At 72.7% G+C, this 352,319-nt stretch carries 312 protein-coding genes, 4 tRNA genes, 1 rRNA gene and 2 pseudogenes (1 of these 319 running past the window's edge); 186 read left to right on the top strand and 133 right to left on the bottom strand.

Annotated elements, in window-relative coordinates; genetic code table 11:
• From GA0070562_RS16525 to GA0070562_RS16540, 4 genes are all read right to left on the bottom strand, one after another.
• A protein-coding gene (locus GA0070562_RS16525; RefSeq protein WP_091422369.1) for a multifunctional oxoglutarate decarboxylase/oxoglutarate dehydrogenase thiamine pyrophosphate-binding subunit/dihydrolipoyllysine-residue succinyltransferase subunit crosses the window boundary here: on the bottom strand, positions 1 to 2,843 show its 5' portion. 901 nt of this gene lie to the left of the window's left edge; only the first 2,843 of its 3,744 coding nucleotides appear in the window; the start codon lies at positions 2,841 to 2,843; the stop codon falls past the left edge of the window.
• Between the two features lie 258 nt (positions 2,844 to 3,101).
• Positions 3,102 to 3,929 (bottom strand): ABC transporter permease, encoded by an 828-nt coding sequence (locus tag GA0070562_RS16530; protein ID WP_091422372.1) that lies wholly within the window; start codon positions 3,927 to 3,929, stop codon positions 3,102 to 3,104.
• Positions 3,926 to 4,867: an ABC transporter ATP-binding protein gene (locus tag GA0070562_RS16535; protein WP_372443388.1), complete on the bottom strand. Its 942-nt coding sequence runs from the start codon at positions 4,865 to 4,867 to the stop codon at positions 3,926 to 3,928. Before GA0070562_RS16535 ends, GA0070562_RS16530 begins: the two co-directional genes overlap by 4 nt.
• A 137-nt stretch (positions 4,868 to 5,004) precedes the next feature.
• Positions 5,005 to 5,661, bottom strand: a complete 657-nt coding sequence (locus tag GA0070562_RS16540; protein WP_091423267.1) for a hypothetical protein — start codon at positions 5,659 to 5,661, stop codon at positions 5,005 to 5,007.
• A gap of 173 nt (positions 5,662 to 5,834) precedes the next feature.
• Here GA0070562_RS16540 and GA0070562_RS16545 point away from each other — a divergent pair, with 173 nt between their 5' ends.
• From GA0070562_RS16545 to GA0070562_RS16585, 9 genes are all read left to right on the top strand, one after another.
• Entirely contained in the window at positions 5,835 to 6,611 is a 777-nt protein-coding gene (locus GA0070562_RS16545) for a GNAT family N-acetyltransferase (protein WP_091422375.1), read from the top strand.
• Positions 6,608 to 7,504 carry a lysophospholipid acyltransferase family protein gene (locus GA0070562_RS16550; RefSeq protein WP_091422380.1) on the top strand — a complete coding sequence of 299 codons (897 nt, stop codon included), beginning with the start codon at positions 6,608 to 6,610 and terminating at the stop codon, positions 7,502 to 7,504. Before GA0070562_RS16545 ends, GA0070562_RS16550 begins: the two co-directional genes overlap by 4 nt.
• A 122-nt stretch (positions 7,505 to 7,626) precedes the next feature.
• Positions 7,627 to 8,457: a DUF4097 family beta strand repeat-containing protein gene (locus tag GA0070562_RS16555; protein ID WP_091422383.1), complete on the top strand. Its 831-nt coding sequence runs from the start codon at positions 7,627 to 7,629 to the stop codon at positions 8,455 to 8,457.
• Positions 8,454 to 9,074, top strand: coding sequence for a PadR family transcriptional regulator (locus tag GA0070562_RS16560; protein WP_091422387.1), 621 nt, complete (start codon positions 8,454 to 8,456; stop codon positions 9,072 to 9,074). The genes GA0070562_RS16555 and GA0070562_RS16560 overlap by 4 nt, the downstream gene beginning before the upstream one ends.
• A 64-nt stretch (positions 9,075 to 9,138) precedes the next feature.
• Positions 9,139 to 9,840 carry a response regulator transcription factor gene (locus GA0070562_RS16565; RefSeq protein WP_018784806.1) on the top strand — a complete coding sequence of 234 codons (702 nt, stop codon included), beginning with the start codon at positions 9,139 to 9,141 and terminating at the stop codon, positions 9,838 to 9,840.
• On the top strand, positions 9,837 to 11,393 hold the full coding sequence (locus tag GA0070562_RS16570; RefSeq protein ID WP_091422390.1) for a sensor histidine kinase: 1,557 nt from the start codon (positions 9,837 to 9,839) through the stop codon (positions 11,391 to 11,393). Before GA0070562_RS16565 ends, GA0070562_RS16570 begins: the two co-directional genes overlap by 4 nt.
• Positions 11,394 to 11,455: 62 nt before the next feature.
• A complete protein-coding gene (locus GA0070562_RS16575) occupies positions 11,456 to 12,979 on the top strand; it encodes a S1C family serine protease (RefSeq protein ID WP_091422394.1) in 1,524 nt (507 codons plus the stop codon).
• Positions 12,980 to 13,114: 135 nt separating this feature from the next.
• Entirely contained in the window at positions 13,115 to 13,786 is a 672-nt protein-coding gene (locus tag GA0070562_RS16580; protein ID WP_091422397.1) for a BON domain-containing protein, read from the top strand.
• 82 nt (positions 13,787 to 13,868) lie between these two features.
• Positions 13,869 to 14,984, top strand: coding sequence for a glycosyltransferase family 4 protein (locus GA0070562_RS16585; protein WP_372443389.1), 1,116 nt, complete (start codon positions 13,869 to 13,871; stop codon positions 14,982 to 14,984).
• A gap of 39 nt (positions 14,985 to 15,023) precedes the next feature.
• Here GA0070562_RS16585 and GA0070562_RS16590 read toward each other — a convergent pair whose 3' ends face one another.
• The gene (locus GA0070562_RS16590) at positions 15,024 to 16,547 is read right to left on the bottom strand and encodes a serine/threonine-protein kinase (protein WP_091422405.1); all 1,524 of its coding nucleotides are present in this window, start codon (positions 16,545 to 16,547) and stop codon (positions 15,024 to 15,026) included.
• Positions 16,548 to 16,724: 177 nt separating this feature from the next.
• On the opposite strand from GA0070562_RS16590, the gene GA0070562_RS16595 reads away from it, so the two are divergent.
• Genes GA0070562_RS16595 through GA0070562_RS16610 form a run of 4 tightly spaced genes read left to right on the top strand, consistent with a single transcriptional unit; the run spans position 16,725 to position 22,417 of the window.
• Complete coding sequence (locus tag GA0070562_RS16595) at positions 16,725 to 17,558, top strand: patatin-like phospholipase family protein (protein ID WP_091422409.1); 834 nt, start codon at positions 16,725 to 16,727, stop codon at positions 17,556 to 17,558.
• On the top strand, positions 17,559 to 18,581 hold the full coding sequence (locus tag GA0070562_RS16600) for a 1-acyl-sn-glycerol-3-phosphate acyltransferase (protein ID WP_091422413.1): 1,023 nt from the start codon (positions 17,559 to 17,561) through the stop codon (positions 18,579 to 18,581).
• A gap of 57 nt (positions 18,582 to 18,638) precedes the next feature.
• Positions 18,639 to 18,959 (top strand): divalent-cation tolerance protein CutA, encoded by a 321-nt coding sequence (gene cutA, locus GA0070562_RS16605; protein WP_091422416.1) that lies wholly within the window; start codon positions 18,639 to 18,641, stop codon positions 18,957 to 18,959.
• 47 nt (positions 18,960 to 19,006) lie between these two features.
• Positions 19,007 to 22,417 carry an SCO7613 C-terminal domain-containing membrane protein gene (locus GA0070562_RS16610; protein WP_091422419.1) on the top strand — a complete coding sequence of 1,137 codons (3,411 nt, stop codon included), beginning with the start codon at positions 19,007 to 19,009 and terminating at the stop codon, positions 22,415 to 22,417.
• Positions 22,418 to 22,546: 129 nt separating this feature from the next.
• Here the strand turns inward: GA0070562_RS16610 and GA0070562_RS16615 are convergent, their stop codons facing one another.
• Entirely contained in the window at positions 22,547 to 23,326 is a 780-nt protein-coding gene (locus GA0070562_RS16615) for an SDR family NAD(P)-dependent oxidoreductase (RefSeq protein WP_013475298.1), read from the bottom strand.
• 284 nt (positions 23,327 to 23,610) lie between these two features.
• On the opposite strand from GA0070562_RS16615, the gene GA0070562_RS16620 reads away from it, so the two are divergent.
• On the top strand, positions 23,611 to 24,663 hold the full coding sequence (locus tag GA0070562_RS16620) for a fatty acid desaturase family protein (RefSeq protein WP_091422422.1): 1,053 nt from the start codon (positions 23,611 to 23,613) through the stop codon (positions 24,661 to 24,663).
• 51 nt (positions 24,664 to 24,714) lie between these two features.
• Here the strand turns inward: GA0070562_RS16620 and GA0070562_RS16625 are convergent, their stop codons facing one another.
• On the bottom strand, positions 24,715 to 25,479 hold the full coding sequence (locus GA0070562_RS16625) for a hypothetical protein (protein ID WP_091422425.1): 765 nt from the start codon (positions 25,477 to 25,479) through the stop codon (positions 24,715 to 24,717).
• A gap of 227 nt (positions 25,480 to 25,706) precedes the next feature.
• Here GA0070562_RS16625 and GA0070562_RS16630 point away from each other — a divergent pair, with 227 nt between their 5' ends.
• A complete protein-coding gene (locus GA0070562_RS16630) occupies positions 25,707 to 26,855 on the top strand; it encodes an FHA domain-containing protein (protein ID WP_091423270.1) in 1,149 nt (382 codons plus the stop codon).
• 79 nt (positions 26,856 to 26,934) lie between these two features.
• Here GA0070562_RS16630 and rocD read toward each other — a convergent pair whose 3' ends face one another.
• From rocD to GA0070562_RS16655, 5 genes are all read right to left on the bottom strand, one after another.
• Complete coding sequence (gene rocD, locus GA0070562_RS16635) at positions 26,935 to 28,149, bottom strand: ornithine--oxo-acid transaminase (protein ID WP_175438787.1); 1,215 nt, start codon at positions 28,147 to 28,149, stop codon at positions 26,935 to 26,937.
• Positions 28,149 to 28,964, bottom strand: a complete 816-nt coding sequence (ddaH, locus tag GA0070562_RS16640; protein WP_175438788.1) for a dimethylargininase — start codon at positions 28,962 to 28,964, stop codon at positions 28,149 to 28,151. The genes rocD and ddaH overlap by 1 nt, the downstream gene beginning before the upstream one ends.
• A gap of 289 nt (positions 28,965 to 29,253) precedes the next feature.
• Positions 29,254 to 30,156, bottom strand: a complete 903-nt coding sequence (locus GA0070562_RS16645; RefSeq protein ID WP_091422431.1) for a DMT family transporter — start codon at positions 30,154 to 30,156, stop codon at positions 29,254 to 29,256.
• Between the two features lie 135 nt (positions 30,157 to 30,291).
• Positions 30,292 to 31,758 (bottom strand): RICIN domain-containing protein, encoded by a 1,467-nt coding sequence (locus GA0070562_RS16650; protein WP_091423278.1) that lies wholly within the window; start codon positions 31,756 to 31,758, stop codon positions 30,292 to 30,294.
• A gap of 5 nt (positions 31,759 to 31,763) precedes the next feature.
• On the bottom strand, positions 31,764 to 32,513 hold the full coding sequence (locus GA0070562_RS16655; RefSeq protein ID WP_091422435.1) for a cellulose binding domain-containing protein: 750 nt from the start codon (positions 32,511 to 32,513) through the stop codon (positions 31,764 to 31,766).
• 268 nt (positions 32,514 to 32,781) lie between these two features.
• Between GA0070562_RS16655 and GA0070562_RS16660 the strand changes: the two genes are divergently transcribed.
• Positions 32,782 to 33,591, top strand: a complete 810-nt coding sequence (locus GA0070562_RS16660) for an Fpg/Nei family DNA glycosylase (RefSeq protein WP_091423280.1) — start codon at positions 32,782 to 32,784, stop codon at positions 33,589 to 33,591.
• 1 nt (position 33,592) lies between these two features.
• Here GA0070562_RS16660 and GA0070562_RS16665 read toward each other — a convergent pair whose 3' ends face one another.
• The 4 genes from GA0070562_RS16665 to GA0070562_RS16680 form a co-directional block, all read right to left on the bottom strand.
• On the bottom strand, positions 33,593 to 34,465 hold the full coding sequence (locus GA0070562_RS16665) for an aminoglycoside phosphotransferase family protein (protein ID WP_091422439.1): 873 nt from the start codon (positions 34,463 to 34,465) through the stop codon (positions 33,593 to 33,595).
• A 57-nt stretch (positions 34,466 to 34,522) separates the two neighbouring features.
• On the bottom strand, positions 34,523 to 35,944 hold the full coding sequence (locus GA0070562_RS16670; protein WP_091422443.1) for a WGR domain-containing protein: 1,422 nt from the start codon (positions 35,942 to 35,944) through the stop codon (positions 34,523 to 34,525).
• Positions 35,945 to 36,021: 77 nt separating this feature from the next.
• Entirely contained in the window at positions 36,022 to 37,401 is a 1,380-nt protein-coding gene (locus GA0070562_RS16675; RefSeq protein WP_091423285.1) for an FAD-dependent oxidoreductase, read from the bottom strand.
• A 41-nt stretch (positions 37,402 to 37,442) separates the two neighbouring features.
• On the bottom strand, positions 37,443 to 38,591 hold the full coding sequence (locus tag GA0070562_RS16680; protein WP_091422445.1) for a carboxylate-amine ligase: 1,149 nt from the start codon (positions 38,589 to 38,591) through the stop codon (positions 37,443 to 37,445).
• A gap of 184 nt (positions 38,592 to 38,775) precedes the next feature.
• On the opposite strand from GA0070562_RS16680, the gene GA0070562_RS16685 reads away from it, so the two are divergent.
• From GA0070562_RS16685 to GA0070562_RS16700, 4 genes are all read left to right on the top strand, one after another.
• On the top strand, positions 38,776 to 39,051 hold the full coding sequence (locus GA0070562_RS16685; RefSeq protein WP_091422448.1) for a DUF6412 domain-containing protein: 276 nt from the start codon (positions 38,776 to 38,778) through the stop codon (positions 39,049 to 39,051).
• A gap of 126 nt (positions 39,052 to 39,177) precedes the next feature.
• The gene (locus tag GA0070562_RS16690) at positions 39,178 to 39,924 is read left to right on the top strand and encodes a YidC/Oxa1 family membrane protein insertase (protein WP_091422450.1); all 747 of its coding nucleotides are present in this window, start codon (positions 39,178 to 39,180) and stop codon (positions 39,922 to 39,924) included.
• Positions 39,925 to 40,002: 78 nt separating this feature from the next.
• Positions 40,003 to 41,427 carry a carbohydrate-binding protein gene (locus GA0070562_RS16695; RefSeq protein WP_091422454.1) on the top strand — a complete coding sequence of 475 codons (1,425 nt, stop codon included), beginning with the start codon at positions 40,003 to 40,005 and terminating at the stop codon, positions 41,425 to 41,427.
• Positions 41,428 to 41,567: 140 nt separating this feature from the next.
• Entirely contained in the window at positions 41,568 to 43,133 is a 1,566-nt protein-coding gene (locus GA0070562_RS16700) for a cellulose binding domain-containing protein (RefSeq protein ID WP_091422457.1), read from the top strand.
• 13 nt (positions 43,134 to 43,146) lie between these two features.
• On the opposite strand, the gene GA0070562_RS16705 is transcribed toward GA0070562_RS16700, so the two are convergent.
• Positions 43,147 to 43,809: a DedA family protein gene (locus GA0070562_RS16705; RefSeq protein ID WP_091422459.1), complete on the bottom strand. Its 663-nt coding sequence runs from the start codon at positions 43,807 to 43,809 to the stop codon at positions 43,147 to 43,149.
• Positions 43,810 to 43,880: 71 nt separating this feature from the next.
• The gene (locus GA0070562_RS16710) at positions 43,881 to 44,474 is read right to left on the bottom strand and encodes a DUF1349 domain-containing protein (RefSeq protein ID WP_091422465.1); all 594 of its coding nucleotides are present in this window, start codon (positions 44,472 to 44,474) and stop codon (positions 43,881 to 43,883) included.
• Positions 44,475 to 44,527: 53 nt separating this feature from the next.
• Between GA0070562_RS16710 and GA0070562_RS16715 the strand changes: the two genes are divergently transcribed.
• Positions 44,528 to 46,180 carry an alpha-amylase family protein gene (locus GA0070562_RS16715; protein ID WP_091422467.1) on the top strand — a complete coding sequence of 551 codons (1,653 nt, stop codon included), beginning with the start codon at positions 44,528 to 44,530 and terminating at the stop codon, positions 46,178 to 46,180.
• Between the two features lie 61 nt (positions 46,181 to 46,241).
• Entirely contained in the window at positions 46,242 to 47,000 is a 759-nt protein-coding gene (gene fabG / locus GA0070562_RS16720) for a 3-oxoacyl-ACP reductase FabG (protein ID WP_091422471.1), read from the top strand.
• 26 nt (positions 47,001 to 47,026) lie between these two features.
• On the opposite strand, the gene GA0070562_RS16725 is transcribed toward fabG, so the two are convergent.
• Positions 47,027 to 47,443: a hypothetical protein gene (locus GA0070562_RS16725; protein ID WP_091422474.1), complete on the bottom strand. Its 417-nt coding sequence runs from the start codon at positions 47,441 to 47,443 to the stop codon at positions 47,027 to 47,029.
• Positions 47,436 to 47,852 carry a hypothetical protein gene (locus tag GA0070562_RS16730; RefSeq protein WP_091423288.1) on the bottom strand — a complete coding sequence of 139 codons (417 nt, stop codon included), beginning with the start codon at positions 47,850 to 47,852 and terminating at the stop codon, positions 47,436 to 47,438. Before GA0070562_RS16730 ends, GA0070562_RS16725 begins: the two co-directional genes overlap by 8 nt.
• A gap of 130 nt (positions 47,853 to 47,982) precedes the next feature.
• Here GA0070562_RS16730 and GA0070562_RS16735 point away from each other — a divergent pair, with 130 nt between their 5' ends.
• Positions 47,983 to 48,879, top strand: coding sequence for a Gfo/Idh/MocA family protein (locus GA0070562_RS16735; RefSeq protein ID WP_091422476.1), 897 nt, complete (start codon positions 47,983 to 47,985; stop codon positions 48,877 to 48,879).
• Positions 48,880 to 48,890: 11 nt separating this feature from the next.
• On the opposite strand, the gene GA0070562_RS16740 is transcribed toward GA0070562_RS16735, so the two are convergent.
• Positions 48,891 to 49,829 (bottom strand): hypothetical protein, encoded by a 939-nt coding sequence (locus GA0070562_RS16740; RefSeq protein WP_139135466.1) that lies wholly within the window; start codon positions 49,827 to 49,829, stop codon positions 48,891 to 48,893.
• Between the two features lie 475 nt (positions 49,830 to 50,304).
• Between GA0070562_RS16740 and erm the strand changes: the two genes are divergently transcribed.
• Complete coding sequence (gene erm / locus GA0070562_RS16745) at positions 50,305 to 51,111, top strand: ErmE/ErmH/ErmO/ErmR family 23S rRNA (adenine(2058)-N(6))-methyltransferase (protein WP_091422481.1); 807 nt, start codon at positions 50,305 to 50,307, stop codon at positions 51,109 to 51,111.
• Here erm and GA0070562_RS16750 read toward each other — a convergent pair.
• On the bottom strand, positions 51,095 to 51,289 hold the full coding sequence (locus GA0070562_RS16750) for a DUF2795 domain-containing protein (protein ID WP_091422483.1): 195 nt from the start codon (positions 51,287 to 51,289) through the stop codon (positions 51,095 to 51,097). The genes erm and GA0070562_RS16750 overlap by 17 nt on opposite strands.
• An 89-nt stretch (positions 51,290 to 51,378) precedes the next feature.
• Here GA0070562_RS16750 and GA0070562_RS16755 point away from each other — a divergent pair, with 89 nt between their 5' ends.
• Entirely contained in the window at positions 51,379 to 52,635 is a 1,257-nt protein-coding gene (locus GA0070562_RS16755; RefSeq protein WP_091422486.1) for an erythromycin esterase family protein, read from the top strand.
• Between the two features lie 34 nt (positions 52,636 to 52,669).
• Here the strand turns inward: GA0070562_RS16755 and GA0070562_RS16760 are convergent, their stop codons facing one another.
• The 3 genes from GA0070562_RS16760 to GA0070562_RS16770 form a co-directional block, all read right to left on the bottom strand.
• On the bottom strand, positions 52,670 to 54,850 hold the full coding sequence (locus GA0070562_RS16760; RefSeq protein ID WP_091422489.1) for an MMPL family transporter: 2,181 nt from the start codon (positions 54,848 to 54,850) through the stop codon (positions 52,670 to 52,672).
• Positions 54,851 to 54,878: 28 nt separating this feature from the next.
• Positions 54,879 to 55,424: a TetR/AcrR family transcriptional regulator gene (locus GA0070562_RS16765; RefSeq protein WP_091423291.1), complete on the bottom strand. Its 546-nt coding sequence runs from the start codon at positions 55,422 to 55,424 to the stop codon at positions 54,879 to 54,881.
• 91 nt (positions 55,425 to 55,515) lie between these two features.
• Positions 55,516 to 56,106 carry a PadR family transcriptional regulator gene (locus tag GA0070562_RS16770; protein ID WP_217493431.1) on the bottom strand — a complete coding sequence of 197 codons (591 nt, stop codon included), beginning with the start codon at positions 56,104 to 56,106 and terminating at the stop codon, positions 55,516 to 55,518.
• A gap of 56 nt (positions 56,107 to 56,162) precedes the next feature.
• Here GA0070562_RS16770 and GA0070562_RS16775 point away from each other — a divergent pair, with 56 nt between their 5' ends.
• Positions 56,163 to 57,341, top strand: coding sequence for an FAD-dependent oxidoreductase (locus tag GA0070562_RS16775; RefSeq protein WP_091422495.1), 1,179 nt, complete (start codon positions 56,163 to 56,165; stop codon positions 57,339 to 57,341).
• A gap of 1 nt (position 57,342) precedes the next feature.
• Here the strand turns inward: GA0070562_RS16775 and GA0070562_RS16780 are convergent, their stop codons facing one another.
• Positions 57,343 to 57,744 carry a winged helix-turn-helix transcriptional regulator gene (locus GA0070562_RS16780; RefSeq protein WP_091422498.1) on the bottom strand — a complete coding sequence of 134 codons (402 nt, stop codon included), beginning with the start codon at positions 57,742 to 57,744 and terminating at the stop codon, positions 57,343 to 57,345.
• A gap of 89 nt (positions 57,745 to 57,833) precedes the next feature.
• On the opposite strand from GA0070562_RS16780, the gene ligD reads away from it, so the two are divergent.
• Both ligD and GA0070562_RS16790 read left to right on the top strand, forming a co-directional pair.
• Positions 57,834 to 58,793 (top strand): non-homologous end-joining DNA ligase, encoded by a 960-nt coding sequence (gene ligD, locus GA0070562_RS16785; RefSeq protein WP_091422502.1) that lies wholly within the window; start codon positions 57,834 to 57,836, stop codon positions 58,791 to 58,793.
• Positions 58,794 to 58,912: 119 nt separating this feature from the next.
• Positions 58,913 to 60,109: an NAD(P)/FAD-dependent oxidoreductase gene (locus GA0070562_RS16790; protein WP_091422505.1), complete on the top strand. Its 1,197-nt coding sequence runs from the start codon at positions 58,913 to 58,915 to the stop codon at positions 60,107 to 60,109.
• Positions 60,110 to 60,213: 104 nt separating this feature from the next.
• On the opposite strand, the gene GA0070562_RS16795 is transcribed toward GA0070562_RS16790, so the two are convergent.
• Positions 60,214 to 60,945, bottom strand: a complete 732-nt coding sequence (locus tag GA0070562_RS16795; RefSeq protein WP_091422508.1) for a DUF1275 family protein — start codon at positions 60,943 to 60,945, stop codon at positions 60,214 to 60,216.
• On the opposite strand from GA0070562_RS16795, the gene GA0070562_RS30690 reads away from it, so the two are divergent.
• Positions 60,938 to 61,378 carry a hypothetical protein gene (locus tag GA0070562_RS30690; RefSeq protein ID WP_254663807.1) on the top strand — a complete coding sequence of 147 codons (441 nt, stop codon included), beginning with the start codon at positions 60,938 to 60,940 and terminating at the stop codon, positions 61,376 to 61,378. The two genes, GA0070562_RS16795 and GA0070562_RS30690, sit on opposite strands and share 8 nt — an antisense overlap.
• A gap of 37 nt (positions 61,379 to 61,415) precedes the next feature.
• Positions 61,416 to 62,516 (top strand): cupin domain-containing protein, encoded by a 1,101-nt coding sequence (locus GA0070562_RS16805; protein WP_091422513.1) that lies wholly within the window; start codon positions 61,416 to 61,418, stop codon positions 62,514 to 62,516.
• Between the two features lie 46 nt (positions 62,517 to 62,562).
• On the opposite strand, the gene GA0070562_RS16810 is transcribed toward GA0070562_RS16805, so the two are convergent.
• The 8 genes from GA0070562_RS16810 to GA0070562_RS16845 all read right to left on the bottom strand — a co-directional run bounded on the left by GA0070562_RS16810 (position 62,563) and on the right by GA0070562_RS16845 (position 69,747).
• On the bottom strand, positions 62,563 to 64,560 hold the full coding sequence (locus GA0070562_RS16810) for a helix-turn-helix transcriptional regulator (protein ID WP_091422516.1): 1,998 nt from the start codon (positions 64,558 to 64,560) through the stop codon (positions 62,563 to 62,565).
• A gap of 108 nt (positions 64,561 to 64,668) precedes the next feature.
• On the bottom strand, positions 64,669 to 65,646 hold the full coding sequence (locus GA0070562_RS16815) for an ABC transporter permease subunit (protein WP_091422519.1): 978 nt from the start codon (positions 65,644 to 65,646) through the stop codon (positions 64,669 to 64,671).
• A complete protein-coding gene (locus GA0070562_RS16820) occupies positions 65,643 to 66,542 on the bottom strand; it encodes an ABC transporter ATP-binding protein (protein WP_091422522.1) in 900 nt (299 codons plus the stop codon). The genes GA0070562_RS16815 and GA0070562_RS16820 overlap by 4 nt, the downstream gene beginning before the upstream one ends.
• Entirely contained in the window at positions 66,539 to 66,934 is a 396-nt protein-coding gene (locus GA0070562_RS16825; RefSeq protein ID WP_046568276.1) for a GntR family transcriptional regulator, read from the bottom strand. The genes GA0070562_RS16820 and GA0070562_RS16825 overlap by 4 nt, the downstream gene beginning before the upstream one ends.
• Positions 66,935 to 67,080: 146 nt before the next feature.
• A tRNA-Arg gene (locus tag GA0070562_RS16830) sits at positions 67,081 to 67,152 on the bottom strand.
• Positions 67,153 to 67,228: 76 nt separating this feature from the next.
• Entirely contained in the window at positions 67,229 to 67,924 is a 696-nt protein-coding gene (locus GA0070562_RS16835) for a winged helix-turn-helix domain-containing protein (protein ID WP_091422526.1), read from the bottom strand.
• Between the two features lie 301 nt (positions 67,925 to 68,225).
• Entirely contained in the window at positions 68,226 to 68,900 is a 675-nt protein-coding gene (locus GA0070562_RS16840; RefSeq protein WP_091422529.1) for a DUF305 domain-containing protein, read from the bottom strand.
• A 10-nt stretch (positions 68,901 to 68,910) separates the two neighbouring features.
• The gene (locus GA0070562_RS16845; RefSeq protein ID WP_091422533.1) at positions 68,911 to 69,747 is read right to left on the bottom strand and encodes a DUF3105 domain-containing protein; all 837 of its coding nucleotides are present in this window, start codon (positions 69,745 to 69,747) and stop codon (positions 68,911 to 68,913) included.
• Between the two features lie 98 nt (positions 69,748 to 69,845).
• Between GA0070562_RS16845 and argS the strand changes: the two genes are divergently transcribed.
• The 12 genes from argS (at position 69,846) to prfA (ending at position 89,767) form a co-directional block, all read left to right on the top strand.
• Positions 69,846 to 71,513, top strand: coding sequence for an arginine--tRNA ligase (gene argS / locus GA0070562_RS16850; RefSeq protein WP_091422536.1), 1,668 nt, complete (start codon positions 69,846 to 69,848; stop codon positions 71,511 to 71,513).
• A gap of 60 nt (positions 71,514 to 71,573) precedes the next feature.
• Complete coding sequence (gene lysA / locus GA0070562_RS16855; RefSeq protein ID WP_091422540.1) at positions 71,574 to 72,983, top strand: diaminopimelate decarboxylase; 1,410 nt, start codon at positions 71,574 to 71,576, stop codon at positions 72,981 to 72,983.
• Complete coding sequence (locus GA0070562_RS16860; RefSeq protein ID WP_013288280.1) at positions 72,980 to 74,284, top strand: homoserine dehydrogenase; 1,305 nt, start codon at positions 72,980 to 72,982, stop codon at positions 74,282 to 74,284. The genes lysA and GA0070562_RS16860 overlap by 4 nt, the downstream gene beginning before the upstream one ends.
• A gap of 112 nt (positions 74,285 to 74,396) precedes the next feature.
• Complete coding sequence (thrC, locus tag GA0070562_RS16865) at positions 74,397 to 75,446, top strand: threonine synthase (protein ID WP_091422543.1); 1,050 nt, start codon at positions 74,397 to 74,399, stop codon at positions 75,444 to 75,446.
• A gap of 113 nt (positions 75,447 to 75,559) precedes the next feature.
• Positions 75,560 to 78,805, top strand: coding sequence for an efflux RND transporter permease subunit (locus tag GA0070562_RS16870; protein WP_091422546.1), 3,246 nt, complete (start codon positions 75,560 to 75,562; stop codon positions 78,803 to 78,805).
• Between the two features lie 117 nt (positions 78,806 to 78,922).
• Positions 78,923 to 79,744, top strand: coding sequence for a polysaccharide deacetylase family protein (locus GA0070562_RS16875; protein WP_091422548.1), 822 nt, complete (start codon positions 78,923 to 78,925; stop codon positions 79,742 to 79,744).
• Between the two features lie 9 nt (positions 79,745 to 79,753).
• Positions 79,754 to 80,998: an MFS transporter gene (locus tag GA0070562_RS16880; protein WP_091422552.1), complete on the top strand. Its 1,245-nt coding sequence runs from the start codon at positions 79,754 to 79,756 to the stop codon at positions 80,996 to 80,998.
• A gap of 64 nt (positions 80,999 to 81,062) precedes the next feature.
• A complete protein-coding gene (gene thrB, locus GA0070562_RS16885) occupies positions 81,063 to 81,965 on the top strand; it encodes a homoserine kinase (protein WP_091422555.1) in 903 nt (300 codons plus the stop codon).
• 335 nt (positions 81,966 to 82,300) lie between these two features.
• On the top strand, positions 82,301 to 84,400 hold the full coding sequence (gene rho, locus GA0070562_RS16890; protein WP_091422558.1) for a transcription termination factor Rho: 2,100 nt from the start codon (positions 82,301 to 82,303) through the stop codon (positions 84,398 to 84,400).
• Between the two features lie 142 nt (positions 84,401 to 84,542).
• Positions 84,543 to 87,998, top strand: coding sequence for a phosphodiester glycosidase family protein (locus tag GA0070562_RS16895; RefSeq protein WP_091422560.1), 3,456 nt, complete (start codon positions 84,543 to 84,545; stop codon positions 87,996 to 87,998).
• A 367-nt stretch (positions 87,999 to 88,365) separates the two neighbouring features.
• Positions 88,366 to 88,590: a 50S ribosomal protein L31 gene (rpmE, locus tag GA0070562_RS16900; protein ID WP_091422563.1), complete on the top strand. Its 225-nt coding sequence runs from the start codon at positions 88,366 to 88,368 to the stop codon at positions 88,588 to 88,590.
• Positions 88,591 to 88,678: 88 nt separating this feature from the next.
• Entirely contained in the window at positions 88,679 to 89,767 is a 1,089-nt protein-coding gene (prfA, locus tag GA0070562_RS16905) for a peptide chain release factor 1 (protein ID WP_091422567.1), read from the top strand.
• A 73-nt stretch (positions 89,768 to 89,840) separates the two neighbouring features.
• On the opposite strand, the gene GA0070562_RS16910 is transcribed toward prfA, so the two are convergent.
• A complete protein-coding gene (locus tag GA0070562_RS16910; protein ID WP_091422570.1) occupies positions 89,841 to 91,394 on the bottom strand; it encodes a GGDEF domain-containing protein in 1,554 nt (517 codons plus the stop codon).
• A 130-nt stretch (positions 91,395 to 91,524) separates the two neighbouring features.
• Between GA0070562_RS16910 and prmC the strand changes: the two genes are divergently transcribed.
• The 4 genes from prmC to GA0070562_RS16930 all read left to right on the top strand — a co-directional run bounded on the left by prmC (position 91,525) and on the right by GA0070562_RS16930 (position 95,892).
• The gene (prmC, locus tag GA0070562_RS16915; RefSeq protein WP_091422574.1) at positions 91,525 to 92,415 is read left to right on the top strand and encodes a peptide chain release factor N(5)-glutamine methyltransferase; all 891 of its coding nucleotides are present in this window, start codon (positions 91,525 to 91,527) and stop codon (positions 92,413 to 92,415) included.
• Positions 92,415 to 93,059, top strand: a complete 645-nt coding sequence (locus tag GA0070562_RS16920; RefSeq protein ID WP_091422579.1) for an L-threonylcarbamoyladenylate synthase — start codon at positions 92,415 to 92,417, stop codon at positions 93,057 to 93,059. The genes prmC and GA0070562_RS16920 overlap by 1 nt, the downstream gene beginning before the upstream one ends.
• The gene (locus tag GA0070562_RS16925; protein WP_091422584.1) at positions 93,060 to 93,671 is read left to right on the top strand and encodes an arsenate reductase/protein-tyrosine-phosphatase family protein; all 612 of its coding nucleotides are present in this window, start codon (positions 93,060 to 93,062) and stop codon (positions 93,669 to 93,671) included.
• Positions 93,672 to 93,783: 112 nt separating this feature from the next.
• Complete coding sequence (locus GA0070562_RS16930) at positions 93,784 to 95,892, top strand: transglycosylase domain-containing protein (RefSeq protein ID WP_091422587.1); 2,109 nt, start codon at positions 93,784 to 93,786, stop codon at positions 95,890 to 95,892.
• A gap of 210 nt (positions 95,893 to 96,102) precedes the next feature.
• On the opposite strand, the gene GA0070562_RS16935 is transcribed toward GA0070562_RS16930, so the two are convergent.
• Positions 96,103 to 97,566 carry an SDR family oxidoreductase gene (locus tag GA0070562_RS16935; RefSeq protein WP_091422589.1) on the bottom strand — a complete coding sequence of 488 codons (1,464 nt, stop codon included), beginning with the start codon at positions 97,564 to 97,566 and terminating at the stop codon, positions 96,103 to 96,105.
• 35 nt (positions 97,567 to 97,601) lie between these two features.
• Between GA0070562_RS16935 and GA0070562_RS16940 the strand changes: the two genes are divergently transcribed.
• From GA0070562_RS16940 to GA0070562_RS17005, 14 genes are all read left to right on the top strand, one after another.
• Entirely contained in the window at positions 97,602 to 98,891 is a 1,290-nt protein-coding gene (locus GA0070562_RS16940; protein WP_175438771.1) for a serine hydroxymethyltransferase, read from the top strand.
• Positions 98,884 to 99,315: a hypothetical protein gene (locus GA0070562_RS16945; protein WP_091422593.1), complete on the top strand. Its 432-nt coding sequence runs from the start codon at positions 98,884 to 98,886 to the stop codon at positions 99,313 to 99,315. The genes GA0070562_RS16940 and GA0070562_RS16945 overlap by 8 nt, the downstream gene beginning before the upstream one ends.
• A 174-nt stretch (positions 99,316 to 99,489) precedes the next feature.
• Positions 99,490 to 99,726, top strand: coding sequence for an AtpZ/AtpI family protein (locus GA0070562_RS16950; RefSeq protein ID WP_091423295.1), 237 nt, complete (start codon positions 99,490 to 99,492; stop codon positions 99,724 to 99,726).
• Between the two features lie 11 nt (positions 99,727 to 99,737).
• The gene (atpB, locus tag GA0070562_RS16955; protein WP_091422597.1) at positions 99,738 to 100,535 is read left to right on the top strand and encodes a F0F1 ATP synthase subunit A; all 798 of its coding nucleotides are present in this window, start codon (positions 99,738 to 99,740) and stop codon (positions 100,533 to 100,535) included.
• Between the two features lie 70 nt (positions 100,536 to 100,605).
• Complete coding sequence (locus GA0070562_RS16960; RefSeq protein WP_091422600.1) at positions 100,606 to 100,833, top strand: ATP synthase F0 subunit C; 228 nt, start codon at positions 100,606 to 100,608, stop codon at positions 100,831 to 100,833.
• A gap of 29 nt (positions 100,834 to 100,862) precedes the next feature.
• Positions 100,863 to 101,402, top strand: a complete 540-nt coding sequence (locus tag GA0070562_RS16965) for a F0F1 ATP synthase subunit B (protein WP_091422605.1) — start codon at positions 100,863 to 100,865, stop codon at positions 101,400 to 101,402.
• Positions 101,402 to 102,223, top strand: coding sequence for a F0F1 ATP synthase subunit delta (locus tag GA0070562_RS16970; RefSeq protein ID WP_091422608.1), 822 nt, complete (start codon positions 101,402 to 101,404; stop codon positions 102,221 to 102,223). Before GA0070562_RS16965 ends, GA0070562_RS16970 begins: the two co-directional genes overlap by 1 nt.
• 85 nt (positions 102,224 to 102,308) lie before the next feature.
• Positions 102,309 to 103,961, top strand: coding sequence for a F0F1 ATP synthase subunit alpha (atpA, locus tag GA0070562_RS16975; protein ID WP_091422611.1), 1,653 nt, complete (start codon positions 102,309 to 102,311; stop codon positions 103,959 to 103,961).
• Between the two features lie 4 nt (positions 103,962 to 103,965).
• Positions 103,966 to 104,895: a F0F1 ATP synthase subunit gamma gene (locus tag GA0070562_RS16980; RefSeq protein WP_091422615.1), complete on the top strand. Its 930-nt coding sequence runs from the start codon at positions 103,966 to 103,968 to the stop codon at positions 104,893 to 104,895.
• Entirely contained in the window at positions 104,895 to 106,340 is a 1,446-nt protein-coding gene (gene atpD, locus GA0070562_RS16985) for a F0F1 ATP synthase subunit beta (protein WP_091422619.1), read from the top strand. Before GA0070562_RS16980 ends, atpD begins: the two co-directional genes overlap by 1 nt.
• Before the next feature lie 215 nt (positions 106,341 to 106,555).
• Complete coding sequence (locus GA0070562_RS16990) at positions 106,556 to 107,701, top strand: LCP family protein (protein ID WP_091422621.1); 1,146 nt, start codon at positions 106,556 to 106,558, stop codon at positions 107,699 to 107,701.
• A 109-nt stretch (positions 107,702 to 107,810) separates the two neighbouring features.
• Positions 107,811 to 108,089: a F0F1 ATP synthase subunit epsilon gene (locus GA0070562_RS16995; RefSeq protein ID WP_047893558.1), complete on the top strand. Its 279-nt coding sequence runs from the start codon at positions 107,811 to 107,813 to the stop codon at positions 108,087 to 108,089.
• A 12-nt stretch (positions 108,090 to 108,101) separates the two neighbouring features.
• The gene (locus GA0070562_RS17000; RefSeq protein WP_091422625.1) at positions 108,102 to 108,557 is read left to right on the top strand and encodes a DUF2550 domain-containing protein; all 456 of its coding nucleotides are present in this window, start codon (positions 108,102 to 108,104) and stop codon (positions 108,555 to 108,557) included.
• Between the two features lie 747 nt (positions 108,558 to 109,304).
• Positions 109,305 to 109,880 (top strand): hypothetical protein, encoded by a 576-nt coding sequence (locus GA0070562_RS17005; RefSeq protein ID WP_091422628.1) that lies wholly within the window; start codon positions 109,305 to 109,307, stop codon positions 109,878 to 109,880.
• Positions 109,881 to 109,927: 47 nt separating this feature from the next.
• Here the strand turns inward: GA0070562_RS17005 and GA0070562_RS17010 are convergent, their stop codons facing one another.
• Together GA0070562_RS17010 and GA0070562_RS17015 are read right to left on the bottom strand one after the other, a co-directional pair.
• Positions 109,928 to 110,344, bottom strand: coding sequence for a VOC family protein (locus tag GA0070562_RS17010; protein WP_091422631.1), 417 nt, complete (start codon positions 110,342 to 110,344; stop codon positions 109,928 to 109,930).
• The gene (locus GA0070562_RS17015) at positions 110,320 to 110,892 is read right to left on the bottom strand and encodes a cob(I)yrinic acid a,c-diamide adenosyltransferase (RefSeq protein ID WP_013475364.1); all 573 of its coding nucleotides are present in this window, start codon (positions 110,890 to 110,892) and stop codon (positions 110,320 to 110,322) included. The genes GA0070562_RS17010 and GA0070562_RS17015 overlap by 25 nt, the downstream gene beginning before the upstream one ends.
• Here GA0070562_RS17015 and murA point away from each other — a divergent pair.
• Positions 110,891 to 112,312, top strand: a complete 1,422-nt coding sequence (gene murA / locus GA0070562_RS17020) for a UDP-N-acetylglucosamine 1-carboxyvinyltransferase (RefSeq protein ID WP_091422636.1) — start codon at positions 110,891 to 110,893, stop codon at positions 112,310 to 112,312. The genes GA0070562_RS17015 and murA overlap by 2 nt on opposite strands.
• A gap of 69 nt (positions 112,313 to 112,381) precedes the next feature.
• On the top strand, positions 112,382 to 113,230 hold the full coding sequence (locus tag GA0070562_RS17025; RefSeq protein WP_091422640.1) for a 3-hydroxyacyl-CoA dehydrogenase family protein: 849 nt from the start codon (positions 112,382 to 112,384) through the stop codon (positions 113,228 to 113,230).
• A gap of 40 nt (positions 113,231 to 113,270) precedes the next feature.
• Here the strand turns inward: GA0070562_RS17025 and GA0070562_RS17030 are convergent, their stop codons facing one another.
• Entirely contained in the window at positions 113,271 to 114,080 is an 810-nt protein-coding gene (locus GA0070562_RS17030) for an alpha/beta hydrolase (protein WP_091422645.1), read from the bottom strand.
• A gap of 54 nt (positions 114,081 to 114,134) precedes the next feature.
• Positions 114,135 to 115,346 (bottom strand): MFS transporter, encoded by a 1,212-nt coding sequence (locus GA0070562_RS17035; RefSeq protein WP_091422649.1) that lies wholly within the window; start codon positions 115,344 to 115,346, stop codon positions 114,135 to 114,137.
• 118 nt (positions 115,347 to 115,464) lie between these two features.
• Between GA0070562_RS17035 and GA0070562_RS17040 the strand changes: the two genes are divergently transcribed.
• On the top strand, positions 115,465 to 116,358 hold the full coding sequence (locus GA0070562_RS17040) for an ArsR/SmtB family transcription factor (protein WP_244255483.1): 894 nt from the start codon (positions 115,465 to 115,467) through the stop codon (positions 116,356 to 116,358).
• Between the two features lie 7 nt (positions 116,359 to 116,365).
• On the opposite strand, the gene GA0070562_RS17045 is transcribed toward GA0070562_RS17040, so the two are convergent.
• Both GA0070562_RS17045 and GA0070562_RS17050 read right to left on the bottom strand, forming a co-directional pair.
• Positions 116,366 to 117,211 (bottom strand): ABC transporter permease, encoded by an 846-nt coding sequence (locus tag GA0070562_RS17045; RefSeq protein ID WP_091422655.1) that lies wholly within the window; start codon positions 117,209 to 117,211, stop codon positions 116,366 to 116,368.
• Positions 117,208 to 118,056, bottom strand: coding sequence for an ABC transporter ATP-binding protein (locus GA0070562_RS17050; protein WP_091422658.1), 849 nt, complete (start codon positions 118,054 to 118,056; stop codon positions 117,208 to 117,210). The genes GA0070562_RS17045 and GA0070562_RS17050 overlap by 4 nt, the downstream gene beginning before the upstream one ends.
• A gap of 86 nt (positions 118,057 to 118,142) precedes the next feature.
• On the opposite strand from GA0070562_RS17050, the gene GA0070562_RS17055 reads away from it, so the two are divergent.
• The 5 genes from GA0070562_RS17055 (at position 118,143) to GA0070562_RS17075 (ending at position 123,957) form a co-directional block, all read left to right on the top strand.
• Positions 118,143 to 118,667: a PadR family transcriptional regulator gene (locus GA0070562_RS17055; protein WP_091422661.1), complete on the top strand. Its 525-nt coding sequence runs from the start codon at positions 118,143 to 118,145 to the stop codon at positions 118,665 to 118,667.
• A complete protein-coding gene (locus GA0070562_RS17060; protein ID WP_091422666.1) occupies positions 118,664 to 119,344 on the top strand; it encodes an ABC transporter ATP-binding protein in 681 nt (226 codons plus the stop codon). The genes GA0070562_RS17055 and GA0070562_RS17060 overlap by 4 nt, the downstream gene beginning before the upstream one ends.
• Complete coding sequence (locus GA0070562_RS17065; RefSeq protein ID WP_091422672.1) at positions 119,341 to 121,494, top strand: FtsX-like permease family protein; 2,154 nt, start codon at positions 119,341 to 119,343, stop codon at positions 121,492 to 121,494. Before GA0070562_RS17060 ends, GA0070562_RS17065 begins: the two co-directional genes overlap by 4 nt.
• A gap of 101 nt (positions 121,495 to 121,595) precedes the next feature.
• A complete protein-coding gene (locus GA0070562_RS17070; RefSeq protein ID WP_091422674.1) occupies positions 121,596 to 123,608 on the top strand; it encodes a protein meaA in 2,013 nt (670 codons plus the stop codon).
• Positions 123,609 to 123,660: 52 nt separating this feature from the next.
• Positions 123,661 to 123,957 (top strand): DUF1540 domain-containing protein, encoded by a 297-nt coding sequence (locus GA0070562_RS17075; RefSeq protein WP_091423298.1) that lies wholly within the window; start codon positions 123,661 to 123,663, stop codon positions 123,955 to 123,957.
• A gap of 10 nt (positions 123,958 to 123,967) precedes the next feature.
• On the opposite strand, the gene GA0070562_RS17080 is transcribed toward GA0070562_RS17075, so the two are convergent.
• The gene (locus GA0070562_RS17080; RefSeq protein WP_091422677.1) at positions 123,968 to 124,585 is read right to left on the bottom strand and encodes a DUF4126 domain-containing protein; all 618 of its coding nucleotides are present in this window, start codon (positions 124,583 to 124,585) and stop codon (positions 123,968 to 123,970) included.
• Between the two features lie 71 nt (positions 124,586 to 124,656).
• Here GA0070562_RS17080 and nucS point away from each other — a divergent pair, with 71 nt between their 5' ends.
• On the top strand, positions 124,657 to 125,316 hold the full coding sequence (gene nucS, locus GA0070562_RS17085; protein WP_091423301.1) for an endonuclease NucS: 660 nt from the start codon (positions 124,657 to 124,659) through the stop codon (positions 125,314 to 125,316).
• A gap of 9 nt (positions 125,317 to 125,325) precedes the next feature.
• Here the strand turns inward: nucS and GA0070562_RS17090 are convergent, their stop codons facing one another.
• Complete coding sequence (locus GA0070562_RS17090) at positions 125,326 to 126,828, bottom strand: aldehyde dehydrogenase family protein (protein WP_091422680.1); 1,503 nt, start codon at positions 126,826 to 126,828, stop codon at positions 125,326 to 125,328.
• 218 nt (positions 126,829 to 127,046) lie between these two features.
• Between GA0070562_RS17090 and GA0070562_RS17095 the strand changes: the two genes are divergently transcribed.
• From GA0070562_RS17095 to GA0070562_RS17125, 7 genes are all read left to right on the top strand, one after another.
• Positions 127,047 to 127,493 carry an FHA domain-containing protein gene (locus GA0070562_RS17095; protein ID WP_091422682.1) on the top strand — a complete coding sequence of 149 codons (447 nt, stop codon included), beginning with the start codon at positions 127,047 to 127,049 and terminating at the stop codon, positions 127,491 to 127,493.
• 295 nt (positions 127,494 to 127,788) lie between these two features.
• Positions 127,789 to 128,853 carry an alpha/beta fold hydrolase gene (locus GA0070562_RS17100; protein WP_091422685.1) on the top strand — a complete coding sequence of 355 codons (1,065 nt, stop codon included), beginning with the start codon at positions 127,789 to 127,791 and terminating at the stop codon, positions 128,851 to 128,853.
• A 123-nt stretch (positions 128,854 to 128,976) separates the two neighbouring features.
• Positions 128,977 to 130,767, top strand: coding sequence for a 3-hydroxyacyl-CoA dehydrogenase family protein (locus GA0070562_RS17105; protein ID WP_091422688.1), 1,791 nt, complete (start codon positions 128,977 to 128,979; stop codon positions 130,765 to 130,767).
• 41 nt (positions 130,768 to 130,808) lie between these two features.
• The gene (locus GA0070562_RS17110) at positions 130,809 to 131,303 is read left to right on the top strand and encodes a SigE family RNA polymerase sigma factor (RefSeq protein ID WP_091422691.1); all 495 of its coding nucleotides are present in this window, start codon (positions 130,809 to 130,811) and stop codon (positions 131,301 to 131,303) included.
• Positions 131,300 to 132,349: a hypothetical protein gene (locus GA0070562_RS17115; protein WP_091422693.1), complete on the top strand. Its 1,050-nt coding sequence runs from the start codon at positions 131,300 to 131,302 to the stop codon at positions 132,347 to 132,349. Before GA0070562_RS17110 ends, GA0070562_RS17115 begins: the two co-directional genes overlap by 4 nt.
• A gap of 61 nt (positions 132,350 to 132,410) precedes the next feature.
• On the top strand, positions 132,411 to 132,743 hold the full coding sequence (locus tag GA0070562_RS17120; RefSeq protein WP_091422696.1) for a hypothetical protein: 333 nt from the start codon (positions 132,411 to 132,413) through the stop codon (positions 132,741 to 132,743).
• A 67-nt stretch (positions 132,744 to 132,810) separates the two neighbouring features.
• Positions 132,811 to 133,620: an alpha/beta hydrolase gene (locus tag GA0070562_RS17125; RefSeq protein WP_091422699.1), complete on the top strand. Its 810-nt coding sequence runs from the start codon at positions 132,811 to 132,813 to the stop codon at positions 133,618 to 133,620.
• A 4-nt stretch (positions 133,621 to 133,624) separates the two neighbouring features.
• Here the strand turns inward: GA0070562_RS17125 and GA0070562_RS17130 are convergent, their stop codons facing one another.
• The 5 genes from GA0070562_RS17130 to mce all read right to left on the bottom strand — a co-directional run bounded on the left by GA0070562_RS17130 (position 133,625) and on the right by mce (position 140,934).
• Complete coding sequence (locus GA0070562_RS17130; protein WP_091422702.1) at positions 133,625 to 134,890, bottom strand: AI-2E family transporter; 1,266 nt, start codon at positions 134,888 to 134,890, stop codon at positions 133,625 to 133,627.
• Between the two features lie 198 nt (positions 134,891 to 135,088).
• The gene (locus tag GA0070562_RS17135; protein WP_091422704.1) at positions 135,089 to 137,146 is read right to left on the bottom strand and encodes a coiled-coil domain-containing protein; all 2,058 of its coding nucleotides are present in this window, start codon (positions 137,144 to 137,146) and stop codon (positions 135,089 to 135,091) included.
• 172 nt (positions 137,147 to 137,318) lie between these two features.
• On the bottom strand, positions 137,319 to 138,569 hold the full coding sequence (locus tag GA0070562_RS17140) for a DivIVA domain-containing protein (RefSeq protein ID WP_091422707.1): 1,251 nt from the start codon (positions 138,567 to 138,569) through the stop codon (positions 137,319 to 137,321).
• Positions 138,570 to 138,832: 263 nt separating this feature from the next.
• Positions 138,833 to 140,188 carry a crotonyl-CoA carboxylase/reductase gene (gene ccrA, locus GA0070562_RS17145; RefSeq protein ID WP_091422709.1) on the bottom strand — a complete coding sequence of 452 codons (1,356 nt, stop codon included), beginning with the start codon at positions 140,186 to 140,188 and terminating at the stop codon, positions 138,833 to 138,835.
• Between the two features lie 281 nt (positions 140,189 to 140,469).
• Positions 140,470 to 140,934 carry a methylmalonyl-CoA epimerase gene (gene mce / locus GA0070562_RS17150; protein ID WP_091422713.1) on the bottom strand — a complete coding sequence of 155 codons (465 nt, stop codon included), beginning with the start codon at positions 140,932 to 140,934 and terminating at the stop codon, positions 140,470 to 140,472.
• A gap of 62 nt (positions 140,935 to 140,996) precedes the next feature.
• Here mce and GA0070562_RS17155 point away from each other — a divergent pair, with 62 nt between their 5' ends.
• A complete protein-coding gene (locus GA0070562_RS17155) occupies positions 140,997 to 142,190 on the top strand; it encodes an acetyl-CoA C-acetyltransferase (protein ID WP_091422716.1) in 1,194 nt (397 codons plus the stop codon).
• Between the two features lie 12 nt (positions 142,191 to 142,202).
• Positions 142,203 to 143,204, top strand: a complete 1,002-nt coding sequence (gene meaB / locus GA0070562_RS17160; protein ID WP_091422721.1) for a methylmalonyl Co-A mutase-associated GTPase MeaB — start codon at positions 142,203 to 142,205, stop codon at positions 143,202 to 143,204.
• A gap of 39 nt (positions 143,205 to 143,243) precedes the next feature.
• Here the strand turns inward: meaB and GA0070562_RS17165 are convergent, their stop codons facing one another.
• A complete protein-coding gene (locus tag GA0070562_RS17165) occupies positions 143,244 to 143,888 on the bottom strand; it encodes a TetR/AcrR family transcriptional regulator (RefSeq protein WP_091422724.1) in 645 nt (214 codons plus the stop codon).
• Between the two features lie 143 nt (positions 143,889 to 144,031).
• On the opposite strand from GA0070562_RS17165, the gene GA0070562_RS17170 reads away from it, so the two are divergent.
• From GA0070562_RS17170 to GA0070562_RS17185, 4 genes are all read left to right on the top strand, one after another.
• Positions 144,032 to 146,170 (top strand): ABC transporter permease, encoded by a 2,139-nt coding sequence (locus tag GA0070562_RS17170; RefSeq protein ID WP_225853369.1) that lies wholly within the window; start codon positions 144,032 to 144,034, stop codon positions 146,168 to 146,170.
• A 92-nt stretch (positions 146,171 to 146,262) separates the two neighbouring features.
• The gene (locus tag GA0070562_RS17175) at positions 146,263 to 146,667 is read left to right on the top strand and encodes an Asp23/Gls24 family envelope stress response protein (RefSeq protein WP_091422729.1); all 405 of its coding nucleotides are present in this window, start codon (positions 146,263 to 146,265) and stop codon (positions 146,665 to 146,667) included.
• A gap of 154 nt (positions 146,668 to 146,821) precedes the next feature.
• On the top strand, positions 146,822 to 147,538 hold the full coding sequence (locus tag GA0070562_RS17180; protein ID WP_225853368.1) for a FadR/GntR family transcriptional regulator: 717 nt from the start codon (positions 146,822 to 146,824) through the stop codon (positions 147,536 to 147,538).
• 191 nt (positions 147,539 to 147,729) lie between these two features.
• Complete coding sequence (locus tag GA0070562_RS17185) at positions 147,730 to 149,193, top strand: P1 family peptidase (RefSeq protein ID WP_091422735.1); 1,464 nt, start codon at positions 147,730 to 147,732, stop codon at positions 149,191 to 149,193.
• A gap of 812 nt (positions 149,194 to 150,005) precedes the next feature.
• Here GA0070562_RS17185 and GA0070562_RS17190 read toward each other — a convergent pair.
• The 3 genes from GA0070562_RS17190 to GA0070562_RS17200 all read right to left on the bottom strand — a co-directional run bounded on the left by GA0070562_RS17190 (position 150,006) and on the right by GA0070562_RS17200 (position 153,703).
• Positions 150,006 to 151,526 carry an ABC transporter substrate-binding protein gene (locus GA0070562_RS17190; protein ID WP_091422738.1) on the bottom strand — a complete coding sequence of 507 codons (1,521 nt, stop codon included), beginning with the start codon at positions 151,524 to 151,526 and terminating at the stop codon, positions 150,006 to 150,008.
• A 124-nt stretch (positions 151,527 to 151,650) separates the two neighbouring features.
• Positions 151,651 to 152,607 carry a formylglycine-generating enzyme family protein gene (locus tag GA0070562_RS17195; RefSeq protein ID WP_091422745.1) on the bottom strand — a complete coding sequence of 319 codons (957 nt, stop codon included), beginning with the start codon at positions 152,605 to 152,607 and terminating at the stop codon, positions 151,651 to 151,653.
• Between the two features lie 7 nt (positions 152,608 to 152,614).
• On the bottom strand, positions 152,615 to 153,703 hold the full coding sequence (locus GA0070562_RS17200) for a 3-isopropylmalate dehydrogenase (protein ID WP_091422750.1): 1,089 nt from the start codon (positions 153,701 to 153,703) through the stop codon (positions 152,615 to 152,617).
• Positions 153,704 to 153,888: 185 nt separating this feature from the next.
• On the opposite strand from GA0070562_RS17200, the gene pdxR reads away from it, so the two are divergent.
• Genes pdxR through GA0070562_RS17245 form a run of 9 tightly spaced genes read left to right on the top strand, consistent with a single transcriptional unit; the run spans position 153,889 to position 164,832 of the window.
• Entirely contained in the window at positions 153,889 to 155,415 is a 1,527-nt protein-coding gene (gene pdxR, locus GA0070562_RS17205; protein WP_091422755.1) for a MocR-like pyridoxine biosynthesis transcription factor PdxR, read from the top strand.
• A gap of 11 nt (positions 155,416 to 155,426) precedes the next feature.
• Positions 155,427 to 156,671 (top strand): M20 family metallopeptidase, encoded by a 1,245-nt coding sequence (locus tag GA0070562_RS17210; protein WP_091422759.1) that lies wholly within the window; start codon positions 155,427 to 155,429, stop codon positions 156,669 to 156,671.
• Positions 156,668 to 158,110, top strand: coding sequence for an aldehyde dehydrogenase family protein (locus GA0070562_RS17215; RefSeq protein ID WP_091422763.1), 1,443 nt, complete (start codon positions 156,668 to 156,670; stop codon positions 158,108 to 158,110). Before GA0070562_RS17210 ends, GA0070562_RS17215 begins: the two co-directional genes overlap by 4 nt.
• A 22-nt stretch (positions 158,111 to 158,132) precedes the next feature.
• Positions 158,133 to 159,077 carry an ABC transporter permease gene (locus GA0070562_RS17220; RefSeq protein WP_091422766.1) on the top strand — a complete coding sequence of 315 codons (945 nt, stop codon included), beginning with the start codon at positions 158,133 to 158,135 and terminating at the stop codon, positions 159,075 to 159,077.
• The gene (locus tag GA0070562_RS17225) at positions 159,074 to 159,958 is read left to right on the top strand and encodes an ABC transporter permease (protein WP_013288207.1); all 885 of its coding nucleotides are present in this window, start codon (positions 159,074 to 159,076) and stop codon (positions 159,956 to 159,958) included. Before GA0070562_RS17220 ends, GA0070562_RS17225 begins: the two co-directional genes overlap by 4 nt.
• Before the next feature lie 5 nt (positions 159,959 to 159,963).
• A complete protein-coding gene (locus tag GA0070562_RS17230; protein WP_225853334.1) occupies positions 159,964 to 160,950 on the top strand; it encodes an ABC transporter ATP-binding protein in 987 nt (328 codons plus the stop codon).
• Positions 160,947 to 161,771 carry an ATP-binding cassette domain-containing protein gene (locus tag GA0070562_RS17235; protein WP_091422773.1) on the top strand — a complete coding sequence of 275 codons (825 nt, stop codon included), beginning with the start codon at positions 160,947 to 160,949 and terminating at the stop codon, positions 161,769 to 161,771. The genes GA0070562_RS17230 and GA0070562_RS17235 overlap by 4 nt, the downstream gene beginning before the upstream one ends.
• A complete protein-coding gene (locus tag GA0070562_RS17240; RefSeq protein ID WP_091422776.1) occupies positions 161,768 to 162,523 on the top strand; it encodes an SDR family NAD(P)-dependent oxidoreductase in 756 nt (251 codons plus the stop codon). Before GA0070562_RS17235 ends, GA0070562_RS17240 begins: the two co-directional genes overlap by 4 nt.
• A gap of 8 nt (positions 162,524 to 162,531) precedes the next feature.
• Positions 162,532 to 164,832 carry an arylsulfatase gene (locus GA0070562_RS17245; protein WP_091422779.1) on the top strand — a complete coding sequence of 767 codons (2,301 nt, stop codon included), beginning with the start codon at positions 162,532 to 162,534 and terminating at the stop codon, positions 164,830 to 164,832.
• Positions 164,833 to 164,907: 75 nt separating this feature from the next.
• Here GA0070562_RS17245 and GA0070562_RS17250 read toward each other — a convergent pair whose 3' ends face one another.
• From GA0070562_RS17250 to GA0070562_RS17270, 5 genes are all read right to left on the bottom strand, one after another.
• Complete coding sequence (locus GA0070562_RS17250) at positions 164,908 to 166,206, bottom strand: dihydrolipoamide acetyltransferase family protein (protein WP_091422782.1); 1,299 nt, start codon at positions 166,204 to 166,206, stop codon at positions 164,908 to 164,910.
• 14 nt (positions 166,207 to 166,220) lie between these two features.
• Positions 166,221 to 167,195 (bottom strand): alpha-ketoacid dehydrogenase subunit beta, encoded by a 975-nt coding sequence (locus GA0070562_RS17255; RefSeq protein ID WP_091422786.1) that lies wholly within the window; start codon positions 167,193 to 167,195, stop codon positions 166,221 to 166,223.
• Positions 167,196 to 167,223: 28 nt separating this feature from the next.
• The gene (locus tag GA0070562_RS17260) at positions 167,224 to 168,354 is read right to left on the bottom strand and encodes a thiamine pyrophosphate-dependent dehydrogenase E1 component subunit alpha (RefSeq protein WP_091422789.1); all 1,131 of its coding nucleotides are present in this window, start codon (positions 168,352 to 168,354) and stop codon (positions 167,224 to 167,226) included.
• Between the two features lie 116 nt (positions 168,355 to 168,470).
• A complete protein-coding gene (locus tag GA0070562_RS17265) occupies positions 168,471 to 169,802 on the bottom strand; it encodes an aspartate aminotransferase family protein (protein ID WP_091422793.1) in 1,332 nt (443 codons plus the stop codon).
• Between the two features lie 20 nt (positions 169,803 to 169,822).
• Complete coding sequence (locus GA0070562_RS17270; RefSeq protein ID WP_091423305.1) at positions 169,823 to 171,355, bottom strand: CoA-acylating methylmalonate-semialdehyde dehydrogenase; 1,533 nt, start codon at positions 171,353 to 171,355, stop codon at positions 169,823 to 169,825.
• Positions 171,356 to 171,462: 107 nt separating this feature from the next.
• Between GA0070562_RS17270 and GA0070562_RS17275 the strand changes: the two genes are divergently transcribed.
• Positions 171,463 to 173,106 carry a PucR family transcriptional regulator gene (locus GA0070562_RS17275; protein ID WP_091422797.1) on the top strand — a complete coding sequence of 548 codons (1,644 nt, stop codon included), beginning with the start codon at positions 171,463 to 171,465 and terminating at the stop codon, positions 173,104 to 173,106.
• A 4-nt stretch (positions 173,107 to 173,110) separates the two neighbouring features.
• On the opposite strand, the gene GA0070562_RS17280 is transcribed toward GA0070562_RS17275, so the two are convergent.
• Positions 173,111 to 173,485 (bottom strand): hypothetical protein, encoded by a 375-nt coding sequence (locus GA0070562_RS17280; RefSeq protein WP_254663820.1) that lies wholly within the window; start codon positions 173,483 to 173,485, stop codon positions 173,111 to 173,113.
• 325 nt (positions 173,486 to 173,810) lie between these two features.
• Here GA0070562_RS17280 and GA0070562_RS17285 point away from each other — a divergent pair, with 325 nt between their 5' ends.
• The 3 genes from GA0070562_RS17285 (at position 173,811) to GA0070562_RS17295 (ending at position 177,918) form a co-directional block, all read left to right on the top strand.
• Positions 173,811 to 175,499: a coenzyme B12-dependent isobutyryl-CoA mutase large subunit gene (locus GA0070562_RS17285; protein WP_091422805.1), complete on the top strand. Its 1,689-nt coding sequence runs from the start codon at positions 173,811 to 173,813 to the stop codon at positions 175,497 to 175,499.
• 219 nt (positions 175,500 to 175,718) lie between these two features.
• A complete protein-coding gene (locus GA0070562_RS17290) occupies positions 175,719 to 176,636 on the top strand; it encodes a tetratricopeptide repeat protein (RefSeq protein ID WP_091422809.1) in 918 nt (305 codons plus the stop codon).
• A 58-nt stretch (positions 176,637 to 176,694) separates the two neighbouring features.
• Positions 176,695 to 177,918, top strand: a complete 1,224-nt coding sequence (locus GA0070562_RS17295; RefSeq protein ID WP_254663808.1) for an arginase family protein — start codon at positions 176,695 to 176,697, stop codon at positions 177,916 to 177,918.
• Positions 177,919 to 177,939: 21 nt separating this feature from the next.
• Here the strand turns inward: GA0070562_RS17295 and GA0070562_RS17300 are convergent, their stop codons facing one another.
• From GA0070562_RS17300 to GA0070562_RS17335, 8 genes are all read right to left on the bottom strand, one after another.
• Positions 177,940 to 180,039: a UvrD-helicase domain-containing protein gene (locus GA0070562_RS17300; protein ID WP_091422812.1), complete on the bottom strand. Its 2,100-nt coding sequence runs from the start codon at positions 180,037 to 180,039 to the stop codon at positions 177,940 to 177,942.
• A gap of 11 nt (positions 180,040 to 180,050) precedes the next feature.
• Positions 180,051 to 180,842: a DISARM system phospholipase D-like protein DrmC gene (gene drmC / locus GA0070562_RS17305; RefSeq protein ID WP_091422815.1), complete on the bottom strand. Its 792-nt coding sequence runs from the start codon at positions 180,840 to 180,842 to the stop codon at positions 180,051 to 180,053.
• Positions 180,839 to 182,683, bottom strand: a complete 1,845-nt coding sequence (gene drmB, locus GA0070562_RS17310; RefSeq protein ID WP_217493432.1) for a DUF1998 domain-containing protein — start codon at positions 182,681 to 182,683, stop codon at positions 180,839 to 180,841. Before drmB ends, drmC begins: the two co-directional genes overlap by 4 nt.
• Positions 182,680 to 186,258 carry a DISARM system helicase DrmA gene (gene drmA, locus GA0070562_RS17315; protein ID WP_091422818.1) on the bottom strand — a complete coding sequence of 1,193 codons (3,579 nt, stop codon included), beginning with the start codon at positions 186,256 to 186,258 and terminating at the stop codon, positions 182,680 to 182,682. The genes drmB and drmA overlap by 4 nt, the downstream gene beginning before the upstream one ends.
• The gene (locus tag GA0070562_RS17320; protein ID WP_091422821.1) at positions 186,255 to 188,360 is read right to left on the bottom strand and encodes a GmrSD restriction endonuclease domain-containing protein; all 2,106 of its coding nucleotides are present in this window, start codon (positions 188,358 to 188,360) and stop codon (positions 186,255 to 186,257) included. The genes drmA and GA0070562_RS17320 overlap by 4 nt, the downstream gene beginning before the upstream one ends.
• A gap of 4 nt (positions 188,361 to 188,364) precedes the next feature.
• Positions 188,365 to 192,402 (bottom strand): Eco57I restriction-modification methylase domain-containing protein, encoded by a 4,038-nt coding sequence (locus tag GA0070562_RS17325; RefSeq protein ID WP_091422824.1) that lies wholly within the window; start codon positions 192,400 to 192,402, stop codon positions 188,365 to 188,367.
• Positions 192,399 to 195,629 (bottom strand): DISARM system SNF2-like helicase DrmD, encoded by a 3,231-nt coding sequence (gene drmD, locus GA0070562_RS17330; protein ID WP_175438772.1) that lies wholly within the window; start codon positions 195,627 to 195,629, stop codon positions 192,399 to 192,401. The genes GA0070562_RS17325 and drmD overlap by 4 nt, the downstream gene beginning before the upstream one ends.
• Positions 195,630 to 195,942: 313 nt before the next feature.
• Positions 195,943 to 197,907, bottom strand: a complete 1,965-nt coding sequence (locus tag GA0070562_RS17335; protein WP_091422829.1) for a penicillin-binding transpeptidase domain-containing protein — start codon at positions 197,905 to 197,907, stop codon at positions 195,943 to 195,945.
• A 288-nt stretch (positions 197,908 to 198,195) separates the two neighbouring features.
• Here GA0070562_RS17335 and GA0070562_RS17340 point away from each other — a divergent pair, with 288 nt between their 5' ends.
• Complete coding sequence (locus tag GA0070562_RS17340) at positions 198,196 to 203,259, top strand: NAD-glutamate dehydrogenase (RefSeq protein WP_091422831.1); 5,064 nt, start codon at positions 198,196 to 198,198, stop codon at positions 203,257 to 203,259.
• A 64-nt stretch (positions 203,260 to 203,323) separates the two neighbouring features.
• On the opposite strand, the gene GA0070562_RS17345 is transcribed toward GA0070562_RS17340, so the two are convergent.
• Positions 203,324 to 204,085: a class F sortase gene (locus GA0070562_RS17345; protein WP_091423312.1), complete on the bottom strand. Its 762-nt coding sequence runs from the start codon at positions 204,083 to 204,085 to the stop codon at positions 203,324 to 203,326.
• 79 nt (positions 204,086 to 204,164) lie between these two features.
• Positions 204,165 to 205,418, bottom strand: coding sequence for a hypothetical protein (locus tag GA0070562_RS17350; RefSeq protein ID WP_254663811.1), 1,254 nt, complete (start codon positions 205,416 to 205,418; stop codon positions 204,165 to 204,167).
• Positions 205,419 to 206,061: 643 nt separating this feature from the next.
• Here GA0070562_RS17350 and GA0070562_RS17355 point away from each other — a divergent pair.
• Complete coding sequence (locus tag GA0070562_RS17355; protein ID WP_091422836.1) at positions 206,062 to 207,870, top strand: glycoside hydrolase family 6 protein; 1,809 nt, start codon at positions 206,062 to 206,064, stop codon at positions 207,868 to 207,870.
• Positions 207,871 to 207,978: 108 nt separating this feature from the next.
• On the opposite strand, the gene GA0070562_RS17360 is transcribed toward GA0070562_RS17355, so the two are convergent.
• From GA0070562_RS17360 to GA0070562_RS17380, 5 genes are all read right to left on the bottom strand, one after another.
• Positions 207,979 to 208,362: a hypothetical protein gene (locus GA0070562_RS17360; RefSeq protein ID WP_091422838.1), complete on the bottom strand. Its 384-nt coding sequence runs from the start codon at positions 208,360 to 208,362 to the stop codon at positions 207,979 to 207,981.
• Between the two features lie 75 nt (positions 208,363 to 208,437).
• Entirely contained in the window at positions 208,438 to 208,761 is a 324-nt protein-coding gene (locus GA0070562_RS17365) for a hypothetical protein (RefSeq protein WP_091422840.1), read from the bottom strand.
• 16 nt (positions 208,762 to 208,777) lie between these two features.
• Positions 208,778 to 210,436 (bottom strand): sodium:solute symporter family protein, encoded by a 1,659-nt coding sequence (locus tag GA0070562_RS17370; protein WP_091422843.1) that lies wholly within the window; start codon positions 210,434 to 210,436, stop codon positions 208,778 to 208,780.
• Positions 210,437 to 210,560: 124 nt separating this feature from the next.
• A complete protein-coding gene (locus GA0070562_RS17375; RefSeq protein WP_091422845.1) occupies positions 210,561 to 211,595 on the bottom strand; it encodes a hypothetical protein in 1,035 nt (344 codons plus the stop codon).
• 13 nt (positions 211,596 to 211,608) lie between these two features.
• Positions 211,609 to 212,208, bottom strand: a complete 600-nt coding sequence (locus tag GA0070562_RS17380) for a hypothetical protein (RefSeq protein WP_091422847.1) — start codon at positions 212,206 to 212,208, stop codon at positions 211,609 to 211,611.
• Positions 212,209 to 212,511: 303 nt separating this feature from the next.
• On the opposite strand from GA0070562_RS17380, the gene GA0070562_RS17385 reads away from it, so the two are divergent.
• From GA0070562_RS17385 to GA0070562_RS17415, 7 genes are all read left to right on the top strand, one after another.
• The gene (locus tag GA0070562_RS17385; RefSeq protein WP_091422851.1) at positions 212,512 to 214,860 is read left to right on the top strand and encodes a sensor histidine kinase; all 2,349 of its coding nucleotides are present in this window, start codon (positions 212,512 to 212,514) and stop codon (positions 214,858 to 214,860) included.
• Positions 214,860 to 215,282 carry a roadblock/LC7 domain-containing protein gene (locus GA0070562_RS17390; RefSeq protein WP_013288181.1) on the top strand — a complete coding sequence of 141 codons (423 nt, stop codon included), beginning with the start codon at positions 214,860 to 214,862 and terminating at the stop codon, positions 215,280 to 215,282. Before GA0070562_RS17385 ends, GA0070562_RS17390 begins: the two co-directional genes overlap by 1 nt.
• Positions 215,272 to 215,661 (top strand): DUF742 domain-containing protein, encoded by a 390-nt coding sequence (locus GA0070562_RS17395; protein WP_091422853.1) that lies wholly within the window; start codon positions 215,272 to 215,274, stop codon positions 215,659 to 215,661. Before GA0070562_RS17390 ends, GA0070562_RS17395 begins: the two co-directional genes overlap by 11 nt.
• Complete coding sequence (locus GA0070562_RS17400; RefSeq protein WP_013288179.1) at positions 215,642 to 216,244, top strand: GTP-binding protein; 603 nt, start codon at positions 215,642 to 215,644, stop codon at positions 216,242 to 216,244. The genes GA0070562_RS17395 and GA0070562_RS17400 overlap by 20 nt, the downstream gene beginning before the upstream one ends.
• A 101-nt stretch (positions 216,245 to 216,345) precedes the next feature.
• A complete protein-coding gene (locus GA0070562_RS17405; protein WP_175438774.1) occupies positions 216,346 to 217,380 on the top strand; it encodes a lactonase family protein in 1,035 nt (344 codons plus the stop codon).
• A gap of 177 nt (positions 217,381 to 217,557) precedes the next feature.
• Positions 217,558 to 219,312, top strand: coding sequence for a VWA domain-containing protein (locus tag GA0070562_RS17410; RefSeq protein ID WP_175438775.1), 1,755 nt, complete (start codon positions 217,558 to 217,560; stop codon positions 219,310 to 219,312).
• A gap of 213 nt (positions 219,313 to 219,525) precedes the next feature.
• Positions 219,526 to 221,007, top strand: a complete 1,482-nt coding sequence (locus GA0070562_RS17415) for a sugar transferase (RefSeq protein WP_091422861.1) — start codon at positions 219,526 to 219,528, stop codon at positions 221,005 to 221,007.
• Between the two features lie 8 nt (positions 221,008 to 221,015).
• Here GA0070562_RS17415 and GA0070562_RS17420 read toward each other — a convergent pair whose 3' ends face one another.
• Entirely contained in the window at positions 221,016 to 222,146 is a 1,131-nt protein-coding gene (locus GA0070562_RS17420) for a PP2C family protein-serine/threonine phosphatase (protein WP_091422864.1), read from the bottom strand.
• Positions 222,147 to 222,202: 56 nt separating this feature from the next.
• On the opposite strand from GA0070562_RS17420, the gene GA0070562_RS17425 reads away from it, so the two are divergent.
• Positions 222,203 to 222,757, top strand: a complete 555-nt coding sequence (locus GA0070562_RS17425; RefSeq protein ID WP_091422867.1) for a MarR family winged helix-turn-helix transcriptional regulator — start codon at positions 222,203 to 222,205, stop codon at positions 222,755 to 222,757.
• A gap of 1 nt (position 222,758) precedes the next feature.
• On the opposite strand, the gene GA0070562_RS17430 is transcribed toward GA0070562_RS17425, so the two are convergent.
• The 3 genes from GA0070562_RS17430 to GA0070562_RS17440 form a co-directional block, all read right to left on the bottom strand.
• A complete protein-coding gene (locus tag GA0070562_RS17430; RefSeq protein WP_091422871.1) occupies positions 222,759 to 223,793 on the bottom strand; it encodes a cobalamin B12-binding domain-containing protein in 1,035 nt (344 codons plus the stop codon).
• The gene (locus tag GA0070562_RS17435; protein ID WP_254663812.1) at positions 223,790 to 225,529 is read right to left on the bottom strand and encodes a PP2C family protein-serine/threonine phosphatase; all 1,740 of its coding nucleotides are present in this window, start codon (positions 225,527 to 225,529) and stop codon (positions 223,790 to 223,792) included. The genes GA0070562_RS17430 and GA0070562_RS17435 overlap by 4 nt, the downstream gene beginning before the upstream one ends.
• 61 nt (positions 225,530 to 225,590) lie before the next feature.
• Positions 225,591 to 226,850: an ROK family protein gene (locus GA0070562_RS17440; protein WP_091422874.1), complete on the bottom strand. Its 1,260-nt coding sequence runs from the start codon at positions 226,848 to 226,850 to the stop codon at positions 225,591 to 225,593.
• A 53-nt stretch (positions 226,851 to 226,903) separates the two neighbouring features.
• Between GA0070562_RS17440 and xylA the strand changes: the two genes are divergently transcribed.
• The 4 genes from xylA to GA0070562_RS17460 are packed head-to-tail and all read left to right on the top strand — an operon-like array spanning position 226,904 to position 232,201.
• Complete coding sequence (gene xylA, locus GA0070562_RS17445; RefSeq protein WP_091422876.1) at positions 226,904 to 228,091, top strand: xylose isomerase; 1,188 nt, start codon at positions 226,904 to 226,906, stop codon at positions 228,089 to 228,091.
• Positions 228,092 to 228,102: 11 nt separating this feature from the next.
• A complete protein-coding gene (gene xylB / locus GA0070562_RS17450) occupies positions 228,103 to 229,545 on the top strand; it encodes a xylulokinase (protein WP_091422880.1) in 1,443 nt (480 codons plus the stop codon).
• A gap of 41 nt (positions 229,546 to 229,586) precedes the next feature.
• Positions 229,587 to 230,696 (top strand): DUF5925 domain-containing protein, encoded by a 1,110-nt coding sequence (locus tag GA0070562_RS17455; protein WP_208576589.1) that lies wholly within the window; start codon positions 229,587 to 229,589, stop codon positions 230,694 to 230,696.
• A gap of 50 nt (positions 230,697 to 230,746) precedes the next feature.
• A complete protein-coding gene (locus GA0070562_RS17460; RefSeq protein WP_091422883.1) occupies positions 230,747 to 232,201 on the top strand; it encodes an MFS transporter in 1,455 nt (484 codons plus the stop codon).
• Between the two features lie 21 nt (positions 232,202 to 232,222).
• Here GA0070562_RS17460 and GA0070562_RS17465 read toward each other — a convergent pair whose 3' ends face one another.
• The 5 genes from GA0070562_RS17465 to GA0070562_RS17485 form a co-directional block, all read right to left on the bottom strand.
• Positions 232,223 to 233,866: a glycoside hydrolase family 13 protein gene (locus tag GA0070562_RS17465; RefSeq protein WP_091422886.1), complete on the bottom strand. Its 1,644-nt coding sequence runs from the start codon at positions 233,864 to 233,866 to the stop codon at positions 232,223 to 232,225.
• A 43-nt stretch (positions 233,867 to 233,909) separates the two neighbouring features.
• Positions 233,910 to 234,980 (bottom strand): LacI family DNA-binding transcriptional regulator, encoded by a 1,071-nt coding sequence (locus GA0070562_RS17470; RefSeq protein ID WP_091422890.1) that lies wholly within the window; start codon positions 234,978 to 234,980, stop codon positions 233,910 to 233,912.
• 61 nt (positions 234,981 to 235,041) lie between these two features.
• A complete protein-coding gene (locus GA0070562_RS17475; RefSeq protein WP_091422894.1) occupies positions 235,042 to 236,001 on the bottom strand; it encodes a carbohydrate ABC transporter permease in 960 nt (319 codons plus the stop codon).
• 1 nt (position 236,002) lies between these two features.
• Positions 236,003 to 237,049: a carbohydrate ABC transporter permease gene (locus GA0070562_RS17480; RefSeq protein WP_091422897.1), complete on the bottom strand. Its 1,047-nt coding sequence runs from the start codon at positions 237,047 to 237,049 to the stop codon at positions 236,003 to 236,005.
• Positions 237,050 to 237,121: 72 nt separating this feature from the next.
• Positions 237,122 to 238,462, bottom strand: a complete 1,341-nt coding sequence (locus GA0070562_RS17485) for an ABC transporter substrate-binding protein (protein WP_091422902.1) — start codon at positions 238,460 to 238,462, stop codon at positions 237,122 to 237,124.
• A gap of 237 nt (positions 238,463 to 238,699) precedes the next feature.
• Here GA0070562_RS17485 and GA0070562_RS17490 point away from each other — a divergent pair, with 237 nt between their 5' ends.
• Complete coding sequence (locus GA0070562_RS17490) at positions 238,700 to 239,476, top strand: M23 family metallopeptidase (protein ID WP_091422905.1); 777 nt, start codon at positions 238,700 to 238,702, stop codon at positions 239,474 to 239,476.
• Between the two features lie 43 nt (positions 239,477 to 239,519).
• On the opposite strand, the gene GA0070562_RS17495 is transcribed toward GA0070562_RS17490, so the two are convergent.
• The 5 genes and pseudogenes from GA0070562_RS17495 to GA0070562_RS17510 all read right to left on the bottom strand — a co-directional run bounded on the left by GA0070562_RS17495 (position 239,520) and on the right by GA0070562_RS17510 (position 241,943).
• Entirely contained in the window at positions 239,520 to 240,017 is a 498-nt protein-coding gene (locus GA0070562_RS17495) for a TspO/MBR family protein (RefSeq protein ID WP_091422908.1), read from the bottom strand.
• A gap of 150 nt (positions 240,018 to 240,167) precedes the next feature.
• Positions 240,168 to 240,314 (bottom strand): GPGG-motif small membrane protein, encoded by a 147-nt coding sequence (locus tag GA0070562_RS30290; protein WP_013288160.1) that lies wholly within the window; start codon positions 240,312 to 240,314, stop codon positions 240,168 to 240,170.
• Positions 240,305 to 241,085 (bottom strand): annotated as a pseudogene (locus GA0070562_RS17500) (metallophosphoesterase family protein). The gene GA0070562_RS30290 and the pseudogene GA0070562_RS17500 overlap by 10 nt, the downstream one beginning before the upstream one ends.
• 10 nt (positions 241,086 to 241,095) lie before the next feature.
• Positions 241,096 to 241,305 carry a hypothetical protein gene (locus GA0070562_RS17505; RefSeq protein ID WP_225853111.1) on the bottom strand — a complete coding sequence of 70 codons (210 nt, stop codon included), beginning with the start codon at positions 241,303 to 241,305 and terminating at the stop codon, positions 241,096 to 241,098.
• Between the two features lie 56 nt (positions 241,306 to 241,361).
• A complete protein-coding gene (locus GA0070562_RS17510; RefSeq protein ID WP_091422918.1) occupies positions 241,362 to 241,943 on the bottom strand; it encodes a nucleotidyltransferase in 582 nt (193 codons plus the stop codon).
• A gap of 150 nt (positions 241,944 to 242,093) precedes the next feature.
• Here GA0070562_RS17510 and GA0070562_RS17515 point away from each other — a divergent pair, with 150 nt between their 5' ends.
• Complete coding sequence (locus GA0070562_RS17515; RefSeq protein ID WP_091422921.1) at positions 242,094 to 242,825, top strand: dTMP kinase; 732 nt, start codon at positions 242,094 to 242,096, stop codon at positions 242,823 to 242,825.
• Here the strand turns inward: GA0070562_RS17515 and GA0070562_RS17520 are convergent.
• On the bottom strand, positions 242,810 to 243,487 hold the full coding sequence (locus tag GA0070562_RS17520; protein WP_091422924.1) for an SDR family NAD(P)-dependent oxidoreductase: 678 nt from the start codon (positions 243,485 to 243,487) through the stop codon (positions 242,810 to 242,812). The two genes, GA0070562_RS17515 and GA0070562_RS17520, sit on opposite strands and share 16 nt — an antisense overlap.
• A gap of 255 nt (positions 243,488 to 243,742) precedes the next feature.
• Between GA0070562_RS17520 and GA0070562_RS17525 the strand changes: the two genes are divergently transcribed.
• The 3 genes from GA0070562_RS17525 (at position 243,743) to GA0070562_RS17535 (ending at position 247,061) form a co-directional block, all read left to right on the top strand.
• A complete protein-coding gene (locus GA0070562_RS17525) occupies positions 243,743 to 244,657 on the top strand; it encodes a MurR/RpiR family transcriptional regulator (protein ID WP_091422927.1) in 915 nt (304 codons plus the stop codon).
• A complete protein-coding gene (murQ, locus tag GA0070562_RS17530) occupies positions 244,654 to 245,601 on the top strand; it encodes an N-acetylmuramic acid 6-phosphate etherase (protein WP_091422931.1) in 948 nt (315 codons plus the stop codon). The genes GA0070562_RS17525 and murQ overlap by 4 nt, the downstream gene beginning before the upstream one ends.
• A gap of 470 nt (positions 245,602 to 246,071) precedes the next feature.
• Positions 246,072 to 247,061, top strand: coding sequence for a sigma-70 family RNA polymerase sigma factor (locus GA0070562_RS17535; protein ID WP_030271317.1), 990 nt, complete (start codon positions 246,072 to 246,074; stop codon positions 247,059 to 247,061).
• Between the two features lie 72 nt (positions 247,062 to 247,133).
• Here the strand turns inward: GA0070562_RS17535 and GA0070562_RS17540 are convergent, their stop codons facing one another.
• Positions 247,134 to 248,099 carry a C40 family peptidase gene (locus tag GA0070562_RS17540; protein ID WP_091422934.1) on the bottom strand — a complete coding sequence of 322 codons (966 nt, stop codon included), beginning with the start codon at positions 248,097 to 248,099 and terminating at the stop codon, positions 247,134 to 247,136.
• Positions 248,100 to 248,514: 415 nt separating this feature from the next.
• Here GA0070562_RS17540 and GA0070562_RS17545 point away from each other — a divergent pair, with 415 nt between their 5' ends.
• Positions 248,515 to 249,033, top strand: a complete 519-nt coding sequence (locus GA0070562_RS17545; RefSeq protein WP_091422937.1) for a DUF6232 family protein — start codon at positions 248,515 to 248,517, stop codon at positions 249,031 to 249,033.
• 7 nt (positions 249,034 to 249,040) lie between these two features.
• On the opposite strand, the gene GA0070562_RS17550 is transcribed toward GA0070562_RS17545, so the two are convergent.
• Together GA0070562_RS17550 and GA0070562_RS17555 are read right to left on the bottom strand one after the other, a co-directional pair.
• Entirely contained in the window at positions 249,041 to 249,370 is a 330-nt protein-coding gene (locus GA0070562_RS17550) for a DUF3817 domain-containing protein (RefSeq protein WP_091422941.1), read from the bottom strand.
• Between the two features lie 25 nt (positions 249,371 to 249,395).
• Positions 249,396 to 249,821 (bottom strand): hypothetical protein, encoded by a 426-nt coding sequence (locus GA0070562_RS17555; protein WP_175438776.1) that lies wholly within the window; start codon positions 249,819 to 249,821, stop codon positions 249,396 to 249,398.
• Positions 249,822 to 249,944: 123 nt separating this feature from the next.
• Between GA0070562_RS17555 and GA0070562_RS17560 the strand changes: the two genes are divergently transcribed.
• From GA0070562_RS17560 to GA0070562_RS17570, 3 genes are read left to right on the top strand one after another with little or no spacing between them, the layout of a single operon-like run.
• Positions 249,945 to 250,244, top strand: a complete 300-nt coding sequence (locus GA0070562_RS17560; protein WP_091422947.1) for a DUF6158 family protein — start codon at positions 249,945 to 249,947, stop codon at positions 250,242 to 250,244.
• Entirely contained in the window at positions 250,244 to 250,561 is a 318-nt protein-coding gene (locus GA0070562_RS17565; RefSeq protein WP_030502250.1) for an SRPBCC family protein, read from the top strand. Before GA0070562_RS17560 ends, GA0070562_RS17565 begins: the two co-directional genes overlap by 1 nt.
• Before the next feature lie 34 nt (positions 250,562 to 250,595).
• Complete coding sequence (locus GA0070562_RS17570; RefSeq protein WP_091422949.1) at positions 250,596 to 251,135, top strand: DUF1360 domain-containing protein; 540 nt, start codon at positions 250,596 to 250,598, stop codon at positions 251,133 to 251,135.
• A gap of 60 nt (positions 251,136 to 251,195) precedes the next feature.
• Here GA0070562_RS17570 and GA0070562_RS17575 read toward each other — a convergent pair whose 3' ends face one another.
• From GA0070562_RS17575 to GA0070562_RS17585, 3 genes are read right to left on the bottom strand one after another with little or no spacing between them, the layout of a single operon-like run.
• Positions 251,196 to 251,405: a hypothetical protein gene (locus GA0070562_RS17575; RefSeq protein WP_091422953.1), complete on the bottom strand. Its 210-nt coding sequence runs from the start codon at positions 251,403 to 251,405 to the stop codon at positions 251,196 to 251,198.
• A 26-nt stretch (positions 251,406 to 251,431) separates the two neighbouring features.
• Positions 251,432 to 251,665: a hypothetical protein gene (locus GA0070562_RS17580; protein WP_372443323.1), complete on the bottom strand. Its 234-nt coding sequence runs from the start codon at positions 251,663 to 251,665 to the stop codon at positions 251,432 to 251,434.
• A gap of 40 nt (positions 251,666 to 251,705) precedes the next feature.
• Positions 251,706 to 252,803 carry a 3-deoxy-7-phosphoheptulonate synthase gene (locus tag GA0070562_RS17585; protein WP_091422956.1) on the bottom strand — a complete coding sequence of 366 codons (1,098 nt, stop codon included), beginning with the start codon at positions 252,801 to 252,803 and terminating at the stop codon, positions 251,706 to 251,708.
• A gap of 255 nt (positions 252,804 to 253,058) precedes the next feature.
• On the opposite strand from GA0070562_RS17585, the gene GA0070562_RS17590 reads away from it, so the two are divergent.
• Positions 253,059 to 253,280 carry a hypothetical protein gene (locus GA0070562_RS17590; RefSeq protein ID WP_091423325.1) on the top strand — a complete coding sequence of 74 codons (222 nt, stop codon included), beginning with the start codon at positions 253,059 to 253,061 and terminating at the stop codon, positions 253,278 to 253,280.
• On the opposite strand, the gene GA0070562_RS17595 is transcribed toward GA0070562_RS17590, so the two are convergent.
• Entirely contained in the window at positions 253,255 to 253,968 is a 714-nt protein-coding gene (locus tag GA0070562_RS17595; protein WP_091422958.1) for a phosphodiesterase, read from the bottom strand. The genes GA0070562_RS17590 and GA0070562_RS17595 overlap by 26 nt on opposite strands.
• A gap of 85 nt (positions 253,969 to 254,053) precedes the next feature.
• Here GA0070562_RS17595 and GA0070562_RS17600 point away from each other — a divergent pair, with 85 nt between their 5' ends.
• The 7 genes from GA0070562_RS17600 (at position 254,054) to GA0070562_RS17630 (ending at position 261,650) form a co-directional block, all read left to right on the top strand.
• A complete protein-coding gene (locus GA0070562_RS17600; RefSeq protein ID WP_091422964.1) occupies positions 254,054 to 255,343 on the top strand; it encodes a M16 family metallopeptidase in 1,290 nt (429 codons plus the stop codon).
• On the top strand, positions 255,343 to 256,686 hold the full coding sequence (locus tag GA0070562_RS17605) for a M16 family metallopeptidase (RefSeq protein WP_091422966.1): 1,344 nt from the start codon (positions 255,343 to 255,345) through the stop codon (positions 256,684 to 256,686). Before GA0070562_RS17600 ends, GA0070562_RS17605 begins: the two co-directional genes overlap by 1 nt.
• A gap of 97 nt (positions 256,687 to 256,783) precedes the next feature.
• Positions 256,784 to 257,806, top strand: coding sequence for an aspartate-semialdehyde dehydrogenase (locus tag GA0070562_RS17610; protein ID WP_091422968.1), 1,023 nt, complete (start codon positions 256,784 to 256,786; stop codon positions 257,804 to 257,806).
• A 134-nt stretch (positions 257,807 to 257,940) separates the two neighbouring features.
• Positions 257,941 to 258,576: a TMEM175 family protein gene (locus tag GA0070562_RS17615; RefSeq protein WP_254663813.1), complete on the top strand. Its 636-nt coding sequence runs from the start codon at positions 257,941 to 257,943 to the stop codon at positions 258,574 to 258,576.
• 64 nt (positions 258,577 to 258,640) lie between these two features.
• Positions 258,641 to 259,057, top strand: coding sequence for a CBS domain-containing protein (locus GA0070562_RS17620; protein WP_091422973.1), 417 nt, complete (start codon positions 258,641 to 258,643; stop codon positions 259,055 to 259,057).
• A gap of 161 nt (positions 259,058 to 259,218) precedes the next feature.
• On the top strand, positions 259,219 to 259,590 hold the full coding sequence (locus GA0070562_RS17625) for an SCP2 sterol-binding domain-containing protein (RefSeq protein WP_091422977.1): 372 nt from the start codon (positions 259,219 to 259,221) through the stop codon (positions 259,588 to 259,590).
• The gene (locus tag GA0070562_RS17630) at positions 259,590 to 261,650 is read left to right on the top strand and encodes an amylo-alpha-1,6-glucosidase (protein ID WP_091422980.1); all 2,061 of its coding nucleotides are present in this window, start codon (positions 259,590 to 259,592) and stop codon (positions 261,648 to 261,650) included. Before GA0070562_RS17625 ends, GA0070562_RS17630 begins: the two co-directional genes overlap by 1 nt.
• A gap of 49 nt (positions 261,651 to 261,699) precedes the next feature.
• Here the strand turns inward: GA0070562_RS17630 and GA0070562_RS17635 are convergent, their stop codons facing one another.
• Both GA0070562_RS17635 and GA0070562_RS17640 read right to left on the bottom strand, forming a co-directional pair.
• Positions 261,700 to 262,089 carry a VOC family protein gene (locus GA0070562_RS17635; protein ID WP_047890580.1) on the bottom strand — a complete coding sequence of 130 codons (390 nt, stop codon included), beginning with the start codon at positions 262,087 to 262,089 and terminating at the stop codon, positions 261,700 to 261,702.
• Positions 262,090 to 262,098: 9 nt separating this feature from the next.
• Positions 262,099 to 262,758 (bottom strand): alpha/beta hydrolase, encoded by a 660-nt coding sequence (locus GA0070562_RS17640; RefSeq protein WP_091422983.1) that lies wholly within the window; start codon positions 262,756 to 262,758, stop codon positions 262,099 to 262,101.
• A 99-nt stretch (positions 262,759 to 262,857) separates the two neighbouring features.
• On the opposite strand from GA0070562_RS17640, the gene GA0070562_RS17645 reads away from it, so the two are divergent.
• On the top strand, positions 262,858 to 263,610 hold the full coding sequence (locus GA0070562_RS17645; protein WP_091422986.1) for a lysophospholipid acyltransferase family protein: 753 nt from the start codon (positions 262,858 to 262,860) through the stop codon (positions 263,608 to 263,610).
• Here GA0070562_RS17645 and GA0070562_RS17650 read toward each other — a convergent pair whose 3' ends face one another.
• From GA0070562_RS17650 to GA0070562_RS17670, 5 genes are all read right to left on the bottom strand, one after another.
• Positions 263,611 to 264,393: a hypothetical protein gene (locus GA0070562_RS17650; protein ID WP_091422989.1), complete on the bottom strand. Its 783-nt coding sequence runs from the start codon at positions 264,391 to 264,393 to the stop codon at positions 263,611 to 263,613.
• Positions 264,394 to 264,467: 74 nt separating this feature from the next.
• Positions 264,468 to 265,184, bottom strand: coding sequence for a response regulator transcription factor (locus GA0070562_RS17655; RefSeq protein ID WP_091422991.1), 717 nt, complete (start codon positions 265,182 to 265,184; stop codon positions 264,468 to 264,470).
• On the bottom strand, positions 265,154 to 266,350 hold the full coding sequence (locus GA0070562_RS17660) for a hypothetical protein (RefSeq protein WP_091422994.1): 1,197 nt from the start codon (positions 266,348 to 266,350) through the stop codon (positions 265,154 to 265,156). The genes GA0070562_RS17655 and GA0070562_RS17660 overlap by 31 nt, the downstream gene beginning before the upstream one ends.
• A complete protein-coding gene (locus tag GA0070562_RS17665; protein ID WP_091422996.1) occupies positions 266,340 to 267,515 on the bottom strand; it encodes an ATP-binding protein in 1,176 nt (391 codons plus the stop codon). The genes GA0070562_RS17660 and GA0070562_RS17665 overlap by 11 nt, the downstream gene beginning before the upstream one ends.
• 148 nt (positions 267,516 to 267,663) lie before the next feature.
• Positions 267,664 to 268,464, bottom strand: a complete 801-nt coding sequence (locus tag GA0070562_RS17670) for a class I SAM-dependent methyltransferase (RefSeq protein WP_091423000.1) — start codon at positions 268,462 to 268,464, stop codon at positions 267,664 to 267,666.
• A gap of 73 nt (positions 268,465 to 268,537) precedes the next feature.
• Between GA0070562_RS17670 and GA0070562_RS17675 the strand changes: the two genes are divergently transcribed.
• The 3 genes from GA0070562_RS17675 to GA0070562_RS17685 all read left to right on the top strand — a co-directional run bounded on the left by GA0070562_RS17675 (position 268,538) and on the right by GA0070562_RS17685 (position 270,422).
• Positions 268,538 to 268,978 (top strand): Rv0361 family membrane protein, encoded by a 441-nt coding sequence (locus GA0070562_RS17675; RefSeq protein WP_091423004.1) that lies wholly within the window; start codon positions 268,538 to 268,540, stop codon positions 268,976 to 268,978.
• 42 nt (positions 268,979 to 269,020) lie between these two features.
• On the top strand, positions 269,021 to 269,431 hold the full coding sequence (locus tag GA0070562_RS17680; protein ID WP_091423007.1) for a pyridoxamine 5'-phosphate oxidase family protein: 411 nt from the start codon (positions 269,021 to 269,023) through the stop codon (positions 269,429 to 269,431).
• Between the two features lie 136 nt (positions 269,432 to 269,567).
• Positions 269,568 to 270,422: an aminopeptidase gene (locus GA0070562_RS17685; RefSeq protein WP_091423010.1), complete on the top strand. Its 855-nt coding sequence runs from the start codon at positions 269,568 to 269,570 to the stop codon at positions 270,420 to 270,422.
• A gap of 7 nt (positions 270,423 to 270,429) precedes the next feature.
• On the opposite strand, the gene GA0070562_RS17690 is transcribed toward GA0070562_RS17685, so the two are convergent.
• Complete coding sequence (locus tag GA0070562_RS17690) at positions 270,430 to 270,801, bottom strand: MerR family transcriptional regulator (protein ID WP_091423328.1); 372 nt, start codon at positions 270,799 to 270,801, stop codon at positions 270,430 to 270,432.
• 75 nt (positions 270,802 to 270,876) lie between these two features.
• Here GA0070562_RS17690 and GA0070562_RS17695 point away from each other — a divergent pair, with 75 nt between their 5' ends.
• Positions 270,877 to 271,605, top strand: coding sequence for an SDR family oxidoreductase (locus GA0070562_RS17695; protein ID WP_091423012.1), 729 nt, complete (start codon positions 270,877 to 270,879; stop codon positions 271,603 to 271,605).
• A gap of 90 nt (positions 271,606 to 271,695) precedes the next feature.
• Complete coding sequence (locus tag GA0070562_RS17700; RefSeq protein ID WP_091423016.1) at positions 271,696 to 272,232, top strand: barstar family protein; 537 nt, start codon at positions 271,696 to 271,698, stop codon at positions 272,230 to 272,232.
• A gap of 61 nt (positions 272,233 to 272,293) precedes the next feature.
• Here GA0070562_RS17700 and GA0070562_RS17705 read toward each other — a convergent pair whose 3' ends face one another.
• Entirely contained in the window at positions 272,294 to 272,761 is a 468-nt protein-coding gene (locus GA0070562_RS17705) for an NUDIX domain-containing protein (RefSeq protein ID WP_091423020.1), read from the bottom strand.
• A 799-nt stretch (positions 272,762 to 273,560) separates the two neighbouring features.
• Here GA0070562_RS17705 and GA0070562_RS17710 point away from each other — a divergent pair.
• Positions 273,561 to 273,962, top strand: coding sequence for a nuclear transport factor 2 family protein (locus GA0070562_RS17710; RefSeq protein WP_091423023.1), 402 nt, complete (start codon positions 273,561 to 273,563; stop codon positions 273,960 to 273,962).
• Positions 273,963 to 274,135: 173 nt separating this feature from the next.
• Here the strand turns inward: GA0070562_RS17710 and GA0070562_RS17715 are convergent.
• Positions 274,136 to 274,211, bottom strand: a tRNA-Arg gene (locus GA0070562_RS17715).
• A gap of 172 nt (positions 274,212 to 274,383) precedes the next feature.
• Between GA0070562_RS17715 and GA0070562_RS17720 the strand changes: the two genes are divergently transcribed.
• Positions 274,384 to 275,118, top strand: a complete 735-nt coding sequence (locus GA0070562_RS17720; protein WP_091423027.1) for a hypothetical protein — start codon at positions 274,384 to 274,386, stop codon at positions 275,116 to 275,118.
• Between the two features lie 24 nt (positions 275,119 to 275,142).
• Here GA0070562_RS17720 and GA0070562_RS17725 read toward each other — a convergent pair whose 3' ends face one another.
• Positions 275,143 to 276,159 carry an alpha/beta hydrolase gene (locus GA0070562_RS17725; RefSeq protein ID WP_175438777.1) on the bottom strand — a complete coding sequence of 339 codons (1,017 nt, stop codon included), beginning with the start codon at positions 276,157 to 276,159 and terminating at the stop codon, positions 275,143 to 275,145.
• A gap of 77 nt (positions 276,160 to 276,236) precedes the next feature.
• Positions 276,237 to 276,647, bottom strand: a complete 411-nt coding sequence (locus GA0070562_RS17730; RefSeq protein ID WP_091423030.1) for an HPF/RaiA family ribosome-associated protein — start codon at positions 276,645 to 276,647, stop codon at positions 276,237 to 276,239.
• 285 nt (positions 276,648 to 276,932) lie between these two features.
• Here GA0070562_RS17730 and ssb point away from each other — a divergent pair, with 285 nt between their 5' ends.
• From ssb to GA0070562_RS17745, 3 genes are all read left to right on the top strand, one after another.
• On the top strand, positions 276,933 to 277,829 hold the full coding sequence (ssb, locus tag GA0070562_RS17735) for a single-stranded DNA-binding protein (RefSeq protein ID WP_091423032.1): 897 nt from the start codon (positions 276,933 to 276,935) through the stop codon (positions 277,827 to 277,829).
• An 87-nt stretch (positions 277,830 to 277,916) separates the two neighbouring features.
• Positions 277,917 to 278,933: a cobalamin biosynthesis protein gene (locus GA0070562_RS17740; RefSeq protein ID WP_419780103.1), complete on the top strand. Its 1,017-nt coding sequence runs from the start codon at positions 277,917 to 277,919 to the stop codon at positions 278,931 to 278,933.
• Positions 278,930 to 280,474, top strand: a complete 1,545-nt coding sequence (locus GA0070562_RS17745; RefSeq protein WP_091423035.1) for a cobyric acid synthase — start codon at positions 278,930 to 278,932, stop codon at positions 280,472 to 280,474. Before GA0070562_RS17740 ends, GA0070562_RS17745 begins: the two co-directional genes overlap by 4 nt.
• On the opposite strand, the gene GA0070562_RS17750 is transcribed toward GA0070562_RS17745, so the two are convergent.
• Positions 280,468 to 280,869, bottom strand: coding sequence for a rhodanese-like domain-containing protein (locus GA0070562_RS17750; RefSeq protein WP_091423038.1), 402 nt, complete (start codon positions 280,867 to 280,869; stop codon positions 280,468 to 280,470). The genes GA0070562_RS17745 and GA0070562_RS17750 overlap by 7 nt on opposite strands.
• Positions 280,870 to 280,980: 111 nt before the next feature.
• Here GA0070562_RS17750 and GA0070562_RS17755 point away from each other — a divergent pair, with 111 nt between their 5' ends.
• The 4 genes from GA0070562_RS17755 to GA0070562_RS17770 all read left to right on the top strand — a co-directional run bounded on the left by GA0070562_RS17755 (position 280,981) and on the right by GA0070562_RS17770 (position 284,969).
• On the top strand, positions 280,981 to 281,634 hold the full coding sequence (locus GA0070562_RS17755) for a uridine kinase family protein (RefSeq protein WP_175438778.1): 654 nt from the start codon (positions 280,981 to 280,983) through the stop codon (positions 281,632 to 281,634).
• Between the two features lie 21 nt (positions 281,635 to 281,655).
• Positions 281,656 to 283,020, top strand: coding sequence for a dipeptidase (locus tag GA0070562_RS17760; RefSeq protein WP_091423041.1), 1,365 nt, complete (start codon positions 281,656 to 281,658; stop codon positions 283,018 to 283,020).
• A 78-nt stretch (positions 283,021 to 283,098) separates the two neighbouring features.
• Positions 283,099 to 283,305, top strand: a complete 207-nt coding sequence (locus tag GA0070562_RS17765) for a hypothetical protein (RefSeq protein ID WP_018786943.1) — start codon at positions 283,099 to 283,101, stop codon at positions 283,303 to 283,305.
• 80 nt (positions 283,306 to 283,385) lie between these two features.
• The gene (locus tag GA0070562_RS17770) at positions 283,386 to 284,969 is read left to right on the top strand and encodes an ATP-dependent DNA ligase (protein ID WP_091423043.1); all 1,584 of its coding nucleotides are present in this window, start codon (positions 283,386 to 283,388) and stop codon (positions 284,967 to 284,969) included.
• Positions 284,970 to 284,973: 4 nt separating this feature from the next.
• Here GA0070562_RS17770 and GA0070562_RS17775 read toward each other — a convergent pair whose 3' ends face one another.
• Positions 284,974 to 285,741: a hypothetical protein gene (locus GA0070562_RS17775; protein ID WP_091423045.1), complete on the bottom strand. Its 768-nt coding sequence runs from the start codon at positions 285,739 to 285,741 to the stop codon at positions 284,974 to 284,976.
• A gap of 243 nt (positions 285,742 to 285,984) precedes the next feature.
• Entirely contained in the window at positions 285,985 to 286,803 is an 819-nt protein-coding gene (locus GA0070562_RS17780; protein WP_091423048.1) for an SURF1 family cytochrome oxidase biogenesis protein, read from the bottom strand.
• 134 nt (positions 286,804 to 286,937) lie between these two features.
• On the opposite strand from GA0070562_RS17780, the gene GA0070562_RS17785 reads away from it, so the two are divergent.
• Together GA0070562_RS17785 and GA0070562_RS17790 are read left to right on the top strand one after the other, a co-directional pair.
• Entirely contained in the window at positions 286,938 to 288,308 is a 1,371-nt protein-coding gene (locus GA0070562_RS17785) for a cobyrinic acid a,c-diamide synthase CobB (protein WP_091423338.1), read from the top strand.
• On the top strand, positions 288,305 to 288,874 hold the full coding sequence (locus GA0070562_RS17790; protein WP_091423050.1) for a GNAT family N-acetyltransferase: 570 nt from the start codon (positions 288,305 to 288,307) through the stop codon (positions 288,872 to 288,874). Before GA0070562_RS17785 ends, GA0070562_RS17790 begins: the two co-directional genes overlap by 4 nt.
• A 129-nt stretch (positions 288,875 to 289,003) precedes the next feature.
• Here GA0070562_RS17790 and GA0070562_RS17795 read toward each other — a convergent pair whose 3' ends face one another.
• Positions 289,004 to 291,136, bottom strand: coding sequence for a transglycosylase domain-containing protein (locus GA0070562_RS17795; RefSeq protein ID WP_091423053.1), 2,133 nt, complete (start codon positions 291,134 to 291,136; stop codon positions 289,004 to 289,006).
• 121 nt (positions 291,137 to 291,257) lie between these two features.
• Here GA0070562_RS17795 and cobC point away from each other — a divergent pair, with 121 nt between their 5' ends.
• The 3 genes from cobC to cobA are packed head-to-tail and all read left to right on the top strand — an operon-like array spanning position 291,258 to position 294,657.
• Positions 291,258 to 292,340, top strand: coding sequence for an Rv2231c family histidinol phosphate aminotransferase CobC (cobC, locus tag GA0070562_RS17800; RefSeq protein WP_091423055.1), 1,083 nt, complete (start codon positions 291,258 to 291,260; stop codon positions 292,338 to 292,340).
• On the top strand, positions 292,340 to 293,419 hold the full coding sequence (cobT, locus tag GA0070562_RS17805; protein ID WP_091423342.1) for a nicotinate-nucleotide--dimethylbenzimidazole phosphoribosyltransferase: 1,080 nt from the start codon (positions 292,340 to 292,342) through the stop codon (positions 293,417 to 293,419). Before cobC ends, cobT begins: the two co-directional genes overlap by 1 nt.
• On the top strand, positions 293,416 to 294,657 hold the full coding sequence (cobA, locus tag GA0070562_RS17810; RefSeq protein WP_091423059.1) for a uroporphyrinogen-III C-methyltransferase: 1,242 nt from the start codon (positions 293,416 to 293,418) through the stop codon (positions 294,655 to 294,657). Before cobT ends, cobA begins: the two co-directional genes overlap by 4 nt.
• A 202-nt stretch (positions 294,658 to 294,859) precedes the next feature.
• Here the strand turns inward: cobA and otsB are convergent, their stop codons facing one another.
• The 3 genes from otsB to GA0070562_RS17825 all read right to left on the bottom strand — a co-directional run bounded on the left by otsB (position 294,860) and on the right by GA0070562_RS17825 (position 299,501).
• A complete protein-coding gene (otsB, locus tag GA0070562_RS17815) occupies positions 294,860 to 297,460 on the bottom strand; it encodes a trehalose-phosphatase (protein ID WP_091423061.1) in 2,601 nt (866 codons plus the stop codon).
• Complete coding sequence (locus GA0070562_RS17820; protein ID WP_013288079.1) at positions 297,457 to 298,857, bottom strand: alpha,alpha-trehalose-phosphate synthase (UDP-forming); 1,401 nt, start codon at positions 298,855 to 298,857, stop codon at positions 297,457 to 297,459. The genes otsB and GA0070562_RS17820 overlap by 4 nt, the downstream gene beginning before the upstream one ends.
• 362 nt (positions 298,858 to 299,219) lie before the next feature.
• Positions 299,220 to 299,501: a hypothetical protein gene (locus tag GA0070562_RS17825; RefSeq protein ID WP_091423064.1), complete on the bottom strand. Its 282-nt coding sequence runs from the start codon at positions 299,499 to 299,501 to the stop codon at positions 299,220 to 299,222.
• Between the two features lie 212 nt (positions 299,502 to 299,713).
• Between GA0070562_RS17825 and ettA the strand changes: the two genes are divergently transcribed.
• From ettA to GA0070562_RS17845, 4 genes are all read left to right on the top strand, one after another.
• Complete coding sequence (gene ettA / locus GA0070562_RS17830; RefSeq protein ID WP_091423066.1) at positions 299,714 to 301,390, top strand: energy-dependent translational throttle protein EttA; 1,677 nt, start codon at positions 299,714 to 299,716, stop codon at positions 301,388 to 301,390.
• Positions 301,391 to 301,403: 13 nt separating this feature from the next.
• Entirely contained in the window at positions 301,404 to 301,847 is a 444-nt protein-coding gene (locus GA0070562_RS17835; RefSeq protein ID WP_091423069.1) for an acyl-CoA thioesterase, read from the top strand.
• Positions 301,844 to 302,506, top strand: coding sequence for a DUF8185 domain-containing protein (locus GA0070562_RS17840; protein ID WP_091423072.1), 663 nt, complete (start codon positions 301,844 to 301,846; stop codon positions 302,504 to 302,506). The genes GA0070562_RS17835 and GA0070562_RS17840 overlap by 4 nt, the downstream gene beginning before the upstream one ends.
• A gap of 131 nt (positions 302,507 to 302,637) precedes the next feature.
• Positions 302,638 to 303,222, top strand: coding sequence for a type III secretion system chaperone family protein (locus GA0070562_RS17845; RefSeq protein ID WP_091423074.1), 585 nt, complete (start codon positions 302,638 to 302,640; stop codon positions 303,220 to 303,222).
• A 6-nt stretch (positions 303,223 to 303,228) separates the two neighbouring features.
• Here the strand turns inward: GA0070562_RS17845 and GA0070562_RS17850 are convergent, their stop codons facing one another.
• The 3 genes from GA0070562_RS17850 to GA0070562_RS17860 all read right to left on the bottom strand — a co-directional run bounded on the left by GA0070562_RS17850 (position 303,229) and on the right by GA0070562_RS17860 (position 306,330).
• Positions 303,229 to 303,615 carry a globin gene (locus tag GA0070562_RS17850; protein ID WP_091423077.1) on the bottom strand — a complete coding sequence of 129 codons (387 nt, stop codon included), beginning with the start codon at positions 303,613 to 303,615 and terminating at the stop codon, positions 303,229 to 303,231.
• Positions 303,616 to 303,693: 78 nt separating this feature from the next.
• The gene (locus GA0070562_RS17855) at positions 303,694 to 305,067 is read right to left on the bottom strand and encodes an MFS transporter (protein WP_175438779.1); all 1,374 of its coding nucleotides are present in this window, start codon (positions 305,065 to 305,067) and stop codon (positions 303,694 to 303,696) included.
• 234 nt (positions 305,068 to 305,301) lie between these two features.
• A complete protein-coding gene (locus GA0070562_RS17860; protein WP_244254053.1) occupies positions 305,302 to 306,330 on the bottom strand; it encodes a mechanosensitive ion channel family protein in 1,029 nt (342 codons plus the stop codon).
• A 254-nt stretch (positions 306,331 to 306,584) separates the two neighbouring features.
• On the opposite strand from GA0070562_RS17860, the gene GA0070562_RS17865 reads away from it, so the two are divergent.
• Positions 306,585 to 307,124 (top strand): HNH endonuclease, encoded by a 540-nt coding sequence (locus GA0070562_RS17865; protein WP_091423083.1) that lies wholly within the window; start codon positions 306,585 to 306,587, stop codon positions 307,122 to 307,124.
• Between the two features lie 9 nt (positions 307,125 to 307,133).
• On the opposite strand, the gene GA0070562_RS17870 is transcribed toward GA0070562_RS17865, so the two are convergent.
• The 3 genes from GA0070562_RS17870 to GA0070562_RS17880 all read right to left on the bottom strand — a co-directional run bounded on the left by GA0070562_RS17870 (position 307,134) and on the right by GA0070562_RS17880 (position 309,046).
• Positions 307,134 to 308,003 carry a class F sortase gene (locus tag GA0070562_RS17870; protein WP_091423087.1) on the bottom strand — a complete coding sequence of 290 codons (870 nt, stop codon included), beginning with the start codon at positions 308,001 to 308,003 and terminating at the stop codon, positions 307,134 to 307,136.
• 14 nt (positions 308,004 to 308,017) lie between these two features.
• Complete coding sequence (locus GA0070562_RS17875; RefSeq protein WP_091423091.1) at positions 308,018 to 308,527, bottom strand: hypothetical protein; 510 nt, start codon at positions 308,525 to 308,527, stop codon at positions 308,018 to 308,020.
• A gap of 78 nt (positions 308,528 to 308,605) precedes the next feature.
• Positions 308,606 to 309,046, bottom strand: coding sequence for an Lrp/AsnC family transcriptional regulator (locus GA0070562_RS17880; protein WP_091423095.1), 441 nt, complete (start codon positions 309,044 to 309,046; stop codon positions 308,606 to 308,608).
• A gap of 142 nt (positions 309,047 to 309,188) precedes the next feature.
• Between GA0070562_RS17880 and GA0070562_RS17885 the strand changes: the two genes are divergently transcribed.
• The 14 genes from GA0070562_RS17885 to GA0070562_RS17950 all read left to right on the top strand — a co-directional run bounded on the left by GA0070562_RS17885 (position 309,189) and on the right by GA0070562_RS17950 (position 322,120).
• Positions 309,189 to 310,073 (top strand): tryptophan 2,3-dioxygenase, encoded by an 885-nt coding sequence (locus GA0070562_RS17885; protein ID WP_091423100.1) that lies wholly within the window; start codon positions 309,189 to 309,191, stop codon positions 310,071 to 310,073.
• A gap of 14 nt (positions 310,074 to 310,087) precedes the next feature.
• Positions 310,088 to 311,368, top strand: a complete 1,281-nt coding sequence (gene kynU, locus GA0070562_RS17890) for a kynureninase (RefSeq protein WP_091423105.1) — start codon at positions 310,088 to 310,090, stop codon at positions 311,366 to 311,368.
• Entirely contained in the window at positions 311,365 to 312,702 is a 1,338-nt protein-coding gene (locus GA0070562_RS17895; RefSeq protein ID WP_091423108.1) for an FAD-dependent oxidoreductase, read from the top strand. Before kynU ends, GA0070562_RS17895 begins: the two co-directional genes overlap by 4 nt.
• Before the next feature lie 20 nt (positions 312,703 to 312,722).
• Complete coding sequence (locus GA0070562_RS17900) at positions 312,723 to 314,204, top strand: 2-hydroxymuconic semialdehyde dehydrogenase (protein WP_091423349.1); 1,482 nt, start codon at positions 312,723 to 312,725, stop codon at positions 314,202 to 314,204.
• A gap of 56 nt (positions 314,205 to 314,260) precedes the next feature.
• Positions 314,261 to 315,058 (top strand): 2-keto-4-pentenoate hydratase, encoded by a 798-nt coding sequence (locus tag GA0070562_RS17905; protein WP_091423112.1) that lies wholly within the window; start codon positions 314,261 to 314,263, stop codon positions 315,056 to 315,058.
• Complete coding sequence (locus tag GA0070562_RS17910; protein ID WP_091423116.1) at positions 315,055 to 315,990, top strand: acetaldehyde dehydrogenase (acetylating); 936 nt, start codon at positions 315,055 to 315,057, stop codon at positions 315,988 to 315,990. Before GA0070562_RS17905 ends, GA0070562_RS17910 begins: the two co-directional genes overlap by 4 nt.
• A complete protein-coding gene (gene dmpG, locus GA0070562_RS17915) occupies positions 315,987 to 317,045 on the top strand; it encodes a 4-hydroxy-2-oxovalerate aldolase (RefSeq protein ID WP_091423121.1) in 1,059 nt (352 codons plus the stop codon). Before GA0070562_RS17910 ends, dmpG begins: the two co-directional genes overlap by 4 nt.
• Positions 317,042 to 317,815: a 2-keto-4-pentenoate hydratase gene (locus tag GA0070562_RS17920; RefSeq protein WP_091423125.1), complete on the top strand. Its 774-nt coding sequence runs from the start codon at positions 317,042 to 317,044 to the stop codon at positions 317,813 to 317,815. Before dmpG ends, GA0070562_RS17920 begins: the two co-directional genes overlap by 4 nt.
• Positions 317,812 to 318,237 carry a RidA family protein gene (locus tag GA0070562_RS17925; RefSeq protein WP_091423130.1) on the top strand — a complete coding sequence of 142 codons (426 nt, stop codon included), beginning with the start codon at positions 317,812 to 317,814 and terminating at the stop codon, positions 318,235 to 318,237. The genes GA0070562_RS17920 and GA0070562_RS17925 overlap by 4 nt, the downstream gene beginning before the upstream one ends.
• Positions 318,230 to 318,754, top strand: coding sequence for a 3-hydroxyanthranilate 3,4-dioxygenase (locus tag GA0070562_RS17930; RefSeq protein ID WP_091423133.1), 525 nt, complete (start codon positions 318,230 to 318,232; stop codon positions 318,752 to 318,754). Before GA0070562_RS17925 ends, GA0070562_RS17930 begins: the two co-directional genes overlap by 8 nt.
• Positions 318,755 to 318,757: 3 nt before the next feature.
• The gene (locus GA0070562_RS17935; protein WP_091423137.1) at positions 318,758 to 319,753 is read left to right on the top strand and encodes an amidohydrolase family protein; all 996 of its coding nucleotides are present in this window, start codon (positions 318,758 to 318,760) and stop codon (positions 319,751 to 319,753) included.
• Positions 319,754 to 319,892: 139 nt separating this feature from the next.
• The gene (locus GA0070562_RS17940; RefSeq protein WP_091423141.1) at positions 319,893 to 321,365 is read left to right on the top strand and encodes an amidase; all 1,473 of its coding nucleotides are present in this window, start codon (positions 319,893 to 319,895) and stop codon (positions 321,363 to 321,365) included.
• 73 nt (positions 321,366 to 321,438) lie between these two features.
• Complete coding sequence (gene ctaJ / locus GA0070562_RS17945) at positions 321,439 to 321,720, top strand: aa3-type cytochrome oxidase subunit CtaJ (RefSeq protein WP_476737600.1); 282 nt, start codon at positions 321,439 to 321,441, stop codon at positions 321,718 to 321,720.
• Entirely contained in the window at positions 321,707 to 322,120 is a 414-nt protein-coding gene (locus GA0070562_RS17950) for a DUF5130 family protein (protein WP_091423148.1), read from the top strand. Before ctaJ ends, GA0070562_RS17950 begins: the two co-directional genes overlap by 14 nt.
• A 139-nt stretch (positions 322,121 to 322,259) precedes the next feature.
• Here the strand turns inward: GA0070562_RS17950 and pepN are convergent, their stop codons facing one another.
• Positions 322,260 to 324,806, bottom strand: coding sequence for an aminopeptidase N (gene pepN / locus GA0070562_RS17955; RefSeq protein ID WP_175438780.1), 2,547 nt, complete (start codon positions 324,804 to 324,806; stop codon positions 322,260 to 322,262).
• Between the two features lie 226 nt (positions 324,807 to 325,032).
• On the opposite strand from pepN, the gene GA0070562_RS17960 reads away from it, so the two are divergent.
• The 4 genes from GA0070562_RS17960 to GA0070562_RS17975 all read left to right on the top strand — a co-directional run bounded on the left by GA0070562_RS17960 (position 325,033) and on the right by GA0070562_RS17975 (position 327,941).
• The gene (locus GA0070562_RS17960) at positions 325,033 to 325,656 is read left to right on the top strand and encodes a mycothiol-dependent nitroreductase Rv2466c family protein (RefSeq protein ID WP_091423154.1); all 624 of its coding nucleotides are present in this window, start codon (positions 325,033 to 325,035) and stop codon (positions 325,654 to 325,656) included.
• 143 nt (positions 325,657 to 325,799) lie between these two features.
• Complete coding sequence (locus GA0070562_RS17965) at positions 325,800 to 326,111, top strand: hypothetical protein (protein ID WP_225853302.1); 312 nt, start codon at positions 325,800 to 325,802, stop codon at positions 326,109 to 326,111.
• An 87-nt stretch (positions 326,112 to 326,198) separates the two neighbouring features.
• Complete coding sequence (locus tag GA0070562_RS17970; RefSeq protein WP_091423160.1) at positions 326,199 to 327,398, top strand: DUF1015 family protein; 1,200 nt, start codon at positions 326,199 to 326,201, stop codon at positions 327,396 to 327,398.
• 72 nt (positions 327,399 to 327,470) lie between these two features.
• Positions 327,471 to 327,941, top strand: coding sequence for a ribose-5-phosphate isomerase (locus GA0070562_RS17975; protein WP_091423165.1), 471 nt, complete (start codon positions 327,471 to 327,473; stop codon positions 327,939 to 327,941).
• 16 nt (positions 327,942 to 327,957) lie between these two features.
• Here the strand turns inward: GA0070562_RS17975 and GA0070562_RS17980 are convergent, their stop codons facing one another.
• Together GA0070562_RS17980 and GA0070562_RS17985 are read right to left on the bottom strand one after the other, a co-directional pair.
• Positions 327,958 to 328,344, bottom strand: coding sequence for a hypothetical protein (locus tag GA0070562_RS17980; RefSeq protein ID WP_091423167.1), 387 nt, complete (start codon positions 328,342 to 328,344; stop codon positions 327,958 to 327,960).
• 137 nt (positions 328,345 to 328,481) lie between these two features.
• Positions 328,482 to 329,702 carry a GNAT family N-acetyltransferase gene (locus GA0070562_RS17985; RefSeq protein WP_254663815.1) on the bottom strand — a complete coding sequence of 407 codons (1,221 nt, stop codon included), beginning with the start codon at positions 329,700 to 329,702 and terminating at the stop codon, positions 328,482 to 328,484.
• Between the two features lie 99 nt (positions 329,703 to 329,801).
• Between GA0070562_RS17985 and GA0070562_RS17990 the strand changes: the two genes are divergently transcribed.
• On the top strand, positions 329,802 to 330,341 hold the full coding sequence (locus GA0070562_RS17990; protein WP_091423172.1) for a hypothetical protein: 540 nt from the start codon (positions 329,802 to 329,804) through the stop codon (positions 330,339 to 330,341).
• 53 nt (positions 330,342 to 330,394) lie between these two features.
• Here the strand turns inward: GA0070562_RS17990 and GA0070562_RS17995 are convergent, their stop codons facing one another.
• Together GA0070562_RS17995 and GA0070562_RS18000 are read right to left on the bottom strand one after the other, a co-directional pair.
• Positions 330,395 to 330,874: a hypothetical protein gene (locus GA0070562_RS17995; RefSeq protein ID WP_091423174.1), complete on the bottom strand. Its 480-nt coding sequence runs from the start codon at positions 330,872 to 330,874 to the stop codon at positions 330,395 to 330,397.
• Between the two features lie 200 nt (positions 330,875 to 331,074).
• Positions 331,075 to 331,326, bottom strand: coding sequence for a hypothetical protein (locus GA0070562_RS18000; RefSeq protein ID WP_091423176.1), 252 nt, complete (start codon positions 331,324 to 331,326; stop codon positions 331,075 to 331,077).
• Between the two features lie 90 nt (positions 331,327 to 331,416).
• Between GA0070562_RS18000 and GA0070562_RS18005 the strand changes: the two are divergent.
• A pseudogene (locus tag GA0070562_RS18005) lies at positions 331,417 to 333,363 on the top strand (propionyl-CoA synthetase); the annotation flags it as partial.
• Between the two features lie 71 nt (positions 333,364 to 333,434).
• Here the strand turns inward: GA0070562_RS18005 and GA0070562_RS18010 are convergent.
• Entirely contained in the window at positions 333,435 to 335,555 is a 2,121-nt protein-coding gene (locus tag GA0070562_RS18010) for a M14 family zinc carboxypeptidase (protein WP_091423180.1), read from the bottom strand.
• 77 nt (positions 335,556 to 335,632) lie between these two features.
• Positions 335,633 to 338,593 carry an Hsp70 family protein gene (locus tag GA0070562_RS18015; RefSeq protein ID WP_091423184.1) on the bottom strand — a complete coding sequence of 987 codons (2,961 nt, stop codon included), beginning with the start codon at positions 338,591 to 338,593 and terminating at the stop codon, positions 335,633 to 335,635.
• A 128-nt stretch (positions 338,594 to 338,721) separates the two neighbouring features.
• On the opposite strand from GA0070562_RS18015, the gene GA0070562_RS18020 reads away from it, so the two are divergent.
• Positions 338,722 to 339,369: an MOSC domain-containing protein gene (locus tag GA0070562_RS18020; RefSeq protein WP_091423186.1), complete on the top strand. Its 648-nt coding sequence runs from the start codon at positions 338,722 to 338,724 to the stop codon at positions 339,367 to 339,369.
• Positions 339,370 to 339,380: 11 nt separating this feature from the next.
• On the opposite strand, the gene GA0070562_RS18025 is transcribed toward GA0070562_RS18020, so the two are convergent.
• The gene (locus GA0070562_RS18025; protein ID WP_091423351.1) at positions 339,381 to 339,896 is read right to left on the bottom strand and encodes a hypothetical protein; all 516 of its coding nucleotides are present in this window, start codon (positions 339,894 to 339,896) and stop codon (positions 339,381 to 339,383) included.
• Between the two features lie 81 nt (positions 339,897 to 339,977).
• On the opposite strand from GA0070562_RS18025, the gene GA0070562_RS18030 reads away from it, so the two are divergent.
• From GA0070562_RS18030 to GA0070562_RS18055, 6 genes are all read left to right on the top strand, one after another.
• The gene (locus tag GA0070562_RS18030) at positions 339,978 to 341,009 is read left to right on the top strand and encodes a questin oxidase family protein (RefSeq protein WP_091423188.1); all 1,032 of its coding nucleotides are present in this window, start codon (positions 339,978 to 339,980) and stop codon (positions 341,007 to 341,009) included.
• 15 nt (positions 341,010 to 341,024) lie between these two features.
• Positions 341,025 to 341,450, top strand: coding sequence for a nucleoside deaminase (locus tag GA0070562_RS18035; protein WP_091423192.1), 426 nt, complete (start codon positions 341,025 to 341,027; stop codon positions 341,448 to 341,450).
• 140 nt (positions 341,451 to 341,590) lie between these two features.
• Positions 341,591 to 341,830, top strand: a complete 240-nt coding sequence (locus GA0070562_RS18040; protein ID WP_175438781.1) for a YrhB domain-containing protein — start codon at positions 341,591 to 341,593, stop codon at positions 341,828 to 341,830.
• A gap of 110 nt (positions 341,831 to 341,940) precedes the next feature.
• Positions 341,941 to 342,711: a hypothetical protein gene (locus GA0070562_RS18045; RefSeq protein WP_091423197.1), complete on the top strand. Its 771-nt coding sequence runs from the start codon at positions 341,941 to 341,943 to the stop codon at positions 342,709 to 342,711.
• A 126-nt stretch (positions 342,712 to 342,837) separates the two neighbouring features.
• Positions 342,838 to 343,425, top strand: a complete 588-nt coding sequence (locus tag GA0070562_RS18050) for a hypothetical protein (protein ID WP_091423199.1) — start codon at positions 342,838 to 342,840, stop codon at positions 343,423 to 343,425.
• Positions 343,426 to 343,462: 37 nt separating this feature from the next.
• The gene (locus tag GA0070562_RS18055; protein WP_091423203.1) at positions 343,463 to 343,969 is read left to right on the top strand and encodes an O-acetyl-ADP-ribose deacetylase; all 507 of its coding nucleotides are present in this window, start codon (positions 343,463 to 343,465) and stop codon (positions 343,967 to 343,969) included.
• 121 nt (positions 343,970 to 344,090) lie between these two features.
• Here GA0070562_RS18055 and GA0070562_RS18060 read toward each other — a convergent pair.
• Positions 344,091 to 344,164 (bottom strand) — tRNA-Gly (locus GA0070562_RS18060).
• A gap of 160 nt (positions 344,165 to 344,324) precedes the next feature.
• Between GA0070562_RS18060 and GA0070562_RS18065 the strand changes: the two genes are divergently transcribed.
• The 5 genes from GA0070562_RS18065 to clpX all read left to right on the top strand — a co-directional run bounded on the left by GA0070562_RS18065 (position 344,325) and on the right by clpX (position 348,907).
• A tRNA-Pro gene (locus GA0070562_RS18065) sits at positions 344,325 to 344,398 on the top strand.
• A 149-nt stretch (positions 344,399 to 344,547) separates the two neighbouring features.
• Positions 344,548 to 345,894, top strand: a complete 1,347-nt coding sequence (gene tig / locus GA0070562_RS18070) for a trigger factor (protein WP_091423206.1) — start codon at positions 344,548 to 344,550, stop codon at positions 345,892 to 345,894.
• Positions 345,895 to 346,069: 175 nt separating this feature from the next.
• Positions 346,070 to 346,711 carry an ATP-dependent Clp protease proteolytic subunit gene (locus tag GA0070562_RS18075; RefSeq protein WP_018786886.1) on the top strand — a complete coding sequence of 214 codons (642 nt, stop codon included), beginning with the start codon at positions 346,070 to 346,072 and terminating at the stop codon, positions 346,709 to 346,711.
• A 14-nt stretch (positions 346,712 to 346,725) separates the two neighbouring features.
• On the top strand, positions 346,726 to 347,388 hold the full coding sequence (locus tag GA0070562_RS18080) for an ATP-dependent Clp protease proteolytic subunit (protein WP_013288034.1): 663 nt from the start codon (positions 346,726 to 346,728) through the stop codon (positions 347,386 to 347,388).
• A 226-nt stretch (positions 347,389 to 347,614) separates the two neighbouring features.
• The gene (gene clpX, locus GA0070562_RS18085) at positions 347,615 to 348,907 is read left to right on the top strand and encodes an ATP-dependent Clp protease ATP-binding subunit ClpX (protein ID WP_091423211.1); all 1,293 of its coding nucleotides are present in this window, start codon (positions 347,615 to 347,617) and stop codon (positions 348,905 to 348,907) included.
• A 23-nt stretch (positions 348,908 to 348,930) separates the two neighbouring features.
• Here clpX and GA0070562_RS18090 read toward each other — a convergent pair whose 3' ends face one another.
• Entirely contained in the window at positions 348,931 to 349,569 is a 639-nt protein-coding gene (locus tag GA0070562_RS18090) for a helix-turn-helix domain-containing protein (protein WP_254663816.1), read from the bottom strand.
• 26 nt (positions 349,570 to 349,595) lie between these two features.
• On the opposite strand from GA0070562_RS18090, the gene GA0070562_RS18095 reads away from it, so the two are divergent.
• On the top strand, positions 349,596 to 350,429 hold the full coding sequence (locus GA0070562_RS18095; protein ID WP_091423216.1) for an EamA family transporter: 834 nt from the start codon (positions 349,596 to 349,598) through the stop codon (positions 350,427 to 350,429).
• 39 nt (positions 350,430 to 350,468) lie between these two features.
• Positions 350,469 to 351,266: a carbon-nitrogen hydrolase family protein gene (locus tag GA0070562_RS18100; RefSeq protein WP_091423219.1), complete on the top strand. Its 798-nt coding sequence runs from the start codon at positions 350,469 to 350,471 to the stop codon at positions 351,264 to 351,266.
• Between the two features lie 6 nt (positions 351,267 to 351,272).
• On the opposite strand, the gene GA0070562_RS18105 is transcribed toward GA0070562_RS18100, so the two are convergent.
• The gene (locus GA0070562_RS18105) at positions 351,273 to 351,494 is read right to left on the bottom strand and encodes a hypothetical protein (RefSeq protein ID WP_091423357.1); all 222 of its coding nucleotides are present in this window, start codon (positions 351,492 to 351,494) and stop codon (positions 351,273 to 351,275) included.
• Between the two features lie 643 nt (positions 351,495 to 352,137).
• Between GA0070562_RS18105 and GA0070562_RS18110 the strand changes: the two genes are divergently transcribed.
• Positions 352,138 to 352,319 (top strand): 16S ribosomal RNA (locus GA0070562_RS18110); the annotation flags it as partial.

The following is a 352,319-nucleotide window of genomic DNA, read 5'->3' on the forward strand; positions in this document are numbered from 1 at the left end:
GTCTTGGAGTCGACCACCGAGGCGTGCCGCTGGACGAACGTGCCGCGGCGCGAGTCCTGCCCGGCGAGCCGGACGGTGACGCCGTCGTGCAGCAGCGAGCCGAACGCGATGATCTCGGCGAAGCCCCAGTCGATGCCGCCCTCGACGGACATCTTGCGGCGCCGCTCCAGCAGTTGCTGGATCCGCTTGTGCGGGGTGAAGCCCTCCGGCAGGTTGACGTGCGCCTCACCGACCGCCTTGACCACGGCGGCGTCGGTGGCGGTGTCGACCTGCGGCTCCGGCTCATCCTCCCGGGCCGGGCGGCTGAGCTGACGCGGCGCGGTCGCCGCGTCCCGGGTGGCCTTGAAGACCCGCTCCAGCTGCCCCTGGTAGTCGCGCAGCAGCTCCTCGGCGTCCTCGACGGTGATGTCGCCGCGCCCGATCAGCTCCTCGGTGTAGAGCTTGCGGACCGACCGCTTCGAGTCGATGATCTTGTACATCTCCGGGTTGGACATCGACGGGTCGTCGCCCTCGTTGTGCCCGCGCCGGCGGTAGCAGACCATGTCGATCACGACGTCCTTGTTGAACGCCTGCCGGTACTCGAACGCGAGCCGGGCCACCCGGACCACGGCCTCCGGGTCGTCGCCGTTCACGTGGAAGATCGGCGCCTGGATCATCCGGGCCACGTCGGTGCTGTAGAGGCTGGACCGGCTGTACTCCGGGGCGGTGGTGAAGCCGACCTGGTTGTTCACGACCACGTGCACGGTGCCGCCGGTGCGGTAGCCGCGCAGCTGGGAGAGGTTGAGCGTCTCGGCGACCACGCCCTGGCCGGCGAAGGCGGCGTCACCGTGCACCGCGAGCGGCAGCACGGTGTAGCCCTCCAGCTTGAGGTCGATGCGGTCCTGCTTGGCCCGGACGATGCCCTCCAGCACCGGATCCACGGCCTCCAGGTGCGACGGGTTCGCCACCACCGACACCTTGACCGCGTGCTCGCCGTCCGGGGTGGTGAACTTGCCGTTCTGGCCGAGGTGGTACTTCACGTCGCCCGAGCCCTGCGTGGACCGCGGGTCGAGGTGCCCCTCGAACTCGGAGAAGATCTTCTCGTACGGCTTGCCGACGATGTTCGCCAGCACGTTGAGCCGGCCGCGGTGGGCCATGCCGATGACGACCTCGTCCAGCCCGGCCTCGGCGGAGCACTCCAGCACCTCGCCGAGCAGCGGGATCAGCGACTCGCCGCCCTCCAGCGAGAAACGCTTCTGGCCGACGTACTTGGTCTGCAGGAACGTCTCGAACGCCTCGGCGGCGTTGAGCCGGTTCAGCACGTGCTTCTGCTCGTCGGAGCTGGGCTTCTCGTACTTGCGCTCGACCCGCTCCTGGATCCAGCGCCGCTCCTCCGGGTCCTGGATGTGCATGTACTCGATGCCGACCCGGCGGCAGTACGAGTCACGCAACACGCCGAGGATCGAGCGCAGCTTCATCCGCTGCTGGCCGGCGAAGCCGTTGACCGGGAAGACGCGGTCGAGGTCCCACAGCGTGAGCCCGTGCTGGAGCACGTCCAGGTCCGGGTGCTTGCGGATCTTGAACTCCAGCGGGTCGGTGTCGGCCATCAGGTGGCCGCGCACCCGGTACGCGTGGATCAGCTCGTGCACCCGCGCGGTCTTGTTGATCTGGCCCTCGCTGTCGACGGCCACGTCGCGCATCCAGCGCACCGGCTCGTACGGGATGCGCAGCGAGGTGAAGATGTCGTCGTAGAAGCCGCGCTCGCCGAGCAGCAGCTCGTGCATGACCTTCAGGAACTCGCCGGACTGCGCGCCCTGGATGATCCGGTGGTCGTAGGTGCTGGTCAGCGTGATGACCTTGCTGACCGCGTTCTCGGCCAGGGTGGCCTCGCTCATGCCCTGGTAGGGGGCCGGGTATTCCATCGCGCCGACGCCGATGATGGCGCTCTGCCCCTGCATCAGACGCGGGATCGAGTGCACCGTGCCGATGCCGCCCGGGTTGGTCAGCGAGATCGTGGTGCCGGAGTAGTCCTCCATGGTCAGCTCGTTGCGGCGGGCGCGCCGGACCACGTCCTCGTACGCCTGCCAGAACTGCCGGAAGTCCATCTGCTCGCAGCCCTTGATGGACGGCACCACCAGGTTGCGCGAGCCGTCCGGCTTGACCAGGTCGATCGCGATGCCCAGGTTGACGTGTTCCGGGCGGAGCATCGCCGGCTTGCCGTCGACCTCGGCGAAGGAGTTGTTCATCTCCGGGTGCTCGACGACCGCGCGGACGAGCGCGTACCCGATCAGGTGGGTGAAGCTGACCTTGCCGCCGCGACCGCGGGTCAGGTGGTTGTTGATCACGATGCGGTTGTCGACGAGCAGCTTGGCCGGGACGGAGCGCACGCTGGTGGCGGTCGGGACGGCGAGCGACGCGTCCATGTTCTGCACGATCTTGGCGGCGACGCCGCGCAGCGGCGTGGTGCCCGCGGCGCTCGCGGTCGGCGCCTTGGCGGCCGGCTTGGCCGGGGCGGACTTCTTGGCCGGCTCGGGCGCCTTCGCCGCCGGCTTGGCGGCGGGCTTGGCCGGGGCGGGCGCGGCCTTGGGGGCGGCCTTCGGCTCGGTCTTGGCGGGCTGCGCGGTGACAGTGGCCACCGCTTCCTGCTGCTCGGCCGGCTCCGGCTTCGCGGCCGGCTTGGCCTGCCCGTCCGGGCGCGGTGTGGCGGCGCCCGGGGCCGGCCGGTAGTCGGCGAAGAAGTCGTGCCAGGCCGAATCGACGCTCGAGGGGTCGGCGAGGTAGCGCTGGTACATCTCCTCGACGATCCACTCGTTCGGGCCGAAACCCGCCAGTGGGTTCTCCTGCGAAGTCTGCTGGGTCGACACGGCCGCTAATCGCCTCTTTCACGCGGTTGTGAATGTCACGGTGGCCCCCGGTGACCCCCGGTTGCCGACGCTGGGTAAACCGATGCCAAGGCTACGCCGTGCGCTGCGCGCAGGCATTCTCGCCTCCGGCTGGTGGTCCGTTTCACAGAAGATGCCAGAAGTTCGGCAAACGCTGCGTGATCCGCCGACTCCTGCTAGACGAGCAGGACCCCGGCCGACGACGTCCGTCATCGACCGGGGTCCGTTCCGACCGTGAGGTCAGGAGATGTCGCGCTTGCGGATCGTGGCGACGCCGATCGCGCCGGCCACCACCGCGTATCCGATCAGCACGAGGGCGCCGGCCCACTGCGGCGGGTTGCCCGGGATGTCGGTGTCGCCGCCCACCATGAGCCCGGAGGCGAGCGACGGGACCAGCAGCTGGAGCTTGTTGATCCAGTCGCCGTACCGCGCCGCGAGGAGGCTGAGGACGATGACCGCGCCGATCGCGCCGCCCAGGTAGAACAGGATGCCGGTCACCGTGGCCCCGATCTGGCTGCGGATCAGCACGCCGAGCCCGACGCCGAGTACCGACCAGAGCAGGTAGGCCAGGCCGTTGAGCGCGATCGCCCGCCAGACGGCGCCGCTGCCGAGCTGCGAGCCGACGTCCACCGAGTTGAGGATCACCGGCGAGATGATCAGGTTCAGCACGGTGGTGACGAGCCAGAACAGCAGCGCGAGCACGCCGGCCGCGGCCAGCTTGGCCAGCATCACCGCGGTGCGGTGCGGCGCCGTGAGGAACGTGGTGGTCACCGTCTGGTGGAAGAACTCGCTGGTCACCACCACGATGCCCAGCAGCAGCACGATGAGCAGCCCGAAGAACTGGCCGTTGGTGTAGAGGTTGGCCGCCAGGTTGTCGGCGGCCGAGATGGCCTGCAACTGGTCGGACTGGTCGGCCGGCACCTCGCCGAAGTCCCCGCCGGCCAGCGCATCGGTCTGCAACCAGTTGAAGAACAGCGTGAGCGCCCACAGCGCCAGGCTGATCAACCCGAAGATCCACCAGGTGCTGGTGGTACGGATCTTGAGCAGTTCGGATCGGACAAGCGTCATCGGATCTCCGCCTTTCCGGCCGTCAGCTCCAGGAAGACCCCTTCGAGGTCGGGGCGCTCGGTGGTCAGCTCGTGCAGCTCGACCTTGGCGGCCAGCGCGACCCGGCCCACCGTCGGCGCGTCCACGCCGGTCACCAGCAGCGCGCCGTGCGGGTCGGTGTCGACGGTGGCCGACTGCTCGCGCAGCGCCGCGGCCAGGTCGTCGGCCTGCGGGGTACGCACCCGCACCTGCACGTCGTGCGTCATCGAAGCCATCACCTGGTCGACCGGACCCTGCCGGACCAGCTTGCCGGCCGCGATGATCACCACGTCGTCGGCGAGCAGCTGCATCTCGGAGAGCAGGTGGCTGGAGACCAGCACCGTACGTCCCTCGGCGGCCAGCCCCTTGAGGAAGCCGCGCATCCAGCGGATGCCCTCCGGGTCCAGGCCGTTGGCCGGCTCGTCCAGGATCAGCACCTGCGGGTTGCCGAGCATCGCGGCCGCGATGCCGAGCCGCTGCTTCATACCCAGCGAGTAGCCCTTGAACTTGCGCTTCGCCGCGGGCGAGAGCCCGACCAGGGCGAGCGCCTCGTCGGCGCGCTCCTTCGGCAGGCCCGCCGCCGCGCAGATCACCCGCAGGTGGTTGATGCCGGTGCGGCCCTTGTGCGCGCTGGACGCCTCCAGCACCGCGCCGACCGTACGCAGCGGGTCGGTCAGGTCGGCGTACCGGCTGCCGCCGATGGTGGCCGTGCCGGCGCTCGGCGTCACCAGGTTGAGCAGCATGCGCAGCGTGGTCGTCTTACCGGCGCCGTTGGGGCCGAGGAAGCCGGTGACCCGGCCCGGCTCGACCGTGAACGACAGGTTGTCCACCGCGCGGACGGTCTTGTATTGCTTGGTCAGGCCGGACACGATGATCTGGCCGGTCCCGGCACTGGGGCGTGGCTGCCCGTCGGACATCATTCTCCTCTCCTGCCCCGGCGGGCTCGACGCGCGCCGGTGGGGGCGCCGTTGCGGGGCGCCCCGCAACAGCCTTCCAACCCGGCGCAAGGGGGTCAATCAGGCGGGACGCGTACGCGCCGTCCTCCTCAGGGAGGAGATCAGGCCGTCGGCAGCGCCACCCAGGTGGCCCGGGCGCGGCCGAGCAGTGCGCCGTCCGAACCGTACAGGCTGGTGTGCACCTCGGCCCTGCGTCCCTCGCCGCCGACCGCGAGGCCGGTCACCACGCACTCGTCGCCGGGCCGAGGCAGCGCCGTGACCTGCGCGGCGATCCGCCCCAGCACGTACGGCCGGCCGGGTGCCAGCACCGCCCAGCCGCCCGGGCAGTCCAGCGCCGCCCACACCGTCGCGGGCACCACAGCGGCCAGCGCACGGAACGGCGCGGCGGTCCGCCCGTCCGGCAGCCGTCCGGGGAAGATCCGCAGCCCGTCCGGGTTCGCCGGACCGCAGACGTAGCAGCGGGGGAACGGGTGGTCGACCAGGCCGGGGTACGCCCGCGCGGCCTCGGCCGCCGTCGTCAGGTCCACCGGCGGCACCATCGCGTCGAGCGGCTCGACCCGGCGTACCTGGGCGATCAGGTGGCCGTCCGGATCGCGTACCTCGCCGTCGGCGGCGGCCAGCGGGGTGTCCAGCGGTGGCGGCCGGCGCAACGTGACCTCCACCGGGCCCCGGTCGTCGATCAGCGCGGCGAAGATCCCGGCGCTCCAGCCTCCGTTGCCGGAGCCGTCCGGCCCCTGGAAGCGGGCCTCGACCAGCATGTGCACCTCCGGGTTCAGCTCCGCCGGCGCCGTCGCGGGCGGTCCGCCCGGCAGCGTCGCACACGCCGTCCCGCCCCGGCCGTCCCGGTTCGCACGCCGCCGCCGGCCGGCGTTCACCGGATCGACACCCCTCATCCCGTCCGGTGGCAACCCGCGGCACCTACACAGGAGCCATGGCCGTTCTGCACGCCGCTGGCGCACCGCTCACGACCAGCGGTTACACCCTGCTGATCGCCGACGACCCGACTCTGGTCGCGGCCGCGCAACGCCTGCGCCACGAGGTGTTCGCCGGCGAACTCGGCGCCACGGTGCCGACCGCCGCCACCGGGCTCGACACCGACGAGTTCGACGCGCACTGCGACCACCTGGTGGTGGTGCGTGAGGGCACCGGCGAGGTCGTCGGCACGTACCGGCTGCTGCCGCCCGGCCGCACCGACCGCCGGTACGCCGACGCCGAGTTCGACCTGGGCCCGCTGGCCCCGCTCCGCGACCAGTTGGTCGAGGCGGGCCGCTCCTGCGTCCACCCGGACCACCGCACCGGCGCCGTGATCAACCTCATGTGGGCCGGGATCTGCCGTTACCTGCACCTGCGCGGTGCCCGGTGGCTCGGTGGCTGCGCCTCGGTGCCGGTCGCCGACGGCGGGACCGCCGCCACGCAGGTGTGGGCCGAGGTCACCGCCCGGCACCTCGCCCCGCCGCTGCTTCGGGTCACCCCGCGCCGGCCCTGGTTCGCCGAGGCGCAGGCCGCCGACCTCGCCGCGCTCACCCCGGCGCAACGCCGGGCGCTCGTGCCGCCGCTGCTGCGCGGCTACCTGCGGCTCGGCGCCTGGGTGGCCGGGGAGCCGGCGTACGACAGGGACTTCGGCTGCGCCGACTTCTACGTGCTGTTCTCGCTGGACCGGATGAACCCGCGCTATCTGCGGCACTTCCTCGGCGAGGCCGGGTCGTGACCGCCGCCGCTGTTCCCGGGCTCGGCGCGGACCTGGGCGTGGGCGTCGAGGGGGAGGGCCTGTGGCGGCCCACCTCGGGCTGCGGGCCGTACTGCCTGCCGCCGCCGGCCGCCCCGGACGTGTCGCGGCTGCGCCGGGCGGGACGGCTGCTGGGCGTACTCGGCATGTTGCCGGCCGGGGTGGGTCTGGCCGTGCTGCTGCCGCTGCTGCCCGCCGGCCGGGGCCAGGCCGCGTTGCGCGGCTGGGCACTGTGGACGCTGCGTGCCCTCGGGATCCGGTTGCTGGTCGGAGGACGGGCGCCGCGCGGGCGCGCGCTGCTGGTCGCCAACCACGTCTCCTGGCTGGACATCCTGGCGGTGCTGGCCGTGTCACCGGCCCGGATGGTGGCGAAGCGTGAGGTCCGGAGCTGGCCGTTGGTGGGCGCGCTGGCCGCCTCGGCGGGCACCGTCTTCGTGGACCGGTCCCGGCCGCGTGACCTGCCGGCCACCGTCGCGCGGGTGGCCGGCGCGCTGCGGTCCGGCCGGTCGGTGGCGGTGTTCCCGGAGGGTACGACCTGGTGCGGCGCCGCGACGGACTGCCGGCCGGGCCGCGGCTTCCGCCCGGCGATGTTCGAGGCCGCCGTGGCGGCGGGCGCGCCGGTGGTGCCGTTGCGCATCGGCTACCGGTACGCGGGCGACCCGAGCACGCTGCCCGCCTTCCTGGGTGAGGAGACGCTCTGGGCCTCGGTACGCCGGGTGTTCGCCGCCCGGGACCTGACCGTGTCGGTGACGGTGAGCGCCGCGCTGCACCCGGCAGAGGGTGCGGACCGCAGGGCGCTGGCTCGGATCGCCGAGGCCGCGATCCACCCGACTCCTCGTCCCGTGCTCGCGACCCGGCTCGACCTGGCGGCCTGACCCGCCGGGCCGGAGACGCGACATAGTCGCGATAGTGTCTTGTTCAGTCGCGATGTATCGCGTTATGCTCCTCGCAACACCTGGCGCGCCGTCGATCGGCCCGCCGACGAGGGGAGCGTGTCATGGCCAGTTGGACGGTCGACAACCCGCAGCGGATCACGCTGGACGAGCCGATCACCCGGCTCGACGCCGAGCTGATCAGCGGTCGGCTCAACGTGGTCGGCGCCGACGGTCCGGCCCGGGTCGACGTGACCCGGATCAGCAACAGGCCGCTCCTCGTCGAGGTGCGCGACGGGCGGCTGACGATCCGGCACAAGCGCAAGCCCGGCCTGCTCGGCATCTTCTCCTGGTTCGGCAACCGGATCCGGGCCGAGGTGTCGGTCGCCGTTCCGCCGGACGTGCTCGCCACCCTGTCGGTGGTCAGCGGCGCGCTCGTCGCCTCCGGGCTGCGCCGGGAGACCCGGGTCGACGTCACCTCCGGCCAGGTCACGCTGCGCGGGCTGCGGGGGCGCACCAGCGCGAAGGTCATCTCCGGGCCGGTCGAGGCGCTCGGCATCGGCGGCGACCTGGACCTGGAGACGGTGTCCGGCGAGCTGATCCTGGCCGACAGCGCGCCCGAGCGGGTCCGCGCCCACGCCGTCTCCGGCTCGATCACCTGCGACCTGGACAACCCGCGCGGCAGCGAGATCCGGCTCAGTGCCATCTCCGGCAGCATCACCGTGCGGGTCCGCGAGGACAGCGACCTCACGGTGCACCTGCACACCACCTCGGGCAAGATCACCAGCGGCTTCCCGCAGGTGGACAGCGGTGGGCGCGGCCTGGGCTCGATCAAGGACAGCCACGGTGTGCTCGGCGGGGGTGCGGGTAGGCTCTGGGCCTCCGCGACCTCCGGCAGCATCGCGCTGCTCGCCCGCCCGGTCGCGCCCGCCGACCATGTGGAGGACGTGCCGTGACCGCCGTGTTCAGCCACGGCCGGCTCCGGCTCTACCTGCTGAAGCTGCTCGACGACGGCCCGAAGCACGGCTACGAGCTGATCCGTCTGCTGGAGGAGCGCTTCCTCGGCCTGTACGCGCCCAGCGCCGGCACCATCTACCCGCGCCTGCAACGGCTGGAGGCCGAAGGGCTGGTCACCCACACCGCCGCGGGCGGGCGCAAGGTCTACGAGATCACCGAAGCGGGCCGCGCCGAACTGCGGCAGCGCGCCGACGAGCTGTCGACGCTGGAGAGCGACATCGGCGCCGCCGTCGAGGATCTGTCCGCGCTGGCCGGGGAGATCCGCACCGAGGTACGCGGATCGGTGCGCGACCTGAAGCGGGAGCTGCGCGAGGTGGCCCGGCAGACCCGGCAGGGCGGCTGGACGGCGTCCGCCGGCGCCCGGCCGGCGGGCGACGGGGGATCGGCCCGCCCGGACGACTCGCCGCTGCTCGCCGACTTCGACCAGCGGTTGGCCGCGTTCACCGTCGAGGTCGGGGCGCTGGTCCGGGCCCGGCGGCTCAGCGACAACCAGCTCCGTACCGCGATCCGGCTGCTCGACGGCGCGCTGGAAGGGCTGCGGCGGCTGCTCCGCTGATCTCACAGGTTGTTTCCAGCCGGCACCCAGCGCGACCGCAGCCGGAGCGCGGATGATGGGTCGCATGGCGGCTACCCAGACCGAGGCCCGGCTTCTCGTCGTCGAGGACGACCCCAACATCCTCGAACTTCTCTCCGCGAGCCTGCGCTTCGCGGGCTTCGACGTGGCGACCGCGACCAGCGGCAGCGCCGCCCTGAACGCCGCCAAGGACCACCGGCCCGACCTGGTGGTGCTCGACGTGATGCTGCCCGACCTGGACGGCTTCGAGGTCATCCGGATGCTGCGCGAGGGCGGTACCCGTACCCCGGTGGTCTTCCTGACCGCGCGCGACGCCACCGACGACAAGATCCGTGGGCTCACCCTGGGCGGCGACGACTACGTCACCAAGCCGTTCAGCCTGGAGGAGCTGACCGCCCGGATCCGGGCCGTGCTGCGGCGTACCGCGACCGGCGAGCAGACCCCGTCCCGCCTCACCTTCGCCGACCTGGAGCTGGACGAGGAGACGCACGAGGTGCACCGGGCCGGCCAGCGCGTGCAGCTGTCGCCGACCGAGTTCAAGCTGCTGCGCTACCTGATGCTCAACGCCAACCGGGTGCTCAGCAAGGCGCAGATCCTCGACCACGTCTGGAACTACGACTTCCGCGGTGACGACAACATCGTCGAGTCGTACATCTCGTACCTGCGGCGCAAGGTCGACAACACCCAGCCCCGCCTGATCCACACGCTCAGGGGAGTGGGATACGTGCTACGCAAGCCGGCGGCGTGAACGTCGTCCACGACGCGAAGGGCAGGCTGCGCAGCGTCCCGCTCCGGCTGAAGCTCGTCGCCGCCGTCCTCGCGCTCGTGGCTGTGGCGCTCGTCGTGATCAGCGGCCTGACGGCGTTCCTGCTGCGCAACTATCTGATCGGGCAGGCGGACGACCAGCTCCGCGGCGGCGCGTACACGGTGGCCAACACGCTCGACAAGGCCGGCGGCGGCCCGATCAAGATCACCATTCCGTCGGACTACGTGGCGTCCGTCATGGCACCCGGCGAGCTGCCGGAGGAGCCGACGCGCTACGAGAACCTGCGCGAAGAGGAACTGCCCCGCTTCCCCACCGAATTCGCGGGCTACCAGGAGCGGGTGGGTGACCCGTTCACCGTGCGCTCCGAGGACGGCCGCAGCCGGTGGCGGATGCTCTACACCGCCCTGCCCGACGGGCGGATCATCGCGCTCGGGCAGCACCTCACCGGCGTCGACTCCGCGGTCGGGCGACTGGTGTGGATAGACCTCCTGGTCGGGGGCGCGGTGCTGATCTCGCTGGCGTCCGTCGGCGCCGGGATCGTCCGTACCAGCCTGAAGCCGCTGGTGGAGATAGAGCGTACGGCGGCGGCCATCGCCGGCGGTGACCTGACCCGGCGGGTGCCCGACCCGGAGGAGGGGCGGTCGTGCCCGACCTCGGAGCTGGGCCGCCTGTCCCGGGCGCTGAACGCCATGCTGGCGCAGATCGAGGCCGCGTTCACCGCGCGGGCCGCCTCCGAGGCGGCGGCGCGCAGCGCCGAGATGGGCGCACGGGACGCCGCCGCGTACGCGCAGGCGTCGGAGGCGCGGGCCCGCCGGTCCGAGGAGCGGATGCGGCAGTTCATCGCGGACGCCTCGCACGAGCTGCGCACGCCGCTGACCACCATCAGAGGCTTCGCCGAGCTGTACCGGCAGGGCGCGGCCCGCGCGCCGGAGCAGACCGCGGACCTGCTGCGCCGCATCGAGGACGAGGCGTCCCGGATGGGTCTGCTGGTGGAGGACCTGCTGCTGCTGGCCCGGATGGACCGGGAACGGCCGATCGCGTTGAGCCCGGTCGAGCTGCCGGTGCTGGCGTCCGACGCGGTCCAGGCGGCCCGGGTGGTCGACCCGGACCGGCGGATCGAGCTGGAGCGGGAGCCGGGCTCCGGCCCGCTGGTGGTGCTCGGCGACGACGCCCGGCTGCGCCAGGTGATCGGCAACCTGATGACGAACGCGCTCACCCACACCCCGTCCGACGCCTCGGTGACGCTGCGGCTGCGGGCGGAGGCGGGCAACCTCGCCGTGGTGGAGGTGGCGGACACCGGTCCGGGCCTCACCCCGGAGCAGGCCGAGCGCGTCTTCGAGCGGTTCTACCGGGTGGACGCGGCGCGTACCCGCCGGGCCGGCGGACCGATCAGCACCGGCCTCGGCCTGGCCATCGTGGCCGCGCTCGTCGCCGCGCACCACGGCACGGTCGAGGTGGCGGAGACGCCGGGCGGCGGGGCGACGTTCCGGGTGAAGCTGCCGCTGCTGCCCGAGGCGCCCGAGCCGGGCGAGTGACATTCAGAAAACTTCCAGGCGGATTCCAGGCTGGTGACAGTGCTACGGGGAAAGCTGGTGACATGACCGACCACGAGACCGATCCGCAGCGGTCGCCGGCCCCCGCCGACGCCGAGCCGTCGCACCACACCGCCGAGCTGCCCCGCGTCGAGAGCGGGACGTCGGACTCCTCCACCACCCCGGCCGCGGCGTCGGTTCCGGCCGACTCCCCGGCCGCCGGAACCAGCACGCCCGCCGGACACACGAACCCGGCGGAGAGCGCCGGCAACGCCGCGCCCGCCGGGCCGTACCCGCCGCAGCCGGCGACGCCGTCCGCGCCGCCGTACCCGGCCTCGGGGCAGCCGCAGCAGCCCCACCCGTGGTACGGGCAGCAGCACCAGCAGGGCGGCTGGAACCAGCAGGCCGCCGGCGGCTACCCGTCCACACAGCACGGCGGCCCGGTGCCGTCGTACCAGGCACAGCCGTACCAGACGCAGCAGGGCTACCAGCCCTACCAGCCCGGGCAGCCGATGCCGCAGTGGGGCCCGCAGCAGCCGGCCCGCCCCAGCCGTGCCGGGAAGTTCGTCGGCGCGGGCGCGCTGGCACTGGTCCTGATGCTCGGCTCCGGCGCAGCCGGCGGCGCGCTCGCCCTCGCGCTCGACGAGGGCGGCCCCACCCGCACCTACTCCTCCGCCCCGGTCATCAACAGCGCCGACCTGCCCAAGATCGCGGCCTCCGTCCAGGACAGCATCGTCACGATCATGACGAACAGCGGTGAGGGTTCCGGGGTGATCCTCAGCGCCGACGGGTTCGTGCTCACCAACAACCACGTCGTCGCCGGCGCGGGTGGCGACACCGTGCGGGTGGTCTTCGCCGACGGCAAGAGCGCCTCCGCGAAGATCGTCGGCACCGACCCGAAGACCGACCTCGCGGTGGTCCGGGCCGGCGGCATGAGCGACCTGAAGGCGGCCAAGTTCGGCGACAGCGACGCCATGCAGGTCGGTGACCAGGTGCTCGCCCTGGGCAGCCCGCTCGGCCTCCAGGGCTCGGTCACCGCCGGCATCCTCAGCGCCCGCGACCGCACCATCCAGGCGGGGGAGGGTGGCCAGCAGAACCCGCAGCAGGGCGCCAGCTCGATCTCCGGCCTGCTCCAGACCGACGCCCCGATCAACCCGGGCAACTCCGGCGGCGCGCTCGTCAACACCCGGGGCGAGGTGATCGGCATCAACACCGCCATCGCCACCGCCGGGCAGGGCAGCACCGGAAACATCGGCGTCGGCTTCGCCATCCCGAGCAACAAGGCCAAGGACGTGGCCGAGAAGCTCCAGCGCGGCGAGAAGATCAGCCACCCGTCGCTCGGGGTGAGCGTGAACGGCGCCGAGGACGGTGGGGCGCTGGTCGCCGCCGTCACGCCCGGCAGCCCCGCCGAGAAGGCCGGGATCCAGCGCGGCGATGTGATCACCAAGTTCGGCAACAAGGTGATCAACGACTCGAACGACCTGGTCGGCGCCGTGCAGGCCGGCAAGGTCGGTGACCGGGTCGAGGTGCAGTACAAGCGAAACGGATCCACCGAGAACGCAACCGTGACGCTCGCCGAGACGTCATAGTCCCGAGGACCTGCCTCCCTCCTGGGCGGCGGGTGACGGAGCCAAGGGGGTTGGCTCCGTCACCCGCCGCCCCTCCTCGTTTCTCACCCGGTACGGGTGAGCGCGCCTCACCCGTACCGGCGGCACGCTCGGGACATGACCACCACGTCCGCCGTGCGTACCGACCAGGAGATCCAGCGCGACGTCCTCGCCGAACTGGACTGGGACGCGCAGACCCGGGCCACCGAGGTCGGCGTGACGGTCTCGCAGGGCGTCGTCACCCTCACCGGGCAGGTGGACAGCTACGCCCGGCGGTGGGCCGTCGAGCGATGCGCCCACCGGGTACGCGGCGTACGGGCGGTCGCCAGTGACCTGGCGGTCGACCTACCCGCCACGGACCTGCGTACCGACGCCGACATCGCGATCGCGGCGAGCCGGGCACTGGAGTGGGACAGCTTCGTGCCCGCCGAGCGGCTGGACGTCACGGTGGCCGACGGCTGGGTGATGCTCCGCGGCGAGGTCGAGTTCGGCCTCCAGCGCCGTACCGCCGAACGGGAGCTGCGCCGGCTGCGCGGCGTACGCGGGGTGACGAACCTGGTCGAGGTGCGGCCACCGACCCCGCCGAGCGACGAGCAGAAGCGGCTCGACCTGCGCCGCCTGCTGCTACGGCGTACCGGAACCGAGCGGATCGACGCCCGGGTCGACGGCGACACGGTGGTGCTCGACGGCGTGGTGAGCGCCTGGTGGCAGCGGGAGGACGCGGAACGGGCCGCCTGGGCACTGCCCGGCGTACGGGAGGTGCACGTCGGGATCGTGGTGGCCGGCTGACCGGCTGTCGTTTACCGCGGGCCGGGTCGGGAACCCGCGCCCAGCGGGGTACGCCGGGGACCGACGGGGAGGACTCGTGGCCGTGAACCAGCAGTCCTCGGAGCGCGCGGGGGCCGGCGGTCCGTTGCGGATCGCCATGGTGGTGCCGCCGTGGCTGACCGTGCCGCCGCCCGGCTACGGCGGGCTGGAGACGGTGGTGGCGGGCCTCGTCGACGCGCTCGTCGACCGGGGGCACAGCGTCACGCTGTTCGGTGCCGGCACCGAGCACGGCACCGCCGCCGACTTCGTCTCCACCTGCGACGACCTCCAGTACGAGCGGATGGGCGAGTCGCTGCCCGAACTGGCGCACCTGGCCCACGTGGACCGCCTGGTCGACCCGGCCGACTTCGACCTGATCCACGACCACACCACGATCGGCCCGATGGTGGCCGGCCGCCGCCGGGTACCCACAGTGGCCACCGTGCACGGCAACCCGGTCGGCGAGTACGGCACGGTGCTCGGCAACACCGACCGTGGGGTGGGCCTGGTCGCGATCTCGCACGCCCAGCGCCGGGCGAACCCGGGGCTGCCCTGGGCCGGCACCGTGCACAACGCGATGCCCCTGCGCGACATCCCGCGCAAGCGCAGCCCGGGTGCGGGCCCGGTGCTCTGGCTGGCCCGGTTCAGCCCGGACAAGGGCCCGGACGTGGCGATCGCGGCCTGCCGGGCGGCCGGGCTGCCGCTCACGCTCGCGGGCAAGTGCAACGAGCCGGCCGAGCGCCGCTACCTGGAGCAGGTGGTCCGGCCGCTGCTCGGCGACGACGTGACGCCCGTGGTGAACGCCGACCGGGCGACCGCGCTGCGGCTGCTGCTGGACGCCCGCTGCCTGATCATGCCGATCCAGTGGGCGGAGCCGTTCGGCATGGTGATGGTGGAGGCGATGGCGACGGGTACGCCGGTGGTGGCGCTGGGCCGGGGCGCGGTGCCGGAGCTGGTCCGTGACGGGGTCACGGGTTTCGTCTGCGACCACCCGGGCGAGCTGCCGGCGGCGTTGCGGGCGGCGGCGGAGCTGGACCCGGCGGACTGCGTGGCGCACGTGGCGGAGAACTTCTCGGTGGAGCGGATGGTCGCCGACTACGAGGCGGTCTACCGGGGCTTCCTGGCCGCGCGGGCGCCCGCACGGCCGGCCCGGGCGGTGGTGCCCGCCGTCGCCGGCTGACCCGTCCGGCGGGGCCAGACCGTCGCCCGCTGACCCCCGTCAGGTCTGCCCGGCCACGAGCTCCGCCGCCGCGGCGTCGAGTCGCCGCGCGTACCCGGGGCTGATGCTGCCCTCGCGGCGGCGCTCGTCGATCTTGCCGCGGAGCCGGTCCACGGCGGCGGTCACCTCGGTCCCGCCGTTCGCGGCGACCGCGTTACGCAGCAGGTTGCGCAGGTCCACCCCGACGTCCTCGCGGATCTGGCCCTCGGTCAGCCCGGCCTCGATCAGCCCGTCCACCCGTTCGGCGGCGTCGGCCTGACCGGCGGCCGGCGGGCGGGCGCCGCCGGTCGACGGCGGAGTCGTCGGCGCGGCCGGCGGCGTGGTGGCCGGCGCCTCGGTCACCGGCGGTTCGGCGGGCGACGGCTGTACCGGCCCGGCGGTCGGCAGCACCCGGGGGTCGGCGGGCCGGTCCGGTGTCAGCGCGGGCACCAGCAGCGCCGCCGCGGCGACCACTGTCACGCCGACGGCCGCCAGCGTGAGGATCCGACGCCGGCCCGGCGCGGCGGCCGGGACCGGCTGCGCGGCGGGAACCTGCTCCGGGTCCGGGTCCGGGTCCGGGTCCGGGTCCGGGTTCGGGTTCGGGACCGGCTGCGCGGCCGGGGCCGACACGGGGGCCGGGTCGGCCGGCGGCGGGGAGGTCAGCGCGGGCAGCGTCACGGTCGGCGCCAGCATGGTGGCCGCCTGCGGGTCCGCGGGCAGCATCTGGTCGCGCAGCACGGCGGCGACCCGGCGCGCGGTGGGCCGGCGACGCGGGTCGCGGGCCAGGCAGCGCAGGCAGATGTCCGCGACCGGACCGGGCAGTCCCGGTACGTCGTCCAGTGTGGGCTCCGGGCTGTCCGCCAGCGCCGCGCTCAGTTGCTCCCAGGTCTCCGCCGGGTACGGCGGCTGCCCGGTCAGCGTCTCGAACAGCAGCACGCCGAGCGAGTACACGTCGGTGGCCGGCTGGGCGGGCGCGCCGTCGAGCCGTTCCGGGGCCACGTACGCCGGGGTGCCGAACGTGCCGCCGTCCTCGTCGTCGTCCGGCGTGCCGATCCGGGTGGCGATGCCGAAGTCGAGCACCTTCGCGCCGGTGCCGGTCATCATCACGTTGGCCGGAGTCACGTCGCGGTGCACGATGCCGAGCCGGTGTGCCGCGGCAAGCGCCTCGGCGACCTGCGCGCCCGTCTCCACCGCCGCCGGCCAGGGCAGCGGCCCCTGGGTCAGCAGGTGTTCCAGCTCCTCGCCGCTGAGCAGCTCCATCACCACGAACGAGGTGATCGAGCCGTCCGGGGCGACCGTCTCGCCGTAGTCGTGCACGGCTGTGACGTGCGGGTGGTCGAGCTGGGCGGCCGAGCGGGCCTCCTCGCGCACCATGTCGCGGAACCGGGCGTCGGCGGCGAGTGAGGGCGCGAGCACCTTGACCGCCACCACCCGGTCGAGCACCTCGTCGCGGGCGCGCCAGATCACCGACATGCCACCGGCGCCGATCCGGTCGATGAGCCGGTACCGACGGGCCAGCAGACGGCCGGCCTGGAGTGTCGCCATCAGCTCGCACCTGCCTGGGCTCGGGAGCGCTATCAGGTTGCGTGAATGTGTCTTACCTGTCAACAGTCCCCGCGGAGCCGATTGCGCGGCGCGCATCAGCCATGGCTCGCGGTGACGGCCGGGACCAGCGGGGACGGCCCGACCGGCCGGTTGTGGGCCGCGTGCCAGGATGAACGCATGGCAGCGGGTCCGGTGGCGTTCGTGCTCGGCGGCGGGGGAGTGCTCGGCGCGGTCGAGGTGGGCATGCTGCGTGCCCTGTTCCGCGCCCGGATCAAACCCGACCTGGTGCTGGGCACGTCGATCGGCGCGGTCAACGGCGCCCTGGTCGCCGCCGACCCGACCGAGGCGGTCACCGACCGGCTGGTCCGGCTCTGGGCGTCGCCCGAGGCCAGCGAGGTGTACGGCGACTCGGTAGCCCGGCAGTTGCGCCGGTTCGCCGCCCGTACCCACCTGCACTCGCCCCGGCCCCTGTACCGCCTGCTGGAGAGCACGCTGGGCGAGGAGACCACCTTCGCCGACCTGGCCGTGCCGTTCCGCTGCTGCGCCGCGAACATCGAGCGCGCCGCCGAGCACTGGTTCCACACCGGACCGCTGGTGCCGGCGGTGCTCGCGTCCGCCTCGGTGCCCGGGCTGCTGCCCCCGACCCAGATCGACGGCCAGCACTACATCGACGGCGGGGTGGTCAACTCGATCCCGGTCGGCGAGGCGGTACTGCTCGGCGCCAAGCAGATCTTCGTGCTCCAGGTGGGCCGGATAGAACGCGAGCTGAGCCCGCCGCGCCGTCCCTGGGAGATCGCCCAGGTGGCGTTCGAGATCGCCCGCCGGCACCGGTTCGCGCGGGAGATGGCGGCACTGCCCGAGGACGTCGAGGTGCACGTGCTGCCCACCGGCGGGCTGGAGCCGCGCGACGACAGCCCGTGGGCGTACCGGGACACGGCAGCGGTGGGCCGGCGGATCAGCCGGGCGTACACTGCCTCCCGCCGATACCTGGACACCGCGCTGGAGCGCTGAATGCCGCTGCCACCCCGCTGGCTACGCCGGCTGGTGCTCGCACCTGGAGTGGTGCTGCTGGCCTTCTTCGTGGTGACCACGCTGCCCGGCTGGGCACTGCTGGCGCTCGCCGCGTCCCCGCTGGTGCCGGGACGGCTGCGCCCGCTGCGGCTGCTCTGGATCGGCACCGTCTACCTGGTCTGGGACGCCGCCGCGCTGCTCGCCCTCTTCCTGCTCTGGCTCGCCTCGGGCTTCGGCGCGTACAAGCGCGCGCCGGCCTTCCAGCGGGCCCACTACGTCCTGGCCGGCTGGTTCCTGCGGATGATGTTCTGGCAGGCCCGGTGGACGCTGCGGCTGAGCATCGACGTGGTCGGCACCGACCCGGACACCGCCCTGCCGGGCCGCCCCGAACTGGTGGTCTGCCGGCACGCCGGGCCCGGCGACTCGTTCATCCTGATCCACGCGCTGGTGAACTGGTTCAAGCGGGAACCCCGGATCGTGCTCAAGGAGACGCTCCAGTGGGATCCGGCCATCGACGTGCTGCTCAACCGGTTGCCCAACCGGTTCATCGCGGCCGGGCCGGACGGGCGGGAGTCGGTGGTGCGGCAGATCGGGCACCTGGCCACCGGCCTGGACGACGACGACGCGTTCGTGATCTTCCCGGAGGGCGGCAACTTCACCCCGTCGCGGCGGCTGCGCGCGATCGACCGCCTGCGGTCGCTCGGGCTGGAACGGATGGCGCGGCGGGCCGAGCGGATGCGGCACGTGCTCGCCCCGCAGCCGGGCGGGCTGCTCGCCGCGCTCGACGCCGCGCCGGACGCCGGGGTGATCTTCGTGGCGCACACCGGCCTGGACCAGATGCTCACCGTCGCGGACGTGTGGCGCGAGTTGCCGATGGACAAGCGGATCGTGATGCGGTTCTGGTCGGTGCCGCCGGAGGAGATCCCGGCCGGCGAGCAGGCGCGCATCGACTGGCTGTTCGACTGGTGGGCCCGCATCGACACCTGGATCGCCGCCAACCGCAACGGCGCGGCCGACGCCTGAGCGGAATCGCCGCCGCGTGTTCAGCACGCTGGCAGGTAGGCCGCGTAGGGTGCGCTGGTGGAGCAGATCTGCGTGGTGACGACTGTGGTGGACGCCCGCGGGGTCGCGGACGTGCTGGCGGCCGCGGCCGTCGCCGGCCGGCTGGCGGCCTGCGCCCAGGTCGGCGGCCCGGTGGACAGCACCTACTGGTGGCAGTCGGCGATCCAGACCACCGCCGAGTGGCAGGTGCGGTTCAAGACCGCGCCCGACCGGGTGGACGCCCTGGTCCACCAGCTCCGCGCCAACCACCCGTACGAGGTGCCGGAGATCCTGGTCAGCCGGGAGGACAGCGGCAATCCCGGCTACACCGCCTGGGTACACGAGCAGACCCGACCCTAGGTACTCCTACTCTGTCCGTCCGCCCCGCCGTTGACGAAGCTGGCGAGGTGGAGAACACCGGCTACCCCTGCCCCGGTTGCGGCGCCCCGGCCGACCTCGTCGCCGGATGCCGCGCCTGCGGCCGTCCGCCCTACCCGCCCGCCGCCGAGGTGGTCCGGCTGGACCGGGAGATCACCGAGCTGACGCCGCGCGTCGAGGCGGCCCGGCTCGCGTACCAGGATCTGTCCGGCCGGCTGGTCACGGCCCGGCAGCGGCGGGCGGCGGTGGCCGCCCGGATCCGGCAGGAGATTCCCGCGCCGCGCGCCGCCGGTCCCGCGCCGCTCCCGGCGCCGACGCCGCCGCGGCCGGTTCCACCCACCCCCGCGGTACGCCCCGGCGGCGCGGAAACCTCCACCCGTGCGGTCCAGGGCCTGCTGTTCGTCCTCGGTGGACTGCTGCTCGGCACCGCCGCCGTGGTGTTCACCGCCGTCGCGTGGGCCACGTTCGGGGTGGCCGGCCGGGCGCTGATCCTGCTCGCCGTCACCGCGCTCGCCCTGGTCGCGCCGCTCGTCGCCCGGGCTCGCGGGCTGCGCGGCACCGCCGAGACGCTCGCCTCGGTGGCGCTGCTCCTGGTGGTCCTCGACGGGTACGCCGCCTGGTCGGTGGACCTGTTCGGGGTGACCGGCCTGCCCGGCAGCCGGTACGCGGCGCTGGTGACGGCGATCGGTGCGGCGGTTGCGGCCGGGTACGCCCTGGTCAGCCGCCTCACCGCACCCTGGTTCGCGGCGTGGCTGCTCGCGCAGCCGGTGCTGCCGCTGGCCGCTGCGGCGTTCCGGCCGACTGCTGCCGGCTGGGCGCTGGTGCTGACCGCCGTGGCGCTCGGCGATCTCGCGGTGGTGGTCGCGTTGCGCCGCCGTACCTCCGGCACGCGCGCGGCGCTGGTGGCCGGGCGGGTGCTGGGCTGGACCGGGCACGGCGTGGCGCTGGTCCTGGCGGCCGGCTGCGCGCTGGTGCCGCTGGCGCTCGGCCGCGCGGCGGGTACCCCGCTGCTGGCCGGCGGCCCGCTGCTGGTGGTGGCGCTGGCCCTGGTCGCCGGCGCGCTCGCCGCCGGTGGCCGCCTCTGTCGCGCGACGACCACCGGGCTGCTGGTGCCGGTGCTCGCGGTCGCGCTGGTCCGGCCGGTCGGCGAGCTGCGTGCCGGTCTGCTGCTGCTCGCCGCCGGCCTGGTGGTGGCGGCGCTCGCCGGTGCGGCCCGGGTGCTGCCGGCGTCGGTCCGGACCGGCCCGCTCGTGGGCGCGCTCGCGGTGGCCGCCGCGCTGGGCCAGGTCGCGGTCGTGCTCACCGGCCTGGTCGGCGCGGCCACCGCGAGTGCCGGCTTCCCGGCCTGGCAGGGCGGTCGGGACGTGCCGGTCCCGTCCTGGGGCTGGCAGCTTCCGGTGGCCCTGCTGCTGACCGCCGGGGCGGTCGCGCTGCTGACGCCCCGGGCCGTCCGGCCGATCGTCGGCGTGGCCGCCGCCGGGCTGGTTGCCCTCGCCGCGCCGGCCGTGACGGCGACGCCGTGGCCGCTGGTGCTGGTCGTGGACCTCGCGACGGCCACCGCGCTGCTGCTGGCGGCGGTGGCCCGGCCGCGCCCGGGCCGGGTGGCCGTCCCGGTCGCCGCCTCGGCCGGTGCGGTGCTGCTCGGGCACGCGCTGCTGGTCGGCTTCGCCGCGCCCGCCGGGGCGGTGGCGGTGCTCGCCGTGACGACGCTGCTCGGCGTGACGGCGGCCGGGCTGGGCCGGCGCGGGCTGGACGCGCAGCCGGTTGTGGGCGGTGTCGCCCTCGCGGTGGCGCTGGTCGCCGTACCGGCGGCGGTGGCCGTCGCGCTGCTCGGCCTGGGCGCGCCACTCTGGTGGCAACTGCGGGGCGCCACCGCCGCCGTCGTGGTGCCGGTCGTCGTCGTGCTCGGGGTCCGTCGCCTGTGGACCGATCTGAGCGGGTACGCCTCGACGGGGCTCGCCGTGGCGCTCGCCGGGGTCGGCCTCGTGCCGCTCGTCGCGCCGGGCGGGGAACCGGTGGCGCCGTACGCCGCGGCGGGGGTCCTGCTGGCGCTCGCCGCCGGGGGCGGCTCCCGGCCGGCGGTCGCCCCGCGTGCGGTGGGTGCCGCGCTTGCCGGGCTGGCTCTGCTGGCCGGCGCGCGGACCGTGCTGCTGGTGCTCGCGAACCTGCCGGTGCGGCCCGGGTCCGGGGTGCCCGCCGCCGCGACGGCGTCTGCCGGGACCGCCCGCGCCGGGCTGGTGCTGCTGCTCCTGGGTGCCGCCGCCGGGGCGTACGCCGCGACGGATCGCCGCGTCGCGTGGTGGCTCGCCGCGTCGCCGTTCGGCGCGGTGGCGCTGCCCGTGCTGGCGGAGGCGGCCGGCGCGCCCTGGCCGGTGGTGCCGGCGACGGCGTTCGGGATCGGGCTGGCCGCGCTGCTGGCCGCCGCGCTCACCGGTGCGCACCGGGCGGTGCTCGTGCCGCTGGGCGTGGTGCTGGCCGTTCCCGGGTTCGGCGGCCTGCTCGCCACCCGCGCCGGGACGCTCGCCGCGCTCGGTGTGCTGGTGGTGGCCGGTGCGGTGACCGGGGTGGCCGGACGGCCGGCGGTGGTCCGGATCGTGGGGTGGCTGGGCGCCGTCGCGGCGGCCACCGCGTTCGCTGTCGTCGCGTCGCTCACGGCCGGGCAGCCGCTGCGTACCGGAGCCTTCGCGGTCCTCGCCGTCGCGGCCGTGACGCTGCACGCGGCGCCACTGCTGCGCGTGGTCCGATCGGGCGGCCCGGGCGGCGTCGGCGCAGGGCGGGCCGGCGCGTGGGCGCTGGAGGCTGCGGCGCAGGCCGTGGCGCTGCTCGCGCTGCTGCTCGCGGGCGGCTCGTTGCGGCACGCGGCGGCGGTCTGCGTGCTGTGGGGCGTGGCCGTCGCGGTCCGGGTGCTGCGCCGGGGCGAGTCGCCGGACGGGCGCCGGGTGCTGGCCGCGGTCGCGGCGGGCAGCGAGCTGATCGGCGGCTGGCTGGTGCTCGCAGCGCGCGGGGTGGTCGTGCTGGAGGCGTACACGCTGCCGGCGGCGGCGCTCGCCCTGGGCGCCGGGGTGCTGGCGCTGCGGCGCCGGCCCGGGCTGACCAGCTGGCTGGCGCTCGGCCCCGGGCTCGGCGCGGCGTTGCTGCCGAGCCTCGTGTCGGTGCTGGTCCTCGGTGAGCCGCAGCCGTGGCGGCGGCTGGCGCTCGGCGCGGCGGCAGTGGCAGTGGTGTTCGCCGGGTCGGCCCGGCGCTGGCAGGCGCCGGTGGTGCTGGGCGCGGCCACGCTGGTGCCACTGGCGCTGCACGAGCTGGGCCGAGGCTGGGACCTGCTGCCCCGCTGGATCTTCCTGGCCCTCGGCGGGCTGCTGCTGATCGGGCTGGCCGCCACCTACGAGCGGCGCCGGCGCGACCTGGTCCGGCTGCGCGACGCCGTCGCCCGGCTCGGCTGACCCACGCGGCGAAGCCCTCTCACCCACAGTGGTGAGAGGGCTTCGCCGCGCCAAAATTGATCGACGGCAATTATTGCCCGCAGGGAATCGAAGGTTGTTGGATTCCCGGCCCGGATGAACCGGTGCGCCTCACCTGATCGGCGAACCACCGTCGACCGGGATGGTGTGGCCGTGGATGAAGGACGCGTCGTCGCTGGCGAGGAAGCAGACCGCGCGGGCGATCTCGTGCGGCTCGCCGTACCGGCCGGCGGGCGCCTGCATGGTCAGGTCGTAGAACGGGAAGTCGCTGGTGATCTCCGCGCCCTCGAAGGCGGCGGTCTTGATCACGCCGGGGCCGATGCCGACCGCGCGGATGCCCTGGTGGCCGTAGTCGTAGGCGATCTGCTTGGTGAGCCCGATGACGCCGTGCTTGGCGGTGGTGTACTCCGCGCCGACCTCGCTGGCGACCACGCCGGACGCCGACGACACGTTGATCACGACACCCTTGCCGCGCTCCAGCATGTGCGGCAGCGTGGCCTTGGTCGCGAGGAAGACGCCCTTCAGGTCGACCTCCATGACGCGGTCCCACTGGCTGTTCTCGATCTCCAGCAGCGGCACGTACGCGCCGAACACGCCCGCGTTGTTCACCAGCACGTCGATGCGGCCGTACGCGTCGAGGGCGGCACTCACCATGGCGCGTACCGAGTCCTCGTCGGTGACGTCGGCCGCCACCGCGACCGCGTCGCCGCCGGCTTCCTTGACGCGCGTGACGGTCGCCTCGGCGCGCTCCAGGGAGAGGTCGGACACGACGACCTTCGCGCCCTCGGCGGCCAGCTCGACGCACATGGACATGCCGAGTCCGGAGCCGACCTGGTCCGGGCTGAAGCCGCCACCCGTCACCAACACCACCTTGTCCGTCAATCCACGCATCGCGCTGTCTCCCGTCTGTCGATACCGTGTGGCCGACACCCTGTCCGTTCGGATGAATGACCCTCATCTTTACGTACATATTAGCTGGTCAGATGGGGTGCGCCCACTGGCGCGAGCGTCCGCTGCGGTGTGATGAGGATGTTTGCGTCGCTCCGGCCTGGAGAGGTAGGGACAGCACCACCCCGCAGCCGGGGGCCTGCGGGATTACCTAGGGCGACGACTGTCGCCAGAATTGGTGACGGAGAGTCGCGTACGAGAGCGTGGCTCGCGGCATCGGGGGCGACATGACTTCTTCCACGTCGACGGAACCCGCGGCACGGCGGGGCAGCGACTACGCGCGGTTGTCCCGCCGGATCGCCGAGGCGGGACTGCTCGAGCGGCGGCCCGGCCGGTACGCGCTGCGGATCGCGCTCACGCTCGGCGCGTTCGTGGCCGGCTGGGTAGTGGTGGCGCTCGTCGGTGACTCGTGGTGGCAGGTGCCGCTGGCGGTGGTGATGGCGGTGGCGACCACGCAGGTGGCGTTCCTCGGCCACGACGCCGGGCACCGGCAGATGTTCCGTCGGCGCGGGCCGAGCGAGGCGGCCGGACTGGTCGCCGGCAACCTGGCGGTCGGGCTCAGCTACGGCTGGTGGGTGGACAAGCACAACCGGCACCACGCCAACCCGAACCACACCGACGAGGACCCGGACGTCGGCGCGGGCGCGCTGGTCTGGACGTACGAGCAGGCGACGGCGACGCGCGGCCTGAGCCGGTGGATGGCCCGGCGCCAGGCGTGGCTGTTCTTCCCGCTGCTCCTGCTGGAAGGGCTGGCGCTGCACGTGGCGAGCGTGCAGGCGCTGGTCGGCCGGGAGCCGGACGGCCGGTGGCGGGTGCCGATGCGGCACCGGGCCGTGGAGGCGCTGCTGCTCGCCGCGCACGCCGCCGGTTACCTCGGTCTGCTGTTCGCGGTCATGTCCCCGGCCAAGGCGCTGCTGTTCGTCGCCGTGCACCAGGGACTCTGGGGGCTCTACATGGGCTGCTCGTTCGCCCCGAACCACAAGGGCATGCCGATGCCCACCGCCGACGACGAGCTGGACTACCTGCGCAAGCAGGTGCTGACCTCGCGCAACGTCCGCGGCGGCCGGTTCGTCGACCTGGCGCTGGGCGGGCTCAACTACCAGATCGAGCACCACCTGTTCCCGAACATGCCGCGCGGCAACCTGCGCCGCGCCCGGCCGCTGGTCATGGCGTACTGCGCCGAGCAGGGCGTCCCGTACGCCGAGACCGGGCTGTTCGAGTCGTACCGGCAGGCGCTGGCGCACCTGCACGACGTGGGCCGGCCGCTGCGCACGGCCTGAGCGGCACGAGCCGGGCGGGGGCGAGTGGGGGCGCCTCCGCCCGGCGTCAGGTCAGGACCGGGTGCCCGAGAAGGCCGCGGCGATCTCCGCCGGCGCCTCCTCCGCCGCACCGGCCGCGGGCGGGCTCAACCGCACCGGCGTGCCGAACTCGGAGTAGGTGACCGACATCTGGCCGAGCGACGCGTCGATGGGCGTCATGTCCATCGTGAAAGTGCTGAGGCGCCCCTGTTCGTCCACCGTCGCGGTGAACGGCAGGGCCTTCGCCTTGTCGCCCGCCGCCGCGAGGGCCTTCCCGTTGGCGCCGCTGCGCGTGTAGTCGAGCGTCCCGGCGTACGAGCGGTCACCTGAGCGGCGGACGTCGACCACTGCCGCGAGCAGCTTCTTCACCCCGCCCGGGTCGTCCACCGGCATCACGCCGTTGCCGGTGTCCATGCGCAGCCACTTCCGGGAACCGCCGAACTGCTCGCCCAGCTCGCCGTCGAACTTGACCCAGGTGTCGGCGCCGATGACCAGCATGCGCACCTCACCGAACGCGGCCATCGTCAGGGTGGTCTGCATGGTGCGGGCCCGCGGATCGGTCACACCGTGCGCGCTGAGCATGGCCGAGTCCAGCTTGACCCGCAGCGTCTGCTCGTTGAGCTTTTCGATGGCGGCGGTCAGTTCGTCACGCGGCGTCGTCGCCGGGCTCGCGGAGCCCGGCGCGGCGGCCCGTTCGGCTGGCGCGTCCGCTCCGGTCCGGTCGCCGCACCCGGTCAGACCGAGGCCGAGCACCGCGACGAGCGCGACCCCCGTGGTCGCCAGCCGTCGTTTCGTCATCAGTGATGTTCCTCCGCAAAAAGGGCCCCCACCGGGGCCGGACGATCAATGTAACGGCGCCCGCCGGGTGGCGTGCGCCCCTTTTCGGGAGTGCGCCGCGAGGCTGCCGGCGGGGGTGGCCGGTAGGGTCGTCGCTTGGTGGAGGGCGCGTCACGGTGGTGGCGCGCGGCGCGGCGGGCCGACCGGCCCCGGCCGCGTCACGGGACGACATCGTGCGGAGCTGCGGCATGAGATTCGAGATCAGCAAGGTGCTCGACGCCATCGAGGGTCGGGTCTGCACCGACCCGTCGCTGGCCCGGGCAGTGGTCGACCTGGCCGAGGTCATCCGCTGGCAGAACCTGGACGGCGGCCGTCCGGCCAGCCTGCTGCGGCTCGGCATGGTGATCGACGCGCTGTCCCGGCAGATCGGCGAGGACAGCGTCCCGGTCTACGCGATCGTGCACCGGGCGCTGCTGTCCGACGCCGACCTGACCTCCAACGAGCGGATGGTGGTGCGCCGGTGGGCCGACGACGGCCTGGTGGAGGTGCTCGACCAGCCCGGTGACCGGATGCTGGAGGTGGCCGACCTGCTCGGCCTGCCGGTGCTCACCCGGGCGCGGCTGGACGGGCTCGTCGGGCGGTACCCGTGGATCGGGCAGGCGGGCCGGGTGCTCGCCCCGGTGCCCGGCGCCGGCGGGCCGGTCTTCATCGCGCACGTCGGCGGCGGCCAGGACCCGGCCACCGGCAGCCGATCGCCGGCCGGGGTCAAGGTGCTCTCCCGGAAGTGGCGGTGCCCCGAGCCGGGCTGCGCGCTGTTCGGCGGCGGCGGGGGCGGTGGCGCCTTCGCCGACCTGGCCGCCGTGGACCGGGTGCCGGCCGAGCAGCCGCCGCCCACCCTGCGTACCGGCGCGCCGACCTGCCCCCGGCACGGCGCGCGGCTCTCCGACGCCGGCCCGCGCCCGCGTACCGCTGTGCTCGCCGTGCGCATCGGCGGTCTGGTCCGCAAGAGGTTCGCGCTCACCGAGACCGAGCCGGTGGCGGTCGGCCGGGCACCGGACGGGCCGGGCGGGGTGACGCTCGGCCAGTGGCTCAACGACGAGGCCCGGCGCTGGATCAGCCGCAGCCACATCCGGCTGGAGTTGCGGGTGGGCGAGGTGGTGGTCACCGACACCAGCACCAACGGCTCCGGCGTACGCCCCGGTGGCTCGATGGCGGAGCACGAGCGGCTCGCGCTGGCGCCGCAGCAGTCCCGGGTGCTCGCCGAGGGCGACCTGATCGAGCTGTACCCGGGCGTGCAGGTGGGCCGCGCCGACGACATGAGCAGCGACGCGAAGTACACCCCGAACTCGGTGATGGCCGAGGCGCCGACCATGGCGATGCGGCTGCCGCGTCAGTGACGGGCACGTGCGAAGGCGCCGGGACCGTCGCGGTCCCGGCGCCTTCTCGCGTACGGAGTGAGCCTCGTCGCGTACGGCCTCAGCCGGCCAGGACGGCGGCGAGCTGCGCCACCGCGTGGTCGATCTCCTCTTCGGTGATCACCAGCGGCGGGGCGAGCCGGATGGTCGAGCCGTGGGTGTCCTTCGCCAGCACACCCCGCTCCATCAGCAGCTCGCACGCCTGCCGGCCGGTCATCAGCGCCGGGTCGATGTCCAGCCCGGCCCACAGTCCGCGACCGCGTACCGCCACCAGGCCCTTGCCGATCAGGCCGCGCAGCCCGGCGTGCAGCCGCTCGCCCAGCTCGGCCGAGCGGCGCTGGAACTCGCCGGTGGCGAGCAGCCGGACCACCTCGGTCGCGACCGCGCAGGCCAGCGGGTTGCCGCCGAACGTCGAGCCGTGCTGGCCCGGCTGGAGCACACCCAGCACGTCGCGGTTCGCGGCCACCGCCGACACCGGCACGATGCCGCCGCCGAGCGCCTTGCCCAGCAGGTACATGTCCGGCTCGACGCCCTCGTGCTCGCACGCGAACGTCGCGCCGGTACGCCCCAGGCCCGACTGGATCTCGTCGGCGACGAAAAGCACGTTGCGCTCGGTGCAGACGCGGCGCACACCCGGCAGGTAGCCCTCCGGCGGCACCACGACGCCCTGCTCACCCTGGATCGGTTCCAGCAGCACGGCCACCGTGTTCTCGTCGATCGCCTCGGTCAGCGCGGCCAGGTCGCCGTAGGGGACCACAGTGAAACCCGGGGTGTACGGCCCGAAGTCGGCGCGCGCGTCCTCGTCGGTGGAGAAGCTGACGATGGTGGTCGTACGGCCGTGGAAGTTGCCCTCCGCCACCACGATGTTGGCCTGGCCCGGCGTGACGCCCTTGACCTGGTAACCCCACTTGCGGGCGACCTTGATGCCGGTCTCCACCGCCTCGGCGCCGGTGTTCATCGGCAGCACCAGGTCCTTGCCGCAGAGCGCGGCCAGCTCGCGGCAGAAGTCGGCGAACTGGTCGTGGACGAACGCGCGGCTGGTCAGCGTGAGCCGGTCGAGCTGCGCGTGCGCGGCCTCGATCAGCTTCGGGTGCCGGTGGCCGAAGTTCAGCGCCGAGTATCCCGCCAGGCAGTCCAGGTAGCGGCGGCCGTCCACGTCGGTCAGCCAGGCGCCCTCGGCCGACGAGATCACCACGGGCAGCGGGTGGTAGTTGTGCGCCGTGTGACGCTCCGCGTCCCGGACCGCGGACGGAGTCCGCAGCATGTCGTCGATGATCACTTGCTCGCCTTTCCCTGACGGAGTCGCAACGTGCAGCACTTCGGTCCGCCGCCGGCCTTGCGCAGCTCGGACAGGTCGATCCCGATGGTCTCGTAGCCCCGGTCGCGCAGCTTCGCGGCCAGGTCGGTGGCCTGCGCGGGCAGCACCACGTGCCGCCCGTCGCTCACCGCGTTCAGGCCCAGCACCTCGGCGTCGGCCATGGTGGCGTGGATCGCGTCCGGGAACAGCCGGCGCAGCACCGCCCGGCTGCCGGGGGAGAACGCCTCCGGCAGGTACGCCACGGTGCGCTCGTCGAGCACCGTCAGCGCGGTGTCCAGGTGGTAGAAGCGGGGGTCCACCAGCTGCATGGTGATCACCGGGTAGCCGAAGATCTCCTGGAGCTGCGCGTGCGACGCGTGCGCGGTGCGGAACCCGGTGCCGGCGAGCAGGTGGTCGCCGGCCAGCAGGACGTCGCCCTCGCCCTCGTTCACGTGCTTCGGGTCGTACATCTCGAAGCCGGCGCCCTCGAACCAGGCCCGGTACGCGGGCGCCTCGTCGGCGCGCTGCGGGTCGCGGAACTGCACCGCCATGGCCCTGCCGTCGATCACGGTGCCGCCGTTCGCGGCGAAGACCATGTCCGGCAGGCCGGCGACCGGCTCGATCAGGTCGACCTCGTGGCCCAGGTCCAGGTACGTGCGCCGAAGCTGCTCCCACTGCCGGATCGCCAGGTCGGCGTCGACCGGGGCGGTGGGGTCCATCCACGGGTTGATCGCGTAGTCGACGGCGAAGTACGTCGGCCGGCACATCAAAAAGCGCTGGCGGATGGCGTCCATCGTCATGTCGTGCTCCCAGTGTCGGGCGCGCCCGGCCACGGTCGGCCCACGGGCTGGCGCCGTGGTCCAACGTTATGCGGCCCGGGTAGACGACATCCACCGCGAGAAGTTGCGTTGAGCAGCGAATCGTTGCGTTGAATCGGTCAGCTGCGAGCGATCATTGCGTCGACGCCGGACACACTTCGGGGGCGGCGAACCGCCGCCCCCGAAAGAGGTGTTGCCCGGCCGGTGAACCACCGGAGCTGATCAGGCTGCCGACGCCCTGCGTCGGCGATCGGGACAGTGCCCGTCAGAACCAGTTGCCAAACTGTGAGTCGAGCCACTCGCGGAAGCGGCCCACCCAGTCGCCGTCGGTGGTCGGCCAGTCGAACTGGCCGGTCATCGCCACGATGCCGAGCACCACGGCGGCCAGGCCGACCGTGACGCCGATCAGCGCGTCGGTCTTGCCCGCCACGTGCCGACGACGGGTGGCGATCAGGCCCAGCACCGCCAGCACGGCACCGACCGCACCGACGCCGATGCCGTACCCGGCGAGCGTGCCGGAGAGCACGAACAGCGCCCCGACCACGGAGACGATCAGGCCGAGCGTGGCGAGCAGGCTGGCCCGGGGACGCTTGGTGGTGTACGGCTCCGGCCGGTCCACCCGGCCGTCGCGGTCGGCGTCCGTACCGTCGGGCCGGCCGTCCCGGTCGAGGTCGGTACGGCCGTCCCGGTCCAGGTCGGTGTGGTCCGGACGGCCGTCGCGGTCCAGGTCGGCGGTGCGCTCGGCGGCGGGCGTCGCGCCGACCGTCCGGGCGTCGGTCACCGGAGCGGTCCGCGTGTCGGTGTCGGCCCGGCCGCCGGTGACCGCACGCGCCGCCGCAGCCCGGTCCGCCGCCCGTCGCCGCGCCTCCGCGTCCCGCTCGTCGTCGGCCGCCGTGTTCGGGGCGTCGGTCGCCGCGGCCGTCCTCCGGCCGTCGGTGGTCGTGGTCGCGTCGAGGTCGCGCGCGTCCCGGCCGGCCGCCGCGTCCCGGGCGCGCTCGTCGTCGGTCGCGGCAGCCGCGCTGCGGTACGTGGTCCGCTCCTCGTCGCGGTCGGTGACCACGGGGCGGTCGGCCGGCTGCTCGGCGGTCCGGTCGCGCTCGTCGACCACGCCGTCGCCGTTGGTATCGGTACTGGTCGCCGAAGAGTTCCGGCGGGACAAGATCTTCACGATGGCACCTCCTGATCCAGGCGCGGAGGCCGCGCATGACATGCAGGAAGTACCCAGGTGTGCCGAAATCGACACCCGTGGCCCGCTCCGCACGCTCCGGCGGTCGGCATCGGAGCGTGCGGAGATCGCCGCCGGTCAGGACACGGTGCGTGACCACTGCTGGTTGGTGCCCGCACCGCAGGTGTACTGCTGGACGTCCGCGCCGTCGCCGGTGCCGGCGTTCACCACGTCCAGGCACTTCCCGCTGTGCCGGGCCCGCAGCTGGAACCAGTCGCCGAGCGCGGCCCACTGCCACTGCTGGTTGGCGCCGCTGCCGCAGGTGTACTGGATGATGTTGGCGCCGTCGGCGGTGGACGCGTTCGCGACGTCGAGGCACTTGCCGCTCGCGGCGTTGACGAGGCGGAACCAGCCGCCGCCGGCGTCCTGGAACTCCCACCTCTGGTTTCCGCCGCCGTTCCACCCCCACTGCTTGACCTCGGCGTTGTTCGCCGTGGAGCCGTTGATCACGTCGAGCACCCGGCCGCTGTGCCGGGCGGTGACGCGGTAGTACGCGGGCGAGTTGCCGGTGACCGTGCCCGCCGCCGTGTCGACGGTGACGGACGGGTACCAGGTCAGGCTCATGCTGGTGGCGGTCGGGAAGCTGATCGGCAGCCACACGTACTGGGAGTCGTTGGCCGGGCCGCCCCAGGCGCCCGCCCACCGGTCACCCAGGTAGAGGTAGCTGGTGCCGGACGTGCCCTGGACCGGCAGCACGAAGGCGGGCTGGGAGTTGAACGTGGTGCCGTTGCCCACGTCGGTCCAGCCGCTCCACGGTCCCGAGATGCTCGGCGCGGTGGCGTACCGGGCCTGGTTCGGGCTCCAGCCCGTGGCCCCCGAGGTCAGCAGGAAGTAGGTGCCGCCCCGCTTGAACATCGCCGGCGCCTCGCGGTGCGCACCGTCCCAGAAGTTGCCCACCAGAGCGGCGACGTTCAGGTAGTCCGAGGTGAGCCGGTAGATGTGCAGGTCGTAGTTGTCGTCGGCGGCCGAGATCATGTACGCGGTGCCGTTGTCGTTGTAGAGCGTGATGTCGCGGGACATGTGCTGTCCGAGCGGGCGGAAGCTGCCGTGGTAGGTGTAGTCGCCGTCCACAGTGGCCGACGAGGCGACGGCGGCCCGCGCCTCGTTGTAGTCCGACCCGTTCTCCTTGTGCATCCACATCACGAACCGGCCGGTGCCGGCGTTGTAGACGACCTTCGGCCGCTCGATGTTGGCGACCCGCAGCTCGGCGGCCGACGACTGGGTGAGCACGTTGTTGCGGAACTCCCAGGTGCGCAGATCAGTGGAGCGGTAGACCGACACCGCCCGGAACGTGTTGTCCGGGTTGCGGTTCTCGCCGAACCAGTAGTAGTAGTCGCCGACCTTGAGCACGCCGCCGCCGTGGGCGTGCACCACGGCGCCGTTGGTGTCGGTGAACTGGGTGCCGTTGGTGACCGTCACCGGCGCCGCGAGCGCGCCCGCTGCCGGTCCCACCACGGGTGCCGCCAGAGCCACCGCGAGCGCCAGCGCCGCCGCCAGGAGGCGGCCACCTCCTGGCGTCCGGTCGTGCCGCGCCGTCCATCGCATGCCGGTCACCGCCCGCAGACCGGCGTGATGGCGGCGGGCGTCGCGCTTGCCGCCACGAGCAGGCCGAACGTCGTCGAAGCGCCCGGCGCCAGCGACCCGTTCCAGGAGGCGTTGCGGACCGCGACGTCCTGGCCGGCACCCTCGGCCACGCCGCCCCAGACCGACTGGATGCGCTCGTCACCGGACCACCGCCACGAGACGAGCCAGCCCGGGACCGGCTCGGTGCCGTCGTTGCGCACTGTCACGGTGGCGACGAAGCCGCCGCCCCACCTGCTGTCGATCGTGGCCGTCGCGGAGCAGAGCGACAGCGTGCGTGCCGGTCCGCCGATCACGTACGGATCCCGCGTGCCCTTGGTGTCGCCGAACCGGAACCAGTACTCGGTGCCCGGGGTCAGGCCGCCGATGGTCACCGTCCCGGATCGTTCCGGCCCGGTGACGGCCTCGGCCACCGGGTCGCGCCACCCGGTGGCGTCCTCGCGGCTGGTGAAGAGGCTGACGAGGAGCGGCGGGTCGTAGCCGCAGGGCGGGCTGAGCACCATCCAGTAGGTGATGGTGACGCTGGTGGTGGTGGCGCCCGTCACCTGGCCGGTGACCGGCAGCGCCGGGGGGCACGCGAACGTGGGCGTCGGGGTGGGCGTCGCCGTGGTGGCGGGCGTCATCGCCGTGGTGGCGGGCGACCGGTCGGCGCCGGCCGAGGCGGCCAGGCCGGTCAGGGCGAGGGCGGCGGCCAGTGCCGCGCCGAGCGTACGGAGCATCTGTCTCTCCCGAGCTGGGGGCGGTCGGCGCCGGAGTGGTGGTGGACCGCGATGTCGCCGCCGCGGCGGCACGGCGGAGTGCCGGAGAGGACTGCCCGGCACCGGGGTGGCGCATCACCCCGCGCTTGTCCCTCCGGCGAGATCGAGCGGCTCGCGCTGGCTCCCGAGCACTACGGCCGCCAGTCTTTCAGTCGACGAACATCGATTCAACGTCGTCCCACGGCCCGCAGTCGCCGGTGGCGCGCTCTGCTGACTACGCTTGGCGGTCGTGCCAGAGGGACACTCCATCCACCGCCTCGCCGCCCGGCACGCCGAGCTGTTCGCGGGCGACAAGGTGCACGCCGACAGCCCGCAGGGGCGCTTCGCCGAGGGCGCGGCCCGCCTGAGCGGCACCGTCCTGGGCGGCACCGAGGCGTACGGCAAGCACCTGCTGCACCACTACGCGGGCGAGCTGACGTTGCACGTACACCTCGGCCTGTACGGCAAGTTCGCCGACGGGCCGGGGGAGCCGCCGGCCCCGGTCGGGCAGGTGCGGCTGCGGCTGCACAGCGACCGGCACTGGCTGGAACTGCGCGGCCCGACCGCCTGCGAGCTGCTGACCCCGCCCGAGGTGGGGGCGCTGCGGGACCGGCTCGGGCCGGACCCGCTGCGCGCCGACGCCGACCCGGACCGGGCGTACGCGCGGATCCGCCGCAGCCCCACCCCGCTGGCCGCGCTGCTGCTCGACCAGTCGGTGGTGGCCGGCACCGGCCTGATCTTCGTGACCGAGGCGCTGTTCCGGGCCGGCCTGCCACCGCTGCTGCCGGGGCGGGAGCTGACGCCGGCCGGCTGGGCCGAACTCTGGGCGGACCTGGTGACGCTGATGACCCGCGCGGTCGAGCGGGGCCGGATCGACACCGTGCGCGACGCCGACCTGCCGGAGGTGACCGGCCGCGCGCCGCGCGTGGACCGGCACGGCGGCGAGGTGTACGTCTACCGCCGCCCCGGCGCGCCCTGCCACGTCTGCGGCACGGCGGTCGGCCGGGGCGTGCTCGCGGGGCGCAACCTCTACTGGTGCCCGACCTGCCAGGCGGGCTGAGTCACATCTCGTGGAGCAGCCAGCGGGCCGCCTCGACGTTGCCGGGGAAGACCTGGTCGCCGCCGATGCTCCAGGCCACCGTCTGCCCGATCGCCCAGCCGCGTACCCGTTCCCGGTCCAGGCCCAGCTCGGTGCTGAGCCGGTCGAGCCGGTGCCGCACCGCCGCCGGGGAGTGGCCCAGCTCCGCGCCGCGCACGAGCGGCACCACCGCGAACTCCCGCTCGCCGACCAGCGGCTTCGGGTCGATCACCAGCCACGGCTCGCGCCCGGCGGCCAGGATGTTGCCGGCGTGCAGGTCCTGGTTCACGAGCACCTGCTCGCCCTGGCTCGGCGCCAGGTCGGTGAGTAGCCCGAGCGCGGCGTCGAGCAGGCGCCGCTCGTACGGGCGGCCGGCCCGTCGCCAGTTACCAGGCATCCGCTCCGCCCAGCCGGCCGCCTCCTCGGCCAGCGGCGTGAACGGCGCACCGGCCGGCACCGCGAGCCCCGGTAGCAGGCCGATCGCGACGTCGAGCGCCGCGTCGGCCGTCAGGGAGTGCAGCGGCGTGCCCGGGTCGCACCGCTCGACCAGCAGTGCGCGCCGGTCGGCGTCGTGGGCGAGCAGCCGGATCGCGCCCCGCCCGTCCCAGTGCGCCAGCGCGGTGGCCTCGTGGACGCTGTCGTCGTCCGGGTACTGGAGCTTCAGCACCGCACGGGTGCCGTCCGGAAGCGTCGCGGGCAGCGCCAGCGAGGCGAACGCGTACGCGAACGGTGGACCCGGTGTCAGCTCCCACCGCGCGACGCAGTGGGCCAGCCGGCCGGGCAGCTCCGCGAGCCACGCCCGGCCGGCCTCGGTCCGCTCGACCCAGCGCAGCCCTTCGGGAATGTCGCACCGCATCGGGACATCCTGACCGGTGCGACGACGATCCGCAGGCCCGGCCCGGCCGGTGTCTCGTCAGCGCAGCCGGCGGATGTCCCCGTACGCACGGTAGAAGCCGCCCCGGCCGGACTCGCGGACCTCGGTGACCAGGTAGCGCGCGCCCGGCTCGCGGATGCCCTTGGGGAACTGCACCGACCAGTCGCGCCGGTAGCCGTCGGCGAGGACGTGGACGCGCAGCCGGCCGCCCTGCTCGACGCACTGCACCAGCACGCCGTCGCGATCGTCGGTGGTCACCTCGACCGAGGTCCAGGCGGCCGTCTCGGGCATCCGGGCCGGCGCCTTGACGTCGACGACGTCGGGCACGCTGCCCGCCTCGGCCGCCCGGATCGCCGTCTCGCTCGCGTCGATGCAGGCCAGGTAGCCGCTCGTGGTGACCACGTAGAGCCGGTTGTCGTGGTACTGCATCGAGTACGCCGAGCCGCAGCCGGTGCCGAGCTTCCACAGCCGGTTGCCGGCCTGGTCGAAGCAGTAGATCGAGGAGGCGCTGTCGCCGGCGAACACGTACCGGCCGCCCTCGGCGGTGGCGCAGGAGAAGACCGCCGAGTCGCAGCGGTAGACCTGCTCGGCCCGGCCGTCCTTGCGCAGGCGCACCACCTCGCGGGTGCCCGTGCCGGCGAAGACGGCGTCCCGCTCCTGCCAGCCGAACAGCACCGCGCCGGTGCCGGTGTGCCACAGCTCGCGCCCGGTGCGCCAGTCGTAGCCGGTGACCCCCTGCGAGTGGCCGTGGTAGAGCGCGTCGGCGTCGCAACGCACCATCCACGCCGACCGGCCCCGCCCCGGCCGGCGCCAGAGGAACTCGTCCTCGTGGTCGATCGCCGAGATGCCGCCGTCGCGGTCGGACACGCCCAGCACGCCGTCGTGGATGTCCAGCCAGTAGATGTCGATCTCGGGCGCGATCGCGTACGCAGCGCGCGGCACCTTGCCGGACAGGTCGTAGACGTTGCCGTCGTCGCAACCGGCGTAGACCCAGGCGTCGTCGGCGACGATGCACTTCACCCCGTCGGGGAGCCGGACCTGGTTGACCAGCCGGGCGTGGTGGTCGAGCGTGGTGATCACGCCGTGCTCGTTGCCGACCATGCAGTGCCTGTCGTCGACGAAGATGCCGAAGGCGGGTGCGCCCGAGGCGTACCGCCACAGGACCGGGGCGGTGCGGGCGGTCGAGCGGGTGCTGACGATCTGGCGGCGCGACACCGTCCGCTTCTGGCGTACGCCGGGCACCGCGGGGGCGTACCCCTTGCGGACCTTCTCGCCGATCTTCTTCGCGGCGGCGGCGCGGGCGCGGGTGTTGTCCGGGTAGGTGCTCGTCTTCACCTGGCCCTGGTCGCCGATCCGCCCGTAGCGCACTGTCATCGCGGTGTCGTCGACCACCACCTCGTAGAACTTGTGTGCTCCACCGTCCACTTCGGACAGTTCGAGGTAGGTCGTCTCCTGCGACATGGGGGTTACCTCCGAGGGGAAGTGCCGGACCGGCAACGCGAGGGCGCGCACACGCTAACGCCGGCCACCGACACTTCTCATCTGCCGCCGGCGGCGAGCGCGTCGACGGCCTTGCGGGCCGCGATCAGCATCGGATCCCAGACCGGGGCGTACGGCGGCGCGTAGCCCAGGTCGAGCGCTGTCATCTCGTCCACCGTCATGCCGTTCCACAGCGCCACGGCCAGCGCGTCGATCCGCTTGGCCGCCTCGGACCAACCGACGATCTGCGCCCCGAGCAGCCGCCCGCTGGGCCGCTCGGCGATCAGCTTGACGGTCATCGGCCGCGAGCCCGGGTAGTAGCCGGCCCGGTTCGTCGACTGGGCCAGCACGGTGACGAACTCGAAGCCGGCCTCCCGCGCGTCCCGCTCGCGCAGCCCGGTACGGCCCACCTCCAGCTCGCAGACCTTGGTGACGGCGGTGCCGATGACGCCGGGGAAGGTGGCGTGCCCGCCGCCGATGTTGATGCCCGCGACCCGGCCCTGCTTGTTGGCGTGCGTGCCGAGCGGAATGTGCACAGGCATGCCGCTGACCCGGTGCAGGGACTCCACGCAGTCGCCCGCCGCCCAGACGCCGGACACGCCCGGCACCCGCATCCGGCGGTCGGTACGGACCGCGCCGGAGGGACCGATCGACAGGCCGGCGGCCTCGGCGAGCGCGGTGTTGGGGCGTACCCCGAGGCCCAGCACCACGACGTCGGCCGGGATCGGCCCCTCGTCGGTGACCACCGCGGAGATCCGGCCGTCGCGCTCCTGGAGGCCGGTGACCTCGAGGCCGGTGCGGACGCCGATCCCGGTGGCCCGCATCGCCTCGGCCACCAGCTCGCCCATGTCCGGATCCACAGTGGACATCGGCTGGTCGGCCTGCTCCACCAGCTGGACCGTCAGCCCGCGCTGCACGAGCGCCTCGGCCATCTCGACGCCGACGTAGCCGCCGCCGACCACCACCGCGTGCCGGGGCCGGGGCTCGCGTTCGAGCCAGTCGATCAGGGCCGCCCCGTCGTCCAGCGTCTGCACGCCGAACACGCCCGACACGTCGTCGCGCGCCCAGTCCGGCTGCACCGGGGACGCGCCGGTGGCGTACACCAGGGTGTCGAAACCGGCGCGGACCTCGCCACCGCCGTCCAGGTCCCGCGCGACCACCTCGCGGCGGTCCAGGTCGATGGCGGTGACCTCGTGCCGGGTGCGGACCTCGATGCCGAACTCGTCGCGGAAGGTCTTCGGATCGCGGGCGATCAACTCGTCCCGCTCCTGCACCACGCCGCTGACCCAGTAGGGGATACCGCAGGCCGAGTAGGAGGTGAAGTGCCCACGCTCGAACGCGACGATCTCCAGCTCGGACCGGTCGCGGCGGCGCCGCGCCTGCGACGCCGCCGACATGCCGGCGGCGTCGCCGCCGATGACGATCATGCGCTCGGCCACGTCGCCCATCCTGTCACGCCGGGCCGCGGCCGTGCGGCCGCTCAGCCACGGGTCTGCCGCGCCACGTCCGCGACCACGTCGACGAGGCTCCCGGTACGCGCGAACACCGCCCGCTGCCGCGCCGCGCCGCTGCCGTGCCGGCGCAGCCCGCCGAGCAGATCGGTCACCCGGTCCAGGTCGCCGTGCCGTTCCAGTTCCGGGCGCAGCCGGTCGACCAGCCGGTCCAGCAGCTCCCAGGCCGGCCGCAGCTCACCGTCGGTGAGGTCCACGCCCTCGCCCTCCAGCCCGTCGTGGGCCGCACGCCAGTGCGCAGCCACCAGCAGGTGGTGGTCGGTGTTGACCGCCGGACGGCCGGCGGCGATTTCGGTGAGCGCGGTGGCGACGAGCGCGCGGACCAGCGCCGCCACCAGCACCGCGTCGTCCACGGACGGGCAGACGTCGCCGATGCGGATCTCCACGGTGGGGTACTTGGCGGAGAGCCGGGCGTACCAGTAGAGCATCCCCTCGTCCAGCATCACCCCGCTGGCGATGAGCTGCCGGATCAGCCGCTCGTAGTGCTCGTGCGACTCCAGGAACGGCGTGGGCGCGACCGACGGCCAGCGTTCCCACTCCACCGAGCGCCAGCTCGCGTACCCGGTGTCCTCGCCCCGGGCGAACGGGGAGTTCGCGGTGACCGCCTGCAGGATCGGCAGCCACGGCCGGACGTGGTTGAGCACCTGCACGCCGGTGTCCGGGTCGGGGATGCCGACGTGCACGTGCATGCCGTTGTTGCCGGGACCGGGCACCAGCAGCCGGAACCGCTCGATCATCCGGTCGAAGCGCGGCTTGTCCACCACCGGCGGCACCGGACCGTCGACCGGCCCGGTGCCGATCGCCAGCAGCCGTACGCCCGCCCGCTCGGCCGCGTCGGCCAGCTCGGTCCGCAGCATCGACAGCGAGTGCCGGATCGAGGACAGGTCCAGCCCGGGCGGGCTGCCGATCTCGATCTGGCTGGTCTGGAACTCGCGTTCCACCTGACCTCGCAGCTCGGCCGGCACCTGCTCCATCACCAGGTCGACGGCGGGTACGGCGGTGCCGGTGTGCGGGTCGGCGAGCAGGAACTCCTCCTCGACGCCGACTGTCAGCAGGTCGGTTCCGCCCGGTTCGGCGCTCCGCTCCCGCTCCGCCACTGAGCCACTCATCGTCACCACCGTCTCTCCGGACCGCTCACGGCACCGTGCCGCGTGGTCGAGGGCCTGTTACCCACCGTGTCCGTTTCGGGAAACGTGCCGGTGGGCGTGTCGGCGCCGGTTCGCCCGTTCGGGTCGGCCGGGTGCGTTCGCGCATGGGCCGGTAGGGCGTGACAACGCGGGCTAGGGTGGTCCCGTGGCGGGGATGCTGGCGGTGCTGACGGGGGCGTGGGCCTACGCCCTCGCCCTGTTCGCCGACCGGCCGGCCGGGCTGCTCGCCGGTGCGGCGGTGGTCGCCGCGCTGCTGCTCGCCACCCTGCTCGCGCTGCGGGTCCGCGCGCTGCCCACGCCGCCCGGCACCCGGTTCGCCGCCGCACTACGGGCCCGCGCCCGCCGTCGCGGGGTGCCCCGGCAGGTCGACCCGGACGCGCCGGGACGTCCGCGCCCCCGCGCACCCGGCCTGCACCCCTCGGCCGCGTAGCCACCTCCCGGCCCGCGTCGGCGGGCCTCCATCCCCGGCTTTCGCGGCCGATTCCGTCGTCATCCGTCCCGCCGCGCGGCACGTCGCCGCCCGGGACACCCGGAATCGCCATCGAGGGGTCCACCCATGCTCGCCTTCGCACCGCTGCACTCCGCGGCCTCGGCCGCGGCCACCGTCGTCACCTGGCTCGCCGACGTGCTCGCCCCGCTCACCGGCGGCGCCGCGACGGCCGCCGCCATCGTCCTGTTCACAGTCGCCGTCCGGCTCCTGATCTCGCCGCTGACGGTGGCCCAGGTACGCGGGGAACGGCGTCGCGCGGCGCTCGCCCCCGAGGTACGGGAACTCCAGCGTCGGTACGCCGACGATCCGGCCCGCCTCCAGAGTGAGGTGTTCGCGCTCTACCGCAACGCCGGGGCCAGCCCGGTCGCGGGCTGCCTGCCGGCCCTGTTGCAGGCGCCGTTCTTCCTGGTCATGTACCGCGTGTTCGCGACCGGGGACGGGGCGCCGGAGTTGCTGGGGGAGCGGCTCGCCGGCGTACCGCTGGGGTGGCACCTCGGCGACGGGCTGGCCGGCCCGGTGCCGCTGGTGTTCGGGGTGCTGCTGGCCGCGCTGCTCGCGCTTGCCTGGTGGTCCTCGCGGCGGATGCGCCGGGCGGCGGCCGCCACCGGCACCGTGGCCGGTACCCCGACCGAGGGTCCGGGCGCGGCGGTGCTCGGGCGGCTGCTGCCGCTGCTGCCGTACGGCACAGTGCTCGTCGCGCTCGTGGTGCCGCTGGCGGCGGTGCTCTATCTGGTCACCACGACGGCGTGGACGGCGCTGGAGCAGGTGGTGCTGCGGCGGCCGCAGCCGGCGGCGGCCATCGACAAGCGTTGACAAGTGCGGGGGCGGGCGCGTAGAAATCGCTCTCAGAGAGCGCTCTCCCGGTCCCGTCCCCGCAGAGAGGCACCCCGCATGAACCCGATCCCGGCGGCTCCGGCCGCCTCCGCCACCGTGCCCCGACCGCGCCGCCGGCTCGCCCTGGCCGCCGGCGTCCTCGCGCTCACCACAGCCCTCGCGGGCGTCTCGATGACCGCCCAGGCGGCGGTGCCCCCGACGCCGTCCGGCTGGAGCCTGGTGTGGAGCGACGACTTCACCGGCTCCGCCGGCACCCTGCCCTCGTCCGCCAACTGGATCATCGACACCGGCACCAGCTACCCGGGCGGCCCGGCCAACTGGGGCACCGGCGAGATCCAGACCTACACCTCCAGCACCGCCAACCTGGCCCACGACGGCTCGGGCAACCTGCGCATCACGCCGCTGCGGGACTCGGCCGGCCGCTGGACCTCGGCCCGGATCGAGACGGTGCGTTCGAACTTCAAGGCGCCGTCGGGTGGCGTGCTGGCCCTGGAGGGCCGGATCCAGATGCCGAACGTGACAGGCGCGGCGGCGTCCGGGTACTGGCCGGCGTTCTGGGCGCTCGGCTCGCCGTACCGGGGCAACTACCAGAACTGGCCGGGCATCGGCGAGTTCGACGTGATGGAGAACGTCAACGGGATCAACTCGGTCTGGGGCGTGCTGCACTGCGGTGTCGCGCCGGGCGGCCCGTGCGGGGAGTTCAACGGCATCGGCGCGTCCCGGGCCTGCCCGGGCAGCACCTGCCAGTCGGCGTTCCACACCTACCGGTTCGAGTGGGACGCCTCGGTGAGCCCGCAGCAGCTGCGCTGGTACGTCGACGGCCAGCTCTTCCACACCGTCGGGCAGAACCAGATCGGTGAGCCCTACTGGAGTCAGATGACCAACCACGCCGGCTACTTCCTGCTGCTCAACGTGGCGATGGGCGGCGGCTTTCCGGACGGCGTGGCCGGCTCGGCGACGCCCACCGCCTCGACCGTGTCCGGCCGGTCGATGCTCGTCGACTACGTGGCCGTCTACACCCGGGGTGGCGGGAGCAACCCGTCGCCCACGCCGACCACGCCCCCGCCGGGCGGGGTGCGGGACGCGTACGCGACGATCCAGGCCGAGTCGTTCAACGCGCAGAACGGCGTGCAGGTGGAGACCTGTTCCGAGGGCGGGCAGGACATCGGCTGGCTCGCCAACGGCGACTGGGCCCGCTACGACAACGTCGACTTCGGCGCCACGCCGCCGCGCGACTTCGTGGCCCGGGTCGCGTCCGGCGCGGCGTCCGGGGTGAGCGGGCTGGTGGAGGTCCGGGTGGACAGCCCGACCGCGCCGCCGATCGGCAGTTTCGCGGTCGGCAACACCGGCGGCTGGCAGACCTGGCGCTCGGTGCCGGGCAACGTCAGCGCGGTGACCGGGCGGCACACCGTCTACCTGACGTTCAGCAGTGGCCAGCCGTCGGACTTCGTCAACGTCAACTGGTTCACCTTCCGCCGCTGAGGCGCGGCCGGGGCGCGGCCCGGACGTACCGGGCCGCGCCGAACCGGTGCTGGACAGAAACAGTTAACACTCCTAATAATAGGCGCACGTCGACGGTTGTGAATCCCTCTCCACCCCCCGCCCGTCCCCTGGAGGACGCCGTGAGACTCCGCCCCCGCCTGGCGACGCTCGCTGCCGCGCTGACCACCGCCGTGGTCGCCGGTGCCCTGCTCGCCGCGCCACCCGCCTCCGCCGCCACCGCCGCCTTCGTCCGCACCTCCAGCTGGAGCAGCGGGTACGAGGCACGGTTCACCGTCACCAACGACAGCTCTGCCGCGATCTCCTCGTGGAACGTCCAGTTCGACCTTCCGTCCGGCAGCACGCTCGGCTCGTTCTGGGACGCCCGCCTCACCACCTCCGGCCAGCACGTCACCGCCGTCAACCAGTCCTGGAACGGCGCGCTCGCCCCGGGCGCCAGCACCAGCTTCGGCTTCGTCGTCAGCGGCACCGGCGACCCGGTGAACTGCACTGTCAACAGCGCCTCCTGCACCGGCGGCGGCAACCCCGGCAACCCGGGCGCACCGGCCACGCCGGGCGGGCTGCGGGTCACCGGCACCACCGCGTCGTCGGTCTCGCTCGCCTGGAACGCGGTCTCCGGCACCGTCACCGGCTACCGGGTGTACGAGGGCAGCACGGTGAGGGCCACCGTCACCGGCACCTCGGCCACCGTCTCCGGGCTGGCCGCGTGCAGCGGGCACAGCTACACCGTGGCCGCGTACAACGGGACCGGCGAGTCGGCGAAGTCGGCGGCCGTCGCGGCGACCACCAGCGGCTGCACCGGTGGCGGCAGTGGCGCGATGGCCGCGGCGCCCTACCTCTACCCGGGCTGGGGCGACCCGCCCGCGCCCGCCACCGTGATGGGTGCGACCGGGATCAAGTGGTTCACCATCGCGTTCGTGCTCTCCGGCGGCGGCTGCACCCCGGCCTGGGACGGCAACGGCCCGCTGACCGGGGGCACGCACGCCGCCACCATCGCCGCGATCAAGGCGGCCGGCGGCGACGTCATCCCGTCCTTCGGCGGCTGGAGCGGCAACAAGCTCGGCCCGAACTGCTCGACCGCCGCCGCGCTGGCCGGCGCGTACCAGCAGGTCATCAACGCGTACGGGCTGAAGGCGATCGACATCGACATCGAGAACAGCGACGAGTTCGAGAACGAGGTGGTGCAGGACCGCATCCTGGACGCCCTGAAGATCGTCAAGCAGAACAACCCGGGCATCAAGACGATCATCACGTTCGGCACCTCGACCACCGGGCCGTCGTACTACGGCACCCGGCTGATCAACCAGGCCGCGGCCAAGGGCGCCGGGATCGACGTGTTCACGATCATGCCGTTCGACTTCGGCGGCGGCGCGAACATGTACCAGAGCACCGTGAACGCGGCCGAGGGCCTGAAGAACGCGCTGAAGAACGCGTTCGGCTGGTCCGACGCCACCGCGTACGCGCACATGGGCCTGTCCGGCATGAACGGCCTCTCCGACCAGCAGGAACTGACCTCGCCGGCCACCTGGACGCAGATCCGCGACTGGGCCAAGGCCCGCGGCCTGGCCCGGTTCACGTTCTGGTCGGTCAACCGGGACCGGCCCTGCCCCGGCGGCGGCGTGGTCGCCAACTGCTCCGGCATCGCGCAGAACACCTGGGAGTTCACCGGCATCACAGCGGGCTTCTGAGCCCGCGCGGCGGTCAGCGCCCGGTGGTCACCGACTGCCGGGCGCGCCGCCGGCGCACCTTCTTCACCGCCCAGCTCACGATCATGAAACCGAAGACGGCGAAGATCGCGTAGTTGAACCACTGGCTGTACCTGTCGACGTTCTCCCACCGCGACCCGAGGACGTAGCCGGCGCCGACGATCAGGGCGTTCCACACCCCGCTGCCGAGCGTGGTGAGCAGGATGAACTCGCCCAGCGGCATCCGGTTGGCGCCGGCCGGGATCGAGACCAGGCTGCGCACCACCGGCACCACCCGGCCGATCAGCACCGCCCACCGGCCGTGCCGCTCGAACCAGCGGTCGGCCTTCTCCAGATCCTCCAGGTCGACCAGCGGGATGTGGTCCAGCCAGCGCTTGAGCCGCTCCTCGCCGAGCGCCGCGCCGAGCCAGTAGAGCACCAGCGCGCCGAGCAGCGAGCCGACAGTCGCAGCGACCACGATCAGCACCACGTTGAACCGGCCCTCGGCGGACAGGTAGCCGGCCATCGCCAGCACGATCTCGCTCGGGATCGGCGGGATGATGCTCTCCAGCGCCACCAGCAGCGCCACACCGACCGCGCCGAACGAGTCGATCACGCTCGCCACCCAGCCGGTCAGCCCGGTGAACTGGTTCGGGTCGACGTCCTGGGCCAGGGCCATGGCGGTCCTTCCACGCGAGAGCCGGGAGATCCGAAGGTGTTACCCGGACCGGTGGCCGTCACACCTGTGACTCAGCCCTCCGGGTGCAGCGCGGCGTCCGCGGGACCCCGCCGCCAGCCGGTGAAGCGGACCACCAGGCCACCCCGGCTGGGCGAGCAGCAGTACGGCCCGGCCGAGGCCTGCGCCGCCGGATCGAGCGGGGCGACCCGGACCAGCCGCCACGGCTCGTCCTCGCACCGGGCCCGCACGGTGAGCGCGTCGCCGGCCCGGCTCACCCGGACCGTCACCTCCCGGCCCGACCAGTCCGGCACCGGCGCCACCGACCAGTCGGAGAACTCGTCGGTGACCACGGCTCCCACCTGCGGCGAACCGTCGCTCACCTCGACCCCGGCCTTGGTCCACCGCCGCTCGTCCACCCGCACCAGCACGCCGGCCTGGTCGAACTGGACCGAGTAGTCGAGCCGGAACGACACCTCGACGGCGCTGTCCACGCCGAACGGCGCGAGCAGCGCCGAGCCGTCGTCGTGCACGAAGCCGTAGCTGGTGCGCCGCCAGAAGTCGCTGCCGCCGCGCGGCTCGACCAGCAGGCCGCCGCCGGCCGGCTCGGCCCGCTCGGGCGGGTTCAGCCAGGTGCCCGCGGACCAGTCGTACGCCTCCTCGTCCATCCCGGCACCGTACCGGGTTTGCCGCCGTGCGCCTTCGGAGAAGTAGTAGCCGCATGGGTGACAGGTGGTATCAGGAGGCGGTCGTCTACTGCCTCGACGTCGACACGTACGCGGACTCCGACGGCGACGGGGTGGGTGACTTCCAGGGGCTGATCGGCCGGCTCGACTACCTGGCCCGGCTCGGGGTCACCTGCCTGTGGCTGAACCCGATCCACCCCTCGCCCAACGAGGACGACGGGTACGACGCGACCGACTTCTACAACGTGGACCCGCGCCTGGGCACGCTCGGCGACTTCGCCGAGCTGCTGCACCAGGCGAGCAACCGGGGCATCCGAGTGATCATCGACCTGGTGGTCAACCACACCTCGGACCAGCACCCGTGGTTCCAGTCCGCCCGGTCCTCGCCCGACTCGCCGTACCGGGACTGGTACGTCTGGGCCGACCACGAGCCCGCCGACCGCCACCAGGGAATGGTCTTCCCGGGCGAGCAGCACGAGACGTGGACCTACGACCGGACCGCCAAGGCGTGGTACTACCACCGCTTCTACAAGTTCCAGCCGGACCTGAACATCGAGAACCCGCAGGTCCGGGCGGAGATCAAGAAGATCACCTCGTTCTGGCTCCAGCTCGGCGTCTCCGGCTTCCGGATGGACGCGGTGCCGTTCATCATCGAGCGCACCGAGCCGGGCAACCCGAACTCACCGAAGGACTTCGACTTCCTCACCGACCTGCGCCAGCACGTGCAGTGGCGGCGCGGCGACTCGGTCCTGCTGGCCGAGGCGAACGTCGAGCCGGACGAGCTGCCCGTCTACTTCGGCGACGGCAGCGGCTCGGGCAACCGGATCCACATGCTCTTCGACTTCATGCTCAACGGCCGGCTGATGCTCGCCCTGGCCCGGGAGGACCCGGAGGTGATCATCGAGGCGTTGCGCGACACCCCGAAGCTGCCCACCGGCGGCCAGTGGGCGACGTTCCTGCGCAACCACGACGAGATCGACCTGTCCCGGCTCACCGCCGACCAGCGCAACGACGTGCTGGCGGAGTTCGGTCCGGACGAGAACATGCAGCTCTACGGCCGGGGCATCCGCCGTCGTCTCGCACCCATGCTCGGCAACGACCGCCGGCACATGGAGCTGGCGTACTCGTTGCAGTTCTCGCTGCGCGGCACGCCGGTGCTGCGCTACGGCGAGGAGATCGGGATGGGGGAGAACCTGTCGCTGGACGGGCGCGACGCGATCCGTACCCCGATGCAGTGGTCGTACGCGGACAACGCCGGCTTCTCCACGGCCGAGCCGGAGAAACTGGTCCGCCCGGTGATCGACAAGGGCGAGTACGGCTACCAGAAGGTCAACGTCACCGCCCAGCGCAAGGACCCGCGTTCGCTGCTCGGCTGGTTCGAGCGGATGATCCGGACGCTGCGGGAGGCGCCGGAGACCGGCTCGGGCAGCACCACCCACATCGACGTGCCGATGCCGCCGGGCGTGCTCGCGCACCGCGCCGACGGGCGTACCGGGACCATGGTGTTCCTGCACAACCTCGGCACCTCCGACGTCGAGGTCGACCTGAGCACGCTGGCCCCGGAGGCGGACCTGCCGATCGACGTGCTGAGCGACCGCAACTACGAGGACGTGGGCAAGCTCGACCGGCTCAAGCTCGGCGGGTACGGCTACCGGTGGATCCGGCTCTGCCGGGGCCACGAGCGGTAGGGGGCGGCGTACCGGCGGGTTAAGCTCCTTCGATCGAGCCACAAGTTACCGGGAGGTAAGCATGTCGGAGGAGCCCCGCGTCGCCATCGTGACCGGAGCCGCGCGCGGCATCGGGGCGGCGACCGCCCGCCGGCTGGCCGCCGACGGCATGGCCGTCGCCGTGGTCGACATCGACGAGTCCGCCACCAAGGAGACGGTGGACGCCATCGGCTCGGCCGGCGGCCGGGCGCTCGGCGTCGGCGCCGACGTGTCCGACCGGGCCCAGGTCGAGGCCGCCGTCGAACGGATCGCCGCCGAACTTGGCGCACCGACCGTGCTGGTCAACAACGCCGGTGTGCTGCGCGACAACCTGCTGTTCAAGATGACCGAGGGCGACTGGGACACGGTCATGGGCGTGCACCTGCGCGGGGCGTTCCTGTTCAGCCAGGCCGCGCAGAAGCACATGGTCGAGGCGAAGTGGGGCCGGATCGTCAACCTGTCCAGCACCTCCGCGCTCGGCAACCGGGGCCAGGCGAACTACTCGGCCGCCAAGGCCGGCCTCCAGGGCTTCACCAAGACGCTGGCGATCGAGCTGGGCCCGTTCGGCGTGACGGTCAACGCGGTCGCACCGGGCTTCATCGTCACCGACATGACCGCGGCGACCGCGGCGCGGATGAAGGTCGACTTCGACGACCTCCAGAAGCACGCCGCCGCCGAGATCCCGGTACGCCGTCCCGGCCGTCCGGAGGACGTCGCGCACACCATCTCGTTCCTGGTCGGCGAGGGCGCGTCCTTCGTCTCCGGCCAGGTCATCTACGTCGCCGGCGGTCCGAAGGACTGACCGGCCCTCACCCGGCGCGGGCCCGCTCAGGCGGGGTCGCGCCGGGTGCGCCAGAGCCAGAACAGGCCGAGCACCGGCAGCACCAGCGGTACGTAGCCGTAGCCGCTGCCGAAGTCGGACCAGACCGTCTCGTCCGGGAACAGCTCCTTGTCGGCGATGCTCAGCACGCCCACCCCGAGCACCCCGACGAGCTCGACGGTGCAGCACGCGAGCGCGATCCGGCGGCCGGCGTGCCCGGCCCGGGCCAGCCCGACCGCCGCCACGATGTAGATCAGCGCGGCGAGCGCGGAGAGCAGGTACGCCACCGGCGCCTCGTCGAACTTCGTGGCGATCTGCAGCCCGGCCCGCGAGGTCGCGGCGATGGCGAAGACGATGTAGACGGCGATCAGCAACCGGCCCGGCCCCCGGTTGGTGGCGCGCTGCTCGGTCGTGGTCTCAGCCACCGAGGGCCTCCCAGGTCTGCTGGAGCCGTACCGCCACCACGGGCGTGACCAGGCAGATCGCGCACACGATGCCCGAGCCCCAGCGGGTCGGCTCCATCCGGGCCAGCACCCAGGCCAGCGGCGGCAGGCAGACCAGCGTCGCCAGGTAGCCGAAGAACGCGCCCGGCTCGCCCGGCCGGTCCCCGCCGCCGAGCGCGACGAGCGCCGTCACGGTGAGGGCGAGCAGCGCCACCTCCAGCACGGCCAGGCCGACGAACTGGATCCGGTCCGGCGGCCGGTGGCGTACCGCCGCCACCAGGGCCCAGACGGCGACCGCCAGCGAGATCACGATCGCGACCGTGGCGAGCGGCCCGTCCACCGGGGAGGCGGAGGCGGCCGCCGCACTGGTCGTCGACACGGTGTCGTTCACCGGCACAGCCTACTAATCCGTGTAGTAGCGGCTCGCCCGCCGGGTCGTGGCGCGCCGGACGGGTCGGGGGACTAGCGTGGATCACGGTCCCGGCGTACGCCGGTGGCGACGTCGACGGCAGGGGGTCGGGGTGCGGATCGGGTTGTTCGGCACGGGTTACTGGGCGGCGCAGACGCACGCCGCAGCCATCGAGGCGCACCCGCGGGCCCAGCTCGCCGGCGTGTGGGGGCGCAACCCCGCGAAGGCCGAGGAACTGGCCACCCGGCACGGCGTACCGGCCTTCACCGACGTCGACGCGCTCATCGACGCCTGCGACGCGGTCGCCGTGGCGCTCCCGCCGGACGTGCAGGCCGACATCGCCGTCCGGGCCGCCACCGCCGGGCGGCACCTCCTGCTGGACAAGCCGCTGGCGCTCGACCTGGCCGACGCCGACCGGGTGGTCGCCGCGGCGCAGGCGTCCGGGGTGGCCTCGGTGGTCTTCTTCACCCAGCGCTTCCACCCGAACGTCACCGGCTTCCTCGCCTCGACCGCGGCGGCCGGCGGCTGGCAGCACGCCCGCGCCACCATGTTCGCCTCGATCTTCCAGCCCGGGAACCCGTACGGCGACTCGACCTGGCGGCGGGAGCGCGGCGCGCTGTGGGACATCGGCCCGCACGCCTTGTCCCTGATCCTGCCCGTGCTCGGCCGGGTCACCCGGGTCGCCGCGATGGACGGCCCGAGCGGCCTGGTGCACCTGCTGCTCACCCACGACGGCGGCGCGACCAGCTCGCTCTCGCTCACCCTGGACGCGCCGTCCGAGGCGGTCACCCGGGACTTCGTCTTCTTCGGCGAGAACGGCACCGAGACCGTGCCGCCCGGCGACGGCAGCGCGCTCCAGGCGTTCGGCGCCGCGCTCGACCAGTTGCTGGAGGAGGTCGACGCGGGCACCCGCGACCACCGCTGCGACGTGCGGTTCGGCCGCGAGGTGGTGGCGGTGCTGGACGCCGCGCAGACCGCCCGGGCGCAGGGACGCACCGTCGACCTGTAAGGAAGGGACGGTCACGAGCCGGGACGGCCGCGGTAGCCGATGGGTCCTTCCCCGGTGCGCTGGTACGTGCCCAGGAATCCGTCGTCGGCGAAAGCGACGGTGCCGTTGTTGCCGCTGCCGTGGCGCCAGCTCATCCTGGTGACCGCGTGCCCGGGCACACCCACCGCGACGAGCAGGTCCCCGGAGCGGTGCCACCCACCGCTCCAGCCCTCCTCCGTGGTGAACCGCCGGGCCTGCTCGGCCCTGGAGCCGCGCCCGGCGAGCCGGCCGCGGAACTCCCTCGGCCGCTGACCCGGCTGCCGGCGCCAGCCGTAGAAGGCGGTGTGCTGCTGCTCGAACGTGATCGCGTACTCCGCGCCGGACGTGTCCGCCCACGCCACCTGGTCGAGGAGGGCTTGTTCACCGCGGTCGATGAGAATGGTGACCTCCCCGGCGGCGGTCGCGTACCGCAGCACGGGCTCGGCGATCGCCTGCCGTGCCAGCGCCAGGCCCGCCTGGTCGTGCGCGTGCATCGGATCGATCGTCACCCGGTACAACCACAGCATGCTGCGGGCGTCGGCGCCGCTGTCGATCCGCAACGTGTTCCGGCCGGCGACCAGGTCCTCGGCGGGGACCGCGAAGACCAGACGCTGCGGCAGGCCACCGCCATTCGGGATCCGCATCCGGTCGGCCAGCGGTCTGCCGTTGAGGCGAACGGTGAGCGGGGCGTATCCGGGCTCGCGGGAGAACATCGACGTGAGCGCCCGCAGGGCGACACAGGCCTCCTGGACGACGACCGGGTCGGGCACGTCGAACTCCAGCTCGACCGATCCGCCGGCGCCGATTGCCAGGTGGTCGCCGGCAGCCGAGGACCGCTCGACACCGGTGATCGTGACGTTCCCGGTACGCGGCGGTTCGGAGCCGAAGTCGGCGTAGGTCGGTTCCATCTGGGCCCCGGCATATTTGTACATTCCACAAAGGATAGATCAACGGGCGTCGGCCGGCGCACCGCCGAGCGGGAGAAAACCGGTCGCCCGGGCCGGACCCGGGCGTTAGCGTGGCGGCATGTTCACGCATGCCCTGATCCGTGTGGCCGTCGCGCCGGCCGCGTGTGGGCTCCTCCTGGACGCCCGTCCGCGGTTCCGGCGCCCGGCCCTGGCCGGCCGGTACGCCGCCCGCGTCTGACCTGACCGCCGGTTCCCGACCCGCCCCGAGGGGCGCCGGTCGTGCCACCTCGCCGAGGTGGCGGCACCCGTGGTTCGACCACGCCACCTCGCCGAGGTGGCTGTCTCCGGCATGCGCCGCGTCCCGGCCACTCCCCAGGGTCGTCCGAGTCCCGATCCGCTCGGACCGCCCGCCCGATCCGCCCCACGCCGCCTCGACGGCGGGGGACACCCGCGCAGCGGTCCGTACCCGTCGCCGTCCGGCGACAGACAGGACGAACCCGTGGCGCCCCGCCGAAACACCGCACGCGACCGGTCCCATCGCGTACTGTCCCAGAACTTCCTCGCCGACCCGGCCGCCGTCGCGCGGATGGTCCGCGCGGTCCGGTCCGGCCCGGACGACCTGCTGTTGGAGGTCGGCGCCGGTCGCGGCCGGCTGACCCGGCCGCTCGCCGCGCGGTGCGGGCGGCTGATCGCGTACGAGGTCGACCCGGCCGTGCTGCCCGAGCTGACAGCGGCCTGCGCTCCGCTGCCGAACGTCGAGGTACGGGCGGCCGACTTCCTGACCGCGTCCCCGCCCGCCGGCCCGTTCTCGGTGGCGGGCAACATTCCCTGGTCGCTCACCGCGGCGGTGGTCCGCTGGTGCCTGGCCGCACCAGGGTTGCGTACCGCGACGCTGCTCACCCAGCTCGACTACGCCCGCAAGCGCACCGGCGACCACGGCCGGTGGAGCCGGCTCACCGTGCTCACCTGGCCCGAGTACCACTGGCGGCTGGCCGGGCGGGTGCCCCGGACCGCGTTCCGGCCGGTGCCGGGCGTGGACGGGGGCATCCTGCGGCTGGAGCGCCGGCCGACGCCACTCGTGGCGCCGGCCGCGCTGCCCGCGTACCGGCGGATGGTGGAGCTGGGCTTCGGCGGAGTCGGCGGCTCGCTCGCCGCCTCGCTGCGCGCGGGCCACCCCAGGCCGCGGGTCGACGGCGCGTTGCGGGCCGCGCGGATCGCGCCGGACACCCCGGTCGGGCTGGTCTGGCCGGAACAGTGGCTGGTGCTGTTCCGGCTGCTGCACGCGCCGCTCAACCGGCGAGCGTGACGAGCGCCTCGACCAGTTCGGCCGGGGTGTCGAACTCCTCGGCCGGCAGCGTGCGCAGTCGCTGGAGCGTCTCGGTGCTGGCGCCGTTCTCCTGGCCCCAGCGGACCAGGTCCTCCCGGGAGACCGGGTAGTCCAGCCCGGCCAGGAACTCCTGCAACTGCGCGCCGGTGACGGTCATGCCGCCCGGCTACCCGCTGGGCCCGGCGGCATGCCCGCCGCCGGGCCGCGGCGGCGGTTTGTCCCGGCGGGCCCCGGGTAGCCGCGGACATGCTGGTACAGCGGCTCGGCGCGCCGAGCGACTTCGACCCCTTGCTGGACCGCGTGCGGGACGCCCGGGTGGTGATGATCGGCGAGGCGACGCACGGCAGCTACGACTACTACCGGCTGCGGGAACAGTTGACCCGGCGGCTCATCGCCGAACAGGGGTTCGACTTCGTGGCGGTGGAGGGGGACTGGCCGGACTGCGACCGGGTGCACCGGTCGGTGGTCGGCGCGCCGGACGGGCCGGCCGATCCGCTCGTCGCGCTGGAACGGTTCGAACGCTGGCCCACCTGGATGTGGGCGAACGCCGAGGTGGCCCGCTTCTGCCGCTGGCTGCGGGCGTGGAACCTGGAACGCCCCGAGGGGGAGCGGGCCGGCTTCCACGGGCTGGACGTGTATTCCCTCTGGGAGTCGATGCAGGCCATCTTCGACTACCTCGGTGAGGAGGACCCGGCCTCGCTGGAGGCGGCCCAGGAGGCGTACCGCTGCTTCGAGCCGTACGGCAAGCGGCCCGAGGAGTACGGGATGGCCAGCCGGTTCGTCTCCGCCCGGTGCGAGGAGGAGGTGGTCCGGCTGCTGGCGCGTACCCGGGAACAGGCCACCGCGGACGGCCCGGACCGCTTCTCGGCCTGGCAGAACGCGGAGGTGGTGGCCGGCGCGGAACGGTACTACCGGGCCATGGTCGGCGGCGGCCCCGAGTCGTGGAACGTCCGCGACGTCCACATGGCCGACACGCTCGACCGGCTGCTCGACCGGTACGGGCCGGGCTCGCGGGGCATCGTGTGGGCGCACAACACGCACGTCGGCGACGCCCGGGCCACCGACATGGCGGCGGACGGCATGGTCAACATCGGGCAGCTCGGCCGGGAACGGCACGGCCCGGACGCGGTGGCGCTGATCGGGTTCGGCAGCTGGCACGGCAGCGTGATCGCCGCGCCGCGCTGGGGCTCACCGGCCGAGAAGATGGTGGTGCCGCCGGCCCGGGAGGGTTCGGTGGAGCATCGGCTGCACGAGCTGATGCCGGACCGGGCGGTGCTGGTCTTCGGCGGCGACGACCAGCCGGAGTGGGTGACCGGCGAGGCGGACCACCGGGCCATCGGGGTGGTGTACGACCCGAGCTTCGAGTCCTGGGGCAACTACGTGCCGACCCGGCTGGGTGAGCGCTACGACGCGTTCATCTGGTGCGACGAGACCACGGCGCTGCATCCGCTGCCGGCTTGCGTCACACCCGGTGAGATGGAGACGTATCCGGCTGGTGTGTGACGGGTGGGGCCCCGTAGGGCCCCACCCGTGCGGATCACACGTTCGCGTGCTGCTTCTCGGCGAGGTGGGCGCGCAGGCCCTCGCCCTCGACGTCCACGTTGGGCAGGATCTTGTTCAGCCAGCGCGGCAGCCACCAGGCGGCGTTGTTCAGCAGCGACATCACCGCCGGCACGATCGTCATCCGGACCACGAACGCGTCGATGGCGACACCGATGGCGAGCGCGAAGCCCATCGACTTGATGATCGGGTCCTCCAGGAAGACGAAGCCGCCGAACACCGAGATCATGATGAGCGCGGCGGCGGTGACCACCCGGGCGCCGTGCCCCATGCCGTTGATGGTGGCCTGCTGCGCGGTGTCGCCGTGCACGAAGTCCTCGCGCATCCGGGAGACCAGGAAGACCTCGTAGTCCATGGCCAGGCCGAACAGGATGCCGATGAGCAGGATCGGCAGGAAGCTGACCAGCGGTGCCGGCGTGTCCAGGCCGACCAGGTCGGCCAGGTGGCCCTGCTGGAACACCGCGACGGTGATGCCGAACGTGGCCGCCACGGTGAGCAGGAAGCCCAGCGCCGCCTTGACCGGCACCAGGATCGACCGGAACACCAGCATCAGCAGCAGGATCGACAGGCCCACCACCAGCAGCAGGTAGACCGGCAGCGCGTCGGACAGCTTCTCCGACACGTCGATGCCGACCGCGGTGACGCCGGTGAGCAGCACGTCGGCGTTCTGGATGCCCGAGACCTGCTTACGGATGTCGTGCACCACCGTCTCGGTGGCCTCGTCGGTCGGCCCGGTCTTCGGGATCACCCCGATCAGCGCGGTACGCCCCGACGGGTCGACCTGCGGCGGCGCCACCGCCAGCACCCCGTCGGTCTTCTGGACCAGCGCGGTCACCTGCGGGATGGCGGCCTGGGTGGCCTGCGGCGAGTCGGCGGTCACCACGACCGCGAGCCGGCCGGTGAAGCCGGGGCCGAAGCCCTCGCGGATCAGGTCGCTGCTGACCCGGGCGGGGGTGCCCTCGGCGGCGGCGGAGGCGTCCGGCAGCGCCAGGCGCATGTCCTGGGCCGGGATCGCGAGCAGGCCGAGGCCGAGCAGCCCGACGAGGATCACCGGGATGCGCAGCTTGGTCACCCACCGCGCCCAGCGGAAGCCGAAGCCGGAGCGGTCCTCCGAGCCGGTGGTCGGGTCCTCGACCGCCTTGCGGTCACGCAGCTTGCGCGGCAGCACCTTGTGGCCGGCGAAGCCGAGCAGCGCCGGGGCCAGCGTGATCGCCACCAGCACGGCGATCGTGACGGTGCCGGCGGCGGCCAGGCCCATCACGGTGAGGAACGGGATGCCCACCACGGCCAGGCCGGCGAGCGCCACCACCACCGTGGCGCCGGCGAAGACCACTGCCGAGCCGGCGGTGCCGACCGCGCGGCCGACCGCCTCCTCCGGGGAGAGCCCGTCGAGCAGGTTCTGCCGGTGCCGGGAGGTGATGAACAGCGAGTAGTCGATGCCGACCGCGAGGCCGAGCATCAGCGCCAGGATCGGCGCGGTGCTGGTCAGCTCGACCGCGCCGCTGAGCGCGAACAGACCGGCCATGCCGACACCGACGCCGATCAGCGCGTTCAGCATGGTCATGCCGGCCGCCACGAGCGAGCCGAACGTGATCACCAGGACGATCGCCGCGACCAGCACGCCGATCGCCTCGGTGGAGCCGACCTCCGGCTCGGCGTTGAGCACCTCGCCGCCGGGGGCGATCTGCCAGCCCTGCGCCTCGGCCTGCGCGCCGACCTTCTCGTACGCGTCGCGCTGCTCGTCGGTGACGTCGTCCGCACCGCCGGCGAACTGCACCTGGATCAGCGCGTACCGGCCGTCCGGGGTGAGCGCCTGCGCCTGGTACGGGTCGACCGCGCCGACCACGCCGGGCAGCGTGGCCGCCTCCTGCGTGACCTGCGTGACCACCGCCTGACCGGCGGGCGTGGTCAGCGCGCCGTCCTGCGGCGCCTTGATCGCGATCGTGCCGGTGGCGCCGCTGGCCGCCGGGAAGCGGTCGGCGAGCAGGTCGATCGCCTTCTGCGACTCGGTGCCCGGCATGGTGAAGTTGCTCGCCGTCGGGCCTCTCAGCGTGGCCGCGGCCAGGCCGAGGCCGACGAGTACGACGAGCCAGACGACGGCGACGAGTCGTCGCCGGCGCAGGGATGCCCGGCCGAGCCGGTACAGCAGGGTCGCCATGGACCTTCCTTGTCCTCGCAGGAACGGATCAGGTGGTGACTTCGAGCGCGCGGTACGCCACGGCGAGCAGCGCGGGTCGCAGCTGTTCGTCGGGGATGTCCAGGAACTCGCCGCAGGTCTCGGCGATGCCGGCGAGCACGACGAGCGCCGCGACGCGTGCCTCCGGACGGTCGGAGAAGCCGGCGAACGCGGCGACGAGTCGTTCGGAGATCTGCTGGATGTGGGCGAACGCGGGCTGCTGGAGCAGGTCGGGGAACTCTCCCCGGAGCAGCGCGATCTCCCGGCGGAAGCGGACCGCCAGGTCGACGAAGCCGTCCGCGGCGGCGCGCCGGGCCTCGGCGCCGGTGTGCGCGGCGATGCGGGCGTCCAGCTCCTCCAGCATCGTGATGGCCGGGGCCATCAGCTCGCAGAGCAGGGCGTCCTTGCTGGCGAAGTGGTAGAGCACCGTCGCCTTGGAGCAGCCGACGTCGCGGGCGATGTCCTGGAGAGAGGTGCCCTTGTACCCGGTGACGGCGAACCGGCGAGCGGCCGCGGCCAGCAGCTCGTCGTGGGTGGCGGTGGTGGGTCGCGCCATGTCCTCCAGCATGCCTGACCGATCGGTCAGGTGCTGACCGATCGGTCAGATCCGCAGCGTGGCCTTCGCCACAACGGCCTGTTTCCCCAGGTCAGCCTGGTGTTCCGGTCCAGTCGGCCAGCCATTCCCCGGACCAGGTCAGCGCACCCGAGCGCAGGTCGGCGACGAGCTCGCGCACCCAGTCCAGTTCGGCGCGGAGCACTGCCAGTTGGTACTCGTCCTCGACCAGAAAGAGCCGGGGCAGGTCCACCGCGCTCAGCGCCGCCTCCCGCTCGCGCAGCCGCGCCTCGATGACGCCGGCCCGCTGGTCGAGCCGCCGGGCGGCCTCCCCGGGCGGCAGGATGGGCAGGAACGACAGGGCGGCGGGGAACTCCGGGAACTCCCGGGCGGGAGTGGCGAGCGCGTCGGCGAGCCACCCGTCGAGCGTGCGCCGCCCGGCCGGGGTGAGCGCGTAGACGGTGCGTTCCGGCCGCCCCTCCTCGCGCGTGGTCTCGGCGACCCGGATCAGCTCGTCGCGGCGCAGGCGTTCGATGGTCTGGTAGATGCTGTTGCGCTGCGCCACGTTCACCACGTCGTGCTTCTCCCGCTCCCGGATGAGCTGCTGCATCCGGTACGCGTGCATCGGCTCCTCGACCAGGAGGGCCAGCACCATCATCGCCAGCGGCGAGCGACGAACCGTCATGCACACACCCTAGGTGGCCCCTGTCGACGCATAGTCATTCTATGTATAGTCATGGAATGACTAAAGCTGTTGTCGTCGGCGCCGGCCTGGCCGGCCCGGTCGCCGCCATGGCGCTGCGGCGCGCCGGCATCGACGCGTCGGTGTACGAGGCGTACCCGCGCGACGCCGTCGGGGTGGGCGCGTTCCTGACGCTCTCGGTGAACGGGCTGGACTCGCTGCGCGCGATCGACCTCGACACCCTGGTGGCCGGGCTCGGGCACCCGACACCCCGGATGGCCATGCGCAACCACAGGGGGCGCAGGCTCGCGGAGTTCGACGCGGCCGGCAGCCGTACGGTCGGTCGCTCCGAGCTCTACCGGGCGCTGCGCGACGAGGCGCTGCGCCGGGGCGTCGAGTTCGTCCACGGCGCGCGGCTGACCGACGCGGTGGCCGCGGGCGGCGGCGTGACCGCCCGCTTCGCCGACGGCCGGACCGCCCACGGCGATCTGCTGATCGGCGCCGACGGGCTGCGCTCCCGGGTCCGCACGCTGATCGACCCGGCCGCACCCGAGCCCCGCTACGTGCCGCTGCTGAACGCCGGTGGCTTCGCCCGCGGGCTGCGCCTGCCCGACGAGCGCGGCGTGATGCAGATGATGTTCGGCCGCCGCTGCTTCTTCTGCTGGATCGTGGTGGGGGAGGACGACGTCTGGTGGTTCGCCAACCCGCCGCAGCCGGCCGAGCCGAGCCGGGAGCAACTCGCCGCGATCGGCCCGGACGAGGCCCGCTCCCGGCTGCGCGCGTTGCTCGCCGACGACCCGGGGCCGGCGACGAGAATCCTCGACCACACCGCGCGGATCGAGTACGGCTGGCCGACGTACGACCTGCCGTCGGTGCCGGTCTGGCACCGCGACCGCATGATCGTGATCGGCGACGCGGCGCACACCGCCGCCCCCTCCTCCGGGCAGGGCGCGGCGATGGCCTTCGAGGACGCCGTCCAGCTCGCCCGCTGCCTGCGCGACCTGCCCGACGTGCCGGCGGCGTTCCGGGCGTACGAGCGGTTGCGCCGCGAACGGGTGGAACGGGTGGTCGCGCAGGGACGGCGGACCAGCACCACGAAGGTCGCCGGCCCGGTCGGGCGCGTGGTCCGGGACCTGGGCATGCCGCTCGCCGCCCGGTACCTGGCGCGCAACGGCGGCGCGGCGCAGGCATGGCTGTTCGGCCACCACGTCGACTGGGCGGAGCGGGTGGCGGGCTGAGTCAGGCGGGCGGCCGCCCGTGCGCGCTGTCGTACGCCGCCCGCGCCTCGCTGATCGCCTCGCGGTGCCGCTCCGCCCAGCTCGTCAGCGCCACCAGCGACTCGTACAGCTCCCGGGCCATCGGCGTCGCGGTGTACTCCACCTTCGGCGGCACCGTGGGATGCACGTGCCGGTCCAGCAGCCCGTCCCGCTCCAGGTTGCGCAGCGTCAGCGTGAGCATCCGGCGGCTGATCCCCTCCACCCGGCGCTCCAGCTCGGTGAAGCGGATCGGACCGGCCGAGGCGGCGATCAGGATGCCGATGGCCCACTTGCCGCCGACCCGGTCCAGCGCCTCCCGTACGGTGCACGCGCTGGCCTGCTCCGCCGCGCCGGGACCGCACCGGTCCGCCTCTGCCTCACCCACGCCCCGATCGTCCCAGGTGCGCGACGGCGAGGTGCGCCGGGCACCGTGTCGGGGTTGCCGAGCCGGGCCCGGCCCGGGATGGTGGTCCGATGGGCGCCGCCGACGAGACCCGTGCCGGAGTGTCGCTGACCAACCTCGACCAGCCGCTGTTCGACGGCGCCGGGGCGACCAAACGCGACCTGGTCGACTATCTCGACGCGGTGAGTGGCCGGATCCTGCCGGAACTGCGGGACCGGCCGCTGTCGGTGCTGCGGGTGCGGCCCGGCCAGGAGCCGTTCATGCAGAAGAACCTGCCGAAGTACACGCCCGACTGGGTGCGCCGCACCGAGGTGTGGGCGGAGGCGTCGCACCGGCGGATCTCGTACGCCCTCTGCGACGACCGCCGGACGCTGCTCTGGTTCGCCAACCAGCGGGCGGTGGAGTACCACCCGACGCTGGCCCGTACCGGCGCGCCCGAGCACCCGTCCCACCTGGTGCTCGACCTCGACCCGCCGGAGGGGGAGGCGTTCGGCGCCGTGGTGCGGGTCGCGCTGCTGGTGCGGCAGGCGCTCTCCGACGCCGGTCTGGCCGGGGCGGTGAAGACGAGCGGGGCGAAGGGGCTGCACGTGATCGTGCCGGTCGACCCGGCCACCACGGCGGAGGAGGCCGCCGCCGCGACCCGGGCGCTCGCCGCCCGGACCGAACGGCTCGACCCGGCGGCCGCGACCACCGCGTTCGTCGTCGCCGACCGCGGCGGCCGCGTCTTCGTCGACTCCACCCGGGCGTACGGGGCGACAGTGGTGGCCGCCTACAGCCCTCGGATCCGGCCCGGCGCACCGGTCTCGTACCCGGTGGGCTGGGCCGACCTGGAGAGCGCGAGCCCGGCCGACTTCACCGTGCGGAGCGTGCCCGCGCTGCTGGGCGACCGGGATCCCTGGGCGGAGGCGCTGCCCGCGCCGCAGCGGCTGCCGGTGGAGCTGGTCGAGCAGGGGCGGACCATCCCGGTGGCCCGGGTCCAGGCGATGCACGAGGGCAAACGCCGCGCCAAGGCCCGCCGCGAGGCCGGGTGAGCCCTGGGCGGACCAGCGCCGATTCCTTCCACGACTGACCGGTGACCTGAGCCACTTCTGTCACACGGTGCGCCCGGCCGGTGTCTTGGGTGCGAACCGTCAGCGGAAGGAGTTCAGGCATGACCGGGTACACCAGGGTGGTAGTGATCGGCGGCGGTTTCGCCGGTGTCATGGCGGCCAACCGGCTGATGCAGCGCGACGACGTCAGCGTGACAGTGGTGAACCCACGACCGGACTTCGTCGTCCGGCCGCGGCTGCACCATCTGGTCGCCGGATCGCACGAGGCGGTGGTGGACTACCGGGAGGTCCTGCACGAGCGTGTCCAGTTGGTTCAGGACGCGGTCACGGTGATCGACGCGACCGAGCGCCGCGTGGTTCTCGCGGAGATCGGCGCACTCGGCTACGACTATCTCGTCTACGCGGTGGGCAGCGCGAGCGCCGAGCCGCCCGTTTCCGGAATGGCCGAGTTCGCCTATCCGATGGCCACCATCGAGGCGGCGCAGCGGCTGCGCTCGATCATCGGCGAAAGCCCGGCGGGGGCCGCGGTCACGGTCGTCGGAGCGGGGCCGACCGGCATCGAGACCGCCGCCGAACTCGCCGGACGCGGCCACCGGGTGAGTCTGGTCTGCGGCGGTACGCTCGGCGCGTACCTGCATCCACGCGCGCGGCGCGCGGCCGCCAGGTCACTCGCCAGGCTCGGTGTGACGGTTCTCGACGGACCCGGCACCGAGGTCACCGCTGTCACGCGTGATGCCGTGCGGCTGCGTGACGATCGCGTTCTGCCGAGTGCGATCACCGTCTGGGCAGCGGGCTTCGGCGTGCCGGATCTGGCCGTGCGCAGCGGACTGCGGACCGACAGCATCGGGCGGCTGCTCACCGACGAGACACTGACCAGCATCGACGACGACCGCATCGTCGCGGCCGGAGACTCGACCGCACCCTCCGGCGTGCCCTATCGGATGAGCGCGTACACCGCGGGCTGCCTCGGCGCGCACGCCGCCGACACGTTGCTGCGGCGGATGGCAGGCCTCCGGCCTGAGCCGGCCAGCGTCTTCTTCAACGCGATGTGCGTCGGCCTCGGGCCGCAGGCCGGCATCTACCAGCTCGCCGGCCGGGACGACACCGCGATGAGACTGTTCATCGGCGGCCGGCTCGGCGGGAGACTCAAGGCGCTCACCTACAAGTTCGGCGTCGGCCATCTCACGAACGAGGCCCGCAAGCCCGGCTCGCACCGGTGGCTGCCCAACAACAAGCGCGGGCAACTGGTACAGGCACAAGCGAACCGGGATCCGGGCGTGGCCCGGCAGTCGGCGTAAGCCCGAGGGGACGGACCGGCCCCCGATGATCGGGGACGCGGGTGAGCCCCAATCACCGAAGGCCCTCGACCATGCTGGCCGGGGGCCTTCGGTGATTTGGTCTGTCAGCGACGCCGCGTCGCGGTGGCCGGTGGGCGTTTGCCCCAGGTGAGCGCGATCAGCACCACGGCCAGGGCCCAGGTGACGATCATCGTCCAGATCGGGCGGGTCTCGGTGGCCGCGCCGACGAACCCGCCGATCGCGTAGCTGACCAGGCAGAGCAGGCCGGTCGCGGCGAGCCGCCCGGCCGCGCTGCGGCCCTCCGGCTCGAACACCCAGTCGGCGATGCCCTTCGTGGTGCGCAGCACGGTGCCGGTCTGGTACGACGTGGCGGTCTGCACGCCGAAGGTGCGGACGATCAACCCGCCGAGGATGCCGACCGGGAACGCCAGCAGCGCGGTCAGGATCGTGCGCTCGGTCAGCGAGTCGCGCCCCGAGTCGAGGGACCGGTCCACCAGGCCCCAGAGCACGAGCAGCGCCAGCATGGCGAGCAGTTCCATGCCCGGCGGGGTGAGCGGGCCGGCCGGGCGCAGGCGGCGGATCCCGGCGCCGAGCAGGCCGCCGAGGCCGAACGCGACAAGCGACGCCACCGCGGCCGGCCAGGGCGGAAAGTGATCGGCGGCCCCCATTCCGACGAACGCCACGTTGCCGGTCTGAATACCCACGAACACCTTGTACTTGAGGAACGAGAATGCGTCGACCACACCGGCGAGGCCGGTCGCGAGCGCAAGTGCCAGAAACGGTACGTGGAAGTCGTATTCCCCCACCCGCCAGCGATCCTCCGCGTTGTTGGACATCGCCCTCCCTACCCCCGGTCGCACCCGTGAAACCGGTGCGGCGCGCGATGCGCGGAAGTGCCGGGAAAAGGGTTTCCCGTCCGTTCCGGTGAATGGCGCGATCGCGTTATTCACCGGGGGGATCCGATTCGGCAGCATCGCAATTGCGTCTCGACGGCGAGACTCGAAGCCGAAGGAGGCCGAGCGCATGTTCGTGCTCCCCGTCGCCAGAATCCGCGTCACGTTCTATTCGATCGCGGCGCTGGCCGTCGCCGGAGTCGCCACGGATGCTCCGGTCTGGAGCATCGCGGCGTCGCTGTTCCTCTGTGTCGCGATTCCGCTCGCGGTGGCCTTTCAGAGCCCGGAACACCTGCGGGCGTTGTTCGTCCCGTCCCGGGCCGCCGAATCGGCGGCCCACACCCGGAAGGAAATCCGTCATGCCCCGATCCAATGACCGTGCCGGAATGGGATCATCGCCCAAGGACCACCAGATGGTCGGCACGGTCCCGCGGAATCCCGCGATCGACCAGTCACACCCCGACCTGGTCAATCCGCCGTCGACAGACAACGGGCTCATGCCCAACCTGGTGTTCCCGTTCTCGCTGGCGCACACCCGGCAGGAGAGCGGCGGCTGGACCCGGGAGGTCACCAACCGTCTCCTGCCGATCGCCCACGACCTGGCGATCGTGAACATGAAGCTCAACCCCGGGGCGTACCGGGAACTGCACTGGCACATCCAGTCCGAGTGGGCCTTCGTCCTCACCGGCAGCTGCCGGATCGCCGCCGTGGACCAGGAGGGCCGCAACTTCCTGGAGGACGTCAAGGCCGGTGACCTCTGGTACTTCCCGGCCGGCATCCCGCACCACATCCAGGCGCACGACGAGGGCGTGGAGTTCCTGCTCGTCTTCGACGACGGCTGCTACTCCGAGGACGCGACGTTCCAGGTGACCGACTTCTTCTCGCACGTGCCGAGGGAGGTCATCGCCAAGAACTTCGGCTGGACGATGCAGCAGATGGCCAACTTCCCGGCCGAGTCGGAACGCTACATCTTCCCGGGCCAGAGCCCGCCGCCGCTGGCCGAGGACCGGGTCTTCAGCCCCACCGGCGACGTGCCCCGGACGTTCAAGCACAGCCTCCTCGCGCAGACGCCGGAGAAGTTCGAGGGCGGCAGCGTACGCATCGCCGACTCGAGCAACTTCGCCGCGGCGATCACCACCACCGTCGCCATGGTGGAGATCGAGCCCGGCGCGTTGCGGGAACTGCACTGGCACCCCAACGGCGCGGAGATGCAGTACGTCATCTCGGGCAAGGGGCGGATGGGCGTCTTCGCCAACCACGCCACGGCCCGCACCTACAACATGGAGACCGGCGACGTCGGCTACGTGCCGATCTCCATGGGCCACTACATCGAGAACATCGGCGACAAGCCCTTCGTCTACCTGGAGCTGTTCCGGACCGCGAAGTTCGAGGACGTGTCGCTCGCGCAGTGGCTGGCGAACATCCCGCCGGAGGTGGTCGCGGACACGATCAACGTGCCGCGCGAGCTGATCGAGGCGCTGCCGAAGACGAAGAGCCCGCTGCAACGGCACTGAGGACGCGGTGCTGAGCGCGGACGCCACAGGATCGTGGCGTCCGCGCTCAGCTGCCCTCCCGGGACTCCCAGACCAGCGCCAGCTCCACCCGGTTGTGGACACCGAGCTTCGCGTAGATCGAGCGCAGGTGGGTGTCGACGGTGTGGAACGAGACGAACAGGTCCCGCGCCGCCTCCTGCTTCGTCATGCCGACCGCGAGCAGTTCGGCCACCCGTACCTCGGCGGGCGTCAGCGCGGCCACGGCCGGACGGCAGGCCTCGTCGCCCGCCGGGCCGTCGTGCTCCCGTGTCCCGCCGGCACCCATCCGGGTGTACATCGCGTCGGCCTCGGCCAGCAGGTCGAACGTCTCGGCCGGCGGCAGCCCGGGCGACCGCGCCAGGTCGTGCAGCGCGTCGGCCAGGGCCGGCCGGGCGGAGGTGGTGCGCAGCAGCCGCACCGCCGCGCGCAGCGCCGCCGGATCGCCGGTCAGCAGCCCGTCGACCTGGTGCGCCACCCCGCGCCAGAGCGCGTTGTTCGTCATGCCGGCGGCCCGCTTCAGGTGGTCGGCGAGGATCTCGGCCCGCTGCCGGTCACCGAGCGCCAGGACCGCGCGTACCAGTCGCGGGCCGTGGTGCGGCACCAGCAGCAGGGGAGCCACCGAGCGGTCCGGCATGGCGAAGGCGGCGCCCAGCAGCGCGGCGTGCCGGCCCGGCTCCGGATCGCCGGCGGCGGCGCAGCCGAGCCGGAACCACTGCATCTCGTCCGGCCAACCCACGGCGGGGCGTTCGTCTGCCAGCAGATCCCGGGCCGCGGCCACCTCACCCCGGCGCAGCAGCACCTCCACGACCGTGGCGAGCAGGTCCACCCGGGCCTGCGCCGGCAGGGCGCCACCACGTTCGGTCAGCGCGAGACGGGCCCGGACCTCGGCCTCGGCCAGCTCACCGGTGGTCAGCCGCAGGACGCAGTCCAGCGCGGTCACCAGCGGCTGCGCCACCGCACCGAGCGTGTCGATCTCCGTGGTCACGCTGTCGAGCGCGGTCGCCGCGTCGACGTACCGGCCGAGCGCGATCTGGTTCGCCACCCGGTCGACGCGCAGGAAGATCGCCTGGGTGCGGGCGGCGGGCTCGCCCGCGTCCACCTCCCGCAGGATCCGCGCGGCGCGGGGCAGGTCGCCGGTGGCGGTGGCCCGGGACGCGTGCGCCAGGGCCAGCCGGATACCGCCGCCGGGGGAGGGGCTGCGCGCGTGGGCCCGCTCCGCCGCCGCCACCAGCTCGGCGGCGTCGGGGTGCCCGAACCGGGCCGCCTGCGACGCCAGCATGGTGAGCGTCCAGCTCCGCCCGGCGGCGTCCAGCTCCTGGTTGAGGGCCTGCCCGAGGTACGTCAGGGACAGTGAGGGGCGCTGCGTCGCGTAGTAGGCGCCGAGCCGCCCGAGCAGCAGCGCCCGCTGGCGTGGCCCGTATCGGTCGACCGCGACCTCCCGGTGCAGCATCCGCAGCGTCTCGTCCACCCGGCCGGCCAGATAGAGGTTGTCGGCGACGTCGACCAGCCAGGCCAGGCGCTCGTCGGCCTGGCCGGGCGCGGGTGTGGCGAGCAGCAGATCCGCGGCGAGGCTCGGACCGACCGCCGGGTCGGCCGCCAGCCGGGCGGCGAGCGCCCGGGCGGACCGGCTCACCGCCGGGAGCACCCGGAGGAGCTGCCGGGCGGCCTGGGCCGGGCGCCCGGCGTCGGCGAGCACCTCGGCTGCCGCCTCGCGCAGAGCCTGGCGTACCGACGGCGGGGTGTCCCGCAGGACGTCGTCGCGCAGAGCGATCGAGGCCAGCCGCAGGCCGGCGGCGGTGTCGACGAGAAATCCGCGCGAGATCAGCTCCTCCACCGTCGCGTCGACCGGCTCGTCCGGTGTGGTGCCGGTGCGCGTGGCCACCGCTTCTAGGAACCACAGGCCGCAGGGGGCGTCGGCGACGGCGACGCCGCGCAGGACCCACCGTTGCGTGGTGGTCAGCGAGGAGGGAACGCCTGTGTGCATCTTGGGGCGGTTGGTCAACGGCGTCTCGGGCAACTGGCTCACCTTCGCAGGTGCTGAGGTTCGACCCGTTCACCGCGAGGTTAGCCAGCTCGCGACCTGCCCATCCCCGAATCGAGGGACAAAGGTGAAAGCGGTTCGCCCGCTCGGTATCTAGAGGATCCGGCGCCGGACCCGCCACACCACCACACCGACCAGGATCGCCGCGACGGCGACGAACACTGCCGCCTCGATGAGCTGGAACGTCCAGAACCGGTCGGCCGGGTGGTAGACCCCGAACTGCTGGATGCCCCGCGAGTGCAGGAACTGGTTGACGTTGGCGCCGGCCCGGTTGGCGGCGTCCTCCAGCTCGTAGTACTCGACGCTGCTCAGCCTGTGCCCGGTGGCGTCCGCGTAGCCGCGTTCGATCACCCAGTCGGCGACGCCGGGCACGAACCGGTGCCCCGCCTGGTCCGTCGGGCCGCCGGCGGGGACCGGCTCCATGGCCGTGAGCGGCGTGGCGTACGCGGGACGGGCCAGCAGCGCCACCGACATCCGGGCGGCGAGGAACGCCCCGAACGCGACGCCGAACGCGGGCAGGCTGCGCCGCAGAATCGCCCCCGCCGCGGTGGCCACGGCGAACGCGAACAGCGCGTACGCCACCGGAACAAGTCCCTCCAGGTCGAAGGCGTCGTACTGGAACCGCCCCTCCCACGCGTCGAACGGCTGACGGAACCAGGTGAGCACCGCGGTGAACATCCCGGTGAGCACGACCGTGACGCCGGCCAGGGCCACGAGCTTGGCCGCAAGCCAGCGCATCCGCGGCACGGCCTGGGTCCAGGCGAGCTGCCAGGTGCCGTCCTCCAGTTCGCGCGCGAGCAGCGGCGCACCGAGGAACGCACCGATGACGACGGGCACCAGATAGAAGGCCGCCAGGAGGTTCTCGACGTACCCGTACTCGTCGTCGAGGCGGCGGAAGGAGGCCGCGCAGGCCTCGCCGACACCGGCCTCTCCCGCACAGCGGGCGGGACCGCCGGGGAACAGGTCGTGGGCCTGCGTCCCGAGCACGAGCAGGGCGATGCCGAACGCGCCGACGAGCAGGCCCAGGACGCAGACCTCGGTCCGGTGCTGGCGCCAGATCAACCACGTCACGCCGTCACCTCCGAGGGATCACCGGCGCTCGGCTCGGGCGGCCGGCGCAGGTACACCAGCACCAGCTCCTCCAACGCGACCGGCTGGGCCTGCCACCCGGGCGCGGCCGGGATCCCGCCGTCGCGTACCAGCAGGGTCGTGTGCCGGTCGCTGTGGACGGCCTCCACGACGGCGGCGGCCCGGTCGAGGTCGTTGGCCGTGCGCGGGCCGACGAGCAGCCGGTGCTCGGCGAGGAGGGTGTCGATGTCGCCGGCGAGCGTGACCCGGCCCTGGTTGAGCACGACCAGGTGGTCGCAGACGCGCTCCAGCTCGTGCACGACGTGGGAGGAGAACAGGACTGTCACCCCGCCGTCGGCCACCGCGCCCATGAGGACCTGGAGGAACTCGTGCCGGGCCAGCGGGTCGAGGCTGGCCACCGGCTCGTCGAGGACGAGCAGGTCCGGCCGCTTCGCCAGAGCCAGAGCCAACGCGACCTGGGCCTGCTGCCCGCCGGAGAGCGAACCGGCCCTGCGGTCGAGCGGGATGCCCAGCTTCGCCAGCCGGCGCTCGGCCAGCCCCTGGTCGAACCGCAGGTTGCAGGCCCGGCCGAAGCGGAGCATCTCGGCGACGGTGAAGCGCTTGTACAGCGGGTGGTCCTGGGCCAGGAACCCGACCCGGGACAGAGTCTGCGGGGTGCTCGCAGTGACGTCGCGGCCGAGGACCTCCACCGTGCCGGTGCTCGGCGCCAGCAACCCGACGACCAGGCGCAGCAGCGTGGTCTTGCCCGCGCCGTTCGGCCCGACCAGGGCGATCACGCCGCCCGCCGGCAGGGCCAGGGTGCAGTCGCGCAGCGCCCAGCCCTTCCGGTACCGCTTGCCCACACCGTCGGTGCGCAGCGCCAACCCGGTCGCTGTCACGCCACGTCCTCGTTCCTGGTCTGCTGGTGGACGGAGGTGAAGAGCGCGTCGACCGCCTGCTCGTCGAGGCCGGCCGCGTAGGCGCGGCGCAACCAGGTCGCGAGCCCGCGACGCAGCGACGTGTACGTCGATGCCGACATGGCGGCCGACTGCTGCTCGTTGACGAACGTGCCCTGGCCGGGACGGCCGGTGACCAGATTCTCCTGCTCCATCTGCCGGTACGCCTTGGCGACGGTGTTCGGATTGATCGCCAGGTCCTCGACCACCTCGCGGATGAGCGGGAGGCGGTCACCGGGCTGGAGGAAGCCCAGCAGCACCGCCTGGCGGACCTGCTGGACGAGTTGCAGGTACGGCGGCACGCCGGAGTGGGTGTCGAGCCGGAAGACGAACACGGTGCTCCTCACTGCTCTACTAGTAACGTAGTAAAGCAGCGAGTCGGTGGTCAAGGGGGCCGGCTCGCCCGGAAACGGAACGAGCCCGGCAGCCAGGGTGGCTGTCGGGCTCGTGAAGGTCTTCTAGTGCGATTTCTTAGCAAGTGTGCCCCCGGCAGGATTCGAACCTGCGCTCCCGCCTCCGGAGGGCGGTGCTCTATCCCCTGAGCTACGGGGGCTCAGCGACCCGAGAAGAGTAGCAAACCCCCTCCCGGATCACCGAATCGGTACCCCCGCCAGTCGATCTTCGTCGGATCAGGCCGCGGCGACGGCGCGACCGCAGCTCGGCAGCGGGTGCAGCACGACCCGGCGGGGCAGCCGGCGGGGCCACTCGTTGCGCGGCCAGGAGCCGTCAACGATCAGGTGCACGGTGCGCTCCTCGGCGCCACTGAGCCGCAGCACGAAGTCGCGGGGCAGCGGCGGGTCCACCGACGGCGTGGTGACCATGAACCGCACGCGCCCTCGCGAGGAGACCGCCGAGACCACGTCGGCGGCGGGCATGGTGCCGCGCAGGCGTACCCGGCCGATCCAGTAGACCTCCGCGGCGTGCTCCTGGGCCGACCGCGTGATCGCCGGGTACGCGCTGCGTACCCAGCGCTCGACCGCGCCGACGCACAGGCCGCAGGCCCGCTCGCGCGGCTCGCGCGGCCCCAGACCCCAGGCCCGGAGGTACGCCCCGACGGTGCCGGCGTCCATCGCCAGCCCGAACCGGCGCTCGATGAGGGCGGTCAGGCTCTGCCGTGTCCAGAGCTCCTCGTCGAGGCCGAACTCGTCGGGGTGGACGCCCCGGAGCACGTCGATGAGTTCGAGTTCCTGTTCGCGGCTGAGCGTTCCCGGCTCGCCCTGCCGCAGTCCGCGACGGACGGCTGCCACCGCTCCGTCACCGCCGATGGTGTGGCGTCGGCACCAGCTGGTCACCGACCGCCCTGCGTCTCTGAGTGCAACCCCCACGTCTTGGGCAACGAGCACGAATCGCAACTGGTCACGATATGTGGGTAGAAAACTCTCCAACCCCCACAATGACCCGTTAACCCCAAACCGTTACAAACCCCCAAACCAGGACATACCCGGCCTCATCTCGCCGTCACCCTCACGCGATCTTGCACTTACGGCCCTCCCGTAACGGGGCGAATCCGGCATCACCGGGGCGCCAACTGCAAGATCGCGGGGGTGGGGCGGGGAGGGCGGGGAGACGGCGAGGCCCGGTGCCTCCTGGGAAGGGGGACCGGGCCTCGGGAGTGGGGGCGGGGTGTTACGGGGTTCCGCCCAGGCGCTTCAGCGCGGCGCTCAGGTTGGTCAGGTCGTTCTGCTGGGTGTTCTTCATGATCTGGGCGACCGCCAGCACGTCGTCGTCGCCTCCCTCGTCGAGAATGCCGTCGATCATGTGCACCCCGCCGATGTGGTGGCGGATCATCATCTGGAGGAAGAGCACGTCGAACTCGCGGCCGCTCGCCGCGCGCAGCTTCGCCATCTCCTCCGGCGTCGCCATGCCCGGCATCAGGCCGTCCTTGATCAGCCCGCCGCCGTCCTTCATCCACGCCATCGGGGCCTGCTCGCCGGTCGGGTCCAGCTTCCAGGACCGCAGCCAGGTCTGCATGGTGCCGATCTCACCCTGCTGGCCGGTGGCGATGTCCACGCCGACCTGGCGTACCTCAGGGTCCTGGCCCTGGTTGAACGCCAGCAGACCCATCGCCACGGCCTGGTTGTGGTGGGCGGTCATGTCCCGGGCGAACCCGGCCTCCGCCGAGTTCTCACCCGGACGGGTGAGCGTCGGAGTGAGCAGCCCGCCCGCGTACCCGAGGACCAGCCCGACCACGAGGGCGGCGGCCACCGCCAGCAGGCCGTAGCGGCGCACCGCGCCCCGGCCGCCCTGGTCGGCGGCCGGAGCCTCGTCCAGTTCGCTGTCGGTGGTCACCGGAGCGGTCATCGCGGCGTCCTCACTGAGTGGGCTGCTGGGGCATGTTGTTCTGCAGGTTGTCGCGCGGGGTGGTGCCGGTGGCGGTGACGCCCTGGTCGCAGAGCGCGTTCGGGCCCTCGATGGAGGCGTTCACCCGCAGGGTCTTGATGAAGTCGTCGATCCGGCCGTCGTCGGCGTTGTCGACCTTGAGCTGGTAGCCCCAGGCCTGGAGCGAGATCGGCTTGTCCAGCCCCTCGAACGGGCTGAGCATCGTCTTCTCCTTGCCCTGCACCTTGGTGCGGAGCTTCTCCACCTGGTCGGCGGGCAGGTCCGGGCGGTAGGTGATCCAGACCGTGCCGTGCTCCAGGCTGTGCACCGCGTGCTCGTTGGCGATCGGGGCGTCGTAGACGTCACCCATGCAGTTCTGCCACGCCTGGTTGTGCGGGCCGCCGACCGGCGGGAGGATGTCGTACTTGATCGCGCCGGGCTGGTGGTTGCCGCCCTTGACCAGGTCCTTGTCCTTGGCGCGGTAGTCGACGATGCCGTCGATCGCCTCGGCCCGCTTCTGCCACGGCTGGCCGCCCTGGTAGACCGCCCAGGCGCCGACGCCGATGATGCCCACGGCCAGTACGCCGACCGCGACGAAGAGGGCGATCGGGCCCCACGAACGGCCCTGGCTCACCTTCACCGGGGCGACCGGCTTGCGGCCCTTGCCTCCGGCGCCCTGCCGTGGCGTGCCCTTGCCGCCCCCGGCCTTGCCCGAGCCGGCCTTCGCGGCGGGCTTGTCGGCAGCCGCGGGCCGGCCGGCGGCCGGCTTCTTGCCGGTGCTGACCACGGTGGGACGGCGTTCCGGGCCGCCCGGGGTGCTGATGCTCATCGTGCCTCGTCAGGTCGGTCGGTCAGGGGAGCGCGGGGCCGGTTCACATGCTGGGTCGCCTCCGCGGTGCCCGAGTCTACCCCCGATAACATGGATCAGTGACTCCCGCAGAACTCGCCGAGGTCGTCCTCGCCGCAGCCCACGCCGTCTTCGACGAGCGGGGACTGGACCGCGCCGCGCTGCCCGCGCAGACCACCGTCGAGCGACCCCGTAATCCCGATCACGGTGACTACGCCTCGACGCTGGCGCTCCAGCTCAGCAAGAAGGTGGGCGTACCCCCGCGGGAGCTGGCGACCGCGCTGGCCGACGAGCTGGCCAAGGCGCCGGGGATCAAGTCGGTGGAGATCGCCGGGCCCGGCTTCCTGAACATCCGCCTGGACGCGGCCGCCGCCGGCCAGCTCGCCAAGGTCATCGTCGAGGCCGGTCCGGCGTACGGGCGCAGCGACACGCTCGCCGGTCAGCGGATCAACCTGGAGTTCGTCTCGGCGAACCCGACCGGCCCGGTGCACATCGGCGGGGTCCGCTGGGCGGCCGTCGGCGACGCGCTCAGCCGCCTGCTCCGCGCCACCGGCGCCGACGTGGGCACCGAGTACTACTTCAACGACGCCGGCTCCCAGATCGACCGGTTCGCCCGCTCGCTGCTGGCCGCCGCCAGGGGCGAGCCCGCGCCGGAGGACGGCTACGGCGGGGCGTACATCGCGGAGATCGCCGCCGAGGTGGTCCGGCTGCGCCCGGATGTGCTCGACCTCACCGAGGACGCCGCCCAGGAGGTGTTCCGGAACGAGGGCGTCCAGCTGATGTTCGCCGAGATCAAGTCCTCGCTGCGCGACTTCGGGGTGGAGTTCGACACCTACTTCAACGAGAAGGACCTGCACGACGGGGGCGCGCTGGACGCGGCGCTGGACCGGCTGCGGGAGCAGGGGCACGTCTTCGAGTCCGAGGGCGCGACCTGGCTGCGCACCACCGAGTTCGGCGACGACAAGGACCGGGTGCTGCGCAAGTCCAACGGCGAGTGGACGTACTTCGCCGCCGACTGCGCCTACTACCTGAACAAGCGGGAGCGCGGCTTCGACCGGGTCGTGATCATGCTGGGCGCCGACCATCACGGCTACATCGGCCGGATGAAGGCGATGTCCGCGTGCTTCGGCGACGACCCGGCGCGCAACCTGGAGATCCTCATCGGCCAGCTGGTCAACCTGGTCCGCGACGGCGCCCCGGTGCGGATGAGCAAGCGGGCCGGCACCGTGGTCACGCTGGAGGACCTGGTCGACGCGATCGGCGTGGACGCCGCCCGGTACGCGCTGGCCCGCTACTCGGCCGACTCGCCCATCGACATCGACGTGGAGCTGTGGACCCGGGCCAAGAACGACAACCCGGTCTACTACGTGCAGTACGTCGCGGCCCGGACCGCCGGCGCGGCCCGCAACGCGGCCGAGATCGGGCTGACCCGTGGTGACGCCGCCGCGTTCCAGCCGGAGCTGCTCGGTCACGACAAGGAGAACGAGCTGCTCAAGGCGCTCGCGGAGTTCCCCGCGGTGGTGGCCACCGCGGCCGAGCTGCGCGAGCCGCACCGGGTGGCCCGCTACCTGGAGGAGAGCGTCGCGCAGGCGTACCACCGGTTCTACGACAACTGCCGGATCGCCCCGCAGGGCGATGAGGAGATCACCGACACCCACCGGGCCCGGCTCTGGCTCAACGACGCCACCCGGGTGGTCATCGCCAACGGCCTGCACCTGCTCGGGGTGTCCGCGCCGGAGCGGATGTAGCGTGCGAGCGCGAGGAGTGAGCTTGCGAGCCCCGCAGTCGCGAAGCGGAGACGAGTAGAGATGCGGGCACACGAGGCAGGCGCACTGCACGGCGAGATCGGCACCCGGGGGCCGGCCTGGCTGCGTACCCCGGTGGACGTCAACGCCCTGGTGCCGCAACTGTGGCCGCGCAACGTGGCGCGCGGCCCCGGCGGCGCGCTCACCGTCGCGGGCCTGGACGTCCGCGACCTGGCCGCGGAGTACGGCACCCCGGCGTACGTGCTCGACGAGGACGACCTGCGCGGGCGCTGCCGCGAGTTCCGGGCGGCCTTCCCGGACGCGGACATCTACTACGCCGGCAAGGCGTTCCTGTGCCGCGCCGTGGTCCGGATGATCGCCGAGGAGGGCCTCTTCCTCGACGTCTGCACCGGCGGCGAGCTGGCCACCGCGCTGTCGGCGGGCATGCCGCCTGCGCGGATCGGCTTCCACGGCAACAACAAGTCGGTGGCCGAGCTGACCCGGGCGGTGGACGCCGGCGTGGGCCGGATCATCGTCGACTCGTTCACCGAGATCGACCGGCTCACCGAGCTGGCCCGCGAGCGCCGCGTGCGCCCGAAGGTGCTGGTCCGGGTCACCGTCGGCGTGGAGGCGCACACCCACGAGTTCATCGCCACCGCGCACGAGGACCAGAAGTTCGGCTTCTCGCTCGCGGGCGGCGCCGCCGCGGCGGCCGCGTTCAAGATCCTCGACGAGGACGTGCTGGAGCTGCGCGGCCTGCACTCGCACATCGGCTCGCAGATCTTCGACGCCAGCGGCTTCGAGGTGTCCGCCCGCCGGGTGCTCGCCCTCCAGTCGCAGATCCGGGACGCCCGGGGCGTGGAGCTGCCCGAGCTGGACCTGGGCGGCGGCTTCGGCATCGCGTACACCACGCAGGACGACCCGGCGACGCCGCACGACCTGGCCAAGCGGCTCCGCAAGATCGTCGACGGGGAGTGCGCGGCGGAGAACCTGGCGGTGCCGCACCTGTCCGTCGAGCCGGGCCGCGCGATCGTCGGCCCGGCCGTGTTCACGCTCTACGAGGTCGGGACCGTCAAGTCCGTGCCGACAGGCACTGGCGGTGACGCAGCCGACGGTCGTGCTTATGTCAGCGTGGACGGGGGGATGAGCGACAACATCCGTACCGCGCTCTACGACGCCTCGTACTCGGCCACGCTGGCGAACCGCACGTCAACCGCACAGCCGATGCTCGCCCGCGTGGTGGGAAAGCATTGTGAGTCCGGGGACATCGTGGTGAAGGATGAATTCCTGCCCGCTGACGTGCAGCCCGGAGATCTTGTCGCGGTGCCCGGCACCGGGGCCTACTGCCGGAGCATGGCGAGCAACTACAACCATGTCCCGCGGCCCCCGGTCGTCGCCGTCCGCGAAGGTCGGGCGCGGCTGATCGTCCGCCGGGAGACCGAAGACGACCTGCTGGCATTGGATGTGGGATGACCTCACCGGTTCGCTTGGCGCTGCTCGGCTGCGGCACTGTCGGCAGCGACGTGGTCCGACTGCTGCACGAGCAGTCGGAAGACCTCGCCGCCCGGATCGGCGCCCCGCTGGAGATCGCCGGGATCGCCGTACGCCGGATCGGCCGTGACCGCGGTGACCTGCCGGTCGACCCGGCGCTGTTCACCACCGACGCGCTCGGGCTGATCAAGCGCGACGACGTGGACGTGGTGGTCGAGGTGGTCGGCGGCATCGAGCCGGCCCGGGGTTGGCTGGTCGAGGCGCTGCGCGCGGGCAAGAGCGTGGTCACCGCCAACAAGGCGCTGCTCGCCGAGGACGGCGCCGCACTGCACGACGCCGCCGCCGAGGGCGGCGCCGACCTCTACTACGAGGCCAGCGTCGCCGGAGCCATCCCGCTGCTGCGCCCGCTGCGCGAGTCGCTGCACGGCGACCGGATCACCCGGGTCACCGGCATCGTGAACGGCACCACGAACTTCATCCTCTCCGCCATGGACGCCACCGGCGCCGGGTTCGCCGAGGCGCTGGAGGAGGCCACCGAGCTGGGGTACGCCGAGGCCGACCCGACGGCCGACGTGGAGGGCTTCGACGCCGCCGCCAAGGCCGCCATCCTCGCCTCGCTGGCGTTCCACACCCGGGTGACCGCCGCCGACGTGCACCGCGAGGGCATCACCGAGGTGACCGCCGCGGACGTGGCCAGCGCCAAGGCCATGGGCTGCACGATCAAACTGCTCTGCATCGCGGCCCGGGGCGTCGACGCGGAGGGCCGGGAGACCGTCAACGTCCGGGTGCACCCGGCGATGATCCCGCTGACGCATCCGCTCGCGAGCGTCGGTGACGCGTTCAACGCGGTCTTCGTCGAGGCCGACGCCGCCGGGCAGCTCATGTTCTACGGCCGGGGCGCCGGTGGCGCGCCCACCGCCAGCGCGGTGCTCGGCGACGTGGTGGCGGTGGCCCGCAACCGCCTCGCCGGGGTGCACGCGGCGAGCGAGTCGGCGTACGCGGACCTGCCGGTGCGGCCGATGGGTGAGGCGCTCACCCGCTACCACATCAGCCTCGACGTGGCCGACCGGCCGGGCGTGCTGGCCGGGGTGGCAGGCGTCTTCGCCCGGCACGAGGTGTCCATCGCCACCGTCCGCCAGGGCCCGGCCGGCGGGGACGCCGAACTGGTCATCGTCACCCACGTCGCGCCCGATGCCGCGCTCGCGGCCACCGTCGGTGAGCTGCGCGGACTCGACATCGTCCGTTCGGTGACGAGTGTGCTGCGGGTGGAGGGTGGCGCGTAACCCACGCGTCCCGCCTGATGGTTAGAGCAGGGTGTGCCGGTGGCCGGCCGGGCAGGCTGGTCCACGCTGGTGACGGGCCCCGGAGCGGGGCGACAGAGGCGAGGAGCACGACATGTGGCGGGGACTGATCGAGGCGTACCGGGATCGGCTGCCGGTCACCGGGGCGACTCCCGTCGTCACGCTGCACGAGGGCAATACGCCGCTGCTTCCGGCGCCGGTGCTCTCCGCCCGGGTCGGCGCGGACGTGTGGCTCAAGGTCGAGGGCGCCAACCCGACCGGCTCGTTCAAGGACCGCGGCATGACGGTCGCGGTCTCCAAGGCCGTCGAGGCCGGTGACAAGGCGATCATCTGCGCCTCCACCGGCAACACCAGCGCCTCCGCCGCCGCGTACGCGGCCCGCGCCGGAATCACCTGCGCGGTGCTGGTGCCGCAGGGCAAGATCGCGCTGGGCAAGCTGGCCCAGGCGCTCGTGCACGGCGCGAAGCTGCTCCAGGTGCAGGGCAACTTCGACGACTGCCTCGGGCTCGCCGGCAAGCTCGCCCAGGACTACCCGGTCGCGCTGGTCAACTCCGTCAACATCGACCGGCTGCACGGCCAGAAGACCGCCGCCTTCGAGATCGTCGAGGCGCTCGGCGACGCGCCCGACATCCACTGCCTGCCGGTCGGCAACGCCGGAAACATCACCGCGTACTGGATGGGCTACTCCGAGGACCTGCGCGACGGCAACGCCACGAAGGCCCCCCGGATGTACGGCTTCCAGGCGGCCGGCGCCGCCCCGATCGTCACCGGGCAGGTGGTGCCGGAGCCGTCGACGATCGCCACCGCCATCCGGATCGGCAACCCGGCGAGCTGGACGAAGGCCATCGACGCCCGGGACGCCTCCGACGGTCTGATCTCGGCGGTCACCGACCGGGAGATCCTGTCGGCGTACCGGCTGCTGGCCCGCGAGGTGGGCGTCTTCGTCGAGCTGGGCAGCGCGGCCAGCGTCGCCGGTCTGCTCCAGCAGGCCGCCGCCGGGCGGGTGCCGGCCGGGTCGCGGGTGGTCTGCACCGTCACCGGGCACGGCCTGAAGGACCCGGAGTGGGCCATCTCCACCGCACCGGCGCCGATGACCATCGCCAACGACGCGCTGGCCGCCGCCCGCTCGCTCGACCTCGTCTGAGGGTTCCCGCCTCATCGGCGGTGGCATCGGCTGGGGCGGATGCCGGGAGTGTCAGGGCGTGCGGCAGACTCAGACACCCCCGCAGACACCTCTCCAGGAGTTGAGTCACGCCGATGTCGCTGCTCGCCAGATTCAGCCTCGCCAACCGGGGGCTGATCGCCCTCGTCGCGTTGGTGACCACGGCCTTCGGCCTGTTCGCCGTGCCGTCGCTGAAGCAGCAGCTCCTGCCGTCGCTGGAGTTCCCCGCCGCGTTCATCGTGGCGACGTACCCGGGCGCCGCGCCGGAGATTGTGGAATCCCAGGTCGCCGAGCCGATCGAGAACAGCCTCAAGGGCATCCCGGGCCTGGACAAGGTCACCTCGACCTCGCGCGAGGGCGCGGCGACGGTCCAGGTGCAGTACGAGTTCGGCACCGACCTGGACGACGTGGTCAACAAGATGGAGACCGCGCTCAACCGGATCGACTCCCAGCTCCCCGAGGGCGTCGACCCGCAGGTGATCGCCGGCAGCACCGACGACCTGCCCGCCGTGGTGGTCGCCGCGACCGGTGACGGCGACGAGCGGGCGCTGGCGGAGAAGCTGCGCAGCGCCGTCGTACCGGAGCTGGAGGCGCTGGACGGCGTCCGCTCGGTGGACGTCACCGGCGCCCGGAACCAGGTCGTGACGATCACGCCGGACCCGGCGAAGCTGGCCGCCGCCAAGGTCTCGCCGACCGCCATCGCCTCGGCGCTCAAGAGCAACGGCGTGGCGGTGCCGGCGGGCGCGCTCGCCGACGGCGACCGGTCGCTGCCGGTGCAGGTGGGCACGCCCATCCGTACGCTCGACGACCTGCGCGGCATCGTGCTGACCACGGCCCCCGCCGCCCCGGTACGCCTCGGCGACGTGGCAGCGGTGGAGCAGCAGCTCGCCCCGGCCACCTCGTTGACCCGCACCAACGGCAAGCCCAGCCTCGGCATCGCGGTGACCGCCGCTCCGGACGGCAACGCGGTGGACATCTCGCACGAGATCCGGGACCGGCTGGACGAGCTGTCGGCCGCCTCCGGCGCCGAGCTGACAGTGGTCTTCGACCAGGCCCCGTTCGTCGAGAAGTCCATCGAGAGCCTCACCACCGAGGGCCTGCTGGGCCTGGTCATGGCGGTCGTGGTGATCCTGGTCTTCCTGCTGTCGGTGCGCTCCACGGTGGTCACCGCGGTGTCCATCCCGCTGTCCGTGCTGGTCGCGCTGATCGTGCTCTGGTCCGGTGACTACTCGCTGAACCTGCTCACCCTCGGCGCGCTGACCATCGCCGTGGGGCGGGTGGTGGACGACTCCATCGTGGTGCTGGAGAACATCAAACGCCATCTGGAGTACGGCGAACCGAAGCGGGACGCGATCCTCACCGCGGTCCGCGAGGTGGCCGGCGCGGTGACCGCGTCCACGCTCACCACCGTCGCCGTGTTCGCGCCGATCGCCCTGGTGGGCGGCTTCGTCGGGCAGCTGTTCGCCCCGTTCGCGATCACCGTGACGGTGGCGCTGCTCGCCTCGCTGCTGGTGTCGCTGACCGTCATCCCGGTGCTGGCGTACTGGTTCCTCCGGCCGCGCGGCGGCGCCGACGACGCCGCCGCCCGGCACGCCGCCGAGGAGAAGGAGCTGCGCAACCCGCTGCAGCGGGCGTACCTGCCGGTGATCGACTTCGCCACCCGCTCGCGGAAGACCCGCTGGGCCACCGTCGGCCTCGGCCTGCTCGTGCTCCTGGGCACGTTCGGCCTGGCGCAGAAGTTGGAGACCAACTTCCTGGACGACTCCGGCCAGGACACGCTCGCGATCCGGCAGGAGATGCCGGCCGGCACCTCGCTCGCCGGGACCGACCGGGCCGCCGCGCGGGTCGAGGAGGTGCTGCGGCGTACCCCGGGCGTGGAGACCTACCAGGTCAGCGCCGGTGGCGGGGACAACCCGTTCGCCGGCGGCGGCAGCGACCGGGCCACCTGGTCGCTCTCGCTCTCGCTCTCCGACGACACCGACGCCGCGACGGTACGGCAGGGCCTGCGCAAGGAGCTCGACGCGCTCGGCCCGGAGGTGGGCGAGCTGACGTTCGGCGGCGGGCAGAACGCCTCCGCCAACCAGGTCGAGGTGGTCGTGCAGGCCGCCGACCAGGAGACGCTGACCCGGGCGGCCGAGGCGGTACGGGGCGCGATGGCCGGCACGCCGGGCGTGGAGGACGTCACCAGCAGCCTGGCCACCCAGGTGCCGCGCGTCGAGGTGACAGTGGACCGGGTGGCCGCGGCTCGCGCGGGCCTCACCGAGGCGGCAGTCGGGCAGCTCGTCGCGCAGACGTACCGGGGAGCGCCGCTCGGGCAGGTGACGCTCGACGGCACGGCGCAGAGCGTGGTGCTGAGCAGCGGCGCCCGGCCGCCCCTGACCGTCGACGAGCTGCGGGCGCTGCGGGTCGGCGCGGTGCCGCTGGACGCGATCGCCGACGTCGAGCAGGTCGACGGCCCGCAGCAGGTGACCCGGATCGACGGGGAGCGCAGCGTCTCGGTCACCGGCACGGCGACCGGCTCGAACCTCGGCGCCACCACGCAGGAGTTGCAGAAGCGGCTGGACGCGCTCGACGTGCCGGGCGCCACGTACGTGATCGGCGGCGTCAGCGCCGACCAGGCCGACGCGTTCGCGGACCTCGGTCTCGCGGTGCTGGCCGCCATCGCGATCGTCTTCCTGATCATGGTGGCCACGTTCCGCAGCCTGACCCAGGCGCTGATCCTGCTGATCTCGGTGCCGTTCGCCGCGACCGGCGCGATCGGGCTGCTGCTGGTCACCGGTACTCCGCTGGGTGTGCCGGCGCTGATCGGCGTGCTCATGCTCGTCGGCATCGTGGTGACGAACGCGATCGTGCTGCTGGACCTGATCAACCAGTACCGGGCCCGGGGCATGGACGTGACCGAGGCCGTGGTCGAGGGCGGCCGCCGCCGGCTGCGGCCGATCCTGATGACCGCCGTCGCCACCATCTTCGCGTTGCTGCCGATGGCGCTGGGCCTGACCGGTGAGGGCGGCTTCATCTCCAAGCCGCTCGCGATCGTGGTGATCGGCGGCCTGCTCAGTTCGACGCTGCTGACGCTGGTGCTGGTGCCGACGCTCTACACGATGGTCGAGCACACCAAGGGCTCGTTCCGGAACCGGCGGCGGGGCGGCGCTCCCGAGCCGGTCGAACCGCAGCCGGACCCGGTGCCGGTGGGGGTCGGCGGCGGGGAGCGCGCCGAGGAGCGGGCCGTGGTGGCGCCGCCGCCGGCCCGCCCGTCGGGCGCGCTGGTCGACGGCACCGACCAGTTCGAGGTGCTCCGCCTGCCCAAGAGCCGCCAGTCGCCGCTGCCGCCCACCGAGTGACGGACCGGGAGGGGCTCCGCGCGGGCCCCTCCCGGCACCTCGGCGCGCGGGACACACCGGAACCGCGTCGAACGGTACGCTCGGTGAGCTGCTGCCTACTTTCGGTTCGGGGGTGCGATGGCGGGGGGTGCGGGCCGGTGGGATCGGCGTGCCGTGCTGCGCCGCTCCGCGCTGCTGCTCGGCGGGGCCGCGGTCGGCTCGTTCGCTACCGCCGAGAGCACCTGGGTGGCCGACCGCCGGCTCCCGATCGCGGGCGGGCCGGCGAGTGCCACGCTCGGCAACCGCCACCAGGACGTCGGCACCGGCGGGCTGCAGGTCGTCTGGGGCGTACGCACCGAGGAACCCCTGGTGGCGCTCACCTTCGACGACGGCCCCCGCCCACAGTGGACCCCGATGGTGCTTGACACGCTCGACGAGCACCGGGTGCCGGCCACCTTCTTCCTGGTCGGTGAGCGGGCCCGCGAGCACGCCGCGCTGGTCCGCGGCCGGATGGACGCCCACGAGGTCGGCAACCACAGCTGGGCGCACCGCGACCTGGCCCGGATGGACGCCGCCACGGTCTACGACGACCTGCGCCGCAGCCACGACGCGATCACGGCGGCCACCGGTTCGGCGCCCCGGCTGCTCCGCCCGCCCTGGGGGCACCTGGGCGGGTCGGTGCTGTACGCGTCGGCCCGGCTGGGCTACCGCCTGGTGCTCTGGACGCTCCAGATGGTCGAGGGCGAGTTCCCGCACGACCCGGCCGGCCACGCCCGGCGGATCGTCGCCGACGTGCGCCCCGGCACGATCCTGCTCGGCCACGACGTCGGCAACGACGGCCGGCTCGTCGCGCTCCGCGGCCTGCCCGACATGATCAACGGTCTGCGGGCCCGGGGATACACCTTCGTCACGGTCTCCGACCTGCTGCGCCGCGCTGCCACGTCAGGGGCGGCCCGGTAGGGTGCCCGCGTGTCACCCACCCTGTCGGTCCTCGTCCGCAACCGCGACTTCCGCCATCTGTTCCTCGCCGAGCTGGTGGTCTTCGGCGCGGACTGGTTCGTCATGGTGCCGCTGCTGGTGCTGTTGCCCGACCTGACCGGCAGCGGCGTCTGGGGCGCGCTGGTGCTGGCGGTGGACACCGGCACCACCGCGTTGCTGCTCCCGTACGCCGGGACCGTCGCCGACCGGTTCGACCGCCGCAAGGTGATGATGGTGGCGAACGTGGGCGCGCTGGCCGGCGTGCTGCTGCTGCTCGGCGTGCGCAGCGCCGGTACGGCCTGGCTGGCGCTGGCGGCGATCGCGCTGGTGGCGGTGGCGAAGGCGTTCTACTCGCCCGCCGCCCAGGCCGCGCTGCCGAACGTGGTCGACCCGGAGGACCTGGCTGCCGGCAACGCGGTCGCCGGCTCGGCATGGGGGACGATGACCGTGGTCGGCGCCTCGCTCGGCGGCATCCTGAGCGCCGTCGCCGGCCCGTACGCCAGCTTCTGGGTGGCCGCCGTCGGCCTGGTCGCCGCCGCGGGCCTGGCCGCGCTGATCCGCCGGCCGTTGCAGGCGCCACGCGACCCGGCGGCGCCGGTGCCGCGCACCTGGGCGGCGATCCGGGAGGCCCTGCGCTACATCGCCCACCGCCCGCGCGTGCTGGCGCTGGTCACTGTCAAGTCGGCGGTCGGCCTGGGCAACGGCGTCCTCACCGTCTTCCCGCTGCTCGCGGGCGTGTACGGCGTCGGCGCGGTCGGTGCCGGGCTGCTCTTCGCCGCCCGCGGCGCCGGGGCACTGGTCGGCCCGATCATGATGCGCCGGGTGCTGAGCAACCGGGCCTGGCTGCTCACCGGCCTGGCGCTGTCCATGTCGATGTACGGCCTGGCCTACCTGGGCGCCTCGGTGGTGACCTGGTTCCCGCTGGTGCTGGTCCTGGTCTTCCTGGCGCACCTGGGCGGCGGCAGCAACTGGGTGCTGTCCAACTACGCGTTGCAGGGCGAGGTGCCGGACCGGCTCCGTGGCCGGGTCTTCGCCACCGACATGATGCTGGCGACGCTCGCCATCGCGGTGAGCCAGCTGGTGGTGGCGCTCGTGGTGGACCGGGTGGACGAGCGCACCGTGCTGGCCGGCTGTGGCCTGGTCACCGTCGTGTACGCGATCGGCTGGCGGTTCGCCACCCGGCGGCTCTCGCTCACCGACCCGGTCGACACGCCGGCCCCCGAGCGCGCCGGCTGACACGCCGGTCCCACGCTCCGGGCGGTCCGGCCGGACTGTCGGGGTGACGTCCTAGCATGAGCCGGTGCCGACCACATTCACCCCCGGCCCGGTGCGGGTCCAGGTGCCCGCGACCAGCGCCAACCTGGGCCCCGGCTTCGACGCGCTCGGGCTGGCCCTCGGCCGCCACGACGACGTCACGGCCGAGGTGACAGGTGGCGGCGTACGGGTGTCGGTCACCGGCGAGGGCGCAGGTGAGCTGCCGTCGGACGAGCGGCACCTGATCGTCACGGCCATGCGGGCCACCTTCGACGCGCTCGGCGCGCAGCCGGCCGGCCTGGCGCTGGAGTGCGTCAACCGCATCCCGCAGGCCCGAGGGCTCGGCTCGTCGTCGGCGGCGATCGTGGCCGGGGTGCTGGCGGCCCGCGCGCTGGTGGCCGACGGCGAGCAGCGGATGGACGACGACGCCGCGCTGCGGCTGGCGGCGGAGCTGGAGGGGCATCCGGACAACGTCGCGCCCTGTCTGCTCGGCGGCTTCACGATCGCCTGGACGGAACCGGGCGGCGCGCGGGCTGTCTCGCTGCCGGTGGCGCCGGCCGTGCGCCCGACCGTCTTCGTGCCGGCCGAGCGCGGCCTGACCTCGGTGGCCCGGGCGGCGCTGCCGGCCACCGTGCCGCACGCCGACGCCGCGTCGAACGCGGGCCGGGCGGCCCTGCTGGTGCACGCGCTGACGGCCGATCCCGCGCTGCTGCTGCCCGCCACCGTCGACCGGCTGCACCAGGACCAGCGGGCGCCGGGGATGCCGGGCACGGCGGCGCTCGTCGCCGCGTTGCGTGCGGCGGATGTGGCGGCTGTGGTCAGTGGGGCGGGCCCGACGGTGCTGGCGCTCTCCGAGGTCCCGGCGGGATTCCAGGCGGGAACAGATTGGCGCCGGTGGGAGTTGCCGATAGATGTCAGCGGTGCCCGGGTCATCCGGGGTAGACTTTGACACGCCGAGCGGGGCCCTGTTGCCGCAGGTCGGACGAGGCGATTACGCTCTAGACCTAGCACAGCCGCGAAGCATGCGATCTTCCTGCGGTTCGGCGCACCCCCGAAGCTCTCGGCGGTAGCCCGTCACCCCTGCTCAAGGCCCACGCCGCGCCGCAGTTTCCAAAGGTCGCCGCAGACGGCGAGACCTGCTCACCGATGGTGGTGAGTCGGGAAACCACCGGCTGCTGTGTCACAGACTCCCGCGACGCGTCATGCGAGGCGGGTGCACCGAGGCCGCCCGGCCACCTGGTTCCACGACTCCGGGCAGCCCGGCCTATCGAGGGAAGGAATCCATTGAGCGACACCACCGACGTGACGTCGGATGTTTCCAACGTCGCTGGCGATGCCACCACCGCCGCCCCCACGCGCCGCCGGCGGAGCGGCACCGGTCTGTCGGCGATGCTGCTGCCGGAGCTCCAGAGCCTGGCCGCGTCGCTCGGCATCTCTGGTACCGCTCGCATGCGCAAGGGCGAGCTGATCACTGCCATCACCGAGCGGCAGCAGGGCGGCGCCGCGGCCGGAACCCCTCGACCGCGAGCCGAGGTGGCGGCTGCGGCCGCTCCCGCCCGTGAGGAGGTGCACGCGGAGGTCCGTGAGGAGCGGGCCGAGGCACGCCCCGCCGAGCAGGCGCCGGCCGCCGAGGTGACCGAGGGTCGTACCCGTGGTCGCCGCAGCCGGGCAGCCGCCGCGACCACCGAGGCCCGACCGGTCGAGACGCCGTCGGCCGAGACCCGGCCGGCCGAGACGACGCGCGCCGAGGAGGCGCCCGCCGAGACCGGCGAGCGGTCCGAGCGTGGCGGTGACCGGGCCGAGCGCGGTGAGCGCAACGAGGGCCGGGGCCGTGAGCGTGGCGGTGACCGGGCCGAGCGTGGCGGTGACCGGGCCGACCGTGGCGGCGACCGGGCCGACCGTGGCGAGCGTGGCGGCGAGCGGGCCGACCGTGGCGGCGAGCGGGCCGAGCGCGGCGAGCGCAACGACCGTGGTGACCGCAACGACCGTGGTGACCGAGCCGAGCGGGGCGACCGCAACGAGCGGGCCGACCGGGGCGAGCGCGCCGAGCGCAACGAGCGCGGCGACCGCAACGACCGGGGTGACCGCAACGACCGTGGTCAGCGCGCCGAGCGGGACAACGACGACGACGACGAGGGCGGCGGCCGGCGCGGCCGGCGCAGCCGGTTCCGGGACCGCCGTCGCGGCCGTGGCGAGCGGGGCGAGGGCGACAGCGGTGGCGGTGGCGGCCGTGAGCCGCAGGTCGGCGAGGACGACGTGCTCGTCCCGGTCGCCGGCATCATCGACGTGCTCGACAACTACGCCTTCGTCCGGACCACCGGCTACCTGGCCGGCCCGAACGACGTGTACGTCTCGATGTCCCAGATCAAGAAGTACGGCCTGCGCCGCGGTGACGCGATCACCGGCGCCGTGCGGGCCGCGCGGGACGGCGAGCAGCGGCGCGACAAGTACAACCCGCTGGTCCGGCTGGACACCATCAACGGGATGGAGCCGGACGAGGCGAAGCGCCGGCCGGAGTTCTACAAGCTGACGCCGCTCTACCCGCAGGAGCGCCTGCGGCTGGAGACCGAGCCGCACATCCTCACCACCCGGGTGATCGACCTGGTCATGCCGATCGGCAAGGGCCAGCGGGCACTCATCGTGTCGCCGCCGAAGGCCGGTAAGACGATGGTGCTGCAGGCGATCGCGAACGCGATCACCCGCAACAACCCGGAGTGCCACCTGATGGTGGTGCTGGTGGACGAGCGGCCGGAAGAGGTCACCGACATGCAGCGGTCGGTGAAGGGCGAGGTCATCGCGGCCACGTTCGACCGTCCGCCGCAGGACCACACCACCGTCGCCGAGCTGGCGATCGAGCGGGCGAAGCGCCTGGTCGAGCTGGGGCACGACGTGGTCGTGCTGCTCGACTCGGTGACGCGGCTCGGGCGGTCGTACAACCTGGCGGCGCCGGCCAGCGGCCGGATCATGTCGGGTGGTATCGACTCCACGGCGCTCTACCCGCCCAAGCGCTTCCTCGGCGCGGCGCGCAACATCGAGAACGGCGGCTCGCTGACCATTCTCGCCACCGCGCTGGTGGAGACCGGGTCCATGGCGGACACGGTCATCTTCGAGGAGTTCAAGGGCACGGGTAACGCCGAGCTGAAGCTGGACCGGAAGATCGCCGACAAGCGGGTCTTCCCGGCGATCGACATCAACCCCTCCGGCACCCGCAAGGAGGAGGTCCTGCTCGCGCCGGAGGAGCTGGCGATCATCCACAAGCTCCGCAAGGTGCTGCACTCGCTGGACTCGCAGGCGGCGCTCGACCTCCTGCTGGACCGGCTCAAGCAGTCCCGCACCAACATCGAGTTCCTGATGCAGATCGCGAAGTCCACTCCGGGCGAGTGAGCTGACGGATCCGACGAACGAGGGGCACGGCCACATCGGCCGTGCCCCTCGTTCGCGTACCGGGCGGCCGACCGTGAAGTTTTTCTACGGTTAAGCCGCGAGGTATTGAAACTTCTGTTCACCGTCGGGTTGACTGTCGTCCATGCGAACCCGCAGTCGACCCGCCCATCTCGCCGGCGTCCTGCTGCTGACGCCGTTGCTGACACTCACCGCGCCGGTGCCGTCCGCCGCCACGGCCGCGCCGTCGGCTGTCGCGCCGTCGGCCGCCACCGCCACCTCCGCCGAGGACGCGCCACGCGCCTCGTCCCGTCCCGACTCCGCCGTCGCGCTCGCCGGTCTGGAACCGGCCGGCGGCCTGGAGACCGCCAAGACCACCCGGCCGGTCGCGCCCGGCCTCGACCTGACCTCCTTCGACAGGTACGACGCGGCCGGCTGGCTGCGCGCCGACGCCCTCACCGCCGACCTGGCCGGCGGGCTGACAGTGGACTACGTGAACTCCGGCGAGGTCACGAAGGACGAGCCGCTGCGCGCCGCGGTGGACCGGTCCCGTGCCGTCGCGGCGGTGAACGGCGACTTCTTCGACATCAACAACTCCGGAGCCGCCCAGGGCGTCGGCGTCCGCTCCGGCGAGCTGGTGCAGTCGCCCGTGGCCGGGCACCCCAACGCGGTCGGGATCAGCGCCCAGGGCATCGGCCGGGTCGTCGAGGTCGGCTTCGAGGGCACCGCGACGCTGCCCGCCGGGCCGGTGCCGCTCACCCAGTTCAACAACATCGTGCAGCGCGACGGCGTGGGCGTGTTCACGCCGCTCTGGGGGTCGTACACCCGCAAGCGGGCCGTGGAGGGCGCGGCCCGGACGGTCGAGGTGACGGTGACCGGCGGCCGGGTGGCGAGCGTCGCCACCACGGCGGGCGAGGGGCCGATCCCGGCCGGCAGCACCGTGCTGCTCGGCCGCGAGGCCGGCGTCGACGCGCTCGCCGCGCTGCGTCCCGGTGACGCGGTGGACCTGACCTGGCGGCCGCGGGCCTCCGACGGCGGCGACCTGCGCGCCGCCGTCGGCGGCGGCAACGTGCTGGTCCGCGACGGCGTGGTGCAGAGCATCGCCGACGAGTCGCTGGCGCCGCGTACGGCTGTCGGCTTCTCCGCCGACGGCCGGAAGATGATCATGCTGACGGTGGACGGGCGGCAGGTGGACAGCCGGGGCGTCACCCAGACCGAGATGGGCCGCATGATGGCCGAGCTGGGCGCCGCGAACGCGCTCAACCTCGACGGCGGCGGCTCCTCCACGCTGCTGGCCCGGGAGCCCGGCGCGGCCACGGTCCAGGTGGAGAACAGCCCGTCCGACGGCAGCGAGCGGCCGGTGCCGAACGGGCTCGCCGTCTACGCCCCGAAGGGCAGCGGCCGGCTCACCGGCTACTGGCTGGAGACCGCCAGCGACCCGACCGCCGCACCCGGCGTCGCGCCGGTGCGCGGCGGCCGGCCGGACCGGGTCTTCCCCGGCCTCACCCGCCGGCTCACCGCCGCCGGATACGACGAGACGTACGGCCCGGCGGCAGGCGAGCCGCGCTGGCACGCCACCCACGGCCGGGTGGACGGCGACGGCGTGTTCCGGGCCGCCGTCCCCGGCCGCAGCACTGTCACGGCCGCACGCGGCCGGGCCCGGGGGACGATCGAGCTGACAGTGCTCGGCCCGCTGGCGCGCATCGACGGGACCGTCGACCGGGTCGGCCTGGACCGGGCCGGCGACAGCGGCCTGTTCGGCGTGGTCGGCTACGACGCCGAGGGCAACACCGCGCCGATCGAGCCCGCCGACCTGAAGCTGGAGTACGACAGCGAGCTGCTCTCCGTCACCCCCACCGCCGACGGCAACCTCTCCGTCAAGGCGCTCGCCGCGACCGGCTCGGCGCTGGTCACCGCGCGGGTCGGCAACCGCAGCACGGTCCTGCCGGTGACCGTCGGGCTGACCGACGTGCCGGTGGCCGGGTTCGATGACGCCGCGTCCTGGAAGTTCAGCCAGGCCCGCGCCTCCGGGGCGGTCGCCCCGGCCGAGGGGCACACCGGCGGCGGGCTGCGGATGTCGTACGACTTCAGCCAGTCCACCGGCACCCGGGCCGCGTACGCCGACCCGCCCGCCTGGATCGACGTCCCCGGCCAGCCGCAGGCGTTCGGTATGTGGATCAAGGCCAACGGCACCGGCGAGTGGCCCAGCCTGCACCTGCACGACGCGCAGGACACCCAGTTCGTGCTGCGCGGCCCGTACCTGGACTGGACCGGCTGGAAGTACGTCGAGTTCGCCGTACCGCCGGGCGTGCAGTACCCGGTGCGGGTGCGCCGGTTCTACGTGGCCGAGACCGACCCGGCCAAGCAGTACCGCAGCGAGGTGGTGATCGACGACCTGGTGGCGCGGGTGCCGCCGGACGTGCAGGCGCCGCCGGAGCCGAACCGCACCGACCGGGTGGTGGTGCGCGACGGCACCGTGGATGGGGCGCCCTGGCGCTTCGCGGTGCTCTCCGACGCCCAGTTCGTCGCCGCGAACCCGGACAGCGACCTGGTCGCCCAGGCCCGCCGTACGCTGCGCGAGGTCCGCGCCGCCCGGCCGGACTTCCTGATCATCAACGGCGACTTCGTGGACACCGCCTACCCGGCGGACTTCGCACTGGCCAAGCGCATCCTCGACGAGGAACTGGGCGGCGAGGTGCCCTACCACTACGTGCCGGGCAACCACGAGATCATGGGCGCGCCGATCGACAACTTCCGCAGCGTCTTCGGGGACACCTCGCGCGTCTTCGACCACCGGGGCACGCGGTTCCTCACGCTGAGCACGGCCACCGGGTCGCTGCGCGGAGGCGGGTTCGACCAGGTGGAACTGCTGCGCCGTACGCTCGACCAGGCCGCCGCCGACCGCTCGGTGGGCTCGGTGGCGGTGTTCTTCCACCACCCGCCGCGCGACCCGAGCCCGGCCAAGGCCAGTCAGCTCGGCGACCGCAAGGAGGCGGCACTGGTCGAGCAGTGGCTGGCCGACTTCCAGCACCGCACCGGCAAGGGCGCGCTGATGGTCAACGGCCACGTCGGCACGTTCCACGCCGACCGGGTGGACGGCGTGCCGTACGTGATCAACGGCAACTCGGGCAAGGACCCGTCCACCCCGGCGGCGCTCGGCGGGTTCACCGGCTGGACCGAGTTCGGCGTGGACCCGGTGACGCCGGGGGAGGCCGAGCGGGCCCGCCGTGACCCGCTCGCCGAGGGACCGCAATGGGTTGCGGCGGAGATGCACGCCCACGTCGACCGGCTCGCGGTGACCGCGCCGGCCGAGGTGCGCCGGGGAGCGCCGGTGGACGTCACCGCCACGCTCACCCAGCCCAGCGGCCGGCAGGTGCCGGTGGCAGCGCCGGTCAGCGCCGACTGGTCCGGCTCGCCGAACCTGCACATCGGCGGCGCGGCGGGCGTACGCCCCTGGCACGCCGCCCGCTTCGACCCGGCCACCGGCACGCTCACCGCCCTGCGCCCCGGCGCTCAGGTGCAGCTGACGGTGACGGTGAACGGAGTGAAGGCCGAGACCCAGGTGACCACCGTCGCCACGGTCCGGACCCCCGCGGCCTGACCCCCCAGGGGCCGGGGCTCCTCGACCTGGGGGAGGAGCCCCGGCCCACCCACCCCACCCACCCCACGTCTCGATCTTGTCGATCATGAAGTTGGCCGGGACAAAAGCCACAGGAAACACCGTCAACTTCATGATCGACGGGGTGAGGCCGGCCCGAGGGCTGGGCGGTGGGGGAGTGGGTGGGGCGGGGGTGGGAATGCTGACGGGTGGGCCGGCGTTGGAGGTGGCGGACCTCCTGTGCCGGGTGGCAGACGCCCGTGGCAGACTGGTCAATCGGCCACCGGTTCCGGTTCACGCCCGAGCCCGTCCTGACGACGGGGAGCACCGACGGCGACCCGGCGACCACCGACGAAAGGACCGAGGCGACATGAAGCCCAACATCCACCCGGAGTACCAGACCACCGAGGTCCGCTGCTCCTGTGGCAACTCTTTCACGACCCGCAGCACCGCCAAGGGCGGCGCCATCAGCGTCGAGACCTGCAGCGCCTGCCACCCGTTCTACACCGGTAAGCAGCGCGTGCTGGACACCGCCGGCCGGGTCGCGAAGTTCCAGCAGAAGTACGCCAAGGTTCAGGCCAAGAAGGCCAAGTAGCTCCGTCGACGACGCCCGTGTCCGGCTCCTGCCGGGCACGGGCGTTCGTCCGTTTGCGCCGGTTTCATCCCCAAGGAGCATCCGCAGCATGAGCAGTGAGCGCCTGGCCGCCCTCCTCGACGAGTACGCCGAGCTGGAGCGGCGGCTGGCCGACCCGGCCATCCACGCCGACCAGGGCACCGCCCGGCGGGTCGGCCGTCGGTATGCCGAACTGGTCCCGCTGCACAAGGCAGCCGGCGAGCTGGAGCAGGCCCGGGCCGACCTGGTCGCCGCCCGCGAGCTGGCCGCCGAGGACGCGACGTTCGCCGCCGAGGCGGACACCATCGCCGCCTCCCTGCCGGCGCTCGAGGAACGGCTCGCGGAACTGCTCATCCCGCGCGACCCGCACGACGCCAAGGACGTGATCGTCGAGATCAAGGCAGGCGAGGGCGGCGAGGAGTCGGCGCTGTTCGCCGGTGACCTGCTGCGGATGTACACCAGGTACGCCGAGCGGCACGGCTGGGTCACCGAGGTGATCGACGCGCAGGACTCCGACCTCGGCGGCGTCAAGGACGTCTCGCTGGCGATCAAGAGCAAGGGCGTCCCGGAGGGCGGCAACGGCGTCTGGTCCCGGCTCAAGTGGGAGGGCGGCGTGCACCGGGTGCAGCGCGTCCCGGTCACCGAGTCGCAGGGCCGGATCCACACCAGCGCCGCCGGGGTGCTGGTGCTGCCGGAGGCGGAGGACGTCGACGTCACCATCGACCCGAACGAGCTGCGCATCGACGTGTTCCGCTCGTCCGGCCCCGGTGGTCAGTCGGTGAACACGACCGACTCGGCGGTACGGATCACCCACGTGCCGACCGGCATCGTGGTCTCCTGCCAGAACGAGAAGTCGCAGCTGCAGAACCGGGAGCAGGCCATGCGTATCCTGCGCGCCCGGCTGCTGGCCGCGGCCCAGGAGCAGGCGGACGCGGCGGCGTCGGACGCCCGCAAGGCGCAGGTCCGCACCGTGGACCGGTCCGAGCGGATCCGCACCTACAACTTCCCGCAGAACCGGATCACCGACCACCGCATCGGCTACACCGCGTACAACCTGGACCTGGCGCTGGCCGGCGAGCTGGACGGGGTGCTCGACGCGCTGGCCGAGGCGGACCGCGCGGCGCGGCTGGCCGGCGAGACCGAGCTGTCCCGCCGCTGACCTGGCGCGGCCTGCGCGAAGGCCGCCGCGCCGCCCGTGCGGACCCCGCGAAGGCGACCTTCGGGGTACGGCCTCAGCTCGCCCGCAACCGCGCCTTGGCGCGCAGCATCTCCCGGTCGGCCAGCTCGAACGCGGTGCCGAGCGCTTCCCGGACGCTCACAGTGGTGCTGCCGTCGACCTCGGCGAAACCGATCGTCACCCCGACCGGCGTGCCCGGCACGAGGGACTCCCAGTCCTCGGTGCGGACGGCCGCCTCGATCCGGCGGGCCACCTCGACGGCCTCCGGCATGACGGTGTCGGGAAGCACCACGACGAACTCGTCGCCGCCGTAGCGGGCCACGAAGTCGCCCCGCCGCATCACCCGGTTGATCACCCCGGCCACCCGTTGCAGCACCAGATCCCCGGAGTGGTGGCCGTGGCGGGTGTTCACCGCCTTGAACCCGTCGAGGTCGCAGACGCCGATCACCACCCGCTCGCCCCGGGACACCACAGCGCCCAGGTAGCGCTCCAGCCGGCGCCGGTTGGGCAGGCCGGTGAGCGGGTCGGTGAGCGCCTCGCCCTCGTACCGGGCCGCCTCGCGGCGCATCTCCTCGTGGTCGATCCGGGCGGCGATGCCGTCGATGTAGACGTCCCGCAGCCGGTCGCTGCGCCGTGCCGCGAGCCGGAACGCGTGCCTGTCGGCCCGGTGCGCGCCGGCGTGGTCACCGGCCCGGGCCAGCGCGACGCTGCGCAGCCGGGGCGCCTCGGCCGCGCCGAGCGTCTCGTCGGAGACCTGGAGCGAGTCCAGCCGGGTGACCGCCTCGATCGGGCGGCCGGCGGCCACCGCGAGGCAGACCTGACCGAGCTGGCGCAGGTCGCGGGCGCGGGCGCTGTCGCCGCCGTGGCCGAGCAGCCGGTTCGGGTCGGCGTCCCCGGCGGACTCCACCCGGTCGCCGAGCGCGGCCCGGCGGGCGGCGGCGTAGCCGTACGCGGCCAGGCTGCTCGGGCGCAGGTTGCCGGCGCCCCCGCCACGCAGGAACCGGGCCAGGTCACCGGCGACGTCGCGCAGCACCCGCAGGCAGCCGTCGCTGTCGCCGTTGTGGTCGAGCGCGACCGCGTTGCGCAGCCGGATCCCCGGGGCGGCGAACGTCTCCTCCGGGATGCCGGCGCTCAGTCCCACCTCGCGGGCGCGCTCGATCGCGCCGAGCGCGTGGCCGTGGAAGCTCAGGTACGAGTACGCCATCGCCAGGTCGTGCCAGCCCCAGGCGGTGTCCCGGTCGGGGGTGTCGTCGGCGCCGAGCGCACGGGCGGCCCGGACCAGGTGCATCACGCACCGGTCCAGCGCGCCCTGGTGGTGGGCGGCGAGCGCGGCCAGCGCGTTGAGGTGCCCGTGCAGGTAGGGCTCGGTCAGGTCGCGTACGGCGGCGGAGGCGTCCTCGACGGCCCGGGTGAACTCGGCGGTGCGGCCGAGATTGATCAGCGCGGACAGGCGTTGCACCAGGGCGTCCGCGCGCGCGTACGGGTCGTCGGTGGTGCGGATGACGCGGTCGAGCAGGGCGCACGCCTCCGCGGACCGGCTGGCCTCCTGCAGTGACCGAGCGCGGCGGAGAGCGTCAACCTGGTCCTCGACCTGGTCGAGCCAGCCCACTCGCGACCTCCCTGCGGTGTGCGCCCGGACGCACCCGCTCGTGAGGTGGGCCGCGACGCCTCATGATTATTGCGTGACCGCACTCCCGCAACACCCGTCCGAAGGGACAGAACGCGAACGCCCCTCGCTGGTGATCAACCGGGTGGCGCGCGCGCTCGCGGCGGCCGGCGTCGAGGCGCCCCGCGCCGAGGCCGAGCAGCTCGCCGCGTACGTCCTGGAAGTGCCGCGTGGCCGGCTGGCGCTCGCCGACGGGTTCACCCCGGCGCAGCGCGACCGCCTGGACGCGCTCGTCGGGCGGCGGCTGACGCGCGAGCCGTTGCAGCACCTGCTCGGCTCGGCCGGTTTCCGGCACCTGGAGCTGGCCGTCGGGCCGGGCGTCTTCGTGCCCCGGCCGGAGACCGAACTGCTGGCCGGCTGGGGGATCGAGCGGGCCCGGGAGTGCGCCGCGCCGCTCGTGGTCGACCTGTGCAGCGGCTCCGGCGCGATCGCCCTCGCGGTCGCGCAGGAGGTGCCCGCGGCCCGGGTGGTGGCGGTGGAGCGGTCCCCGGCCGCGCTGGCGTGGCTGCGGCGCAACGCGGCCGGCCGGGCCGCCGCCGGGGACCGGCCGATCGACGTGGTGGCCGCCGACGTGACCGATCCGGACCTGCTGGCCGACCTGGCCGGACAGGTGGACGTGCTGCTCTGCAACCCGCCGTACGTGCCGAGGTCGGTGACGGTGCCGCCGGAGGTGGCCGGGCACGACCCGGACGAGGCGGTGTTCGGCGGCGCGGACGGGCTGGACGTGATCCGGCCGGTGGTCGACCGGGCCGCCGCGCTGCTGCGCCCGGGCGGCGCGATCGGCATCGAGCACGACGACACGCACGCGGCGGCGGTGCCGGCGCTGCTGCGCGGCGACGGCCGCTACGACCGGGTCGCGGAACACCGGGACCTGGCCGGGCGGCCCCGCTGGGCGAGCGCGTCCCGGCGGGCGGACGGCACCCACGCCGACCCGGCCCCGGCGTGGCAGACTGACTCCTCGTGATGCTCTACGACTGTCGGTCGCCCGCCGACCGGGACCGCGGCATCGCCGCTGCCGTCGAGGCGGTCAAGAACGGGGAACTCGTCGTCCTGCCGACCGACACGGTCTACGGCATCGGGGCGGACGCCTTCACCCCGTACGCGGTGAAGGCCCTGGCGGACACGAAGGGTGCGGCCCGGCAGGCGCCCCCGGTGCTCATCGGTTCCCGGCACACGCTCGACGGCCTGGTCTTCTCGCTGCCCGGCGCGGCCCGCGACCTGGTCGAGGCGTTCTGGCCCGGTGCGCTGACCATCGTGGTGGAGCACTCGCCGAGCCTGGCCTGGGACCTGGGCGACAACAGCGGCACGGTGGCGGTGCGGATGCCGCTGCACCCGGTGGCGCTGGAGGTGCTGCGGGAGACCGGGCCGATGGCCGTCGCGTCGGCCAACAAGATCGGCCAGCCCGCCGCGCTCACCGCCGAGGAGGCACGCGAGCAGCTCGGCTACGGCGTCCGGGCGTACCTGGAGGCCGGGCCGGCGGTGGACCCGGTGCCGAGCACCATCGTCGACCTGACCGGCGACGTGCCGCGGGTGCTGCGCGAGGGCGCGGTGACGCTGGCGAAGCTGCGGGAGGTCGTGCCGGACATCCTCGACGAGCGGGGGGTCTGAGTGCCGCCCTTCACCGTCCTGCACGTCTGCATGGGCAACATCTGCCGGTCTCCGATGGCCGAGCGGCTGCTGCTGCTCGCGGTCCGCGAGCGGCTGGCCCGCCTCGACGTCGACCCGGCCGGGTCGGACGCGCTCGTGCACAGCCACAGCGCCGGCACCGGCGGCTGGCACGCGGGCGAGGAGATGAACCCGCCCGCCGCCCGGCAGGTGATCTCGCGTGGCGGTGACACCGAGGGGTTCGCCGCCCGGCGGCTGCGCTCCGACCTGATCGACGCCGCCGACCTGGTGCTCACCGCCACCGCCGATCAGCAGGAGTACGTGGTGGCGCTGCGGCCGGACGCCGCCGCGCGCACGTTCGTCCTCGGCGAGTTCGGCCGCCTGCTCGGCGGGCTGGACCGGTCCGCCCTGCCGCCGGCCGAGCCGACGCCGGACGCCGTGTACGCGCGCGGCGTCGCGCTGGTGGCGGCCGCCGACGCGGCCCGGCAGAACGCCTCCGCGCTGTCCACCGACGATCTGGACGACCCGTGGGGCCGGGGCGACCAGTGCTTCAGCCGGGTCGCGGACGAGATCGAGGAGACGGTGCAGCCGCTGGCTGCCGCACTACTGCCCTGAGATTCATCCTTCCTCGCGAACTTCCTGCGCATTTCGCGGAAGGTGTCGGCAAAAGCGAGCAATCCGGTCATTCTGAACGGGTCCGTACGGCCGGCTCCTGCGGGGAGAGCTGATGAACCGGGCCTATCTCGACAAGCTGTTCACCGTTGTGCTCGCCGGCGTGCTCGCCGGACTGGCCCTGGCCGCCGCCGCGCTGCCGGCCGCACTGGTCTTCGGGCTGGGCGTGAAGAACCTGATGCCGTACACGGTGCTGCCGGAGGCGCTCAAGACGCCGCAGCCGGCGCAGCGCTCCAACCTGTACGCCAACGACGGGCGGACGCTGATCACGTCGTTCTACGTCGAGGACCGGGTGGACGTGCCGGTCGGCGAGGTGGCGCCGGTGATGCGCGACGCGATCGTGGCCGCCGAGGACGTGCGCTTCTACGAGCACCACGGCGTCGACGTGCGCGGCGTGGCACGGGCGTTCACGGCCAACCGTCGCGAGGGCACCCGCCAGGGCGCCTCCACGCTGACCATGCAGTACGTGCGCAACGCGCTGGCCGGTGACCCCCGGCTGACCGAGGAGCAACGCGCCGCCGCCACCGAGATCACCGTCGGGCGCAAGATCCGCGAGATGCGGTACGCGCTGACCCTGGAACGGCAGGTCGGCAAGGACGAGATCCTCGGGCGCTACCTGAACATCGCGTACTTCGGTGCCGGGGCGTACGGCATCGCCGCCGCCAGCAAGCGCTACTTCGCCACCACGCCGGACCGGCTCACGCTGGCCCAGGCCGCGCTGCTCGCCGGGCTGGTCCGCTCCCCGGCCGACGACCCGATCAACGGGGACGCCGACTCGGCGCTGCAACGCCGGGCGTACGTGCTGGACCGGATGGTGGAGACCGGCCGGGTGAGCGCGGCCGACGCCGAGGCGGCGAAGGCCACGGAGCTGGCCCTCAAGCCCAACACCACGCCGAACGACTGCGCCGCCGTGCCCGCCGACCACAACGACTGGGGCTTCTTCTGCGACTGGTTCACCCAGTGGTGGAACGCCCAGCCGGCGTTCGGCGAGAACGTCGACGAGCGGCAGCGGACGTTGCGCCGCGGCGGCTGGAAGATCGTGTCCTCGCTCGACCCGGACGTGCAGGCCAAGGCGAGCGAGCAGGTGCGGGAGATCTACCCGGAGACGATCCAGCGCGCCGCGCCGACCGCCGTGGTGCAACCGGGCACCGGACGGGTGCTGGCCATGGCGGTGAACCGCACCTACGGCACGACCGCCAACCCGGACGGGCAGCAGAACTACCCGAACACGGTCAACCAGCTGGTGGCCGGCGGGGGTGGCATCACCGGCTACCAGGCGGGCTCCACGTTCAAGCTGTTCGCCCTGCTGGCCGCGCTGGAGTCCGGGCTGCCGCTGGACACCGAGTTCGACGCGCCGCGCGTCTACGTGACGCAGTACCCGGTCGGCGCCGGCCCGGCGAGCTGCGGCGGCCGGTGGTGCCCGGCGAACGCCAACACCTACTGGATGGACGGCGACCGGGACATGTGGGACGCGTTCGGCCGGTCGGTGAACACGTACTTCGCGTGGCTGACCGAGCGCGTCGGCGCGGACCGGGTGGTCGAGATGGCCCAGCGGCTGGGCATCGTGTTCCGCGCCCCGGCCGACGCCAAGATGGCCCGCGAGGGTGCCAAGAGCTGGGGGCCGTTCACGCTCGGCGTCTCCGCCACCACGCCGCTGGACCTGGCCGGCGCGTACGCCGCCGTGGCCGCCGAGGGCACCTGGTGCCGGCCCACGCCGGTCACCTCCATCACCGACCCGGCCGGCCGGAAGGTGGCCGCCGGGAACACCGACTGCCGGCAGGTGCTCGACACCGAGGTGGCCCGCGCGGCGGCCGACGCCAGCCGCTGCCCGGTCGGCGACCAGTCGATGTACCGGCGCTGCGACGGCGGCACGGCCGAGGAGCTGGCCCCGGGCCTGCGCCGGCCGGTGGCGGGCAAGACCGGCAGCTCGGAGCGGAACGCCACCGAGACGGTCGTCGCGTTCACCCCGCAGCTGTCGGTGGCGACGATCGCCGCGAACCCGGACGACCCGCGGGACGCGGTCGGCGGCGGCGTGCAGAAACGGCAGATCGCCGCAGTGGGCCGCATCCTCGCGTGGTCGCTGCGCGACGAGCCGGTACGCGACTTCGTCCCGCCCGGCCAGGCGGTCGCCTTCCAGCACACCAGCCCCCGAACCGGCAACTGACCCCGCCCGCCCCGCCGTCCCCGCCCCGCCCCGCGCCGATCTTGCACTTGCTGCCCGGATAGAAAGTGCATAACGGGCGCATCAAGGGCCGCAAGTGCAAGATCGCCGGCGCGGGGCGCGGGGCGCGGGGCGCGGGGCGCGGGGCGCGGGGCGCGGGGCGCGGGGCGCGGCGCGGGGTGGCGCGGGGTGTGGGGCGGGGCGCGGGGGAGGTCAGCCCGGGTGTTCGGCGCCTCGGGCTATGTTGCGGGCCATGCCGCCGAAGACGACGGCGTGGAACGGGGCCACCGAGGCCCAGTAGAGGTGACCGGGCAGCCCGCGCGGGAGGAACACGGCGCGCTGGACGTAGCGGCTGCGCCCGTCCCCGTCCGGCTCGGCGCGCATCTCCAGCCAGGCCCGCCCGGGTAGCCGCATCTCGGCGCGCAACCGCAGCAGCTCGCCCGGGACGATCTCCTCGACCCGCCAGAAGTCCAGCGCCTCGCCGACCTGGAGCCGGTGCGGGTCGCGCCGGCCCCGGCGCAGCCCGACGCCGCCGATCAGCCGGTCCATCCAGCCGCGCACCGACCAGGCGAGCGGGAACGAGTACCAGCCGTTCTCGCCGCCGACGCCCTCGATGACCCGCCACAACGCCGCCGGTGGCGCGTCCACCACCCGTTCCCGCAGGTCGGTGTACGCGGTGCCGCCGGACCAGCGCGGGTCCGACGGCAGCGGCTCGGCGGGGGCGTCCGGCCCGCTCGCGTTCGACCAGCGCGTCTCCACCTGCGCGTCGCGCACCTTGGTCAGCGCCAGCGCGACCGCCTGGTCGAAGCCGGTCAGCCCGTCCGGCGGGTCCGGCACGTACCGGGCGATGTCGTGTTCGTGCGCCACCGCCTCGTGCACCAGGCTCTCCACCAGCGGCCGGGCGATCGCGTTCGGCACCGGCGTGATCAGGCCGACCCAGTGCGAGGAGAGCGACGGGGTGAGCGGGCGCACCGGCAGGATGACCCGGGGCCGCAGCCCGGCCACCCGGGCGTAGCGCTGCATCATCTCGGTGAAGGTCAGCACGTCCGGGCCGCCGATGTCGAAGGCCCGGTTGACGTCGGCCGGCAGGTGCGCGCAGCCGGCCAGGTAGCGCAGCACGTCCCGGACCGCGATCGGCTGGATCCGGTTGCGCACCCAGCGCGGGGTGACCATCGCCGGGAGCCGTTCGGTCAGGTAGCGGAGCATCTCGAACGAGGCCGAACCGGATCCGATGATCACGGCGGCGCGCAGCACCGCAGTGGGCACACCGCTGGCCAGCAGGATCCGCGCGACCTCCGCCCGGGAGCGCAGGTGCGCCGAGGGCAGGCCCTCGCGCTCCGCCGGCTCCGGCCCGCCGAGATACACGATCCGGCGTACGCCCGCGGCGCGCGCCGCCTCGGCGAAGTTCGTCGCCGCCTCCCGGTCGGCCGCCTCGAAACCACGCTGGCCCAGCGAGTGCACCAGGTAGTACGCGACCTCGATGCCCGCGAACACGGCCGGCAGCGTCTCCGGCCGGCGCAGGTCGCCCTCGACGACCTCCGCCTCGGCCGCCCACGGCACGTCCCGCAGCCGCCCGGCGGTGCGGGCCAGGCAGCGTACGGTGTGCCCCTCGGCCAGCAGCCGGGGCGCGAGGCGTCCGCCGATGTAGCCGGTAGCACCGGTGACGAGGCATCTCACGGCCTCCAGTGTGCGGCTCCGTAGACTCCTTCGCTGTGGAGAACGCGAGGGACACCTTCTGGGGACCGGACTTCCAGCAGCTCAGTACCGTCGACCCGGAGATCGCCGAGGTGGTGCTGGGCGAGCTGGACCGGCTGCGCGGCGGCCTGCAGCTGATCGCCAGCGAGAACCTCACCTCGCCGGCGGTGCTGGCCGCGCTGGGCTCCACGCTCACCAACAAGTACGCCGAGGGCTACCCGGGGCGGCGCTACTACGGCGGCTGCGCCGAGGTGGACCGGGCCGAGGAGCTGGCCGTCTCCCGGGCGAAGGAGCTGTTCGGCGCCGAGCACGCGAACGTCCAGCCGCACTCCGGGGCGAGCGCCAACCTGGCCGCGTACGCCGCCCTGGTGCAGCCGGGTGACACGGTGCTGGCCATGGACCTGCCGCACGGCGGGCACCTGACCCACGGCAGCCGGGTGAACTTCTCCGGCAAGTGGTTCCACCCGGTCGGCTACACCGTCCGGCGGGACACCGGGACGATCGACTACGACGAGGTACGCGACCTGGCCCGCGCGCACCGGCCGAAGATGATCATCTGCGGCGCGACCGCGTACCCGCGACTGATCGACTTCGCCCGCTTCCGGGAGATCGCCGACGAGGTCGACGCGTACCTGATGGTGGACGCCGCGCACTTCGTCGGCCTGGTCGCCGGCGGCGCGATCCCGTCCCCGGTGCCGTACGCCGACGTGGTCACCGCGACCACCCACAAGGTGCTGCGCGGCCCGCGCGGCGGCATGATCCTCAGCCGGGAGCCGCTGGCGGCCCGGATCGACAAGGCGGTCTTCCCGTTCACCCAGGGCGGCCCGCTGATGCACGCCGTCGCGGCCAAGGCGGTCGCGTTGCGCGAGGCCGCGCAGCCGGAGTTCCGCACGTACGCCGCGCAGGTGGTCGCCAACGCCCGCGCGCTCGCCGACGGGCTGGCCGCGGAGGGGCTGCCGCCGGTTTCCGGCGGCACCGACACGCACCTGGCCCTGCTCGACCTGCGCGAGACCGGCGTGACCGGCGCCCAGGCCGAGGCCCGCTGCGACGCCGCCGGCATCACGCTCAACAAGAACGCCGTCCCGTACGACCCGCAGCCGCCGGCGGTGGCCTCCGGCATCCGGGTGGGCTCGCCGAGCGTCACCACCCAGGGCATGCGGGAGGGGGAGATGCGCCGGATCGCCACGTTGATCGGACGGGCGGTACGGACGGATCCGGAGTCTCCCGGGGGCGGCGACGAGCTGACCCGGATCGCCGCGGACGTGACCGAGCTGGTCACCGAGTTCCCGGCGTACCCCCGTGGCTGAGCCCGGGACGCGCGCGGCGGAGGAGACCGCGGACCGCGGCTGGCGACTGCGTCATCTGCCCGTGCTGCTGGCCGCGGTGGCGGTGCTCGCCGCTGTCGCGGCGGTGGCGGGCGGGGTGTGGCGCGGCGCGGACGGCGCGCTCGGCGCGGCGGCCGGGGTGGCCGTCACGGCGGCGAGCTACACGCTCACCACTGTGGTCCTGGCCTGGGCGGACTCCAAGGACCCGCAGCTCGTGCTGCCGTTCGGGCTGGGCCTCTACGTCGCCAAGATCACCGCGCTCGGCGGGGTGATGGTGCTGGTCGCCTCGACCGGGTGGCCGGGGCTGATCCCGTTCTGTCTCGGCATCGCCGCGGGCGTCGTCGTGTGGACCGGCGTGCACGTCTGGTGGCTGACCACGGTCCATGCCCGACGGATGCCGCGCTGAGCCGTCCCACCCTTCGGGCGACGCGTGGGTCTGTCCGCGATCGGTCATTCTCTCAGTGGCGGGGGAGGAGTACCGTGCCTCCAGACGACTTCGCCCGCCCGTGTCCCACACAACCAGGTTGTGCGGGGGGTGAGGCACAGCCTCTTCTGCTCGACTGATATCGTTCGCCCCGTCATGGCCGGTGACCAGAAACCCCCCGACACTGGCGGCCCGGGCGACGTTCCGTCCGGTGCCGGTCAGGGTTGGACCGCGCTCTCATACCTCATCGGGGGCATGCTCGTCTGGGGTTTCATCGGCTGGTTGGTCGACCGTTGGCTCGATACCGGCGGCGTCGCCACCGGCATCGGGGTCGTGCTCGGCATGGCCGGGGGCATCATCCTGGTCGTCCGCCGGCTGGGCACGCCTACTTAGGAAGGGACGCGGTGTTCGGACAGGCGAACGTCCTGGCTCAGGGCCAGGCGGAATTCCCACCCAGTGTGGGGGACTTCTACCTGCCCAGCATCCTGCCCTGGGGTGCGGAGAACTCGTACTGGTTCACCAAGATCACGGCGATGGTGTGGATCGCCGTCGGTATCTTGATCATCTTCTTCCTGGCGACGTACCGGAAGCCGCAGCTGGTCCCCACCAAGAAGCAGTGGTTCGCCGAGTCGATCTACGGCTTCGTGCGCAACAACATCGCGGTGGACATGATCGGGCACGCGGGAGTGCGGTTCGCGCCGTACTTCACCACGCTCTTCTGCTTCATCCTGCTGACGAACTTCTTCGCGATCGTGCCGTTCTTCCAGATCTCGCCGAACTCGCACATCGCGTTCCCGGCCATCCTCGCCGTGATCAGCTACGTGATGTTCATCTGGGTCGGCATCCGGCACCACGGCTTCGTGAAGTACGTCAAGGCCTCTCTGGTCCCGCCGGCGCCCTGGTACATCCTGCCGCTGCTGGTCCCGATCGAGTTCTTCTCGACGTTCCTGGTCCGGCCGTTCTCGCTGGCCGTCCGTCTCTTCGCGAACATGTTCGCCGGCCACATGCTCCTGCTGGTCTTCACGCTCGGCGGGTTCGCCATGCTCAGCGCCAACGTCTGGCTGGCACCGGTCTCGGTGCTGTCCTGGGTGATGACGATCGCGCTGACCTTCCTCGAGTTCCTGGTGATCTGTCTGCAGGCGTACGTCTTCACGGTGCTGACCGCCAGCTACGTGCAGGGCGCCCTCGCCGACGAGCACTGATCCGATCTTTCGCACCAACCGTTGTCGTCCCGCGTGACCGTCACGCGTGATAACCAGGAGGAACCAACCAATGGACATCTACGCCGCGGTAGAGGGCAGCACCGCCGCCATCGGCTACGGTCTCGCGGCCATCGGCCCGGGCATCGGCGTGGGCCTGGTCTTCTCGGCCTACATCCAGTCGACCGCCCGTCAGCCGGAGTCGTCCCGGATGACCCTTCCGTACGTCTGGATCGGCTTCGCCGTCATCGAGGCGCTGGCGCTGCTGGGCATCGCCTTCGGCTTCATCTGGGCCGGCTGAACCAGCCCCTTTGACCGGGAGGTTTTCCCATGTACTTCCTCGCCGCTGAGGGTGGTGAGACGACCCACAACCCGATCATTCCTGTCTGGCAGGAGATCGTGGTCGGGCTGGTCGCCTTCGGTGTCCTCTGCTTCGTGCTGATGAAGTTCGTCTTCCCGCGCATGGAGCAGACGTTCCAGGCCCGGGTGGACGCGATCGAGGGCGGCATCAAGCGAGCCGAGGCCGCGCAGGCCGAGGCGAACCAGCTGCTCGAGCAGTACCGGGCCCAGCTCGCGGAGGCGCGTACCGACGCCGCCAAGATCCGTGACGACGCCCGGGCCGACGCCGAGGGCATCCGCCAGGACATCCTCGCCAAGGCGCGCGAGGAGTCCGACCGGATCATCGCCGCCGGCAAGGAGCAGCTCGCCGCGGAGCGGGCCACCATCGTGCGCGAGCTGCGCACCGAGGTCGGCACCATCGCGGTGGACCTGGCCAGCAAGATCGTCGGTGAGTCGCTGGCCGACGAGGCGCGTCGCAAGGGCACCGTGGACCGGTTCCTGAGCGGCCTCGAGAGCACGGGGGCCCGCTGATGCAGGCCGCCAGCCGGGAGTCGTACTCCGCCGGGGCCGAGCGCCTCGACGCGTACGCCCGCGGCGCGGAGCCGTCGGCGGTGGCCTCCACCGCCGACGACATCCTCTCCGTCGCCGCCCTGCTGCGGCGTGAGCCGCGGCTGCGCCGGGCGCTGTCCGACCCGGCGCGCTCGGGTGAGGACCGCACCACTCTGCTCACCGGAATCCTGAGCGGCAAGGTCGGCGCGGACGCGCTCGACCTGCTCGCCGCGCTGGTCTCCGGCCGTTGGTCGGCCCCGTCGGAGCTGCTCGACGGCGTCGAGCGGCTCGGCGTGGAGGCGCTCCTGGCGAGCGCCGAGGCGACCGGCGACCTGGGCGAGGTCGAGGACGAGCTGTTCCGATTCGGGCAGGTCGTCTCCGGCTCCGGCGAGCTTTCCAACGCGCTCTCCGACCCGATGGCCCCTGTGCAGCGGCGGGCCGAACTGGCCCAGCAGCTGCTCGCCGGCAAGGCCCGCCCGGTCACCGTCCGCCTCGTCGAGGCCGCGCTCGCCGGCTTCGGGGGACGCTCCCTCACCGGTGCGCTCGCCCGGCTGGTCGAGCTGGCCGCCGACCGGCGGGAGCGTCAGGTCGCGTACGTGACCGTGGCGGCTCCGCTGAACGACGAGGAGGAGCGACGCCTCGGCGCCCGCCTCTCCCAGATGTACGGTCGGGAGATGTCCGTCAAGCAGACGGTCGACCCCGACGTGCTCGGCGGAGTGCGCGTACAGGTCGGATCCGACCTGTACGACGGGACCGTCCTGCGCCGCCTCAACGAGACCCGTAACGCGCTCGCGAAGCGCTGACCAGCGTCTTAGCAGCCCTGATTCGACGCCATCGGACCGGTCGGTACTAGGTATCCCGGGCCCCTGATACTTAAGGAAGCAGAGGATGGCCGAGCTGACCATCTCGACGGAGGAGATCCGCGGCGCCCTGGAGCGCTACGTCTCCTCCTACACGGCCGACGTCTCCCGCGAGGAGGTCGGCACCGTCGCCGACGCCGGTGACGGCATCGCCCACGTCGAGGGTCTCCCCTCGACCATGACCAACGAACTCCTGGAGTTCGAGGACGGCACGCTCGGCGTGGCGCTGAACCTCGACGTCCGGGAGATCGGTGTCGTCGTCCTCGGTGACTTCGGCGGGATCGAAGAGGGTCAGCGCGTCAAGCGCACCGGCCGGGTGCTCTCCGTGCCCGTCGGCGACGCGTTCCTCGGCCGCGTGGTGAACGCGCTCGGCGAGCCGATCGACGGCCTCGGCGACATCGCCAACGAGGGCTTCCGCGAGCTGGAGCTCCAGGCCCCGAACGTGATGTCCCGCAAGTCGGTCGACGAGCCGCTGCAGACGGGCATCAAGGCCATCGACGCGATGACCCCGGTCGGCCGCGGCCAGCGCCAGCTGATCATCGGTGACCGCAAGACCGGCAAGACCACCGTCGCGCTGGACACCATCCTGAACCAGCGCGAGAACTGGCGCTCCGGCGACCCGAAGAAGCAGGTTCGCTGCATCTACGTCGCGATCGGCCAGAAGGCCTCCACCATCGCCTCCATCAAGGGGACGCTGGAGGAGGCGGGCGCGATGGAGTACACCACCATCGTCGCCTCCCCGGCCTCCGACCCGGCCGGCTTCAAGTACCTCGCCCCCTACACCGGCTCGTCCATCGGACAGCACTGGATGTACGGCGGCAAGCACGTCCTGATCGTCTTCGACGACCTGAGCAAGCAGGCCGAGGCGTACCGCGCCGTGTCGCTGCTGCTGCGCCGCCCGCCGGGCCGCGAGGCCTACCCGGGTGACGTCTTCTACCTGCACTCGCGTCTGCTGGAGCGCTGCGCCAAGCTCTCCGACGAGCTGGGCGGCGGCTCGATGACCGGTCTGCCGATCATCGAGACCAAGGCGAACGACATCTCGGCGTTCATCCCGACCAACGTCATCTCCATCACCGACGGCCAGATCTTCCTGGAGACCGACCTGTTCAACCAGGGCGTCCGGCCGGCCATCAACGTCGGCACCTCGGTCTCCCGGGTCGGTGGCGCCGCGCAGGTGAAGCCGATGAAGAAGGTCGCCGGCTCGCTGCGGCTGAACCTGGCCCAGTTCCGTGAGCTGGAGGCGTTCGCCGCCTTCGCCTCCGACCTGGACCGGGCCTCCCGGGCCCAGCTGGACCGCGGTTCCCGCCTGGTCGAGCTGCTCAAGCAGCCGAACTACTCGCCGTACCCGGTGCAGGAGCAGGTCGTCTCCGTCTGGGCCGGCACCGAGGGCAAGCTCGACGACGTCCCGGTCGGCGAGGTCCGCCGCTTCGAGTCGGAGTTCCTGCAGTACCTCCGGCACAAGCACGAGGGCGTCCTGGCCGGGATCGCGGACAACAAGTGGGACGACGACATCATCTCCTCGCTCGACTCCGCGATCGCCGAGTTCAAGAAGGTCTTCCTGGGCAAGGAGGACGAGGTCCGGGTCAACGACGCGCCGGCCAAGCCGCTGGAGGGCGAGGAGACCCGCGAGACGGTGACCCGCTTCCGCGACGGCAGCACCGACCGCCCGGCCGAGAGCTGATCCGATGGCCGCCCAGGTACGCGTTCTCCGGCAGCGGATCCGTTCCGCCAAGGGGATGAAGAAGATCACCAAGGCGATGGAGCTCGTCGCGACGAGCCGCATCGCCAAGGCCCAGGCCAAGGTGGCGGCCTCGCTGCCGTACGCCGAGGCGATCACCGGCGTGCTGACGGCGCTGGCCTCGAACGCGCGGATCGACCACCCGCTGCTCACCCCGCGCGAGCGGGTGCGGCGGGCGGGCGTCCTGCTGGTCACCGCCGACCGGGGCCTGGCCGGTGGTTACAGCTCGAACGCGATCCGGACCGCCGAGTCGCTGATCGCCCGCCTGCGCGCCGACGGCAAGGAGCCCGTGCTCTACGTCATCGGCCGCAAGGGCGTGGCGTTCTACCGGTTCCGCAACCGGGAGATCGCCGCCAGCTGGACGGGCTTCTCCGAGCAGCCGACGTTCGAGGACGCCCGCGAGGTCGGTGAGACGCTGATCAAGGCGTTCACCGCGGGCGCGGACGACACGGACAACGACGCCGGCGCCGACGGGATCCTCGGCGTGGACGAGCTGCACATCGTCTACACCGAGTTCAAGTCCCTGATGACGCAGAACCCGGTGACCCGGATCGTCGGTCCGATGCAGGTCGAGGACCGGCCCCGGTCCGAGGGCCTGCTGCCGGCGTACGAGTTCGAGCCGGAGCCGGAGTCGCTGCTCGACGCCCTGCTGCCGAAGTACATCAACACGCGGATCTTCGCGGCGTTGCTGGAGTCGGCGGCCAGTGAGTCGGCCGCCCGCCGGCGGGCGATGAAGAGCGCCACCGACAACGCCGAAGAGATGATCGAGAAGTACACGCGTGAGATGAACTCGGCCCGTCAGGCCGGCATCACCCAGGAGATCAGTGAGATCGTCGGCGGCGCGAACGCGCTGGCCGCGTCGGGAAGTGAAGTGTGATGACTGTATCCGCAGTTGAGACCAAGACGGCCACGGGTCGCGTGGTCCGGGTCATCGGCCCGGTCGTCGACGCCGAGTTCCCGCGCGACGCCATGCCAGGGCTGTTCAACGCCCTGCACGTCAACGTGACGCTCTCCGGCGGCGAGAAGACGCTGACCCTGGAGGTCGCCCAGCACCTGGGTGACAACCTGGTCCGCGCCATCTCGATGCAGCCGACCGACGGCCTGGTCCGCGGCACCGAGGTGCGCGACACCGGTGCGCCGATCAGCGTGCCGGTGGGCGACGCGGTCAAGGGCCACGTGTTCAACGCGATCGGCGAGTGCCTCAACCTCGCCGAGGGCGAGACCATCCAGGCCGACGACCGGTGGGGCATCCACCGCAAGGCCCCGGCCTTCGCCGACCTGGAGCCGAAGACCGAGATGCTGGAGACCGGCATCAAGGTCATCGACCTGCTCGCCCCGTACGTCAAGGGCGGCAAGATCGGCCTGTTCGGCGGCGCGGGCGTGGGCAAGACGGTGCTCATCCAGGAGATGATCACCCGTGTTGCCCGGAACTTCGGTGGTACCTCGGTCTTCGCCGGCGTGGGTGAGCGCACCCGCGAGGGCAACGACCTCATCGCCGAGATGACCGAGTCGGGCGTCATCGACAAGACCGCGCTGGTCTACGGCCAGATGGACGAGCCGCCGGGCACCCGCCTGCGGGTCGCGCTGTCCGCGCTGACCATGGCGGAGTACTTCCGTGACGTGAAGAAGCAGGAGGTGCTGCTCTTCATCGACAACATCTTCCGCTTCACCCAGGCCGGTTCCGAGGTCTCCACGCTGCTCGGCCGTATGCCGAGCGCCGTGGGTTACCAGCCGACCCTGGCCGACGAGATGGGCGAGCTCCAGGAGCGGATCACCTCCGTCCGGGGCCAGGCCATCACCTCGATGCAGGCGATCTACGTGCCCGCCGACGACTACACCGACCCGGCGCCGGCCACCACGTTCGCCCACCTCGACGCGACCACCAACCTGGAGCGGTCGATCTCCGACAAGGGCATCTACCCGGCCGTGGACCCGCTGGCGTCCTCGTCCCGGATCCTCGCCCCGGAGTTCGTCGGCGAGGAGCACTTCGCCGTCGCCACCGAGGTGAAGCGGATCCTGCAGCGCTACAAGGACCTGCAGGACATCATCGCCATCCTCGGTATCGAGGAGCTCTCCGAGGAGGACAAGCTCACCGTCGGCCGCGCCCGCCGGATCGAGCGGTTCCTCTCGCAGAACACGTACGCGGCGGAGCAGTTCACCGGCGTGGCCGGCTCGACGGTCCCGATCGCCGAGACCATCGACGCCTTCCGCCGGATCAGCGAGGGGGAGTTCGACCACTTCCCGGAGCAGGCGTTCTTCATGTGCGGCGGCCTGGACGACCTTCGGGCCAAGGCCAAGGAGCTGATGGGCGAGGAGGGCTGAGAGCCCGCTCACACCCACGAGGGCCGTCCCGGCGAAAGCCGGGGCGGCCTTCGCCTGTTCAGGGCCCTGCACTACCAGATGCCCGGTTCTCCGGCAAGCGGTTCACCGCATCGCGCGGTACCGTTCCTGACACGACTTCACATCCCGGCCGTTGATCTCTGCAACCAAACGGACCCCCGCGCCCGTCTTCCTACCCGTGGGCGCGACGATTGGAGATGCTCGTGGCTGGTAAGGGCGGCGCGGATCGCGGGAAGCGGTCCATGTGGCGCGGCGTGCCCCGGTGGGCCCGCGTCTGCACGATCCTGGGCATCGTCATGGTGGTGCTCAGCGGCTCCGTGCTGATCGGCTCCCGCGCCCTGGTCGCCCGCTACGAGGGATCGGTGGGCAAGGCCGACCTCTTCGGTGACCAGGCCGCCGGCGCCAACGAGAAGAAGAGCGACATCAAGGGCCCGCTCAACATCCTGCTCGTCGGCGTGGACCCCCGGACGTCGACCGCCCGCCCGCTGGCCGACTCGATCATGGTCCTGCACGTGCCCGCCACCATGGACCGCGGCTATCTCTTCTCGCTCCCACGCGACCTGCGGGTGGACATCCCGGCCTTCCCCAAGGCCGACTACGCGGGCGCCAACGACCGGCTCAACGCGGCCATGTCGCACGGCAGCAACGTACCCGGGCAGAACCCCAGCACCGCACAGGGCTTCGAACTGCTCGCCAAGACCGTGCAGGACGTCACCGGCATCAAGCGCTTCGACGCCGGCGCGATCATCAACTTCAGCGGTTTCAAGAAGATCGTCGACGCCATGGGCGGTGTCGACATGTACATCGAGCGGGAGGTGCGCTCCGAGCACCTCCAGCCGGACGGCACGCCGCGCCAGCTCCGGCCCGGCGGCGGTGGCTACCTCGGCCCGCAGGCGGTGTACAAGAAGGGCAACGCCCACCTGGAGGGCTGGCAGGCGCTGGACTACGTCCGGCAGCGCTACCCGAAGAACGGCGTGCCGGACGGCGACTACGGGCGGCAGCGGCACCAGCAGCAGTTCGTCAAGGCGATGGCGAGCCAGGCGTTCAGCGCCGACGTGGTGACCAACCCGGTCAAGCTGGACCGGGTGCTGCGCGCGGCCGGCAAGTCGCTGGTCTTCAACGGGCGCGGCAACAGCGTGGTGGACTTCGGGCTGGCCCTGAAGGACATCCGCCCGGACGCGATCGAGACGATCAAGCTGCCGGGCGGGGGGATCGGCACCGGCAGCAACTACCGGGGTGAGCAACTGCTCGAACCGGCGGAGGACTTCTTCACCGCACTGCGTACCGAACAGCTCGACGCATTCCTGCTGGAGCACCCCGATTTCGTCCAGAAGACCAAGTAGCCTGAGCGGGTGCGGGGCCGTGGTGGTCCGGCTCTCACCACCCGCGTTGGGTGGGCTGCGGGGGCGCGACTAGACTTTCGGCAATCCGCCGCCGCAGCAAGGAGACAGCGTGGCACAACAGCTTCACGTCGAGCTCGTAGCCGTCGAGGAGAAGGTCTGGACCGGCGAGGCCGAGATGGTCGTCGCCCGGACGACCGAGGGTGAGCTCGGTGTGCTGCCGGGGCACGCACCTCTGCTCGGCCAGCTCGCCGAACCCAGCCAGGTACGCATCAAGCAGGCCGGGGGCCAGCAGGTCGCGTACGACGTGGCCGGCGGCTTCCTGTCGGTGACCGGCGAGGGCGTCACTGTCCTCGCCGAGAGCGCAACCCCCGCCACCCCGGCCCGCTGAGCCGACCCGCCGATGGAGATCGTCGAAGGGATCGGAATCGGCGTCGCGATCGTCGTCGTCGCGCTTCTGATCCTCTTCATCCGGCGGGCCCTGTTCACGCGTAGCGGTGGCATCATCCGGCTCAGCGTCCGGGTCAACACGATCCTCGACGGTCGTGGCTGGTCACCCGGGTTCGGTCGCTTCGTGGGCGACGAGCTCCGCTGGTATCGCATGTTCAGCTTCGCGCTGCGCCCCAAGCGGGTGCTCTCGCGTAAGGGGCTGGCGGTCGAGCGCCGTCGGCTGCCCGAGGCGCAGGAGCGCATGTCCATGCCCGCCGAGTGGGTGATCCTGCGCTGTACCAGCCACCACGCGCCGATCGAGATCGCCATGGCGCGATCCACCGTTACCGGATTCCTGTCCTGGCTCGAGGCCGCCCCACCCGGGGCGGTCTCGCCGCGTCTGGCCTCCCAGGACTGGCCCGCCGCCTGACTCCCGCCCCCGTCACCGGGTCGCGGTGAGGCCTTAGCTGCCGCCGATCTTGGGCTTCTGGCGCCCAGGATGCCCGCTTCGCGCCCTTCGCGAGGCACCACAACTCCAAGACCGCCGAACCGTCCCTGGCGGGCGTCCGCGATCTTGCACTTCGGTACCCCGCAAACCGTGCAAACAGGGCACCCGGCGGCCTCAAATCGCAAGATCGCGGATGCCCCCGAGTGCCCGCTCCCCCTCCCGCCCCCTCGGCCAGCCCTGCCCTGGGTGGGTCGATCATGAGGTTGGCGGCGTTTGGTGTCCGTTTTGTCGCCGTCAACCTCATGATCGACGGCGCAGGGAGGTGGGGTGTCCGGTTCGGGGGTGGTGGGCGGCACTCTGACGGTGGAATCGTCGGCGGGTGGGTGGCGTTGTAACCGGGTGAACGACCGAGCACCGGCCGAGCCCCGCAAGAGGCCGCGTTGCCTGCGGGAACAGCCCCGGGCTGTCGGTCGTTGAGTTCGGTTCTGGCGACGTGAGCCGCGGGGAATGATCCCGGTGGGCTGGTCGTTGAACACGGTTCCGACGACGTGAACCCCGCGCCGCCCCCTCGGGAATGGTGGCGGGTGGTGGGTCGTTGGACATGCTTCCGGCGCCGCGACGTGGCCCCCCTGCCCCGCGGGCAGCCGGATCCCTCAAGACTTTGAGCGCCTGACGGTGCCCGCGCATCCCGTCCCCCGGGTGCGTCGACCCCCGAATGGAGCATTTCTGATGAACACGATTCTGCGGAAGAGCATTCTGGGTGTTGCTGGTCTGGCTTTCACCGGTGGTGTGTTCGCCGGTCCGGTCGCCGCTCACGCGGCGGAGACCACCACGCATGCGAAGCCGGTGTCTGTGACGGTGCAGGGTGACAAGCTGATCCCGCATGGTGTGCAGGGCGCCCAGTCGCGTATCGACCTCGACGACGAGCAGACCAAGAATGTGAAGGCGATCATCGCGGCGACGAAGAAGGCGGGCATGGACGAGCGTGCCGCGGTCGTGTCGATCGCGACGGCGTTGCAGGAGTCGAAGCTGGAGAACCTCGGCCACCTCGGCGACCGCAACGACCACGACTCGCAGGGCCTGTTCCAGCAGCGTCCGTCCAGCGGGTGGGGCACGGTGGAGCAGATCACCGACCCCGAGTACTCGACCACGGCGTTTCTGAAGGGTCTGAAGCAGGTCGACGGCTGGCAGGACATGCCGCTGACCAAGGCCGCCCAGACCGTCCAGGTGTCCGCTTACCCGGACCACTACGCCCAGTGGGAGCAGCAGGCCGCCGACCTCGTCGCCCAGCACTGGAACAAGTAAGACACACGCGTGAAGGCCGGCACCCCGAACCCGGGGTGCCGGCCCTTTCACGTCTGCGCGACCAGTTCGACCTCGTACCCCTGCCCGTCGGTGAGGTAGGCGGCGTAGCTGTCCGGTCCGCCCGCGTGCGGGTGCCGGTCCGGGAACAGCAGCGTCCAGCCGTACTCTCCGGCGGCAGTGACCAGGCGCTCGACGGCGGCCGGCGGGCCGACGTGGAAGGCCAGGTGGTTCAGGCCGGGCGCGCACCTGTCGTGGGTGCGGCCGGTGAGCGCCGGTGACTCCTCCAGCACGATGTACGTCGCGCCGAGCCGCCAGGACCGGCCGGCGGGCCAGTCCTGGTAAAGCGTCCAGCCCAGCTCGCCGAGAAGCCAGCCCCAGGAACGACTGGCCGCCGCCAGGTCGGGTACCCACACCTCCACGTGATGGAGGCCGCCGATGGTCAGCGCTTCCCGCCCGGTACCCATAGCACGTCGCCGTCCGGATTTGCCGTTCTCGAGAGGATAAAGAGCAAATCGGAGAGCCGGTTGAGATACTTTGCCGGGAGGGGACTGGTCCGATCGGGGTCGTGTGCGACCAGCGCCCATGCCGCACGCTCGGCGCGCCGGGCGGTCGTCCGTGCCACGTGCAGCAGTGCCGCGCCCGCGGTGCCGCCGGGGAGGATGAAGGAGTCGAGCTTGCTCAGGCGCGCGTTGTACTCGTCGCACCAGCCCTCGAGGCGCTCGACGTACTCCTCGGTCACCCGCAGCGGCGGGTACTTCGGGTCCGGCTCGACCGGTGTCGCCAGGTCCGCACCGACGTCGAACATGTCGTTCTGCACGGACTCCAGTACGGCCCGCAGCTCGTCCGAGAGCTGCCCCAGAGCGAGCGCGACGCCAATCGAGGCGTTGCACTCGTCCACGTCCGCGTACGCGGCGATGCGCGGATCGGTCTTCGGCACCTGCTCGTTGTTGCTCAGCCTGGTCATGCCGGCGTCGCCGGCCTTGGTGTAGATGCGCGTGAGGTGGACGGCCATGACGCACAGCCTACGGATACCGGAACTGACGATCCCGGCCCGGCCGAGTCCGGTGGGGCCGGGTGACGCGGGAGATCCGGCGCTCAACGACGTCGACGTCATCCGGGTACGCGGTGACGCCCGGCTCGACGGCACCGTGCACGTGGTGGGTGCGAAGAACTCCGCGCTGAAACTGATGGCCGCCGCGCTGCTCGCGCCCGGCCGCAGCCTGATCACCAACGTGCCCCGGATCACCGACATCGCGATCATGGGCGAGGTGCTGCGGCGGCTCGGCTGCGGCGTACGGTTCGGCCCGGACGACCCGGTCGACCCGATGGTGGCCCACGGCGGTGTGGAGCGGTCCCGTTCGGTGCTCATCGACGTGCCGGAGCGGCCGGGCGCGGAGGCCGACTACGACCTGGTTCGCCGGCTGCGCGCGTCGATCTGCGTGCTCGGCCCGCTGCTGGCCCGCCGGGGGTACGTCCGGGTGGCCCACCCCGGCGGCGACGCCATCGGCTCGCGCGGGCTGGACATGCACATCGCCGGGCTGGCCCGGATGGGCGCGGAGATCTCCGGTGAGCACGGCTTCGTCATCGCCGAGGCGCCGGACGGGCTGCACGGCGCCGACATCGTGCTGGACTTCCCGAGCGTGGGCGCGACCGAGAACCTGGTCATGGCGGCGGTGCTGGCCCGGGGCGCCACGACGATCGACAACGCGGCCCGGGAGCCGGAGATCGTCGACATCTGCACCATGCTGACCCGGATGGGCGCGCGGATCGAAGGGGCCGGCACGTCGACGCTGCACATCGTCGGCGTACCCGAGCTGCGGCCGGTCCGGCACGCCACGGTGGGGGACCGGATCGTCGCCGGCACCTGGGCGTTCGCCGCCGCGATGACCCGCGGGGACGTGACGGTGACCGGCCTGGATCCGGCGTACCTGGAGGTCGCGCTGGACAAGCTGGTCGCGGCCGGCGGCCTGGTGGAGACCCGGGGCGACGCCTTCCGGGTACGCATGGACGACCGCCCCCGGGCGGTCGACGTGGTCACGCTGCCCTACCCGGGCTTCGCCACCGACCTGCTGCCGATGGCGATCGGGCTGGCGGCGGTCAGCGAGGGCGGCTCACTGATCACCGAGAACATCTTCGACGGCCGGTTCATGTTCGCCAACGAGATGATGCGGCTGGGCGCGGAGATCCGTACCGATGGTCACCACGCCCTGGTGTGCGGCCGGGAGCGGCTGTCCGGCGCCCCGGTACGCGCCACCGACATCCGGGCCGGCGCCGGCCTGATCATCGCCGGGCTCTGCGCCGACGGGCTCACCGAGGTCTCGCACGTGCACCACGTCGACCGGGGCTACCCGGACTTCGTGGCCGACCTGCGCGCGCTCGGCGTCGAGGTGGAGCGTGGCACCGCGCCGGAGGAGCCGGACCTGGCCATCTGACGGCCGGGGCTTATCCCTCGTTAAGTAGGGTTCTCCCAGACGTTGCAGAACACGGCGAGGGAGAAGCAGATGGCGGGTCGACTCGCGGTCGTCGGTGCCGGGCTGATGGGCTCGGGCATCGCCCAGGTGGCGGCGCAGGCGGGCTGGCAGGTGACGCTGCGCGACATCGACGACGCGGCCACGAAGCGCGGCGTGGACGGCATCCGGAAGTCGCTGACGAAGTTCGCCGAGAAGGGCAAGATCGAGGCGTCCGACGTCGAGGCGACGCTGGCCCGGATCACCCCGACCACCGAGCTGGAGGCCGCCGCCGACGCGGACATCGTGGTCGAGGCGGTCTTCGAGAAGATCGAGATCAAGCACGAGGTGTTCCGCGCGCTCGACAAGATCTGCAAGGCGGACGCGGTGCTCGCCACCAACACGTCGGCCATCCCGGTGACCCAGATCGCCACCGCCACCGAGCGCCCGGAGTCGGTCGTCGGCACGCACTTCTTCTCGCCGGTGCCGATGATGAAGCTCTGCGAGCTGGTACGCGGCTACAAGACCAGCGACGCGACGATGGACACCGTCAAGTCGTTCGCCGAGGAGATCGGCAAGACCGTTGTGGTGGTCAACCGGGACATCGCCGGTTTCGTCACCACCCGGCTGATCTGCGCGCTGGCGATGGAGGCGGTCAAGCTCGTGGAGTCCGGCGTGATCTCCGCCGAGGACCTGGACACCGCCTGCAAGCTGGGCTTCGGCCACGCCATGGGCCCGCTCGCGACGGTCGACCTGACCGGCGTGGACGTGCTGCTCAACGCCACGCGCAACATCTACACCGACACCGCCGACGAGAAGTTCTTCCCGCCGGAGCTGCTCCAGCGCATGGCCACCGCCGGTGACCTGGGCCGCAAGACCGGCCAGGGCTTCTACTCGTACTGACCGGCCCGTCCCGCCCCCGGCCCGCACGGCCGGGGGCGGTTCACGTCCGGGGCGGGCTGAGCGCGGTGCCGATCAGCGCGAACGCGTCCGGGATGACCGTGCCCCAGTAGCCGAAGTTGTGCCGCCCGTCGGCCCAGGCGGCGCGTACCGGCTCCTCGGGCAGCGCCCGGGCCAGCGCGCGGACGTCGGAGAGGAAGTTGTCCTGCCGGCCGCACCAGAGCCCGACCGGGGTTCCGCGCAGCTTCTTCACGCCGGTGAAGACCGCGTCGCCGGGGCTCACCGCGGGGGAGAAGGCCGCCGCCATCCGCAGCCACTTCGGGTACGTCTCGGCCAGCAGCAACGCGCCGAAGCCCCCCATCGACCAGCCCCACACGGCCAGCCGGCTGCTGTCGAACCCGCGCCGGGCACACCAGGTGGGTACCTCCTCGCGCACCATCCGCTGCGGGTCGTCGTCACCGGCCGCGCGCCAGGACAGCCGCCCGCCGGCGGCGCCCGCGAGCGCGAACGGCGGGGCGCCCCGGCGTACCGCGTCGGTGAGGAAGCGGGCCAGCCCGAACCGGCCGTAGTCGCGCGGGGTGGCCGACGCGCCGTGCAGCACCAGGCAGACGGGCAGGCCGCGGCCGTCGCCGTACCCCTCGGGCACCGCGGTCCAGAAGTCCACCTCGCGGCCGCGCGCGGCGGACGCGATGCGGATGAGCCGCTCGTCGCCGGGCGGCGCGTCCGGCAGGGCCGGGGCCGGTCCCGGGCGGGGGCCGGCCAGTTGCCGGGCGGCCAGACCGCCGACCAGGCCGACCCCGGCGGTCCCGGCGGCGGCGGTGAGCACCGTCCGCCGGGTCAGCGTGTGTGCCATGCCGGCGAGTGTGCCATCCGGTACGCGTCGCGGGGGAGCCGCGCGACCTCTCCTTCACGGTGCCGGGACGGCCGCCGCGGGCCTGCTGTCCGGCTCACCGGTGCCCGGCGCGGTCCGGCGCAGGCCGGGGGTGAGCACGACGGTGGCGGCCAGGGCCACGGCGGCGAGCAGCGCGACGGCGCGCGACGGCGTGACCAGGTCGGCGAGCGCCCCGGCGAGCGCGGCGCACACCGCCTGCGCGGCGAGCATGCCGTTGCCGTGCAGGCCGAGCACCTGGCCCCGGGCCTCGGGCGGCGAGTGGGCGATCAGCCGTTCCTGCATCGGCAGGGTGGAGGCGTAGCCGACCGACGCGACGAGCGCGACGGCCATGGCCACCGGCAGCGGCGGCGACAGCAGGATCAGCAGGTACGGCAGGGGGAGCAGCACCCGCAGCGGATGGATCCACCTCTCGCGGAGGGCGGGGGACAGGAACCGCCCCACCACCACGTCCCCGGCCAGCATGCCGAGTGCGGCGGCGGCGAGCAGGAAGCCGGCGCGGTCGGCGGCGTACGGGACGAACAGCGCCTCGCAGCCGACGATCAGGCCGCCCGGCACCCAGAGGTTGAGCAGGAGAGACCGGCGGCCGGGGTCGGCCCAGAGCACCCGGTTCACGCGCAGCGTGCGGGTAACCGTCACCCGCTCGCTGGTCCGGGCCGGACGCTCGGTGAGCCCGAACCATCCCACCGCGGCGGACACCGCCCGCAGGACCAGCGCCAGCAGGAACACCTGGTACGGGCTCAGCCACACCAGCAGGACGCCGGCCAGCCCGAATCCGGCGATCTGCATGACGCCGACGCTCGTGTTCATCGTGGCCCGGGCCAGCACGTAGGCGTTCACCGGCACGATGTCGGTGAGCAGCGCCCACTTGGCGCCGGCGGCGACCGAGCCCACGTACGCGTTGCCGAAGATGATCGCGAAGCGGGCCCACAGCGGCAGTCCGGGCACCGCCTGGAGCGCCGCGCCGACGGTGGCGAGCAGGGCGGCGAAGGCCATCGCCCGGCGCGGCGGCACGCTGTCCGCGGCGGACAGCAGCGTCAGGCTGCCGAGGACTCCGGCCAGCGGCGCCCCGAACATGCTCAGCGCGGTGAGCAGCGCCGAGCCGGTCGACGCGTAGGTCAGCGCGCCCAGGGCCAGCGCCGACGTGGTGTGTGCGGCGATCCCGGCGCAGTTGGCCAGGAACAGGTTGCGGAACTCCCGGACCGCGAACAGTTCTGCGTACGTTCTCACCCGGGCATGGTCGGCTGGTCGTCGGCGGAATCCATAGACTTACGTCTGGAGGCGAAACGTGGGCGTCTGGCAGGTGCCGTCCGACCTGGTCGCGCGGAGTCGTTTCACGGTGTCGCCGATGGCCGAGACCGTCGGCGCGCTGAAGGCGCTGCGCCATCCGAAGGTCCCCTGGGAGCAGGCCTGGCGACGGCCGCACGTCGACGCGTTCCGGGAGATGCTTGCTGCCCGACCGGTGGTCCGGGCGCTGGTGGAGGCGTCGTTCGGCCTTCGGTGGGTAGCGGACTTCCTCACCATCGCGCCCGCCTCGGCGGACCCGACGTTCGCCGGGGAACTGACGGCCGTCGAGCGGTTGTCCGACGAGCGGATCCGGGCCGATCTGCGTGCCACCCGGCCGGGCCCGCTGGCGGCCGAACTGCTCGCGGACGGGCTCACCGGGCAGGTCGTGGAACTGCTCGACTGGATCTGGACGCACACCGTCGCGCCGGAGTGGCCGGAGCGGGAACGCCGGCTGCGGGCGGACATCGTGGCCCGTACCGCCGCCCTGAGCACCCGCGGCCTGGCCGGGGCGATCGTCGACATCAACCGCAACGTTCGGTGGCTGGGCGACGGCCGCCTCCAGGTCAACGACTACCCGGAGCCGCCGCTGTCGCTGCACGCGGCCGAGCAACTGGTCTTCCTGCCGGCCCACTGCCGCCGCGGCTGGGTGGTCTGGGACGCGCCGGCCCGGTTCGGGATGGTCTATCCGGCGCGCGGGATCCTGGTCGACCCCACCTCACCGGCGCCCGGCGGCCTGGCCCGGCTGATCGGCGCGAACCGGGCCGGCATCCTGGCCCGGCTGGAGGCGCCGCTGAGCACCTCGCAGCTCGTGGTGGTGACCGGGCTGTCCCTGGGCACGGTCAGCGACCACCTGCGGGTGCTGCTCGACGCGGGCGCGGTCGCCAAGCGGCGGTCCGGGCGCGAGGTGCTCTACTGGCGTACGCCGCTGGGCACCGCACTCGTCGACGGCGAATGAGCGGTGATCAGCCGTCGCGCTTGGTGGTCCAGCGGAACGTGGTCAGGCAGAGCACCAGGCCGATGACGCACCACGCGCCGAGCACCAGCGCGACGGTGCCCAGCTCGAACGAGCCGCCCGGCTCGCGGGCGCCGAAGCTGTCCGGCAGGAAGACCGAGCGCAGCCCCTGGCACATCCACTTGAGCGGGAAGATCGCCGCGACCTGCTGCATCCAGGTGGGCAGGCTGGTGAAGACGAAGAACACGCCGGAGATGAACTGGAGCACGAGCGCGACCGGGGTGACCACGGCCGAGCCGCTGCGGGCGGTGCGGGCCAGGGACGAGATGGCGATGCCGCACAGCGTGCAGGCGGTGATGCCGAGCACGGAGACCCAGCCGAACGTCAGCCACTTGGCGGTGGTCTGCGGCAGGTCCAGGTCGAACATCGCCACCGAGACGGCGAGCAGCAGCACGGTCTCGGCGATGCCGATGACCACCACCATGATCACCTTGCCGGCGAACCAGACCCACTTCGGCATCGGCGTGCCGCGGTAGCGTTTGAGCACGCCGCGGTCCCGCTCGATCGGGATCCAGATGCCGAGGTTCTGGAAGCTCACAGTCATCAGGCCGGTCGCGATCATGCCGGTGATGAAGTACTGCGTGTAGCTGACCCCCGGAGCGATCTCGTCGCTGAAGATCGCCGCGAAGATCAGGATCATGATGATCGGGAAGCCCATCGTGAACACGACGGACTCCCGGCTGCGCAGGAACTGGGTGATCTCCAGCCGTCCCTGACGCAGCGCCAGCGCGCCGGCGCCGGGCCGCCGGGCCGAGGTGGCGACGACCGGGGCCGCCGGCTTCGTCGTGGTGGTCATGAGTGTCCGATCATCCGCAGGTAGACGTCTTCCAGGGTCGGCCGGGTCACGGTGAGGCCGGGCACCTCGCCGCCGAAGCGCGCGGCCAGGTCGGCCACCAGCGCCGTCGGCGTCGCGGTCTCCGCCGAGGCCGGCGTCCCGTCGGGGGTACGCCAGGAGACGGTCGCCAGCGACTCCTGCCGGTTGCCCAGCGCGTTCGGCGGCGCGACCTCGATCACCCGCCCGGCGGCGATCACGCCGACCCGGTCGGCGAGCGCCTCGGCCTCGTCCAGGTAGTGGGTGGTGAGCACGATCGTGGTGCCGGCGGCGGACAGGTCCCGGATCAGCTCCCAGAACTCGCGCCGGGCCTCCGGGTCGAAGCCGGTGGTCGGCTCGTCGAGGAAGAGCAGCTCGGGGCGGCCGACGATGCCCAGCGCCACATCCAGGCGGCGCTTCTGCCCGCCGGAGAGGGTGTGCGTACGCGCCTTGGCCTTGGCGCCCAGCCCGACCCGCTCGACCACCTTGTCCGGGTCGTCGGCGCCCGGGTAGAAGCCGGAGAAGTGGCGGACCACCTCGATGACGCTGAGCTCGTCGAACTCACCGGTGCCCTGGAGCACGATGCCGACGCGCGAGCGCCAGCCGGCGTCGGGGTGGGCGGGGTCGGCGCCGAGCACGCGTACCTCGCCGGCGTCGCGCTGCCGGTAGCCCTCCAGGATCTCGACCGTCGTGGTCTTGCCGGCGCCGTTCGGGCCGAGCAGGGCGAACACCTCGCCCCGGCGGACGTCCAGGTCCACCGAGGCGACGGCGACGTTGTCGCCGTACGCCTTGCGCAGTCCTCGCACGGAAATCGCGAGCTCGTTCTCCATGGCGTCAAGTGTGCGTCGTGCGGTCGCCCGTTCCACTGCCGGGTCGGCTATATACGCGAGGTATACACTCGGTGTAGTCTCTGGTCATGACGGTTCCCCTGACCCTGCTCGGGCTGCTCGAACGCGAACCGAGCCACGGCTACGACCTCAAGCGCGACTACGACACCTTCTTCGGGCGCGGCAAGCCGCTGCCGTACGGGCAGGTCTACTCGACGCTGAGCCGGCTGGCCCGCGACGGCAAGGTGGTGGTCGGCGACGTCGCTCCCGGGGCCGGGCCGGACCGCAAGCGCTACGTCATCACCGACGTGGGCGCCACCGAGGTGGAGCACTGGCTGACCGAGCCGGTCGAGCCGGAACCACACCTGCAGACGCTGTTGTTCACCAAGGTCGTGCTCGCGCTGATGCTCGACCGCCCGGCCGAGGAGTACCTGGACACCCAGCGTGCCGCGCACCTGCGCCGGATGCGCGAACTCACGGAGATCAAACGCAGCGGCGAACTCGTCGACGTGATGCTGGCCGACCACGGCCTCTACCACCTCGAGGCGGACCTGCGGTGGATCGAGACGACGGGCGCCCGGCTGGACGCCCTGAGAAAGGCGGTACGGCCATGAGCCCGATGATCGAGGCACGCGACGTCACGTACGCGTTCGGCGAGACACCCGCCCTGCGCGGCGCGAGCCTCGCCGTGGGGGCCGGCGAGGTCGTCGCCGTGATGGGACCGAGTGGCTCCGGCAAGTCGACGTTGCTGCACTGCCTGGCCGGCATCCTGCGCCCCGACTCCGGTGAGGTCCGGTTCGACGGTGCCCGGATCGACACGCTCGGCGAGGCCGACCGCAGCGCGCTGCGCCGCGACAGCTTCGGCTTCGTCTTCCAGTTCGGTCAGCTCGTGCCGGAACTCACCGCGGCGGAGAACGTGGCGTTGCCGCTGCTGCTGCGCGGTGTCCGCCGCACTCCGGCGCTGCGGGCCGCGCGGGGCTGGTTCGAGCGGCTCGGCCTGGCCGGCATGGAGCACCGCCGCTCCGGCGAACTGTCCGGCGGGCAGGCCCAGCGGGTCGCGCTGGCTCGCGGCCTGGTCGCCGAGCCCCGGGTGCTGTTCGCCGACGAGCCCACCGGCGCGCTCGACTCGCTCACCGGCGAGGAGGTGATGACGCTGCTGGTGGACGCCGCCCGCGAGAAGGGCACCACAGTCGTCCTGGTGACGCACGAGGCGCGCATCGCCGCGTACGCCGACCGGGAGGTCATGGTGCGGGACGGCCGGGTCAACGCCCCTGCCGGGGTCGCCTCGTGATCGGGCTCGCGCTCCGGCTCGCCGTCGCCGGTGGCCGGGAGGCGCTGCTCCGGCTGGTCGCCGTCGCCGCCGCCGTCGCGGTCGGCACCGGGCTGCTGCTCACCACGCTCGCCGGTGTGCACGCCACCGACGCCCAGCTCACCCGCTACGCGTCGATGTACCCGCAGGAGACGGCCGACGCGTCCGCCGACCCGCTGCTGTGGTCCACCCGCACCGACTACTTCCGGGGCGATCAGATCCTCCGCATCGACGTCGCCGCGACCGGTCCGGACGCGCCCACGCCGATCGGCGTCCCCCGCGCGCCGGGGCCCGGCGAGTACTACGCCTCCCCGGCGCTGCGGAAGCTGCTGGCCACCACCCCCGCCGACCAGCTCGCCGACCGCTACCCGGGCCGGGACCTCGGCGTCGTCGGGCCGGCGGCGCTCACCTCGCCGGACACCCTGCTCGTTCTGGTCGGCGGCACCCCGGAGCAGGTCGGGAAGCTGGACCAGGTCAGGAAGGTCACCCGGCTCGACGACAACCGGGCTCCGCTGCCGAGGGCGGCGATCGACCTCATCCTCGGCGTGGCCGCGGGCGGACTGCTGTTTCCCGTACTCGTCTTCATCGGCACGGCGACCCGGCTCGGCGCCGCCCGCCGGGAGCAGCGGTTCGCCGCCATGCGGCTGGTCGGGGCCACGCCCCGGCAGATCTCGGTCGTCGCCGCCGTCGAGGCCGCGCTCGCGGCGGCGGCCGGCGCTGCGGCCGGCTTCGCGGCGTTCTTCGCGTTCCGCGGGCAGCTCGCCGGCATCCCGTTCACCGGCATGCCGTTCTTCCCCGGCGACATGGCCATCGGTGCGCCGGAGGCCCTCCTGGTGGCGCTCGGCGTGCCGGCGGGCGCGGCGGCCGCGGCCTGGATCGCGCTGCGCCGGGTCCGGATCTCCCCGCTCGGTGTCAGCCGCCGGGTCACGCCCCGGCCGCCCCGGATGTACCGGCTGATCCCGCTCGCGCTCGGCCTGGCCGGGCTGGGCTTCGCCCTGGTGTACCGGCCGCCCACGTCGGACGGCCAGACGGCGCTGTTCCTGCCCGCCCTGCTGCTGGTCATGGTGGGGCTGATCACCGGCGGCCCGTGGTTGACCATGGTCGGCGCCCGGGCGATGGCAGCCCGGGCCAGCCGGCCGGCCGCGCTGATCGCCGCGCGCCGGCTCGCCGACAACCCGGCCGCCGGGTTCCGGGCGGTGAGCGGCGTGATGCTCGCGTTGTTCGTCACGACGGTGGCCGTGGGCGTGATGGGGACGATCGCGTACGAGCGCGGTCCGGCGCCCCGGGGTTCCCTGGAGGCCGGCCGGCTGTCGATGGTGCTGACGGACGACGCCCCGGCGCCGGGCACGCTGCTGGCCGATCTGGCGGCGGTTCCCGGCGTCCGCAACCCGGTGCTCGTCCGGGAGAACCCGGTACGCGGTGACGGCCGCGACTCCGGAGTGATCGCCTGCGCGGACATCCCGCCCGCCTACGGGCGGTGCGCAGCCGGGGCGAGCGTCGCCGAGGTGCCGCCGGGCCTGATCCCCTGGCGGGAGTCTGCCTCGGCCGACCGGGTCTGGCCGTCGTCCCCGGTGGACCCGGTGGCCCTCGCGGGACTCCCGGCTGATTCGGTGGCGGTCGACGCGGAGGACCCGGTGGCGGTGGAGCGGGCCCGGACGGTCCTCGAAGCCGCGTTCCCCACCTTCTTCGTGGCCCCGAACGTGCCGGGCGACTTCGAGGCCGACTTCGCGGACACCATGCGGGGCTGGCAGCGGCTGGCCGACCTCGTCGTGGTGGCCGGTCTCGCGCTCGCCGGATGCAGCCTGGCCGTGGCGGTGGCGGCCGGTCTCAGTGAACGGAGGCGGCCGTTCAGCCTGCTGCGGCTCAGTGGTGCCCCGGTGCGGCTGCTGCGCCGCGTGGTGACGCTGGAGAGCGTGGTGCCGCTGCTGACCGTCGCCGTGGTCGCGGTCGGGATGGGACTGGCCGCCGCGCACCTGTTCCTGCGCGCGCAGATGGGCTACGACCTGCGCCTACCGGGGATCGGGTTCGCGGCGGTCATGGCCCTCGGCGTACTGGGCTGCCTCGCGGTGATCGCCGCGACCCTGCCGCTGCTGGAACGGATCACCGGTCCGGAGACCGCCCGCAGCGAGTGACCCGTACGGTGGGCCGGCAGCACGCCGGCCCACCGGCGCGGGCATCGGGTTGTGTGGTTTTCCACACTCTCTTTTACTGAACGGTAACTTAAACTCCGGCCATGGACGACGCGATGCCGGGACGGCTGCCCGAGCGGGACCGCCCGTGGGTGATGCGCACGTACGCCGGGCACTCCTCCGCCGCGGCCACCAACGCGCTCTTCCGCCGCAACCTGGCGAAGGGGCAGACCGGCCTGTCGGTCGCCTTCGACCTGCCCACCCAGACCGGGTACGACCCGGACCACGAGCTGGCCTCCGGTGAGGTGGGCCGGGTCGGCGTGCCGGTGGCGCACCTGGGCGACATGCGGGCGCTGTTCGAGGGCATCCCGCTCGCCGAGATGAACACCTCGATGACCATCAACGCCCCGGCGATGTGGCTGCTCGGCCTCTACGGCACCGTCGCCGCCGAGCAGGGCGCGGAGCTGAGCCGCTGCGCCGGCACGACGCAGAACGACATCATCAAGGAGTACCTGTCCCGGGGGACGTACATCTTCCCGCCCGCGGCGTCGCTGCGGCTGACCGCCGACGTGATCGCGTACACGCTGCGTGAGATGCCCCGGTGGAACCCGGTGAACATCTGCTCGTACCACCTCCAGGAGGCGGGCGCGACGCCGGTGCAGGAGGTCGGCTTCGCGCTCGCCACCGCGGTAGCCGTGCTCGACACCGTCCGCGACTCCGGCCAGGTGCCGCCCGAGCGGATGGGCGACGTGGTCCAGCGGATCTCGTTCTTCGTCAACGCCGGAGTGCGCTTCGTCGAGGAGATCGCCAAGATGCGCGCGTTCGGCGCGCTCTGGGACGAGATCACCCGCGACCGATACGGCGTGGAGAACCCGAAGCAGCGCCGGTTCCGCTACGGCGTCCAGGTCAACTCGCTGGGCCTGACCGAGGCGCAGCCGGAGAACAACATCCAGCGGATCGTGCTGGAGATGCTCGGTGTCACGCTGTCCCGCGACGCACGTGCCCGGGCGGTGCAGCTGCCCGCGTGGAACGAGGCGCTGGGCCTGCCCCGCCCGTGGGACCAGCAGTGGTCGCTGCGGATGCAGCAGGTGCTGGCGTACGAGTCGGACCTGCTGGAGTACCCGGACCTGTTCGCCGGCTCGCACGTGATGACCGCGCTGGTCGACGAGATCGTCTCCGGCGCCCGGGTCGAGCTGGAGAAGGTGCTGGAGATGGGCGGCGTGGTCACAGCCGTCGAGACCGGCTACCTCAAGAGCGCGCTCGTCGCCTCGCTCGCCGACCGGCGCCGGCGGATGGAGTCCGGCTCGGACGTGGTGATCGGCGTCAACCGGTTCACCGAGACCGAGCCGTCGCCGCTGACCGCGGCCGGCGCCGAGGCCATCGAGCAGGTGGACCCGGCTGTCGAGGAGGCGGCCACCGACGGCGTACGCCGGTGGCGGGCCGACCGGGACGCGGCGGCGGTCGAGGCGGCGCTGGACCGGCTGCGCGCGGATGCCGCCACCACGGCGAACCTGATGCCGGCGACGCTCGGATGTGTCCGGGCCGGTGTCACCACCGGCGAGTGGGCGGGCGCGCTGCGCCAGGTGTACGGCGAGTACCGCGCGCCGACCGGCCTGGCCGGGGCGGTCGGCACGGCCGGTGACGCGACCCTCGCCGGGGTCCGCGAGCGGGTCGTCGCGACCGCCCGGGAGCTGGGCAGCGGGCGGCTGCGGCTGCTGGTCGGCAAGCCGGGGCTGGACGGGCACTCCAACGGCGCGGAGCAGATCGCGGTACGCGCCCGCGACGCCGGTTTCGAGGTGGTCTACCAGGGCATCCGGCTGACCGCCGGGCAGATCGTCGCGGCGGCCGTGGAGGAGGACGTCGACCTGGTCGGCCTCTCCGTGCTGTCCGGCTCGCACCTGGCCGCCGTGCCGGCGGTGCTGGACGGGCTGCGCGCGGCCGGACGGGGCGACCTGCCGGTGGTGGTGGGCGGGATCATCCCGGCCGCGGACGCCGAGGCGCTGCGGTCCGCCGGGGTGGCCCGGGTGTTCACGCCGAAGGACTTCGCGCTCACCGGCATCATCGACGAACTGGTCACCGTGATCCGCGAGGCGAACGCGCTGGATCCGGCACGCTGAAAGCATCACAAAGCCTAAAGTCGGGGCAAGACACCCACTGAAGGGCGAGATGATGACCGCGTCGTTGGAGATGCCCCGGGTCCAGGAGTGCGCCGTCCGGTCCTGCGCCTACAACCACACGAACGACTGCCACGCGTTCGCCATCACGATCGGCAGCAGCGACCACGCGCACTGCCACACGTTCGTGGAGATGCCCGTGCGCGGTGGCATCGACCAGCTCGTAGCCCAGGTCGGTGCGTGCTCGCGCGCGGACTGCCGGCACAACGCCGACCTGGAGTGCCACGCCCCGGCCATCACCGTCGGCCCGGACATGGACCTGGCCGACTGCATGACCTACGAGAGCCGCTGAGCCGCCGCGGTCAGACGCGGAAACCGGCCTCCCGGGCGGCGGCGCGTTCCCGGCGCCGCTCCCGGCGGCGGCGGAACAGCCAGGGCACGAAGATCACCAGGCCGACCACGAACACCAGCACCAGCACCGGCAGCACCAGCGCCACCACCGACATCACCACGCTCGTCGCGTCCTCGGCGGTGCTGGCCACCGGCGCGCCCACACCGGCGGTGGTGGCGTTGATGACCGGCCGGGCGGCGGCCTTGAGCAGGTGCACGCCGAGCGCGATGAGCACGCCGACCACCACCGGCACCCACTGGTGCGTGGAGAAGAACGTATCCGGGTCGCTGACGGTGACCGTCTCCGAGCCGGCGCCCGCGCCGAACGCGAGCCCGCCCGCGGTCGGCCGGACCACCGTCTGCACCACGTCGTTGACGTGGTCGACCACAGGCACCTTGTCGGCCACCACCTCCACCGCGAGCAGCACCGCGAGGATCAGCACCACCCAGCCGTTGCCGAGCCACTGCCAACCGCTCGGCAGCTCGACCAGATCGGTGTAGCGGGACAGCAGACCCATCAGCAGAAGCGGGATGTAGGCGTTGAGGCCCGCCGAGGCGGCCAGACCGGAACCGGTGAGGACTTCGAGCACGATCTCAATATGGCACCGGTACGCCAGTGGCGCTCGTCGGCGTCCGCCGGGGCCTCGGCTACCCTCGGCGGGTGCGGTTGGTCATTGCGAAGTGCTCGGTGGACTATGTCGGACGGCTCTCGGCCCACCTGCCCCCGGCGACCCGGTTGCTGATGGTGAAGGCGGACGGGTCGGTGTCGATCCACGCCGACGACCGGGCCTACAAGCCGTTGAACTGGATGAGCCCGCCCTGTCGGCTGGAGGAGGCGCCCGGCGTCTGGCGGGTGGTGAACAAGGCCGGCGAGGAACTGCGCATCACCCTGGAGGAGATCTTCCAGGAAACCTCGTACGAGCTGGGCGTGGACCCGGGCCTGCGCAAGGACGGCGTCGAGGCGCACCTCCAGGAACTGCTCGCCGCGAACCCGGCGACGCTGGGGGAGGGCTACACGCTGGTCCGGCGCGAGTACATGACCGCGATCGGGCCGGTCGACCTGCTCTGCCGGGACGCCAACGGCGGCGCGGTGGCGGTCGAGGTGAAGCGGCGCGGCGAGATCGACGGCGTGGAGCAGCTCACCCGCTACCTGGAGCTGATGAACCGCGATCCGCTGCTCGCGCCGGTCAGCGGCGTGTTCGCCGCGCAGGAGATCAAGCCGCAGGCCCGGGTGCTCGCCACCGACCGCGGGATCCGCTGCGTGGTGGTCGACTACGACAAGCTGCGCGGCATCGAGCGCGACGAGCTGACGCTGTTCTGAGGCGTCGCCTCAGCGGCCCCGGCCGTACATCAGCTTGGCGATCTTGACGATGCGGGCGACGTCGGCCGGGGTGCGCTCGAACGTCATCGCCGGCAGCAGCGACCGGGCCCGGCGGCGGGTGACCGACTTGGGCCGGCCGAACTCGCGCAGCCCCTCCTCGCCGTGGATGCGGCCGAAGCCGGACTCGCCCGTGCCGCCGAACGGCAGCGTCGACATGCCGGCGAACGTCAGCGCCGAGTTGACCGAGGCCATCCCGGAGCGCAGCCGCCGCGCCACCGCCACCGCCCGCGCCCGGCCGAAGACCGAACCCCCGAGCCCGTACGGCAGCGCGTTGGCCCGCTCGACCGCCTCGTCCACGTCGCGGACGCGGTTGACCACGAGCGTCGGGCCGAACGTCTCCTCCTGGACGGCGGCCGAGTCCTCCGGCACGTCCACGAGCACCGTCGGGTGCACGTAGGGCGGCTGGACCGCCTCGGGGCCGCCGAGCACCGCACGGCCGCCCCGGTCGATCGCGTCATCGATGTGCCGGCGGATGACGTCGATCTGCGACGGCATGGTGATCGGGCCGAGGTCGGAACCGTCGGCGCCCACCGTGAGCCGCCCGGCCTTGGCCACCACCTTCTCCACGAACGCGTCGAAGACCTGGTCGACCGCGTAGACCCGCTCGATGCCGATGCAGGTCTGGCCGGCGTTGGTCAGCCCGCCCCACACGCACGCCTCCGCCGCGGCGTCCAGGTCGGCGTCCGTGTCCACGATCATCGCGTCCTTGCCGCCGGCCTCCAGCAGCACCGGCGTGAGCGACTCGGCGCAGGCGGCCATCACCCGCTTCGCGGTCGCTGTCGAGCCGGTGAACGCCACCTTGCCGACCCCGGAGCGGCACAGCGCCGCGCCGACCGCGCCGAACCCGTGCACCACCTGGAACACCGGCTGCTCCGGCACCACCTCGGCGAACCGGTCGACCAGCCACTGACCGACCGCCGGGGTGTACTCGCTCGGCTTGAACACCACCGCGTTGCCGGCCGCCAGCGCGTACGCGGCGGAGCCGATCGGGGTGAAGACCGGGTAGTTCCACGGGCCGATCACGCCGACCACGCCGTACGGCTGGTATTCCAGGTGACCGGTGAACTCGGCCAGGATCAGGCGGGAGCGGACCCGGCGCGGCCCGAGCACCCGCCGGGCGTTGCGGGCCGCCCAGTCGATGTGCTCCAGCGCGGTGAGGATCTCCACCACCGCGTCACCGACCGGCTTGCCGCCCTCGGTGTGCATCAGGTCGGCCAGTTCCTCGATCCGCCGGGCGAGCACGCCGCGCCAGCGCTGGAGGCGGTCCCGCCGGCCGGCGAAGCCGAGCCCGGCCCACCAGTCGCCGGCCTCCCGGGCGCGGTCGACGGCGGCACGCACGTCCGCCTCGGCGGCCAGCGGGAATCGGCCCGCCTCGGCGCCGGTGGCCGGGCTGGTCGACACCAACAGACCCTCGGAGATGAGCGGGGCGCCCGGCACATGTACAGCGGTCATGGCCGAAGTCTAGACCCGAGGATTACTCGCCGGTAGGTGTCGAACGCGCCGTACGCTGCGCGGACGATCAGCCGGCGCATCGACGGAGATGCCGTCCGAAACGGCGAACGGGAGATGACCGGCCGGGGTCGCGGGGGTGACCGCGCGGTGGTGCAAGCCACTACGGTGAGGTGGCAGGCTGACGCCGCGGGGCGATGTGGGGTGGAGGTCGACTGTCCATGGAGGAGCATCCTGAGCTGATGCCGTTGCTGACGGTGTCCGGCGGGGCGATGCGAGGGCTCACGTTCCGGGTCGGCCAGGACGCGCAGGTGATCGGCCGCGCGCCGACTGCCGACATCGTGCTCGCCGACCCGCACCTGAGCCGCCGGCACGCCACCGTCCGGGCCACCCCGGAAGGGGTGATGCTCACCGACCTCGGCTCGACCAACGGCACCTGGCTCAACGACACCCGGGTCACCGGCAGCGTGGCGATCGCCGACGGCGACGTGGTCCGCTTGGGCCGCACCGACCTGCGCCTCTACGACCCGGGCGTGGCCCGGACCGACCCGGTCGGGATGAGCTTCGGCGCGATGCGCCGCGACCAGCGTCCCACCCTGCCGCTGCCCGTCCCCGGGCCGCGTCAGCCGATCGAGGCGCGCGAGGCCCAGCCGGCCGACGCCCGCTAGACCTCCGCACCCGCCGGCCCGCGCGCTCAGCCCGCGCGCCCCGCCACCCGCCACCCGCCGCCGTCGGCGGGGCCGGTGGACGGTGGACCGGGCGGGGTGGCGCCGGGCCCGGTCGATCATGAAGTTGGTGGCGTTCTGCGTCCGGTTTGTCGCCGCCAACTTCATGATCGACGCGCAAAGAGGGGTGGTGCGTGCGTGCGGTCCGCGAGGCGGGGGGTGTGCGCCACGTTTGGGGTGGGCGGTGTGGCCGTGGGGCACATGGTGCGGGGGTGGGGGCGCGTGCCAGCATGCGCGGATGCGCAGCGCACGGCTCACTGTCCAGGCCAACGGCATCACCCAGGCGGTCCGCGTGGCCGGCCCACCGGACGGCGTGCCGGTGCTGCTGGTGCACGGCAACGTCTCCTCCTCCGCGTTCTGGGAACCGTTGCTGGCCCGGCTGCCGGACACGCTGCGGGTGGTCGCCCCCGACCTGCGCGGCTACGGCGAGACCGACAGCGCGCCGGTCGACGCCACCCGAGGGCTGGACGACTTCGCCGACGACGTGGCCGCGCTGCTGGACGCCCCCGGGCTGTTCCCGCCCGGCGCCCGGCCGGTGGTGGCCGGGCACTCGCTGGGCGGCGGGGTGGCGATGCGGCTGCTCGTCGGCCACCCCGCGCGGTTGGCCGGGCTGCTGCTGGAGGCGCCGGTGTCCCCGTACGGCTTCGGCGGTACCCGGGACCTCGACGGCACCCCCACCACGCCCGACTTCGCGGGCACCGGCGCCGGTGGCGCGAACCCCGACTTCGTGGCCCGGCTCGCCGCCGGTGACCGGGGCGCGGACGGCCCGACCAGCCCGCGGGCGGTGCTGCGTGCCGCGTACGTGGCCGACCCGGCGTCGCTCGGCGACGACGAGGACCTGCTGCTGGAGAGCATGCTGACCACCGTCACGGGGGACGACAACTACCCGGGCACCGCTGTCGCCTCGCCGCACTGGCCGGGGACCGCGGCCGGGCGGCGCGGCGTGCTCAACGCGCTCGCCCCGGCCCACTTCCGGCTCGCCGACGAGCTGGTCGCCGTGCCGGGCAAGCCGCCGGTGACCTGGGTACGCGGCGACGCCGACGTGATCGTCTCGGACACCTCGCTGTTCGACCTGGCGTACCTCGGTCAGCTCGGTGTGGTGCCCGGCTGGCCCGGCGCCGGGGAGTGCCCGCCGCAGCCGATGGTGGGGCAGACCCGCGAGGTGCTGGAGCGGTACGCGGCGGCCGGCGGGACGTACCGGGAGGTGGTGCTGCCCGGCTGCGGGCACAGCCCGCACCTGGAGCGGCCGGCGGAGTTCGTCGCCGAACTGCTGGCGCTGGCCGGGGAGAACGCCACCGGCTGAGGCGCGGTGCGTGAAATATCCCACGGCGTCTCGACAACACAGCGTCACGTGGCAGACTCCGGCGCATAACCTTAGCGGCCGTTCATGTCGCGAACGGCGGAGTCGAGCCAGGGGAGGCCGGTCGTGGCGCGGGAGTTCACCAGGGTGGGCGTGGTGGGTCTGGGCACCATGGGTGCCGGCATCGTCGAGGTGTTCGCCCGCAACGGCGTCGACGTCACAGCCGTCGAGATCTCCGACGGGGCGCTGGAGCGCGGCCGGGCCACGCTCACCGGCTCCACGGACCGGGCCGTCGCCAAGGGCAAGCTCGCCGAGGCCGAGCGGGACGCCCTGCTGGCCCGCGTCGACTTCCGGGTCGGGCTGGACGCGCTGCACGACGTGGACCTGGTGATCGAGGCGGTGCCCGAGCACCTGGACCTCAAGCAGCGGATCTTCGCCGAGCTGGACCGGATCTGCAAGCCCGAGGCGATCCTCGCCACCAACACGTCCTCGCTGAGCGTCACCGAGATCTCCGTCGCCACCACCCGGCCCAACCAGGTCATCGGCATCCACTTCTTCAACCCGGCCCCGGTGATGAAGCTGGTCGAGGTGGTCCGCACGGTGGTCACCTCCGCCGACGTGGTCGCCGACGTGGAAGCGCTCTGCGAGCGGCTCGGCAAGGTCGACGTGACGATCAGCGACCGGGCCGGCTTCATCGCCAACGCGCTGCTGTTCGGCTACCTGAACCACGCGGTCGGCATGTTCGAGGCCCGCTACGCCACCCGCGAGGACATCGACGCCGCCATGAAGCTCGGCTGCGGCCTGCCGATGGGCCCGCTCGCGCTGATGGACCTGATCGGCCTGGACACCGCGTACGAGATCCTCGACACGATGTACCGGCGCGGCGGCCGGGACCGCCGGCACGCCCCGGCCCCGCTGCTCAAGCAGATGGTCACCGCCGGTCTGCTGGGCCGGAAGTCGGGTCGCGGCTTCTACACCTACGAGCGGCCGGGCTCGCCGAAGGTCGTACCCGACGAGTACACGCCGCTCGCCGCGGACGCCGCGCTCGCCGACGGCGCCCGCGCCATGGCGAAGGTCGGCGTGGTCGGCTCCGGCACCATGGCCACCGGCATCATCGAGGTGTTCGCCAAGGCCGGGTACGAGGTCGTCTCGGTGACCCGGGGCGCGGAGAAGTCCGCGAAGGTCTGCGAGGCGGTCAAGACCTCGCTCAACAAGGGCGTGGTGCGGGGCAAGCTCAGCGAGACCGACCGGGACGAGGCGCTCGGCCGGATCACCTGGTCCGCGACGCTGGAGCACCTGGCCGACGTCGACCTGGTGGTCGAGGCCGTGATCGAGGAGTTGAGCGTCAAGAAGGCGCTGTTCGCCAGCCTCGACGAGATCTGCAAGCCCGGCGTCGTGCTCGCCACCACCACCTCGTCGCTGCCGGTGATCGACGTGGCGATGGCGACCCAGCGCCCGGCCGACGTGGTCGGCCTGCACTTCTTCAACCCGGCGCCGATCATGCCGCTGGTGGAGATCGTGCAGACCATCCGTACCTCCGCCGAGACGTCGGCCACCGCCCGCGCGGTCTGCGCGAAGCTCGGCAAGACCGGCGTCGTCTGCGGCGACCGGTCCGGGTTCATCGTCAACGCGCTGCTGTTCCCGTACCTGAACGACGCGGTGAAGATGCTGGAGGCCAGCTACTCGACCGCCGACGACATCGACTACGCGATGAAGCTCGGCTGCGGCTACCCGATGGGCCCGTTCGAGCTGCTGGACGTGGTCGGCCTGGACGTCTCGCTGGCCATCCAGCGGGAGCTGTACCTGGAGCTGCGCGAGCCCGGATTCGCCCCGGCGCCGCTGCTGGAGCACCTGGTCACGGCCGGCTACCTGGGCCGCAAGACCGGCCGCGGCTTCCGCGACCACACCCGGCGCTGACCGCTGTCAACAGCCGGGCCCGGTGACGGCGTCTTCGAGGTGTGACCTTCGAGGAGTACGTCGGCAGCCGCGGCCCGGCTCTGTTGCGTCTGGCCCGGCTGCTGACCGGTGACGCGCACCGGGCCGAGGACCTGACGCAGGACGTGCTGGCGCGCGCGTACGTGCACTGGCGGAAGATCGCCCGCGCCGACCGGCCCGACGTGTACGTGCGGCGGATGCTCGTCAACGCGAACACGTCCTGGTGGCGGCGGCGGTCCAGCCGCGAGCTGGCGGTGGACACGTTCGCCGACCGGCCCGAGCGTGGCGACCTCGGCGGCGAGGCGGCCGATCGGGACGAGATGTGGCGGCTGATCCGCGCCCTCCCGGACCGTCAGCGCGCCGTGCTTGTGCTGCGCTACTACGAGGATCTGGACGACGCCACGATCGCCCAGATCCTCGACTGCTCCCCGGTCACCGTCCGCACCCACGCGATGCGGGCGCTCGCCCACCTCCGGGAGCGCTGCGGCGTCCCGATGACCAAGGGGAGCCGGCCGTGACCGACCTCGACCAGCGGATCGCCTCAGTGTTGCGGGAGCACGCCGAGGGCGCCGTGGACATCGACCGGCTGACCGCCGGGGCCGTGACGGGTGGCCGCCGTCGGCTACGCCGTCGCCGGGCCGTGTTCGGTGGTCTCGCCCTGGTCGCGCTGCTCGGCGGCCTCACCGTCGTTCCGGGCCTGCCGGGCGTGGACCGGCCGCTCACCGGCCCGGCCGCCCCGGCCGTGCCGGATGGGGCAGCGCCACCGCTGATGCGGGCCGCGCCGGGCGCGGCGGCCGCGCCGGAGGTCGTCGGCACCGACGCCGGGGTGCTGCACTTCGGCGTCGACACCACCCGGGTCCGCTACCTGAGCTGGGAGGCGTCGCAGGGCCGGGAGACCGTCGGGCTGGACGTCGGCGACGGGCGGAAGGTCACCGTCGAGCTGGCGCGCTCGTCGCAGACGCTGCGGGATGCCAGCGCCGAGGGGGTGCCGTTCGAGGTCGCTGCGCTCGCCGAGGAGGCGGCGTTCGACGGCCGGACCAGCACGCTGACCGTCGACGGGATGCCGATCCAGGTCCGGCAGTGGCGACCGGTGCCCGGGTTGTACGCGCGGGCCAGCGTGTCGGCGCAACAGGACACGGCGCTGACCGTCGCGGCCGAGGCGTTGCGGCTGACCGAGGCGCGCCGCTGTGGTGCTCCGGTCCGCGTCACGACCGTGCCGGACGGCGCCCGGGTCGCCAGCTGCCGGGTCAACGTGACCGGCTTCCCGCGGCTGGTGACCGCCCGGTTCAACATCGCCCGTGCCGACAACCACCAGATGAGCGTCTCCTACCAGTACGCGGCCGAGATCTCGCCACAAACCGTGGACCGCAACATGACGATCGGCGGGCGTCCCGCCCACCTCTACTCGGCACAGGACCGGATCGAGCTGCTGGGCGTGCCGAAGTCGCGCCTGCTCGCCGATTACGGCTGGCCGGAGCAGGGGTTCGACAAACTTGACGCGGCGCTCGTGCTGGGCGGCGTCCAGGTTGCGCCGGACCCGACCCGCCCGGAGACCTGGGACTGAGCGCTCGTCCGCCGGCCGGCCGCCCGACTCGGGCCGGTCCGGCCGGCGGACCGTACGCTTGGTGACCGTGAGCCCCCGTCGCAACCGCCCTCGCCGGGAAGAAGGCCCCGGCCTGGACGCCGAGCGTGCCCGCCACGGCGTGCCGACCGTGCAGCAGTGGCGCGACGGCGACTGGCAGGTACGCGCGATCAGCGGCGGCGCATCAGTCAAGACGTACCGCTGTCCCGGCTGTGACCAGGAGATCCGCCCGGGCGTGGCGCACTTGGTGGCCTGGCCGGCCGACGACCGGGGTGACCTGACCGACCGCAGGCACTGGCACTCCGGCTGCTGGCGGGCCCGTGACCGGCGCGGACCGAACCTCCAGCGCGGCCGGGGCGCCCCGCGCTACGGCTGAGCGATCTGGATCACCCGGTTCCCGTCCCACTGGGCGGCGGGGCCGCCGACGCGGGAGACTGGCAGGCGTGAGCACTCCGATTCGCGCGTCGTCGATCCTGCCCGGCCGCCGGGAGGACATCGAGCTGCACACGGCCGACGGGTTGACGCTCGTCGGCGAGCTGGCCCGGCCGCTGGACCGCGAACCGGCCGCCACGCTGGTCTGCCTGCATCCGCTGCCCACCCACGGCGGGATGATGGACAGCCACGTGTTCCGCAAGGCGGCCTGGCGGCTGCCCGCGCTGGCCGGCCTCGCGGTGCTCCGGTTCAACACGCGGGGCACCACCAGCGTCCGCGGCACCAGCGAGGGTGCGTTCGACGGCGCGGTCGGCGAGAAGTTCGACGTGGCCGCCGCGATCGAGTACGCCGAGTTCCACGAGCTGCCGAACATGTGGCTCGTCGGCTGGTCGTTCGGCACCGACCTGGCGCTCAAGTACGGCTGCGACCCGGCGGTGGCGGGCGCGATCCTGCTCTCCCCGCCGCTGCGCTACTCCGCGCCGGAGGACCTGGCGGTCTGGGCCGAGACGGGCAAGCCGCTGACCGCCCTGGTTCCCGAGTTCGACGACTACCTGCGCCCGGAGGAGGCCCGGGAGCGGTTCGCCGCCGTGCCGCAGGCCGAGGTGGTGGGCGTGGACGGTGCCAAGCACCTCTGGGTCGGCGACGCGGAGAAGGTGCTGGACGAGATCGTCCGGCGGGTCGCCCCCGGCGTACCGCTGCCGTTGCCGACGACCTGGGACGGCCCGATGGAGACCGGCGACGCCAGCGCGTACGCCGACCGCACCGTCGCCGCGTTCGCGGACACCCCGGTGCCCGGCCCGGCCCAGCGGAGCGCCGAGTAACGGCTCAGCGGGCGTCCTGGCGGGGTAGCACCACCTCGCGCAGGATCAGCTGCAACGCGGCGACGGTGGGGATCGCGATGAGCGCGCCCACCACGCCCAGCAGCGCCACTCCGAGCAGCGCGGCGAGCAACGCGGCCACCTCGTTGACCGACACCGCCCGGCGCATGACCTTCGGATAGATCAGGTAGTTCTCCACCTGCTGGTAGAGCACGAAGAACACCAGGCAGGCGATGCCCACGGGCAGGTCTGTGGCGAGCCCGACGAGCGTCACCACCACCGCGCCGAGCGTCGCGCCGATCTGCGGGATCAGGTCGGTCACCGCGACCACCACGGCGAGGGCGAACGGGTACGGCAGGCCGACCGCCAGCGCGAACACGAACGTGCTCACCCCGGCCAGCACCGCGATGGCCAGTGCGCCGACCATGTACGCGCCGACCCGGGTGAGGATCTCGTCGCCGATCAGCCGGACCCGCTGCCGGCGCGAGCGCGGCACCAGCGCGTACCCGAGTTCGCGCAGCTTGTCGAAGTACGCCAGGAAGTAGATCGTCAGCACCAGCACGGTGAGCAGGCGGAAGATCGTCCCGAAGATCAGTTGCGCGCCGCCGAGGACACCGCCGAGCGCCCGCCCGACCGTGTCCGCGTTCGCCGCCGCCTGGACCCGCTCCATCACGTCGTACCGGATGACGAGGTCGTTGACAGTGGGATTGCGGCGCAGCTCCTCGACGTAGCCGGGTAGCTGTTGGATGAACTGGCCGGACTGGGTCACCACCGGCGGCACCAGCGCCAGCAGACCGGCGACGATCAGCAGCAGCAGGGTGAGGGTCACCACCGCCACGGCCAGGCCGCGCGGCACGCCCCACTTGCACAGCCGGACCACCGCCGGGTGCAGGCCGACCGCGAGGAACAGCGCGATCACCACGAGCACCAGGATGCCGGCGGCGTTGCGGATGCCCAGGAACAGCGCGTACGCCAGCAGCACGCCGAGCGCGCCGGTGAACCCGATCAGGAAGGCGCTGCGCCGCAGCGGCCGCCCCGGTACGCCGAAGCGCCCGCTCGGCTCGAACTCACCCGGCTCGACATCCGCGGCGACCGCCCGGCTTTCCGTGGCGGTCCGGGCGCTCTTCGTGGCGCCGGTGCCCGCGTTCGCCTCGGCCGGGTCGGCAGCGTCGGCGTCTCGGGGCCGCGCGTCTTCGGCGGGGGAACGGGAGGCGTCCCCGTCCACTGACGAGGCGGCCTCGTCGTCCCGGGCGGCGGAGCCCTCCTGCGACACCCGTGCCTCCCCGCAGCCCCGGCCCGCGCCGGGGTAGACGTCCACGGCCCGCGCCTGCCGGCGTGCGGACCCCTGCCCGCAGGGTAGTCGCCGCCGCACGCGCGAGCCATCCCACTGCCACGCTCCGTCGGGCCGGTGGCGTCCGCCGAGGACGGGCACGCCACACCGCCGGGACGCGGAAGCGCCCGGCGATGGGGGTCAGTCCTTGTCGACGGTGACGGTGCTGGGCTTCGCGCTGCGCTCGTCGGTGGTCGGCTTGGTCGGGCGCTTGCCGTTCTCGCCGGTGCTGGTGATCTTCGTCGGGGTGGCGCCCCGGCCACCCTCGCCCGGTACGGCTGCGACAGTGGGCTCCCCGTCGACGCCCGCGCCGGCGGGGGAGTCCATCGTGGTCACCGGCTCACCGACCGGCTTCGCCTTGCCCGCCTCGGCCGGCTCGCCGTCGCCCTTCGCCGGTCCGGCGCCGTCGGGGGCCGTCGTGGCGGCGCCCTTCGCGGCCACCGGCGCACCGCTGCCGACCGGGATGTCGGCGGGCTCGCCGCCGTCGTCGCCGGCCCGCCCGGAGGCGGCGGTGGCGAGGTCGCCCGGGTCGACCGGGGTGGCCGCGATCCCGGCCGAGTCGGCGTCACGCCGCTGATCGGCGAGCCGTCGTTGCAGGTCGTCGGACTCCTGCCGCGACTTCCAGGTCTCGGTACGCAGGTCGGCCAGCTCCTGCTGGGCCTTGGCGATCTCCAGCATCACCCCGGCGAGCTGCTGCCGGCCGGCGGCCACCTCCTGCTGGGTGGCGGCCAGGTGCTGCTGCGTGGTGGCGAGATGCTGCTGGGTGGTGGCCGCGTACTCCTCGAACTGGCGGCGCGAGGCCGCGACGTGCTCGTCGGCCTTGCGGCGCTGCGCGGTGGCGTCCGCCTCGGCGCGGCGCAGCAGCTCGGCGGCCTCCAGCTCGGCCTGCTGCCGCATGCCCAGCGCGTCGGCCTCGGCGGCCTGCCGGACGTCGGCGGCGGTGCGCTCGATCTCGTCGCGCCGCGTGGCGTACGCCTGCTCCAGCTCCTCCTGCCGCTTGGCGTGCTGGTTGTCCAGCTCGTCGCGGCGCTTGGCGAACTCCTGCTCGGCGGCGGCCCGGCGCTGGGCCAGCTCCTTCTCCGCGCCGTCCCGCCGCTCGGCGACCTCCTTCTCCACCCCGGCCCGCCACGCGCCCAGCTCCTGCTGGGTCTGCGCGCGGGACTGCTGCACGTACGCCTCGGTCTCGGTGCGCATGCGCTGCACGTACGCCTCGACCTCGGCGCGGTTGCGCTTGCCGGCCTCGGCGGCCTCGGTGGTGAGCCGGTTGGCCTCGGTGCGGGCCCGGCCGCGGGTGGCCTTGGCGGCCTCCTCCGCGTCGTCCACGATCTTCTTGGCCTCGGCCAGCGCCTTGGCGTGTGTGGCCCGGCCGGCCTCGGCGGCGGCGTCGGTGAGCCGCTTGGCCTCCTGCTGGCCCTTGGCGTGCACCTCCTTGGCGGCCTCGCGGAGCTGGCTCGCCTCCTGCTGGGCCTTGGCCAGCGCCTCCTTGGCCGCCTCGCGCAGCCGCGCGGCCTCCTGCTGGGCCCGGGCGTGGATCTCCTTGGCCGTGTCGCGGAGCTGGGTGGCCTCCTGTTGTGCCTTCGCCAGTGCGTCCTGGGCGGTCCGGCGCAGCTTCTCGGCCTCGTCCTGTGCTGCCGTCCGCAGCTTCGTCGACTCGTCCTGCGCGGCCTTGCGCAGCTGCGCGGACTCGTCCTTGGCGGCCTTGAGCGTGGCCTCGGCCTCGGCCTTGCGGGCGGCGGTGTGCCGCTCCTCCTCGGCCCGGCGGGCGGCCAGCGCGATCTCGAAGTCCTTGAGCGCCTGGGCGGCCTGCTCCCGGGCCTCCTCGACGATGTGCTCGGCGGCGGCGCGGCGGGCCTCGATCTCCTCGTTGGCGGCGCCGAGGATCTCGTCGGCCTGTTCCTCGGCCATGGTGAGGATCTGCTCGACGCGCGGACCCAGGTGCCGGAACGACGCCCGGTCCACCACCGCCGCCTGCTTGCGCACCTGGGCCAGGTCGCGCTGGAGCACCTCGACCTGACCGGCCAGCTTGTGGATCTGGGTGTACGCCTGTTCCCGCTCGGTGGTCAACGCCGCGATCTCGTGCTCCGCGCGAGCGACGTAGCGGTCGACCTGCCGTTTCTCGTACCCCCGCAGGGCGGACTCGAAGCTGGGCTCCGTCGTCACGTCCCCGCCGAGCGCGAACAGTTCCTCGCCGTGCGACATGCCCCCATCCTCACACGCATCCGGCTCTGCTGGGGCGATACGGACGCCCCTTCTGGGAGCTACTTCACCCTCCTGGCGAAACGGGCCGCACAAGCATGACGGCGCGGGGCGACACCGGTCACCCGGCGTCACCCCGCGCCGTGGCTCATGCCCCCGACAGCGGGTGTTTCGATCAGCCGGCCGACTCGGCCGTCACCTTCTGCCCGGAGGCGTCCGCCTTCGGCGTCTCGGCCTTGGCGCCGGCCGGCACGCCCGGCACGATGCCGGCCAGGCCGGACAGCATCTGCCCGAGCTGCGAGGTGACCGCGTCCTTCTGGCGGGTGAGGTCCTCGACCTCGCGGCGGGCCGCCTGCGTGGTCAGCTCGGCCTCGGTGCGGGCCTCGTTGAGCACCCGCTGCGCCTCGGCGCGCGCCTCGTTGAGCGTCTTGTCGGCGAGCGCCTTGGCCTTGTCGACGGTGTCGTTGGCGGTGCGCTCGGACTCGACCCGCCGGGCCTCGGCCCGCTGCTCGATCTCCTTGGCCCGCTCCTGGGCGGCACGGGCCCGCTGCTCGGCCTCGTTGACCAGCTTCTGGGTCTGCGTGACCTGGGCGGCGTGCCGCTCCGACTCCTCGCGCTCGGCCTTCTCCCGCCGCTCGGCGAGCTGCAGCTCCAGGGCCTGGAGGTCCTTGTCGCGCTTGTCGCGCGCGTCGGTGAGCAGCTTGGTCGCCTCGGCCCGCTTCTCCTCGGCCTCCCGGGCGGCCTTGGCCCGCTGCTGGGTGATCTCCCGCTCGGCGGTGGCGCGCAGCGTGGCGACCTCGCGCTCGACGGTCGACTTCAGCTCGGCCACCTCGTGCGCGGTGACCGTACGCAGCTGCTTGGTCTCGCGGTCGGCGTCGGCGCGCAGCGTGTCGGCCTCGCGGCGGGCCTGCACCCGGACCTCGGCGGCCTCGCGCTCGGCGGCGGTGCGGACGCTGCCGGCCTCACGCTCGGCGGTCGCCTTCATGGCCGCGGCCTCGGCGCGCGCCTTGTCGGTGATCTCACGCGCCTCGAGGCGGGCGGCGGAGAGGATGCCCTCCGACTCGCGCTTGGCCTCGTTGCGGTGGTCGTTCGCCTGCTCCTCGGCCAGCCGCAGGATCTGCTCGACGCGAGTGCCCAGGCCGGACAGGGTCGGCCGGCTGTTCTCCTCGAGCTGCTTGTTGGTCTCGGTGAGCTTCTGCTCCAGCGCGCTCTGGCGCTGCTCGGCCTGCCGCAGGCGGCGCTGCGCGTCGTTCATCCGCTGCTCGGCCTCGGCGCGGGCCTGCTCGGACTGGCTCAGGGCGGCGCTGAGGCGGCCGATGAAGTCGTCGACCTGGTTGGTGTTGTAACCACGCAGGCCGACGGTGAAATCTGGCTGTGAGTTCGCGTTATCGAAGAACGCAAGAGGGGAGGACTGCTGCTGGGGCATTGGGACATAGTGGCAGACGCCCCAGGGTGGTTCGCAAGAGTGGTCGGCAGCTTTCGCGTCCTGTTTACATGGTCAACTCCGCTGGCCGCCTGGACCGGACCAATCGGCGATCTTGGCAGCTCCCGCGCGGGTCGGTCGAGTGGGGCGTCCCGGGGAAGGTGGCGCGAAAAGGGCCGCGGGTCGGAACCCGCGGCCCTTTGTTGCGTACGTCAGTCGAATGGTGCCCGGATCGACCGGAAAGGCAATCCGGTACGACCGTACGGTCAGTGACCGCGGAACCGGTTGATGGCGCTTTCGTGCCGCGAACGCATCTCGACGTCCCGGACGCCGAGCCCGTCGGCGGGGGCGAGGCACCGCACGCCGACCTTGCCCTGGTGCGCGTTGCGGTGCACCTCGTACGCGGCCTGGCCGGTCTGCTCCAGCGCGTACGTCTTCGACACGGTCGGGTGCACCTTGCCGAGCGCGACCAGCCGGTTGGCCTGCCACGCCTCGTGGTAGTTGGCGAAGTGGCTGCCGACGATCCGCTTGAGGTGCATCCACAGGTAGCGGTTGTCGTACTGGTGCATGTAGCCGCTGGTGGAGGCGCAGGTGACGATCGTGCCGCCCTTCTTGGCGACGTAGACGCTGGCGCCGAACGTCTCCCGGCCCGGGTGCTCGAAGACGATGTCCGGGTCCTCGCCGCCGGTCAGCTCGCGGATGCGCTCACCGAAGCGGCGCCACTCGTTCTGGTCCTGGGTCTGCTCGTCGGACCAGAACTTGAACCCCTCGGCGGTGCGGTCGATGACCAGCTCGGCGCCCATCTTGCGGCACAGCTCGGCCTTCTCCGGGGAGGAGACCACGCAGACCGGGATCGCGCCGCCGTTGAGCGCCATCTGGGTGGCGTAGCCGCCGAGGCCGCCGGAGGCGCCCCAGATCAGCACCACGTCGCCCTGCTTCATGTTCGCGCCGTGGTGCGAGACGAGCTGCCGGTACGCGGTGGAGTTGACCAGCCCGGGGCTGGCCGCCTCCTCCCAGCTCAGGTGGCGCGGCTTCGGCATCAGCTGGTTGGCCTTGACCACCGCCAGCTCGGCCAGGCCGCCGAAGTTGGTCTCGAAGCCCCAGATCCGCTGTTGCGGGTCGAGCATGGTGTCGTCGTGGCCGGCGGAGTCCTCCAGCTCGACCGACAGGCAGTGCGCGACCACCTCGTCGCCGGCCTTCCACTTGGTCACGCCCGGCCCGGTGCGCAGCACGACGCCGGCGGCGTCCGAGCCGACCACGTGGTACGGCAGGTCGTGGCGGCGGGTCAGCTCGGAGAGCCGGCCGTAGCGCTGGAGGAACTTGAAGGTGGGCAGCGGCTCGAAGATGCTCGTCCACACCGTGTTGTAGTTGATCGCGCTGGCCATCACTGCGACCAGGGCCTCACCCGGGCCCAGCTCGGGGGTGGGGACCTCCTGCACGTGCAGCGCCTTGCGCGGGTCCTTGTCGCGGGTGGCCATGCCCTCGAACATGCGGGTGTCCTCGGCACGCACCACCACGCCCCGGTAGCTCTCCGGCACGGGCAGGGCGGCGAGGCCGGCGAGCTCCCGCTCCGGCTGCGACGAACCCTCCGCCGCCATGATCGCTTCGAGGATGTCCTGCACGGTGACCTCCCGTTAGTCCACACCCGCACGACGCGGGCAGGGGTGCTGCCATCGTCGGCGCCGGTGCGACGGGACCGCCATGTCGGCAATCGACACATTCGGCAACCGGTCGCCGCTGCTGTTCGGGCGGACGTTACTGAACGGTAGCTAAAGCGGGAAGCCCTCTGTGAAAAACTGCATCGACCGATGCGTGGAGGTGTCCGTGGGAACGTGCAAGCGCGCACTGCCGCGCGCGTTCCCACATGCCGGGAGGGGGCCGTGACCGACCCCCTCCACGCACGTCAGGCCGGCTGGACCAGCTCGATCAGCACGCCGCCGGCGTCCTTGGGGTGCACGAAGTTGACCCGGGAGTTCGAGGTTCCGCGCCGGGGCGCGTCGTAGAGCAGCCGTACGCCGCGCTCGCGCAGCGCCGCGCAGGCCACGTCGATGTCCGCCACCGTGTACGCGACCTGCTGGATGCCCGGCCCGCGCTTGTCCAGGAACTTGCCGATCGTGGTGTCCGGCGAGAGCGGGGCGAGCAGCTGCACCATGCCGCCGGAGGCGTCCGGCCCGACCGCGAGCATCGCCTCGCGTACGCCCTGCTCGGCGTTGGTCTCGGTGTGCACGCAGCGCATCCCGAACGTGCGCTGGTAGAAGTCGATCGCGGCGTCCAGGTCGGCCACGGCGATCCCGACGTGGTCGATGCGGCGCAGGCCGATGTCTGTGACAAACTCGGCAGCGGGCTCGACGGGGGAGTTCTCAGCCATGACGCTAGTCTGACCGAACAATCGTTAAGGCGTACAGGTCGGCACCCCCTCGGAGGCAGGCAATGGCTTCGGTGATCGTCAGCGGCGCGCGGACCCCCATGGGGCGCCTGCTGGGCAACCTCAAGGACCTCCCCGCGACCAGGCTCGGTGGCATCGCGATCAAGGCGGCCCTGGAGCGCGCCGGCGTCGCGCCCGAGCAGGTCCAGTACGTGATCATGGGCCAGGTGCTCCAGGCCGGCGCCGGGCAGATCCCGGCCCGGCAGGCGGCCGTCGAGGCCGGCATCCCGATGTCCACCCCGGCGCTGACCATCAACAAGGTCTGCCTCTCCGGGCTGGACGCGATCGCGCTCGCCGACCAGCTCATCCGGGCCGGTGAGTTCGACGTCGTGGTGGCCGGCGGCATGGAGTCCATGACCAACGCCCCGCACCTGCTGCTCGGCCAACGCTCCGGCTACAAGTACGGCGACGTGACGGTCAAGGACCACATGGCTCTCGACGGCCTCACCGACGCCTGGGACTGCTGCTCGATGGGCGAGTCCACCGAGCGGCACGGCGCGAAGCACGGCATCACCCGCGAGGAGCAGGACGCGTTCTCCGCGGCCAGCCACCAGCGCGCCGCCGCCGCGCAGAAGAACGGCCACTTCGGCGACGAGATCACCCCGGTGGTCATCCCGCAGCGCAAGGGCGACCCGCTGGTGATCAGCGAGGACGAGGGCATCCGCCCGGACACCACCGCCGAGTCGCTCGGAAAGCTGCGTCCCGCCTTCACCAAGGACGGCACCATCACCGCCGGCAGCTCCTCGCCGATCTCCGACGGCGCCGCCGCCGTGGTCGTGATGAGCAAGGCGAAGGCCAAGGAGCTGGGCCTGACCTGGCTGGCCGAGATCGGCGCGCACGGCAACGTGGCCGGCCCGGACAACTCCCTGCACTCGCAGCCGTCCAACGCGATCAACCACGCCCTGAAGAAGGGCGGCCTGAGCATCGAGGACCTCGACCTCATCGAGATCAACGAGGCGTTCGCGGCGGTCGGCATCCAGTCCGCCCGTGACCTCGGGATCAGCGCCGACAAGGTGAACGTCAACGGCGGCGCGATCGCGCTCGGCCACCCGATCGGCATGTCCGGCGCCCGCCTCGTACTCACGCTCGCGATGGAGCTGAAGCGGCGCGGCGGCGGCACCGGCGCGGCGGCGCTCTGCGGCGGTGGCGGGCAGGGCGACGCGCTGATCATCCACGTGCCGAACGGCGCCGAGAGCTGATTGCTGATACCTGTGAACGATGCACAGAACGCCCCGGCGGCGGCCACCGGCCCGGTGCGCCGCAGCCGGGACGTACCCATGCTGGTGGAACGGGCCCGCGCGGGTGACCCCCGCGCGGTGGCCCGGCTGATCACGCTGGTCGAGTCCGGCGACGAGGTGCTGCCGCAGGTCGCGGCGGCCCTCGCGCCGTACGCCGGGCACGCCCAGGTGGTCGGCCTGACCGGCTCGCCCGGCGTGGGCAAGTCGACCACCACGAACGAGCTGGTCCGGGCGCTGCGGGCGCGCGGTCACCGGGTCGGCGTGCTGGCGATCGACCCGTCCAGCCCGTTCACCGGCGGCGCGATCCTCGGCGACCGGGTCCGGATGCAGGACCACGCGACCGACCCGGGCGTCTACATCCGCTCGATGTCCAGCCGGGGCCACCTGGGCGGGCTCTCCGCGGCGACGCCGCAGGCGGTGCGGGTGCTGGAGGGCGCGGGCTGCGACGTGGTGCTCGTCGAGACCGTCGGCGTCGGGCAGGCCGAGGTGGAGGTGGCCTCGCTGGCCGACACCACGCTCGTGCTGCTCGCGCCGGGCATGGGTGACGCGATCCAGGCGGTCAAGGCCGGCATCCTGGAGATCGCCGACGTCTTCGTGGTCAACAAGGCCGACCGGGACGGCGCGGACGCCACGGTCCGCGACATCCAGGGCATGATCGCGCTCGGCGAGCGCGCGCCGGGGGAGTGGCGTCCGCAGGTGGTGCGCTCGATCGCCGCCCGCGGCGAGGGCATCGACGACATCGCCGCCGCGATCGACAAGCACCGCGACTGGCTGGAGCGCCACGGCGAGCTGCGCCGCCGCCGGGAGGCACGGGCCGCCGCCGAGATCGAGGCCATCGCGTTGGGCGCGCTGCGCGCCCGGATCGGCTCGCTGCGCGACGGTACGCAGCTCCCGACGCTCGCGGCCAAGGTGGCCGAGGGCGCCATCGACCCGTACGCGGCGGCCGACGAGCTGCTGGCCCAGCTCGGCTCCTGAAGGGTCGGGCCGCCGGGTTCCGTCGGCCCGCCTCCGGGCTCAGAGTTCCGCGGCGGTCAGCGGATTGGGGGCTCCGGGCCGGCTGACCGGAGCCGCCAGCATGCCGGCGATGGCGTCGGCGAGGAAGTCCCCGACGTCCAGCCAGCGCGGGTCCTGCCCGTCCTGTTCGGCGCGGGCCTCGACCTCGGCGGTGGCGGTCATGACGATGCGGGCGATCAGGGCCGCCCGACCGGCCACCACCCCCGGATCGAGGTGCGCCAGGCGCGACGCCAGTGAGGCGCGGACCGGCAGGTCGACGAAGGCCGACTCGAACGCCTCGCGCATCAGCACCCGCAGCGTCGGGTCGTGCAGGGCCTGGGCGAGGAAACGTGCCCGCCAGCTCGGCCGGGGCAGGCTCGCGAGCACCGCCATGGACGGCTGCACGAGGCTGCGTACGTCGCCGAGGACCGAGTCGGGCTGCTCGGGCATCGCCCGGCGGGGTTCGGCGAGGGCGTCCATGTGCCGGGCGATCAGGGCCCGCAGCAGGCCCTCCCGGCCGCCGAAGTAGTAGCGCACCGCGGAGTGGTTGGTGTTGCCCGCCACCTCGGCCACCCGGCGGTCGGAGACCTGGGCGATCCCCTCCTCGGCGAACAGGCGTTCGGCCGCGTCGAGCAGCGCGACGCGGGCTGCCTCCGACCGTGCCATGACCGCACCTCTCCTCGTGGACCGCGACTGTGGCGCAGGCCAAACCTAGTCGTTTCGCCGTCCGGCGCCGTCGTCACCTACACTGCGTAAGTCAGTTGACTTACATTCTGGCCGCCGACGCGGCCGCGAACCCAGTCCGGAGCATGCCTGTGCCGTCCACCACCGACCCGGCGACCGCCGAGCCGAACGCCGCCGACCGCAAGGAGCGGATCATCCGCTCGGTCGCCCTCTTCGTCATGCCGTTCCTCATGGTCACGATGATGTTCGCGACCTACATGGCGACGATGCACTCGCCACACCCCCGGCAGATGCCGGTGGCGGTGGTCGGCAGCGGCGCCCAGGCGCAGGGCGTCGTGGACGCGCTCAACGCCACCCCGGGAGAGCCGGTCGAGGCCCGGCTGGTGACGTCCCGGGAAGCCGCGGTCGAACTGCTGCGGGACCGGGAGATCAGCGGTGCGCTGCAACTCCCGGCCGCCGGGTCGGACCAGGCGACGATCTTCGCGGCGTCGGCCGCCGGGGCCTCCGGCGCCGCCACCGCCCAGCAGCTCCTCGCCCCGGTCGCGGTGCAGCAGCAGTGGACGGCCACGACCGAGGAGGTCGCGGCGCTGCCCGACGAGGACCGGGCCGGTATCGCCGTGCTGTTCGCCGCGATGGGCATGATGCTCGCCGGCTACGTGCCGCTGAGCCTGCTCCTGATGGCCACCCCCCACCTGCTGCGCCTGCGGCGGTTCGTCCCGCTGGTCGCCGGCTGGTCCGCGCTGACCAGCACGATCGTCTGGCTGATCCTCGGCCCGGTCGTCGGCGCGGTGGACGGCCACTACCTCACGTTCCTCGGCGTCGGCATGCTCGCCACCGCCGCCGTCGGTCTCGCCCAACTGCTGTTCACCAAGCTGATGGGGCCGCTGGCGGTCCTGCTCGGGATGCTGCTCTTCGTCGTGTTCGGCATGCCCGCGTCGAACCTGGCGCTGCCCGTCCACACGATGCCCGGTTTCTTCCAGTTCCTGCACGGCGTACTGCCCCTGCCGGCGGCCGGCGAGGCACTGCGGTCGGCGCTCTACTTCGACGGGCGGGGAATGGGCGTCCACCTGCTGACGCTCGCCGCGTGGATCGTCGCCGCCGTGCTGCTCTGCCTGCTCAAGGAGCGCGGCGGGGCGCCCATCCCGCAGGCGCCGCAGGTCGACGGCCCGGACACGCCGCTGCCCGCGCTCGCCGGCGGGCCGCCGCGGTCCAAGCGATTCCGGTATGCGACGGTCGCGGCGTTCCCGCTGAGCATCCTCGTCGTCGTGGTGGGCCTGATGAGCTTCTCCATGCACAAGCCGGAGCCCCACGACATCCCGGTCGCGGTGGTCGCCGCCGTCCCGGAGCAGGCCGAACGGGCCGCCGCCGGGCTGCGGGCGGGCCTGAACGGCGTCGCCGACATCTCGGTGGCCGCATCGGTGGACGAGGCCCGGGAACGCATCCTCGCGCGTGACCTGGTCGCCGCGTACGTGCTGCCGTCCACGCCCGGTGGCGAGGCCGTGCTGTACTCGTCGTCGGCCGCGGGGTCCAGCCAGCACACCATGGTCCAGGCGATGTTCCAGCAGGTGGCGGCCGGGCAGCAGATGCCACTGGTGGTCACCGACGTGTCGCCGCTGAGCGAGACCGACACGATGGGCAGCAACAGCCTGTACGTCGGCATGTCCTGGATCATGTCCGGCTTCCTGATGCTGGCAGTGCTCCGCGGCGGGGCGCCGCACATCCGGCGGCTGCGCCAGTTCCTGCCGATCCTCGGCGGCTGGGCGATCGGCATGTCCGCCTGGCTGTGGCTGCTGTTCGACGTGATCATCGGCGCGGTCAACGGGCACGCCCTGGAGATGATCGGCTTCGGCGCGCTCACCATCTTCGCCGTGTCGCTGGTGACCGCCGTGTTCACCCGTACCTTCGGCCTCGCCGCGATCGTCCCGATGATGGTGGTGCTGATGATGGCCGGCGTGCCCGCGTCCGGCGGCGGCCTGTCGATCTACATGGTGCCGGAGTTCTTCCGGATGCTCCAGGGCGTCCTGCCGCTGCCCGCCGCTGTGGACACGGCCCGGTCGCTGATCTACTTCGGCGGGGTCGGCGTCGGGCGGAACCTGGCCGTCGTGGCGGTCTGGGCCGCGGTCGGCCTGCTGCTCAACCTCGGCGTCGACCGGTGGCTCCGGCGTCGCGAGCAGGCAGCGGGTGGCGGCGGGCCGCACCCGGTGCCGGGCACCTCCGGCGGGCTGGACGGGATCGGCGAGCCGGCGCCGGCCGGGGCGCGCTGAACCGGGCGGCTGTCCACTGCGGACCGCCTTCGTCCAGTACGCTCGCACCGCCCCACGCCGACCGCGTGGGGCGGTGCGACGGGTGGGAGAGCATGGCTGACGAGGCGACCCAGGAACTTCAGGTGACGCCGGACGCGGTGGCGGGCGGGACCACGCACGTCTCCGACGAGGTGGTGGAGAAGATCGCGGTGGCCGCCGCCAGAGGGGTGCCCGGCGTGGCGGAGCTGGGCGGTGACGTGGCCCGGTTCTTCAACGCGGTGCTCGACCGGGTCGGGCTCGACCAGGTCGGCGACGCCCGGCGGGGCTGCACGGCCCACGTCACCAACGGCGCGGCCGTGATCAACCTGGTCCTCGTGATCGAGGCCGGCCACCCGGTTCCGCAGGTGACCGACGAGGTGCGCATCGCTGTCGCGTCCGCCGTCGAGGCGTACGGCCTGCGGGTCGACGAGATCAACATCAAGGTCGACGACGTGGCGATGGGTACGCCCACCGCCTGACGCGCGCCGCCCGGCCTGCGTACTCGTCGCGACGGGCGGGGGCTGACCACCGGACGGGTCGATGCACCGTACCGTTGTTCCCAGCGGCGCGAGGCCGCCGCGCGTCGGGAGGTTCGCCATGCCGAAGGGTGTCTCGTTCGCTCCAGTGCGCACCGTGAGGGCGTACGAGGGGATCGTCCGGCAGGTCGAGGAGCGGATCGCCGCCGGGGATCTGCGGCCGGGGGACCGGCTGCCGAGCGAGCGCGAGCTGACGACGCAGTTCGACGTCAGCCGGTCCACGGTGCGTGAGGCGCTGCGCGTGCTGGAGAGCAGCGGCCTGGTCCGCTCCCGCCCCGGAGACCCCCTCGGGCCGCAGGTGATCGCCTCCACCGCCTCGGCGATGCGCAAGCTGTTCGCCCGGGTCGTGGACAGCCGGCGGCTCGGTGTGGCGGAGCTCCTCCAGTTCCGGATGATCATCGAGTCGGCGGCGGGTTCCGTCGCCGCCCGGATGGCGTCACCGTCCGAGTTGGACGAGCTGGAGCAGGCGCTGGCGGGTATGCGGGACGCGGTGGCCGACGGCTACGAGGCCTTCAGCGCGGCCGACGTCCGCTTCCACGAGCACGTCGCCCGGCTGTCCGGCAACGAGTTGCTCGTGCTCTGCCTCGACGCGGTCCGGAGCATGGTGCTGGACCTGATCTCCACCAAGCTCGCCGAGGCTCCGGACCGCGAGGCGCTGATGGAGCGCACGCTGGCCCACCACCGCCGCGTCCTCGACGCGATGCGTGCCGGAGAGGCCGACGAGGTCACCCGGCTGACCCGCGAGGAACTGCACCGCTACTACGCCGAGTACGTGCCGGAGGCGCGGCGCTCGATGGTGGACGTATTGCTCTGAATCCGCCTGATGTGGCCTGACCTCGGATTATCCGAGTCGGCCATTAGCTGAGCAGGCTCTTCCCTTCAACTGGTCTGACCAGTAGCCTCCCCCACATCTCGTCGTGTACCACGGGGGACCACCAGTTGCCCAATGCATCGACCGCCCCGGATCGGGGCGGAGGTCGCACCGCTTCACATGGGAGAAGCTGCATGAAGTCGTCCAGATTCGCCGCGCTCGCCGCGGCAGCCCTGGTCTGTCCGGGACTCGTGCTCGTCGCGTCGCCCGCGTCGGCCAACCCCGCCGCCGGCGCCACGGGCGCCCACAACGCCATCACCGACGTCCCCGGCATCCAGGTCGGTCAGGTCCAGTCCGACACCGCTCCGTACCTGACCGGCACCTCGGTCGTCTACATGCCCCAGATGTCGGTGGCGAGTGTGGACCAGCGTGGTGGCGCCCCCGCCACCAAGGAGACCGACCTGCTCAGCCCGCTCAACTCCAACCCGGGCGTCAACGCGATCCAGCTCGGCGGCAGCAGCATGTACGGGCTGTCGGCCACCAACGGCATCATCCGTTGGCTGGAGGACCGGGGCGAGGGCGTACGCGTCGGCGCCGGAGGCGTGGCCCCGATCGTGCCGGCCGCGGACATCTTCGACCTCGGCCGCGGCGGCGACCCGAAGGCCCGTACCTCCGCCGAGTGGGGTTACCTCGCGGCGCAGGCCACCTCGGACGGTCCGGTCCGTCAGGGCGGCGTCGGCGGCGGCACCGGCGCCCGTGGCGGCGGCATGCGCGGCGGCGTCGGCACCGCGAGCGTCCACCTCGGCGACGGCATCTACGTCGGCGCGATGGTGATCGTCAACCCGGCCGGCTCCCCGGTCGACCCGGCCGACTGCACCCTGTACGGCGTGAAGTACGGCATCGGTGACGAGTTCGCCGGGTACAAGGCTCCCAAGAAGAAGGAGTGCAACCCGCCGACCCCGCCGGCCGCCGCCGCCGAGCAGCCGGCCAACACCACGATCGCCGTGGTGGCCACCAACGCCCCGCTGGAGAAGGCCGCCGCGCAGCGCATGTCCGGCAACGCGCACGACGGCATGGCCCGCGCGATCAGCCCGATCCACACCCTCGGCGACGGTGACACCGTGTTCGCCGTGTCCACCGGCAAGGGCGAGGCGCTCCAGATCAACGACCCGGCCGACACCCGTCAGCTGAACGCCATCTTCAACGCCGGCGCCAGCACGCTGGCCCGTGCCATCGCCAAGGCGGTCCTCTCGTCCGAGAGCATCGGCAACACCACCAGCTACTGCGACCGCTACCCCTCGGCCTGCAAGGGCATGAAGCAGCTGAAGCAGTGGCGTACGCAGGGCAACGCCCCGGACGTGACCCCGCAGACCTTCGCCCAGGCGTCGCAGGCGCTGGCCCAGACCCCGGTCCCCGCGCCGGCCGGTGCCGACAACGGCAAGGACAAGCCGAAGCCGAAGCCCAAGGCCGCTCCGGCGGGCAACACCACTGAGCAGGAGTCGCAGAACGGCATGGTCCTCGCCTCCGGCAACACCGGTGGCCCCACGCTCTCCACGGGCGTGACCACGGGCCTGCTGGCCGCGGGCATCCTCGCTGTCGGCCTGCTGGGCATGCACCTGCGGGGTCGTCGCCGGGCGCCGTCCGGCCGGCTCAGCTGACACAACCGCTGTCTCACCTCACGCCGGCACCGTAGGCGCGTGACGATCGAGGCGGGTCCCGTCCACCCGGACGGGGCCCGCCTCACGTCGTTCCCGGGCCCGCCCGCCCAGCGCGCCTGTTGCGCTCGGGGCTGCGCTCGGGGGCTTTCTCGTCGATCTTGGAGTTGTGGCACCCCGCGCATCTCGCTCACGGGACATCCTGGGCGCCACAACTTCAAGATCGACGGAGTGGTGCGTTCACGGGCCGCACACCTCAGAGCAGGACAGCTCCTGGGCGTGCGTGCTGGACGTGCTGGACGCCTCGGCCAGGTGAGCGGGAGCGCGCTGTCCTCGGCCAGGTGCTGCGCCGCGCCGTCGCCGGACCCCGGGGCTGTCCAGCCCGGCTCGGAGATGCCCGTGTCGACGCCCCCGCGTCCGGGTAACGCGAGCCTGCTCGGCGATGCCCGTGTCGAGGCCCGGCGTCCGGACAACGCAAGGCTCCACGCCTGCGCCATCAACTCGACTGTCCTCGTGTGCGCCCCGGGCCGGCACGGCGCCTCGCTCGCCCCCGAAGGCCGTCGCCGCGCCGCCCCAGCAGGACGGCAGCTCCCCGGGATCCCCTCGACCCGTTGATCTTGCACTTTGTGCCCCGGCGAAAGGGGGTGAACCCCCCACGCCGAGGGCCGCAACTGCAAGATCGCGGGGAGCGGGGAGCGGGGAGCGGGGAGCGGGGAGCGGGGAGCGGGGAGCGGGGAGCGGGGAGCGGGGAGGGCGGGAACGCGGGAGGACCTGGTGGGCGGAGCCCACCAGGTCCTTCCGAGCATGGAACTGGGTTACTTCTTGGACACCTTGGTGACGTCGAAGGACTGGGTCACCGCGTCCTTCGGGTAGCCCTCGACGCCGTCGCGGATCACCGCGAGGTTCGGCAGCAGGAACAGCCAGTCGCTGGCGGCCTCCTGCGAGATGACCTTCGCGGCCTCGGCGAACTTCTTGTCCCGGGTCGCCGCGTCCAGGGCCGTGTCGGCCTCGTTCATGAGCTGCGTGACGGCCGGGTTCTTGTAGCGGTAGTAGTAGTCCGGCTGGCCGTAGCGGACCAGGTCACGCGGCTCGACGTGGGCGATGATCGACAGGTCGTAGTTGGCCTTGCCGAGCACCTTGTCGAGCCACTGCGGCATCTCGACGTTGTTCTGGATCACCTTGATGCCGACCTCGGCGAGCTGCGAGGCGACGAACTGCGCGGACGCGCGGGCGTAGCCGGGCGGCGGGACGTCCATGGTCAGGGTGAGCCCGCCTGCGTGACCGGCCTCGGCGAGCAGCTGCTTGGCCTTGGCGGGGTCGTGCGGGAAGTCGCCGGTGCGGTCCTCGTACCAGGGGTCGCTCGGCGGCACCATGCTGCCGATCTTCGTGCCGTACCCGGACCAGACGGTCTTGATCAGCGCGTCGTGGTCGATCGCGTGGCGGACGGCCTGGCGCACCCGGACGTCGGCCAGCGGGCCCTTGCCGTTGTTCATGGCCAGGACGACCTCACCGGTCGTCTTGCCCTCGACCACCTCGAACTGCTTGTTGCCCTTGAACACCTCGAGCAGCTGCGGCGCCTGGATGTTCGCCACGATGTCGAGCTGACCGGAGAGCATCGCGTTGTTCAGCGCGTTGGCGTCGGTGATGTACCGGAAGACGGCGGTGGCGACCTTCGCCTTGTCACCCCAGTAGCCGTCGTTGCGCACCAGCGTGATGCTGTCGCCGCGGTTCCACTTGTCGAACTTGAACGGGCCGGTGCCGTTCGGCTTCGTCCCCAGGTCGGTGGCGTTCTCCTTGAGGACCACGCCGACGCGGCCGGCGACGTCGAACAGCCAGCTCTGGCTGGGCCGGGACAGCGTCACGTCCACGGTGGACGCGTCCGGCGCCTCGACGGTCTTCACGACTGTCATCTGCGACTTGAACGGGTTCGTCGAGCCCTCGGCGGTCACCCGCTTGAAGCTCCACACCACGTCCTGCGCGGTGAGCTTCTGGCCGTCGTGGAAGGTCACGTTGTCGCGGAGCTTGAACGAGTACTTGGTGCCGTCGTCGGACACCTTCCACTCGCTGGCCAGCAGCGGCTCCACCTCGCCGGTGCCCGCGTTCTGGCGCACCAGGCCCTCGTACACGTTGTAGAGCAGGACCTGCGGGATCGCGGCGCCGGCCTCGGCGGTCAGGTCGAGGCTCACCGGCTCCAGGTAGGCGCCGAGGGTGACCGTACCGTTGCCGGAACCACCGCCGCCGGTGGTGGTCTCCGAGTCACCATCGCTACTGCACGCGGTCAGAGCCAGCGCCGTGGCGAGCAGCACGGCGGGCAGCGTTATCTTCAGCCGATTCATTCGTGTGTCCCATCGCGAAGAACGCCAAGGGCGCTCGTAGCCTGTGAGGCGGGACACTATGAGCGTGGTACCCGATGCAAAAGGGCCAGTTCAGCGGGGTCGGCAGGTACCAATCAGCCTCCGGCTACCGGGCCACCCGGAACCCGGTGTTGCCACTTGAGGAGTCAACGGTGGTCCGACTCCGTGCTGCCACGCGGTATCGGTTGCAGTAGGAGTCGTGGCAGAGGTACGAGCCACCCCTGATGACGCTCTCACCTGGTGAGATGCGGCCTCGATGGTCGCGCCAGGGTTCGGCCGTGAGTTCCCAAACGTTGCCCGCGACGTCGTACAGGCCGTAGCCGTTCGGCGGAAACGCGGTCACCGGAGAGGTGCCTGCGAACCCGTCGTCCGCGGTGTTGACAGCGGGGAAGGCGCCCTGCCAGATGTTGCACTGGTGCCGCCCGCCCGGGGTCAGCTCGTCGCCCCAGGCGTAGCGGGCCTGGGACAGCCCGCCGCGTGCCGCGTACTCCCACTCGGCCTCGGTGGCCAGCCGGGTACCGGACCACCGGCAGTACGCCTCGGCGTCCCGGTGCGAGACGTGGACGACCGGATGCCGCTCGCGTCCCCGTACGCCCGACCCGGGCCCGTCCGGGGCGGCCCAGTGCGCCCCCTCGACGGCCAGCCACCACGGCGCCTGCGGGACGGAGGCGTCCAGCACGTACGGGCGCGCGGACGGCGTCAGAAGCAGGTGGAAAACGAACGACCAGCCGTACCGTTCCGCGTCCGTGCGGTAGCCGGTGGCGTCGACGAAGCGGGCGAACTGCCGGTTCGTCACCGGTGTCGCGGCGATCTCGAACGGGCCCACGGTCACCGGGCGGACCGGTCCCTCCAGGTCCTCCGGGAAGCCCTCCGGGTCGTCGGTGCCCATGAGGAAGATGCCGCCGGGCAACGCGATCAGGTCGTCCGTACCCCCGTGTGCGGAGCGGACGGCGCTCGCGCCCGCCGCGGCGCCGGTGCCGGCGGCGGGCGGGCGCTTCGGCGCGCAACACGGCGACGGCGGGGTGCCGCCCCCGCCGCCGTCCGGATCCGATTCGGTGCTCACGCCCGCGTTACGCCGGCAGAACGTCCGCCTGGTACGCGCCCTCGCCGATGACGGCGGCGACGGCGTCGCCGAAGTCCTCGGTCGACATGCCCATCTCCGGCCCGCGCATGGCGCCCAGGCGCGGCAGCACCGCCTTCACGCCGTCCTCCAGACAGCGGGCCGCCTCGGGGTGGCCCAGGTGCTCCAGCATGAGGGCGGCGCTGAGGATCGAGCCCGCGGGATTGGCCCAGCCGCGGCCGGCGATGTCCGGCGCGGAGCCGTGCACCGGCTCGAACATGCTCGGCGCCGACCCCGTCGGGTTGAGGTTGCCGCTCGCGGCCAGGCCGAGACCGCCCTGCACCGCCGCCCCCAGGTCGGTGATGATGTCGCCGAACAGGTTGTCGGTGACCACCACGTCGAACCGCTCCGGCTGCGTCACCAGGTAGAGGCACATCGCGTCGACGTGCACGTAGTCCACCTCGATGTCCGGATACTCCGCCGCGACCTCCTCGAAGGTCCGCTGCCACAGGTCGCCGGCGTACGTGAGGATGTTCGCCTTGTGCACCAGCGTCACGTGCTTGCGGCGACCCAGGGCCAGCCGGAAACCGTGCCGGATGAGGCGTTCGACGCCCTTGCGGGTGTTCACCGACTCCTGGGTGGCGATCTCGTCCGGCCCGCCCCGGTGGACGAAGCCGCCGGCGCCGACGTAGGCGCCCTCGGTGTTCTCCCGCAGGATCACCAGGTCGCACTGCTCCGGGCGGAGCCCGCCGATGGGCGTGGGCACGCCGGGCAGCAGCTTGACCGGCCGCAGGTTCACGTACTGGTCGAACGCGGTCCGCAGGTGGATCACCAGGCCGCGTTCGAGCACGCCGGGCGGCACCGACGGGTCGCCGACGGCGCCGAAGAGAATGGCGTCCGCCTTGGCCAGTTCCTGTTCCACGTCCGGCGGCACGACCTGGCCGGTGATCCGCCAGTAGTCCGCGCCGAGTTCGTAGTCTTCCCAGACCAGGTCGATCCCGAACCGTCGGGCGGCGGCGTCGCACGCCTTGACCGCCTGCGCGGTGACCTCCGGTCCGATGCCGTCGCCGGGCACCAGCGCGATTCGCTGGGCGCTCATGAGTCCACCCCTGTCCGCGTGCAGGAGACCGTCACCTGCCATCGCCCGGCCAAGCGTGGCGGGAACGGGCCCTCCGCAACAGGTCCAGGTCTCCGGCTAGGCTAGTACCAGCGGGACGCATAGGGCGTGTGCAGGGCGTACGACGACGGGACGAGGCGAGACCCCCGCGGGAGTGGGAGGTCGAGGTGGCGGATTTCCTGCTGCCGGTCAACCCGCAGAGCGCGGTTCCGCTCTACGAGCAGATCATCACCGGGCTCGAGGACGCCATCCTCGCCGGGCAGTACGACGACGGCCCGCTGCCGAGCACGCGCCGCCTGGCCGAGGCGCTCGGCGTCTCCCGGAACACGGTGCTGACCGCGTACGACCGGCTCATGGAGCAGGGCCTGATCGTGACCGTGCCGCGGCGCGGCCTCTACGTCTCCTCCGACGCGGTGGTGCGGATGCGGGCCGCGCGGCGGACCGCCCGCTCCCCGATGCAGCCGATCGACTGGGCGGCGCGGCTGCCGGAACCGCCGCCCACGCCGGTGCACCGGGATCCGGCCTGGGCGCGGGCGCCGTTCCCCTTCGTGGTCGGCCAGCCCGACCCCTCCATGTTCCCGATCGGCGCGTGGGAACGGGCGCAGCGTGAGGCGCTGCGGCAGGACGGGCTGTCCCGGGTCATCGGGGACGCCGGCCAGGCCGACGACCCGGAGCTGGTGCGTCAGCTCTGCGAGCACGTGCTGCCGGCGCGCGGCATCTCCGCCCACCCGGACCAGGTGATGATCACGCTGGGCTCGACGCACGCGCTGCACCTGCTGGCGAGCGTCCTCGTCCGGCCGGGCAGCGTGGTGCTCGTCGAGGACCCCGGCTACCCCGACGCGCGGACGATCATGCAGATGGCCGGCGCCGACGTGGTGCCCGGCCGGGTCGACGAGGACGGACTGGTCGTCGAGGACCTGCCGGCGGACCTGCACGGTGCCCAGCTCGTGTACGTGACGCCGAGCCACCAGTACCCGACCGGCGCGACCATGTCGGCGTCCCGCCGTGAGGAGCTGCTGCGCCGGGCCGGCGCGGCGGACGCGGTCGTGATCGAGGACGACTACGACCCGGAGATGACGTTCCGGGGGATGCCCGCGGTGGCGGTGCGGGCGCTCGACGACGAGGACCGCGTCGTCTACCTCGGCAGCTTCAGCAAGCTGCTGGCGCCGGGGCTGCGGCTCGGCTACGTGGTGGCGTCCCCGGCGCTCGTGGACGCCATGCGGGCCCGCTCCCGCTACGTGCTGCGCCACCCGCCCGGCCCGATGCAGCGCGCCCTCGCGCAGATGGTCGCCAGCCGGGACCTGGCCCGCCACGTGCGCCGCGTCCGCGCCCACTACCAGGGGCTGTACGAGGAGATGGTGCGGGCGGTCGAGCGGCACGTGCGTTGGGGACCGCAGCCGGTGCCGCGCGGCGGGCTGGCCCGGTGGATCACCGGCCCGCCGGGGCTGGACGCCGGGGAACTGGCCCGTGAGCTGCGCCGGCAGGGTGTCCTGCTGGACCCGGGCGCGCCGTACTGGGCGACCCGGCCCGCCCCGCGTCACCACCTGCGCCTGGGGTACCAGGTGATGCCGCTGGACCGCATCGACGAGGGGGTGCGGCGGGTCGCCGCGGCCGTAGAAGACCAGGTCCGGCCGCGACTGGTACCCCCGCCGACCCGGAAACTGGACGTTCCCCTCCGGGGGCGGAGTTCGTAACCTCCGACGCCATGACGTCGGACACCCACGCCTCCCTCCGCGCCGGCCATCTCGTGGACGAGCAAGCCGTCGTGTCGCTCACCCAGGACCTGGTTCGCATCCCCTCGACCTGGGACGCGGGCCGAGGGCGTAGCGAGCAGCCCGTGGCGGAACTCGTCGCGCAGGTCATGCGGGGATTCGGCTGGCAGCCGGAGGTCACCGAGGTCGTCCCCGGGCGCCCCAACGTCGTAGCGGTGGTGGACGGTGGCCTGCCCGGCCCGACGCTGATGTTCGAGGGGCACACCGACGTCGTCACCGAGGGTTCTCCCGAGGAGTGGACGGTCGACCCGTTCGGCGGCGACATCGTCGACGGGCGGCTGTACGGTCGCGGCTCCGCCGACATGAAGGCCGGTGTCGCCGCGATGATCCACGCGACCCGGGCCGTCGAGCTGGCCGGGCCGTTCCCGGGCCGGATCGTGGTGGCGGCTCTGGTGGACGAGGAGGGCCAGATGCTCGGCGCGAAGCACTTCACCACGACAGCGCTGGCCCGCGAGGTGGACGCCGCGATCGTCTGCGAGCCCGAGGCGGAGGAGATCTGCGCGGTCGCCAAGGGCGCCGTCCGCCTGCTGGTCACCTGCACCGGCAAGATGGCGCACGGCGCGATGCCGCAGCACGGCCGCAACCCCGTCCCCGCCGTGGCCGAGCTGGTCGCCGCGCTGGGCCGGTTCCAGAAGGAGCTGCAGGCCGACCCGGGCGAGCACGTGCACCTCGGCCCGACGTACCTGACCCCCACGGTCCTGGACGCCGGCTCCGCCGACCAGCTCAACGTCATCCCCGGCCGCGCCGTGCTCGGCGTGGACTGCCGGACCGTGCCCGGTGTCGACCACGCCGCCCTCGCCGCACGCGTCCGCTCCGACGCCGACGCCATCGGCACCCGGCACGGCGTCACATTCGCCGTCGAGGTCGTCGACGACCGGCCGTGCGCGGTCACCCCCGAGGACCACCCCGTCTCGCTCGCCGTGGCCGAGGCGCACCGCGCGGTCACCGGCGCCGAGCCCGTCTTCGGCGGCGTACCCGGCGCGACCGACGGCACGATCCTGTGGCGTGACAGCGGCATCCCGAACGTGGTGTACGGCCCCGGCCCGAAGTGGATCGCCCACCAGCCCGACGAGTACGTCGAGGTCGACGACATCGTCCGCAAGACGAAGGTCTACGCCGAGGCGGCGCTGGCCTTCCTGACCGGCGCCACCGGCGCGCGGGCGGGTGCGGCGTCGTGACCGCTCAGGAACTGCTGGCCGCGCTGCCCGCCGGACTGCCGATCGGCGCCGGCTGGGCCACCACCGCGCAGACCGCGCCGGTGCGCTTCCCGTACGACGGCAGCACCGTGACCCAGGCGCCCTGGGGCGCCACCGCCGACGCCGAGGCGGCTGTCGACGCCGCGCGGGAGGTCGCCGCGGAGATGGCCGGCCTGCCCGGCCACCGGCGGCGCGCGATCCTGACGGCAGTCGCCGCCGAGGTGCGCGCCCGCGCCGACTCGCTGGCCGAGCTGCTGGTCCTGGAGACCGGCAAGCCGCTCGTCGACTGCCGGGTCGAGGTCGCCCGCACGCTCGTCACGCTGGAGACGGCCGCCGAGGAGGTCGGGCACCTGACCGGTGAGACGGTGGCGCTGGACATGCAGCCGGCCGGCGAGGGCATGCTCGGTTTCTGGGTACGTCGCCCGGTCGGCGTCGTCGTCGGCATCACCGGGTTCAACTATCCGCTGCTGCTGGCCGCGCACAAGGTCGCGCCGTCGGTCGCGGCGGGCTGCCCGGTGATCGTCAAGCCGGCGCCGAACACGCCGCTGGCCACGCTGGTGCTGGTCGACCTGTTCCGCCGGGCGGGCTGCCCGGCCGCCGGGGTCCAGCTCGTCACCGGTGGCGTCGAGGTCGGCAAGCTCCTGACCACGCACCCCGACGTCGCCGCCGTGTCCTTCACCGGATCGGCGCACGTCGGCCACCAGATCGCCCGTGCCGCGGCCCCGCGCAAGGTGCTGCTGGAACTCGGGTCCAACGCGGCGCTCGTCGTCGGCCGCGACGCCGACCTCGACCGGGCCGCCGAAGCAGTAGTACGCGGCGGGTTCTACGCCTCCGGCCAGGCGTGCATCAGCGTGCAGCGGGTGATCGTCGAGGAGCCGGTCCGCGAGGCGCTGCTGGAACGCCTCCGGCCGCTGCTGGCCGCAGTCACCACCGGCGACCCCCGGTCCGCCGACACCCGCGTGTCCGCCCTGGTGGACGAGGCGTCCACCGAGCGGGTGCACTCGTGGGTGGACCGCGCGGTCGCCGCCGGGGCCCGCTGCCTGGCCGGCGGTACGGCGCAGGGCCGGGTGCTGCAACCGACAGTGCTCGTCGACGTCCCCGAGGACGCCGAGTGCTGGGCGGAGGAGATCTTCGGGCCGGTGGTCTGCGTCCGGTCGGTGCCGGACATGGACGCGGCGGTCGAGCTGGTCAACCGGTCCCGCTACGGGCTCCAGGCCGCCGTCTTCACCCGTGACCTGGCTGTCGCCCTCGACGTCGTGCGCCGCCTCGACGTCGGTGGTGTGCTGGTCAACGAGGTGCCCGGCTTCCGCGCCGACAACATGCCGTACGGCGGCGTCAAGGACTCCGGCATCGGGCGGGAGGGACCGCGCTTCGCCATGGAGGAGCTGACCGTGACCAAGATGGTGATGATCAGGCCATGACTCGGAGTGGGAGCACACACGCATGGTGATCTACTTCGTCCGGCGGCTGGCCATCCTCGCGGTATCGCTGTTCGCCGCGTCCATCCTCGTCTTCACGATGCTGGCGCTGCTGCCGGGCGACCAGGCGCAGGCGATGCTCGGGGTGAACGCCACCCCGGAGGCGCTGGAGGCGCTGCGGGAGCAGTTCGGGACGAACCGGCCGTTCACCGAGCGGTACCTCGACTGGGCCGGTGGCCTGATCCGCGGTGACTTCGGCATCTCGCCGCTCAGCGGGGTGTCGGTCGGCTCGGAGATCGCCGACAAGCTCGGCGTCACGGTGCCGCTCATCCTGGCCGGGATGACGCTGGCGCTGCTCATCGCCGTGCCGCTGGGCATCCTCGCCGCCGTGAAGAGCCGTACCCCGGTCGGGACGGCGCTGTCCGCGCTGAGCCAGGTCGGCATCGCCGTTCCGTCGTTCTGGCTCGGCATCCTGCTCATCACCGTGTTCGCGGTGAAGCTGCAGTGGCTGCCCGCCGGCGGGTTCACCGGGTGGGACGACTTCGGCGGGGCCGTGCAGGCCCTGCTGATGCCGGCGCTGGTCCTCGGCGTGGCCCAGGGCGCGATCCTGATGCGCTACGTCCGGTCCGCGGTGGTCGAGGTCATGCAGGAGGACTTCATCCAGACCGCGCGGGCCAAGGGACTCAGCCGCTCGCAGGCGCTGACCCGGCACGCGCTGCGCAACGCGGCCATCCCGGTCATCACCGTCCTCGGTCTGCAACTCGCGACGCTGCTCATCGGCACCGTCGTGATCGAGAACGTCTTCGGCCTGCCCGGTCTCGGCCGGATGCTGCTGCAGGACGTGGGCAACCGCGACCTGCTGAAGGTGCAGGGCACCGTGATGGTGCTGACGGCCGCGGTGCTTCTGATCAACTTCGTCGTCGACGTGGTGTACCACGCGGTCGACCCCAGGCTGAGGAGCAAGGCATGACATCAGTCGCCGACGCCCCACCGGACGCCACCGCCGACGTCGTCGCGGCCGGCCCCGTCAAGCCGCGCCGCCGCTGGAACCTGACGCTGGTGATCGGCGCCGGCCTGGTGGGCCTGGTCGTCCTCACCGCGCTGGTGTCGTTCCTCTGGACGCCGTACGACCCCACCCGGGTCGACCCGTCGCAGACGCTGCTCTCCCCGGGCGGGGACCACTGGCTCGGCACCGACCACTTCGGCCGGGACATCGTCAGCCAGCTCCTCGTCGGCGCGCGGACCACACTGTTCGTCGGTGTGGTCGCCGTCGCGATCGCCGCCGCTGTCGGCGTACCGCTGGGTCTGCTCGCCGCCACCGGGCACCGCTGGCTCAGCGAGCCGGTGATGCGGGCGCTCGACATCGTGTTCGCCTTCCCGGCCATCCTGCTGGCGATCATCCTGGCGGCCGGCTTCGGCGCCTCCACGCTCACCGGCATGATCGCGATCGGCGTCGCCAACGTCCCGGTGTTCGGCCGCCTCACCCGGGCCGGCGCGATGCAGGTGCTGCAGAGCGACTTCGTGCTCGCCGCGCGCAGCTACGGCCGCCGGGGCGTGGTGCTCATGGTCCGGTACGTGCTGCCCAACATCGCCGCCCTGCTCATCGTGCAGGCGTCGGTGTCGTTCGCGCACGCGGTGCTCGCCGAGGCGGCGCTGTCCTACCTCGGGTACGGCACCCCGCCACCGACCCCCACCTGGGGCCGGATGCTCCAGGAGGCCCAGAACTACTTCGTCGTGCAGCCGATGCTCGCCGTCTGGCCCGGTCTGGCCATCGCCCTGTCGGTGCTCGGCTTCAACCTCATGGGCGACGGGCTGCGCGACGCCCTCGACCCGCGGCTGAGAGGACGGTGACCGGCGTGAGCGGGCTCGTGGTGGAGGACCTCGTCGTCAAGGTCCACGACATCCAGGCCGTCAAGGGCGTCTCGTTCGAGATCGGGCGGGGCCGGCGGATGGGACTGATCGGCGAGTCCGGGTGCGGCAAGTCCCTGACCGCGCTCGCCCTGATGGGCCTGCTGCCCCACGGCGTGACGGCGTCCGGGCGGGTGCTGCTAAACGGCCGGAACCTGCTCGACCTGTCCGACAAGCAGATGTGCGCGGTCCGCGGCAACGACATCGCCATGGTGTTCCAGGAGCCGATGACGGCGCTCAACCCGCTGATGCGGGTCGGCAACCAGGTCGCCGAGTCGCTGCGGCTGCACAAGGGGATGAACCGCGCGGCGGCCTCCGCCCGCGCCGTCGAACTGCTCGAACGGGTCCAGCTGCCCGAGCCCGACCGGACCGCGCGCAAGTACCCGCACCAGCTCTCCGGCGGCCAGCGGCAGCGCGTCGTGCTGGCCATCGCGCTGGCGTGCGACCCGGCCGTGCTGGTCGCGGACGAGCCCACCACGGCGCTGGACGTCACGGTGCAGGCGGAGATGCTGCGGCTGATGGACACGCTGGTGCGCGAGGAGGGCGCGTCGCTGCTGCTCATCACGCACGACCTGCCGGTCGTCGCCAGCATCTGCGAGGAACTGCTCGTCATGTACGGCGGCTCGATCGTCGAGCACGGCGACGTGGCGACGGTGTTCGACTCGCCCCGGCACCCGTACACGGCGGGCCTGCGGGCGTCCACGGTGCTGGAGAGCACCGACGGAAGCGGCCGGCTGTCGACCATCCCGGGCCGCGTCCCGTCGCTCGGGTCGTTCCCCACCGGCTGCGTGTACCGCAACCGCTGCCCGCGCGCCGACGACGTCTGCGGCACGGTGCCGCTGCTGACGGCGCCGCCCGGCAGCACCCAGCGGGCGGCCTGCCACCACCCGATCGAGAGCGACCAGCCCCTAGGAAGCGGGAAGGCCAGCGCATGACCACCACCCCGTTGCTGGAAGCCGTCGACGTGGTGCGCGAGTACCGCTCCCCGCGGCGGTCGCTGCGCACGCCGGGCCAGCCGATCCGCGCGCTCGACGGCGTGAGCGTGCAGGTCCACGAGGGCGAGGCGTTCGGCATCGTGGGGGAGAGCGGCTCCGGCAAGTCCACGCTGTCGCGCATCCTCATGGCCCTCGACCAGCCGACGTCCGGCACCGCGTTCTACCAGGGGCAGCGGATCAGCGGCGTACCGGAGCGGCGGCTCGGATTCCTGCGCCGCGACGTGCAGATGGTGCTCCAGGACCCGATGTCGTCGCTGAACCCGCGCATGCGCGTCGCGGACATCATCGCGGAGCCGATGCGCGCGCTGCGCCTGCCCGGCGACCACCGGGCCCGCGTGGCCGAGCTGATGCACTCGGTGGGCCTGCCCGAGGAGGCGGTGACCCGTTACCCGCACCAGTTCTCCGGCGGCCAGCGGCAGCGCATCGCGATCGCCCGCGCCCTCGCGGCCGGGCCGAAGGTCATCGTGGGCGACGAGCCGGTCAGCGCGCTCGACGTCTCGGTGCGCGCGCAGATCCTCAACCTGCTCACCGACCTGGCCGAGCAGTTCAAGCTGACCCTCATCCTGGTCTCCCACGACCTGTCCGTCGTCCGGTACCTGTGCGACCGGATCGCGGTGATGAACCAGGGACGGATCGTCGAGACGGGTGACACCGAATCGATCTACGCCGACCCCCGGCACCCCTACACCCAGAGGCTGCTGTCCGCGGTGCCCACCCTGAGCGGCGACCTCCTGGACCGATTCAACAGGAGCAGCACATGAGGTTGGTTGACCGCGTCGCCGTCGTCACCGGAGGCGCCAGCGGCATCGGACTGGCCACCGTCGGCCGGCTCGTCGAGGAGGGCGCACGTGTCGTCATCGCCGACCTCGACGGCGACCGCGCCGCCGAGGCGGCCGCCGGGTTCGGGTCCGCCGTCGTCGGCGTGGCCTGCGACGTCACCCGGGCCGCCGACTGCCGCGCCGCCGTGGAGACCGCCGTCGAGCGGTTCGGCCGGCTCGACCTCATGCACGCCAACGCCGGTACGCCGTTCACCGGCCCGCTCGACGAGGTGGACCAGGCGACGCTGGACCGCGTGGTCGACGTCAACCTCAAGGGTGCGTTCTGGACCGCGCAGGCCGCCGCGCCCGCGCTGATCGAGGCCGGTGGCGGCGCGATCGTGTTCACCGCGTCGCTGCAGGCCGTCATCGCCCGCCCCAGGTACGCGCCGTACACCGCCGCCAAGCACGGCGTCATCGGCCTGATGAAGGCGCTGGCGCTGGAACTCGCGCCGCACGGCATCCGGGTCAACGCGATCGCCCCGGCGGCGACCGAGACGCCGATGCTCTCGGCGTTCCTGGGCGGAATGGGGGACGTGCCGGACAGCGCGCGGGAGAACTTCCGGGCGTCGATCCCGCTGGGCCGCATGGCCACGCCGCGCGACTCCGCCGACGCGGTGGTGTTCCTCGCCAGCGACGAGGCGCGGATGGTGACGGGCCACACGCTCGTCCTCGACGGCGGCACCACGGCCGGCTGAGGCGCAGCGTGACCGGCCCTCTGGCGGACCCCCCGTACGAGGGGATCATCGGACGCACCTACGACGAGTCGACGGAGCACTGGAGCACGCCGCCGTCGGCCGCCGCGGGTACGCCGAACGTGGTGTACGTGCTGCTGGACGACGTCGGGTTCGCCGACTTCGGCTGCTTCGGCGCCGAGATCGACACCCCGACGATCGACCGGCTGGCCGCCTCCGGGCTGCGGTACACCAATTTCCACACCTCGCCGCTGTGCTCGCCGACCCGGGCCAGCGTGCTCACCGGCCGCAACCACCACAGCGTCGGCATGCGCATGCTGTCCAACTTCGACAGCGGCTTCCCGAGCGGGCGGGGGCGGATCACCCACGCCGCCGCCACAGTCGCGGAGATGCTCGTCGACGCCGGGTTCAACACCATGGCCGTCGGCAAGTGGCACGTCGCGCCGCTGGAGCACACCACGCCGTCCGGCCCATACGACCAGTGGCCGCTGGGCCGCGGCTTCGAGCGGTACTACGGCTTCCTGGAGGCCGAGACCGACAACTTCTATCCGGAGCTGGTGTACGACAACCACCAGGTGGACCCGCCGGCCACCCCGGAGGAGGGCTACCACCTCACCGAGGACCTGACCGACCGGGCCATCGGGTTCGTCCGGGACCAGACGTCGTTCACGCCGGAGAAGCCGTTCTTCCTCTACCTGGCGTACGCCGCCGCGCACGCGCCGCACCAGGCCCCGCCGGAGTACCTGGCGAAGTACCGGGGCCGCTACGACCGGGGCTGGGACGTCATCCGCGCGGACCGGCACCGGCGGCAGATCGGACTCGGCATCATCCCGCCGGACGCGCCGCTGCCACCGCACAACCCCGGCGTCGTGCCGTGGGACGACGTGCCGCCGGAGCAGCGGCGCCTGTTCGCCCGCATGCAGGAGGCGTACGCGGCGATGGTCGACCACACCGACGCCCAGCTCGGGCGCCTGGTCGACTTCCTGGAGCGGATCGGCCGGCTCGACGACACGATCTTCGTGGTCATGTCGGACAACGGCGCGAGCCCCGAGGGCACGCCCCTCGGCACGCTCAACCCCACGGCCTTCCAGAACCGGGTGCCGGAGAACCTCCAGGACAGCCTGGACCGGATCGACGAGATCGGCGGCCCGCGGGCGCAGAGCAACTATCCGCTGGGCTGGGCGCAGGTCAGCAACACCCCGTTCCGCCGCTACAAGCAGCACACCCACGAGGGCGGGGTCCGCGTGCCGTTCGTGCTGAGCTGGCCGGCCGGCGACGTACCGGGCGGGGAGGTGCGGACCCAGTTCCAGCACAGCATCGACGTCACCGCGACGGTGCTCGACCTCGTCGGGGTGCAGCCGCCCGCGGTGCGCCGGGGCGTACCGCAGATGCCGCTGCACGGCCGCAGCTTCCGCGACGGGCTGCGCGACCCGGCGGCGCCGCCGTCGCGGGACCGCCAGTACTTCGAGATGTTCGGCCACCGCGGCATCTACCACCAGGGCTGGAAGGCTGTCGCGTTCCACGAGCGGGGCACCTCCTGGGACGAGGACCGCTGGGAGCTGTACCGGATCGACGAGGACCCGACCGAGAGCCACGACCTGGCCGCCGAGCATCCTGAGGTGTTGCGGCGTCTCATCGAGGAGTTCTGGATCGAGGCGGCCCGCTACGACGTGCTGCCGCTGGACGACAGGGGATTCGCGATCCGGGCCCGGGTGCCGCGTCCCGGATCGGTACGGGACCGGCTGGACTTCACGTACCTGGCCGGGGTGCCGACGATCTCCGGTGCGGCCGTGCCGCCGACGATGAACCGTTCGCACGCCATCGCCGCGCGGGTGCACCGCACCGACGCCACCCAGGGCGGCGTGATCGTGGTGCTCGGCAACGTCAGCGGCGGGTACGTGCTGCACATCCAGGACAACCACCTGGTGTACGAGTACAACCACCTCGGCACCCACTACGTGCTGCGGTCCGAGGGCGAGCTGCCGCTGGGCCCGGTGGAGCTGACCTTCGAGCTGACGAAGACGGCCGACTGCCAGGGCACCGGCCGCCTGTACGTGGACGGCGAGGCGGCGGGCGAGGCGCTGTTCCCGCGTCTGCTGCCGTTCTTCCACGGCTTCGCGGGCATGGACATCGGGCGCAGCATCCACTCGCCGGTGTCGCCGAGCTACCCGGCCCGGCACGAGTTCTCCGGCGAGCTGGAGTACGTGCGGTTCCGGCTCGCGGCGTCCGAGGAGGTGGGCGAGCTGATCGCGCCGGCGGGCGGCGTCGCGCCGCGACCGTCGGCCGGCGTCGGGTTCGAGGTCGTGGACTGACGCGCGCCGCGCGTACGACGACGGCGCGTGAACGGACCTCCTTGTCCGTCCACGCGCCGTCCGCCTACCGGGGCCTCAGCGCAGGGCCAGGCCCCACAGCGGGTCCTCCAGGAACCGCCCGACGTGGGCCAGCACCCGGCTGCCCAGCTCCCCGTCCACCAGCCGGTGGTCGAACGACAGCGACAACTGCACGGTCCACCGGGGAACGACCTGCTCGTCGACCACCCACGGCATCCGGCGCAGCGCGCCGAGGCAGAGGATCGCCGCCTCACCGGGGTTGAGGATCGGGGTGCCGGCGTCCACCCCGAACACCCCGATGTTGGTGATGGTGATGGTTCCGCCGGACAGGTCGGCGGGACGGGTGCGGCCCTCCCGCGCGGTGGCCGCCAGCTCGTTCAGGGCGACCGCGAGGTCCCGTACCGGGAGGTGCTGCGCGGCCTTGACGTTCGGTACGAGCAGGCCGCGCGGCGTCGCGGCGGCGATACCCAGGTTGACGTCGGCGAACCGGACGATCTCCTGGTTGTCCTCGTCCCACCGGGCGTTGACGTCGGGGTACCGGCGGACGGCGTCCAGCACCGCGAGCGACGCCACGAGCAGCGGGCTGACCTTCACCCCCTGGAAGGCCGCGTCCTGCTTCAGCCGGTCCACGAACTCGACGGTGCCGGTCATGTCGACGGTGAGGAACTCCGTGACGTGCGGCGCGGTGAACGCGCTGGCGACCATGGCGGCGGCGGTCGCCTTGCGCACCCCGCGGACGGGCAGGCGCTCGTCCCGCCGGTGGTCGGTCACGGGCGCCGGGCCGGTGGTGTGGTCGAGCAGGTCCTGGCGCGTGATCCGGCCGTCGGGGCCGCTGCCGCGTACCTCGGTCAGCTCCACACCGAGGTCCTTCGCGAGCTTGCGCAGCGGCGGCTTGGTGAGCACCGGCGGCCGGGACGTGTGCGGCCCGCGGACGGGTTCGGCCGGGCGGACGGACGGCGTGGCGCGACGCGGCCGGCGCGTCCGCGCCTGGGCGGCCACCCCGTAGCCCACGAGCACAGCGGTGCGCTCCACCGCCGGCTCTTCGGCGGTCGGCTCGTCCTCGGCCGGCGGCGGGGCGGCGGGCTCGTCGGCGGCCGGGGCCGCCGGGCCGTCGCCCGCCGTCCGGATCGCGATGATCGGCGAGCCGACGTCGACGGTCTGCCCCTCCGCGGCGAGCAGGCGGTCCACCACACCGGCGTACGGGCTGGGCAGCTCGACCACGGCCTTGGCGGTCTCGATGTCCACCAGGACGTCGTTGAGGCGGACCGGATCGCCCGGGGCGACCCGCCAGGTGACGATCTCGGCCTCGGTGAGGCCCTCGCCGACATCGGGCAGGCGGAACTGCTGAACGGTCACGGATACCTCTCCCTTCACGCGGCCAGGACGCGGTCGACGGCGTCGAGGATCCGGTCCAGGTCGGGCAGGTACTCCTCCTCGACCTTGGCCGGCGGATACGGCAGGTTGAAGCCGCCGACCCGCTCCACCGGCGCCTCCAGCGAGTAGAAGCACCGGCTCGTCACCTGCGCGACGACCTCGGCGCCGAAACCGGCGAACGTGGGCGCCTCGTGGACCACCACCGCCCGGCCGGTACGGCGGACGGACTCCTCGACTGTGGCCACGTCCAGCGGGGAGATGGACCGCAGGTCGATCACCTCGATGTCGCGGCCCTCCGGTGCGGCGGCCTCGGCGGCGGCGACGCAGGTGGCGACGGTGCCGCCGTACGTCAGCAGCGTCACGTCGGTGCCCGGCCGCACGGTCCGGGCGCGGTCCAGCGGCAGTGGCGGTCCGGCGTCCTCGGGCGTCACCTCGCCCTTGACCCAGTAGCGGCGCTTCGGCTCGTAGAAGATGACCGGGTCGTCGCCGGCGACGGCCTGGCGGATCATCCAGTGCGCGTCGTCCGGGCTGGCGCAGTAGACGACCCGCAGCCCGGCGGTGTGCGCGAAGTACGCCTCGTTCGACTCGCTGTGGTGCTCGACGGCGCCGATGCCGCCACCGACGGGGATCCGCACCACCACCGGCAGGCCGGTACGGCCGCCGGTGCGGGCCCGCATCTTGGCGAGCTGGGAGACGATCTGGTTGAACGCGGGGTAGACGAAGCCGTCGAACTGGATCTCGCAGACCGGGCGGTAGCCGCGCAGCGCCAGCCCGATGGCGGTGCCGATGATCCCGGACTCGGCGAGGGTGGTGTCCACCACCCGGGCCTCGCCGAAGTCCTTCTGGAGACCGTCGGTGACCCGGAAGACGCCGCCGAGCCGGCCGACGTCCTCGCCCATCAGGAGGACCTTGTCGTCGTCCTCCATGGCGCGGCGCAGGCCGCTGTTCAGTGCCTGACAGAGGGTGAGCATGAACGAGTTCTCCGATCGCAGGCGGGCGTCAGTCGAGGAAGGAGGCGCGGTAGGCGACGAACGCGTCGCGCTCCTCCCGCAGGAGCTGGGGCACGTCGGCCAGCACCGTGGCGAAGGCGTCCGCGAGGTCCGGGGCCTCCAGCGCCAGGCACTCCCGGCGGGTACGGTCGGCGAGCTCGTCCGCCTCGGCCTGGATCTCGCCGAGGAACGCCTCGTCGCTCCAGCCCTCGGCGCGCATGAGCGCCTCGACCCGGGCCAGCGGATCCCGTGCCCGCCACGCCTTCAGTTCGTCGTCGGTGCGGTAGCGGGTCGGGTCGTCCGACGTGCTGTGCCCACCCATCCGGTACGTGGTGGCCTCGACGATCGCGGGACCGTTGCCGGATCGGGCGTGCTCGGTCACCGCGGACGTCACCGCGTACACCGCCAGCACGTCGTTGCCGTCGACCCACTCGCTGCGCAGGCCGAACCCGGCGCCGCGCCGGTGGATCGGCGTACGCGTCTGCGACGCCGTCGGCGTCGAGATGGCCCACTGGTTGTTCTGGCAGAAGAACACCATCGGGGCGGCGTTGACGGCGGCGATGTTCATGGCCTCGCTCGCGTCGCCCTCGCTGGCGGCGCCGTCACCGAAGTACGTCACGACGACCGTGTCGCTGCCGTCGCGCTGCACCCCGAGGGCGTACCCGGTGGCGTGCAGCAGCTGGGCGGCCAGGACCAGCGTGTAGATGTGGAACGAGTACGGCTCCGGATCCCAGCCGCTGTGCGCGACGCCGCGCCACTGGCGCAGCAGGTCGGCCGGGCCGATGCCGCGCCACAGCGCCGCGGCGTGCTCCCGGTAGCTCGGGAAGACGTAGTCGTCGGCGCGTACCGCCGCGACGGAACCGACCTGGGCGGCCTCCTGGCCGCGGCACTGCAACCACAGGCCCAGCTCGCCCTGTCGCTGCAACGCGAACGCTTCGTCGTCGAGGCGGCGCGCGAGCCGCATCCCCCGGTACAGGTCACGGGTGAGGCGGCCGAGGGCGTCGCGGTCGGCGTCGACCTCGGGGTGCAGGCGCCCGTCCGGGGTGACGAGCTGGGTCCAGCCCTCGGACGTACGCGGAAGTCCGGTGGTGCCGGTGAAGGGGTTGGTGACCGGTGGGTCGGCGAGATCTACGGTAGTCATTCGTCACCTTCTGGGTGCGTCGGTCTCCGCGTCACCGGGGTCGCCGGCCGTCTCGCGGATCTCGGATACGGGACCGCCCGCCGGGGTGGACCCGGCGGGCGGTGGTGGGCATTGCCTCAGACCGTGTGGCGGTCGGCGAGTGTCAGCGCCTCGTCGAGGATCGCCAGGCCCGTCTTGGCCTCCGTCTCCGACACGGTGCACGGCGGCACCACGTGGATCCGGTTGAAGTTCGCGAACGCGACCAGCCCGCCGCGCTTGCACGCGGCCAGCACCTCGTTCATCTCCGGCGACGACGCCCCGTACGGTGCCAGTGGCTCCTTCGTCTCGCGGTCGCGTACCAGTTCCAGGGCCCAGAACACGCCGAGCCCGCGTACGTCACCGACGCTCGGGTGCCGTTCGGCCAGCTCGCGCAGCCCCGGGCCCAGCACGTCGGCGCCGATCGTGGCGGCGTTCTCGACGATCCGCTCGTCCCGCATCACGTTGATGGTCGCGACGGCGGCGGCGGTGGCCAGCGGGTGACCGGAGTAGGTCAGGCCGCCGGGGTAGGCGCGGGTGGCGAACGTCTCGGCCACGTGGTCGGCGATCACCACACCGCCGAGCGGGACGTAACCGGAGTTCACGCCCTTCGCGAAGGTGATCAGGTCGGGCGTCACGCCGTAGTGGTCCAGCGCGAACCAGGCGCCGGTACGTCCGAAGCCCGCCATCACCTCGTCGGCGATGTAGAGGATGCCGTGCCTGTCGCACAGCTCCCCGACGCCCGCGAGGAAGCCCGGCGGCGGCGGCATGATGCCGGCGGTGCCCGGCACCGTCTCCAGCACGATCGCGGCGATGGTGGACGGGCCCTCCATCTCCACGACGCGTTCGAGGTGGCGCAGTGCGAGCGCGCACTCCTCCTCCTCGGTCGTGGCGCCGAACTCCGACCGGTACAGGAACGGGCCGAAGAAGTGCACCACGCCGGCGGTGCCGTTGTCGCTGGGCCAGCGGCGCGGGTCGCCGGTGAGGTTCACGGCGGTCTGGGTGCCGCCGTGGTAGCTGCGGTACTGCGACAGCACCTTCGGCCGGCCGGTGTGCAGCCGGGCCATCCGGACGGCGTGCTCGATCGCGTCCGCGCCGCCGTTGGTGAAGAAGACCTTGGAAAGGCTCGCCGGGGTCAGCTCGGTGATCAGCCGGGCCGCCTCGCCGCGGACGTCGTTGGCGTAGGACGGCGCGATCGTGCACAGGCGGGCCGCCTGCTCCTGGATCGCCGCGACCACCACCGGGTGCTGGTGGCCGATGTTGGTGTTGACGAGCTGGGACGAGAAGTCCAGGTAGCGGTTGCCCTCGCCGTCCCAGAAGTACGAGCCCTCGGCGCGCTCGACCACCATCGGGTCGAGCAGCGACTGGGCGGACCAGGAGTGGAAGACGTGGGCGCGGTCGAGTTCGTAGGTGCGCTGTGCGCTGGTGCTCATCGGCGTTCTCTCTCCGCTGCTCAGACGTTCTCGGGGAAGCCGAGGTTGATCCCGCCGTGGCTGGGGTCGAGCCACCGGGAGGTGACGACCTTGCCGCGGGTGAAGAAGTGCACGCCCTCGGCGCCGTGGGCGTGCGAGTCGCCGAAGAGGCTGTCCTTCCAGCCGCCGAAGGAGTAGTAGGCCATCGGCACCGGGATCGGCACGTTGACGCCGACCATGCCGACCTCGACCTCGTTCTGGAAACGGCGGGCCGCACCGCCGTCGTTGGTGAAGATGGCGGTGCCGTTGCCGTAGCGGTTCGAGTTCACCAGCGCGAGCGCCTCGTCGTAGCTGCCGACGCGCACGACCGACAGCACCGGCCCGAAGATCTCGTCGGTGTAGACGCTCATCTCGGGCGACACCCGGTCCAGCAGGCTCGGCCCGAGCCAGAACCCGGACTCGTCGCCGTCGACCCGTACCTCGCGGCCGTCCACCACCAGCTCGGCGCCGGCCCCGACACCCGCGTCGAGGTACGACGCGACGCGGTCGCGGTGCTCGCGGGTGACCAGCGGCCCCATGTCGCAGGAGCGCCGCCCGTCACCGACCTTCAGCGTGGCGATGCGCTCGCGGATCCGGGCCACCAGGTCGTCGGCGACGGGCTCGACGACCACCAGGGCCGAGATCGCCATGCACCGCTCGCCGGCCGAGCCGAACCCGGCGTTGACCGCCGCGTCGGCGGCCAGGTCCAGGTCGGCGTCCGGCAGCACCACCATGTGGTTCTTCGCGCCGCCGAGGGCCTGGACGCGCTTGCCGTTGCGGGTGCCGGTCTCGTACACGTACCGGGCGATCGGCGTGGAGCCGACGAACGACACCGCCTTGACCTCGGGGTGCTCCAGCAGCCGGTCCACTGCCACCTTGTCGCCGTGCACGACGTTGAACACGCCGGCGGGCAGGCCGGCCTGCTCCCAGAGCCGGGCCACGAGCAGCGACGCGGACGGGTCCTTCTCGCTGGGCTTGAGCACCACGGTGTTGCCCGCCGCGATGGCGATGGGCACGAACCACATCGGGACCATCACCGGGAAGTTGAACGGCGAGATGACGGCGCAGACGCCGACCGGCTGGCGGATGGAGTAGACGTCCACGTTCGTGGACACGCCCTCCGAGTAGCCGCCCTTGAGCAGGTGCGGGATCCCGCAGGCGAACTCGACGACCTCCAGCCCGCGGGTGACCTCGCCGAGGGCGTCGGAGACGACCTTGCCGTGCTCGGCCGTGATCAGCTCGGCCAGCTCCTGCTTGTGCTGGTTGACCAGCTCCCGGAACGCGAACAGCACCTGGGTGCGCCTGGTCAGCGACGAGGTCCGCCAGGAGGCGAACGCGGCGGCGGCCGAGGCGACGGCCTGGTCCACCTCGTCGACGGAGGCCAGCGGCACCTCCGTCCGGACCGCGCCCAGCGCCGGATCGTAAACTGGGGCCGTACGCTCGGTGACGCCGGCGAACGGCTTGCCGTCGATCCAGTGGGTCACCCGCTCCAGCGGGGCGGGAGCGGGCACGGTGCCGGGTGCTGTCTGGGTCATGCCCGGGATCATCTGCGGTTCCCCAGGTCCGGGCAATGGGCACTGTGTCGTTCCCGTCCGCGGGAAGCGCACATACTGTGCGCCGGAGGAGAGGGGGAGGCGCTCCGATGCCGATGACCGTCCGTGACGTGCTCGAACTGCCGGCGCTGCAGCAGGCCGGGCCGCGCGTCCTGGCGGGCCGGGACCGGCTCGACGCGCCGGTGCGCTGGGTGCACGTCGCCGAGATCCCCGAGGTCGCCGACCTGCTCCGCGGTGGCGAGCTGGTCCTGACCACAGGCATCGGGCTGCCCCCGGACGACGACGGACTGCGCCGGTGGATCGACGGCCTGGCGGCCGTCGGGGTGGCGGGGGTGGTGGTCGAGCTGGGCCGCCGGTTCGGGGGAACCCTGCCGGCCGGGCTGGTCGAGCACGCCCGCAGCCGGAACCTGCCCCTCATCGCGCTCCGGCGCGAGATGCGGTTCGTCGCCGTCACCGAGGTCGTCCACTCGGTGATCGTCGAGGAGCAGACTGCCGACCTGCTCGCGAAGGACGAGATCCACCGCATCTTCACCGAGCTGTCGGTGGAGGGCGCCGAACCCCGGCAGGTGCTCCGCGAGGTCACCCGCCTGTCCCGGCGTCCCGCCGTGCTGGAGAACCTCGCCCACCAGGTGCTGGCGTACGAGACCGGCCCGCTGACCGCCGAGGAGCTGCTCGACCGCTGGGAGACCCGCTCCCGCGCGGTCGAGGTCCCGTCCGGCACCGGCTACGAGCCGCGCTCGGGCTGGCTGGTGACGAGCGTCGAGGCGCGCGGCAACCGGTGGGGACGGCTCGTGCTGCTGTGCGACCAGGAGCCGCCGGCCCGGACCCGGGTGCTGCTGGAACGGGCCGCGTCCACCATCGCGCTGAACCAGCTCGTCGCCCGGGACTCCTCGTCGGTCGAGCGGCAGGCGCGCAGCAGCCTGCTGCTGAGCCTCGTCAACCACTCCGCGCCCACCCGGGACGTGGCGCTGCGGGCGCGCGGGCTCGGTGTCGTCCTGGAGCAGCGTCTGCTGCTCGGCGTCGTGGTCCGGCGACGCCGGCCGGTCCAGGCCACCGGCGGCGAGGCGAACGCGCGCCGGCGGGAACTGCTGGACGCGGTGGAGACGGCGGTACGCGAGTGCGGGCTCGCCGCGCTCGTCGGCGACGTGGACGAGGCGGCCGGCGGCACCGGCGTCACCCTCCTCGTCGCGCTCGACGGAACCGGCTCCGACGAGACCGCGCTGGGGAGCCTGTCCGCCGCGCTCACCCGGGCGGGTCACCGGGCCGGGTCGGACGTCGTGGTCGCCGCCGGATCGGTGGTCCGGACGCTCGACCTGGCCCGGCGCTCACTGGTCGAGGCGGCGCAGGTCGCCGACGCGACAGTGCACACCGCCGAGCCGCGCCCGTTCTACCGGCTGCACGACGTCCGCCTCCGGGGCCTGCTGTACCTGCTGCGCGACGACGTGCGCCTGCAGACGTTCGTCGAGCGCGAGCTGGGTCCGCTGCTCTCCTACGACCAGCGCCACGGCACGAACCACGTCGCCCTGCTGGAGACGTACCTGGTGGAGGGGCGCAACAAGCGGCGCGCCGCGGACGCGATGTCGCTGTCGCGATCAGCGCTGTACCAGCGGTTGGAGCTGATCGAGCGGGTGCTCGGCGTCGACCTGGATTCGAGCGAGCGGCGGCTGTCGCTGCACGTGGCGCTCACCGCGCGGGACGTCATGCGCGCCGGCGGCCCGGAGGCCACCGGCTGACCGGTCACCTGTGGGTGCTGCGGCCCGACCGGAGGCGCCGGGCGCCGTCGCGGGTCGGCGCGCTGTGCACGCTGACACTGACGACCGGTACGGCGTTCGCGACGCTCTTGCGGACCGTCTCCATCGGCGCCGCGGCGGGGGAGCACTCCACGATCATCACCGCGGACCGGTCGGGGCACTGCACGTACTGGACGTGTGAGACGGCGACCCGGCGGGAGTGCAGCACGGACAGCACCTTGAGCAGCCCGGTCGTGGAGTGACCCACGCCGAGGTGGATCACCATCGTGCACGGCGTGCCGTGCTCACCGGCGGTCTCGTCGTGCGGGCGGCCGGTGGCCGGCCGGGGAAGATCGACGGTTGCGGGGGTGGATGCGGACACGCTCAACGGGGGCCTCACTAGGACGAGCCGACAGGATCGCTTGGCCGGCGACGCACGCGGAGGCGTACGCCGCCTAGGTAATCAGCCGGGTCGCGATTCGATTGCCCACGGCCGGAGTCTGGCACGGGAACCCGGTCTCCGGGAGGTCGCGCCGGGCAGCCGTCCGCCACGTGAGACAGGACCCTGACCTGCGGATCGACGGTGATGGGTCGTCCCGGCGCGGCCCGTGGCGGGGTTACCGGCCGGTACGCGAGCCCTTAAGGATCGTTCAGGATCTCGCTCTACACTCGGACTCGGGACGACGACTTGAGAAGGAGCTCCGCGCATGGACGCTGACGAGATCGCCGCCGGTCGGGCCCGCTGGCAGGCCCGCTACGACGCCGCCCGCAAGCGCGACGCGGACTTCACCACGCTGTCCGGACTGCCGGTCGAGCCGGTGTACGGCCCGCCGGAGGACACCGCGTACCCCGGGTTCGAGCGGATCGGCTGGCCGGGCGAGTTCCCGTACACCCGGGGTCTGTACCCGACCGGCTACCGCGGGCGCACCTGGACCATCCGGCAGTTCGCCGGCTTCGGCAACGCCCGGCAGACCAACGAGCGTTACAAGATGATCCTCGGCGCGGGCGGCGGAGGTCTCTCCGTCGCCTTCGACATGCCGACGCTGATGGGCCGCGACTCGGACGACCCGCAGTCGCTGGGCGAGGTCGGCCACTGTGGCGTCGCGATCGACTCGGCGGCCGACATGGAGGTGCTGTTCGACGGCATCGACCTGGCCGGCGTGACCACCTCGATGACCATCTCCGGCCCGGCCGTGCCGGTCTTCTGCATGTACCTGGTCGCCGCCGAACGGCAGGGCGCCGACCTGTCCACCCTGGACGGAACACTCCAGACGGACATCTTCAAGGAGTACATCGCGCAGAAGGAGTGGCTGTTCGACCCCGAGCCGCACCTGCGCCTCATCGGTGACCTGATGGAGTACTGCGCGCGGGAGATCCCCCGGTACAAGCCGCTGTCCGTCTCCGGCTACCACATCCGCGAGGCCGGTTCGACCGCCGCGCAGGAGCTGGCGTACACGCTCGCCGACGGCTTCGGGTACGTCGAGCTGGGCCTGTCGCGCGGGCTGGACGTGAACACGTTCGCCCCGGGCCTGAGCTTCTTCTTCGACTCCCATGTGGACTTCTTCGAGGAGATCGCCAAGTTCCGCGCCGCCCGCCGGATCTGGGCCCGCTGGCTGCGCGACGTGTACGGCGCCACCAGCGAGAAGGCACAGTGGCTGCGGTTCCACACGCAGACCGCCGGGGTGTCGCTGACCGCCCAGCAGCCGGTCAACAACGTGGTGCGTACCGCCGTGGAGGCCCTGGCCGCGGTGCTCGGCGGGACCAACTCGCTGCACACCAACGCGCTCGACGAGACGCTCGCCCTGCCCACCGACGAGTCGGCCGAGATCGCCCTGCGTACCCAGCAGGTGCTGATGGAGGAGATCGGGGTGACGAACGTGGCCGACCCGCTCGGCGGCTCCTGGTACGTCGAGGCGCTCACCGACCGGATCGAGGCCGAGGCGGAGGAGATCTTCGCCCGGATCAAGCAGCTCGGCGGCGAGGGCCCGCACACCATCGGCCCGATGACCTCCGGCATCCTGCGCGGCATCGAGGACGGCTGGTTCACCGGGCACATCGCCGAGTCGGCCTTCGTCTACCAGCAGGCGCTGGAGAAGGGCGACAAGAAGATCGTCGGCGTCAACTGCCACACCGGCACGGTGGCCAAGGACCTGGAGATCCTGCGCATCTCGCACGAGGTGGAGCTGGAGCAGCGTCGGGTGCTGACCGAGCGCAAGTCGGCCCGCGACGACGCCACGGTCACCGCCGCCGTCAAGCGGATGGTCGATGTGGCGCGGACCGGCGAGAACATGATCCCCGCCATGCTCGACGCGGTCCGCGCCGAGGCCACCCTCGGCGAGATCTGCGACGCCCTCCGCGCCGAGTGGGGCGTCTACCGAGAGCCCGCCCGCTTCTGACCCCGCCCGTCCCCGCCCCCACCCCCGCTCCCACCCCCGCGATCTTGCAGTTCGAGCCCTCCGCGCGCGACATTCGTCGCATTTGCCGGGGCGGAAAGTGCAAGATCGCGGGGAGGTGCGGGTGGGGGTGCGGCGCGGGGGCTGAGCAGGGGTGAGAGTGGCGACGTGGGCGTTGCGGGTGGTCGGAGATCCTCGGGGTACGTGCGAGACTAGACAACCATGAGCGACCCACGGATCACCTCGTCGATCTTCACCCGCGGCGCGGTCGACCTCAGCGCGCTGCGCACCCCCGCACCGGCCGACACCTCCTCCGCCACACCGTCCCAGGGCGCCCCGCCCGCCGGGCTGCCGGGCAGCCCCGCCGGCTCTGCCGCCGTGATCGACGTGACCGAGGCGAACATCCAGTCCGAGGTGCTCGAACGCTCGCTCACCACACCGGTAGTGGTCTTCTTCGGCGCCGCCGGCTACCCGGAGAGCGACCAGTTCGCCCCGGTGCTCGAGCGGCTGGCCGCCGAGGGCGGCGGAGCGTGGCTGCTGGCCCGCGTCGACGTGCAGCAGCAGCCGCGGCTCGCGCAGATGTTCCAGCTCCAGACGCTGCCCACCACGTACGCCATCGTCGGCGGCCGCCCGGTCGACGCCTTCCCCGGCCCGGTGCCGGAGTCGCAGTTGCGACAGTGGCTCCAGGCGGTCCTCAAGGCCGGCGGCGTCACAGTCGCCGAGCCGGAGGACCCGCGCCTCGACGCCGCCGACGACGCGCTGATGAGCGGTGACCTCGACGCCGCCGAGGCGGCGTACCGGAAGATCCTGGCCGAGTCGCCCGCGGACGCGGCGGCGGAGGCGGGCCTGGCGCAGGTCGGGCTGGCCCGCCGGGTGGCCGGCGCGGACCCGCAGGCCGCGATCGACGCCGCGGCCGCCGACCCCGACGACGTGGACGCCCAGCTGCTGGCCGCCGACATCGAGGTGCTCAGCGGCCTCGCCGACCAGGCGTACAAGCGGCTGGTCGGCCTGGTCCGGCGCACCGCCGGGGACGACCGGGACCGGGTACGCCAGCATCTGCTCGGCCTGTTCACCATCGCCGGCCCGGACGACCCCGCCGTGGCCTCCGCCCGACGCGCCCTGGCCAGCGCGCTGTTCTGAGTCAACCCGTGCGGGCCGGCGCACCGCCGGCCCGCCCGACCACCGAGGACGGGAGCCCATGATGCGCCGGATCGCCGTCCTCGACGCGCCGACGAACCTCGGACTGCGCCCGCCCACGGCCGGCTCCGTCCCCGGCTGCGCCAAGGCGCCGGGCGCGCTGCGCGACCACGGCCTGCTCGCCCGGCTGCGGGCCCGCGACGCCGGCTGCCTCACCCCGGCCCGGTACGACCCGGGAGACTGGCGCCCCGGCGACGGCGTCTGCCACGCCCCGGAGATCTCCGCGTACTCGATGGCGCTCGCCGACCGGATCGGCGCGATCATCGACCGGGGCGAGTTTCCGCTGGTGCTCGGCGGCGACTGCTCGGTGCTGCTCGGCTCGGCGCTGGCCATGCACCGCCTCGGTGAGGCGGTCGGCGGGCGGATCGGGCTGGTCTTCGTCGACGGCCACTCCGACTTCCGGCACCCCGGCAACGCCTCCTACGTCGGCGCGGCCGCCGGGGAGGACCTGGCCCTGGTCACCGGGCGGGGACAGCCCGACCTGGCCGCGATCGAGGGCCGCCGGCCGTACTTCCGGGACGTCGACGTGGTGGTGCTCGGCATCCGCGCGCAGGACGAGTACCGCCTCGACCTCCAGGCCGCCGGCATCACCACCCGGCCGGTGCCGGCGCTGCGCGCCGAGGGCGCAGCCCGTACCGCGCAGTGGGCGCACGAGCAGCTCGTCGACTGCGCCGGCTACTGGGTGCACATCGACGTGGACGTGCTCGACCCGGCGGTGATGCCCGCCGTGGACGCGCCCGACCCGGGCGGCATCGCCTTCGCCGAGCTGGAGATTTTGCTCGCCGGGCTGGTCGACACCCCGCACTGCCTCGGCGTCGAGCTGACGGTCTTCGACCCCGACTACGACCCGGACGGTGCGTACGCGGCCGAGATCGTCAACACCGTGGTGGCCGGGCTCGCCCCGGTGGTCGCGCCGGGCGCCGTGCCGCCCCGGCTGCTGCCGGCCGGGCCGGTCGCGCCGACACAGGCGAGGAACTCGGTTCGCCGTCAGTCGAGTTCCGGCATCTCGGGAAGGACAGCCGAGCCGGAAGCCCAGAGTGCCCTGACGGATGATTCCTCACCGTCACCCGAAGCGGGCGCTCGTCTGGTCTACGAGACTCCGGCGCCGGCCGTTGCCGTCGAGCCGGTCGGCCCTCCGACGGCGGTCGGCCGGACGGGACCGGAGGCCGGGTGGGAGGGCGATGCCGAACCCGACACGGCCCAGTCATCGACGGGGATGGTCTGACGCTCGGACTGGAGAGACCAACTACCCGGTGGGAAGGAACGGACTGGGTAGGCCCGTCCAGGAGATGCGCAGGGCGTCGCGAGCACGGGTGCAGGCGACGAAGAGCAGAGAACGTTCTCGCATTTGGTCCTGCCGGTGTCTGGAAGCATCGATTCGCGCCGGCGTGACCGCCGCGGCGAGGGGGATCACGTCAGCGCCGGCGCCGTGGACGGCGATGCAGCGGAACTCCAGTCCTTTGGCCCGATGCATCGTCATGACCTGGATCGCCTCGCTGCGGCCGCGTACGGCGCCCTTCAGCCGGACCGTCGACAGGCCACTGCCGGCCAGGGCGGCTGCCGCCTCCTCGGCCTGACGTTTGGTCCGCGATAGGACGGCGATCTCACGTGCTTGTACTCCTGACTCCAGCCAGAGTCCCACTGCGGTGACCAACTCCCGTAACTCGGAGTCGCGGTCCGGGAAGCCGTCCAGATCCGGTCTGGGCCCGCGTAGCGGTGAGTAGTAGCCGGCGAGAGGATCGAGGCCACCGTCGAAGTTGTCGTACGACTGCTGATCGAGTAGGCGGGTGGATAGTCTGAGGATTTCAGCGGTCGTTCGGTAACTGACCGTAAGGCGATGCGAGCGGCCACGAATCTCCACACCGAGGGTGCTCAGCGTCACCCGGTTGTCATAGATCCGCTGGTGGGAATCGCCGACGATGAAGAGGTCGTCCGGGCCGGGCGGTACGGCGGCCCGCAGCAGTCGCCACTGGGCTGGATGAAGGTCCTGAGCCTCGTCGACGATGATGTGGGTGTACGGCGTGTCGATCGACCCGTTCTCCAGCAGTCGCGTTACGCGAACAGCCACCTGGAGCATCGTCGGCACGCCCGCCTTGAGCCGTTCGAACTCCTCGACGGCCTGCCAGACAACCTCTCGGTCGCTGCGGGTGAGCCGGACGCCCCGGCCGAATCGGCTGGCGTCGAGGTAGGCAGACAGGTCTGTGATGTCCTGCCCGAGAATGATCTGCCGCCATTCGTCGCGCAGGAATTCCGGCCCGAACCGGCCCTGCCCGGCACGTCGCCGTTGCGCGACGTTGGCCCAGAGCTTCATCTCGTCCCGGTCCAGGAGCACGCCCTCCGGCCCCTGCCCTGCCTGTCTCGCCAGGCCGTGAGCGAGCGCGTCGACGGTGCTCACCTGCACCCGATCCGCCAGATGTGCCCCGCCGAGGACGTGGAGCGCGGACCGTAGCTCTTCGGCGAGCGTGGTGGTGAAGGTGGTGAGAAGAATGGCGGCGCCCGGACGCGTGTCGGCGAGATGTTTAGCCCGATGGATGGCGAGGACCGTCTTTCCGGTGCCGGCGCCGCCGGTCACCCGGGCCGGACCGGAGTAGGAGGCGCGGTAGGCCACGCTCCGCTGTTGCGGATGCAGGAAGGTACGCCACAGGTCGAACGGCTTCTCCAACGCCTCGCGGAGACTGGCGTCCTCCGCCGACACCAGGAAGTTGCTCGCGCTCGTGGGCCGGGACAGCGCGGCGTCGATGTCCGTCACATCTACGTCTCCGCGAGGGGCACCGCCGGTGATCTGGTCGAGCACCGTGTCCACGTCGAGGCCGGCCAGCAGCAGGCTGACCGCTTGCTGCTGAAGCTCCGGAAGCGCGGGAAGGTACGAGAGTAGTTGTTCCTCGCTGCTGATGAGGCGGAGCATGGGGAGGTAGATGTCGTCGATTCCCACCGCACGGAGGGTGCCGTCGGCGATGCTGCTCAAGAGGCCCGGGGACGTGGCGGCCGTCGGCGCGGGAGGTAGCTGCTCGGCGGAGACCACGTCGATGATCTCCAGGGCCCCGTGCGTGGCGTTGACCTTGAACTCGTGCCGGGGGGCCCAGCGATCCGCCTCGTCGTGGGTGACGATCCGGGTGAGCACGTACGTGTCGCCGCTTTCCGGAGCAAGCACCAGCCCACGCCAGAAGTCGTCGACCCGGACGGTACGGAGCCGCGGATCCCGCGCGTTGCTGAGCTTTTCGAGGTGCAGGCCGGCGTACGTGTGGGTTCGGAACTTCGCGAAGATGGCGTCGACCTTATCCCGGATCGGTTTGGTCAGCTTCGCGTAGTCGCGCATGGCGTCCTTCGCCACTGCCAAGGTCGGCATGGATACCTCCGTCAGTTCTGTCCGGGCGTCACGGGTACGAGAACGGCGTTGGCGACAAGGGCGTCGAAGTGATCTCGTAGCCGGGCGGGCAGGTCTCCGCCGACGATGCGCACACCGACCTCAATGTTGGTGTCGAATGCGTTCCCCGAGAGGTTTGCGCTGGTTACAAAGGCGCTGTGGCGATCAGCCACGATGCCCTTGGCGTGCATGGACGCTCGCGCCCCCTGGCGTGGTCGCCGGTTCGGGTCCCAGACGAAGAATTGGGCGGGCAGGCCGGCCAACGCGTCCAGCGCCGGCGCATGCAGTGTCCCTCCGTCGGCCCGGGTGGTTTCCAGCAGCACCCGTACCCGTACACCGCGTTCGGCGGCGGCGGTGAGGGCGGTCCGGATTCGGGAATCCGTGTGGGCGGAGTAGGTCAGCACCAGCAGTTCCTCCAGTGCCGCCACGGCGACGCTTTCGAACGCCTGGCGCGTCGCCCGTAATGGCACGTGCCGGCTCTGTGGTCCGGTGACCACCGGCTCGACCCGTATCGTCTCCCGCTCCACGGCAGCGGCCCGATGTGCCGCGGCCAGCATGCCCGCGACCATCGCCCCGCGGATGCCCGGCGTCCCGCGCCAGGCATCGCAGAGCCGCTCCACCGCCGCCTGGACGACCGGAGTCCGGGCCGCGGCCACCCGCAGAGCGCCCACGGCCACCGGATCAGCACGTTCGCGTCCGGCGAGGGCCTCGGTCAGCGCCGCCAGTGCCTGCTGGTGCGGGACGAGCCGACCGACCGCGGCGACGGCCTCGACGATCTCCTTCATACCGTCGGGAAGTAGGCGCTGTCGCCGTTGCCGAACGTCGCGACGAGCAACGTGCGATCGAGGAAGCGGTTACCGCGCTCACAGGAGGTCTCCGCCGCGAACAGGCAGGCGTGGCAGGCAGCGCCATGGACGGTACGGTCGTTGTCCGGCCGGTGCTCCGCGCACATGGGGTCGGAGGAGCAGAGTGCCGCGTCTCGGAGGGCCTGCTTGAGCACGAGCGCCAGCATCTCCGGCTCGGCGAGCCGGACGAGCCCGCCCAGCGTGCCCTCGCTGTCGGGCGCGGCGGTGTAGAGCAGCACGCCCGCCATTCCCGACCGAGCGTAGATCCGCTCGCGGATGCCACTGGCGCTGTAGCCGCACTCCAGGGCGAAGGCACGGATCAGCGCGTGGGCCAGGGTGTGCAGAAGCGTGTAGCGCGGAGGGCGCCAGTCGTCGTCCGGGTTGACGCCGCGTTGCCCGCACCACTGACGGTGGCCCTGCCGCAACCGGCGGAGCGCTTCCCGCTCCTCGACGGATTTCTCCCAGGCGGCCACCCGCTCCTCGGGCAGCCGGAGGAAGACTCCCTCGCCACGGGTTTCCGCACAGGGAACCCAGTTCAACGCGGAGTTGGACAGCGGCGCGAACCCCGGCCCGGCACCGTACCGGCCGTCATGGAGTTCGTTCGGGGCGACGATGCGGGTGAAGCCGAGAAGCGCCGACACCTCCCGGAGCCTGGTCACCGCCAACACCTCTGCCACGTCGTCCTGCCACTCGGGGGCCACCGCACGGGCTTCGATGCGGAAGTCCGGATGGTCGCGGGGTGCCCGCGCCTGATGGGTGAAGGTCTCCCACTCCGGTGCGAGCACGTCTCCGGCGTCGTCCCTTCCGGTTCCGGTCGCACCCGCCCGGTACCGGTTGACCGCTGCCAGGATCTGCGCGTCGGTCGCCGCGCCGAAACCAACGAACTTCTCGGGTACGAACATCCGGGCTCCGGCGATCTGCTCCACGCTGGTCATCCCACTGAGCTGGGTCCACTGCCGCTCCACCTCGATCAGCAGCGGATCCTCCGCCTCGGGGATGGAGACCACGGCGACCTTGAAGGGGAACCAGAGGTTGGAGGCGCCCAGGCCGATTGCCCTCGGGGGCTGTGCGCAGCCGGAGTCAAACGAGCGCAGGTGGGGATGGCGGCCCCGGCACCGAGGCAGGTGGCTGGTGGCGTCCCGGCTGAAGGCGGGGGCCATGCTGCGCCGGGCCCGGCAACTGGTGCAGGTGACGAAGACGCTGGCCGCGTCGCCCGAGACACCGCGCTCACCGAACTGCAGCAGCGTCTTTCCACAGCTGGTGCCCTTGTGCACGTAGTAGTCCCAGGGGAAGTCGTCCAGATGGCCGGCCTCGCACGCCATCATGAAGCGGACCGGCATCGCTGCCGGCGACCTTCCCTTCGCCGCCGCGCAGTTCTCGTGGACGACGCGGACCAGGTCCGGGCGACCCGGGTTGGCGCGCAGCTTGAACAGGGTGCTCTCGATGGGCCCCAGATACCGGCAGTACGGACAGCGCAGGAACCTCGGGAACACCTCCACCGGTACGCCCACCCGGGTCCACTCGCCGAACATGTTGCCGTGCTCCTCCGGCACGTACGGCGGCAGCCGCAACGCCGTCGCCCGAGGTTCACGTTCCCGCACCGCCGACAGCAGGCGAGGCTCGCTGATGGCCTCGGTATGCGAGACGTCCCACTCGTCCAGCCCCATGACCAGCGCGGAGAAACGCGGTAGATCCACGATGGAACCGATGCCGAAGGTGTGTTGGAGTTGGCTCGGCCGAAGCTCACCGACCCGGTTGATCCGGGGCCCCTTGCCCTTCACTCGGCCTTCTCCTCGTTGCTCTCGTCGTCGGGCTCGAACGATGCCGTGTCGAGCAGTGTCGGTGCCTGGTCCGTCGGCCGGCGGTACGGGTTCTCCCGCTCCTTGCCGAGCGGTTCGCTCCCTTCACGGATCAGCAGGCGGATGCCGGGTTCGACGTTGCGCAGCGAGGTCGGGCATGTCCACTCGGTCCACTGGCCGGTGTCCGGCTCCGTCAACAGGCCGACGGTGCGCCCGTCCGCTACTCCCCGGTAGCCGAGCTGCTGATACATGGTGGCGGCCCGCTCCGCCCAGCGGTCGAGGCTGCGGTCGAGCCGGGCGCGGACGAGCTTGGCGACCGACGGGTCTCCGGTGACCACCGCGGCGCGGTCCACCACCGCCGCCACAAGCTCCGACACCTCGGGGGCGTGCCTGTCCACCCGTTCGGCGTCCCGGTTGGCATTCCAGGTCGCGTCGTGTTGGCGGACCAGGCTGGCCAGCACGGCGGTGAGTCCCCGATCGAGGGCGCGGTCGGCGAACGGGGTAACGGAGAGCGCCTCGACGTGACGGTAGGCCGAGCCATGGAAGTGTTCGAAGGTCTCGTAGTGCGACAGGTCGCGCGGACGGGCCCAGTTGAACGCGGTGAAGACCAGACCGGGCGCGGCGCGACCGACTCGGCTGGTGGCCTGAATGTACTCCGCCGCCGACTTGGGCTGGCCCGCGACGACCATCAGCCCCAGCCGGGAGATGTCCACCCCGACCGAGATCATGTTGGTGGCCAGCAGCACGTCGACGGGGTAGACGTCCGTGCCCTTCGGGTCCCGGGCGATCGGTACCGGTACCTCCAGCCGGCGCAGGATCTCGGGAATTTCGCTGGAGTGCAACCGGGAGGTGAGCTCAGCGACGTCCGGCTTCTCCCGACGGGCGAGGCCGAGCTGGCGGCCGTCGTAGAGGCGAGTGGCCACGTCGTCGTCGACCACCCGGCGCATCCCGCCGAGCTCCCGCAGGGACCCGAAGTAGCCGACCATGGTCATGTACGCGTCCGTCGCTGCCTGGCCGCCGTACCGTTCGTGCAGGAGTTGGGCCGCCGCCATGCCTGCGACGTAGAGGCGGATCAGCAGCGACTTGAACTTGCGCCCATGTGCGCAGACGCCCACGTAGCGTCGGCCAGGCAGCTCATCGGTGGGGCGGGTGCGGGCGAAGAACGAGTTCCGCGAGTCGGTGCCGGGCGGCGGGAAAATCGCCAGTTTCCGGGTGAAGACGCCGTTCACCTGTGCCTCGGCTCCCCGTACCGTGGCGGTCGAGGCGATCACCATGGGTCGGACCGGGGCCGCCTCCGGGAGGTCGGGGCACCAGGTGGCCAACTCGTCCACCACCGTCTCGTACAGGCCGACGAGGGAACCCAGCGGGCCGGAGATGAGGTGCAGCTCGTCCTGCACGATCAGGTCCGGCGGGCGCAGCGCACCGACCGGCTCGACCCGGGCAGCGGGATGCCGGCCCGACGGGCGGTGCTCCAGGCTGTCGCAACCGGGGGTCTCGGGTGTGCGGTAGCCGTGGCGGCTGCACCAACCGGTCACCTTGCCGAAGAGCGCCTGCACCGAGCCACGCCACGGAAGCTGGGCGAATTTGTCGACCGTGGCGATGACGAAGGCGGGCAGGAGACGGTAGATCTCCTCGTCCACGACCAGGACGGGGAGACCTTCGCCGGGGCTGCGCCGCAGAGTGAATGGGCAACGGCCGGTGCGGTCCCCGCAGAAGACGACGGTGCGGCCACGTACGGTGTCCACTTCGACGTTTTGGTCAGGCATCAGCATCGTGCCGCACCAGGGGCAGTTGGTGAGCTGGTGGGGCGATCCCTTGCCCCCTCCAGGGCGGCCCTTGAGCTGGCCGCGGGCCTCCTTTACAGCGGTTTCCGCATCCTCGGTGCGGTTGGGTGTCACGCTGCCGCCGACCCATAACCCCAACCTGAACGTGGTGTCTCCCCACTGGGCCGGGTCCTCGCGGCGGAGCGACTCGCATGCGCAGATCAGCGCCGCTGCGCGCTGGAACTGTTGCACCGTGAGCAGTCGCAACGTATACCGCATCAGCACCGCCACACCGTCCTCGGCGTAGAAGCCACCGAAGCTCTGCTTGCGCCGCCGGATCCCCATCGCGAACGCGGCCAGGCCGAGGTACGCCTCGGTCTTGCCGCCACCCGTGGGGAACCAGAGCAGGTCCGCCAGCCCGCTCTCGGCGCGCCGGTTCGGATGGGTGGGATCAGCCAGGGCGGGCAGCCCCATCAGCAGGAAGGCGAGCTGGAAGAGGCGCCACTCGGGACGCTGCTCGGCCTCCGCCGCGGCCACCGCGTCCTCCAACGACAGGTTCGGGTCGGCTCGTCGCGCCGCGGCGGCCATGGTGTGCAGCCGTTGGAGTCGCATCGCCCGGTTGGCGAAGCGGAACGCCGCCAAGGGCTCCGGGTCTTCGGGGTCGAGCAGCACCTGGATGCCCTCGCGGATCCGGTCGGCGGCTCTGCGGCACTCGTCGAGCGCCAGCTCGGCGTCGACGCGGAATCGGTCGAGCGACGGGTCGCTGGCCACCTCCTCGCTCCGATCGAGGATCCACTTCTGGTAGGCGACGACGATCGGTTCCAGGGCGTGGCGGAGACTCTCCCGGTCGGCCTCGGCGAGAGTCGCCATGTCCAGCTCCACCCCGGCGAGTAGTTCTTCGTCGCTGGGGCGGGTGGCGTCGGTCGCCGGCATCTCGTACCAGGGCATGGCCTCGGTACGGATGCTCAGCGCTCGGTTCGGGGCGTCCGGCAGCGTCTCGACCAGGACACCGACGCCGTGACCGACCGCGAAGGCCGGTGCGTGCCGGTACCGCATGGCGAGGGTGCGCAGCTCGCGTACGGTCGGGTCCGCCACGTGTTCGTCCGGCAGCGGGAGTTCGCGCGGGCAGAAGGGTGTGCTGCCCTTCTCGACGCCACGGACCTCCAGCTCCGCCTGGAAGATCCAGGTCGCATTCATCATCTTGCCGGTGGGATCGGTGGTGTTGACCAGGAAGAGCGAGACGATCCACTGCCCGTCGTGCCGGCGTACCCGGCCGCGTACCATGACCTCGGGCTGTTCGGCGTCGATCGGGAACGGCTTGATTTCGCCCTCGACGAGGGTGACCCGTTCCCGGCCGCCGCGTTGTTGACGCCGCCACACCATCGGTTGGCTGCCGTCGTCGAGCGGGGTGCTGGCGTGGTCCCGCAGGTACCGGCCCCACTTCGCCTCGACGAGGAGTTCGATGTGCCGGGTGCTGACCGCGAAGCTCAGCCCCATCGACGAGGGATAGAACGACGGGACCGCCGGCACCGCCTCGACGCCCCGGTCGTCGTCCCCGCTCGCCTCGCCTTCTTCGGCGAGACCGTCCAGGGCGGCCGGGTTGGTGAGCAGACCGGCGGGGGCCAGGCAGCCGACCGGGTACTTCTCGCGCAGCGCGACCTGTCGGCCTCCGGGCGGGCCGGTGATCTCTTCGGCGAGGTCGGTGGGGCCGACCAGGTCGCGCCGGACGAGTTCGGCCAACTCGTCGCGGATCTTCGCCCCGGAGGGCACGCCGAGCACCGGCGAATCGCTCACGCGTCCTCACCCTCGTCCGTCTTGCGCAGTTCGTCACGAAGCGCGGCCAGGGACCGCAGCCCCGCCGGGGTGTCGGCCAGCCAGTAGGCCCAGCCGTTCGTTCCCCCGCCGTGCGCCACGTCCCCGGCCGCGGACGGGGAGTCGTAGGGGACACCCTCGAACTCGATCCGGCCGCCGGCGACGACGCGGGCCTCCACGTCATCGGCGGTGTTGATGAGTACGGCATCCGCCGCCAGCAGCCCGGCGTCGAGCAGGTCGCTGACCCGTACCCCGAAGTAGGCGTGGGCCGGTGGGGCGGGCTGGGTCGGCTTGCCGGGGGCCGGGTAGACCGGCGCGTACCCCGAGTCGGCCAGCCGGTGGAACGCGTCCCGCACCACCTGCGCCATCAGCCTGCGGCGCTGGGCGAGGAACGTGTCGTACGGCAGCTTGGTCCACTTGTCGGGCAGCGCGTGCCAGCGCGCCTGGAGGTCCAGCGTGGCGCGACCGATTCTCTTCTTGCCGACCTGGTCCGGCCAGTACTTCGCCGGCGGCTGGTCCGAGATGCTGATGTTGTCGTACCACTCGACCAGCGCCATGTTGGCGATCTGGTTGATCTTCTTGGTGCTGTTGACGCCCTGCTTGCGCAGGTACGCCCGAGGGAAGAGGTGGTGCCGCTCGATGCCCTTCTTCGCGATGACCGCCGGGTCCAGCCGGGCGCGGACCTTGCCGGTGGAGAGCAGCGCATCGGCATCCACGATGTTCAACGCCGCGATGTACGCCAGCAGGGCCGGGGACTTCGCTGCCGAGCTGTCCAGGTCGTTGGGGAGGCGGATGTCCCAGTAGTCGGCGGTGAGGGTGTCGTTAACGATCTTGTTGAGCACCGCCACGAACCCGTCGGCGTCACCGGGCTTCAGCGGGCCGAACTGGGCGAGGTCGCGTTCGACCTGGCTTTCGAAGGAGCCGGAGTAGCGGGCGGTGGTGTGCGCCATGAAGAACCACCGGGCCATCACCTCCCGCAGCCGGGCGATCGGCACCTGGTAGTCGACCCGGCCGATGAGCCAGATCGCGTACGAGAAGATGATCGCGTTCTCGCTGGAGATCATTTTCTTGCTGCGGAAGCCGGCCCGCTCCAGGCAGAGCAGGAACTCGTGCCAGTGGGTCAGGTTGAGGACGTGCTCCTGGGCCTCGGCGAGCCGGTCGAACTGCGCCTGCCGCTTCTCCGGTGATTGCTTGCCGGTCTCCACGTCCTTGCCGCGCAGCAGCACGTAGATCTGCTTGAGCACCGCCCGGCGCAGCGCGACCGCGACGGTGGCGCGGAGCAGTTGCGGCGGCTGCGGCTGGATGTACCAGTTGAACGGGGAGGCGCCGCCGAGACTCGGCACCCGGCAGGCCCGGCAGAAGTCCTCCAGGTCACGCCGGCCCTTCTCCCAGAAGACCGACATCAGGGTGAGGATGAAGTCCGCCTGAACCAGCGCCACACCCTCGCTGTTGATCCGGACGAAGATCTCCGCGACCTGCTCCTCGTTGGCGGCGGCGGACAGCTCGATCACCTTGAACTGGTACTGCTGGAGTTCGTGCAGGCGGTGGATCGCCTCGTCCAGCCGCTGCTCCTCGGCGTCGTCGATCTCGCGGCGGGCGGCGACTGCCTTCAGGTGCGCCTTCTTGGTCGCCCACAGGCCACCGGGCTGCCAGAGCACGCTGATGTCGGGGATGAACTCCGGGTCCTTTTCAATCGCCGCGTCGGTGACCGCGAAGGTGTCGTCGCTGGGCCGGAACGCGATCCGGATCCGGGATTCGGAGTAGTCGTCGTGCAGCACCGTCGCCCCGGTCATCACGGCGAAGAGCGAGGTCAGGCGCTGCTGGCCGTCCACGATCAGGTGGTTGGGCACGGCCTTGACCGTGTCCACACCGATCTGCCGGGCACCGTGCTCCACGCCGGTCTCCCAGAAGAGCAGGTAGCCGACGGGAAATCCGCGGTACATCGAGTCGAAGAGCGCCCGTACCTTGGTGGCCTGCCAGACGAAGGGTCGCTGGATGTCCGGCAGGGCGATCTTCCCGGTCCTGATCAGCTCCACCAGCAGGGAGACCGGGTAGGTGGCGTCCTTGTACAGCATCTCGGCCATGCGGTTATCCCCAGTTGATCGGCAGTTGCTCGGACTCGGAGGCGGCGCGCGGCTTCGGCACCTTCGCCGGCTTGGCGCGCGCCGGCTTGCCCTTGTGGTGCAGGCCGCGCTTCTCTTCCTCTTCGAAACGATCGAAGTTGAGCTGCAGCAAGAGGTCGGCGATTTCCTGTCGACTGGTGGAATCAATGGTCCACCGGATGCCGTTCTTCGTTCTGAAGAACCCCCACTCTATTTTTATGTTCCAGTCGTACGCCTCAATTACGGCGTTATCGATCTCGGCGTGCGCCTCACGCAGCCCAATTATCTGCTGCGAGTTTTCTGCTGGGTTGTGGACCCGGTTGTATGTCGCAGTTAGCCCTTCGCTCGCGTTGCTCATGTATTCGCGCCGTAAGGTGTCCAGCCTTGCGCCAGCAGTCCTCATTCGGTTTGTTTGAGGAGGTCTCGGAAAGGTGCCAAATGCCTTGGCTGGAGTGTACCGAGTACGTGTCTCTAATGTTGAAGTGTGAGTCGTTGCCCAGAGGTGGTGTGGGGTGCTAGAGAGTAGGGCCAAGTCGGCGGGATCGCTCGTTGCAAAAACTCCAAGCATGTGTGAGAATATCTGCCCGGTCTGCTGAAAAACAGGCAGCGCTAGCTTGCTCGTTAGTGCGATCACGATAACTCGGTCAAGATTCTTGATTGCGGAGTAGAGGCCTGGTGCTCGCTCTGCGTACTGCCACCACCGATCTCGTCTTGTTGCGCGCTTGTTCGAGTCGCGCTTAGGTTTGACCAGTTCCATGACTCGCTGCAAGCAGTCGGGATACTTTTGTGCCTCCTCAAGTGGCCAGTCATGGAAATCGATGACCCATCGACTGGCTGAACAGTCGGGCCTTGACGTTACATCTTCGCCGTTAAGGTAGGGGAATAGAACTCGGGTGTTTCGCTGGTCCTGAGCTATAAGATTCAGGGCTTCCTGCGGCGGGAGAGTGAAGCCGATGCCGTCAATCTTCGAGCCGTCGAAGGCGATGCTCGCATTGGCTCGTAGCTTGTGGGGATTGCCGGTGATGCGGCCTGCTTCAGTTAACGCCGTGGTTATGTTTCCAGCGGGCTTATCATCTAGATAAAATTGCTCGTCCTTTCCGGGGTTCCCTATCCAGATTTTGGCGATCTCTACTGCGGCTTCGCCCGGCCATGGAGTGCTCTTGGTCGCGCGGTAGATCACCCGTTGTTGATGGTTCGTAATCTCATCGAGACACACGCTTCTGGTGGCGCCCTCGCTTATTGAGTTAGTTGATATGAATCCGATCCGTCCCTGGCTGGCCCGACTCATGCGATGGGTGAAGTAGCCCACTACATCTGAATTTCCTGTTTTTCGTGCCACCCACTGAACGAGATAACGCCTATAATCGATGCCAAGGTTTCCGGTAATTTTTGAGCCGTGCATAAAAGGAGGGTTGCCGACCACGGCGGAGAATCCGCCGTTCTCCATCACCTCGGGGAACTCCAGCGGCCAGTGGAAGCACTCCCGCTCCGGCGTACCCTCCGGCCGGCCCGCCTGCAACCACTCCTCCGCCTGCGCGCGGAGACCGTTCTTGGCCACCTCCCGCCCGTTCAGCACGCCACGCGTGAAGCCGCGGACGGTGGCCAGCGCGTTCTCGTACTCGATCGCAGAGCGGCCCCGCGCGAGCCCGGCGGCGACCACGCCATCGGCGATCAGCTTCAACGCCTCGGTGTGCCCGTCCGCCTTCGCCAGCAGCGCCGCCTTGTTTTCGGCGTCGTGGACGTCGCGGACCGGCATCCGCTCCAGCTCGTGCCGGTATTCCAGCGCCTCCTTGACCTCGCTGGACATCACCCCGGCGGTGTTCTCGAAGAACGTCACGTGACCGGCGATCTTCCTGCCCTGCACCGGGTCGAGGTGCAGGTGCAGGAGCTGGTCCAGGTCGGTGATGCCGAGCAGTGAGTCGCCCCGGCGCACCGCGTGGTCGAGGAACTCGAACGGCCGGTTCTTGGCCAGGGTCACCAGCCACATCGACATCTTGGCCATCTCCACGGCCATGTCGTCCCGGTCCACTCCGTAGAGGCAGCGGTCGGTGACCAGGCGGCGGGCATAGAGCAGTCGCTCCTCCTGGGCGTCAGGGGTGTCGCCGTCGGGCACGTCGTCCGGGAACCCGTCCCGCTGCCACGCCTCCACTAGCCGCTTCGCCAAGTAGCGGCAGGCGGAGACGAGGAACGCGCCGGAGCCGACAGCGATGTCGGCGACCCGCAGGGCCAGCAGCTCGCCGGCCGGGCGTACCCGCCACTCGTCGTCCGGGCCGAGCCCGTCGGCTGGGCCGGGGGAGTAGCAGAGCGGATCGAGGGTGTGCTTGACGATCTCCTCGGCGAGGTGCTTGGGGGTGTAGTGGGCGCCCGCCGCCCGCCGGTCACCCACCTGGGTGACGAAGACCGCGCCCGGCGCGTACACCAGCGGGCCGCCGCGCAGGTCGGGCCGGATCAGTCCCCAGTACGGCGCGACCCGCTCGGTCAGCGCGTCGTCGCCCCCGCAGGCGGCGCGCAGGTGGGCGTAGCTCGGGCCGTCCGGCTCCTCGGCGAGCCAGCGTTCCACCTGAGCCGGGTTGGCCTTGCGCTTGTTGCCGAGCGACATCTCCCGCGCCAGGTACGGGATCAGCTCCGCGTCGTCCAGCTCCTCCAGCGCGGAGAGAGGCACCTCCGGCTGGGCGGGGCCGCGCAGCGCCAGCACCCACTCCTCGGCGCGCACCCCGGAGTGGTCGAGTAGCCCCTCGTAGACGTACCCGATCTGTTCGACGTCGAGCGAGCGGTAGGAGAGCGGCATCGCCTCGATGCTCGCCCGCCCCTCGCGGCGCAGCATCAGCAGCCGGTCCAGCACCCGGAGCATGGTCCGATCGTCGACCCGGAGCCGCTCCAGCCAGTCGAACCGGTCCGGCTTAAACAGCGACCCGCCGTACGCCGGCAGCCGCAGCGCGTCGTGCCGAGACCCACCGTGCACCGCCCGGGAGGTCGCCAGCAGCCGGCCCCAGGCCGAGTGGCGGCGGTCCAGGATGTCCTCGGTGAGCCGGTCGGCGTCCGCCCGGAGCTGGTCGAAGAGGCTGTGCATGGCGTACGACTCGGCGTAGAGGCCCTGGAGCGGGAGCAGGCCGCGGTCCTCGGCGTAGAGCAGGAAGACCATCCGCATGGTGGCGGTGACTGCGCCCCGGTACACCTCGCGTGGCGGCACCTTCGCCAGCACCGTGCCGTCCAACTCCCGGTCGGCGCGCGACAGCGCGTCGACGAGATGCTCGACCGCGGCGCGCACCTGCGCGCCGAGCTGACCGGTCACGGCCTCCTCGCGGTTGGCGCTCTCCGCCAGGAGGATGTCGAGGTGTTCGTCGTCGGTCCGGCCGAACCAGCGTCCGCCACCCAGGAGTTCGGCGAAGGCGGCGAGGGTGACCGGCTCGTCCACCCAGATCTCGGCATCGAAGGTGGCCACGCCGACCGGGAGGTCAGCCGCGGCGTGCACCACCGACCAGCGCCAGCCGTTGGTTACCAGGCCGACCGGGTTGCCGGTCGCGCGGCACAGCTCCACCATCCGGTCCACCGGCGAGGCGGCCCAGGCGCGCTCCGGTACCACCTTGTCCAGCACGGTGGCAGCGGGCCACTGGGCGACGAGCACCTCGGGGGACCGGCCGGCCATCAGCACGATGTCCGGGCGGAGCGTCTCCCCGGCCGCCGGCGGGCGGTAGGCGAGCGTGCTCGGCACAGCCGAGTCCCGCACCGCCGCCCCGTACGCGGTGTCGCCGTCGACCTGCCAGTCGAGGATCTCGCGGAGCACGAACTCCACGAAGAGTTCCGCCTTGGCGGGCTCGGCACGCAGTTCGTCCACGGCTAGCGCGAGCCGGTCGCGCACGGCGGTGGCGACCGGAGCGCAACCCTGGGGCAGGGCGGCGTCGAGGACGTCCAGGTCGAGGAAGGGCTCGACCGTTTCGACCAGGGCCAGCCACTCGGCGTGCGGACTGATCCGCCGCCCGGCCCGTCCGTCGCGGTGGCCGGTGCGGCGGGACTTGCCGGTCATCGGGCGGCCCTCCTCGGGATCAGGAACTCCACGGCCACCGGGAAGAACCGGGCCGTCGGGTCGGCGTAGCGGCGGTGCACGGCCTCGCGGGCGAGTGCGATGTCCTCCGGGATGCGGTCGAGCCGGTCGAGAAGGGCCTCCCGGTCGCGGTGAAGCTGCATCCGCTCGTCGCTGGTCAGCTCGAAGAGCGCCAACTGCTCGTGCGGGTTCTCCGCCAGCGCCTTGCGGATCGCGGCACCCAGCTCACGCAGGGTCTCCTCGGCCGCGTGAGCCTCCTGCTCGGCGTTGGTCAGCAGCATCTTGTCGATGCCGCCCTGCCGTTCGTCCCGCCGCCGCTCCAACGCCTTGATCAGGGACTTGCTGGTCTTCGGCAGCAGACCGGCCAGGCGGTCGGCGATCTCGGGTGGGCACGGGATGCTGCTGTCGCGGGCCACTGCCACCGCGTGCTCGGTCTCCCGGACGCTGGCGAAGGACGCGAAGCGGCCCTGCCGGAGCCAGCCCCCGGCGGTGATGATCTGCTCGTGCAGGCGGGTTCCGGCGCGGCCGGTGACCACGAGCCGGCCGTGGGCCAGCACGGCCGGTTCCGCCAGCGCGTCGTCGGGCACCACCCGCGCGGTAACCCGGGACAGCCGGGCCTCCCGCCCACCCGACCACACCTCGGCGCGGAGCAACCGCAGGCACTGCTGTACCAGGGGGTGGCCCAGGTGCAGGTGCACCACGTCCTGCCGACTGCGCCGCCGGTCGACCGGCTTCGTCGCCCGGTCGTCGAAGGTCACCGGGCGGGCCTTCCCGGTGCGGGGATGCGCGATGCCGGCCACCGTGCGGGCCCACTCGTCGGCCAAGGGCGGCACGGTGAAGAACTCGCCGTCGAACCCGGACACCACGGTGGGCGCCAGTTGCTGCTGATGGCCCAGGCGCAGACCCACCTCCACCACCCGGCGCACCGCGTCGGGGGTGAGCCGTAGCCCGGAACGGCTCTCGTGCAGCTTGCCGACGAGTTTCTCCACCTCGGCCGCCAGCTGTCGTTGCAGGCTCAACACGGCGCGTTTCGCGGCGGCCCGCTCGGCGGCGGAGGTGTCCAGGGCCGTGCGCCGTCGGCCGAGCATCGCTTCGGTGACCTGGTCGGCGATGACCGGTCCCACGCTGCCCAGGTCGGTGCGGATCTGCTCGACCTTTCGGACGGCCTGGGCGAGGAAGTGCAGGTCACCGTCGAGGGAGCCGGGGCGGGCGTCGGCGTTCGCGCCCTCGGTCCAGCCGGCTCCCACGAAGTGGTGGATCAGCACCTCGTCCGCCTGCTGGCCGTGCCGGTCGATGCGTCCGTTGCGCTGCTCCAGCCGGTTGGGGTTCCACGGGATCTCCCAGTGGACCAGCCGGTGGCAGCGCTCCTGCAGGTCGATGCCTTCGCTTGCCGCGTCCGTGGCGAGCAGGATGCGGACGGGGGAGTCGGCCGCGAGGAACTCCTTCTTGATCCGGTCCCGGTCGTGGGTGTCCAGCCCGCCGTGCAGCACCTCGATGCGGTTGTCGACGCCATAGCCGTGCGCCTCCAACTGCTCCTGCAACCAGCGCAGCGTGTCTCGGTACTCGGTGAAGACGATGACCCGCTCGTCCTGCTCCGGCCCGGCGATCTCCGCCAACCAGGAGAGGAAGAGGTCGAGTTTGCTGTCCGCCTGGTACCGCGCGCGCTCCGCCCACGTGGACATCCGGTCGAGCCGCGCCCGATCCTCCGCGCTGAGGGTCGGTTCGACGTCGCCGGCGGCCACCAGCGCCCGCCGGGACAGGCTCTCGTAGGAGTTGTCGTCCGCATCGCCGGTGTCGAGGGCGTCCTCGACGGCGGCGAAGGCGTCCCGCAGGACGGTGACCGGTGGCCTCTTCTCCCGCGCCGGCCGTCCCCCCTCCTGGGAGGCGATGTGGGTGGCCAGGGTACGGGCGAAGGCCGCCGGGGAGGAGAAGAGGCGCTTCTTGAGCGTGGTCAGGGAGAACTCGACCGCCACCCGGGCCGCGTCGCCCTCGCCGTTGGCGCGCTGGACCCGCGACTCGGTGTATGCGCGTAGGTCCTCGTGGACCCGGCGCTCCTCGGCGGTGTAGTCGACGGGCAATGCGACGATCCGGCGAGGCGGGAAGAGTGGCCGGCCGTCGAACTCGGTCGTCAGCTCCGACTTCAGCCGGCGCACCATGATCTGCTTGAGCTGCCGCTCGTCCGGCGGTACGCCCCGGGCGAAGCGTTGATCGTCGAGGAGTTCCAGCAGAGCGGTGAACGACTCCAGGTAGCCGTTGTGCGGCGTGGCCGAGAGGAAGAGCCGGTGCTCGCAGTGGGGCGCCAGCTCCCGGATCGCCTTGGTGCGGAGAGAGTCGACGGCGTACCGGCCCTGCCCGGTGGGGGCGCAGGAGTGGACCTCGTCGACCACGAGCATGTCGAAGGCCCGGGGTAGCCGGAACTCCTTGGGCAGCACCTCCCGCAGCATCCGCATCGGTCGGTCCCGCTTCAGCCAGTCGACGCTCATGATCAGCCGGGGGAAGTGGGTGAAGGGGTTGACCCGTACACCGCGTTCCCGGCGCAGGCTCCGCACCATCTCGGTGTCGAGTACCCGGAACTCCAGCCCGAACTTCTCCTGCATCTGCTCCTGCCATTGGATGCAGAGGCTGGCCGGGCAGACGATCAGCACCGTGCGGGCCCGGTACCTGAGAATCAGCTCCTGAATGACCAGGCCCGCCTCGATCGTCTTGCCGAGGCCGACGTCGTCCGCGATCAGCAGGTTCGCCCGGGGCATCGACAGTGCCCGCACCAGCGGATCGAGCTGGTACGGCTGGATGTCGATGCCGCTGCGGAAGGGTGCCTGGAGGAGGCTCCGGTCAGCGCTGGTGAGCGCTCCCCAGCGCACGGCGTCGAGGAAGGCGTCGAGCGTCTCCGGAGCGTCCAGCGACTGACCCTCGGCCAGGCGGGGCAGTTCGGACGACTCGTGGGCCCTGGCGCCTGCCTCGACCTCCCAGACGACGCTTATGGTCTCGTCGAAGCTGTCGTCCTCGATGGAGGTCAGGGTCAGCAGGTTCTCCGGCGCTGTGGCTCCGCCTTGCGCCCGGTCGGACGTGATGCTGCTCGGGAGCTTGTCCGCCACCACCCATCGTCTGCCCCGGACGCTGACGAGTTGCCCCGGCTCAGGTGCCGAGACAGGCCCCAAGTCCCGTGCATGGGACTCTGCGTTTCGCAGAGCCGATGACTCGCCAGACATTCATGCCCTCCCCGCGGCAGATGAGGCGGGGGTGCCAATGAGATTAAGAAAACCTTTGCCCCCCGGGCAGGGCACGTTACCCCTGGGGCGGTGGTGCTACTAGAGCGTCAGATCGGCCGAGTGGTCAACGTTCACATCGGAGCGGCTGGGCGACCACACCATCCACCATGGAGACTGGCGGTTGATGAATGTTTGTACCGATTTCAGGGATCGGTTGAGTAGGAAGCAGTGACGACGAGCAACCAACTGGCGGATTTCTGACAGTGCACATACTGGGCATGCTTCCGCCGGCGATCGGTTGGCACCCGGGTACTCAGCCGACCGGGCCGCGCAGGAACTTCTCGGCGATCGGCGCCGCGACCTTCGAGCCCGCCCCGCCCTGCTCGACGAAGACGGCGAAGGCCACGCCGCCCTGCCAGCCGACGAACCAGGCGTGCGTGTGCGCCGGATTGTTGTCGTACTCCGCGGTGCCGGTCTTGCCGTGCACCGGCTCGCCCGGCACGTCCGCCAGCGCGCTGCCGCTACCCGAGGTGACCACCCCGCGCATCATCGACTTCAGTGCCGCCACCGACTCCGGCTTGAGCGCCTCGCCGGCCGGCGCGGGCTTGGCCGGCGCCGGGTCGAGCAGCAGCTTGGGCTGCTCGAACTTGCCCCGGGCCACCGCCGCCGTGGCGCTCGCCATCGCCACCGGGCTCACCAGCGTGGTGCCCTGGCCGATCGCGGCGGCGGCCTGCTCGGTGGCCGGTCCGTTGGCGGAGATCTTGCCGGTGAACGCGTCGGTGCCGAGATCCCACGCGGCCTCCAGGCCGAGCGTACGGCCGGCCTGGGCCAGCCCGTCCGGGCCGAGCTTCGGCGCCAGCGCGGTGAAGGCGGTGTTGCACGACTTGGCGAAGTCGGTGGCGAACGGCACCGCGCCCAGCTCGAAGTTGTCCGAGTTCTTGAAGACCCGGCCCTCGACCGTCGACGTCTTCGGGCAGTCCACTGTCGTCTGCGGTGTCACCGCGCCCCGGTCGAGCAGGCCGAGTGCGCTGACCATCTTGAACGTCGAGCCGGGCGGCACCTGGGCGGTGAAGGCGAGGTTGTCGCCCGCCGCGCCCGGGCCGTTCGCGGCGGCCAGCACCGCGCCGTCGCTGATCCGCACGGCGACCAGGGCGGAGCGGCGGGTCTGACCGCGCAACGCGGTGTCGGCCGCGTTCTGGGTGGCCGCGTCGATGGTGGTCTTCACCGGCTGGCCGGGCTTCGGGTCGCTGCGGTACAGCTCGGTGCCGGTCGGCTCCACCTTGCCGTCCGGGGTGGTCCGCTCGGTGATCACGGTGACGCCGGGGACGCCGCGCAGCCGCTCGTCGTACCGGCCCTGGAGACCGCCGTGGCCGACCAGGTCGCCGCGCGCGTACCGCTCGGGGTGGGCCTGGAGGTCGTCGGCGGTGGCCTGGTCGACCGAGCCGAGCAGCGCCCGGGCGAACTCGCGGGTCGGCGCCAGCATGAGCTGCTCGGAGACGAACCGGGTGCCGGGCAGGTCGTAGATGCGCGGCTTGATCTGCCGGTACGCCTCGTCGCGCAACGTCACCACCTCGACGAGCCCGTCCGGCTTCGCCGCCTTGAGCCGCTTGGGCAGGTCGCCCAGGTCGACCGGCGGGGTGAGCGCGGGCCGGATCGCCTTGAACGCGGCGTCCAGCTTCTTGACCAGGCCGGGCACGTCGGTGACCTCGCCGGGGACGACCTGCACCCGGACCACCGGGCGCGGCGCGACGATCGGCTGACCGGCCGCGTCCAGCACACCGGCGCGCTGCGCCGGCTCCCGCCGCAGCGCGATCTTGTCGCCGCTCTCCAGCTTCTCGTGCACCACCGACGGCTCCCAGATCACCTGCCACTTGTCGTCGCCGCCGCGCTTGAGGCGTACCGGATTCTCGTAGGCCCAGTCGCCGCCGCCGGGCAGCGCCCAGCTCACCTTGATCCGGGCGGTGGCGACGTCGCCCTTGGTGGTGATGTCGCCGGTGCGTGCCAGCTCCGGCGGGTTGGCCGCGAGCGCGCCGGCGAGCGCCTGGATCTGCTTGGTCACCTCGGCGGCGGGCACCCGCCCGCCGGCCGGCTCGACGAAGCCGACCGCCTGGAGGTCGCCGGAGCGCCAGCCGCCGAGGAACGCCTCGACGGCCGTATCCGGGCCGTCGTCCCCGGAGCATCCGGTCAGCGCGCCGGCTGTGACCAGCACGGCTGCCAGCGTCGCGAGGACGCGGTGACGGGTGTGGCGAGGGTGGCGGACGGGGTACGACACGGGCATGAAGCGGTCCCTCCGGTGCTCAACTGCCCTGCACGCTAGTACGGGCCGGCGCTCCCCACCGCCCCGCCACGGCCTCCGGCAGCGCGAGAAGCGGCGTGTGGCAGTGTGATGAACATCGCCAGCCGGGGTACTCCGCGAGCGGCCGACCACGGACCCGCAACGGGTGAAAGGACAGAGTCCCGATCCGGACGTCCGGCCAGTGGTCCGCCGCGGGAGGTACCGCGCGGTAGGGCCTAGGCTGGGCGGCAGAGTGACCCACAACGCGGTGGGTCGAGGGGAGTGGCACCGATGGACCGGCGTCCGGCGATCAAACCGGGACCCGACCTCCGGCAGGCTGACACCGGCCGGGACGACGACAGCTTCGATTCGGCGACCGACGGAGACGGTTTCAGCCGTCTCGACACAGGAGTGACCGGGATGACCGGTTCCAGCATCGACACCCTCTACGACCTGGGCCTGCCTGCGCAGGCACTGGCCGACGAGTCGGAGGACGCCGAGCTGGACGAGCCCGTTCCCAACGCGGAGCGGCTGGTCGCCCAGGCGGTCGCGCTGGCCGGCGACGACCACGACGCGGCCACACTGGTGGACCGCTTCTGGCGGTTCGCGCCGGACGAGGAGCTGATCGGCTTCACCGCCGAGGAGATGCTGGAGGCGGCCCGGGCCCACCGGGACCTGGCCCAGCAGCGGGTGCCGGGCGAGCTGAAGCTCCGCATCCACGAGCCGGACGCCGAGCAGCACCACACGGTCGTCGAGATCGTCACCGACGACATGCCGTTCCTGGTCGACTCGGTGACCGCCCTGCTGAACTCCCGTCACCTGGACGTGCACCTGCTGGTGCACCCGCTGGTCGTGGTGCGGCGCGAGCCGCTGGGCCGGCTCACCGAGGTCTCGGCGGACGTGGAACCGGACGACGCCATCGCCGGTGACCTGGTCGAGAGCTGGATGCGGATCGAGATCGACCCGGTCCGCGACCCGGCCGAGCGGGAGACGCTGCGCCGTGAGTTGCAGCGGGTGCTCACCGACGTGCGCGAGGCGGTCGAGGACTGGCCGAAGATGCGGCAGCGGGCCCTCGCGCTCGCCGACGAGCTGGCCGCCGCCCGGACGTCGGACAATCGCCCGCCGGTGCCGGAGAAGGACATCACCGACTCGGTGGAGCTGCTTCGCTGGCTGGCGCACGACCACTTCACGTTCCTCGGCTACCGGGAATACCGCCTGGTCCACACCGACGGCGCGCGCGGCGGGCAGGCCCTGGAGGCGGTGCTCGGCACCGGGTTGGGCATCCTGCGTTCCGACTCGCCCGAGGCCCGGTCGCTGAACTCGATGACGCACGAGGCACACGAGAAGGTGCTGGAGAAGCGCCTGCTCATCATCACCAAGGCCAACTCGCGCGCCACTGTGCACCGGTCGGCGTACCTCGACTACATCGGCTTCAAGATCTTCAACGAGGCCGGCGAGGTGGTCGGCGAGCGGCGCTTCCTGGGCCTGTTCTCCACCGCCGCGTACCGGACCAGCGTGCAGGAGCTGCCGGTGGTCCGGCGCAAGGTCGCCGAGGTGCTGGACCGCTCGGGCCTGAGCCTGCGCAGCCACTCCGGCAAGGACCTGTTGCAGATCCTGGAGACCTACCCGCGCGACGAGCTGTTCCAGATCAAGACCGACGACCTCTACCACGCGGTGATCGGCGTGCTGCGGATGGCGGGCCGCCGGCAACTGCGGGTGTTCCTGCGCCGCGACGCGTACGGGCGGTTCATCTCCTGCCTGATCTACCTGCCGCGGGACCGGTTCACCACGCAGAACCGGCTGCGCATGCAGGACATCCTGCTGCGCGAGCTGAACGGCGTCGGCGTCGACTACACCACGCGGGTGACCGAGTCCATGCTGGCCCGGGTGCACTTCATCGTGCGCACCGACCCGAACAACCCGCCCGGTGAGATCGACGCCGACCTGCTCGCCGAGGAACTGGCCGACGCGACCCGGCTCTGGGACGACGACTACCGGCTGGTGCTGGAACGCAAGCTCGGCGACGAGCAGGCCAAGCACCTGTTCGCCCGGTACGCCGACGCGTTCCCGGAGGGCTACAAGGACGGGCACACGCCGTACGAGGCGATGAAGGACCTGGCGAAGCTGGAGCTGCTGGAGGAGCCCGGCCAGCTGGAGATGCACCTGTTCCGCAAGCAGGCGCCGCCGCGTCCGTACGCGGCCCGCGCCGCCGACGCCGACGAGGCGATGGACGTGCGGTTCAAGGTCTACCGGTACGGCGAGCCGATGATGCTCTCCGCCGTGCTGCCGGTGCTGCACTCGCTCGGCGTGAAGGTGGTCGACGAGCACCCGTACGAGGTGGAGCGCGTCGACGGCCGGATCTGGCTCTACGACTTCGGTCTGGAGCTGCCCGAGCGGCACCAGGACCTGGCCGAGGTGCGCCCGCACGTGGAGAACGCCTTCGCCGCCGCCTGGCGGGGCGAGGCCGAGGTGGACGGCTTCAACGAGCTGGTGCTGCGGGCCGGGCTCACCTGGCGGCAGGTCGTCGTGCTGCGCGCGTACGCGAAGTACCTGCGGCAGGCCGGCACCGTGTTCTCCCAGGAGTACATGGAGCAGACGTTCATCGCGTACCCGCAGATCGCCGAACTGCTGGTGAAGCTGTTCGAGACCCGGTTCGCCCCGGGCGCGACCACGCTCGACGAGCGGCGGCAGCGCAGCGGCGAGCTGGTCGACGCGATCGGCGAGGCGCTCGACGAGGTGGCCAGCCTCGACCAGGACCGCATCCTGCGGGCCTACCTGACGTTGATCCAGGCCACGCTGCGGACCAGCTTCTACCAGAAGCCGGTGGGCGGCCGGCCCAAGGCGTACGTGGCGTTCAAGCTCGACCCGCAGGCCATCCCGGACCTGCCGGCGCCGCGGCCCAAGTTCGAGATCTTCGTCTACTCGCCCCGGTTCGAGGGCGTGCACCTGCGGTACGGGCCGGTGGCCCGCGGCGGCCTGCGCTGGTCCGACCGGCGCGAGGACTTCCGGACCGAGGTGCTCGGCCTGGTCAAGGCGCAGATGGTGAAGAACGCGGTGATCGTGCCGGTCGGCGCCAAGGGCGGCTTCGTGCTCAAGCAGAAGCCGGGCGACCGGGACGAGGCGGTGATCTGCTACAAGGAGTTCATCTCCGCGCTGCTCGACGTCACCGACAACATCGTCAGCGGCGAGATCGTGCCGCCCGAGGACGTGGTCCGGCACGACGGCGACGACCCGTACATGGTGGTGGCCGCCGACAAGGGCACCGCGACGTTCTCCGACATCGCCAACGAGATCTCCGAGGCGCACAGCTTCTGGCTCGGCGACGCGTTCGCCTCCGGCGGCTCGGCCGGCTACGACCACAAGAAGATGGGCATCACCGCCCGGGGCGCCTGGGAGTCGGTGAAGCGGCACTTCCGGGAGCTGGGGCACGACACCCAGACGCAGGACTTCACTGTGGTCGGCGTCGGCGACATGTCCGGCGACGTGTTCGGCAACGGGATGCTGCTGTCCGAGCACATCCGGCTGGTGGCCGCGTTCGACCACCGGCACATCTTCCTCGACCCGGACCCGGAGTCGGCCCGCTCCTTCCAGGAACGCAAGCGGCTGTTCGACATGCCGCGCTCGTCGTGGGAGGACTACGACCGCGAGCTGATCTCCGAAGGCGGCGGCGTGTACCCGCGTACGGCGAAGTCGGTGCCGGTCTCGCCGCAGGTCCGCGCGGTGCTCGGCCTCGACGAGGACGTCACGCAGCTCAGCCCGCAGGAGCTGATGAAGGCGATCCTCACCGCGCCGGTCGACCTGTTCTGGAACGGCGGCATCGGCACCTACGTCAAGGCGTCCAGCCAGACCAACGCCGAGGTGGGGGACAAGTCCAACGACGCCATCCGGGTGGACGGCAAGGGCCTGCGCTGCCGGGTGGTCGGCGAGGGCGGCAACCTGGGCTTCACCCAGCAGGGCCGGATCGAGTACGCCTCGACCGGCGGCCGCATCTACACCGACTTCATCGACAACGCGGCCGGGGTGGACTGCTCCGACCACGAGGTCAACATCAAGATCCTGCTCAACACGGCTGTGGCCGACGGTGAGCTGGACCGGCCGGAGCGCGACGAGCTGCTGGCCCGGATGACCGACGAGGTCGCCGAGCTGGTGCTGCGGGACAACTACGACCAGGCGCGGGCGCTCAACAACGCCCAGGCCCAGGCCGCCTCGTTGCTGCCGGTGCACCGGCGGATGATCAACGAGCTGGAGCGGTCCGGCGCGCTGAACCGTTCGCTGGAGGCGCTGCCGTCGGACGAGGAACTGGCGGTCCGCACCGAGAGCGGGCTGACGCCGCCGGAGTTCGCGGTGGTGCTCGCGTACGTCAAGATCGTGCTGGAGCGCGAGATCGTCGGCGAGGGCCTGGCGGACGAGGAGTGGACGACCGACGTCCTGGTCAACTACTTCCCGACGCCGCTGCGGCAGCGCTTCGCCGACCGGATGGGCCGGCACCGGCTGCGCCGGGACATCGTCACCACGGTCCTGGTCAACGAGGCGATCAACCGGGGCGGCATCTCGTTCGTCTTCCGGGTGGTCGAGGAGACGGCGGCGTCCGCGGCGGACGTGCTCCGGGCGTACGTGGTGGTCCGCGAGGTGTTCGGTCTGCGCGACCTGTGGGACGCGGTCGAGGCGCTGGACAACAAGGTCTCGCCCGAGTTGCAGACCGCCGTCTACCTGGACACCCGGCGGCTGCTCGACCGCGCGGTGCGGTGGCTGGTCACCAACCGGCGGTCGCCGATCGACGTGCCGGCGGAGATCGCCCGGCTGCGCGACGGTGTGGCCCGGCTCCTGCCGGACCTGGAGCACCGGTTCTGGGGCACCGAGCGGGAGGCCATCGCGGCGCACATCGAGTCGCTGGTCGGCCGCGGGCTGCCGCGTGACCTGGCCGAGCAGGCGACCCGCCTGATGTACAGCTTCGGCCTGCTCGACATCGTCGAGACGGCGCAGGCGACCGGGCGGGACGTGGGCGAGGTGGCCTCGGTCTACTTCGTGCTCTCCGACCGGTTCCGGGTCGACGCGCTGCTGTCGAAGATCTCCCTGCTGCCACGCGAGGACCGGTGGCAGACCCTGGCCCGGATGGCGCTGCGCTACGACCTGTACGCCGCGCTCGCCGCGCTCACCGCGGAGGTGCTCGGGTCCACGTCGGAGGACGTGCCTCCGGTGGAGCGGGTGCAGGAGTGGGAGCAGGCGAACGCCACCTCGATCCACCGGGCGCACCGGGCGATGGGGGAGTTCGACGAGTCCCGCGCCGACCTGTCCGCGCTGTCGGTGCTGCTGCGCCAGATCCGTACCCTGGTCCGGACCTCGGCGGCGGCCTGACCGCTCTGACGCGCGTGGCCCGGTGGTCGGTTCCCCGACCACCGGGCCACTGCCGTTCCCGCCCTCAGCTCGTCATCGCGGCGTAGACGACGATGTTGTTCAGGTAGCTGCCGGCCGTCTTGTCGAACACCCCGCCGCAGGTCACCACGCGCAGGGCGGGGACGTCCGACGGACCGTAGACCTGCGCGGCGGGAAAGGCGGTCTTCGGGTACGACCCCACCTCCCGCACCGTGAACGTGGCGGTCGAGCCGTCCTGCCGGGCGACCACGATCGTGTCGCCGGGCACCAGCGCGCCGAGGTTGAAGAACACCGCCGGGCCGAGCTGGGCGGAGTCGACGTGACCCACGATCACCGCGTTGCCGGCCTCGCCCGGGCTGGCGCCGGGGGAGTACCAGCCGGCCTGCATGGCCTGGTCCAGCGGGGGCACCTGGACCGTGCCGTCGGGATTCGTGCCGAGCGACATGATCGGGGCCTGCACCCCGATGCGGGGGATCGAGATGGTGACCGGCGCCGACCGGGGCAGCGGGGCCGGTGCGGGGCTGGTGGTGTCCGTCGCGCCCGGGGCACCTGGGGTGGCGGGCCCGGCCGGCAGGCCCGGCGTCGTCGGGCCGTTGCCGTCCCCGGCTGCCGGCCGGCCGGTGCTGCCGGGTGCGGGCTGCCCGGCGGCGTCCGGTGCCGGCTGCCCCCCGGCGTCCGGATCGGCGTACGTGCCGCCCGGGTCGGCCAGCGGGCCGGTGGTGACCGGGCCCGCCTGCGAGATCGGCTGCGGCGGTGAGGGTTGCGGGACGGTCCGCACGGACGCGCCGATCAGACCGGCCCCGGCCATGGCGAGCAGGACGACGACGGCCGCGCCGACGGCACGCCACGGACTTCCGTGACGGCCGCCGGCCCGGGTCGTCGTCCGGTCAGACCAGGCCACCGGCCCGCCGCCGACGCAGCAGCACCAGGCCGCCCAGCGCCGCGGCGCCGATCATGCCCGCGCCACCGGTGGCGAGGTCGCGGTCCACGCCGGTGGTCGTCATGCCACCGTCGCCGCCGTCGACCCCACCGCGCGGCAGGACCACCAGCTCGCCGTCACCGCAGGTGCCCCGCAGCTCGTACCGGCCCGGCCGGGCGTCGTGCGAGACGGTGGCCTCGCCGTAGTAGACGAAGTCCTTCCCGTGCTCCCAGCCGTCCTTGCCGTAGTCGCGCTCGGTGTCCTTGCCGTAGTCGCCCTTGTCGTCCTGCCAGGCGCCTCCGCTCGCCTGCCAGTCGTCCTTGCCGTCCTTGCCGTCCTTGCCCTTGTCGTCCTGCCAGGAGCCGTGCTCGTCCTTGGCGTCCTTGCCCTTGTCGTCCTGCCAGGAGCCGTGCTCGTCCTTGGCGTCCTTGCCGTACCGGTCCTTGCCGTCGGGGCCGTGCGCGTCCTTGGTCCAGTCCGGCGCGCCCCGCTGCTCCTTCTCCCAGCCCGGCTCGGCGTCCTGGCCGTACTCGTCGTGCCCCTGCCAGTCGCCCGGGTCGACGGCGGTGCCGGCGCCCGCGCCGCCCGGCTGCGGTTGTCCTTCCGGCTGGCCGGCCGGCGGCTGGGGCTGGTTCGCCGGAGGCTGCGGCATGCCGTCCCCGCCCGGCCCGTTCCCGCCCGGCCCGTTGCCGTCCGGGCCGTGTCCGTCCCCGCCCGGCTCGCCGCGGCCGTCCGGCCCCTTGCCGTGCTCGTCCTTGCCGTCCGGCCCCTTGCCGTGCTCGTCCTTGCCGTCCGGCCCCTTGCCGTGCTCGTCCTTGCCGTCGGGGCCCTTGCCGTGGTCGTCCTTGCCCTCAGGGCCCTTGCCGTGCTCGTCCCTGCCGTGGTCGTCCTTGCCGTCCGGGCCCTTGTCGTCCCAGCCCCAGGCCTTGTCGTCACCCCAGTCGCCGCCGCGGTCACCCCAGTCGCCGCCGTGCTCGCCGTCCCGGGCCGGGTGCAGGTCGACCTTGCCGGTCACCTTCGACCAGACGGTGGCGTGCTTCTGCGGCTCGGAGCAGATCGCGAGCAACTCGACGGTGTCTCCGGCCTTCACCACGTGCGGCTTGGCGATGATCTTGCCCTCGTCGTGCCCGCCCGCGTAGGCCATTCCCGGGGTGAACGCGAGAAGGCCCGCTCCGCCGAGAGCGGCGCCCGCGACCACCTTCCCGAGCATCTTCTTAGCCATGACCAGCGTCTCCATCCCTGTTCGTCCTGAGCCCGACGTCAGTCGCGCTAAGGCCGACGTTAGACCTTTTCGCGAGTTATCCGGGGAAAGATTCGCTTTTAGGGATTTGCTGGTGATGCGGCCCCGGCGCGTGCTGCCCGACCGGTAGCGCCGATCGGGCTCTCCGCGGCGGTCCCGCGACGCCGGTCCCACTCGCGCTGTTGCCCCCTCCGCGCGGTCCACGTGCCGAGTGGAACGTCATGGGTGTCTCCGGGCCGTTTTGACACCCATGACGTTCCACTCGAGTTGAGGGGCGGCGGTGGCGGCGGGGAGTGGGGGTGTGGTGACGCCGGGCGGCGGTAGGGTGGGCGGCAGGCGCATCGAGCCATTGCCATGGAAGCGCTCCCATGCAAGAATCGCTGCACGCGGTTCGGGGAGCCACACCGCGAGCTCAGACGTCGAGGGCAGCCGGCACCACCGGCCGACGTCCGGCTCCATCGGCCGGTCCTGCGGACCGGTCGGCACCACCACCCCCAGCGCCCGTCCGGGTCGGGCGTCCCCCGAAGAACCCCCTGGCGCGCACGGCCGTCCCCGCAGGACGACCGCCGCCGCCATTTGCGCCGGGCCGTACGCGGATCCGGTCTCGCCCAAGGAGATCAGTGGCATGAATCTGTGGAGAAGGCTGTCCGGCCGGAACCGGACGCTTGCGCTCACCAGCGCCGGCGTCCTGGTAGCCGGTGGACTGGTGACCCTCCCGGTCACCGCGGCGCAGGCCGCCACCCAGTGCAGCGTGACCTACACGACCAGCGACTGGCCCGGTGGATTCACCGGCAACGTCACCATCAAGAACATCGGTGACGCGCTCAGCTCGTGGACCCTCGGCTTCACCTTCCCGAACAGCTCGCAGCGGGTGGTGAACGGCTGGTCCGCGCGGTGGTCCCAGAGCGGCCAGAACGTCACCGCGCAGAACGAGTCGTACAACGGATCGCTCGCCAGCGGCGCCAGCACCACCATCGGCTTCAACGGCTCCTGGAGCGGCAGCAACCCGAAGCCGACCCAGTTCACGCTCAACGGCACGGTCTGCAACGGCGGCACGCCGTCCACCAGCACCCCGCCGACGAGCACGCCGCCGACCAGCACGCCGCCCACGAGCACGCCGCCCACGTCGACGCCGCCGACCTCGACGCCGCCGACGACCACTCCGCCGCCCGGGCAGCGGGTCGACAACCCGTACGCGGGCGTGCAGGGGTACGTGAACCCCGAGTGGAAGGCCAAGGCCGAGTCGGTTTCCGGCGGCAGCCGGGTCTCCAACAACCCGACCGCGGTCTGGCTCGACCGGATCGCCGCCATCAACGGCACGCCGGACAGCAGCTCCAACGGCGCGATGGGTGTGCGTGACCACCTGGACGCCGCGCTTGCCCAGGGCGCCGGCTACATCCAGTTCGTCATCTACAACCTGCCCGGCCGGGACTGCTCCGCGCTCGCCTCGAACGGTGAGCTGGGCCCGGACGAGCTGCCCCGCTACAAGTCCGAGTACATCGACCCCATCGCCGCGATCCAGGGCGACTCGAAGTACCGGAACCTGCGCATCGTCAACATCATCGAGATCGACTCGCTGCCCAACCTGGTGACCAACACCTCGGGCAACGCGGGCGGCACCGTCATGTGTGACACGGTGAAGGCCAACGGCGCGTACGTGAACGGTGTCGGCTACGCCCTGGCGAAGCTGGGTGCGATCGGCAACGTCTACAACTACATCGACGCCGCCCACCACGGCTGGATCGGCTGGGACAGCAACTTCGGCCCGGTCGCCGACCAGCTCAAGGCCGCCGCCGTCGCGTCCGGCAGCACCGTGGCCAACGTGCAGGGCTTCATCGTCAACACGGCGAACTACTCCGCTCTGAAGGAGCCGTACGTCAAGGTCACCGACTCGGTGAACGGCCAGACCGTCCGGCAGTCCAAGTGGATCGACTGGAACCAGTACGTCGACGAGCTGTCGTTCGCCCAGGCGTTCCGGCAGAAGCTGGTCTCGGTCGGCTTCGACAGCAACATCGGCATGCTGATCGACACCTCCCGCAACGGTTGGGGCGGCTCCGCCCGGCCGACCGGCCCCGGCCCGTCGACCAGTGTGGACGCGTACGTCGACGGTGGCCGGGTCGACCGGCGCTTCCACACCGGCAACTGGTGCAACCAGGCCGGCGCGGGCCTCGGCGAGCGGCCGCGGGCCAACCCGGAGACCGGGATCGACGCCTACGTCTGGGTGAAGCCCCCGGGTGAGTCGGACGGCTCCAGCAAGGAGATCCCGAACAGCGAGGGCAAGGGCTTCGACCGGATGTGCGACCCGACGTACACCGGCAACGCCCGCAACGGCAACAACCTGTCCGGCGCCCTGCCGGACGCGCCGATCTCCGGCGCGTGGTTCGCCGCCCAGTTCCAGCAGCTCATGCAGAACGCGTACCCGCCGCTCTCCTGAGCCGCGGTGAGGACCACCCGCGGCGGCGGGAGTGAGGCACCGCCGCGCGGGTTCCCCGGGCCCCTGGTCGACGCCCACGTCGGCCAGGGGCCCTCGGCCGTTCCGGTGTCAGGGAACGGTGCGCTCGATCGCTGCCCGGCCCAGCTCGGCCAGGTCACGCCGGGCCCGCTCCAGGTTCTCCGGCGTCACGTCCTGGCCCCGGGCCTGCACCAGGTCCTCCGGATCCCAGGGCTGTTCGGCGCCGGTACGGATGTCGTCCGGGGCGGCGCCGGTGCCGGTGCCGGTCGCGCCCGTCCCGGCCGCGTACGGGTCACCGATGAGGTTCGGCGACCCGGTGTCGGGCACCGCGCCGTCGGGCTCGGTGAAGGTGGGGTTGTCCGGGTCGGTGCCGCTGTTGCGCAACTGGGGCACCGTGCTGTCGTCGTCCACCGCCGCGGCCACCTCGGGGGTCTCCTCCAGCGGCCGCTCGCCACCGCGGTCACGATCGGTCATGCTGCTGCCCTCCTGTCCCTTCGCGTGATCCCCGTGGCCTACCCGGTGCGGGCCGCGCCATGCGGGCGGAGGGGGTCAGGACTCGTCGCGCTGCGGCTCCGGCGCCTCGGTCGGGCGCAGCCGCTGCCACAGCAGCATCAGCAGGCCGAACACCAGCATCGCCGCGCCGGCCCACAGGTTGATCCGGACGCCCTGCGCCTTGTCGATCTCGGCGGACGTGTCGAACAGCCCCATCAGGCCGACGATCAGCCCGTACACCACGAACAGGCCGCCGATGACCCGGCGGATGTCGAACAGCCGGGCCGCGGCGGAGCGTTCCTCCCGGGCGTCCTCGGTCTCGTCGACCAGCGGGTCGTGCGCCTCGCCGCCCTGGTAGTGACGGTCCGCGTTGTCTGCCATGGCGTGCGTCCCCTCCTCAGAAGACCGGGATGTAGAACAGGGCGGCGAGGATCACCGCGACGACGCCGAGCAGCACCGGGGAGCGGTACCAGGCGGTGTCGCCGGCCAGCGAGTCGTCGGCGAGCGTCGTGTCGCTGAGGCCGTACACCAGCCCGGTCAGCTCCCGGTCGGTCTTCGGCCGGGTCAGCGGCGTGACGATCGCTGCCACCACCGCGACGGTGGCGAAGGCCAGGCCCGCGCCCCAGAAGCTCTCCTCCAGATCCGAGTTGAAGCTGATCACGCCGCCCTTGTAGAGCAGGTAGGTGGCGGTCGCCACGACGGTGCCGGACAGCAGCGACCAGAATCCGGCCAGCGGCGTCATCCGCCGCCAGAACATGCCGATGATGAACGTGCCGAACAGCGGCGCGTTGAAGACCGAGAAGAGCGCCTGGATGTAGTTCATGATGTTGCTGAACCCGGCCGCGATGAACGCGGTGCCGATGCCGATCACGACCGCGACGACGGTGGCGATCCGGCCCACCTTCACGTAGTGCTCGTCCGGCTTGTCGCGCCGGAAGTACGCCTGCCAGATGTCGTACGTGAAGACGGTGTTGAACCCGCTGACGTTCGCCGCCATGCCGGCCATGAACGAGGCCACCAGGCCGGTGACCGCGATACCGAGCACGCCGTTGGGCAGCAGGTCGCGCATGAGCAGCGGGATCGCGTTGTTGTAGACCAGGTCGCCCTCGTCGGCGCCCAGCCCTTTCACAGTGACCAGGGCGATCAGGCCGGGGATCACGGTGACCGCCGGGATGAGCAGCTTCGGGTACGCGGCGATGATCGGAGTACGCCGGGCGGCGCTCATGTTCCGCGCGGACAGGGCGCGCTGCACCTCGGCGAAGTTCGTCGTCCAGTAGCCGAAGGAGAGCACGAAGCCGAGGCCGAACACGATGCCCAGCCAGTGCGCGCCGAGCGGGTTGTCGGTGCTGCCGGTGCCCTCCCAGGCGTGCAGTCCGGCCTCGCCGAGCTTGGAGTCGCGGACCGCGTCCATCAGGCCGCTCACGCCGCCGACCTTGACCAGCCCGATCACCGTGATCGGCACCAGACCGGCGATGATCACGAAGAACTGGAGCACCTCGTTGTAGATGGCGCCGGAGAGCCCGCCGATGGTGATGTACGCCAGCACGATCACCGCGCCGACGATGATCGCGAACCAGAGCGGCCAGCCGAGCAGCGCCTGCATGATCAGGGCCAGCGCGTAGAGGTTCACGCCCGCGATGAGCACCTGCGCGACCGCGAAGCTGATCGCGTTGAGCAGGTGGGTGGGGCGGTTGAAGCGCAGCCGCAGGTATTCGGGGACGCTGCGGACCTTGGAGCCGTAGTAGAACGGCATCATCACGATGCCGAGGAAGACCATCGCCGGTACGGCGCCGATCCAGTAGTAGTGCACGGTCATGATGCCGTACTGGGCGCCGTTGGCGGCCATGCCGATGATCTCCAGTGCGCCCAGGTTCGCCGAGACGAACGCCAGGCCGGTGACCCAGGCGGGCAGCGAGCGGCCGGAGAGGAAGAAGTCCACGCTGGTACGGATCGCGCGCCGGGCGGCGAAACCGACGCCGAGCACCGTGACGAAATAGAGCGCCAGGATCAGATAGTCCAGGGCGTTCATGTCCAACCGCAGGCCGCCACCGCCCATGCCCGTGCTCCCCTCGTGTGCACCGCTGCCCGCACGTACCCCGATTGCGAAGTTTCATACCTGCTGTTCGGTCCGGGCATGGGGAAGCCCCGGCCGGGTCACCGGCCGGGGCTTCGTCGCGGTCTCAGCGTCCGAGCACGCGGTCCAGGAAGTCGCGGTAGCCGCGCACGGCCACCCGGAGCTGCTCGGTGTCGGTCGAGCCGGACTCCTGCCAGGTGCCGAGCCGGGTGCGCTGCTCGCGCAGGGCGGTGGAGAGGGCCTCGATCGCCTCCTCGACCAGCGACTCCGCCTCGCCGACGGCCGCGCGCGGGTCGTCCACGAAGCGCAGCTGCACGTCGCGCCAGCGGTCCCGGAAGCCCTGGGCGGCCTCCGGCGCGAACAGCGTCGCCGCGTCGGCCGGTACCACGCCGGGCGTGGGCCGCTCCGCGCCGGCCAGGCCCGTGCCGGCGGCTGCCGCGCCCGCCGCCGCGGTGGCGGTGGCCGTGTCCACCCGGTCGGCGTCGTCGGTGGCGGGGACGGGCTCGGCGTCCGGGTCGACCAGGCCCGGCTCGGCGCTGCCGTACCCGACCGCGCCGTCGGCCGCCGCGTCGTCCACCTTGCGGTCGTCCCGGTCGTCCCGGTCGTCCCGGCCGTCACCGTCGAGGTCCTGGCCGGCGGTGCCGGAGTGCTCGGCGTCCCAGCGGTCCCGGTCGTGCAGGCGGTCTCCGGCGGTCGGGTCGGCCCGCTCGTCGTCCAGCGGGTCGGTGCGTCCCGGCGCGCCGTCGCCCGGCACCGCGGTGTCCTCGTCGCGCGCGTCGCGCTCGTCCTGCGGACGGCCGCCCGCCAGGGCCGAGGCGGCGACCGCGTCGCCCACCGTGGCCGCCCCGAACGCCGTCGGCAGCGGCGCCGGCTCGTGGTACGGGGGCTGCCCGTCGTCGTCGGTCCGGTCGGCCGCGTCGCGCAGCTCCCCGGCTTCGTAGGCACGGGTCTCGTCGACCTCGGCGTCGCGCCGCTGGTCGTCGACCGCCGGGTCGTCGAAGGTGCCCCGGTCGTCCAGCGCGTCCTCGGGCACGTCGGCCCGGTCGGCGTCGGTGTGCTCGCCCGGCTGCGGCACCGGTACCGGTGCGGACCGGACGGCCTCGGGGTGGTCCTGCGTGACCTGCTGTTCCTCCTGGCGCATGGCGGCGGCCTCCTCAGCGGCTCGGGACGTCGTGGTCGTGGTCGTGATCGGGGTGGCGCTGCTCCGGCTGCTGCGGGGCGACCGGGTCCTCCCCGAGCAGGTCGGCGAAGAGGGCCCGGTAGTGCACGAGCGCCTGCCGGAGGTCCTCGGTGCCGGCCTCACCGCGCTCGTTGCGCTGCCGGATCTCGTGGGCGTCGCGGTAGTGGGTGAGCGTGCGGGCGTGCTCGACGGAGAGGTGGGCGATCTGGTCCGAGAAGTCCCCGGTGGGGTATCCGCGCTCGGCGATCAGACGGCTGACCAGCTCGTCGGCCTCGCCGACGGTCTCCGCGGGGGAGTCGACGAAGCGCACCTGGAGTTCCTCCCAGGCGGCGGCGTAGCGGGCCCGGGACTCCGGGTCCAGCGGGGTCAGCTCCAGTTCGGCGTGCCGGCGTTCGCGTTCCCGCAGCTCACGCTCGGCGGCGCTGCGGCTGTCCTGCTCGGCGACGACCCGGTCGTACTCGGGGCCGAAGCGTTCCCGCAGCGCCCGGCGGCGGCTGGCGACCACGGCGACCGCGACGAGCGCGGCGATGACGGCGACGACGATGACTATGACGACTACCTGGGTGGACGACATGGCTCCTCCTTCGCACGTTGGTATTCCCTCGTGCGGGTGATCGCCAATCCCGTTGTGCGGCACTTTCCGCCCCGGCCGGGAAAAGGCGCGGTGCCGCGACCGCCGTCCGGTGCCGGAGCGGTGTCCGACTGAGCCCGTCGTGCCCGTCTCGGACCGTAGTGAGAGCCGAGACGGCCGGTAGTGCATCCGCCCCGGATTACGTATCCTGCCCAAGGCGTCCGGGCCGGGGCCCGGCGTCGTGGCCGGCGAACGTGACGGCCGCTGCCGGCGCCACCGAGCGACACCTTCCCGGGCGAGGTCTGATTGAACACCCGTGACTGGCCGATCCGCGCCAAGCTGACCGCGCTGGTCATCGGCCCGGTGACCGGGCTGCTGGCGTTGTGGATCTTCGCCACCACGCTCACCTTCGGGCCCGCGCTCGACCTGCTCTCCGCGCGTACCCTCCTCTACGACCTGGGCCGCCCGGGCGAGACCGTGGTGGCGGAGCTGCAACGGGAGCGGCGGCTGTCGGTGGTCCAGCTCGCCGGTGACCGCAACCTCCCCGAGCTGACCGAGCAGCGGGTACGCACCGACGACGCGATCGTCGAGCTGCGCCGCAAGGTCGACGGCGGTGACCTGCGCGACGTCGCCGACGCCCAGCTCGACAACCGGCTCGACCAGCTGGTCTCGGCGCTCGACGCGCTGCCCGCCGGGCGCGCCTTCATCGACGGCCGGAAGGTGGACCGGGCCGGTGCCGTCGGCCTCTACAGCGGGATGATCGGCTCGGCCTTCCAGGCGTTCGGCGCCATGGCCGCGCTGCCCGACGCGCAGCTCAACCGGGAGGCCACAGCGCTCACCGCGCTGGGCCGTTCCCGGGAGCTGCTCGGTCAGGCCGACGCGCTGCTGGCCGGCGCCGTCACCGCGGGCCGGTACGCCGAGGGCGAGCACGAACAACTGGTACGCACAGTCGAGAACCAGCGGTTCCTGGCCGAGATCGCGGTCGCCGACCTGCCGTCCGGGGAGCGGACCGCGTACCAGCGGATGACCGAGGGCACCGGGTTCCTCCAGCTGCGCGCGCTCCAGGACAGCCTGATCCGCTCGCCCGCGCTGCCCGCCCGGTTCGACATGCGGGCGTGGGAGACCGGTCACGCCGAGGTGTGGCAGAGCCTGCGTGACTTCGAGCTGCGCGGCGCGGACGCCCTCGCCGAGCGGTCGGTGCCGATGGCCACCCGGATCCTCGTCCAGCTCGCCGCCGCCGGTGTGCTGGGCCTGATCGCGATCGTGGTGTGCGTGCTGGTGGCGCTGCGGGTCGGCCGGTCGCTGGCGCGGCGGCTGACCGGCGTACGCGCCGCCGCGACCGAGGTGGCCGAACGCCGGCTGCCCGACGTGGTCGCGCGGCTGCGCCGGGGCGAGGAGGTCGACGTCGCCCGGGAGGCGCCCGAGCTGGACCACGGCGGCGACGAGATCGGCCAGGTGGCACGCGCCTTCAACGAGGTGCGCCGGACCGCGGTCCGTGCCGCCGTCGACGAGGTGACGCTGCGCCGGGGCTTCAACGAGGTGATCCTCAATCTCGCCCGGCGCAGCCAAGGGCTGGTGCACCGGCAGCTGGCGCTGCTGGACCGGCTGGAACGGCGTACCGAGGACCCGGACGAGCTGGCCGGGCTGTTCCAGGTCGACCACCTGGCGACGCGGCTGCGGCGGCACGCCGAGGACCTGGTCATCCTGGCCGGGGCAGCGCCCGGACGGGGCTGGCGGCGGCCGGTCGCCGCGGTCGACGTGATGCGCGGCGCGATCTCCGAGGTCGAGGCGTACGACCGGGTCGACGTGGGCGAGGTGGCGCCGGCCGGGGTGCTGGGCCGGGCCGTCGGCGACGTGATCCACCTGCTCGCCGAGCTGATCGAGAACGCGACCACGTTCTCCCCGCCCGGCACCCGGGTGGACGTCACCGGCCGGAGCGTCCCGGGCGGCTACACCATCGAGATCACCGACCGAGGGCTCGGCATGTCCGCGCCGGCCCTGGCCGAGGCCAACCGCAAGCTGGCCGAGCCGCCGGAGTTCGACCCGGCCGGCAGCGCCCGGCTGGGGCTGTTCGTGGTGGCGCGCCTGGCCGCCCGGCACGGCGTACGGGTCGAGCTGCGGCCGTCCCGCCCGGCCGGCATCGTCGCCGCGGTGTTCGTACCGTCGGAACTGATCACCGACGAGCCGCCGGTGGGCGCGGACGCCTCCGCCGGGCCGGAACGCCGGCGCCTGGCCAAGGTGACCCGGCTGACCACGGTGCCCCGGCCGGGGCGGCCGACCCGGCCGGGCCGCGACCGGTCGGAGAGCACCGTCGTCCCGTTGCAGTCGGCGCGCGCCTCGACTGTGGAACCACCCGCCGACGGCGACGGCCTGCCCCGCCGGATCCGGCGCCGCGGCGCGACCGCGCGTCCTCGGGCGGCGGCCGCCGACACCCCGGCCCACCGCACCCCGGAGGATGCCCGCCGGGCCATGTCGGCGTTGCAGGCCGGCACCGCGCGCGGACGCCGCGACGGATCGCGCGCCGCCGGAACCGGCCCGGCCACCCCCACCACCGAACCGCGCGACACCGGTACGCCGTCCACCCCCGTGGGGCCGGCCGTGGAGCCCGCCCCGGCGGCGCCGGACCAACGAACCGCGACTGAGAGGGACGCCTAGTGGTGCACACGACGCGGCAGAACGCCGATCTCGACTGGCTGCTCGACGACCTGGTGGAGCGTGTTCCCGCCGCCCGCCAGGCGGTGGTGCTCTCGGCGGACGGGCTCCTGCTCGGCGCCTCCACCGACCAGGACCGCACCGACGCGGAACACCTCTGCGCGCTGGCGTCCGGATTCTCCGGGCTGGCCAAGGGCGCCACCCGGCACCTGGGCGGCGGCGCGGTCCGTCAGACCGTGGTGGAGATGGAGTCGGCCTACCTGTTCGTGACCGCCGCCGGGCAGGGCGCCTGCCTGGCGGTGGCCAGCGACGCCGACGCCGACATCGGCCTGGTGGCGTACGAGATGGCGATGCTCGTCATCCGGGTCGGGGAGAACCTGGCCGCGCCGAGCCGGGTGGCGGGGGAGCGGACCGATGCGCGCTGAGTCGCCGGGGCCGCAGCACGAGTGGCTGGACGCCGACGCCGGGCCGGTGGTGCGTCCGTACACGCTCACCGGCGGCCGGGTGCGCCCACCCGTCGACGGCTTCGACCTGCTGGCGTTCGTGCTCGCCGCCCCCGGCGCGGACCCGGCCGGCACGCCCGGTCTCCAGCCGGAGCACCGCCGCCTGATCGAGCTGGCCCGGCGGCCGAAGGCCGTGGCCGACCTCGCCGCCGACCTGGACCTCGCCGTGGGTGTGGTCCGGGTGCTGCTCGGCGACCTTCTCGCCCATGGGCTCGTCGCGGTGCACCGGCCACCGGCGACCGCGTACCTGCCCGACGACAACATCCTCAAGGCGGTGGTCAGTGGACTCCGTGCGCTATGACCGGGAGCCGGGGGCGCCGCGGGTGCCGCTGGCTTTGAAGATCCTCATCGCCGGTGGCTTCGGCGCCGGAAAGACGACGCTGGTCAGCGCGTTGAGCGAGGTCCGGCCGTTGCAGACCGAAGAGGTGCTGACCGGGGCCGGGCTCGGCACCGACGACGTCTCCGGGGTCGAGCAGAAGTCGACCACGACGGTGGCGATGGACTTCGGCCGGATCACCATCAACGACGACCTCCAGGTCTACCTGTTCGGCACCCCGGGCCAGGACCGGTTCTGGTTCCTCTGGGACGAGCTGGCGTTCGGTGCGCTCGGCGCGGTGGTGCTCGCCGACACCCGGCGGCTGGCCGACTGCTTCCCTTCGATCGACTACTTCGAGCAGCGGGGCATCCCGTTCGTGGTGGGCGTCAACTGCTTCGAGGGTTCCCGCCGGTTCGGCCTGGAGGCGGTCCGCGACGCCCTGGACCTGGACCCGGACGTGCCGCTCGTGCTCTGCGACGCCCGTGACCGGCAGTCCGGCAAGCTGGTGCTGATCTCGCTCGTCGAGCACGTGGCGCGGCAGCGCGGCGAGCCGGTGCCGGTGGGCTGAGCGCCCCGTGCCCGATCCGTCGGGCCCGGTGGGACTGACCGGGCGCGTCACCGGGAAGCCTCTGGTTGGATCGCAGGCAGGACCGACGAGAGGTGGGAGCGGTGACCGGGCAGGACGAGATCGTCCACATCGGCGGCTACACGGCGGAGACGGGCGGGCGGGCCGAGGGTGTCGTGGCGGCCCGGCGGGACCGGGCGACCGGGGAACTGACCCCGCTGGGCGTCGTGGCCGTGACCCCGTCGCCGTCGTTCCTGGTGCGGCATCCGGCGCTGCCGGTGCTGTACGGGTGCAACGAGCTGCCCGACGGGCTGGTGAGCGCGTTCCGGGTGGCCCCGGACGGCGACCTCACGCCGCTGGGGGTCCGGGAGACCGGTGGCGCGGAGCCGTGCCACCTGGCGGTCGCCCCGGACGGGCGGCACCTGTTCGTGGCCAACTACGGCGGCGGCAGCGTGGCGGTGTTCGGCCTGGACGCCGACGGCGTGCCGGGGGAGCGCACCGACCTGGTCCGGCACGAGGGGCACGGTGCGGACCCGCAGCGGCAGGAGCACGCGCACTGCCACATGGTCTCGCCCGACCCGGCCGGGAGCGGGCTGCTCGCTGTCGACCTGGGCACCGACTCCGTCTACCGGTACGACGTCGACGCGTCCAGCGGCCGGCTGGCCGAGCGGGAGCCGCGGCTGCGGACAGCGCCCGGCACCGGACCCCGGCACCTGGCCCGGCACCCGGACGGGCGGCGCTGCTGGCTGGTCGGTGAGCTGGACGCCACCGTCACCGCGTACGAGCTGACGCCGGACGGGCCGCGGCAGTCGACCCGTGTCGACGCCAGTGGCCGGACCGGGCACGTCCAGCCCTCCGAGGTGGCCGTCGGGCCGGGCGGGCGTTTCCTCTACGTGGGCAACCGCGGCGTGGGCACGATCGCTGTCTTCGCGCTCGACGGCGCCGCGCCGGAGCTGGTGGCGGAGGTCGACACCGGCGGCGAGTGGCCCCGGCACTTCGCGTTCGCCGGGGAGCACCTGTACGTGGCCGACGAACGGGCCGACATGATCAGGATCTTCCGGGTCGATCCGGACGGCGGGGTGCCCGAGCCGGTGGGGGAGCCGGTGCCGGTGGCGAGCCCGACGTGTGTCCTGCCGTGACCGAACGGTCACCAAATGGCAGTCCGAAGTGGATTGACTTCACCATAAATGACTGACTGGTAACTTAGCGTATGGGTTAGGTGATCAACTGTTTCTGCTGCGTAACTTTCGTCCGAACGGTTGTGGTGGTAACCCCACGAGGTACGCAAGATGGTCACCGTGTCTGGCCGCCATCGCATGCGTTCTCACCTCCGCGGAGCAGGTGCCGCCGCCGTGGCGGCCACCCTGGTCGCCGTCGTAGCCGGCTCCTGGTTCGGCTACCAGCAGTTGGCCGGCCCGAACTGTTCGGGCCGGATCGAGCTGTCGGTGGCGACCGCCCCGGAGATCGCCCCCGCGGTGCGCGCCGCCGCCGACCAGTGGGTCTCCGACGGCGCGGCGGTGGGTGGGACCTGCATCGCGGTCAACGTCTCCTCGGCCGAGCCGGTCGAGGTGGCCGCCGCGGTGGCGAGCAAGCACGGCGCCACGCTCGCCGGCGTCGGGCAGGCCAGCGGCACCGCCGTCACCCCCGACGTCTGGGTGCCGGACTCGTCGACCTGGCTGGTCCGGCTCAAGAGCGGCGGGGCCAGCGCGTTCGCGCCGGCGAACGGCGCCTCGATCGCGCGCAGCCCGGTCGTGGTGGCGTTGCCCGAGCCGGTGGCCTCGCGGATCGGCTGGCCGGACAAGGAACTCCGTTGGTCGGACCTGCTGACCCAGGTCACCGCCAGTAAGCCGCTGCGGGCCGGGATCGTCGAGCCGACCCAGGATGCGGCCGGCCTGTCCGGCCTGCTGTCGCTGACCGCCGCGGCCAGCTCCGCGGGCGAGTCCGGCTCGCCGAAGGCCCAGGAGGCGATGGTCGGCGCGCTGCGGGCGCTCGCCACCAACCGTTCCTCCCTGCGGCAGGACCTCCTCGCGCGGTTCCCCCGCTCGTCGGACCCGACGGCGATCGCCAACGGGCTGGGTGCGGCGGCGCTGTCCGAGGAGGACGTGATCGCCTACAACAGCACCAAGCCGCCGATCCGGCTCGCCGCGCTCTACCTGCAGCCGCCGCCGATCTCGCTGGACTACCCGTTCGCGGTGCTGCCCGGCATCGAGCCGACCAAGGCGTCCGCCGCCCGGGTGCTCTTCGAGGTGCTGCGTACGCCGGCCTTCAAGGACCGCCTCGCCGCGCAGGCGCTGCGCGCGCCGGACGGCAACTGGGGCCGGGGTTTCCAGGCGCCGACCGGCGCGCCGAGCCCGGCCAACGGCGGCGAGCGCCAGGTGCCGCCGTTGGGTCAGGGCGGCGCGGCCGACCTCGACCCCGGCGCCATCTCGACCGCCACCACCACCTGGTCGGTGGCCACCCAGTCGGGCCGGATGCTCTGCGTCATCGACGTCTCCGGCTCGATGAAGAAGCCGGTCGCGACCGCCAACGGCGCCAGCCGGGAGCAGGTCACTGTCGCCGCCGCCAGCCAGGGCCTCGGCCTGTTCGACGACTCCTGGTCGATCGGCCTCTGGACCTTCTCCACCAACCTCCAGGGCTCGCAGGACTGGAGCGAGCTGGTCGGAATAAAGCCTCTGTCCAGCAACCGGGGCGCGCTCCAGCGCGGCCTGGCCTCGATCAAGCCCTCCAGCGGCAACACCGGCCTGTACGACACCACGCTCGCGGCGTACAAGAAGGTGCAGCAGGACTGGGAGCCGGGCAAGGTCAACTCGATCGTGCTGTTCACCGACGGCAAGAACGAGGACGACGACGGCATCTCGCAGAAGGCGCTGCTGGAGCAGCTGAACAAGCTGAAGGACGACGAGCAGCCGGTCCAGGTCATCATCATCGGCATCGGCACCGAGGTGAACCGGGCCGAGCTGGAGTCGATCACCAAGGTCACCGGCGGCGGCGCCTTCGTCACCACCGACCCCAGCAAGATCGGCGAGATCTTCCTCCGGGCGATCGCGCTGCGCCCGCCCGCCCCCCGCTGACCTGAAGCTCAGCGCTAGTCTTCCGCCGTACCGGGAAATCCGGTACGGCGGAAGGCTTCCCGGCTCAAGGCGTGGGATGGGAACTGACGGTAATGCGTCCGAATCAATCGGTAACCATAATTGTCCAGGCATGATGACGGGGTGCCTCGACCGCGGGCTCCACACCGGAGCCGGGCGGGGACGGGGCGGTCCTGAGCGAAGTGGGGAGGGCCGGTGACCTCGGCGACGCTGTTGACCCCTGCCACGTCGTCGCGACCCGGTGGTGAACGCCCGGGCAAGACGACGCGAGCTGCGGAGCGGGCCTACATCCGGGTCCTGGTGGTGCTCGACACCGCCGTGCTCGCCGTGGCCATCCTGGTCGGTTACCTGGCCCGGTTCGGCGACGAGGAACCGACCGGGTCCGAGATCCCGTACGTGGTGGTCGCCCCGGTGCTCCTGCTGGTCTGGCTCGTCTCGCTCAAGGCGATGCGGTGCTACGACGACCAGGTGCTCGGCTACGGCGCCGACGAGTACCGCCGGGTCAGCGCGGCCAGCATGCGACTCGCCGGCGGCATCGCCATCGCCGGGTACATCGCCGACGTCGGCGTCTCCCGGGGCTTCCTGGCCATCTCCTTCGCGGTCGGCACGATCGGCCTGGAGGTGGCGCGGTTCGCGGCCCGCAAGCGGCTGCACCGGGCCCGCGACCGGGGTGCCGGCTGGTCCCGCAAGGTGCTCGTGGTGGGCGACACCGCGCACGTGCTGGAGCTGGTGCACACGCTGCGCCGGGAACCGTATGCCGGCTACCAGGTGGTCGGCGCGTGCATCCCGGACGCGCTGCTCGCCCCGGTGCCGCAGCGGCTCGGCGACGTGCCGGTGGTGGGCAGCTTCCGGGGCATCCCGGAGGCGGCCACCGCGATCGGCGCCGACACGGTGGCGGTCACCGCCTCCGGCGAGCTGACCGCGACCCGGCTGCGCCGCCTCGGCTGGCAGTTGGAGGGCACCGGCGTCGACCTGGTGGTGGCACCGGCGCTCACCGACGTGGCCGGCCCCCGTATCCACACCCGTCCGGTCGCCGGCCTGCCGCTGATCCACGTCGAGGCGCCAGAGTTCCGCGGTGCCCGCAAGCTGGTCAAGGGTTTCGTCGACCGGTCGATCTCGTCGATCGCCCTGCTCGTGCTGGCGCCGCTGCTGATCGTGATCGCGCTGGCCATCAAGATCGACAGTCGCGGCCCGGTGCTGTTCCGGCAGACCCGGGTCGGCCAGGGCGGCGAGGAGTTCGGCGTCTTCAAGTTCCGCACCATGGTGGTCAACGCCGACGCCCTGCTCGCCGAGCTGGCCGCGCGCAACGAGACCGACGGCCTGATGTTCAAGATGCGCGACGACCCGCGCGTCACCCGGGTCGGCCGGCTGCTGCGCAAGTGGTCGCTGGACGAGCTGCCCCAGCTCGCCAACGTGCTGCTCGGCCAGATGAGCCTGGTCGGCCCGCGCCCGCCACTGCCGTCCGAGGTGGCCCGTTACGACGGCGACGTGGCACGCCGGCTGCTGGTCAAGCCCGGCATGACCGGCCTCTGGCAGGTCAGCGGCCGATCGGACCTGAGCTGGGAGGACGGCATCCGGCTGGACCTGTACTACGTGGAGAACTGGTCGTTGGCCGCCGACCTGACCATTCTCTGGAAGACGTTCGGCGCGGTGCTCAACAGCCGCGGCGCGTACTGAGGGGCAGGTCAGGGCTGCGGCCCCAGCCAGTCCAGGCAGACCACCACCGCGTCGTCCACCAGGTCACCGGAGACGAAGGCCCGCAGGTCGCCGAGCAGCGACCGGACCGCGTCCAGCGGCTCCATCGGCCCGGTCCGGCGCAGGAACCGGTCCAGCGCCACCTCGCCGTAGCGCGCCTGCTCGGTGGTGGCCTCGATCACGCCGTCGCTGACCACGAAGAGCCGGTCCTCGCGCTCCAGCCGGAACCGCTGCGGGCGGTAGTCGGTGCCCTCGAACATGCCGAGCGGGAACTGGTTGTCCAGCTCCTGCTCGGTCACCTCGCCGGCCCGCAGCCGCAGCAGCCGGGGCGAACCGGCGTCGACCACAGTCAGCTCGCCGGTGGCCAGGTCCAGCTCCATCAGGAGCACGGAGACGTGCTGTCCGCCCCGGTGCTGGGCGTAGATCGCCTGGTCGGCCAGCGCGGCCTGGTCGGCCAGGTCGAGCCCGGCCCGGCGCGCGTTGCGCAGCGCGTACGTGGCCAGCGAGGCGAGCAGCGCCGCGGCCACCCCTTCGCCGTAGCCGTTCAGCACCGCCAGCCAGAGCCGGTGACCGTCGTCGGACCAGTCGAAGCTGTCCCCGCGCACCGCGTACGCCGGCTCCAACTGCCCGGCCAGGCTGAACGACGGCCGGATCCGGCTGCGCCCGGGCAGCAGCTCCCACTGCATCTCGGCGGCCAGCGTGAGCCGCCGGCTGCGCCGGGCGGTCCGGTAGATGTCGCTGGTGGCCATGACCGCGCTCAACTCGTGCCCGAGCACCGTGGCGATGGTGTCCAGCTCCCTGCGGGCGTGCGGGTCGGCGGGCACCGGCGAGACCTGGAGCACGCCCCGGCGTTCGCCGCGCATGCCCACCGGGAACCAGCCGACGCCGTCGGCGATCACCGGCTCCTGGTGGTCGAAGGCGCGCCAGGCCGGATGGCCGGGGCCGGTGACCGGCGGGCCGTCACCCAGCGGCAGCAGCTCGGCGAGCCGGTAGTCGACCTGGTAGAGCTCGGTGCGGGTGACGCCGTACGTGCGCGCCAGCTCGGCGGCGAGCCGGTCCACGATGAGATCCGTCGGCGCCTCGGTCAGGACCCGGCGCGCGCGCCCCTCCGCTCCGCTCATCTTTGCTCCTTTGCACAGGTCGCCGGGCAGATCCGGGGAGTAGTCTCGGGCTCACCATGACCGAAGAGCGCGGTCCCCGGGGACCTGAAACGAGTACGTCCGCCGCCCTGGACGAGGCGGCAGGCACCTTGCTCGCCGTCTGGGAGGCCGCCCGGGAGCGCACCACCAGCCGGCTGTCGAGTGCCCAGCTACGCGCGATCATGGTCGTCGAGCAGTATGACGGCATCAACCTCCGCCGCCTCGCCACCCTCACCGACATGTTGCTCTCCTCCGCCAGCCGGTTGTGCGACCGGCTGGTCGCGGCCGGGATGCTGGAACGCGAGCCGGGCCGCTACGACCGGCGGGAGATCTCGCTGCACCTCACGCCCGCCGCCATCCGGCTCCTCGCCGAGCTGCGTGCCGACCGGCGGCACCGGCTGGAGCGGATCCTGGCCGGGATGAGCCCGGAGGGCCGGGCCGCGCTGGTACGCGGCATGCGCGAGTTCGACGAGGTGGGCCGGCGCGGCGAGGCCACTGTGGCGGAGGGCTGGCCGATGCTGCAACCCTCCGGGGAACGGATCGGCGACCCCGCCCGGCCGTCCGGCGAGCCCCCGGTGGCCCGTACCGCCTGACTCAGCCGGCGCCGCCGGGATCGGCCGGCGCGCCTTCGCGAGCGGCCCGCAACCGGGCCACCACCCGAGGATGCTCGGTGAGCGCCCGCTCCAGCGTGCCGAGCACCTCGTCCAGCACCGCCCGGCCGCCCCGGGACGTCAGTGCCTCCTCCTGCCACCCGACGAAGTCGCGCAGCAGCAGGTCGTCGTCCACCCGCACGGCCGCGATCAGCGCGTCCACCAGGTGCGCGATGCCGGCGGCGACGTCCTCGGCGTGATCCGGCGGCGGGTCCACCGCGGCGAGCGCGAGCCGGACCAGCTCACGCCGCCGGTGCAGCACCGCCACGTACGCGTCGTCGGGCGGGGGCGGCGGCGCGCCGGTGTGCTCGGCCGACAGCGGCCGTTCCAGCAGCGCGACCGCGTCCCGGGCGCTGGCGCCCCAGCCCGCCGCGCCGATCGCGGTGGCCCACCGGCCGTCCGGGCCGAAGCCGGGACCACCGGCCAGGACCGGCACCCCGGCCGCGCGGCTGGCCTCCACCATCCGCGCCGCCCGGACCAGCCGGTTCGGCTGCACGCAGCTCAGCAGCACCGCGTCCGGGCCGGTCTGGTGCAGGTAGGAGACCAGATGCCGGGCCGGCACGCTGGCGCCGAGGAACGTCACCCGCCAGCCCGCCGCGCGGACCACCTCGGTGACGATGCGGGCGGCCAGCGCGTGCCACTCGCCCTCCACGCAGGCCATCACCACGTGCCCGCGCCGCGGCGGGCCGGTCGTCGCGCCCAGCGCGTCCACCACCTGCTCGCTGACGTGGGTGGCGGCGTGCTCCTGGGCGACGCTCCACGAGCCGGTGAGCCAGCGCCGGCCGACCTCCCGCTGCGCAGCCGCGACCAGATCGACCAGGACGTCCGCGACCGAGAATCCGTCGGCCACCAGGCCGCGCGCCAGCGCGACCGCGCCGGTCCGGTCGGCGGCGTCCAGGTGGTCGAGGTACGCGGCGAGCGTCTCCGGTCCGATCCGGCGCTCGGGCGCGGGGGTGGGGCGGTCAGGCGGCGGTGTCACCCGGCCGCCACGGCGAGCATGGCGATGTCGTCGTGGGGCTGCCCGTCCAGCCACTCGTCGACGAGCTGGAGCACCCGGTCGACCAGCGCGGCGGGCGGAAGCCCGGCGCCGGTGGCGAGCGCCTGACGCAACCGGGCGTCGCCGAACATGGCCGGCTCGGTCGGGCCGCCCCGGGCCTCGGTCACCCCGTCGGTGTACGCCAGCAGCAGGTCACCGGGCGCCAGCCGTACCTCGGCGTCGGCGAACCGGGCGTCGGTGAGCGCGCCCACCGGCATGCCGCCGACCCGGACCGTCTCGACGCCACCGCCGGCGCGGACGACGAGCGGCGCGGGGTGCCCGCCACCTGCCACCCGGATCAGCAGTCCGCCGTCCGGCTCGCGGCGCAGCGCGCCGAGCAGGAGCGTGGTGAACTGGGCCCGGCGGGCCGCGTCGGGAGCGTCCAGCAGCGCCCGGTTGAGCAGCTCCAGCAACTCCCGGGGGCGCTGCTCGACCAGGCGCAGGGTCTGCAGCGACTGGCGGACCCGGCCGGTCAGCACGGCCGCGCCGACGCCCTTGCCGCAGACGTCGCCGAGCGCGAACAGGCCGCCGTCGCCGGTGGGGAACAGGTCGTAGAAGTCGCCGCCGATGCGCAGGCTGTCCCCGGCGGCGCGATAACCGCCGGCGAGCGTCATCCCGGGCAGGCGGGGCAGCTCCGGCGGGAGCAGGCTGTTCTGGAGCACCCGGGCCAGGTGTGCCTGCTCGCCGTACAGCTCGGCCGCGGCCAGCGCGGCGCCGGCCCGGCGGGCGAACTCCCGCGCCAGGCCGATCTCCCGCTTGTCGAAACCGGGCCGATCACGGCGGCGGGCCAGCACCAGCGCGCCGGCCGGACCGCCCGCGCTGGGCATCGGGCTGATCAACACGGTGCCCGGGCGGCCGAACCCGGCGGGCAGCACCTCGGCGAGGTCGGCCAGCTCGGCGTCCAACCAGGGACTCGGTTCGGTGAGGTCGCCTTCGAGCGCCTCGACCAGACCGGGGACGGACTCCACAGTGGGCCAGCCGGCCAGGCCGGTGACCGGGCCGGGGTCACCGATGGCGTACCGGAGCCAGTGCGGCTGGTCCTCGGCGGGCGGAGGCGGGCGGTGCACCACGACTGCCGCGTCGGCCAGGTAGGGCACCGGGAGCGTCACGGCGGTACGCAGCGTCTGCTCCCGGTGCAGGGACAGCCCGAGCCGGCTGCCCGCCTCGGCGAGGAACGCGGTGCGCGACCGTTCGGCGAGCAGCGCGTCGGTGCGCGCGTGCTCCTCGGTGACGTCCCGGACGTACCAGGCGCTGCGGTCGTCGGCCAGGGGGCGCCGCACGCCGCGCAGCCGCCGGCCGTGGTGGTCGGTCTCGAACGCGTCCGATCCGGCGGCGGCCGCCTCGGCCAGCGCCGGCACCGGGCACGCGGCCAGGTCGACGCCGGGCGCCACCTCGGGGAGCAGGTCGGCGGCCATCGCGTTGACGAGCGTCACCACCCCGGCCCGGTCGATCGTCACGACCGCCTCGGCGAGCCCGTCCAGCAGCTCCCGGGCCAGGTGGTCGTCAGCTGGCAGCGCGGCCTCGGCAACCCGCCGGGGCCGTCTCCGCGAAGCGTGTCCACCGCCGCTGACCGGCCCTGCGACACCGCCCCGGCGCGCGGCGGTCACCTCCGGTGGCCGGGCGCTTCGGTCGGTCGACCCCTGCGCATGCTGTCGGTGCACCCCTCGCTCGGCGGACATGTTGCCTGGCGGCAAGCGTACCGAGCGCAGGCACGGAATGCCCGTACAGGATCATCCCGGGTCAGGTGGTCCGGGCCAGCCAGCCCACCGGCCGGTCGACGATCCGGCGGACCACCGAGCCGGCCCCGCCGACCGCCGCGGACTGCGCCCCGAGCACGGCCGGGCGCACCGTCACCGGCGCCCAGGCGGCGGTGAGCACCCGCCGGGAGACCTCCGCCTCCACCGTCGGCCGCAGCCAGGGCGCGAGCCGGGCGTATCCGCCGCCGAGCACCACGGTGTCCAGATCCAGCAGGTTCACCACGCCCGCCACCGCGACCCCGAGGGCGGTGCCGGCGTCGGTCAGGGCGGCCAGCGTGGCCGGGTCACCGGCCTCGGCCAGGTCGGCGAGCCGGGTGGCGGCGGTGTCCGCCGGCAGTTCCGCGCCGGGCAGCCCGGCGGCGGCCAGGATCGCCTCCTGGCCCGCGTACCGCTCCAGGCAGCCCTGGCCGCCGCAGCGGCACGGCCGGCCCTGCGGCTGGACCGGGAAGTGACCGATCTCTCCGCTCCAGCCGCGGGCGCCCCGGTAGAGCGCGCCGTCGAGCACGATCCCGGCGCCGATGCCGATCTCGCCGGTGACGTGCAGGAAGCTGCGCGGGCCGGCCGGACCGGCGTACAGCTCCCCGAGCGCGGCCAGGTTGGCCTCGTTGTCGACCACCAGCGGCGGGATTCCGTCGACCGGCTCGGCCAGCGGGTGCCCGGCGAGCAGCGCCGGCACGTCCACGTCCCGCCAGCCGAGGTTCGGCGCGAGCCGGACCAGACCGCCGTCGCCCACCAGGCCGGGCACTGCGAGCGCCGCGCCGGCCAGGGTCAGCCCGTCGCGTACGGCGGCGGCGCGCGCCTCGGCGGCCAGCGCGGCGAGCCGGGCGAGCGCGTCGGCGGGGGAGGCCGGGCGCAGGTCGGCGCGGCGGACCAGGTGGTGCCGGACCGCGCCGGTGAGGTCGACGACGCAGGCGGCCAGGTAGTCGACGTTCACCTCCAGGCCGAGCCCGGCCGGGCCGTCGGAGGCGAGCACCAGGCCCCGGGCCGGGCGGCCCGCCCCGGTACGCGGTTCCGGTTCCGCCTCGGCGACCAGCCGGCCGGCGATCAGGTCGTCCACGACGGCGGAGACGGTCGCCCGGGTGAGGCCGGTGTCGGCGGCGATCCCGGCGCGCGAGGGCGGCCGGTCGGCGGCGGCGATCCGCCGGAGCACCACCGCGAGGTTCAACTCGCGCAGGCTGCCCTGCCGGACCGCCCCGGCGGTGCTGGCGCTTGTCACCTCTTGACACTGCCACATCGCCGCCATTTAATTCAACCGCTGAACAAATCGCGGACGACACCACCACCTGGAGGTCTGCCATGGCATCCCGCCCCACCCCCGCGGACAAGTTCTCCTTCGGCCTCTGGACGGTGGGCTGGCCGGCCCGTGACCCGTTCGGTGACGCCACCCGGCCCGAGCTGGACGCCGTCGAGGCGGTGCACCGGCTCGCCGAGCTGGGCGCGTACGGCATCACCTTCCACGACGACGACCTGGTTCCGTTCGGCGCGGACGCGGCCACCCGCGACGCCCGGCTGAGCCGCTTCCGCAAGGCCCTCGACGAGACCGGCCTCGTCGTGCCGATGGTCACCACCAACCTGTTCAACCACCCGGTGTTCAAGGACGGCGGCTTCACCAGCAACGACCGCGACGTGCGCCGGTACGCGCTGCGCAAGGTGCTGCGTAACATCGACCTCGCCGCCGAGATGGGCGCGAAGACGTTCGTCATGTGGGGCGGCCGGGAGGGCGCCGAGTACGACGTCGCCAAGGACGTCCAGGCCGCGCTGGACCGCTACCGCGAGGCCGTCGACCTGCTCTGCGAGTACGTCGTCGACAACGGCTACGACCTGCGCTTCGCGCTGGAGCCCAAGCCGAACGAGCCTCGGGGCGACATCCTGCTGCCCACGGTCGGGCACGCGCTCGGCTTCATCTCCACGCTGGCCCGCCCGGAGATGGTCGGGCTCAACCCGGAGGTCGGGCACGAGCAGATGGCCGGGCTGAACTTCGCCCACGGCATCGCCCAGGCACTCTGGCAGGGCAAGCTGTTCCACATCGACCTCAACGGTCAGCGCGGCATCAAGTACGACCAGGACCTGGTCTTCGGCCACGGCGACCTGCTCAACGCGTTCGCCCTGGTCGACCTGCTGGAGCACGGCGGCCCGAACGGCGGCCAGGCCTACGACGGCCCGCGCCACTTCGACTACAAGCCGTCCCGCACCGAGGACATGACCGGCGTGTGGGCCTCCGCCGAGGCGAACATGCGGACGTACCTGCTGCTCAAGGAGCGGGCCGCGGCGTTCCGCGCGGACCCGGAGGTGGTCGAGGCGCTCGCCGCCGCCCGGGTGGCCGAGCTGGCCACCCCGACGCTCAACCCCGGTGAGGGCTACCGCGAGCTGCTGGCCGACCGGACCGCGTTCGAGGAGTTCGACCCGGAGGCCGCCGGGGCGAAGGGCTTCGGCTTCGTCCGGCTCAACCAGCTCGCCGTCGAGCACGTGCTCGGCGCGCGCTGAGGCGGGCCGCCATGCCGCTCGTCGCGGGGGTCGACTCGTCGACCCAGTCCTGCAAGGTGGTCGTCCGGGACGCGGAGACCGGCGCGCTGGTCCGGCAGGGCCGCGCGCCGCACCCGCCCGGCACCGAGGTCGACCCGCACGCCTGGTGGGAGGCCCTGCGGGCGGCGGTTGCCGAGGCCGGCGGCCTGGCCGACGTGGCAGCCGTCTCGGTCGGCGGCCAGCAGCACGGCATGGTCTGTCTGGACGCCTCCGGTGAGGTGGTCCGCCCGGCGCTGCTGTGGAACGACACCCGTTCCGCCGACGCGGCCCGGGAACTGGTCGAGGAGGCCGGCGGCGGGGAGACCGGCCGTCGGTTCTGGGCCGAGGCGACCGGCGCGGTGCCGGTGGCCAGCTTCACCGCGACGAAGCTGCGGTGGCTGGCCCGGCACGAGCCGGACAACGCCGGCCGCGTGGCGGCGGTCTGCCTGCCGCACGACTGGCTCACCTGGCGGCTGGCGGGCGCTCCCGGCCTGGACGCGCTGCGTACCGACCGGGGCGACGCCAGCGGCACCGGCTACTGGTCGCCGCGCACCGGCGAGTACCGGCTGGACCTGCTGGAACGGGCCTTCGGCCGGCGCCCGAAGGTGCCGGTCGTGCTCGGCCCGGCCGAGGCGGCCGGGCACCTCGACCCGGCGGTGTTCGGCGACGGCGCGGCGGCCGGCCCGGTGCTTCTCGGGCCGGGCACCGGCGACAACGCCGCCGCGGCGCTCGGCGCCGGGGCCGGTCCGGGCGACGTGGTCGTCTCGATCGGCACCTCCGGCACCGTGTTCGCGGTGGCGGACACGCCGGCCGCCGACCCCAGCGGCGCGGTGGCCGGATTCGCCGACGCGACGGGCCGGTTCCTGCCGCTCGTGTGCACGCTCAACGCGGCCCGGGTGCTGGACGCCGCCGCGACGCTGCTCGGCGTCGACCTCGACAGGCTCGGCGAGCTGGCCCTGTCCGCCCCGCCCGGGGCGGACGGGCTGGTGCTGGTGCCGTACCTGGAAGGGGAGCGGACGCCGGACCGGCCGCACGCCACCGGCACCCTGCACGGCCTCACGCTCGGCACCTCGACCCCGGCGCACCTGGCCCGGGCCACTGTGGAGGGCATGCTCTGCGGGCTGGCCGACGGCCTCGACGCGCTGATCGCGCAGGGCGCCCGCGCCGACCGGATCATCCTGGTCGGCGGCGGCGCCCGGTCCGCGGCCGTACGGCGGATCGCGCCGCAGGTCTTCGGCCGCCCGGTGGTGGTGCCGCCGCCGGGTGAGTACGTGGCCGACGGCGCCGCCCGGCAGGCCGCCTGGGTGGCGCTCGGTGGCGACACCCCGCCGGCCTGGTCCGTCGGCGACACCGAGGAGTACGGGGACGAGGCCGTGCCCGCCATCCGCGAGCGCTACGCCAGAGCCCGGGAGCAGGTGCTCGACCGGGCGGCGTAAAACCGGGTGCCGGGCGGCTCCGTGCCGAGGATCATCGGGCCGTGTTTCCGACCCTCCCCGCGGACGGCGCCGCCCGGCGTACCCCGCTGCCCGTGTTCCAGTACGACGACGTGGACAGTCCGGGCGACGTCATCGACACCCTGCTGCTCACCGACTTCGTCACCGGCCGCCAGCCGTGGGCCCGGACGGTCCGCCTGGCCAAGGTCCGCCGGGGGGTGGTGTTGGTGCCGGAGCGGGCGACGGTCACCCGGACCGCGGTCGAACGCAACCGCGCCGCCCGCCTCGCCACCGGGGACGGGTGGACGTTGCGTGTGGTCACCTGGCGAGGGCGGGGTGCCGAGGTCACCGTCACCGCCGTCGACGAGGCGACCGGGACGGCCGTGCTGGACGAGATCGTCACGGCCGGCGCCGAGCCGGTCCGGCCGGGCACCGCGCCGATCGGATTCTGGCACCAGGACCCGCGGCGGGGCGCCCAACGGGACAACCGGCGGATCGACACGCCGGTCTGGTCGGCGATCCGGCCGAACTACCCAGCCGAGGCAGCGGCCGCGCTCGACGCGCTGATGACCACCACTCCCGAGACGATCACCGGCCGCCTGCTGCTGATGCACGGTCCGCCCGGTACCGGGAAGACCACCGCGTTGCGCGCCCTGGCCCACGAGTGGCGCCGGTGGTGCCAGGTGGACTGCGTGCTCGACCCGGAGACGTTGTTCGGCGACCCCGCCTACCTCGCCGAGGTGGCAGTGGGGGAGGACGACGACGGGGAGGAGGGCGAGGAGCGGACGCGCTGGCGGCTGCTGATCCTGGAGGACTGCGACGAGCTGATCCGGGGCGACGCCCGTGAGAGGGCCGGGCAGGCGCTGTCCCGCCTGCTCAACCTCACCGACGGGTTGCTGGGTCAGGGGCGCCGGGTGCTGGTGGCGGTGACCACGAACGAGGACCTGTCCCGGTTGCACCCCGCCGTCACCCGTCCCGGACGCTGCCTGGCCCGGATCGAGGTCGGGCCGCTGTCGCACACCGAGGCGGTGGACTGGCTCGGCGTCCCGGCGGGTGTCCCCGCCCAGGGCGCCACCCTCGCCGAGTTGTACGCGTTGCGGGCCGGCACCGCCACGGCCGGCGCGGTGCCGGTCGAGATCGGCGGCTACCTCTGATCGGCGGGTCCGTGTTCGCGACGTGACCTCCACCTGATTTGCTGCCCGGCATGAGCGGCACCAGGATCTCCCGGCGCGGGAACGCGGCACACCGGCTCTACAGCGTCGTGGTCTTCGTGGTGCTCGCCTCGCTGGACAATGTGGCGATCGGCCTGGTGCCGCCGCTGTACGGGCCGATCTCCGCCGCGCTCGACGTGCCGCAGCGCATGCTCGGCCTGGTCACCGCCGTCAGCTTCCTGGTCAGCGCGGTGGCGGCGGTGGGCTGGGCGTACGTGGGGGACCGCACCAACCGCAAGCCGCTGCTCATGGTGGGCACGCTGCTCTGGGCCGCCGGCACCGGGGGCAGCGCGCTCGCCGGGGGGTACGCGACGTTCCTGACCGCGCAGTTCGTCGGCGCGGTCGGGCTCGGCGCGGTGGGGTCGGTCGGTTTCTCGGTGGTCACCGACCTGATCTCACCGCGCCGTCGCGGCCTGGTGATGAGCTTCTGGGGGCTGTCCCAGGGCGTCGGCACGCTGGCCGGGACGCTGCTCGGCGGCGTGCTCGGCTCGACCGACTGGCGGCGGCCGTTCCTGCTGCTGACCGGCGTGGGCCTGGCCGCCACGGTGGCGTACCTGTTCACCTACGACATCCGGCGCGGGCAGAGCGAACCGGAGCTGGCCGGTGCGATCGACGCCGGGAACGAGTACGACTACCGGATCAGCCGCGCCGACCTGCCCCGGATCCTGGCCCGCCGCACCAACCGCTGGCTGATCCTGCAGGGGCTCACCGCCCAGGCCGCGTTCGGCTCGCTGGTCTGGCTGCCGGTGCTGTTCAGCCAGCGGGCCGAGGCGCAGGGCTACTCGCCCGCCACGGCCGTGGTGGTGGGCAGCGTCTTCGCCACGCTGTTCCAGCTCGGCGGCGTGCTGTCCATCGTGGGCGGACTGGTGGGAGACGCGCTGCAACGGCGTACGCCGAGCGGCCGGGCCATGGTCGCGGCCGTCGGCATCCTCGCGGCGCTGCCGTTCTATCTGGTCCTGTTCTTCGTGCCGATCCGCATCGACGTGCCCGACGGGGCCGGCTCCGGAGCGGTGGTGACTGCGGTGCTGTCCAGCGTGTTCACCGAGCCGTCGGTGGGGCTGAGCCTGCTCACCGCAGTGGTGGCACTGGCGCTGACGTCGGCGAACTCGCCGAACTGGTTCGCCCTGATCGCCGACGTCAACCCGCCCGAGCACCGGGGCACCGTCTACAGCCTGGGCAACCTGGTCAACGGCGTGGGCCGGGCGGCCGGCAACGGGCTGGTCGGAGTGGCGTTCGCCGGGCTGCGGGCGGCCTTCCCGCCGCCGCTGAACTACGCGGTCGGGCTGGCCGCGTTCCAGCTCTTCTTCATTCCGACCGGGATCATGTACTGGCTGGCGGCCCGCACCTCGCCCCGGGACATCGCGCAGGTGCACGACCTGCTGCACGCCCGCGCGGGCCGGCTGGAGAGCGAGGGCCGGCTGGAGAGCGAGGGCCCCGCCGAACGGTGACCGTCCGGCGGGGCCACTGGATCAGCTCCGGAACCAGGCCGTCACGTCGGTCGGCACCGCGTCGCCGTCGAGCGGCGCGCTCGACACCAGCACCTGGGCGCCGGCCGGCAGCGGCGCCGGCTCGGCGCCGAAGTTGGTCAGCACGGTGAGGTCGCCGTTGGTGAACGTGAGCACCTCGTCGCCGGAGGTCAGGAACCGCAGCGGGCCCCGGGCCAGCGCGTGCTCGCGGCGCAGCCGCAGCGCGCTCCGGTACAGCTCGTACGTCGAGCCGGGCACGCCGCGCTGCCGGTCCAGCGCGTACTCGGCCCACGTCGACGGCTGGGGCAGCCAGCTCGCGTCGGTCGGCCCGAAGCCGTACGACGGGGCGTCGGCCTCCCACGGGATCGGCACCCGGCAGCCGTCCCGGCCGCGCTCGGTGTTTCCGCTGCGCTTCCAGGTCGGGTCCTGCCGGGCCTCGTCTGGCAGCGTGGTGTGCTCCGGCAGCCCCAGTTCCTCGCCCTGGTAGAGGTAGGCGGAGCCGGGCAGCGCGAGCATCAGCAGGCTGGCCGCCCTGGCCCGGCGCAGCCCCAGCGCGGCGTCCGGCTGCGGGTCGTCCACGCCGACGCCGTTGGCCCGGCCGCCGGCGGTGCCGAGCCCGAGCCGGGAGGCGTGCCGGACCACGTCGTGGTTGGACAGCACCCAGGTGGTCGGGGCGCCCACCGAGTCGGTGGCCTCCAGCGAGCGGGTGATCACCGCGTACTGGGCCGGGGCGGTCCAGGCGGCGAGCAGGTACTCGAAGTTGAACGCCTGGTGCATCTCGTCCGGGCGCACGTACCGGGCCAGCCGCTCGGCCGGCTCCACCCACGCCTCGGCGACGAGGATCCGCTCACCGGGGTACGAGTCGAGCACCCGCCGCCACTCCCGGTAGATCTCGTGCACGCCGTCCTGGTCCCACATCGGCGGGCGCGGCTTGTCCACCTCGCTGCCGGAGAGGATCTCCTGCGGCTCCTGCCAGTCGGCGAGGTCCGCCTGCTTGATCAGGCCGTGCGCCACGTCCACCCGGAAGCCGTCCACGCCCCGGTCCAGCCAGAAGCGCAGGACGTCGAGGAACTCCTCGCGTACCTCCGGGTTGTCCCAGTTGAGGTCGGGCTGGCCGGAGTCGAACAGGTGCAGGTACCACTGACCGTCGGGCAGCCGGGTCCAGGCGGGGCCACCGAACACGCTCACCCAGTCGTTCGGCGGCTCGGCGCCGTCCGGTCCCTTGCCGTCGCGGATGACGTAGCGCTGCCGCTCCGGGCTGCCCGGCGCGGCGGCGACCGCCGCGTCGAACCAGCGGTGCGCCGACGAGGTGTGGTTGGGCACCAGGTCGACGATCACCCGCAGCCCGCGGGCCTTCGCCTCGGCGATCAGCTTGTCGGCGTCGGCGAGCGTGCCGAACAGCGGGTCGACGTCGCGGTAGTCGGACACGTCGTACCCGGCGTCGGCCTGCGGGGACGGGTAGAACGGGGACAGCCAGACCGCGTCGACTCCCAGCTCGGCGAGGTGGTCGAGGCGGGACGTGATGCCCGGCAGGTCGCCGATACCGTCGCCGTCGGAGTCGGCGAACGAGCGCGGGTAGACCTGGTAGATGACCGCCTCGGTCCACCAGCCGGTGCCCGGGGCCTGCTGCGTCGCGTCGGTGTTCAGCGCCTTACTCCTGTCTGGGTGGTGCGGTGACGAGCGAGTTCGTTCAGTGTGCCCGGGGCGGCGCGGTCGATTCGCGCACCACCAGGCGAGTGGGCAGGATCACCGGGTGTGGTGTCCCGTCGTCGGTGCCGGCGCCGCGCGGCGCGGGCACCAGGCCGGGGTACGGCTCGCCGGCCCGTACGCCGAGCGGGTCGAGCAGGATCCGGGCGGCGAGCAGTCCCTGCTCGGCGGCGGGCTGGGCGATGGTGCTCAGGCCGAGCACGCCGGCCAGGTCGTGGTCGTCGATGCCGACCACGCTCACGTCCTGCGGCACCCGCAGCCCGGCGTCGCGCAGCGCCATGACCGCGCCCATCGCCATCTCGTCGCAGGCGGCGAAGATGGCTGTCGGCGGCTCGCCCCGGGCCAGCAACTCGGCCGTGGCCCGGGTGCCGCCGTCGATGGTGAACCGGGACTCGACGTCGAGGCTCGGGTCGGGCGTGACGCCCGCGGTCCGCAACGCCTCCTGGTAGCCGCGCCGCCGGTCCAGGTGGGTGGTGAAGGCCAGCTCGTCGTCCGGGTCACCGGAGATGTGCGCGATCCGGGTGTGGCCGAGGTCGAGCAGGTGGCGGGTGGCGGTCCGGGCGGCGGCCACGTCGTCGATCCGGACGCAGGGCCACCCGGGGACCCCGCTGCCGGAGCTGATCGTCACGCCCGGCAGGTCCAGCTCCGTCAGCTCGTGCACGTCGGCGGCGCGCAGCGGGGTGGCGACCAGGATGATCGCGTCCACGCGCTTGTGCAGGCTCGCGGTGCGCAGCACCCGCTGGCGGGTCTGCTCCCGGCCGCCGAGGTTGTAGAGCAGCAGGTCGTAGCCGCTCTGCTGGAGGAACTCCTCGACCGCCTCGACCACCGTGCCGAAGAACCACCTGGTGATCCGGGGCACCACCACCGCGACCGTCCCGGTCCGTCCGCCGGCCAGCCGGCTGGCGCTCGGCGACACCGCGTACTGGAGTTGTTCGGCGGCGGCGAGCACCCGGCGGCGGGTCGCGGCCGAGACCGTCGGCAGGCCCCGCAGCGCCCGGGAGACGGTGGCCGTGGAGACCCCGGCCAGACGGGCGACGTCGTCAATCCTGGTCATCGTGAGCTCCCCGCTGTGACCCGGGTCCCGCCGCCGGCCGTGCCGGCGGCGGGGCGCCGGATCAACCCTTGACGCTGCCGGCGAGCAGACCTCGCACGAAGAAGCGCTGGAGGGACAGGAACACGACCAGCGGTACGACGATCGACACGAACGCGCCGGCCGTCAGCCGCTGCCACTCGTTGCCCCGGGTGCCGGCCAGCTCCGCGAGCCGGACGGTCATCGGGGCGGTCTCGTCGCCGCCACCGGCGAAGATCAGCGCGACCAGCAGGTCGTTCCAGACCCAGAGGAACTGGAAGATGCCGAACGCCGCCAGCGCGGGCGTGATCAGCGGCAGCACGATGGTGCGGAAGATCTTCGGGTGGGTGGCCCCGTCGACCCGGGCCGCCTCCATCAGGTCGCCGGGGAGCTGCGAGATGAAGTTGTGCAGCAGGAACACGGCGAACGGAAGCGCGAAGCAGGTGTGCGCGAACCACACCTGGGCGAACTTCTGCTCGTCGACCAGGTCCCACGCGGGCATGATCTGCACGCCGGCGACCGTGACGCCGGTGGAGAAGAACCGCAGCAGCGGCACCAGGGCCATCTGCAACGGCACGATCTGGAGCGCGAAGATCCCGATGTAGACCCAGTCCCGCCCCTTGAAGTTCATCCACGCCAGCGCGTACGCGGCGAGCGACGCGAAGGCCAGCGGGAAGAGCACCGAGGGGATGGTGATCGCCAGCGAGTTGATGAAGTAGCTGGCCAGCTGCCCGGACGAGCCCCGGCTGAACAGCACCTCCTGGTAGTTCTCCAGCGTGATCTGCGGGTTGCTGAAGAACGTCCACCACCCGGTGGTCTTGATCTCGTTCTCCGGCCGGATCGAGGAGATGAACAGGCCGAAGGTCGGGATCGTCCAGAGCACCGCGATCACGATCGACACGAGCGTGGCGGTACGGCTGTTCAGGCGCTTGCGCACCCGGGCGCCCCGGGTGGTCGGCTCGGTGGCCTGGGCGCCGACTCCGACGGTGGGCGTGGCGGTGGTCATCTCAGCCCTCCCGCTGCTTGCGCAGGTTGCGGATCTGGTAGATCACGATCGGGATCACCAGGATGAACAGGAACACCGCCAGTGCCGAGCCCTGACCGTTCTCCTGGTAGCGGAACGCCTGGTTGTACATCTCGGTCGCGATCACGTTCGTGTCGTAGTTGCCGTTCGTGGCGGTCCGGACGATGTCGAAGACCTTGAGCGTCGCGATGGACAGCGTCACCACCACGACGATCAGCGCCGGCCGGATGCTCGGCATGGTGATCCGCCAGAACATCTGCCACGGGGTGGTGCCGTCCAGCCGGGCCGCCTCGACGATGTCGGCCGGGATGGCCTTGATCGCGGCGGAGAGCACCACCATCGCGAAACCGGCCTGGATCCACACCATGATCACGATGAGCAGGAACGTGTTGAGTGGCGAGTCCAGCAGCCACTGCTTCGGCTCGCCGCCCAGGCTCACCACGATCTGGTTGAGCAGGCCGATCTGGTCGCCCTCGCCCCGGTAGGCGTAGACGAACTTCCAGATGATGGAGGCACCGACGAACGAGATCGCCATCGGCAGGAAGATCAGGGACTTGGCCACCGCCTCGAACCGGGCCTTGTCCACCAGGACCGCGTAGATCAGGCCGAACCCGGTTGCCACCAGCGGCACCAGGAGCACCCAGATCAGCGTGTTGATCAGGACCCGGACGATCGAGTCCTCGGCGAACATCCAGCGGTAGTTGTCCAGGCCCACCCAGTCATTGCTGCCGGAGTCCATGAAGGAGAGCAGCGTGGTGCGGATGGCGGGGACCACCAGCCCGATGGCGAGCAGCAGCAGCGTCGGCAACAGGAAGAAGAACGCGAACGCGCCTTCGCCCTGCTTGCGCCGGCGGGGCAGCGGCGCGCCGCTGGCCGAGGCCGCGACCAGCTGTGCCTCCCGGCGCCGGGCGAAGAACGACGGCACCACGTCGAGGAGCAGGAGCAGCCCGCCCACCACCGCGACGAAGGCGATCAGCCCGTACATCAGCATGAGGAACTTCGGCTGCTCCGCCGCGAAGTCGAACTCCATCGACCCTCCCTCAAGGGTTCGGCTAGCAGAGGTGGCCCGGTCCGGGGGAACCGGACCGGGCCACCCGCTAGATCACTTCCAGCTGCCCTCGATGTCGTTCAGGACGGCGGTGGTGTCCTTGCCGTTGATCCAGGCCACCATGCCCTTCCAGAAGGTGCCGGCGCCGACCGCGGCCGGCATCAGGTCCGAGCCGTCGAAGCGGAAGACCGTCTTCTCGTCCTGGAGGATGCCCACGGAGAGCTTGTCCACCGGGTTCGGGACGTTGTTCAGGTCCAGCTTCTTGTTCGCGGAGACCCAGTCACCGATCTTGGCGCGGCTGTTGGCGTACTCGCCGGAGGCCAGGTAGGTCTGCACCGCCTGGACCTCGGGACGGTCGGCGAACGCGCCGACGAACTCGCCGCCGCCGAGCACCGGCTTGCCCTTCGACGGGTCGATGGCCGGGAAGTAGAACGCGAAGACGTCGCCGTCCTCGGCCACCTTGGTGCCCTGCGGCCACTGGTTGGCGTAGAAGGACGCCTGGCGGTGCAGCGCGCACTTGCCGGCGGTGATGGGCGTGCCGCCCTCCTGGAACGAGGTGGTGGCGATGCTCTTCACGCCGCCGAAGCCGCCGTTGACGTACTTCTCGTTCTTCAGGATGGTGCCGGCCCGGTTGAGCGCGTCGGCCACCTGCGGGTCGTTGAACGGGATCTCGTGGGTGGTCCACTTGTCGTAGACGTCCGGGCCGCCGGTACGCAGCAGCACGTCCTCGATCCAGTCGGTGGCCGGCCAGCCGGTGGCGTCACCGGACTCGATGCCGGCGCACCACGGCTTGGTGCCGCTGGCCGCGATCTGGTCGGAGAGCTTGATCATGTCGTCCCACGTGGTGGGGACCGTCCAGCCCTTCTCCTTGAAGGTCTTCGGCGAGTACCACACGAAGGACTTCACGTTCGAGCCGAGCGGGGCGCCGTAGAGCTGGCCGTTGACGGTGCTGTACTTCAGCCAGTCGGCGGAGTAGTTCTGCTCGGCCATCGCCTTGGTGTCGGCGCCGACCGGCTTGAGCTTGCCCGCGTCGACGAACCGCTTCAGCAGACCCGGCTGCGGGATGAAGGCGAGGTCGGGGGCGTTGCCGCCGTCCACCCGCACGGGCAGCTGGGCCTCGAACTCGCCGGAGCCCTCGTGGTCGATCTCGATTCCGGTGCAGTCCTCGAACTCCTTCCAGGACTGCTGGAGGCGCTCGTCCTCGATGTCACGGATCGAGGAGTAGATGGTCACCTTCTTGCCGTCGTGACCCTCGTACTTCTCATATGCGCCGCACTCGGCCGAGCCCGCGTTGCCGCTCTTCTTGTCGTTGCCGGTGCCGCAGGCGGCGACGCCGAGCGCCAGCCCCAGGACGCCGGCGACCGCGAGCGCCTGGCGCGATCTGGCAAACGCCATGCCGATCTCCTTCCTTGCCGGCGCGTGGGGGGATCGAACCCGCGCCGGTCCGATGGTCGTCCTCACATGTAAGCGCTTGCATCGTGTCGGGTCCACCCCTGGCCGGACACGGGCCGGTAACAATCCCGAAACCCTGACCAGCGGTGGTGGGTGCGCTCCCACGAATCTTCCCGGGAACGGAACTTTCTGTCAGGATGTCCGCATCACATTGAAGACTTTCAACATCGGAGGCAGTGGATGCGTAAGCGATGGCTCGCCCTCGGGGCGACCGCGGCGGTCCTGGCGGCGACCCTCGTGCCGGCCGCGCCGGCGATGGCCGCGCCGACCTTCAAGGTCCCGTTCCCGTGCAACCAGTCCTGGTCCGGTCAGACCCGGACCAACCACAGCCCGGCCAACGCGATCGACTTCAACCGCACCGACGACCTGGGCGACCCGGTGGTGGCCAGCGCGCCCGGCACCGTGGACGTGGTCACCAACCTCGGCGACACCAGCTACGGCAAGTACGTCCGGATCAATCACGGCGGCGGTCACACCACGTACTACGCCCACCTGAACGCCTTCAACGTCTCCGTCGGGCAGACCGTCGGCTACGGCCGGGTGATCGGCTACGTCGGCACGACCGGCGGCTCCACCGGCCCGCACCTGCACTACGAGCAGCGCATCGACGGCAGCTCCGTGAAGATCAAGTTCAACGGGGTTCAGGCGCTCTACTGGGGCACCAAGAACTACACCAGCGACAACGGCTGCGGCGGGACGAACACCGGCGAGGGCACCGTCAACACGGCCGGCTCCCCGCTGACGGTCCGCTCCGGCCCCGGCACCGGCTACAGCTCGGTCGGCACGGTGGCCGACGGGGCGAAGGTGACCATCCAGTGCCAGACCAGCGGCACCAGCGTCAGCGGCACGTACGGCACCAGCTCGATCTGGGACCGGATCGGCTCCGGCCGGTTCATCTCCGACGCCTACGTCTACACCGGGTACGACGGATACATCCCCGGCGTACCCCGCTGCTGAGCCCGGCGGGCGCGGGGGCGAGCGGCCCTCGCGCCCGTACCGGTCAGGAGTTCAGCCGCCACACGGCGAAGTTCAGCGCGGACGCGAACGTCACCCAGGCCCAGTACGGCAGCATCAGCAGCGTGGCCGGCCGGGAGACGCGCCGGAACAGGGCCACTGTCACAGCGATCGCCAGCCACATCAGCACGATCTCGGCGAACGCCAGCCCGTAGGCCCCGGCGCCGAAGAACAGCGGGGTCCAGATCGCGTTCAGCACGAGCTGGACGACCCAGGCCCAGAGCGCGGGACCGAACCCGGCACGGCGCCAGACCAGCCAGCCGGCGATCGCGATGAGCACGTAGAGCACGGTCCAGACCGGGCCGAACAGCCACGACGGCGGCGCCCAGTCGGGCTGCTCCAGGCCCTGGTACTCGGCGGAGGTGCCCTGGACGCCCAGCCCGCCGATGGCTGCGGCGGCGAAGGTGGCGGCGCCGAAGCCGAGCAGCGCCCACCACTTGCGGGCACCGGCCGTACGCCGGGTGACACTCTGCGACATCTCCATGGTCGAGATGTTTCCGCTCGACCGGCCCGGCAAACGCCGTCACGCCCCCGGACCCGGACGCGGAGAAGCCGGGGTCACCCGGCCCGGACGCTCCGGTCGGCAGGACGGAACGCCCGGGCCCCGGTGACCCCGGCGGATACGGAATCGCTGTTACGTGTTGAAGATGCTGACGCCACCCGGGCCGACCAGCAGGCCGACGACGATGAGGACGATGCCCCAGAGGATCTGCCGGCGGAACAGGGCGAGAATTCCGGCGACCACCAGTACGACTGCGAGAATCCAGAGAATCAGCTCCATGTCGGCTGAATACCCGTGCGCCCGATACCGGAAACCTCCCCCTCAGTCGAGCTGATCACCGCCCAGGTGGAAGACGCTGTACGCCTGTTTGATCACCGGGTGGGCCACGTTGCGGACCCGTACCCCGCCCGGTGTGGTGCCGCGCTCGGTCCCGTGGTGGGCGTGCCCGTGCAGCGCCAGCGCGGTGGGTGCGGAGTCGATCGCCTGGCCGAGCTGGTAGCAGCCGAGGAACGGGTAGATCTCCAGCGGCTCGCCGGCCAGCGTGTCCGGCACGGGGGAGTAGTGGGTGAGCGCGACGAGCGCGTCGCACTCCAGCGAGAGCAGCGCGTCGGCGAGCGCGTCGGCGCTCTCCCGGGTGGTCCGCACGAACGCCTTCATCTCCGGCTCGCCGAAGTCGCTGGCGCACCGTCCGGCGAACCCGCCGCCGAACCCCTTCACGCCGGCCACGCCGAGCCGCCCGCCGGGCGTGTCCACCACGACGCCCGTGCCCTCCAGCACCGTGATCCCGGCGTCCTCCAGCACCTTCACCACCTGCGGCACCTCGTCGCACTGGTGGTCGTGGTTGCCGAGCACGGTGATCACCGGTACGCCGAGGTCGCCGAACTCCCGGGCCACGCACCGCGCCTCGGCCTCGGTGCCGTGCCGCGTCAGGTCACCGGCGAGCAGCAGCACGTCGGCGCAGCCGGGCAGCTCCTCCAGCGCCGGGCGGAACCGGCCCACCACGTCCTCGTCCAGATGCACGTCGCCCACGGCGGCGATCCGGATCACCATCGAACCTCCCTCACGGCAACTCCTCGACCTGGGTGGGCGCCTGCGTACGGATCACCCCGATGTCGCTCGTCACGGGCGTGTCCGGGAAGCGCTCGGCCACCCGCCGCAGGATCTCCTCCCGCCGGTGCGGGCTCTCCACCTCGCCGTAGAGCACCAGCCCGTTCTCCCGCCGCACCACGGTGATGCCCTGCTCGGCCACGGTCGGGTCCTCGGCCAGCATGCTCTGGATCTCCGCCTCGACGTACTCGTCGGGGGGAACGTCGCCGGACAGGCCGGTCACAGGGTCTCCCTTCCGCCGGGCGCGCCGCCGGGCAGCACGTCCAGCCGGTCGAGCAGCACCAGGAACGCCTCCGCGTACGGCGAGTGCTGCGTCTCCTTCCGTACCCGTTCCCAGTCGATCTGTTCCCGCAGCGAACGGGCCAGCGGCAGGGCGCGGGCGAAGTCGCAGTAGTGCTGGGAGAAGCTGAGCAGCTTGTGCACCATGAGCTGGCTGGCCGAGAGCACCGGCATGTGGATCGCGTCGACCGGGCGCACGATCGTGTCGGCGAACGTCTCCGCGGTGACCGGTGTCTCCACCGGCCGGTGGATCAGGTCCACCATCCGGTCCTCGTCGTAGACCTTGACCAGCCAGTCCTCCGGCGGGCGCTCGGCCGTGAAGCCGGCCTCGACCAGCGCCTCCAGCGCCCGGTCGACGTCCGCCTCGCGGAGCAGGAAGTCCACGTCGTGATCGCTGGAGTGGCCGCCGTGCGCGTACACCGCGAAGCTGCCACCGAGCGCGAACGGGATCTCGGACTGCTTGAGCACGGCGGCGACCTTCTTCAACGTGTGCACCAGGGTCTCGTCCCCGCGCTCGGCCATCTGCGGCTCCCTCGTCGTCATATGTGCGGTGGGACCACGATGCGTACCCGGCGGACGCTCCGGTCACACCTGTTGTGGCGCGATCGGCCCGTCAGGGCAGGAAGGCGACATACGGGCTCGTGTGAGCATCGGTCGGATAACCTCGGGAGGGTGGCCAGCTCACTGCGGACGCGGCGGGGCAGGGCCCGACTGCGCACCGTCGCCCTGATCGGCATCGACGGCTCAGGTAAGACCACCCAGGCCCACCGGCTCGCCCAGGCGCTCACCGCCGCCGGCCGTCCCGCCACGTACCACCGCAACGCCGGTGGCCGCCGCTGGCTCGGCCGCGTCGCCCAGCGGGTCGGCCGTCCGGACGCGCAGCGGCTCGTCGGGCGCGACGGCCTGCTCGTGGTCGAGTCGGTGCTGCGGTGGCTGGCCATCGCGCTCGCGCTGCTCAGCTGCCTGGTGACCGGCCGGACGGCGGTGATGGACAGGTGGTCCGCCTGTCAGTACGCCAGCATCCGGGCGCACGGCGGGCAGCGGTGGGAGCGGCTGGCCCGGGCCGGGTACCGGATCTTCCCGGCGCCCCGGGTGACGTTCCTGCTCACCGTCGACCCCGCCGAGGCGTACCGCCGGATCGAGCGGCGCGGCACCGACCACGAGACGATGGAGTGGCTGACCGCCGCGGCCGCCGCCTACCGAGGGCTGCCGGAGTACGCCGGCTTCGTGGTGGTGGACGGCAACGGCCCGCCGGAGGAGGTGGCCCGCCGGATCCGGGCGCACCTGAGCGAGTGGCTGCCCGACGACCCGTCCACCGGTCCCGGCCCGGCTCCGGCCGGCCCGCGCCGCCCGGCCGGTGGCGCCGGGCGGGACGGGCCGGTGCCGGTTCAGGCCCGCCCGTAGACCGGGATGCTCGCGCCGCTGGTGGGCGCGGACTCGGGGGAGGCCAGAAAGCGGATCACCTCGGCGATCTCGGCCGGCGGCACCCAGCGCCCGTGGTCGGCGTCGGGCTGCGCGGCGCGGTTGGCCGGGGTGTCGATGACGCTCGGCAGCACCGTGTTGCACCGCACTCCGCGCTGCCGGTACTCGACCGCCACCGTTTCGGCGAACGCCCGCACCGCGGCCTTGCCGGTGGCGTAGCCGGAGGCGCCGGGGAACGGCGAGACCGCCGCCCGGGCCGAGACGCAGACCACCGCGCCGTCGCCGGACGCCATGAGGTGCGGCAGCGCCGCGTGGGTGACCAGGTACGTCGGCCGCAGGTTGAGCCGCAGCATCTGCTCGAAGTCGTCGACCGGGGTCTCGTGCACCAGACCGCCGGCCGCGTACCCGCCGACGAGGTTGACCACCGCGCGCAGCGGCGCGGCCGGCTCGGCGGTCGCCGCCTCGACCGCCCGCGCGGCCCCCTCGGCCGTCAGCAGGTCGGCCACGACCCGGACCGGGCCGTCGTCCGTCCCGGCCTCCCGCCGGGGTACGACCACCCGCCAGCCGGCGTCGAGGAAGGCGGCGGTGACCGCGCCGCCGAGCCCACCCGTGCCTCCGGTCACCAGCACCGTGCGTTCCGTCATGGACACACGCTAGCCAACCGCCCCGCCGGCGGGGCGGTGGGCCGTCCGGCCCGTCGGGTCGAGGCCGACCAGGCAGGCCCCGCCGCGCGACGGTGGACCGGCACGTCGGGCGGCAGGAGTGACTCGACCGGAGCGGATGAGGCGGTAGGGCTGCGACAATGGGATCCTTGGCTCGGGCGGGCCCGGAAGACAGTAAATTTCCCGATACGCGGTGTCATGGTTGACGCTCACGCCTCGTGAAAGTAAGTTTCATCCGTGGCGAAGAGTCCGAAGATTTCTGCGAGTCACGAGCACGGTGGACTGATCGTCCACATCAGCGGCCTGCTGCCCTCGCTGTCCCCGGCCGAACAGCGGGTGGCCCGGCTGGTCGTCGCCGATCCGGCGGACGCGGCCCGGCGTACGATCACCGACCTCGCCACCGCCGCCGAGACGTCCGAGGCGACAGTGATCCGCTTCTGCCGCTCGGTCGGCATGGACGGCTACCCCCAGCTGCGGATCCGGCTCGCCGCCGAGGCCGCCCGCCGGGTCGAGCCGCCGGACGCGCGCGTGGTCGGCGGCGACATCCCGCCGGGCGCCGACCTCGCCCAGATCATCGCCACGATCGCGTTCAACGACGCCCGGGCCGTGGAGGAGACCGCCGAGCAGCTCGACCCGGCGGTCTGCGAGCAGGTGGTCGAGGCGATCGGCGCGGCCGGCCGGATCGACGTCTACGGCGCGGGCGCCAGCGGTTTCGTCGCCTCCGACTTCCAGCAGAAGCTGCACCGCATCGGCCGCATCGCGTTCTACTTCCCGGACGTGCACACCGCGCTCACCTCCGCCGCCCTTCTGGGCCGCGGTGACGTGGCGGTCGGCATCTCGCACACCGGCACCACGTCCGACGTCATCGAGGTGCTGGAGCAGGCGCGGGCGCGCGGCGCCACCACCGTGGCACTGACCAACTTCCCGCGCTCGCCGATCACCGAGGTCGCGGACCACGTGCTCACCACGGCCGCCCGGGAGACGACATACCGCTCCGGCGCGACGGCCAGCCGGCTCGCCCAGCTCACAGTGGTCGACTGCCTCTTCGTCGGGGTGGCCGCCCGCAGCCGGGCCCGGACCAAGAAGGCCCTGGAGGCCACCGCCCAGGCGGTCCAGTCGCACCGGGTCGGTCCCGGGCGGAGGCGGGGATGACGGCGGGCCGGGCGGAGCGCGACGGCGTGGCGGCGGTACGACCGGTGGTGCGCGTCGGCGCGCCCACCGAGCGGCGCAACCCGCACAGCCTCGACCTCGACCTGATGTCCACCCGGGACGTGCTCACCGTGATCAACGAAGCGGACCGGCGGGTGCCGGCCGCGGTCGCCGCGGTGCTGGACGAGATCGCCGAGACAGTCGACCTGGCCGTGGCCGCGCTGCGCGACGGGCACCGCGTGCACTACTTCGGCGCCGGCACCTCCGGTCGCCTCGGCGTGCTCGACGCGGCCGAGCTGGCGCCCACGTTCAACTCGCCCCGGCACTGGTTCTGCTCGCACCTCGCAGGCGGCCCGGACGCCATGTGGCGCGCCGTCGAGGACGCCGAGGACGACGAGCGCGCCGGCGCCGCCGAGGCCGCCGAGTGTGTACGCCCCGGCGACCTCGTGGTGGGCCTGGCGGCCAGCGGGCGCACCCCGTACGTCCTCGGGGCGCTCGCCGCGTCCCGGGCGCAGGGTGCCGGTACCGTGCTGCTCTGCGCGAATCCGGAGGCCGAGGCCGCCGCGTCGGTGGACGTCTTCATCGGGGTGGACACCGGACCGGAGGTGGTCACCGGGTCGACCCGGATGAAGGCCGGCACGGCGCAGAAGCTGGTGCTCAACACGTTCTCCACGGCCGTGATGGTGCGTCTGGGACGGGTCTACTCGAATCTGATGATCGACATGGTGGCCACCAACGCCAAACTGCGCGGCCGCATGATCTCGATCCTGATGGAGGCCACCGGCTGCGCCGAGGAGGTGTGCCGGGTCGCCCTGCGGGAGGCCGACGGCGACCTCAAGACCGCGCTCGTCGCGCTGGTCTCCGGCGCCGAGGTGCCGGCCGCCAGGGCCGCGCTGGCCCGCTCCGCCCATCAGGTACGCGGCGCGCTCGAACTGCTCGCCTCCTGAGGGTTCCGGCCCTCCGTCCCGCCCGATCCACCCGCCCGGCGCATCCGCCCGGCGGGTGCGACGCGTATCACGTGCAGGGAGGGGACGACTCCTCCCGCCCGGATTGTTCAACGAGGCGGAGGGTAATCCTTGAGCATGGCTGAACCGACCGGTCCGCAGACGCGTATCTCGCAGTGACCAGGATCGCAACGACTCGGTGACGCGGCTCGCTGTGTTCATGGAACAGGCAATGGTGCCATTCCATGGGCGAACGGCGATTTCGCAGCTCCGGTGTGCGCCGAGAACGGTGCCCGCGAGCCGCCCGAACCGGGCCGGTAACAGGAAACATGGACCGGGCTCTCAGCTACTACTCAGGCATTCGTGACAGTTTCGACTCACGACATGGAATCCCCGACGCGTCACATCTGTTGTGTAGGTGTCAGCACCTACGGGCACAGCGGAGGTTACGGGGAGGGCTGATGAACGTGGGGATGGCAAGGAACCGGGCAACCGGCGCGAGCGAGGGGACCGTGGCAATCGTGGACAAGAACATCGGCATGCGTACCGACGAGGTCGCCGAGGAGCGGGACCTGGTCGGCGTCTACCTGCACGAGATCTCCCGGACGCCGCTGCTCGACGCCGCCCGGGAGGTCGACCTCTCCAAGGCGATCGAGGCGGGCCTCTACGCCGAGCACCTGCTCGACGAGGATCGGATCCCCGACGGCGTCGACCGGGAGGACCTGGAGCGGCTGGTCGTCGAGGGTGAGCGCGCGAAGGACCTGTTCATCCGCGCGAACCTGCGACTGGTCGTGTCGATCGCCCGGCGCTACGTGCGCTCCGGCATGCCCATGCTGGACCTGATCCAGGAGGGCAACACCGGCCTGGTCCGGGCGGTCGAGAAGTTCGACTACGAGCGGGGCTTCAAGTTCTCCACCTACGCGACCTGGTGGATCCGCCAGGCCATCAGCCGGGCGATCGCCCAGCAGGAGCGGACCGTACGGCTGCCCGTGCACCTGGTCGAGGACGTCAACCGGATGCGCAACGTGGCCCGGCAGCTCACCCGTGAGCTGGGCGGCGACCCGGAGCCGGAGCAGATCGCGACCGCGCTCGGCGTGACCGTCGAGCGGGTCAACGAGCTGGTCCGCTGGTCGCAGGACACCGTCTCGCTGGACACCCCGGTGGGCGACGACGGCGACACCAACCTCGGTGACCTGGTCGCCGACAGTGACGCGCCCTCGCCGGAGGAGATCGTGCTCACCGGTCTGGAGCGGCAGCGGATCGAGGGTCTGCTCAACCACCTCGACGACCGTTCCGCCGGCATCATGCGGGCCCGGTACGGCCTGGAGGACGGGCGTGAGCACTCGCTGACCGAGGTCGCGTCGCGGTTCTCGCTGTCCCGCGAGCGCATCCGCCAGCTGGAGATCCAGGCCCTCGGGCGGCTGCGTGAGCTGGCTCGCGCGGAAGGGCTCCAGGCGGCCTGACCTGGTAACAATGAACGGCGAACGGCCGGCGTCCGACAGGGGGACGCCGGCCGTTCGCCGTCTTCGCCGTGCTCAGACCCGGCCGTAGCCGGCGATCGACATGATGTTCATGCCGCGCTTGCTGACGTTGCGTCCGGCGCTGGGCGCGTCGATGATCTGGCCGTTGCCGACGTAGAGCGCCACGTGCCCGAGCCCGGAGTAGAACACCAGGTCACCCGGCTGCAGCTCGCTGCGGCTGATCCGCGTGGTGGCGTGCCACTGCCGTGCCGCGCTGTGCGGCAGCGACTTCCCGGCCGCCCGCCACGCGGCGAGCGTCAGACCGGAGCAGTCGTAGCTGCCGGGACCGTCCTGGGCGTAGCCGTAGGGCTTGCCGACCGCGCCGTAGGCGTACCGCACCGCCACTCCGGCGTCGCCGGAGACGGCCGGGGGCTTGCCCGCCGAACTGGGGTTGCCGGGCGCCTCGTTGGCCCGCCCGTACGCCTTGCGCCGCATCTCGTAGAGGTCGGACAGGTCCGCCTCGATCCGCGTCTTCGCGGACTTGAGCTGCTTGGCCTGTGCCGCCTCCCGGGCGAGCGTGACGTCCAGCGCGGTCTTCTGGTCGATCAGCCGCTGCTGGTCGGCCGTGAAGCTGTTGATGGTGCGCTGCCGCTGGCGGGTGAGCTGGTCGAGCGTGCCCAGCCGCTCCGGCAGCGTGGCCTGGCCGCCCGGGTCCAGCAGGGCCGCCGCGGTGCGCATGCCACCGGTCTTGTACGCCGTCGCAGCCAGCACGCCCACGTCGGCGCGGCTGCGTTCGGCCTGTTCCTGCAACGGCCCGATCCGGGCCTCCAACTTGGCCGCGGTGGCCTTGTTGGCCTTGATGTCCTCGTTGAGCTTGTTGTAGGACTCGACGATTCGCTCCAGCTCAGTCGAGGACTTCTCGATCTGCTTCGTCAGCTCGGCGGGGGTGGGCTCGGCCCGGGCCACCTGCGCCGGGGCGAGCAGCGCGGCCGAGAGGCCGGCCACCGCCAGCGAGCGGAGCAGCATCCGTAAGGACGACAAGAGCGGAAAGCTCCTCTCCCACCGGTCGCCGGGCGCGTTCGCGACCCGGCGACACCGGCCCGGGGCCGTCCGAGTGGACGGCTGTCGACCGGGCCGACCTGGACAACCTAACCCGTGATCGCAGTAGCCGGGAGTTCAAGCAGGGGCGAAAGTTGGCAAAGTGGCGGAAAGTGACGAGGGGGAGCCGGTGGGTGGATGAGGTGACTCGCCCGATTCGTCGTTCTGGGCGGATGTCGCCAGGCAACGCCAGGCAAAGTCACGACAAAGGCGGAAATCGTTCTCTGTTTCCGGCGGGCACGGCCGGGCCGTCGACCCTCGCGACCCCCGAAACCCCGAGGTCAGGTGGCGCGAGGCCAACACAATGGAGCCCGGACGGGAAATCCCACCACGGGATCCCTGCTCCCGGGAGGCCGCCGTGCAGACCGACCGCTCCGCCACCCAGCCGCCCCGCTCGCCGCGACCGGCCGCACCCAGGCTGCTCTACGCCCGGCCCGGCATCGTCGTCACCGCCGAGAGCTTCACCGTTGGCCGCAACAGCTGGCCGGTTGCCGAGATCACCCGGCTCCGGACCGACCGTGGGCCGCACGACCGGCTCGCGATCCGGGCCGTCGCCGTGTCCGCCGCGATGATCGCCGCGGTCGGCCTGCTGATCGGCTTCACCGGCGGCCTGCACCGGCTCACCGCCGGGGCGTACCTCATGCTCGGCGCGGTCGGGCTGGTGCCGCTGCTGCTCGTCCTGATCGGCGACCGCGTGCGGCCCCCGGCGCACGAACTGTGGGGGCGGGTGCGGGGCACCGAGGTGCTGCTGTTCAGCAGCGACGACGAGCGGCAGTTCGGCCAGGTCGCCCGCGCCCTGGCGCGGGCCCGGGAGGCGGCGCGCCTGGGCGGCTGGGCCGACCCGCCGGCGGCCGAGCCGTGGCGGCCGGCCCGGTGAGCGGCGGTCAGCCGGCGACCGGCTCGGGCGTACGCGGGCGGCTCTCGGCGGCCACCCAGTGGCTCACCCGCCGCTCGGCGTAGAACGAGACGAACGGCACGGTGCCGGCGAGCATCACCAGCAGCATCCGCTTCAGCGGCCAGTTCGCCCGGCGGGACAGGTCGAACGTGAGCGCCAGATAGAGCATGTACAGCCAGCCGTGCGCCACGCCGACCACGGCCACCACGCTCGGGTTGTCGAAGCCGTACTTCAGCGGCATGCCGATCAGGACCAGCACCACGAGCGCCACGCCCACGATCCAGGCGATCACGCGGTACCGGGTAAAGGCTCCGCCCACCGTCGTCCGTCCTTCCGCACCGGCCTCAGCCGGGATAGTCGCCGGGCCGGGCGCCCGGATTGGCGTTCAACCAGGATAGGTAGCTGTTGTACGCGGCCAGCTCGGCGTCGTCCGCCCCGTCGGCCGGTGCGGCCGGCACCCGCACGACGCGCACCGGCCGGCGTACCGCCGGGGTGGCGGGGACGGTCACCGACGGCGCGGCACCGGCCGACGGCGCGGTGTCCTCCGCCGCGGCCGGGTCGGCGGCGCGCAGCGTCTGACGGACCTCACGCCACCAGACGAAGATCACGAAACCGGCGAACACCGGCCACTCGATCGCGTAACCGAAGCTGATCGCGTTCCCCCCGGCGGCGCGGGTGACCTGCCACCAGCCCATGCCGAGGCAACCCGCCACCAGCACGACCATGGCCACGTGGCGGACGATCCACGCCGGTGTCCAGAGCCGATTCATGCCAACGAGAGTACCGGGGCCGCCGGGCGTCTCCGACGCGGCGTCGTAGTCCGGGCGGGGTTTGGTGGCACGCCCACGGGGCATCCGGACAGGTGCCAGCCCGAACGAGACGAGGGGGCGACGATGACCGAATCGGTACGCCGGGACGCGAGCCCGGAACAGCGGGTCGCGGAGTGGGACGGCGACCACGCCCGAACCGTCGACGCGGACGGCGAGCAGCTCGGGGTGGACCCCGCGGAGCTGGGTGACGAGGACCTGGTCCGGGAGATGCAGAGCCTGCACCGCACCCGGCTGGACACGCTGCGCCACGCCACCGACTCGGCGCTCGCCAACCACCTGCGGCGCACCGCCGAACTGGAGACGGAGTACCTGGCCCGGCACCCCGGCCGGGAGGTCGACCCGAGCCGGCTGCGGGACGCCTGATGGCCAGCCACGCCGAGCGCGGCATGTCCGCGCCGCCGGAGGTGGTGTTCAACACCGCGACCGACCCGGACCGCTCCTCGGCCTGGCTGCCCGAGCGGCTGCGCAACTCCGGCACCTGCCGCGTGGAGGTCGTCGACGCCGACGACATGCGAGCCCGGTGGAGCGCGGCGGACTGGTCCGCCGAGATCGACGTGGAGCCGGCCGGCGCGGGCGGCGCCCGGGTGCGGCTGGACCTGGCCGGGCCGGACCACGACCTGGCCGACGAGATCCTGGCCAACCTCGACCGCGAGGTGGCCGACAACCTGACCGCCGGTTGAGCCCGGCCCGCACGACGAGCACGAGGAGGCCGGGTTGACCGGGAGTGGCCTGAAGCAGAAGGTGGCGCGCCTGCGCCAGGCGTACGCGCCGCACGAGCATCGGCCGCTGGAGGGCTACCTGAAGGCGATGGGCACGTACGCCGGTGTGACAGCCGCGCTCGTCGGCCTGGTCCGGGCGACCGGCCGGCCGGTGCCCGAGCGGCCCACGCCCGCGGACGTGGTGCTGCTCTCGATCGCCACGCATAAGCTCAGCCGGCTGCTGTCCAAGGACGCGATCACCAGCCCGCTGCGGGCGCCGTTCACCCGCTACGACCACCCGATCGGCAGCGGCGAGGTGATGGAGCAGGTCCGCGACGAGGGCAGCCCGACCCGGCACGCGCTCGGCGAGCTGGTCAGCTGCCCGTTCTGCCTGGCGGTCTGGGTGGCCACCGGGCTCACCGGCGGCCTGGTGCTGGCGCCCCGGCTGACCCGGCTGGTCGCCACCGCGCTGACCGCGGTGGCCGCCTCCGACTTCCTCCAGATGGGGTACGCGGTCGCCCAGCAGGCGGCCGAGGGCGGGCGCCACGAGGACTGAACCACTGACACGAAGAGGGCCGGCGCGCGCGCCGGCCCTCTTCTTCGCGTACGCCCACCGTCAGGTGGGGGTGGTGCCGTGGTCCTCGCCGGCCCAGCCGCGCGACGCCTCCGGCTCCCGCTCCTCCTCGTCCTCCCCGGTGACGATGTCCCGGTCCACAGCGGTGCGGTCGTGCTCGTTGGCGAAGTCCGGCTCCGGCAGCGTGTCGACGCCCTCCGGGGGCTGGCCGAGCGCCGCCAGGTGCTCGTGGTCGGGGTTGCGATCGGTCATGTCGCGTCCTCTCCGTCTTCCGGGGGTCAGGCGACCGTGCCGCCCAGCAGATCGGCCGCCTCGTCCGCCGCGTACTCGCCCTGGGGGAGCGCGGCGATCCGGGTGAGCAGCTCCGCGGGGAGTTCCGCGGCGACCGCCCGGCGGTAGATGTCCGCCTGGGTGATCCGCTCCTGGCCGTGGTAGAGGTCGTCGAGCAGGTCGTCGAGCGGCCTGGTGTCCGGCTGCTCGGTCACGGGCGCGTCATCGGTCACGCCGACCACCTACCCGGCACCGAACCGGTCAAACTCGCCCCAACCCCGCTCAGGCCGGCGCCGGGAGCGTGGCCCGGCGGGCCCGGACGGCCTGGGCCAGGTGCTCCAGCACCTCGGCGGTGTCGTCCCAGCCGATGCAGGCGTCGGTGACCGACTGGCCGTACGCCAGCTCCCGGGTCGGGTCCAGGTCCTGCCGGCCCGGCACCAGGAAGCTCTCCAGCATGATGCCGACGATCCCGCGCTGACCGGCGGCGAGCTGCGCGGCCACGTCGGCGGCCACGAGCGGCTGGTTGCGGTGGTCCTTGCCGCTGTTCGCGTGGCTGGCGTCGACCACCACCCGCTCCGGCAGGCCCGCCGCCCGCAGCAGCTCCAGCGCCCCGGCCACCGACTCCGCGTCGTAGTTGGGGCGGCCGCCCCCGCCGCGCAGCACCAGGTGCCCGTCGGCGTTGCCCCGGGTGTGCATGATCGCCGGGGTGCCGGAGACGTCGATGCCGGGGAAGACGTGCGGCACCCCGGCGGCCCGGATCGCGTCCACGGCGGTGGCGATGCTGCCGTCCGGGCGGTTCTTCATGCCGATCGGCATGGACAGCCCGGAGGCGAGCTGCCGGTGCACCTGGCTCTCCACCGTCCGCGCGCCGATCGCGCCCCAGGCCACCGTGTCCGCGATGTACTGCGGGGTGATCGGGTCGAGGAACTCGCAGCCCACCGGCAGGCCCAGCCGCAGCACGTCGAGCAGGAGCGCCCGCGCGGTACGCAGGCCCGTGTTCACGTCGCCGGAGCCGTCCAGCGCCGGGTCGTTGATCAGGCCCTTCCAGCCCACCGTCGAGCGCGGCTTCTCGAAGTAGACACGCATCACCACGAGCAGGTCGTCGGCGACCCGGGCGGCGGCCTCGCGCAGCCGGCCCGCGTACTCCAGGGCGGCGGCCGGGTCGTGCACGGAGCAGGGGCCGACGACGACGAGCAACCGGTCGTCGGCGCGGTCCAGCACCCGGCCGACGGCACGGCGGCCCGCCACGACGGCCTCGGCCAGCGGGGTGTCGAGCGGCAGGTGGTGGTGCAGCAGGGCCGGGGTGGTCAGCGGCACCACACGGTCGATGCGCTGGTCGATGACCCGATGGGCGTCCTGGGACGTGGTCACGGTGGGGATTCCTTCCGCCGACCGTGCCCCCGTGCCGGGTCCGGGGGATCGAGCCGGCTGCTCGCATACGAAAGGGCAGGGAAAAGAATCCCTGCCCGGCCGGCTCGAAGAGGTAAGTGACGTCAGCTCATGGTCGAGTCACCGGCTCCTCCAGCCGGCTGCCTAAACCATCGATACGACCGCGTCACGTCGGCCAGCGTACCCGACGCGGGTCGGAAGTCCCGCTGTCGTTCCGAAGTGCGGAACGCGGGGTATGTGATCGTCATGACCACGAGCCACGACCCCAGTGACCAGGAACGGATCGAATCCCGGGCGCACCTGCTGCCGGAGGAGGCGGCGGCGGGTAGCGACGACGCCCAGGCGCAGGCCGACGCGATCCTCACCGAGTCCGACATCCGCGAGGCGGACCAGAACGCCGCCCCCGACACGGTGCTGGAGCACCGCACCTCCGAGCAGACCGTCACCCCCGTCGAGCCGCCCGACTGACCGCGGCGCCCCGCGCCCGGCGGGAACCCCGGTAACTGTCGTCCCGCAGCCGGGCCAGCGGGCCGGTCAGACGCAACCCCGGCGGCACGTTGCCGATCGGGTCGAACGCGAGCGCGGCGTCCTCGGCGGCGCCGCGCTCGTCGTCGAGGCGTACCTCGCCGAACGGCCGCCACCGGCCCACCGCCGAGGCCACCGCCAGCACCAGCCGGGGCTCGTCGGCCGCGACCGCCGCGCCCGCCTCGGCCAGGCCGCGACCCAGGTCGGGTGACTCCGGGTCGGCCAGCACGGCCAGGAACAGCCGCCGCCCGCCGGCCCGGAACGGCATGATCGACGAGTACGTCCCGGTGAAGCGCCGCCGGGGCAGCGGCAGGTTCCGCAGCACCGGCGCGGCGCCGCTGGAACTCCACAGCAAGTCCACCGGCGGCTCCGGGTCACGGTGCAGCCGTACCGCCACGCCCAGCACGTCCGGCCAGCCGCCCGGCGTCGGCACGCCCTTGGACAGGCGGATCGTGGCCGGCCACCGGCCGGGCAGGTCGAGCAGCGGCACGCCCGTCGGCGGCCCCGGCGTACCCCAGATCCGGGCCTCGCCGGCGAACGTGCGCCCGGCCGGGTGCAGCAGCCGGGCGTGCCGGAGCCGGGCCAGCGCGGCGGCGGCGCGCTCGACGGCGGAGGGTGTGGTGGCGGTCATGCCCGCACGGGTACCCCGGCGCACACCGACGATGCTCCGGCGCGCGTGTCACCTTTCCGCCTCCGAGATCGGATAGCGTCGTCTCATGCCCGACAGCGGTTTCCCCTGGCCGATCGAGACGACCCGACTGGACAACGGCCTGCGCGTGGTGGTGAGCGAGGACCGCACCGCCCCGGCCGTGGCGGTCAACCTCTGGTACGACGTGGGCTCACGCCACGAGCCGGCGGGACAGACCGGCTTCGCCCACCTCTTCGAGCACCTCATGTTCGAGGGTTCGGTGAACGTGGCGAAGACCGAGCACATGAAGCTGATCCAGGGCGCGGGCGGCTCGCTCAACGCGACGACCAACCCGGACCGGACAAACTACTTCGAGACGGTCCCGGCCGAGCACCTGGAACTCGCGCTCTGGCTGGAGGCCGACCGGATGGGCGGTCTGGTACCGGCGCTGACCCAGCAGACGCTGGACAACCAGCGCGACGTGGTGAAGAACGAGCGCCGGCAGCGCTATGAGAACGTGCCGTACGGCGACGCGTGGCTGCGGCTGCTGCCGCTGCTCTACCCGCCCGGCCATCCGTACCACCACGCGACGATCGGGTCGATGGCCGACCTGAACGCCGCCGACCTGGCCACCTTCCAGGCGTTCCACAGCACGTACTACGCGCCGAACAACGCGGTCCTCACAGTGGTCGGCGACACAGAAGCGGCGGAGGTGTTCGCGCTCGCCGACAAGTACTTCGGCGGCCTCGACGCGCGCGCCGACATCCCGGCCGCGCCGGACGGCCGCACGGTGCCGGCCACCGGCCGCCCGGCGGTGGAGACGGTCACCGCCGACGTGCCCGCCCCCCGCGTCTACGTCGCGCACCGCACCCACCCGTTCGGCACCGAGGGGTACGACGTGACGACGGTGCTGGCCACCGTGCTCGGCAGCGGCCGGGGCAGCCGCCTCTACCAGCGGCTCGCCGACGGTGAGCGGATCGCCCAGCCGGACCTGGTCGGCGCGTACGGGGTGGATCTGGCGCACGCGCCCGCCCCGCTGATCGCCACCGCCACGGCCCGCCCCGGGGTGAGCGCCGAGCGGCTGCGCGACGGGCTGGCCGAGGTGGTCGACGAGCTGGCCACAGTGCCGGTGACCGCGGCCGAACTGGACCGGGCCAAGGCGTTGCTGAGCACCATGTGGTGGCGGCAGATGTCCACGGTGGACGGGCGGGCGGACACGCTCGGCCGGTACGCCACCCAGTTCGGCGACCCGGCCCGCGCGGCCGACCGGCTGCCGGCCTGGCTCGCGGTGACCGCGGAGCAGATCGCCGAGCAGGCCGCCGAGCTGCTCGGCGCCGCCGACCGGGTGATCCTGACCTACCTGCCCGAGGAGAACTGATGTCGCTGATCGCCACCCGTCCCGGCCCCGGCGCCGCCCGCGCCTACCGGTTCCCGCAGGTGGTCCGGCGGCCGGCGGCCGGCGGCCAGGTGGTCGCCGCGCACCTGCCCGGGCAGAACCTCGCCGTCGCGTTGCTGCTGCTCGACGGCGGCGCGGGCCGGGAGCCGGTCGGCAAGGAGGGCCTCGGCGCGGTGCTGGCCAAGGCGCTGGAGGAGGGCACCGCGCAGCGGGACGCCACCGCGTACGCGCTGGCCATCGAGGCGCTCGGCACCGAGCTGGCGACCGGGCTCGACTGGGACTCGTTCCAGGTGAGCGTGCAGGTGCCGGTGGACCGGCTGACCGCCGCCGTGGAGCTGCTGGCCGAGGCGGTCCGTACGCCCCGGCTCGACCCGGCCGACGTGCTGCGCGTCCGCGACGACGAGGCCACGGCGCTGCGGATGGACTGGGCCAACCCCGGGCCGCGTGCCGACGCGGTGCTGCGGGCCGAGCTGTTCGGCGCGCAGCACCGGTGGGGCCGCCCGCTCTACGGCGACCCGGACAGTGTGGCCGCGCTGGAGGTGGACGACGTCACCGTCTTCCACTCGGAGTGGTTCATCCGCCCCGGCACGCTCGTCGTCGCCGGTGACCTGGAGCGGATCGACCTGGACGCGCTCGCCGCGACGGCGTTCGCCGGCGCCGGCGGCGGCCCGGCGGAACGCGGCGGCCCGATCGACGTGCCGCTGGCCGGGCAGCGGCGGATCATCCTGGTCGACCGACCCGGCTCGGTGCAGTCCACGCTGCGGCTCGGCCACCCGTCCCCGCACCGGGCCCACCCCGACCACGTGCCGATGACCCTCGCCGGGACGGTGCTCGGCGGCGCGTTCACGTCCCGGCTCAACCACCTGATCCGGGAGGTGCGCGGCTACACGTACGGGATCCGGGGGGACTTCGCCTCGTCCCGGCGGTTCGGCCGGTTCGCCGTCAGCTCCGGCGTGCAGACCGCGGTGACCGCGCCGGCGCTCGTCGAGTCGGTGGGCGAGATCTCCCGTACCCAGCTCACCGGGGTGAGCGAGGAGGAGCTGGAGGTGGCGCGTTCCTGGCGGGCCGGGCAGCTCTCGGTCGAGTTGCAGAGCCCGCGGGCCATCGCCGCGGCCCTGAGCACGCTGGTCGTGCACGACCTGCCGGACGACTACCACGCACGGCTGCGGGAGCAACTGCTCGCGGCGACAGTCGAGGACGTCTCCGCCGCGGCCGCGACGTACCTGCACCCCGAGTCGCTGACGATGGTGATCGAGGGGGACGCGGCGGTCATCCGGGACGAGCTGGTCGCCAGCGGTCTCGGCGAGGTGGCCGACCACACGTGACCGGGTGGGGCGGCGGTCCTGTGATTCCCGTCGCCCCGCATCCGCGCGGTGGGAAACGTTTCCCACCCGCACCGCCCGGCTGGGTAGCCTCGCGGGCATGAGGATCGGCATTGTGGGAGCCACCGGTCAGGTCGGTGGCGTCATGCGGCAGGTGCTGGCGGAGCGCGAGTTCCCGGCGGAGCAGGTGCGCCTGTTCGCCTCGGCCCGGTCGGCCGGGCGCACGCTGCCCTGGCGCGACGGCGAGGTCACCGTGGAGGACGCGGCCACCGCGGACTACCGCGGCCTGGACATCGTGCTCTTCTCGGCGGGCAAGGGCACCGCGAAGGAGCTGGCTCCCCGGGTCGCCGAGGCCGGGGCCGTGGTGATCGACAACTCCTCGGCGTTCCGGATGGACCCGCAGGTGCCGCTGGTGGTGGCCGAGGTGAACCCGCACGCGATCGCGGACCGCCCGAAGGGCATCGTGGCCAACCCGAACTGCACCACGATGGCCGCCATGCCGGTGCTGCGCCCGCTGCACGACGAGGCCGGACTGGTCAGCCTCGTCGTCGCCACCTACCAGGCGGTCTCCGGCGCCGGCCTGGCCGGGGTGGCGGAACTGGACGAGCAGGTCCGCAAGGTGGCCGGGGACGCCGCCGGGCTCGCCTTCGACGGCCGGGCGGTGGAGTTCCCGGCGCCGCGCTCGTTCGCCCGCCCGATCGCCTTCAACGTGCTCCCGCTCGCCGGTTCGATCGTCGACGACGGCTCCGACGAGACCGACGAGGAGCAGAAGCTGCGCAACGAGAGCCGCAAGATCCTGGAGATCCCCGGGCTGAAGGTCTCCGGCACGTGCGTGCGGGTGCCGGTCTTCACCGGCCACTCGTTGCAGATCAACGCCCGGTTCGCCCGCCCGATCGACCCGGCCCGGGCCCGTGAGCTGCTCGACGGCGCGCCCGGCGTGGCGCTGCGCGACGTACCGACGCCGCTGGAGGCGGCCGGCCAGGACCCGACGTACGTGGGCCGGATCCGCGCCGACGAGACCGTCGAGCACGGGCTCGCGCTGTTCTGTGCCAACGACAACCTGCGCAAGGGCGCGGCGCTGAACGCCGTGCAGCTAGCCGAGCTGGTCGCCGCCGAGCGCTGACCCCGCGGGCGTCCGTGCCGGACTACCCGGCACGGACGCCCGCTCAGCGGGTATACGCGCCGGGTCGCCGGCTGCCCCACGCCGGCAGGGCGGGGGTGCCGATGACGGCCGAAGGGGACACCGGGGACGCCGGGATGCGCTCGGACACGGGCCGGGCGATCGGGTTCAGCGACGCGGTCTTCGCCATCGTCATCACGCTGCTGGTGCTCGACCTGCGGGTGCCCGAGACGGCGCCGGGCGGGATGCTGCGCGCGCTGCTCGACCAGTGGCCGGTCTACCTCGCCTACGTCACGTCCTACCTGTACGTGGCGGTCAACTGGCTGAACCACAAGGGGACGTTCCACCGGGTCCGCTGCGCCGACCGGGGACTGCACTGGGCGAACCTCGGCGTGCTGTTCAGCGTGGCGCTGCTGCCGTTCGTCACCGCGCTCGTCTCCCGGGCCGTGGAGGAGGGCGACGTCTTCGACGAGCGGGTCGCGGTGTCCGCGTACGCGCTGGTCGGCGTGGTCCTGTCGATCACCTGGCTGTGGCTCTACCACTACCTGAGCCGGCACCGGGAGCTGCTGGAGCCGCACGTCACCGCCCGGTTCTTCGAGGCCGAACGCGTCCGGGCGCTGCTCGGCGTCCTCGCGTACGCGATCGCCGGTCTGGTGGGCGTGCTGCTGAGCGTGCCGGCGGCGCTCGTGGTGCTCCTGCTGCTGCCGATCTTCTACGGGCTGTCCAGCAACGGCTTCTACGACCTGCGCCGGCGCCTGCGTCACCGGCGGTGACGCCCGCGTTACCCCGCCTGCGGCGGCGGGTACACCGCGGTGCCGACACCGAGAGGGGAGCACCATGACAACGGTCGGAGAGTTCATGACGACCCGGTTGGTGACGATGGACGGCAACGACACACTCATCGCGGCGGCGCAGGAGATGCGCGACAGCGCCATCGGCGACGTGGTGGTGACCGACGGCGACAACGTGGTCGGCATCGTGACGGACCGGGACATCACGGTGCGGGGCGTGGCCGAGAACATGGACCCCACCGCCACCCGGCTCAACCAGATCACCAGCAAGGACGTGGTGACCGTCAGCCAGAACGACGACGCCGTGGCCGCCGCCGACCTGATGCGCACGTACGCGGTCCGCCGCCTCCCGGTGGTCGACGACGGCCGTCTGGTCGGCCTGATCTCCATGGGTGACCTGGCGGTGGAGCGGGAACCCCAGTCGGTGCTCGCGGACATCAGCGCCGACGACCCCAACAACTAGACCTCTCTGCCGCGGTGACGCCGGCTCCCGGTTCGGGGGCCGGCGTCGCGCGTCCGGGCCGTGGTGCCGCGCTCACCCGGTTCGGGCGAGGTTGGCCCCGGACCGGGTGGGGACACGGAGCCTCGACAGGTAGACCGCGGATCGCGGGAGGAGTCGCCCGGATGGTGGACATGACCACGAGATTCTTCGAGGACCTGGACCGGCGGGGGTTCGAGCCGCTGCTGGTCAAGACATCCGGAACGCTCCGCTTCGACCTGCACGAGGGCCCGCACACCACGCACTGGTTGCTGGAGATCGATCGGGGAAACCTGCGGGTCCGGCAGGAGGACGGCGAGGCGGACACGGTGGTCGGCACCGAACCGCGCCTGTTCGCCGAGCTGGTCGGCGGTGAGGAGAACGCCATCGCGGCGCTGCTGCGCGGCGACATGACGGTCGTCGGCGACCTGCGGCTCGTGTTGCAGGTCGAGCGGGTCTTCCCCGGCCCGCCGGACTCCCGCGGACCGCATCACACGTTCAGCGGGAGGGGTGCCTGATGCCCGGCAGCAACACCGTCCGGATCCTGGACGGCAACACGTTCGTGGTGTGCGAGGACACCGGCGACATCGAGGCCACACCGAGCGAGCCGACCGGCCTGTTCTCGCTCGACACGCGGTACCTGTCGAAGTGGGTGCTCACCGTCAACGGCGAGCGGCTCAACGCGCTCTCCTACGACGACCTCCAGTACTACGAGGCCCGGTTCTTCCTGGTGCCCGGCATGGCCACGCACTACATCGACGCGAAGCTGTCGGTCATCCGGGAGCGGGCGGTCGGCGGCAGCTTCCGCGAGACGCTGACCATCCTCAACCACGACGAGAAGGCTGTCGACCTGGAGATCCGGATGGACGCCGGGTCCGACTTCGCCGACCTGTTCCAGGTCAAGGACGAGATCCTGAACAAGAAGGGCGAACACTACGCCGAGGCCGAGTCGGACCGGCTGCGCCTGGGCTACCGGCGCGGCAACTTCCGGCGCGAGACGCTCGTCTCCGCCAACCAGCCGGCCCGCTACGACCAGCGCGGCTTCGCCTGGAGCATCCGGCTGGAACCCAACGAGCAGTGGGACGCCGTCATCGACGTGCAGACGTTCGCGATCGGCCCCGGCGGCCGGGACCTGCGGATGGGACTGCGCGCGCACGGCACCGAGCGGCTCGCGCTCCAGCACGACCTGGAGGAGTGGATCAGCCGGGCCCCGAAGCTGAACAGCGAGCACGAGCAACTCGCCGCGACGTACCGGCGGAGCCTGGTCGACCTCGCGGCGCTGCGCTTCTCACCGCTGTCGCTCGGCGGGCAGACGCTGCCCGCGGCCGGCCTGCCCTGGTTCATGACCATGTTCGGCCGGGACAGCATCCTCACCTGCCTCCAGGTGCTGCCGTTCGCGCCGGAGATGTCGAAGACCACGCTGCGGATCCTCGGCGCGCTCCAGGGCACGCGGTTCGACGACTTCCGGGACGAGGATCCGGGGCGGATCCTGCACGAGATGCGGTACGGCGAGACCGCCGCGTTCGAGGAGCAGCCGCACTCGCCGTACTACGGCTCGGTGGACGCGACCCCGCTGTTCGTGGTGCTGCTCGACGAGTACGAGCGGTGGAGCGGCGACGGCGCGCTGGTCAAGGAGCTGGAACGGGAGTGCCGGGCCGCGCTGAAGTGGGTCGACGACTACGCCGACCTGCTCGGCAACGGCTACATCTGGTACGAGCGGCGCAACACCGACACCGGCCTGGAGAACCAGTGCTGGAAGGACTCGTGGGACTCCATCTCGTACGCCGACGGCACGCTGCCGCCGTTCCCCCGGGCCACCTGCGAGGTGCAGGGGTACGCGTACGACGCGAAGATGCGGGCCGCCCGGATGGCCCGGGAGTTCTGGGGCGACCCCACGTACGCCGATCAGCTGGAACGCGAGGCGGCGGAGCTGAAGCGGCGCTTCAACAACGACTGGTGGGTCGCCGACCGCGGCTTCTACGCGCTCGCACTGGACCCGGACGGGCGCCAGTGCGACGTGCTCACCTCCAACATCGGCCACCTGCTGTGGAGCGGGATCGTGGACGACGAGCGGGCGCCGAAGGTCGCCGAGCATCTGGTCGGCCCGCGGCTCTGGTCCGGCTGGGGGGTGCGGACGCTGGCCGAGGGCGAGGTCCGCTACAACCCGATCGGCTACCACAACGGCACGATCTGGCCGTTCGACAACTCGTTCGTCGCCTGGGGCCTGCGCCGGTACGGCTTCGCCGAGGAGGCCGCCACAGTCGCAAACGGCATCCTCGACGCGGCCACCTACTTCGAGGGCCGGCTGCCGGAGGCGTTCGGCGGCTACCAGCGCGAGCTGACCAAGTTCCCGGTGGAGTACCCGACCGCGTGCAGCCCGCAGGCGTGGTCCACCGGGGCGCCGCTGCTGCTGCTGCGCACCATGCTGGGGCTGGAGCCGCACGACAAGCACCTGGCGGTCGACCCGCGGCTGCCGGTGGGTATGGGACGGATCGAGGTGCTGGACATCCCGGGTCGCTGGGGCCGGGTGGACGCGTTCGCCCGGGGCCGGCTCGACCTCGACGAGCTGGCCGACTGAGCGGGCCGGCGCCGGGACGGCGGGTCGGTGCCGTGCTCGGGGCGGCGGTTCAGTGCCCGGGCGGCGGCGCGGTGTGTGCCTCGTTCGGCGGGAGCAGGCAGAACTCGTTGCCCTCCGGGTCGGCAAGCACGGTCCAGCGCGGCAGCTCGCGGACGACTGTCGCGCCCGCCTCCAGAACCGCGGCCCGCTCCTCGGCGTCGCCGACCAGGTCGAGGTGGATCCGGCCGGGCTCCGGCAACACGTCGGCGGGGCTGATCCACAGATCCGGACGCCGCCCGTGCGGATCGCGCAGCAGCACCGCCTCCGTCGGCGCGAGCGTGCCCTCGGCGAGCTTCACCCGGTCCGCCTCGACCACCGGCAGCCCGGTGACCGCACTCCAGAACGGGGCCAGCAGGTAGGGGTCGCGGCAGTGGATGACGATCGCGGCGAGGTCGGGCATGCCTCGAACCTAGTCGCCCGCGACGGCGGGCAGGACGCTGTCCAGGAACGCGGCGGCAGCCGCGCGCAGGTCGGGCCGGGCCAGGTCGAGCGCGTGACCGCCGTGGGTGAGCCAGAGGTGCGCCGGGTGCCCGGCGGCGAGCAGCCGGCCGGCCAGTTCGACCGGCTGGGCGGCCGGCACCGCGACGTCGTCGCGCCCCTGGACCAGCAGCACCGGCACGCCGGAGCCGAGGTGGGTGGCGACGGTCGCGTCGACGGTGGCCGGGTCGCCCGCGGCCGGCGGATGGCCCAGCAGGTCGGTCCACGGGTCGTCGCCGGGGGCGCGCCGGCGCCGCTGCTCCGGGTCGAGCGGGTCGACGGGGGCCCAGTACGCGAGCACCCCGGCCACGTCGCCGGGCCGGTCCACCCCGCGCAGGCCGAGCTGAAGGGCCAGCATCCCGCCGGCCGAGTCACCGCCCACCAGCAGCGGCAGGCCGCCCGCCTCGGCCCGGGCGGCCCGGGCCGAGACGCGGACGTCGTCGAGCTGGGCCGGCCAGCGCGCCTGGTGCGAGAACCGGTACGTGGCCGGCACCACGCGCAGCCCGAGGGACGCGAGCGCCGTCCCGTCCTCCTCGGCCCGGGCCCGCCAGCCTCCGCCGTGAATCCAGAGCAGCACAGCGCGTTCAGTCATGGCGCCATCGTCGCCGGGCCCGGGCCGGTGCGCGACCCGGGTCTGCCGAGGGCAGATCGGCCCTACGGTCGCGTAACCTACTCGGGGTAAAGTTTCGACATGTCGGAACTCGTGTACCCCCCTGTGATCACCGCCGCGAAGACGATGTTCCGGCTCCTCGACCTGCGCCTCGACGTGTCCGGCAGCGACCACGTGCCGCACACCGGCGGCGCCGTGCTCGCGTCCAACCACGTGAGCTACCTCGACTTCATCTTCTGCGGCTACGGCGCGCACCCGGCCAAGCGGCTGGTCCGGTTCATGGCGAAGGACAGCGTCTTCCGGCACCGCGTCTCCGGTCCGCTGATGCGCGGCATGAAGCACATCCCGGTCAACCGGTCCGCCGGCGCCGGCTCGTACGCCGCCGCGGTGAGCGCGCTGCGCGGGGGCGAGGTGGTGGGCGTCTTCCCGGAGGCGACGATCAGCCGCTCCTTCACCGTGAAGGACCTGAAGAACGGCGCGGCCCGGATGTCGCAGGAGGCGGGCGTGCCGCTGCTGCCGGTCGCGCTCTGGGGCACCCAGCGGCTGTGGACGAAGGGCCGCCCGCGCACGCTGACCCGCCGGCACACCCCGATCACCATCATCGTCGGCGACCCGATGGACCCGTCCGCCTACCCGGACGCCACAGCCATGACCGCCGACCTGCGTACCCGCTTGTCGGCGCTGGTCGACCGGGCCCAGCGGGAGTACCCGGACAAGCCGTCCGGCCCGGACGACACCTGGTGGCAGCCGGCGCACCTGGGCGGCAGCGCGCCGACCCCGGAGGAGGCAGTCGAGCTGGACCGGTCCGAGCGCCGCACCCGCAGCGCCTCCTGACTACGCCGGGTTCCGCTGCGGGGGAGCGTCAGCAGGCGGAGCCGGGTGGTCGTGGGCGGGGAAGCCGGACCACGCCCACGGCGACGCCTCGGCCTCGGCCTCGGCCTCGGGCGGACGGTAGTAGTCGTCGCGGGACAGGAACTCCACCGGCAGCGAGCCCGGCAGCGTCACGGTGCCCAGCGTCGGACCGGGGGAGGCGGCCCCCCGGACGGCGAGGACGTCCCGTTCCGGCGGGGACAGGTCCACCAGGTCGGCGTTGGCGAGCCGGAACCCGGCCACCGAGCGGCGTACCTGCCGGGCCAGCCCGGCGACCAGACCGACCGGGCCGGTCAGCGCCAGCGCCGGCTGCCGGATGGTGCGCAGCGCGTCGCAGACGATGCGCAGCTCGGCGATGCCGTCGCCCACCTCGGCCAGTTCCAGCCGGGACGGCCACTGCCAGCGGATCTGGCCGCTGACCAGGCGGGACAGCCGGACCGGACGCCGGTGCCGGGCACCCGCCCGGCTGTCCCGCCCGGAGACCACAGACAGTTCGGAACCGGTGCAGACGTACGCCAGCCGTCGCTCGGTCACGGTGATCGTCGCCGGCGAGGGCAGCGACCAGCAGCGGACGTCCTCGCTCGGACCGAGCAGGTGACCGGCGACGCGCAGGCAGTGCTGACCGAGCAGACGTTCGCCCGGCTCGGGCACCAGCTCGTAGCGCCGGTCGAGCACGGGACGGGTGGGGTCGTCGTCGGCGTCGAACCGATGCGGTCCGACGAAGAAGGGTGTGGCGTCCTCCGGCACGGTACGACCTCCCGATGACGGTTGGCGGTACCGGTCAGCCTGCCCGGTTCCTGGGGTGACTGTCATGACACCTGTTAGGGGGTCGGCCGGTCGGCCGACGCCTGCGACCGGTAGATGCCGATATCTTCCGGTCGGACGAGTCCGTCCTCGATCGCCCGGGCGAGCAGTGCCGCCTTCGTGGCGGCCGGGCGCCCCGCTCGGGTGTATTTGATCCGCGCACGGTCGACGTACTGCTTCACGGTGTGCTCACTGATCTGCATCCGGCGGGCCACCGACGCCTTCGACATCGACTGGAACCACAGCAGCAGCGCCTCGCGCTCCTTGTCCGACAGGGACGGACGATCCGGGCGGGCGTCACCCACCATCGCGCCGGCCAGAGCCGGCGGCACGTACGGCCGGTCGCTCGCCGCCGCCAGCACGGTGGCCACACAGTGCTCGCGCCCCTCGTGCTTGGCCAGGAACGCCACCGCCCCGGCGTCGAGCGCGGCAAGCATGGTCGTCGGGTCGCTGTGCTCGGAGTAGACCACCACCCGGCGCCCGGCCGCGCTCAGCTCGGCCAGCTTGTCCAGCACCATCCGGCCGTGCAGGCGCAGGTCGAGCAGCACCACCTCGGCGTCCGGCGCGGCCCGCAGCACCTCGTCCGGGTCGTCGCCGGTGGCCAGCACCCGCAACCGGGGTTCGCGGGCCAGCCAGGCGCGCACCCCGTCGATCACCACCGGATGGTCGTCCACGATCGCCACCCCGATCGGGGTTCCGGCGTTCACGTCCGCCGCCAGCGGGTCTGCGTCCATCTGATCTCCCCGTCCCGCTCGTGCAGGTGTTCCACCGGCCCGTCCCCGCCGGTCGCCGGCTCGTCCGGGCCGTCGTGCTCCGGTGTCACCAGGCTGACCACCACCTCGTCCGGGGCCGCGACCACTGTGAGCCGGGCCCAGCCCTCGGCGGCGGCGAGCGCCGCGGTGAGCGGGTCGGCCAGGCCGCGCCTGATCTCCACCGGCAGTTCCGGTGGCGTGCCGACCGACACCAGGTCGATCGGCAGTCCGTTGCGCTCGGCCAGGTCGGCCGCCGCACGCAGTTCGTGCAGCAGCGCGTCCGGAACGTCGTCCGACTCGGCGATCAGCCGGCGCAGCCGGGCCGCCGCCAGCACCGCGCGCCGCCGTACCGCCGGGTCGGCCGGGTCGGCGTCGCCCGCCGCCAGTTCGGCCAGCACCTCCTCTGCCGTGCCGCTGACCAGGGCCAGCCGCGCCTGCCGTTCGGTGCGGGCCCGCTCGGCCGCCTCCCGCTCCGCCGCCACGGCGAGCGTCGCCGCCGCGGTGGCCGCCCGACCCCGGGCCTGCGCGGTGAGCGCCGCCGCGCCGACGAAGACCGCCACCGGCAGGGTGGAGGTGCCGTAGACGTACATCGCGGCCCGGCTCAGGTCGGCCGGGGCGGTCGCCCCGTACAGCACCACCGCCGCCAGCGCCGTCGTGCCGTGCGCCGCGAGCATGACCAGCAGCCAGCGCACCGGCCGCTGCCAGAGCACCAGCAGGAAGAACCAGGCCAGGCCGCCCCACACCCAGTTGGCGGTGCTGAACAGGAACCGTTCGCCGGCCCCGGCGACCACCGCCGCGTCGACCACCAGCAGCACCGCGGCCAGCGGCCCGGCCGCCGGCAGCCCGCCGCGCAGCAGCCGTACGCCGGCCCCGACCCCGACCAGCGCGGTCACCAGCCAGCCCGCCGCCACCACGGCCGGGAAGGCCATCCCCGGTCCGGCCCGCAACACGGCCGGCAGCGCGACCGCCAGGTGCCAGGCCGCCGCGATGACGATCACGGCGATCCGCGCGCCACCGTCGGACGCGTCGGCCACCGCGTGCGCCTCCGGCGGGGCGGTGGCCGCTCCGGAGCGCGTCGCCGCGCGCGGCCGGGGCAGCGGGCGCAGCGCGGGGCCGGCCGACACGGCCGTACCCGACTCACTCGCCATCGGACCACTCCAGCCGAATCCGGGTGCCGGCGCCAGGGGCGGAAGTCACCACCGCCCGACCGCCCACAGTGCTCATCCTCCCGTGGATCGACTCGCGCAGCCCGTACCGGTGGGCCGGGACCGTGGACGGGTCGAACCCGGGACCGTCGTCGACCACCTCGACCACGACGGTGCCGCCCTCGCGGGCCAGGCACAGCGACGTGGCCGCGCCCGGCGCGTGCCGCGCCACGTTCGCCAGCGCGGCGGCGGCGCTGTCGGCGAGCGCCGTGGCGACCTCCGCCGGCAGCCGGCACGGCGCAAGCGTCGCGGTCACCGCCGGCCCGGGCGTCCCGGCCAGCACCTCGCGCAGACGTTCGTCCAGGTCGGCCTCGCCGGCCGCGGTCGCGGTCCGCGCACCCGCCAGGGCGGTGAGGGTACGCAGATCGTCTGCGCACCGCCGGCGCAACGTCGCCGAGTCCGGTACGGCGCCGAGGCCGACCATGGTGAGCGTGCCCAGGACGGTGTCGTGCAGGTCGCGGTTCTGCCGCCGTTCGTCCTCGCGGGCCGCACGCGCCACCACCGCCTCGCGGGACAGGCGCTGGTAGTCGGCGAACGCGGCGTCGGCGCGGCCGATCCGGCGGCGCATCACCGCCGTCATCACCGCCGTGCTGCCGGTCTGCACCAGCAGCGTCCCGGCGTGGGCCCGCGCCTCGGCAGGGTCGCCGGCCAGCGTGGCGCCGGTGACGTACGCGGCGGTGACCAGCAGACCGGCCGGCACGGACCAGCGGGCCGGGGCGGTGGCCTGCGCGTTGATGACTGTCGAGCTGGCCAGCACCGCGACCCAGCTCGCCTCGCCTGGCAGCACCTCCGGCGCGACCAGCCACGGCACGGCGAGCGCGGTGGCGGTGGTCAGCGCCACGTCACCGGCGACCAGCGCGCCGCCGATCCCGTGCCGGAACGCGCGGAACGCGTACCAGACCGACCAGGCGGTCAGCACGACGACCGCGGGGATCAGCAGCGCCACCCGCACCGGCGGCGTACGCACCGACAGCGCGACCGCAGCGCCGACCAGGCCGCAGGTGAGCCGAAGCAGCGCCGGCGTGGTCGTGAAGATCAGGCCGAACGCGTCACCCGCCGGACGGGCCGGCGAGGGCCGTGACAGGGGCATGGCGGCAGCGACCGGCATCGGGGGGATGTCCTTCCGGCAGCGACCCGGCCGGGTCCGCGCGGCATAGATTGACGCTGGAGAATAACATGGTTTGTCGCAACTGGTCACCCTTGGTGCTTGACGAGTTTCGTTCCGGCGTAAAGCAGGCGGCGGTCCGGCCCGACGGTCAGCGGCGCGCGGCGGCGAGCAGGTGGGCGCTGGCGCCGACGATCGCGGCGTCCCGCTCGAACGTCTCGGCGCAGGCCACCGCGTCGGCGAACAACCGCTCGTGCGACCCGGTGCCGAGCGCGTTCAGCAGCGGCCACAGCGGACCCTCCACCCCGTACACCTCCGGGGTGGGCAGTCCGGCCGCGACGAAGTCGGCGGCCAGTTCCTCCGGCCGATGGAAGAACGCGGTGGTGAACCCGGTGCGCGGATCGTTCACGCCGGTCTCGTACTCGGCGCGCAGCAACTGACGGTTGTGCTCGTCCACGCGGCCCTGCGCGCTCAGGTCGATCAGCGCGGCGTGGCGGCTGATCGCCGCCGCCACGACCGTCCCGCCCGGCCGGGTCACCCGCGCCGCCTCGCGCAGCGCCGCCACCCGGTCGGCCTGCCGCGGCAGGTGGTAGAGCGGGCCGAGCAGCAGCGTCGCGTCCGCCGCCGCGTCGGGCGACGGCAACGCGCGGGCGTCACCCACCGACGCGGTCACCAGCGGGTACGCGGACCGCGCCGCCGCCACGTGCGCGGGCACCAGGTCGACCAGGTGCACCCGGTAACCGGCCGCGGCGAGCGGGCCCGCGTAGGCCCCGGGACCGCCGCCGACGTCCAGCACGTCCGCGGGTGCGGCGGGCAGCAGCCGGGCGAGCAGATCCCGGGTACGCCGTGCCTCCAGCCGGCCCTGCGGTGACCCTTCCAGCCGGTCGGCCTCGACGTAGACCTCTGTGTAGTAGCGACTGATGTCCGGCTCGGCCGGGCGGTGTGCGGGCATCGATCGATGGTCGCCGAGAAGCGGAGCCGCAGCATCCGGTTTACGGTTGCCGGCGTTTCCTACCCTGCGGGGTATGGCATACCAGCCGGCCATGGTGCCGCCGAAGAAGTCCAAGCGAACCTTGTTCATCGTGCTCGGCGTGGTGCTGGCGATCTGTTGCTCCGGCGGTGTGCTCGCCGGTTTCTTCCTCTTCCGGGCCGTGCAGGAAGCCACCGGTCCGGCCCGGTCCACAGCGGAGACGTACGCCGAGGCGATCGTCGACCGCGACTATCCCGCCGCGTACCGGCAGTTCTGCTCCTCGGTGCGCGACCGGGTCAGCGAGGCGGACTTCACCCGGCAGCAGTCCTCCCAGCCGGAGTTCACCGGCTACGAGATCACCGGGCTCAACGTGTCGAACAACAACGGGCGGGTGAGCGGGTCGACGACCATCCGCTTCACGCCGGCGGTCGGCACGAACGTGACGCAGTCGTTCCCGATGGTCAAGGAAGACGGCGAGTGGCGGATCTGCGAGTGAGCCGGTCACGTGCCGCCGCGTGACACCTGATCCACTTGTCGCATGGCCTCATCTTTCGCCACACCGCTTCCGCCGGCCGTCGAGGACCGGCTCGCCCGCGAGCGCAACGTCTGGCTCTGCACGCTACGCCGTGACGGCTCCCCGCACGTCACGCCGGTGTGGTTCGTCTACGCCGACGGCGTCTGGTGGATCGGCTGCGAGGGGCGCAGCGTGAAGGCCCGCAACGTGGCGGCCGACCCCCGCGTCTCGCTCGCCCTGGAGGACGGTGTCCACCCGGTCGTCGCGGAGGGCGAGGCCCGCGTACACCGCACCGGCTTCCCGCCCGGGATCGTCGCGGCATTCGCCGAGAAGTACGGCGGATGGGACATCCGGCAGCCGGTCACCGCGGACGGTGACCGGGTGCTGCTGGAGGTGCCGGTCCGGCGGTGGCTGCTCGCCGGCACGGCACGCTAGTCCCCGGAGAACCCCAGTAGGAGATCTCGTTCGGGGCACCCGCGTCGTCGTCTGGCGGCGCACGCGATCATGCCCGAGACCACCGACGAAACCGGCGGGTCATCGCGGCCCGGATTCCTGTGCCACTCTCTGCGCCATGCGCTTGTCGTCGGGCCTGGGAGTCGCCGCGGTCGTGGCCGGGCTGCTGTCGGTCGGAGCGGCGCTGCTCGCCATGCGGGAGGCGTCGCTTCTGTGGGCAGTGGTCACGCTGGCGGCGCTGGCTGGCCACGCGCTCACCGCCTCCGGTACGCCCCGGGTGCGGTGGGGCGTCGCCGCCGGCGCCGGGGTTTTCGCCCTGGTGGCAGCGGCGAACCTGCTCTGGCACCGAGAACGGGTGGCTGACGCGGGCGGGCCGCGGGGGAGCCAGGCGGCGACGCGGACGTACTTTGTGGAGAGCCTGCGGGAGGGCCTGGACCAGCAACGCCTGACCGCGTGGGGCTTGGCACTCGGCGTACTCCTGCTTTCCGTTGCCGTGCCGGCGTTGCCGGCACGCGGCGGACGGCGGGGTGTGGTGACGACGGTCCTGGCGGTGGCCGTGCTCGTCTGGTGCGAGCTGAGCGTGGCGGCGACGCCCGGCGACCCGCCGCTGCCCGAGCTGCTCCTGGCGCTGCAGCCGGCGTTGCTCGCCGCGCTCGTGACCGCCGGGGTGCTGGCGTGGTCCGGATGGCGGGGCGACCGGCGCGGACTCCTCACGGCGGGGATGGTCCTGCTGGCGGTGGTCGCCGTGCGGGCCTGCGCGGACCTCGCCTCCGCGTGGGCGAGTTGGTGGAGGTTTGTCGAGCCCGCCAGGGACGCCTTCCTGCAACCGGGATTCATGGTGAGCGTGGGTGCTTCACCAGGAAGCGCCCTTGAGGTGTCCTCGGCAGTGGAGACAGCAGTTGCGCTCGGCGGCGTGGGGCTGGCGGTCGTCGGCGCTCGGCGTGCTCTCCGTGAGACCGAGGGCCGCGGATAACGGGCGCCTACGGGTGCGTGTCGGTGATGGCGATGACCTCGTCGAGGCGGTCCAGCGCGGCCCGCAGGTCGTCGACCTTGGCCTGGATGCGCTCGCGCTCGGCGCGCAGCATGGCCCGCTGTGCGGGGTCGGTGTGCCCGGAGTCCCAGCACGGCAGGAGTTCCGCGATCCGGCTGCTGGTCAGCCCGGCCGCGTACATCTGCTGGATGAAGCGCACCAGCGTGATCGTGTCCGGCCGGTAGAGGCGCTGGCCGGACGCGCTGCGCCGGGGGACGAGAAGACCCTGTTCCTCGTAGTAGCGCACGGCGCGCACCGAGACACCGGCGCCCCGCGCCACCTCACCGATGCGGATCAGCCGCTCGGCTGCGGTCGTGGTCATGGTGACCCCTCTCACCCCGATCCCGGCGATCGACACTTGCCTCTGACGTCAACGTCAGGTTTTAGCGTACCCGGCATGGACATCAACGACTCGATCGCTCTCGTCACCGGAGCCAACCGCGGCCTGGGCCGCGCCTTCGCCCAGCGCCTGCTCGAACGGGGCGCCCGCAAGGTCTACGCGACGGCCCGCCGGCCGGAGACCGTCGACCTGCCCGGGGTCGAGGTGCTGCCGCTCGACATCACCAGTCCCGCATCGGTACGTGCCGTCGCCGCTGCCGCCCCGGACGTCACGCTGCTCGTCAACAACGCGGGAATCCAGACCGGAACCGACCTGGTGACCGGTTCGCTGGACGCGGTGCGGCACGAGGTGGAGACCAACGTGCTCGGCCACCTGGAGATGATCCGGGCCTTCGCGCCGGCGCTCGCCCGCAACGGCGGAGGCGCGATCGTGAACGTGCTCTCCGCCATGTCGTGGTTCGGAACCAGGGGCGCCGGCGCGTACCACCTGACCAAGGCTGCCGCGTGGGCGATGACGAACGGCGTACGCCTGGAACTCGCCGACCAGGGCACGCTCGTGACGGCGGTGCACCTCGGCCTGGCCGACACCGACATGTCCGCGGGCTGGCCCGTCGACAAGATCGCGCCGTCCGATCTGGCCGACGCGGCGCTCGACGGCGTCGAGGCGGGTTCCGCCGAGGTCCTCGCCGACCAGTGGAGCCGCGACGTCAAGTCCCGGCTGACGCTGACGCCGGAGGAGTTCAACGCCGCGATGGACCGTGCCCTGGCGGCGCTGACGGCGGCCTGATCTGCCTACCGGCCGCGCTCCTCGACGGCCGGGCAGACGCCGTCGAGGAGCGTCGTACTCGCGTACGGGCATGGCTGTACTCTCCCGGTCGTGGCCGCCTTCGACGCGGAAGCCGATCTCAGCGGAGACCGGGCTTTCCGCCTCATGAGCAATACGCCGGTGACTCTCTTCTGGCGCTCGTCGATCCTCGATCGGACGACCGGGTGGCTGCGCGATCACGGCTACCAGGTCACCCACCTGGACGCCTCGGGCTGGACGACCGAGGAGGCGATGCACCGGGACATGGCCGCAGTGCTCGGGTTTCCCGGCTACTACGGGCACAACCTCGACGCCCTCAACGACTGCATGCGCGACGTGGTGAGCCAGGAGTACGGGTGGCCGCCCGAGGCGGCCGGCCTCGTCCTCGTGTTCACCGGCTACGACACGTTCGCCACGCACTGCCCGCGGTCCGCCCAGATCGTGCTGGACACGATGGCGCGTCACGCCCGAAGCGCAAGCCTGATCGGCCGCCGTCTCATGTGTCTCGTCCAGAGCAACGATCCGCAGACCCGGTTCCAGCCGGTCGGCGCGGTCCCCGCGCTCTGGAACGACGCGGAGTGGGCGGACGCCAACCGCCGACCGGACTGACCGGGAAGCTGCCTTTCAGTCGGCCGTCGGCGCCGGAGCGGCCTGCGAGAAGCGGTCGCCGTCAACCGGCGAGGTGACCGGTGGCCCGCAGCAGAGCCCGGGAGAAGCGGTTGAGATCGGCACCGGCTAGCTGCGATGGGGTGAACCAGTTCAGCTCGCTGATCTCCTTGTGGTCGGGGATCGGCTCTCCGTCGGCGATGGTCGCCTGGTAGACCGCGGTGACGTAGGCGACGCGGTCGCCGTTCGGGTAGGTCACCTCGTAGTCGGGGCCGCCCAGCACGTCCAGCAGCCGCGGCCGGCTGATCCGGACGCCGATCTCCTCGCGGATCTCACGCACGGCTGCCTGGGCCGGGGACTCTCCGATGTCGACCGCACCGCCGGGTACCGCCCATCCGTTCCCGTCCTCGGCATGACGTACCAGCAGGATCCGTGCGCGGTCGTCGTCGACGACGACCGAGACCGACGGCATCTGGATCACCTCGTGGCCGATCACCGCCCGCAGCCGGGCCACGTACGACGAGACGGCCATCAGGGCACGGTAGTCGCCGGGAGGACGCTCGTCATGGACCGGCGTCAGGCTCGGCGGCTCCGTCTCCGGGGCGGACGGGTTGGAACACCCCGTTCTCGTTCACCCGCCAGCGCGAGTGGGCACCGCCTGGTTGTTCGAGCACGCGTCGCACCTGGCCGGCGTCGTCCAGTCGAAACGAGCTGGGCCTGTGGAAATAGAGGATCCCGTCGAGATTCGTCGGGCGCAGTCCGAGCCTGGTCAGCAGGTGTTCTGCTGCGTCACATGTGTCCGCGGTCGGTACGACGTACGCGCGCCCACGGTCGTTCTCGCAACAGCTACGCGTCTCGCAGACAGCCCAGAGGCAGGCCAGCAGTCCGGCAAGGCCCGCATCGACACACGCCTCCCTGCCGTGCGCCCGGAGGTGAATCTGGCGGTGCTTGGCGGCGATGAGGCCGCCGTTCGTCTTCTGGCACGTCGGGCACAGCGGGTATGGCCCGAGCACGACCGGCACCACTACCTCCAAGAGCCCGGGAGGTGGAGAGTCGAGTCCCACCGTTCTGCTGTGGAGCGTAGTGGCCTGCGCCAACCGCCCACTTGCCCGACATCACTTCTCGGCGCGGCTGGGCGCCGACAGTGGCCTCGGGATCTGTGTCGATGGCTGTACGTTTGATCCATTGATCCGTGGCGGCGGCTGAGAGAGGAAGCACCGGCCGGCACCGACAAGCCGTTGACCTGCGGTGGGGATGGTGCGCCCGGCAGGATTCAAACCTTCTGCCGGCAGTCTTGGCTGTACAGATGGCTGTACGGGGAGGGTTCGCTGATGACGCTCTCAGCGGAAGACAAGTTGGCGGTCCACGAGCTGATAGCTCTGCACGGGCATCTCATGGACGCCGGCGAACTCGACAGGATGGACGAGCTGTTCGCTGTCGACGTGGTGTACGACGTGACAGCCTTCGGAGCTGGCGAGTTGCACGGCTGTGAGGCAATCAAGCAAGCAGCTCTAGCCCTAGGGGACAGGAATCCTGTGGGCCACCATGTCACGAACGTCTACGTAATCGAGGACGCGGACGGGACCGTCCGGGCTGTGTCGAAAGGGATTGGCATCAATTCCAACGGATCAGTCGGCAGCGTGGTTTACGAGGACATCGTTCGTCGAGAGGCCGCAGGGTGGCGGATCGCCTATCGGAAGGTGAAACCGCGACGGGCGCCGCTGCGCCCATGACTTCACCTTGTCGTCTGCGGCCCGCTTGCGGGCCGCCTCGACTGGCTCAGGCTGCACGACCTGCGGCACGCCTGCGCGGATGAGGCCGCGAACACCTCTTCGGCTGACTTGGCTGTACGTGGGCCGTGGTGATCGATTCGACCGAGCGGGAAGCCGTTGACCTGTGGTGGGGATGGTGCGCCCGGCAGGATTCGAACCTGCGGCCTTGGGATTAGAAGTCCCCTGCTCTATCCGCTGAGCTACGGGCGCGCGCGCCGACGGTCGTCGCGCCAAGAGGGTACCGCCGCTCCCGGCGTGCCCGGGGGTACGGGTCGGCGCGTCCGTTCCGCCGTCCAGCGTCCCACGCCGGGGCCCGGACCGGCACCACAGTTCCGGCGGGTCCGGCGCGGGCCGGGCGGGACGCGATCCGTACCCTCGTCGGATGCTGCTCGACCAGGAAACCGAGAACGAGATCGTCTTCGAGCTGTGTCAGCTCCTCGGGCGGGCCATCCTGCCCCTCACCGGCTCGGACGGACCGGGCACACCGCCCGGCGTCCTCGGCACCGCCTTCTTCTACAGCGAGCTGGTCGGCGCCACCGACGACGGCGAGATCGCGCACGAGTGGCTGCTCACCGCCGACGCGCTCACCGGCCGCGCGTACGGCGAGATCGGGTTGCGGCCGAGCGTCACCGAACCGGCCGAGGGGGCGGACGAGCCGATCGACCTGCCCGGTTTCGCCGACCACTGGCTGCACCTGCCGGAACTGGGGCTCGCCGCGATGCCGACCGGCGGTCTGCACGGCTGGGCCGACGACCGGGGCTGGCGCTGGCGTACCCAGCATGTCACCGAGGCGGTGGCCGCGCCGGCCGACTCGGTCGCCCGGATCGGCGCGGCGCCCGCCTCGGCGTTCGTGCTGGCCCTGGGCGTCGGCGACGGCGGGTCGCGGCCGTTGGAGGCGGTGGTCGAGCGGGTCGCCCGGGACGGCGGCGAGGTGCGGGTCACGACGGAGCTGCCCGCCGGGTACGTGGGCGCGCCGGTGTTCGCGGTCGAGGCCAGGCCGGACGGCGGACCGGCGCTGCGCTGCCTGGGCGTGGTCCTGCCCGCGCGGGCGGGCGGTCACCCGATCGCCACGTTCGACCGGATCCGGTCCGCGCTCGCGGCGGTCGTCGCCGACTGAACCGGCGGCGGGACCGGTCCGGCCTCAGCCCTCGGCGGTCGCGTCGGCCGGCCGCCGCGGGGCCGGCGGCGTCGTGGGCTCCGGCTCGGTCGGCCCGGCGCGCAGGAACCCCTCCGCCCACCGTCCGACCTCCGCGAAGACCTTCTCGCGTACGCCGGGACTGGACAGTGTGAGGTCGTGCAGCCCGCCGTCGAAGCGGGCCAGGGTGACATGCCGGCCGAGGCGGGGCGCCCAGCGCACCATGTGCTCGACGTCGAGCACCGCGTCGGCGCCGGTGGCGCTGTCGTGCCACTTCGTGCCCCGGAAGCTGCGCGTGGAGCAGGCGAGCAGCACCGGCACCGGGATGTCCAGCCCGGCCCGCAGCCGGCGCTGACCGGCGCGGATCGCGTTGATCCAGCCGGCCCGGACCGGGAATCCGGCGAGCGGCTTCCAGGCCAGGTCGTACCGCCACTCACCCCGGTGGTCGGCGTGCAGGCTCTCGCCGTACACCGTGCCCAGCCCGAACGGCAGGACACGCTGCGGCGCCCTGCGGCCCAGGCGGGAGACGGCGGCCGCGAGGGGCCGGCGGACCATCCAGGGCGCGTTGATGTCGAAGAAGGGGCTGTTGAGCACGATGCCGTCGACCAGGTCGGCGTCGCGGCGGTCGTTCGCCCAGAGCGAGATGATCAGGCCGCCGGTCGAGTGGCCCATGGCGAGCAGGGTGTCGTGCCCCTCCTCGGCGCGGATGATCTCCGCGGCGGCGTCCAGCTCGGGGAAGTAGTCGCTCAGGTCGCGGCAGAAGTTCGGGGTCTGGTGCGGGAGCAGGCTGCGGCCGTACTTGCGCAGGTCGAGCGCGTAGAAGTCCCAGCCGCGCTCGGCGAAGAAGTCGGCCACGTGGGTCTGGAAGAAGTAGTCGACGAAGCCGTGCACGTACAGCACGGCGCGGCCGGTCGGGCGGTCGGCCCGCCGACGCACCAGGGTCGCGACCACCGGCCCCTCGTCGTCGGTGCCCAGGTCGATCGTCCGCCGCTCGTATGGGGCGCCCAGCACGTCCGGTTCCACGACCGCGACGGTACGCCGCCGCGCTACCCGGCGGTAGCCCCCGCCCGCCCGCACCGGACGGACGGGGGCATGCGGCCTCAGGCGGTTTCGGCGTCCTCGCGCTCGGCGTCCTGCAACGGTGCACCCTCGGGCTGGTCGACGGCGCGCAGGTGCTTGTTGTGGCGCGGCTCCTGCCGGGTCTTCGCGTCGTTGAGCTTGCGGCGCAGGTCGTCCCGGACGTCGTTCAGCGCGGCGTGCAGATCCTCCTCGGTCGAGGTGGTGACGATCTTCTGCCGTCCGGCGATCCAGCACTCCAGGGTCACCTTCTGGCCCCGGGCCTCGCGGTCCTTGACGGACACCTCCAGCTCGGTGGCGTCGGCGTGGAAGCCGGCGAGCCGGGTGTCCAGGGTCGCGAACTGCTCGGCGATCCAGTTGCGGTCGCCCTGGGAGAACCCGGCGCCGACCCGCAGGCACTCGGCCACGGTCGCGGGGTTCGCCACGGCGCTCATCGCCCTGCCTCGCGGACGTCTCGGAGAAGCATGGGAGCTCCCTTTCTCTCGGTTGATCAAGTACTTACCCAACCGGCGTGATTCCGGAACGCCTGCCTGCCGGCTCCTTTCGATCATGCGTCGACGCAGGTCAGACCCGTAGGGCCGGTGGGCCTAGCAGATCGGGACCTTGATCAGGTGGTTGTCCACAGGGCGGCTCGTCATCCACAGGTCCGGGCCGGCGGGGTGGTCCGGGCAGGGCGACCGGCCGACGCTCACCGGGACAAGCGATCCCTGGGAGGGGCGATGTTCGATACGTACGTGACGATCGTCGGCAACGTGCTGACCGCGCCGGAGTGGCGCCGGACCACGCAGAGCGGAACGCTGGTGGCCAACTTCAAGGTCGCCTCGACCGCCCGCCGGCTCGACCGCGACAGCGGCCGCTGGGTCGACGGCAACAGCCTTCGGGTACGCGTCAACTGCTGGCGCCGACTCGCCGAGGGGGTGGCCGCCTCGGTGGCGGTCGGTGATCCGGTGATCGTCGCCGGCCGCCTCTACACCCGGGACTGGACCGACGAGGCGGGCACCCACCGCACGCTCTACGAGCTGGAGGCGGTCGCCGTCGGGCACGACCTGTCCCGGGGCCGCGCCCGCTTCCTGCGTAACCAGCCCCGCGCGGCCACCAGCACGGTCGAGGACGCGGAGGCCGAGCAGCGGGTGCACGGCGAGGCGACCGAGCCGGTGCCGGACGCGCAGGCCCCGGCGACGTTCGACGACCGGCCCTTCGACGACGACTTCCCGCCGCCGGAGTACGGGGGCGGCCGGGTCGGGCTCGTCGGCACCGTCGAGCGGGTGGGCGAACCTGACCCGTCCGACGACCGGCCCGGCGAGCCCGGTCCCGGCAGGGACGCCCGGTTCGGTGGTCCGTCCGTCGGCCTGCCGCGCGATCCGGTCGGCCCGTCGGGCATGCGGGCGGACGGTCCGTCCCGCACCGGCCCGGGCCTGCCGGCGGAGGACGACGAGCTGTCCCCCGAGGAGGGCGACGAGCCGGCCCCGGCGGGGGACGACGAGCTGGGTGAGGTCGTCACGGCACCGGGTGCCGGTGGACCGGGTGAGGGCGAGCCGGGTGGCGCGAGTCCGGCCGGCGCCGCCGGGACCACCTCCGGGCGCCGCGGCCGGCGGCGTACCCCGGTGCCCGCCTGACTCTTCGTCCGACGGGGGCGCGGGGTGGTGACGTCGGCGTCACCACCCCGCGGTACGACTAGGCTGGCCGGCCGGAGGTGGTGACGGGTGCGGCAGGCGACCGCGATGGCGAACGCGACCGGGTTGGTGGCGGGCTACGCGCTCGACGCCCTGCTCGGCGACCCCCGCCGGTGGCATCCGGTGGCCGGCTTCGGCACGGCGGCCGGTGCGCTGGAACGCCGGGTCTACCGCCCCGACCGGGCGGCCGGCACCGCGTTCACGGCGCTCGCAGTCGGCGGGCCGGTCCTGCTCGGCGTCGCCGCCGCGCTGGCGACCCGCCGCCATCCGGTGGCCCGGGCCGCGCTGGTGGCGGCCGGCACCTGGACGGTGCTGGGCGGGCGCACGCTGCGGCACGAGTCCAGGGTGATGGCACGGGCGCTGGGCCGGGCCGACCTGCCCGCCGCCCGGGCCCGCCTCGGCAACCTCTGCGGGCGGGATCCGTCCGCCCTCGACGAGCCCGAACTCGCCCGCGCCACAGTCGAATCGGTCGCCGAGAACACCTCGGACGCCGTGGTCGCCCCGCTGGTCTGGGGCGCGGTGGCGGGCCTGCCCGGCCTGCTCGGCTACCGAGCGGCGAACACGCTCGACGCGATGGTCGGCCACCGCTCGCCCCGGTACGCCCGCTTCGGCACCCCGGCGGCCCGGCTGGACGACGCGCTGAACCTGATGCCGTCCCGGCTCACCGGGCTGCTCACGGTGGCCGTCGCGCCGGTGGCACACGGCGACCGCGCCGCCGCCTGGCACGTGTGGCGGCGGGACCGGGCCGACCACCCGAGCCCGAACGCCGGTCAGTGCGAGGCGGCCATGGCCGGCGCTCTCGGCGTCCGGCTCGGCGGGCGCAACGTCTACTTCGGCCGCGCCGAGACCCGGCCCTTCCTCGGTGACGGCCCTCGCCCCGAGGCGCGGCACCTGAAGCGGGCCGCCCGGATCTCCGGCACCGTGGGTGTGGCCGCGCTCGGCCTGGCCGCGCTGTATCCGGTGACAGTCGGCCGCCTGGCCGGGGCCGCCGGGCGGGCCGCGCTGGGCCTCCTCACGCGTGCGGCCCGTCGGGGGAGCGGGCGGTGAGCGGCGGGCTGCTGGTCGCCGGCACCACGTCCGACGCCGGTAAGAGCGTGCTCACCGCCGGCATCTGCCGCTGGCTGCGCCGCCGGGGCGTCCGGGTCGCCCCGTTCAAGGCGCAGAACATGTCGAACAACTCCGCCGTGGTGGTCGGGCCGGACGGTCGCGGCGGCGAACTGGGCCGTGCCCAGGCGATGCAGGCCGCCGCCTGTGGGCTCGAAGCCGACCTGCGCTTCAATCCGGTGCTGCTCAAGCCGGGCAGCGACCACGCCAGCCAGGTGGTGCTGCTCGGCGAGGCGGTCGACACGGTCACCGCCGGCAACTACCACGAGGTGCGGTCCCGGCTCGCCACCACGGCGTACGCGGCGCTGGCCGAGCTGCGGGCCGAGTACGACGTGGTGATCTGCGAGGGCGCGGGCAGCCCCGCCGAGATCAACCTGCGCGACGGCGACTACGTCAACATGGGGCTGGCGCGGCAGGCCGGGCTGCCCACGATCGTGGTCGGCGACATCGACCGGGGCGGCGTGTTCGCCTCGATGTTCGGCACCGTCGCCCTGCTCGACGCGGCCGACCAGGCGCTCGTGGCCGGGTTCGTGGTGAACAAGTTCCGGGGCGACCGCGGGCTGCTCCAGCCGGGGCTGGACATGCTGCGCCGGGTCACCGGCCGCCCGACGTACGGGGTGGTGCCCTGGGCGCTGGACCTGTGGCTGGACGCGGAGGACTCGCTCGCGTACGGGCGGGTGCTCGGCCGGCCAGCCGCGCCCCGGGGCACCGACTGGCTCGACGTCGCAGTGGTCCGGCTGCCCCGGATCAGCAACGCCACCGACGTGGAGGCGCTGGCCACCGAGCCGGGTGTGCGGGTACGCCTCACCGTCGAGCCGGCCGAACTGGCCGCCGCCGACCTGGTGGTGCTCCCCGGCACCAAGTCGACAGTCGCCGACCTGGCCTGGCTGCGGGAGACCGGCCTGGCCGACGCGGTCCGGGCGCACGCCGCCGCCGGACGGCCGCTGCTCGGCATCTGCGGCGGCTTCCAGATGCTGGGCCGGGCGATCCACGATGCGGTGGAGAGCCGCCGGGGCACCGTACCCGGCCTCGGGCTGCTGCCCGTCGAGATCACCTTCGAGCCGCGCAAGACGGTCCGCCGGGCCGAGGGCACCGCCGCCGGCGACGTGCCGGTGCACGGCTACGAGATCCACCACGGCCGGGTCTCCGCCGCCGACCCGGGCCTCGCGCCGCTGCTGCGCTACGCCGACGGCACCGGCGAGGGCGCGCGCCTCGGCACCGTCTACGGCACGCACTGGCACGGCGCCTTCTCCTCCGACGCGTTCCGCCGCCGGTTCCTGACCGAGGTCGCGGAGGCGGCCGGGCGGACCGGCTTCAAGGTCGCGCCGGACACGTCCTTCGCGGCGGCCCGGGAGCGGACGCTGGACCTGCTCGGCGACATGGTGGAGGAGCACCTCGACACGGACGCGCTGTGGCGGCTGATCGAGTCCGGCCCACCGCCGGGACTGCCGTTCGTGCCACCCGGCGCGCCACCAGGTCAGTAGCGCACGTCGGCCGGGCGGTCGGACATCGGCAGTCCGGCCTCCCGCCAGCCCTGCACCCCGCCGATCATGTCGGTGGCCTGCCGCAGCCCCAGCGTCTGGAGGCTGGCGGCGGCCAGGCTGGAGCTGTACCCCTCCCGGCACACCACGACGACCTCGCGGTCGTACCCGGTGGCCTCAGGTATGCGCCACGCGCAGGCCGGGTCGAGCCGCCACTCCAGCACCGTGCGGTCGATGACGATCGCGCCGGGCAGCTCACCCTCCTCGCGGCGCTGCGCCTCGGTACGCGTGTCGATCAGCAGCGCGCCGCCACGGACCGCCTCGACGGTCTCGTGCGGAGTGAGCCGGCGGAGACCGGCGCGGGCCTGTTCCAGGAGGGCGTCGACGCCCGGACACATCACGTCATGGAGCACCCCCCGATGATGCCCAGCGCACCGAGTCGCCGCTCGGTGAAACGGTCCGCCCGGGTCGCAGGTTCCAGCGGACGGGGGAACGTTAGCGTCGGTCGGGTGAACGTCGCAGTGATCGAGGCGTACTCCGGGTTGGCCCACCGGGTGCTGGCCGGGCCGGCGCGGTTGGGGCGTACCCGACTGGTCGCAGTCGACGGGCCCAGCGGCGCGGGCAAGAGCCGGTTCGCGGCGCGCCTCGCGGACGCCCTCGCGGCGCACGCGGGCGGTGTCCGCCCGCCGCTAGTGCACACCGACGACCTGCTCGACGGCTGGGACGACCAGCTCAGCTTCTGGACCCGGCTGGAGGAGCAGGTGCTCGGCCCGCTGCGGGCCGGCCGGGTGGGCGGGTACCGCCGCTACAGCTGGGTGCGCCGCCGTTTCCTGGACCGGGTGGTGCCGGTGCCGGCCGGACCGGTGCTGATCGTCGAGGGGGTGAGCGCCGCCCGCGCCGCGGTACGCCCCGAGCTGACGCTGTCGGTGCTGGTCACCGCGCCGGCCGAGCTGCGGTTGCGCCGGGCGCTGGCCCGCGACGGGGAGCAGATCCTGCCGGAGCTGCGCCGCTGGCACGCGGGGGAGCAGGCGCACTTCGCCGCCGACGGTACGGCGGCAGCGGTGGACCTGGTCGTCGACGGCGCCCCGGACCTGCCGCACGACGGGGACCGCTACTACGTGCGCGCCGGAAGGCGATCGGGCTCGGGCGACGTGGCGGGGTAAGCCCGGCATACGATTCCGGTCATGACCACTCCGATCCTCTCCGAGTCCGAGGTGCGGGCCGCCGTCGAGCGGGAACTCCCCGGCGTCCGTGCCGACCTCGAGCGACTCGTCCGCATCCCGGGCATCGCCTTCGAGGGCTTCGACCACTCGCACGTGGAGCGTTCCGCCGAGGCGGTGGCGGAGCTGCTGCGCGGCTGCGGCCTCGACACGCGGATCGTCCGGTCCGGCGGCCAGCCGGCCGTGATCGGCACGAAGGCGGCCCCGCCCGGCGCCCCCACCGTGCTCATGTACGCGCACCACGACGTGCAGCCGGTCGGCGACCTGTCACTGTGGGAGTCGGACCCGTTCGAGCCGGTGGAGCGCGACGGCCGCCTGTACGGGCGGGGCGCCGCCGACGACAAGGCCGGCATCATGGCGCACGTCGCCGCGCTGCGCGCGTTCGGCGACCGGCTCCCGGTCGGCGTGGTGCTGTTCATCGAGGGCGAGGAGGAGTACGGCTCGGACTCGCTGGAGCGGCTGCTCGCCGAGCACCGCGACGACCTGGCCTCGGACGTCATCGTGATCGCCGACTCCACCAACTGGGACGTCGGCGTGCCGGCGCTGACCACGTCGCTGCGGGGCATCGTCAACTGCTTCGTGGAGGTGCGCACGCTCGACCACGCGGTGCACAGCGGCATGTTCGGCGGCGCCGTGCCGGACGCGCTCACCGCGCTGGTGAAGCTGCTCGCCACGCTGCACGACGAGGCCGGCGACGTCGCGGTGGACGGGCTGGCCGCCCGCGAGGGCGCCAGCGTCGACTACCCGGAGGACCGGTTCCGCGCCGAGGCCGGCCTGGTCGACGGCGCGAAGCTGTTCGGCACCGGCCGGATCACCGACCGGCTCTGGACCAAGCCGGCGCTGGCGATCCTCGGCGTGGACGCGCCGGCCACCGGCGAGGCCCCGAACGCGCTGGTGCCGTCCGCGAAGGCGAAGCTGAGCGTACGGCTGGCGCCGGGCGACGACCCGAAGAAGGCGTACGCGGCCCTGACCGCGCACCTGGAGCGGCACGCGCCGTGGGGCGCGCAGGTGTCGGTGACGTTCGAGCACGACGGCGCACCCTGCGTCATCGACGCCTCCGGGCCGATGTTCGACGCGGCCCGGTCGGCGTTCCGGACGGCCTGGGACGGCACCGACCCGGTGGACATCGGGGTCGGCGGGTCGATCCCGTTCATCGCCACGTTCCAGGAGATGTTCCCGCAGGCCGCGATCCTGGTGACCGGTGTGGAGGACCCGCACGCGCGGGCGCACGGGCCGAACGAGAGCCTGCACCTGGGCGAGTTCGCCCGGGTGTGCCTGGCCGAGGCGCTGCTGCTGGCCCGGGTGGCGGAGGCCGGAAACCGCGCCTGAGGTGTCGAAACCGTAACTTCGGGGCCGATGTCGGAGTTTGTGGTGTGTCGGCGGGCGGGGTGTTATAGCCTTTCGAACATGCGTACGAACGACGAGGTGGAGCGGCTTCAGGCCGCCGTCCGTGCTCTGGGGGACGTCGACGTCTCCGCGTGGTCCGAGGACACGCTCAACGAACAGATCGGCGAGCTCTCCGCCGCCCTGGTCACGCTCGACGCGCTGCTCACCCGGGTCGCCGAGGGCGTGCGCGGGCGCGGCCTGCGCATCGAGGAACCCGTCTCGGCCTGACCGTCGGCCCGGCGCACCCGTGCGGTGTGCCGGGCCGCCGGATCCGCCCCGATGTCACACGCGGCTGGCAGGATGTGGGCGTGCGTTTCGCGGAGCTGGCGGCCACCTCGGCCGCGGTCGGAGCCACCAGCGGCCGACGGGCCAAGGTGGAGCTGCTGGCTGCCGCGCTTCGAGGGCTGGAGCCGGGCGAGATCCCGGCCGGCGCCGGCTACCTCGCCGGTGAGCTGCGCCAACGTCAGACCGGTGTCGGCTGGGCGGGCCTGCGTGACCTGCCCCCGCCGGCCGCCGAGCCGACGCTCACCGTCGCCGCCGTCGACGCGGCGATCGAGGAGATCTCCCGCGTCGCCGGGGCCGGTTCGCAGGCCCGGCGACGGGAGCTGGTCGGTCGTCTCTTCGCCGCCGCCACCGCCGACGAGCAGCGCCTGCTGACCGGCCTGTTCCGGGGCGAGCTGCGCCAGGGCGCGCAGGCCGGACTGCTGGCGGACGCGGTCGCGCGCGCCGCCGACGTACCGGTCACGGCCGTCCGGCGGGCCCTGCTGCTCGCCGGTGACCTGCGGGCGGTGGCGGTGGCAGCGCTCACCGGGGGCGCCCCCGCGCTGGCCGGGTTCGGGCTCCAGGTGGGCCGGCCGCTCGCGCCGATGCTGGCGCAGAGCGCGCCCTCGGTCGACGAGGCGCTGACCGCCACCGGTGTGCCGGCGGTGGTCGACGTCAAGCTCGACGGCATCCGCATCCAGGTGCACCGCTCCGGCCCGGACATAGCGGTCTTCACCCGCAGCCTGGACGAGATCACCGGCCGGCTGCCCCAGGTGGTGGCCGCCGTCCGCGCGCTTCCCGCCCGTGAGCTGGTGCTCGACGGCGAGGCGATCGGGCTCGACGCCGCCGGCCGGCCGCTGCCGTTCCAGGAGACGTCCAGCCGGGCGGCCCGGCGCACCACGCCCAGCACCACCGGGCCGACGCAGGTCGCGCCCGCCGTGCTGGCCGCCGCCGAGCGCACCGGCGAGCCGGTGCTCACGCCGTACTTCTTCGACCTGCTGCACCTCGACGGCACCGACCTGATCGACGCGCCCGGGCGGGAGCGGTGGGCGGCCCTGACCGGCGCGGTCGACGCCTCGCTGCTCGTCGACCGGGTCGAGGTGGACGACGTGGCGCAGGCAGCCACGGCGTTCGCCGCGGCGGTCGACGCCGGGCAGGAGGGCGTGGTGGTCAAGGACCCGGCCGCGCCCTACGACGCCGGCCGGCGCGGCTCGGCCTGGGTCAAGGTCAAGCCGCGGCACACGCTCGACCTGGTGGTCCTGGCGGTCGAGTGGGGCAGCGGCCGGCGGGAGGGCTGGCTGTCCAACCTGCACCTCGGCGCCCGCGATCCGCGCACCGGTGAGTTCGTCATGCTCGGCAAGACCTTCAAGGGGCTCACCGACGAGCTGTTGCGCTGGCAGACCGAGCGGTTCCTGTCGCTCGCCGTGGAGAAGGGCGACTGGGTGGTGCGGGTGCGGCCGGAGCAGGTGGTCGAGATCGCGTTCGACGGGGTGCAGACCAGCAGCCGGTACCCGGGCGGCATGGCGTTGCGCTTCGCGCGCGTGCTGCGCTACCGCGACGACAAGACCGCCGCCGAGGCGGACACCATCGACGCGGTCCGCGCGATCCACGCCGGCCGGGTCACCGGCTGACGGCTCAGCCGGCCGACAACGACCGGGCGTAGTTGACCTGGTTGTTGAGCTGATGCACCTGGAACTGGTCGGTCACCGGGATCCGCGCCACGTACTGGTGCCCGCCGCTGCTCACCGTCACCTGCACGGTGCCGTAGTGCCGCGTCTCCTTGATCAGCAGGAACAGGAGGCTGAACACGGTCAGGCAGAAGAAGCCGAGGATCGCGGCGACGACGGCCCACGGGGCGATCTTCTCCTCCTTCTGCCAGTAGTCGGTCACGTACCAGGACGCGCCGGCGAGCGGCAGGACACCGGCCGGGGTGCGGATGACCGGCGGCGTCACCATGATCTCGGCGATCTGCACCGCCACCGCAGACTGCGCGGGTGGCACCGGCCCGGCCTGCGGGTACGGCCCGGGCGCGCCCGCCGGCCCGTGGAACGGCGCGACCGCCCCGGCCGGCGGCATCGGCGGCGCGGAGAACTGCGCAGGTGGCGCGGAGAACTGCGCGGGCGGTGCCGAGAACGGCGGCGCGGCCGAGAACGGCGGCGCGGCCGGGAACTGCGCGGTGGCCGGCGGGGCGGAGAACGGCGGGGCGGAGAACGGCGGCGCGGAGTGCGGCGGGGCCGCCGGTGGGGCGGGGAACGGCGCGGTGGGCGCGGGGGTGACGGGTGCCTCCGGCGCGGCGATCACCGGGAACTGCTCGGTGGGCGGCGCGACGGCCGACGGCATGGCCGACCACGGGTCGTACGCGGGCGGCTCGGCGGCCGGGGGCGTCGTGGCGTCAGAGGTCACCGCGACCCCTACGATTGACGATCATCCGCGGACCCTACAACGTCCCCGCCGCCCGGTGTGGCCGCCGGATCCGGGGCCAGCCCCTGCGCGGACTTCGTCGCTCAGAACGGATATGCCTCAGAGGCATAAATATGCCTCTGAGGCATATCGGTCGCGAGCAGTCGTTCGCCGACGGCGGCTACCGCGAGTAACGGGCACCTGTGCGGAGGATCGACGAGGCGGGCCGTGCCCGGTGAGGCTCGCTCAGGCGGAGGTGGGGGCGGCCGGTTCGGCGGCGCGGTCCACCGGCTCACCCGGGGAGTCCAGCCCGGCGCGGCGGCGGGCCTCCCGGCGTGCCACCCAGCCGTAGCCGAACAGGCTCATCACCGCGAAGATCCACCACTGCCAGACGTAGCCGAAGTTCTGCCAGTTGTTCGTGTGCCCGATCTGGACCGCCTGGAAGGCCGGGTCGGCGGCCGGCGTCTGCCCGTCGAGCAGCACGTAGCCGCCGGTCACCGGGTAGGGGAGCTGTTGGGCCAGGCGCGGGATGTCGATGCGCCGGGCCTCCAGCTTGCCGTCGCGCCGGCTGACCGCGCCGCCGCCGCTCTCGCTGCCGACCACCCGGCCGGTGACGGTCACCTCGCCGGTCGGCGCCGCCGGCACCTGCGGCTGGACTGTCGCGCCGGCACCCGGCACGGGCGGGATCCAGCCCCGGTCGACGAGCACCGCGGTGCCGTCGGCCAGCACCAGCGGGGTGAGCACCTCGAAGCCGACCGTCCGGTCGACGGTCCGGCCGCGGACCAGGACGGTGTTCGTGCTGTCGTACCGGCCGGTGGCGGTGACCCGGCTCCAGGTGAGCTCCTCGGACGGCGCGGGACCGACGTCGCCGCCGCTGGGCGCGGGGAGCGCGTCGCGCAGCGGCGCGGGCGTCATGGTGGCTCCGGCGTCGATGCGCTCGTTGACGGCCGTGCGGCCCCGGTAGCGGTCCAGCTGCCAGTTGCCCAGGAACACCATCACCGTGGCGGCGACGAGCGTGAGCGCGAGGTAGCCGAGCCAGCGCGGGGTCAGCAGGAACCGGTACACGTTGGCCAAGGCTACCCGTATGAGCGATGCCACTCGTCGCTGCCAGGCAGAAACGGCGGTGTGCGCGGCTCTCGCGCGCCGGGCCGGGCGGGTATGGTCACGCGGGCGGAAACCACCCACATCAGGAGTCGATGATGACCGACGTGCCGCGCGTCGTGCTGAGCGCGCCCTCTTCGGGTCACGGCACCGGCGCCGTCTCCCTCGGCCTGCTCGCGGCGCTCACCGACCGGGAGATTCCGGTGGCCGGGTTCAAGGTCGGGCCGGACCAGGTGGACGCGGCGTATCTGGGGCTCGCCGCCGGGCGCGCCGGGCGCACGCTGGACCCGAGACTGGTCGGCCCGGAGCGCATCGCCCCCCTCTTCGCGTACGGCGCGGCCGGCGCCGGGTTCGCGCTGGTGCAGGGCACGATGGGCCTCTACGACTCGGTCGCCGGACGACCGGAGAGCGAGTCCACGGCGGCCGTCGCCACGGCGCTGCGCAGCCCGGTGGTGCTCGTGGTGGACGTGGCCGCGATGGGCCAGTCGGTCGCCGCGCTGGTGCACGGCTTCCGGGCGTACGACGACGAGCTGTGGCTGGGCGGCGTGATCCTCAACCGGGTGGCCTCGCCCCGGCACGAGGCGCTGCTGCGCGAGGCGCTCGACGACGTGGGCGTGCCGGTCTACGGGGCGCTGCGCCGGCACGAGCTGCCTCCGGTGCTGCCCGCCCGCCGGTTCGGCACCGGTCCCGTGGTGCGCGCCGACGCCGACGCCGAACGCGGCGTACGCCGGCTCGGTGAGGCGGTGGCGGCCACCGTCGACCTCGACCGGCTGCTGGCGCTGGCCCGCTCCGCCCCGGCGCTCGCCGTCGAGCCGTGGTCGCCGGAGCCGGCCGACGCCCCGCAGCCGTCGGGGGAGCGGCCGGTGGTGGCGCTCGCCGGCGGACCGGCCGGCGCCTACAGCCATCCCGAGACCGCCGAGCTGCTGCGCGCCGCCGGCGCCGAGGTGGTCACGTTCGATCCGCTGCGCGACGAGGCGCTGCCCGCCGGGGCCCGCGCGCTCGTCATCGGCGGCGGGCTGCCCGAGACGTACGCGGAGCAGCTCTCCGCCAACCGCCGCCTCTGCATCGCGGTGGCCGAGCTGGCCCGCTCGGGCCGCCCGGTGATCGCCGAGGGGGCCGGCCTGCTCTGGCTGGCCCGGGAGCTGGACGGCCTGCCCATGTGCGGGGTGCTCGACGCGGTCGGCACGATCAGGGACGGCCTGGTGGTCGGCTACCGCACGGCCACGGCGGTCACCGACAGCGTGGTGGCAGCGGCCGGCGCCACGGTGACCGGGCACAAGCAGCACGCCGCCGTGCTCACTCCGCGCGCCGGTGACCGGCCGGCCTGGCGCTGGGAGGGTGGCAACCCGGAGGGCTTCGTCCGGCAGGCGGTGCACGCCTCGCAGCTCGTGCCGCACTGGGCCGCCCACCCGGACATCGCGGCCCGGCTGGCCGCCGCCGCGCTGGCGCCGGTGGGGGCGTCGGCGTGATCGGGCAGGTGGCGGTACGCCGGTTCCCGGCGCTCACCGTCTCCACCCCGCGCATCGAGGTCCGGCACCTCGTCGCCGCCGACGCGGAGGCGGTGGACGAGGTGTTCGCCGACCGGCAGACGCAGCGCTGGCTGCCGCTGGCCGAGGCGTCCGGGCAGATCGACGGGCGGGCGTGGTGCACCGAGCTGGCCCGGCAGCGGCGCGACAGCGGCGACGGAGACCACTGGGCGGTGGTCCGCCGGGAGGACCAGCGGGTGGTCGGCTCGCTCTGGGCCCGCCGTACCGACTGGGGTGCCCGGCTCACCGAGCTGTCGTACGCGATCGCGCCGCACGCCCGGGGCTACGGCCTGGCGGTCGAGGCGGTGGACGCGGTGGCCATCGCGCTGATCCTGGAGCACGGGTTCCAGCGGGTGGAGCTGCGGGTGGCGGCCGGCAACGTGGCGTCCCGGCGGGTCGCCGAGAAGGCCGGCTTCAGCTACGAGGGCCTGCTGCGCAACGCCGGTTTCGTCAGGGGCGCCCGGGTCGACCTGGAGCTGTGGTCCTTCGTCGCCGCCGACCTCCGCTGACCGCCCTGCGCCCCCTGCGCCCACCCGCCTCCGAACGTCGATCAAGGAGTTCGCGTCGGCGGATCGGGCGATCCCTGACGCAAACTCCTTGATCAACTACCCGGGCGCACCCCCGGGCGGATCAGGGGGTCAGCCGACTATCTGGTCCGAGGGTGGGGTGAACTGGCGGGTGGGCTGGCCCTTCAGCGAATCCCGCAAGGTCTGCGCCACCGCGTTCACCGGGATCTGCGACTGCCCGTCGCCCACCGCGTTGAACGGATTGTCCGGGTCGGCGATGAAGCTCGCCGCCGCCAGCTCCGGCGTGTAGCCGACGAACCACGCCGACCGGGTGCTGTCGGTCGTGCCCGTCTTGCCGGCGACCGGGCGGCCGACCGTACCCCGCACGCTGTCGGCGGTCGACCAGCCGCCGCAACTCCCCTTGGCCGGGGTGTCGCCGGTCGGGCAGCGGGCCGCGTCGGTGGCGGCGCGGGCTGCGTCGGCGTTCACCACCTGCCGGCACCGCGGCTTGGCCACCTCCCGCTGCACCCCGCCCGCCGTCGTGTACGTGGCGGGCGTGCCGTCCCGGTTCATGATCGCGTTGACCGGGATGGCCTCGCAGTAGCGCCCGTCGGCGGCGATGGCGGCGTACGCGTTCGCCATCTCCAGCGGGGTGGCGTCGGAGACGCCGAGCGTGAACGCGCCCCACTTCTTCGCCTTCCCCGGCGACGCCTGCTCCTTGTCCACGTCGGTACGCCAGCGCAGCCCCAACTGCTCGGCCAGGCGCACCCCGGTGTCCGCGCCGATCTTCTCCTCCAGCTGGACGAAGTATGTGTTCACCGACTTGCCGAACCCGGACCACATGGTCTGCCGGCCGGTCATCGCGCCGCTGGCGTTCGACGGCGCCCACCCGTCGTAGACGGCCGACTTGTACGTGTACGGGGAGTCGTACGCGGTGGACAGCGGCATCCCGGCGTTGAGCGCGGCGAGCATCGGGAACATCTTGAACGTCGAACCGGCCTGGTAGCCCGGGAGGGTCCCGCCGCCGAGCAGCGGCGCCACGGTGTTCGGATAGTTCGCCTTGACCTTCGGGCCGGCCTCCGGGTTCGAGCTGTTCGGGTTCTCGGCCAGGTCGAGCGAGTAGTTCCGGTTCACCGCCATCGCCTTGATCCGCCCGGTGCCGGGCTCGGCGACCACGATCCCGTTGGCGAACGGGCTGCCGGTGTTGTCCTTGGCGCCGACGTTCTTCTCCGCCGCCGCCTGGGTCTTCGGGTCGAGCGCGAGCACGATCCGGTAGCCGCCGCGGCGTAGCTTGTCCATCCGTTCCAGCCGGTTCTCGCCGAACGCGGGCTGCGAGCTCCACCAGTTCTTCAGGTAGTCGCAGTAGAAGCCCCAGCTGCGGTGCCCGCCGTCGATCGCGGCGCAGTCGTTCGGCGGGTCGGTCAGCTTCAGCTTGATCGGCTGGCCCTTCGCCGCAGCGGCGGCGTCAGGTGACAGGTAGCCGAGGCGGGTCATGTTGTCCAGCACGTAGTTGCGCCGGCCGGTGGCGTCCTTCTGGTCCGAGGTGATCGGGTCGTACTCCGACGGCGACTTCACCAGCCCGGCCAGCGTGGCCGCCTCGACCGGGGTGAGCGTGGCCGGTGTCTTGGAGAAGAAGATCTGCGAGGCCGCGTAGATCCCGTACGCGCGGTGACCGAAGTAGGCCGAGTTGAGGTAGCGCTCCAGGATCTGTTCCTTGCTCAGATGCTTCTCGATGTCCAGCGCCATGCGCATCTCCTTGACCTTGCGCAGGCTGGTCTGCTGGGTCGCCTCCTGGACCTCCTTGGGCGTGGTCGCGCTGTCCCGCAGCGCCATCCGCACGTACTGCATGGTGATCGTCGAGGCGCCCTGGGAGACGCCGCCGGACCGGGCGTTGGAGACGAAAGCACGCGCCACGCCCTTCGGGTCGACGCCGTGGTGCTGGTAGAAGCGGTTGTCCTCGGCGGCGACGATCGCCTGCTGGATGTTCGGCGACATGTTCTCGACCTTGGTGTACTGCCGGTACTCCTCGTAGAACATCGTCAGCACCGTCTTGCCGTCCGGCGCGTAGACGTACGAGGTCTCGGCCGGCAGCGCGGTCTTGAGGATGCTCGTCTTCTGTTCGATCGCGTGCGCGGTGGCCTTGGCCCCGATGCCGGTGACGGCGACCAGCGGGTACAGGGCGGCGGCGACCACGATGCCGGCGATCAGCCCGGCGCGGAGAAGGGGAACGAGACGGCCAGCGGAAGCAAGGGGACGACTGCTCACGGGGTCAAGCTATGACATTTCCGATTCGGAAATGAGAAGAACTCATAAACCGGCGGACCGTGACGCGACCCACGCCGGGATGCGCTGTCCCGGGCGGCGGCTACCCGGCAGGATCGCGGACATGCCCGCAGCACCGACCGGGAGCGCCGCCGCGCTCGACGAGCCCGACCTGGGCCACCACGGGGACGCCGAGGCCACCCCCGGCCTGGTGGACCTGGCGGTCAACGTGCGCCGCGCCCCGATGCCGGACTGGCTGGCCGACCCGATCACCGCCGCGCTGGGCGACCTGGCCGCGTACCCCGACCCGGCACCGGCCCGCGCCGCAGTCGCTCACCGGCACGGGCGACCCCCGGAAGAGGTACTCCTCACCGCCGGCGCCGCCGAGGGTTTCGTCCTGATCGCCCGCGCGCTGTCCGGCGCCCGCCACCCCGTTGTGGTGCACCCGCAGTTCACCGAGCCGGAGGCCGCGCTGCGCGCCGCCGGGCACCGGGTGGACCGGGTGCTGCTCGACCCGGCCGACGGCTTCCGCCTGGACCCGGCCCGGGTCCCGGACGACGCCGACCTGGTCATGATCGGCAACCCCACGAACCCGACCTCGGTCCTGCACCCGGCGGACACGATCGCCGCGCTGGCCCGTCCCGGCCGGGTGCTCGTGGTCGACGAGGCGTTCGCCGACACCACCGCCGCGCCCGGCGTCGACGGCGAGCCCGAGTCCCTCGCCGCTCGCCGCGACCTGCCCGGCCTCGTGGTGGTGCGCAGCCTCACCAAGACGTGGGGCCTGGCCGGGCTGCGGATCGGTTACCTGCTCGGCGACGCCGCGCTGCTGACCCGGTTCGCCGCCGCGCAGCCGCTCTGGGCGGTCTCCACCCCGGCGCTCGCCGCCGCCACCGCCTGCGCCGCGCCGGCCGCCGTCGCGGCCGAACGCGCCATCGCCGCCGACCTCGCCGCCGACCGCGACCACCTGGTGGCCCGCCTGTCCGGCCTGCCGGGGGTACGCGTGGCGGGCCGCCCGGCCGCCGCCTTCGTCCTGATCCACGTGGCCGGCGCCGCCGGCGTACGCGAGCGGCTGCGCGCGCACGGCTGGGCGGTACGCCGGGGCGACACGTTTCCCGGGCTCGGCCCGGACTGGCTCCGGATCGCCGTACGCGACCGGGGCACCACAGACGCGTTCATCGAGACGCTGGCACGGATCCTGGAGGCATGATGCTGGAGTCCACAGTCGCGGCGATCCAGCCGCTCGACGAGGCCGCCATGGCGGCGGCCCGCGAGTTGCAGGGACGGCTGACCAAGCCCGCCGGCTCGCTCGGCGCCCTGGAGCCGCTCTCGGTACGCCTCGCCGGGCTGGCCGGCGCCTGCCCGCCGCCGCTGCCCGAGCCGGCCGCGGTGGCGATCTTCGCCGGTGACCACGGCGTGCACGCCCAGGGCGTGACCCCGTGGCCGCAGGAGGTCACCGCCCAGATGATCGCCAACTTCCTGGCCGGCGGCGCGGTGGTCAACGCGTTCGCCCGTCAGGCCGGCGCCTCGGTCACGGTGGTGGACGTCGGCGTGGCCACCCCGATCCCCGGCGCCGACTCCGAGGAATCCGCCGATCCGGCCGGGCCGCGCCTGGTGGCCGCGAACGTCCGCCCCGGCACCCGCGACATGACGGTCACCGCCGCGCTGACGCGGGACGAGGCCCGCGCGGCCGTCGAGACCGGCATCCGGGTCGCCGGTGAGCTGATCGACGCCGGGGCGGGCATCCTGCTCACCGGCGACATGGGCATCGGCAACACCACCCCGTCCGCCACGCTCATCGCCGCGTTCGCGCGCGTGGACGCGGAGGCGGCCACCGGCCGGGGCACCGGGGTCGACGACGAGACGTACGCCCGCAAGGTGTCTGTGGTGCGGGCCGCGCTGGCCCGGCACGAGCCCGACCCGGCCGACCCGCTGGGCGTGCTGGCGGCCGTCGGCGGGCTGGAGCACGCCGCGCTGGCCGGCCTGATCCTCGGCGCCGCCGCCCGGCGGGTGCCGGTGCTGCTCGACGGCGTGATCGCGGTGAGCGCCGCGCTCGCCGCCGCCGCGTTCGCGCCGGACGCGGTGGGCGCCATGGTCGCCGGGCACCGCAGCGCCGAGCCGGGCGCCACGGCGGCGCTGCGGCACCTCGGCCTGGAGCCGCTGATCGACCTGGGACTGCGGCTCGGCGAGGGCACCGGGGCTCTGCTCGCCCTGCCGGTGGTCACCGGCGCGGTCCGGGTACTGCACGAGGTGGCGACGTTCGACTCCGCCGGGGTGGCGGAGAAGTGACCGGGCCGACGCCGCCGAGCCCGTACCCCCTGGGGTTGCGGCTGGGCGGGCGGCGCGTGGTCGTCGTGGGCGGGGGAGCGGTCGCCACCCGGCGGGTGCCCGCGCTGCTCGACGCCGGCGCGGACGTGCTGCTGGTGTCGCCCGAACTGACCCCGGCGCTGCGCGCGCACGTCGACGCCGGGCGGCTGCACTGGGAGCCGCGCCGGTTCGCCCCGGGCGACCTGGACGGCGCGTGGCTGGTCCAGGTGGCTGTGGACGACCGGGCCGCCGCCGCTGCCGTCAGCGCGGCAGCGGCCGAGCGGCGAATCTTCTGCGTCCGCGCCGACGACCGGACGGCGGCCAGCGCGTGGACTCCGGCGGTGACCCGGCACGGCCCGGTCACCGTGGCGGTCCTCGGCGGCGGCGACCCGCGCCGCGCGATGGGCGTCCGCGACGCCGTGCGGGATCTGCTGGGCGCGCGGACGGCCCCCGGCTTCGCGCCGTCCCCCGAGGCGGGAGGCGCCGCCGGGGGGCGCGTCGCGCTCGTCGGCGCCGGACCGGGCGACCCGGAGCTGATCACCGTGAAGGGGTGGCGGCTGCTCACCGAGGCCGAGGTGGTCGTCGCCGACCGGCTCGTGCCCGGCCTGCTCCTGGACGAGCTGCGCCCGGACGTCGAACTCGTCGACGCCTCGAAGATCCCGTACGGGCCGTCGCGTGCCCAGGAGGAGATCAACCGGATCCTGGTGGACCGGGCCCGGGCCGGCAAGGTGGTGGTACGGCTCAAGGGCGGCGACCCGTACGTCTTCGGCCGCGGCGGCGAGGAGCTGCTGGCCTGTGCCGAGGCGGGCGTGCCGGTGACCGTGGTGCCGGGTGTGACGAGCGCGATCGCGGTGCCCGAGGTGGCCGGCGTGCCGGTGACCCACCGGGGTGTGGCGCACGAGTTCACAGTGGTGTCCGGGCACCTCGCGCCCGACGCGCCCGCGTCGCTGGTGCGCTGGGACGCCCTGGCCGGGCTGCGCGGCACGCTCGTGATCCTGATGGGCCTGAAGAACCTCGCCGCGATCAGCGCCACCCTGATCGCGCACGGCAAGCCGGCGGAGACCCCCGCCGCGGTGATCCAGGAGGGCACCACAGCCGCCCAGCGCACGCTGCGCTCCACGCTGGGCACGGTCGCCGCCGACGTGGAGGCCGCCGCCCTGCGCCCACCCGCGATCGTGGTCGTAGGCGACGTGGTCCACACCCTCACCCCCACGCCCTGACCCCGAGGCCCTCGCCGACGCCCCCCGCCTGATTGCGTCGATCTTGCACTTGGCGCCCGCCACGTGCCCGTTACGGCCCATTTGTCGGGGCAGCAAGTGCAAGATCGCCGAGGGCGGGGCGGGGCGGGGCGGGGCGGGGCGGGGACGGAACGAAGGCGGCGGCGGGGCCCGGAAGGTCCCCGCCGCCGCCTTCGTACGGGCGTTACTGCTTGAGCATGTTGTCCAGCAGCAGGGCGCAGCGGATCAGGCCGAGGTGGCTGTACGCCTGCGGGTGGTTGCCCAGCCCGCGCTCGGCCAGCGGGTCGTACTGCTCCGGCAGCAACCCGGTCGGCCCGGCTGTGTCGACCATCTGGGTGAACAGCTCCTCGGCATCGCTGCGGCGGCCGGTGCGCAGGTACGCCTCGATCAGCCACGACGTGCAGATGTGGAAGCCGCCCTCCCGGCCGGGCAGGCCGTCGTCCCAGTGGTACCGGTAGACGACCGGGCCGCTGCGCAGCTCCGCCTCGATCTTGAGCACTGTGGAGAGGAAGCGCGGGTCGTCGCCGGCGAGCAGCCCGGAGATGCCGATCCACAGCGACGAGGCGTCCATCTCCTCGTAGCCGTAGGCGACGCTGTACGCCTCGGCCTCCGGGTGCCAGCCGTGCTCCAGCACGTTCGAGGCGATCCGGTCGCGCAGGTCGACCCACTCGGGCCGGTCCTCGCCGCCGTGCCGGCGTACCACGTGCAGCGCCCGGTCCACTGTCATCCAGAGCATGACCTTGGAGAAGACGTGATGCCGCGGGGGGAGGCGGGCCTCCCAGATGCCGTGGTCGGGCTCGTGCCAGCGGCGGCGTACCGCCTCGACCATGTTCTCCAGCACCCGCCACTCGTCGTCGCGGATCGAGCCCCGGGCGTCGGCCACGGCCGCGATCAGGTCCGCGACCGGGCCGAAGACGTCGAGCTGAAGCTGGTGGTTGGCGAGGTTGCCGACCCGTACCGGCCGGGAGCCGGCGTAGCCGGGCAGCGTGTCGATGACCGCCTCGGCGCCCAGCTCGAAGCCGTCCACCGTGTAGAGCGGGTGCAGCCGCTCCGGGTGCCCGCCGGTGCGCTCGACCACCCCGTCGATCCAGCGCAGCAGCCCTTCTGCCTCCTCGGTCGAGCCGAGGTCGACGAGGGCGCGTGCGGTCATCGCGGCGTCCCGCAGCCAGCAGTAGCGGTAGTCCCAGTTGCGGACACCGCCCAGCTCCTCCGGCAGCGACGTGGTGGCCGCGGCGAGGATCGAGCCGGTCGGCTCGTGGCAGAGGCCGCGCAGCGTCAGCGCGCTGCGGGCGACCAGGTCCCGGGCGGTGGCGGGCAGCCGCAGCGAGGCCACCCAGTCCTTCCAGGGCTGCTCGGCGGCGGCCTGCCGCTCGTGCAGCGGCAGGCGGTGCGGCTCCAGGCTCTGCGTGCCGAAGCGCAGCTCCAGCACCACCTGGCCGCCGGCCGCCGACAGGTCGACCACCGCCTTCGCGGTCTCGTACCCGGCGTCGTTTGTGACCTCCCACTCGACGCCGGGGGAGTGCAGCGCGACCGGCTCGTTGGAGCCGAGCACCAGCAGGCCGTCGTCGAGCGGCTGGAGCTGCACTGCCACCTGGCCGAACTCGGGGCGCGGCGCGAACTCGACCCGGGCCCGACCGGTGCCGCTGAGCACCCGGACCAGTGTCGAGTCGCCGCTGACCACGGCCGGGTCGTCCGGCGTGGTCTCGCGGACCGGCAGGTCGAGCCAGTCCGTCACGGTGAGGCCGGACCAGCGGGTCTCGACGGTCATCGTGTTGCTGCGGTACCGCTGGCCCAGCGGGATGCCGCCCCGCTCCGGGCCGACGGTGAAGTGCCCGGCCGGGCTGCCGCCGACCAGGTCGGCGAAGATCGCCGCGGAGTCCGGCTTCGGGTGGCACAGCCAGGTGATCTTGGCTTCCGGTGTGACGAGCGCGACCGTACGGCCGTTCGCGAGCATCGAGTGCCGCTCGATCGGCACCGCCCGCTCGCCGAACAGCCAGTGCCGCCGCGTCTCCAGCAGCAGCCCCAGCGCGCGGGCCGCCTCGATCGGCTCGGCCACCCGGTAGTCGGCCCGGGTCTCCCCGGGACCGATCTTGATGCCGACGTCCGGCCCGGTCAGGTTGCCGAAGGCGTTCTCGTCGGTGACGTCGTCGCCGATGAACAGCACCGCGCTCGCGGCGAGCTGGGTGCGGAGCTGGTCGACGGCGGTGCCCTTGTTGGTCACGACCACCGACAGCTCGATGACCTCCTTGCCCTGGGTGACGGTCACGCCCTCCCAGGTCGCGGGGCCGTTGCGGACCGCCTCGACGGCCCGGGCGGCGACGTGCGGGTCGACGCCGCGGGTGTGCACGGCCACGCTGGCCGGCTTGCGTTCCAGGCGGATGCCCGGGTGCTCCGCGGCGATCTCGCGCAGCGCCTCACGGAGCCGGTGCCGGACCGCGATCAGCTCGGGCGTGAGCCGCTCGACGAAGCCGATGTCGAACTCCGAGCCGTGGCTGCCGACGAGGTGCACCTCGCTGGGCAGCCGGGAGAGTGTGGCCAGGTCGCGCAGCGCGCGGCCGGAGACGACGGCGACGCTCGTCTGCGGCAGCGCGGCGAGCGCGCGTACGGCCGCCACCGACTCGGGCAGCGGCACGGCCTTGCTGGGGTCCTCGACGATCGGCGCCAGCGTGCCGTCGTAGTCGCAGGCGACCAGGAGTTGCGGAACCCGGGCGATGCGGCCGATGGCGGCGCGCAGTTCGGGATCCAGCACGCCGCCGTGAACGGCGGCGGGGGCGGGCGGGGTCACGCAGCCTCCGTATCGGGGACGCCGAGCTCGCTGAGGAACGACTTGGCCCAGTGGCCCACGTCGTGGCTGCGCAGATGGCGTTGCATGACGCGCATCCGGCGGCGGGCTTCGGGCTTCTCTACATGCACGGCCCGCAGCAACGCGTCCTTCACCGCGTCCGGGTCGTGCGGATTACACAAAAACGCCTGGCGCAGCTCGGTGGCGGCGCCGGCGAACTCACTGAGCACGAGCGCGCCGCCCTGGTCGGCGCGCGATGCGACGTACTCCTTGGCCACCAGATTCATTCCGTCTCGCAGCGGGGTCACCATCATCACGTCGGCCGCGACGTACATCGCGGCCAGTTCGGAGCGACTGTACGACTGATGCAGATAATGCACTGCAGGCACGCCGACCCGGCCGAATTCACCATTGATCCGGCCTACTTCGCGTTCCACCTTCACCCGAAGTGCCTGGTAGTGCTCCACACGCTCGCGGCTGGGCGTGGCGACCTGCACCATAACCGCGTCGGGAACTGTCAACTTTCCGTCAGCAAGGAGTTCCCGGAAGGCCTTCAGGCGAAGTTCGATGCCCTTTGTGTAGTCGAGCCGGTCGACGCCCAGGATGATCGTCTTCGGGTTGCCCAGCTCCTCGCGGATCTGCTTGGCGCGGGCCTGGATCGCCGGATCCTCGGCCAGCCGCTCCATCTCCTTGGTGTCGATCGAGATGGGGAACGCGCCCGCCTTCACCTGCCGACCGTCGACCTGGATCATCTGGCCCTCGTAGCGCAGGCCGAGCAGGTGCCGGGCCAGGCGTACGAAGTTCTGCGCCGCGAGCCGCTGCTGGAAGCCGACCAGGTCCGCGCCGAGCAGTCCACGCAGGATCTCGGTGCGGAACGGCATCTGCATGAACAGCTCGATCGGCGGGAACGGGATGTGCAGGAAGAAGCCGATCCGCAGGTCCGGCCGCAGCTCGCGGAGCATCGCCGGCACGAGCTGGAGCTGGTAGTCCTGGACCCACACGGTCGCGCCCTCGGCGGCCACGTCGGCGGCGGCCTCCGCGAACCGGGCGTTCACCAGCCGGTACGCCTCGCGCCAGCGCCGCTTGTAGGCGGGCGTCTCCACCGCGTCGTGGTAGAGCGGCCAGATCGTCGCGTTCGACTGGCCCTCGTAGTAGCGCTCCAGCTCCTCGGCGCTCAGCGGCACCGGGTGCAGGCGGATGCCCTCCAGGTCGAACGGCTCGGGCGCGGCGCCGGTGCCGCCGGCCCACCCGACCCAGGTGCCCTGGTGCTCGGCCAGCACCGGGTGCAGCGCGGTCACCAGCCCGCCGGGGCTGCGCCGCCACTGCCGCCCCTCGGGTGTGCTCACCTCGTCGACCGGCAGGCGGTTGGCCACTACGACAAAGGAGCTACGGACGGTCACGATCGGCCACCTCCGGGTACTGACGGGTCCACCGCGATGAGCGTACTGAGCGTAGCTGCGGCGTCTGATCCCCCGTGCCGGAGTTACCTACCCGTCCCAGAACCGCCGAACCCACCGCGTGATCTTGTCGACACCCGTGGTTCAGAGGTCGATGATCGGCCACTCCTTGGGCAGCACCTCACCGAGCAGTTCCCGCCGGTCGCTCATGATCGGCGTGGTGGCCCGTGCGGCCTCCAGCGCCACCTGGGCGAGGTCCATGCTCAGGAGCGTGCGCGACCGGCCGCCGAGGAACATGCTCCCCGACCGCCTCGGTGCCGTCCGAGTAGGCCAGCAGGCAGGCGGTGTCGAGCACCAACCCGGCGTCAGTCACGGGTCAGCCGTCCACGTGACGACTCGCTCAGCAACGCGGCGGCCCGGGCGCGCAGTTCCGGGGTGATCTTCGCCTGGGCCTCGTCGAGCGCGTGGCCCGCGTCGGCGAGCCCGCCGTCGGACAGCCGGAAGCCGACCTGCCGGAGCGTGTGCCGGGTGCGCTCGCCCGCCATCCGCTGCCGCACGCTCTCGGTGACGAACGCGGAGACGTTCGGCTCCTGGGCCAGTCGTTCGGCCACGTCGTCGGGGACGCTGACGGCGATTTTCTTGGTCATACTGTCGACGGCAATGAGTAGTACCGGTGCCGGCAACGAGGCTCGCCGCCGTACCCCTGGGTGGGGTGATGTGGGCGTGGCGGTCCGTACCTGTCAGGATTGACGGCGGCGTGCGCGCGGCCGGCTCCCGGCCGGCGGCGGCAGGCGCAGACGGCGCCCGCGCCCCGCACTCGACAAGCCCGCGATCGCAACCGACGGAGGTAGCCCGCACCGTGGCCCAGTTCATCTACGTCCTGGACAAGGCGCGCAAGGCGCACGGCGACAAGGTCGTGCTCGACAACGTGACGCTGAACTTCCTGCCGGGTGTCAAGATCGGGGTGGTCGGTCCGAACGGCGCCGGTAAGTCCAGCCTCCTCAAGATCATGGCAGGGCTGGACCGGCCGAGCAACGGCGAGGCCCGGCTCATGCCCGGCTACTCCGTCGGCATGCTCGCGCAGGAGCCGCCGCTCAACGAGGAGAAGACGGTCCTCGGCAACGTCGAGGAGGCGGTCGCCGCGACCAAGGCCAAGCTGGAGCGGTTCAACGCCATCGCCGAGCAGATGGCCACCGACTACTCCGACGAGCTGATGGAGGAGATGGGCAAGCTCCAGGAGGATCTGGACGCCGCCGACGCGTGGGACATCGACTCCAAGCTCGAACTCGCCATGGACGCGCTGCGCTGCCCGCCGCCGGACGCCGACGTCACCACGCTCTCCGGTGGTGAGCGTCGCCGGGTGGCGCTGTGCAAGCTGCTGCTGGAGGCGCCGGACCTGCTGCTGCTCGACGAGCCCACCAACCACCTGGACGCGGAGAGCGTGCAGTGGCTGGAGCAGCACCTGGCCAAGTATGCCGGCACCGTCCTGGCGATCACCCACGACCGGTACTTCCTGGACAACGTTGCCAACTGGATCCTGGAGCTGGACCGCGGCCGGGCCTACCCGTACGAGGGCAACTACTCCACCTACCTGGAGAAGAAGGCCGCCCGGCTCTCCGTCGAGGGCCGCCGCGACGCCAAGATGAAGAAGCGCCTCTCCGAGGAACTGGAGTGGGTCCGCTCGAACGCCAAGGCGCGGCAGACCAAGTCCAAGGCCCGCCTGGACCGCTACGACGAGATGGCCGCCGAGGCGGAGAAGACCCGGAAGCTGGACTTCGAGGAGATCCAGATCCCGCCGGGCCCGCGTCTGGGCAACACGGTCATCGAGGCGCAGAACCTCACCAAGGCGTTCGGTGACCGGGTGCTGATCGACAACCTGTCGTTCTCGCTGCCCCGCAACGGCATCGTCGGCATCATCGGCCCGAACGGTGTCGGCAAGACCACGCTGTTCAAAACCATCGTCGGGCTGGAGCAGCCGACCAACGGCTCGGTCCGGGTCGGCGAGACCGTCTCGCTGTCGTACGTCGACCAGAACCGGCAGGGCCTGGACGGCGACAAGACCGTATGGGAGGTCGTCTCCGACGGACTCGACCACCTCATGGTGGGCAAGGTCGAGATGCCGTCCCGGGCGTACATCGCCGCGTTCGGCTTCAAGGGGCCGGACCAGCAGAAGCCGACCAAGGTGCTCTCCGGCGGCGAGCGCAACCGGCTCAACCTGGCGCTGACGCTGAAGATCGGCGGCAACGTGATCCTGCTCGACGAGCCGACGAACGACCTGGACGTGGAGACGCTGTCCAGCCTGGAGAACGCGCTGCTGGAGTTCCCCGGCTGCGCCGTGGTGATCTCCCACGACCGGATGTTCCTGGACCGGGTCGCCACGCACATCCTGGCCTGGGAGGGCGACGACCAGAACCCGGCCAAGTGGTTCTGGTTCGAGGGCAACTTCGAGGCGTACGAGAAGAACAAGGTCGACCGTCTCGGCGCCGAGGCGGCCCGGCCGCACCGGGTGACCTACCGCAAGCTCACCCGTGACTGACCGGTGCTGACCCTTGTCTGACCGGTTCGTCTACCACTGCGCGCTGCGCTGGTCCGACCTCGACGCGTACGGCCACGTCAACAACGCCCGCTTCCTCACGCTCTACGAGGAGGCCCGGGTGGCGATGATGTTCGCCGGCGGCCGGGCGTGGGGAGTGGGCTCGTTCGCCGACGGTGTGGTCATCCGCCGGCACGAGGTCGACTACCTGCGCCCGGTGGACTACGCGCTCGGCCGGGCCAGCGCCGAGGCCGCCCCGACGGTACGGATCGAGCTGTGGGTGGACCAGATCAAGGCCGCCTCCTTCTCGGTCGCGTACGAGCTGTACGACGGCGACACGCTTGCCGGCACCGCCCGGTCGTTGCTGGTGCCGTTCGACCTGACGGCGCAGCGCCCGCGCCGGATCTCGCCGGAGGAGCGGGCGTTCCTGCTCCGCTACGCGCCGGGGCTGAGCGGATGACCGGGCACGGGTTGACCGGGACGGCGGACGCCGGGGCCTTCCTGGCCCGGCTGGTCCGGTTCGACCCGGCCACCCTGGTCCGGCTGCGGCCGGTGCCGGGTGCGGGCCGCACCGCCCTCTGGGCGCGTCTGCCGTGGGGCGTGCTCGTGGTCCGTACCGTGCCGGGCGCCGCTGCCGGGGACGCCACGGTCGCGGCGGGGGAGCTGCTGGCCGAACTCTCCGCCGGGGGCGGGGCGCTTCCGGTACGCCGGGACGACGGCTGGCGGTGGCAGCTCCCACCCGCCGCGAGCCGGGCGGTGGAGGTGTTGCCCGGGGCCGAGCTGCGCCGGATCGCGGAGGCGGCGGCCGGGACGCTGCGCGAGGCGGCCACGCACGGCGTGGCGGGCCGCGCGGTCGGGCAGCGGGTGCTGCGGGACGCTCTGCTGGACCACGTCGCCGTGGTGGTGACCCCGGACGAGGCGCCGCGCACACCGGTGGAGGTGTCGCAGCGGCTGGTGCAGGCCGTGGTCCGGATGGGTTTCCTCGGCGCCGGCGCGGACGACGTTCAGGTGCGGACGGCTGGTCGATGGGTCGGACTCGTCGGACCGTTCGGGGCGGCCTGGTCGCGTACCGTCGCTGATCTTGCACTCAGGCCGACGCCAGGTCATCCGAACGGATGATCCCGCGTCGTCCTTCCGGTTTGGGGCGGTCGTTGGGGGGATGCCTCACGCCGTCTGTCCGGGTACCGTCCATCCTCGGATCCAACGCACCGTAGGCGTCCGGATCCGCTGGGGAGTGAGGTGCGCGAGCGATGCCGTGGTGGTCATGGCGCCCTGGTCCCGCCGCTGGCGGGGAGCCGGAGACTCGAAGCGGGACCACATTGGATGACACCATCCGGGTCGGCCCACCGACCCCTCGCCAGCCGGGGGACGACGTGGTGCCACCCGAGCGGCCGGTCCTCGCGGACATGCCGGCCACCGTCGCGCCGGTCACCCTGAGCCGGGTCTGCGACGCGCTCGACCTGCTCGACGTCCGCTATCTGGCCGACGGCGACGGCAACCTGCTGGCCATGTGGGAGCGGCACGCCGTGCTCGTCGCGCTGGAGGGCCCGGAGGACGAGATCCTGGTGATGCGGGCCCGTCCGCACGCGACGGTCCCGCCGGACTGGGCCGACCGGGCCTACCGCGTGGTGAACGAGTGGAACCACACCCGGCGCTTCTGCAAGGCGTACATCGGTGACCCGACCGAACGCGGTCAGCTCCCGATCTACGCCGAGTTGCAGGTCCCGCTCGGTGCCGGCGCCCACGACGCGCTGCTCGTCGAGATGCTCGACTGCGGCGCCGCGGTCGCCGTCACGTTCGTCGACTGGCTGCACGACGAGGGCGCCCTGCTCTGAGCCGGCTCAGCCGGCGGCCGGATCCTCCATCACGTTCACCATGAAGTAGGCGGCCCGCTCCAGGTAGTCCCAGAGCGCGGCGGCGAGCTGCGGCGGCAGGTCGAGCGTGTCCACCGCCCGGCGCATGTGCAGCAGCCAGGCGTCCCGCTCGGCCGCGCCGATCCGGTACGGCGCGTGCCGCATCCGCAGCCGCGGGTGGCCGCGCTGCTCCGAGTAGGTGTGCGGGCCACCCCAGTACTGGATGAGGAACAGGGTCAGCCGGTCCGCCGCCGGGCCCAGGTCCTCCTCCGGGTACATCGGCCGCAGCAGCGGGTCGTCGGCGACACCGGCGTAGAACTCGTCCACCAGCTTGCGGAAGGCCGGTTCACCGCCGATCGCCTCGAAGAGGGTCATCGACTCGCCTGGGGAAGTCACGCTTCCATCCTGCCAGGTGCGGCCCGGCGCCCGCGCCCGCCCGCGGGGCGGCGCTGATCACGTCACCGCGTGCCGGCGCCGGCCGTGCTCGTGGTTCCGGTCACCCGACGCGGGGCCGCGCGAGTGCGCGTGCGCGGGTCCGGTACCGGCCGGCGACTCGGCGCGGGCCGTCGCGATGGCTTCGTGGATCACCTGCGGCCGGGGCCAGGCGAGTGCCGCCCCGGTCATGATCAGCACACCGGCGGCGCTCCACACGCCGACCACCGACGGGACCGAGAAGCGCTCGGCGAGCGCGCCCGTGGCCAGCACCGCGGCGCCCTGGATGATCTGTGTGCCGCTGGCCATGACGCCGAACGCCCGGGCCCGGAACCCGTCCGGCAGCGCCTGCACGAACAGGCCGTTGGCGACCGGGACGAGCCCGGCGACGGCGAAGCCGCACCCGGCGGCCAGCAGCGCCACCACCGCCGGCGGCGGATTGAACAGCGCGGGTACGAGCGTCGCCGGCGCGATGATCATTAACGGTCGCATCAGCGTGAGCCGCCGGTCCGGGCCGACCAGCCGGCTGATGGTCAGCCCGCCGAGGATGTATCCGACCGGGACGGCGGCCATGATCAGCCCTTGCGCGGTGCCGGCGTCCATCCGGCCGTCGGTCCGGTCGGCGGCCCACCCCGCGGCCAGTCCCTCGGGGACGATCGAGAAGAGCATCGCACTGAACACCAGCACCGCGATGGCGCGCAGCACCGGCCGCTCGAAGACGATCTGGAAGCCCTGGACGGTCTCCCGCAGCAGGTGGCTGCGGTGCACCTCGGTCATCGCCGGTGGTCGCTCGCGTACGCCGAAGCGGACTATCGCGGCCGACACGGCGAAGGTGACGGCGTTGACGAGCAGCGCGGTGTTCGGGTTGAGCGCCGCCACCGTGGCGCCGATCAGGTAGCCGACCACCTGGGCGGCCTGGCCGGCGCTGGTGAACGCGGACAGGCCCACGACCAGCCGGTCCCCGGTCAGGATGTGCGGCATCAGCGCCGACCGCGCCGCCTGACTCGGCGGGTTCGCGAGCGTGGCCAGGAAGATCAGCGCGAAGACCGACCAGGTCGGCATCCAGGGCATCGCGACCAGCGCCATCAGCGCCATCCGGAGGAGATCGCAGACCACCATGACGCGCCGGTAGTGGTGCCGCTCGGCGAGCGCGGAGAGCAGCGGGCCGCCGATCAGCCAGGGAAGGTAGCTGGCGGCGAACGCGGCGGCGGAGAGCGCGACCGAATCGGTCTCGCGCAGCACGAGCACGGTGACCGCGGCGCGGGCCAGGTAGTCACCCACCCAGGAAAGGGTGTTGGCGGCGAAGATGGCGCGGAACTCCGACTGACCGAAGACGTCCCGGAAGGTGGCCGGGCCCTCCCGGGCGGGTCGCGCGTCGGACACCGTCGCCTCCATCGTTCCTGGTCGACCACTTGTGATGGCCCGACCGGGAACCGTCGTCAGATCAACCGATCAGCGAGGACACGAGCACGCCCCCCGGTGGAGCGTGTGCACCGGATTCTGCCCGATCGTCTGACAACTGGCTAGGGCGAACGGATTGATCGTCGCATCTCCGACTGAACGAACGGACGATACCCGAGGGGCCGCGCGGTGCGGAACCCCGGAAAATAGTCCGGCTCGTCCGGCGGCTCAGGTGGGTCCGCCGGTACCCGTACCCTCGGCGGCGGGCGGCGCCGGCGGCTGGACCGGCAGGCCGGGGAACAGCCGGGCGGCCGCGATCTGCGCGACGATCCCCGAGTTCTCCAACGCCTCCGCGAGGCGTCGGCGCAGCTCGCGGCCGACCGCGAACTGCCCGTCCGCGGTCGTCTTCACCACGGTACGGATCACCGCGCCGTCGACCGTCATCTGCTCGACGCCCAGGACCTCCGGCTGCTCCACGATGCTCGGCGCCAGCTCCGGGTCCAGCGCCACGGACGCCGCCGCGGTACGCAGCACGGCGGTGGCCTCCTCCGTGCCGGCGAACCCGATCGGCAGGTCGACCACGACGAGCGCCCAGCCCTGGCTCTTGTTCCCGACGCGGACGATCTCGCCGTTGCGGATGTACCAGAGCACGCCGCGGCCGTCCCGGACGGTGGTGACCCGCAGCCCCACCGCCTCGACCACGCCGGTGGCCTCGCCCAGGTCGACGGTGTCGCCGACGCCGTACTGGTCCTCTATCAACATGAACAGGCCGGCGATCAGGTCCTTGACCAGGCTCTGCGCGCCGAAGCCGAGCGCCACGCCGGCGATGCCCGCGCTGGCCAGCAGCGGGGCCAGGTCGAAGCTGAACTCCTTGAGCACCATCAGCAGCGCGATGCCGAAGACGAACGCGGTGACCATGCTGCGCAGCACCGACCCGATCGCCTCGGCCCGCTGCCGCCGCCGCTCCGGCACGAAATGGTCCGGGTCGAGCGTGGCGCTGGGGATGCGTTCCCGCAGCGGGCGGAGCATGGTCGGCACCGCGCCCTGGGTGGTGGTCCGCACAAGCCGGTTGATGGTCCGGTGCAGCGCCCAGCGGGCGGCCACCGCGATCAACAGGATCAACGCGACCCGCAGCGGCTTCAGCAGGATCCAGTAGCTGCTCTCGGCGAACCAGGCGGAGCCGGTGAGCCGGTACAGGAACTCGCAGGAACTGCTGCCCTGGCAGTCCGGGCGCCGGTCGGAGAAGGCCGACAGCAGGGCGGAGATCAGGTCGGAGACGTTCACCCTGCTTTCGTACCGCACCGGTGACGGGCGGTGGACACCGCCACCTCCGCGAAGTGTCGCTACCGGAGGGGGTAGCCCGGATTAGTGCGTGCAATCCGGGGCGCGATCAGGGACTATTGGCGCAACGGACGTCGGTGATCCGGCCGGCGTCGGAGCCGTTCCGCGCTGTCCGCGGGGCGGTTCCGGCGCACACGAGGCGGGAGGACTGGACCGGGAGGGTGAGCGCGATGCCTGACATACGACCCACTGCGGGCTCCGGTGCACTCGTTCTCAACGCCACCTACGAGCCCCTGTGCGTCGTGTCGGTGCGTCGTGCCGCGATCCTCGTCCTCAGCGCCAAGGCGGTCTGCGTCGCCGACGGCGAGGGCATCCTGCACAGCGCGCGAAACGCGTTACCGGTGCCCTCGGTGGTGCGCCTGACCCGCTACGTCCGGGTGCCGTACCGCACCCACATCGGGTTGTCCCGGCGGGCCGTGTTCGCCCGCGACGGGTGGCGGTGCGCGTACTGCCGGGGGCCGGCCGAGACCATCGACCACGTCTTCCCGCGCAGCCGGGGCGGCCGGCACGCCTGGGAGAACGTGGTAGCCGCGTGCGCGCGGTGCAACCACACCAAAGGCGACAAGACGCCGGCCGAACTGGGCTGGCGGCTGCACCACCTGCCGGCCGCGCCCAAAGGAGCCGCCTGGCGGGTGCTCGGGCACCGCGCCCCCGACCCGCGCTGGGCGGACTGGCTCGACCTGCGCGAGCCCGAGCCCGAGGCGGCCTGACCGGCCCGCTCAGCGCGCCTTGACCAGCGAGGCGTAGACGACCAGGTTGTCCGCGTACCCGGTCTCGCCGCCCACCCAGCGCCCGCCGCAGGTGATCAGCCGCAGGTTGGGCCGGCTGAAGTCGCCGTAGACGTCCTCCACCGGCAGCTTCTCCTTGCCGTACCGCTCGATCGACGTCACCTCGAACACCGCCACCGAGCGGTCCTCGCGGGTCACCTCGATCCGGTCGCCGTCGTCCAGCTCCTTCAGCCCGTGGAAGACCGCCGGACCGGTGGTGGTGTCGACGTGCCCGACAAGCACCGCCGGGCCGTACTGGCCGGGCGTGGGGCCCTGGTCGTACCAGCCGACCTCGCCGGCCCGCTCCACATCCGGCACGGCGATGCTGCCGTCCGGCGCGATGCCCACCCGGTGCACCGGCGCGCGCAGGTCGAGCTTGCCGATGCTCAGGCCGGTCGGTGGACTGGCCGGCAGCACCGGGAACTTCTGCGGCGGCGGGCGCAGGCCGGCGACGATCCGATCCGGCAGCACGCTGACGCCGGTCACCCGTTCCACGCCGAGCATGGCCACGATCAGCGCCATCACGCTCGCCACCACGAGCACCGGGACACCCGGGCCGCGGCTCGGGGCGTACCGGCGGGTGGTGGTCCTGTCGGCGCGGGCCGTGACCGGCCGGGACTGCGGGTCGGCGGTGGCGACGCTGGCCGAGAACGCGTGCCCGGCGACGTGGGCGAACCGGCGCGCGGCCCCAGCGGTCAGCCGCAGCGCGGCCCGGAGCCGGCCGGCACGCTGCGGCGACCGGCGGCCGGGACGGGCGACGGCACGGCGGTTACGGTCCGCCGCCGGGCCGGTACGGTCCCGGCGGCGCGATGAGCGGGCCATTGCGGCACCTCTCGTCAGACGCGGCCGCCGGTCTTGCGGCGGGCGCTCACACCGGCCACCACTGCCACCGCGACCAGGCCACCGACCAGCAGCAGCGAGCCGGTGCCCCGGCTACCCGCGGTGCCACCACCGCCGGTCGCCGGTCCCTTGCTCGGCTGCGCCATGTTGAGCACGGTGAGCATGGTCGAGGCGGTGTTGCCGTTGGAGCAGTCCAGGTTCACCGGGTAGTCGCCCGGCGCCTTGTTGCCGGGCACGGTGACCGAGCCGGTGAGGAAGCCGTTGTCCGGCCGCAACGTCACCCGCCCGAAGGCGTCGGAGGTGACCTGCGCCTGGCGGTTGTTGCTGTTGTCGCAGCCCGCCCGCAGGTTGACCCGGGAACCGGCCTGGACGCTGTTCGGCGTCACCTCGATGAACACGCTCTCCCCGGCCCGCGCCGGCGGCGCGGTGGTCAGGACGAACGCCGCGACCAGGCCGAGCAGGCCCAACACGGACGACAACGCACGATGTGACACGAGCCCTCGCATGGTTCCCCCCTCCCGGCGCGACGGTGCGCCGGACCACTGACGGGCAGCGGCGCCTGCTTTCCCGGAGGGCGGGGGAAGCTAACGAGGTGCCTTGACCACGGGATGCCAGGCCAGCGGCGTGGAGAGCACCATCGTGCTGGACGGCTGCCCGTACGGTGCGAGACGGTCGATGACCTCCTCGAACTCGCCCATGTTGGTGGCGGCGACCTTGAGCATGCTGCACGCGTCCCCGGTGATCCGGTGGATCTCCATGATCTCCGGCCAGCCCGCGACATCGGGGTCGTTGAGGATGCAGCGCGCGCCGTAGCAGGACATCCGGATCAGCGCGAGCACTGTGCGCCCGGCCCGGGTGAGGTCGACGTGGGCGTGGTAGCCGGTGATCACACCGGATTCCTCCAGCCGCCGCACCCGTTCGGCGACCGCGGGCGGCGACAGATGGACCCGGCGGGACAACTCGCTGTACGAGAGCCGGGCGTCGGCCTGGAGCTCCCGCAGCAGCGCCCAGTCCATGTCGTCCACGCGCGGACCTTCCTTCCGTAAAGACGTCGACGCGAGATGGTTTCGGTTCGCGAAGTGAGACCACCATACCGCCGTTGAACAGGCATTCCATTCGGCCGCCCACCAGCGGGATCATGACGTCTACCCCGCGCACGGACGGAGAATGACTGTGGAACAGACGACGGCGGTGCGCCCGGTAACCCCCCAGGAACGGGCGGCTCGGGCGGCGCGCAACGGCGGCGAGCCGACGCTGGAGTTCGCCGACCGCGTGCCGTACGACGCGTACGTACGGGCCAGCACGCTGCACCGGCTCCAGGAGCCGCTCAGCGACGACCCGGGCGAGATGTCCTTCCTGATGGTCAGCCAGATCATGGAGCTGTACTTCGGCCTGACCTGCCACGAGCTGCGGCACGCCAAGCGCGAGCTGCGCGAGGACCGGATCTGGGAGGCCCTGCCCCCGCTGCGCCGCGCCGCCCTGCACCTGGAAGGGCTCAACGCCGCCTGGCACGGCCTGCGCTGGATGAGCCCGGCCGACTTCAACCGCTTCCGCGACCGGCTCGGTGAGGGCTCCGGCTTCCAGTCCGCCATGTACCGCCAGCTGGAGTTCCTGCTCGGCCTGCGCGACCGGGCGCTGATCCGCCCGTTCCGCCGGCAGACCGAGGTGTACGACGAGCTGACCGCCGCGCTCGCCACGCCGAGTCTCTGGGACGAGGTGGTGGCGCTGCTCGCCCGTAAGGGCTTCGACGTTCCCGCCGAGCTGCTGTCCCGGGACGTGAACGCCGAGCACGAGGCGCACCCCGCGGTCGAGGCGGCCTGGGTCCGGATCTACGGCGACAACGGCCCGGACAACCACCTGCGTCTGCTCGGCGACGCGCTGACCGAGATCGCCGAGGAGTTCGGCGACTGGCGCTGGAACCACGTCAAGGCCGTCCAGCGCACCATGGGCGCCAAGGTCGGCAGCGGCGGTTCCGCCGGACTGGCATGGTTGCAGCGCAGCATGGCCCGGGTGGTCTTCCCGGAGCTGTGGTCGGCCCGCACCGCGATGTGACGAGAGAGAACAGCATGCACACCCCCGAGAACGAAGCCCTCCGCCGCGACGCCGCCGACCCCGGCCACCGGCACCTGTTCCACGTCCCACCCGCCGACGGCGGGCGCTACCCCGACACGGCGTACCTGGCCGGCAACTCGCTCGGCCTCCAGCCGCGGGCCACCCGGGACGAACTCCTCGCCGACCTGGACGCCTGGAGTCGCCTGGGCGTCGAGGGGCACCTGGAGTCGGAGCGGCCCTGGCTGCCGTACCACGAGCTGCTGACCGCACCGGCCGCCCGCCTGGTCGGCGCGCTGCCCGCGGAGACCGTGGTAATGAACTCCCTCACGGTCAACCTGCACCTGCTGATGGTCAGCTTCTACCGGCCGGCCGGCGAGCGCACCCGCATCGTCATCGAGGACAGCGCGTTCCCCTCGGACAGCTACGCCGTGCGCAGCCAGGCCCGCTTCCACGGGCTGGACCCGGACACCACGGTGGTACGCCTCAAGCCGCGCCCCGGCTCCGACACGCTCGGCACCGAGGACGTGCTGGACTTCCTGGCCCGCGAGGGCCACACGGTGGCGCTGCTGATGCTCGGCGGCGTGAACTACCTGACCGGCGAGCTGATGGACATCCCCACCATCACCGCGGCCGGCCGGGCCGCGGGCGCGGTGGTCGGCTGGGACCTGGCGCACGCCGCGGGCAACGTGCCGCTGGCGCTGCACGACTGGGACGTCGACTTCGCCGCCTGGTGCTCGTACAAGTACCTCAACTCCGGCCCGGGTGCGCTGGGCGGCGTCTTCGTCCACGAGCGGCACCTCGGCGACCGGTCGATCCAGCGCTTCGAGGGCTGGTGGAGCACCGAGGCGGCCACCCGGTTCGAGATGACCCCGGTGTCCCGGCCGCCGGCCACCGTCGAGGCGTGGCAGATCTCCAACCCGCCGATCTTCGCGATGGGCCCGGTGCGTACGTCGCTGGAGCTGTTCGACTCCGTCGGCATGCCGGCGCTGCGCGAGCGCAGCCTGCGGCTGACCGCCTGGCTGGAGCAGCTGCTCGACGAGGTCACGCCGGGCCGTCCGCTGAGCGTGGTGACCCCGCGCGACCCGGCCCGCCGCGGCTGCCAGCTCTCCGTGCGGATCGGGGTGGGCAGCGCGAACGAGCTGACGAAGCGGCTGCGGCACGAGCACGGCGTGGTCGCCGACGCCCGGGAGCCGGACATCGTCCGGTTCGCGCCGGTGCCGCTCTACTCCACGTACCACGACTGCTGGCGGGTCGCCGAGGCGCTGGCGGCAACTGTTGAGAAGGAGGGCTCGTGAGCGCGAGGAGTGAGCGCGACGAGATCGCGGTGGTCGGCGCCGGGCTGGCCGGCTGCCTGCTGGCCTGCTACCTGGCCCGCCGCGGCTACCCGGTGGCCCTCTACGAGCGGCGGCCCGACCCGCGTACCGGCACCGTCGAGCGGGGCCGGTCGATCAACCTGGCGCTGTCCGAGCGCGGCCTGGACGCGCTGCGCCGCATCGGCCTGGAGGACGAGGTGATGGCGGACGCGCTGCCGATGCGCGGCCGCATGATCCACCCGGTCGAGGGCGAGCCGGAGTTCCAGTCTTACAGCGGCTCCGGGGACCGCGCGATCAACTCGATCAGCCGGGGCGCGCTGAACAACGCGCTGCTCGACGCCGCCGCCGCGCTGCCGAACGTGCGCGTCGCGTTCGACCACCGGCTGGTCGGGCTCGACCCGCTCGGCGGCGAGATGACGTTCGAGACGCCGCAGGGCAAGGTCACCGCCACCGCCTCGGTCGTCCTCGGCGCCGACGGCGCCGGCTCCGCGGTGCGCGGGCAACTGCTCGCGTACGGGGGCCTGACCGAGAGCCTGGACTTCCTCGACTACGGCTACAAGGAGCTGACCATCCCGCCGCTGGGCGGGGAGTTCGCGCTCGACCCGGGCGCGCTGCACATCTGGCCGCGCGGCACCTCGATGATGATCGCGCTGCCGAACCCGGACCGCTCCTTCACCTGCACGCTGTTCTGGCCCACCCACGGCACGCGCAGCTTCGCGTCGCTGAGCAGCCCGGCGGCGATCGAGCAGTTCTTCGCCACCCACTACCCGGACCTGGTCCCGCTCGCGCCGAACCTGGTCGACGACTACCAGCACAACCCGGTCGGTGTGCTCGGCACGGTGCGCTGCACGCCGTGGCAGGTGGCCGGGACGGTCGGCCTGATCGGCGACGCCGCGCACGCCATCGTGCCGTTCTACGGCCAGGGCGCGAACTGCGCGTTCGAGGACGTGGTCGAGCTGGACCGCTGCCTCGACGAGTGCGACGACGAGTGGGCGGCCGCGCTGCCGCTGTTCCAGCACCGCCGCCAGGAGAACGCGGAGGCGATCGCCCGGATGGCGCTGGCGAACTTCGTGGAGATGCGGGACAAGGTCGCCTCGCCGGTGTTCCGCACCCGCAAGCAGGTCGAGCACGCGCTGGAACGGGCGCTGCCGGGCCGCTACGTCTCCCAGTACGAGCTGGTCTCGTTCTCCACCACCCCGTACGCGCAGGTGCGCCGCCGGGTGCGCGCGCAGTACGCGGTGGTCGGCGCGGTAGCGGCCGGCGCGGTCGCGCTGCTGGCCGGTGGTGTCCGCGCGGCGCTGGGGCGGCGGCGATGACGCTCTGGGATCCCCGGCTGATGACCGGGCACGCGCCGGACGGCCCCGGCCTGCTGCGCAACTTCGTCGGCGGTGAGTTCGTCGACGCCGGTTCCCGGTTCACCAAGCGCAGCCCGGTCACCGGCGAGCCGGTGTTCGAGGTGGTCGAGGCGTCGCAGTCGACTGTGGACGACGCGGTCGCCGCGGCCCGGTCGGCGCTGCGCGGCCCGTGGGGCCGGATGGGGGAGCGGGAACGCGCCGAGGTGCTGCGCCGGGTCGCCGACGAGCTGGAACGGCGCTTCGACGATCTGGTCGCGGCCGAGGTCGCGGACACCGGCAAGGCCATCTCGCAGGCCCGTACGCTCGACATCCCGCGCGGCGCGGCCAACTTCCGGGCGTTCGCCGAGATCGTGGCGACAGCGCCGACGGAGTCGTTCACCACTGTCACCCCGGCCGGGGGCCGGGCGCTCAACTACGCGGTCCGCAAGCCGGTCGGCGTGGTCGCTGTCATCGTGCCGTGGAACCTGCCGCTGCTGCTGCTCACCTGGAAGGTCGCCCCGGCCCTGGCCTGCGGCAACGCCGTGGTGGTCAAGCCCAGCGAGGAGACCCCCGCGTCGGCCACGCTGCTGGCCGAGGTGATGGCCGCGGCGGGCGTGCCGGACGGCGTGTTCAACCTGGTGCACGGCTTCGGGCCCGGCTCGGCCGGCGAGCACCTGACCCGGCACCCGGGCGTGGACGCGATCACGTTCACCGGCGAGTCGGCCACCGGCAGCGCGATCATGCGCGCCGCCGCCGACGGGGTGAAGGCGGTCAGCTTCGAGCTGGGTGGCAAGAACGCCGGCCTGGTGTTCGCCGACGCCGACCTGGACGCGGCGGTCGCCGGTTCGGTGCGGTCCAGCTTCACCAACGGCGGCCAGGTGTGCCTGTGCACCGAGCGCATCTACGTGCAGCGGCCGGTGTTCGAGGAGTTCACCGCGCGGCTGGCCGAGCGCGCCGACGAGCTGGCGTACGGCTGGCCGGACGACGAGGCGACGGCGAACATGCCGCTCATCTCGCACGGGCACCGCGACAAGGTGCTCGGCCACTACGCGCTGGCCCGCACCGAGGGCGCCGAGGTCCGCGCGGGAGGCGGCACGCCGCGCTTCGGCGACGGCCGTGACGGCGGGGCGTACGTGCAGCCGACGGTGCTCACCGGCCTGGGGGCGGACGCCCGCACCAACCAGGAGGAGATCTTCGGACCGGTGGTGCACGTCGCGCCGTTCGACGACGAGGACGAGGCGTACGCGCTGGCGAACGGCACCGCCTACGGCCTGGCCGCGACGGTGTGGACGCGGGACGTGGGCCGGGCGCACCGGGCCGGCGTCCGGCTCGACGCCGGCATCGTCTGGGTCAACACCTGGTTCCTGCGCGACCTGCGCACCCCGTTCGGCGGGGTGAAGGCGTCGGGCGTGGGCCGCGAGGGCGGCGTGCACTCGCTCGACTTCTACTCCGAGCTGACAAACGTCTGCGTGGACCTGTCATGAGCGCGCGTGGTGGGCAGAATGGCCGGAATCCCCAGCGACGTAAGCGAGGAGCCGCCATGACCGTGGACATCGAGGCCGCCAACCGGGAACTGGCAGTGGCCCGGCAGGACGGGAAGCCCTGCCCGCCGCTGCGCGGCCGGCTGCTGCCCGAGGGCGACATCGAGGCCGCGTACCAGGTGCAGCAGGTCTACACCCGGCAGCGGCTGGGCAAGGGACACCGCCGCGTCGGCGCGAAGATCGGCCTGACGTCGCGGACCGTCCAGGAGAGCTTCGGCGTCTTCCAGCCCGACTTCGGGGTGCTCTTCGACGACATGGCCGTCGGCGACGGCGTCGAGGTGCCGATCGACCGGCTGCTCCAGCCGCGGGTGGAGGCGGAGATCGCCTTCGTGCTCGGCGCGGACCTGCCGGACGAGCGGGTCACCACTGTCGACCTGATCCGGGCGGTGGACCACGTGCTGCCGGCCATCGAGATCGTCGACTCGCGGATCGCGGACTGGGACATCTCGATCGTGGACACGGTGGCGGACAACGCCTCCAGCGGGCTGTTCGTGCTCGGCACCGCGCCCCGGCGGCTCGCCGACGTCGACCTGCGACTGTGCGGCATGGTGCTGGAGCACGCCGGTGAGCCGGTCTCGGTCGGCGCGGGTGCGGCCTGCCTCGGCAATCCACTGCACGCGTTGCAGTGGCTGGCCGGCACGATGGCCCGCGCCGGTGACCCGCTGCGGGCCGGCGACGTGGTGCTCTCCGGCGCGCTCGGCCCGATGGTGCCGGTCACGCCCGGCGCGGCGTACGAGGCGCGCATCTCCGGGCTCGGTTCGGTGCGTACCTGTTTCTCGAAGGAGGCCACCTCATGAGCGTCGGAGTGGCGGTGCTCGGGTCGGGCAACATCGGCACCGACCTGATGATCAAGGTGCTGCGGCTCAGTGAGAGCCTGCGCATGGTGGCGATGGCCGGCATCGACCCGGCCTCGGACGGTCTGGCCCGGGCCCGCCGGCTCGGCGTGACCACCACCGCCGAGGGCGTCGACGGCCTGGTGGCGCTGCCCGAGTTCGCGGACGTCCAGCTGGTCTTCGACGCCACCTCGGCCGGCGCGCACAGGCGTCACGACGAGGTGCTGCGGGCGCACGGCCGCACGGTGGTCGACCTGACGCCCGCCGCGATCGGCCCGTACGTGGTGCCGCCGGTGAACCTCGACGAGCACCTGGGCGAGCCGAACGTCAACATGGTGACCTGCGGCGGGCAGGCCACGGTGCCGATCGTGCACGCGGTCGGCCGGATCACCCCCGTCGCGTACGGGGAGATCGTCGCCTCGATCGCGTCGAAGTCGGCCGGGCCCGGCACCCGGGCCAACATCGACGAGTTCACCGAGACGACCGCCCGCGCCATCGAGGTGGTCGGCGGCGCCGAGCGCGGCAAGGCCATCATCGTGCTGAACCCGGCCGACCCGCCGCTGCTGATGCGCGACACGGTCTACTGCCTGTGCCCGGACGCGGACGCCGACCCGGGCGCGATCGCCGCCTCGGTGGCCGACATGGTGACGGCCGTGCAGGAGTACGTGCCCGGCTACCGGCTCAAGCAGGACGTGCAGTTCGACGCTGTGGACACGTACGCGCCGGTGCTCGGCCGGCACTTCACCGGCCTGCAGGTGTCGGTGTTCCTGGAGGTCTCCGGCGCCGGGCACTACCTGCCCGCGTACGCCGGGAACCTGGACATCATGACGTCGGCCGCGCTGCGTACCGCGGAGCGGCTGGTGGCGCTGCGCGCGACGGAGGTGAGTGCGCGATGACCGACCTCTACATCCAGGACGTGACGCTGCGCGACGGCATGCACGCCATCGGGCACCGCTACACGGTCGACCAGGTGCGTACCGTGGCCGCCGCGCTCGACGCGGCCGGCGTGGCCGCGGTCGAGGTGGCGCACGGCGACGGCCTGGCCGGCTCCAGCGTCAACTACGGGCACGGCGCCGCCGCCGACGCGGACTGGATCGCCGCCGCCGCCGAGGTGCTCACCACCGCCCGGCTCACCACGCTGCTGCTGCCGGGCATCGGCACCATCGCGGACCTGAAGGCGGCGAAGGCGCTCGGCGTGACGAGCGTCCGGATCGCCACGCACTGCACCGAGGCGGACATCTCCGCCCAGCACATCGCCTGGGCCCGGGAGAACGACATGGACGTCTCCGGGTTCCTGATGATGTCGCACCTCAACGACCCGGCCGGGCTGGCCGCGCAGGCCAAGCTGATGGAGTCGTACGGCGCGCACTGCGTCTACGTCACCGACTCCGGCGGCCGGCTGCTGATGTCGGACGTGGCGCAGCGCGTCGACGCGTACCGGCAGGTGCTGGAGCCGGAGACGCAGATCGGCATCCACGCGCACCACAACCTGTCGCTCGGTGTGGCGAACAGCGTGCTGGCGGTCGAGCACGGCCGGATCCTCGGCGACGGCCCGCTCGGCTCACCGTCCGGCCGGACCGTCCGGGTGGACGCGTCGCTCGCCGGCATGGGTGCGGGCGCGGGCAACGCGCCGCTGGAGGTCTTCGTCGCGGTCGCCGAGCTGCACGGCTGGAAGCACGGCTGCGACGTGTTCGCGTTGATGGACGCCGCCGACGACCTGGTCCGCCCACTGCAGGACCGACCGGTCCAGGTCGACCGGGAGACGCTCTCCCTGGGGTACGCGGGCGTCTACTCCAGCTTCCTGCGTCACGCCGAGCGGGCCTCGGCCAAGTACGGAGTGGACGTCCGCTCGATCCTGGTCGAGCTGGGCCGTCGCCGGATGGTCGGCGGCCAGGAGGACATGATCGTGGACGTGGCACTGGACCTGGCGGCTAAGGAGAACAACTCATGATCGGGCCGGACATCGCCGGCATCGCGGAGAAGCTGGGCGCGGCGGCCGACGACGCCACCGCGATCCCGCAGCTCGCCGCCGAGACCGGCCTCGACGTCGACGCCGCGTACGCGGTGCAGACCGCGCTGGTGCAGCGCCGCCTCGACCGGGGTGAGCGGCTGGTCGGCCTCAAGATGGGGCTCACCAGCAAGGCCAAGATGGCGCAGGTCGGCGTGGACGAGGTGATCTGGGGCCGGCTGACCGACGTGATGCGGGTGCCCGACGGCGGCGGTGTCGACGTCGGCGACTTCATCCACCCCCGGGTCGAGCCGGAGGTGGCGTTCCTGCTGGACCGGCTGCCCGACCCGGGCGAACCGGTCGGCTCGTTCACCCGGGCCGTGCGCGCTGTCGCCCCGGCCATCGAGCTGATCGACTCCCGGTACGCGAACTTCACCTTCTCGCTGCCGGACGTGATCGCCGACAACACCTCGGCCGCCGCGTTCGTGGTGGGGCCGTGGTCGCCGGTGCCGGACGGGCTGGACAACCTCGGCGTGCTGCTGGAGATCGACGGGCGGGTGGCGCAGGTCGGCTCGACCGCTGCCATCCTCGGCGACCCGCGCCGCGCGCTGGACGAGGGTCTGCGGCTGGCCGGCCGGCACGGCGTCCGGCTGCGCAAGGGCTGGGTGTTCCTGGCCGGCGCGGCCACCGCCGCGGTGCCGCTGCGTCCCGGCGCACACGTGCGGGCCACAGTGGAGAAGCTCGGGTCCGCCTCCCTGAAGGCCCTGCCATGACCGGCCGCGTGGTGGCCGGGAAGGCCGTGCCGCGGGGCGCGTTCCCGCACGTCAAGGTGGCCGGCGGGTTCGTCTTCGTCTCCGGTACGTCGTCGCGCCGGCCGGACAACACGTTCGCCGGGGTGTCGGTGGACGAGTTCGGCACCACCGACCTGGACATCCGGGAGCAGACCCGGGCCGTGGTCGAGAACATCCGCGACCTGCTCCGCTCGGTCGGCGCCGACCTGAGCGACCTGGTGCAGGTCACCAGCTACCTGGTCAACATGAACGACTTCGGCGGCTACAACGAGGTGTGGGCGGAGTTCTTCGACGCCACCGGGCCGACCCGGACCACAGTCGCCGTGCACCAGCTTCCGCACCCGCATCTGCTGATCGAGATGCAGGCCGTCGCCCTACTTCCGCCGGGAGGTTCCCATGAGTGAGATCGCCGAGCCGTTCAGCTTCTCCGGCTGGATCGGCGAGAACCAGCACCTGCTCAAGCCCCCGGTGGGCAACAAGGAGATGCTGCCCGGCAGCGACGACTTCATCGTCATGGTGGTGGGTGGTCCGAACCAGCGTACGGACTTCCACGTCGACCCGTACGAGGAGTTCTTCTACCAGGTCAAGGGCAACATGCACATCAACCTGATGCTGCCGGAGGGCCCGCGTACGGTGCACGTGCGCGAGGGGCAGATGTGGATGCTGCCGCGCAACACCCCGCACTCGCCGCAGCGTCCCGAGGCCGGCTCGATCGGCATGGTGATCGAGCGGGTCCGCGAGGAGGGCACGCTGGAGAAGTTCCAGTGGTACTGCGGCGAGTGCAACCACAAGGTGCACGAGGTGGAGCTGCAGGTCCGCGACATCGCCGCCGACCTGCCTCCGGTCTTCGCCGCGTTCTACGCCGACGAGAAGGCCCGCACCTGCGACAACTGCGGCGCGCTGCACCCGGGCAAGGGCTGACGCGTGCCGGTCGTGGACGTGCACACGCACGTCGTACCGAAGGGTTGGCCGGACCTCGCCGCGGCGTGCGGCGGGTCCGGCTGGCCCTGGCTGCGGGTGGACTCCGAGCGCGCCGCCATGATCATGGTGGGGGAGACGGAGTTCCGCCCGATCGGCGCCCCGTGCTGGGACGCGCCGACCCGGCTGACCGACATGGACGCCGACGGCGTGGACGTGCAGGTCGTCTCGCCCACCCCGGTGTTCTTCAGCTACGACCGCCCGGCCGACCAGGCGGTCAAGGTGGCCCGGATCTTCAACGACCTCACGCTGGAGGTCACCGCCGCCGGCGGCGGCCGGCTGGTGCCGTTCTGCCAGGTGCCGTTGCAGGACCCGGACGCGGCCTGCGCCGAGCTGGACCGCTGCCTGTCGGCGGGGCACGCCGGCGTCGAGATCGGTAACCACGTCGGTGACCGGGATCTGGACGACGAGGGCATCGTGCAGTTCCTCACCCACTGCGCCGAGGTCGGCGCGCCGGTCTTCGTGCATCCGTGGGACATGCCCGGCGGCCCCCGGCTGGACCGGTGGATGGCGCGCTGGCTGACCGGGATGCCGGCCGAGACGCACCTGTCGGTGCTCGCCCTGATCCTCGGCGGCGTGTTCGACCGGGTGCCGGAGACGCTGCGGATCTGCTTCGCGCACGGCGGCGGCAGCTTCCCGTTCTGGCTGGGCCGCGCCGACAACGCCTGGCACCGCCGTGGCGACCTGGTACGCGGCGCGTCCAGCGCACCGCCCAGCTCCTACGTCGACCGGTTCCACGTGGACTCGGTGGTCTTCGAACCGGCCGCGCTGCGGCTGCTGGTGGACACCATGGGCGCCGAGCGGGTGCTGCTCGGCAGCGACTACCCCTACCCGCTGGGGGAGCGGCCGGTCGGCCAGGTGGTGCACCGGGCGGACTTCCTCACCGACGCGCAGCGGGACGCGCTGCTCGGCGGCAACGCGCTGCGTTTCCTCGGCCGCTGACGGCCGGCGCGAATGCGTCAGTCGTCCCGAGCCGACGGACGCATTCCGAACCGCTGATGTCAGCCGGACACGGACCTGACGGCCGCCCGCCGGACGTGTCGCCCGGCCTCCGGGCCGCCGGACCGGCAGGATGGACGGCATGGCCGAGCCGCACGACCTGACCGCGCTGGAACAGGCCGCCGCGATCCGCCGGGGCGAGCTGTCCAGCCTGGAACTGGTCGAGCACCACCTGCGCCGGGTCGAGGCGCTCGGCGACACCGTCGGCGCTTTCGTCACGGTCACCGCCGACCGGGCCCGGACCGCCGCCCGTGCCGCCGACGCGCTCGCGGCCGAGGAACGCGGCCCGCTGCACGGGGTGCCGACCGCTATCAAGGACCTCACGCTCACCGCCGGGGTGCGGACCACCTTCGGCTCGGCCGCCTTCGCCGACTTCGTCCCGCCGGTCGACGCCGACGTGGTGCGCCTCCTGGCCGACGCCGGCCTGGTCAGCCTCGGCAAGACCACCACCTCCGAACTCGGCTGCTCGCTCTACTCCGAGGGGCTGGTGGCACCGCCGGCCCGCAACCCGTGGGATCTCGCGTACACCGCGGGCGGGTCAAGCGGCGGCGCGGCAGCGGCGGTCGCCGCCGGGCTCGTGCCGGTGGCGCAGGGCTCCGACGGCGGCGGCTCGCTGCGTATCCCGGCCGCGCTCTGCGGCCTGGTCGGCTACAAGCCGAGCCGGGGCATGGTCTCCGGCGGGCCGCTCGGCTTCGGCGGCTTCGGGCTGCCGGTGAACGGGCCGATCGGCCGTACCGTCGGCGACGTGGCCGCGCTGCTCGACGTGCTCGCGCGCCCGGTGCCCGGCGAACCGTACCTGCCGCCGGCCGCGCCCGCCGGCGGGTACCTCGGCGTCACCCGCGCCGCCCGCGTCTCCGGCCCCGGCCGGCTGCGCGTCGGCCGCTTCACCACGCCGATGCTCGCCGACGAACCGGTCCACCCGGACTGCGTCGCCGCCGTCGACCGGGCCGCCGCGCTGCTCACCGACGCCGGCCACGAGGTGGTCGACGTCCCCGCGCCGCTCGGCCACGAGGCGTGGCCGCTGTTCGAGACCGTCTGGTACGCGCTGGCGGTCACCCCGGTCCCGGCCGGGCGGGACGGCGACCTGCTGCCGCTGACCCGGTTCCTGCGCGAGCGCGGCGAGGCGCTCGGCGCGGCCCGGCTGATGGCCGCGCTCGGCGAACTCCAGGCGCAGGTACGCCGTGGCGTACGCCGTACCGCCGGTTGTGACCTGCTGCTCTGCCCGACGCTCGCGACCCCGCAGGCGCCGGTGGGCGCGTTCGCCGCCCTCGAACCGGCCGAGGACTTCGACCGGCAGCGGCGCTTCTCGCCGTACTGCGCGGTCTTCAACGTGACGGGCGATCCGTCCGTTTCGCTGCCGGTCGGACGGACCGCCGACGGGCTACCGGTCGGGGTGCTGCTCACCGGCCGGTACGGCGACGACGCGACACTGCTCGCCACTGCCGCGCAGCTGGAGCACCGGAGTGACGGATGGGATCAGCACCCCGCAATCTGGCGGGCCGCCGACTCCGCTAACGTGAACATCACAAGTGACGTGGGACGCGACCGGTCCTGACCGGCCGACCCGCACCATTCCTGGTCTCTCTTTCCGCCTGGGGGCGTTGGGATTGTCTGTTACCGAGACGTTGGTGGTCTTCGTCGGCATCCCGGCCGCCGCGGTGCTGCTGATCGCCGCCCTGGCGGCCGTCGGCAACCGCGGCAACGGTGGCGGCGCGAAGCGCTACCGGCCGGGCCGGCCCTTCGACTTCACTCCGGTCTGGTTCCTGGGCCGTCCGGAGCAGCTGGCCGACTCGGCCGGCACGGCGCTGGCCGCCGGGGCGCAGGCGCCGGCGTTGACCAGCCGCAAGCAGGAGCAGGCCGGCCGGGAGGCGCCGGCCGGTGGAACCGGAGGCGCAAGTGACCGTTGGTGAAGCGCGGCCCACGACGGGGACGGGCACCCCGCCCGACGTGCTGGACGGACCGTTCTCGACCCGTCAGCTGCTCCGCATCGACGAGGCGCTGCGCCTCGCCGACCAGGGCACCGGCCTGGTCTTCTCGGTCTACGTCGGCGGCCTCGACGAGCCGATCCGGGAGCACGCCGAGCGGCTGCACCGCCAGCTCGCCGACCCGGACCGCTCGGTGCTGATCGCGGTGTCGCCCAACCAGCGGCAGCTGGAGATCGTCACCGGCAAGTACGCGCGTAAGCGCATCCCGGACACGTACGCCAAGCTGGCCGCGCTCTCCATGGTGGCCTCCTTCGGCGGCGGCGACCTGGCCGGCGGCATCATCCAGGGCCTCGACCAGCTCGCCAGCCACGCCGGCAAGGGCTGATCCGCCCGCACACACGACGAAGCCCGGCCCGCGCTCACGCGGGCCGGGCTTTCTCGTTCGCCGGCGGCGCAGGGCCCACGACGGCGGCCGGGGCCGGCGCGGGCTGCAGCCCGCGCCGGCCCCGGCCGGCATGCCTCACTCAGGCGCTGCGGGCGTCCCGCTCCCGGGCCTTCAGCGCGCGGACCACGCCGTCGCGGCCCTCGGCCACCAGCCGGCGCAGCGACGCCGGCCGGCCGTCCTGGGCCAGCCACGCGTCGGTGGCCGCGACGGTGTCCTCCTCGACCAGGTACGCCGGGTACGCGAGCTGCACGAACTCCTGCGCCGGCTCGCTGTCGCGCTGCGCCCACACCTGGTCCACCGTGGCGAAGTACCGCTCCCGGTAGGGCGCGGTCAGCTCGACCTGCGCCGGGTGGGTGAAGCCCTGCAACAGTGCCCGGTTGCGCCAGTTGGGCAGCGCGTCCGGGCCGGTGAGCAGCGCCCACACCGCGGCCTTGTTCTCGGCGGTCGGCACCAACGCGTGCGCGTACGCGGCCTCCCGCTCGCCGCTGGCCGTACGGTCGGCGGCCAGCTCCGCGTCCACGTCGGCGGCACCGGCCGCGCCGTTGGCGACCAGCGACTGGAGCACCGTCCAGCGCAGCTCCGTGTCGACGGTCAGCCCCTCCGGCACGCCGTTGCCGTCCAGCCAGCCGCGCAGCGTGGCCAGGTCCTCGCCGGAGCGGGCCGACGAGGCGTACGCGCGGGCCCAGGCGAGCTGGAAGCCGCTGCCCGGCTCGGCCGCGGCGAGCGCGGTCCGGGCGGTACGGGACAGGTCGGCCCAGCCGGTCGGCGCCCACTCCGGGTCGGCGTAGAACGTGAGCGCGGTGGTGGCCTGCCGAAGCGTGGCCGTGACCAGGTTGATGTCGGTCTCCGCGGTCAGCCCGGCCAGCACCAGCGCCACGTAGTCGCGGGCCGACAGCTCGGCGTCACGGGTCATGTCCCAGGCGGCGGTCCAGCACAGCGCCCGGGCCAGCGACGAGTCGAAGCCGGCGATGTGCTGCACCACAGTGGCCATGGACCGCTCGTCCAGCCGCAGCTTGGCGTAGCTGAGGTCCTCGTCGTTGAGCAGCAGCACGTCGGCGGCGGGCCTGCCGTGCAGCTCGGACAGCTCGGTCAGCTCGCCGGTCACGTCCGTCTCGATCAGCTCGCGGCGCACCAGCCGGCCGTCGGTCAGGTCGTACAGGCCGACGCCGATGCGGTGGGTACGCAGCGTCGGGTAGCCGGCCGGCGCCTCCTGCCGGACCACCACCCGCTCGTACGTGCCGTCGGCGCCGATGGTCACCTCGGGGCGCAACGTGTTGACCTGCGCGGTCTCCAGCCACTGGGCGGCGAACTTGCGCAGCTCCCGGCCGGAGGCCGACTCCAGCTCGGACAGCAGGTCGTCGAAGGTGGCGTTGCCCCAGGCGTGCTTGCCGAAGTAGGCGCGCAGGCCGGCCAGGAACGGCTCCTCGCCCACGTACGCGACGAGCTGCTTGAGCACGCTCGCGCCCTTGGCGTACGTGATGCCGTCGAAGTTGACCTCGACGGCCTCCAGGTCCGGCATCTCGCAGTAGACCGGGTGGGTGGAGGAGAGCTGGTCCTGCCGGTAACCCCAGTTCTTGCGGATCGACAGGAACGTGGTCCAGGCATCGGTGAAGCGGGTGGCGTGCGTGTTGCACCAGTGGCTGGCCCACTCGGCGAACGACTCGTTGAGCCACAGGTCGTTCCACCAGCGCATGGTGACGAGGTCGCCGAACCACATGTGCGCCAGCTCGTGCAGGATCGTGTTGGCGCGCTGCTCGTACTCGAAGTCGGTGACCTGCGACCGGAAGATGTAGTGCGACTCGGCGTGCGTGACGCAGCCGAAGTTCTCCATCGCGCCGGCGTTGAAGTCCGGCACCCAGAGCTGGTCGTACTTGGGCAGCGGGTAGCGCACGCCGAACTTCTCCTGGAAGAAGTCGAAGCCCTGCGTGGTGATCAGGTGCAGGTCGTCGGCGTCCATGTGCGGGGCCATGCTGGCCCGGCAGAAGTAGCCCATGTCGATGCCGTCGTGGGTGTGGCGCACCTCGTGGTACGGCCCGGCGCAGAGCGCGGTGATGTAGGTGCTCATCCGCTCCGAGACGGTGAAGTGCACCGTCTTCAGGCCCTCACCGGCGGCCTCCTCGCGCTCCACCGGCATGTTCGACACGACCCGCCAGTGGTCCGGCACGGTGGCGTGCCAGGTGTAGACGCTCTTCAGGTCGGGCTGGTCGAAGCAGGCGTAGACCTTCTGCGCGTCGGCGGTCTCGAACTGGCTGTAGAGGTAGGTCTCGCCGTCCACCGGGTCGACGGTGCGGTGCAGGCCCTGCCCGCTGTTGGAGTAGCCGAAGTCGGCGTCGACCACCAGCACGTTCTCGGCGGCCAGGCCGCTGAGCGTGAGTCCCTTCTCGGCGGACCAGCCGGACAGGTCCACCGGCTCGCCGTTGAGCGTGGCCGATCGCACCGATTCGGCGGCTGTCTCGATGAACGTGGTCGCCCCCGGCTCGGCACAGCGGAACCGGACCTCGGTCACCGAGCGGAACGTGCGACCGGTGGGCTGCACCGCGGTCGACAGGTCAAGGCTGATGTCGTACCCGGTCACCTCGAGCAGGCGGGCCCGCTCGGTCGCCTCGACCTGGGTCAGGTTGCGCACTCCCGGCACTGTTCGTCTCCATCCCACTCGTCTCGCCGCGCCCCGCGGCGCCGGTCTTGCCCGGCCGCTCGTGACGGCCCGTCGAGAACCGAGTCTTCCATGCACGGACCGCTCTCGGTGGTCGAGGTCACGCTCTCATTCCGGTACCGGGCGACGGGGTACGGGGTGAGGATCGAGGTGACCGCGCCGGGTCCCCGGCGCGACGATGTCGTGAAGGGAAAACACCGTGACCGAACGTGTCACCGCGGACATGTGGTTCGACCCGCTGTGCCCGTGGGCGTGGATCACCTCCCGTTGGCTGCTGGAGGTCGAGCAGGTCCGGGACGTGGACATCCGGTTCCACGTGATGAGCCTGTCCGTGCTGAACGACGGCCGGGAGGTGTCGGAGGAGTACCGGGACCTGATGCGCGACGGCTGGGGCCCGGTGCGGGTGTGCATCGCCGTCGAGCAGGCGCACGGCGCCGAGGCGCTGGCGAAGCTCTACACCGCGATGGGCACCCGGATCCACCTCGGCAAGGAGGGCCTGGGCCGGGACATGCTGGTGGGCGCGCTCACCGAGGTGGGCCTGGACCCGGCGCTCGCCGACGCGGCCGAGTCCACCCAGTACGACGAGGCGCTGCGGGCCAGCCACGAGGCGGGCATGCGGCCGGTCGGCACCGACGTGGGCACCCCGGTGATCCACGCCCCGGGTCCGGACGGCGGTCAGGTCGCCTTCTTCGGCCCGGTGATCACCCCGGCGCCGAAGGGCGAGGCGGCCGGCCGCCTCTGGGACGGCGTGCTGCTCGTCGCCGGCACCCCCGGCTTCTACGAGCTGAAGCGCACCCGGGAGCAGGGTCCGATCTTCAACTGAGCGCGGGGCGCGACGCGCCCGGGCCCCGCACCGCCCGTCACCGGGCCGGTGCGGGGCTCGTTTCACCGGGTGTCCCAGCCGACGGCCCGCGGGGCCGCAGCACGGCAGCTCCTGGAGGCGTTCCCATGGCCAAGCACCGCCGCATGTCCGACGACGCGCCGCAGCAGGCGACCGAGGACTCCGGTGCGACGTACTGGTCGGTGACCGAGAGCGACTGGCCGGCCGGTCCGGCCGAGGTGGCCGATCTGCTGGCCCCGCCGATCGTGGTCGGCGTGGCCCGGGTGGTGGCCACCTCGCGGATGACACCGCCGGGCGAGACCGTCCGGCCCGGCCGCGCGCCGTCGCGGTCCGGCGCCGCCGCCGGTGCGACGACGGTACGCCTCAACGCCGGCTCCCGCCCCGCCCCGCCGGTGCGCCGCCCCGCCGCGGGCCGGCACCGCAACTCCACCGCCTGAGCCGTCCGGGGCCCGTCGCTATCACCTGGTGGTAAGCGGGTGAGTCCGGCGGCGGCGCCGATCGGGGCCCGGGTAGCGTCAGCGGACATGACGGTCGTGCATCCGATCACCCGGGCCTGGATCACCACTGGCGGCACCGGCGCGCAGAACTACGACGAGTTCGCCGACGACGCGGAGATCACCTCCATCGTCGAGGCGAATCCGCACAGCGCCCTGGGCATCGAGATGCCCCACCGGGCGCCCGGCAGCCTCGGGAAGTCCTTCCTCGACGCATTGCCCGACGCGGTGGCGCGCCTGACCGAGGCGAAGGCGGACGGCAGCTACACGCCGGCCGAGCAGGTGGTGGTGCTCTACCGGATCAGCGCGCCGGGCGAGGAGAGCGCGTACGGGCTGTGGGCCATGGTCGACACCGACCAGATCTCCACCCGCGCCGACGAGCCGGGCCTGGTGATCCGCAACGAGGACGTGTTCATCGCCAAGGTGCGTGAGCGCGTCGCCCTGGCCGAGGCGCTCGGTCACCTGCTCTCGCCCGTACTCCTGCTCCAGACCGGCAAGGGCGACGAGCTGCACGCCGCGCTCGCGGCGGCGACCGACGCGGCCGGCGCGCCCGCCGCGACGGACGTCGACCAGTCCGGCCGTACGCACGCGATCTGGCTGCTCGGGCCGGGCCCGGCGCAGGACGAGCTGACCGCGCTGGCCGGCGGCGGGGAGCTGGTGGTCGCGGACGGCAACCACCGCAGCCTGGCCGCGCAGACCGGCGGTTTCCCGCGCTTCCTCTCGGTGATCACCACGCCCGCGTCGGTCGCCATCCAGCCCTACAACCGGCTGGTCAGCGAGCTGACCACCACGCCGGACGAGCTGCTCGACCGGCTGCGCGCGGCGGGCGCGGAGGTCACCCCGGTGGACGGGCCGGTCGACGTCCCGGCGACCGGCGGCGTCGTGCACCTCCACCTCGGCGGCCGGGGGTACGCGGTGACGCTGCCGCACGTCGGCGCCGGCCGGCTGGAGAACCTCGACCACGCGCTCGTCGAGCGCCTGTTGCTGCGCGACGCGCTGGGCCTCGACCCGGGCGACAAGCGGATCACGTACGTGGGCGGCGACTACCCGGCGAGCTGGCTCGTCGGTGAGGTCGACGCCGGCCGGGCCGAGCTGGCGGTCCTCGTCGCGCCGGTGACGGTCGACGACTTCGTCGCGGTGAACCTGGCCCGGGAGAAGATGCCGCGCAAGAGCACCTGGTTCACCCCGAAGGCGCGGGCCGGCCTGGTCGTGGCCGAGCTGCCGCACTGACCGTGTGACGAATCCGCCTCCGGGTCGCCGCCCGCGCGCCGGCCCGGAGGCGGGCCTGTCAGACTGCGCGGTATGCGCGTCTACCTGGGATCCGACCACGCCGGTTTCGAGTTGAAGGTGCACCTCGCCAACCACCTGGCCAAGCAGGGCTACGAGGTGGTCGACGTGGGACCGCACGTCTTCGACCCGGACGACGACTACCCGGCGTTCTGCCTGCACACCGGTGACCGGGTGGTCGGTGACCCGGGCAGCCTCGGCGTGGTGATCGGCGGCTCCGGCAACGGCGAGCAGATCGCCTCGAACAAGGTCGCGGGCGTCCGGGCGGCGCTCGCCTGGAACGTCGACACCGCCCAGCTCGCGCGCGAGCACAACGACGCCAACGTCATCGCGATCGGCGCCCGGCAGCACACGCTGGACGATGCCACCGCGCTCGTCGAGGCGTTCCTGACCACGCCGTTCTCCGGCAACCCCCGGCACAGCCGGCGCATCGAGCAGGTGGCCGCCTACGAGCAGAGCCGCCGCCTGCCCGAGCTGCCCGCCTGAGCGGACACGTCGGGGCTCACCGCCCGTTGCGGGGCAGCTCCTCGCGCGGCACCCAGTTGCGGCGGATGAGCACCACCCGCTGTTCGGCCTCGGCCAGGTCGTCCTCGGTGGGGCGGGCCGCGTCGCGTGCCCGCAGCGCGGCCGTCACGCTCACCTGCGACGAGCCGGAGCCGACCAGCCCGCGCAGCCCGCGCTCGCCCTCCTCGGCGGGCGCGGCGGCGCGGCGTGCCCGGGGCTCCGGCTCGCCCGGCCGGCCACCGCGCGTGGGCCGGGGCGTCACGTCGTCGTGTACGGGTGCGGTGCTGGCGGTGGTCCCGCCGGCGCCGCTGCTGTCGGCGTCGGCCGGGGTGCCGGCCTCGCCGTGATGCCGCAGCCGTCGTCGCCGTCGCTCCGCCTCACCCATCCCCCGACCGTACCGCCCCCGACCCACCCGCGCTCCCGTGCGCGCACCCCCGCTCCCTCGCGCGCGATCATGAAGTTGGCCGGGACAAACCGGACTGTTCATGCCGCCAACTTCATGATCGGCGGAGTTGGGGGCGGTCAGAAGACCTCCATGGGGGAGGGGGTGCGGTGCCAGGTGAAGGCGGGCGTCAGCGCGGTCAGCGTGTTCGGGATCAGCTCCCGGACGCGGCCGGCGGCGGCCAGCGCGTACGGGTTCGCGCCGCCGAGGTACAGCTCGCCGAGCGCGCGTACGTCACATGCCAGCCCGGCCGGGGCGGTGGTGGGCGTGCACTGCGCGCCGTCGCGTCCGCCGACCAGCCGCCAGCGGCCGGTGTTCTCCTTCAGCAGCTCGTCGGTGACCTCGATCACCACGTCGACGTCGGTGGCGTAGCGCCGGGCGGAGAGCGCGGCCGGCACGTCCACCACCCGTACCCAGAGCGCGTCGGCGAGCTGCGGGGAGAGCTGGCGGGGCTCGTCCACCAGCCGCAGCAGCGGCTCGTCCAGGGCCGCGATCGGGAACGACAGCCGGCGGGTCAGGTCGACCGAGAGCAGCAACCGCCAGAGCGCCGTGTACGCCTCCGGCGTCGCCGCCACCACCTCGCCGACCTGCACCTCGGCCTGCGGCCCGGTGGCCGACGAGCAGTCCTTCGTCCGGTAGAGCGCGTACCCGTCGAGGCCGTCGGCGCCCTCGTGCAACAGCACCCGGCGCTCGGTGGCGCCGCCCCGGTGAGCCTTGAGGTCCGCCAGCACGTACGACCACCAGCGCTCGTCGCGCCGCGACCAGCCGGGACGCTCGGCGCGGACCCGCTCGTACAGCCGGGCCAGCTCGCCCCGGTGCGCGTCCGGACGGTCCAGTCGCAGCCTGCCCTCGGCGGGCGCCGGGGCGGGCAGCCTCAGGCCGGTGGTGTCCACCGACAGCACGTAGCGCGGGGCGGCCGACCCGTAGCCGAAGCGGGGGTAGATGCGTCCCTCGCTGGCCCAGAGCACCGCGATCGGCTCCCGGCCGGCGTCGCGGATGTCCCGAAGCTGGCGCCGCATCAGCCGGGTGAGCAGGCCGCGCCGTCGGTGCGTCGGCGCGACCGCGACCATCGTCACGTGCGCTGCGGGCACGTCCGCGCCCGGCACCGCGAGGTCGCGGCTGAACGCTGCGGCGTTCGCCACCGGGGCTCCGCCGTCGCGGACCAGCAGCGACCGGTCCGGTTCGAAGATCGGCCGTTCCAGCGCCTGCACCTCGGGGTCGAGGTCGCCGTGGAAGGCCAGCGCCAGCAGCGCCGCGATGTCGTCGAAGTCCTCGGCCCGGGAAACCACCACGTCAGTCACGGCACGTGTGTATCGCACCGCGACGGGGGTCGGCACCCTATTTGCGGGCTGGCTACCCTCGGAACGGAGACCGGTATCGGTCGAGGGGGAGGACGGAAGATGGCGGACCAGACACAGCCGTGGGCCGAGCGCACCGTGGAGGTGCCGCCCCAGCCGGGGGTGGTGCCCCCGCAGCGGGACGCGTTCCAGCGCGGGGTGGCGGCGGTCGGTCAGCCGCGCCCGTCGCGTACGCCGCGCACCGAGCAGTTCCCCACCGTGGAGCACGGCGACTGGGCGGCGGAGCCGGCGCCGCGCCGGCCGATGAGCTGGCACCTGGCCCAGGCGCGCAAGGGCGGGGAGCTGAGCGCCGCCGGCGCGCTGTTCACGTTCGTGTGCTGGGGCATCTGGGCGATCTCCGGCCGGGGCAACCTGGTCGCCCCGCTGCTGACGTTCGTGCTCAGCCTGCTCACCGCGGTCGGTCTGTTCGCGCTGGCCCGGCTGCTCGGCCGGCTGATTCTGGAGCGGCAGTTCGGCCGGGTGCGCCGCAGTGCCAGAGGTGCCCACCTGGTGACCGCGTTGTTCCTGGTCGGCGTCGGTGTGGCGTATCTCCAGCAGACCGAGTGGGTGGTCTCCGCCTGGAACTGGGTGACCGGCAACTGAGCCGATCGGTCGTCCGTCCGGTACGCGCCGGACGGACGACCCGGGGCGTCGGGTCAGAAGGTGGTCGGTGCGCCGGCCGTCTTGCAGGCGGCGTTGATGTCCTTGCTGGCCTTCTCCATGGCGGGATTGTCGGCGGCGGTGCCCGGGTCGGCGGCCGAGCCCGCCTTGCCGGCCTCCGCGCCGAACTCCTTGAGGGCGGTGGCCGCCTTGCCGTCGCCGGCGGTCCCGGCGAGCTCGGTCACCCGGTCGCCGAGCTCGGTCAGGATCGCGCCGGTCTGCTTCGTCAGGTCGCCGCCCCCCTGCACCACGGCCATGAGCTTCGCCCGCATGTCCTTGTTGATCTTTTCTGCGGCGGTGCACAGCTCCTTGTCGCTCACGGCGGCCGCCGACGGAGAGGGAGCCGCCGTGGAGGGGACTGCGGAGGCCGAGGTGGCCGCCGGCCCGGCCGTGGTCGAGGGCTTCTCGTCGCCGCACGCGGCGAGGCTCAGCACGGCACAGGTCAGGAGGATCGGGATGATCCGGTTCGTTTTCACGTCTGGGCACGCTAGTCGATGCCCGTCATTGATCAAACTCGGTTTGCCGGGGCGGTCCGCGGGACGCACGGGCGGGCGGCATGCGTGCCGCCCGCCCGTGCCCGGCCGCGGTACGCCGCGACACCGGTCGTCGCTCCACCAGGACCGTGCTGCCTTACCCCGCCCCACGGGCTTCATCCGTCGCCCGTTGGGCTGAGCGCTCAGCCCTGCTCGTCGGCCTTCGGCGACGCGACCCGGGCCGCCGGGTCCTCGACGCCCGGCTCGCCGCCACCGGGCGCCACCATGCCGTCGTAGTTGTAGACCACGGCGTCGTCGCCGTGCTGCTTGGTGGTCCGGATGTAGCGGTGGATCATCCCGTCGATCTCGATCTCCACCAGGGCCTTGCCGTCCGCGTCCTGGCTGCTGCCGTCGCGGGGACCGCCCACCAGGTACGCCTTCGTGTTCGTCTCCATGTGCCCGCCCTACCCCCGTCCGGACCGCCGGAAACGGCCGGGGCCGGCTACCGCCCACCGCCGTGAGCGGCCGTTCAGCGAGCCGGGGCGTGCTTCCGGCGCACCGGCCCCGCCCGGCCGTCGTGCCCGCACGTCGTCGCGGAGCAGCATGACGGCATGGGCGCGTATCGATCAGCGTACGAGCGGAGCATCGCCGACCCGGCCGGCTTCTGGCGGGACGCGGCGGCCGACATCGACTGGGTCATCCCGCCGGAACGCATCCTCGACGACTCGGCGGCGCCGCTGTACCGCTGGTTCCCCGACGGGGTGCTGAACACCTGCCACAACGCGCTGGACCGGCACGTCAATGCCGGACGGGGCGACCAGCCCGCGCTGATCCACGACAGCCCGGTCACCGGCACGGTCCGTACCCTCACCTACGCCGAACTGCTCGCCGAGACCGCCCGGTTCGCCGGTGCGCTGCGCCGGCTCGGCGTAGGCCGGGGCGACCGGGTGCTGCTCTACCTGGCGATGGTCCCGGAGGCGGTGATCGCCATGCTGGCCTGCGCGCGGATCGGCGCGGTGCACTCGGTGGTGTTCGGCGGCTTCGCCGCGCACGAACTGGCCGTCCGGATCGACGACGCGCGGCCGAAGGTGGTGGTGGCCACCTCCTGCGGCATCGAGGCCGACCAGGTGGTGCCGTACCACCCGATCCTGACCGCAGCGCTCGACGAGGCCGCGCACGCGCCGGAGCGCTGCGTGGTGGTGCAGCGCCCGCAGGAGCCGGCCCCGCTGGTGCCGGGCCGCGACCTGACCTGGGCCGAGGTGATGGCGGACGCGGAACCGGCGCCGTGCGAGCCGGTGGCCGCCACCGACCCGCTCTACGTCCTCTACACCTCCGGCACCACCGGCCGGCCCAAGGGCGTGGTGCGGGACAACGGCGGGCACGCGGTGGCGCTGCGCTGGTCGATGCGCAACGTCTACGGCATCGAGCCGGGCGATGTCTTCTGGGCCGCCTCCGACGTGGGCTGGGTGGTCGGCCACTCCTACATCGTGTACGCGCCGCTGCTCACCGGCGCGACCACCGTGCTCTACGAGGGCAAGCCGGTCGGCACCCCCGACGCCGGGGCGTTCTGGCGGGTCGCCGCCGAGCACCGGGTGGCCGCGTTGTTCACCGCGCCCACCGCGATCCGGGCGATCCGCCGCCAGGACCCGGACGGCGCGCACATCACCCGGTATGACCTGGGCGCGCTGCGTACCCTCTTCCTCGCCGGTGAGCGGCTGGACCCGGACACCTGGGCCTGGGCGGGCCAGCGGCTCGGCGTACCCGTGGTGGACAACTGGTGGCAGACGGAGACCGGCTGGCCGGTGGCGGCCAACCCGCGCGGCCTGGAGCCGCTGCCGATCAAGCCCGGGTCGCCGTCGGTGCCCGTGCCCGGCTACGACGTGCGCGTGGTCGACGGCGCGGGCCGGGACGTGCCGCCCGGCACGGACGGCTCGATCGTGATTCGGCTGCCGCTGCCGCCCGGCTGCCTGCCCACGCTCTGGGGCGACGACGAGCGGTTCGTCCGCTCCTACCTTTCCGCGTTCCCCGGCCACTACCTGACCGGTGACGGCGGCCGGTTCGACGAGGACGGCTACCTGTACGTGATGGGCCGCACCGACGACGTCATCAACGTGGCGGGGCACCGCCTGTCCACCGGCGCGATGGAGGAGGTCCTGGCGACGCACCCGGCGGTGGCCGAGTGCGCGGTGATCGGCGTGGCCGACGCGCTCAAGGGGCAGGTGCCCAGCGGATACGTGGTGCTCAAGGCCGGCGCCGACGTGGACCCGGACGCGCTCGCCGCCGAGCTGGTCGCGCTGGTCCGGCAGCGGATCGGCCCGGTGGCCGCGTTCCGCCGGGTGACGGTGGTGCCGGCGCTGCCGAAGACCCGCTCCGGGAAGATCCTGCGGCGCACCATGCGGGGCCTGGTGGAGGGGCGCGACGAGCCGGTCCCGGCGACCATCGACGACCCGGGCGCGCTCGCCGTCTTCCGCGACCTCGGCGCCACGAGCTGACGCGACCGGGCCGACCCCGCGCCGGACGGACGGTCCCCGGCCGGACTCCACCGGCCGGGGACCGCTTGCGGTCAGCGCCGGACCGGGTTGCCGGCGGCGTAGTCGCGGGCGACCCGGACCAGTTCCACCAGGCCGCCGGCGTACTCCTGCGCCTCGGCGTGCGCCTCGTCGAACGGCGGCTGGAAGCCGACGCCCTCCCACTGACCGGTGGCCTCGTTCCACCTGTCGTTGCCCACCTCGAAGTCCCAGGCGAAGATGCCCAGCTCGTAGTAGAGCTGGTCGGCCGAGTTGCCGGCCGCCGAGTAGAGCACGTCGGCGACCGGGCCGGTCTGCGACGGCCAGGTGACGGTGCCGCGCTCGGCCGCGATGGCGCCGACGATGCGCCGCGCGCTGCCCAGGAACAGCGTCGACTCGTCGATCGACGGGCGCGGCAGCGTCACCCGCCCGTCGGCCTTGTACGCCCCGGGCGGCCACATGAAGTAGCCGCCGTACGAGTGCACGTTCATCGCGAACTTGATGTTCGGGTGGGCCTTGGCCAGGTCGATCACGTTGCGGCCCTCCGGCTCGGACAGCTCCGCCGTGCCCGCGTAATTGCCGGACAGGCAGTTCGCGCTCGCGCCCACGTACCCGTCGAACAGGGATCCGACCGTGTAGTTGCGGTTGACGTCGACGCCCCACATGGTGCGGTACTTCGGGTCGCGGGAGGCCCCGGTGCAGTGGTTGACCAGGTTCTTGCGCTGGAAGTTGTAGTCGTGGAACGAGTAGTTCGCGCCGTCCGGGTTGACGGTCGGTACGACGAACACGTCCACCTGCTCCAGCAGCTTGCGGGTCGCCGCGTCGGTACGCGCGTTCGCCAGCAGCCGCTCGGCGAACTCCAGCGTCACGAGCGGTGTGGCCCATTCGCGGGCGTGTTCCTGCGAGTAAGCCAGCACACCGATCCGGGAGCCGTCGCGGTGCTTGCCGATCCGCAGCGCCTGCACCGTCCACGGCCGGGCCGGCACCTCGGTGCCCTGCAATCCGTCGTCGAGGCGTACCGGCCCGGCGACCGGCATCGGCAGCCCGGCCGAGCCGTCCTCCACGGTGGCCCGGAAGCGGGCGCCCCGCGGGGCGTTGATCAGGGCGGCGACGTCGTCGGTGGTGCTCGTGACCTTGCCCGCGCGGTCGGTGGCCAGCGAGATGGTGAGCACCCGGTCCCGGTAGCGCATGCTCAGCGGCCGGTTCGGCCGGCCCGGGTCGACGGTGCGTACCTGCACGCCGTTCATGCCCTGGTCGCCGAAGTGGACCGACTCCACCACGACGGCGGCGGCCGCCGGGTCGCCCAGGTAGGCGGCGGCGTTGCGGCGGTAGCCCTGGGTCTTGTTCGGCAGGTCGATCACGTCGACCAGGTCGCGGTACTGGCGGCCGAGCCGGGCGATGCGCGCCTTGATGTCCACGGGCGTCAGGTACGCGTCGATGAAGTCCTTCTGGTAGCCGGCCGGCTGCGGCGGCGGGGTCGCGTTCGGCCAGAGCGACGGCGTCACCGGCCGGCTCGTGCCGCCCAGCGTGGAGGTGGCGGTGAGCTGCACCGGCCGGCTCGGCACCGGCTGCGGCAGCGCGTAGTGGTACTGGTACTCGCCCGAGTCCTCGAAGCGGTACAGCGGGAACGAGCCGGTGGCGCCGTCGGCGGTCCGCCAGGTGACAGTGATCTCGACGTCCGGGTCGTCGGTGGCGGTGGTGGCGACCTGGGCCTGGAGGAACGTCCTGCCGCCGGTGGTCCACCAGTACGCCTGGAGGAACTGGAGGGTGTCGACGGCGGCGGCGCCGCTCGTACGCAGCCCGGCGCGGGTGCGGTCCTGCGCCGCGCGGCGGCTCTCGGCGATCCGGCGGGTGCCGTCGTCGGCGCGCTGCACCACCTGCACGGCGGTGGCCCCCTGCCGGGTGAGGTCGGCGAGCTGCCGTCCGGTGAGGACCAGGTCGGCGATCAACGCGCCGTCGCGCGAGCGGGGACGGTTGGCCAGGTCGGCGCCGCCCGCTACCAGGCGGTCGAGCTGCGCCCGGTCGGCGAGCCGCACGCGGACCAGAGCGGTCTCGGTGGTGGCGAGCGTGATCGCGGGGGAGGGCGGTGCGGCGGCGCCCGGCCCGGGATGGGCCAGCGCCGCGGCGATCAGGATGCTGGTGGTGGCGAGTGCGGTCCACCGTCGTCGGACGAACACGGGGCCTCCTGACGAACGTCGATCTCTCTGCCGTTCACACCAGCCGAGGCATCGATCGCTGTCAAGCTCACTTCCGGTCAGCCGGCGAACCGGTACAACCGGAACTCCTTGTCCGCGCCGCACATCAGCATCTCGGTGTTCCACGAGCAGGACTCGCTGCGGATCTGCTTCAACTGCCCCATCTCGACCGGCTTGCCGTCCACCGCCGTCCCGGCGAGGACCCGGTCGTCCTCGTACGCGCTCGGCGCCTCGGAGAAGATCAGCAGGTTTCCGGCGTCCAGCCGGACCGCGAACCCGTCCCGGTCGCGCATCACCACCGCGCCGTCCGGCGCGAACAGCGTCACCGCGTCCGGTGAGTCCCGCCCGGCCAGCACGTGCTCACCCACCGGCACCAGCGACTCGGCGCGCGGCGCCGGCCACTGCCGGGTGCCCGCACCCTCGGTCGCCGCCACCACCCGGGTGTCGTCGGCGCCGCTGCCGGGCGTCTCCAGCAGGCACACGCGACGTTCCCCGCAGGTGACGAGATCCTTCACCCGGCCGCCCTGCGCCGGTGCCTCGTACAGGACGTTCGGCGTGCCGAGACCGCCCAGGTCGTACGCGAGCACCCGCAGGCCACGATCGTTCTCCGCCACGTACAGCCGGTCGTCGCGGGCGGCCATCGGATCGTCGAGGCCGGCCATGTTGCCCCGCTCCTTGAGGATCTTCCCGCTGCGCATGTCCAGGACCCGGACCGAGCGGTCCGCGCCGACCTGCACGAGCCGGTCCGCCTTCCCCGCCCACGGCGCGAGGGGCGCGCCCTCGGCGTCGGCGGGGCCGTCCAGTGCCGCGCCCGTGCGTACCGGGACGACCTTCGTGCGCGCGTCGCCGTACTCGGTGCGCGGGTTGCGCCGCTCCCACCGCTGCCGGCCGTCGTCCAGCCGCAGCCCGACCAGGCGTTCGCCGGTGCGGTCCAGCCGGACGATCGTGTCGGGCCCGAGGTACAGGGTGTCGTCGCGGCCGACATCGGTCTGCCAGCGCTGCTTGCCGGAGTCGCCGTCGAGCACCGCGAGCACGCGCGGGGTGCCGCTGCCGGTGGCGTCGCCGAGGACGAGCAGCCCGTCGGGCAGCGCCCGGACCCCCGCCCACCGCTGCGCGGCCGCGTCGGTCCGCTTCTCCCAGACCGTCTTCCCGGTGGCCGCCTCGACGGCCGTCACGTGGAGATGGTCGTCGGGCAGCGAACGGACCAGGTAGGCGCGTTCCCCGAGCGTCGCGGTGAACATCTGGTCCGGCCGCGTGTCACCGGCGGCCACCGTCCTCACCAGCTCGGCGGTGTGGAAGTCCAGCGCCGGGTGCCGGTCCCGGAACACCCAGAGCAGCGCCGCCGCCGCCACGGCGACGACCACGAGACCCGCGCCGAGCGCGATCCACCGGCCGCGCCGTGGCCGACCGCCGCCGGGCCGGACACCGCCCGGGGCGGGGGAGAAGGGCGCCCCGGGTACGCCTGGACCGGGCCCCGCCGGCGGCCATCCTCCACCGGGCGGGGGCGGCGGCATCCCGGGTACGCCGGTTCCGGCGTGGTGCGCGGCGGGCGCTGCCCCCGGCGGCACGAAACCGTGGGCGCCCGGAGCGCCGTCGTACCTCGGGTGCGGGACCGGGCCCCCGGCGAGCGGCGTGCCGTCGTACCTCGTGGGGGACGTCGGTGGGACGGGCCCGTCGGCGACCAGCGTGCCGTGCGGACCGGCGGGCGCCGCGTCCGCTCCGCCGAACGGCGCGGTCGGGTTCGGCCTCGTCGCACCGGCGGGGACCGTGGCCGCGGTGGCGTCCGCAGCCGATCCGGGCGGGGTGGGCGCGGGTTCGGCCGGCTCGGGCCGGGTCGGCGCGGGTGGTGCCGACGCCGGGTGGGCGGGACGGCCGGACCGCCGGGGCAGCGGCAGGTCGGTGAGCGCGCCCTCGGCGACCGGCATCTCCGGCTGTTCCAGCACCGTCGGCGCGATGCCCAGCTCGGCGTGCAGCAGCCGGGCCACGAGCGGCACCCGCGTCGACCCGCCGACCAGGAACAGGCCGGAGAGCTGCTCGGGGCGCAGCCCGGCGGCGGCGGTCACCTCCCGGGTCTCCGTCACCGCCCGGGCCAGCAGCGGCGCGGCCAGGCGTTCGAAGTCCTCGCGGGACAGCGGGACCGCCGCCTCCACCCCCGGTACGGCGACCGGCGCCACCATGGCCCGGGACAGCATCTCCTTGGCGCCGCGCACGTTGTCCCAGAGCTGCTGGCGGTCCCGCCGCTCGGCGGTGGTCGCCGGGTCGGTCAGCCGGGCCCACTCGCGCGGGTGGACCGGGCCGACCAGCTCGCCGAGCCGTCCGAGCAGGGCCGCGTCCAGGTCGAGACCGCCGAGGTCGGGGATCCCGCCGGTGGCGACCAGCTGGAAACCGGAGTCGCCCCACGGGTCGGCGCCCTCGTTGCGCAGCACCGCCACGTCGAGCGTGCCGCCGCCGAAGTCGAACACCGCCACCGAGCCGCCCACCGGCACCGGCCGGCGCAGCACCTGCGTGAAGTAGCGCGCGGCGGCCACCGGCTCGCGCAGCAGGCGGGTGCCCGGCGCGATCGGCCCGGCCAGCGTGTGCTCGGCCGCGGCCGGCCAGCCGGCGAGTTCCAGCGCGTCGTGCAGCACCTGACGGCGGGCCGGCGTCCAGGCCGCCGGGTGGGTGACCACCGCCGGGGGCAGCATCCCGACCGCCGCCACCGCCGCGTCCGCGACCGCGCGCAGCGTCGCGGCCAGCAGCTCCGCCGGCCGGTACGCCCGCCCGCCCAGCTCCACCGTCTCCTCGTCGACCCGGCGCTTCGGGTTCGGCTCGTAGCCGGCCGGGTCGGCCTGGGCCAGGCGCTGCGCGTCCCGCCCGACGTGCAGGTGGCCGTCCGCGTCGGCGTGGACGCCGGACGGCAGGATCGGGTGGCCGTCCACGAGCACCGGCCGGGTCCGCCCGTCCGGCCAGCGCAGCACCGCCACGGTGTTCGAGGTGCCGAGGTCCACGCCGAGGGCGAAACCGTCCTGCTGGCCTGCCATCCGCGGCTACCTCCACCACCCGACGAGGATGTCCGGCCCGCATCGTACGCAGGCCGCGCCGCCGCGCCGTTCACCCGGCCCGGGAATGGACTGGCCGGTACGGCCCCCGGCCGCATACCGTCACCGTCATGAAGGTGATCTCCGTCAACGTGGGCCGACCGCAACCGAACCCGTGGAAGGGGATCGGGGCCACCGGCATCGACAAGCGGCCCGTGGACGGTCGCGTCGCCGTCACCGCGCCCGGCCCCAAGGGCACCGGTGACGTCGGGCTCGCCGGTGACCGGGTCTACGACGTCGCCCACCACGGCGGCACCGACCAGGCGGTCTACGCGTACGCGCGGGAGGACCTCGACCACTGGGAGGCCGAGCTGGGCCGCCCGCTCGCCGACGGCAGCTTCGGCGAGAACCTGACCACCACCGGGCTGGACGTCAACGGCGCGCGGATCGGCGAGCGGTGGCGGATCGGGCCGGACCTGGTGCTGGAGGTCTCCTGCCCGCGCATCCCCTGCGGCACGTTCCAGGGGTGGCTGGGCGAGCGCGGCTGGATCAAGCGGTTCACCCAGGAGGTACGGCCCGGGGCGTACCTGCGGGTGATCACGCCGGGCAGCGTCGGCGCCGGGGACCCGGTCGAGGTCGTGCACCGGCCCGACCACGACGTGACTGTGGCGCTGGTGTTCCGGGCCACGATGCTGGAGCCGGAGCTGCTGCCCCGGCTGCTGGTCGCTGACGCGCTGCCCGCGGAGGACATGGCGCAGCTCCGCCGCCGCCTGGCCTGACCGGCGGACCGTCAGGGGTGTCCGCCTCCGGCCCGCCGCCGGGCCGCCACCACCAGCCCGGCGACGAGTACCGCCACTGTCGCGCCGCCGACGATCCACCAGGGGCCGGGAACGTGCCGTGCCGCGACCTGCGTCCGCTCCGCCGAGACGGCGGACGGGGTGGCGGCGAGCGCCGGGGCCGAGATCTCGCGGATCCCGGCGCACAGCCCGGTGGCACCGGCGGACGAGTTCACCCGGTACCGCGCGCCGACGCGGAAGCCGTAGCCGCAACCCTCCTCGCTGCGCGACACCTTCAGGCCGAGCGTGTCCCCGACCCCGGCGCCGCCCTTCTCGACCGACTCGACGGTGATCCGGACCCCGCGGTCGGTCACCTCCGAGACGCTGCCGACGACGATGCTGTCCGCCCGCTCGTCCCGCTCGGCCGTGGACAGGGCGCACGAGCAGGCCCACGCGGGTTCGGCGGGTGACATGACCACGACCAGGCCGAGCGCGGCCAGGGCGACGACGAGCAGGGCACGAAGTCTCATGGCCGCTTCGACGCCGCCGGACACCAGTCGGTTCCGCGCCCGCTTGACGTCGACCGGACTTCAGGTCGGACGCTTGCGGACGTGCTGAACTCCGTACTCGACGAGGCGTACGAGCGCGTACGCCACACCGGTCCCGAGCGCGACGGGTGGCTGTCCAACCACGTGCCGATGGCGGCGGAGGCCCTGGTGCGCCACGGGCACGAGCGAGCAGTGCACCGCTGGATCGACGCGTACGCCGACCGGCTGGAGGAACGCCCGCGCGGCATCCGGCGCATCGCCGCCGACGAGTGGCGCGACCCGCTCGGCGACCCGGTGCGTACCGGCGACTGGCTCGACCTCTTCGACCGCGAGCTGGCCGGCGACCCGTGGCGCGACGTGCTGGCCCGGTGGTGGCCACGACTGCTGCCGGGCATCGCCGCCGGCGCCACCCACGGCGTCATCCGCGTCGGCCACGCCGTGCGCGCGCTGCTCGACGCCGAGACCGCACCGCGCGTGACCGAACTCGGCCAGGGGCTCGCCTACTGGGCCGCCCGCTGGCAGCCGCTCGCACCGCCCGGCGCCGGGCCGTACCCCGGAACCGACGCCCGGTCCGCGCTCGACGCGGTTCCCCGCGTACCCGACCAGCGGTTCGGCATCCGGTCGCGCCTGGCGCAGCTGGCCGACCTGGACCGGTGGCCGGCCGTCGCGGCGGCCGTGCCCGGCGACGCCGCCGACGACGTGCCCACCCGGCTCGCCGCTGTCGTCGACGCCGCGGTGGTCCGGCACGGCACGCACGGGTACGCCAGTCCCGTGATGCTCGTGCACGCAGCCACCGCGCCGAACGCCGTGCTGCGCACTCTGCCGGCCCTGCCACCGGCGCTGTGGCAGCCGAGCCTGGCCGCCGCCTGGGCCGCGACCGCCGCCGTCACCGCGGCCTACGCCCCGGCCGGGGCCCGTTCCCTCCCGCCGGCCGCCGGGCCGGAACTCGACGAGGTGATGGCGCGGGCGCTGGACACCGGGGACGCGCACGCGATCAAATTCATCGACACCCTGAGCGATGCGTACGCCCGCAGCGGCGACCCGGCCCTGCTCGCCGTCGCCACCCGATCCGTCGAGCAGATCGCCGCGGACTGAACACGTGGAGGGCCGATGACACCCGACGACGAAGCGTTCCTGCGCCGCGCCTTGGAACTCGCCGACCGGGCCGGCGCGTCCGGCGAACGGCCGTTCGCGTCGCTGCTCGTCGGCGCGGACGGCACGGTCCTGATCGAGGACCACAACACGGTGGTCTCCGACCGGGACGTCACCGCCCACCCGGAGCTGAAACTGGCCCGCTGGGCCGCCCGTCAGCTCGCCCCCGAGGCCGCGGTCGCCACCACCATGTACACCAGTTGCCAGCCCTGCCCGATGTGCACCGTGGCGATCAACGCATCAGGCCTCGGCCGGGTCGTGTACGCGCTGTCCACCGAGCAGTTCGAGCAGGTCAAACCGGCCACGCCCGCGCCGCGCCCGGTGCGGTACGACGGGCCGGCGCTGTTCGACGAGGCACGCCGGCCGATAGAGGACCACTACTAGGCACCCGGGCGACGGTGGACGCGCCACGGCGGAGCACCGGGTCGAGCGGCGCGGTGGCCTCCGGCGTCGCTACACGGCCGTACGGTGGCCGCCTCTGCTGCGAGGAAGCGGCTGGGCAGAGATGTGGAGATGGTGAAACCGTGACCGCACCGGAATCGGCGCGGCAGATCGCCGAAGAGTTCCTGGACACCGAGATCCGATACCGCTTCCCCCACCCGGTCGTCATCGTGGACGACGCCGTGAAGGAACTCGACGACGTGTACGTGTTCCCCTACGACGGGAAGGCATACGTCGAATCCGGCGACTGGCGCGAGGCGATGGCCGGCAACTCTCCGGTCGCGGTGGACAAGCGAACGGGCGAAGCCCGCTTCTCTGCCTGAACGCGGAGATCGCCTGCCCACGCACCGGGTGCCGGCACCGTCGTCACGCGGGGCGCCGCGGACGGTGCGCGACGCCTACGCTGTGCCGCACGGCGACAGGGGGTGGGCCGGTGGGGCGTCGGCCGGGGTACGTCGCGATGGCGCTGCTCGGCGCGCTGCTGTTCGGTACGGCCGGCCTGGCCCTCGGGTCCTGGTACGGCGGCCGGGGCGCCGAGCCGCTGAGCGCCGAGGCAATTCGGAGCGCGCCCGGCGAACTGCTTCCCGGTGTCGAGCCGAGCGGCGCGACGACAGTGCAGGGCTACCGGTACGGCGTCTGGCTGGCCGCCGACGACGTCGGCGGGAGCCGGATCGAGTTCCAGTACGGCGACGGCGTCGACTGCGCGCTGTCCGAGCTGATGCGGCGGGCCGCCGAGACGCGCGGATGGCGGGAAATCCGTCGGGTGCCGGGCGCCTCGTGCGACGGCTGGCGGGCCGAGCGAGACGGGATGACGGTCACGCTCACCCATCCGGCGCACGGGTCGAGGCTGAGCATCACGCAGTCCGCCCCCGGAGGATTCCGCGCCGCCACGATCACCGGCACCCTGCTCGGCGCCGTCGCCGGTGCGGTGCTGTTCCGGGTGGTGGCGCGGAGTCGTCGGCCCGTACCCCTGCTGGCCGGCACCCTGGTGACCGTCGCCCTGTTCCCGGGGGCCGCCCTCACCTGGACGGATCTGGCCGCGAATCGGCTCGCCGAGCCGGTGTGGCCCGTCTGGCGGGGGCTCGCTCCCGTGCTGGTGCCGCTCTGGCTCGTGCTCCTTCTGATCGGCGTGATCGTCCTTGCGAAGCGACGGGATCCGGCAGTGCCCGTCACCGATCCGGTCGCTACTGGTCATGCGGGCTGATCAGTGGATGCCCGACTCGTCGTACGGCACGCAGTTGCAGAGGGTGTTCGCACGCCCGCGGACGACCGCGAACACCGGCCGGGACAGCACTACGTCGCCCGCCCGCTGGACGCGCATGGGGCTCCTATGAAGCGCCGCCGTCGGTTCCTGGCCGCCGCGCTGGCTGTCATGCTGTGCACCGGCTATCTGGTGAGCACCCTGGGTCACCGCCTTGACCACGGCAGCTCGTGGTGGCACGGCGCCGACGCGGCGTCTCGCACGGAAGGGTCGACGACCGAAGTGCGCTTCGCCTTCAGCCCCGGCGGGCAGATCACCTTCGGTGTGTCCATCCGCAATCCCGGGCCGTGGCCCGTCACGATCACGGGGGTCGCGGTCGACGACGGTCCTGCCGACCGGCACGTGTTCAAGGTCGCTCGACTGACAGCGGGCAGTCCTGTCGGCGAGCCCGCTGCTCTCGTGTTCGACCCGGCTACGGCGTCACCCCTCCGGTCGGCCGAAGTAGGACCGGGAAGGGAACTGCCGGTCTTCGTGACGATCACGATTCCGGACGTCGAGCAGGCGCCCGGGGGAGGACTCGTCTTCGACGACCTCGCGATCGGCTACGACGTGCTCGGCCTGCCTCGCCACCAGCGGGTGCCGATGGGTTTCCGCTTGTTCGTCCATTCGCCGCGCGGCTACGTTCCCGGCGAAGACCGGAAGCGGCCCGGGAACTAGAAAAGAGGTGCTCTGGTGGCATCATCGATCCGTGCCTGTGATCGAAGTTGTCCTCGGTGACATCACCCGAGAGGACGTCGATGCCGTCGTTACCGCTGCGAATGAGTCGCTGCTGGGTGGCGGCGGTGTGGACGGGGCGATCCATCGTGCAGCCGGACCGCGGCTGGCCCGGGCGGGTGCCGCGCTGGCACCGTGCGATCCGGGCGAGGCGGTCGCCACGCCGGCGTTCGATCTGGACCCACCGGTACGCCATGTCATTCACACCGTCGGCCCGGTGTGGGAAGGCGGCGGCTACGGTGAGGCCGACGTCCTGGCGTCGTGCTACCGGCGCAGCCTTGAGATTGCCGATGAGCTCGCCGCTCGCCGCGTCGCCTTCCCCGCCATCGCTACTGGTGTCTACGGGTTTCCGGGCGACCAGGCAGCGGAGATCGCAATCTCGACCATCAGAGCGACACCGACGAACGTCGAGCACGTCCGCCTGGTCGCCTTCGACCAGGCCACGTACGAACTGCTGGCTTCGGCGCTCCAGCGGTCCGGCCGTTGAGTTCGTGAGGCGGATCCTCGCCGACGGCCAGAGCAGCTGACGGCCGCGGATGACCCGAGCGGGGGAGTCGCCGACCGGCTCAGGCTCGGGGGATGCATCCTCTGACCGGGGCCGGAGGTCGTGGAGCGGGCGACGGGAATCGAACCCGCGTAGTCAGTTTGGAAGACTGAAGCTCTACCATTGAGCTACGCCCGCGAGCACCCCACCACCGCGGGGTGCGCCGACAGCGTACCCAATCGTGGCGGAGGCCGCGCAGCGCGTACCCCGGCCGCGCCCCCGAACGCCGCCACACCGCGCACGCCGCGCCCCGGTCACCCGCGCGGGTGGCGGGACGGCATACACTCTTCGTCGCCACCGGGGTGTGGCGCAGCTTGGTAGCGCACTCGCTTTGGGAGCGAGGGGCCGTGGGTTCAAATCCCGCCACCCCGACTGTCGTTCGCGACCGGATCGTCCCGGGAACCGCCGGTTTTTTCCGCGCGGTGCCCGGGCCCTGCCGATGCCGTCGGCCGGCTCGCCTACACTCGATGCGCGCAATCACGCCCCAGAACCAACACCCAGATCCGTCAAGGAGTACGCCTGTGAAGAGCACCGTCGAGACTCTGAGCCCGACGCGCGTGCGGCTCGCCATCGAGGTGCCGTTCGTCGAGCTCGAGCCGAGCCTCAAGAAGGCGTACCGGGAGATCGGCCAGCAGGTCCAGGTTCCCGGCTTCCGCCGGGGCAAGATCCCCGCTGCCGTCATCGACCAGCGGGTCGGCCGGGGCACCGTGCTCAACGAGGCGGTGCAGGAGGCGATCCCGCAGAACATCCTCGCCGCGGTCCGGGAGCACGACCTGAAGACGCTCGGCCGTCCCGAGGTCGAGATCACCGAGTTCGCCGACGGCGACTCGCTCAACTTCACCGCCGAGGTGGACGTCCGGCCGGAGATCATCCTGCCGGACCCGGCCACCATCGAGGTGACCGTCGACGAGATCGAGATCGCCGACAGCGAGATCGACGAGCAGATCAACAGCCTGCGCGAGCGGTTCGCCACGCTGAAGACCGTCGAGCGGGCCGCCCAGGAGGGCGACTTCGTGCAGATCGACCTGAGCGCCACGGTCGACGGCGAGGAGGTCCCGGGCGGTTCGGCGAGCAACATCTCGCACGAGGTGGGCAGCAAGCAGCTCCTGCCGGGTCTGGACGAGGCGCTGGTCGGCCTGGCCGCCGGCGACAGCACCACCTTCACCACGCAGCTCGTCGGCGGCGACTACGCCGGCCGTGACGCCGACGTGGCGGTGACCGTCCGCACGGTCAAGGAGAAGGAGCTCCCCGAGCTCAACGACGACTTCGCGCAGATGGCCAGCGAGTTCGACACCATCGACGAGCTGCGCGGTGACCTGCGGGAGCGGGTCACCCGGGGCAAGCAGGTCGAGCAGATCTACGCCGCCCGCGACAAGGCCCTGGAGCAGATGGTGGCCGCCGCCGAGGTGCCGGCGCCCGAGGGCGTCGTCAAGGAGGAGGTCGAGAGCCGCAAGGCCGCGATGGTCGACCAGCTCGAGCGCATCGGCGCCTCCCTGGAGGAATACCTCGCGGCGGAGGAGAAGACCGAGGAGCAGATCGACACCGAGCTGACCGAGGCGGCGACCGACGGCGTCAAGATCCAGCTTCTGCTGGACACGCTGGCCGACGCCGAGGACGTGCAGGTCTCCGACGACGAGTTCGGTCACGAGATCGTGCACCGCGCGCAGCGCGCCGGCATGGCCCCGCAGCAGTACTACGACCAGCTGGTCCGCTCCGGCGCCGCCGCGGCCGTCTTCGGCGACGTCCGCCGGGGCAAGGCGCTCGCCGCGGTGATGGAGAAGATCAAGATCAAGGACGCGGCGGGCAACGAGGTCTCCCTCGACGCGCTGCGGGCCCAGAACGAGGCCGAGCACGACCACCAGCACTGATCATCGGGGGTTTCGGCCGCCGTCCCGCGCTGCGCGCCGGGAGGCGGCCGAAACCCTTTCCGGGGTACGCCGTGCGGGTGACTGCGCTGAGAGCGAACAGTGCCCCGACCGGGAGTACGCCTCCCGGCTGAGCGGTTAGTGTCGGGTAGGACGGTACGGAGAGCGAAGGGCTGCCATGACCGACATGCACATCCCCAAGAAGTCGCTCCGGGTGAACGAGGCCCGCGGTGGCGACTCCATTGGCAACCTCGACGACTCGGTCTACAACCGGTTGCTCAAGGAACGGATCATCTTCCTGGGCAGTGAGGTGAACGACCAGGTGGCCAACCGCATCTGCGCGCAGCTCCTGCTGCTCGCGGCGGAGGACCCGGACCGCGACATCTTCCTCTGGATCAACTCGCCGGGTGGCTCGGTCTACTCCGGCATGGCGATCTACGACACCATGCAGTACATCGACAACGACGTCTCGACCGTGGCGATGGGCATGGCCGCGTCCATGGGCCAGCTGCTGCTCTGCGCGGGCACCAAGGGCAAGCGGTACGCCCTGCCGCACGCGCGGATCATGATGCACCAGCCCTCGGGCGGTCTCGGCGGCACCGCGTCGGACATCGCGATCCAGGCCGAGCAGATGCTCTACACCAAGCGGATGTTCCAGGAGCGGGTCGCGTTCCACACCGGCCAGTCCCAGGAGCAGATCGAGGCGGACTCGGACCGTGACCGCTGGTTCACCGCCCAGGAGGCCATGGACTACGGCTTCATCGACAAGGTGATCATCGGGGCCGCGCAGGTTCCGGATGGCGCCGGGACCCTGAGCTGACCGAGGAGCTGACGATGACCGACCTGAGCCTGCCGCCCCAGTTCGCGGCCGTGCACAACCGCTACGTCCTGCCGTCGTTCGTCGAGCGCACGTCGTACGGGATGAAGGAGTCCAACCCGTACAACAAGCTCTTCGAGGACCGGATCATCTTCCTCGGCGTGCAGGTGGACGACGCGTCGGCCAACGACGTGATGGCCCAGCTGCTGACGCTGGAGGGCACCGACCCGGACCGCGACATCATCATGTACATCAACTCGCCCGGTGGCTCCTTCACCGCCATGACGGCGATCTACGACACCATGCAGTACGTCCGCCCGGACATCCAGACCGTCTGCCTCGGGCAGGCGGCCAGCGCGGCGGCGGTGCTGCTCTCCGCGGGCACCCCGGGCAAGCGGATGGCGCTGCCCAACTCCCGGATCATCATCCACCAGCCGGCCACCGAGGGTGGCTACGGTCAGGGCTCGGACATCGAGATCCAGGCGCGGGAGATCCTGCGGATGCGGACGCAGCTGGAGGACATGCTCTCCCGGCACTGCAACCGCCCGATCGAGCAGGTTCGCAAGGACATCGACCGTGACAAGATCATGACGGCCGAGGAGTCCAAGGAGTACGGGCTGGTCGACACGATCCTGACCAGCCGCAAGAAGGGTCTGCTGGCGTCGCACGCGGCGGGCTGAGCAACGTGTGGTCGGAGGTCGGTCGGGGTATCGTTCCCGGTCGACCTCTGACACACCCGTTTTGGGGGTCGGAGAAAACCCGGCCACCGGGTAACGTCGGGTCTGTACCGCTCCGCGGTCGGATCAGGTGAAGCCGACAGCATGGTGGGACGACAGGACGGACGGGCGCTCCGGCGCTCGCAGGTCAGGGCCGGCGTTCCGGCCGACGAGTGCAGGGAGAACGTAGGTGGCACGGATCGGTGACGGCGGCGACCTACTCAAGTGCTCCTTCTGTGGCAAGTCGCAGAAGCAGGTCAAGAAGCTCATCGCGGGCCCAGGTGTCTACATCTGCGACGAGTGCATCGATCTCTGCAACGAGATCATCGAAGAGGAGCTGGCCGAGTCCGGCGAGGTGAAGTGGGAAGAGCTTCCCAAGCCGATGGAGATCTGCCAGTTCCTCGACAACTACGTCGTCGGTCAGGAGCAGGCCAAGAAGGCGCTCGCCGTCGCGGTCTACAACCACTACAAGCGGATCCAGGCCGAGGCGGCCGGCGCGCCGGGCTCAGGCACCGACGGCGTCGAGCTGGCCAAGTCCAACATCCTGCTGCTCGGCCCGACCGGCTGCGGCAAGACGCACCTGGCGCAGACGCTCGCCCGGATGCTCAACGTCCCGTTCGCCATCGCCGACGCCACCGCGCTCACCGAGGCGGGCTATGTCGGTGAGGACGTCGAGAACATCCTGCTGAAGCTCATCCAGGCGGCCGACTACGACATCAAGCGCGCCGAGACCGGCATCATCTACATCGACGAGGTCGACAAGATCGCCCGCAAGTCGGAGAACCCGTCGATCACCCGCGACGTGTCCGGCGAGGGCGTGCAGCAGGCGCTGCTGAAGATGCTGGAGGGCACTGTCGCCAACGTGCCGCCGCAGGGCGGGCGCAAGCACCCGCACCAGGAGTTCATCCAGATCGACACCACGAACGTGCTGTTCATCTGCGGTGGCGCGTTCGCCGGGCTCGACCAGATCATCGAGGCCCGCACCGGCTCCGGCGGCACCGGCTTCGGCGCCCGGCTCCGGTCGGTCTCCGAGCGGTCGACGGACGACATCTTCAGCCAGGTCATGCCGGAGGACATGCTGAAGTTCGGGCTGATCCCCGAGTTCATCGGCCGGCTGCCGGTGATCACCAACGTGCGCAGCCTCGACCGCAGCGCCCTGGTGCGGATCCTGACCGAGCCGCGCAACGCGCTGGTCCGGCAGTACCAGCGCCTGTTCGAGCTGGACGGCGTCGAGCTGGAGTTCGAGCCGCCCGCGCTGGAGGCCATCGCCGACCAGGCCATGCTCCGCGGCACCGGTGCCCGCGGCCTGCGGGCGATCATGGAAGAGGTGCTCCTCTCCGTGATGTACGAGGTGCCGAGCAACCCCGACGCCGCCCGGGTGCTGATCACCCGTGAGGTCGTCCTGGAGAACGTCAACCCGACGATCGTGCCGCGCGAGTTCACCGGCCGGCGCCGGCGGGACCGCGAGGAGAAGTCGGCCTGACCGCCGTCGCGACCGCGCCCGGGTCAGCTCGGGCGCGGTCCGCGTGAGCGGGTCCGCCGATCCCACTCGCCCGACGGGGTGACCACCACCATCATCAGGCGCACCGGTTCGTCACCGGCCGTGCGGTAGCCGTGCTCCCGGTCGGCGTGGAACTCGACCGTCTCGCCGGCTCGTACCTCGTGGTCGACGCCGTCGACTGTGACGGTGGCGGCGCCGTCGAGCACGTGCAGGATCTCCCGGGTGCCGTGGGCGTGGTCGGGGGATTGCAACGCCTCCCCGGGTTCCATCCGCCAGTCCCACAGCTCGACCAGATCGGGTTCGCCGAGCCCACTGAGCAGACGAGCCAGGCCACCGTGCGGGCCGCGCCACAGCACCGGCGCCTCGTCCGCAGCGCTGACCCGTACCGTGCTCTGTTCGGCCGGCTCCAGCAGCCGGGCGATGCTGACGCCGAACGCGTCGGCGACCCGGCAGAGCGTGCCGATGCTCGGGTTTGTCCTGGCCCCCTCGATCTGCACCAGCATGCCCTTGCTGACCCCGGAGCGGCCGGCCAGTTCCTCGAACGACCAGCCGCGCGCGGCTCGTAGCTCACGTACCTGACGGGCGACCGCTGAGGTCACCGCGCCGACCCGTCTGCTTGCGTCGGTCATCACACTGTCCTTCACGGTCACTATTGTGGTACGACTGCTGAGTGCTACCCATTGTCCTCGCCGCCGTGTCCGCGCTCGCCTTCGGCACCGCCGACTTCGCCGGCGGCAAGGCGTCCCGGCGCGCCGACCCGATCGCCGTGACAGTGGTGTCGCAGATCCTCAGCGTCCCGCTGCTGCTCGTACTCGTCCTCGTGGTGCCCGGCTCGCCGAGCCCGCTCGACCTGGGGTGGGGACTGCTGGCCGGCGTAGCGGGCGCGGGTGGCGTCATGCTGCTCTACCGCGCGCTCGCCACCGGCGTGATGGCTGTCGTCGCCCCGGTCACCGCGATCACCGCGGCGATCGTGCCGATCGTCGCCGGCCTGGTTCTCGCACACTCCCCGGGCGCCGTCGCGCTCGGCGGCGCCGGGCTCGCCGTGGTCGCCATCGGCCTGGTCAGCCTGGGGGAGCGCGGTGCGACGCGCCGCGTCTCGGGCCGCGTGCTCGGCATGGCGCTGGCCGCCGGGCTGCTCTTCGGCATCTTCTTCGCGCTGCTCGGCCAGGCCGACGAGGCCGCCGGCATGTGGCCGGTTCTGGCGGTACGCGTCAGCTCGATCGCGTTCGGCCTCGCGCTCGCCGTCCGCACCGGCGCACGACTGCGCCTGGGGCGGCGGGTCCTCGGCTGGGCCGCGGCGGCCGGCCTGCTCGACTCCGCCGCGAACGCGCTCTTCCTCGCCGCGGCGGGCCGGGGACACCTGAGCGTGGTGGCCGCCATCGCCTCGCTCTACCCGGCGAGCACGGTCCTGCTCGCGCTCGCCGTCGACCGGGAACGACTCCGGCCGGCACAGGTCGCGGGGCTGGGCTTCGCCGCGGCAGCGCTCGTCCTCTCCAGCGTCTGAGCCCTGTCGCAGGCCTGCTTCCGCCCGTACCCTCTCCTCATGCGCGTCGCCGTCTGCCAGCTCAACGCCCGCGACGACCGGGCGGCGAACCTCGCCGCCGCCGAGGCCCTGCTGGTCAGGGCCGCGGCGGCCGGCGCGGATCTCGCCCTGCTTCCGGAGTACGTCGACTACCTCGGTCACGCCGACCGGATGCCGCCGGCCGAGCCGGTCGACGGCACGGTGGGGCGGTTCTTCGCGGAGGCCGCCCGCAGGCTGGGTATGTGGGTGATCGCCGGCTCGTTCCACGAGGCCGGTCCGGACCCGGCGCACACCTGGAACACCTCCCTGGTCTTCGACCGCGAGGGCGTGCTCGCCGCCGCGTACCGGAAGATCCATCTGTACGACGTGGAGATCCCCGGTCGCGTCTCCTACCTGGAGTCGGCAACCGTCGCACCCGGCGAGAAGCCGGTGGTGGTCGACGTCGAGGGCCTCCGGGTGGGCCTGTCCATCTGTTACGACCTGCGGTTCCCGGAGTTGTACCGGCAGCTCGCCACCGACGGCGGCGCCGAGCTGCTCGTCGTGCCGGCGGCGTTCATGATGCACACCGGGCGGGACCACTGGGAGGTGCTGCTGCGGGCCCGGGCGATCGAGAACCAGTGCTTCGTGGCGGCGGCGGGCCAGACAGGCGACCACGATCCGGGCCGGACCTGCTTCGGACGCAGCATCGTGGTCGACCCGTGGGGGACGGTGCTGAGCCAGGTCGCCGACGGTCCGGGGCTGGCCGTCGCCGAGATCGACCTGGAGCGGCTGCGGAAGATCCGCAGCGAGCTGCCCAGCCTCGCCAACCGCCGGCTCTGACCGCGGTCAGCTACCGAACAGCAGGCCCAGCGCGGCGATACCGGCGATCGCCGCTGCCGTGATCAGCAGGGCGGTGGTCATCCGGGAGGGGCCGCGCCGGGCCAGGCGTCTGACCGACAGCAGCAGTACGGCGAGCACGACGGCCCCGATCACCAACTGCCAGAACGGCAGCAGGAGGCCGAGCAGAGCGTCCTCGGCGACGGCCGGGACCGGGGACGGATCATCCATGCCGACCACTCTGGCACGGCGTCGCTGTTGGCGTCCCCCTTCGGCACTGGCCTTCCGCGGGCCGGCGCGCTCGCCCCAATGACGATCATTGATTTGCCTTCCGAGGCGGGTCCGCGTAACTTTCTCTCTGCACGAGGGAGGCCGGGCAAACCGGCCGAGAACGGGCACCAGGCTGGTGGCGGTGACGCCGAGCCAGACTGAGATTCGGGCGGTGCTCGACACTCCGGGACACGGAGTTGCGAATGCGAAGCCGACCGGGTAGAGTTCGGAAGCCGGCAGGGAGCCGGGCGGGTGGTCGCGAGAGCGACGCCGGCCGGTCCGCCGAAACCCACGAGAGCAACGACCACCGGAAACGGTGAGCGTCAGCGTGGGTCTGGTCGAACCAAGTTGATCACCTCGAACACGAGGTTGACGACGGAGGCAAGACCGAGTAGGTTTGAGGGGTTGCCCCAAACGGGGGTTCCGCTGAAGCGGGGCTTTCTGGTTGGTGTGTGGTTGTTCTTTGAGAACTCAACAGGGTGCTTGTAAAGCCAGTGCCAATTGTTTTATACCCCGGACTGGTGGCCATTCTTTTGGGAGTGGTTGCTGGTTGGGATTCCTTTGGCAACACTTTTGTTGCCAGGTTATGCTGTTCGACAAGTTTTTGTTGGAGAGTTTGATCCTGGCTCAGGACGAACGCTGGCGGCGTGCTTAACACATGCAAGTCGAGCGGAAAGGCCCTTCGGGGTACTCGAGCGGCGAACGGGTGAGTAACACGTGAGCAACCTGCCCCAGGCTTTGGGATAACCCCGGGAAACCGGGGCTAATACCGAATATGACCTTGCA

Source organism: Micromonospora tulbaghiae, from assembly GCF_900091605.1.
Classification (GTDB): Bacteria; Actinomycetota; Actinomycetes; order Mycobacteriales; family Micromonosporaceae; genus Micromonospora; species Micromonospora tulbaghiae.

Excerpts from the sequence above, each read along its gene's own strand:
- GA0070562_RS17170 (WP_225853369.1), top strand. The coding sequence starts at position 144,032 with ATGCCTGTGCCGTCCACCACCGACCCGGCGACCGCCGAGCCGAACGCC.
- drmD (WP_175438772.1), bottom strand. The coding sequence starts at position 195,629 with ATGTCTGGCGAGTCATCGGCTCTGCGAAACGCAGAGTCCCATGCACGG.
- GA0070562_RS17595 (WP_091422958.1), bottom strand. The coding sequence starts at position 253,968 with ATGACCGCCACCACACCCTCCGCCGTCGAGCGCGCCGCCGCCGCGCTG.
- GA0070562_RS16530 (WP_091422372.1), bottom strand. The coding sequence starts at position 3,929 with ATGACGCTTGTCCGATCCGAACTGCTCAAGATCCGTACCACCAGCACC.
- GA0070562_RS16930 (WP_091422587.1), top strand. The coding sequence starts at position 93,784 with ATGAACCGGGCCTATCTCGACAAGCTGTTCACCGTTGTGCTCGCCGGC.
- GA0070562_RS17460 (WP_091422883.1), top strand. The coding sequence starts at position 230,747 with ATGAGCGGCACCAGGATCTCCCGGCGCGGGAACGCGGCACACCGGCTC.
- GA0070562_RS16695 (WP_091422454.1), top strand. The coding sequence starts at position 40,003 with ATGAACCCGATCCCGGCGGCTCCGGCCGCCTCCGCCACCGTGCCCCGA.
- GA0070562_RS16970 (WP_091422608.1), top strand. The coding sequence starts at position 101,402 with ATGCAGGCCGCCAGCCGGGAGTCGTACTCCGCCGGGGCCGAGCGCCTC.
- GA0070562_RS18015 (WP_091423184.1), bottom strand. The coding sequence starts at position 338,593 with ATGGCAGGCCAGCAGGACGGTTTCGCCCTCGGCGTGGACCTCGGCACC.
- GA0070562_RS17410 (WP_175438775.1), top strand. The coding sequence starts at position 217,558 with ATGCGTTCTCACCTCCGCGGAGCAGGTGCCGCCGCCGTGGCGGCCACC.
- GA0070562_RS17340 (WP_091422831.1), top strand. The coding sequence starts at position 198,196 with ATGGACCGGCGTCCGGCGATCAAACCGGGACCCGACCTCCGGCAGGCT.
- GA0070562_RS16740 (WP_139135466.1), bottom strand. The coding sequence starts at position 49,829 with ATGTACAAATATGCCGGGGCCCAGATGGAACCGACCTACGCCGACTTC.
- GA0070562_RS17655 (WP_091422991.1), bottom strand. The coding sequence starts at position 265,184 with ATGGACGCAGACCCGCTGGCGGCGGACGTGAACGCCGGAACCCCGATC.
- GA0070562_RS17900 (WP_091423349.1), top strand. The coding sequence starts at position 312,723 with ATGACCGGGCACGCGCCGGACGGCCCCGGCCTGCTGCGCAACTTCGTC.
- GA0070562_RS17135 (WP_091422704.1), bottom strand. The coding sequence starts at position 137,146 with ATGTCGCACGGCGAGGAACTGTTCGCGCTCGGCGGGGACGTGACGACG.
- GA0070562_RS16580 (WP_091422397.1), top strand. The coding sequence starts at position 13,115 with ATGACCACCACGTCCGCCGTGCGTACCGACCAGGAGATCCAGCGCGAC.
- GA0070562_RS16705 (WP_091422459.1), bottom strand. The coding sequence starts at position 43,809 with ATGGCCCTGGCCCAGGACGTCGACCCGAACCAGTTCACCGGGCTGACC.
- GA0070562_RS17750 (WP_091423038.1), bottom strand. The coding sequence starts at position 280,869 with ATGTGTCCGGGCGTCGACGCCCTCCTGGAACAGGCCCGCGCCGGTCTC.
- GA0070562_RS17760 (WP_091423041.1), top strand. The coding sequence starts at position 281,656 with ATGACCACTCCGATCCTCTCCGAGTCCGAGGTGCGGGCCGCCGTCGAG.
- GA0070562_RS16775 (WP_091422495.1), top strand. The coding sequence starts at position 56,163 with ATGACTAAAGCTGTTGTCGTCGGCGCCGGCCTGGCCGGCCCGGTCGCC.
- GA0070562_RS17055 (WP_091422661.1), top strand. The coding sequence starts at position 118,143 with ATGACGGTTCCCCTGACCCTGCTCGGGCTGCTCGAACGCGAACCGAGC.
- GA0070562_RS17615 (WP_254663813.1), top strand. The coding sequence starts at position 257,941 with ATGCGCTCGGACACGGGCCGGGCGATCGGGTTCAGCGACGCGGTCTTC.
- GA0070562_RS16950 (WP_091423295.1), top strand. The coding sequence starts at position 99,490 with ATGGCCGGTGACCAGAAACCCCCCGACACTGGCGGCCCGGGCGACGTT.
- GA0070562_RS17875 (WP_091423091.1), bottom strand. The coding sequence starts at position 308,527 with ATGCGAGGGCTCGTGTCACATCGTGCGTTGTCGTCCGTGTTGGGCCTG.
- GA0070562_RS16535 (WP_372443388.1), bottom strand. The coding sequence starts at position 4,867 with ATGATGTCCGACGGGCAGCCACGCCCCAGTGCCGGGACCGGCCAGATC.
- GA0070562_RS17140 (WP_091422707.1), bottom strand. The coding sequence starts at position 138,569 with ATGCCCCAGCAGCAGTCCTCCCCTCTTGCGTTCTTCGATAACGCGAAC.
- GA0070562_RS17635 (WP_047890580.1), bottom strand. The coding sequence starts at position 262,089 with ATGCCCGACCTCGCCGCGATCGTCATCCACTGCCGCGACCCCTACCTG.
- GA0070562_RS17200 (WP_091422750.1), bottom strand. The coding sequence starts at position 153,703 with ATGAGCGCCCAGCGAATCGCGCTGGTGCCCGGCGACGGCATCGGACCG.
- GA0070562_RS17575 (WP_091422953.1), bottom strand. The coding sequence starts at position 251,405 with ATGACCGATCGCAACCCCGACCACGAGCACCTGGCGGCGCTCGGCCAG.
- GA0070562_RS17630 (WP_091422980.1), top strand. The coding sequence starts at position 259,590 with ATGCCCGGCAGCAACACCGTCCGGATCCTGGACGGCAACACGTTCGTG.
- GA0070562_RS17210 (WP_091422759.1), top strand. The coding sequence starts at position 155,427 with ATGACGTCGGACACCCACGCCTCCCTCCGCGCCGGCCATCTCGTGGAC.
- GA0070562_RS16755 (WP_091422486.1), top strand. The coding sequence starts at position 51,379 with ATGCTGGTACAGCGGCTCGGCGCGCCGAGCGACTTCGACCCCTTGCTG.
- fabG (WP_091422471.1), top strand. The coding sequence starts at position 46,242 with ATGTCGGAGGAGCCCCGCGTCGCCATCGTGACCGGAGCCGCGCGCGGC.
- GA0070562_RS17865 (WP_091423083.1), top strand. The coding sequence starts at position 306,585 with ATGCCTGACATACGACCCACTGCGGGCTCCGGTGCACTCGTTCTCAAC.
- GA0070562_RS17560 (WP_091422947.1), top strand. The coding sequence starts at position 249,945 with ATGACCGAATCGGTACGCCGGGACGCGAGCCCGGAACAGCGGGTCGCG.
- GA0070562_RS17155 (WP_091422716.1), top strand. The coding sequence starts at position 140,997 with ATGGCTTCGGTGATCGTCAGCGGCGCGCGGACCCCCATGGGGCGCCTG.
- GA0070562_RS17370 (WP_091422843.1), bottom strand. The coding sequence starts at position 210,436 with ATGGGCGGTGGCGGCCTGCGGTTGGACATGAACGCCCTGGACTATCTG.
- GA0070562_RS17660 (WP_091422994.1), bottom strand. The coding sequence starts at position 266,350 with ATGGCGAGTGAGTCGGGTACGGCCGTGTCGGCCGGCCCCGCGCTGCGC.
- GA0070562_RS16715 (WP_091422467.1), top strand. The coding sequence starts at position 44,528 with ATGGGTGACAGGTGGTATCAGGAGGCGGTCGTCTACTGCCTCGACGTC.
- GA0070562_RS17300 (WP_091422812.1), bottom strand. The coding sequence starts at position 180,039 with ATGCCGACCTTGGCAGTGGCGAAGGACGCCATGCGCGACTACGCGAAG.
- GA0070562_RS17425 (WP_091422867.1), top strand. The coding sequence starts at position 222,203 with ATGACCGAAGAGCGCGGTCCCCGGGGACCTGAAACGAGTACGTCCGCC.
- GA0070562_RS16555 (WP_091422383.1), top strand. The coding sequence starts at position 7,627 with ATGGCCAGTTGGACGGTCGACAACCCGCAGCGGATCACGCTGGACGAG.
- GA0070562_RS16760 (WP_091422489.1), bottom strand. The coding sequence starts at position 54,850 with ATGGCGACCCTGCTGTACCGGCTCGGCCGGGCATCCCTGCGCCGGCGA.
- drmC (WP_091422815.1), bottom strand. The coding sequence starts at position 180,842 with ATGAAGGAGATCGTCGAGGCCGTCGCCGCGGTCGGTCGGCTCGTCCCG.
- GA0070562_RS16960 (WP_091422600.1), top strand. The coding sequence starts at position 100,606 with ATGGACATCTACGCCGCGGTAGAGGGCAGCACCGCCGCCATCGGCTAC.
- GA0070562_RS17610 (WP_091422968.1), top strand. The coding sequence starts at position 256,784 with ATGAGGATCGGCATTGTGGGAGCCACCGGTCAGGTCGGTGGCGTCATG.
- lysA (WP_091422540.1), top strand. The coding sequence starts at position 71,574 with ATGCGGGCACACGAGGCAGGCGCACTGCACGGCGAGATCGGCACCCGG.
- GA0070562_RS17270 (WP_091423305.1), bottom strand. The coding sequence starts at position 171,355 with ATGACCCAGACAGCACCCGGCACCGTGCCCGCTCCCGCCCCGCTGGAG.
- GA0070562_RS17070 (WP_091422674.1), top strand. The coding sequence starts at position 121,596 with ATGGACGACGCGATGCCGGGACGGCTGCCCGAGCGGGACCGCCCGTGG.
- GA0070562_RS17645 (WP_091422986.1), top strand. The coding sequence starts at position 262,858 with ATGTCGGAACTCGTGTACCCCCCTGTGATCACCGCCGCGAAGACGATG.
- GA0070562_RS17095 (WP_091422682.1), top strand. The coding sequence starts at position 127,047 with ATGGAGGAGCATCCTGAGCTGATGCCGTTGCTGACGGTGTCCGGCGGG.
- GA0070562_RS17990 (WP_091423172.1), top strand. The coding sequence starts at position 329,802 with ATGGCGGACCAGACACAGCCGTGGGCCGAGCGCACCGTGGAGGTGCCG.
- GA0070562_RS17025 (WP_091422640.1), top strand. The coding sequence starts at position 112,382 with ATGGCGGGTCGACTCGCGGTCGTCGGTGCCGGGCTGATGGGCTCGGGC.
- GA0070562_RS16665 (WP_091422439.1), bottom strand. The coding sequence starts at position 34,465 with ATGCGGTGCGACATTCCCGAAGGGCTGCGCTGGGTCGAGCGGACCGAG.
- GA0070562_RS17000 (WP_091422625.1), top strand. The coding sequence starts at position 108,102 with ATGGAGATCGTCGAAGGGATCGGAATCGGCGTCGCGATCGTCGTCGTC.
- GA0070562_RS17235 (WP_091422773.1), top strand. The coding sequence starts at position 160,947 with ATGACCACCACCCCGTTGCTGGAAGCCGTCGACGTGGTGCGCGAGTAC.
- GA0070562_RS17685 (WP_091423010.1), top strand. The coding sequence starts at position 269,568 with ATGCGCTTGTCGTCGGGCCTGGGAGTCGCCGCGGTCGTGGCCGGGCTG.
- GA0070562_RS16710 (WP_091422465.1), bottom strand. The coding sequence starts at position 44,474 with ATGGACGAGGAGGCGTACGACTGGTCCGCGGGCACCTGGCTGAACCCG.
- kynU (WP_091423105.1), top strand. The coding sequence starts at position 310,088 with ATGCACACCCCCGAGAACGAAGCCCTCCGCCGCGACGCCGCCGACCCC.
- rpmE (WP_091422563.1), top strand. The coding sequence starts at position 88,366 with ATGAAGCCCAACATCCACCCGGAGTACCAGACCACCGAGGTCCGCTGC.
- murQ (WP_091422931.1), top strand. The coding sequence starts at position 244,654 with ATGACGGCGGGCCGGGCGGAGCGCGACGGCGTGGCGGCGGTACGACCG.
- GA0070562_RS18025 (WP_091423351.1), bottom strand. The coding sequence starts at position 339,896 with ATGAGACTTCGTGCCCTGCTCGTCGTCGCCCTGGCCGCGCTCGGCCTG.
- cobC (WP_091423055.1), top strand. The coding sequence starts at position 291,258 with ATGCCCGCAGCACCGACCGGGAGCGCCGCCGCGCTCGACGAGCCCGAC.
- GA0070562_RS17015 (WP_013475364.1), bottom strand. The coding sequence starts at position 110,892 with ATGGCCGTCCACCTCACGCGCATCTACACCAAGGCCGGCGACGCCGGC.
- GA0070562_RS17940 (WP_091423141.1), top strand. The coding sequence starts at position 319,893 with ATGGCCGAGCCGCACGACCTGACCGCGCTGGAACAGGCCGCCGCGATC.
- GA0070562_RS16620 (WP_091422422.1), top strand. The coding sequence starts at position 23,611 with ATGACTTCTTCCACGTCGACGGAACCCGCGGCACGGCGGGGCAGCGAC.
- GA0070562_RS17265 (WP_091422793.1), bottom strand. The coding sequence starts at position 169,802 with ATGAGCACCAGCGCACAGCGCACCTACGAACTCGACCGCGCCCACGTC.
- GA0070562_RS17470 (WP_091422890.1), bottom strand. The coding sequence starts at position 234,980 with ATGACCAGGATTGACGACGTCGCCCGTCTGGCCGGGGTCTCCACGGCC.
- murA (WP_091422636.1), top strand. The coding sequence starts at position 110,891 with ATGACGCACAGCCTACGGATACCGGAACTGACGATCCCGGCCCGGCCG.
- GA0070562_RS16655 (WP_091422435.1), bottom strand. The coding sequence starts at position 32,513 with ATGCTCCGTACGCTCGGCGCGGCACTGGCCGCCGCCCTCGCCCTGACC.
- GA0070562_RS16600 (WP_091422413.1), top strand. The coding sequence starts at position 17,559 with ATGCCGCTGCCACCCCGCTGGCTACGCCGGCTGGTGCTCGCACCTGGA.
- GA0070562_RS16860 (WP_013288280.1), top strand. The coding sequence starts at position 72,980 with ATGACCTCACCGGTTCGCTTGGCGCTGCTCGGCTGCGGCACTGTCGGC.
- GA0070562_RS16545 (WP_091422375.1), top strand. The coding sequence starts at position 5,835 with ATGGCCGTTCTGCACGCCGCTGGCGCACCGCTCACGACCAGCGGTTAC.
- GA0070562_RS17475 (WP_091422894.1), bottom strand. The coding sequence starts at position 236,001 with ATGACCACCGCCACGCCCACCGTCGGAGTCGGCGCCCAGGCCACCGAG.
- GA0070562_RS17395 (WP_091422853.1), top strand. The coding sequence starts at position 215,272 with ATGCGCGCTGAGTCGCCGGGGCCGCAGCACGAGTGGCTGGACGCCGAC.
- GA0070562_RS16770 (WP_217493431.1), bottom strand. The coding sequence starts at position 56,106 with ATGACGGTTCGTCGCTCGCCGCTGGCGATGATGGTGCTGGCCCTCCTG.
- mce (WP_091422713.1), bottom strand. The coding sequence starts at position 140,934 with ATGGCTGAGAACTCCCCCGTCGAGCCCGCTGCCGAGTTTGTCACAGAC.
- GA0070562_RS16990 (WP_091422621.1), top strand. The coding sequence starts at position 106,556 with ATGCTCGTGGCTGGTAAGGGCGGCGCGGATCGCGGGAAGCGGTCCATG.
- GA0070562_RS17220 (WP_091422766.1), top strand. The coding sequence starts at position 158,133 with ATGGTGATCTACTTCGTCCGGCGGCTGGCCATCCTCGCGGTATCGCTG.
- GA0070562_RS17535 (WP_030271317.1), top strand. The coding sequence starts at position 246,072 with ATGGCAAGGAACCGGGCAACCGGCGCGAGCGAGGGGACCGTGGCAATC.
- GA0070562_RS17050 (WP_091422658.1), bottom strand. The coding sequence starts at position 118,056 with ATGGAGAACGAGCTCGCGATTTCCGTGCGAGGACTGCGCAAGGCGTAC.
- GA0070562_RS17785 (WP_091423338.1), top strand. The coding sequence starts at position 286,938 with ATGACCGACGTGCCGCGCGTCGTGCTGAGCGCGCCCTCTTCGGGTCAC.
- GA0070562_RS16565 (WP_018784806.1), top strand. The coding sequence starts at position 9,139 with ATGGCGGCTACCCAGACCGAGGCCCGGCTTCTCGTCGTCGAGGACGAC.
- GA0070562_RS17850 (WP_091423077.1), bottom strand. The coding sequence starts at position 303,615 with ATGACCCTCTTCGAGGCGATCGGCGGTGAACCGGCCTTCCGCAAGCTG.
- GA0070562_RS17440 (WP_091422874.1), bottom strand. The coding sequence starts at position 226,850 with ATGGCGGCGATGTGGCAGTGTCAAGAGGTGACAAGCGCCAGCACCGCC.
- GA0070562_RS17920 (WP_091423125.1), top strand. The coding sequence starts at position 317,042 with ATGATCGGGCCGGACATCGCCGGCATCGCGGAGAAGCTGGGCGCGGCG.
- ddaH (WP_175438788.1), bottom strand. The coding sequence starts at position 28,964 with ATGGACGCCATCCGCCAGCGCTTTTTGATGTGCCGGCCGACGTACTTC.
- GA0070562_RS17355 (WP_091422836.1), top strand. The coding sequence starts at position 206,062 with ATGAATCTGTGGAGAAGGCTGTCCGGCCGGAACCGGACGCTTGCGCTC.
- GA0070562_RS18000 (WP_091423176.1), bottom strand. The coding sequence starts at position 331,326 with ATGGAGACGAACACGAAGGCGTACCTGGTGGGCGGTCCCCGCGACGGC.
- GA0070562_RS17670 (WP_091423000.1), bottom strand. The coding sequence starts at position 268,464 with ATGCCCGCACACCGCCCGGCCGAGCCGGACATCAGTCGCTACTACACA.
- GA0070562_RS17695 (WP_091423012.1), top strand. The coding sequence starts at position 270,877 with ATGGACATCAACGACTCGATCGCTCTCGTCACCGGAGCCAACCGCGGC.
- GA0070562_RS16840 (WP_091422529.1), bottom strand. The coding sequence starts at position 68,900 with ATGACCGCTCCGGTGACCACCGACAGCGAACTGGACGAGGCTCCGGCC.
- GA0070562_RS16920 (WP_091422579.1), top strand. The coding sequence starts at position 92,415 with ATGCTCTACGACTGTCGGTCGCCCGCCGACCGGGACCGCGGCATCGCC.
- GA0070562_RS17905 (WP_091423112.1), top strand. The coding sequence starts at position 314,261 with ATGACCGTGGACATCGAGGCCGCCAACCGGGAACTGGCAGTGGCCCGG.
- GA0070562_RS16750 (WP_091422483.1), bottom strand. The coding sequence starts at position 51,289 with ATGACCGTCACCGGCGCGCAGTTGCAGGAGTTCCTGGCCGGGCTGGAC.
- GA0070562_RS17075 (WP_091423298.1), top strand. The coding sequence starts at position 123,661 with ATGACCGCGTCGTTGGAGATGCCCCGGGTCCAGGAGTGCGCCGTCCGG.
- GA0070562_RS17555 (WP_175438776.1), bottom strand. The coding sequence starts at position 249,821 with ATGAATCGGCTCTGGACACCGGCGTGGATCGTCCGCCACGTGGCCATG.
- GA0070562_RS16790 (WP_091422505.1), top strand. The coding sequence starts at position 58,913 with ATGACCGGGTACACCAGGGTGGTAGTGATCGGCGGCGGTTTCGCCGGT.
- GA0070562_RS17185 (WP_091422735.1), top strand. The coding sequence starts at position 147,730 with ATGAAGTCGTCCAGATTCGCCGCGCTCGCCGCGGCAGCCCTGGTCTGT.
- prfA (WP_091422567.1), top strand. The coding sequence starts at position 88,679 with ATGAGCAGTGAGCGCCTGGCCGCCCTCCTCGACGAGTACGCCGAGCTG.
- GA0070562_RS16690 (WP_091422450.1), top strand. The coding sequence starts at position 39,178 with ATGCTCGCCTTCGCACCGCTGCACTCCGCGGCCTCGGCCGCGGCCACC.
- GA0070562_RS16625 (WP_091422425.1), bottom strand. The coding sequence starts at position 25,479 with ATGACGAAACGACGGCTGGCGACCACGGGGGTCGCGCTCGTCGCGGTG.
- GA0070562_RS16650 (WP_091423278.1), bottom strand. The coding sequence starts at position 31,758 with ATGCGATGGACGGCGCGGCACGACCGGACGCCAGGAGGTGGCCGCCTC.
- GA0070562_RS17165 (WP_091422724.1), bottom strand. The coding sequence starts at position 143,888 with ATGGCACGGTCGGAGGCAGCCCGCGTCGCGCTGCTCGACGCGGCCGAA.
- GA0070562_RS16575 (WP_091422394.1), top strand. The coding sequence starts at position 11,456 with ATGACCGACCACGAGACCGATCCGCAGCGGTCGCCGGCCCCCGCCGAC.
- GA0070562_RS17730 (WP_091423030.1), bottom strand. The coding sequence starts at position 276,647 with ATGAGCGCCGTGGCGAACCCCGCGACCGTGGCCGAGTGCCTGCGGGTC.
- GA0070562_RS17005 (WP_091422628.1), top strand. The coding sequence starts at position 109,305 with ATGAACACGATTCTGCGGAAGAGCATTCTGGGTGTTGCTGGTCTGGCT.
- GA0070562_RS16795 (WP_091422508.1), bottom strand. The coding sequence starts at position 60,945 with ATGTCCAACAACGCGGAGGATCGCTGGCGGGTGGGGGAATACGACTTC.
- GA0070562_RS17350 (WP_254663811.1), bottom strand. The coding sequence starts at position 205,418 with ATGGCTAAGAAGATGCTCGGGAAGGTGGTCGCGGGCGCCGCTCTCGGC.
- GA0070562_RS18050 (WP_091423199.1), top strand. The coding sequence starts at position 342,838 with ATGAAGCGCCGCCGTCGGTTCCTGGCCGCCGCGCTGGCTGTCATGCTG.
- GA0070562_RS17375 (WP_091422845.1), bottom strand. The coding sequence starts at position 211,595 with ATGCGCCAGGAGGAACAGCAGGTCACGCAGGACCACCCCGAGGCCGTC.
- GA0070562_RS18035 (WP_091423192.1), top strand. The coding sequence starts at position 341,025 with ATGACACCCGACGACGAAGCGTTCCTGCGCCGCGCCTTGGAACTCGCC.
- GA0070562_RS17625 (WP_091422977.1), top strand. The coding sequence starts at position 259,219 with ATGGTGGACATGACCACGAGATTCTTCGAGGACCTGGACCGGCGGGGG.
- GA0070562_RS17765 (WP_018786943.1), top strand. The coding sequence starts at position 283,099 with ATGCGTACGAACGACGAGGTGGAGCGGCTTCAGGCCGCCGTCCGTGCT.
- GA0070562_RS16765 (WP_091423291.1), bottom strand. The coding sequence starts at position 55,424 with ATGGCGCGACCCACCACCGCCACCCACGACGAGCTGCTGGCCGCGGCC.
- GA0070562_RS17190 (WP_091422738.1), bottom strand. The coding sequence starts at position 151,526 with ATGAATCGGCTGAAGATAACGCTGCCCGCCGTGCTGCTCGCCACGGCG.
- GA0070562_RS17285 (WP_091422805.1), top strand. The coding sequence starts at position 173,811 with ATGGACGCTGACGAGATCGCCGCCGGTCGGGCCCGCTGGCAGGCCCGC.
- GA0070562_RS17255 (WP_091422786.1), bottom strand. The coding sequence starts at position 167,195 with ATGCTCACCCTCTGTCAGGCACTGAACAGCGGCCTGCGCCGCGCCATG.
- GA0070562_RS17565 (WP_030502250.1), top strand. The coding sequence starts at position 250,244 with ATGGCCAGCCACGCCGAGCGCGGCATGTCCGCGCCGCCGGAGGTGGTG.
- GA0070562_RS17925 (WP_091423130.1), top strand. The coding sequence starts at position 317,812 with ATGACCGGCCGCGTGGTGGCCGGGAAGGCCGTGCCGCGGGGCGCGTTC.
- GA0070562_RS16540 (WP_091423267.1), bottom strand. The coding sequence starts at position 5,661 with ATGCTGGTCGAGGCCCGCTTCCAGGGGCCGGACGGCTCCGGCAACGGA.
- GA0070562_RS17590 (WP_091423325.1), top strand. The coding sequence starts at position 253,059 with ATGACCACGAGCCACGACCCCAGTGACCAGGAACGGATCGAATCCCGG.
- GA0070562_RS17260 (WP_091422789.1), bottom strand. The coding sequence starts at position 168,354 with ATGACTACCGTAGATCTCGCCGACCCACCGGTCACCAACCCCTTCACC.
- GA0070562_RS17380 (WP_091422847.1), bottom strand. The coding sequence starts at position 212,208 with ATGTCGTCCACCCAGGTAGTCGTCATAGTCATCGTCGTCGCCGTCATC.
- GA0070562_RS17705 (WP_091423020.1), bottom strand. The coding sequence starts at position 272,761 with ATGGCCGTCTCGTCGTACGTGGCCCGGCTGCGGGCGGTGATCGGCCAC.
- GA0070562_RS16595 (WP_091422409.1), top strand. The coding sequence starts at position 16,725 with ATGGCAGCGGGTCCGGTGGCGTTCGTGCTCGGCGGCGGGGGAGTGCTC.
- GA0070562_RS17040 (WP_244255483.1), top strand. The coding sequence starts at position 115,465 with ATGGCCGAGACCGTCGGCGCGCTGAAGGCGCTGCGCCATCCGAAGGTC.
- atpA (WP_091422611.1), top strand. The coding sequence starts at position 102,309 with ATGGCCGAGCTGACCATCTCGACGGAGGAGATCCGCGGCGCCCTGGAG.
- GA0070562_RS17510 (WP_091422918.1), bottom strand. The coding sequence starts at position 241,943 with ATGGCCGAGCGCGGGGACGAGACCCTGGTGCACACGTTGAAGAAGGTC.
- GA0070562_RS17825 (WP_091423064.1), bottom strand. The coding sequence starts at position 299,501 with ATGACCAAGAAAATCGCCGTCAGCGTCCCCGACGACGTGGCCGAACGA.
- GA0070562_RS17910 (WP_091423116.1), top strand. The coding sequence starts at position 315,055 with ATGAGCGTCGGAGTGGCGGTGCTCGGGTCGGGCAACATCGGCACCGAC.
- GA0070562_RS16615 (WP_013475298.1), bottom strand. The coding sequence starts at position 23,326 with ATGCGTGGATTGACGGACAAGGTGGTGTTGGTGACGGGTGGCGGCTTC.
- dmpG (WP_091423121.1), top strand. The coding sequence starts at position 315,987 with ATGACCGACCTCTACATCCAGGACGTGACGCTGCGCGACGGCATGCAC.
- GA0070562_RS17290 (WP_091422809.1), top strand. The coding sequence starts at position 175,719 with ATGAGCGACCCACGGATCACCTCGTCGATCTTCACCCGCGGCGCGGTC.
- GA0070562_RS17690 (WP_091423328.1), bottom strand. The coding sequence starts at position 270,801 with ATGACCACGACCGCAGCCGAGCGGCTGATCCGCATCGGTGAGGTGGCG.
- xylB (WP_091422880.1), top strand. The coding sequence starts at position 228,103 with ATGCCGCTCGTCGCGGGGGTCGACTCGTCGACCCAGTCCTGCAAGGTG.
- GA0070562_RS17505 (WP_225853111.1), bottom strand. The coding sequence starts at position 241,305 with ATGCTGGCCGAGGACCCGACCGTGGCCGAGCAGGGCATCACCGTGGTG.
- GA0070562_RS16805 (WP_091422513.1), top strand. The coding sequence starts at position 61,416 with ATGGTCGGCACGGTCCCGCGGAATCCCGCGATCGACCAGTCACACCCC.
- GA0070562_RS17490 (WP_091422905.1), top strand. The coding sequence starts at position 238,700 with ATGCGTAAGCGATGGCTCGCCCTCGGGGCGACCGCGGCGGTCCTGGCG.
- GA0070562_RS18075 (WP_018786886.1), top strand. The coding sequence starts at position 346,070 with ATGACCGACATGCACATCCCCAAGAAGTCGCTCCGGGTGAACGAGGCC.
- GA0070562_RS17045 (WP_091422655.1), bottom strand. The coding sequence starts at position 117,211 with ATGACCACCACGACGAAGCCGGCGGCCCCGGTCGTCGCCACCTCGGCC.
- GA0070562_RS17060 (WP_091422666.1), top strand. The coding sequence starts at position 118,664 with ATGAGCCCGATGATCGAGGCACGCGACGTCACGTACGCGTTCGGCGAG.
- xylA (WP_091422876.1), top strand. The coding sequence starts at position 226,904 with ATGGCATCCCGCCCCACCCCCGCGGACAAGTTCTCCTTCGGCCTCTGG.
- GA0070562_RS17520 (WP_091422924.1), bottom strand. The coding sequence starts at position 243,487 with ATGACGGAACGCACGGTGCTGGTGACCGGAGGCACGGGTGGGCTCGGC.
- GA0070562_RS16980 (WP_091422615.1), top strand. The coding sequence starts at position 103,966 with ATGGCCGCCCAGGTACGCGTTCTCCGGCAGCGGATCCGTTCCGCCAAG.
- GA0070562_RS18080 (WP_013288034.1), top strand. The coding sequence starts at position 346,726 with ATGACCGACCTGAGCCTGCCGCCCCAGTTCGCGGCCGTGCACAACCGC.
- GA0070562_RS17980 (WP_091423167.1), bottom strand. The coding sequence starts at position 328,344 with ATGGGTGAGGCGGAGCGACGGCGACGACGGCTGCGGCATCACGGCGAG.
- GA0070562_RS17175 (WP_091422729.1), top strand. The coding sequence starts at position 146,263 with ATGGCTGACGAGGCGACCCAGGAACTTCAGGTGACGCCGGACGCGGTG.
- GA0070562_RS17320 (WP_091422821.1), bottom strand. The coding sequence starts at position 188,360 with ATGGCCGAGATGCTGTACAAGGACGCCACCTACCCGGTCTCCCTGCTG.
- GA0070562_RS17620 (WP_091422973.1), top strand. The coding sequence starts at position 258,641 with ATGACAACGGTCGGAGAGTTCATGACGACCCGGTTGGTGACGATGGAC.
- GA0070562_RS17365 (WP_091422840.1), bottom strand. The coding sequence starts at position 208,761 with ATGGCAGACAACGCGGACCGTCACTACCAGGGCGGCGAGGCGCACGAC.
- GA0070562_RS30290 (WP_013288160.1), bottom strand. The coding sequence starts at position 240,314 with ATGGAGCTGATTCTCTGGATTCTCGCAGTCGTACTGGTGGTCGCCGGA.
- GA0070562_RS17680 (WP_091423007.1), top strand. The coding sequence starts at position 269,021 with ATGGCCTCATCTTTCGCCACACCGCTTCCGCCGGCCGTCGAGGACCGG.
- GA0070562_RS17325 (WP_091422824.1), bottom strand. The coding sequence starts at position 192,402 with ATGACCGGCAAGTCCCGCCGCACCGGCCACCGCGACGGACGGGCCGGG.
- GA0070562_RS17495 (WP_091422908.1), bottom strand. The coding sequence starts at position 240,017 with ATGGAGATGTCGCAGAGTGTCACCCGGCGTACGGCCGGTGCCCGCAAG.
- GA0070562_RS17225 (WP_013288207.1), top strand. The coding sequence starts at position 159,074 with ATGACATCAGTCGCCGACGCCCCACCGGACGCCACCGCCGACGTCGTC.
- GA0070562_RS17010 (WP_091422631.1), bottom strand. The coding sequence starts at position 110,344 with ATGGGTACCGGGCGGGAAGCGCTGACCATCGGCGGCCTCCATCACGTG.
- GA0070562_RS17345 (WP_091423312.1), bottom strand. The coding sequence starts at position 204,085 with ATGGCCGGGGCCGGTCTGATCGGCGCGTCCGTGCGGACCGTCCCGCAA.
- GA0070562_RS16845 (WP_091422533.1), bottom strand. The coding sequence starts at position 69,747 with ATGAGCATCAGCACCCCGGGCGGCCCGGAACGCCGTCCCACCGTGGTC.
- GA0070562_RS17420 (WP_091422864.1), bottom strand. The coding sequence starts at position 222,146 with ATGAGCGGAGCGGAGGGGCGCGCGCGCCGGGTCCTGACCGAGGCGCCG.
- GA0070562_RS16895 (WP_091422560.1), top strand. The coding sequence starts at position 84,543 with ATGCGAACCCGCAGTCGACCCGCCCATCTCGCCGGCGTCCTGCTGCTG.
- GA0070562_RS17870 (WP_091423087.1), bottom strand. The coding sequence starts at position 308,003 with ATGGCCCGCTCATCGCGCCGCCGGGACCGTACCGGCCCGGCGGCGGAC.
- GA0070562_RS16670 (WP_091422443.1), bottom strand. The coding sequence starts at position 35,944 with ATGTCGCAGGAGACGACCTACCTCGAACTGTCCGAAGTGGACGGTGGA.
- GA0070562_RS17295 (WP_254663808.1), top strand. The coding sequence starts at position 176,695 with ATGATGCGCCGGATCGCCGTCCTCGACGCGCCGACGAACCTCGGACTG.
- GA0070562_RS17335 (WP_091422829.1), bottom strand. The coding sequence starts at position 197,907 with ATGCCCGTGTCGTACCCCGTCCGCCACCCTCGCCACACCCGTCACCGC.
- GA0070562_RS17720 (WP_091423027.1), top strand. The coding sequence starts at position 274,384 with ATGCTGCTCGACCAGGAAACCGAGAACGAGATCGTCTTCGAGCTGTGT.
- GA0070562_RS17240 (WP_091422776.1), top strand. The coding sequence starts at position 161,768 with ATGAGGTTGGTTGACCGCGTCGCCGTCGTCACCGGAGGCGCCAGCGGC.
- GA0070562_RS16590 (WP_091422405.1), bottom strand. The coding sequence starts at position 16,547 with ATGGCGACACTCCAGGCCGGCCGTCTGCTGGCCCGTCGGTACCGGCTC.
- GA0070562_RS17435 (WP_254663812.1), bottom strand. The coding sequence starts at position 225,529 with ATGTCCGCCGAGCGAGGGGTGCACCGACAGCATGCGCAGGGGTCGACC.
- GA0070562_RS17275 (WP_091422797.1), top strand. The coding sequence starts at position 171,463 with ATGCCGATGACCGTCCGTGACGTGCTCGAACTGCCGGCGCTGCAGCAG.
- GA0070562_RS17480 (WP_091422897.1), bottom strand. The coding sequence starts at position 237,049 with ATGGAGTTCGACTTCGCGGCGGAGCAGCCGAAGTTCCTCATGCTGATG.
- GA0070562_RS18105 (WP_091423357.1), bottom strand. The coding sequence starts at position 351,494 with ATGGATGATCCGTCCCCGGTCCCGGCCGTCGCCGAGGACGCTCTGCTC.
- GA0070562_RS17360 (WP_091422838.1), bottom strand. The coding sequence starts at position 208,362 with ATGACCGATCGTGACCGCGGTGGCGAGCGGCCGCTGGAGGAGACCCCC.
- GA0070562_RS16875 (WP_091422548.1), top strand. The coding sequence starts at position 78,923 with ATGGCGGGGGGTGCGGGCCGGTGGGATCGGCGTGCCGTGCTGCGCCGC.
- GA0070562_RS16630 (WP_091423270.1), top strand. The coding sequence starts at position 25,707 with ATGAGATTCGAGATCAGCAAGGTGCTCGACGCCATCGAGGGTCGGGTC.
- GA0070562_RS17975 (WP_091423165.1), top strand. The coding sequence starts at position 327,471 with ATGCGCGTCTACCTGGGATCCGACCACGCCGGTTTCGAGTTGAAGGTG.
- atpD (WP_091422619.1), top strand. The coding sequence starts at position 104,895 with ATGACTGTATCCGCAGTTGAGACCAAGACGGCCACGGGTCGCGTGGTC.
- GA0070562_RS17970 (WP_091423160.1), top strand. The coding sequence starts at position 326,199 with ATGACGGTCGTGCATCCGATCACCCGGGCCTGGATCACCACTGGCGGC.
- ssb (WP_091423032.1), top strand. The coding sequence starts at position 276,933 with ATGTTCGATACGTACGTGACGATCGTCGGCAACGTGCTGACCGCGCCG.
- GA0070562_RS17885 (WP_091423100.1), top strand. The coding sequence starts at position 309,189 with ATGACTGTGGAACAGACGACGGCGGTGCGCCCGGTAACCCCCCAGGAA.
- GA0070562_RS17605 (WP_091422966.1), top strand. The coding sequence starts at position 255,343 with ATGTCGCTGATCGCCACCCGTCCCGGCCCCGGCGCCGCCCGCGCCTAC.
- GA0070562_RS18020 (WP_091423186.1), top strand. The coding sequence starts at position 338,722 with ATGAAGGTGATCTCCGTCAACGTGGGCCGACCGCAACCGAACCCGTGG.
- GA0070562_RS17845 (WP_091423074.1), top strand. The coding sequence starts at position 302,638 with ATGCCGTGGTGGTCATGGCGCCCTGGTCCCGCCGCTGGCGGGGAGCCG.
- GA0070562_RS18100 (WP_091423219.1), top strand. The coding sequence starts at position 350,469 with ATGCGCGTCGCCGTCTGCCAGCTCAACGCCCGCGACGACCGGGCGGCG.
- GA0070562_RS17100 (WP_091422685.1), top strand. The coding sequence starts at position 127,789 with ATGCGCAGCGCACGGCTCACTGTCCAGGCCAACGGCATCACCCAGGCG.
- ligD (WP_091422502.1), top strand. The coding sequence starts at position 57,834 with ATGGGCGCCGCCGACGAGACCCGTGCCGGAGTGTCGCTGACCAACCTC.
- GA0070562_RS17965 (WP_225853302.1), top strand. The coding sequence starts at position 325,800 with ATGTCCGACGACGCGCCGCAGCAGGCGACCGAGGACTCCGGTGCGACG.
- GA0070562_RS17675 (WP_091423004.1), top strand. The coding sequence starts at position 268,538 with ATGGCATACCAGCCGGCCATGGTGCCGCCGAAGAAGTCCAAGCGAACC.
- GA0070562_RS16685 (WP_091422448.1), top strand. The coding sequence starts at position 38,776 with ATGCTGGCGGTGCTGACGGGGGCGTGGGCCTACGCCCTCGCCCTGTTC.
- thrC (WP_091422543.1), top strand. The coding sequence starts at position 74,397 with ATGTGGCGGGGACTGATCGAGGCGTACCGGGATCGGCTGCCGGTCACC.
- GA0070562_RS17930 (WP_091423133.1), top strand. The coding sequence starts at position 318,230 with ATGAGTGAGATCGCCGAGCCGTTCAGCTTCTCCGGCTGGATCGGCGAG.
- GA0070562_RS16870 (WP_091422546.1), top strand. The coding sequence starts at position 75,560 with ATGTCGCTGCTCGCCAGATTCAGCCTCGCCAACCGGGGGCTGATCGCC.
- GA0070562_RS16965 (WP_091422605.1), top strand. The coding sequence starts at position 100,863 with ATGTACTTCCTCGCCGCTGAGGGTGGTGAGACGACCCACAACCCGATC.
- GA0070562_RS17485 (WP_091422902.1), bottom strand. The coding sequence starts at position 238,462 with ATGGCGTTTGCCAGATCGCGCCAGGCGCTCGCGGTCGCCGGCGTCCTG.
- GA0070562_RS17090 (WP_091422680.1), bottom strand. The coding sequence starts at position 126,828 with ATGACCGCTGTACATGTGCCGGGCGCCCCGCTCATCTCCGAGGGTCTG.
- cobT (WP_091423342.1), top strand. The coding sequence starts at position 292,340 with ATGCTGGAGTCCACAGTCGCGGCGATCCAGCCGCTCGACGAGGCCGCC.
- GA0070562_RS17855 (WP_175438779.1), bottom strand. The coding sequence starts at position 305,067 with ATGGAGGCGACGGTGTCCGACGCGCGACCCGCCCGGGAGGGCCCGGCC.
- GA0070562_RS17600 (WP_091422964.1), top strand. The coding sequence starts at position 254,054 with ATGCCCGACAGCGGTTTCCCCTGGCCGATCGAGACGACCCGACTGGAC.
- GA0070562_RS17030 (WP_091422645.1), bottom strand. The coding sequence starts at position 114,080 with ATGGCACACACGCTGACCCGGCGGACGGTGCTCACCGCCGCCGCCGGG.
- GA0070562_RS17710 (WP_091423023.1), top strand. The coding sequence starts at position 273,561 with ATGACGCTCTCAGCGGAAGACAAGTTGGCGGTCCACGAGCTGATAGCT.
- GA0070562_RS17640 (WP_091422983.1), bottom strand. The coding sequence starts at position 262,758 with ATGACTGAACGCGCTGTGCTGCTCTGGATTCACGGCGGAGGCTGGCGG.
- GA0070562_RS17665 (WP_091422996.1), bottom strand. The coding sequence starts at position 267,515 with ATGCCGGTCGCTGCCGCCATGCCCCTGTCACGGCCCTCGCCGGCCCGT.
- GA0070562_RS17840 (WP_091423072.1), top strand. The coding sequence starts at position 301,844 with ATGACCGGGCACGGGTTGACCGGGACGGCGGACGCCGGGGCCTTCCTG.